Origin of the sequence: Micromonospora sp. WMMD956 (assembly GCF_029626125.1) — a bacterium.
In the GTDB taxonomy this organism is placed as follows: Bacteria; Actinomycetota; Actinomycetes; order Mycobacteriales; family Micromonosporaceae; genus Micromonospora; species Micromonospora carbonacea.
This window is the reverse complement of sequence record NZ_JARUBI010000005.1, coordinates 5,734,603-6,195,975: the sequence shown is the minus strand read 5'-3', so window position 1 is coordinate 6,195,975 and position 461,373 is coordinate 5,734,603. Positions and strand designations below refer to the sequence as shown.

Annotated in this window: 377 protein-coding genes and 4 pseudogenes (2 of these 381 cut by a window edge); 168 read left to right on the top strand and 213 right to left on the bottom strand. The window is 74.4% G+C overall.

Annotated features, from left to right (window positions below; all coding sequences use genetic code 11):
• Positions 1-23 carry the 5' end (the start) of a DedA family protein gene (locus O7628_RS27050; protein WP_278134842.1) on the bottom strand. The gene continues 607 nt to the left of window position 1, outside the view, so the window shows 23 of its 630 coding nt (coding positions 1-23); the start codon lies at positions 21-23; its stop codon lies beyond the left edge, outside the window.
• Positions 24-193: 170 nt separating this feature from the next.
• Here O7628_RS27050 and O7628_RS27045 point away from each other — a divergent pair, with 170 nt between their 5' ends.
• Complete coding sequence (locus tag O7628_RS27045) at positions 194-952, top strand: HD domain-containing protein (protein ID WP_278134840.1); 759 nt, start codon at positions 194-196, stop codon at positions 950-952.
• Positions 953-1,048: 96 nt separating this feature from the next.
• Here O7628_RS27045 and O7628_RS27040 read toward each other — a convergent pair whose 3' ends face one another.
• The gene (locus O7628_RS27040) at positions 1,049-1,462 is read right to left on the bottom strand and encodes a barstar family protein (RefSeq protein WP_278134838.1); all 414 of its coding nucleotides are present in this window, start codon (positions 1,460-1,462) and stop codon (positions 1,049-1,051) included.
• Between the two features lie 170 nt (positions 1,463-1,632).
• A complete protein-coding gene (locus O7628_RS27035) occupies positions 1,633-2,874 on the bottom strand; it encodes a cellulose-binding domain-containing protein (protein ID WP_278134835.1) in 1,242 nt (413 codons plus the stop codon).
• Between the two features lie 429 nt (positions 2,875-3,303).
• On the opposite strand from O7628_RS27035, the gene O7628_RS27030 reads away from it, so the two are divergent.
• Together O7628_RS27030 and O7628_RS27025 are read left to right on the top strand one after the other, a co-directional pair.
• The gene (locus O7628_RS27030; protein WP_278134833.1) at positions 3,304-4,533 is read left to right on the top strand and encodes an MFS transporter; all 1,230 of its coding nucleotides are present in this window, start codon (positions 3,304-3,306) and stop codon (positions 4,531-4,533) included.
• A gap of 304 nt (positions 4,534-4,837) precedes the next feature.
• Complete coding sequence (locus O7628_RS27025) at positions 4,838-6,493, top strand: glycosyltransferase (protein ID WP_278134830.1); 1,656 nt, start codon at positions 4,838-4,840, stop codon at positions 6,491-6,493.
• Between the two features lie 51 nt (positions 6,494-6,544).
• Here the strand turns inward: O7628_RS27025 and O7628_RS27020 are convergent, their stop codons facing one another.
• The 9 genes from O7628_RS27020 to O7628_RS26980 form a co-directional block, all read right to left on the bottom strand.
• The gene (locus tag O7628_RS27020) at positions 6,545-7,519 is read right to left on the bottom strand and encodes a 2-oxoglutarate and iron-dependent oxygenase domain-containing protein (protein ID WP_278134829.1); all 975 of its coding nucleotides are present in this window, start codon (positions 7,517-7,519) and stop codon (positions 6,545-6,547) included.
• Positions 7,516-8,802 (bottom strand): glycosyltransferase, encoded by a 1,287-nt coding sequence (locus O7628_RS27015; protein WP_278134827.1) that lies wholly within the window; start codon positions 8,800-8,802, stop codon positions 7,516-7,518. Before O7628_RS27015 ends, O7628_RS27020 begins: the two co-directional genes overlap by 4 nt.
• A 126-nt stretch (positions 8,803-8,928) precedes the next feature.
• Positions 8,929-9,981 (bottom strand): VOC family protein, encoded by a 1,053-nt coding sequence (locus O7628_RS27010; protein WP_278134824.1) that lies wholly within the window; start codon positions 9,979-9,981, stop codon positions 8,929-8,931.
• Positions 9,978-10,511: an NUDIX hydrolase gene (locus O7628_RS27005; protein ID WP_278134822.1), complete on the bottom strand. Its 534-nt coding sequence runs from the start codon at positions 10,509-10,511 to the stop codon at positions 9,978-9,980. The genes O7628_RS27010 and O7628_RS27005 overlap by 4 nt, the downstream gene beginning before the upstream one ends.
• An 80-nt stretch (positions 10,512-10,591) precedes the next feature.
• Positions 10,592-11,488: a sugar nucleotide-binding protein gene (locus O7628_RS27000; RefSeq protein ID WP_278134820.1), complete on the bottom strand. Its 897-nt coding sequence runs from the start codon at positions 11,486-11,488 to the stop codon at positions 10,592-10,594.
• Positions 11,466-12,533, bottom strand: coding sequence for an ROK family protein (locus O7628_RS26995; protein ID WP_278134818.1), 1,068 nt, complete (start codon positions 12,531-12,533; stop codon positions 11,466-11,468). Before O7628_RS26995 ends, O7628_RS27000 begins: the two co-directional genes overlap by 23 nt.
• Positions 12,530-13,645: a sugar phosphate nucleotidyltransferase gene (locus O7628_RS26990; protein WP_278134816.1), complete on the bottom strand. Its 1,116-nt coding sequence runs from the start codon at positions 13,643-13,645 to the stop codon at positions 12,530-12,532. Before O7628_RS26990 ends, O7628_RS26995 begins: the two co-directional genes overlap by 4 nt.
• Positions 13,642-14,916, bottom strand: coding sequence for a sedoheptulose 7-phosphate cyclase (locus O7628_RS26985; protein WP_278134814.1), 1,275 nt, complete (start codon positions 14,914-14,916; stop codon positions 13,642-13,644). The genes O7628_RS26990 and O7628_RS26985 overlap by 4 nt, the downstream gene beginning before the upstream one ends.
• On the bottom strand, positions 14,916-15,257 hold the full coding sequence (locus O7628_RS26980; RefSeq protein ID WP_278134812.1) for a DUF4286 family protein: 342 nt from the start codon (positions 15,255-15,257) through the stop codon (positions 14,916-14,918). The genes O7628_RS26985 and O7628_RS26980 overlap by 1 nt, the downstream gene beginning before the upstream one ends.
• A gap of 340 nt (positions 15,258-15,597) precedes the next feature.
• On the opposite strand from O7628_RS26980, the gene O7628_RS26975 reads away from it, so the two are divergent.
• On the top strand, positions 15,598-17,079 hold the full coding sequence (locus O7628_RS26975; protein ID WP_347405220.1) for a S8 family serine peptidase: 1,482 nt from the start codon (positions 15,598-15,600) through the stop codon (positions 17,077-17,079).
• Between the two features lie 108 nt (positions 17,080-17,187).
• Complete coding sequence (locus O7628_RS26970; protein ID WP_278134807.1) at positions 17,188-19,914, top strand: hypothetical protein; 2,727 nt, start codon at positions 17,188-17,190, stop codon at positions 19,912-19,914.
• Positions 19,915-20,012: 98 nt separating this feature from the next.
• Here O7628_RS26970 and O7628_RS26965 read toward each other — a convergent pair whose 3' ends face one another.
• On the bottom strand, positions 20,013-20,210 hold the full coding sequence (locus O7628_RS26965) for a hypothetical protein (RefSeq protein WP_278134805.1): 198 nt from the start codon (positions 20,208-20,210) through the stop codon (positions 20,013-20,015).
• Between the two features lie 170 nt (positions 20,211-20,380).
• Between O7628_RS26965 and O7628_RS26960 the strand changes: the two genes are divergently transcribed.
• Positions 20,381-20,806, top strand: a complete 426-nt coding sequence (locus O7628_RS26960; RefSeq protein WP_278134803.1) for a hypothetical protein — start codon at positions 20,381-20,383, stop codon at positions 20,804-20,806.
• A 431-nt stretch (positions 20,807-21,237) separates the two neighbouring features.
• Here O7628_RS26960 and O7628_RS26955 read toward each other — a convergent pair whose 3' ends face one another.
• The 3 genes from O7628_RS26955 to O7628_RS26945 form a co-directional block, all read right to left on the bottom strand.
• A complete protein-coding gene (locus O7628_RS26955) occupies positions 21,238-21,642 on the bottom strand; it encodes a hypothetical protein (protein WP_278134801.1) in 405 nt (134 codons plus the stop codon).
• On the bottom strand, positions 21,614-22,261 hold the full coding sequence (locus O7628_RS26950) for a DUF433 domain-containing protein (protein ID WP_278134799.1): 648 nt from the start codon (positions 22,259-22,261) through the stop codon (positions 21,614-21,616). The genes O7628_RS26955 and O7628_RS26950 overlap by 29 nt, the downstream gene beginning before the upstream one ends.
• A gap of 90 nt (positions 22,262-22,351) precedes the next feature.
• Positions 22,352-22,591: a winged helix-turn-helix domain-containing protein gene (locus O7628_RS26945; RefSeq protein ID WP_278134796.1), complete on the bottom strand. Its 240-nt coding sequence runs from the start codon at positions 22,589-22,591 to the stop codon at positions 22,352-22,354.
• A 225-nt stretch (positions 22,592-22,816) separates the two neighbouring features.
• Here O7628_RS26945 and O7628_RS26940 point away from each other — a divergent pair, with 225 nt between their 5' ends.
• The 3 genes from O7628_RS26940 to O7628_RS26930 are packed head-to-tail and all read left to right on the top strand — an operon-like array spanning position 22,817 to position 24,050.
• Positions 22,817-23,110, top strand: a complete 294-nt coding sequence (locus O7628_RS26940; RefSeq protein ID WP_278134794.1) for a cell division protein DivIVA — start codon at positions 22,817-22,819, stop codon at positions 23,108-23,110.
• Positions 23,111-23,112: 2 nt separating this feature from the next.
• Entirely contained in the window at positions 23,113-23,427 is a 315-nt protein-coding gene (locus tag O7628_RS26935; RefSeq protein WP_278134792.1) for a hypothetical protein, read from the top strand.
• A gap of 59 nt (positions 23,428-23,486) precedes the next feature.
• A complete protein-coding gene (locus O7628_RS26930; RefSeq protein WP_278134790.1) occupies positions 23,487-24,050 on the top strand; it encodes a GNAT family N-acetyltransferase in 564 nt (187 codons plus the stop codon).
• 7 nt (positions 24,051-24,057) lie between these two features.
• Here the strand turns inward: O7628_RS26930 and O7628_RS26925 are convergent, their stop codons facing one another.
• Both O7628_RS26925 and O7628_RS26920 read right to left on the bottom strand, forming a co-directional pair.
• Positions 24,058-26,766, bottom strand: coding sequence for a hypothetical protein (locus O7628_RS26925; RefSeq protein ID WP_278134787.1), 2,709 nt, complete (start codon positions 26,764-26,766; stop codon positions 24,058-24,060).
• Between the two features lie 191 nt (positions 26,767-26,957).
• Positions 26,958-28,676, bottom strand: a complete 1,719-nt coding sequence (locus O7628_RS26920) for an ABC transporter ATP-binding protein (protein WP_256095718.1) — start codon at positions 28,674-28,676, stop codon at positions 26,958-26,960.
• A gap of 160 nt (positions 28,677-28,836) precedes the next feature.
• On the opposite strand from O7628_RS26920, the gene O7628_RS26915 reads away from it, so the two are divergent.
• A complete protein-coding gene (locus O7628_RS26915; protein WP_278134785.1) occupies positions 28,837-29,286 on the top strand; it encodes a MarR family transcriptional regulator in 450 nt (149 codons plus the stop codon).
• A gap of 37 nt (positions 29,287-29,323) precedes the next feature.
• On the opposite strand, the gene O7628_RS26910 is transcribed toward O7628_RS26915, so the two are convergent.
• The 3 genes from O7628_RS26910 to O7628_RS26900 all read right to left on the bottom strand — a co-directional run bounded on the left by O7628_RS26910 (position 29,324) and on the right by O7628_RS26900 (position 32,061).
• A complete protein-coding gene (locus tag O7628_RS26910) occupies positions 29,324-30,280 on the bottom strand; it encodes a DUF559 domain-containing protein (protein WP_278134783.1) in 957 nt (318 codons plus the stop codon).
• Between the two features lie 171 nt (positions 30,281-30,451).
• A complete protein-coding gene (locus tag O7628_RS26905) occupies positions 30,452-31,705 on the bottom strand; it encodes an RNA polymerase sigma factor (RefSeq protein ID WP_278134782.1) in 1,254 nt (417 codons plus the stop codon).
• Between the two features lie 5 nt (positions 31,706-31,710).
• On the bottom strand, positions 31,711-32,061 hold the full coding sequence (locus O7628_RS26900; RefSeq protein ID WP_278134780.1) for a YciI family protein: 351 nt from the start codon (positions 32,059-32,061) through the stop codon (positions 31,711-31,713).
• Positions 32,062-32,212: 151 nt separating this feature from the next.
• On the opposite strand from O7628_RS26900, the gene O7628_RS26895 reads away from it, so the two are divergent.
• From O7628_RS26895 to O7628_RS26865, 7 genes are all read left to right on the top strand, one after another.
• Complete coding sequence (locus O7628_RS26895; RefSeq protein WP_278134779.1) at positions 32,213-32,671, top strand: metalloregulator ArsR/SmtB family transcription factor; 459 nt, start codon at positions 32,213-32,215, stop codon at positions 32,669-32,671.
• Positions 32,668-33,315 (top strand): SRPBCC family protein, encoded by a 648-nt coding sequence (locus O7628_RS26890; RefSeq protein ID WP_178064647.1) that lies wholly within the window; start codon positions 32,668-32,670, stop codon positions 33,313-33,315. Before O7628_RS26895 ends, O7628_RS26890 begins: the two co-directional genes overlap by 4 nt.
• An 88-nt stretch (positions 33,316-33,403) precedes the next feature.
• Positions 33,404-33,955 carry an NADAR family protein gene (locus O7628_RS26885; RefSeq protein WP_278134776.1) on the top strand — a complete coding sequence of 184 codons (552 nt, stop codon included), beginning with the start codon at positions 33,404-33,406 and terminating at the stop codon, positions 33,953-33,955.
• Between the two features lie 155 nt (positions 33,956-34,110).
• Positions 34,111-34,626 (top strand): NUDIX domain-containing protein, encoded by a 516-nt coding sequence (locus O7628_RS26880; RefSeq protein WP_278134774.1) that lies wholly within the window; start codon positions 34,111-34,113, stop codon positions 34,624-34,626.
• Positions 34,627-34,784: 158 nt separating this feature from the next.
• Positions 34,785-36,191, top strand: coding sequence for a selenium-binding protein SBP56-related protein (locus O7628_RS26875; protein WP_278134773.1), 1,407 nt, complete (start codon positions 34,785-34,787; stop codon positions 36,189-36,191).
• The gene (locus O7628_RS26870; RefSeq protein ID WP_278134772.1) at positions 36,188-36,823 is read left to right on the top strand and encodes a hypothetical protein; all 636 of its coding nucleotides are present in this window, start codon (positions 36,188-36,190) and stop codon (positions 36,821-36,823) included. Before O7628_RS26875 ends, O7628_RS26870 begins: the two co-directional genes overlap by 4 nt.
• A 79-nt stretch (positions 36,824-36,902) precedes the next feature.
• On the top strand, positions 36,903-38,231 hold the full coding sequence (locus tag O7628_RS26865) for a molybdopterin-dependent oxidoreductase (RefSeq protein WP_278134770.1): 1,329 nt from the start codon (positions 36,903-36,905) through the stop codon (positions 38,229-38,231).
• 68 nt (positions 38,232-38,299) lie between these two features.
• Here O7628_RS26865 and O7628_RS26860 read toward each other — a convergent pair whose 3' ends face one another.
• The 8 genes from O7628_RS26860 to O7628_RS26825 all read right to left on the bottom strand — a co-directional run bounded on the left by O7628_RS26860 (position 38,300) and on the right by O7628_RS26825 (position 51,912).
• Positions 38,300-40,153: an ABC transporter ATP-binding protein gene (locus O7628_RS26860; protein WP_278136417.1), complete on the bottom strand. Its 1,854-nt coding sequence runs from the start codon at positions 40,151-40,153 to the stop codon at positions 38,300-38,302.
• Positions 40,154-40,608: 455 nt separating this feature from the next.
• Positions 40,609-42,360: a M28 family peptidase gene (locus O7628_RS26855; protein ID WP_278134768.1), complete on the bottom strand. Its 1,752-nt coding sequence runs from the start codon at positions 42,358-42,360 to the stop codon at positions 40,609-40,611.
• A gap of 219 nt (positions 42,361-42,579) precedes the next feature.
• Positions 42,580-44,238 (bottom strand): FAD-binding dehydrogenase, encoded by a 1,659-nt coding sequence (locus tag O7628_RS26850; protein ID WP_278134766.1) that lies wholly within the window; start codon positions 44,236-44,238, stop codon positions 42,580-42,582.
• Positions 44,239-44,247: 9 nt separating this feature from the next.
• Positions 44,248-47,196, bottom strand: a complete 2,949-nt coding sequence (locus O7628_RS26845) for a DUF5682 family protein (protein WP_278136416.1) — start codon at positions 47,194-47,196, stop codon at positions 44,248-44,250.
• A gap of 113 nt (positions 47,197-47,309) precedes the next feature.
• Positions 47,310-48,422: an AAA family ATPase gene (locus O7628_RS26840; protein WP_278134764.1), complete on the bottom strand. Its 1,113-nt coding sequence runs from the start codon at positions 48,420-48,422 to the stop codon at positions 47,310-47,312.
• A gap of 12 nt (positions 48,423-48,434) precedes the next feature.
• On the bottom strand, positions 48,435-49,778 hold the full coding sequence (locus tag O7628_RS26835; RefSeq protein ID WP_347405246.1) for a VWA domain-containing protein: 1,344 nt from the start codon (positions 49,776-49,778) through the stop codon (positions 48,435-48,437).
• Positions 49,779-49,999: 221 nt separating this feature from the next.
• A complete protein-coding gene (locus O7628_RS26830) occupies positions 50,000-51,406 on the bottom strand; it encodes a hypothetical protein (protein ID WP_278134761.1) in 1,407 nt (468 codons plus the stop codon).
• Positions 51,406-51,912 (bottom strand): hypothetical protein, encoded by a 507-nt coding sequence (locus O7628_RS26825; RefSeq protein WP_278134759.1) that lies wholly within the window; start codon positions 51,910-51,912, stop codon positions 51,406-51,408. Before O7628_RS26825 ends, O7628_RS26830 begins: the two co-directional genes overlap by 1 nt.
• A 308-nt stretch (positions 51,913-52,220) precedes the next feature.
• Here O7628_RS26825 and pgi point away from each other — a divergent pair, with 308 nt between their 5' ends.
• The 6 genes from pgi (at position 52,221) to O7628_RS26795 (ending at position 60,570) form a co-directional block, all read left to right on the top strand.
• Positions 52,221-53,858, top strand: coding sequence for a glucose-6-phosphate isomerase (pgi, locus tag O7628_RS26820; RefSeq protein ID WP_278134758.1), 1,638 nt, complete (start codon positions 52,221-52,223; stop codon positions 53,856-53,858).
• Between the two features lie 218 nt (positions 53,859-54,076).
• Positions 54,077-56,719: a class III lanthionine synthetase LanKC gene (gene lanKC, locus O7628_RS26815; RefSeq protein ID WP_278134756.1), complete on the top strand. Its 2,643-nt coding sequence runs from the start codon at positions 54,077-54,079 to the stop codon at positions 56,717-56,719.
• A 6-nt stretch (positions 56,720-56,725) separates the two neighbouring features.
• On the top strand, positions 56,726-56,845 hold the full coding sequence (locus O7628_RS26810) for a SapB/AmfS family lanthipeptide (protein ID WP_074476205.1): 120 nt from the start codon (positions 56,726-56,728) through the stop codon (positions 56,843-56,845).
• 38 nt (positions 56,846-56,883) lie between these two features.
• A complete protein-coding gene (locus O7628_RS26805) occupies positions 56,884-57,003 on the top strand; it encodes a SapB/AmfS family lanthipeptide (RefSeq protein WP_043963346.1) in 120 nt (39 codons plus the stop codon).
• 76 nt (positions 57,004-57,079) lie between these two features.
• Entirely contained in the window at positions 57,080-58,801 is a 1,722-nt protein-coding gene (locus O7628_RS26800; RefSeq protein WP_278134751.1) for an ABC transporter ATP-binding protein, read from the top strand.
• Entirely contained in the window at positions 58,798-60,570 is a 1,773-nt protein-coding gene (locus O7628_RS26795) for an ABC transporter ATP-binding protein (RefSeq protein WP_278134750.1), read from the top strand. The genes O7628_RS26800 and O7628_RS26795 overlap by 4 nt, the downstream gene beginning before the upstream one ends.
• A 31-nt stretch (positions 60,571-60,601) precedes the next feature.
• Here the strand turns inward: O7628_RS26795 and O7628_RS26790 are convergent, their stop codons facing one another.
• From O7628_RS26790 to O7628_RS26755, 8 genes are all read right to left on the bottom strand, one after another.
• Entirely contained in the window at positions 60,602-61,198 is a 597-nt protein-coding gene (locus O7628_RS26790; protein WP_074476207.1) for a response regulator transcription factor, read from the bottom strand.
• 124 nt (positions 61,199-61,322) lie between these two features.
• Positions 61,323-61,928 (bottom strand): response regulator transcription factor, encoded by a 606-nt coding sequence (locus tag O7628_RS26785; RefSeq protein ID WP_074476269.1) that lies wholly within the window; start codon positions 61,926-61,928, stop codon positions 61,323-61,325.
• Positions 61,929-62,129: 201 nt separating this feature from the next.
• Positions 62,130-63,521: a hypothetical protein gene (locus tag O7628_RS26780; RefSeq protein ID WP_278134747.1), complete on the bottom strand. Its 1,392-nt coding sequence runs from the start codon at positions 63,519-63,521 to the stop codon at positions 62,130-62,132.
• Between the two features lie 104 nt (positions 63,522-63,625).
• Positions 63,626-64,066 (bottom strand): hypothetical protein, encoded by a 441-nt coding sequence (locus tag O7628_RS26775; protein WP_278134746.1) that lies wholly within the window; start codon positions 64,064-64,066, stop codon positions 63,626-63,628.
• Between the two features lie 108 nt (positions 64,067-64,174).
• On the bottom strand, positions 64,175-68,686 hold the full coding sequence (locus tag O7628_RS26770; RefSeq protein ID WP_278134744.1) for a HAMP domain-containing protein: 4,512 nt from the start codon (positions 68,684-68,686) through the stop codon (positions 64,175-64,177).
• Positions 68,687-68,992: 306 nt separating this feature from the next.
• On the bottom strand, positions 68,993-69,451 hold the full coding sequence (locus tag O7628_RS26765) for an ATP-binding protein (protein ID WP_278134742.1): 459 nt from the start codon (positions 69,449-69,451) through the stop codon (positions 68,993-68,995).
• A 58-nt stretch (positions 69,452-69,509) separates the two neighbouring features.
• A complete protein-coding gene (locus O7628_RS26760) occupies positions 69,510-70,205 on the bottom strand; it encodes a DUF305 domain-containing protein (protein ID WP_278134740.1) in 696 nt (231 codons plus the stop codon).
• Positions 70,190-70,933: a lytic polysaccharide monooxygenase gene (locus O7628_RS26755; RefSeq protein WP_278134738.1), complete on the bottom strand. Its 744-nt coding sequence runs from the start codon at positions 70,931-70,933 to the stop codon at positions 70,190-70,192. The genes O7628_RS26760 and O7628_RS26755 overlap by 16 nt, the downstream gene beginning before the upstream one ends.
• An 843-nt stretch (positions 70,934-71,776) precedes the next feature.
• Here O7628_RS26755 and O7628_RS26750 point away from each other — a divergent pair.
• The 9 genes from O7628_RS26750 (at position 71,777) to O7628_RS26710 (ending at position 81,678) form a co-directional block, all read left to right on the top strand.
• A complete protein-coding gene (locus O7628_RS26750; RefSeq protein ID WP_278134736.1) occupies positions 71,777-73,150 on the top strand; it encodes an aminotransferase class I/II-fold pyridoxal phosphate-dependent enzyme in 1,374 nt (457 codons plus the stop codon).
• Positions 73,147-74,388, top strand: coding sequence for an MFS transporter (locus O7628_RS26745; RefSeq protein WP_278134733.1), 1,242 nt, complete (start codon positions 73,147-73,149; stop codon positions 74,386-74,388). Before O7628_RS26750 ends, O7628_RS26745 begins: the two co-directional genes overlap by 4 nt.
• Entirely contained in the window at positions 74,385-75,326 is a 942-nt protein-coding gene (locus O7628_RS26740; RefSeq protein WP_278134731.1) for a sulfotransferase, read from the top strand. Before O7628_RS26745 ends, O7628_RS26740 begins: the two co-directional genes overlap by 4 nt.
• Positions 75,327-75,331: 5 nt before the next feature.
• Positions 75,332-76,162 carry an SDR family oxidoreductase gene (locus O7628_RS26735; RefSeq protein ID WP_278134730.1) on the top strand — a complete coding sequence of 277 codons (831 nt, stop codon included), beginning with the start codon at positions 75,332-75,334 and terminating at the stop codon, positions 76,160-76,162.
• Positions 76,163-76,219: 57 nt separating this feature from the next.
• A complete protein-coding gene (locus O7628_RS26730; protein WP_278134728.1) occupies positions 76,220-77,065 on the top strand; it encodes a methyltransferase domain-containing protein in 846 nt (281 codons plus the stop codon).
• Positions 77,066-77,140: 75 nt separating this feature from the next.
• Positions 77,141-78,016, top strand: a complete 876-nt coding sequence (locus tag O7628_RS26725; RefSeq protein ID WP_278134726.1) for a family 3 encapsulin nanocompartment shell protein — start codon at positions 77,141-77,143, stop codon at positions 78,014-78,016.
• Positions 78,017-78,025: 9 nt separating this feature from the next.
• A complete protein-coding gene (locus O7628_RS26720) occupies positions 78,026-79,336 on the top strand; it encodes an FAD-dependent oxidoreductase (protein ID WP_278134724.1) in 1,311 nt (436 codons plus the stop codon).
• A 35-nt stretch (positions 79,337-79,371) separates the two neighbouring features.
• Complete coding sequence (locus O7628_RS26715; RefSeq protein WP_178064625.1) at positions 79,372-80,067, top strand: aspartate/glutamate racemase family protein; 696 nt, start codon at positions 79,372-79,374, stop codon at positions 80,065-80,067.
• 138 nt (positions 80,068-80,205) lie between these two features.
• A complete protein-coding gene (locus O7628_RS26710; protein ID WP_278134719.1) occupies positions 80,206-81,678 on the top strand; it encodes an arabinofuranosidase catalytic domain-containing protein in 1,473 nt (490 codons plus the stop codon).
• Positions 81,679-81,760: 82 nt separating this feature from the next.
• On the opposite strand, the gene O7628_RS26705 is transcribed toward O7628_RS26710, so the two are convergent.
• Genes O7628_RS26705 through O7628_RS26685 form a run of 4 tightly spaced genes read right to left on the bottom strand, consistent with a single transcriptional unit; the run spans position 81,761 to position 88,010 of the window.
• Positions 81,761-84,154 (bottom strand): GNAT family N-acetyltransferase, encoded by a 2,394-nt coding sequence (locus tag O7628_RS26705; RefSeq protein WP_347405219.1) that lies wholly within the window; start codon positions 84,152-84,154, stop codon positions 81,761-81,763.
• The gene (locus tag O7628_RS26695; protein WP_278134717.1) at positions 84,151-85,443 is read right to left on the bottom strand and encodes a lysine N(6)-hydroxylase/L-ornithine N(5)-oxygenase family protein; all 1,293 of its coding nucleotides are present in this window, start codon (positions 85,441-85,443) and stop codon (positions 84,151-84,153) included. The genes O7628_RS26705 and O7628_RS26695 overlap by 4 nt, the downstream gene beginning before the upstream one ends.
• Positions 85,444-85,489: 46 nt before the next feature.
• A complete protein-coding gene (locus tag O7628_RS26690) occupies positions 85,490-86,977 on the bottom strand; it encodes an aspartate aminotransferase family protein (protein WP_278134715.1) in 1,488 nt (495 codons plus the stop codon).
• A gap of 4 nt (positions 86,978-86,981) precedes the next feature.
• The gene (locus O7628_RS26685) at positions 86,982-88,010 is read right to left on the bottom strand and encodes an ABC transporter substrate-binding protein (RefSeq protein ID WP_278134713.1); all 1,029 of its coding nucleotides are present in this window, start codon (positions 88,008-88,010) and stop codon (positions 86,982-86,984) included.
• A gap of 68 nt (positions 88,011-88,078) precedes the next feature.
• On the opposite strand from O7628_RS26685, the gene O7628_RS26680 reads away from it, so the two are divergent.
• The 3 genes from O7628_RS26680 to O7628_RS26670 all read left to right on the top strand — a co-directional run bounded on the left by O7628_RS26680 (position 88,079) and on the right by O7628_RS26670 (position 91,120).
• Complete coding sequence (locus O7628_RS26680) at positions 88,079-89,188, top strand: iron chelate uptake ABC transporter family permease subunit (protein WP_278136414.1); 1,110 nt, start codon at positions 88,079-88,081, stop codon at positions 89,186-89,188.
• Positions 89,185-90,210: an iron chelate uptake ABC transporter family permease subunit gene (locus tag O7628_RS26675; protein ID WP_074476225.1), complete on the top strand. Its 1,026-nt coding sequence runs from the start codon at positions 89,185-89,187 to the stop codon at positions 90,208-90,210. The genes O7628_RS26680 and O7628_RS26675 overlap by 4 nt, the downstream gene beginning before the upstream one ends.
• A 97-nt stretch (positions 90,211-90,307) precedes the next feature.
• The gene (locus O7628_RS26670) at positions 90,308-91,120 is read left to right on the top strand and encodes an ABC transporter ATP-binding protein (RefSeq protein ID WP_278134709.1); all 813 of its coding nucleotides are present in this window, start codon (positions 90,308-90,310) and stop codon (positions 91,118-91,120) included.
• 96 nt (positions 91,121-91,216) lie between these two features.
• Here O7628_RS26670 and O7628_RS26665 read toward each other — a convergent pair whose 3' ends face one another.
• Positions 91,217-92,707 carry a fatty acid--CoA ligase family protein gene (locus O7628_RS26665; RefSeq protein ID WP_278134707.1) on the bottom strand — a complete coding sequence of 497 codons (1,491 nt, stop codon included), beginning with the start codon at positions 92,705-92,707 and terminating at the stop codon, positions 91,217-91,219.
• On the bottom strand, positions 92,697-94,244 hold the full coding sequence (locus tag O7628_RS26660) for an NAD(P)-binding domain-containing protein (protein ID WP_278134705.1): 1,548 nt from the start codon (positions 94,242-94,244) through the stop codon (positions 92,697-92,699). Before O7628_RS26660 ends, O7628_RS26665 begins: the two co-directional genes overlap by 11 nt.
• Positions 94,245-94,307: 63 nt before the next feature.
• Between O7628_RS26660 and O7628_RS26655 the strand changes: the two genes are divergently transcribed.
• The 7 genes from O7628_RS26655 to O7628_RS26625 are packed head-to-tail and all read left to right on the top strand — an operon-like array spanning position 94,308 to position 103,040.
• Entirely contained in the window at positions 94,308-95,816 is a 1,509-nt protein-coding gene (locus O7628_RS26655; protein ID WP_278134703.1) for an aromatic amino acid ammonia-lyase, read from the top strand.
• Entirely contained in the window at positions 95,806-97,371 is a 1,566-nt protein-coding gene (locus O7628_RS26650) for an NAD(P)-binding domain-containing protein (protein WP_278134701.1), read from the top strand. Before O7628_RS26655 ends, O7628_RS26650 begins: the two co-directional genes overlap by 11 nt.
• Before the next feature lies 1 nt (position 97,372).
• Entirely contained in the window at positions 97,373-98,470 is a 1,098-nt protein-coding gene (locus O7628_RS26645; protein WP_278134699.1) for an alpha-hydroxy acid oxidase, read from the top strand.
• Positions 98,467-99,804, top strand: coding sequence for a cytochrome P450 (locus tag O7628_RS26640; RefSeq protein ID WP_278134697.1), 1,338 nt, complete (start codon positions 98,467-98,469; stop codon positions 99,802-99,804). The genes O7628_RS26645 and O7628_RS26640 overlap by 4 nt, the downstream gene beginning before the upstream one ends.
• Positions 99,801-101,066, top strand: a complete 1,266-nt coding sequence (locus O7628_RS26635; protein WP_278134696.1) for a cation:proton antiporter — start codon at positions 99,801-99,803, stop codon at positions 101,064-101,066. The genes O7628_RS26640 and O7628_RS26635 overlap by 4 nt, the downstream gene beginning before the upstream one ends.
• 54 nt (positions 101,067-101,120) lie before the next feature.
• Positions 101,121-101,792, top strand: coding sequence for a response regulator transcription factor (locus O7628_RS26630; RefSeq protein WP_278134694.1), 672 nt, complete (start codon positions 101,121-101,123; stop codon positions 101,790-101,792).
• Positions 101,793-103,040 carry a HAMP domain-containing sensor histidine kinase gene (locus O7628_RS26625; RefSeq protein ID WP_278134692.1) on the top strand — a complete coding sequence of 416 codons (1,248 nt, stop codon included), beginning with the start codon at positions 101,793-101,795 and terminating at the stop codon, positions 103,038-103,040. It abuts the gene before it with no gap.
• A gap of 164 nt (positions 103,041-103,204) precedes the next feature.
• Here the strand turns inward: O7628_RS26625 and O7628_RS26620 are convergent, their stop codons facing one another.
• Positions 103,205-104,371, bottom strand: a complete 1,167-nt coding sequence (locus O7628_RS26620) for an ATP-grasp domain-containing protein (protein WP_278134690.1) — start codon at positions 104,369-104,371, stop codon at positions 103,205-103,207.
• Positions 104,372-105,032: 661 nt separating this feature from the next.
• On the opposite strand from O7628_RS26620, the gene O7628_RS26615 reads away from it, so the two are divergent.
• Positions 105,033-108,695, top strand: coding sequence for a non-ribosomal peptide synthetase (locus tag O7628_RS26615; RefSeq protein WP_278134688.1), 3,663 nt, complete (start codon positions 105,033-105,035; stop codon positions 108,693-108,695).
• A 113-nt stretch (positions 108,696-108,808) separates the two neighbouring features.
• Positions 108,809-112,504, top strand: a complete 3,696-nt coding sequence (locus tag O7628_RS26610; RefSeq protein WP_278134686.1) for an amino acid adenylation domain-containing protein — start codon at positions 108,809-108,811, stop codon at positions 112,502-112,504.
• Here O7628_RS26610 and O7628_RS26605 read toward each other — a convergent pair.
• A complete protein-coding gene (locus O7628_RS26605; RefSeq protein WP_278134685.1) occupies positions 112,485-113,027 on the bottom strand; it encodes a DUF6194 family protein in 543 nt (180 codons plus the stop codon). The two genes, O7628_RS26610 and O7628_RS26605, sit on opposite strands and share 20 nt — an antisense overlap.
• Before the next feature lie 89 nt (positions 113,028-113,116).
• On the opposite strand from O7628_RS26605, the gene O7628_RS26600 reads away from it, so the two are divergent.
• Positions 113,117-113,896 (top strand): MerR family transcriptional regulator, encoded by a 780-nt coding sequence (locus O7628_RS26600; protein WP_278134683.1) that lies wholly within the window; start codon positions 113,117-113,119, stop codon positions 113,894-113,896.
• 72 nt (positions 113,897-113,968) lie between these two features.
• Here the strand turns inward: O7628_RS26600 and O7628_RS26595 are convergent, their stop codons facing one another.
• The 7 genes from O7628_RS26595 to O7628_RS26565 all read right to left on the bottom strand — a co-directional run bounded on the left by O7628_RS26595 (position 113,969) and on the right by O7628_RS26565 (position 119,841).
• Positions 113,969-114,700 (bottom strand): dihydrofolate reductase family protein, encoded by a 732-nt coding sequence (locus tag O7628_RS26595; protein WP_278134681.1) that lies wholly within the window; start codon positions 114,698-114,700, stop codon positions 113,969-113,971.
• Positions 114,697-115,350 (bottom strand): GTP cyclohydrolase II, encoded by a 654-nt coding sequence (gene ribA, locus O7628_RS26590; protein ID WP_278134679.1) that lies wholly within the window; start codon positions 115,348-115,350, stop codon positions 114,697-114,699. The genes O7628_RS26595 and ribA overlap by 4 nt, the downstream gene beginning before the upstream one ends.
• 20 nt (positions 115,351-115,370) lie before the next feature.
• Positions 115,371-116,447 (bottom strand): lysylphosphatidylglycerol synthase transmembrane domain-containing protein, encoded by a 1,077-nt coding sequence (locus O7628_RS26585; protein ID WP_278134678.1) that lies wholly within the window; start codon positions 116,445-116,447, stop codon positions 115,371-115,373.
• A 37-nt stretch (positions 116,448-116,484) separates the two neighbouring features.
• Entirely contained in the window at positions 116,485-117,312 is an 828-nt protein-coding gene (locus O7628_RS26580) for a methyltransferase domain-containing protein (protein WP_278136413.1), read from the bottom strand.
• Positions 117,313-117,380: 68 nt separating this feature from the next.
• A complete protein-coding gene (locus O7628_RS26575; protein ID WP_278136412.1) occupies positions 117,381-118,406 on the bottom strand; it encodes a glycosyltransferase family 4 protein in 1,026 nt (341 codons plus the stop codon).
• Between the two features lie 53 nt (positions 118,407-118,459).
• A complete protein-coding gene (locus tag O7628_RS26570; protein WP_074479127.1) occupies positions 118,460-118,858 on the bottom strand; it encodes a 6-carboxytetrahydropterin synthase in 399 nt (132 codons plus the stop codon).
• Complete coding sequence (locus tag O7628_RS26565) at positions 118,846-119,841, bottom strand: zinc-binding alcohol dehydrogenase (protein ID WP_278134676.1); 996 nt, start codon at positions 119,839-119,841, stop codon at positions 118,846-118,848. The genes O7628_RS26570 and O7628_RS26565 overlap by 13 nt, the downstream gene beginning before the upstream one ends.
• A gap of 131 nt (positions 119,842-119,972) precedes the next feature.
• Between O7628_RS26565 and O7628_RS26560 the strand changes: the two are divergent.
• A pseudogene (locus O7628_RS26560) lies at positions 119,973-120,656 on the top strand (CDP-alcohol phosphatidyltransferase family protein); the annotation flags it as partial.
• 299 nt (positions 120,657-120,955) lie between these two features.
• Positions 120,956-122,599 (top strand): annotated as a pseudogene (locus tag O7628_RS26555) (sulfatase-like hydrolase/transferase); the annotation flags it as partial.
• An 18-nt stretch (positions 122,600-122,617) separates the two neighbouring features.
• Here O7628_RS26555 and O7628_RS26550 read toward each other — a convergent pair.
• Positions 122,618-122,923 carry a hypothetical protein gene (locus tag O7628_RS26550; RefSeq protein ID WP_278134673.1) on the bottom strand — a complete coding sequence of 102 codons (306 nt, stop codon included), beginning with the start codon at positions 122,921-122,923 and terminating at the stop codon, positions 122,618-122,620.
• A gap of 356 nt (positions 122,924-123,279) precedes the next feature.
• On the opposite strand from O7628_RS26550, the gene O7628_RS26545 reads away from it, so the two are divergent.
• The 4 genes from O7628_RS26545 to O7628_RS26530 all read left to right on the top strand — a co-directional run bounded on the left by O7628_RS26545 (position 123,280) and on the right by O7628_RS26530 (position 126,488).
• Positions 123,280-124,011: a class I SAM-dependent methyltransferase gene (locus O7628_RS26545; RefSeq protein ID WP_278134672.1), complete on the top strand. Its 732-nt coding sequence runs from the start codon at positions 123,280-123,282 to the stop codon at positions 124,009-124,011.
• A 139-nt stretch (positions 124,012-124,150) separates the two neighbouring features.
• The gene (locus O7628_RS26540) at positions 124,151-124,873 is read left to right on the top strand and encodes a GntR family transcriptional regulator (RefSeq protein WP_278134669.1); all 723 of its coding nucleotides are present in this window, start codon (positions 124,151-124,153) and stop codon (positions 124,871-124,873) included.
• Entirely contained in the window at positions 124,870-125,736 is an 867-nt protein-coding gene (locus tag O7628_RS26535) for a sterol desaturase family protein (RefSeq protein ID WP_278134667.1), read from the top strand. The genes O7628_RS26540 and O7628_RS26535 overlap by 4 nt, the downstream gene beginning before the upstream one ends.
• Positions 125,733-126,488, top strand: a complete 756-nt coding sequence (locus O7628_RS26530) for a lysoplasmalogenase (RefSeq protein ID WP_278134665.1) — start codon at positions 125,733-125,735, stop codon at positions 126,486-126,488. Before O7628_RS26535 ends, O7628_RS26530 begins: the two co-directional genes overlap by 4 nt.
• Before the next feature lie 86 nt (positions 126,489-126,574).
• On the opposite strand, the gene O7628_RS26525 is transcribed toward O7628_RS26530, so the two are convergent.
• The 7 genes from O7628_RS26525 to O7628_RS26495 all read right to left on the bottom strand — a co-directional run bounded on the left by O7628_RS26525 (position 126,575) and on the right by O7628_RS26495 (position 133,199).
• Positions 126,575-126,841 (bottom strand): transglycosylase, encoded by a 267-nt coding sequence (locus tag O7628_RS26525; RefSeq protein WP_074479123.1) that lies wholly within the window; start codon positions 126,839-126,841, stop codon positions 126,575-126,577.
• Between the two features lie 149 nt (positions 126,842-126,990).
• Entirely contained in the window at positions 126,991-128,571 is a 1,581-nt protein-coding gene (locus tag O7628_RS26520; RefSeq protein WP_278134662.1) for a hypothetical protein, read from the bottom strand.
• Positions 128,571-128,903 (bottom strand): YciI family protein, encoded by a 333-nt coding sequence (locus tag O7628_RS26515; RefSeq protein WP_278134659.1) that lies wholly within the window; start codon positions 128,901-128,903, stop codon positions 128,571-128,573. Before O7628_RS26515 ends, O7628_RS26520 begins: the two co-directional genes overlap by 1 nt.
• A 65-nt stretch (positions 128,904-128,968) precedes the next feature.
• Positions 128,969-130,291 carry a hypothetical protein gene (locus O7628_RS26510; RefSeq protein WP_278134657.1) on the bottom strand — a complete coding sequence of 441 codons (1,323 nt, stop codon included), beginning with the start codon at positions 130,289-130,291 and terminating at the stop codon, positions 128,969-128,971.
• Positions 130,292-130,337: 46 nt separating this feature from the next.
• Positions 130,338-131,294 (bottom strand): SDR family oxidoreductase, encoded by a 957-nt coding sequence (locus O7628_RS26505; RefSeq protein ID WP_278134655.1) that lies wholly within the window; start codon positions 131,292-131,294, stop codon positions 130,338-130,340.
• Positions 131,291-132,271, bottom strand: coding sequence for a transketolase C-terminal domain-containing protein (locus O7628_RS26500; RefSeq protein ID WP_074479119.1), 981 nt, complete (start codon positions 132,269-132,271; stop codon positions 131,291-131,293). Before O7628_RS26500 ends, O7628_RS26505 begins: the two co-directional genes overlap by 4 nt.
• Complete coding sequence (locus O7628_RS26495) at positions 132,264-133,199, bottom strand: thiamine pyrophosphate-dependent dehydrogenase E1 component subunit alpha (protein ID WP_074479135.1); 936 nt, start codon at positions 133,197-133,199, stop codon at positions 132,264-132,266. Before O7628_RS26495 ends, O7628_RS26500 begins: the two co-directional genes overlap by 8 nt.
• Before the next feature lie 130 nt (positions 133,200-133,329).
• Between O7628_RS26495 and O7628_RS26490 the strand changes: the two genes are divergently transcribed.
• Positions 133,330-134,460: a mandelate racemase/muconate lactonizing enzyme family protein gene (locus O7628_RS26490; RefSeq protein WP_278134651.1), complete on the top strand. Its 1,131-nt coding sequence runs from the start codon at positions 133,330-133,332 to the stop codon at positions 134,458-134,460.
• A 124-nt stretch (positions 134,461-134,584) separates the two neighbouring features.
• Here the strand turns inward: O7628_RS26490 and O7628_RS26485 are convergent, their stop codons facing one another.
• The 6 genes from O7628_RS26485 to O7628_RS26460 are packed head-to-tail and all read right to left on the bottom strand — an operon-like array spanning position 134,585 to position 140,516.
• Positions 134,585-135,037 carry an L-rhamnose mutarotase gene (locus O7628_RS26485; protein WP_278134649.1) on the bottom strand — a complete coding sequence of 151 codons (453 nt, stop codon included), beginning with the start codon at positions 135,035-135,037 and terminating at the stop codon, positions 134,585-134,587.
• Positions 135,034-135,867, bottom strand: coding sequence for a carbohydrate ABC transporter permease (locus O7628_RS26480; RefSeq protein WP_178064584.1), 834 nt, complete (start codon positions 135,865-135,867; stop codon positions 135,034-135,036). The genes O7628_RS26485 and O7628_RS26480 overlap by 4 nt, the downstream gene beginning before the upstream one ends.
• Complete coding sequence (locus O7628_RS26475; protein ID WP_278134646.1) at positions 135,864-136,820, bottom strand: sugar ABC transporter permease; 957 nt, start codon at positions 136,818-136,820, stop codon at positions 135,864-135,866. Before O7628_RS26475 ends, O7628_RS26480 begins: the two co-directional genes overlap by 4 nt.
• A gap of 60 nt (positions 136,821-136,880) precedes the next feature.
• Entirely contained in the window at positions 136,881-138,182 is a 1,302-nt protein-coding gene (locus O7628_RS26470) for an extracellular solute-binding protein (RefSeq protein WP_278134645.1), read from the bottom strand.
• Between the two features lie 13 nt (positions 138,183-138,195).
• Positions 138,196-139,197 carry a Gfo/Idh/MocA family oxidoreductase gene (locus O7628_RS26465; RefSeq protein WP_278134642.1) on the bottom strand — a complete coding sequence of 334 codons (1,002 nt, stop codon included), beginning with the start codon at positions 139,195-139,197 and terminating at the stop codon, positions 138,196-138,198.
• On the bottom strand, positions 139,194-140,516 hold the full coding sequence (locus tag O7628_RS26460; RefSeq protein WP_278134640.1) for a M20 family metallopeptidase: 1,323 nt from the start codon (positions 140,514-140,516) through the stop codon (positions 139,194-139,196). Before O7628_RS26460 ends, O7628_RS26465 begins: the two co-directional genes overlap by 4 nt.
• 110 nt (positions 140,517-140,626) lie before the next feature.
• On the opposite strand from O7628_RS26460, the gene O7628_RS26455 reads away from it, so the two are divergent.
• Positions 140,627-141,454, top strand: coding sequence for an amidohydrolase family protein (locus O7628_RS26455; protein ID WP_278134638.1), 828 nt, complete (start codon positions 140,627-140,629; stop codon positions 141,452-141,454).
• Between the two features lie 79 nt (positions 141,455-141,533).
• On the opposite strand, the gene O7628_RS26450 is transcribed toward O7628_RS26455, so the two are convergent.
• Positions 141,534-143,162, bottom strand: coding sequence for an alkaline phosphatase D family protein (locus tag O7628_RS26450; protein WP_278134636.1), 1,629 nt, complete (start codon positions 143,160-143,162; stop codon positions 141,534-141,536).
• A 146-nt stretch (positions 143,163-143,308) separates the two neighbouring features.
• Between O7628_RS26450 and O7628_RS26445 the strand changes: the two genes are divergently transcribed.
• Positions 143,309-144,238, top strand: coding sequence for a diacylglycerol kinase family protein (locus tag O7628_RS26445; RefSeq protein ID WP_278134634.1), 930 nt, complete (start codon positions 143,309-143,311; stop codon positions 144,236-144,238).
• A gap of 119 nt (positions 144,239-144,357) precedes the next feature.
• On the opposite strand, the gene O7628_RS26440 is transcribed toward O7628_RS26445, so the two are convergent.
• From O7628_RS26440 to O7628_RS26430, 3 genes are all read right to left on the bottom strand, one after another.
• Positions 144,358-144,933, bottom strand: coding sequence for an NAD(P)H-dependent oxidoreductase (locus O7628_RS26440; protein WP_074479109.1), 576 nt, complete (start codon positions 144,931-144,933; stop codon positions 144,358-144,360).
• A gap of 163 nt (positions 144,934-145,096) precedes the next feature.
• A complete protein-coding gene (locus O7628_RS26435; protein ID WP_278134632.1) occupies positions 145,097-146,746 on the bottom strand; it encodes an amidase in 1,650 nt (549 codons plus the stop codon).
• Positions 146,746-147,045 (bottom strand): hypothetical protein, encoded by a 300-nt coding sequence (locus O7628_RS26430; protein WP_278134631.1) that lies wholly within the window; start codon positions 147,043-147,045, stop codon positions 146,746-146,748. The genes O7628_RS26435 and O7628_RS26430 overlap by 1 nt, the downstream gene beginning before the upstream one ends.
• Before the next feature lie 322 nt (positions 147,046-147,367).
• On the opposite strand from O7628_RS26430, the gene O7628_RS26425 reads away from it, so the two are divergent.
• The gene (locus O7628_RS26425) at positions 147,368-148,387 is read left to right on the top strand and encodes a DUF1996 domain-containing protein (protein WP_278134629.1); all 1,020 of its coding nucleotides are present in this window, start codon (positions 147,368-147,370) and stop codon (positions 148,385-148,387) included.
• A 75-nt stretch (positions 148,388-148,462) separates the two neighbouring features.
• Here the strand turns inward: O7628_RS26425 and O7628_RS26420 are convergent, their stop codons facing one another.
• Complete coding sequence (locus O7628_RS26420; protein WP_278134627.1) at positions 148,463-149,425, bottom strand: ion transporter; 963 nt, start codon at positions 149,423-149,425, stop codon at positions 148,463-148,465.
• A gap of 340 nt (positions 149,426-149,765) precedes the next feature.
• Here O7628_RS26420 and O7628_RS26415 point away from each other — a divergent pair, with 340 nt between their 5' ends.
• Complete coding sequence (locus O7628_RS26415) at positions 149,766-151,325, top strand: polysaccharide lyase family 1 protein (protein ID WP_278134625.1); 1,560 nt, start codon at positions 149,766-149,768, stop codon at positions 151,323-151,325.
• A gap of 98 nt (positions 151,326-151,423) precedes the next feature.
• On the opposite strand, the gene O7628_RS26410 is transcribed toward O7628_RS26415, so the two are convergent.
• The 9 genes from O7628_RS26410 to araB all read right to left on the bottom strand — a co-directional run bounded on the left by O7628_RS26410 (position 151,424) and on the right by araB (position 166,387).
• Positions 151,424-156,235, bottom strand: a complete 4,812-nt coding sequence (locus O7628_RS26410) for a family 43 glycosylhydrolase (protein ID WP_278134623.1) — start codon at positions 156,233-156,235, stop codon at positions 151,424-151,426.
• Positions 156,236-156,465: 230 nt separating this feature from the next.
• The gene (locus tag O7628_RS26405; RefSeq protein ID WP_178064574.1) at positions 156,466-157,491 is read right to left on the bottom strand and encodes a LacI family DNA-binding transcriptional regulator; all 1,026 of its coding nucleotides are present in this window, start codon (positions 157,489-157,491) and stop codon (positions 156,466-156,468) included.
• Between the two features lie 142 nt (positions 157,492-157,633).
• Complete coding sequence (araA, locus tag O7628_RS26400) at positions 157,634-159,139, bottom strand: L-arabinose isomerase (protein ID WP_278134621.1); 1,506 nt, start codon at positions 159,137-159,139, stop codon at positions 157,634-157,636.
• Positions 159,140-159,167: 28 nt separating this feature from the next.
• Positions 159,168-160,160 (bottom strand): galactofuranose ABC transporter, permease protein YjfF, encoded by a 993-nt coding sequence (yjfF, locus tag O7628_RS26395; protein ID WP_074479101.1) that lies wholly within the window; start codon positions 160,158-160,160, stop codon positions 159,168-159,170.
• Positions 160,157-161,227 (bottom strand): ABC transporter permease, encoded by a 1,071-nt coding sequence (locus tag O7628_RS26390; RefSeq protein ID WP_278134618.1) that lies wholly within the window; start codon positions 161,225-161,227, stop codon positions 160,157-160,159. Before O7628_RS26390 ends, yjfF begins: the two co-directional genes overlap by 4 nt.
• Positions 161,224-162,768 (bottom strand): sugar ABC transporter ATP-binding protein, encoded by a 1,545-nt coding sequence (locus O7628_RS26385; RefSeq protein WP_278134615.1) that lies wholly within the window; start codon positions 162,766-162,768, stop codon positions 161,224-161,226. Before O7628_RS26385 ends, O7628_RS26390 begins: the two co-directional genes overlap by 4 nt.
• Positions 162,769-162,840: 72 nt before the next feature.
• Positions 162,841-163,848 carry an ABC transporter substrate-binding protein gene (locus tag O7628_RS26380; RefSeq protein ID WP_278134613.1) on the bottom strand — a complete coding sequence of 336 codons (1,008 nt, stop codon included), beginning with the start codon at positions 163,846-163,848 and terminating at the stop codon, positions 162,841-162,843.
• Between the two features lie 155 nt (positions 163,849-164,003).
• On the bottom strand, positions 164,004-164,693 hold the full coding sequence (locus O7628_RS26375) for an L-ribulose-5-phosphate 4-epimerase (protein WP_176735066.1): 690 nt from the start codon (positions 164,691-164,693) through the stop codon (positions 164,004-164,006).
• Entirely contained in the window at positions 164,690-166,387 is a 1,698-nt protein-coding gene (gene araB, locus O7628_RS26370) for a ribulokinase (protein WP_278134610.1), read from the bottom strand. Before araB ends, O7628_RS26375 begins: the two co-directional genes overlap by 4 nt.
• An 879-nt stretch (positions 166,388-167,266) precedes the next feature.
• On the opposite strand from araB, the gene O7628_RS26365 reads away from it, so the two are divergent.
• Positions 167,267-168,280 carry a LacI family DNA-binding transcriptional regulator gene (locus O7628_RS26365; RefSeq protein ID WP_074479096.1) on the top strand — a complete coding sequence of 338 codons (1,014 nt, stop codon included), beginning with the start codon at positions 167,267-167,269 and terminating at the stop codon, positions 168,278-168,280.
• Positions 168,281-168,330: 50 nt separating this feature from the next.
• On the opposite strand, the gene O7628_RS26360 is transcribed toward O7628_RS26365, so the two are convergent.
• From O7628_RS26360 to O7628_RS26340, 5 genes are all read right to left on the bottom strand, one after another.
• Positions 168,331-169,365 (bottom strand): ABC transporter ATP-binding protein, encoded by a 1,035-nt coding sequence (locus O7628_RS26360; RefSeq protein ID WP_278134606.1) that lies wholly within the window; start codon positions 169,363-169,365, stop codon positions 168,331-168,333.
• Positions 169,362-170,399 carry an ABC transporter ATP-binding protein gene (locus O7628_RS26355; protein WP_278134604.1) on the bottom strand — a complete coding sequence of 346 codons (1,038 nt, stop codon included), beginning with the start codon at positions 170,397-170,399 and terminating at the stop codon, positions 169,362-169,364. Before O7628_RS26355 ends, O7628_RS26360 begins: the two co-directional genes overlap by 4 nt.
• Positions 170,396-171,253 (bottom strand): ABC transporter permease, encoded by an 858-nt coding sequence (locus O7628_RS26350; protein WP_278136411.1) that lies wholly within the window; start codon positions 171,251-171,253, stop codon positions 170,396-170,398. The genes O7628_RS26355 and O7628_RS26350 overlap by 4 nt, the downstream gene beginning before the upstream one ends.
• A 74-nt stretch (positions 171,254-171,327) precedes the next feature.
• Positions 171,328-172,272 (bottom strand): ABC transporter permease, encoded by a 945-nt coding sequence (locus O7628_RS26345; protein WP_074479093.1) that lies wholly within the window; start codon positions 172,270-172,272, stop codon positions 171,328-171,330.
• A 16-nt stretch (positions 172,273-172,288) separates the two neighbouring features.
• Positions 172,289-173,827 carry an ABC transporter substrate-binding protein gene (locus O7628_RS26340; protein ID WP_278134602.1) on the bottom strand — a complete coding sequence of 513 codons (1,539 nt, stop codon included), beginning with the start codon at positions 173,825-173,827 and terminating at the stop codon, positions 172,289-172,291.
• A 236-nt stretch (positions 173,828-174,063) separates the two neighbouring features.
• Between O7628_RS26340 and O7628_RS26335 the strand changes: the two genes are divergently transcribed.
• Entirely contained in the window at positions 174,064-174,633 is a 570-nt protein-coding gene (locus tag O7628_RS26335; RefSeq protein ID WP_278134600.1) for an STAS domain-containing protein, read from the top strand.
• A 21-nt stretch (positions 174,634-174,654) separates the two neighbouring features.
• Here the strand turns inward: O7628_RS26335 and nhaA are convergent, their stop codons facing one another.
• On the bottom strand, positions 174,655-175,938 hold the full coding sequence (gene nhaA / locus O7628_RS26330; protein WP_278136410.1) for a Na+/H+ antiporter NhaA: 1,284 nt from the start codon (positions 175,936-175,938) through the stop codon (positions 174,655-174,657).
• A gap of 254 nt (positions 175,939-176,192) precedes the next feature.
• Here nhaA and O7628_RS26325 point away from each other — a divergent pair, with 254 nt between their 5' ends.
• Positions 176,193-177,548 carry a PHB depolymerase family esterase gene (locus O7628_RS26325; protein ID WP_278134598.1) on the top strand — a complete coding sequence of 452 codons (1,356 nt, stop codon included), beginning with the start codon at positions 176,193-176,195 and terminating at the stop codon, positions 177,546-177,548.
• A 181-nt stretch (positions 177,549-177,729) separates the two neighbouring features.
• On the opposite strand, the gene O7628_RS26320 is transcribed toward O7628_RS26325, so the two are convergent.
• Positions 177,730-178,653: a sulfite exporter TauE/SafE family protein gene (locus O7628_RS26320; protein ID WP_278134595.1), complete on the bottom strand. Its 924-nt coding sequence runs from the start codon at positions 178,651-178,653 to the stop codon at positions 177,730-177,732.
• An 845-nt stretch (positions 178,654-179,498) separates the two neighbouring features.
• On the opposite strand from O7628_RS26320, the gene O7628_RS26315 reads away from it, so the two are divergent.
• The 12 genes from O7628_RS26315 (at position 179,499) to O7628_RS26260 (ending at position 202,818) form a co-directional block, all read left to right on the top strand.
• Complete coding sequence (locus O7628_RS26315) at positions 179,499-187,277, top strand: type I polyketide synthase (RefSeq protein ID WP_278134593.1); 7,779 nt, start codon at positions 179,499-179,501, stop codon at positions 187,275-187,277.
• Between the two features lie 52 nt (positions 187,278-187,329).
• Entirely contained in the window at positions 187,330-192,270 is a 4,941-nt protein-coding gene (locus O7628_RS26310) for a type I polyketide synthase (RefSeq protein ID WP_278134591.1), read from the top strand.
• A gap of 80 nt (positions 192,271-192,350) precedes the next feature.
• Positions 192,351-192,656, top strand: a complete 306-nt coding sequence (locus O7628_RS26305; protein WP_074479085.1) for a phosphopantetheine-binding protein — start codon at positions 192,351-192,353, stop codon at positions 192,654-192,656.
• Positions 192,657-192,658: 2 nt separating this feature from the next.
• Positions 192,659-193,483, top strand: a complete 825-nt coding sequence (locus O7628_RS26300) for an alpha/beta hydrolase (RefSeq protein ID WP_278136409.1) — start codon at positions 192,659-192,661, stop codon at positions 193,481-193,483.
• 26 nt (positions 193,484-193,509) lie between these two features.
• A complete protein-coding gene (locus O7628_RS26295) occupies positions 193,510-194,472 on the top strand; it encodes a sulfotransferase (protein ID WP_074479083.1) in 963 nt (320 codons plus the stop codon).
• A gap of 105 nt (positions 194,473-194,577) precedes the next feature.
• A complete protein-coding gene (locus tag O7628_RS26290; RefSeq protein ID WP_278136408.1) occupies positions 194,578-196,413 on the top strand; it encodes a hypothetical protein in 1,836 nt (611 codons plus the stop codon).
• Positions 196,414-196,531: 118 nt separating this feature from the next.
• Positions 196,532-197,605, top strand: coding sequence for a PHB depolymerase family esterase (locus O7628_RS26285; protein WP_278134588.1), 1,074 nt, complete (start codon positions 196,532-196,534; stop codon positions 197,603-197,605).
• An 82-nt stretch (positions 197,606-197,687) separates the two neighbouring features.
• Positions 197,688-198,866 (top strand): ABC transporter ATP-binding protein, encoded by a 1,179-nt coding sequence (locus O7628_RS26280; RefSeq protein WP_278134586.1) that lies wholly within the window; start codon positions 197,688-197,690, stop codon positions 198,864-198,866.
• Positions 198,863-199,687, top strand: a complete 825-nt coding sequence (locus O7628_RS26275) for an ABC transporter permease (protein WP_074479079.1) — start codon at positions 198,863-198,865, stop codon at positions 199,685-199,687. The genes O7628_RS26280 and O7628_RS26275 overlap by 4 nt, the downstream gene beginning before the upstream one ends.
• Before the next feature lie 40 nt (positions 199,688-199,727).
• Positions 199,728-200,612, top strand: a complete 885-nt coding sequence (locus tag O7628_RS26270) for a 3'(2'),5'-bisphosphate nucleotidase CysQ (protein ID WP_278134584.1) — start codon at positions 199,728-199,730, stop codon at positions 200,610-200,612.
• Positions 200,609-201,523 (top strand): sulfate adenylyltransferase subunit CysD, encoded by a 915-nt coding sequence (cysD, locus tag O7628_RS26265; RefSeq protein WP_278134581.1) that lies wholly within the window; start codon positions 200,609-200,611, stop codon positions 201,521-201,523. Before O7628_RS26270 ends, cysD begins: the two co-directional genes overlap by 4 nt.
• The gene (locus tag O7628_RS26260) at positions 201,523-202,818 is read left to right on the top strand and encodes a GTP-binding protein (protein ID WP_178064554.1); all 1,296 of its coding nucleotides are present in this window, start codon (positions 201,523-201,525) and stop codon (positions 202,816-202,818) included. The genes cysD and O7628_RS26260 overlap by 1 nt, the downstream gene beginning before the upstream one ends.
• Positions 202,819-203,415: 597 nt before the next feature.
• Here O7628_RS26260 and O7628_RS26255 read toward each other — a convergent pair.
• The 11 genes and pseudogenes from O7628_RS26255 to O7628_RS26205 all read right to left on the bottom strand — a co-directional run.
• Positions 203,416-203,811: pseudogene (locus O7628_RS26255) on the bottom strand (hypothetical protein); the annotation flags it as partial.
• A 175-nt stretch (positions 203,812-203,986) separates the two neighbouring features.
• Positions 203,987-204,343 (bottom strand): hypothetical protein, encoded by a 357-nt coding sequence (locus O7628_RS26250; protein ID WP_141724012.1) that lies wholly within the window; start codon positions 204,341-204,343, stop codon positions 203,987-203,989.
• Between the two features lie 141 nt (positions 204,344-204,484).
• Positions 204,485-205,603: a PIN domain-containing protein gene (locus tag O7628_RS26245; RefSeq protein WP_278134577.1), complete on the bottom strand. Its 1,119-nt coding sequence runs from the start codon at positions 205,601-205,603 to the stop codon at positions 204,485-204,487.
• A 50-nt stretch (positions 205,604-205,653) separates the two neighbouring features.
• Entirely contained in the window at positions 205,654-206,382 is a 729-nt protein-coding gene (locus tag O7628_RS26240) for a VOC family protein (RefSeq protein ID WP_278134575.1), read from the bottom strand.
• Between the two features lie 55 nt (positions 206,383-206,437).
• A complete protein-coding gene (locus O7628_RS26235) occupies positions 206,438-208,438 on the bottom strand; it encodes an EAL domain-containing protein (RefSeq protein WP_278136407.1) in 2,001 nt (666 codons plus the stop codon).
• A 101-nt stretch (positions 208,439-208,539) separates the two neighbouring features.
• Entirely contained in the window at positions 208,540-209,499 is a 960-nt protein-coding gene (locus tag O7628_RS26230; protein WP_278134574.1) for an NAD(P)-dependent oxidoreductase, read from the bottom strand.
• Between the two features lie 32 nt (positions 209,500-209,531).
• The gene (locus O7628_RS26225; RefSeq protein ID WP_278134572.1) at positions 209,532-210,692 is read right to left on the bottom strand and encodes a cytochrome P450; all 1,161 of its coding nucleotides are present in this window, start codon (positions 210,690-210,692) and stop codon (positions 209,532-209,534) included.
• Entirely contained in the window at positions 210,685-212,178 is a 1,494-nt protein-coding gene (locus tag O7628_RS26220) for a class I adenylate-forming enzyme family protein (RefSeq protein WP_278134570.1), read from the bottom strand. The genes O7628_RS26225 and O7628_RS26220 overlap by 8 nt, the downstream gene beginning before the upstream one ends.
• 30 nt (positions 212,179-212,208) lie before the next feature.
• Positions 212,209-212,967 carry a glycosyltransferase family A protein gene (locus tag O7628_RS26215; RefSeq protein WP_218107420.1) on the bottom strand — a complete coding sequence of 253 codons (759 nt, stop codon included), beginning with the start codon at positions 212,965-212,967 and terminating at the stop codon, positions 212,209-212,211.
• A complete protein-coding gene (locus tag O7628_RS26210) occupies positions 212,964-213,995 on the bottom strand; it encodes a 3-oxoacyl-[acyl-carrier-protein] synthase III C-terminal domain-containing protein (RefSeq protein WP_278134567.1) in 1,032 nt (343 codons plus the stop codon). Before O7628_RS26210 ends, O7628_RS26215 begins: the two co-directional genes overlap by 4 nt.
• A 199-nt stretch (positions 213,996-214,194) precedes the next feature.
• Entirely contained in the window at positions 214,195-215,511 is a 1,317-nt protein-coding gene (locus O7628_RS26205; RefSeq protein WP_278134565.1) for an alkaline phosphatase PhoX, read from the bottom strand.
• A 265-nt stretch (positions 215,512-215,776) separates the two neighbouring features.
• On the opposite strand from O7628_RS26205, the gene O7628_RS26200 reads away from it, so the two are divergent.
• From O7628_RS26200 to O7628_RS26180, 5 genes are all read left to right on the top strand, one after another.
• Positions 215,777-216,616, top strand: coding sequence for an endonuclease/exonuclease/phosphatase family protein (locus O7628_RS26200; protein ID WP_278134563.1), 840 nt, complete (start codon positions 215,777-215,779; stop codon positions 216,614-216,616).
• 169 nt (positions 216,617-216,785) lie between these two features.
• Positions 216,786-217,862, top strand: a complete 1,077-nt coding sequence (locus tag O7628_RS26195; protein ID WP_278134560.1) for a hypothetical protein — start codon at positions 216,786-216,788, stop codon at positions 217,860-217,862.
• Positions 217,863-217,912: 50 nt separating this feature from the next.
• Positions 217,913-218,941, top strand: coding sequence for an ATP-binding cassette domain-containing protein (locus O7628_RS26190; RefSeq protein ID WP_278134558.1), 1,029 nt, complete (start codon positions 217,913-217,915; stop codon positions 218,939-218,941).
• Positions 218,941-219,729 carry an ABC-2 family transporter protein gene (locus O7628_RS26185; protein ID WP_074477938.1) on the top strand — a complete coding sequence of 263 codons (789 nt, stop codon included), beginning with the start codon at positions 218,941-218,943 and terminating at the stop codon, positions 219,727-219,729. Before O7628_RS26190 ends, O7628_RS26185 begins: the two co-directional genes overlap by 1 nt.
• Before the next feature lie 4 nt (positions 219,730-219,733).
• The gene (locus tag O7628_RS26180) at positions 219,734-220,522 is read left to right on the top strand and encodes an ABC-2 family transporter protein (RefSeq protein ID WP_278134554.1); all 789 of its coding nucleotides are present in this window, start codon (positions 219,734-219,736) and stop codon (positions 220,520-220,522) included.
• On the opposite strand, the gene O7628_RS26175 is transcribed toward O7628_RS26180, so the two are convergent.
• Both O7628_RS26175 and O7628_RS26170 read right to left on the bottom strand, forming a co-directional pair.
• Positions 220,501-221,103, bottom strand: coding sequence for an AAA family ATPase (locus O7628_RS26175; RefSeq protein WP_278134552.1), 603 nt, complete (start codon positions 221,101-221,103; stop codon positions 220,501-220,503). The genes O7628_RS26180 and O7628_RS26175 overlap by 22 nt on opposite strands.
• Positions 221,090-221,932 carry a nucleotidyltransferase domain-containing protein gene (locus O7628_RS26170; RefSeq protein ID WP_278134550.1) on the bottom strand — a complete coding sequence of 281 codons (843 nt, stop codon included), beginning with the start codon at positions 221,930-221,932 and terminating at the stop codon, positions 221,090-221,092. Before O7628_RS26170 ends, O7628_RS26175 begins: the two co-directional genes overlap by 14 nt.
• Before the next feature lie 285 nt (positions 221,933-222,217).
• Here O7628_RS26170 and O7628_RS26165 point away from each other — a divergent pair, with 285 nt between their 5' ends.
• The 9 genes from O7628_RS26165 to O7628_RS26125 all read left to right on the top strand — a co-directional run bounded on the left by O7628_RS26165 (position 222,218) and on the right by O7628_RS26125 (position 231,795).
• Positions 222,218-223,135, top strand: coding sequence for an FkbM family methyltransferase (locus O7628_RS26165; protein ID WP_278134548.1), 918 nt, complete (start codon positions 222,218-222,220; stop codon positions 223,133-223,135).
• On the top strand, positions 223,128-224,873 hold the full coding sequence (locus tag O7628_RS26160) for an amidohydrolase family protein (protein WP_278134546.1): 1,746 nt from the start codon (positions 223,128-223,130) through the stop codon (positions 224,871-224,873). The genes O7628_RS26165 and O7628_RS26160 overlap by 8 nt, the downstream gene beginning before the upstream one ends.
• Entirely contained in the window at positions 224,870-225,886 is a 1,017-nt protein-coding gene (locus O7628_RS26155) for a Gfo/Idh/MocA family oxidoreductase (RefSeq protein ID WP_218107418.1), read from the top strand. Before O7628_RS26160 ends, O7628_RS26155 begins: the two co-directional genes overlap by 4 nt.
• 109 nt (positions 225,887-225,995) lie before the next feature.
• Complete coding sequence (locus O7628_RS26150; RefSeq protein ID WP_178064536.1) at positions 225,996-226,976, top strand: NAD-dependent epimerase/dehydratase family protein; 981 nt, start codon at positions 225,996-225,998, stop codon at positions 226,974-226,976.
• Positions 226,973-227,722, top strand: a complete 750-nt coding sequence (locus tag O7628_RS26145) for an HAD family hydrolase (RefSeq protein WP_278134542.1) — start codon at positions 226,973-226,975, stop codon at positions 227,720-227,722. The genes O7628_RS26150 and O7628_RS26145 overlap by 4 nt, the downstream gene beginning before the upstream one ends.
• Positions 227,719-228,864 carry a hypothetical protein gene (locus tag O7628_RS26140; RefSeq protein ID WP_278134541.1) on the top strand — a complete coding sequence of 382 codons (1,146 nt, stop codon included), beginning with the start codon at positions 227,719-227,721 and terminating at the stop codon, positions 228,862-228,864. The genes O7628_RS26145 and O7628_RS26140 overlap by 4 nt, the downstream gene beginning before the upstream one ends.
• Positions 228,861-229,595: an SDR family NAD(P)-dependent oxidoreductase gene (locus O7628_RS26135; RefSeq protein ID WP_278134539.1), complete on the top strand. Its 735-nt coding sequence runs from the start codon at positions 228,861-228,863 to the stop codon at positions 229,593-229,595. Before O7628_RS26140 ends, O7628_RS26135 begins: the two co-directional genes overlap by 4 nt.
• Positions 229,592-230,536 carry an ACP S-malonyltransferase gene (locus O7628_RS26130; protein WP_278134537.1) on the top strand — a complete coding sequence of 315 codons (945 nt, stop codon included), beginning with the start codon at positions 229,592-229,594 and terminating at the stop codon, positions 230,534-230,536. Before O7628_RS26135 ends, O7628_RS26130 begins: the two co-directional genes overlap by 4 nt.
• On the top strand, positions 230,533-231,795 hold the full coding sequence (locus O7628_RS26125; RefSeq protein ID WP_278134535.1) for a nucleotide disphospho-sugar-binding domain-containing protein: 1,263 nt from the start codon (positions 230,533-230,535) through the stop codon (positions 231,793-231,795). Before O7628_RS26130 ends, O7628_RS26125 begins: the two co-directional genes overlap by 4 nt.
• Before the next feature lie 18 nt (positions 231,796-231,813).
• Here O7628_RS26125 and O7628_RS26120 read toward each other — a convergent pair whose 3' ends face one another.
• From O7628_RS26120 to O7628_RS26070, 11 genes are all read right to left on the bottom strand, one after another.
• Complete coding sequence (locus tag O7628_RS26120; protein WP_278134533.1) at positions 231,814-233,304, bottom strand: class I adenylate-forming enzyme family protein; 1,491 nt, start codon at positions 233,302-233,304, stop codon at positions 231,814-231,816.
• Positions 233,301-234,293, bottom strand: coding sequence for a beta-ketoacyl synthase N-terminal-like domain-containing protein (locus O7628_RS26115; RefSeq protein ID WP_278134531.1), 993 nt, complete (start codon positions 234,291-234,293; stop codon positions 233,301-233,303). Before O7628_RS26115 ends, O7628_RS26120 begins: the two co-directional genes overlap by 4 nt.
• Positions 234,290-235,684, bottom strand: coding sequence for a beta-ketoacyl synthase N-terminal-like domain-containing protein (locus O7628_RS26110; protein WP_278134529.1), 1,395 nt, complete (start codon positions 235,682-235,684; stop codon positions 234,290-234,292). The genes O7628_RS26115 and O7628_RS26110 overlap by 4 nt, the downstream gene beginning before the upstream one ends.
• Positions 235,677-236,915 (bottom strand): aminotransferase class III-fold pyridoxal phosphate-dependent enzyme, encoded by a 1,239-nt coding sequence (locus tag O7628_RS26105; protein ID WP_278134527.1) that lies wholly within the window; start codon positions 236,913-236,915, stop codon positions 235,677-235,679. Before O7628_RS26105 ends, O7628_RS26110 begins: the two co-directional genes overlap by 8 nt.
• A complete protein-coding gene (locus O7628_RS26100) occupies positions 236,912-237,967 on the bottom strand; it encodes a hypothetical protein (RefSeq protein WP_278134525.1) in 1,056 nt (351 codons plus the stop codon). The genes O7628_RS26105 and O7628_RS26100 overlap by 4 nt, the downstream gene beginning before the upstream one ends.
• The gene (locus tag O7628_RS26095) at positions 237,960-238,211 is read right to left on the bottom strand and encodes an acyl carrier protein (protein WP_074477913.1); all 252 of its coding nucleotides are present in this window, start codon (positions 238,209-238,211) and stop codon (positions 237,960-237,962) included. Before O7628_RS26095 ends, O7628_RS26100 begins: the two co-directional genes overlap by 8 nt.
• Position 238,212: 1 nt before the next feature.
• Positions 238,213-239,334: a 3-dehydroquinate synthase II gene (locus O7628_RS26090; RefSeq protein ID WP_278134520.1), complete on the bottom strand. Its 1,122-nt coding sequence runs from the start codon at positions 239,332-239,334 to the stop codon at positions 238,213-238,215.
• 22 nt (positions 239,335-239,356) lie between these two features.
• Complete coding sequence (locus O7628_RS26085; RefSeq protein WP_074477911.1) at positions 239,357-240,124, bottom strand: 2-amino-3,7-dideoxy-D-threo-hept-6-ulosonate synthase; 768 nt, start codon at positions 240,122-240,124, stop codon at positions 239,357-239,359.
• A 506-nt stretch (positions 240,125-240,630) separates the two neighbouring features.
• Positions 240,631-241,254, bottom strand: coding sequence for a DUF2238 domain-containing protein (locus tag O7628_RS26080; RefSeq protein ID WP_219825047.1), 624 nt, complete (start codon positions 241,252-241,254; stop codon positions 240,631-240,633).
• Between the two features lie 161 nt (positions 241,255-241,415).
• Positions 241,416-241,613: a DUF397 domain-containing protein gene (locus tag O7628_RS26075; protein ID WP_278134516.1), complete on the bottom strand. Its 198-nt coding sequence runs from the start codon at positions 241,611-241,613 to the stop codon at positions 241,416-241,418.
• Positions 241,610-242,518, bottom strand: a complete 909-nt coding sequence (locus tag O7628_RS26070; RefSeq protein ID WP_278134514.1) for a helix-turn-helix transcriptional regulator — start codon at positions 242,516-242,518, stop codon at positions 241,610-241,612. Before O7628_RS26070 ends, O7628_RS26075 begins: the two co-directional genes overlap by 4 nt.
• Before the next feature lie 125 nt (positions 242,519-242,643).
• Between O7628_RS26070 and O7628_RS26065 the strand changes: the two genes are divergently transcribed.
• From O7628_RS26065 to O7628_RS26050, 4 genes are all read left to right on the top strand, one after another.
• A complete protein-coding gene (locus tag O7628_RS26065; RefSeq protein ID WP_178064520.1) occupies positions 242,644-242,988 on the top strand; it encodes a hypothetical protein in 345 nt (114 codons plus the stop codon).
• Between the two features lie 199 nt (positions 242,989-243,187).
• Entirely contained in the window at positions 243,188-244,459 is a 1,272-nt protein-coding gene (locus O7628_RS26060; protein ID WP_278134512.1) for a sensor histidine kinase, read from the top strand.
• Positions 244,447-245,106: a response regulator transcription factor gene (locus O7628_RS26055; protein WP_278134511.1), complete on the top strand. Its 660-nt coding sequence runs from the start codon at positions 244,447-244,449 to the stop codon at positions 245,104-245,106. The genes O7628_RS26060 and O7628_RS26055 overlap by 13 nt, the downstream gene beginning before the upstream one ends.
• Before the next feature lie 59 nt (positions 245,107-245,165).
• On the top strand, positions 245,166-245,798 hold the full coding sequence (locus O7628_RS26050; protein WP_278134510.1) for a hypothetical protein: 633 nt from the start codon (positions 245,166-245,168) through the stop codon (positions 245,796-245,798).
• A 157-nt stretch (positions 245,799-245,955) separates the two neighbouring features.
• Here the strand turns inward: O7628_RS26050 and O7628_RS26045 are convergent, their stop codons facing one another.
• Entirely contained in the window at positions 245,956-247,602 is a 1,647-nt protein-coding gene (locus tag O7628_RS26045; RefSeq protein ID WP_278134509.1) for an MDR family MFS transporter, read from the bottom strand.
• Positions 247,599-248,093 (bottom strand): MarR family transcriptional regulator, encoded by a 495-nt coding sequence (locus O7628_RS26040; protein WP_278134508.1) that lies wholly within the window; start codon positions 248,091-248,093, stop codon positions 247,599-247,601. The genes O7628_RS26045 and O7628_RS26040 overlap by 4 nt, the downstream gene beginning before the upstream one ends.
• A gap of 110 nt (positions 248,094-248,203) precedes the next feature.
• Between O7628_RS26040 and O7628_RS26035 the strand changes: the two genes are divergently transcribed.
• Positions 248,204-248,809: a TetR/AcrR family transcriptional regulator gene (locus O7628_RS26035; protein WP_278134507.1), complete on the top strand. Its 606-nt coding sequence runs from the start codon at positions 248,204-248,206 to the stop codon at positions 248,807-248,809.
• 310 nt (positions 248,810-249,119) lie between these two features.
• Complete coding sequence (locus O7628_RS26030; protein WP_278134506.1) at positions 249,120-251,234, top strand: cellulose binding domain-containing protein; 2,115 nt, start codon at positions 249,120-249,122, stop codon at positions 251,232-251,234.
• Positions 251,235-251,327: 93 nt separating this feature from the next.
• Here the strand turns inward: O7628_RS26030 and O7628_RS26025 are convergent, their stop codons facing one another.
• On the bottom strand, positions 251,328-251,675 hold the full coding sequence (locus O7628_RS26025) for a helix-turn-helix domain-containing protein (RefSeq protein ID WP_074478001.1): 348 nt from the start codon (positions 251,673-251,675) through the stop codon (positions 251,328-251,330).
• 166 nt (positions 251,676-251,841) lie between these two features.
• Between O7628_RS26025 and O7628_RS26020 the strand changes: the two genes are divergently transcribed.
• The 4 genes from O7628_RS26020 (at position 251,842) to O7628_RS26005 (ending at position 257,541) form a co-directional block, all read left to right on the top strand.
• A complete protein-coding gene (locus O7628_RS26020) occupies positions 251,842-252,738 on the top strand; it encodes an NAD(P)-binding domain-containing protein (protein WP_278134505.1) in 897 nt (298 codons plus the stop codon).
• A gap of 125 nt (positions 252,739-252,863) precedes the next feature.
• Complete coding sequence (locus O7628_RS26015) at positions 252,864-254,660, top strand: ABC transporter ATP-binding protein (RefSeq protein WP_278136406.1); 1,797 nt, start codon at positions 252,864-252,866, stop codon at positions 254,658-254,660.
• A complete protein-coding gene (locus O7628_RS26010) occupies positions 254,657-256,390 on the top strand; it encodes an ABC transporter ATP-binding protein (RefSeq protein WP_278134504.1) in 1,734 nt (577 codons plus the stop codon). Before O7628_RS26015 ends, O7628_RS26010 begins: the two co-directional genes overlap by 4 nt.
• A 209-nt stretch (positions 256,391-256,599) precedes the next feature.
• Positions 256,600-257,541, top strand: coding sequence for a hypothetical protein (locus O7628_RS26005; RefSeq protein ID WP_278134503.1), 942 nt, complete (start codon positions 256,600-256,602; stop codon positions 257,539-257,541).
• Positions 257,542-257,719: 178 nt separating this feature from the next.
• On the opposite strand, the gene O7628_RS26000 is transcribed toward O7628_RS26005, so the two are convergent.
• Positions 257,720-258,682 carry a DUF559 domain-containing protein gene (locus tag O7628_RS26000; RefSeq protein ID WP_278134502.1) on the bottom strand — a complete coding sequence of 321 codons (963 nt, stop codon included), beginning with the start codon at positions 258,680-258,682 and terminating at the stop codon, positions 257,720-257,722.
• A 216-nt stretch (positions 258,683-258,898) separates the two neighbouring features.
• On the opposite strand from O7628_RS26000, the gene O7628_RS25995 reads away from it, so the two are divergent.
• The 7 genes and pseudogenes from O7628_RS25995 (at position 258,899) to O7628_RS25965 (ending at position 266,801) form a co-directional block, all read left to right on the top strand.
• A complete protein-coding gene (locus O7628_RS25995; protein ID WP_278134501.1) occupies positions 258,899-260,086 on the top strand; it encodes a LacI family DNA-binding transcriptional regulator in 1,188 nt (395 codons plus the stop codon).
• 37 nt (positions 260,087-260,123) lie between these two features.
• Positions 260,124-261,395, top strand: coding sequence for a sugar ABC transporter substrate-binding protein (locus O7628_RS25990; protein ID WP_278134500.1), 1,272 nt, complete (start codon positions 260,124-260,126; stop codon positions 261,393-261,395).
• A gap of 1 nt (position 261,396) precedes the next feature.
• Positions 261,397-262,389, top strand: coding sequence for a sugar ABC transporter permease (locus O7628_RS25985; RefSeq protein WP_278134499.1), 993 nt, complete (start codon positions 261,397-261,399; stop codon positions 262,387-262,389).
• 10 nt (positions 262,390-262,399) lie between these two features.
• Entirely contained in the window at positions 262,400-263,236 is an 837-nt protein-coding gene (locus tag O7628_RS25980; RefSeq protein ID WP_278134498.1) for a carbohydrate ABC transporter permease, read from the top strand.
• Positions 263,237-263,446: 210 nt separating this feature from the next.
• Positions 263,447-263,809, top strand: a pseudogene (locus O7628_RS25975) (DUF3131 domain-containing protein); the annotation flags it as partial.
• A 44-nt stretch (positions 263,810-263,853) separates the two neighbouring features.
• Complete coding sequence (locus tag O7628_RS25970; protein ID WP_278134497.1) at positions 263,854-264,837, top strand: glucoamylase family protein; 984 nt, start codon at positions 263,854-263,856, stop codon at positions 264,835-264,837.
• On the top strand, positions 264,834-266,801 hold the full coding sequence (locus tag O7628_RS25965) for a xylan 1,4-beta-xylosidase (protein ID WP_278134496.1): 1,968 nt from the start codon (positions 264,834-264,836) through the stop codon (positions 266,799-266,801). The genes O7628_RS25970 and O7628_RS25965 overlap by 4 nt, the downstream gene beginning before the upstream one ends.
• A 113-nt stretch (positions 266,802-266,914) precedes the next feature.
• On the opposite strand, the gene urtE is transcribed toward O7628_RS25965, so the two are convergent.
• From urtE to O7628_RS25935, 6 genes are all read right to left on the bottom strand, one after another.
• Positions 266,915-267,607 (bottom strand): urea ABC transporter ATP-binding subunit UrtE, encoded by a 693-nt coding sequence (urtE, locus tag O7628_RS25960; RefSeq protein WP_278134495.1) that lies wholly within the window; start codon positions 267,605-267,607, stop codon positions 266,915-266,917.
• Positions 267,607-268,368 (bottom strand): urea ABC transporter ATP-binding protein UrtD, encoded by a 762-nt coding sequence (gene urtD, locus O7628_RS25955; protein WP_074477993.1) that lies wholly within the window; start codon positions 268,366-268,368, stop codon positions 267,607-267,609. The genes urtE and urtD overlap by 1 nt, the downstream gene beginning before the upstream one ends.
• Positions 268,365-269,549, bottom strand: a complete 1,185-nt coding sequence (gene urtC, locus O7628_RS25950; protein WP_278134494.1) for an urea ABC transporter permease subunit UrtC — start codon at positions 269,547-269,549, stop codon at positions 268,365-268,367. Before urtC ends, urtD begins: the two co-directional genes overlap by 4 nt.
• The gene (urtB, locus tag O7628_RS25945; protein ID WP_043963236.1) at positions 269,546-270,433 is read right to left on the bottom strand and encodes an urea ABC transporter permease subunit UrtB; all 888 of its coding nucleotides are present in this window, start codon (positions 270,431-270,433) and stop codon (positions 269,546-269,548) included. Before urtB ends, urtC begins: the two co-directional genes overlap by 4 nt.
• 56 nt (positions 270,434-270,489) lie before the next feature.
• Entirely contained in the window at positions 270,490-271,734 is a 1,245-nt protein-coding gene (gene urtA / locus O7628_RS25940; RefSeq protein ID WP_278134492.1) for an urea ABC transporter substrate-binding protein, read from the bottom strand.
• A 441-nt stretch (positions 271,735-272,175) separates the two neighbouring features.
• Positions 272,176-273,312, bottom strand: coding sequence for a substrate-binding domain-containing protein (locus O7628_RS25935; RefSeq protein WP_278134491.1), 1,137 nt, complete (start codon positions 273,310-273,312; stop codon positions 272,176-272,178).
• 97 nt (positions 273,313-273,409) lie between these two features.
• Here O7628_RS25935 and O7628_RS25930 point away from each other — a divergent pair, with 97 nt between their 5' ends.
• Positions 273,410-273,883 (top strand): MarR family transcriptional regulator, encoded by a 474-nt coding sequence (locus O7628_RS25930; RefSeq protein ID WP_278134489.1) that lies wholly within the window; start codon positions 273,410-273,412, stop codon positions 273,881-273,883.
• Between the two features lie 45 nt (positions 273,884-273,928).
• On the opposite strand, the gene O7628_RS25925 is transcribed toward O7628_RS25930, so the two are convergent.
• Genes O7628_RS25925 through O7628_RS25900 form a run of 6 tightly spaced genes read right to left on the bottom strand, consistent with a single transcriptional unit; the run spans position 273,929 to position 278,482 of the window.
• Positions 273,929-274,732: an urease accessory protein UreD gene (locus O7628_RS25925; RefSeq protein WP_278134488.1), complete on the bottom strand. Its 804-nt coding sequence runs from the start codon at positions 274,730-274,732 to the stop codon at positions 273,929-273,931.
• Entirely contained in the window at positions 274,732-275,457 is a 726-nt protein-coding gene (ureG, locus tag O7628_RS25920) for an urease accessory protein UreG (RefSeq protein WP_278134487.1), read from the bottom strand. The genes O7628_RS25925 and ureG overlap by 1 nt, the downstream gene beginning before the upstream one ends.
• Positions 275,447-276,115, bottom strand: coding sequence for an urease accessory UreF family protein (locus tag O7628_RS25915; protein WP_278134484.1), 669 nt, complete (start codon positions 276,113-276,115; stop codon positions 275,447-275,449). The genes ureG and O7628_RS25915 overlap by 11 nt, the downstream gene beginning before the upstream one ends.
• 14 nt (positions 276,116-276,129) lie before the next feature.
• Positions 276,130-277,833, bottom strand: coding sequence for an urease subunit alpha (locus O7628_RS25910; protein WP_278134483.1), 1,704 nt, complete (start codon positions 277,831-277,833; stop codon positions 276,130-276,132).
• Positions 277,830-278,183, bottom strand: a complete 354-nt coding sequence (locus O7628_RS25905; RefSeq protein WP_347405218.1) for an urease subunit beta — start codon at positions 278,181-278,183, stop codon at positions 277,830-277,832. The genes O7628_RS25910 and O7628_RS25905 overlap by 4 nt, the downstream gene beginning before the upstream one ends.
• Positions 278,180-278,482, bottom strand: a complete 303-nt coding sequence (locus O7628_RS25900) for an urease subunit gamma (RefSeq protein WP_074477867.1) — start codon at positions 278,480-278,482, stop codon at positions 278,180-278,182. Before O7628_RS25900 ends, O7628_RS25905 begins: the two co-directional genes overlap by 4 nt.
• A 427-nt stretch (positions 278,483-278,909) precedes the next feature.
• Between O7628_RS25900 and O7628_RS25895 the strand changes: the two genes are divergently transcribed.
• A complete protein-coding gene (locus tag O7628_RS25895) occupies positions 278,910-280,007 on the top strand; it encodes a DUF5919 domain-containing protein (RefSeq protein WP_278134480.1) in 1,098 nt (365 codons plus the stop codon).
• An 87-nt stretch (positions 280,008-280,094) separates the two neighbouring features.
• Here the strand turns inward: O7628_RS25895 and O7628_RS25890 are convergent, their stop codons facing one another.
• A complete protein-coding gene (locus O7628_RS25890; RefSeq protein WP_278134478.1) occupies positions 280,095-283,361 on the bottom strand; it encodes an Ig-like domain-containing protein in 3,267 nt (1,088 codons plus the stop codon).
• Positions 283,362-283,583: 222 nt separating this feature from the next.
• Between O7628_RS25890 and O7628_RS25885 the strand changes: the two genes are divergently transcribed.
• The 7 genes from O7628_RS25885 to O7628_RS25855 all read left to right on the top strand — a co-directional run bounded on the left by O7628_RS25885 (position 283,584) and on the right by O7628_RS25855 (position 290,317).
• Complete coding sequence (locus O7628_RS25885; protein WP_278134476.1) at positions 283,584-284,657, top strand: LacI family DNA-binding transcriptional regulator; 1,074 nt, start codon at positions 283,584-283,586, stop codon at positions 284,655-284,657.
• Positions 284,658-284,746: 89 nt separating this feature from the next.
• Positions 284,747-285,148 carry a YbaB/EbfC family nucleoid-associated protein gene (locus O7628_RS25880; RefSeq protein ID WP_278134474.1) on the top strand — a complete coding sequence of 134 codons (402 nt, stop codon included), beginning with the start codon at positions 284,747-284,749 and terminating at the stop codon, positions 285,146-285,148.
• Positions 285,135-285,455: a type VII secretion target gene (locus O7628_RS25875; protein ID WP_278134471.1), complete on the top strand. Its 321-nt coding sequence runs from the start codon at positions 285,135-285,137 to the stop codon at positions 285,453-285,455. The genes O7628_RS25880 and O7628_RS25875 overlap by 14 nt, the downstream gene beginning before the upstream one ends.
• A complete protein-coding gene (locus tag O7628_RS25870; RefSeq protein ID WP_278134469.1) occupies positions 285,452-286,597 on the top strand; it encodes a WXG100 family type VII secretion target in 1,146 nt (381 codons plus the stop codon). The genes O7628_RS25875 and O7628_RS25870 overlap by 4 nt, the downstream gene beginning before the upstream one ends.
• Positions 286,597-286,881 (top strand): hypothetical protein, encoded by a 285-nt coding sequence (locus tag O7628_RS25865; RefSeq protein ID WP_278134467.1) that lies wholly within the window; start codon positions 286,597-286,599, stop codon positions 286,879-286,881. Before O7628_RS25870 ends, O7628_RS25865 begins: the two co-directional genes overlap by 1 nt.
• Positions 286,882-287,951: 1,070 nt before the next feature.
• Positions 287,952-289,211: an acyltransferase gene (locus O7628_RS25860; protein WP_278134465.1), complete on the top strand. Its 1,260-nt coding sequence runs from the start codon at positions 287,952-287,954 to the stop codon at positions 289,209-289,211.
• A gap of 167 nt (positions 289,212-289,378) precedes the next feature.
• Complete coding sequence (locus O7628_RS25855) at positions 289,379-290,317, top strand: alpha/beta hydrolase (protein ID WP_278134464.1); 939 nt, start codon at positions 289,379-289,381, stop codon at positions 290,315-290,317.
• 34 nt (positions 290,318-290,351) lie between these two features.
• Here O7628_RS25855 and O7628_RS25850 read toward each other — a convergent pair whose 3' ends face one another.
• The 4 genes from O7628_RS25850 to O7628_RS25835 form a co-directional block, all read right to left on the bottom strand.
• The gene (locus tag O7628_RS25850) at positions 290,352-290,750 is read right to left on the bottom strand and encodes a type II toxin-antitoxin system VapC family toxin (protein ID WP_278134462.1); all 399 of its coding nucleotides are present in this window, start codon (positions 290,748-290,750) and stop codon (positions 290,352-290,354) included.
• Positions 290,747-291,646 (bottom strand): hypothetical protein, encoded by a 900-nt coding sequence (locus O7628_RS25845; RefSeq protein WP_278134461.1) that lies wholly within the window; start codon positions 291,644-291,646, stop codon positions 290,747-290,749. Before O7628_RS25845 ends, O7628_RS25850 begins: the two co-directional genes overlap by 4 nt.
• A 102-nt stretch (positions 291,647-291,748) precedes the next feature.
• Positions 291,749-292,606 carry a helix-turn-helix transcriptional regulator gene (locus O7628_RS25840; RefSeq protein ID WP_278134459.1) on the bottom strand — a complete coding sequence of 286 codons (858 nt, stop codon included), beginning with the start codon at positions 292,604-292,606 and terminating at the stop codon, positions 291,749-291,751.
• Positions 292,607-292,621: 15 nt separating this feature from the next.
• Entirely contained in the window at positions 292,622-292,894 is a 273-nt protein-coding gene (locus tag O7628_RS25835) for a hypothetical protein (RefSeq protein ID WP_278134457.1), read from the bottom strand.
• Between the two features lie 108 nt (positions 292,895-293,002).
• Between O7628_RS25835 and O7628_RS25830 the strand changes: the two genes are divergently transcribed.
• The gene (locus tag O7628_RS25830; protein ID WP_278134455.1) at positions 293,003-293,239 is read left to right on the top strand and encodes a GntR family transcriptional regulator; all 237 of its coding nucleotides are present in this window, start codon (positions 293,003-293,005) and stop codon (positions 293,237-293,239) included.
• 50 nt (positions 293,240-293,289) lie between these two features.
• Here the strand turns inward: O7628_RS25830 and O7628_RS25825 are convergent, their stop codons facing one another.
• The 11 genes from O7628_RS25825 to O7628_RS25775 form a co-directional block, all read right to left on the bottom strand.
• The gene (locus O7628_RS25825; protein WP_278134453.1) at positions 293,290-293,826 is read right to left on the bottom strand and encodes a GNAT family protein; all 537 of its coding nucleotides are present in this window, start codon (positions 293,824-293,826) and stop codon (positions 293,290-293,292) included.
• Positions 293,827-294,082: 256 nt separating this feature from the next.
• On the bottom strand, positions 294,083-294,982 hold the full coding sequence (locus tag O7628_RS25820) for a hypothetical protein (protein ID WP_278134451.1): 900 nt from the start codon (positions 294,980-294,982) through the stop codon (positions 294,083-294,085).
• Positions 294,983-295,315: 333 nt separating this feature from the next.
• Complete coding sequence (locus tag O7628_RS25815) at positions 295,316-295,687, bottom strand: nuclear transport factor 2 family protein (RefSeq protein ID WP_278134449.1); 372 nt, start codon at positions 295,685-295,687, stop codon at positions 295,316-295,318.
• Positions 295,688-295,784: 97 nt separating this feature from the next.
• On the bottom strand, positions 295,785-297,203 hold the full coding sequence (locus O7628_RS25810) for a pectinesterase family protein (RefSeq protein WP_278134447.1): 1,419 nt from the start codon (positions 297,201-297,203) through the stop codon (positions 295,785-295,787).
• 201 nt (positions 297,204-297,404) lie between these two features.
• Positions 297,405-300,494 carry a tubulin-like doman-containing protein gene (locus tag O7628_RS25805; protein WP_278134446.1) on the bottom strand — a complete coding sequence of 1,030 codons (3,090 nt, stop codon included), beginning with the start codon at positions 300,492-300,494 and terminating at the stop codon, positions 297,405-297,407.
• Positions 300,495-300,525: 31 nt separating this feature from the next.
• The gene (locus O7628_RS25800; protein WP_278134445.1) at positions 300,526-302,034 is read right to left on the bottom strand and encodes a vWA domain-containing protein; all 1,509 of its coding nucleotides are present in this window, start codon (positions 302,032-302,034) and stop codon (positions 300,526-300,528) included.
• Between the two features lie 13 nt (positions 302,035-302,047).
• Positions 302,048-303,430: a hypothetical protein gene (locus O7628_RS25795; RefSeq protein WP_278134444.1), complete on the bottom strand. Its 1,383-nt coding sequence runs from the start codon at positions 303,428-303,430 to the stop codon at positions 302,048-302,050.
• Positions 303,431-303,447: 17 nt separating this feature from the next.
• The gene (locus O7628_RS25790) at positions 303,448-306,357 is read right to left on the bottom strand and encodes a hypothetical protein (protein ID WP_278134443.1); all 2,910 of its coding nucleotides are present in this window, start codon (positions 306,355-306,357) and stop codon (positions 303,448-303,450) included.
• Positions 306,354-308,387, bottom strand: coding sequence for a hypothetical protein (locus O7628_RS25785; protein ID WP_278134441.1), 2,034 nt, complete (start codon positions 308,385-308,387; stop codon positions 306,354-306,356). Before O7628_RS25785 ends, O7628_RS25790 begins: the two co-directional genes overlap by 4 nt.
• Positions 308,388-308,727: 340 nt before the next feature.
• Positions 308,728-309,369, bottom strand: a complete 642-nt coding sequence (locus tag O7628_RS25780) for a response regulator transcription factor (protein ID WP_074477844.1) — start codon at positions 309,367-309,369, stop codon at positions 308,728-308,730.
• Positions 309,366-310,544, bottom strand: a complete 1,179-nt coding sequence (locus O7628_RS25775; protein WP_278134438.1) for an ATP-binding protein — start codon at positions 310,542-310,544, stop codon at positions 309,366-309,368. Before O7628_RS25775 ends, O7628_RS25780 begins: the two co-directional genes overlap by 4 nt.
• Before the next feature lie 390 nt (positions 310,545-310,934).
• On the opposite strand from O7628_RS25775, the gene O7628_RS25770 reads away from it, so the two are divergent.
• Genes O7628_RS25770 through O7628_RS25735 form a run of 8 tightly spaced genes read left to right on the top strand, consistent with a single transcriptional unit; the run spans position 310,935 to position 322,260 of the window.
• Positions 310,935-312,677: a hypothetical protein gene (locus tag O7628_RS25770; protein WP_278134436.1), complete on the top strand. Its 1,743-nt coding sequence runs from the start codon at positions 310,935-310,937 to the stop codon at positions 312,675-312,677.
• Positions 312,674-315,199: a protein kinase gene (locus tag O7628_RS25765; protein ID WP_278134434.1), complete on the top strand. Its 2,526-nt coding sequence runs from the start codon at positions 312,674-312,676 to the stop codon at positions 315,197-315,199. Before O7628_RS25770 ends, O7628_RS25765 begins: the two co-directional genes overlap by 4 nt.
• Positions 315,200-315,233: 34 nt before the next feature.
• Positions 315,234-316,481 carry a hypothetical protein gene (locus O7628_RS25760; RefSeq protein ID WP_278134433.1) on the top strand — a complete coding sequence of 416 codons (1,248 nt, stop codon included), beginning with the start codon at positions 315,234-315,236 and terminating at the stop codon, positions 316,479-316,481.
• A complete protein-coding gene (locus tag O7628_RS25755; protein ID WP_278134432.1) occupies positions 316,478-318,328 on the top strand; it encodes an AAA family ATPase in 1,851 nt (616 codons plus the stop codon). The genes O7628_RS25760 and O7628_RS25755 overlap by 4 nt, the downstream gene beginning before the upstream one ends.
• Entirely contained in the window at positions 318,325-318,969 is a 645-nt protein-coding gene (locus O7628_RS25750) for a 4Fe-4S single cluster domain-containing protein (RefSeq protein WP_178064484.1), read from the top strand. Before O7628_RS25755 ends, O7628_RS25750 begins: the two co-directional genes overlap by 4 nt.
• Positions 318,957-319,577 (top strand): FHA domain-containing protein, encoded by a 621-nt coding sequence (locus O7628_RS25745; protein WP_278134429.1) that lies wholly within the window; start codon positions 318,957-318,959, stop codon positions 319,575-319,577. The genes O7628_RS25750 and O7628_RS25745 overlap by 13 nt, the downstream gene beginning before the upstream one ends.
• A complete protein-coding gene (locus tag O7628_RS25740; RefSeq protein WP_278134427.1) occupies positions 319,574-320,356 on the top strand; it encodes a PP2C family serine/threonine-protein phosphatase in 783 nt (260 codons plus the stop codon). The genes O7628_RS25745 and O7628_RS25740 overlap by 4 nt, the downstream gene beginning before the upstream one ends.
• Positions 320,357-320,406: 50 nt before the next feature.
• Positions 320,407-322,260: an NACHT domain-containing protein gene (locus O7628_RS25735; protein ID WP_278134425.1), complete on the top strand. Its 1,854-nt coding sequence runs from the start codon at positions 320,407-320,409 to the stop codon at positions 322,258-322,260.
• On the opposite strand, the gene O7628_RS25730 is transcribed toward O7628_RS25735, so the two are convergent.
• The gene (locus tag O7628_RS25730) at positions 322,223-324,298 is read right to left on the bottom strand and encodes an NACHT domain-containing protein (RefSeq protein ID WP_278134422.1); all 2,076 of its coding nucleotides are present in this window, start codon (positions 324,296-324,298) and stop codon (positions 322,223-322,225) included. The genes O7628_RS25735 and O7628_RS25730 overlap by 38 nt on opposite strands.
• On the opposite strand from O7628_RS25730, the gene O7628_RS25725 reads away from it, so the two are divergent.
• The 4 genes from O7628_RS25725 to O7628_RS25710 all read left to right on the top strand — a co-directional run bounded on the left by O7628_RS25725 (position 324,269) and on the right by O7628_RS25710 (position 329,217).
• Positions 324,269-325,582, top strand: coding sequence for a CHAT domain-containing protein (locus O7628_RS25725; protein WP_278134420.1), 1,314 nt, complete (start codon positions 324,269-324,271; stop codon positions 325,580-325,582). The two genes, O7628_RS25730 and O7628_RS25725, sit on opposite strands and share 30 nt — an antisense overlap.
• Before the next feature lie 3 nt (positions 325,583-325,585).
• The gene (locus tag O7628_RS25720) at positions 325,586-327,244 is read left to right on the top strand and encodes a CHAT domain-containing protein (RefSeq protein ID WP_278134418.1); all 1,659 of its coding nucleotides are present in this window, start codon (positions 325,586-325,588) and stop codon (positions 327,242-327,244) included.
• Positions 327,241-328,389: a hypothetical protein gene (locus O7628_RS25715; RefSeq protein ID WP_278134416.1), complete on the top strand. Its 1,149-nt coding sequence runs from the start codon at positions 327,241-327,243 to the stop codon at positions 328,387-328,389. Before O7628_RS25720 ends, O7628_RS25715 begins: the two co-directional genes overlap by 4 nt.
• An 84-nt stretch (positions 328,390-328,473) precedes the next feature.
• Complete coding sequence (locus tag O7628_RS25710) at positions 328,474-329,217, top strand: DUF2071 domain-containing protein (protein WP_278134414.1); 744 nt, start codon at positions 328,474-328,476, stop codon at positions 329,215-329,217.
• 52 nt (positions 329,218-329,269) lie between these two features.
• Here the strand turns inward: O7628_RS25710 and O7628_RS25705 are convergent, their stop codons facing one another.
• Genes O7628_RS25705 through O7628_RS25690 form a run of 4 tightly spaced genes read right to left on the bottom strand, consistent with a single transcriptional unit; the run spans position 329,270 to position 332,408 of the window.
• Entirely contained in the window at positions 329,270-330,163 is an 894-nt protein-coding gene (locus O7628_RS25705; protein WP_178064476.1) for a VOC family protein, read from the bottom strand.
• Complete coding sequence (locus O7628_RS25700; RefSeq protein WP_278134411.1) at positions 330,160-330,489, bottom strand: Dabb family protein; 330 nt, start codon at positions 330,487-330,489, stop codon at positions 330,160-330,162. Before O7628_RS25700 ends, O7628_RS25705 begins: the two co-directional genes overlap by 4 nt.
• A 6-nt stretch (positions 330,490-330,495) precedes the next feature.
• Positions 330,496-330,984 (bottom strand): aromatic-ring-hydroxylating dioxygenase subunit beta, encoded by a 489-nt coding sequence (locus tag O7628_RS25695; RefSeq protein ID WP_141724015.1) that lies wholly within the window; start codon positions 330,982-330,984, stop codon positions 330,496-330,498.
• A gap of 44 nt (positions 330,985-331,028) precedes the next feature.
• On the bottom strand, positions 331,029-332,408 hold the full coding sequence (locus O7628_RS25690; RefSeq protein ID WP_278134408.1) for an aromatic ring-hydroxylating dioxygenase subunit alpha: 1,380 nt from the start codon (positions 332,406-332,408) through the stop codon (positions 331,029-331,031).
• Positions 332,409-332,754: 346 nt separating this feature from the next.
• Between O7628_RS25690 and O7628_RS25685 the strand changes: the two genes are divergently transcribed.
• Entirely contained in the window at positions 332,755-333,861 is a 1,107-nt protein-coding gene (locus tag O7628_RS25685) for an acetamidase/formamidase family protein (protein WP_278134406.1), read from the top strand.
• Positions 333,862-334,085: 224 nt separating this feature from the next.
• On the opposite strand, the gene O7628_RS25680 is transcribed toward O7628_RS25685, so the two are convergent.
• The 7 genes from O7628_RS25680 to fdxA are packed head-to-tail and all read right to left on the bottom strand — an operon-like array spanning position 334,086 to position 339,684.
• Positions 334,086-334,991 carry a ribokinase gene (locus O7628_RS25680; protein ID WP_278134404.1) on the bottom strand — a complete coding sequence of 302 codons (906 nt, stop codon included), beginning with the start codon at positions 334,989-334,991 and terminating at the stop codon, positions 334,086-334,088.
• 7 nt (positions 334,992-334,998) lie between these two features.
• Positions 334,999-335,373 carry a cupin domain-containing protein gene (locus O7628_RS25675; RefSeq protein WP_074477804.1) on the bottom strand — a complete coding sequence of 125 codons (375 nt, stop codon included), beginning with the start codon at positions 335,371-335,373 and terminating at the stop codon, positions 334,999-335,001.
• Between the two features lie 26 nt (positions 335,374-335,399).
• Complete coding sequence (locus O7628_RS25670) at positions 335,400-336,215, bottom strand: aldolase/citrate lyase family protein (RefSeq protein ID WP_278134401.1); 816 nt, start codon at positions 336,213-336,215, stop codon at positions 335,400-335,402.
• A 7-nt stretch (positions 336,216-336,222) separates the two neighbouring features.
• Positions 336,223-337,401 (bottom strand): hypothetical protein, encoded by a 1,179-nt coding sequence (locus O7628_RS25665; RefSeq protein ID WP_278134399.1) that lies wholly within the window; start codon positions 337,399-337,401, stop codon positions 336,223-336,225.
• Positions 337,398-338,396 carry a fumarylacetoacetate hydrolase family protein gene (locus O7628_RS25660; RefSeq protein ID WP_278134397.1) on the bottom strand — a complete coding sequence of 333 codons (999 nt, stop codon included), beginning with the start codon at positions 338,394-338,396 and terminating at the stop codon, positions 337,398-337,400. Before O7628_RS25660 ends, O7628_RS25665 begins: the two co-directional genes overlap by 4 nt.
• Positions 338,393-339,364 carry an NAD(P)/FAD-dependent oxidoreductase gene (locus O7628_RS25655; RefSeq protein WP_278136404.1) on the bottom strand — a complete coding sequence of 324 codons (972 nt, stop codon included), beginning with the start codon at positions 339,362-339,364 and terminating at the stop codon, positions 338,393-338,395. Before O7628_RS25655 ends, O7628_RS25660 begins: the two co-directional genes overlap by 4 nt.
• An 8-nt stretch (positions 339,365-339,372) precedes the next feature.
• A complete protein-coding gene (gene fdxA / locus O7628_RS25650) occupies positions 339,373-339,684 on the bottom strand; it encodes a ferredoxin (protein WP_074477794.1) in 312 nt (103 codons plus the stop codon).
• Positions 339,685-339,857: 173 nt separating this feature from the next.
• On the opposite strand from fdxA, the gene O7628_RS25645 reads away from it, so the two are divergent.
• Both O7628_RS25645 and O7628_RS25640 read left to right on the top strand, forming a co-directional pair.
• A complete protein-coding gene (locus O7628_RS25645) occupies positions 339,858-341,174 on the top strand; it encodes a hypothetical protein (RefSeq protein ID WP_278134394.1) in 1,317 nt (438 codons plus the stop codon).
• Positions 341,175-341,223: 49 nt separating this feature from the next.
• Complete coding sequence (locus tag O7628_RS25640) at positions 341,224-342,078, top strand: IclR family transcriptional regulator (protein ID WP_178064466.1); 855 nt, start codon at positions 341,224-341,226, stop codon at positions 342,076-342,078.
• A gap of 37 nt (positions 342,079-342,115) precedes the next feature.
• On the opposite strand, the gene O7628_RS25635 is transcribed toward O7628_RS25640, so the two are convergent.
• The 3 genes from O7628_RS25635 to O7628_RS25625 form a co-directional block, all read right to left on the bottom strand.
• Positions 342,116-342,883, bottom strand: a complete 768-nt coding sequence (locus O7628_RS25635; RefSeq protein WP_278134392.1) for an IclR family transcriptional regulator — start codon at positions 342,881-342,883, stop codon at positions 342,116-342,118.
• A 385-nt stretch (positions 342,884-343,268) separates the two neighbouring features.
• The gene (locus O7628_RS25630) at positions 343,269-343,679 is read right to left on the bottom strand and encodes a nuclear transport factor 2 family protein (protein ID WP_278134390.1); all 411 of its coding nucleotides are present in this window, start codon (positions 343,677-343,679) and stop codon (positions 343,269-343,271) included.
• Positions 343,667-344,080, bottom strand: coding sequence for a VOC family protein (locus O7628_RS25625; RefSeq protein WP_246384583.1), 414 nt, complete (start codon positions 344,078-344,080; stop codon positions 343,667-343,669). The genes O7628_RS25630 and O7628_RS25625 overlap by 13 nt, the downstream gene beginning before the upstream one ends.
• Before the next feature lie 221 nt (positions 344,081-344,301).
• On the opposite strand from O7628_RS25625, the gene O7628_RS25620 reads away from it, so the two are divergent.
• From O7628_RS25620 to O7628_RS25590, 7 genes are all read left to right on the top strand, one after another.
• Positions 344,302-345,327 (top strand): aldo/keto reductase, encoded by a 1,026-nt coding sequence (locus O7628_RS25620; RefSeq protein ID WP_278134388.1) that lies wholly within the window; start codon positions 344,302-344,304, stop codon positions 345,325-345,327.
• 105 nt (positions 345,328-345,432) lie between these two features.
• Complete coding sequence (locus tag O7628_RS25615; RefSeq protein ID WP_278134386.1) at positions 345,433-346,959, top strand: alpha-L-fucosidase; 1,527 nt, start codon at positions 345,433-345,435, stop codon at positions 346,957-346,959.
• Positions 346,956-348,962 carry a beta-galactosidase gene (locus O7628_RS25610; protein WP_278134384.1) on the top strand — a complete coding sequence of 669 codons (2,007 nt, stop codon included), beginning with the start codon at positions 346,956-346,958 and terminating at the stop codon, positions 348,960-348,962. The genes O7628_RS25615 and O7628_RS25610 overlap by 4 nt, the downstream gene beginning before the upstream one ends.
• 339 nt (positions 348,963-349,301) lie before the next feature.
• Positions 349,302-350,954 (top strand): ricin-type beta-trefoil lectin domain protein, encoded by a 1,653-nt coding sequence (locus O7628_RS25605; protein ID WP_278134382.1) that lies wholly within the window; start codon positions 349,302-349,304, stop codon positions 350,952-350,954.
• Positions 350,955-351,060: 106 nt separating this feature from the next.
• Positions 351,061-351,486 (top strand): phosphotransferase, encoded by a 426-nt coding sequence (locus O7628_RS25600; protein ID WP_347405217.1) that lies wholly within the window; start codon positions 351,061-351,063, stop codon positions 351,484-351,486.
• Between the two features lie 430 nt (positions 351,487-351,916).
• Positions 351,917-353,014: a sporulation protein gene (locus tag O7628_RS25595; RefSeq protein ID WP_278136403.1), complete on the top strand. Its 1,098-nt coding sequence runs from the start codon at positions 351,917-351,919 to the stop codon at positions 353,012-353,014.
• A gap of 105 nt (positions 353,015-353,119) precedes the next feature.
• Positions 353,120-353,344, top strand: a complete 225-nt coding sequence (locus O7628_RS25590; protein ID WP_077937497.1) for a hypothetical protein — start codon at positions 353,120-353,122, stop codon at positions 353,342-353,344.
• 85 nt (positions 353,345-353,429) lie between these two features.
• Here O7628_RS25590 and O7628_RS25585 read toward each other — a convergent pair whose 3' ends face one another.
• The 11 genes from O7628_RS25585 to O7628_RS25535 form a co-directional block, all read right to left on the bottom strand.
• A complete protein-coding gene (locus tag O7628_RS25585; RefSeq protein WP_178064460.1) occupies positions 353,430-354,032 on the bottom strand; it encodes a response regulator transcription factor in 603 nt (200 codons plus the stop codon).
• Positions 354,029-355,261 carry a histidine kinase gene (locus O7628_RS25580; RefSeq protein ID WP_278134378.1) on the bottom strand — a complete coding sequence of 411 codons (1,233 nt, stop codon included), beginning with the start codon at positions 355,259-355,261 and terminating at the stop codon, positions 354,029-354,031. Before O7628_RS25580 ends, O7628_RS25585 begins: the two co-directional genes overlap by 4 nt.
• Before the next feature lie 34 nt (positions 355,262-355,295).
• Complete coding sequence (locus O7628_RS25575; RefSeq protein ID WP_278134376.1) at positions 355,296-356,240, bottom strand: alpha/beta hydrolase; 945 nt, start codon at positions 356,238-356,240, stop codon at positions 355,296-355,298.
• A gap of 231 nt (positions 356,241-356,471) precedes the next feature.
• Complete coding sequence (locus O7628_RS25570) at positions 356,472-357,386, bottom strand: ABC transporter permease (protein ID WP_043963153.1); 915 nt, start codon at positions 357,384-357,386, stop codon at positions 356,472-356,474.
• Positions 357,383-358,600, bottom strand: a complete 1,218-nt coding sequence (locus O7628_RS25565; protein WP_278134373.1) for an ABC transporter permease — start codon at positions 358,598-358,600, stop codon at positions 357,383-357,385. The genes O7628_RS25570 and O7628_RS25565 overlap by 4 nt, the downstream gene beginning before the upstream one ends.
• A complete protein-coding gene (locus tag O7628_RS25560) occupies positions 358,600-360,189 on the bottom strand; it encodes an ABC transporter ATP-binding protein (RefSeq protein ID WP_278134371.1) in 1,590 nt (529 codons plus the stop codon). The genes O7628_RS25565 and O7628_RS25560 overlap by 1 nt, the downstream gene beginning before the upstream one ends.
• 36 nt (positions 360,190-360,225) lie before the next feature.
• Complete coding sequence (locus tag O7628_RS25555) at positions 360,226-361,305, bottom strand: BMP family ABC transporter substrate-binding protein (RefSeq protein ID WP_074477765.1); 1,080 nt, start codon at positions 361,303-361,305, stop codon at positions 360,226-360,228.
• Between the two features lie 13 nt (positions 361,306-361,318).
• Positions 361,319-362,779 (bottom strand): amidohydrolase family protein, encoded by a 1,461-nt coding sequence (locus O7628_RS25550; RefSeq protein ID WP_278134368.1) that lies wholly within the window; start codon positions 362,777-362,779, stop codon positions 361,319-361,321.
• A complete protein-coding gene (locus O7628_RS25545) occupies positions 362,776-363,792 on the bottom strand; it encodes an alcohol dehydrogenase catalytic domain-containing protein (RefSeq protein ID WP_278134366.1) in 1,017 nt (338 codons plus the stop codon). The genes O7628_RS25550 and O7628_RS25545 overlap by 4 nt, the downstream gene beginning before the upstream one ends.
• Positions 363,793-363,984: 192 nt before the next feature.
• Positions 363,985-365,250, bottom strand: a complete 1,266-nt coding sequence (locus O7628_RS25540) for a helix-turn-helix domain-containing protein (protein WP_278134364.1) — start codon at positions 365,248-365,250, stop codon at positions 363,985-363,987.
• Positions 365,247-366,716: an aldehyde dehydrogenase family protein gene (locus O7628_RS25535; RefSeq protein WP_278134362.1), complete on the bottom strand. Its 1,470-nt coding sequence runs from the start codon at positions 366,714-366,716 to the stop codon at positions 365,247-365,249. Before O7628_RS25535 ends, O7628_RS25540 begins: the two co-directional genes overlap by 4 nt.
• Positions 366,717-366,789: 73 nt before the next feature.
• Between O7628_RS25535 and O7628_RS25530 the strand changes: the two genes are divergently transcribed.
• Together O7628_RS25530 and O7628_RS25525 are read left to right on the top strand one after the other, a co-directional pair.
• Positions 366,790-367,872, top strand: coding sequence for an NAD(P)-dependent alcohol dehydrogenase (locus O7628_RS25530; protein ID WP_178064451.1), 1,083 nt, complete (start codon positions 366,790-366,792; stop codon positions 367,870-367,872).
• 115 nt (positions 367,873-367,987) lie between these two features.
• Positions 367,988-370,213 carry a cytochrome P450 gene (locus O7628_RS25525; RefSeq protein ID WP_278134360.1) on the top strand — a complete coding sequence of 742 codons (2,226 nt, stop codon included), beginning with the start codon at positions 367,988-367,990 and terminating at the stop codon, positions 370,211-370,213.
• Between the two features lie 444 nt (positions 370,214-370,657).
• On the opposite strand, the gene O7628_RS25520 is transcribed toward O7628_RS25525, so the two are convergent.
• Positions 370,658-371,725 carry a TauD/TfdA family dioxygenase gene (locus tag O7628_RS25520; protein ID WP_278134358.1) on the bottom strand — a complete coding sequence of 356 codons (1,068 nt, stop codon included), beginning with the start codon at positions 371,723-371,725 and terminating at the stop codon, positions 370,658-370,660.
• A gap of 444 nt (positions 371,726-372,169) precedes the next feature.
• Here O7628_RS25520 and O7628_RS25515 point away from each other — a divergent pair, with 444 nt between their 5' ends.
• Together O7628_RS25515 and O7628_RS25510 are read left to right on the top strand one after the other, a co-directional pair.
• On the top strand, positions 372,170-373,822 hold the full coding sequence (locus O7628_RS25515) for an amino acid adenylation domain-containing protein (protein ID WP_278134357.1): 1,653 nt from the start codon (positions 372,170-372,172) through the stop codon (positions 373,820-373,822).
• An 89-nt stretch (positions 373,823-373,911) separates the two neighbouring features.
• Positions 373,912-375,177 (top strand): hypothetical protein, encoded by a 1,266-nt coding sequence (locus O7628_RS25510; protein ID WP_278136402.1) that lies wholly within the window; start codon positions 373,912-373,914, stop codon positions 375,175-375,177.
• A 45-nt stretch (positions 375,178-375,222) separates the two neighbouring features.
• Here O7628_RS25510 and O7628_RS25505 read toward each other — a convergent pair whose 3' ends face one another.
• The 3 genes from O7628_RS25505 to O7628_RS25495 all read right to left on the bottom strand — a co-directional run bounded on the left by O7628_RS25505 (position 375,223) and on the right by O7628_RS25495 (position 378,422).
• The gene (locus O7628_RS25505) at positions 375,223-375,903 is read right to left on the bottom strand and encodes a response regulator transcription factor (RefSeq protein ID WP_141724004.1); all 681 of its coding nucleotides are present in this window, start codon (positions 375,901-375,903) and stop codon (positions 375,223-375,225) included.
• A gap of 66 nt (positions 375,904-375,969) precedes the next feature.
• Positions 375,970-377,298, bottom strand: a complete 1,329-nt coding sequence (locus O7628_RS25500) for a HAMP domain-containing sensor histidine kinase (protein ID WP_278134354.1) — start codon at positions 377,296-377,298, stop codon at positions 375,970-375,972.
• 107 nt (positions 377,299-377,405) lie between these two features.
• The gene (locus O7628_RS25495) at positions 377,406-378,422 is read right to left on the bottom strand and encodes a bile acid:sodium symporter family protein (protein ID WP_278134352.1); all 1,017 of its coding nucleotides are present in this window, start codon (positions 378,420-378,422) and stop codon (positions 377,406-377,408) included.
• 150 nt (positions 378,423-378,572) lie between these two features.
• Between O7628_RS25495 and O7628_RS25490 the strand changes: the two genes are divergently transcribed.
• Positions 378,573-379,058: a hypothetical protein gene (locus tag O7628_RS25490; RefSeq protein ID WP_178064444.1), complete on the top strand. Its 486-nt coding sequence runs from the start codon at positions 378,573-378,575 to the stop codon at positions 379,056-379,058.
• Positions 379,059-379,177: 119 nt separating this feature from the next.
• Here O7628_RS25490 and O7628_RS25485 read toward each other — a convergent pair whose 3' ends face one another.
• From O7628_RS25485 to O7628_RS25470, 4 genes are all read right to left on the bottom strand, one after another.
• Positions 379,178-381,439: a catalase gene (locus tag O7628_RS25485; protein WP_278134349.1), complete on the bottom strand. Its 2,262-nt coding sequence runs from the start codon at positions 381,437-381,439 to the stop codon at positions 379,178-379,180.
• 109 nt (positions 381,440-381,548) lie between these two features.
• Positions 381,549-382,184: a maleylpyruvate isomerase family mycothiol-dependent enzyme gene (locus tag O7628_RS25480; RefSeq protein ID WP_278134348.1), complete on the bottom strand. Its 636-nt coding sequence runs from the start codon at positions 382,182-382,184 to the stop codon at positions 381,549-381,551.
• Between the two features lie 106 nt (positions 382,185-382,290).
• On the bottom strand, positions 382,291-385,029 hold the full coding sequence (locus tag O7628_RS25475; RefSeq protein ID WP_278134346.1) for an AAA family ATPase: 2,739 nt from the start codon (positions 385,027-385,029) through the stop codon (positions 382,291-382,293).
• A gap of 72 nt (positions 385,030-385,101) precedes the next feature.
• Entirely contained in the window at positions 385,102-385,734 is a 633-nt protein-coding gene (locus O7628_RS25470; protein ID WP_278134344.1) for a hypothetical protein, read from the bottom strand.
• 237 nt (positions 385,735-385,971) lie between these two features.
• On the opposite strand from O7628_RS25470, the gene O7628_RS25465 reads away from it, so the two are divergent.
• Positions 385,972-387,162, top strand: coding sequence for a pectate lyase (locus O7628_RS25465; protein WP_278134343.1), 1,191 nt, complete (start codon positions 385,972-385,974; stop codon positions 387,160-387,162).
• A gap of 67 nt (positions 387,163-387,229) precedes the next feature.
• Here the strand turns inward: O7628_RS25465 and O7628_RS25460 are convergent, their stop codons facing one another.
• The gene (locus tag O7628_RS25460) at positions 387,230-387,763 is read right to left on the bottom strand and encodes an SRPBCC family protein (protein ID WP_278134341.1); all 534 of its coding nucleotides are present in this window, start codon (positions 387,761-387,763) and stop codon (positions 387,230-387,232) included.
• A gap of 57 nt (positions 387,764-387,820) precedes the next feature.
• Between O7628_RS25460 and O7628_RS25455 the strand changes: the two genes are divergently transcribed.
• Positions 387,821-388,318 carry a winged helix-turn-helix domain-containing protein gene (locus O7628_RS25455; RefSeq protein WP_178064439.1) on the top strand — a complete coding sequence of 166 codons (498 nt, stop codon included), beginning with the start codon at positions 387,821-387,823 and terminating at the stop codon, positions 388,316-388,318.
• A 129-nt stretch (positions 388,319-388,447) separates the two neighbouring features.
• On the opposite strand, the gene O7628_RS25450 is transcribed toward O7628_RS25455, so the two are convergent.
• A complete protein-coding gene (locus tag O7628_RS25450; protein ID WP_278134337.1) occupies positions 388,448-392,800 on the bottom strand; it encodes a carboxypeptidase regulatory-like domain-containing protein in 4,353 nt (1,450 codons plus the stop codon).
• A 333-nt stretch (positions 392,801-393,133) separates the two neighbouring features.
• Between O7628_RS25450 and O7628_RS25445 the strand changes: the two genes are divergently transcribed.
• Entirely contained in the window at positions 393,134-393,664 is a 531-nt protein-coding gene (locus O7628_RS25445; protein WP_278134335.1) for a winged helix-turn-helix domain-containing protein, read from the top strand.
• 30 nt (positions 393,665-393,694) lie between these two features.
• Positions 393,695-395,116 (top strand): AAA family ATPase, encoded by a 1,422-nt coding sequence (locus tag O7628_RS25440; RefSeq protein ID WP_278134333.1) that lies wholly within the window; start codon positions 393,695-393,697, stop codon positions 395,114-395,116.
• Positions 395,117-395,163: 47 nt separating this feature from the next.
• Here O7628_RS25440 and O7628_RS25435 read toward each other — a convergent pair whose 3' ends face one another.
• On the bottom strand, positions 395,164-395,943 hold the full coding sequence (locus O7628_RS25435) for a transposase family protein (protein ID WP_278136285.1): 780 nt from the start codon (positions 395,941-395,943) through the stop codon (positions 395,164-395,166).
• 6 nt (positions 395,944-395,949) lie between these two features.
• Between O7628_RS25435 and O7628_RS25430 the strand changes: the two genes are divergently transcribed.
• Complete coding sequence (locus O7628_RS25430) at positions 395,950-397,230, top strand: LuxR family transcriptional regulator (protein ID WP_278134331.1); 1,281 nt, start codon at positions 395,950-395,952, stop codon at positions 397,228-397,230.
• A 30-nt stretch (positions 397,231-397,260) separates the two neighbouring features.
• A complete protein-coding gene (locus O7628_RS25425) occupies positions 397,261-398,214 on the top strand; it encodes an AfsR/SARP family transcriptional regulator (protein ID WP_278134329.1) in 954 nt (317 codons plus the stop codon).
• Here O7628_RS25425 and O7628_RS25420 read toward each other — a convergent pair.
• On the bottom strand, positions 398,136-399,167 hold the full coding sequence (locus tag O7628_RS25420; protein ID WP_278134327.1) for a S1 family peptidase: 1,032 nt from the start codon (positions 399,165-399,167) through the stop codon (positions 398,136-398,138). The two genes, O7628_RS25425 and O7628_RS25420, sit on opposite strands and share 79 nt — an antisense overlap.
• A gap of 87 nt (positions 399,168-399,254) precedes the next feature.
• Entirely contained in the window at positions 399,255-399,893 is a 639-nt protein-coding gene (locus O7628_RS25415) for a M23 family metallopeptidase (protein WP_278134325.1), read from the bottom strand.
• A 451-nt stretch (positions 399,894-400,344) separates the two neighbouring features.
• Here O7628_RS25415 and O7628_RS25410 point away from each other — a divergent pair, with 451 nt between their 5' ends.
• Positions 400,345-402,051 (top strand): family 43 glycosylhydrolase, encoded by a 1,707-nt coding sequence (locus O7628_RS25410; protein ID WP_278136401.1) that lies wholly within the window; start codon positions 400,345-400,347, stop codon positions 402,049-402,051.
• Positions 402,052-402,097: 46 nt separating this feature from the next.
• Here the strand turns inward: O7628_RS25410 and O7628_RS25405 are convergent, their stop codons facing one another.
• The 4 genes from O7628_RS25405 to O7628_RS25390 form a co-directional block, all read right to left on the bottom strand.
• Complete coding sequence (locus O7628_RS25405; RefSeq protein ID WP_221486628.1) at positions 402,098-403,087, bottom strand: LacI family DNA-binding transcriptional regulator; 990 nt, start codon at positions 403,085-403,087, stop codon at positions 402,098-402,100.
• A gap of 95 nt (positions 403,088-403,182) precedes the next feature.
• A complete protein-coding gene (locus tag O7628_RS25400) occupies positions 403,183-404,022 on the bottom strand; it encodes a carbohydrate ABC transporter permease (protein WP_074478924.1) in 840 nt (279 codons plus the stop codon).
• Positions 404,019-405,011: a sugar ABC transporter permease gene (locus tag O7628_RS25395; protein WP_074478923.1), complete on the bottom strand. Its 993-nt coding sequence runs from the start codon at positions 405,009-405,011 to the stop codon at positions 404,019-404,021. The genes O7628_RS25400 and O7628_RS25395 overlap by 4 nt, the downstream gene beginning before the upstream one ends.
• 46 nt (positions 405,012-405,057) lie before the next feature.
• On the bottom strand, positions 405,058-406,353 hold the full coding sequence (locus O7628_RS25390) for an extracellular solute-binding protein (protein ID WP_278134321.1): 1,296 nt from the start codon (positions 406,351-406,353) through the stop codon (positions 405,058-405,060).
• A gap of 246 nt (positions 406,354-406,599) precedes the next feature.
• On the opposite strand from O7628_RS25390, the gene O7628_RS25385 reads away from it, so the two are divergent.
• Positions 406,600-408,225 carry a glycoside hydrolase family 43 protein gene (locus O7628_RS25385; RefSeq protein ID WP_278134320.1) on the top strand — a complete coding sequence of 542 codons (1,626 nt, stop codon included), beginning with the start codon at positions 406,600-406,602 and terminating at the stop codon, positions 408,223-408,225.
• Between the two features lie 10 nt (positions 408,226-408,235).
• The gene (locus tag O7628_RS25380) at positions 408,236-408,874 is read left to right on the top strand and encodes a polysaccharide deacetylase family protein (protein ID WP_278134317.1); all 639 of its coding nucleotides are present in this window, start codon (positions 408,236-408,238) and stop codon (positions 408,872-408,874) included.
• A 21-nt stretch (positions 408,875-408,895) separates the two neighbouring features.
• On the opposite strand, the gene O7628_RS25375 is transcribed toward O7628_RS25380, so the two are convergent.
• Positions 408,896-409,891, bottom strand: a complete 996-nt coding sequence (locus tag O7628_RS25375; RefSeq protein WP_278134316.1) for a zinc-binding alcohol dehydrogenase family protein — start codon at positions 409,889-409,891, stop codon at positions 408,896-408,898.
• Between the two features lie 73 nt (positions 409,892-409,964).
• Between O7628_RS25375 and O7628_RS25370 the strand changes: the two genes are divergently transcribed.
• The 3 genes from O7628_RS25370 to O7628_RS25360 all read left to right on the top strand — a co-directional run bounded on the left by O7628_RS25370 (position 409,965) and on the right by O7628_RS25360 (position 414,420).
• The gene (locus tag O7628_RS25370; protein WP_074478918.1) at positions 409,965-410,339 is read left to right on the top strand and encodes a helix-turn-helix domain-containing protein; all 375 of its coding nucleotides are present in this window, start codon (positions 409,965-409,967) and stop codon (positions 410,337-410,339) included.
• A 769-nt stretch (positions 410,340-411,108) separates the two neighbouring features.
• Positions 411,109-412,161 carry a S1 family peptidase gene (locus tag O7628_RS25365; protein ID WP_278134313.1) on the top strand — a complete coding sequence of 351 codons (1,053 nt, stop codon included), beginning with the start codon at positions 411,109-411,111 and terminating at the stop codon, positions 412,159-412,161.
• A gap of 1,056 nt (positions 412,162-413,217) precedes the next feature.
• Positions 413,218-414,420: a hypothetical protein gene (locus O7628_RS25360; RefSeq protein WP_278134311.1), complete on the top strand. Its 1,203-nt coding sequence runs from the start codon at positions 413,218-413,220 to the stop codon at positions 414,418-414,420.
• Between the two features lie 446 nt (positions 414,421-414,866).
• Here the strand turns inward: O7628_RS25360 and O7628_RS25355 are convergent, their stop codons facing one another.
• The gene (locus O7628_RS25355; protein WP_278134309.1) at positions 414,867-415,916 is read right to left on the bottom strand and encodes an ornithine cyclodeaminase family protein; all 1,050 of its coding nucleotides are present in this window, start codon (positions 415,914-415,916) and stop codon (positions 414,867-414,869) included.
• A gap of 536 nt (positions 415,917-416,452) precedes the next feature.
• On the opposite strand from O7628_RS25355, the gene O7628_RS25350 reads away from it, so the two are divergent.
• The 4 genes from O7628_RS25350 to O7628_RS25335 all read left to right on the top strand — a co-directional run bounded on the left by O7628_RS25350 (position 416,453) and on the right by O7628_RS25335 (position 422,702).
• On the top strand, positions 416,453-417,844 hold the full coding sequence (locus tag O7628_RS25350; protein WP_278136400.1) for a cellulase family glycosylhydrolase: 1,392 nt from the start codon (positions 416,453-416,455) through the stop codon (positions 417,842-417,844).
• A gap of 443 nt (positions 417,845-418,287) precedes the next feature.
• Positions 418,288-419,679, top strand: coding sequence for a nucleotide sugar dehydrogenase (locus tag O7628_RS25345; protein ID WP_278134308.1), 1,392 nt, complete (start codon positions 418,288-418,290; stop codon positions 419,677-419,679).
• A 1-nt stretch (position 419,680) separates the two neighbouring features.
• Positions 419,681-421,057: a glycosyltransferase gene (locus O7628_RS25340; RefSeq protein WP_278134306.1), complete on the top strand. Its 1,377-nt coding sequence runs from the start codon at positions 419,681-419,683 to the stop codon at positions 421,055-421,057.
• Positions 421,058-421,169: 112 nt separating this feature from the next.
• The gene (locus O7628_RS25335) at positions 421,170-422,702 is read left to right on the top strand and encodes a polysaccharide deacetylase family protein (RefSeq protein WP_278134304.1); all 1,533 of its coding nucleotides are present in this window, start codon (positions 421,170-421,172) and stop codon (positions 422,700-422,702) included.
• Positions 422,703-422,747: 45 nt separating this feature from the next.
• Here the strand turns inward: O7628_RS25335 and O7628_RS25330 are convergent, their stop codons facing one another.
• Both O7628_RS25330 and O7628_RS25325 read right to left on the bottom strand, forming a co-directional pair.
• Positions 422,748-423,524 (bottom strand): alpha/beta fold hydrolase, encoded by a 777-nt coding sequence (locus tag O7628_RS25330; RefSeq protein ID WP_278134302.1) that lies wholly within the window; start codon positions 423,522-423,524, stop codon positions 422,748-422,750.
• 29 nt (positions 423,525-423,553) lie between these two features.
• A complete protein-coding gene (locus O7628_RS25325) occupies positions 423,554-424,243 on the bottom strand; it encodes an FCD domain-containing protein (protein WP_278134300.1) in 690 nt (229 codons plus the stop codon).
• Positions 424,244-424,530: 287 nt separating this feature from the next.
• Here O7628_RS25325 and leuA point away from each other — a divergent pair, with 287 nt between their 5' ends.
• Both leuA and O7628_RS25315 read left to right on the top strand, forming a co-directional pair.
• The gene (leuA, locus tag O7628_RS25320) at positions 424,531-426,228 is read left to right on the top strand and encodes a 2-isopropylmalate synthase (protein WP_278136399.1); all 1,698 of its coding nucleotides are present in this window, start codon (positions 424,531-424,533) and stop codon (positions 426,226-426,228) included.
• Positions 426,229-426,248: 20 nt separating this feature from the next.
• Entirely contained in the window at positions 426,249-427,034 is a 786-nt protein-coding gene (locus O7628_RS25315) for an ATP-binding cassette domain-containing protein (RefSeq protein ID WP_278134298.1), read from the top strand.
• Positions 427,035-427,087: 53 nt separating this feature from the next.
• Here the strand turns inward: O7628_RS25315 and O7628_RS25310 are convergent, their stop codons facing one another.
• A complete protein-coding gene (locus O7628_RS25310; RefSeq protein ID WP_278134296.1) occupies positions 427,088-427,945 on the bottom strand; it encodes a hypothetical protein in 858 nt (285 codons plus the stop codon).
• A gap of 261 nt (positions 427,946-428,206) precedes the next feature.
• Here O7628_RS25310 and O7628_RS25305 point away from each other — a divergent pair, with 261 nt between their 5' ends.
• The 9 genes from O7628_RS25305 to O7628_RS25265 all read left to right on the top strand — a co-directional run bounded on the left by O7628_RS25305 (position 428,207) and on the right by O7628_RS25265 (position 436,345).
• Positions 428,207-429,436, top strand: a complete 1,230-nt coding sequence (locus O7628_RS25305; RefSeq protein ID WP_278134294.1) for an MFS transporter — start codon at positions 428,207-428,209, stop codon at positions 429,434-429,436.
• A gap of 198 nt (positions 429,437-429,634) precedes the next feature.
• On the top strand, positions 429,635-430,018 hold the full coding sequence (locus O7628_RS25300; RefSeq protein WP_278134291.1) for a cupin domain-containing protein: 384 nt from the start codon (positions 429,635-429,637) through the stop codon (positions 430,016-430,018).
• A 40-nt stretch (positions 430,019-430,058) separates the two neighbouring features.
• Positions 430,059-431,591, top strand: coding sequence for an AMP-binding protein (locus tag O7628_RS25295; RefSeq protein WP_278134289.1), 1,533 nt, complete (start codon positions 430,059-430,061; stop codon positions 431,589-431,591).
• A 62-nt stretch (positions 431,592-431,653) separates the two neighbouring features.
• A complete protein-coding gene (locus tag O7628_RS25290; RefSeq protein ID WP_278134287.1) occupies positions 431,654-432,118 on the top strand; it encodes a hypothetical protein in 465 nt (154 codons plus the stop codon).
• Complete coding sequence (locus tag O7628_RS25285; protein WP_278134285.1) at positions 432,106-433,263, top strand: cytochrome P450; 1,158 nt, start codon at positions 432,106-432,108, stop codon at positions 433,261-433,263. Before O7628_RS25290 ends, O7628_RS25285 begins: the two co-directional genes overlap by 13 nt.
• Positions 433,264-433,276: 13 nt before the next feature.
• A complete protein-coding gene (locus O7628_RS25280; RefSeq protein WP_074478902.1) occupies positions 433,277-433,513 on the top strand; it encodes an acyl carrier protein in 237 nt (78 codons plus the stop codon).
• Positions 433,514-433,533: 20 nt separating this feature from the next.
• The gene (locus O7628_RS25275; protein WP_278134282.1) at positions 433,534-434,253 is read left to right on the top strand and encodes an SDR family oxidoreductase; all 720 of its coding nucleotides are present in this window, start codon (positions 433,534-433,536) and stop codon (positions 434,251-434,253) included.
• Between the two features lie 26 nt (positions 434,254-434,279).
• Positions 434,280-435,101, top strand: coding sequence for a PAS domain-containing protein (locus tag O7628_RS25270; RefSeq protein ID WP_278134280.1), 822 nt, complete (start codon positions 434,280-434,282; stop codon positions 435,099-435,101).
• Between the two features lie 359 nt (positions 435,102-435,460).
• Positions 435,461-436,345: a 2-hydroxy-3-oxopropionate reductase gene (locus O7628_RS25265; RefSeq protein WP_278134278.1), complete on the top strand. Its 885-nt coding sequence runs from the start codon at positions 435,461-435,463 to the stop codon at positions 436,343-436,345.
• 21 nt (positions 436,346-436,366) lie between these two features.
• On the opposite strand, the gene npdG is transcribed toward O7628_RS25265, so the two are convergent.
• The 11 genes from npdG to O7628_RS25210 all read right to left on the bottom strand — a co-directional run bounded on the left by npdG (position 436,367) and on the right by O7628_RS25210 (position 447,861).
• Positions 436,367-437,029 (bottom strand): NADPH-dependent F420 reductase, encoded by a 663-nt coding sequence (gene npdG, locus O7628_RS25260; RefSeq protein ID WP_278134276.1) that lies wholly within the window; start codon positions 437,027-437,029, stop codon positions 436,367-436,369.
• A complete protein-coding gene (locus O7628_RS25255) occupies positions 437,026-437,364 on the bottom strand; it encodes a VOC family protein (protein WP_074478897.1) in 339 nt (112 codons plus the stop codon). Before O7628_RS25255 ends, npdG begins: the two co-directional genes overlap by 4 nt.
• Entirely contained in the window at positions 437,361-438,344 is a 984-nt protein-coding gene (locus O7628_RS25250) for an LLM class flavin-dependent oxidoreductase (RefSeq protein ID WP_278134274.1), read from the bottom strand. Before O7628_RS25250 ends, O7628_RS25255 begins: the two co-directional genes overlap by 4 nt.
• A 9-nt stretch (positions 438,345-438,353) precedes the next feature.
• Complete coding sequence (locus tag O7628_RS25245) at positions 438,354-439,325, bottom strand: enoyl-CoA hydratase/isomerase family protein (protein WP_074478895.1); 972 nt, start codon at positions 439,323-439,325, stop codon at positions 438,354-438,356.
• Between the two features lie 9 nt (positions 439,326-439,334).
• Positions 439,335-440,333: an LLM class flavin-dependent oxidoreductase gene (locus tag O7628_RS25240; RefSeq protein WP_278134272.1), complete on the bottom strand. Its 999-nt coding sequence runs from the start codon at positions 440,331-440,333 to the stop codon at positions 439,335-439,337.
• Positions 440,333-441,889 carry a class I adenylate-forming enzyme family protein gene (locus O7628_RS25235; protein ID WP_278134271.1) on the bottom strand — a complete coding sequence of 519 codons (1,557 nt, stop codon included), beginning with the start codon at positions 441,887-441,889 and terminating at the stop codon, positions 440,333-440,335. Before O7628_RS25235 ends, O7628_RS25240 begins: the two co-directional genes overlap by 1 nt.
• Positions 441,886-442,893 carry an LLM class flavin-dependent oxidoreductase gene (locus tag O7628_RS25230; protein WP_278134270.1) on the bottom strand — a complete coding sequence of 336 codons (1,008 nt, stop codon included), beginning with the start codon at positions 442,891-442,893 and terminating at the stop codon, positions 441,886-441,888. The genes O7628_RS25235 and O7628_RS25230 overlap by 4 nt, the downstream gene beginning before the upstream one ends.
• Entirely contained in the window at positions 442,890-443,975 is a 1,086-nt protein-coding gene (locus O7628_RS25225; protein WP_278136398.1) for an LLM class flavin-dependent oxidoreductase, read from the bottom strand. Before O7628_RS25225 ends, O7628_RS25230 begins: the two co-directional genes overlap by 4 nt.
• A gap of 87 nt (positions 443,976-444,062) precedes the next feature.
• Positions 444,063-445,115 (bottom strand): acyl-CoA dehydrogenase, encoded by a 1,053-nt coding sequence (locus tag O7628_RS25220; RefSeq protein ID WP_278134268.1) that lies wholly within the window; start codon positions 445,113-445,115, stop codon positions 444,063-444,065.
• Positions 445,116-445,128: 13 nt separating this feature from the next.
• A complete protein-coding gene (locus tag O7628_RS25215; protein ID WP_278134266.1) occupies positions 445,129-446,280 on the bottom strand; it encodes an acyl-CoA dehydrogenase family protein in 1,152 nt (383 codons plus the stop codon).
• A 33-nt stretch (positions 446,281-446,313) separates the two neighbouring features.
• Positions 446,314-447,861, bottom strand: coding sequence for an AMP-binding protein (locus O7628_RS25210; RefSeq protein WP_278134265.1), 1,548 nt, complete (start codon positions 447,859-447,861; stop codon positions 446,314-446,316).
• Positions 447,862-447,941: 80 nt separating this feature from the next.
• On the opposite strand from O7628_RS25210, the gene O7628_RS25205 reads away from it, so the two are divergent.
• The gene (locus tag O7628_RS25205) at positions 447,942-448,913 is read left to right on the top strand and encodes an MBL fold metallo-hydrolase (RefSeq protein WP_278134263.1); all 972 of its coding nucleotides are present in this window, start codon (positions 447,942-447,944) and stop codon (positions 448,911-448,913) included.
• 17 nt (positions 448,914-448,930) lie between these two features.
• Here O7628_RS25205 and O7628_RS25200 read toward each other — a convergent pair whose 3' ends face one another.
• The 11 genes from O7628_RS25200 to O7628_RS25150 are packed head-to-tail and all read right to left on the bottom strand — an operon-like array spanning position 448,931 to position 461,118.
• Entirely contained in the window at positions 448,931-450,523 is a 1,593-nt protein-coding gene (locus O7628_RS25200) for an AMP-binding protein (RefSeq protein ID WP_278134261.1), read from the bottom strand.
• On the bottom strand, positions 450,520-452,085 hold the full coding sequence (locus O7628_RS25195) for an AMP-binding protein (protein ID WP_278134259.1): 1,566 nt from the start codon (positions 452,083-452,085) through the stop codon (positions 450,520-450,522). The genes O7628_RS25200 and O7628_RS25195 overlap by 4 nt, the downstream gene beginning before the upstream one ends.
• A complete protein-coding gene (locus O7628_RS25190) occupies positions 452,085-452,582 on the bottom strand; it encodes a VOC family protein (RefSeq protein ID WP_278134257.1) in 498 nt (165 codons plus the stop codon). Before O7628_RS25190 ends, O7628_RS25195 begins: the two co-directional genes overlap by 1 nt.
• Before the next feature lie 31 nt (positions 452,583-452,613).
• On the bottom strand, positions 452,614-453,534 hold the full coding sequence (locus tag O7628_RS25185; RefSeq protein ID WP_278134254.1) for an SDR family NAD(P)-dependent oxidoreductase: 921 nt from the start codon (positions 453,532-453,534) through the stop codon (positions 452,614-452,616).
• Positions 453,531-454,715: an acetyl-CoA acetyltransferase gene (locus O7628_RS25180; protein ID WP_278134252.1), complete on the bottom strand. Its 1,185-nt coding sequence runs from the start codon at positions 454,713-454,715 to the stop codon at positions 453,531-453,533. The genes O7628_RS25185 and O7628_RS25180 overlap by 4 nt, the downstream gene beginning before the upstream one ends.
• On the bottom strand, positions 454,705-456,126 hold the full coding sequence (locus tag O7628_RS25175) for a zinc ribbon domain-containing protein (RefSeq protein WP_278134250.1): 1,422 nt from the start codon (positions 456,124-456,126) through the stop codon (positions 454,705-454,707). The genes O7628_RS25180 and O7628_RS25175 overlap by 11 nt, the downstream gene beginning before the upstream one ends.
• Positions 456,127-456,142: 16 nt before the next feature.
• Positions 456,143-456,934, bottom strand: a complete 792-nt coding sequence (locus O7628_RS25170; RefSeq protein WP_278134248.1) for an ABC transporter ATP-binding protein — start codon at positions 456,932-456,934, stop codon at positions 456,143-456,145.
• Complete coding sequence (locus O7628_RS25165; RefSeq protein WP_278134246.1) at positions 456,931-457,818, bottom strand: ABC transporter permease; 888 nt, start codon at positions 457,816-457,818, stop codon at positions 456,931-456,933. Before O7628_RS25165 ends, O7628_RS25170 begins: the two co-directional genes overlap by 4 nt.
• 5 nt (positions 457,819-457,823) lie before the next feature.
• Positions 457,824-458,747 carry an ABC transporter permease gene (locus tag O7628_RS25160; RefSeq protein WP_074478882.1) on the bottom strand — a complete coding sequence of 308 codons (924 nt, stop codon included), beginning with the start codon at positions 458,745-458,747 and terminating at the stop codon, positions 457,824-457,826.
• Positions 458,744-459,589, bottom strand: coding sequence for a dipeptide/oligopeptide/nickel ABC transporter ATP-binding protein (locus O7628_RS25155; protein WP_074478881.1), 846 nt, complete (start codon positions 459,587-459,589; stop codon positions 458,744-458,746). The genes O7628_RS25160 and O7628_RS25155 overlap by 4 nt, the downstream gene beginning before the upstream one ends.
• 2 nt (positions 459,590-459,591) lie before the next feature.
• Positions 459,592-461,118 (bottom strand): ABC transporter substrate-binding protein, encoded by a 1,527-nt coding sequence (locus tag O7628_RS25150; RefSeq protein WP_278134242.1) that lies wholly within the window; start codon positions 461,116-461,118, stop codon positions 459,592-459,594.
• 189 nt (positions 461,119-461,307) lie between these two features.
• Between O7628_RS25150 and O7628_RS25145 the strand changes: the two genes are divergently transcribed.
• Positions 461,308-461,373, top strand: the 5' end (the start) of a protein-coding gene (locus O7628_RS25145; protein WP_278134240.1) for an enoyl-CoA hydratase/isomerase family protein. The gene runs 672 nt beyond the window's last position; only the first 66 of its 738 coding nucleotides appear in the window; it begins with the start codon at positions 461,308-461,310; its stop codon lies beyond the right edge, outside the window.

Sequence of the window (461,373 nt, the reverse complement as noted above, 5' to 3'; positions counted from 1 at the left end):
AGCACCCCCAGCACCCGGTCCACCCCGATCATTCTGCCCGGCCGGGCCTCGGCGCGGCCCCGTCCGGCCGACCCGCCCGGAGCACCGCGGACGTGCGGCGACTGCGAGACCGGCGACGCCGGGCCGGCCACGGTCGGCGTCACAAGGCCGACGGACGGGCCCACCGACGGTGAAGATCAGCTATAAGTGGTGGATGGACTTCCCGCCGTACCTGGCCTCGATGCCCATGCACGCGATCACCGAGATCCACGGAGAGCCGGGCCTGCGGGAACGGTTCCGGCTGGAGATCCACGCGTTCGACGAGGAGGCCCGCGCCCGGCTCACCGCCGCCCTCGACCTCGCCGCCGAACTGCACCGCGACGACCGGCGGGTGCGCGAGCCGTACCTGAACCACCTGCTGCGGGTCGCGATCCGGATGATGCACCACTACCAGGTGCGCGACGTGGACGTGGTCGTCGCCGGCCTGCTGCACGACGCGGTGGAGGACCACCCGGCGGAGCTGGCGGGCCAGCACCGGGCGGGACCGGCGACCGGCGGCGACCGCACGGCCGCGGCGCTGGCGACGCTCGCCGCGCGGTTCGGCCCGCGGGTCGCGCGGCTGGTCGCCGCGGTCACCAATCCGGCGTACGACCCGGACCGGGACCGGCACGCGCAGTACCGGGAGCACGTGGCGGCCAGCCTGGACCGCGAGCCGTGGGCCCGGGTCGTCAAGGTCTCCGACTTCACCGACAACGGGGTCGGGTTGATCCACACCGTCGGGCCGCGGGTCTACTCCCTGGCGGCGAAGTACCGCCCGCTTGTGCCGGTCCTGCGGGAGCTGGTCGCCCGGCCGGACACCCCGCTCGCGCCGGAGGTCAAGGAGCACATCTTCGGCCAGCTCGACCTCGCCGAGGAACGCTTCGCGGCGATCCTCGACGAGCCGGTGGAGGCCGGGGCCCCGACCGGCCGGTGAGCCCGCGGGCCCGGGGGGCGCGGGCTCCGGTGCGACCCGCCCAGCGGCGCGGCAGGGCGCCGGTCGGCTCAGCGGCCCGGCAGGGCGCCGGTCGGCTCAGCGGCGCGGCAGGGCGCGCGTCGTGCGGCGGCGCACGTCCGACACGCGTTCCGGTGCGTCCCGCAGCACCACGCGCAGCGGGTGCGGGGCGTCACCGGCGGCACCGCCGAGGACCGCCAGGAGCAGGCCGAGGTGGCCGACGGGTTCGTCGGCGAGCAGCTGCGCGGCCTCGTCGACCACCAGGGTCAGCGGGCCGGCGTCGAGCCGGTCGCGCAGGCTGTCGGCGAGCGCGTCCCAGTTGCGCCCGACGTGGCCGGGCAGGTCGAGCGCGCCGACCAGCGCCGTGAACAGGCCGGACCGGCTGCGGGCGCTCGCCGCCACCAGCACGGCCCGCTCCCCCGACGCGTCCGTGGGGCCGGTATCCGCGATGCTCAGCCACGACGGCAGCCCGATGGCGTACCCCTCGGTCATGGTGCCCTCCCCGGTGCGGCGCCGGACCGCGCGGACCGGCGCCGGGGAACAGTCTGGGCCCGGCGGGCCGGCGCGGGCCAGGGGCGGCGGGGGAACTGATCCGCACACGGCGGTGAAATCCGCGCCAACGCGGGTCGGGCGGCCCGGTCCGGGCCGCCCGACCCGGGCGGTCAGCAGCCGATCCGGCTCGCCCCGACCGCGACGTCGTCGAACCAGAGGGTGTCGGCCCCCTCACCGTAGCTCTCCCAGCCCAGCCGCAGGTCGGTGAGCTGCGGACGCCACGTGCGGTTGAGCCACTGCCCGTCGATGTCGTGGGTCGGGGTGCCGTCCACGGTCAGGCCGGTGACCGCCGTGCCGTCGACCCAGGTGTTCAGCCGGCCCTGCGCGCCGTCGACCATGAACTCGACGCAGGACCAGCGGTTGGTGGTTAGTGGCAGGCTCAGCGCCACCCCGGACGGGCTCTGCTCCGGCAACGTCGCGTCGTCGGAGGCCCGGTTCCACTGGAGCGCGCCGTTCTGGCCGCCCATCCGCAGGTCCTTGCCGCCGTCGGCGGAGTCGGCCATGGCCAGGAACGTGACGTGCGAGGTGGGCAGGGCGGTGGTGTGCCGCACCCAGAGCCGGGCGTAGCGGACCGCGCCGAGGGTGCTCAGGCCCTTGGTGGTCCGGGCGAACACGTGGTTGCAGTAGCCGACCGTGCCGTTGATGCGCAGCGAGCGGCTGCCGCTGTGCGTCGTGGCGGTGTCGATCGCCGCCGTGCCGGTGCCCGAGCAGTCGGGGTTGACCACCGCCCAGTCGCCGGACGGCGTCGACCCGGTCTGGTTCTCGAATCCGTCGCAGAGCACGGCCGTGCCGCAGCCGGCGGGCGGCGGGGTGGTGGGCGGCGGCGTCGTGGGCGGCGGGGTGGTCGGGGGCGGCGTCGTGGGGGGCGGGGTGGTGGGCGGCGGCGTCGTCGGGGGCGGCGTGGTCGGCGGCGCGGTCGTCGTCGGAGGCGGGGTCGCGCCGTTGCACGGTACGCCGTTGAGCGCGAACCCGGTCGGCCCGGCCGTGTTCGCGCCGACGGTGCCCTGGACGCCGAACTCGGTCGACCCGCCCGCCGGGACGGAGGCGTTCCAGGCGACGTTGCGGGCGGTCACCGCCGCGCCGGACTGGCTGACCTCGGCGCTCCAGCCGTTGGTGATCCGCTGGTCGCCGCCCCACGTCCAGGTGACGGTCCAGCCGTTGACGGCGGTGTCGCCGGGGCTGATCCGGATGTTGGCGGTGAAGCCGCCGGTCCACTGGTTGGGCACGTAGTCGATCCGGCAGCCGGCGGCGGCGGTCGCGGGGGCGGTGGGCAGGCCGACGCCGGCCAGGGCGGCGGCCAGGACCGCCCCGGCGGCGACGATCGGGGTGAGACGGGCGCGGGAGATCCTCATCGGGTTCCTTCCGGGGGTGTGCCGCCGCACGGGCGCGGAGCGTGGCCGACGGCGGCACGGGGGAACTGCGGGAACGCTCGCATGGCGGCGCGACCGGCGGCGCGACGCGGATGCCCGGCTCCGGGCGGACCATCAGCCGTCGCGCCGGTCGGCGATCGACGGCACGGCGGCGCCCGTCGACCAATCTAGTGATGCCCACCGATGGATAGCAAGGTGGTGGCGACGCGCCGACCGCCACCGGAGCCGCGGGCGCGCCCGGTGCGCGGACCGGGCCCTACCGCCGGCCCGGGTCGCGTCGCCTCGTCGGCGATAACCGGCCCCGGATCCATTCCCGTCAACCAGATTCGCCGTCGAAACCCGCGCTGTCGACTCGTGGCGTATCCCTGCCGGGCACGGTAGTGTCGGGGCCTGCCTTGGGTAGGGGGCCCTGTGGACAACGCACCAGTCGACCGCCGTCGGATTCGTCGCGGGAGAATCGCCACGTCCCTGGCGTTCCTGCTCTTCGGAACAGCGCTTGGGGTGTGGACGGCGCGGATTCCGGCGGTGAAGGAGAAGCTGGGGCTCAGTGACGGCCGGTTGAGCGTCGCGCTGCTGGCCTTTGCGGCCGGCTGCATCGTCGGCATGGCGTTGCTCGGTCGCCTCACCGACCGTTTCGGCAGCACCCGGGTGCTCATTCCGTCGGCGATCCTGGAAGGGGTGCTGCTCGTCCTTCCCGGATACAGCGACACCCTGGTGGTCCTGTCGGTCACCCTGTTCCTCTTCGGCGCGACGCACGGCACGTTGAACATCGCCATGAACGCCAATGCGCTTGAGGTGCAGCGGGCCTGGGGAAAACCGATCATGTCGTCGTTCCACGCCATCTACAGCATCGGCGGTTTCCTCGGGGCCATCGTGGGCAGCTTCTTCGCGCGCAGCGGGGCCAGCGTCGGCGTCACCTTCCTCACCGTCGGCGCGGGGGTGCTGGTGCTGGCCGTCTGGGCGGCGCTGTGGGTGCTGCCCGCGGCGCGCGCCCCCGAGGCCGCCGCCGGCTCGCCGACCGCCGAGCAGGGGCCTTCCCGCCGTTCCCTGCTGCTGGTCTTCTTCGGCGTGCTGGTGCTGTGCACGCTCGTCGGCGAGGGCGCGGCCGCCGACTGGAGCGCCGTCTACCTGCGGGACAACCTGGAGACGAGCCCAGGCTTCGCCGCGTACGGATTCGCCGCGTTCTCGATCATGATGACGGTGGGCCGGCTCTTCGGCGACCGGCTGGTGCGCGCCCTGGGACCGGTCACGCTGGTGCGGTTCAGCGGCGCGCTCGCGGCGTGCGGCCTGGGCGCGGCCCTGCTGGTGCACCACCCGGTCGCCGGCGTCGTCGGGTTCGGGCTGCTGGGCGCCGGCCTGTCGTGCATCGCCCCGCAGGTCTACTCCGCCGCCGGGAACCAGGATCCGAGCCGCGCCGGCCGGGCCCTGTCGACCGTGGTCAGCATCGGCTATCTGGGATTCCTGTTCGGCCCTATTCTCATCGGTGCCGCAGCGACCGTGGTGGGATTGCCGTCGGCGTTGTGGATTCCCGTGGTGCTGGCAGTTTTCGTCGCGGCGGGCGCCACCGCGATGCGGGCACCGAGCCGCGCCGGCGAGAAGCAGGACAATGCCCCGGTCCCGTCAGCGGGGGTCGAGCGCTGACGGTTGTCCGCCGGGGACGGATGTCACCTGGAAGGAACCGCGCTTGCACATCATCGAATGCCATTTCGAGTGCACCGGATTCGACGACTCTCTGGTACAGGCGGGCACCTCCGTCTATCTGTGGAATCTGCTCCGGCAGTTCCGCGACCGAGGGCACCGGGTCACCGCGTTGACCGCGGCGCACGGGCTGATCCCACTCCTGCGGCGGGACCACGACGTCGTCGAGACGGATTGGCGGTCCACCGGCGAGATAACCATTCCGGTCGACCCCGAAAGATGGCCGGGTCATCCCGGTGGCGTCACGGTGGACGGATCCGCGCGCGCCTATCGGATGACCGTCGAGGGAATCGACGTGATCCTGCTCGGCAACGAGATTCTCGATTCCCACACCGACACGCTGCACCCACCGGCGGCCGCCGAGGGGACGGACCCGACGTTCCTCAAGCCGCTGGTGTTCCAGATCCTCGCCGCCCGCTTCCTCTCCGGCCAGGAAACCGCGCAGACCGTCGTGCACCTGCACGAGCCCGTCCTGCACCACCTGCTGCCCGCGGCGCTGTCGACGTACGGCTTCCCCGTCGTCTCGACCGTGCAGACGAACCTTCCGGTCAACTCCAAGGTCTACGCGCCGCAGGCCCGGGCCCTGCTGCGCGACCTCGACGCCGACCCCGCGGTCGTCGACGGGCTCGCGGACCCGCCCCTGGACGCGCCGCTGCACCGGGCCATGCGGGCGTTCCTGCCGCAAACCCTGCTCTACCGCGACCAGCCGCAGCGGCCGGGGCACGACTACGTCAGCGCGCTGGCCCTGGTGGCCCGCTCGGCCGACGCCGTGGACTTCCTCTCCGAGGGGCAGCTCGAACACGCCCTCACCCAGGCCGAGACGCCGTTCGCCCAGCTCTTCGCCGAGCTGGCCGTCCGCCGCGAGCTGTGGTCGCGGGCGGACCGGCTGATGGTCGGCGGGTGCGCCATCGGCGACGAATGGCTGGACGTGGCGCGCGACGACGAGCGGCGGCGGCGGACCCTGACCGCGCTCGGCCTCGACCCGGCGCTGCCGACCGTCTACCACAACGGCCGGTACTCGGTGGAGCACAAGGGGCTGCGGGAGCTGTTCCGGGGGACGCGGCGGCTGCTGGACGAGGGCGAGCGCTTCAACCTGCTGCTGCACTGCCTCGCCCCGCACCCGCCGCAGGACGCCGACCTCGCCGCGCTGGCCGCCGACCACCCCGGGCAGGTCCGGATCCGCACCGGGCCGATGCCGCCCGCGGAGCTGATGGACTGGGCCGCATCCAGCGACCTGTGCGTGTTCCCGGCGAAGTTCGAGATGGACACCTTCCTGATGGCGATGGGCGAGGCCATGGCCAGCGGCGCCGTGCCGGTCGCCACGGCGCAGCGGGGCATGCGCCACTTCCGGCACTCCTTCGACCTGGACGCGCCGACGGCGACCGGGCTCGCCCTGCCCCGCTCCTTCCGGGTCGCCGACCCGGACCTGACCGACGCGGTGCACGACGGCCTGGCCCGCATGCTGGCGCTGGTCCGCGCCGGGTCGCCGCTGGTCGACACGCTCCGCTCGCGGGCCGTGGCGACCGCCCGCGAGTTCACCTGGTCCCGGGCCGCCGACCGGTTCCTCGCCGTGTTCGCGGCGTGCGTCGCGGGCACCTGGCCCGGCGGGCGGTCGGGCCCCGACGTCCTGCCGCCGACGTCCTCCCCCGGCCACGACGCTGGCGTCGGCACGGCGGTCGCCGGCCCGGACGGGGTCTCGGTGCGCTGGGCCCACCCCGAGGCGGCCCGGGTGGAGCTGGTGTATCCGGGTGACCCCGTGGCGGTGATCGCGCTGGACCGGCAGGACGACGGGTCGTTTGCCGGAACCGGTCCGGCGACCGCGGGCCCGGTGGCCGTGCTGGTGACCTGCCGGGACGGCCGCTGCGTGTGGGCCGGTGCCCCGGTCGCGGCCACGACCGGCTGACGCACGGCCGGGGACGGGGCGCGTGCCCCGTCCCCGGCCGTGCGGGGCGCGTCAGTCGGCGAGGGTGAGGGTGACCCCCACCTTCTCCAGGATCGACTCGCCGGCGACTACCGGCGCCATGCCCGCGCCGCCACCGGCGGGCGGGGCGAGCGGGCGCACCTCGGCGTCCGGATCCGCCTCGAAGAAGAAGACCAGCGACACCAGTTCCTCGTCGGGGTCGCTGGCCGGGGGCGCCAGGACGCGGTGGCGCAGCGCCCGCCACCGGCCGTCGGTCCAGAGGTTCATCATGTCGCCCAGGTTCACCACCAGCGTGCCGGGCACGAACGGCGGCTTGAACCAGCCGTCCTCGGCGTTCCACGCCTCCAGCCCGCCGACGCCCTGCTGCCGGTCGAGGAAGGTGATCGTGCCGAAGTCGGAGTGCGGCCCGACCCGCATCTGGCCCTCCTCCAGCCGCCCCACCGCCGACAGCGGCGGGTACCAGTTGACGTTCTGCGTCCACGTCGCCCGCTGGGAGCGGGAGGTGAAGTGGTCGGCCGGGACGCCGAGGGTGACGGCGAGGACCTCCAGGACATCCAGCGCGAGCCGGTTGAGGTGGCCGGTGTACTCGGTGGCGACCTCGCGCAGCTCCGGCAGCTCCGTCGGCCACTTGTTGTCCGGGTAGTAGAGCCAGTCGAACCTCGCGTCCCCGGTCCGGTGCTGGGGGCCCATGTGGTACGCCTCGTGCAGGTCGGGGGCGCTGACCATGCCGTCCACCGCGCTGGCCTGCAACGCGCCCAGGCCCCGCCACCCGTTGTCGTACGGGCGGCTGACCGCGTAGCGGCGCTTCTGCTCGGGGGCCAGCCGCATGAACGCGTGCCCGACGGCGCGCATCCGCGCGGTCAGGTCGGCCGGCACGCCGTGGCCGGCGAGGAGGAACATGCCGGTCTGCCGGAGCGCGGCGTCCAGCTCGGCCGACGTCCGGGCTCGCTCGTCCGGGTCCGCCGACCGCCAGCGCGTCAGGTCGAGGGTGGGGATTGCGGTTGTCATGCGCTGCTCGCCTCTCGTTCGGTGATGCCGGTCATGACCTGGGTCGCGAGTCGCACCTCGCCGTCGTAGGAGGCGGGCGCGGGGCCGTCGACGAAGCGCTTCGGGTCGCCGATCGGCGTCTCGGCCCGCCAGGTCAGCGCGGGGATGTGGGCGTTGATGAGTTCGCCGTCGGCGCGCAGCAGCGCCGACGACGGGTGGTACATGTGCAGCAGCGGGTCGTCGTAGGAGTCGAACGCCGAGTTGGTGTCCATCCGGTAGCTGAAGTCGTTGTCCTCGCCGCCCCAGCCCTCGAACCGTTCGTCCATGCCGTCGATACGCAGGAACGCCGACTTGCGCACCCAGACGCAGCAGCCGGGCGGGCGGCGCAGCACGAAGGCCCGCAGCCGGTCCGGGTCGACCTGGGCGCTGCCCTGGGCCAGCCGCTGCTCGATGGCGTAGGCGGTGGACTCGGCGTCGAGGCACCACATGTCGCGGTAGCTGAGGTGGCCCATCGTGCCGGGGCGGTTGAACCGGCGTGCGTTGCGGGCGACGAAGTCCCGATCGGCCAGCACGTCCGCGTCGAGGATGCACACCACCTCGGGGTCGCACGGGGCGTTGACGACGCCGACGTTGACCGCCCACGACTTGTTGAACAGGCCGTCCTTGTGCACCCACAGGTAGTCGTCGGCGTACGCCTCGATCACCTGCTGCGAGCGCGGCTCGGTGTCGGCCTCGACGACGAGGACCCGGTACTCGTCGCGCGGCGCGGACTGGTCGCGCAGCGAGGCGAGGCAGGCGAGCAGGTTACGCAGCCGGGTCCGGTCGGGCGTGCGGTCCCGGAACGGGACGACGACGAGGATCTGGGCGCGTGCCGGGTCGCCCGGCGGGGGCCCCGGCGGGAGGGTGCGCAGCTCCTCGAAGGACGCCCAGCGCCGCACCGGCCGGGTGCCGTACAGCGCGCCGAGGTGGCTGCCGAGGCGGCAGTTGGACTCGGCCCGCCAGCCGTGGGCGAACAGCGCGGCCACCTTGTCCGACGGCGGCGCGGCGGCCAGCGCGGTCAGGGCCCGGTGCAGGGCGGCGTACGCCCGGGGGTTGCGGGTGTCGGCGAGCAGGGCCTCGGCCAGCCGGCGGACCTCGGCGTCGTCGACGTCGCGCACCGCGTCCACCACGGCCCGGGTGTAGGGGCGTCCGCGTTCCCAGTAGAAGATGCTGGACTCGGGCGCCTGCGGGTCGGCGGCGACGACCAGGCTGTCGGCGACGGCCGACGCGAGGGTCTGCGGATGCGACGGTTGGACGAGGGACATCGTCAACTCCCCGGGTAGTGGCCGAAGGTCGGGCCGGTCATCGGGCCGCCCGGATGGCGGGACCGGGCGGGCAGCCGACGCCGGTGCCGTGGCGGGGGCGCGCGGCGTCGACGCCGGCGGCGCGGGTCACCGGTCCGTCCAGCTCAGGACGCCGGCCGGGGCCCGCCGTGCCGCGGTGGTCCGCTCGTAGGGCAGCGCGCCGTCGGGCATCCGGACGACCTCGACGTGCAGGCCGATCGGGCTGCGCACGTAGACCCACCGGTCGCCGGCGATCGGCCCGTCGTCGATGGTCTCGGGCGCGCCCAGGACGGTGAACCCGGGACGGGCCGCGAGGTGACGCGCGGCGGCGTCGACGTCGCGGACGTGGACGGCGAGGTGCCGGCCGCCGACGTCGCAGTTGCGCGGCGGCGGGACCGCCCGGTCGGTGCCGGCGAAGGTCCGCAGCTCCACGTTGTCGGTGGGGCCCATGCGCAGGGTGGCGACCTCCACCGGGCCGTCGGGGTCGGTCTCGGCGGCCCGGTGCAGCAGCTCTCCGCCGAGCACGTCGGCGAACACGGCGAGCGCCTCGTCCAGGTCGGCGACGGTGTAGCCGATGTGGTCCACCCCGCGCAGCCCCGTGATCGGCGGCGGACCGGGCGGAGCGCCGTCGCGGTTGGTCCAGGGCCCGTCCGGGCGGTGCCGGGCCGCCGGGTCGGGGGCCCCGGGCGGCGGCGACCGCAGCTCGAACGCCAGCCCCCACGGCGTACGGAAGCGGGCCCGGCACGCCCCGGCGAGCGGTGACCGCCCCCCGGCGGCCGGGACGGGGCCCTGCGGGGTGAGCCCGCTGAGCCGGTGCACGGCGGCGGCGGCCTCGGCGACGTCGGCCACGAGGAAGCCGAGGTGCTGGTGGCCGGGGTCGTGCCGGCGCGGCGGCGTGGTGGCCTGCCCGGCGACGGCGTACTGGAAGAGTTCGAGGTTGGTGGTGGGGCCGAGGCGGATCAGCGCGATCTCCGCCGTGGCCCGGGGCGGCACGTCGAGGTGCTCGCTCATCCAGTCGTCGCTGCGGGCCAACGGCGGCAGGCGGTACACGACCTCGCCGCCGAGGACGTCGACGGCGAACGCGGTGGCCGCGTCGAGGTCGGCGACCGTGAGCGCCACGTGGTCGACGCGCTGCGCGCCGGGTATGCCGGGGCCGGTCATCGGTATCTCCCGTCGAGCAGGGTGAGCGCCGCCAGCGAGACGGCGTCGGTGAAGCTGCCGTCGGCGACGAGCTGCCGCAGCTCGGCGTGGGTCACGAACCGGTGCACCAGGTCGCTCTCGCTGGCCTCCCGCGCGGGCGGCCCGGCGACCAGGTCGGTGGCGAGGAAGATGTGGCAGCCCTGGCTGGCGTAGCCGTACGCCACGTGGACGCGGCCGAGGCGGCGCATGCTGCCGGCGGTCAGGCCGGTCTCCTCGCGCAGTTCGGCGGCCGCGAGCTCCTCGGCGCTGCGCCCGCCGGCCGGTTCGGGCCAGGAGCCCTGCGGGAACTCCCAGTACCGACCGCCCACCGGGTAGCGGTACTGCTCGACGAGGTGGAACCCGTCCGGCTCGGCCGGGACGACGAGGGCGAAGTCCGGCTTGTCGACGACGCCGTAGACGCCGCGGGAGCCGTCGGGGCGTTCCACGGCGTCCTCGCGCACGGTCATCCAGGCGTTGCGGTAGACGGTGCGGCCGGTGATCCGGCGGGTCACCGGGCCACCCGCGGCACCCACCGGGCCACCCGCGGCACCCACCGGGCCACCCGTGGCGCCCACCGGGCCGTCCGGGGCGCTCACCGGGCCGCCCACACGCCGTCGGCGACCAGGAGCCGGGCGGCCTCGCGGACGCCCCGGACGGTCACGCCGGCGGTGGCGGGGGTCCGGGACAGCAGGGTGCTGGTCAGGCAGGTGTTCTCCGGCCGCCCCGCGTAGCGTCCGGCGGCGCGCGGCTCGGCGACGACGAGCCCCGGGTCGACGCCGAGCTCCGCCGCGATGAGCAGCGCCCAGTCGGCGCGCGAGATCCGGTCCGGTCCGCCGAGGTGCAGCAGCGGGAGGTCGCGGGCGGCCAGCACGGCGGCCGTCACCGCGGCGACGTCGTCGACCAGCACCGGGGTGGTCCACTGGTCGTGGGGGACGGCCACCGGTTCCCCGGCGAGCAGGCGGTGCGCGCAGGCCGCGAAGAAGTTGAGCCACTTGGCGCTGTCCGCCGGCTCCCAGCCGTAGACGAGGCTGACCCGCAGCACGGTGGCGGCGGCGTGCCCGGCGAACACCTGTTCGGCGGCGAGCTTGGCGCGGCCGTAGGCGTTCGGCGGGGCCGTCGGCGTCGACTCGGCGCAGTCGGGCCGGCTGCCGTCGAAGACGTTGTCGGTCGAGATGAGCACCACCCGGCGGTCACCGGCGGCGGCGAGCATGTTGCGGGCCGCCGTCCGGTGGCCGGCCATCGCCTCGTCCGGGTGCCGGTCGCACCAGGTCACGTCGGACGGCCCGTGGACCAGCACGACCTGCTCGGCCGCCGTGTCGGCGAACACGCGGGCGCAGGAGGCCGGGTCCGTGACGTCGAGCGGGGTCCACGGGGCCGCCGCGTGCTGCGGCGGGCGTCGGGACGCGAGGACGGGTCGCTCGCCCGCGCGGGCGAGCCGGTCGGCCACCGCCCTGCCGACGAATCCACTACCAACGATCAACGTACGCATGCGCGGCCTCCGCTGCGAGTCGGGGATCCGCGCCGGCCGCGGCGAGCATCCGGCCGACACCGATCAGGCTGTGGTCGTCGTCGGCCGCGCCCAGCATGAGCATCGCGCGCACCTGGGGCGGGGTCAGGCCGAAACAGCCCAGTTCGGTGAGTTCGTCGCCGAGGATGTCCACGAACGGCTGCCCCACGGCGACCGCGAAGCCGCCGATGAAGATGTACCGGCGGATGCCGATCGAGGAGAAGACGCTCGCCACCGCCAGCGCGAGCGGCCGGAGCGCGGCGCGCAGGACGTCGACGGCGAAGCTGTCCCCGCGCCGCACGGCCCCGGCGACGGCCTCGTTCGTGATGCCCTCCGGGCGGCCCGCCGACGACGCGGCCAGCGCCGAGCCGGCGAACTCACCCGGCCGCTGCCGGGCGGCGACCCGCACGGCCCGCAGGATGCCGCGGCCGGAGGCGATGCCGCCGAGGTGTCCGCGACCGCCGCAGTCGCACGGCGGGGCGGTGCCGCTCCAGTCGACCCGCCAGTGGCCGAGTTCGCCGCCGAAGCCGGCGTCGTCGATGAGCACCTCGCCCCGGCGGAAGACCTTGCTGCCGACGCCCGAGCTGACGGTGAACAGGCAGAAGGCGTCGTCCTCGGCGCGGGCGTAGCGCCACGCCGCGGCGGTGATGTCGTTGACGGTCAGCACCGGGAGCCCGAGCCGCGCGCCGAGGTGGGCGTTCAGCGCCACCGACCCGCCGCCCTCGCCCCAGATGGTCGGGGCGGCGAGGGCGACGCCGTCGGCGGTGGTCGGCCCGGCGAACGACAGGCCCACCGCCCGGCTCCCGGCGGCCTCGGACCTGACGAGGTACGCGGCGAGTTCCGTGGCGAGCTGACCCAGCACCCGCTGCTGGAGCTCGGCCACGGGGGCGTCGGGATAGCGGGCCAACCCGTCGGTCGCGACGCGGCGCACCCCCCGTACGACGGGGTCGCCCGCCGTCACGTGCCCGATTCGCAGGGTCGTCCCGCCGATGTCGGCGACGACGAACAGGCCGCCCCGGTCGGTCATCGGTGGGCCTCGGCGGCGGAATCGGCGGCGCACTGCGCGACGGCGCCGTCCTCCAGGACGATCGCCCCGTCGATCCGGGCCCCGGCCGCCACCGTCGCCCCCGGCAGCAGCACGCTGTCGTGCACCACCGCGCCCGCGCCCACGCGGGCGCCGGGGTAGACGACGCTGTGCGTGATCTCGCCTTGGTTGACCAGGTCGGCCGGGACGAGCGAGCGACGGATCCCCGGCGCCTCGTCGACCATCCGCCGCGCGACCTCCGGCCGCACGGTGGCGGGCAGGTCGGCGAGGGGGATCGACGGCGGCCGCGCCAGCAGCGAGCGGTGCGCCAGGTGGTAGCGGTCGACGGTGCCGATGTCCTCCCAGTAGCCCGGCACCCGGTGGCCGCGGATGAGCTCCCCGCCGGCCAGCATGGCGGGGATCACGTCGCGGCTGATGTCGTGCTGCCAGGCGGTGCCGGCGAGCTGCTCCAGGTAGCGGCGCAGGATCTGGGCGTCGAACAGGCAGAACGCCGCGAACACCAGGTCGCTCGTGGGCTCGGCGGGCTTCTCGACGAACGCGGTGAGGTGGCCGGCGTCGTCGAACTCGACCATGCCGAACAGGCGCACGAAGCGGCGTTCGATCCGCTGGTACGCGACCGTCAGCGCGGCCTTCGACGCCCGGTGCTCACGCAGCATGCCCCGGTAGTCGAAGCGGTACACGTGGTCGGCGTGCAGCACCAGGATGTCGCGGGGCGCGCCGCCGAAGACCCAGCGTTCCTTGCTGATCAGGGCGTCCGCGGTGCCCCGCTCGGCGGGCCAGGTCCGTTCCGGCAGGGCGGCCGGGAGGGTGCCGGGCGCGGCGCGGCGGTACGCCTCGTCGTAGGGCCCGAAGTGGGCGCGGAACCCCGGTGTGCGGTTCCAGACCCGGTGCAGGTCGTCCATCAGCATGCGTTCCTCGTACTGCGACAGCAGCAGCACCTCGTCGAGGCCGGAGTCGCAGGCGTTGCGCAGGCTGAAGTCGATCAGCCGGCTCGTCCCGCCGAACGGGATCAGCGGCTTGAGGCGGCCGGCGCCCAACGGGCCCATCCGCTCCCCCCGGCCGCCGGCCAGCAGCACCGCGCGCACGCCGTTCATCCGTGGCTCCCCTGCGTCGGCGCGGACGGGGCCGCCGCCATCGACGTCCAGTTCGGCTCCAGGCCGGCCAGGGCCGCGGTCAGCTCCGCGGGGGTCACGTCGTCGACGAAGCGGGCCTGGCCGATGCCGGCCGTGAGGGGGATGAGCTGCCGGCCGTCGCGGTGGCGCACGGTGTCGGCCAGCGCCTCGGTGAGCAGCTCGGTGGAACAGACCGGATGCCAGGTCGGCAGGCCGAGCTCGCCCAGGACCCGGCGCGCGCGGGTCAGCTCCTCGGGGGAGAGCAGGCCGCGGTGGTGGGCGAGCACGAGCGACAGCGCCATGTCCACGGCGACGGCCTCGCCGTGCAGCAGCTCGGGAAGCGCCCGCATCTCGATCACCGGCGAGAACGAGTGGCCGTAGTCGACGACCCGTTCGAGCTGGTGTTCCCAGAGGTTCGGCTGCAACTCCTGGAGCATGCCGCCGATCGCGAGGCGGATCACGGCCAGCGCCGCCGCGCCGCCGTCGGCGCTGTCGGCGGGCTGCATCCGCTCGGCGACGATGCGGGCGCCGTGGACGGCGAGGAGCTCGAACAGGCGGCGGTCCTTGATCAGCGCCATCTTGAGCACCTCGGCGAGCCCGTTGCGCAGGTGCCGCGCGGGCAGCGTGGCCAGGAAGCCCGGGTCGATCAGCGTGGTCGCGGAGGGGTGGTACGTGCCGAGCCGGTTCTTGTGGTCGCTGAAGTTCACGCCGGTCTTCGAGCCGATCCCCGCGTCCACCATGCCGATCAGGGTGGTCGGCACCCGCACGTACGGCGTCGAGCGGCGGTAGAGGCTGGCGGCGAGCCCGACGATGTCGGTGAGCACTCCCCCGCCCACGGCGATGACGGGTTCGCGGCGTCGGGCCACGCCGAACGCGTCCATGGCCGACACCACGCGGAACACCGACGCCATCGTCTTGCGGCGCTCGTCGGCCTCGATGACGCACAGCTCGTAGGTCACCCGGTGGGCCTCCAGGTAGGCCCTGATGCGTTCGCCGAACAGGACGTCCACCTGGGAGTCCAGCACGACGAGGCGGCGGCGGCCGGGGCCGCCGTCCGCGCTCGCGGCGGTCACCATCAGGTCGGAGGCCGGGTCGAGCAGCCCCCGACACAGGCGCACCTCGTAGCTCACCGCCTGCGAGGCGTCGACCCGCCAGCTCGGGTTCTCGTCGTGGTCCAGGGTCGACAGCCCGTTGCCGGACTGCCCTTCGGATACCGGTGTCGTCGATTCGATGAGTCCGTCCTCCGTCGTCACTACGGTTGCCCTGGTGTCACCATCGGGGTCACTGCGGTCAGCAGCTCGACGGTGACGCTGGCCGGGTCGAGGGCCGGCGTGGTCGACATCGTTGGTCGTGCCTTCTCGAACCGCTCCATGGTGGCCGCGATGTCGTCGGATTCGAGCTCGTAGATCGCGACGTACCGCCGGCGTTCGCCAGGGGTCTGCGGGAGGATGAAACGCTGCGCCCCGACGAAACCGGGGACGGCGAGAACCTCGGCGAGATGAACACGGTCGTACCAGTGATTGAACTCGTTCTCACAACCGTGGAACGGACTGGTGTGGATCAGCAGCAGGTGACGATTGTTCACGGCCATCACGCATTACTCCAACTATGACAGGGATGGCGGTTACGTGGCCTGGATCGCCGGGATCGACAGCAATATCCATGATATGCAGACAAGGACCATAACCGATCGGTCCGCACCCGGCAATGCTCCACCAAAAAGGATCTAGCCGGCACCCGTCGACGCCGGCCACATACACCTGACCAGCAAAGCCATTCTAAAATATTGACACGCAGCTATTGTTGCTGAATCATGCACGACCATGGATCATTTCCGAGTGCGCCGACCGAATGTGGCCGGGCTCGCCGTGTTCACGGCAATGACAACCATCCTGGCAATGGGAATCGCATCTCCAGCAAATGCTGCGGGCGAGGTGCGGGGAACCGGAGATCCGGGCGCCATCGACGGCAGTTACCTCGTCGTGTTCGACGACCGGGCCGCCGGCGACAGCCGCGCGGACATCGCCGCCCTGACCGGACGGCTGGCCGCGAAGTACGACGTCGGGGTGGAACACACCTACGCGCACGCGCTGCGCGGTTTCGCCGGCACGATGAGCCGCGCCGCGGCCCGCCGCCTGGCGGCCGAGTCCGGCGTGTCGTACGTCCAGCAGAACCGCGCCGTGCGGGCGCTGGACACCCAGCCCAGCCCGCCGTCCTGGGGCCTGGACCGGATCGACCAGCGCGACCTGCCGCTGGACGCGAGTTACTCGTATCCGACGACGGCGTCCACCGTGCGCGCGTACGTGATCGACACCGGCATCCGGACCACCCACACCACCTTCGGCGGCAGGGCCACCTGGGGCACCAACACCACCGGCGACGGCCTCGACTCGGACTGCTCCACCAACGGCCACGGCACCCACGTCGCGGGCACCATCGGCGGCGCCCAGTACGGCATCGCCAAGGGCGTCTCGCTGGTCGCGGTCAAGGTGCTCAACTGCGGCGGCAGCGGCACCCTGGCCGGCGTCACCGCAGGCGTCGACTGGGTGACCGGCCACCACGCCGCCGGCGTGCCGGCCGTGGCCAACATGAGCCTCGGCGCCAGCGGCGCGCAGGGCGCCCTCGAGGACGCCGTGCGCAACTCGATCGCCGACGGCATCGTCTACGCCATCGCCTCCGGCAACAGCAACCTCGACGCGTGCAACTACTCCCCCGCCCGGGTCGCCGAGGCGATCACCGTCAACGCCAGCACCACGACCGACGCCCGCGCGTCGTTCTCGAACTGGGGCACCTGCACCGACATCTTCGCCCCCGGCGACGGCATCGTCTCGGCGTCCAACGGCAGCGACACCGCCACCGCCACGCTCAGCGGGACCTCGATGGCCACCCCGCACGTCGCGGGCGCCGCCGCGCTGGTCCTCGCCGGCAACCCCGGCCTGACCCCGGCCCAGGTCGCCAGCGCCCTCTTCGACGCCTCGACCCCCGGCAAGATCACCAACCCGGGCACGGGCTCGCCGAACCGCCTGCTCTACACCGGCTCCGCGCCGCCGTCCCCCGGCACCGCCACGCTGACCCGGTACTACGGGGCCGGCGACCACGTCAGCTCCACCACCCACCCCGGCGGCAGCTACCAGGCCGAGGGCCCGCTCGGCAAGGTGCACACCAGCGCCGTCGCCGGCACGCACGCCCTCTACCAGTGCCGGGTGGGCAACGACAGGTTCACCTCCGCGGCCGCCAACTGCGAGGGGCAGACCTTCCTCGGGGTGATCGGCTACGCCTACGACTCGCCGTCGGCGACCGCCAGCCAGCCCCTCTACCGCTGCCTCGTGCGCGGCAGCGGGGAGCACTTCGACTCGCCGGACGCGAACTGCGAGGGGCAGATCGTCGAGGGGCCGCAGGGATACCTGCTCCCCTGACCGTCGCCCGCCCCACCTGCCGACGGGCGGGGCGCGACCCGGTCCCGTGGCCGCGCCCCGCCCGTCCCCGCCCGTCCCCATCTGCCCCGCACCGCGTCGGGAGGACGCATGAGACGACTGCTCGCCGTTCTGGCCGCGCTCATCGTGCTGCCGTTCACCCCCGTCCTGCCCACCGCGTCCGCCCACGCCGACGGCTGGTCCGGGCCGCAGTCGACGATCGTCAACCGCAACGGCCGCAAGGTGATCCAGCTCTGCGACCAGGGCGGCGGCTGCCGGACGACCACGCCGTTCTTCATGGCGCTCAACACGCAGAGCGCCCCGATCGGGCAGAACAACTGGTCGTACTTCAACTATCAGGCCCAGCTGGCCGCGGCGAACACGGCCGCGCCGGAGATGAACGTCGCGCCCATGCTCCAGGTGCACCTCAACAACACCAGCGACGCGTTCATCGACCAGCTGGCGGGCCGGCTCAACCAGCTCAACCCCCGGCCGTACCTGATGGTCCGCATGTACCTCCAGGACGCGCCGCCCGGCGCCGAGCCCATGCGGATGAAGGACCTCCAGGGCAACGTCCGCGACGACACGAACGGCGCGGGCCACCCGTGGACGTTCAGCGAGGCGTGGCTGGCCTACCAGGAGCAGCAGATCACCCGGGTGCTGACGCGGATGGACGCCCAGTATCCCGGGCGGGTCATGTCGGTGCTGATCGCCTACGAGAACGGCGGCGAGTGGTTCTACCGGCCCTACGGCTACGACGACACCGCCAACAGGATGCTGGACTGGGGCAGCCCGAGCCTCTGCGCCACCGGCCCGGACGGCGTGCGGGTCTGCCAGCTCTACCCCTGGACCAACGACGCGGGCACCCGGCCCGGCCCGCGCGGGCGGCACTCGTTCTACCTGGACGACTACTCCGCCAGCGCCGAGGCCGGCTTCTGCGCCTGGAGCGCGCTGCCGGCGAGCCTGGTCCCGGGCTGCCGGTCGGCCACCCCCACCGAACGCAACAACGCCGTCCCCGGCCAGTCGCCGCCGGCCTCTGGGGCGTCGCGCGGCACCGTGCTGGACCCCGCCGACATCAACTCGCTGCGGGCCGCCAAGTACAACCAGTACATGTCGTCGCGCAACGTCGCGGCCATCACCCGCCTGCTGGCCAAGGCCAAGCAGGTGACCGGCAACCGCGTCCTCACCGCCGTCTTCTACGGCTACCTCTACGGCCTGCGCACCGAGCTGGGCATGAGCGGGAGCACCGACCTGGCGACGCTTGTCGACAGCCCGTCAGTGGACATCATCGGCGTGCCCTACTCGTACGGCGACAGCCGCAGCCTCGGCAATGGCTTCGTCCAGCAGGGGCCGCCGGACACCATGCGGCTGGCCAACAAGCTGTGGCTGGACGAGGACGACACGCGCACCCTGTTGGCCTGCGCGCCGGCGAACTGCCAGCCGATCCCGTTCCAGACCGCCACGAACCTGTGGGACAGCATCCGCCTGCTGCGCCGCAACCTGACCACCGCCGCGATCGGCGGCCGGGCCATCCACTTCCTCGACCTACAGGGCGTCGGCTGGTTCGGCGACCCGGCGCGCGCCGCCGACTCGGAGACCCTGTGGGCGAACCTCCAGTCGGTGTTCCGGGCGGCCGACAAGATCCAGCACGGCGGGGCGAACGCCTACCAGCCGCAGGTCGCGGTGTTCGTCGACGACGTGTCGGCCAACTACCAGCCCGCCCTGACCCCCGCCGGGGAGAACTCGTACGCCTTCGCCAGCGACCAGCTCTCCAATCTGATGGACGACCTGACCCGGCTGGGCACGCCCGTGCGGCACTACCTGCTCAGTGACCTGGCCAAGGGCACCCTCGACCTGAGCGCCGTCAAGCTCGCGGTCCTGCCCAACGCCTACGCGGTCTCCCCGACGGTGCGCTCGGCGATCGACACCAGGCTGAAGACGCCCGGCCGCACCGTGCTCTCGCTGTACGCCGCCGGATACGTGCAGGGCGACCAGGCCGCCTCCACCGCCTCGATGGCCGCGCTCACCGGCATCACGGTCGCCAAGGGCACCGGCACCCCCAACCTGGGGCAGAACTATTCGTTCGTCGGGCAGAGCGGCGGGCCGGCGTACCCGCTGACCCCGTGGTTCACCGTCACCGACGCGGGCGCGACGACGCTGGGCACGTACCAGGCGGGCGGGGTCTCCCTGGCCCGCAAGTCCGTCCCCGTCGCGGGCGGAAGCTGGACGTCGGTGTACGCCGCCGCGCCCAAGCTGCCCCTGGCCGCGCTGCGCCGGATCAGCGAGGACGCGGGCGTGCACCATTTCGCGCCGGCCGGCGACGTCGTGGAGGCCGCCGGCAACACCCTGATGGTGCACGCCGGCACCACCGGCACGAGGACCGTCCGGCTGCCGCAGGCCATGCCCCGGGTGTACGAGACGGCCCTGTACCCCAGCGACGTCGAGCTGTGCCGCACCTGCGCGCAGCTGGCGAACCTGCCGTTCAACGCGGGCGACACCCGGGTGTTCCGCTGGACCTCGCCCCCGCGCGGCAACTTCGAGCTGCTCACCGGCTCCACGGTGGAAGGCTGGGCCGTCGACACCGACCAGCCGGGGACCTCTTCGGCGGTCGCCGTCTACCGGGGCGGCCCGGCGGGCGTGGGAACCCACCTGGGCGACTTCCCGACCGCGACCAACCGGCCGGACGTGAACGCGTACTTCGGCATCGGCGGGGTGCACGGGTTCCGGTTCACGCTGTCCGGGTGCACGCCGGGCACCCAACTCCACGTCTACGCCCTAGACCCGGAGGGCGGCACCGGCGACGGCAGCACCTACCTGGGGGCGCGCCCCTGCACGTGAGGCGTCGGCGGATCGCCGGGCCGGCGAACGATGCCGGTCCGGCGGCCCTGACCCACCCTGTCGATGCGTGAACGGTGACGGAACGACCGCCGCCCCGGTCACAGGCTCCAGCCGCCGACCCCACCACTGCCGGTGCCGCTGCCGTCACTTCGGTTGCGATGCTCGTCAAGCCTTCTCCGGGCTTCGGTCGACGCCTGCTGATCAAGAATCCGGCCGGAGGCGTCGATCGATGCCCGCCGGGAACGACGCCACAGCCAGACGGCTGCCACAGCTACCAACACGATGATGAGGATCATGAGCCAACGCACGTCAGCCTCCGTCCATCGGGCGACCACGGGCCCGATTAGCGGCCTGTAGGCGAATCGCTACCTCCAGCATGCGCAGCCCCAGTCAAGCGAACGGCGCCGACATGATCTACCCCTGTCTGTGTTTGAAGGGCGACGGAGCGCATGGCAGGCTTTGGGCCATGCGACGCGCCACGGGCGGAATCCGGCTGCCGGGCCGCCCGCGTCGCCTCGGTCACGACGAGTGCCGCGCGGTGCTGTCGGCGACGGCCGCGCTGTGCGCCGCGTACGGCATCAGCTGGCGGGTGGCCCCCGACGCGCCCGAACGGGATCTGCCGCACCTGGCCGAGAGCCTGGCGCGGGCCCGCCGGGACGGCCGGGTCTTCCTGCTCCCGGCCCGTTCCCGCTCCTGGCTCGACCTGCGGTACGCGCACCCCGACACCGGCTACGCGCTGGCCCTGCTGCTCGTCTGGTCGTACGGCGCGAGCCAGCACGACGGCGACGAGACGGGGGCCGCCGGACCGATGGCGGTCGCGGTGTGGCACCTGCGGATGCTGTCGCCGCCGCACAGTAGGGCCGGGCCCGCTGGGCCACCTTGCGCCAGGTGAGGGCACGCAGCCCGTACTTGAGGACCACCGCCGAGGGGACGGTCGCCCTGAGAACGTCCGCCGAGGTCCTCCTGCGGCTGCCAGGTCGAGAAGACCGCCGACCGGCTGTGCTCGTCGTGCGCAGCAGCGCGACGGCCTGGGCGAACTGGTCGACCGGTGTGCCGTCGTAAAACTTCGAACTGCTGCAGATCGTGACTGAGCTGATCCTCCGTCGGGTACGCCCGCGGCCACGTCGCGCGATCAGCGGAGCGCTCAGGACAGGGTATCGACTACGCAGTGGACACCGATCCGGCCGTAGCGTCAGATATCCGTCATTTCCTCATCGCTGGTTCATCACCAGCCGGGCCACAATCGCCCGCAGATCCGTCGCTTCCGCTTTGTAGGTTGAACAGGTGGACACGTAAGGTCCAACTTGGTCGACGGTTCGACGCCTACGGCCAACGTCTGACTACGGAGTCCTCGTAGACGACGTAGAACCCAGGCGGACCTTCCGCACCGTATCGCCAGATCCTGTCGCGGTGACGCTCAAAACGCTCGGCGCGCTTCGCTGGTGTCAACTCGGCGCTGCTCAGGCAGTGGATGGTGAGGCCCGAGGCGACCAGACGATTGAGGACCGGAAGTTGGTTGCGGATGCGCTTGTCCTGAGTCAGCATCGTCCAGCCCCGCTTCAGGCCATACTCGATCCACTCGTCGTCACCGGTGAACTGGCCATCAGCAGGAAAGACATCGCTCACCATGTGCAGGGTCCAGCTCGCCTCGATCAACGTCCGAGGCGTGCCCTTGCCCAGGCAACGATCGACAAAGAACTCAGGCGGCGACGCGAACGACGGCTTCAACCTCGTCAACGGTCAGCCCGTACTCGTCAGCAACAGTTTCGGACGACTCACCAGCACGCCACATCCCCACAACCGCCTCGACTGGGGCCTTGGTGCGTGCGACGACAGGGGCACCCCAGCCGAACCGAGGATCGATGACCACCTGGGCGGTGTCGGGATACTGACGCAACCGCAGCCGGGCGGGATATGCGTCGGAGGGTTCCCAGACGATGTAGTTCAGGTAGTCGGAGATCACTTCGCGGATGGGCATCTGCCGGTCTCCGGCACGCGCAAGCTCATCGGTGTCCATGTAGTGAATGAACACGTCGATGCCATCCGTGGCGATCCTTCGGTCCGCCAGGCCGTAGGGGTTGCCGAAGACATTGCGAATCTCGGCTGCCGCGTCCCTGATTTTGTCCTTCCCGAGCTTCAACTCCCGGAGGGACCGCAGGACGTACGCCTCGATCACAGCAACGAACGGCACCGAGGGCCATCCGCGCTTGGCGGGCGGAACCGTGTGCACCAATGGCGCTCCGGCCGCCTTTTCTGCCAGCCACGAGTACATGGTGCTACGGGGTATGCCCAGGTAGCGGGCAGTGTCAGCCGGCGTGAGAAGCGCGTCCTGAAGCTTGTCGATCAACTGCGCCCCCCTTCGTCGCACAGACCCCAGCATCGCATCGCACTAGACGGTTTACACGATCCGTTGATGAACCGCTACCCCGTGTCGCGATCAGGGCTCCCGCATCCAGGTCTTCGGGTCGGTAACGAAGACGCCCTTGCCCTGATGGCGACGGATAACGCGCAGCGCCTCAAGCCGGACGTAGGCCAACTGCACGGTCCCGTAGCTGACTCCGTAGTTCACACGGGTCTCGGCGACCGACGGCAGGCGGTCGCCAGGCTCCAGCTTCCCCGACCTGACATCAGCGATGACGTCGTCGGCGATGCGGAGGTATTCGGCTGATTCGGGCATGTCGCTCCTCGCGTGGCACCCCGAATTCGATCACACCTCGAATGCCTGAACAACGTGCTTTGACTTTCCTGTGTTCCCTAGTTATGTTTGTCGCGAGCTCCTCCTCGCATGGCAACGGGGTCGGCTCATCCCCCGGTCGGGCCGGCCCGTGCCGTAGAGCCGGCCGCCCCGACCCACCGCACGCACGCACGCTCCACGCTCCCGTCTGCCCCGGAAAGGATCGTCGTGGCCCACGTGTATCGAGGCGGCCGGCTCTACGGCACGGGCCGGCCCGACCGGCTGACCCCGCACGAGGTGCGTACCTGGGTGTTCGACCCGCGTCGGCGGGGCGTCGACGCCGACCAGGTGCGCGAGTTCCAGACCCGGCTGGCCGACGAGCTGGCCGGGTTGCACGAGGACGTACGGCTGCTGACCCAGGAGAACGACCGGCTGAAACGGGCGCTGCGCGACTGGCAGGTCATGCACGCCCGGGAGTGCGTCCCGCCGGACGACGCCCGGCCCAACCGGGGGCGCTGGTAGCGGTGCGCCCGGCCCCCGGTGACCTGCTGACCGTCGACGGCCGGGCCTCGGTGCAGTTCGCCGGGGACCGGGCCGTCACCTTCCGCGTCGTGTCGGTGCCCGACCTGCCGACCTACCACGGCTGGATCTGGCTCGCCGGCTACGTCCTCGACCAGCGCGGCCTGGCCACCGCCAAGCGCGAGATCTACGTCCAGTTCGCCGGGCTCCGGCCTGCGGCCCCGGCGGCGGCCGTCCCGCGTCGCCCGCCGTCACGACCCGCGCAGCGGTCCGCGTCGACCCCCTCGGGAGTCGGCCGGGTTTCCGGGCGGCGGAGGTGAGGGGGCGGCGTCGGGAAAACCCGTTGGGCTGCCCGCCGCGCCTCGGGCACGATCAGCGCGTGGACACCTATCTGGACACCGAGCGGCTGGCGCTGCGCCACTTCACCGCCGACGACGCGGACCTGCTGATCGAGCTGGACAGCGACCCGGAGGTGATGCGCTACCTGAGCGGCGGGGAGCCGACCCCGCCGGAGATCGTCCGCGAGCGCTACCTGCCGAACATCCTCGCCGGCTACGCGAAGTGGGGCGGCAACCTCGGGCTGTTCGCCGCGCACGAGAAGGCCGGTGGCGCGTTCGTCGGCTGGTTCATCCTGCGTCCCGAGCCGCAGGGCCCGCTGGACGAGGTCGAGCTCGGCTACCGCCTGCGGCGGGCGGCCTGGGGCAACGGCTATGCCACCGAGGGCTCACGGGCCCTGCTGGGCAAGGCGTTCACGGAGCTCGGTGTGCGCACGGTCTGGGCGGAGACGATGACCGTGAACCGCGCCTCGCGCAACGTCATGGAGAAGCTCGGCATGACGCTCACGGAGACCGCCCCCGTCCCCGACGACATGGCGACGATCGAAGGCGCCGAGCACGGCGGCGTACGGTACGAGATCACCAAGGAGCAGTGGGAGCGGCGGTAGCCGCCGTTCAGCCCTGCGTGGTGCACGCCCGGCGGTCGGGGGGCGGGGTGCCGTACAGCTTGTTCTCCGCCGGGTCGATCGGGTGCCGGTCGATCTCCCGCGGCACGTCCGACGGCGAGTCGAACGCCTTGCGGATGTCGGGCACGCAGAGCAGCGTGAGCCGCTTGCCGACGGCGATGCCGTTGGCGTCGAACCGGATCAGCCCGGTCACCCCCTGGTAGGCGGGGTCGGCGACGTCGCGGATGGCGACGTACACCGTCGTGGGGGTGACCTCCCGGGGGTTCCACTCGCGGCCGGCGGGGGCCGAGAGGTTGCCGGCGATGGTGCGCACCGCCCGCAGGTGCAGCCGGGTCGCGTCGTAGGCCAACCCGACCCGCTCCCCGATGTGCGAGTTGGACTGGCACAGCGACAGCACCGTCCGCACGTCGGTGAGGAAGAGCTTGCGCTCGATGTCGGTCGCCCCGAGGATCCGGTGGCAGTAGGCCAGTTCGCCCTTGACCACGTACGCCAAGGGCAGGTTGTCCGGCGCGGGCCGGCGGGCGGCGGTGTTCGCCAGGTAGCGGTTGACCGAGTCGTCGCCGATGAGCAGCGGCACCCGGCCGCTGCAGTTCTCGGCCAGCCGGGCGGCGAACGCGCCGAACTCGGTGTAGCGCCCGCCGAAGAAGACCACGCCGTCGCCGAAGCGGTCGGCGCAGACCGGGGTGAGGTCGACCCCCTGCCGCCAGTACGTCTCCTGGTAGGCGTCGCCGCCGAAGCGGGACCGCAGCCCGTCGCGCAGCGTGTTGACGTACAGGTCCTCGCGCGCGCCCACGTCCGGGTCGACGTTGCCGTACGTGTAGAAGTTGAAGATCCGCTTCTTCTTCAGCACCTCGGTGACGTGGTCGTGCACGAGGGTCGCCTCGTCGATGTTCGGCGCGGAGATCTGGAGGTAGCGGCTGGAGGCGTCGGCGATCCGGTCGGCCGACAGGGTCGGCGCGAGGACGGGCAGGTTGAGGTCGCCCAGCGCCTTGATCGCGTCCTGCACCGCCTTGCGGCTCTCCACCAGCCCGACCACGCCGAGCACCGTCGGCTCGTCGCGGGCCAGGTCGGCGAGCATCCGCACCACGTCGCCGGCGTACCGCATCTCCTGGCCCGCGTTGGCGACCACGATCCGCAGGTACGGGTTGGCCCGGTCGTCGTTGGCCTCCAGGTACGCGCGGCGCTGCGCCGCCGCCATGCCCTGCAACTCCTCCCGCTCCCCGGCGAAGGTCTCCTCGCCGGGCAGCGCGTCGGGCTTGGTCAGCGACCCGAAGTAGACCAGGGTGACCCGGGGCCGGTCCCGGCGGACGGCCCACGCCGCCTCCACCTCCCGGTTCTGGTCGAAGATCTGCCGCTGCACGGCGAGCAGGGACTCGTCGCGGCTGAAGAGCTGCCGCCCGTGGTCGCTGTAGCCGATGCACTGGCCGTCGCGGACCGCCGTGTGCACCAGCCCTGCGCCCCGGGCCGACGGCGGCCACTCGCAGTCGGCCCGCCACCGCTGCGCCTGCCCGGGGATCTGCCACACGCCGAACGTGGTCAGCACGACCGCGACCAGCGCCACGAGGGCGACCGGGCGGGCCAGCCACGGCGGGCGGGGCGGCACGATCCGCGACAGCCGGTTGCGGAACGGGGTGAGGTCGGCCGCAGGGACCTCCACCTGGAGGTACCAGGCGTTGTCCTCCCGCGCCCGCCGGGCCCGGGGGAGGCCGCTGCGCCACGCCCGGTACGCCCCCTCCACCCCGTCGAGCGGCACGAGCTGGCCCGCGACGGCCGGGTCGGTGGGCGACAGCCCGTCCGGCGGCACGTCGTGGCCGTTCGCGATGACCAGCAGGGGATCCGAGCGGCCCGTCTCGTCGCGCACCGCGTTGATGAGCCTGACCAGGGCGTACCCGCCGTTGCCCGGGGCGAGGCCGTCGAGCAGGAGGACCGGGCAGGCGGTGCGCCGCCACGGCCGCAGCCGCCACGGCCGGCGACGGTGTTCCACGCGCAGGTCCTGGAGGAACGCGTGCACCAGCAGCAGGTCGATCTGCTCCTGGTCCTCGGTCTCCCGCGACGGGACGGTGAGCCGGCTGGCGAAGGCGACGAAGTCGCCGGCCGCGAGCTCGGGGGCGAGGTACTGCTGGCGCAGGAACCAGCGGAACCGACGCCCCGCCCCGAGCAGCCACCCGTTGGTCAGCAGCCAGAACGACACGCCGGGCAGCACGCGCAGGACGAACCACAGCAGCACCCCGAGCCAGCCGCCCGGGTCCGGCGGGGCCTGCTGCCCGCCGGCGGCCGCCCGCTGCGAGATCCGCTCACGCAGTTGCCGGGTCAGCTCCCGGCGACGCCGGTTCGTGGCCACGCCGGTCAGGTCCACCTGCATGAGCCCGTCGGCCAGCGCGTAGTGGCGGAACGCCAGCCGGTCGGCGCCGCCGAAGTTCCCGGCGACGAGCCCCGTGTACGCCTCGTGCAGCAGGGCGCGCACGTCCCGGCCGGTGGCGTCGAGGCGGACGTGCGGCACCCGCCGCTCCTCGCCAGCGAACACGTGCGCCAGCATGGCCAGCGGCGACGGCGTGCCGGGCCGGGAGACCAGGCACAGCAGCGGAAGCCGCCAGCCGCGCCGCGCGGGCCGCAGCACCATCGACTCGATCAGCTCCACCAGCCGGTGGAACTCGGCGTACGCCCGCCGGCCCTGCTCGGGCACCCTCTCGTCGGCCATTCTCCCCCGTCTCGAACCCGCCGAAGAATCCGCGCGATCGTCGGTCCCGCCGCCCCGCCGGAAAGGAGCACCCCGTCGTGCCGCACGACGCACAGTGAAACCGGTCGCTCGATGGTAGGCGGCGATCGAGGCCCCCGCCACGACGGCGGAGCCTGCCGCCGCAACTGTCGACTTTCCGATCCCGGGCGGGATCAGGTGGCGAGAGCGGCGTAGCGGCCCGCGCGGTCGAGCAGGGTGGTGTGGGTGCCGGACTCGACGATGCGGCCGTGGTCGAGCACGGCGATCTGGTCGGCGTCGCGCACGGTGGACAGCCGGTGGGCGATCGTGATCGTCGTGCGTCCCCGGGCCAGCTCGTCGAACGCCCGCTGCACCGCGCGCTCCGTCTCGGTGTCCAGCGCGCTGGTGGCCTCGTCGAGGATCAGCACCCGGGGGTCGCGCAGCAGGGTGCGGGCGATGGCGAGGCGCTGCTTCTCCCCGCCGGAGAACCGGTGCCCGCGCGAGCCGACCATGGTGTCGTACCCGTCGGGGAGGGCGGCGATGAGATCGTGGATCTGCGCGGCGCGGGCCGCGTCCTCGATCTCGGCGTCGGTGGCGTCGGGTCGGGCGTACCGCAGGTTCTCCCGCACGGTGGTGTGCAGCAGGTAGGTCTCCTGGCTGACCACGCCCACGACGGCCGCCAGGTCGGTCAGCCGCATCTCGCGCAGGTCGACGCCGTCGATGGTGACCCGGCCGGCGGTGGGATCGTGCAGGCGGCTGACCAGGGCGGCGAGGGTGCTCTTGCCGGAGCCGGTGTGCCCGACGACGGCGAGGCCGGTGCCGGCCGGCACGTCGAGGGTGACCCCGGCGAGGGCGGCGGTGTCGCTGCCCGGGTAGGTGAAGGTGACGTCCTCGAACCGCACGTGGCCGCGCACCCGGCGCGGGTCGACGTCGACCGGGTCGGCGGGGTCGTCGACCTCGACGGGCAGGTCGAGATACTCGAAGATCCGGGCGAACAGCGCCATCGACGCGGTGACCGAGACGCCCACGTCGAGCAGGCCCATCAGCGGCCGGAACAGCCCGCCCTGGAGGGCGGTGAACGCGACCAGCGTGCCGATGCTGAGCGTGCCGGCGGCCCCGGGCAGGCCCGCGCCGAGGTAGATGAACGCGGGGATGGCGGCGAAGATGACGCTCATCGAGGCCATCCGCCAGCGGCCGGCGAGGTCGGAGCGCAGTTCCAGGTCGACGAGGCGGGCCGAGGAGGCGGCGAACCGGTCGACGAGCGCGCCGCCCGCGCCGAGGGTCTTGCTGAGCTGCACGCCGCTGATCGACAGCCCCTCCTCGATGGTGACGTTGAGGTCGGCCAGCTCGCGCTGCCGCTGGGCGGTGATCTCCCGCCGCATCCGGGCGACCCGGCGGGTGAGCCAGATCGACGGCGGCAGCACGACCAGGGAGATCAGCGACAGCCGCCAGGACAGCGCCACCATGGCCACGGCGGTGGCGACGACCGTGGTGAGGTTCGACGCGATCGAGGTGGCGGTCGAGGTGACCACCGTCTGCATGCCGCCGATGTCGTTGGTGATCCGCGACTGCACCTCGCCGGTGCGGGTGCGGGTGAAGAACGCGATGGACTGCCGGTGCAGGTGGGCGAAGACGTCGGTGCGCAGCCGGTGCATGACCTGCTGGCCGACGCGGGTGGAGAGCCACGTCTGGACCACGCCGAGGGCGGCGGTCACGACGGCGACGGCGACCATGCCGAGGACCAGCCGGGCCAGCAACGTCAGGTCGCGCTCGGGCAGGGCCCGGTCGATCACGGCGCGCAGCAGGAACGGCGAGGCCATGGCGACGATCGAGGAGACCACGATGATCGCGGTGACGGTGGCGAGCTGCCAGCGGTACGGGGCGAAGAGCCGGCCGACCCGGCGCAGCGGCACCTGGCGGGCCTGGGCCTTCTCGGCGGGGCTGACGGTGCGGGGGCCGCCCCGGCCCTCGCGGTGGGTGGTGGGTGCGTCCAAGGGACCGCCCTTCGTCGGGAACAATGCTGAGGTTACCTCATCATGAGGGAGCAACAGCATTCTCTGCTACCGTATTCCGGTGAGCGCCGACATCCCGGTGAGCCCCGCCACCGCGGCGGGTCCCGACGAGGAGGGCCTGGCCGAGGGCTTCTGGGCCGTCGCCCGCCGGCTGCGCCAGCTGTCCCGGCAGACCCTCGAACCGTGGCAGGTCAACCCCGGGCAGGCGCGGGCGCTGGGCATCCTCACCCGGCACGGCGCGCTGCGGCTCAGCGCGCTCGCCGACCACCTGCGCATCGCGCCGCGCTCCGCCACCGAGGTCGTCGACGGCCTCCAGGAGCGCGGCCTGGTCGCCCGTCGCCCCGACCCGGCCGACCGGCGGGCCGTCCTGGTCACCCTCACCGACGAGGGGGTACGCGTCGGCGCGGCGATCCACGCCGCCCGGCACGCCGAGGCCGAGCGCCTCTTCGGCGGGCTCGACCCGACCGACCGGGCCCACCTGGCCCGCATCCTGCGGACCCTGCGCGACTGACCGCCAACGCCCGTTAGCCCCGCAGCCCAGCGGCCCGTCATTCCGCCCGGCGGCTGGCGAGGATGGCCAGCACCTCGGCACGTACCCGGTCCGGCTCGCGCACCAGCCTGCGGTGGGCGAAGCGCACCACGAGGATGCCCCGGGTCGCCAGCAACGCGTCGCGGCGCAGGTCGATCTCCCGCTGCCGGGGGTCACCGTGCGCGGTCGCCCCGTCGAGCTCGAAGTCGACCCGTTCCCGCTCGGCGTAGACGTCGAGGTACATGGTGCGCCCCTCGATCCGTACCCGGAACTGCCGGCGCAGCCGGGGCATCTGCGCCCCGGTGAAGACGTGGTCGTGTCCCCACACCTCCAACGGGCTGCGGCAGCCGGCGGACAGTCGGTCCAGCAGCACGCGCAGCTCGGCGCGGCGGGCCAGCCGGGGCGCCTCCGCGAGCGCCTCCCCGACGCGCGCCGGGGTGGTCAGGCCGTCGTTGACGGCGCGGATCAGCGGGGCGGTGCGGTCCACGGCCGGCAGCAGCGGCCAGGCGTCGACCAGTGCCCGGTCCAGCCGGACGACGGGCAGGCCCCGGCGGGTCACCGCCTGCGGCGGCTCGGGGCGGAAGCCGTGCCGGTGGTGCAGCACCAGGTGCGGCGGCCGGGAACGGAGCCCCGATCGGGCCGGCACGTCGAGGTGCACGGGCTCGTCGTCGGGTTGCCGGCGCACGCCCCAGGCGTGCAGCGCGGTGGGTCCGCCGAGCGCGCCCCGCCCCTGGGCGTACGCCACGGCGGCGCGGTGCCGCAGCTCCGGCGGGAGCACGGCGAACGGCGCGCCGGGCGCGGGTGCGACAGCCGGGCGCGTCAGCCGTGAATCGACGTACACACCGGGCAGCACCCGCAGCAGCCTCCCCGCCCCACGTTCCCGCCGCAGGGTCCACTCCGGAACCACCTGGACGGCGAGGTCCCAGGTCAGCAGCCCATCGTGCCGACGCAACAGCTCGTTCAGCTCAGCGTTCACACAGCCGACCGTGGCCCACCCCGCCCCGCGCCCGCCACCCCGCGCCGCCGATCTGTGGACAGCGCGCCCCACTGTGGACGACGCCCCACGGGGCCTCGCGATCTGCTAGGAAGATCGTCTGTCGCACACCGGCACCCCACCCGGCGTGTCGCGCCGGTCACCAGCAGACGATCAGGGGTCAATGGGTGCGAGCGCCGCCAGGCGGCGGGCGAGGTGGGCGCGTTCGCGGGTGTTGGCGGTCTGGGCGATTGCCGCCTCGTACGCCTCTCGGGCCTCCCCTACTCGGTCCAGGCGGCGCAGCAGGTCGGCGCGGACGACGTGGTAGACGTGGTAACGGAGCAGCGGCGGGGCTGCGCCGCCCAGCTCGTCGACGGCGGCCAGCGCCTCGGCGGGGCCGCGTACCTCCGCGAGGGCCACCGCCCGGTGCAGGGCGACGACGGGGCTGGGCGCGAGGGCGGCGAGGTGGTCGTACAACTGGAGGATCTGGGCCCAGTCGGTGTCGGCGGCGCTGCGCGCGTCGCCGTGCACGGCGGCGATCGCGGCCTGGATCTGGTAGGGGCCGGGGCGGGCGCGGCGCAGGCAGTGGCGCACGAGGGCGTGCCCCTCGGCGACGAGGGCGTGGTCCCAGCGGCTGCGGTCCTGCTCCGCCAGCGGGACCAGTTCGCCGTCGGGGGACGTGCGGGCGGGGCGGCGGGACTCGGTGAGCAGCATCAGGGCGAGCAGGCCGAGCGTCTCGGGCTCGTCGGGCATCAGCTCGACCAGCAGCCGGCCGAGCCGGATCGCCTCGGCGCACAGGTCGTCGCGGACGAGGTGCTCTCCGGCGCTGGCGGTGTGCCCCTCGGTGAAGATCAGGTAGACCACGGCGAGCACCGCGCGGAGCCGGTCGGGCAGGTCCGCGTCGCGGGGGATGCGGTACGGGATGCCGGCGTCACGGATCTTGGCCTTGGCCCGGACCAGGCGCTGGGCCATGGTGGCCTCGGGCACCAGGAAGGCGCGGGCGATCTCGGCGGTGCTCAGCCCGCCGAGCAGCCGCAGGGTCAGCGCGACCCGCGCGGCCGGGGCGAGCGCCGGGTGGCAGCAGGTGAAGAGGAGCCGGAGCCGGTCGTCGCGCACGGGCCCCTCCTCGGGCGGTTCGGCGGGGGCGTACAGCAGGGCCGCCTCGGCGTGCCGCCGCTCCCGCGTCGCCTCCCGGCGGAGCCGGTCGACGGCCCGGTTGCGCGCGGTGGTGATGATCCAGCCGTCCGGGCTGGGCGGCGGGCCGTCGACCGGCCAGCGCCGCACCGCCTCGACGTACGCCTCCTGGACCGCCTCCTCGGCGAGGTCGATGTCGCCGAGGAGGCGGATCAGCACCGCGACGGCGCGACCGTGGCCGGCCCGGAAGGCACGCTCGACGTCGGTGGAGTCGACGCCGGTGAGCCCGGGCACGCCGGTCAGGATCCGCCCACGAAGGGACGGACCTCGACCGGCAGGGTGGTGGCCCGCGCGTAGCGGCGGCCCCAGTCGAGGGCGGCGTCGAGGTCCGGCACCGACACGATCGTGATCCCGCCGAGGTATTCCTTGCCCTCGGCGTACGGACCGTCGGTCACCAGCGTCTCGTCGCCGTCGGCCCGCAGCACGGTGGCCGTCTCCGGCGCGTGCAGGCCCTGACCGAAGACCCAGGAGCCGGCCTCCACCAACTCGTGGTGGATGGCCTCGACCTCACGCATCGCCCCGGCGAGGAACTCCGGTTCCGGCTGCCCCGTGCCGGCCGGATGGTAGATGCTGATCAGGTACTGGCCCATGGTGTCCTCCTCGGTCGCGGCCGGCGCGGCGCCGGCCGCCCCTCTCCACCCTTCACCCTCCACACGAACGGGGCCGCCCGGGATCGACACGCCACCCGAGGATTCCTTGACATTTTCGGCTTATATAAGGCGGGTCTGATATAAAGGCGGGGTGCATGCCTTCGACGTGCTGGGCGATCCCGTGCGCCGGCGGATCCTCGAACTGCTCGCCGAGGGCGAGCGGAGCGCCGGGTCCGTCTGCGAGGTGATCCAGGCCGAGTTCCGCATCTCCCAGCCGGCCGTGTCCCAGCACCTGCGGGTGCTGCGCGACAACGGCTTCGCCACGGTGCGCCCGCAGGGGGCCCGCCGGCTGTACGCGGTCGACCCGGAGCCGCTGCGCGAGGTCGACGACTGGCTCGGCCACTTCCGCCGGTTCTGGACCCCGCCCCTGCACGCCCTGGCCACCGAGCTGGCCCGGGGCAGCCGGCAACGCCGGCTGGCGGCAGCACCCGAGCAGCCCGCACAGCGCGAGAAGGCCGAGCAGGCCGCACAGCCCGAGAAGGCCGCACAGCCCGAGAAGGCCGCACAGCCCGAGAAATCCGAGAGTTCCGCGAAGAGGAGACCAGAATGATCGACGCTACGCACCAGATCAGCGCCGTGGAGCGTCGGGTGGGCAGCCGCGTGCTCCCCGCCGGGCAGGCCCGCGTCATGACCATCAGCCAGACGTACGACGCGCCGATCGAGGACGTCTGGGACGCCTGCACCAACGCCGAGCGCATCCCGCGCTGGTTCCTGCCGATCAGCGGCGAGCTGCGGCTGCACGGCCGGTACCAGTTCGAGGGCAACGCGGGCGGCGAGGTGCAGCGCTGCGACCCGCCGGAGAGCTTCGCCGCCACCTGGGAGATGGGCGACCAGGTGAGCTGGATCGAGGTGCGGCTGTCCCCGGAGCCCGGCGGCCGGACCCGGTTCACGCTGGAGCACGTCGCGCAGGTCGACGACGCGATCTGGGACCAGTTCGGGCCGGGGGCGGTTGGGGTCGGCTGGGACATGGGGCTGGTCGGGCTGGCCACCTACCTGCACGCCGGGGACGGCGGCGACGACGATCCCGCCGCGCGGGGCGCCGAGTGGGCGGCATCGGCCGAGGGGCGGGAGTTCCTGGTGACCGCCAGCCGGCTCTGGGGCGAGGCGAGCGCGGCGGCCGGCACCGATCCGGCCGAGGCCGCCGCGGCGGCACAGCGGACCACGGAGGCGTACACGGGGGCGTCGGCCGGCTGACCGCGAGGGGCCGCAGGCGGGCCGGAGCGGGCCGGCGACGGGGTAATCCGGTGGCCCGGTGTCGGGGGTCCTCGGCAGACTGTCGGCCATGTCGCCCCGCTCCGTCGCCGACCTGGTCGCCCTGCACGAGTCCGACGCCCGCGTGCGCTACCTGCACTTCTGGGGGCACCGCCCCCGGCCGGACGGCACGGCCGGGGCGGGCTGCCTGAGCCAGTGGTGGCCCGCGCCGTTCACGGTGGACGGCCGGGTCTTCGCCACGGCCGAGCACTGGATGATGTGGCACAAGGCCACCCTGTTCGGCGACCACGACACGGCGGCGCGCGTCCTCACCGCCGGGCACCCGCAGCGGGCCAAGGCCCTCGGGCGCGCGGTCCGCGGTTTCGACGACGCCACCTGGGCGGCCCACCGGTACGACATCGTCGTGGCCGGCAGCGTCGCGAAGTTCGCCGCGCACGACGACCTGCGCGCGTTCCTGCTCGGCACCGGCGAGCGGGTGCTGGTCGAGGCGAGCCCCGTGGACCGGGTGTGGGGCATCGGCCTGGCCGCCGGCGACCCCGACGCGCAGGATCCGGCCCGCTGGCGCGGCGACAACCTGCTCGGCTTCGCCCTGATGGCCGCCCGCGCCGCCCTGCGCCCCTGACCCGCGCCACACCTGACCGGCGCTGCCCCGCGCCCCGACCCGCGCCGCCCTGACCGTCCCCGCCGCGGGCCGCCCCTGACCCGCCCCCGGCCCGCTCCCCGCCCGGCGTACCACCCGGGCCGGAGGCGCGTGGGCGAGGCGGTAACGTGCCGGGCGTGACCGGCGCACCGTACTCCCACTGTTCCTACTGCGGCGCGGGCTACCCGGCGGCGGCCGACTGGCCCCGGGTGTGCGCGGCCTGCGGCCAGACCGTGTGGCGCAACCCGACGCCCGTGGCGGTGGCGGTGCTGCCGGTGCGCACCGACGCCGGCCTCGGCGTGGTCGTGGTCCGCCGGGACATCGAGCCGGCGCGCGGGCTGCTCGCGCTGCCCGGCGGCTTCATCGAGTACGGCGAGGCGTGGCAGGAGGCCCTCGTGCGGGAGCTGCGCGAGGAGACGGGGCTGGTGGCGTCCGCCGACGACGCGCAGCTGTTCGCGGTGCACGGGGCGCCGGCCGGCGGCACGATGATGGTCTTCGGGACGCTGCCGGAGCAGGCGGCCGGGCTGCTGCCGGCGTCGACGCCGACGGATGAGGCCACCGAGTGGCTGGTGGTCACCGAGCCGGTGGAGCTGGCGTTCTCCACGCACACCCGGGTGCTGGCCGACTTCTTCGCCGCCCACCGGGCTGCCTGAGCGGGCGCTCCCCGACCCGGCGCGACCTGACCGAGGGGTGGGACGGCGACGTCGGCACACTACCCACATAACCTATCGGGTTAGTAGGCTGCTCTCGCCCGCCGGCCGCCCCGGCGTGCCCGCACCTGGAGCCGCCCACCACCCGACCCGGAGACCCGATGACCCGCTGGACCCCCGACCCGTCGTTCTACCCGTCGCCCCGGCAGGCGGCCCTGGCCCCCGCCGAGAAGCTGGCGTACGTCGCCGCGTTCGACCGCGCCGCCGAGCGGCCCGACGCCCTCGCCGTGCTCGACACCGACCCCGACTCCCCCGAGTACGGGCGGGTGGTCGGCTGGACCGACCTGCCGCACACCGGCGACGAGCTGCACCACTTCGGCTGGAACGCGTGCAGCAGCGCGCTCTGCCCCACCGCGCCGCACCCGCACGTCGAGCGCCGCTACCTGATCGTCCCCGGGCTGCGCTCGTCGCGGGTGCACGTGTACGACACCAAGCCCGACCCGCGCGCGCCGAAGCTGGTCAAGGTGATCGGGCCCGGGGAACTGGCCGAGCGGGCCGGGTACTCCCGCCCGCACACCGTGCACTGCGGGCCCGACGGCATCTACCTGTCCGCGCTCGGCGGGGCCGGCGACGCCGACGGCCCCGGCGGCATCGCGATCCTCGACCACACCACCTTCGACGTACGCGGGGCGTGGGAGGCCGACCGGGGCCCGCAGCACCTCGCGTACGACTTCTGGTGGCACCTCAACCACGACGTGCTGGTGACCAGCGAGTGGGGCACCCCGTCGATGATCGAGGACGGGATCGTCGGCGAACTGCTGCTCGGCCGCCGGTACGGGCACGCGATCCACTTCTGGGATCTGGCCAAACGGCGGCACGTGCAACGGGTCGACCTCGGCGACGCGTACCAGATGCCCCTGGAGCTGCGCCCGGCCCACGACCCGACGCAGACGTACGGCTTCGTCGGCGTGGTGATCAGCGTCGAGGACCTGTCGGCCTCGATCTGGCTGTGGCACCGCGACGGCGAGGATTGGGCCGTGACCAAGGTGATCGACATCCCCGCCGAGCCGGCCGACCCGGCGGACCTGCCCGACCTGCTCAAACCGTTCGGGGCCGTGCCGCCGCTGGTCACCGACATCGACCTGTCCGTGGACGACCGGTTCCTCTACGTCTCCTGCTGGGGCACCGGCGAGCTGCGCCAGTACGACGTCGGCGACCCGTTCCACCCGGTGCTGACCGGCTCGGTGCGCCTCGGCGGCATCGTGCGGCGCACCCCCCACCCCGGCTTCCCCGACGAGCCCCTGGCCGGCGGCCCGCAGATGGTGGAGATCAGCCGCGACGGCCGCCGGGTGTACGTGTCGAACTCGCTCTACGGCTCCTGGGACGACCAGTTCTATCCCGATGGGGTGGGCGCGTGGCTGGCCAAGCTGGACGTCGACACCGAGGCGGGCGGCCTCACCCCGGACGCCCGGTTCTTCCCACGCGGCGAGGAGTTCCGGGGGCTGCGGGTGCACCAGACCCGGTTGCAGGGCGGCGACGCGTCCTCCGACTCGTACTGCTTCCCGTGACCACGGCGACCTGGCTGACCCTGGCCGGGCTCGGCGCGTTCCACGGCTTGAATCCGGCGATGGGCTGGCTGTTCGCGGTGGCCCGCGGGTTGCAGGAGCGCAGCCGGCGGGTGCTGCTGGCGGCGCTGCCGCCGATCGCGCTCGGCCACCTCGCCTCCGTCGGTGTGGTGGCCGCTCTGGTCACGGCGACCCGGTCGGTCGCGGCGAGCACCGCCGTGGCGGTCACCGGCGGCGTGCTGCTGGTCGGGTTCGGGCTGTGGCGGCTGCTGTCGCGCCGGCACTTCCGCTGGGCCGGGATGCGGCTGTCGAACGCGCAGCTCGCCGGCTGGTCGTTCCTGATGTCGTCGGCGCACGGGGCGGGGCTGATGCTGCTGCCGGTGCTGCTCGCCGAGCCGGTCGCCGGTGGCGGGCACGCCGGGCACCTGACGGCGGCCCCGGCCGGGGCGCTGCCCGGGCTGGCCGCCGCCGGGGTGCACACGGTGGCGATGTTCGGCGTCGCGCTGGCCGCCGCCGTGGCCGTGTACGAGGTGCTCGGCGTCGGCGTGCTGCGCCGGGCGTGGTTCAACGTGGACCGGCTGTGGGCGGGGGTGCTGGTGGCCGCCGGGTTGGTGACCCTGGTCGCGGCGACCTGAGGGCGGCGCGGCGGTGCCCGTCGGCACGAACTCCTACTGATTCAATAGGAGTTCGTGCCGCCGTGCCGGAGGAGACCCGATGCCGCACTCCCTGTCGTACGACGAGGCCGACCACGACGCGCGGCGGGCCCGCCAGTGGCTCGCCGGGCAGGCCCGGGGCGAGGGGTTCGCCCGCCCGCGCCTGCTCGAACTCGGCACGGCGATGACCGCCCTCGCCGCGGCCGAGCGCGAGCCGGTCGCCGTCGCGCCCCGACCGGTCGGCGCCGACCCCGGCGCAGCCGGGCCCGGCTGCCGCCCCGCCGCGGACGCGGGCGGCGACCCGTCCGGCATCGTCAAGCCGCTGCCGCCGGGGCTGTTCGACCGGCACGACACCAACGCCGAGATGCGCTGGGAGGCGATGGCCGGGCAGGGGTACGTCGTGCCGACCGACCGGTTCTTCGTCCGCAACCACACCCGCACGCCCCGCATCGACGCCGGCACGTGGCGGCTGAGCCTGTTCGGCGACGGCCTGCGCGGCGCGCCCACCCGGGACCGGCCCGTCGAGTTCGGCTACGACGACCTGCGCCGGCTGCCCGCCGAACGGGTCACCGCGCTCGTCGAGTGCGCCGGCAACGGCCGCCGGTTCTTCGCCGGGCAGCAGGGCCGGCCGACGCCCGGGGTGGCGTGGGGGCTCGGCGGCGTGGGGGTGGCCCACTGGCGGGGCGTACGCCTGGCGGAGGTGTTGCGCCGGGCCGGGCTGACCGGCGCGGCCGTCGACGTGATGCCGGAGGGCCTGGACCCGGAGTACGTCACGGGCGGCGTGAACCTGGGCCGGGTCCGCCGCCCCCTGCCGGTCGGCAAGGCCCTCGACGACGTGCTGCTGGCGTACGAGATGAACGGCGAGCCGTTGCCGGCCGACCACGGCCACCCGGTGCGCGTGGTGGTGCCCGGCTGGATCGGCGTCTCCTCGATCAAGTGGGTCGGCCCGGTCGAGGTCTCCGCCACCGCCCTGTTCTCGCCGTGGAACACGCAGCTCTACCGCATGTTCGGCCCCGGCTACCCGGCCGGCGGCGCGACGCTGGGCGCGCAGTCGGTGAAGAGCGCCTTCGAGCTGCCCTGGGACGCGCGCGTGCCGGCCGGCGCGGAGGTGCTGCTGCGCGGCCGGTCCTGGTCGGGGGCGGGCCCGATCCGGTCGGTGCAGGTGCACACCGGCGACGGCGGCTGGCGACCGGCCGAACTGGTCGACGCCGACGCGGGCGGCCCGTGGCAGCGCTGGACGGCACGCTGGCGGCCGACGGGACCCGGCCCGGTGACGCTGCGCGCGCGGGCCACCGACGCCACCGGCGTCGGCCAGCCGGCGCGGGCCCGGCACAACGACCTCGGGTACCTCTTCGACGGCGTCGTCCGGCACCCGGTGACGGTCTGCTGACGCCACCATGCCGGTGGCCGGCCGGCCCCGGTGCCGGCGGTCGATGCGCGGCGCCTTCGTGGCAGCGGTCAGGGCGGCGGGGCGACGGCCTCGGTGTCGGCTACGTAGCCGCTGGCCTGGAGGCGGAACAGCTCCTGGTAGAGGCCGTCGGCGGCGACCAGCTCGTCGTGGGTGCCCTGTTGCACGAGCCGGCCCCGTTCCATCACGAAGATCTGGTCGGCGTGCCGGACGTTGGCCAGCCGGTGGGTGATCAGCACGACCGCCCGGTCCGGCCGCCGCCGCAGGTGCTGGAACAGGGCGTGCTCCGCGCGGGCGTCGAGCGCCGCCGACGGCTCGTCGCAGATCAGCAGCGGGGCGTCCCGGTAGAGGCCACGGGCGGCGACGAGGCGCTGCCACTGGCCGCCGGAGAGGTCGTGGCCGTCCTTGAACTCACGGTCGAGCAGCGTGTCGTACCCGAAGGGCAGGCCGACGATCATCTCGTGCGCGGCGGCGGCCCGGGCGGCGTCCTCCATGGTGGGACCCCGCTGCCCGGCGGCCCGGTCGTGCCGGCCCACCCGGATGTTCTGCCCGGCGGTGAACGGGAACTTCCACCAGTCCTGGGTGAGCACGGCGACCTGCGCGCCGGCCTGGCGCGGATCGAGCTGGGTCGTGTCGACCCCGTCCCAGTGGATCGTGCCGCCGGTGGGCCGGTACAGGCCGGCGATCAGCTTCGCCAGGGTCGTCTTGCCGGAGCCGTTCTCGCCGACGAGCGCGACCACCTGCCCCCGGCGTACGGTCAGGCTGACCTCGTCCACCGCCGGGCGGTCGGTGTCCGGGTACCGCAGGCTCACCCGGTCCAGCGTGATGACGTCGAACCCGTCGGTCGGCCGGTCGCCCCCGGCGGCGGTCCGGCTGACCGCGCGGTCCAGGAAGTCCCGGTAGTCCTGGTAGTAGAGGGCGTCCTCGTAGAGCGAGTTGGTGGCGAACACGGCGACGCCGAGGCTGGACCGGGCGGACTGGAGGGCGATCAGCGCCGTCGCGGCGGCGGCGAGGGCCACCATGCCGGCCAGCAGCAGGCCGGCGAGCACGGCGTACACGCCGAAGGTGGCCAGGCCGGCGGTGGTGGTGCCGAGCACCCTGGTCCGGGTCTGCGCGCGGACCAGGCGCAGGTGGGCCCGCGTCTCGGTGGCCATCATCTTGCGGTATTCGCCGAGCAGGAAGTCGCGCATCTGGTACGCCCGGATCTCGGCGGCGGTGTGCCGGTTGGCCATCAGGTTGGCCAGCATCCACATCCGGCGACGCCGGTTGATCCGGGCCAGCATCTCCAGGTACTGCCGGCGGGCCATCTTCACGGCCGTCGCGGCCTCGGGCACGGCCGCCAGCAGCAGGCAGGGCAGCAGCAGCGGCTGGATCACGGTGACCGCCGCGGCGGTGGCGAGCACCCCGACCACTCCGGTGATCAGGTTGACGGTGTGGTCGACGATGAACGCCGCCTCTGTCACCCCGCGGTCGCGGGCCCGGTCCATCTCCTCGGCGAACCCGGCGTCGTCGAACGCGGCGAGGTCGACGGCCGTGGTCGCCTCGAACAGCCGTAGCTCGACCTGGTAGTTGATCTGTGGTGTGAGGCGGGCCTGCGCCCAGCCGGCCGCGATGGTCAGCGCCCCCTTGGCCGTCACGGCCGCCGCCGCCAGGGCCAGGGCCGGCAGCGCCGCCCGGATCCGGTCGGGCGTCGGGCCCGCCGCGAACAGCTCGCGCAGCACGCCGGTGGTGGCCAGCAGGCCGAGGGTGGTCATCACCCCGGCGGCCACGTTGAGCCCGATGGAGGCGGCCGTGTCCCGGCGGCTGGTCGCCCAGGCCAGGGCGACCGCCTCGCGGACCAGCCGGGGCAGCCGGCGGGCGACCGCCCAGAAGGTGGTGTGGGCGAACTCGGTCGCGTGGTGCATCCACGCGCGGTCCTCCAACTCGGGCAGCACCGACGCGTCGCCGTCGTCGGCCGCGCCTCTCGGCGACCCGGCACCGCCCGACGCCGCGCTGGCGGAGCTGGTGGCCTCGGCGGGGCTGATGGCCTCGGCGGGGCTGGCGGCCTCGGCGGAGCTGGTGGCCTCGGCGGGGCTGATGGACTCGGCGGGGCTGGCGGCGTCGGGCGACCGGCGTTGGCGGACGGCTCTCTTCACGGGCCCCTCCAGGCAGGCGCGGGCCGCGACCGGCGGCACACCGACAACCATCGAGGAGCCTACTGTGCGCGACGACCCGAAGTCAGCGCGTCATCGGCGTGTCGAACACGTGTCGCAACCGAGCCGGGCGCGGCCCGGCGCGGGGCGGCTGCGCGCCGCCCCGCGCCGGTGAGAAGGGAACCCTGCTATACCGCAGGCGTTAACAAGGGGCCCTTCCTTGCACCTCAGCTGGCGGTGAGGGTGACGTCGTCGACGACGAAGCTCGTCTGCAACGACGCGTCCTCCACGCCGGTGAACGTCAGGGTGACGGTCTGCCCGGCGTAGGCGGCGACGTCGAAGGTGCGCTGGGCGTAGCCGGTGGCCTTGTTCAGGTTCGAGTACGTCGCCAGGGTGGTGCCGCCGACGGCGACGGTGAGCTTGTCGTACTGCCTGGTCGAGGTGGTCTCGGCGGTGTCGATGTGCAGCCAGAACGACAGCGTGTAGCTGGCGCAGCCGGCCGGGACGGCCAGCGACTGCGACAGCGTCTGCGTGCGGCTGGCGCCGTAGCCGCCTAGCCACGCCTTGTACGAGCCGGCGTGCGCGGCCTGGCTGGCCGAGTTGGTGATCACGCCCGACGAGGCGGTCCAGACGGTGGCGCCGCTCTCGAAGCCGGAGTTGCCGACCAGCTGGCCGCCGGCGCAGCCGCCCGTGCCGGTCACGGTGACGCTGTAGGTGGCCGTGCGGGTCGCCGAACCGGTGCCGGTGACCGTGACGGTGTAGGTGCCGGTGGCGGCCGACGCGGAGGCGGCGATCGTCATGGTGGACGAGCCGCCGGAGGTCACCGACGACGGGCTGAACGAGACGGTCACCCCGCTGGGCGCGCCGCTGGCGGACAGGGCGACGGTCTGGGCGCTGCCGGAGGTGGTGGCGGTGGAGACCGTGGCGGTGGTGGACGCGCCCCGGGCGACGCTGCCGGCCGTCGGGCTCACCGCGACGGAGAAGTCGTTGGTCGGGGTGCCGCCGCCGACGGCCTGGTCCCAGATCGCGTACGCGACGCCGTCGGCGCTGCGGTTGAGGCCGGTGGCGTTGATGTTGCTGGTGGTGTCGCAGGACCGGTGGTAGCAGGGGTCGTAGGAGGCGTTGGCGGTGCCGCCCCACTTGGCGGCCTGGGCGCTGGTCTTGCGGGCGCTGGCCCCCATCGCGTAGCCGGAGGTGGGGATGCCGCCCTGCTGGAAGGAGTAGTCGTCGGAGCGGCCCTGGCCCTCGACGTTCTCCTCCGGCGACAGGCCGAGGGAGTCCCAGTACGCCTTCAGCGGCGCGGCCGTGGTCGAGGTGACCCGGTTGATGAAGTAGCCGCCGTTGGTCGAGGCCACCATGTCGAAGTTGTAGTACCCCTTGATGTAGCCCTTCTGCGCGGTGCTGAGCGAGTTGACGTAGAACTTGGAGCCCTGCAGGCCCTGCTCCTCGCCGTTCCACCAGGCGAACCGGACCCGCTTGGTCAGGCTCGGGTTCTGCTGGGCCAGCACGAGGGCGTTCTCCAGCAGCACGGACGAGCCGGAGGCGTTGTCGTTGATGCCGGGGCCGGCGGTGACGCCGTCGAGGTGCGCGCCGAACATGATGACCTGGTCGGCGGGGGCGCCGCCCGGCCACTCGGCGATCACGTTGTTGCCCGGGTAGGTGCAGTTGGTGCAGTTCTGCTCGGTGACCGTGTAGCCGACGGCCTGGAGCTTGCTCTTGACGTAGTTGACCGACGCCGTGTAGCCGGCGGAGCCGGAGCGGCGGTTGCCGCCGTTGCTGGTGGCGATGCTCTGGAACTGGCTCAGGTGGGCCTGGACGTTCGTCACGGAGATGTCCGGCGCGGCCAGCGCCGCGACGGCGGGCGCGGGGGCGGGGGCGGCCGGAGCCTGGGCGGCGGCGGCCGGCAGGGTCGCCGTCGACGTGGTCAACGCGAGGGCGGCGGCGAAGGCCAGGCCCGCGGTCACTGTGCTGCGTCTCATGGGTGCTCCTCGGTGCAGGTAGGGGGTGTCGTGCACCTGGGCGTGACCGGACCCCGCTCGCGAGGGTGGGGCGAGCGGGGTCCGGCGGCGTGGCGAGGGGGCGCCGCGACGTTCGTTCCAGGGAAGGAAACACTTACACGCGTCGATTCAGCGGTCAATATCCATCATTGGTCATACCGGTGAGCTGATCACCCCAGGTCGGGGCGGGCACCGGCGGCGTCAGCGCGTGGCGGCGGCGGCCGCCCGGCCCGCCTGCCGGCCCGAGAAGAGGCAGCCGCCGAGGAAGGTGCCCTCCAGCGAGTTGTAGCCGTGCATGCCCCCGCCGCCGAAGCCGGCCACCTCGCCGGCCGCGTACACGCCGGGCAACGGCTGCCCGTCGGGGCGCAGCACCCGCCCGTCCAGGTCGGTGTGCAGGCCGCCGAGGGTCTTGCGGGTCAGGATGTTGAGCCGCACCGCGATGAGCGGCCCCGCCGCCGGGTCCAGCAGCCGGTGCGGCGGGGCCACCCGGATCAGCCGGTCCCCCCGGTACGCCCGCGCGCCCCGGATCGCCGTGACCTGGGCGTCCTTGCCGAACGGGTGGGCGATCGCGCGGTCGCGGGCCTCGACGGTCCGCCGCACCTGGGCGGCGTCCAGGGTCGGGCCGCCGTCGGGGGCGACGAGGTCGTTCATCCCGGCCACCAGGGCCTCCAGGGTGTCGGCGACGACGAAGTCCGCGCCCCGCTCCAGGAACGCCGCCACCGGGGCCGGGGTGCCGGCGCGGGCCCGCTCGATCACCTGCCGGACGCTACGGTTGGTCAGGTCCGGGTTCTGCTCGGAGCCGGAGAGGGCGAACTCCTTGGCGACGATCCTCCTGGTAAGCACGAACCAGCTGTGGTCGTGGCCGGTGGCGCGCAGGTGGCGCAGCGTGGCGAGGGTGTCGAAGCCGGGGAACAGCGGCGCGGGCAGCCGCCTGCCGGTGGCGTCCAGCCACAGCGACGACGGCCCGGGCAGAATCCGGATGCCGTGCTGCGGCCAGATCGGGTCCCAGTTGCGCAGCCCCTCGACGTAGTGCCACATCCGGTCCGGGTTGATCACCTGCCCGCCGGCGGCCTCGGTGATGCCGAGCATCCGCCCGTCGACGTGGGCGGGCACGCCGGAGACCATCCGCTTCGGCGGGTCGCCGAGCCGCGCCGGCCAGGCCGCCCGCACCAGGTCGTGATCGCCGCCGATGCCGCCCGAGGTGACGACCACGGCCTGCGCCGCGTAGGCGAACTCGCCCACCTCGACCCGGGAGCTGGACGCCCCGCGTGGGACGTCGCTGGGCTCCAGCACCGCCCCGCGTACGCCGGTGACCGCCCCGCCGGTGGTGACCAGGCCGTCGACCCGGTGCCGGAAGCGCAGCCGCACCCGGCCGGCGTCCACCGCGGCGGCCAGCCGGCGGGCGAACGGCTCGACCACGCCGGGGCCGGTGCCCCAGGTGACGTGGAACCGGGGCACCGAGTTGCCGTGCCCGTCCGCCGCGCCGCCGCCCCGCTCGGCCCAGCCGACGACGGGGAAGAACCGGTGCCCCATGGACCGCAGCCAGGAGCGCTTCTCCCCGGCGGCGAAGTGCACGTACGCCTCGGCCCACCGGCGCGGCCAGTGGTCCTCCGGACGGTCGAACGCCGCGCTGCCCAGCCAGTCCTGCCAGGCCAGCTCCACCGAGTCGCGCACCCCCATGCGCCGCTGCTCGGGCGAGTCGACCAGGAACAACCCGCCGAACGACCACCACGCCTGGCCGCCGAGGTTCTGCTCAGGCTCCTGGTCGAGCAGCAGCACCGTCCGGCCCGCGTCGGCGGCCTCGGTGGCGGCGACCAGACCGGCCAGGCCGGCCCCGACGACGATCACATCCGCATCCATGCCGGAACCCTACGGACCCGGCGGCGCTGCCCGCCATGTAGGCGGCACGAGCAGGGCCGCGAGCGCGTCGGCGGTCGCCGGGTGCGCGGTGAGCAGCCCTGCGGCCTCGACGGCGACCGCCGAACCGGTGCCGCCCGACCCGATGCCGCCCGGACCGGAGACGGCCGGACCGGTTCCGGCCGAGCCGAGGGCCCAGTCGCCGGCGCAGCCGAGCAGGTCCGCCACGGCGTCGCAGGTCGCCGGGTGGCCCGCCAGCAGATCGGCCACCGGGCCGGCCACGGCGGCCACCGGCTGCGCCGCCGACCCCGGTCCCCGGGTCGGCACCGCCCCGCCGGCCGGCCGGTGCGTCCACGGGGGCGCCCAGGCGTCCAGGGCGGGCAGGGCCGCCGGGAACGTGCGGCCGGCCTCGCGGACCAGGGTCGGCACCAGCTCGCCGGCCTGCGCGCGCAGCGTGGTGATCAACGTCGGCAGCCAGGGCAGCAGCACCGGGTCGGGCAGCCGGGCGAACGCGGTGGACATCACCTCCACCACGAACGGCGTCAGCCCGGGCACCGGCTCCAGGGCCTGCACGAACCCGCTGAGGTACTGGGGGAAGGCCGGCACCACCAGCGGGTTGGCCAGCAGTTCGGTGCTGCGGGCGCGCAGCTGCGCCAGCGGCAGCAGGCCGAGGTGGTGCTGGGCGGCCCAGTGCAGCGCCACCCGGGCCGGCGCCTCCGGCCGGGACTGGCGCACGGCCAGTTCGAGCTGCGTACGGTCGCAGCCGAGGGACAGCGCGAGGCTCTCCATGCCGAACAGGAAGCCGAGCATCGCGCCCACCTGCCGCACCCCGGTCTCGGCGTCGACGAACGCGCTGGGCAGCAGGGTGCAGTAGTGGGCGTACCCGGTGGTGACGAATGCGGCGCACCAGGGCGGCAGGGTCGGCTCGGTGGCCCGGTAGTGGGCCAGCAGCCGGCGGATGCGGCGCAGCACCTCGGGGGCCTCGTCGACGGTGCGCTCGGCCGCGAGCAGCTCCACCGCCCGGGCGCCCAGCTCGTCGACGAGCCGGCGGCCGTCGAGCAGCAGGAGCGCGTCCTCGACGGCTTCGAGGGCGACGGCGGCGGTGGCCCGGGGCCCCCACGCCCGGCGGCGCAGCCGCTGTTCGAGCACCTGCTCGATGGTGACGCCCTCGTAGCCCAGCTCGATCAGGGCGCGCTGGTGGCGGCCGAGGGCCAGGTCCCAGCTCTCCTGCGTCGACCGTTCCCCGAGCCGGCGCTCCCCCATGATCGGACGGACGGCGTCGTGGGGCAGCAGGTGCCGCAGCCGCCACAGCAGGTCCGAGCAGCCGGCCACGGCCGGGTCGGCGGTCAGGTCCAGCAGGGCCCGCTGGATGGTGCGCTTGTCCAGGTCGAGCCCGAGCGGGGCGAGCCGGTCGAGCACGTCGCGGGCCAGCGGCGGCAGGGCGTCGTAGCCGACCTGGCCGATCCGGTCGCCGCCGAGCAGGATCTCGCAGAGCCGGCGCACGTCGCGCCGGCCCGGGACCACGTCCTTCTCGATGCAGGTCACGGCCGCGTCGGCGAAGTCGTACGGGGTGGGGCGGGCCCGGTTGCGCAGCCCGGCGAGCAGGATCGACGTCTCGAACACGGCGATCGCGTCGGCGGTGCTGGCCAGGTACCCGTTGCGGCGGGCCAGCCGGACGATGTCCACGCACCAGCCACGCAGCTCCGCCTCGTCGAGGTCGTCGAGGACCGGGGGCCGGGCCAGGAAGTCCGACAGCCGGTCGGTGACCCGCCCGTCGGCGGCCTCGGCCGGGGCGGCCCGGCGGGCCCGGCCCTTCGTCGGCCTGCCGCCGGCCTGCCCGGCCAGCCGGAACGGGGCCACCCCCGAGCGGGACACCGCCTTGGCCCAGGTGGCCGCCGCGACGGAGACCGAGCCGGGCGCCAGCCCGAACTGCGCCTCGATGGCGGAGTGGCTGGACGGGATCAGCCCGTACAGCCAGCGGGTGGCGGTGCGCGGGCTGATCTCGTACGGCGCGGCGTCGGGCCCGGTGCCGAACTGTTCGACGGGGCTCGCGGCGTGGAACGCGCCGCAGACGTAGAGGCAGTCGGCCGGGTCGACACCGGAGGCGGCGAGGTGCTGCCGCATCCGGGTCCACATGTAGCGCTCGCGTTCGACGTCGCGGTCGAGGCGGTCGGCGTCGGCCGGGCGCAGCCGCCGGAACAGGCTGCCGATGAGGACCATCACCTGCCGGTACGTCTCGTGGTCGGCGGCGACGAGGGGCTGCTCGACGTACTGGTCCCACCACTCCGACCAGTGCCGGACCTTGCCGTGGTGCAGCAGGTAGGACTCCAGCTCGGCGAAGCGGGGCCGCAGGTCGCCGATCTCCACGCCGACGGCGTCGCCGTGCAGCGCGGCCTCCTCCTCGGCCGCCGCCGGTGCGTCGGAGGAGGACGGGGCCGGGCCCTCGGCCGGGTCGCGGGGCGCCCACTGGAAGACGTGGTCGACCGAGCGGTCCACCAGCACCAGCTCCACGCCGGGGGTCTCCAGCGCGTACGCGATGGCCTGGTATTCCGCCGACGCCTCGGTGATCGGGGCGACGACGCTGAGCGGGGCCCACTCGGCGGGGAACCCGTCGAGTTTCGACGCGAACGCCTGCACGGCCACGGGCAGGCGGCAGTTGCGCAGCTCCCCCAGCAGGGGTTGCAGGTCCTCGCACAGCTCCAGGTAGACGACCTTCGGTCGCTTGGCGCGCAGCCGGCGCGCCATGGCCAGGGCGGAGGCCGGCGAGTGGTGGCAGACCGGGAAGATCTCCAGCCGCTCGCCGAGTGCCCGGTCGACGTCGTCAATCATCCCGGTGAGGATCTCGGCGAGCGCGCCGGGGCTGCCGGCGAAGGCCGCGGCGGCGTCGGTGAGCTGGTCGCGCAGCGCGCCGAACGCGCCGGGGCCACCGGAGTGCGGGACCGGGACACCGGAGGGCGGCAGGGGAACGCCGGAGGACAGGGCGGGGACGCCGGCGGGCGGGGTGGGGGCCGGCGCGACGACGGCGGGCGGGTGCACCCCGGGGCCCGCGCCCGGCGGGGTGGTCGTCGGGCCGGTCACGACAGGGTGGCGATCGTCTGGCGGCCGCCGTCGAGGAAGCCCTCCCACGGGCCGCCGTCGGCCTTGGCCCGGGGCTCCACCACGCCGTGCAGGTATTTGTTGAGGATCGCCAGGTCCTCCGGGGTGCGCCGGGCCAGCGAGCCGACCAGCGAGCCGGCGAGGGTCTCGGCGCGCAGGACGCGGTCGCCGAAGAACTGGCTGTGCAGGATGGCGTCCTCCAGGACGCCGATCTGCTCGGCGGTGGACAGCGCCGACTCCAGCTTCTCGTCGTCGCTCGTGGCCGACGCGGCGGCGGCCCGCAGGTCGGCGAAGCTCTGCAACAGGATGTCCAGCAGGGTGGGCGGGACGTCCAGCTCGATGCGGTGCCGGCGCAGCAGCTCCTCGGTGCGGAACCGGACGATCTCCGCCTCGCTGCGCTTGTTGGTCACCACGGGGATGCGGACGAAGTTGAACCGCCGCTTCAGCGCCGAGGAGAGGTCGTTGACGCCCCGGTCGCGGCTGTTGGCGGTGGCGATGATCGAGAAGCCGGGCCTGGCGAAGACGATGTTGTCGGCGTCCAGCTCGGGGATAGCGACGTACTTCTCGGACAGGATGGAGATCAGGGCGTCCTGCACGTCGCTGGTGGAGCGGGTCAGCTCCTCGAAGCGGCCGATGACGCCCTGCTCCATCGCGGTCATGATGGGCGACGGGATCATCGACTCGCGGGACTGCCCCCGGGCGATGACCATCGAAACGTTCCACGAGTATTTGATGTGGTCCTCGGTGGTGCCGGCGGTGCCCTGCACCACGAGGGTGGAGTTGCCGCAGATCGCGGCGGCGAGCAGCTCGGCGAGCCAGCTCTTGCCGGTGCCCGGGTCGCCGATGAGCAGCAGGCCCCGGTCGGAGGCGAGGGTGACGATCGCGCGTTCGACGAAGCTGCGGTCGCCGAACCACTTCTGGGCGACCTCCCGGTCGAGCCCGTCGGCCCGCTCGGAGCCGAGGACGAACAGCCGCACCATCCGGGGGCTCAGCCGCCACGAGAACGGCTTCGGGTCGGTGTCGACCGACTCCAGAAAGGCAAGCTCCTCGGCGAACGTGACCTCGGCGGGGGCGCGCAACATCTCGGACATGTCAGGGGTCTCCTAGGTGAGGAAGTTCTTCAGCTCGAAGACGAGCTTGCGGATGTGGCCGGAGACGACCGGGGTGCCCAGGTCCTTGAAGCGCTGCCGGAACCAGGGGTTGACGATCTGGCTGCCGGAGCTGTTGACCGAGCCGACGGGGATGAACTTCACCCCGGAGCGGTGCACCGCCTCGATGCCGTCGAACAGCGGCTGGGAGCGGTCGAACTCGTAGAAGTCGGAGATCCAGACCAGCACCGTGTTGCGCGGCTCGGTGATCTTCGGCCGGGCCATGGCCATCGCCACCGGGCCGTCGTTGCCGCCGCCGAGCTTGGTGCGCAGCAGCACCTCGAACGGGTCGTGCACCCACGGGGTCAGGTCCAGCGCCCGGGTGTCGTACGCGATGAGGTGCACGTCGACCTTGGGCAGGCCGGCGAAGATGGACGCCAGGATCGTGCAGTTGACCATCGAGTCGACCATCGAACCGGACTGGTCGACGACCACGATCAGCCGGGCCGGGGTGGTGCGCCGGGCGGTCTGCCGGTAGAAGAGCCGGTCGACGTAGAGGCGCTGGTCCTCCGGGCTCCAGTTGGTGAGGTTCTTCCAGATCGTGCGGTCCAGGTCGAGGTTGCGGAACACCCGCTTCGGCGGCACCGACCGGTCGATCGCGCCGACGCTGGTCTGCTCGACCTGGGTGCGCAGCACCTCGGCGACCTCGTCGACGTAGCGGCGGATGAGCGCCTTGGCGTTGGCCAGCGCCACCCCGGACAGGTTCGACTTGTCGCGCAGCAGCTGCTCGATCAGCGACATGCTCGGGGTGAGCTTCGCGGCCAGCTTCGGGTCGGCGAGGACCTCGCGCAGGTGCATCCGGCGCACCAGGTCGCCCTCCAGCCCGGCGAGCACCCCGCCGAGGCCGCCGTTCGGCCCGTCGCCGGCCTGCCGGCGCAGCTCGCCGGGCTCGCAGCCCAGGGCCCGCTCGAACCAGCCGGCGTCGGACTGCCACCGGGCGAGCTGGGTGGCGCTGACGCTGCCGCCGCCGGTGCCGAACACGTTGAGCAGCAACTTCGACACCAGCGCGGCCCGGCGCACCTCCGCGCCGCCGGCCGGCGCGGCCGGCCCGTCGCCCGCCGGGGCCACGTCGCCCGGGGACCGGGCCGGCCCGCCGCCCGCCGACGGCGCAGTCGCCGCCGTTGGCTCGGTCGCCGGCAGCTCGGTGGCAGACGGCTCGGTGCCCGGCGGCTCGGTGGCAGACGGCTCGGTCGCCGGCAGCTCGGTGGCCGCAGGCTGCTCGGTGGCCGCAGGCTGCTCGGCCTCGGGCGGGGTGAGCAGGCCGGTCAGCTCCCCGGCCAGGTCGGGGAAGCGCTGCACGACGGTGTCGACGGAGACCGCCGGGTCCAGCAGCGCGGCCGGCAGGCCGAGGTCGTCGACGACGGCGACACTCGCCGCCTCCAGCGCCGGCTGCTCCTCGGGGTCGAACAGCCGGGCCAGCAGCCGCCAGTAGAGCACCTGCCGGCGGTTGGCATCGGCGTTCACGGGCGTGCCCGGCGGGGTGGCTGCGGGCGGGCCCTGCGGGGTGTCGGGGGTCGCGGTCATCGGCGCAGCAGCCGTCCCGCGCGTTCCCGCAGCACGGCGACGGAGTCGCCGGCCTTCGCCTCGGCCTTGGCGACCTTCGCGTCGGTGGGGCCCTGCGCCCAGTCGCCGGTGTGCGCGACGACGGTGGCCCGCTTGACGGTGCTCTGCACGGCCAGCGGCTGCACCGTCCACCGGCCGGCGTCCCAGCGCAGCAGGCCCAGGCAGGCCGTCGAGGCGGCAACCAGGGCGGGGGTGAGCGGGCCGCAGGTCGGCAGCCGGTCGACGTCGACCGCGACGCTCACCCCGTCGACGGTGAACCGGACGTCGTCGCCGGTGGCGTCGACCGCGTAGCCCTCCAGCAGCACCGGCTCGGCGACGGCCACGGGGTGCCGGTCCAGCGGCGGCGTCGGCGCGGCCGCCGCGGCGGGCAGCAGCACCCGGGCGGTGGCGAACGGGTCGGCCGGCTCACCGACCCGGGCCTGCCCGTCGCGCCACCACAGGTCGCCGCCGGTCAGCGGCAGGTCGGTCACCTCCAGGGCGCGGCGGCCGGCCAGCGCGGCCAGCAGGACCGGGTGGTCGGCGAGCAGCCGCCACAGCGCCGGGCCGACGATCGTGTCGACCTTCGTCGCGGCGACGGCGGTGCGGACCAGCCGCGGCGGGGCCCCGCCGGACGGTTCGAGGACGGCGTGCACCTGCGCCTGGACGGCGGTGGCGTGCTCGTGCACGTCGACGCCGAGCACCAGCAGCCGGCCGGAGACGCGCTCGGTGGCGGCCGGGTCGGCCACCCGGGCGTCGTCCTGGGCGAGCAGCACGGCGCGGGCCCACAGGTCGGCCCACCGCCGGGCCGGCACCGCCGGCATGGTGGCCACCGGGCAGGACGCGGCCAGCTCGCCGGCCAGGCCGTCGAGGAGCACGGCGAGCCGGCGCAGCGGCGCGACGGCGAGACTCGCCTCGATCGGCCGGGCCCCGGCCGCCGCCAGGTCGTGACCGACCCCGCGCCAGCCGGTGATGGCCAGCTCGGTCAGCCAGGACCGGGCGGCGGGCAACGGGACGGCGGCCCCGGCCGGCAACGGCCCGGCCGGCGGGGCGGGCAGCGCGGCGCGCTCCCGGCCGAGCGCGGCGTCGGCGGCGGCGAGCAGGGCGTCGTGGGCCGCGCCGAGCAGGGCGGTGCGCGCCCCGGCCAGGGCAGCGAGGTGCTCGTCGGCGGGCGCGCCGGCGGTGACCTGCGCTACCGCCTCGGCGACCCGGCCGCCCAGCGGGGTGACGGCCAGGGCGGCGGCGAGGTCGCCGAGCGCGGCGAGCTGCGCTTCGCCCGGGCGGGCCAGGCCGGTGACCAGGGCGTCGTCGAGGCCGGCGACCACGTCGAGGGCCGCGTCGACGCCGGCCGGCGCGCCGGCCAGCGCGCTGAGCTGGGCCCCCCGCATCAGCGGCCCGCCCCGGTCGCCGGGAACCAGTGCAGCTCGGGCAGCGGCCCGTCGGCCGCCGGCAGCTCCAGGTAGGCCAGGTGGCGCAGGAACCGGCTGAACACGACCGCCGCCGGGGTGGGCTCGTGGTGGCCGTGCAGCGCCCGGAGCAGGTCGCCGCCGGTCTGCGCCCCGTCGGGGACGTCAACGCGCAGGTAGCGCCCGACGCGGGCGACGCCGTATTGCAGGACGGCCTCGTCGAGCAGCGCGTGCAGGTGCTTGCAGGGCGCGCCGCGCAGGCCGCCGCAGGGCCGGTTGTTGTTGGTGGAGCAGTGGTAGGCGTGGCTGCCGGCGGCGACCGAGGAGACGTAGACCCGCTCGATGTCGGAACCGCTGGACACCACGCCCTGCAACCGGCCGTCCGCCAGCTCGACGAAGGGGACCTTCGCCAGCTTGCGGGGGCGCGCCGCGGGCAGCACCGGCGCGAGGCTGCGCCGCTCCCACGGTGCGTGCTGCGTCTGGGGCACTGCGACCTCCGACCCGGGCGCCCGCGGGCGCGCCGATCTGGAGCACCGGCGGCGGGCCGGCGCACGACGACAGGGGGATCGGCGGGGCACGGTGGCCCACCGGAACGGGCCCCACGGCGCCCGTCCTGGGAAAGATCATGCCCCCGGGGTACGACAGGTTCGCCGCCGGGTCGGACGCGCGGGCGGCGGTGCGCGCGCCGGGGGTGCGCCACGTCCCGGCTGGTGGCAGTCTGGCCCGGGCGGCCGGGCACACGCAGTACGGTTACGGCCGCGCAACGGTTGTGAGCAGGTGCGGGAGGAGAGCCGTAATGGCCGAGGAGATCACCACCACCGACGAGTGGCGGGCGCTGGCGGCGCACGCGGAGAAGCTGCGGGACGCGCACCTGCGCGACCTGTTCGCCGCCGACCCGGACCGCGGTGAGCGGCTGGCCGGCGAGCTGGCGGACCTGCACGTCGACTACAGCAAGAACCTGGTCACCGACGAGACGCTGGCCCTGCTCGCCGCCCTGGCGGGGCGGGCCCGGCTGACCGACCGGATCGCGGCCATGTTCGCCGGGGCGCACATCAACACCACGGAGGACCGGGCGGTGCTGCACACCGCGCTGCGCGCCCCGGCGGGCGCGGCGCTGACCGTGGACGGCCGCGACGTGGTGGCCGACGTGCACGCGGTGCTGGACCGGATGGCGACGTTCGCCGACCGGGTCCGCTCCGGCGAGTGGGTCGGGCACACCGGCGAGCGCATCCGCACGGTGGTCAACATCGGCATCGGCGGCTCCGACCTGGGGCCGGTGATGGCGTACGAGGCGCTGCGGGCGTACCGGGACGCGGGGATCTCCTGCCGGTTCGTCTCCAACATCGACCCGACGGACATCGCCGAGGCGACGGCCGACCTGGACCCGGCGAGCACCCTGTTCGTGGTGGTGTCGAAGACGTTCTCCACCCAGGAGACGCTGGCCAACGCGCGGCAGGCCCGCGACTGGCTGCTCGCCGGCCTGGGCGGCGACGCCTCGGCGGTGGCCCGGCACTTCGTCGCGGTGAGCACCAACGAGCAGCGGGTGCGCGACTTCGGCATCGACCCGGCGAACATGTTCGGCTTCTGGGACTGGGTGGGCGGGCGCTACTCGCTGCCCTCGGCCGTCGGGCTGTCGGTGATGCTGGCGGTCGGGCCGGCGCGGTTCCGGGAGCTGCTGGCCGGCTACCACGCCGTCGACGAGCACTTCCGCACCACGCCGGTGGAGCGCAACGTGCCGGCGCTGCTCGGGCTGCTCAACGTCTGGTACACCAACTTCCTGGGCGCGCAGACCCACGCGGTGCTGCCGTACTCGCAGTACCTGCACCGGTTCCCGGCGTACCTGCAGCAGCTCACGATGGAGAGCAACGGCAAGTCGGTGACGCTGGACGGCACCCGCGTGTCGTACGACACCGGGGAGATCTTCTGGGGCGAGCCCGGCACCAACGGTCAGCACGCCTTCTACCAGCTCATCCACCAGGGCACCCGGCTGGTGCCGGCGGACTTCATCGGGTTCAGCCGGCCCCGGCACGACCTGGGCGACATGCACGACCTGTTCATGTCGAACTTCTTCGCGCAGACCGCGGCGCTGGCGTTCGGGCGCACCCGGGAGCAGGTGGAGGCCGAGGGCACCCCGGCGGAGCTGGCGGAGCACAAGGTGATGCCGGGCAACCACCCGACCACCTCGATCGTCGCCGCCGAGCTGACCCCGGCCGTGCTCGGCCAGCTCATCGCGCTCTACGAGCACATCGTGTTCACTGAGGGCGCGATCTGGGACATCAACCCGTTCGACCAGTGGGGGGTGGAGCTGGGCAAGGTGATGGCCAACCAGCTCGCGCCGCTGCTCACCGGCGACGAGGCCGACCTGTCCGGCCTGGACTCGTCGACCCGCGCCCTGATCGCCCGCTACCGGGCGCAGCGGCACGCCACCGACTGACCGGTCCGCGGTTCTCCGGAACCGGCCGACGCCCCCGCGGCGTCGGCCGGTTCTTTCTTTCGAGGCGGCACGGGTCGCCGGTGACTTTTGTCACCGCGGGCCGTGCGCCCCGCATCCATGGTCATGACTAACTGCACTGGGGGCGGGCGGGTCCGGTCCACGAGACTCGTATCCGTCGCCGGGCAACGGAACCGGCCGAGATCGCGGAGGGGGTCACGGTGGACGAGCGCTACGACAACTACTGCGCCGCGGACCGGATCTTCTACGACTCGCCGGGCAGCGCGGTCGCGCAGCCGGCGTTCGCCGCCGCCGGGCGGGACGTGCCGGCCGGCTGGCGTCGCGAACCGCTCGACGACTGGCTGATCCACGCGCCGGAGGGCGGCTCGCTGCCCCAGCAGGGCTGGAAGATCCACGTGTCGGCGACCCTCGACAACGCCGAGCGGGTGCTCGACGCGGTGTGGGACTACTGCGTGCCGCGCGGAATGTCGTTCAAGTTCCTGCGCGGGCCGCGCACCCTGCTGCTGCGCAACTCGAAGTACGCGTCGCGGTCGGCCAGCGGCAAGTTCGTCACCATCTACCCGCAGGACACCGCCGAGCTGGAGCTGGCCTGCAAGGAGCTCGACGCGCTGCTCGCCGGCGAGGCCGGGCCGTACATCCTCAGCGACCTGCGCTACGGCGCCGGGCCGGTGCACGTGCGCTACGGCGGCTTCGCCCGCCGCTACTGCCTCTCCCCGGACGGGCAGGTCGTCCCGGCGATCGCCGACGCCTCCGGCACCCTGGTGCCCGACCGCCGCGACCCGGTGTTCCACCTGCCCGACTGGGTGTCGCTGCCGGACTTCCTGGCCCCGCACCTGGCCGCCCGCAACGCCACCAGCACCACCGAGGTCCCCTACAAGATCGAGAAGGTCATCCACTTCTCCAACGGCGGCGGCCTGTACGTGGGCCGCGACCTGCGCACCGACGCCCAGGTGGTGCTCAAGGAGGCCCGCCCGCACGCCGGCCTCGACGCCGACGGCGTCGACGCGGTGGCCCGGCTGGCCCGGGAGGCCGCCGCGCTGCGCCGGCTCGCCGACCTGCCCCAGGTGCCCGCCGTGCACGACGAGTTCGCCATCGGCGACCACCGGTTCCTGGCCCTGGAGTTCGTCGAGGGCCGGTCGCTGAACAAGGTGGTCGTCGAGAAGTACCCGCTGATCGACTCCGACGCCACCGACGCCGACCGGGCCGAGTACGCCCGCTGGGCGCGCGACGTCCTCACCCAGGTCGAGGCGATCGTCGGCGCGATCCACGAACGCGGCCTCGTCTACGGCGACCTGCACCTGTTCAACATCATGGTCCGCCCCGACGGCCGGGTGGCCCTGGTCGACTTCGAGGTCGCCGCCCCGATCGAGGGGCACCGCCGCCCCGGCCTGCGCAACCAGGGGTTCGCCGCGCCGAACGACCGCACCGGCCCCGCCGTCGACCGGTACGCGCTGGCCTGCCTGCGCCTGGCCCTGTTCCTGCCGCTGACCCAGCTCGTCCGGCTCGCCCCGGACAAGGCCGCCCACCTCGCCGACGTCGTCGCCGAGCACTTCCCGGTGCCCCGCGAGTGGCTGGCCGAGGCGGTCGCCGAGATCACCGGCGCCGGCCGACGCGAGGACGCCGGCAGCGACGGGGACACCGTGACCAGTCGCGCACAGGCGGGCGGCGACGACGCCTTCGACGCGACCGGCGACTGGCCCGGCACGCGTCGGCGGATCAGCACCGCGATCCTCGCCAGCGCCACGCCGCAGCGCGACGACCGGCTCTTCCCCGGCGACATCGAGCAGTTCCGCAGCGGCGGGCTCAACCTGGCCCACGGCGCGGCCGGGGTGCTGCACGCCCTCGCCGTCAGCGGCGCGGGCCGGTTCCCCGAGCACGAACAGTGGCTCGTGCGGCGGGCCACCGCCCCGGCGTCGGGCACCCGGATCGGCTTCTACGACGGCCTGCACGGGGTGGCGTACGCGCTGGAGCACCTGGGCCGCCGCGCCGACGCCCTCGACGTCCTCGACGTCTGCCTGCGCCAGCCCTGGAACGAGCTGGACCTGAGCCTGGCCAACGGCCTGTCCGGCATCGCCCTGAACCTCGCCGAGCTGGCCGGGCGCACCGGGGAGACCGCGCTGCGCGCCGCCGCCGACGAGGTCACCGCCGCCGTGCTCGACCGGCTCGCCGACGACCCCGGCCCGGACATCAGCGGCGGCCGGAATCCGTACGCTGGTCTGCTGCGCGGGCGCACCGGGGCGGCGCTGCTGCTGGTGCGGATGCACGAGCTGACCGGCGACCCGGCGCTGCTGGAGCACGCCGCCACCGCGCTGCGGCAGGACCTGCGCCGGTGCGTGGTGCGCCCGAACGGGGCGCTGGAGGTCAACGAGGGCTGGCGCACCATGCCGTACCTCGGGCAGGGCGGCGTCGGCATCGGCCTGGTCCTCGACCAGTACCTCCGCCACCGCGCCGACGAGCGCTTCGCCGAGGCCAGCGCCGGGGCACGCCGGGCCGCCCGGTCCCCGTTCTACGCCCAGTCCGGCCTCTTCGCCGGCCGGGCCGGGATCATCGCGTACCTGGCGACGCTCCCCGACGCGGAGAGCCGCCGCGAGCTGGACGCGCAGCTGCGCCGGCTCGGCTGGCACGCCCTGCCGTACGGCGGCGGGACCGCCTTCCCCGGCGAGCAGCTGCTGCGGCTCTCCATGGACCTGGGCACCGGCGCCGCCGGGGTGCTGTTCGCGCTGGCCTGCGCGCGGCACGACGAGCCGGCGACCCTGCCCTTCCTCGCGCCGCTGGCCGGCGCGCCCGAACTCCCCCGCAGCGGCGGGGGCGGTCACGACCCGCTACCCGACGGGGGGAGGTGATTCGACATGGCACTCCTGGACCTCCAGGGCCTCGAGCTGGCCCCGGCCGACCGCACCAGCGGCGACTCCCGGGCGAGCCTGCTGCTCTGCGGCGACAGCGGCCTCTCCGTCACCACCTGCAACTGACCCCATCCACCGCACCATCTCCGAAAGGACTGATCAACATGGCGCTCCTCGACCTCCAGGGCCTCGAGATGGCCCCGGCCGACCGCACCGGCGGCGGCTCCAGCGCGAGCCTGCTGCTCTGCGGCGACAGCGGCCTCTCCGTCACCACCTGCAACTGACCCAGGCCGTTCCGCGGCGCCCCGGGTGGACAGACGTGTCCGCCCGGGGCCGCCCGCCGTTATGCGGGGAGGCACGATGCTCAGGGGCGACGGGCCGTTCCGCCAGGCCGCCCGCGACGCCGGGGGCTGGGCCTGGGCGCTGGGCGCGGTCACCCTGGCCGGCGCCGTCGCCGAGCTGCTGCTGCCGGCGGCGCTCGGGCTCGCCGTCGACGCGGCCCTGACCGGTGGGAGCCGCTGGTGGCCGGTGGCCGTCTGCGCCCTGGTCGCCGTGCTCGTCGCCACCGACACCCTCGGCGACCTGGCCGGCGGCTACGGGGCCGCCCGTGCCACCGCCCGGCTACGCGGCCGGCTGCTGCGGCACCTGTTCGCCCTCGACGTGCGCGCCGCCCGCCGACACCCGGTGGGCGACCTGGTGGGCCGGCTGGTCGGGCAGGCCGCCGACGCCGGCCAGGCCGGCAACACGGTCGTGCTGGGCGCGATCGCGCTGCTGCCCCCGCTGGGCAGCGTCGTCGCGCTGACCCTGATCGAGCCGGCGCTGGGGATCACCCTGCTCGCCGGCCTCGTGCTGCTCGCCGGCCTGATGCGCGCGTTCGTCACCGACGCGTCGGCCGCCACCGCCGGCTACCAGAAGGCCCTGAACCGGATCGCCGGCCGGCTGCTGGAGTCCCTCGCGGGCGCGCGGACCATCGCCGCCGCCGGGACCCGGCGACGGGAGCAGGCCCGGGTGCTCGCCGCCCTGCCGGAGCTGGGCGGGTACGGCCGGCGCGGCTGGGAGCTGCTGGCCCGCGCCAGCGCCCGCACCGCCGCCGTCGCGCCGCTGCTGCAACTGGCCGTGGTCGCCGTCGGCGGGTACGCCCTGACGGCCGGCTGGCTCACCCCCGGCCAGCTCGTCTCGGCGGTCCGCTACGCGGCGACCGGGGCGGGGCTGGGCGCGGTGCTGGCCACCCTGAACCGGCTCGTGCGCAGCCGCTCCGGGGCCGCCCGGGTCGCCGAACTGCTCGCCCTGCCCGCGCCGGCCGACGGCGACGCCCCGCTGCCGCCGGGCGCCGGGGCGCTGCGGCTGCACGGTGTGACCGTGCACGGCGACGACGGCCGGCCCGTCCTCGACAACGTCGACCTGGACGTGCCGGCCGGCGTGACGGTGGCGGTGGTCGGCCCCTCCGGCGCCGGCAAGTCCACCCTCGCCGCCGTCGCCGGTCGGCTGCACGACCCCGACGCCGGTCAGGTGCGGCTCGACGGGGTGCCGCTGCCCCGGCTCGACCCGGCCGAGCTGCGCCGCGCCGTCGGCTACGCCTTCGACCGGCCTGCCCTGGTCGGCGCGACCGTGCACGACGCGGTCGGCCTGGCGTTGCCCCCGCAGCAGGCCGCGCCCCCGGCCGACGGCTCCCCGGCGACGGTCGCCGTGCGGCGGGCCGCCGAGGCGGCGGCCGTGGACGACGTCGTCGCCCGGCTCCCGCAGGGCTTCCGCACCCCGCTGGCCGACGCGCCGTTCTCCGGTGGTGAGGCGCAGCGCCTCGGGCTGGCCCGGGCGTTCGCCGGGGCGCGGCGGCTGCTGATCCTCGACGACGCCACGTCCAGCCTGGACACCGTCACCGAGCACCGGATCTCCCGGGCGGTGAGGGGCGGGCCGGGCGGGCGTACCCGCCTCGTGGTCACCCACCGGGCCGCCACGGCGGCGGCGGCCGACCTGGTGGCGTGGCTCGACGGCGGGCGGCTGCGGGCCGTCGCCCCGCACTCCCGGCTCTGGGCCGACCCGGCGTACCGGGCGGTCTTCCGCACCGACGGGGAGGCCGGGTGAGCGCCCGGGGCGGCCGCGCGGGCACGGCCGGGGTGGGGCGCGCGACGTGGGCGGCGCTGCGCGCCCGGCGCGCGGCCGTGGCGCGGCTGGCCGGCTGGTCGGCCGTGGAGGCGCTGCCGGCGCTGCTGTCGGGGGCCCTGGTGGCGCGGGCCGTCGACGGGGGCTTCCTGGCCGGGCGGCTCGGCACGGGGCTCGGCTGGCTGGCGGCGCTGGGCGCGGCGGTGCTCGTCGGGGCGGTAGCGACCGGCCGGACGTACCGCAGCCTCGGCGCGGTGGTCGAACCGTTCCGCGACGACCTCGCCGCCCGGGTGGTCCGGGCCGCCCTGCACGACGCGACCCGGCCCGGCGGACGCCCGGACAGCGCCGCCGCGGCCCGGCTGACGCACCAGGTGGAGCTGGTCCGCGACACCTTCGCCGGCCTGCTCCTGGTGACCCGGGGGTTCCTCTTCGCCGCCGGCGCGGCCCTGATCGGGCTGCTCGCCCTCGACCCGGTGGTCGCGGCGCTGGTAGGCGCGCCCCTCGTCGCGGGGCTGGTGGTGTTCCTCGCCGCGCTCCCGGCGATGGCGGGGCAGCAGCGCCGGTACGTGCGCGCCGGGGAGGAGCTGGGGCGGGCCGCCTCCACCGCGCTGACCGGGCACCGCGACGTGCGGGCCTGCGGCGCGGCCGGGCGGGTCGTCGCCGACGTGGGCGCGCGGGTGGCCGACCAGGCCGCCGCCGAGCGCACGCTGGCCCGGATGTCCGCCGTGCGCAGCCTCAGCCTCGGCCTCGGCGGCTGGCTGCCGCTGGCGGTGCTGCTGCTCGCCGCGCCCTGGCTGGTCGACCGGGGTCTCACCGCCGGGGCGGTGCTCGGCGCGCTGGTGTACGTCTCCACCGGCGTCCAGCCCGCCCTGCACGCGCTGGTGCAGGGCGTCGGGGGCGGCGGGCTGCGCTACGTGGTCACCCTCGACCGCATCCTGCGGGCCTGCCCCGACGAGGCGGGCGGGACGCCCGTGGGGCGGCCCGACGCCACCCCCGTCCCGGCCGACGCCGAGCCGCCCGCCGTCTGCGCCCGGCGGCTGACGTTCCGGTACGGCGTCGCGGCGCGGCCGGTGCTCGAGGACGCGGGCGTGACGCTGGCCGCCGGGGAGCACCTCGCCGTGGTCGGGCCCAGCGGGGCGGGCAAGTCCACCCTGGCCGCGCTGCTGTCCGGGCTGCTCGCGCCGCAGGCCGGCACCGTACGCCTCGGCGGGGTCCCGGTCGCCGACGCCCCGCCCGAGGCCCTGGCCCGGCTGCGGGCGTTGGTGCCGCAGGAGGCGTACGTCTTCACGGGGTCACTCGCCGACAACCTGCGCTACCTGCGGCCGGACGCCGACGACGCCACGGTCGCCGCCGCCCTCGACGCCCTCGGTGCGAGCCCGCTCGCCGCCCGGCTCGGCGGGCTGGCCGGGGAGGTGGAACCGGCGGCGCTCTCGGCCGGCGAACGGCAACTGATCGCGGCGGTGCGGGCGTACCTCTCCCCCGCCCCGCTGGTGCTGCTCGACGAGGCGACCTGCCACCTGGACCCGGCCGCCGAGGCGCGGGTCGAGGAGGCCTTCGCCCGACGCCCGGGCACGCTGGTCGTGATCGCCCACCGGATCAGCTCGGCCGTGCGGGCCCGCCGGGTGCTGGTGCTCGACGGCGCACGGCCGGTGGTCGGCACCCACGAGGAGCTGCTGGCCCGGTCGGCGACGTACCGGGAACTCGTCGGCCACTGGGACGACCGGCCGGCCGCCGCCGCCGCCCGGAGCTGACCGCCCCGGGCGGCTGCGGGCCGGGCCGGCCTCAGATCCAGCCGGACTCGCGGGCGAACCGGACCGCCTCGATCCGGGTGCGGGCCCCGGTCTTGCGGGCGATCCGCCCCAGGTGGTTGCGGACGGTGCCGCAGGACAGCCGCAGCGACCCGGCCACCTCGGCGACCGGTGCGCCGGCGGCGGTCAGCCGCAGCACCTCGGTCTCCCGGGCGGTCAGCGGGCAGTCGGCGGCGAGCGCCGCCATGACGAGCTCGGCGTCGACCACCGACTCCCGGCGGGCGAGGCGGCGGACCCCGTCGACCACCCGCTGAGGCGCGACGTCGCTGGCGAGGATGCCGACGGTGCGCCCGGGGGCGAAGACCCCGTGCAGGCCCCGGGCGCGGCGCGGGTCGGCGAGCACCAGCAGCGGGCACGGCTGTGCCGTCGCCGGGCCCACCACCGCCGGGGTCTCGTTGATCAGATCGAAATCCACCACGGCGACGTCCGGCCGGCCGGCGCGGAGCGCCCGCTCGACCGCGTCGCCGCGGCCCACCTCCCCCACCACGTGGATGTCCTCCTCGGCTGCGAGGACGAGCGACAACGCGCCCCGGACCAGGGCACCGTCCAGGGCGAGCAGGGTACGGATCACGTTGGACCTCTCCCAGGCGTCTCGGCGCATCACAGATCGTGAACATTCAAACACGAATTACAATGCGTCGCTCGATCGGCGAACGGGGTACCGGATCGCCTCGTCGGTACCCCGTCCGGGGTCGTTACAACCATCCCTCCCGTTGCGCCACCCGGACCGCCTCCATGCGGTTGCGGGCCCCCGTCTTGTGCAGGATCGCCGAGAGGTGGTTGCGCACCGTCCCGTGGGCCAGGTAGAGCCGGCGGGCGATCTCCTTCAGCGGCACGCCCTCGGCGGCCGCCCGCAGCACCTCCTGCTCCCGGCGGGTGAGCGGGTTGACCGGCGGGCTGAGCACCGCGACGGCGGCGGACGGGTCGATCACCCGTTCCCCGGCGGCCGTGGTGCGCACGGCGCGGACCAGCTCCGACAGCGCGACGTCCTTGCTGACCAGCCCGCGCGCCCCGGCGGCCAGGGCGGCCTCGACCAACGGCGGGCTCCACCGGTGGCTCATCGCCAGCACGGCCGTCCCCGGCGCCTCGACGACCACCTTGGCCACCACCTCCGCCGACTCGGGAAACTCCGGCTTCAGGTCCAGCACCAGCACGTCGGGGCGTTCCCGGCGCAGCACCGACCACAGCTCGCCGACGTCGGCGGCGTCGGCGATCACCTCGATGTCCTCCTCGCTCGACAGCGCGGCGCACAGCGCGCTGCGCAGCAGTCCCATGTCCTCGGCCACGACGACGTGGATCACCACGGATCTCCGATCTCGGGTACGCGGCACGTCGCCCCGGCCACGCCGGCTCGGGGGAGGGCGGGGTGGGGTTCGGTGCGCGCGGAACGGGCGGCGTCGGCCCACGGCGGTCCCTGGTGGACGCCCGCAGGCCCCGTACGGCCACGTCGGCGGTGCGGCACGGCACGGGGCCGTGGACCGCGGGACGGGCCCTGCCGAGACTCAGCCGGGACGGGCGGCGACCCCCGGAGCCCGGCTCTGGGCCGAGACCGGCGGGCGGGCGGTGCGGTGCCGGCCGGCGGCGCGCACCGACGAACGCGAGGCGTCGGCCGCGGCGGGCGTGGGCCCGGACCCGGTGCGCAGATCGTCGGCGCGGTCGCCCGTGGGCGACACGGGCCGGCCCGGGCCACCCGCCGACGTCGGCCCCGCCGCCGCCCGGACGGAGGCGGACGACGAATCCGACGACGCGCCGGCCGGGGCGGCCGGCCACGCCGCCAGGAACGTCCCGGCCGGGGCCTCGGCCGCGCCGCCGGACCGCCCGGACGGGATCACGGACCGCGCTTCACCACCGGGGACCGCCGCCGGGGCGTCCACCGGGTCGACCGGCCCGCCCCCGGGTGCCGGCCCCGCCCGGGGCGGCGCGGACACCGCCGGGTCGGCGGGATCGGACGGGACCAGGGGCGGCATCGGCAGCACCCGCGGAAGCAGGTTGCCCACCAGGCCCAGGACCGGGGCCACGAGATGCTGGTCGAGCCCGGAGAGAGCCGAGGCGAGCAGGGCGCCGAGGGAGCTCGTCAGGCCACCGACGACCTGCGGCAGGCAGTGCGCGAGCCGCCCGTCGCCGACCCGACCCGACCCGACGGACGGCACCGCCGCAGCGGGGTCGGTGGGCGGGACCGCGGGGTGCTGCGGCGCCCCGTCCGGCGCGGCCGGTCCGCCCGGCGCGACCGCGACCCCGCCGGGCGACGTGCCCGGACCGGCCGGGCCGCCAGGGACGGGGGTGACGGCGGCGGGCCGGCCCGCCGCCGACCCGGGCTCGGCCGGCCCGGGTGGCACGGCCCCGGCCGGCGCGCCCGGCTCTGAGGGCCTGCTCGGCGCAGACGGCTCGGGCGGCCTGCTCGGCGCATCCGGCTCGGCGGGCGCACCCGGCGGGGACGGCTCGGGATCGGCCGGGGCGGGCTTCGACGGGCCGGGATCCGACGGGCCGGGATCCGACGGGCCGGGATCGGTCGGGCCGGGGGTGGACGGGGCCGGGGTCGGCGGGGGCCGGAGCACCCCCCGGAGCGGGCCGGGACGCTCCCGGTCGGGCCGCGCGGAATCCCGCAGGGACGAGCCGGTACGCGGCCCGTCGGGCGACGCGAGGCCCGCCCGGCCGGCCTCGTCGGGGGCGGGAGCGCCGGCGGACGGGTCGGCGTGGCGGGGTGACCCCCGGCCCTCGTCCGCCGCCGCCGGGCCGGAGAACAGGACCGCCGTGACGATGCCCGCGCCCACCGCCGCCAGCAGCAGCCCGGCCAGCCGCCACGGTCGGGCCGCCCCGGGGGCCGGCGCGGCCCCGGCACGCCGCGGCGCCACGGCCACCACGGCCGGGACGGAGCGGACAGCGGGACAACGCACGCGGGCCGACCTCTCTGCTCGGAAGGCGTCGACACATGGTAGCCACGCTGTAACCCCCCTGCAGCGTCGTCGCGCGTCCGGTTTCCGACTGATCACGCGGGAGGTCAGTGGGGCGGAAGGTGGTCGCGGAGCGCGGCGAACTGGGCGACCGTGAGGTACGACGGATTGGCCGCCTGCGGCTGGCGGAGCACCTCCAGCCCGCCCAGCCGCGCGTCGGCGCGCAGCCGTCGCCGGGGCACCCGGTCGGGTTCGTCGAGGACGGTCAGGTCCAGCGGCACCGACCAGCCCCCGTCGCCGTCGACCACCGGCGGGGCGGCGACGCGGCCCACGCCCCAGACCCCGTACGGCAGCTGGCCCCGGCTACCGCTGGCCCACAGCACCACCGGCTGACCGGGGCGCATCAGCCGGGCCCGGTAGCCGGGGCGTACGCACCAGCTCTCGACCCGGGGGTCACGGCGGAACCGGGCGGCGAGGTCGACCCGGTCGGCGTTGCCCTTGACCAGCCACGCGCCCAGATCGTCGAGACTCACCCGTCGCTCGCTCATCCCGGCATTGTGCCCGCGCCGCGTGATCTCCGGCGCGGGTGTCGGCGAGGTGGCGGTATCCCCGCGCCCGCGATGCGGGCGACCCGCCGGACGGGACGGGTCGGGGCGTCAGCCGTCGAGCCAGCGGCGGATGCAGTGCAGCAGGTCCTCGGCGTCCACCGGCTTGGTGACGTAGTCGCTGGCGCCGGAGGTGATGCTCTTCTCCCGGTCGCCGCGCATCGCCTTGGCGGTGACCGCGATGATCGGCAGGTCCGCGTAGCGCGGCATGGCGCGGATCGCGGCGGTGGCCGCGTACCCGTCCATCTCGGGCATCATCACGTCCATCAGCACGAGGTCGATGTCGTCGTGGCGCATCAGCGTCTCGATGCCCTTGCGGCCGTTCTCGGCGTAGACCACGTCGAGGCCGTGCAGCTCCAGGATGTTGGTCAGGGCGAAGACGTTGCGGGCGTCGTCGTCGACCACCAGCACCTTGCGGCCGGCGAGGCCGACGCCGAAGCCCTCCCCGGGCGCGGCGGCCACGGGCAGGGGCCGGGCGAGGGGCACCACGTGCCCGGTGGCGTCCGCCGACAGGTGCAGCACGATCCGCTCCCGCAGGTCGTCCAGGCTGCCGAGGATCTCCAGTGGACGGTCGCCGGCCACCGCCCGCAGCAGCGCCTCCTGGCCGGCCGCCAGCGGGCGCGCGTGGTACGCCAGCACGGGCACGCCCCGGTACGCGGGGGCGTCGTGCAGCGCCCGCAGGAGCACCGCCCCGCTGTCGTCGGGCAGGTCGAGGTGGACGACCAGGCAGTGCTGCCGGCGCGCCGCGACGGCCTCCAGCGCAGCCGGGGCGTCCAGTGCGGTGGCGACCTCGACCGGCGGGCCGGCCAGCCCGGCCGTCACGCCGTGGACCAGCATGGTCAGCAGGCCCTTGTCGTGGTGTTCGAGGACGAGGACCCGCCGCAGCCCGGTTGGGGGCTCCACGGCCGGCGCCGCCCCCGGGTGCGGCCCGGCGGCCCGGTCGCGCTCCGCGCGGCCGGCGGGGGACGCGGCGGGCGGCGGAACGGTCGACGGGGCGGTTGGCGCGGCCGGGGGCGCGGGGGCGACCGGGCCGGTGAGCGTGGCCGGCAGGTAGAGCGTGAAGGTGCTGCCCCGGCCGAGGACGCTGCGCGCGGCGATCCGGCCGCCGAGCAGGTGGGCGATCTCCCGGCTGATCGACAGGCCCAGCCCGGTGCCGCCGTAGCGGCGGCTGGTGGTGCCGTCGGCCTGCTGGAACGCGTCGAAGATGGCGGTGAGGTGCTGCTCGGCGATGCCGATCCCGGTGTCGACGACCCGGAACGCCAGCACGGTCTCCCCGGGGGTGAACCCCTCCGGCAGCTCGTCGGGGCGGGCCCGCTCGATGCGCAGCTGCACCCGGCCCTGCTCGGTGAACTTGACCGCGTTGGAGACGAGGTTGCGCAGCACCTGCCGCAGCCGCTGCTCGTCGGTGTGCAGCCACTGCGGCACGTCCGGGCCGGTGCTGATGTCCAGCTCCAGGCCGCGCGGCGTGGTCAGCGGCCGGAACGTCGCGTCGACGTAGTCGCGCAGCTCGCTCAGCGCGAACGTCTCCGGGTTGACGTCCATCTTCCCCGCCTCGACCTTGGACAGGTCGAGGATGTCGTTGATGAGCTGGAGCAGGTCGGTGCCGGCGGAGTGGATGACGGTGGCGTACTCGACCTGCTTGGCGGTGAGGTTGCGGTTCGGGTTCTGCGCCAGCAACTGCGCCAGGATGAGCAGCGAGTTCAGCGGCGTACGCAGCTCGTGGCTCATGTTGGCGAGGAACTCCGACTTGTACTTCGAGGCCAGCGCGAGCTGCTGGGCGCGGGCCTCCAGCTCCTGACGGGCCTGCTCGATCTCCGAGTTCTTGGTCTCGATGTCGTGGTTCTGCCGGGCCAGCAGCGCCGCCTTGTCCTCCAGCTCGGCGTTGGAGCGCTGGAGCTCCTCGGAGCGGGCCTGCAACTCCTCGGAGCGGGCCCGCAGTTCGGCGGCGAGCCGCTGGGATTCGGTGAGCAGCACGTCGGTGCGGGCGTTGGCGACGATGGTGTTGACGTTGACGCCGATGGTCTCCATCAACTGGTCGAGGAAGTTGCGGTGCGTCTCGGTGAACCGGCTCATGCTGGCCAGCTCGATGACGCCGAGCACCTGGCCCTCGAAGGGGATCGGCAGCACCACCAGGTGCCGGGGCGTCGCCGCGCCGAGGCTGGAGGAGACGGTGACGTAGTCGGCCGGCACGGCGTCGACCACGATGGCCCGCCGGCTCGCGGCGGCCTGCCCGACGAGGGAGTCGCCGAGGGTGAACCGGCGGCCGGAGGCGCGGTGGCCGTACCCGCCGACCACCCGCAGGGTCGGCTCCCCGACGCCGTCCTCGACCAGCAGGAACGTGCCGAGCTGGGCGGAGACCAGCGGGGCCAGCTCGTCCATCACGAGCCCCGCGACGACCTCCAGGTCCCGGTGGCCCTGCATGAGGCCGGAGATCCGGGCCAGGTTGGTCTTGAGCCAGTCCTGCTCCTGGTTCATCCGGGTGGTCTCGCGCAGCGACTCCACCATGGAGTTGATGTTGTCCTTCAGCTCGGCCACCTCGCCGGAGGCGTCGACGGTGATCGATCGGGTCAGGTCACCGGTGGCCACCGCGCTGGTCACCTCGGCGATGGCGCGGACCTGCCGGGTGAGGTTGCCGGCCAGCTCGTTGACGTTCTCGGTGAGCCGCTTCCAGGTGCCGGAGACCCCCTCGACCTCGGCCTGGCCGCCGAGCCGGCCCTCGCTGCCCACCTCGCGGGCCACCCGGGTCACCTCGGCGGCGAACGACGACAACTGGTCCACCATCGTGTTGATGGTCGTCTTCAGCTCCAGGATCTCGCCCCGGGCGTCCACGTCGATCTTGCGGGTCAGGTCGCCCTGGGCCACTGCCGTCGTCACCTGGGCGATGTTGCGGACCTGGCCGGTGAGGTTGTTGGCCATCGAATTGACGTTGTCGGTGAGGTCCTTCCAGGTGCCGGCCACGTTGGGCACCCGGGCCTGCCCGCCGAGCCGCCCCTCCGTGCCGACCTCCCGGGCCACCCGGGTCACCTCGTCGGCGAACGCGCCCAGGGTGTCCACCATCGTGTTGATGGTCTGGGCCAGTACGGCGACCTCGCCCTTCGCCTCCACCGTGATCTTGCGGCTGAGGTCGCCCTGCGCGACGGCCGTGGCCACCAGCGCGATCGAGCGCACCTGGTTGGTGAGGTTGTTGGCCATCTCGTTGACGTTGTCGGTGAGGTCCTTCCAGGTGCCGCCGACGTTGGACACCCGGGCCTGCCCGCCGAGCCGCCCCTCCGTGCCGACCTCCCGGGCCACCCGGGTCACCTCGTCGGCGAACGCGGAGAGCTGGTCGACCATCGTGTTGATGGTCTCCTTCAGGGCCAGGATCTCGCCCCGGGCGTCCACGCGGATCTTCTGCGTCAGGTCGCCCTTGGCCACGGCCGTGGTGACCTCGGCGATGCTGCGCACCTGGGCGGTGAGGTTGTCGGCCATGACGTTCACCGACTCGGTGAGGTCCTTCCAGGTGCCGGAGACGCCCTTGACGTCGGCCTGCCCGCCGAGGCGGCCCTCCGTGCCGACCTCCCGGGCGACCCGGGTCACCTCGTCGGCGAACGACGACAACTGGTCCACCATCGTGTTGATGGTGCTCTTCAGCTCCAGGATCTCGCCGTGCGCCGTGACGGTGATCTTCTGCGACAGGTCGCCCCGCGCCACCGCCGTGGCGACCTGGGCGATGCTGCGGACCTGGTCGGTGAGGTTGCCGGCCATCGAGTTGACGGAGTCCGTCAGGTCCCGCCAGGTGCCGGCGACGCCGCTGACCTGCGCCTGGCCGCCGAGGCGGCCGTCGGTGCCGACCTCCCGGGCGACCCGGGTCACCTCGTCGGCGAACGACGAGAGCTGGTCCACCATCGTGTTGATGGTGCTCTTGAGCTCCAGGATCTCGCCCCGGGCGTCCACGGTGATCTTCTGCGACAGGTCGCCCCGCGCCACCGCCGTGGTCACCTGCGCGATGTTGCGGACCTGGCTGGTGAGGTTGCCGGCCATGAAGTTCACCGAGTCGGTGAGGTCCCGCCAGGTGCCGGCCACCCCGGGCACCTCGGCCTGCCCGCCGAGGCGGCCCTCGCTGCCGACCTCGCGGGCCACCCGGGTCACCTCGTCGGCGAACGCGGAGAGCTGGTCGACCATCGTGTTGATGGTGACCTTCAGCTCCAGGATCTCGCCGCGCACGTCCACGGTGATCTTCTGCGACAGGTCGCCCCGCGCCACCGCCGTCGCCACCTCGGCGATGTCGCGGACCTGGTCGGTGAGGTTGCCGGCCATGGCGTTGACGGAGTCCGTGAGGTCCTTCCAGGTGCCCGACACTCCCGGCACCTCGGCCTGCCCGCCGAGCTGCCCCTCGGTGCCCACCTCGCGGGCCACCCGGGTCACCTCGGAGGTGAACAGCGACAGCTGGTCGACCATGCCGTTGAAGACGGTGGCGATCTCGCCGAGCAGGCCGTCGCCGTCCTCCGGCAGCCGGGTGCCGAAGTCCCCGTCGCGCACCGCGGTCAGGCCCGCCAACAGCTGCCGCAACCCGGGATCGGTCACCGGGCCGGGGGGTGCGAGGGGCGTCCCGCCACCGTGCCGTGCCGCAGACCGCTCGACCATCGCTACCCCCGCACCGCGACCAGCCGGACGGCCCGCCCGTCCGGCAGCGACACCAAACCCGCGCAAGTATGCCCGGAAGGTCGCCCAAGCCGCATTGGGGGCGGCCGGCGGGTGCCCGCCGACGGATCGCCCCCCAGCGGATCGCCTGCCGACGGATCGCTTGCCGACGGATCGCTTGCCGACGGATCGCCACCGGCGGCGAGCCGCCGACCGGGTCGGGCCGACGGTCGGCGGCCGGGCAGGCCGTCAGCGACGGTCGGCCGCCGGGGTCGGCAGGCGGGCGCTGACCCAGGCGGTGGTGCCGCGGCCGTCGGCCCGGATCTCCAGCCCGTCGGTGAGCTGCTGGGCGAGCCACAGGCCACGGTGGCCGACCTCGTGGGGCGCGGGCAGGGCGACGCGTACGTCGCCGAGGCCGGGGCCGTCGTCGCCGATCTCGCAGGTGAGCAGGTCGCCGTCACGCCGCAGCCGCAGCCGGCCGCTGCCGCCGCCGTGCCGGACGACGTTGGTCACCAGCTCGTGCACCGCCAGCACGAAGTCCTCCAGGGCGACGTCGGCCAGCCCGGCCTCGCCGGCCGCGGCGGTGACGGCGTGGCGCAGGGCCGTCACCCGGTCGGCTCTGATGACCTCCGCCAACAGCGTCGCCCCGGCCCTCCCGCTGGACGCGCCGGCCCCCGCGCCGTCGCCGTCACCCCCACCGCTGCTCATGGCCGGACCGTACACGTACCGCCCCTGACGTGGGCGGGCCCGGGCGGTTTCCCACAGGTCAGGCCGCCGGGAGCCCGGCCATCAGCCGGATCTGCGCGGCGCGCGAGCGGGCGACGCGGTCGGCGAGGTCGCGCACCTCGGGGCCGACCGCCGCCGGCAGGTGCCGCCGGGCCAACGCGACGGCCGCGCGCTGGTGGGCCGTGAGCACCTCCACGAGTACGGCGTCGAACCGGCCCGGCGGCGCGGCGCGCAGCCGGGCCAGGTCGGGGTCGGCGGTCGCCGGCGCGTCGTGGGTGCCGCTGGCGCCCTGGGCATCGCCGGTGTCGTGGGTGTCGTGGTGCGGATGGTGGCCCGGCGATCCGGGTGCGTCGCCGTCCGGGGCCGCGGCCAGCCAGCGCCGCATGGTGGCCAGCTCGTCGGCCTCGGTCACGTCGACGGCGGCCACGAGGGTGCGCAGCTCGGCGTCGGTGATCCGCCCGGTGGCCGCGGCGGCGATCACCCGGGTCCGGTCGTGGTGGGCCACCATCGCCCGCAGGAACGGCACGTCGGCCGGGGCGGGGGCCGACACGGCCGGCGGGGCCGGCAGCGGGCCGCCCGACGGGGCCGGGGCGGGCGGCCCGGGGTCCGGCGCGCAGCCGGCGACGGCCAGGAGAGCGGCGAGCGCCAGCGCCGCCCGGCGGGAGCGCGGCCACCCCGCCCATCTCGGCCCCGTGCCCCCGGGCCGCACCCGCTGGCGGGTCAGAGCCGGGCCCACAGGGCGGGCACGTTCGGCGGCTCCCAGCCGGGCAGGGCGGTGTGGGCCTGCACGCACCGGTACGCCGCCCCGCCGTAGGTGACCTGGTCACCCACCCGGTACGCCTGACCGGCCGTCCAGGTGCCGCCCGGCGCGGGGGTGGTCGGCGCGGGGGTGGCCGTCCTCGTCGGCGACGGGGACGGCGTCGGGTTGGTGGGCGTGGGCGTGGGGGTGCCGCCGGTGCCGATCTGGAGGTCCACGCAGGAGTAGAACGCGTTGGCCGTGTCGGCGATGTTCCAGATGGCGAGCACCTTCTGCCGGCCCGACCAGCCGCCCAGGTTGACGGTGTGCGAGACGGTGGCGTCGGGCTGTCGCCCACCACCGTCGACGAGGGCGAGCCGGGTCCCGCCGATCCAGTACTCCCAGTTGCTGGTGGCATGCCGGGCGGTGTTGGTCCAGGTGAAGGTCACCGAGCTGCCGACGGGGGTGGCCGGCCAGCCCCGGGCGTCGTCGTCGAGGACGGCGAACTGGCCGATCCCGGCGCTGCAACTGCGCAGCCCCTTCGGGCCCTCGACGCTCTGCGGCTCGTACTTGATCTGACCGCAGTCGGGGACCCGGCCCTGGGCGCAGAGCGCCTGCCGGCTCGGCGGTCCCGACACGTAACCGTGCGCCTGGGCGGGCGCCGCGACGGCCAGGGAGGCGACGACGGCACCCGCCGACGCCAGCGGAAGGACGACCCTTCGACGCATGTGACGCTCCTTCGTTCGGGGCAGGCGTCGGCACACCGCGCCGAGCTGGTCCGATACGCCCACCAGCGACATGCAAGAAACATAAATTAAACTTTCTTAACAGTAAACCCCCGCCCCACCCCTCCCCCCTCCCCCGCCCCACCCCCGGTGATCAAGAGGTTTGCGTCAATACGGAGATCAACTCTGACGCTTTTCTCTTGATCACCGGCGCGGGGCGGGGCGGGGGGCGGGGCGGGGCGGGGGCGGGGCGGGGGCGGGGGGCGGGGCGGGGGACGTGGGCGGGCAGGTGGGGATGGGGTGGGGCATTGGTCGGGTGTGGCGTTCGGACAATTCATTCAGCTACCGCCGTAGGGACAGATAGTCGGTTCCGATCGGACAACACGCCATTGATGGCTGTTGACCAACTTTGCGCCCACCCGAAGGTGAAAAGGCTGCCTATCCGCTAGGGAATTGGAATTGCGGGGTCGGCATTCCGATCGACACACAATGCCGCCGGGACGCGCTGACCGAGGGTGATCGCCGCGAGGGCGAGCCGGTCGACGTCCGCCCAGCTCAACGATGCACCAGCAGGCCGGCTGCGGCGCGGCTGGCGACCGGCGGTCACCGTGCCCTTCCCCGACGGCCGGACGGAGCCCGCCGTGAACCAAAGACACGGGTTGACGGGCCGCACCCCCAAGGCAATCATGACTGTCACTGGGCGGCGATTGACGCGATTCCGGATCGACGAATTCTCCCACGTCAGTGGGGCTATTCGTGCTGTCCGCAGGACGCGCGCCGGCCACCGTTCCGCGGCCGGAGAAAAGCCGGCGGAACACCCGTCAGGAACGAGCGAGGAGTCCGCCGGTGAACGGGAACGACGAAGCTCCCGCGCCGCCCCGGCCACGGCCGGCGACGCGCCCTGATCGACCGGAGGACCGCCTCGCCCTGCACGGCGGCGCGCCCGTCCGGAGCACCCCCTGGCCCACCTACGACAAGGGCGCGGTCTTCGTCCACCCCGAGGACGAGGAGGCGGCCTGCCGGGCGGTGCGCAGCCACCTCTACTTCCGCTACGACCACCGCCCGCAGCACGAGACCGAGTGCGGCCGGTTCGAGGACGAGCTGTGCCGCTTCTTCGGCACCCGGCACGCGCTCGCCGTGTCCAGCGGCACCGCCGCCCTCGCCCTGGCCATCATGGCGGCGCGGGTGCCGCCGGGCTCCCTGGTCGCCTGCCCCGGGTTCACGTTCGTCGCCACGCCGAGCGCGATCGTCATGGCCGGCTGCCAGCCGTTCCTCGTCGAGGTGGACGAGGACCTGCGGATGGACCTCGACGACCTGCGCCGCCGCTGGCAGCCGGGGATCGGGGCGATCCTCGTGGTGCACATGCGCGGCTTCGCCGCCGACGCCGAGGCCCTCGCCGCGTTCGCCGCCGAGATGGGCGTGCCGCTGATCGAGGACGCGGTGCCCGCGCTCGGCGCGGAGCTGCGCGGGCGCAAGCTCGGCACGTTCGGGGCGGCGGGCGCGTTCAGCACCCAGTCGGACAAGGCGCTCAACTGCGGCGAGGGCGGCTTCCTGGTCACCGACGACACCGAGCTGTTCGCCCGCGCGGTGGCGCTGTCCGGGGCGTACGAGGGGCGGCTGCGGCGACACTTCCCCGACGCCGAGCCGCCGCTGACCGGCCTCGACCTGCCCCTGCTCAGCCTGCGCATGGACGAGATCCGCGCGGCGCTGCTGCGCGCCGAGATGGCCCGGCTGCCGCAGCGGCTGCGGCTGTTCCACCGCAACTACGACCGGGTCGCCGCCGCGCTGGCCGACGTGCCGGGCATCGCGATCCGCCGCCCGGTCGCCCCCGGGGCGTACCTCGGGGAGGCGTTCGTGTTCCGGGTGCCCGGCGGCGACGCGGGCTGGTTCGCCCGCGCGCTGTGCCGGGAGGGCATCGACGCGCGCAACATCGGCGCCGACGACGACCTCAACGTCCGCGCGTTCTGGAACTGGCGGTTCGCGTACGACACCGACGACGTCGACGTGATCCGGGCGATGCTGCCGCGCACCGCCGGCTACCTGCGCGAGGCCGTCGACGTGCCGCTGTCGTCGAACCTGACCACCGACGACTGCGACGACCTGGTGCGGGCGGTGCGCAAGGTGGCCGCCGCGCGGGACGCGGCACCCGTCGGGCCGCCGTCGGACGGGGCGGGGCCCGTGGTCGCGCCGGCCGGGGCGGCGGAGCCGGTGGGCCGATGACGGACGACCCCGGCCGCGCCGTGCCGCGCCCCGCCCTGGTCGGCATCTTCGGCGGGCTGTTCGCCGGCTACCTGGGCCTCACCGCCGTCATCCCGGTGCTGCCGGCGTTCCTGCGCGACCGGCACGCCGCCGGGGACCTGGTCGTCGGCCTGGTCGTCACGGTCACCGCCGGGACGGCGCTGCTCGTGCGGCCCGTCGCCGGTGCGCTGGCCGACCGGTACGGCCACCGCACCGTGATGCTCGTCGGCGCGCTCGTCGCGGCCCTGGGCGGGCTGCTCTACTTCCTGCCGCTCGCGGTGCCGGCGCTGGTGGCGGTGCGGCTGCTGCTCGGCGCGGGCGAGGCCGCCCTGTTCACCGCCGGGGCGGTGTGGACGGTGGCGCTCGCCCCGCACCACCGCCGGGGCCAGCTCATCGGCCTGTACGGGGTGAGCATGTGGGGCGGCATCTCCGCCGGCACCTTCCTCGGCGCGACGCTGCAACAGGTCTCCTTCACCGCCGTCTGGGCGCTCGCCGCCGCCGCTCCCCTGCTGGCCGCCGCCCTGATCGCCGTGGTCCCGGCGCCACACCGGGACCACGGGACCGCAGCGCCCGGGGAGCCCGGGACCGCAGCGCGCGGGAAATCCGGGGGCGGCGGTGGGCTGCTGCTGCGCCCGGCGCTGCTGCCCGGCACGGCGCTCGCCCTCGGCGCCGCCGGGTACGCCGGCCTGGCCGCGTTCGTCGTGCTGCACCTGGACGCGCGCGGCATCGGCTCCGGCGTGCTGGTGCTGAGCTGCTTCAGCGCCGTGTACGCCGGCACCCGCCTGGTCATCGGCCATCTGCCCGACAAGCTGGGCCCCCGCCGGGTGGCGGCCTGGTCGGCGGCCGGCGAGGCGGTCGGCCTGACGATCGTCGCGCTCGCGCCGAACCTGCCCGTCGCCGTGGCCGGGGGCGTGGTCACCGGCGTCGGCTTCTCGCTGCTGCACCCGTCGCTGGCGCTGATGGTGATGAACCGGGCCGAGCCGACCCGGCAGGGGGCGGCCATCGGGGCGTACACCTCGTTCTGGGATCTGGGGCTCGCCGTGTGGGGGCCGGTGACGGGCCTGGTAGCGGCGCGGCTCGACTACCCGGCCGTGTTCGGCGTCGGCGCGGCCTGCGCCGTCGCGGCGGCGGCCATGGCGGCGTGGATCGGCCGCCCGGCGGCCGGCGCGGGCGGCACCGGGATGTCCGGTAGCGAACGGACGGAGGCCCGCGCGGCATGAGCGACCTGACGGTCCTGTGCGTCACCGGCTGGTGCCGCAACGGCAGCACCATCATCGGCAACGTCCTCAACGAGGTGCCCGGCTTCTTCCACGTCGGCGAGCTGCACTTCCTGTGGAAGAACTCCACCGGCCGGGGCGTCAACGGGCTGTGCGGCTGCGGCCGGGAGCTGACCGCCTGCGACATCTGGTCGCGGGTGCTGCCCGTCGGGCGGCCCGCCGGCCTGTCGGCCGACGCGCACGCCGAACAGGTGATCGGCCGCCAGCGGTCCCGGGTCCGCACCCGGCACACCTGGCGGGTGCTGCGCCGGGGCCTGTACGACGACGAGATCCGCGCCCACGCCGAGCTGATGGGCCGGGTCTACCGGGCGGTCGCCGAACGCACCGGCGCGCACACCATCGTGGACACCACGAAGATCCCCGGGGAGGCGGCCCTGCTGGCGCACCTGCCCGGGATCACCCCGTACTACGTGCACCTGGTGCGCGACCCGCGCGCCGTGGCGCACTCCTGGCGGGAGCCGAAGCAGTACGTGTACGCGATGTCGGCCGCCAGGAGCACCGCGTACTGGCACGGGTTCAACTTGGCCTCGGCGGCGATCACCCGGCGGCACCCGCAGCGCTCGACCCTGCTGCGCTACGAGTCGTTCGCCGCCGACCCGGCCGGCACGGTCGACGCGCTGCTGCGGCTGTGCGGGGCCGACCCGGCCGGCAACCCGGTGCGCGGGCGCACCGTCGAGCTGGGCACCAACCACACGGTGACCGGCAACCCCGACCGGTTCCGCAGCGGCCCGACTGTGATCCGCGACAGCGACGAGGCGTGGCGGCGCACCCTGTCGGCCGCCGACCGGCTGGCCGCCACCGCCCTGGCCCAGCCCCTGTTCACCCGCTACGGCTACCGGTCGGCCGGGGCGGGCCGGCTGTCACCGACCGGCGGAAGGTAGGAGACGTGGATCTGGGGCTCACAGGACGGGTGGCGCTCGTCGCCGGCGGGTCCAGCGGCATCGGGCTGGCCTGCGCGAAGGAGTTCGCCGCCGAGGGCGCGCACGTGGCGATCTGCGGCCGGGACCCGGACCGGCTCGCCGCCGCCGAGCGGGAGCTGGCCGGGGTGGCGAAGGGCCGGGTCAGCGCCACCGCGGTGGACGTCACCGACGCCGACGCGCCCCGCCGCTGGGTCGACGGGGTGGCCGCCGACCTCGGCGCGGCGCACGTCCTGCTGGTCAGCGGCGGCAGCCCGCCGATCGGCCCGGCCACCCTGTTCGAGACGGCCGACTACCGGGCCGCCGTCGACCGGGTGCTGCTGCCGGCCGTCGGGCTGGCCCTCGCGGCGCTGCCGCACCTGCGCGCCGCCGGCTGGGGGCGGCTCATCTTCGTCGCCTCGGAGACCGCCGCCGTGCCGATCGCCCCGCTGCTGCTGTCCGGGGTGACCCGGGCCGCCCTGGTCCGCTTCGCCCAGGGCCTCGCCGTGGACGTGGCCCGCGACCGGATCACCGTCAACGTGCTCGCCCCCGGCTCGGTGCGCACCCCGCCGATGGAGCGGGCCGCCGCCCGGCTCGCCGGCGACGACGGCGACGTCGAGGGGCAGCTCGCCGCCATGGGCCACCACAGCGCGCTGGGCCGGCTGGCCCGCCCCGAGGAGGTCGCGGCGATGGCCGCGTTCCTGGCCAGCGAGCGGGCCTCGTTCGTCACCGCCGGGGTGCACCTGGTCGACGGCGGCGCGAGCGCCACCGGACCGGACCTGCCGCACCTCACCGGCGTCCGGAAGGACACCTACGCCTGAGATCCCCATCCCGGCGGCGGCCTCGCCGGCCGGCGGCACAGCACGAAGGAGTGCGCGATGTCCACGACCAGCCCCACGTTCACCGAGCGGGACGTCTCCGAGTTCTTCGACCAGACCACCCAGACGTACCTCAGCTTCTGGGACAGCGAGGGCGTCCTGCACACCGGCTACTTCGCCGACGACGCCGACACCGACTACCACGCCGCCGCCGACCGCACCTCGGACCTGCTGGCCGCCGAGGCGGGCATCGACGCCGGGTCGACGGTGCTCGACGTGGGCTGCGGCTGCGGCAACTTCCTGCTGCGGCTGGCCGGGCAGACCGGCTGCCGGGGCGAGGGCCTGGACCTGAGCATCGAGCGGGTCCGGTTCGCCCAGGCCAAGCTCGCCGAGCGGGGCGCCGCGGGCGTCACCTTCCGGCACGGCTCGGCCACCGCCATGCCGTACGACGCGGCGGCCTTCAGCCACGTGGTCAGCCAGGACGCGCTGTTCCTGGTGCCCGACAAGCCGCGCAGCCACGCCGAGATGCACCGGGTCCTCGCCCCCGGCGGGATCCTCGCGGTCACCGACTTCCTCCAGCCCACCACCGACATCGGCGAGGCCGCCCGCCGGCACGTCTACGACCGGGTGCGGTGGAGCGGCGGCTACTCCCTCGACGGGTACGCCGAGGCGCTGACCGCCGCCGGCTTCGAGGTGCTGACCGCCCGCAGCCTCGACGCCCACATCCGGCAGACGTACCGGGTGCTCGGCGAGACGGCCCGGCAGCGGGCCGCCGCCACCGACGACCCGGCCGCCCGGGAGTGGATCCTCGGCTTCGCCGCGTCCTGCGGCGAGATCCAGGCCGCCATCGACCGGGGCGAGTTCGGCTGGGGCATGTTCGTCGCCCGCAAGCCCGCCGCGCGGTGACGACCCGACCCGACGCGCAGTGACGACCCGAACCGACGCGCAGTGACGACGAACCGACCGGAAGGTGTGCGCCCGATGCAACGAACCGACGTCATCAAACGGACCATCGCCGAGGTCGTCGAGGACCGCCGCAAGCAACTCTCGCCGGGGCAGGTCTTCGTCGACGCCTTCGCCGAGGGCGGCTTCGACACCCGCGTCGACTACGACGTCACCATCACCGACTCGCTGACCAGCTCCCGGCGTAAGCCGCGCTACCCCTCGCGCAACATGCTCAAGGTGGTGGACCTGTCCCGCGACCCGCAGGAGTTCTACTGGCACGAGAGCCCCGCCCGGCCCGGCGACCCGGCCGTCGACGGCGCTGACCTGCGGCGGGAGGCCGCCAACCACTTCCACCGCTCCCCCATCCCGCCGCTGTTCACCACCAAGGCGTGGGTGCAGGTGCCCGACGGGCTGTGGGACGACCCGACCAGCTTCGCCGAGTTCATCAACTACCGCCTGGTGGTGCGGCTCGCCACCGCCGAGAACGTCACCATCCTGCGCGGCGAGGGCGGCCTGCTGACCATGCCGGACATCGCCCGGCTCACCGACCCGGGCCCGTTCGGCTCCACCATCCTGTCGGCCTGCAACGAGGTGGAGCAGAACGGCAGCACCGCCGACGGGCTGATCATCAACCCGGCCGACTACTACCGCCTGCTCGGCTCCGGCACGCTGATGCGCGACGTCGAGGAGAACGGCGTGTTCATCGTCCGGACCCGGCTGGTCGACCCGGGCACGGCGATCGTCGGCGACTTCGGCCACGGCGCGCTGCTGTTCGACGCCGGCCGGTCGATGATCTCCTTCGCCGAGCCGCCGCCGGGCACGTTCGCCGAGCCCGGGGTGGCGCTGACCGCCGAGATCTACGAGCGGGTGGTGCTCAACCTGCCCACCTGCTTCTTCGTGGTCAGCCTCTAGGCCGCCGCGATGCCGACGCCGCCCGCGCCGCGCCCGCCCGGCGACGACCCCGACGTGCTGGTGGTCGGCGCGGGCGTCGTCGGCCTGTTCTGCGCCTGGTTCCTGGCCCGCGCCGGGCACCGGGTCACCGTCGTCGACCGGGGCGAGATCGGCGACCCGGCGGCCTGCTCGTCGGGGAACACCGGCTTCGTCGGCACCCAGGGCGCCGCGCCCCTGGCCGAGCCCGGCGTGCCCGCGAAGGGGCTGCGCTACCTGCTCGACCCGGAGAGCCCGTTCCACGTGCGCCCCCGGCCCGACCCGGCCCTGCTGGCCTGGCTGTGGCACTTCCGCCGGCGCTGCACCGAGCAGCACGCCCGCGCCGCGTTCGACGTGCTGCTCACCCTCAAGCAGCGCAGCCTCGCCATCCTGCGCGAGGTGTGCGCGACCGGCCCGCTCGCCGACACCCTCACCGCCCAGGGGATGCTGCTGGCCTGCCGGACCCCGGAGGGCTTCGCGGCGGCCCGCGCCTCCGTGCCGGCGGCCGTCGCCCGGGGCGTGCCGCTGCGGGTGCTCGACCCCGGTGAGCTGGCCGCCCTCGAACCGGGCGTCGCGTTCGACGTGGCCGGGGCCCTGCTCAACGCCGAGGGGGCCGCGCTGCGCATCCCCGCGTTCCTGGTCGCGTTCGCCGACGCGCTGCGGGCCGCGGGCGTCGACATCCGCACCCACACCGAGGTACGCGACTTCGAGGTGACCGGCGGCCGGGTGCGGGCCGTGCGCACCAGCGACGGCGACCTGCGCCCCGCCGAGGTGGTGCTCGCCGCCGGGGTCTGGTCGGTGGCCTGCGCCCGCCGGCTCGGCGTCGACCTGATGCTCCAGCCCGCCAAGGGGTACGCGGTCGACGTCGCCGCCGGCGCGCACCCGCCCCGGCTGCCGATCCTGCTCAGTGAGGGCAAGGTGGCCGTCATGCCGCTGGGCGACCGGCTGCGGTTGGCCGGCACCCTGGAGCTGGTCGGCATGGACACCAGCGTCTCGCCGCGCCGCGTCGACGGCATCGTGCGCACCGTCGCGGCGTACCTGCCGGGGCTGGGCCTCGACCGGCGGGTGCGGGTGTGGAGCGGGCTGCGCCCCTGCACGCCGGACAGCCTGCCGCTGCTCGGCCGGCCCGGGGCGTGCCGCAACGTGGTCGTCGCCGCCGGGCACGGCCACATCGGGATGGGCCTGGCCCCGGCGGGCGGCCGGCTCGTCGCCCAGCTCGTCGGCGGCGAACGCCCCGAGCTGGACCTCGCGCCCTTCGCCGTGGACCGCTGGCGGCGTCGCCCGTTCGCCCGGAGGAACCGATGATGCCGTCGCGGCGCAACCGACTCGCGGAGGAACCGATGACCGACGCCCCGATCGGCGTGCTCTGCCTCGACACCTCGTTCGAGAAGATCCCCGGGCACATCCGCAACCCGGCCACCTTCGACTTCCCCGTCGTCTACCGGGTCGTCGAGGGGGCCACGCCGCAGCGGCTCGTCCGGGAGGCCGACCCGACGCTGTTGGAGCCGTTCGTGGCAGCGGCCCGGGACCTGGAGGCCGCCGGGGTCGCCGGGATCACCGGGGCGTGCGGGTTCCTGGTGCTGTTCCAGGCCGAGCTGGCCGCCGCCGTGTCGGTGCCGCTGTGGTCGTCGAGCCTGCTCCAGCTCGACCTGGCGCACCGGATGGTCGGCCGGCCGGTCGGGCTGCTCGTCGCCGACGAGGCCGCGCTCACCCCGCGCCACCTCGCCGCGATCGGCGCGGAACACGTGCCGGTGCGGGTGACGGGCATGGCAGGGCAGCCGGAGTTCACCGAGGTGATGCTGGAGGGCCGCCGCGACGCGCTCGACGCCGACCGGCTCGAACGGGAGGTGCTCGACCGCGTCGACCGGCTCGCCGGGGCGCACCCCGAACTGGGGGCGCTGGTGATCGAGTGCACGGACCTGGTGCCGTTCGCGCACGCCGTCCAGGCCCGCCTGGGCCTGCCGGTGTTCGACATCGTCACGCTCACCACCATGCTGCACGCGACGCTGACCCGCCGCCCGTACCCGGGCGCGTGACGAGGCCCCGACCTGGGTCCTCTGCCGGTGGAGCCCGTCGACACCTGGCACATGGCCATCGACTGAGATTAATGTCATGGGTATGACGTGTGACGTCTGCATGCACACCACACCCACCCCAGCTCAGGAGATGCTCCAATGAAAGTGGAAGCAGGACTGCGGCGCTTCTTGGCCGCTGCGGGGACCCTGGTGGTCCTCGTCGCCGGCGCCGCCAGCTACGTGGTCTCGGGCGCGCCGCAGGCGCGGGCCGCCACCACCGGCCCGTGTGACATCTACGCCGCGGGCGGCACGCCGTGCGTCGCCGCGCACAGCACCACCCGGGCGCTGTACGGCGCGTACAACGGGCCGCTCTACCAGGTCCGACGCGCGTCGGACAACACCACCCGCGACGTCGGCGTGCTCGGTGCGGGCGGCTACGCCAACGCCGCCACCCAGGACACGTTCTGCGCCAGCACGACCTGCGTCATCACGATCATCTACGACCAGTCCGGCCGCAACAACCGCCTCACCCAGGCGCCCCCCGGCTACTGGCCCGGCCCCGCCCCGGGCGGCTGGGACAACCTCGCCGACGCGAAGGCCGCCCCGATCACCGTCGGCGGCCAGAAGGCGTACGGGGTCTACGTCGCGCCCGGCACCGGCTACCGCAACAACAACACCAACGGCGTCGCCACCGGCGACCAGCCCGAGGGCATCTACGCGGTCGTCGACGGCACGCACTACAACCAGTGGTGCTGCTTCGACTACGGCAACGCGCAGACCGACGGCCAGGCGGACTCCCGCGCCATCATGGAGACCGTCTACTTCGGCGCCGACAAGCAGTGGGGCTACGGCGACGGCGCCGGCCCCTGGATCATGGCCGACCTGGAGTGGGGGCTGTTCTCCGGGGTGAACGCGGGATACAACAAGCTCGCGCCGATCAACCACCGCTTCGTGACCGCCATGGTCAAGGGCGAGCCGAACCACTGGGCCATCCGGGGCGGCAACGCCCAGTCCGGCGGCCTGACGAACTACTTCGACGGGCAGCGCCCCAGCGGCTACCACCCGATGAAGAAGGAGGGGGCCATCCTGCTCGGCATCGGCGGCGACAACAGCGTCTCCGGTCGCGGCACCTTCTTCGAGGGCGTGTTGACCTCGGGTTATCCGTCGAACGCCACGGAGGACGCCGTGCAGGCCAACATCGCCGCCGCCGGATACGCGCCGGCCGGCGGCGGCACCCCGCAACAGAACGTCCAGCTCGTCGGGGGCCAGTCCGGCCGCTGCGTCGACGTGCCCAACGCCAGCACCACCAACGGCACCCAGACCCAGTTGTGGGACTGCACCGGCGGCACCGCCCAACGCTGGACCCACACCGCCGCCAAGCAACTCCAGGTGTACGGCACCAAGTGCCTCGACGCGAGCGGCGCCGGCACCAGCAACGGCACCCAGGTGATCATCTGGGACTGCCACGGCGGCGCCAACCAACAATGGAACCTCAACAGCAACGGCACCGTCACCAACGCCCAGTCCGGGCTCTGCCTGGACGCCAACGGCGCCGCCACGGCCAACGGCACCAAGCTGATCCTCTGGTCGTGCAACGGACAGCAGAACCAACAGTGGAGCACGCGTAGCTGAGCGCGCCGCGACACCCGCGCGTCGGACGCCGGCGGGCAGGCCCCGGTCGGCCCGCCCGCCGGCACGCCGCTTCCGCCGGGAGTCAGGCGGCGCGGCGCGGCGCGTACGGGGCGATGGGGTTGGCCAGGGTGCCGGCGAACTGGAGCGCCGCCGACGGGTCGGACAGGTCCACCATCTGCTGGTTGTCGCGCAGCTGGAGCCGGTTGAGGCAGGAGTGCGCGAACTCCGGCGCGAACAGGTCGTAGCGGGCCAGCCGGTCGGCCAGGTGCGGCACCCGGGCGGCGTAGTCGGCCGCGCAGTCGGCGACCGCGCGCCAGAACTCCTCCTCGGTGAGCAGCCCCGCGTCGGTGCAGACCACGTTGAGGTGGCGCAGGAAGCAGGAGAACACGTCGGTGAAGATCGACAGGATCTTCTCGCCCTCGGGGATGTTCGCCCGGACCCGGTGCACCGCCTCGGGCAGGTCGGCGTCCGGGTCCATCACCACGATCTCCTCGGCGATGTCCTTGAAGATCGCCCGCTCCACCGCCCCGTCGCGCAGCACCAGGATGACGTTCTCGCCGTGCGGCATGAACGCCAGGTCGTAGGCGTAGAGGGAGTGCAGCAGCGGGGTGAGGTACGCGTCGAGGTAGCGGCGCAGCCACACCGGCGCGGGCAGCCCCGACTCGGCGACCAGGGCGGCGACGAACGACCCGCCGGCCGAGTCGACGTGCAGCAGCGACGCCATGGTGGCCAGCCGCCGCCCCGGTTCCAGGCCCGGCACCGGGCTCTCCCGCCACAGCGCCGCCAGCATCTTGCGGTACGGGGAGTACCGGTCGGTGGCCGCCTCGAACCGGCGGTTGCGGTAGCCGATCGCGGCCTGCTCCCGCAGGATCGTCAGCCCGGTGGACTTGAGCACCTCGTCGCGTTCGATCAGGTCGGCGAGCCAGTCGTTGATCGCCGGGGTGGCCTCCATGTACGCCGCCGACAGGCCCCGCACGAAGCCCATGTTGAGCACGGACAGGGCCGTCTTGACGTAGTGCCGCTCGGGCCGGGTGACGTTGAAGAACGTCCGCACGGACTGCTGGGCGAGGTGCTCGTCGGGGCCGGGGCCGAGGCAGACCAGCCGCTGCTCGGCCACGTCGGCGGCGAACGTGACGGCGGTCCGGTTCCACCACTGCCACGGGTGCACCGGGAGGTAGAGGTAGTCGGCCGGATCGAGGCCGAGGCCGGTGAGGGTGGCGGCGAACCCGGCGAGCGCATCGTCGCCCAGCTCCGCCCGGTACAGGGCGTCCGCGTCGGTGTCGGCCGTGCAGGTGAAGGTGGTGTGGTCGCGGTGGGCGGCGAGCCAGAGCAGTCGCACGGGCCGGCCCACCTCCGGGGCGTACCGGTGATATTCGTCGATGCCGAAGCCGATGCGGCCGTTGTTGGCGACGAAGCCGGGGTGGCCCTCGGTCATCCGGGTCTCGACCGTCTGGAAGTCGGCGCGGGCCAGCTCGGCGGCGGGGATCTCGGGCCGGTCCAGCTTGTACGCCCAGCCGGCCAGGGTGGAGGTGATCTCCTCCAGGTAGACCGGCAGCACGCGGTCGGTGAGGCCGAGCGTGCCGCGCAGCTCCACGCACAGGTCGAGGGCGTCCAGGGGCAGCTCCACGCCGTCGCGGCGGCGGGTGATGCTGGCCGGGTCGACGTGCCAGTGGTCGAGGGCGAGCCGGCGGGCGGCGAACCGGTAGGCGACGGCGCCGTCGTCGCTGCGCACCTCGTAGACGGCGGACGCGCCGGGCTCCGGGGCCGCGCCGACGGGCTCGGGGGTGAGCAGCCGCTCGTGGGAGAACTCGGCGAGGGCCTTGCGGACCAGCAGCCGGTTGGCGCGCGCCCACGTGCCGGGGGTGAGGTGGGCGACGGCGTCCTGCGGGTCCACGGTGTCCGGTCCTTGGGGCGGAGCCGCGGTGGCGGCGGCGAACTGGGCACGGGTGCAGAACGAGAGCAGGCCGGTCTTGGCGGGCAGCGCGACGGTGCCGGCGGGGGTGAAGCCGACGGCGGCGTTGAGGGCGTGCACGGCGGTGTTGCGCACGTCCGGCTCGACGACCACCCGGCGGTGCGCGGGGTCGGCGAACAGCCACGCCATCACGGTGGTGATGACGGCGCGGGTGAAGCCGGAGACCGGGGTGTCGGTGGGCGCGCAGAGGAAGTGCATGCCCACGTCGCCGGGGCGGGCCGGGTAGCGCCCGGCCAGCTCGACCCGCGCCGGGTCGTAGCGCTCGACGAGGAACGCGGGCTCGCCGCGCCACAGGCCGACGAACGCGTCGTGGTGCGGGTCGGCGGCGATGCGGGCGTACTCGGCGGCGACCCGGGCCACGTCGGCGTCGCCCATCAGCCAGAACGCGGCCTTCGGGTGGGTCACCCACGAGTGCAGCAGCGCGGCGTCCGCGGCCGGGTCGAGGGTACGCAGGGCGAACTCGCCGAGCCGGGGGTCGGTGCGGGTGTAGACGGTCCCGGTCACGCCCCCACCCCCGCCGGGACGCCGAACTCCTGGAACGCGATGCGCCGCTCCACCGGGTAGGGCTCGCGGCCCAGCAGCTCCCGGATGATCACGGAGTTGCGGTACGGGCCCATGCCCAGGTCGGGCGAGGTGACGCTGTGGGTGTGGGTGCCGCCGTTCTGGAGGAAGATCCGGCCGGCGTGGTCGACGCGGTAGTCGCGCGCCACGTCGAGGCGGCCGTGGGAGTCGAAGCGCAGCAGATGGCGCACCGGGTCGAGGAAGTCCGGCACCTGGAAGCGGTAGCCGGTCGCCAGCACCAGCCCCTCGGTGGTCAGGTCGAACTCACCGCCCTGCTCGACGTGGCGCAGCCGCAGCGCGTACGCCCCGTCGGCGGGCTCCGCGCCGGTCACCTCGGTGTTGGTGAGCAGCCGGGTGTCCACCGGCCCGGCGATGCTCTTGGCGTACAGCAGGTCGAAGATGTCGTTGATCAGGTCGGCGTCGATGCCCTTGAACAGGCCCTTCTGCTCGGCTTCGAGGCGGTAGCGGGTGGCCTCGGGCAGGGCCCGGAAGTAGTCGACGTAGTCCGGGGACGTCATCTCCAGGGTGAGCTTCGTGTATTCCAGGGGGAAGAACCGGGGCGAGCGGGTGACCCAGTTCAGCCGGTAGCCGTACGTGTCGATGTCGGCCAGCAGGTCCTGGTAGATCTCGGCGGCGCTCTGCCCGGAGCCGACGACGGTGACGCTGCGGCGGCGGCGCAGCGCGTCGCGGTGCGCCAGGTAGTCGGAGGAGTGCACGACGCCGTCGCCGTCGAGCCCGGCGCAGGCCGCTGGCACGTGCGGCGGGGTGCCGGTGCCGAGCACCAGGTTGCGGGCATGGTGGGTGACGGTCTCGCCGGTGGCGGTGACCGTGGCGGTCACCGCGAACACGTCGTCGGCCGGGTCGTGGGTGACGGTGGTGACCCGCTGGCCGAGGCGCACGCTGGTCAGCTTCTGCACCGCCCACCGGCAGTACGCGTTGTACTCGCTGCGCAGCGGGTGGAACCGCTCGCGGATGTAGAACGGGTAGAGCCGACCGGTCTCCTTGAGCCAGTTGAGATACGAGAACGGCGAGGTGGGGTCGGCGAGGGTGACCAGGTCGGCCAGGAACGGGGTCTGCAACCGGACGTTCTCCAGCAGCATCCCGGGGTGCCAGTCGAAGGTGTCGCGGGCCTCCAGGAACAGGCAGTCCAGGTCGGACAGCGGCTCGGCGAGGCAGGCCAGGCCCAGGTTGTACGGGCCGAGCCCGACGGCGACGACGTCACGGGTGGGCATGGGGTCGCTTTCTGCGCGGGGTCGGGGTGGTGGGCACGGTCGCCGGTCAGCCGACCGGGCAGGGGGCGACGGCGGCCCGCTCGCACACGTACCGGTCGGCGTGCGCGGCGATCAGGTCGACGACGTGCGCCACGTCGTCGAGGGTGGTCTCCGGGTTGAGCAGGGTGAACTTGAGGTACTGCCGGCCGTCGACCCGGGTGCCGGCGACGACGGCCGCGCCGGAGGCGGCCAGGGCGCGGCGGGCGTGCCGGTTGGCGTCGTCGGCGAGGTGGCCCGCCGGGGCCGGCGGCAGGTAGCGGAACACGACGGTGCTCAGCGTGGGCCGGGTGACCACCTCGAAGCGGGGGTCGCCGGCCAGCAGCCGCCACGCCCCGTCGGCCCGGTCGATGACCTCGTCGAACAGCTCCCCGACCGCGTCGGGGCCCATCATCCGCAGGGTCAGCCACAGCTTCAGCGCGTCGAACCGGCGGGTCGTCTGGAGGCTCTTGTCGACCTGGTTGGGCAGTTGCTCCCCGCTGGCGCGGGGGGCCGGGTTGAGGTAGTCGGCGTGGTAGGTGGCGTGCCGCAGCACCTGCCCGTCGCGCACCAGCAGGGCGCTGGAGGAGACGGGCTGGAAGAACGACTTGTGGTAGTCGACGGTCACCGAGTCGGCGCGTTCGATGCCGGCGAGCAGGTGCCGCCGGGTGGGCGAGACCAGCAGCCCGCAGCCGTACGCGGCGTCGACGTGCAGCCGCGCCCCGGCGGCGGCGCACCGGTCGGCGATGGCGTCGAGGGGGTCGATGGAGCCGAAGTCGGTGGTGCCGGCGGTGGCGACGACGGCCATCACGGTGTGCCCGTCGCGGTGGCAGCTCGTCAGTTCGGCGTGCAGCGCGTCGGGGCACATCCGGCGGTCGGCGTCGGTGGGCACCGTGCGCACGGCGTCGGCGTCGAGGCCGAGCAGGGTGGCGGCCTTCTGCACGCTGAAGTGCCCGGCGGCGGAGGTGAGCACCCGCAGCCGGGGCAGCAGCTCGCGGCGGGGGGCCGGGTCGCGGGCGCACGCCTCCTCCCGGGCCAGCAGCAGGGCCTGGAGGTTGGACTGGGTGCCGCCGCTGGTGAAGACGCCGTCGGCCGCGGGCCCGAGGCCGATGCGCCGGGCCGTCCAGTCGATGAGGCGGCGCTCGATGAGGGTGCCGCCGGCGCTCTGGTCCCAGGTGTCCAGCGAGGAGTTCACGGCGGTGAGCACGGCCTCGCCGAGCAGCGCCGGGATCACCACCGGGCAGTTGAGGTGGGCCAGGTAGCGGGGGTGGTGGAAGTAGACGGCGTCGCGCAGGTACACCTCCTCCAGCTCGTCGAGGGCGGCGGTGGCGTCGGCGAGCGGCCGGTCCAGGTCGACGGCGGCCACGGCCGGGGCGAGCGCGGCCGGGGTGACGCCGCTGAACGGCCGGTCGGTGTGCGCGATGCGGGTGCCGACCCGGTCGATGCCCTCGGCCAGCACCCGCCGGTAGTCCTCGGCGGTGCCGGTGGTCAACAGGTGGGAGCGGGGGGTGCCCGCCACGGCGTCAGCTCACCTTCTTCGCGGCGGCGATGGCCTTCGCCAGGTTCTCCAGCAGCGGCGCGGCGCCGGCGTAGGAGAAGCGCGGGACGGCGTCCCACGGCGTGACCTGGTTGGCCTTGACGGCCGGCAGCGCCGCCCAGGTGGGCTTCTTCGCCAGGTCGGCCGGTTGCAGGGCGGTGGTGCGGTTGTCCAGCAGGATCAGGTCGGCCGGGAACTTGTCGGCGTTCTCCCAGCTCAGGGCCTCGAAGTAGTCGCCCTGCTCCAGCTTCGTCGGCACCACGATGTCGACGCCCAGCTCCGCGAAGTACATCAGGTCGGTGCTGACCTTCGGGTTGGAGGCGTAGAACACGTCGGGGCTGCCGGACGCGGCGAGGACCTTGATGCCGGGGTTGGCCTTGACGGCCTGCCGGACGCTCTCGGCCGCCGCCTCGAACCGGGCCTTCGCGTCGGTGACCTTCTTGGCCTTCAGGTCCGCGCCGAGCGCGGCGGCCAGGGCCGCGTACCGCTCGATGGGCTGGCTCATCGGCACCCGGGCGGTTTGGATGGCGACGGCGGGCGCGAGGGCGAGGATTTTGTCCTTGCTCTCGTCGGGGACGTACCAGAACGCGCCCGGGTCGTACATGTGGGTGACCAGCAGCTCGGGGCGCAGGGCGGCGTACTTCTCGATGCTGAACTCGCCCCAGACGTTGCCGAGCACCGTCACCTTGCCGACGTCGAGGTCGCCGGCCTGCGGCTCCTTCGAGCCGTCGGCGCGGGTGGTCTCGCCGAACACGCCGACGAGCTGGCTGTCGAGTCCGAAGTCGACGAGCGCCGCGGCCACGCCGGTGAAGGCGACCACCCGGGTCGGGGTGGCGTCCCGGGTCACCTTCTCGGGCCGGTCGTCGGTGAACGACCACGGCCCGCCGGTGCCGGCCGGCGACGCGGAGTCGTCGGAGCCGCCGCAACCGCCGAGCAGGGCGCTGACGGCGAGGGCGCCGCCGGCGGAGAGCAGGCCGCGGCGGGTCAGGCGCGGGCGGGACACGGGTACGGGCATGACGGCTTCTTTCCGCTCCGGGGTGGTCCGATGACCAAGGGCGAGGTTAAGTTACCCTAACCTAAGTTATTGTCAACAGCCCTCAGCGATCGATTTCCACCACACAGGAGCTTCCGCTGTCCGTCACCGACCCGTCGCCGACCGCACCCGCGCCGGCGGCGACGCCCCCCGCCCCGCCACCGCGACGCGGCCGACCCGCGGCCCGGGTCGCCGGGTTGCTGGCCGCGTCAGCCCTGCTCACGGCCGTGTGCGCGGTCAGCCTCGCCGTCGGCGCGCGGCAGCTCGGCCTCGCCGACGTCTGGGCGGGACTGTGGGACCCCGCCTCCCCCGCGCACGCGGTGGTGCAGCAGATGCGGCTGCCGCGCACCCTGCTCGGCCTGCTCGCCGGGGCCGCCCTCGGGGTGGCCGGCGCGATCATGCAGGCCGTCACCCGCAACCCCCTCGCCGACCCCGGGCTGCTCGGCATCAACGCCGGCGCGTCCGCCGCCGTGGCCAGCTCCGCCGCGTTCCTCGGCGTCGCCACCGTCGGCGGGTACGTCTGGTTCGCCCTGGCCGGCGCGGCGGCCGTCACCGCCCTCGTCTACACCGTCGGCGGCGGCCGGGGCGCCACCCCCGCCCGCCTCGCCCTCGCCGGCGCGGCCCTCAACGCGGCCCTCTACTCCTACGTCAGCGCGGTGATGCTGCTCGACGCGGCCTCGCTGGAGAAGATGCGGTTCTGGACCGTCGGCTCGCTGGCCAGCGCCGACCTCGCCACGGTGGCCCGGGTGCTGCCGTTCGTCGCGGTCGGACTGGTGATCGCTCTCGCGGCGGCCCGCCCGCTCAACGCCCTCGCCCTCGGCGACGACCAGGCCCGCGCGCTGGGCGCCAACCCCGCCGTGGTCCGCGCCGCCGTCATCGTCGCCGTCACCCTGCTCTGCGGCGCGGCCACCGCCGCCTGCGGGCCGCTCGTCTTCGTCGGGCTGCTCGTGCCGCACCTCGTGCACGCCCTCACCGGGCCGGACCTGCGCTGGCTGCTGCCGGCGTGCGCGCTCCTCGCCCCCGTGCTGCTGCTCGGCGCCGACGTCGCCGGCCGGGTCCTCGGCCGCCCCGGCGAACTCCAGGTCGGCATCATGACCGCCGTGCTCGGCGGGCCGCTCTTCCTGCACCTGGTCACCCGCACCCGGGCGGTGCGCGCGTGAGCGTCGTCCGCGTCCGAGGCTGGTCGGTGCGGTTCCGGGCCCGCGCCCTGCTCGTCGGGATCGGCTGCGCCCTGGCCGCCGGCGCGCTCGGCGTGCTGTCGATCGGCGGCGGCGACTACCCGATGAGCCCCGCCGACGTGCTGCGCACCCTCGCCGGCGGCGGCACCCCCGCCGAGGACTTCATCATCGGCGAGCTGCGGCTGCCCCGGCTCGTCACCGCGCTGCTCGTCGGTGCCGCCCTCGCCCTCGGCGGCGCGGTCTTCCAGGCCCTCGTGCGCAACCCGCTCGGCAGCCCCGACATCCTCGGAGTCACCCAGGGCGCGGCCACCGGCGCGCTCCTCGTCGTGGTCGTCGGCGGCGGCACCCTCGCTCTGGCCGGCGCGGCCGTGGCCGGCGGGCTGGCCACCGGCGTCCTGCTGTGGGCGGTGGCCTGGGCGCGCGGCGCGCACGGCCACCGGCTGATCCTCGCCGGCATCGGCGTCGCCGCGATCCTCACCGGCGTCAACGGCTGGCTGCTGACCCGCGCGCAGCTCATGGACGCCGCCCGCGCCGTGCTCTGGCTCACCGGCAGCCTCGACGGGCGCGGCTGGGCGCAGGCGGTGCCCGTCGCCGTCACCCTCGCCGTGGCGGTGCCGGTGGTGCTGTTCGCCTGCGGGCCCGCGCTGCGGATGACCGAGCTGGGCGACGACACGGCCGCCGCGCTCGGCGTGCCGGTGCGGGGCCTGCGCACGACTCTGCTGGTCGCGGCGGTGCTGCTGGTCTCCGTCGCCGCCTCGGCCGCCGGGCCGGTCAACTTCGTCGCGCTCACCGCGCCGCACCTGACCCGCCGGCTCACCCGCGCGCCCGGCCCCAACCTGGCCGCCGCCATGGCGCTGGGCGCGGCGATGCTGGTCGCCGCCGACCTGATCGCCCAGCGCGGCTTCCCCGGCCACCAGCTCCCCGTCGGCGTCGTCACCGGCGCGCTCGGCGGCGGCTACCTGGTGTGGCTGCTGGCCACCGAACGCCGCGCCGGCCGGCTGTGAAAGGAGGGGCACCTTGTTAACGCATTCTGTAGAGGAAGGGCCCCTTATTAACACCCGCCCGGCCCACCGTCCCCCGACAGAGAACGGAGCACCGCCCATGCGGCCCGGCACCCCCCGGCTCAGCGGCGACGGGCTGACCCTCGCGTACGACAAGCGGACCATCGCCCGGCAGCTCGACGTGACCGTCCCCGACCGGTCGTTCACCGTGGTCATCGGCCCGAACGCGTGCGGCAAGTCCACGCTGCTGCGGGCCCTCGCGCGGATGCTCAAGCCCACCGCCGGCACCGTGCTGCTCGACGGGCGGGACATCCACGCCCAGCCGGCCCGCCGCGTCGCCCGCACCCTCGGCCTGCTCCCCCAGAGCTCCACCGCACCCGACGGCATCACCGTCGCCGAGCTGGTGGCCCGGGGCCGCTACCCGCACCAGGGGCTGCTGCGCCAGTGGTCCCGCGACGACGAGCGGATCGTCGACGAGTCGATGGCCGCCACCGGCGTCGCCGACCTCGCCGACCGCCTCGTCGACGAGCTGTCCGGCGGGCAGCGGCAACGGGTGTGGATCGCCATGGCCCTCGCCCAGCAGACCGAGCTGCTGCTGCTCGACGAGCCCACCACGTTCCTCGACATCGCCCACCAGATCGAGGTGCTCGACCTGTGCGCGACGCTGCACGAGGAGCAGGGGCGCACCCTCGTCGCGGTGCTGCACGACCTCAACCAGGCCGCCCGGTACGCCAGCCACCTCATCGCCATGCGCGACGGGCAGGTGGTCGCCGCCGGCCCGCCCCGGGAGATCGTCACCGCCGACCTGGTCGAGCGGGTGTTCGGGCTGCCCTGCCGGGTCATCGACGACCCGGAGACGGGCTCGCCGCTGGTGGTGCCGGCCGCCCGGCGCATACCGGCCCCACGCCCCTGACCGCCCCGCACCCGCACCCGCACCCCGATCGCACCCCCGCCCGGCGGAGGCTTCGGACACGATAGTGCTCGATCCGGAGGGGCGGCGGGGAGGGCCTCACCCGTGCGGGCCGGTCGACGTCAGCGCGCGCTTGTCCGGCTTGCCGCTGGGTGCCAGCGGGACCCGGTCGATCGGCTGGATCGTCCTCGGGGTCGCGGCCTCGCCCAGCGCCTGCGCCACGCGGGCGCGCAGGCGGGCGACGTCCGGGGTGCGGCCGGCGGCCGGCACCACGTACGCGTGCACCGCCTCCCCGGTGGCGTCGTCGGGGCGGCCGACGACGTACGCCTCGGCGACGTCGGGGTCGGCGGCGAGGACCCGTTCGACCGGGCCGGCGTGGACCAGGTTGGCGTTGACGATGACGACGTCCCGCGCCCGGCCGAGCAGGTGCAGGTAGCCGTCCTCGTCGAGGCGGGCCAGGTCGCGGGTGCGGACCCAGCCGTCGGTGAAGACGTCGGCGGTCTCGGCCGGGTCCGCCCAGTAGGCGGTGGCCTGCGCCGGGGTCCGCACGAACAGCTCACCCTCGGCGGCGGGGCGGCCGTGGGCGTCGCGGATGGACAGGTCGGTGACGGCGGGCGGGCGACCGACCGAGGCGAGCGCGGTCGGGGTGGCCAGCATCTCGGCCGGCGTCACCATCGTGATCATGCCGGTTTCGGTCTGTCCGTAGCCGTGGAAGACCACCGGGCCGAGCACGTCGAGGGCCTCGGCGAGGCGGCTCGGAGTCAGCGGGGAGCCGGACACCACGAGGGCCCGCAGGCTGCTCAGGTCGGTCGGGTCGGCGCGCTGGGCCTGGACGAGCTGGTGCAGCTTGCCGACGGTGATGACGCTGGCGGTCGCCCGGTGCCGGGTGATCATGCCGGGAAAGCCAGGGGGGCGGGCGGCGACGAGGGTGCCGCCCGCGGTGAGGGCGAGGATGCCGTACTCCAGCATCACCTGACTGCTCAGGGAGCCGAAGACGAGGTAGCGGTCCAGACGGGGGGCGAGGTCGGCGATCGCCGGGGGCCAGCGGTCCGGGTACGGGGACCAGGCTGCGCTCATCGCCGCGTACGTCTGGGCGCAGCCCTTGGGATTGCCGGTGCTGCCGCTGGTCCAGATGATCCGGGCGACGTCGCCCGGTCGGCCGGCGGCGACCAGCGGACGGCCGTCGTCGCCGGTGTCGACGAGCTGGGCGAGGCGGGCGTCGTCGACGAGCGGCCCGGGGTCGCTGCCGAGCAGGTGGGCCTGCTGCGCCGGGGTCAGCTCGGGGCGGACGCCGGAGACGCGGGCGCCGACGGCGAAGGCGGCGACGGTGGCCGCGAAGGCCTCCGGGGTGACGCCGAGGCGCAGCGCCAGCCCGGTGCCGGGGCCGACCCCGGCGGCGCGCAGCCCGGCGGCGACGCGGCGGACCAGCGCGGACATCTCGGCGGCGGTGACGATGCGGTCGCCGTCGGCGAAGACGGGCCGGTCGCCGCCGGTGGCGAGCAGGTCCAGGAGGGGCTGCGGCCAGACCTCGGCCGGCGCCGGCCAGGCCCGGGCCCGGGTCGGATCAGCGGATGTCGGATCAGTCGGCATCGGACAGGACGCCCTTGACGAAGTGCACGAGCGGCTGCTGGTGCACGGCGGGCAGGTTCCAGTGGTTCTCCAGGTTCTCTGCCATGTGGTGCGTGGCGACGACCCGGCCGCCCCGGTGGACCCGTACGACGGGGTGCAGGTAGCTGGCGTCGTGGGCGTGCTCGGCGTCGTTCTCGGCGATCCGGGGGATCGTGACGTCGAAGGGGTCGACCTGGTCGTGGTCCGGGCCGTACTCCAGGGTGACCACGAAGGCGAACGGATCGGGGCCGAGGCCGCCGTCGCTCAGGTAGGCGACGGGCACCTCCTCGTGGTAGCGGGCGGTGTCGCCGTCGACGGTGACGACGTCGCCGAGCACGGCGAACTGCTGCCACAGCGCGGAGGTGCGGTTGATGCGGGCGATGATCGCGTCGGTGATCGCCTCGGGGGTGGCGTCGAGCGCAGCGGACGGCCACGGAACGTCGTGGTGGCGGGCGTTGAGGATGCGGTGCAGGGCGCGCGTGCCGTACCGGAAGCCGTGGATGAAGCCGCTGGTGGAGCGCTTGAAGTCGCGCTGCTGGGTGAGGGTGCCGGCGAAGTACAGGCCGGGCACGTTCACCGACTCGTACGCTGGGGTCTGCTCGGGGAAGCGGTCGTCGATGACCAGGCGCGGCCGGGCCGACGGGTCGAAGATGCTCGCGTCGAACCGGAAGCCGGTGCACAGGATCACCCGGTCGTAGTCGATCTGCCGGATCGCCTCGACGGAGCGGGCGTAACGGAAGTCGATGCGGTAGCCGCCGTCGTCCCGGCGGGCGATCCGCTCGATCGTGCCGTCGAGCACCGCGTTCTGCGACTTGAGCTGGTACGTGTCGAGGAAGTTGTTGTTGACCGCGCGCAGGTGCCCCACGTAGTGCGACTGCCATGCCAGCTTGATCGAGTGCGGGCCGGCGACGTGGATGACGGCGGCGGTCTCGACGAGGGCGTCGGCGGTCTCGAAGGCCGAGTTGCCCTTGCCGACGATGAGCACCCGCTGGTTGGTGAAGTCGTCGGGGTCGACGCTGACGGTGTCGTACCGCTCGGCGAGGTCGGCGCCCTCGATCGGCGGGACGTGGAGCTGGGAGACGCCGGTGGCGACGACGACCCGGCGGGCGGTCAGGGTGTCGCCGCCGGCGACGTCGACGGTGAACAGCTCCCCGTCGCGGGCGATGCGGGTGACGCGGGTGTCGTAGCGGATCCGCAGGCCCCGGGCGAAGTCGGCGAGGTAGCGCACGAGGTCGTCGGCGTGGGGGAAGTAGCGCCGGCTGTAGTGGCGGAACAGCAGCGCCTGGTCGTCGGTGAGCAGCGAGTTCCAGTCGGCGCGCAGGTTGAACTCGGTGTCGTCGGAGCCGGTCCAGACCTTGTTGATCGAGATGAGCTGCCGGTGGCGGGGGTAGGTGGCGAAGAACGTGCCCGGCCCCGGGCCGGCCTCCAGCACCAGGTGGTCGCGGCCGTCGCGCTCCAGCAGGGCGGCGAGCTGGAGCCCCGCCGGCCCGGCTCCGATGATCAGGTAGTCGAGCGTCATGCGGCGAAACGTAATCGCCCGATCTCAGAGCGTTCTGAGAATCCGTCTCTAGGGTGCGGTCGCATGACGACAGAGGTAGATCTCGCCGCCCCGCTGCGGATCGCCGACCTGCGCGCCGCCCGCGACCCGGTCCGGGTCGTGGTCTCGCCGCAGGTCCGCGACCGGGTCGCGACCGCCCGCAGTTTCCTGTCCGAGGTGCTCGGCGACGACCGCGCGGTGTACGGCAGCACCACCGGCTTCGGCGCGCTCGTCGGGTACGCGGGTCGGGCCGACCTGCGCGACCAGGCCGACAACACCCTCGCCCACCTCGGCGCGGGACAGGGCCCCGACCTCGCGCCGGAGGTGGTCCGGGCGACGCTGCTGCTGCGGGCCTGGTCGCTGGCGCGGGGCGTGTCGGGGGTCTCCCCGCACGTCGTCGACGCCCTCGCGGCGATGCTGGCGACCACGTTCGTGCCGGCGGTGCCGCGCCTCGGCTCGGTGGGGGCCAGCGGGGACCTGATCCCGCTGGGCGCGGCGGCGCAGGCGTTGCGGGGCCGGGGGCACGCCTACGTGGACGGGGTGCGGCTGCCGGCGGCGCAGGCGCTCGCGCAGGCGGGCCTGGAGCCGCTGCCGCTGGACGGTCGGGACGCCCTCGCCCTGGTCAACGGCACGTCGCTGACCACGGCGGCGACCGCGCTGGCACTGTGGTCGGTGCGCGCGTCGCACCGGGCGGTGCAGGTGCTCACCACCCTGCTGGCCGACCTGCTCGGCTGCGATCCACAGTTCCTCGACGCCCGGCTGCTGAACGCGTACGGGCACCCGGGGGCGATCGACGTGGGCGCGGCCATGCGGCGCGTCGGCGACGGGATCGTGGCGTCGGGCAAGCGCCCGCTGCAGGAGCCGTACAGCATCCGCTGCGCGCCGCAGCTGCTCGGCGCGGCCGAGGACGCGCTGCGCCACGTCGACGCCGTCGTCGCCGCCGACCTGGGCAGCGTCAGCGACAACCCGCTGTTCTTCCCCGACGACGACGCCGTCGTGCACGGGGGCAACTTCTTCGGGCAGCCGGCGGCGTTCGCCGCCGACCTGCTGTCGATGGTCGTGGCGCAGGTCGGCAACCTCGCCGAGCGGCAGCTCGACCTGCTCGTCGACCCGAACCGCAACGGTGGGCTGCCGCCGATGCTCGCCGCCGGGCCGGGGCAGCAGCACGGGTTGCAGGGGGTGCAGTTGGCGTCGACCGCGCTGATCGCCGAGATCCGCCGGGACACGATGCCGGCGAGCATGCAGAGCCTGCCGACGAACCTGCACAACCAGGACGTCGTCCCGCTGGGCACCCAGGCCGCGCTGCGGGCGCTGGACCAGGCGCGGTTGCTGCACCTGATCGTCGGGTCGCTCGCGGTGGGGCTACGCCAGGCCGCGTACGTGGGCGCGCGCACGCCGTCCGCGCCCGGGTGCGCCGAGGTGCTGGCGGCGCTGGCGGAGGCCGTACCGCCGGTGGACCCGGACCGGCCGCTGGACGGCGACGTGCGACGCGCCGCCGATGTCGTCGAAACGCTCGTGACTTCTCTTCCCTGGGGTGACCGCCGTGACGCTTGATTACCTGATCATCGGGGCCGGGCCGGCCGGCCTCCAGTTGGCCGCCCTGCTGGAGGCCGACGGAAGGCGCGACTACCTGGTGCTGGAGGGCGCGAACTCCCCCGGGGCGTTCTTCGCCACCTTCCCCCGCCACCGGCAGCTCATCTCCATCAACAAGCCGCACACCGGCTCCGACGACCCGGAGCTGAACCTGCGGCTGGACTGGAACTCGCTGCTCAGCGACGACCCGACGCTGCGGTTCACCGCCTACACCGAGCGGTACTTCCCGCACGCCGACGTGATGGTCCGCTACCTGGCGGACTTCGCCGCGAAGACCGGGGCGCGGGTGCGCTACGGCGCGCGGGTGACGTCGGTGGGGCGGGTGGACGGGGTCTTCGAGGCCCGCACGGCCGGGGAGACGTTCCGGGCGCGGCGGCTGATCGTCGCCACCGGCGTGTCGAAGCCGTACGAGCCGCCGATCCCGGGGCTGGAGCTGGCCGAGCGGTACGCGGACATGCCCGTCGACCCGCGCGACTACCTCGACCAGCGGGTGCTGATCATCGGCAAGGGCAACTCCGCGTTCGAGACGGCGGAGAACCTGATGGAGACGACCACGCTGATCCACGTCGCCGGGCCCAGCTCGGTGCGGATGGCGTGGCGCACCCACTACGTGGGGCACCTGCGGGCGGTGAACAACAACTTCCTCGACACGTACCAGCTCAAGTCGGCCAACGCGATCCTCGACGGCGACGTGCGGCGCATCGAGCGCGACGGCGCCGGGTTCACGGTGACGTTCTCGTTCTCGCGGGCGAACGAGGTCGTCAAGGAGCTGCGCTACGACCGGGTGCTCGCCTGCACCGGCTTCGCCTTCGACGCGTCGATCTTCGACGACACCTGCCGCCCGGCGCTGGCTGTCAGGGATCGTTTCCCGGCGCAGACCGCGGCGTGGGAGTCGGTGGACGTTCCCGGCCTGTACTTCGCCGGCACGCTCTCCCAGGAACGCGACTTCAAGCGCTCCACCAACGGCTTCATCCACGGCTTCCGCTACGCCGTGCGGGCGCTGCACAAGATCCTGGAGCGGCGGTACGGGGACACGCCGTGGCCGGCGGAGAAGCTGGACGCCACGCCGGAGTCGATCGCCGACGCCGTCGTCGCCCGGGTCAATCGCACCTCGGCGCTGTGGCAGCAGTTCGGCGTCCTCGCCGACGTGGTGACCGTGGCCGGCCCGGACGCCCGCTACCACGAGGAGGTGCCGGTCGACTACTTCGCCGAGGAGGGGCTGCGCACCCCCGACCACGACTACGGGCACGCCTTCGTCGTCACGCTGGAGTACGGGCCGGACCACGACCAGGTGGACCCGTTCGACATCACGGTCAACCGGGTGGCGCAGGACGTCGTCGGGCAGGCGCACGACGCCGCGTACCTGCATCCGGTGGTCCGCCACCACCGCGGCGGGCGGGTGGTGGCCACCCACCACCTGGCGGAGAACCTGGAGAACCGCTGGGACCGGCCGGACGTGCACGTGGCGCCGCTGGTCGCGTTCGTGGACCGCTGCCTGAGCGGCGGCGAGGGCTGAGATGCTCACGCTGGACGAGGCCGGGTTGAACCTGGCCGACGTGGCGGCCGAGGCGCGGCGTCGGCTGGAGCCGGCGCACTGGGACTTCTTCGCCGGCGGGGCCGGCGGGGAACGCACGGTCCGGGCCAACGAGGCGGCGTACACGCGGCGGTGGGTCGTGCCCCGGGTCCTGCGCGGCACGGGCGGGCGCGACCTGCGCATCCGTCTGCTCGGCGAGCCGGTCTCGATGCCGGTGCTGGTCGCGCCGACCGCGTTCCACCGGCTGGCCCACCCCGACGGCGAGGTGGCCACCGCGCGGGCCGCCGCCGAGGCCGGCACGGTGATGGTGGTCAGCATGGCGGCCACCCGGGGAGTCGAGGAGATCGCCGCGGCGGGCGGGCGGCTGTGGTTCCAGCTCTACCCGCAGCCGGACCTGGAGTTCACCGCCGCCGTGGTGCGACGGGCCGAGGCCGCCGGCTGCCGGGCCCTGGTCGTCACGGTCGACTCGCCCGTGTTCGGCCGGCGCGAGCGCGACCTGCGGCACGGCTTCGTCGACCTGCCACCCGGGCTGGCCTGCGAGAACATGCGCGACACGGACGGTCGGGTGCGCAGCATCGAGATGGACGCCGGGCTGGGCTGGGAGCGGATCGCGTGGCTACGCGGCATCACGTCGCTGCCGATCCTGCTCAAGGGGGTGCTGCACCCGGCCGACGCCCGGCTGGCCGTCGCGCACGGCGTCGACGGCCTGCTGGTCTCCAACCACGGCGGCCGGCAGCTCGACGGCGCGCTGGCCACCCTGGACGCGTTGCCCGGGATCGTCGCGGCCGTCGGGGGGCGGCTGCCGGTGCTGGTCGACGGCGGCGTCCGGCGGGGCACGGACGTGCTGGTGGCGCTGGCGCTCGGTGCGACCGCCGTGCTGGTGGGGCGGCCGGTGCTGTGGGGGCTGGCCGTGGGCGGGGCGGCCGGGGTGCGGCACGTGCTGGAGCTGCTGCGCGCCGACCTGGACCGGGCGCTGGCCCTGGCCGGCGCGGCCCGACCGGCCGACCTCGGCCGGGACCTCGTCGCCGGCCCGGACCTCGTCGCCGGCTGCGGCCCCGTCGCCCCGGTGGTGGGGGCATGAGCGCCCCGGTCGTCGCGGTCGCCCTCGTCGCGCTCGGCGCGGGCTGGACCCTGCCGCGCTGGCTGCCCCCGGCGGTGGTGCGGCTGCGGGAGTGGGTCTTCGCCCGGGTCAACGGCGCGAAGGGCATCCCGGTGCCCGGCCCCACCGTCGGCGTCGAACACTTCATGCGGGTGTACGCGGACCCGGCGGCCGACGGGCGCAGCCGGGGGGCCGGGCTGTCGGACCTGTTCTGGTACTGGCTGTCCCCCGGGCCGCACATGCACCAGGAGCACCTGGAGCCCGGCGAGCGCTACCGCACGGTGGCGGCCACGACCCGGCGGGTGCTCGCGGTGCGCCCGCAGCGCGCCGACGAACTGGCGACCGCCGCCACCCGGCGGGTGCTGGACGAGCTGCCGTCCGGCCGGACCAGCCACGTGCGGCTGCGCGACCTGATGGTGCCGGTGTGGGCCGAGGTCTTCCACGAGCTGGTCTTCGGCGGGGTGTGCCCGCCCGACGCGCGGGCGCTGATCGTCGCCAACGCCGACGACGTGTCCAGTTCGCTGAAGTGCACGAGCCTGCGGCACATGGACCGGCGCGACCGGCTGACCCGGTACCTGCGGGGGCGCGTCGACGCGGGGACCTGCCCGGTGACGCTGCCGCCGCCGTTCACCGCCCAGGAGACGGCCTGGTATCTCCACGGGGCCTTCTGCACCACGGCCGTCGTGCAGATGTCCGAGGCGATGGCGCACGTGCTGCTGGCCCTCGCCACCCACCCCGACGCGCAGCGGGGCCTCGACGACGACGCGGCGCTGGACCGGGTGGTCGACGAGACGCTGCGGCTGTATCCGCTGTTCGGGGTGGCGCACCGGATCACGTCCGCGCCGATCGCCCTGCCCGGGGTGTCGCTGCCCGCCGGGTCGGTGCTGCTCTTCAACTACCTGGCGTTCCAGCGCGCCGGTGCCGCCGCCGACGACCGGTTCGACCCGCAGCGGTGGCTGACCCTCACACGCCGCGACGCCCACCTCATCCCGTACGGGATCACCGCGAACCGGGCCTGCCCGGCGCGTGGGGTCGCGCCGGTGATGCTGCGCGCCGCGACCCGCGAGGTGCTGCGCCGGTACGCCCTGGCGTCCTCGGTCGCGCACACCCGGCCGCTGCCCAGCCGGGGCCCGGCGTACCTGACGCCGGCCGGGCTCCCCGGGCCGGGCCGGCTGCGGCTGGGCGCGATGCGGTGGCGGGACCGCTGGGCCGACGTGGGCCGCAGCGTCCGGCAACTGGTGCTCGGCACCTGGATGGTCGTCGACGCCCGTCGACAGCGCCTGTGCGGCAACTACTTCGAGGAGGCGGTCCGATGACCCCCACGGAGCTGGCACCGCGGTTCTTCATCGCGGTCGCGGTGATCCTGCTCTTCTGCAAGGGGGTGGCCTGGCTGCTCGGCAGGGCGGGCCAGCCCGCCGTGGTCAGCGAGATGCTCGCCGGGGTGCTGCTCGGCCCCTCGCTGCTCGGGCTGCTCCTGCCGGACGTGCAGGACGCCCTGTTCCCGGCTCCCCTGCTCCCCGTCCTCTACGTGGTCGGCCAGGTCGGGCTGGTGCTGTTCATGTTCCAGGCCGGGTACGCCTTCGGCGCGCACCGCGTCACCGGCCTCGCCGGCACGGCCGGCGCGGTGTCGCTGGCCGGGGTCGCCACGCCGCTCGTGCTGGGCGTCCTGCTGGTCCTGGCGACCTCCAGGGCCGTGCCGATCCGGGCCGAGGGGACCTCGCTCGGGGTCTCGGCGGCGTTCGTCGGCGTCGCGCTGGCCATCACCGCCTTCCCGATGCTGGCCCGGATCATCACCGAACGCGGCCAGGCGGCCACCCGGCACGGCACCCTCTCCCTGGCCAGCGGCGCGATCGACGACATGGTCGCCTGGATCATGCTCGCCGTGGTGCTGGCCTTCGCCTCCGGCCGGTCCGGCCCGGCAATCGTCACCGCCGGGGGCGCGGTCCTCTTCGGGCTGGTGCTCTGGCTCGCCGGCCGCCGCACGACCGCCGCGCTGATGACCGCCCGGGGCCTCGACGACCGGGCCCGGCTGCTCGGCATGGTCGTCCTGCTCTTCCTGGTGGCCTGGTACACCGACGAGATCGGGCTGTACGCGGTGTTCGGGGCATTCGCGGTCGGCGTGGTCATGCCCCGCACCGCCAACACCGACCGGGTGGTCGACACGCTGACCCCGGTCGCCGCAACGGTGTTCCTGCCGTTGTTCTTCACCTACTCGGGCCTGCGCACGGAGTTCGGGCTGCTCGGCAGCCCGCCGGTGCTGCTGTTCGCGCTGGCCTGCGTGACGGCGGCCGTCGTCGGCAAGTTCGGCGCCTGCTGGGCGGCAGCCCGGATCCGCGGCGAGCCGCAGGGGGTGGCGCTGCGGGTCGGCGCGCTGATGAACGCCCGGGGCCTGATGCAGCTCATCGCGCTCAACGTCGGGCTGGAGGCGGGCATCGTGAACGGGTCGCTGTTCACGGTGCTGGTGCTGGTCGCGCTGGTCACGACGCTGATGACGACGCCACTCCTGAGCTGGATCGAGCGGCGGGAGGCGAGGACGGTCACCACTGCACCCACGCAGGCCCTGGCGGGTTGGCAGTAGTTGAGGAGACAATATTCACGGATTTATCGACGGACGCCTATGAATTGTTGAGGGATGCACGGGGGAGAACCGAACCGGCTGCTGCTGGTCGAGGATGACGCGGATCTGACGGAGTTGCTCACCGAGACGCTGGTCAACGAGGGCTACGTCGTCGACCGCGCCCCGGACGGCCAGCGCGGCCTGCATCTCGGGCTGACCCGCCCGTACGACGTGATGGTCATCGACCGGCTGCTGCCGGCGCTCGACGGGCTCGACCTGGTCGCCCGGCTGCGCTCGCGGGCGGTGCCGGCGCGGACGCTGATCCTCACCGCGCTCGCCACGGTCGACGACCGGATCGCCGGGCTGGACGCGGGCGCCGACGACTACCTGGTCAAGCCGTTCGACCTGGACGAGCTGAGCGCGCGGATCCGGGCGCTGTGCCGGCGCGCCTCCGGGTGCACCGAGGTGCTGCGCGTCGGCGGCGGGCGGCTCGACCTGGCATTGCGTCAGGCGGTGCTGGCCGACGGCACCCGGGTGGCGCTGTCCACCCGCGAGTTCGAGCTGCTGCGGGTGCTGGCGGCCCGGCCGAGCACCGTGCATTCGCGGGGTGAGCTGCGCCGACAGGTCTTCCCCGAGGCCACCGCCGCGTCGATCGTGGACACCTACGTCTACTACCTGCGGCGCAAGCTCGGCCGCCCAGTGGTCCGCACGTTGCACGGGCTCGGCTACCGCCTGGGCAGGCTGTAGGTGGACCGGGCCGAGCGGGCTGTCGTCCGGCAGGCCCGGCTGCGCATCGCCGTGCTGGTCGGTCTGGTCTTCGGGGCCCTGCTGGTCCTCGGCGGCGGCATCTCCTACGAGGCGCTGGTCCGCCGCCAGGAGGCCCAGATCCAGCGCGAACTCGAATGGGGCACGCGGTACGGCACGATCGGCGGCCCGCCCGCCTGTAGCTGGATCTTCGAGTACGACGGCACGACCGTGGACACCGGACTCGACCCGCCGCCGCCCGGCTTCCCGCTGCACGACGCGCTGGAGACCGTGGCGGCGACCCGGACCGCCGAGACCACCACCGTCACCCGCGACGGGACGGTCTACCACGTCCGCACCGCCGCCCGGAGCGACCGGGTCGTGCAGGCGGTGTTCGACGCGCGTTTCCAGTTGGCCGACCGCCGGCACCTGCTGCTCGCGTTCAGCCTCGCGGCGGCCGTCGGGGTGCTCGCCGCCGCGCTGGCCGGCCTGCTCGTCAGCCGCCGGGCCGTCGCGCCGCTGGTGGAGGCGCTGGCCCGCCAGCGCCGCTTCGTCGCCGACGCCAGCCACGAGCTGCGCACCCCGATCGCGCAGGTGTACACCCGCGCCCAGGTGCTGGCCCGGCGGGCGCGTGCCGGCGGCACCGGGGTGAGCCCGGACGACCTGGAGCGACTGGTCGACACCACCCGCCGCCTCGGCGAGATCGTGGACGACCTGCTGCTCTCGGCCCAACTCGCCGCAGCCCCCGCCGGCCAGCCGCCGAAACCCCAGGTCGACCTCACCGCGCTGGTCGGCGCGGCGGTCGCCGCCGAGGTCGACCGCGCCGTCGAGCGCCAGGTCGCGCTCACGCTGGACGCGCCCGGCGAGCCGCTGCCGGTGCCAGGCGTCGAGTCGGCGCTGCGCCGGGTCGTCGGGGAGCTGCTCGCCAACGCGCTGGCCCACACCCCCGCCGGGGGCCGGATCGCCGTGACCCTGCGCGCCGTCGAGGGCCGCGCCGAACTTTCCGTCGCGGACACCGGGGACGGCTTCGACCAGGCCGACGCGCGGCGTCTGTTCGACCGGTTCCACCGGGGTGCGGGCGCAGGCGACCGCCGTTCCGGGCTGGGGCTGGCCCTGCTGCGGGAGGTGGTCACCAGTCACCACGGCACGATCGACGCACAGGGCAGGCCGGGTCGCGGCGCGACGTTCACGGTGTGCCTGCCCGCCCCGACGCGGGAATGCCGGGGATGGGCGCCTCCCACGACCTCATGAACGTGTTCGGCCAACCCGCCCGCCCGGAGTACGCCCGGGCCCTCGGCATCGCCCCACGAGCTTCGAGGAGCGGGCGCAGCGCCGCATCTCCCCCGGTGGCGGCGGCTGAGGCGACTCCCCAGCCGCCGCCACCTCCATGGTCGACGCGTGCGGCCTCGGGGGTGTCAGCTGGTCAGGGCCCGCTGGACCTGGGAGATCAGCACGCCGCAGGCATAGCGGTCGGCCGCGCCCACCATGCCGAGGACCGTCGCCGGGTGCGGGCCGTTGTCCGTCTCCGCCGGGTCGTAGTGCATGAACACGACGAGTTCCCCGCGATCGATGAACGGGGCGAGGAGCGGCTCGGCGTCCAGGCCCGGCGCGAGCGTGAAGAAGGTGGTCATGGCGCACGGATGCTGGCTCAGCAGGGAGCTGCGGTGCAGCACCGACGTGGTGGCGGCGCTGACCCGGAAGTTCGGGTCGATGACCCGTAGCTCGCCGTTTCGGCCGACCCCGGCGTCGAACGAGCAGTACCCCCGGTACCCGAGGGCGCTGGCCTTTCGGACCCCTGCCGTCAGCGCTTCGACCAGCTCGGCCGGCGGTCGGTCGTCGTCGAGCACACACCCGACCCACGTCGAGGTGGGCTGCGGCAGGTGCACGGACGCACCGAAGTACTCGACCGAACCGCTCTCCGTCACGCCGAACTGGAGGCCCCAGACCGTCCGGAAGGGAACCTCCTCCTCTACGATCCACCTGTCGCTCACCTGCTCCAGCTGGTGGAACAGCGACCGGTTGAGCCGGTCCTGCAACCTCCGGGTGAAGATCGCGATCCCGCTGTAGACCTCGGTGCCGGCCGGCTTGAGCACCGCCGGCCGGCGGTCGGCCCGGACGATCTGCCGCACCTCGGCGGGGCTGGCCACCTGCCGGCGCGGCAGGTAGTCCGGTGCGATCAGGGTCTCCAGGACCGTCTTGTTGTTGAGGCGGGCCAGCAGGTCCGGGGCGACCCGGGCCGGCGCGGCCCGCAACTGCGGGTCCTGCGGGGGAAACTGGAACTCCAGCAGCTCGCCCCGGCCGGCGGCCTCCCGGGCCAGCCGCACCGCCTGCTCGCCGGAGCGATACTCCCGCAGGTCGCTCGGCGTCTTGAGGCCGCACCGGCTGAGCAGGCGCAGCGACTTGTCGGCGCTGGCGCCACTGCTGCAGATGACCGCCGACTGGTGCGGCAGGGTCAGGTGCAGGCCGGTGACCATGTCCAGCCCGTTGTGCAGGCCCGCGCCCGCGCTGGTCAGATAGCGGCTGCCGGCGGTCTCCACCGGGCTGGGCGGCCGGGCCAGGACCACCCCGTCGTGCGCGAACACCTGTACTTGGATAGGCCCATCCATTGGATCTCCTGACGTGCCGGCCCCCCGCAGGAGGCCTCGGGGTGTGGCGAGAAGCCCGGTGCGCCCCGGCCGCGAGCTGCGGAGCACGTGGCGGGTGAGGCATGGCGTACCGGTCCTGATGAGGCCGCTCGGCCGCGAGAGTCGGGCGTGCCGCGCGCACCGGCCGGACGGATCCGGGCTGGGCCGGTCGGCTAGCGGCTGGCTTGTGGTCAGCGCTGCGCCGGCGCGGTGCGCACCAGCAGCCGATGTGTGATCAACCAGTCACCGACTGCGTCATGATCGACATCATGATCGATGAAGCATAGTCAGCGCCCTCCGAGCACGCGGATGGGCCGGACAGCCGAGTGGGACCGGCCCATTTCGCCACCACGGGCTAGGGGTCGATCGCACCCGAATTCTAGGGGTGTACGCCGCTTGGCCAGGCTCCGTAGCGTCGGGCCCCGTCGGGTCGTCGTTCCCCCACCCCGCACCGGACCGGGAACGGAGGTGGGCGATCGTGGGCCCGCCCGCGACCGGAACATGGCGAGGGCGGGTCGTTCGGCGGTGGCCCGGCACCCCGGCGGTACGTCCGCCCACGGCCGACCGGCCGCCTCGTCCCCCTCTCCCGGTCGTCCCCATTCACTCGGAGGTTGGGCTCATGCCTGTTGGGTTCGCTGATGGCGCGGTGGACGCCGGGGGTCTGGACCTGGTGGGTGATCTGCGGCGGGTGGTGGGGTGGCCGGCGCGGGCGGGTTCGGTGTCGGGGGTGGTGTCGTGGCCGGTGGGTGTGGTGGGTTCGGGTGTGGTGGTGGTGGCAGGGCTGGTCGGGGTGTTGGCGCGGTACACGGGTCAGTCGGAGGTGGTGTTCGGGCTGGCCGGTGGTGGTGTGGTGCGGGTGGACGTGTCGGGTGATCCGGGGTTCGGTGAGTTGACGGGTCGGGTGGAGGCGGCGTTGGCGTCGCCGGTGGCGGGTGGTCGGGTGGATCGGGTGCTGGTGGGATTGGTGGATGGGCCGGTGGATGAGGTGGGACCGGACGTCGTGGATGCCGGTGTGGTGGTGTGGGTGGCCGGGGACGGTTCGGGCCTGCGGGTGGACTTCGCGGTGGAGGAGTTCTCGGCCGGGTGGGCACGGGGATTCGTGGACGCGGTGGTGACGCTGGTATCGGCGGGCGTCGCCGGGGCACAGGTGGCGTTGTCGGGGCTCACGTTGGTGTCGGCGACGGAGCGGGAGCGGTTGTTGGGGTGGGGTCGGGGTCCGGTGCGGGAGGTTCCGGGCGCGCCGATTCACGAGTTGGTGCTGGGGTGGGCGCAGCGGTCGCCGGAGGCGGTGGCGGGGGTGGCCGGTGGTGTGGTGTTGACGTATGGGGAGTTGGAGCGGCGTTCGGGGCTGGTGGCGGGGTTTCTGCGGTCGGTGGGTGTGGGTGTCGGTGATGTGGTGTCGTTGGCGTTGGATCGGAGTTTGTGGACGTTGGTGGCGGCGTTGGGGGTGTTGCGGGCGGGTGCGGCGTATACGCCGATGGATGTGGCGTGGCCGGCGGAGCGGATGCGGGTGTTGTTGGCTGATCATGGTGCGCGGGTGGTGTTGACGGTGGGTGAGGTGGTGTCGCGGGTGCCGTGCCCGGACGGGGTGCGGGTGGTGGCGTTGGACGACCAGTGGCCGCAGATCGAGGCTGTCGGTCCGGTGGACCTGCCGGTGGTCGCCGTGGACGGGCCGGCGTTCGTGATCTACACGTCGGGGTCGACGGGCATCCCGAAGGGTGTGGTGTTGACGCACGAGAAGCTGACGAACTTCCTGGCGTGGATGGCCGACGAGTGCGCCATCGGCCCCGACAGCAGAATGCTGCACTCGGCCGCACCGGTCTTCGACGCCGCGTTCGGGGAGGTCTTCGCCACGCTCATCTCCGGTGGCCAGGTCGTCGTCTGCTCGCGCGACGACCTGCTCGACGTACGCCGGCTCACCGGGCTCATCGGGCGGCACGGCGTCACGCACACCTTCGGGCCCGCGACGAACGTCGCCCCGCTCGACCCGGCGGCCTGCCCCAGCCTGCGCTGCGTCGTCCTCGGCGGCGAGGCCGCCCCGCCGCAGCTCGTCCGGCGGTGGTCGGCGGCGGGTGCCCGGGTCGTGAACGCGTACGGGCCGGCGGAGGCGGCCGTGGCCTGCACCTGGTACGACGCGTCAACCGGCTGGCCCGGCAGCTACGTACCCATCGGCTGGCCCATGCCCAACCGACAGATCCACATCGTCGACCCCCACCTCAACCTCGTCCCCGCCGGCGCACCAGGCGAAATCCTCATCACCGGCCACGGCATCGCCGACGGCTACCTCCACCGCCCCGAACTCACCACCCAACGATTCGTCACCGACCCCCACACCCACCAACTCGCCTACCGCACCGGCGACCTCGCCCGCTGGAACACCAACGGCGCCCTCGAAATCCTCGGCCGCATCGACCACCAGATCAAAATCAACGGCATCCGCATCGAACTCGGCGAAATCGAAACCACCCTCGAACAACACCCCGACGTCACCACCGCCATCGTCACCCGCCGCGACGACAACAACACCCCCCGACTCATCGGCTACGTCACCGCACGCGACGGACGCACGCCCACGCCGGAGGCGCTGCGCGAGCACGCCGCCACCATCCTGCCGTCCTACATGGTCCCGGCGGTCGTCATGGTCCTGGACCGGTTCCCCGTCGGCGGCACCGGCAAGATCGACCGGGCGGCGCTGCCCGCCCCGGACGGCCGACGCCCCGACCTCGGCGTCGACTACGCCGCACCGGCCACCGCACAGGAGCGGCTCGTCACGGGCGTGTTCGCCACCGTCCTCGGCATCGACCGGGTCGGCGTCCACGACAGCTTCTTCGACCTCGGCGGCACGTCCCTCCAGTCGGCAGCCGTGGCCACGGGCATCGACGAGGCCGCCGACGTGGTCGTGCCCGTCTCCCAGATCCACCGCACCCCGACCCCGCACGCGCTCGCCGCGTGGCTCGCCACCGCGCCGCGCCGCACGGGCGGCGGGCGGGCCGTCGGCCACGGCCGCCAGCGGCCCGGGCCGGTGCCCCTCGCGCAGCAGGTGGCCAAGTGCCTGATGTCGCCCCCGGAGGTCGTGGTCCCGGTGAGCTGGTGGGTGGAGGGTGAGCTCAACCTGCGGGCGTTGATGGCCGCGCTCGGCGACCTGCACCGCCGGCACGAAGCCCTGCACGCCCGCTACCGACGCGTCGACCCACCCGTGGCGATCATCCCACCCAACCCCGGCATGCCCCAACTACTCCTACTCACCGACGCCCCCACCACCCAGGACGCCCTCGACCAACTCGCCGACGCCGTCCAACAACCCCTCGACTACACCCAAGGCCGCAACTGGCGCACCGCCATCATCCGCGACCGCTCCACCAACCGCACCCTCCTCGGCATCGGCATCCACCACATCGCCTTCGACGGCTGGTCCCACACCCTCCTCGTCCGCGACCTCACCCACGCCTACACCGCCCGCGCCAACGGCCACCCACCCACCTGGGACCATCCCGCACCCACCCTGCGCCAGATCCACGACGAGTACGCCCGACTCCGCACCGCAGCCGACCTGCCCGCCCAACGCGCATACTGGCGCGCCCAGCTCCACGGGCTGCCCCGGCAGGGCGACGGCGGGCCGACCGTGTCGCTGGAACAGGCCCTCGCCTGGGGTCCCAAGGCCGGGCACACGGTGACGGTGCCGGCCGAGGTGATGCAGCGCTGGGACCGGGCGGCCAGGGAACACCGGTTCAGCCGCTCCAGCTACTTCGTCGCCGCCTTCGCCACCGCCCTGCGCGCCATCCACCACCAGGACGACATCGGCCTGCTGATGGTGGTCGCCAAGCGCGGCAGCCGGGTGCTCGACTCGGCGTTCACCACCCGGCTCAACCTCAACTGCGTGCGGGTGCGCTTCGACGGGCCGCAGGACGACAAGCTCGTGCTGCGGGTCCACGAGACGATCGCCGACCTGATGCGGGCGCAGGACGTGCCCTTCGCGGAGACCGCCGACGATCCCGCGGCCGGGCTCTCCAGCGAGGTCGTCGCAAGCCTGCCGACCTTCGTCTACCAGGACAACCTGGTGCTCCCGCTGGAGCTGCCCGGCTGCCGCACCGAGGAGGTCGTCGACCCGTACGCCCGGGAGGTGTCCAACGGCCTCACCGTGGAGGTGCTGCCCCGCGCCGACCACCTCCTCCTGCGCGTCACCATCCGCACCGACTACCTGCCGTACCGCCTCGCCGAGGAGCTGAACGGCCACATGCTGCGCTTCCTCGAGGCCGGCCCCGCGCCGGATTCGGGCCGCTGATCGACGTACCCCCTCTCGTGCGTGGGCGCGGACGGCCGCGCCCACGCCGGTTTCCTGGTTCTTCGAACCGGCCCGCCTGCGGGCGACGCCGGTCCTGATCGGAGGTTCTGCTCATGTCCGTCGGGTTCGTTGGTGGTCAGGCCCAGGCTCCAGGGCTCGCCGGCCCCGGCACCGACTTCGCGACCCTCGATCTGGTGGGTGATCTGCGGCGGGTGGTGGGGTGGCCGGCGCGGGCGGGTTCGGTGTCGGGGGTGGTGTCGTGGCCGGTGGGTGTGGTGGGTTCGGGTGTGGTGGTGGTGGCAGGGCTGGTCGGGGTGTTGGCGCGGTACACGGGTCAGTCGGAGGTGGTGTTCGGGCTGGCCGGTGGTGGTGTGGTGCGGGTGGACGTGTCGGGTGATCCGGGGTTCGGTGAGTTGACGGGTCGGGTGGAGGCGGCGTTGGCGTCGCCGGTGGCGGGTGGTCGGGTGGATCGGGTGCTGGTGGGATTGGTGGATGGGCCGGTGGATGAGGTGGGGCCGGAGGTGGTGGATGCCGGTGTGGTGGTGTGGGTGGCCGGGGACGGTTCGGGCCTGCGGGTGGACTTCGCGGTGGAGGAGTTTTCGGCGGGGTGGGTGCGGGGATTCGTGGATGCGGTGGTGACGTTGGTGGCGGCGGGGGTGGGTGAGCCTGGGCGGGGGTTGTCGCGGTTGGGGTTGGTGTCGGTGGTGGAGCGGGAGCGGTTGTTGGGGTGGGGTCGGGGTCCGGTGCGGGAGGTTCCGGGCGCGCCGATTCACGAGTTGGTGCTGGGGTGGGCGCAGCGGTCGCCGGAGGCGGTGGCGGGGGTGGCCGGTGGTGTGGTGTTGACGTATGGGGAGTTGGAGCGGCGTTCGGGGCTGGTGGCGGGGTTTCTGCGGTCGGTGGGTGTGGGTGTCGGTGATGTGGTGTCGTTGGCGTTGGATCGGAGTTTGTGGACGTTGGTGGCGGCGTTGGGGGTGTTGCGGGCGGGTGCGGCGTATACGCCGATGGATGTGGCGTGGCCGGCGGAGCGGATGCGGGTGTTGTTGGCTGATCATGGTGCGCGGGTGGTGTTGACGGTGGGTGAGGTGGCCTCCCGGGTGCCGTGCCCGGACGGGGTGCGGGTGGTGGCGTTGGACGACCAGTGGCCGCAGATCGAGGCTGTCGGTCCGGTGGACCTGCCGGTGGTCGCCGTGGACGGGCCGGCGTTCGTGATCTACACGTCGGGGTCGACGGGCATCCCGAAGGGCGTGGTGCTGACGCACGAGAAGCTGACGAACTTCCTGGCCTGGATGGCCGACGAGTGCGCCATCGGCCCCGACAGCAGAATGCTGCACAGCTGCACGCCCGTGTTCGACGTGGCCCTGGGCGAGATCTTCACGGCCCTCACCTCCGGCGCGACCGTCGTCGTCTGCTCCCGCGACGAGCTGCTCGACGCCCGCCGCCTCACCGACCTGATCGCCAAGGAGCAGGTGACCCACGCGTTCTGCCCGCCGACCAACCTGGCGGCCGTCGACCCGGCCGACTGCCCGAGCATGTCCTGCCTGACGCTCGCCGGGGAGCCGGTGCCGCCGCGGATGGCGCAGCGCTGGCTGGCCGCCGGGGTCCGGCTGATCAACGCGTACGGGCCGGCGGAGGCGGCCGTGGCCTGCACCTGGTACGACGCGTCAACCGGCTGGCCCGGCAGCTACGTACCCATCGGCTGGCCCATGCCCAACCGACAGATCCACATCGTCGACCCCCACCTCAACCTCGTCCCCGCCGGCGCACCAGGCGAAATCCTCATCACCGGCCACGGCATCGCCGACGGCTACCTCCACCGCCCCGAACTCACCACCCAACGATTCGTCACCGACCCCCACGGCGGCGGCACCGCCTACCGCACCGGAGACCTCGCCCGCTGGAACACCAACGGCGCCCTCGAAATCCTCGGCCGCATCGACCACCAGATCAAAATCAACGGCATCCGCATCGAACTCGGCGAAATCGAAACCACCCTCGAACAACACCCCGACGTCACCACCGCCATCGTCACCCGCCGCGACGACAACAACACCCCCCGACTCATCGGCTACGTCACCGGACGCGACGGACGTACGCCATCGGTGCCCGCGCTGCGCGCGCACGCGGCGGCGGTGCTGCCGTCCTACATGGTCCCGGCCGTCATCATGGTCCTCGACCGGTTCCCCGTCGGCGGCACCGGCAAGATCAACCGGAACGCGCTGCCCGCCCCCGACGCCCAGCGCCCCGACGTCGGCGTCGACTACGTCGCGCCGGCCACCGCCGACGAGCGGCTCGTCACCACGGCCTTCGTCACCGTCCTCGGCATCGACCGGGTCGGCGTCCACGACAGCTTCTTCGACCTCGGCGGGACCAGCCTCCAGTCCGCCGCCCTCGCCGCCGCCCTCGACGAGGCCACCGACGCCGTCGTGCCCGTCTCCCAGATCCGCCGCACCCCCACGCCGCACGCGCTCGCCGCGTGGCTCGCCACCGCGCCACGCCGCCCCCGGGCCGAGGCGGAACCGTCGGGCGTCGCGCGCTCCGGGCCGGCGAAGCCGGTGCCGCTGACGCTGTCGGTCGCCAAGTGCGTCTGGCTCCCCTTCGAGCTGGTCTGCCCGACCACCTGGTGGGTGGAGGGTGAGCTCAACCTGCGGGCGTTGATGGCCGCGCTCGGCGACCTGCACCGCCGGCACGAAGCCCTGCACGCCCGCTACCGACGCGTCGACCCACCCGTGGCGATCATCCCACCCAACCCCGGCATGCCCCAACTACTCCTACTCACCGACGCCCCCACCACCCAGGACGCCCTCGACCAACTCGCCGACGCCGTCCAACAACCCCTCGACTACACCCAAGGCCGCAACTGGCGAACCGCCATCATCCGCGACCGCTCCACCAACCGCACCCTCCTCGGCATCGGCATCCACCACATCGCCTTCGACGGCTGGTCCCACACCCTCCTCGTCCGCGACCTCACCCACGCCTACACCGCCCGCCTTGCCGGCAAGGCACCCGAATGGGACCGCCCCGCGCCCACCCTCCGCCAGACCTACGACGAGTACGCCCGGCTCCACGAGGCCGCCGACCTGCCCGCCCAACGCGCATACTGGCGCACCCAACTCCACGGCCTCCCCCGCCAGGGCGACGGCGAGCTGAAGGTGCCGCTGGAACAGGCCCTCGCCTGGGGCCCGAAGGCCGGGCACATCCTCACCGTCAGCCCCCAGGTCCTCCAGCGCTGGGACCGGGCAGCCCGGGAACACCGGTTCAGCCGCTCCAGCTACTTCGTCGCCGCCTTCGCCACCGCCCTGCGCGCCATCCACCACCAGGACGACATCGGCCTGCTCATGATCGTGGCGAAGCGCGGCAGCCGGGTGCTCGACTCCGCGTTCACCACCCGGATCAACTCCAACTGCGTGCGGGTGCGGTTCGCGCCCGGGCAGGACCTGATCCGGCACGTCCAGCAGACCGTCGACGAGCTGATGGCCGCCCAGGACGTCCCCTTCTCGGAGAGCGCCGCGGACCCGGCCGTCGGGCTGCCCAGCGAGGTCGTCGCCGGCCTGCCCGGCTTCGCGTACCAGGACAACCTGGTGCTCCCGCTGGAGCTGCCCGGCTGCCGCACCGAGGAGGTCGTCGAGCCGTACGCCCGGGAGGTGATGAGCGGGCTGACCGTCGAGGCGATCCCCCGCCACGCCGACGCCCTGCTGCGCATCACGATCCGCACCGACCTGCTGCCGTTCGCCCTCGCCGAGGAGCTGGGCGCCCACATGCTGCGCTTCCTCGAAGCGGGGCCCCAGGTCACCGGCCCGGCGCGCTGAGGTTTCCGCCCCCGTCCGACCCCGGGCGGCCGCCGGCCCGCCGGTGCCGGTCGACCGCCCGGGCGTGCGCGTGGGCGAGCAGCCGGTCCACCTCCGGAAGCAGGCCGCCGCCGGGGCACAGGACGCACGCCCAGCCGTGCAGGCCGTAGACGGGGTGGGGCAAAACCTCGTCCTGCCGGGTGAAGTCGATGCCGGCGCGGTGGTCGGGGAAGCGCGCGGGCGGGTAGCCGAACCGGCGCTGGAACTCCGCGCGGCCCAGCTCGACGTTGAGGCGGTGGACGTCCGGCCGGTCGAGGCGCGAGTCCTCGTCGAAGCCGGGTGTGTCGTGCGCGACGATCGTGGCGAACGGCCGGCGGCGGTCGGGGCCGACGAAGAAGAACCGCTCGCCCCAGCTGGCCCGGGGCGCGCCCGACTCCGCGTCGGCCCGCACCTGCGCGACGCCGGGCAGCGCGAGGATCCGTCGGGCGAGCTCGGCCTCGGTCGGGACAGGGGCGGCGGGGACGGGCGGGGGCGACTGCGTCATGACCTCTACCGTATCGTTGAACACCCTTGTGAAGCTCGGGCCGGAGCACAGGCGGTGGGGCTGGCGGCAAGCATCAAACGGGAGGTCAGGTGCGCAGGAGTTCCTACCGGCCGGCCGACCTCGCGCGCGAGCACGGCATCTCGACGCAGACGGTCCGCAACTACGAGCGCGACGGCGTGCTGCCCCCGGCCCGGCGCACGCCCAGCGGCTACCGCGCCTACACGGCCGTGCACGTCCGGGCGCTGCGCGCCTACCTGGCGCTGATCCCGGCGCACGGGTACGCCACCAGCGGCGAGATCATGCGCGCGGTCAACGCCGGTGACCTGGACACCGCCCTGCGCGCGATCGACCACAGCCACGCCCGCCTGCTGCGCGACCGGGAGACGCTCGACGCCGTCGAGGCGGCCGTGGGCCTGCTCACCCAGCCACCGTCGGCGACCCGAACCGACAAGCGTGCGACGGCCCCATCCGACCAACCGGCGCCGGGCCGGCCCGGCCGGGTGGCGGCAGGCCGACCCGACCGGCCGCTGGCGATCGGCGGCCTCGCCCGCCGGATCGGCGTGACCCCGGCTGCGCTGCGCAAGTGGGAACGGGCCGGCGTCCTCGCGCCGAGCCGGGGCACGGCCACCGGCTACCGCCTCTACTCGGCCGACGACGTGCGCGACGCCGAGCTGGCCCACCTGCTCCGGCGGGGCGGCTACCGGCTGGACCACATCGCCACGGTCGTGCGGCAGGTCCGCGACGCCGCCGGCACCGAGCCGCTGGCCGAGTCCCTGGCGAGCTGGCGGCGGCGGCTCACCGACCGGGGCCGGGCCATGCTCACCGCCTCCGTGCGGCTCGCGGAGCACCTGTCCCCGCCGGACGACTGACCCGCGCGGCGGGCCAACCCCCGCAGCCTGCGCGGGCGACCGCAGCAGGCACCCGCGCGGCGACCGGGCCGGTCACGCGCCGGGGCAGCGCCCCGACAGGGCGTAGCGCAGCAGGACGACGTCGCCGATCTGGCGGACCTCCGCCAGGCCCGCGCGACGGCCGGGGTGCCACGGGAACCGGCCCTCGCCGGGGAAGCGCGGCGCGCGGCGGTCGCCGACGAAGAACGGGGCGACCACCAGGTGCAGTTCGTCGGCGAGGCCCGCGCCGAGGAACAGGGCGTGCACGGCCGCGCCACCCTCCACCATGAGCCGGCGCACCCCCCGGGTGGCCAGGTCGGCCAGCACCCGACAGGGGTCGACCGGGTCGCCGCCGTCGGCGACGGTGGCCAGGCCGTCGAGCCGGTGCCGGGTCTGCGCCAGCACGGACGTGGCGCAGTAGACGACCCGCTCGGCGTCGCCGACGGTGAAGAACCGCGCCGCCGGGTCGAGGTCGCCGCTCCCGGTGACGGTGACCTTCGTCGGCGACGGCGGCAGGCCGCGGTCGGCCCGCTCCCGCCGCCGCTGCGGCGAGCGGATCACCAGGCGCGGATCGTCGGCCCGGACGGTGGCCGCTCCGACGAGGATGGCGTCGCACCCGGCCCGCACGGCGTCGACCCGGTCCAGGTCCGCCTCGTTGGACAGCAGCAGCCGCTGGTCGCTGGCGTCGTCGATGTAGCCGTCGATCGACATGGCGCAGCTGAGCAGCACGTACGGCCGGGGTGTGGCGGGCCCGGCGGCGTGCGGGGTGGGCGCGGCGGCGGTCACCGGACGAACGGGAGGTCGATGGTGTGGGCGGCGCGGTCCACCTTGGCCGCGAGGTAGCCGGCGTTGGCGTCGGACAGGTGCAGCCCGGTCGGCACCCGCTCGGCCACCTCGATGCCGAGCCGGCGCAGCTGGTCGGCCTTGTCCGGGTTGTTGCTGAGCAGGGCCACCCGCTCGGCGCCGAGGGCCGCCAGCATCTGCGCGGCGACCGTGTAGTTCCGTTCGTCCGCGCCCCGGCCCAGCGCCAGGTTCGCCTCGTAGGTGTCCAGCCCGGCGTCCTGGAGGGCGTACGCGTCGAGCTTCGCGTACAGGCCGATGCCGCGCCCCTCCTGACGCAGGTAGAGCAGGAGCCCACCGGCGGCGGCGATCCGCTCGACCGCCTCGCGCAACTGCGGCCCGCAGTCGCACCGCTGGCTGCCGAACACGTCCCCGGTCAGGCACTCGCTGTGCGGGCGCACCAGCGGCGGCGGCCCGCCGGCGGCGGCCCGGTCCACCGCGGCCGACCAGTCGCCGAGCCCGAACGCGAGGTGTTCCCGGCCGTCGACGAGGCCGTGGAACGAGAACACCCGGGCCGTGGTCGCGTAGCCGTCGGGGAAGCGCAGCGGGACCGTCACCTGGGTCCGGATGGTCGCGACAGGCAGTGCTTCGGACATCGGTCTCCTTCGTCGGACGGTCAACCGTGCACGCCGGTGCGCGCCGGACGCGACACCCACCGGGCGGCGCGGGCGGTGGCGACGGGGGCCGGGGGCGCGACGCCGGGCGAGGCGGGCCGCGGGAGCCGGCGGGCCAGCAGCACCACGCCCCCGGGCAGGCTCGCCACCAGCGCCAACGCCCCGTACACGGTGGCGGCGGCGACGCCCTGCCCGGCGGTCAGCCCGGCGGCGGCGAACGCCCACGCGGCCACCCCCTCGCGCGGCCCGAACCCGCCCACGTTCAGCGGGAGGATCATCGCGAGCAGGGCCAGCAGCGTCAGCGGCAGCAGCCGGGCGAGCGGCGCGGCGGAGCCCGCCGTGCGGGCCGCGACGACGAACGTGGCCAGGTGGCCCGCCAGCACCACGGCGGAGGCGACCAGCACGCCGGCCCAGGTCCGCCGCCCCAGCACCCCGGAGCGGACGTCGGCCACGGCGGTGCGCAGCGCCCGCGCCCACCCCGACGCCCCCGACCGGGGCGCGACGCGCCCCAGCAGCACCGCGCCCAGGCCGGCGACGACGAGCAGCGCCGCCGCCACCGGCAGGTACGGCCGCACCGGCGACGGGAACGCGGCCAGCACGCCCACCGCGAGGACCACCGTGACCGCCTGGCCCGCCGTGCGCTCCCAGACCACGGCCCGCACGCCGCGGCTGACGTCCCCGCAGTCGCGGCCGTGGCGCACCGCGCGGTCGACGTCGCCGAGCACCCCGCCGGGCAGGGTGGAGTTGAGGAACACGGCCCGGTAGCAGTGCGCCACCGCCGCGCGCAGCGGCAGCCGGACGCCCAGCCCGGCGGCGACCAGGCTCCACCGCCACGCGGCGCAGACGGTGGTGACCAGGCCGATGCCCAGCGCCGCCGCGAGGGCCGTGCCGTCGATCAGGCGCAGGCCGGCGAGGAACGGGCCGCTGCCCAGCCGCCACAGCAGGGCGGCCAGCACCGCCACCCCGGCGAGGGTGCGCGCCCACCCCCAGAACGACCGGGGCAGCCGGCCGACGCGTGTGGCGGGCGACGCCGCCGGTTCCGTGCTCGCTGGCAAACCCGGTCCTCCCTGCACGATCATCTTCCCTCCGGGTTCACGTAAGGCGCGCCCGGATGGTTCACCCGCAGCCGGCGAGCAGGTCGGCGTGGTCGACCAGGACGTCGAGCGTACCGGCGCGGGCGGCGGCCCGCCGGGTTCGGCCGTACGCCGTGGTGCGGCCGGTCAGCTCGGGGCGCTGCTCACGGGCGGCGCCCAGCCAGCCGGTGAACCACTCGGCGGTCAGCTCGGCGCGGTCCGGGCCGAGCCGCCACGGGCTCGGCCGGGTCAGCACGTCGACGCCGCGGCGGGCGAACGCGGCCGCGCAGGCGGCGACGGCGTCGGGGCCGAGTAACGCGCCCCGGCCGGGCACGACGCGCCGCTGGTGGTCGTCGAACGCGGCGGCGACGTCGGCGTCCAGCGGGTCGGCGGGGGTCAGCCGCACCCGGCCGACCACGGTGAGGGTGAACAGGGTGGGCCGGTCGGCGCAGGCCGCCACGATCCGCCCGACCTCCTCGGCGGTGAGCATGTCCAGCAGCGCCGACGCGGTGACCAGGGACGCGTCGGCGAGGTCGGCGGCGGACAGCCGGGTGATGTCACCCTGCCGGGTCTCCACGGTGACCGCGCCGCCGCCGGAGGCGGCGAGGCCCGCCAGGGCGGCCCGGGCCCGCGCCAGCAGGCCGGGGTCGCGGTCGTGGAGCACCCAGTGCTGCGGGCCGGGGAGCCGGGGGGCCAGCCAGCGCCCCATCGACCCGGTGCCGGCGCCCAGGTCGTGGATCACGACCGGCCGGTCGCCGGCGAGGCGTCGGCGCACCGGCGTCAGCAGGTCCGCCGCGCGGGCCGCGGCGTCGGCTGGCTCCCGCAGCCGCAGCCAGCCGGCGAAGGCGGCGGTGTCGTCGCCGTCGCTCATGTGCCCGGCCGCGCCGTCGTGGCCGTCACGCGGGCTGGTCACCGGACCGCCGTCGCCGTGGGCGTCGCTCATGCCGCCGCTCCCTTCAGGACCGCCGCGAGGATGGTGGAGGTGGCCGACCAGTCGGCCAGGGCGGGCCGGCGGGCGCGGGCGGCGCGGCGCAGCCGCTCCCGCAGGTCGGCGTCGCCCAGCCAGGCGCGCAGCGCGCCGGCCAGCGCCGCCGGGTCGTCGGGCGGCACCAGCAGGCCGGGGCGCTCACCGTCGGGGGCGCGGCCGAGCGCCTCGGGCACGCCGCCGACGTCCGTGGCCAGCACCGGGATGCCCCGCGCGAGGGCCTCGGTGACGACCATCCCGTACGTCTCGCCGTGCGACGCCAGCACCAGCAGGTCGGCGGCGGCGTACGCGGCGGCCAGGGCGGGGCCGGTGCGCGGCCCGAGCAGTTCCACCCGCCCGGTCAGGCCGGACCCGGCGGCCTGCCGGCGCAGCCGCCGCACGTGGGCGGGGTCGCGGGTCAGCGTGCCGACGCAGGCGCACCGCCACGGCAGGTCCGCCACCGTCGCCAGGGCGGCCAGCAGCACGTCGTGCCCCTTGTGCGGGGCGACGGCCGCGACGCAGAGCAGCGCCGTTCCGGCGGCCGTGCCGCCGGCGAGCGGGGCGGGGTCGACCCCCGGCGCGGCGACGTGGACCCGGTCGGCGGGCAGCCCGTACCGGTCGATCAGCCGGCGGCGGGTCCACTCGCTGGTGGCGACGACGGCCGTGGCGGCGGCCAGGGCGCGGGCCTCGGCGTCGTCGTCGCGCGGCATGTGCACCAGCACGACGAGCCGCAGCCGGCCGGCCTGCGCCCGCAGCTCCTGCGGCGTGACCGAGGCGACGAGGCCGTCGAGGAGCGCCACCGCGTCGTCGGGCAGGGCGGCGAGCCGGGCGGCGAGGTCGGCCCGCGCGGCCGGGCCGGGCGTCGGCCAGTCGCCGGGAACCGGATGCTCGTGGACCCGCCAGCCGGCGTCGGCCAGCGCGGCGCAGGCCCGGCGGTCGTAGTGGTTGCCGCCGCTGGGCGTGGCCGGGTCGTCGATGTCGCCGGGGAGCACCACGTGCACCTCGGGCCGGGCGGCGGCGGGGACGCCGGCCGGCGCGCCCGGGGCCGGGGCTGTCACAGGGGCCGCTCGTAGCTGGCCCAGGCGACGTGCGACTCGTGCAGGGTGACGGTGATCCCGGCCAGCCCTTGCGCGCCCGCGCCGAGGTCGCCCGCGTGCACCCGGTCGGCGAGCCGGTCGGCGACCGTGCGGGCCAGCACCTCCGTGGTGGTGTTCACCCCGGCGAACGCGGGCTCGTCGTCGAGGTTGCGGTAGGTCAGCTCGCCGAGGACGGCACGCAGCTGCTCGGTGGCCAGGCCGATGTCGACGACGATGCCGTCGGCGTCGAGGTCGGGCCGGCGGAACGTGGCGTCGACGACGAAGGTGGCGCCGTGCAGGCGTTGCGCCGGGCCGAAGACGTCGCCGCGGAAGCTGTGGGCGATCATCATGTGATCGCGGACGGTCACGCTGAACACGGGTCACTCTCCTGGTAGGTGATGAGGTGGCACAGGGCGGGCAGGCTGCCGTCGGTGAGGCCGGCGAGCACGTCGGGCAGTTCCGCGAACGGCGAGCTGCCGGTGAGCAGCGCGTCGAAGGCGGGGTCGGCGAGCAGCTCCAGGGCGAGGGCGAGCCGGTCGGCGTGCGTGCGGCTGCCCCGGCGGGCCGGGGCGACCATGCCCACCTGGCTGCTGCGCACGGTCAACCGGCCGGAGTGGAACGCCCCGCCCAGCGACAGCCGCACCGCGCGGTCGCCGTACCAGCTCAGCTCCAGCGCCGTGCCCTCCGGGGCGAGCAGCTCCAGCGACCGCTGCAACCCCTCGGAGGTGGCGCTGGCGTGCACCACCAGGTCGCGTCCGCCGGTGGCCCGCTCGGGGGTGGCGAAGTCGACGCCGAGCGCGGCGGCGACGGCGGCCCGGGCGGGGTCGGCGTCGACCAGCTCGACGCGCACCCCGGGGAAGCGGGCGAGCAGCGCGGCGACGCCGCAGCCGACCATGCCCGCTCCGACGACGCTCACCCGGTCGCCGAGCAGCGGCGGGGCGTCCCACAGGGCGTTCACGGCGGTCTCCACGGTGCCGGCGAGCACGGCGCGGGCCGCCGGCACCCCGTCGGGCACCGGCACCACGGCCGAGGCCGGGACGACGTACGCGCTCTGGTGCGGGTGCAGGCAGAACACGGTCCGCCCGCGCAGCCCGGCCGGGCCCTGCTCGACGACGCCGACGCTGAGGTAGCCGTACTTCACGGGGGCCGGGAAGTCGCCCTCCTGGAACGGGGCGCGCATCGCGGCGTGCTGGTCGACCGGGACCCGGCCGGCGAAGACGAGGGTCTCGGTGCCCCGGCTGACGCCCGAGTAGCGGGCCCGCACCAGCACCTCGTCGGGCCCGGGGGTGGGCAGCGCCGCCGGGCGGATCTCCCCCACCCCGGGCTCACGCAGCCAGAACGCGTACGCCTCGCCGGTCACCGGAGGGTCCTCGTCGTCACGTCGTCCTCCTCGTGTCGTCCGCCGCACCGAACCGTTCGGCCGGATTCTCCGTGTTGTCTGTCGACAGCCTGTCGAACGGCAGTCTCTCGATCATCAAACACGGAGGCACGGTGCGCAGGGTTCAACACGGTCCGCTGGCGGGACTGGTCAGCCTGTTCGTCCTGCTGGCGGGGATCGGCGCGACCGTCGGCCTCGGCCCGGCGGGCTGGCTCGCCGGCACGGCGTACGGGATGGTCCTGAGCGGGCTGCTCGCCCGGGCGCTGCGCGGGGCGGGCGGCTCCGGCCTGGGGCCGGCGGACGTGGTGACGTTGGGCCGGGCGGTGCTGATCGGCGGGGTGACGGCCCTGGTGGCCGACGGCTTCACCCGGGCCGTGCCGGTGCCGTTGCTGGTCGGCCTCGCCGCCGTGGCGCTGCTGCTCGACGCCGTCGACGGGCAGGTGGCGCGGCGCACCGGCACCGCGAGCGACCTCGGGGCCCGGTTCGACATGGAGGTCGACGCGTACCTCATCCTGCTGCTGGGCGTGCACCTGGCGCCCACGGCCGGGGTCTGGGTGCTGACCCTCGGCGCGATGCGGTACGCCTTCGTGGCGGCCGGCTGGACGTCGCCGTGGCTGCGTGGGTCGCTGCCGCCGCGGCGGTGGCGTAAGGTCGTCGCCGCGCTCCAGGGCATCGTCCTGGTCGTCGCCGCGGCCGGGGTCCTGCCGCCGGTCGGGGCGACGGTGCTGCTGGCCGGGGCGTTCGCGCTGCTCGTCGAGTCCTTCGGGCGCGACGTCGGGTGGCTGTGGCGGCACCGCCCGGTCGCCGGGCGCGACGGCGCGGCCCTGCGCCGGGACGACCCGGTCCGGGTGCCGGCCCACCTGCCGGCCTGACCGCCCACCGGATGCACGGGAGAGAAGACGACGTGACGAACCACCCGGGCGACCCGACCGATGCGGCCGGCGACGGCCCGCCCCGCGCCATTGGCGACGCCACGACGGGCGACGCCACCGGCAACGACACGACGGGCGACGCCACCGGCGACGGCACGGGCGGCGACGAGGGCCGGCGCGCGGCGGACGACGCGGGCCGGCCGGCCGCGCTGCCGGGGCGGGGTCGACGGGTCCGCCGCGCGGTGACCGGCACCCTGGCCGCGCTGCTGGTGGCCGCCGCCCTCACCGCCCCGGACCAGTTGCGGGAGCTGCGCCCGGCGGCGTTCCTGCGGCTGCCGGTCGAGGCCCTGGTCGTCGCCGCCGGGCTGCTCGCCCTGCCGGCGCGCCCCCGCCGGGTGGCCGCCGCCCTGACCGGGGCCGTGCTGGGGCTGGTCACCGTGGTCAGGCTCACCGACCTTGGCTTCCAGGTCGCCTGGGACCGCCCCTTCGACCTGGTGTCGGACTGGGTGCTGTTCGACGACGCGTACGGGTTCCTCGCCGGCTCGATCGGCCGGCCCGGGGCGGTCGGCGTCGCCGTGGGTGTCGTGCTGCTGGCCGTCGCCCTGCTCGTGACCCTGGCGCTGGCCGCGCTGCGCCTGGCCGCGCTGCTCGCCCGGCACGACACCGGGGCGAGACGGGCCGTCGCGGCGCTGACCGTGGGCTGGGTCGCCTGCGCCGCCTTCGGGGTGCGGATCGTCCCCGGGGTGCCGGTGGCCGACAGCGGCGCGACCGCCATGGTCCGTTACCACGCGGCCCAGGTGCGCGGCGGGCTCACCGACGGTGACGTGTTCGCCGCCGAGGTCGCCGCCGACCGGTTCCGGGACACGCCGGGCGACGAGCTGCTGACCGCGCTGCGCGGCAAGGACGTCGTCGTCGCGTTCGTGGAGAGCTACGGCCGCGACGCGGTGGAGGAGCCGGAGTTCGCGCAGGTCGGCGCGGTGCTCGACGAGGGCACCCGGCGGCTGCGGGCGGCCGGGTTCGCCTCCCGCAGCGCCTACCTGACGTCCCCGACGGCGGGGGGCGGAAGCTGGCTGGCCCACGCCACGCTGCTGTCGGGGCTGTGGATCGACAGCCAGCAGCGGCACCGCAGCCTGCTCGCCACGGACCGGCTCACCCTCGGCGGGGCGTTCCAGCGGGCGGGCTGGCGGACGGTCGGGGTGATGCCCGGCGCGCTGGCCGACTGGCCGGAGGGGAAGTTCTACGGCTACGACCGGTTCTACCCGGCCCGGGAGCTGGGCTACCAGGGCCCGAAGCTGGGCTACTTCCTCATGCCGGACCAGTACGCCCTGTCGGAGTTGCAGCGCCGCGAGCGGTCGGCCCCCGGCCACCCGCCGGTGATGGCCGAGATCCCGCTGACCTCCAGCCACTCCCCGTGGACGTCGTTCCCCCGGGTCATCGACTGGGACGACGTGGGCGACGGCTCGGTCTACCACCGCAACTCGGCGGTGGCCGACGTCGGCGGCAAGCCGGTGCGCCGCACCGCCGCCCAGATCCGCGCGGACTACCGGCGCACCATCGAGTACACGCTGAAGTCGCTGATCTCCTACGTGGAGACCTACGGCGACGACGACCTGGTGCTGGTCTTCCTCGGCGACCACCAGCCCGCACCGGTCGTCACCGGCGAGGACGCCAGCCGGGACGTGCCGGTCACCGTCGTGGCCCGCGACCCGAAGGTGCTCGACCGGATCGACGGCTGGCGGTGGCAGGACGGGTTGCGGCCCGGGCCGGACGCGCCGGTGTGGCGGATGGACACCTTCCGGGACCGCTTCCTCACGGCGTTCGGGTCCCGGCCGGGGGAGTCCGCGCCGCCGGCCGCCGCCCCGCGCTGACCCGGCGCACGCCCAGGGTCAGGCGGCCTCCCGCCCGGTGCGCGGGTGCTCGGGCCGGGCCGGCGCGGCGGGCCGGGGGCGGGGCGCGGGGGCCGGCGCTCCCGCGCCGGCGTCGCCCCGGGCCAGCCGCATGGCGCGCTCGGCGTTCAGCAGCGGGTCGCACGGGGCCTGTCGGCCGCCGCAGAGCAGGTTCTGGCAGCGGCCGGCGGCGTCGGGCTGGTGTGCCTCGGCGACGTCGTACGCCAGCCGCCACAGCAGCATGTCCGTCACGTCGCTCGGCGGAGCCGTGTCGTGACTGGACCGGTGGTGCGTTGTGCCGGACACGCGGAAACCCCTCTCGTCGTCGCTACCCGAACAGGTTGACCGGCATTCCGGCCCGCTAAACCCGCCCCGGGCAGGCGGTTGGTCACACCCCGCCGATTGTCGTCCCCCGCCGCAAATGCGGTTGCCGGCGTCGCCCGGCCTCTGCTGTGCTCGTCGTGAGCCGTCCGATCGAAGGGAGCAGTGCCATGCCCGACTCGTCGAGGTCCGCCGCCAGCCCGAGGTTCGTCCCCCTTCCGGATGCGAGGCTTCATGAGTACGTCGACCCCGGGGCGCACGCCCCAGGCGAGCACCACTAGTCCCCACCGTTTCGCCGCCGCGCCCGCGCCCCGGCACCGTCACGACGGGGAGGCCGGCTGATGTCGATCTTCGACGATCCCGGCCTGTTCGGTCGGCTCTGGGCGGCCGGCTACGACACCGGCCCCAACCCCGACCCGGCCCCGGCCGTGGACTTCCTGGCCGACCTGGCCGGCGGCGGTCCCGTGCTGGAGCTGGCGATCGGCACGGGCCGGGTGGCCCTGCCCCTGGCGGCGCGCGGCCTCGCCGTCGAGGGCGTCGAGGCGTCGCCGGAGATGGTGGCGCGGATGCGCGCCAAGCCGGGTGGCGACGGCATCCCGGTGGCGATCGGCGACATGGCCGACGTGCCGGTGACGGGGCCCTACCGCCTGGCCTACCTGGTGTTCAACACGCTGTTCAACCTCGTCGACGAGTCCCGGCAGCAGGACTGCTTCCGCAACGTGGCCCGGGTGCTGGCGCCCGGCGGCGCGTTCGTCGTCGAGGCGTTCGTCCCCGACCCGGCCGGCTTCGACCGCGACGAGCAGCTCCAGGTGCGCGAGGTGACCGAGGACTCGGTGACCCTGCGGGTGCACCGGTACGACCGGCCGGCGCAGCGGTTCGTCCGGCAGACCATCGTGATCGACGGCCGGGGCGCACGGCTGGAGCCGTTCGCGATGCGGTACTGCTGGCCGGAGCAGATCGACGAGCTGGCGGAGCGGGCCGGGTTGCGTCTCGCCGCGCGGTACGCCGACTTCGACCGGCGGCCGTTCGACGCCGACAGCCGCTCGCACGTCTCGGTGTACCGCCTGCGGTGACGCGCCCGACACGCCGGCCGGCACCCCGCCCGGCCGGCGCGTCGGGGCCGCCCGGCCAGGCGCGGCTTCCCCACCCGCGACGGACCCGAGTGGTCCAACCAGTTGACGGGTTGATGTGGGCCGGGCCACACTGCACCGCATGACCTTCGTCCCTGTCCCCCGGGGTTCCGTCTCCGACCACGTCTTCGCCCAGCTCCGCGACGCCGTCGTCAGCGGCGCGTACCGGCCCGGGGACACCCTGCCCGGCGAGCGGGAGCTGGCCGCCGCGTTCGCGGTCAACCGGCACGCCGTGCGCGAGGCGCTGCGCCGCCTGCAACAGCTCGGCCTGGTCCGGGTCAGCCAGGGCGGCGCGACCCGGGTGCTCGACTGGCGGGTGCACGCGGGGCTCGACCTCGCCCTGTCCCTGGTCCGCTCCGGCGACGTCCTGCCGGTCGACACGCTCGTGCGGGACATGCTGGAGATGCGCGCCTGCATCGGCGTCGACGCGGCCCGGCTCTGCGCCGAGCGGGCCGACGCGGCGACGCGGGACACCGTCACCCGTGCCGTCGAGGAGTACGCCGCGCTCGCGCCCGACCTGCCCCGGATGGCCGAGGCCAACATCACCCTGTGGCGGCACGTGGTGCGCGGCTGCGGCAACACCGCGTACCTGCTGGGTTTCAACAGCCTCGTGGCCGGCGCGCTCGCCGTCGGCGAGGTGCCGCCGCAGCGGCGCGCCGCCGAGCTGCTCGACGTCGCCGGGCACCGGCGGCTCGCCGAGGCGATCGCCGACGGCCGGGGCGACGACGCCGCGCGGCAGGCCCGGTCCCTGCTCACCGCCGCTCTCGCCACCCCCGCCGCGCCGGGACGGGAGTGCCGCGCATGATCCCCGCCGTGCTCTACGCCGTGCCCGCGTTCCTGCTGCTCATCGTCGTGGAGGCGGTGTCCTACCGGTTCGCCCCCGACGACGACGAACGCGGCTACGAGCTGCGCGACACCGCCACGAGCCTCACCATGGGGGCGGGCAGCCAGGTGATCGGCTTCCCGTGGAAGCTGCTCACGGTCGGCCTGTACGCCGGGCTGTGGGCCCTCGCGCCGGTGCAGCTCTCCCCCGCCAGCGTCTGGACCTGGGTGCTGCTGTTCGTCGCCGACGACCTGGCCTACTACTGGTTCCACCGCACCCACCACGAGGTGCGGCTGTTCTGGGCCAGCCACGTGGTGCACCACTCCAGCAGGTTCTACAACCTGTCGACCGCGCTGCGGCAGAGCTGGACGCCGATGACGTCGCTGCCGTTCTGGCTGCCGCTGGCCCTGCTCGGCATCCCGCCGTGGATGATCTTCCTCCAGCAGTCGGTCAGCCTGCTCTACCAGTTCTTCCTGCACACCGAGCGGGTCCGGGTGCTGCCCCGGCCGGTCGAGTGGGTCTTCAACACCCCGTCGCACCACCGCGTCCACCACGGCGTGAACGCCGAGTACCTGGACCGCAACTACGGCGGCATCCTGATCGTCTGGGACCGGCTGTTCGGCACCTTCGAGCCGGAACGCGCCCCCGCCCGGTACGGGCTGACCACGAACATCGGCACCTACCACCCGCTGCGGGTGGCCACCCACGAGTACGCGGCGATCTGGGCCGACATGCGCGCGGCGGCGTCCTGGCGGCACCGGCTGGGCCACCTGTTCCGCCGGCCCGGCTGGCGGCCGCCGCCGGCCCCGGCGGTGGCCGTCCGGGCCGCGCAGGCCGCCCGGTGAGGCGGCTCGTGCCGTTCGGGCTGGTCGCCGCCGTCGAGCTGGTCGGCGTGGCGCTCGACAACCTGGTGCTCCAGTGGCTGACCAAGCCGCTGCTCGCCCCGCTGCTGCTGCTCTGGCTGCTGCGGCCCGGCCCCGGGCGGCCCGGCGGCGGGCGGCCCGGTGACGGGCGGGCCACCGACGGCGCGGCGCACACGGACAGGCGGCAAGGCTCCGACGGGCGGCGGCGCTTCGACGCGTTCGCGCTCGGGCTGGTCTTCGCCACGGCCGGCGACGTGGCCCTGCTGCTGCCCGGCGAGCCCGCCTTCCTGGTCGGCATGGGCTGCTTCCTCGGCACCCAGGTCAGCCTCGTGGTGGCGTTCACCCGGCACCGGCGGCCGCCCGTGGCGGTGGTCGCCGGCTACCTGGCCCTGTGGGCGCTGGCCAACGCCGCCCTGTGGGGTCCGCTCGGCCCGCTGCGGCTGCCGGTGCTCGGCTACAGCCTCGCGCTGTGCCTGATGGCCGCCGCGGCGGCCGGGGTCTCGGGGCGCGCGGCGGCCGGCGGGGCGCTGTTCCTGGTGTCCGACCTGCTGATCGGCGTGGACGCGGCCGGCACGACCCTGCCCGGCCACGGCCTGCTGGTGATGGGCACCTATGTCGCCGCGCTGCTGCTGCTCACGACGGCGTGGGCGGCGGCCGGCGCACCCGGCGCGCCGGGCCGGACGCGCCGGGCCGGGGCCGACCCCGCGGCGCGGCGCGACCCGGCGACGCCCTGAGCCGCCGCCGGCCCGCCCCGGTGCCGCGCACTGAGCCGCCGGCCCGCCCCGGTGCGGGGGCGGGCCGGCGGCGGGCGGGAGCGTGGTCAGCGCCGGCGGCCGTACGCGCCCGCGACGAGCGACACGCCGATCGCGGCGAAGACGACCTGGATGAACAGCTCGATCCAGTCGACGCCCGCCGTCTCGTCGACCCCGAGCACGCCGGCGACGAGGGTGCCGAGGATCGCGGCCACCACGCCGATCAGCAGGGTGAGCCAGATCGGGATGCTCTGCTTGCCGGGCACGACCAGCCGGCCCAGCGCGCCGATGATCAGACCGATGATGATGGCGGTGAAGAAACCGGTGACTTCCACTGGGCCGATCCTCTCGAACGGTTGTCGCGTGCACCTCCACGGTGCCCCCCGCGGCCCGGGCGGCAAACCCTCCGCGACCCGGCCGGCGGATTCTTCACACGACTGTCATGGTCCCGCCCGGCAACCGTCATGCCGCCGGCCGGGCGCGGTCAGCCGGCCGAGTGGGCGTGCCGGGCGGCCCGCTCGGCGAGCCACAGCCAGCGGCGCTGGACCTCCCCGCCGGTGGCCGCGACCATGGCGAGGGCGTCGCCGCGCACGGCGGTCAGGGCCGCCGCGTCGGCGGTCGGGTCGTCGAGCAGGGCCGCGCCGTCGCGGAACGCCTCGGCCTCGGCCGCGCCGCCGAAGCGGGGGGCGACCTCGTCGCGCCAGAAGTCCGCCCAGGCCAGCTCGGGGTTCCAGGTGAACCGGGCGTACGCAAGATAGCTGATCTCGTTGGTCGGGTGGTAGGCCGCAGCCTCGGCGAAGATGGTCAGCCCCCGCATCCCGGCCGCCCCGCAGCGGGCCGCCATGTCGGCGTACATCTCGGGCACCCAGGAGTGGCGCTGCCGGTTCCACTGCGACCCGGCGTGGGTGCGCAGCACGTTCGTGGTGTGCGGCAGCCGGTCTACGTGGGCGGCGGTGAGCCGGTCGCGCTGGTCGTACCAGAAGCCCCGGTTCACGCAGTACTGGTAGGCGACGTCGTCGGGCAGGTCGGCCAGGGGCCGCTGCGCGTCGAGGTCGAAGATGTTGTCCCAGTAGACCTCGACGAGGTGGCGCAGCGGCACTCCGGCCGGGCCGGGGCGGCGGGCGGTCTCCAGCAGGGTCGGGTAGACCGCGCGCATCGCCTCGTAGGACCAGGAGGTGCGCTCGCCGCCGGTGCGCTCGCCGCAGCGGGCGCAGGCGCAGCTGCCGTAGTCGCCGGTCTCGAAGTTGATCCCGCCGACGGGCAGGGTGTCCAGCAGCCAGTCGATCGCGTCGCGGTGCCAGGCGAGGTTGTCCGGCTGCGACGGGCAGGCGGCCATCATGTACTCGCTGGCCGGGAAGTGCAGGTCGCCGAACTCGTCGATGTCGAAGCCGACCTTCTTCGGCAGCTCGGCGGCCAGGTCGGGGCGCTGCCGCAGCCAGGTCGCCAGGTTGTAGCGGTGCCGGCCGTCGAAGTAGATGCCGCCGTAGGCGTTGACGCCGATCCCGGCGATGATCCGCACGCCCCGGGCGTTGGCGTACTCGCACAGGTCGCGGGCCGCCTCGACGCCGCCGTGGGCGTCGCGCAGCAGCCCGTACACGACGATGCCGCCGATCCGTTCGCGGCTACAGAAGTCGACGAGCCGCCGGTAGTCGGCGCCGAACGCGTCGGCGGACTTCGCGTACGGGTTGAGCGCGCCGATCTCCTGCTGGCCGAGCTGCCGGGTGTCCCAGTTGGTCGAGTGGTCCCAGGTCCACAGGGTGCGCAGCGGCAGCCCGGGCGCGGCGGCGGACGCGCCGACGGGCAGGCCGGCTCCGGTGGCCCGGCCGACGAGGTCGCGGGCGGCGTAGACCAGGCCGGCGAACGGGTCGCCGGTGAGCCGGATCTCGCCGGCCTCCGGCACGTCGACGCGGTGGCCGCCCTCGGGCAGCGCCGGGTCGACGGCGAGGCGCACCGGCACGGCATCCGGGCCGCCGTCGCCCCACGCCGCGCGCAGCAGGGCGGCGGCGTACGGCGCGTGCTCGGCCCCGAGCACCCGCACGCCGGGAACCTGGCGGTACGACGACATCATGTCCTCCCGAGGGTGTGGCTGGTGGCGGCGAGGAAGTCGATCACGTCGAGCGTGGTCCACACCCCGTGCCGCCAGTAGGGGTCCTGTGCGACCAGTGCGCGGGCGGCGGCCGCGTCGGCGGCCCGCAGCACCAGCACGGAGGCGGTCAGGTCGGCGCGCGCACCGGCGACCAGGGCGACGCCGTCGGCGAGCAGGGCCCGCACGTGCGCCAGGTGCGCGGCCCGGTGCGGTTCGCGCCGGGCGGCGGCGTCGGCGGCGAAGACGGCGGTGACGAGGTACGTCGGCTCGAACCGCAGGGGCGCGCCCGCGTCGGGGGTCGACCCGCTCACGGGCCCGGTCCCGCCGCCGCCGCTCACAACGCTCACGCCGAGGCCCCCGTTCGCGCCCGGCCCGCTCACGGCTCGGCCCCGATCGCGCCGAGGAGCCGCCGCATGGCGACCCGGTAGACGGCCTGCGGGCGGCCCGCACCGGTGCTCACGTGCACGCCGACCTCCTCGGCGAAGCCGGCCGCCCGCAGGGCCTTGAGCAGGCGGCGGGCCGAGCGCGCCTCCACCCCGTACGCGTCGGCCAGCCCGCGGGCGGTGACCTGGTCGGGGTCCATCTGGTGCAGGGCCTCCAGCAGCCGCCGGGTCGACAGCGGCCCGATGCGCAGCTGCTCGGAGACCCGCAGCACGCCCGGGGCGGTCTCCCGCAGCCGGGGGCGCACGGCGGTCTCCCGGCTGGAGTAGACCTCGCCGTCGGGGAAGACCACGTGGGTGTCGCCGCTGTGCCGGCCCAACGCGAGGGCCTTGCGGGCATTGTCCTCGGCCGCGGCGATGGTGGTGCCCGCGCCGAAGCCGACGGCGTGCCCCACGTCGACGCCGCGCAGGGTGAGCAGGGAGGCGTGCCCGTCGCGGTGCCGGGCGATGGCGCTCTCCACGGTGCCCCGCGTGGTGGTGATCACCATGGTCCGGTCGTCGACGGTGGCGAGCCGGCCGCGCATCCGCTCGGCGTGCTCCAGCAGCGCCTCCCGCACCCGCAGCCGCTGCCGCTCGGCCTGGTACGGGTCCTGCGCCCGGTGCGTCGACGCGCCGAGGTCGACCATCATCACGGCGATCTGCGTGGCCCGGGACTGGCGCACCTCGGCGGCGAGCCAGGCCCGGCGCAGCGCGTCGCGCACCGAGGCGCGGGTGTGCTCCACGCGCCACACCGGCACCCCGCTGTCGGCCAGGTCGCGGTGCACCGCGCCGAGGCAGGTCAGGCACGCCTCGACCGCGCCGGAGGCGTAGCGCTCACGGTGGTAGGCGGTGATCTCGTCGAGGCCGGAGAAGAGCAGCCCGGAGGAGTCGGCGATCGGCAGGATCTCCGTCGGCGGGGCGACCTCGATGTCGTGGTACGTCTCCCGGACGATCTCGGCCTCGATGGTGTCCACGCTGACCCGGGGCAGCTTCCCGCCGGTGGCCAGCAGCATCCGCGACAGGGTCCGGTAGAGGTCGATGCCGGCGTGCGGGACGTAGTCGATCTCGGCCCGCAGGTCGCCGGCCGCGCTGGCGAAGGCGTACGGGATGCGGCCGGTGAACAGCAGCACCTGGCACACCTCGTCCAGCTCGCGGGCGAGCTCGGGGGCCTGCTCGGGCCGGGTGTAGGCGCGCGCGGTGACGCTGTCCGCGCGGCCCTCCCCGGCCGCCACCTCCTGCACGAGCCGGATCGAGTCCTCCGGGCCGATGATCCCGATCACGATGCTGCCTCCATGTCGTGCGCCGCTGGCCAGGTGGGCGGGGTGCTCAGCCGGTGCAGACCGTGCCGGCGAGGCCGGCGCTGACCGGCGACGCCAGCAGGACCAGCACCGAGGCGACGTCCTCGGGGCGACCCAGCGCGGCCTCGACCGCGGCGATCCGCCCGCCGTCGGTGCCGTTGGCCCGCGCCTCGTCCAGCGACCGCCGCATCAGCGGCGTGTCGATGTCCCCCGGGCAGAGCGCGTGCACACGGATCCCCTGTGGACCGAGCTGACGGGCCAGCGTGAGCGCCAGTCCGTGCAACCCTCCCTTACTCGCGCCGTAGGGTACCGAGCCGGAGCCGGTCTGCACGCCCGCCTTCGACCCGACCAGCACGAGCACCCCGTCGCGGGCGCTCAGGTGCCGGGCGGCGTGCTTGGCGACCAGGAACGGGCCGGTGAGGTTGACGGCGATGACCCGCGCCCACAGCTCGACGGGCACGTCGCGCACGTCGAGGCCCTGGCCGCGCATCACCCCGGCGACGTGCAGCACGGCGTCGACCCCGCCCAGCTCGGCGGCCACGGCGTCGAGCGCCCCGGCGACCTCCTCCTCGACGGTGACGTCCACGCCCCGGGAGCAGGCCGTCGCCCCGGCGGCACGGGCCTGCGCGGCGGCGCGGGCCGCGCCGGCGGCGTCGGCGTCGAGCACGGCGACGGCCGCGCCGGCCTCGGCGGCGGCGGACACGGTGGCCAGGCCGATGCCGGACGCGCCGCCGACGACGACCACCCGCCGGCCCGCCAGCAGACCGGCACGGTCGCCGCCATCGGCCAGCAGACCGGCACGGTCGCCGCCATCGGCCAACAGACCGGCACGGTCGCCGCCGTCGGCCAGCAGACCGGCGCGGTCGCCGCCGTCGGCCAGCAGACCGGCGCGGTCGCCGCCATCGGCCAGCAGACCGGCGCGGTCGCCGCCGTCGGCCGGTGGGCGGTCGCCACCCACCGGCGCGCCGGCCGGGGCGTCGCTCACGGCCGGACCGTCCGGCGCACCGCGTCGGCCACGGTCGCGGCCTCGGGCACCACGACGGCCTGTAGGGCCGGCGCGGCGGGCATCGGCACGTCCGGGGCGGCCACCCGGGCGATCGGCGCGCGCAGGTCGGCGAAGCACTCGGCGGCGGCCCGGGCGGCGATCTCCGCGCCGAACCCGCCGGTGAGGTTGGCCTCGTGCGCCACGACCAGCCGCCCGGTGCGCGCCACCGACGCGGCGACCGTGTCGAAGTCGAGGGGGTTGAGCCAGCGCAGGTCGACCACCTCGACGTCGATGCCCTCCCCGGCCAGGGTGGTGGCGGCGTCGAGGGCCGCCGACACCATGCGGGACCAGGCGACGACGGTGACGTCGGCGCCGGACCGGACGACCCGGGCCCCACCGACCGGCTCCACCGGGGCGTCGGTGCGCACCGGGCCCCGGGTCGGGTAGAGCATCCGGGCCTCGGCGACGACCACCGGGTCGTCGCTGACGACGGCGGTGCGCAGCATCTGGTACGCGTCGTCGGGGGTGGCCGGCAGCGCCACCCGCAGGCCGGGGGTGTGCGCGAAGTACGCCTCCGGGGAGTGCGAGTGCTGGGCGCAGGCCCCGGGCGAGTAGCCCTGCTGCATCCGGATCACCAGCGGGGCCCGCCACCGCCCGGCGCTGGAGTAGCGGATGGTGGCGATCTGGTTGACGATCTGGTCCATCGCCACGAACGAGAAGTCGGCGTACATGATCTCGGCGATCGGCCGCAGCCCGGTCATGGCCGCGCCGAGGGCCATGCCGAGGAAGCCGGTCTCGGAGATCGGGGTGTCGAAGATCCGGTCGGAGCCGAACCTCTTGTGCAGCCCCTTCGTCGCGCCGAACGGCCCGCCGGGCAGGGCCACGTCCTCGCCGAAGTAGACGGTGTCGGTCCGGCTGTCCAGGGCCCAGGTGAGGGCCGCGTTGACGGCCTGGATGTAGCGCAGCGACTCAGACATAGACGTGCTCCCTCGCGGTCGCCGGGTCCGGATGGGGCACGGCGCGGGCGGCGGTGACGGCGGCCTCGATCTCGGCGTCGACCTCGGCGTCGATCGCGTCGAGCCGGGCGGTGAGGTCCGCGTCGGCGGCGGCGCGGATGCGGGCCAGCGGTTCCCGTTGCCGGGCGGCGGCGATCTCGCCGGCCGGGCGGTAGTGCTGCGCGTCGCCGCTGTAGTGGCCGACCAGGCGCTCGGTCATGGCCTCCACGATGGACGGGCCGGAGCCCTCGCGGGCCCGGTCCACGGCCTCGGCGACCGCGTCGTACACGGCGTCGGGGTCGTTGCCGTCGACCACCCTGCCGGGCAGGCCGTAGCCGGCGGCCCGCTCGGCGAGCTGCTTCACCCGCACCATGTCGGAGATGCGCGACATCTCGGAGTAGACGTTGTTCTCCACCACCAGCACCAGGGGCAGGTCGAGCACGGCGGCGAGGTTGAGCGCCTCGTGCACGTTGCCCTGGTTCATCGCGCCGTCGCCGATGCTGACCACCGACACCGCGCCGCTGGCGGTGCGCTGGGCGGTGAGCGCCGCGCCCGTCGCGATCGGCACCCCGGCGCCCACGATGGAGTTCTCGCCGACGAACCAGCGCCCCGGGTCCGACAGGTACGGCGAGGCAGCGCGCCCGCCGCACAGCGCCGAGTCGCGGCCCATCATCTCGGCGAACAGGCCGGTGAGGTCGACGCCCCGGGCGATCGCCCAGCCGTGCCCCCGGTAGGTCGCGGTGACGTGGTCGCCGTCGCGCAGCGCCCGGCAGGCGCCGACCGGGACGGCCTCCTGGCCGTTGCACAGGTGGATCGATCCCGGGATCTCGCCGGCGTCCTTGAGGGCGGTCAGCCGCTCCTCGAACCGGCGGATCCGGGCCATGAGCCGATAGTCGTCCGGCAGCCCCATCACATCCCCCAGAGATAATTGAGCCTTATTCCGACTCGTTGGTTGAGGAGCCTAGACCAGCAGTCCAGGGCTATGGAAGAGTGCTGAAGCAAGTTTGTGGCCGTTATTGGTCTCTAATTTGGGAGCGGGCATGGAGATCGTCGAGGTCGAGTCGGCGGTGCGCGGCGACGCGCACTTCGTCCAGGTGCACACGGCGGACGGGCTGACCGGGGTCGGCCAGTCCGCCTGCTGGGGCTACCCGACGGCGGTGCACGCCGTGGTGGAGGCGTTCCGGCCCTACCTGATCGGGGCGGACGCCGGCCGGATCGAGCACCACTGGCACCACCTGTACCGGATGGGCCCGTTCCGCGGCTCGGTGCTCACCGCCGCCGTCTCCGCCGTCGACCTGGCCCTGTGGGACCTGCTCGGCAAGCGGCTCGGCGTGCCGGTGTGGCAGCTGCTCGGCGGGCGGGTGCGCGAGAGGATCCGGCTGCACCTGCTGCTGGGCGGCACCGGCGCACCGGCCCTCGCCGCGGAGGCCGCCGCCGCCGTCGCCGACGGCTTCACCGCCGTGAAGTTCGACCCGCTGCCGGCGAACTACGGCGACCTGTCCCAGGCCCGCCTGGTGGCCGAGACCGAGGCCACCACGGCGGCGGTGCGCGACACCGTCGGCGCGGACGTCGACCTGCTGATCGAGCTGCACCGCAAGCTCACCCCGTTGCAGGCCGAGGCGGTCGTGCCGGCGCTGGCCCGGCACCACCCGCTGATGGTGGAGGACGCGATCCAGATCGACAGCGTGAGCAGCCAGGCCGGGGTGCTCCGGCGGGCCCCGGGCGTGCCGATGGCCAACGGGGAGCGGCTGCACACCATCTGGGAGTTCAAGGAGCTACTCGCCCAGGGCGGCGCGCAGTACGTCCGGCCCGACGTCGGGCTCGCCGGCGGCCTCAGCCACGCCCGCAAGATCGCCGCGCTGGCCGAGGCGCACCACGCGGCCGTGGTCACCCACAACTGCCTCGGCCCGCTGCTCACCATGGCCTCCGTGCACCTGGACACGGTCATCCCGAACTTCGTCACCCAGGAGTACTCGCCGCTGGACGACGCGCTCGCCGACGGCCCCGCCCGGGCCTGCGTGCGCCGCGAGGGCGGCTTCCTGCCGGTGCCGCAGGACCCCGGGCTGGGCGTCACCCTGGACCTGTCCGACCCGACGCCGCTGGACCTCACCGGCCGGCCGCTGACCCGCATCCCGCTGCGCGCCGACGGCTCCGTCGCGTACGCGGTGTAAGGAAGGGCCCCCTGTTAACGCCTGCGGTAGAGAAGGGTTCCCTTCTCACCGCAGGCGCAGGTGGGGGCGGCGCGGGGTGCGGTGGGGGCGGCGCGGGGTGCGGTGGGGGCGGCGTGCGCCTCCGCTAGGCGGGCGGTGGGTGGCCGGGGTGGTGGAACACCCGGTGCGCCCACAGCGGCTCGCCGTCGGCGTCGGCGATCTCGGCGAAGAGGTGGGCCAGCGAAGCCGTCCACCGGGCCTGCACCGGCGAGGCGGCGGTGACCGCGCCGGCGTGGGCAAAGCCCGCGCGGGTGCGCAGCACGCAGATCAGCAGCAGGTCGCGCCGGTAGATGGCGTACTCGTAGATCCCCGCCTCGTCGAGCAGCGCGGACAGCTCCGGCCACACCTCGGCGTGCCGGCGCTCGTACTCGGCCTCGGCGCCGGGGCGCAGCCGGTACAGGTGGCACACCTGCTCCCCCGGACCGGCCGTCGCGCCCGTCGCGCGCCGGGCCGGGCCGGCGTCTCCCGTCGCGCGCCGGGCCGGGCCCGTGTCCCCGGCCGGCGGACGGTCGGGGCCGGCGCCCGCCGGGGCGGTCACTTGCCGGAGCCGGCCAGCGCGCCGGAGACGAGCTGCCGCTGGAAGACCAGGTAGATGATCAGCACCGGCAGCAGCGCGACGATCAGGCCGGCGCTGACCAGCGGCACCGACACGTCGTACTGGCCGCTGAGCAGGGAGACGCCGACCATCAGCGTCTTGCTGTCCGAGCCGCCCATGATGACCAGGGGCAGCAGCAGGTCGTTCCACATCCAGACGAAGTTGAAGATGGCCAGCGCCGCCAGGGCCGGGGTGGCGATGGGGGCGAGCAGCCGGAAGAGGATGGTCAGGTGCCCCGCGCCGTCGACCCGGGCCGCCTCGATCAGCTCGTCGGGCACCTGCTGGAAGTAGCCGGCGAGCTGGTACGTGCCCAGGGGCAGCCCGAACGCCGCGTACGCCAGGATCAGGCCCTGGTATTCGCCGGACATGCCCAGGTCGAGCACGGTCTGGTAGAGCGGATAGATGATCGCCTGGCTGGGGATGGTCAGGGACACGATGATCAGCAGGAAGACGATCTTGCCGCCGCGGAAGCGCAGCTTCGTCACCGCGTACGCGACCAGCAGCGCGGCGAGCACCGACAGCACCAGCCCGCCGACGGTGGTGATCAGCGAGTTGAGCAGCAGCCGGGGCATGTTCATCCGGCGGAACGCCTCGAGGTAGTTGTCCAGGGTGATCCCCGCGGGCAGGCCCAGCGGGTCGTCGGCGAAGCCGGCCTGCGTCTTCACCGAGCTGACCACGGTGAACAGCAGCGGGTAGATCGCCGCGACGGCGACGACGACCAACGCGAACGTCAGCAGGTAGCGCCCGATGCGGGCGGAGTGGCGCGCGTTCATCGCGGCTTGCGGGTCCCCTCTGTGAACATGTGCCGCACGCTGAAGATCGACAGCACGGCGACGAAGACGAACAGGGCGATGCCGATGGCCGAGCCGTAGCCGCGGTCGAGGAACTGGAAGGTGGTCAGGAAGACCAGGTACTCGGGAAGCATGGTGGCGTCGCCCGGCCCGCCCTGGGTCAGCGCGTAGATCAGCGGGAACAGCCAGATCAGCACGCCGGAGGCGCAGAGCACGCTCCAGTACGCCACGGTCGGCCGCAGCATCGGCACGACCACCGAGAACAGCCGCCGCCAGAAGCCCGCCCCGTCGAGGTACGCCGCCTCCAGCGTCTCCTCGGGGATGGTGGCCAGGCCGGCGAGGTAGGTCATCACGCCGAGGCCGAAGAAGCTCCACAGGGCGACCGCGACCAGCGAGAACAGCGCGCTGTACCGGCCGTTGAGCCACTCGATCGCCAGCGGCTGGAGGCCGACGCCGCGCAGCAGGGCGTTGAGCGGCCCGTCGGGGGCGAGGATCTGCCGGAACATGATGCCGACGACGATGGGCGCGATGGTGTACGGCACGAAGTAGACGGCGCGGAAGAACTTCCAGCCCGGCGAGCGCTGGTGGATGAGCAGCGCCAGCACCAGCGGGATCACGATCCACACCGGCAGGGTGGCCACCACCAGCAGGGCGTTGCGGAAGCTGGTGCGCACCATCGGGTCGTCGAACATCCGGGTGTAGTTGTCGGCCCCGGCGAACTCGCTGCCGCCGAACCCGCTGGACGCCTCGAAGCTGGTGAGCACGCCCCGCACGAGGGGCACCAGCTTGAACAGCACGACCAGCACGAGCGCGGGCAGCACCAGCGCCGCGCCGAGCCACCATTCCCGGGCCTGGCCCGGCCGGTGGGCCCGGCGGCGGCGCGGCGCGGGCGGAGCGTCGGCGGCCACCGGCTCCGGCGCGGTGGAGATCGTCATCAGGGTTCCTCCCCCGGGGCTGGCCGGGCGGGGCGACGAGGCTCGCCCCGCCCGGGGTGGCTACTTGGTCTGCTTCTTCGTGGGGCTGCGCTCCAGCGCCTGCTGCATCTGCTCGGCCCACTTGTCGACGGTGAGCTGGCCGAGGGTGACCTGCTGCCAGCCGCGGGCCAGGGCGTCTGCCTCGGGGCCGGAGAGCATCACGCCGGCGTGCAGGGTCGGCTGGGCCACCAGCTCCTGAATCTTCAGGAAGGCCGGCGAGGAGGGCAGCAGGGCCTTGTCGACGTTCTTGTTCAGCGGCTGGCCCTTGCCGTACTTGACCCACAGCTCGCCGTTCTCCTTGCCGGCGAGCCAGGTGATGAACTCCAGGCCGGCCTGCTTCTTCTGGCTCCACTGGGTGACGCCGTAGACGGCCCCCTCGATGCCGGAGAACCTCTGGGCCAGCGGGGCCGCCGGGTCGATCGCCGGCCACCGGGTGACGCCGAGCTTGTCGTCGCCGAGGGCCTTGCCGAACGCCTCCCAGTTCACCGCGTCGGAGATGATGGTGCCGGCGAACGCGGCGTCGCCGCGCTGGAAGATGTCCGCGCCGTCGGGGAGCATGGTGATCGACGGGGCGTTCTTGTTCGCCCAGCCCTTGGTGGTGATCTCGGCGAGCTTCTCCAGCACCGCGACGAGCTTCGGGTCCTTCCAGGACAGCTTGCCGGCGAGCAGGGCCCGGATGTCGTCCTCGGTGAGATAGTTGCGGGCGATCTCCGGGAAGTCCCAGTACGCCGGGAAGGTGCCGGAGAGCCCGAGCGCGAGGCAGGTCTTGCCGGCCTTCTTCACCGCGTCGCAGGCCGCGCCGAACTCGTCCCAGGTCGCCGGGGGTTTCTCCGGGTCCAGGCCGGCGGCGGTCAGGACGGCCTTGTTGTAGTAGAGGACGTTGCCCTGGTAGGAGAACGGGACGCCGTAGCAGGTCTTGCTGGTGTCGAAGCCCTCGCAGGCGCCGCTGTAGGTGACCAGGTCCTTGGTGATCTCGGCGGCCTTGTCGCCCAGCGGCACGTACGCGCCGCGCCGGTCGAACAGCTCCAGGCCGGCGTTGTTGGCCATCACGTCCGGCCCGGACTGCGAGGTGATGTACGGGCCCTGCACCTCGGGGTACTTGTCGAAGGGGACGGACTGCATCTCCAGCTTGATGTTCGGGTGGCCGGCCTCGAAGCTGGTCTTGACCTGCTTCCAGTACTCGGTGCCACCGGGCTCCCAGGTCAGCACCTTCAGGGTGACCGGGCCGTCGGTGGCGTCGTCACCGCCACCGCCGCATCCGGTCAGCAGCGCGGCGGCCGCCATGCCGGCGGCGAGGGCGCCGGCCAAACTCCGTCGAAACATCGGGTAGCTCCTGTCACAAGTGGGGGCTCTGAGGGACGCGGCGGGCCGACCCGCCGGCGGAGGCGCTGTCGACCACGGCCTCGGCGACCCGGACGACGTGCAGGCCGTCGGCGAGCGGGACGACCGCCGTCGGCTCGGTGCCGTCGATCCGGCCGAGGAAGTGCCGCAGCTCGGCGGCGAGCGCGCCGCCGCCGTCGACCGGGGAGAGGAGCCAGTCCGGCGCCTCGGTCGGCTCGCCCTGGACGAGCAGCGTGGGGTGGCCGAGGTCGACGTGCGCGACCCCGTCGGTGCCGTACACCTCGACCAGGTCCGAGGTGTGGTTCGGGGTGTGTTCGGGCAGCAGGTAGCTGTTGCGGATCGACGACACGACGTCGTTGGCGTGCCGCAGCTCCGCCCACACCAGGACCGGGGTGGCCGATCCGGGTCGGGTCCGGGCCGCCGCGCGCACCTCGACCACGGGCGCTCCGGCGTACCAGAGGGCGAGGTCGATGTCGTGCACGGCGGTGAGCAGCGCGGGGTGCTCGCGCGGGAAGATCCGGCTGAGGGTGCGGGGCCGGTCCCGGCGCGACGACACGGCGAGCACGTCGCCGATCCGGCCGGCGCGGACCGCGTCGTGCAGGGCCCGGTGCGGGGCGCTGTGCCGCAGGATGTGCCCCGGCTGGCAGAGCACGCCGGCGCGTTCGGCGGCGGCCACGATGGCGGCGGCGTCGGCGGCGGTGGCGGCGAGCGGCTTCTCCACCAGCACGGGCACCCCGGCGGCGAGCAGGTCCACGGCGACCGCGCGGTGCGCCGGGCCGGGGACGCACACCGACGCGGCGTCCGGCCCGGCGGCGGCCAGCAGCTCGGCCACGGAGGCGTACGTCCGCGGCACGTCGTGCTCCGCGGCCACCCGCGCCCGGGTCGCGGCGTCCGGCTCGACCAGGGCGGACACGGCCACCCCGAGCGACCGGTACGCGGCCAGGTGCCGCACGCCGAAGGCCCCCGCGCCGACCACGGCCACGGACGGGCGGCTCATGCCCCGACCGCCCCGGCGGAGGCGGCGGCCGGGCCTGCGGCGACGGTCGGGCCGCCGGGGTCGGCGTCGGTGGCGCGCCGCGCGCCGGGGAGCTCCCGCGCGCCGGGGGCGTCGGCGGCCTCCGGTCGGGCGGGGGCGTCGGCCGCCTCCGGCCCGGCGAGCCGGCCGGCGAGGACGGCCCGGGTGAGGCGGTCCAGGGCGGCCACGCCCGCCCCGATGCACCGCTCGTCGACGTCGAAGGCGCCGGAGTGCAGCGGCGCGCCGCCGCGGTCGCCGGTCACCCCGAGCTTGACGTACAGGCTGGGGCCGAGCGCGCCCAGCAGGGCGAAGTCGTCGGTGGTCAGCGGCGGCTCGGTCAGGTCGACGACGTCGACCACGGCGGGCAGCTCGGCGTGCGCGAGGGCCACCAGCGGCGCGGCGTTGCGCACCGGGGGCATCTCGTTGGCCCAGGTGAACCGCAGGCCCAGGTCGAGCGCGGCGGCCTGCTGCCGGGCGATGCGCTCGACGACCTCCTTGAGCCGCGCGCGGGTGCCCTCGTCGTGGGTGCGCAGGGTGCCGGTCGCCTCCGCCCGCTCGGCGACCTGGCTCTGGCTGGCCCCGCCCGCGATCGTGCCGATGTTGAAGGCGACCAGCTCGTGCGGGTTACGGGAGCGGGCGACCCCGGCGTGCAGGAGGTTGACGATGCCGGCGAGGCCGAGGATGGCGTCGCGGCCCAGGGCGGGGGTGGCGGCGTGCGCGGCGCGGCCGAGCACCTCGACCCGGAAGGCGTCCTTGGCCGCCATCGCGGTCTCCCGGTCGACGCCGACCGCGCCGACCGGCAGGTCGGGCCAGCAGTGCAGGCCGAGGACGGCGTCGAAACGCCGGCCGCGCAGGGCGTCGTCGGCGAGCACGGCGGCGGCGCCGGAGTCCTCGCCGAAGGGGATCTCCTCGGCCGGCTGGAACAGCACGGTCACCGTGCCCCGCTCGGGCGGGTCGGCCGCGAGCCGGGCCGCGACGCCGGCGACCACGGTCATGTGCACGTCGTGCCCGCAGGCGTGGCAGACGCCCGGGTTGCCCGACGCCCAGGGCACCTCCTTGGCGTCCTGGACCGGATAGGCGTCCATATCGGCCCGAAGCAAGACCGACGGCCCTGGGGCACGCCCTTCGATCTCGGCGACGAGACCGGTGCCGGCGACGCCGGAGCGAACCCGGGCGATCGGGGCGAGCCGGCCGGCAAGGACGGCCGCCGTCTGCTGTTCGGTGAACCGCAGCTCAGGGTGCTGGTGTAGCTGCCGTCGCAGCCGCACCAGATCATCAACACCCTCGTACGCCTGCACCACGCGGACCACCCCTCGCCTGCGTCCGATAATCCGGACCTAATTGAGACAAGAACCTAAGCGAGGGGTCCTCCCACGTCAATGGGCAGCTCGGAATCGGTTAGGGTCCGGCCATGGAACGCGCCGACGCACACCTGCACCTCTTCGCCGACGGGTATCCGGGCCGCTACGGACGGTCCCCCGCCGGGGGCGACGAACTGGCCGTCTACCGGACTTTGCGCCACGAACACGGCATCGGCCGGGCGCTCGTGGTCGGCTACGAGGGCGCGCCGGAGTTCGCCGGCAACAACCGGCACCTCGCCGCGCTCGCGGCAGCCCACGACTGGATCGCGCCGCTGGCCTACGTTCCGGTCACCGGCACCGACCGGGCCGGGCTGGACCGCCTGCGCACGGCCGGGTTCGCGGGCGTCGCCGCGTACCTGCCGGACGCGGACGCGGCCGACGCGTTCGCCGGCTGGGCCCACAGCGCCGCCGGGCCGCTCAACGACGCGGGCGCGGTGGTCAGCCTCAACGCCACCCCCGAGGCGACCGGCCGGCTCGGGCCGGCGCTGGCCGCGCTCGACGGGTGCACGGTGCTGTTCAGCCACCTCGGCCTGCCCGGCCGGCAGCCCGCCGCGCCGGCTCCCCGGGCCGCCGCCGACCGGCTCGCCCCGCTGACCGACCTGGCCCGCCTGCCGCACGTCGGGGTCAAGGTCTCCGGACTGTACGCCGTGAGCGACCCGGCCGAGGCGTACCCGCACGACGCCGCCCGGCCCTTCGTCGACCTGCTGCTGGACCGCTTCGGCGCGCGCCGGCTCTACTGGGGCTCGGACTTCTCCCCCAGCCTGGACCACGTGTCGTTCGCCCAGGCCCTGCGGCCGGTCGGGCTCGACGGGCTCTCCGCCGCCGAGGCTGCCGACGTGTTCGGCGGCAACCTCCGCCGCGCCCTGCGCGGGCGCTGACGCCGGGGCCGGCGGACCGCCCCGGTGGCCGGCGCCGGGGCGGGACGGGCGGACCGCCGCCCGCCCGCCCCGGGACGGGTCACGCCTGCGGCGCGGTCTCCCGGCGCAGCGCCGACGACCCGGCCGCCACCGACCAGCCGGCCACCCACCGGCTGGCGCTGCCCGGCCGGGTCCGGTCCGCCAGGTGGTACCAGTCCATCCGGCACCGCTGCCGGGTCACCTCCAGCACGCCGTAGCCGTGGCCGTCCAGCTCCGTCCAGCGCACGTGCGTGTTGGTCGCCCGGAGCAGGTCCGCGCCGAGGACGCTGAGCGCGTTGCCCTCCCGCAGGCCGAGGAAGTCGTTGACGTTGTCGCTGGTCACCGAGGGGACCACGAACTCCGCGGCGGCCGGGTCGGACGTGCCCGTGGCCCGGGTGGTCACCTCGTTGGCCCACGACGTGTGGATGTCGCCGGTCAGGAAGACGACGTCGCGGGTGCCCGTGGCGCGCAGGTGGTCGACCAGTTCGTTGCGGTCGGCGTTGTAGCCGTCCCACTGGTCGGGGTTGAGCACCACGCCGTTCTCGGGGACGCCCAGCAGCCGGCCGATCGGGCCGAGCAGCCAGGCGGGCAGCGTGGCGAGGTCGACCCGGGCGATCATCACGGGGTTGCCGACGAGCTTCCACCGGGCGGTGGAGGCGGCCAGGCCGCTCTTGAGCCAGGACATCTGCGCGTCGCCGGTGATCGTCCGGGCCGGGTCGTCGACGGCCGAGCCCGACGCCTGCTGCGACCGGTAGCTGCGCAGGTCCAGCATGGACAGCTCGGCGAGCCGCCCGAACCGCAGCCGGCGGTAGATCGCCCCGTCCGCGCCGGTGCGCACCGGCATCCACTCGGCGTACGCCTGCCGGGCGGCGGCCACCCGGTCGGCGAAGGCGCCCTCGGTGGCCGGGGTGTGGTTCTCCGCGCCGCCGGACCACTGGTCGTTGGCCACCTCGTGATCGTCCCAGGTGATCACCCAGGGCACCGAGGCGTGCAGCGCCTGCAGGTCCGGGTCCGTCTTGTAGAGCGCGTGCCGGATCCGGTAGTCGGCCAGCGTCAGCACCTCGTGCGCCGGGAGCACCGGCCGCACCACGGACCCGCCGGCGTCGAACTCGCCCGTGCCGTACTCGTAGAGGTAGTCGCCGAGGTGCACGACGAGGTTGAGGTCGCCCCGGTCGGCCAGGTTCCGGTACGCCGAGAAGTAGCCCGCCTCCCAGTTGGCGCAGGAGACCACGCCGAGGCGGAGCCGGTCGATGTCGGCGTCGGCGGGCGGCGCGGTCATGGTGCGCCCGGTCGCCGACCACGCCCCCGCGTACCCGAACCTGTACCACCAGGTCGTCGCCGGGGCGAGGCCGGTGACCGCCACCTTGACGGTGTGGTCGCGGGCCGGGCCGGTGGTCAGGGCGCCCTGGGCCGTCACGGTCACGAAGTCGGGGTCGGCGGCGACCTGCCAGGTCACCTCCGCCTCCGGGCCGACGCCGGAGCCCGGCTGCGCCTCGTCGGTGGGGGTGAGCCGGGTCCAGAGCAGGACCCCGTCGGGCAGCGGGTCGCCGGAGGCCACCCCGTGCCGGAACGCGCCGCCGGCCGCGCCGGCGGGGGCCGCGCCGGCCAGGGTGGCGCCGGCGAGCACGGCCGTCCCGGCGGATGCGCCGGCCAGCCGCAGGAGGGTACGACGGTCGATGGTGTTCGTCATGCCTCACGTATCTACCGTCTTCACCGTCCCGCCCGCTGCCCCGCTCGGCACTGTTCGCCGATCCTTCACCGGCTGTCGGCCGTTCCCACGCCACGCGGCGGCCTGGCCACCGCGATCTCCGGCCGGCGGAGATAGGGTCGGCAGCCATGCGGACGAAGCAGGAGTTGGGCGCGGCCATCCGGCGCGACCGGCGGGCGGCGCTGGTGGTCAACGCCCGCTCCCGCCGGGGTCGCCGCCTCTACGAGCACGCCCGGGCGCTGCTGACCGGCGCGGGCTTCGAGCTGCTCGGGGAGTATCCGGCCGACCGCCCCGGCGAGCTGGAGCGCAGCCTCGCCGACGCCCTGGCGCTCGGGCCCGACCTGCTCGTCGCGGGCGGTGGCGACGGCACGCAGAGCGCCGCCGCCCGACTGCTCGCGCACCGCGACGTGGCGCTGGGCCTGCTGCCGCTGGGCACCACCAACAACTTCGCCCGCACCCTCGGCCTCCCGCTGGACCTGGCCGCCGCGGTGGCGGTCCTCGCCGACGGCAAGGTGATCGACGTCGACCTGGGGCTGGCCGGCGACGTGCCGTTCGCCAACCACGTCGGGGTGGGCATGTCGGCCGACATCATGCTGCGGACGCCGCCCGCGCTCAAGCGGGTCACCGGCCGGCTCGCGTACCCGGCGACCGCACTGGCGCTGCTGGCCCGGCACCGGGCGCTGCGGGCGACGGTGCGGGCCGGGGACGCGACGCACGAGTTCCACACCCACCAGCTCTACGTGGCCAACGGCGGCTTCCACGCCGGCCGGCCGATCACGGTCGACACCGACGCCGACGACCGGCTGCTGGTGGCGTACCCGGTCGGCGGCCCGACCCGGCGCGGCCTGCTGCGGGACACCGCCCGCAACGCCGCCACGGGGGCCCGGCGCACCCTCGCCGAGACGCCGTTCCTCGCCGTCGGCGAGCTGTGGCTGGAGACCGACCGGCCGGCGCGGGTCGAGGTGGACGGCGAGCTGTGCGGCCAGACCCCGATCCGGATCGGGCTGGCCGCCAACGCGCTACGGGTGATGGCCCCCGCCGACGCCCCCGACCGCTGAGCGGCCAAGGAAGGGCCCCCTCTTAACGCATACGGTCGAGAAAGGTTCCCTTCTCACGGCCGGGGGACCCATGGCAGCCGGTCGGTGGCGCGCCGGACGGGGCGCGCCACCGACCGGGGTCAGGACCCGTACGGTCGGGCCGCCCGCGCCGTGCGCAGCGCCTCGGCCCACCAGCCCAACTGGTCGAGCATGGCGCTGGCGGCGCGGTCGACCTGGCCGGCGTCGACCGGCTCGCCGGCCGCGTCGAAGCAGGCGTGGGCCCCGGCGAAGCTGACCGTCTCGCGGATGGTGACGGCGTGCAGCTCGGCGAAGACCACCCGCAGCGGCTCCACCGCCCGCAGGCCGCCGGAGATCCCCCCGTACGAGACGAAGCCGACGGGCTTGGCGTGCCACGGGGCGCCCACCGAGTCGATCGCGGCCTTCAGCGGCCCGGGGTAGCTGTGGTTGTACTCCGGCGTCACCACCACGACGGCGTCGGCCGCGGCGATCCGCTCCGCGAAGGACGCCTCGTCCGGGGCCACGGCCCCGGGCGCGCCGCCGAGCGCCGCCGGGACGTGCGCGAGGTCGATCAGGTCGACGACGAGGTCGGCGCGCTGCCTCGCCTGCCGGCAGAACCAGTTCGCCACGACGGGTCCGAAGCGGCCGTCGCGGACGCTCCCGACGATGACGGCCAACTGGTACGGGGACTCGGACAACGCATCCTCCACAGGGGACAACGGGCCGTCCCTCGACGGCCACCCGCCGACCGTACGACTTCAACCAGGGTTGAGGTCAATCGGGGCGCGGGCGGGGCCGCTCGCGGGCGTCGTCGCCGGCCCGCCCCGAGCGGGCGGAGCGGGCGGGCCGGCGACGACGGGTTCACTGGGCCAGCTCGGCGACCTCCTCGGCGGTCAGCCGCAGGGCGGCGGGGGCCGCCAGGCCGCGCGCCGCGGCGGCCGGGGCCGCCGGCGGGTCGGCGGGCCGCCGCCGGTGCCAGTCGGTGACCGCCTGGTACGCCGCCGCCACCGACAACAGCCGGTCCTCGCCGTAGGGCAGGCCGCCGAGGATGGTGCCGATCGGCACGCCCGCGGCGGTGAACCCGATCGGGAAGGCGATCTCCGGCAGGCCGAGGATGTCGAACGGCACCGGGCTGGTCTGCACCACCACGTCGCAGGAGGCGAAGAGCTGGTCGAGCACCCGCTCCATGAGCAGCAGCTTGGCCCGCTGGCCGGTGATGAACTCGCCGGCGCCCAGCAGCGCGCCCTGCAGCCAGCCCGTCACGGACACGCCGAAGCCGCGCAGGTCGGTGCGCAGGTACGGCATGAACGGCTCGCTGCGCTCGGGCAGCCGCACGTTGTTGAACGCGCTGCCGGTGAGCAGGTCCCACTCGTCGGGCAGCGGCACGTCCACCACGGTCGCGCCGGGGATCGCGGCGAGCTTCGCCAGGTACGCGGCCCGCGCCGCCGCCGTCTCGGTGGTGCCGGCGGTGAAGCCCGGCAGCACGCCGATGCGGGTCTTCCAGCGCAGCTTCAGCTTGCCGCCGGAGTACGCCGGGGTGGCCGCGTCGATCAGCTTCGGCACCCCGGGCAGCCCCTGCGTGCGCGGGTCGGCGGGGTCCTCGCCGGCCATCGCGGTGAGCATGATGGCCGCGTCCTTGGCGTCGCGGGCCAGCGGGCCGGGGTGGTCGCGGGTGTAGCTGAGCGGGATGATGCCGTGCAGCGAGACGCGGCCCATCGTCGGCTTGAGGCCGGTGAGGTTCTGCGCGTTGGACGGCGCGGTGATCGAGCCGCCGGTCTGGGTGCCGGTGCCGGAGGCGGCGAGCCGCCCGGCGACGGCGGTCGCGGTGCCGGTGGACGAGCCGCCGGGGTCGGTGCTGCTGTTGGTCGGGGTCCACGCGTTGACGGTGGTGACCACGCCGGCGGGGGTGGTGGCCCGGGTGGTGGCCAGCGGCCCCATCTGGGTCTTGCCGAGCACGATGGCCCCGCCGGCGAGCAGCCGGGACACCGCCGTGGCGTCGTACGGCGGCCGGAAGTCGGCGAACAGGTAGGAGTTGGCGGTGGTGGGCACCCCGGCGGTGTAGTAGTTGTCCTTGATCGCCAGCGGGATGCCGTGCAGCGCGCCGCGCCGGGGCTTCTTCGCCAGGGCTGCCGCCGCCTTGGCCGCCGCCTCGGCGAGCACCAGGTTGAACGCCTGGTAGGTGCCGTCGTACGTGGAGATGCGGGCCAGGTACGCCTCGACCAGCTTGGCGGGGGTGAGCTTGCCGGCGCGGATCAGCCAGGCCGCCTCGGCGACGGTGAGCTCGGTGGGGTCGGCCACGGCCTCCGGGCGGGGCTTGACGTAGGCGTTGGGCACGTCCAGCGCCGGGTTCCACTTGGCGGCGGCGAGCAGGGGTGTTCGGGCGGGACCGGCCGCCGAGGCCACGGCGGGCAGCCCGACGGCGCCGCCGACCGCCGACGCGGCGGCCAGGGCGGCGGTGCGGGCGAGGAAGGCTCGACGGTCGACGCCACGGTCGACGGGGGCTGTGCTCATCACTTCCGCCATTCCGTGCTGATCGAGGGGTAGAGCATCGGCGCGGGCTGCTGGGACAGCGCCATGGCGACGGTGGGGTCGGTGCCGGCCGGGGCGGGCAGCTGGTACGCGGCCAGCGTGCCGACGGTGCCACGGACGAAGGACCGCAGGGACGCCAGCACGGAGTCGCGGCCGGGGGAACCGGTCTGCGGGTCGGCGGTGGTGCCGGGCGGGAGCTGGTCGAGGTCGATGCCGAGGGACGCGAGCCGGGCGCGGATGAGGACGTCCAGTTCGGCGTCGGTCGGTGGGGTTGGCGCCAAGGGGTGCTCCTCCTGGGGTGGGAGATGATTGCGCCCACTGTCGGACCGGGCCGTGTCGCTGGCGTGTCAAGTCGATCTCGACGCGGTGAACCCACGGGGGTCTATGCCCGCTGACCTGCGCGGCTACGGGCTGCCCCGGCCCGCCCGACCGCCGGGCCCACCCGGCGGCCGACCGTCCGGAGTGGACCGGGGCCGCCGTCACTTACATTGACAGGCATGACTGCGTTCGGTTATCAATGAGTCAGAGAGCGCTCTCCCACCCATCCCGTCTACGGCCCGGCGATCCCGGGCCGGTGCCCGGTGCGCCGGGCGAGGAGGAAGCATGCGGTTCATCCGAGAGCGCCGCGCCGCCGACCCGGTCCCCCGCCCGCCGCGCCTGCGCCGCGCGGGCGCGCTGGCCGTGGCGCTGGTGACCCTGGTCGCGGGCGGGGTGCTGGCCGACCGGGACGCCGTCGACGCGCGGGCGGCGAGCGGCGGTTCGGCCGCCGTCGGCGGCCACGCCGGCCACGCGTACGCGCTGAGCCCCGAGCAGGAGGCCGCCGCGCTGGAGCTCCAGCTCGCTCCGGTGCGCGGCTCCGAGTTCCGGGCCGACTGCCCGAGCAAGGGCCGGGCAGGCGACGACCCGATCGTCATGTGGGGCCGCCCGGGCGCCTCGCACACGCACGAGTTCTTCGGCAACACGACGACCAACGCGTACACCGACCTGACCTCGCTGCGGGCCGGCGGGACGACCTGCAACCCGGTGGCCGACAAGTCCGCGTACTGGGTGCCGACGCTCTACCAGAACGGGGTGGCGCAGAAGCCGCAGAGCGTGCGGATCTACTACCAGGGCCTCACCGACCGGGCGAACGTCAAGCCCCACCCCCAGGGCCTGCGGATCGTGGTGGGCAACCCGCTCGCCACCAGCGCCGGCCAGAACCCCGCCGCCCGGTGGAACTGCGTCGGCATCCCGGCCGCCAGCGGCGACTTCCCGGTCTGCCCCGCCGGGTCCAAGCTGGAGACGTACCTGGACTTCCCGACCTGCTGGGACGGGAAGAACCTGGACAGCCCCGACCACAAGAGCCACATGGCGTTCGGCCTGGGCGGCGTGGGCGGCACCTGCCCGGCCAGCCACCCGGTGCCCGTGCCCCGGCTGGAGTTCCTCATCACGTACGACGTGCGCGGCACCGGGCTCAGCCTGGCCGGCATCCGCGACGGGGCCAACGTCACCACCGCCCCCGGCTACACCTTCCACGGCGACTTCTTCAACGCCTGGGACGAGGCGGAGCTCGCCCGGCGGGTGAAGACCTGCATCGTCGACGGCTACATCTGCGGCAACGACGGGCAGCCGATCCAGCAGTGACGCTCCCGGCGGCGGCGCGCGTCGACCCACCGGCCGGCGCGTGCCGCCGCGTCGTCGCCTGCCGGCCCGGCGGGCCTACGACCTGTCGTCGCGGTCGATGCGCAGCTCCCGCTCCAGCTCGGCGATGACGGCCCGCAGGTCGTCGAGCCGCTGGGTGAGCGCGATCCGGTCCACCTCGTCGGGCACGCCGTCGCCGTCGGCGTCGTAGTCCGGGGCCAGCCGCTCGGTCATCTCCAGCCGGCGGGCCTCCTCCATGGAGTTGACGATGACCGCGATCAGGATGTTGAGCAGCAGGTTGACGGTGATGATCACGAAGCTGACGTAGTAGACCAGCGTCCACGGCGACAGGGCCATCCCCTGCGCCACGAGGTCGGGCAGGGTCTCCAGCGACAGCAGCACGAACAGGGTCAGCAGCGACCGCCCGATGTCGCCGTACTCCTCCGGCTGGGACCGGCCGAAGATCAGCCAGCCGGCCATGCCGTACACGTAGAGCGTCACGCCGGCGAGCGCGAGGAAGCCGGCGACGCCCGGCAGGCTGCGCCACAGCGCCGCCACGATCGTCCGCAGGCCGGGCGAGAAGCGCACCAGCCGCAGCATCCGGGCGACCCGGACGACGCGCAGCAGCGCGGAGTCGCCGTGCAGGCCGGGCACGAAGATCGCGGCGGTCACCAGGAAGTCGAAGACGTTCCAGCCGTGGCGGAAGAAGTCCTGCGGCCGACGGCCGTAGGCCAGCACCCGCACGCCGATCTCGGCGACGAAGGCGAGCCGGAAGGCCCACTCCAGCCCGCGCAGCACCGGCCGCGCCGACCCCAGGTGCGGGTACGTCTCGATGCCGAGCACCGCCCCGTTGGCCAGGATGAGCACGACGATGGCGATCTCGAAGGGCCGGGACCGGGCGACCCGCGCGCACCGCCCGGCCAGCCCCGCCGCGCCCCGGCCCGGCGCCGACCCCCCGCCGGACGCGCCACCCCCGCCGGACGCGTCCGTCCCTCGGGACGACGGCCCCCCGCCGGCCACCGGCGGAGGCGCATCGAGCATTCCCCCACCCTACCGGGCCGGCCCCGACGCGATCTTGGACGGTCGTGGTCGGCCGGTGACACGAAGTGTCCACGTTCGACGACCGGCGACGTGGCGGCGGTGGGCACCGGGAGCTTTAGTGCGCAAAGCGGACACGTCCTTGCCATACCCATTCACCGATCCCTATCCTCGTGTCGGAAAGCGCTTTCCCAATGCCACGACGAAGACGCAGCACGCCGCCCGTCGACATGTCGGCGGCGATGGGCTCCCGTAGACCACGTCCCAGGGTGGGGGCCTCCTCGTCGCCTCCGGCAGTCGCCGGGCGTACCACCTCCAGCACCACATCGAAGGCGAGGCGAGGATGAGACGACCAGTCCCACTGCGACTCCACGCGGCCGTGGCCGCGACGGTCATCGGTGCCGCGATCTGCGTGGCGCTGCCGACGCCCCAGGCGTCGGCGGCGACCGGCGGCGTGACCGGCTACGCGACCCAGAACGGCGGGACCACCGGCGGCGCGGGCGGGCAGACGGTGCGGGCCACCACCGGGACCGCGATCCACACGGCGCTGTGCACCCGGGCCAGCAGCAGCACCCCGATCATCATCCAGGTCGAGGGGACCATCAACCACGGCAACACCGCCAAGGTGTCCGGCAACAGCTGCAACACCAACGCCGGCCTGATCGAGCTCAAGCAGATCAGCAACGTCACGATCGTCGGCGTCGGCAGCGGGGCCGTCTTCGACCAGCTCGGCATCCACATCCGCGACTCCAGCAACATCATCATCCAGAACGTGACCGTCCGGAACGTCAAGAAGTCGGGCTCGCCCACCTCCAACGGCGGCGACGCCATCGGCATGGAGAGCACCGTCCGCAACGTCTGGGTCGACCACGTCACCCTGGAGGCCTCCGGCGGTGAGGCGGAGGGCTTCGACGGCCTGTTCGACATGAAGGACAACGTGCAGTACGTGACGCTGTCCTACAGCATCCTGCGCAACTCCGGCCGGGGCGGCCTGGTCGGCTCCAGCGAGAGCGACCTGGGGAACAACTACATCACGTTCCACCACAACCTGTACGAGAACCTCGACTCACGCGCGCCGCTGCTGCGCGGCGCCACGGCCCACATGTACAACAACTCGTACGTCAACCTGCGCGAGTCCGGCATCAACTCCCGGGCCGGCGCGAAGGCCAAGGTGGAGAACAACTACTTCAAGGACTCCAAGGACGTCCTGGGCACCTTCTACACCAACGAGCGCGGCACCTGGCAGGTCGCCGGCAACGTCTTCGACAACGTGACCTGGTCCAGCCCCGGCAACGAGAACTACCCCGCCGGGCCGAACCCGACCTCCACCACCACCGTCAGCATCCCCTACTCCTACCGCCTCGACGGGGCCAGCTGCGTGCCCAACCTGGTGCGCCAGACGGCCGGGGCCAACAAGGGCCTCCAGGTGTCCGACGGCAGCTGCACGCCGCAGACCCCGGCCCCGACCACGCCCGCACCGACCACCCCGACCCCCGGGCCGACCACCCCGACGCCGGGGCCGACCAACCCGGGCGGGACGAACCTCAGCCTCGGGGCCGGCGCGGACGGCTCCAGCAAGGCCGACGGCAGCAGCTACGGCAACGTGCTGGACGGCAACCTGGGCACCTCCTGGTCGCCGTCCGGCTCCACCGGCCGGATCTCGGTCAAGTGGGACGCCGCCGTCCGGGTCGGCTCGGTGAACATCCGCGAGGCCTCCGGCGCGACCGGCGTCATCCGATCCTGGCGGCTGGTCAACAACGACACCGGGGCGGTCCTCGCCTCGGGCAGCAACGGGGTGGGCGTCGTGTCCTTCAGCCCCACCTCGCTGAAGAAGATCAACCTGGAGATCACCGGCGCGACCGGCACGCCGCGGGTCGCCGAGTTCGAGACGTACGCCGGCTGACGCCGCGCCGCGCGGCGGCGACGGCGGCACACGCGCCGAAGGCCACCTCCCCGTCCCGGGGGAGGTGGCCTTCGGCGGTGGCCGGTCGGCCCCGGTCGCTACTTCTTGACGACCTTCGCGGTCTCCTTCGACGTGGCCGTGCCGGGTTGCAGGTCCGAGCGGGTGGCCGTCACCCGCACGGAGAGCCGGTACCCGACGTCGGCGGCCTTCGGCACGTACGTCCTGCCGGTGGCCCCGGCGATGACCTTGCCGCCGCGCAGCCACTGGTAGGAGAAGGTGAGCTTCTTCTCGTCCCACCTGCCCGGGTCGGCGGTGAGGGTCTTGCCGACCTTGGCCGTCCCGCTGATCGACGGGAGCGTGGTGGCCCTGGCGGGGTCGCCCAGCGCCGGCACGTTGAGGGCCCGCTCGCGGCTGACGTTGCCGGCCACGTCGTACGCCCGGTAGCGGATCACGTGGGCGCAGCTGTCGATCCGGGCCGGGGCCAGGTACGGCTGCCAGGCGCCCTTGTCGATCCGGTACTCGATGCGGGCGACGCCGGAGTCGACGTCGCTGGCGTTGACCACGAACTTGCGCTCCACCAGGTACGCCTGCACGGTCGGCGCGGTCTCGTCCACCTTGACCTGTAGCGACCACACGTCGCTCCAGAAGAGGTTGACGCCCTGGGCCCGGTAGTCGACGCGGTGGTTGCCCGCCGGCAGGTCCACCGGCTCGCGGTACGGGAACCAGCCGCCGCCGTCGATCTGGTACTCGACCAGCTTCACCTGGTCACCGGCGGTGATGGTCAGGGCGGCGTCCGCGCCATACCACCCGTCGGCCCCCGCGGCGGAGACCGTCGCCTTCGGCTGCCCGCCCTCGTAGCGCAGCGGGTCGACGCTGCCCAGCGTCGGGACGACCTTCCTGATGGCGCCGTCCGCATCGAAGTACAGCCGGTCGATCGTGGTCTCCCGGTGCGTGCCGTCGCCGCCCGGGATCCCGAACCGGTGGTACGCGACGTACCAGTCGTCGGTGCCCGGCACCTGGAGGATCGAGTGGTGCCCGGTGCCGAGGATGCCCTGGCTCGGATCCTTGGTGAGGATCTCCCCCTTGGCGGTGAACGGCCCCAGCGGGCTGGTGCCGGTGCCGTAGCCGACGCGGTAGTTCTCGCTGCCCGTGTCGTCGATCGACCAGGACAGGTAGTAGGTCCCGGCGCGCTTGTGCATGAACAGGCCCTCGCGGAAGTCCGTGAGGCCGGTCAGCCGCACCCGCTTGGCGACGTCGTAGGAGACCATGTCGTCGTTGAGCGGGACCACGTACGGGGTGCCGTTGCCCCAGTAGAGGTAGCTCTGCCCGTCGTCGTCGGTGAAGACCGCCGGGTCGATCTGCTGGGCGTTGCCGTAGTCGGCCTTGCTCACCAACGGCTTGCCGATGGGGTCGACGAACGGCCCGAGCGGCGAGTCGGCGACGGCGACGCCGATGTTCTGCTGCGCCGAGAAGTAGAAGTAGTACTTGCCGTTCTTCTCGATCGCGGCGGGCGCCCACGCGTTGCTGTCGGCCCAGGTGATGTCCGGCCCGAGGTCGAGGATCGTGTCGTGCGCGGTCCAGTCGACCAGGTTGCGGCTCGACCAGACGGTGAACGTCGAGCTGCCCCAGCCGGGGAAGCCGTCGGTGGTGGCGTAGATGTAGTAGGTGTCGCCGAACCGGACGATGTTCGGGTCGGCGTTGAAGCCGGGCAGCACCGGCGAGCGCATCTGCACCGTGCGCACGGTCCACTCGCGGGTCGCCCCGGCCGCGCTGGTCACGGTGACCGTCACCGGCTGCGAGTGGTCCCGCGCGCCGCCGGGAGTGACGGTCGAGGTCGGCGCGACCACGTACGTCGGGGCGAGGGCGGTCACGTCGGTGCCGGGCTTGACCGGCAGCGTGATGGTGCTGCTGGCGGCGTCGACGATCGCGGGGACCTTGAGGCTGTCGAGCTGCACCGACACGACGCTGGTGCCGTTGGCGCCCAGCGCGGCGACCTCGCCGTCGGTGAGCGCCCGGTTGTAGAGGGAGAAGTCGCGCACCCGGCCCTTGAGATACCTGTCCGAGGCGTACTGGGAGCGGCCGATGTAGTTGGCCGTGGTCCGGCCGCCGCCGATGTCGCCGGGGCGGTGGGTCAGGCCGGTCTTCTCGGCGACCCGCACCCCGTCGAGGTAGATCCGGGCGGTGCCGGCCGAGTTCAGGGTGTACGTGAGGGTCTTCCACACGCCCCGGGGGACGGCGCTGCCGCCGGTGACGGTCTGCTCGCCGGTCCAGTTGCCGAGGCTGATCGAGGTGCGGTAGTTGTTGCCGGTGGTGAACAGGTAGCCGTTGCCGACGCCGGCGGAGTCGGTGTTGCCCAGGCCCCAGACGAAGTACGGCGTCGCCTGGTCGGTGGCCATGTTGACGTCCATCGACACGGTGATCTCGTCGAGGCCGGCCATGATGTCGTCGGGCAGGGCCACGTGGCCGTTGGTGCCGCCGAGGGCGAGGCTGCCGTCCCGCCAGCTCGCGTCGCCGGCCAGCTTCGCGTCGTAGCCGTTGCCGGAGTCGTCGGTGACGGTGGTGCCGCCGGCCTGGTCGAGCGCGTAGTGGGCGACGACGCCGTCGGCGTTGGCGCGCACCGGCGGCGGCGCGTCGTTGAGGGCGTCGAGTTCCTTCTTCGTGACCGGGATGACGGTGCCGTGCCGGGGGCTGGCGGGCAGGTCGTAGGAGGCCGGCACCTTCCAGTCCGGGTGCTCCAGGTCGTCGGTGCCCAGCGGGATGTAGCCCCGGCCGCCGTACTCGTCGACGAACAGGTAGTACTTCGAGCCGGAGGTGTCGCCGGGGTTGGCCTTGAAGACCGTGGGACCCTCGACGGCGGAGGTGCCGGCGTCGCGGCCGATGCACGAGTCGAGCACCGCCCAGGAGGGCTTGCCGGGCAGGTCGACGGCGGTCAGCGAGGACGACTTCTCCTGGATGATGTCCGAGCAGCCGGTGCCGCCGCCGCCCTCGTCCTTGGTGAACCGGTAGTAGGTGTCGCCCTCCCGGATCACGGTGGAGTCGATGCGCGAGTCGCCCGGGTCCTGCCAGATCGTCGGCTGGCTGAACGTGACGAAGTCGCGGGTCGTCGCGGCGAGCATCCGGTTGTACGTGTTGCCGGTGTGGTTCGGGTCGTTCTCCGCGTAGAGCTTCGAGGCCCAGAAGACGAGGTACTCGCCCCGGGCGGCGTCCCAGTACGCCTCGGGCGCCCAGGTGTTGCCGGCGGCGGGCGGCGAAACCAGGACGTGCCGCTGCTCCGACCAGTTCACCAGGTCGGTGGACTCCCAGACCTCCAGGTAACGGCTGCCCTGGCGCTGGGCGACGTCCCAGTTGCCGTTGCGGCCGATGGACAGGTCGGTGGCGATGAGGAAGAACCGGTCCCCCTCCGGGCTGCGGATCAGGAACGGGTCCCGCAGGCCCAGGGTGCCGAACGTCGACTCCAGCTTCGGCCGGCCGCCGTTGAGCTCGGTCCACCGCAGCGCGTTGTTGCCCTGGCTGGCCGCGAAGTAGATCTTCTCCCCGGCGATGGAGTTGCCGGTGAAGTAGCTGAAGGCGTAGCCGGCGTACGGGGCGGCCTCGGGCAGCTCGCGGACGGTCAGCTCGATGGCCCGCTCGGCGGTGGCCGTGCCGACGGTGACGGTCGCGGTCACGGTGACCTTGACGTCGCCCACCCCGTGCGCGGGGCGCTTGACGATGCCGTCGGGGCTGACGACGTCCGGGCTGGCGGAGCGCCAGGCGACGGTCGCGCCGTTGCTCCCGGTGCTCGGCATGGTGAGGTTGCCGCGCACGTCGCCGGCGTTCACGAGCGAGAGGGCGGCGGCGGCCGCGGCGGCCCGCGTCTGGTCGGTCTCGTTGGGCAGGACGGTGGCGGTGAACGCCTTGGTGTCGCTGCTGCCACCCCGGCTGACGGTCGCGGTGAGGGTGACCGTGGCGGGCCCGTCGGCGGGGGCGGGGCGGGTCACCTCGCCGGTCGCGCTGATCGTGCCGGGGGCGCTGGAGGACCAGGCGATCGCCGAGCCGTACGTGCCGGTGGTGGGCAGGGTGAGCTTCCCGGTCACGGCCGAGAGGTCGCCCAGGTCGAGGGCGGCGGTGTCGGCGGCGACGCGGGTGGCGTCGGGCAGGGCGATGGCGGCCACCTCGCCGGCGGCCAGCGCCCGGTCGTAGATGCGGAAGTTGGCCACCCGGCCCTTGAGGAACCGGTCGGCGGCGTAGTTGGACCGGCCGAGGTTGTTGTTGGTCGTGACGCCGTTGCCGACCGCGCCGGGCAGCACGGTGACGCCGGTGTTCTGCGCGACCTGCACGCCGTCCTCGTAGAGGGTGCCGGTGGTGCCGGTCTGCGTGTAGGTGACGGACTTCCACACGCCCCGGGCGAGGTTCGCGCCCTTGCCGGTCACCTTCTCGCCGGACCAGTTGGTGGTGGTGATGGCGGTGCGGAAGGCGTCGCCGCTGGTGAACAGGTAGCCGGTGCCGGAGTTCGACGTCGCCGGGTTGCCGAGGCCCCAGATGAAGTACGGCGTCTGCTGCGCGGGGTCGACGAGCACGTCGACGGCGACGGTGATCGACGACAGCCCGGCCATGATGTTGTCGGGCAGCCTGACGTGGTCGTCGACCCCGTCGAGGACGAGGCCCCCCTGGCCGGTCCAGGTGCCGCCGCCGGTGAGCGTGCCGTCGTTGCCCCGGCCGGAGCTGTCGGTGACGGTGGTGCCGGTGGTCTGGGTCAGGTCGTAGCGCACCAGCAGGCCGTCGGTCACGTCGGCCGCGGCGGCCGGCGCGGCGGTGGCGGGCAGCAGCCCGGCGACCAGGGCGAGGAGGATCCCGGCGACGAGTGGCCGGGCGCGGCGTCGGGAGCGGGGCGGGAAGGAGGATGGCGTTTCCGGGGGAGCTGCTTCGCGCATGGGGTTCCCTCGTGGTGGCGGGGGTGTGAGCGTTAACAAGCCCGAATTCTCGGCGCTACGAAACCCCGCAGTCAAGGGGCCCACCAGGCACGACGCTGGGTATGTGCGCGCTAACAGAGATCACTTCGGTGGACGGTTCGACCGCCGGGCCACCGCCGGCGGGCCCGGGCGGCCGGACGGCACGGCGGAGGCCGGCACGGCCCTGGCGGCGCGCCGCGTGCGGCGTGCGGTCAGCCCCTCCGGCCGCTGCTCGCGCGCACGACGAGCTGCGGCTCGACCTGCGGGTGCGGGAAGCGCCCCGCCGGGCCGTCGGCGTCGAACAGCTCCAACAGGGCCGCCACGCAGCGGCGGCCGACCTCGTCGAAGTCCTGCCGCACGGTGGTCAGCGGCGGCGAGAGGTATTCGGCCTCGGGGATGTCGTCGAACCCGACCACGCTGACGTCCTCCGGAACCCGCACGCCGCGCTGGTGCAGCGCCCGCAGCAGGCCGAGCGCCTGGTGGTCGTTGGCGCAGAACACGGCCGTCACGTCCGGGCGGTCGACAAGCGTCTGCCCGATCTCGTAGCCCGCGCGGGGGCTCCAGTCGCCGACGAGGACCGGGGGGACGGACCGCCCGGCCTGCTCCAGCGCCAGCCGCCACCCGTCGACGCGGTCGCGGGCCTCCAGCCAGTCCCGGGGGCCGGCGATGTGCCACACCGTCTCGTGCCCGAGGGAGAGCAGGTGCTCCACGGCCAGCCGGGCCCCGGCGACCTGGTCGACGGAGATGCTCGGCAGCTCCCGGGCGCCGCCGCTCGACTCGACCACCACGGCGGGCACGCCGGTGGGCAGGCCGTGCACGGCCACCGCCGCCGTCATCATCGGGGCGATGACGACGACCCCCGCGACCGACTGCTCGGTGAGGGCGTCGATGGCCGACCGCATCCCGGCCCGGTCGAGCTGCTCCAGGGTGACGATGCTGATGCCGTACCCCGCGGCGCGGGCGGCGCGTTCGATGCCGAGCAGGGTCGCCGCCGGGCCGTAGAGGATGGTGTCGAAGCTGACCACGCCGATGACCCGGGAGCGCCGCCCGGCCAGGCCCCGGGCCAGGGCGTTGGGCCGGTAGTTGAGCTGGTGCACCGCGCGCATCACCCGCTCGCGGGTCTCCTGCCGGACGCTGGGGTGGTTGTTGAGCACCCGCGACACCGTCTGGTGCGAGACACCGGCGAGCCGGGCGACGTCGTTCATCACCGCCGCGCGTGCGGCCGGCTGCTGACCCATGGCAACTCCCCTCGTGGCCATCGTAGCCCGTCGTGATCAACAAGACGGGCGGTCAGGCTCGCTGCGCGGAGGGCGTGTCCGGCGTGCCCCCACCTCGGGGAGCACGCCGGATGGCCCTGTCGTACGGTCGACCGGTCGAGCCTCAGAATCCCCTGGCCAACCGGTAGTAGGCCTGGTTCCACCGCAACTCGTTCGTCAGCCGGCGGGTGGTCGTCTCCGCGTCGATGACGACCAGCTCGGTGGCGACCATCTCGGCCAGGTCGTGCAGTTCCTCGACCCCGACGGCCTGCGACAGCACCGTGTGGTGCGGCGCGCCGGCCGTGAGCCACGCCTCCGCCGAGCCGGCCAGGTCCGGCCGGGGCCGCCACACCGCGCGGGCCACGGGCAGCTTCGGCAGCGGCTGCGGCGGGACGATCACGTCGATCTCGTTGGCGACCAGCCGGAACCGCTCCCCCATGTCGGCCAGCCCCAGCACCACCGCGGGCCCTGCCTGGGCGTCGAACACCAGGCGCACCGGGTCCTCGCGGCCGCCGATGCCCAGCGGGTGGATCTCCACGGCGGGCGTGTCGGCGGCGATGGTCGGGCAGACCTCCAGCATGTGCGCGCCGAGGACGACCTCCTGCCCGGGCGTGAGGTCGTAGGTGTAGTCCTCCATGAAGGAGGTGCCGCCGGTGGTGCCCACCGACATCGCCTTGAGCGTGCGCACCAGCACCGAGGTCTTCCAGTCGCCCTCGCCGCCGAAGCCGTAGCCGTCGGCCATCAGCCGCTGCACCGCGATCCCCGGCAGCTGCCGCAACCCGCCGAGGTCCTCGAAGTTGGTGGTGAACGCGCGGAATCCGCCCGCGTCGAGGAAGTCGCGCAGGCCCGCCTCGATCCGGGCGGCGTAGCGCAGGGAGTCGTGCCGGTCGCCGCCGGCCCGCAGCTCGGCGACGAGCCGGTAGTTGTCGTCGTACTCCTTGACCAGCTCGTCGATGCGCGAGTCCGCCACCGCGTCCACGGCCGCCACCAGGTCGTTCACGCCGTAGGTGTTGACCGAGACGCCGAAGCGCAGCTCCGCCTCGACCTTGTCGCCCTCGGTCACCGCCACGTTGCGCATGTTGTCGCCGAAGCGGGCCAGCCGCAGCGACCGCAGCTCCGCGTGCCCGATCGCCGCCCGGGTCCACGCCGCGATGCGGGCGGTGACGCTCGGGTTGCTCACGTGCCCGGCGACGGTCTTCCGGGCCACCCCCAGCCGGGTCTGCACGAACCCGAACTCCCGGTCGCCGTGGGCGGCCTGGTTGAGGTTCATGAAGTCCATGTCGATCTCGGACCAGGGCAGCGCCACGTTGGCCTGCGTGTGCAGGTGCAGCAGCGGGGTGCGCAGGGCGTCCAGGCCGGAGATCCACATCTTCGCGGGAGAGAAGGTGTGCATCCAGGCGATCACCCCGACCGCGCCCTGGACGGCGGCGTCACGGCAGACGGCCAGGATGTCGGCGCTGGAGGTGAGCACCGGCTTCCAGACCACCCGGGCGGGGATGGCCGGATCGGCGTCGAGCTGCTCCGCGATCTGCCGGGACTGGTCGGCCACCTGACGCAGGGTCTCCGGGCCGTACAGGCCCTGGCTGCCGGTGAGGAACCAGACCTCGGCGGCCGGGGATGGGTTGGTCATGGGGTTGCCTTCCGGTGTACTGGGGTGGTCACTTCTTGCGGATGCCGACGAGGCGCTGGAGGAGGATGAACGCGAACAGCAGGCCACCGATCACGATCTTGGTCCACCAGGAGCTGAGGCTGCCGTCGAAGGTGATCAGCGTCTGGATCACCCCCAGCACGAGGACACCCAGCACCGTGCCGAACACGTAGCCGGAGCCACCCGTGAGCAGGGTCCCGCCGATGACGACGGCGGCGATCGTGTCCAGCTCCATGCCGATCGCGATCAGCGGGGCGCCCGACAGCGTGTAGAACGACAGCAGGATGCCGCCGATGGCCGAGCAGAGCCCGCTGATCGTGTAGACGGCGATCTTCGTACGCCCCACGGGCAGGCCCATGAGCAGCGCCGACTGCTGGTTGCCGCCGATGGCGTACACGTTGCGGCCCAGCCGGGTGTAGGCAAGCGTGTACGCCGCGACCGCCACCACGACGAGGGCGACCAGGACGCTCACGGTCACGAAGTTCTCGCCGATGCGGATGCGCTCCTGCGCCGCCGAGGTCCAGAACCCGTCGGTGATCGGAATGGACGTCGAGCTGATCCAGGTGCACATGCCCCGGGCGAAGAACATGCCGGCGAGGGTGACGATGAACGGCTGGATGTCGAAGAAGTGGATGACGCAGCCCATCGCGAACCCGAGGGCGGGGCCGATGAGCAGCGCGATCAGCAGCACCACCGCGGGGTGCACGCCGTCGCCGAGCAGCGACGCCGACACCATCGCGGTCATCGCCACCACGGAGCCGACCGACAGGTCGATGCCGCCGGTCAGGATGACGAAGGTCATGCCGACCGCGACGACGAGCAGGAAGCCGTTGTCGATGAAGATGTTGAAGACGACCTGGATGTTGGAGAAGGCCCGGTACTGCGAGACGCCGATGCCGTACATCACCAGCAGCAGGGCCAGGGTGGCCAGCACCGGCACCTGCCGCTGCGGCACCCGCCACCAGGCCCGTGGGCCGCGCGCGGCCAGGGGGGTCGTGGTCATGCCGGGACCTGCTCCTTCTGCTTCTCGGCGGGCGTCGCCGGGGCTGACGTCGGCGCGTGCCGACGCCGGAACCGGGCGCGGAACGCCGGCGCCTGGATGAGGCAGACCGCGATCACCACGACCGCCTTGAACAGCAGGGCCGTCTGCGGGTCGATGTTCATGGCGTACACCGAGGTGGTCAGGGTCTGGATGATCAGCGCGCCGACGATGGTGCCGCTGAGGTAGAACCGGCCGCCGGCCAGCGACGTGCCGCCGATGACCACGGCGAGGATGGCGTCCAGCTCGACCCAGAGGCCGACCGCGTTGCCGTCGGCGCTGGAGACGTTCGCCGTCATCATGAACCCGGCCACGGCGGCGCAGGCGGCGCTCACCACGTAGACCAGGAAGGTGATCCGCCGCGAGCGCACGCCCGCCAGGCGGCTGGCCTCGGCGTTGCCGCCGACCGCCTCGATGATCATGCCGAGGGCGGTGCGGCGGGTCAGCACCGCCACGACCAGCGTCACCGCGAGGGCGATGATGATCGCGAACGGCAGCGTGAGCAGGTGCCCGACCCCGATCGTCTTGTACGGCTCGCTGTTGATCGTGATGATCTGCCCGGAGGTGACCAGCTGGGCCAGGCCCCGGCCGGCGACCATCAGGATCAGCGTGGCGATGATCGGTTGGATGCCTATCCCGGCGACCAGGATCCCGTTCCACGCGCCGAGCACCAGGGCCACGCCGAACGCGATCGCCACCGCCGTGAGCACGGCGCCGAGGCTGTTCTGGTCGGGCTGCTCGCTGATGTAGAGGCAGGCTATCGCGCCGCAGACGGCGGCCACGGAACCCACGGAGAGGTCGATGCCGCCCGTGGCGATCACCAGGGACATGCCCAGCGCGACCAGGATCAGCGGGGCGCTGAGCCGGACGATGTCGACGAGGCTGCCGTAGAGGTGGCCGTTCTTCAGCTCGACCGACAGGAAGCTCGGCCGGTAGACGGTGTTCGCCGCCAGCAGCACCACCAGCACGACCAGGGGCCAGAACAGCCGGTGGCCGGTGACGCCCGCGAGGCGGGTACGCGCTGTGCTCATACCTTCTCCAACCCTTCCTGCGCCGCGCCGCTGGCGATGGCCTGCATCACGCGGTCGGCGTCGAGGGTGTCGTCGTTGTCGAGCTGGGCGACCAGCCGCCGGTCGCGCATCACGACGACCTTGTGGCTGAGCCGCAGCACCTCCTCCAGCTCGGCGGAGATGAACAGCACCGCCATCCCGCCGTCGGAGAGCTGCGCCACGAGGCGCTGGATCTCGGTCTTCGCGCCGATGTCGATGCCCCGGGTCGGCTCGTCCAGGATCAGCAGCCGCGGCTCGGTGATCAGCCACCGGGCGAGCAGCACCTTCTGCTGGTTGCCGCCGGAGAGGTTGCGCACCGGCATGTCGGGGTTGGCCGGCCGGATGCTCAGCGCCTTGATGTAGCGCTCGACCAGCTCGTCCTGCTTGCGCCGGGGCACCGGCCGCAGCCAGCCGCGGGCCGCCTGCATGGCCAGGATGATGTTCTCCCGCACCGACAGCTCGCCCACCAGGCCCTCGGTGCGGCGGTTCTCGGAGCAGAAGGCGACGCCCCGGTCGATCGCGGCCACCGGGTTGCGGATCGCGGCGGGCGCGCCGTCGACCGCGAGCCGGCCCTGGTCGGAGCGGTCCGCGCCGAAGAACAGGCGGGCGACCTCGGTGCGCCCCGACCCCAGCAGCCCGGCCAGCCCGACGACCTCGCCGGCGTGGATGGTGAGGCTGAACGGCGCGACCGAGCCGGAGCGGCCCAGCCCGTCCGCCGCCACGAGGGGCTCCCCCTGCGTGACCGCCGCACGGTCCCGGTCGGTCTCGGAGTCGAGGCGCTCCAGCGCGTCGAGCTCCTTGCCGATCATCTTCTCCACGAGGGCGATCTGCGGCAGCTCGGCCGTCGGGTACTCGCCCACGAGGCGGCCGTTGCGCAGCACGGTGATCCGGTCGGCGATGCCGTACACCTGGTCGAGGAAGTGGGTGACGAAGACGATCGCGATGCCGTCGTCGCGCAGCTGGCGCATGATCCGCATCAGCTGGGCCACCTCGTCGGCGTCGAGGCTGGAGGTGGGCTCGTCGAGGATCAGCACCCGGGCGTTCACGTCGACGGCGCGGGCGATGGCCACCATCTGCTGCACCGCGAGGGAATAGCTGCCGAGCAGCTCGGTGACGTCGATGTGCAGGTCGATGCGGGCCAGCAGCTCCTTGGCCCGGCGGCGCATCTCGCGCCAGTTGACGGCCCCGAGCCGGCGCGGCTCCCGGCCGATGAAGATGTTCTCCGCCACCGACAGGTTGGGCAGGAGGTTGACCTCCTGGTAGACGGTGCTCACCCCGGCCGCGGTGGCCTGCATCGGCCCGGCGAAGGAGACCTGCTGACCGTCGAGGGTGATCGTGCCGGCGTCCGTGCTGTAGACGCCGGTCAGCACCTTGATGAGGGTGGACTTGCCGGCGCCGTTCTCGCCCATCAGGGCGTGGACCTCACCGGGGAAGAGACGGAAGTCGACGCCGTCGAGGGCGCGTACTCCCGGGAAGATCTTGCTGATCGCGGTCATCGTCAGGACCGGATGCCTCTGCGACATCCCACCAGGCCTTTCGTGTGTCGCGGAAGCGAGCGGCGGGGCCGCCGCGCGTGGCGCGGCGGCCCCCTCCGGTCAGTACTTCCGGGTCGGCAGAGCGGCCTTGGCCTGCTCCTGGGTGAAGGTGGTCTCCTGGGTCTCGACCCGGGCGGGGACCTCCTCGCCGGCCTTAACCTTCTTCACCAGGTCCATCAGCTGGTCGCCCAGCAGCGGGCTGCACTCGGCGATGAAGTTGAACTTGCCGTCGGCCAGGGCCTGCATGCCGTCCTTGACCGCGTCGATCGTGATGATGGTGATGTCCTTGCCCGGCACCTTGCCGGCCGCGGTGATCGCCTCCAGCGCGCCGAGGCCCATGTCGTCGTTGTGGGCGAACAGGACGTCGATCTTCGGGTTGGCCTTGAGGAACTGCTCCATGACCTGCTTGCCGCCGGCCCGGGTGAAGTCACCGCTCTGCGACGCGACGATCTTCAGGTTGGGGTTGGCGGCGATGGCCTCCGCGAAGCCCTTCTTGCGGTCGTTGGCCGGCGCCGAGCCGGTGGTGCCCTGGAGCTCGACGATGTTCACCGGGCCCGTGGCGTCCTTCTTCTGCTCGACCAGCCACTCGCCGGAGAGCCGGCCCTCCTTGACGAAGTCCGAGCCGATGAAGGTCTTGTAGAGGCTCTTGTCGGCCGAGTCGACGGCCCGGTCGGTCAGGATGACCGGGATCTTGGCGTCCTTGGCCTCCTTGAGCACGGTGTCCCAGCCCGACTCCACCACCGGCGAGAAGGCGATCACGTCGACCTTCTGCTGGATGAAGTTGCGGATCGCCTTGATCTGGTTCTCCTGCTTCTGCTGGGCGTCGTCGAACTGCAGCTTGATGCCGGCCTTCTCGGCGGACTCCTTGATGGAGTTGGTGTTCGCCGTGCGCCAGCCGCTCTCCGCGCCGACCTGCGAGAAGCCGAGGACGATCTGGCCGTCGCCGTTGCCGCCGGACTCCGAGCCGGTGTCGCTGTTGCCGCACGCGGCCAGGCTGGTGGCCATCAGGCCGGCGGCCAGGATCGCGCCGAACCCGCGGCGGGTGATGGTCGTGCCGGACTTGCGCATGTGATGACTCCTTGCGGGGGTGGGTGGGGTACCTACATGGGCCGGGGCCGCCTCGGCGTGCCGGACGGCACGGCCAACCGGTGGTGCTGTGGTGAGGTGCGGTGGAACGGGCCGGGCCCTCGGGGTGCCGGACCGGCCGGGACGGGGTCGGGCGGTCAGGGGGTGGCGGAGACCCCGGGCTGCCCGTAGACGTTCTGGTAACGGTCGTAGAGGGAGTCGATGTCCTCGCGGGCCATCGGCACCGGCCGGCCGAGCGTGCGGGCCAGGTGGGCGGTGCGGGCGACGTCCTCGCACATCACCGCCGCCTTGACCGCCGCGCGGGCGTCCTTGCCGATGGTGAAGACGCCGTGGTTGCGCATGAGCACCGCCGGCGAGCGGTGCCCGGACAGGGTGGCCACGATGCCCTTGCCGATGTCGTCGCCGCCGATGAGCGCGAACGGGCCGACCGGGATCTCGCCGCCGAACTCGTCGGCCTGGGCGGTGAGGTGGCACGGGATCGACTCGCCGCAGGCCGCCCAGGCGGTGGCGTAGGAGCTGTGGGTGTGCACCACGCCGCCGACCTCCGGCATCGCCCGGTAGACGTAGGCGTGCGCGGCGGTGTCGCTCGACGGCGACAGGTCACCCTCCACCACGACGCCGTCGAGGTCACAGACGATCATGTTGTCGGGCCGCAGGTCGTCGTAGGAGACGCCGCTGGGCTTGATGACCATCAGGTCCGCGCCGGGCACCCGGGCGGAGACGTTGCCGGCCGTCCAGGCCACCAGGTTGTAGCGGACCAGCTCGCCGTGCAGGGTCGCGACCTGCTCGCGCAGGCGCGTCACCTCGGCGCCAAGGTCGGGGCTCATGCCAACACCTCCAGGGGGACTGCGGCCTCGCCGGCCGGGGAGTGGTCGGCCGCCCGACGGGCGGCGTTGCGGATGGCGCGCAGCCGCAGCAGGGCCTCGTCGCCGCCCCGGCCGAAGTGGTCGTGCAGCCGCCGGTACTCCGCGTAGAGCGCGTCGTAGGCGAGCGCCCGCTGCGGGTCGGGCCGGTAGACGTCGCGGTCGACCCGGCCCATCACGGCCGAGGCGGCCGGCACGTCGGGGTACGCGCCCGCGGCCACCGCCGCGTGGATCGCCGAGCCGAGCGCCGGGCCCTGCGTCGAGCCGATGATGCCCAGCGGGCGCTTCGTGACGTCGGCGTAGATCTGCATGAGCAGCGCGTTGTTGGTCAGCCCGCCCGCGACGATGATCTCGTCGACCGGCACCCCCGCCTCGGCGAACGCCTCGATGATCATGCGGGTGCCGAACGCGGTGGACTCCAGCAGCGCGCGGTAGACGTCCGGCGGCCGGGTGGCCAGGGTCAGCCCGACGATCACCCCGCTGAGGTCGTGGTTGACCAGCAGGGACCGGTTGCCGTTCCACCAGTCCAGCGCCACCAGGCCGTGCGCGCCGACCGGCTGGGCCGCGGCGGCGGCCGTCAGCGCCTCGTGCGAGTCGAAGCCGGCGGGGGCGGCGTGCTGGACGTACCAGCCGAAGATGTCGCCGACGCCGCTCTGGCCCGCCTCGTAGCCCCAGTGCCCGGAGCTGATCCCGCCGTCCACGACGCCACACATGCCGGCCACCTCGGCCAGCTCGGTGCCGTTGACGACGTGGCAGGTGGAGGTGCCCATGATGGCGACCAGCCGGCCCGGGTCGAGGGCCTGGGCGGCGGCGGAGGTGACGTGGGCGTCGACGTTGCCGACCGCCACGGCGATCCCCTCGGGCAGGCCGGTCCAGGCCGCGGCCTCGGCGGTCAGCCCGCCGGCCCGGGCGCCCAGCGGCGCGAGCGGGCCGTCGATCTTGGCGACGAAGTCGGCGAAGCCTGGGTTCAGCGCGGCCAGGTACTCCCGCGACGGGTACCGGCCGTCCTGGCGGATGCCCTTGTAGCCGGCGGTGCACACGTTGCGGGTCTCGACGCCGCAGAGCTGCCAGACGATCCAGTCGGCGGCCTCGATCCACCGCTCGGCGCGGTCGTAGACCTCCGGGTCCTCCTCCAGCAGTTGCAGGCCCTTGGCGTACTGCCACTCGGCGGAGATCTTGCCGCCGTAGCGGCCGATCCACGGCTCGTTGCGGGCGTGGGCCAGCTCGTTGATCCGGTCCGCCTGGGGCTGGGCCGCGTGGTGCTTCCACAGCTTGACCCAGGCGTGCGGCCGGGTACGCAGGTCGGGCAGCTCGCACAGCGGGGTGCCGTCGGCGCGGGTGGGCAGCACGGTGCAGGCGGTGAAGTCGATGCCGATGCCGATGACCTGGCGGGGGTCGACGCCGCTGGCGGCCAGGGCCGCCGGCACCGCCTGCCGCAGCACCTCGCGGTAGTCGTCCGGGTCCTGGAGGGCCCAGTCCGCGGGTAGCGCCTGGCCGTCGACGGCGAGTACCGTGTCCATCACGGCGTGTCGGTACTCGTGCACCGCCGTGCCCAGTTCGGCACCGTCACCGACCCGTACCACCAGCGCTCGACCCGACAACGTGCCGTAGTCGACGCCGACAACGTACCGGTCGCCCGGCCCTGCCGAAACGCTCATGACATCCTCCGCTCACTTGCTGGCAACAGTGTTAGCGCTCACATGTCGTGTCGTCAAGATGCTTCCCGCCAAGATCTTTCAGTCCGGTCTCCGACACGGCCCCCAGCCTGGAGTCTCTCCAGATGGCCACGTCGGCGACGATTCGGTCACGGGGCGCGACCCACGGCGGAGGCGGCCCGAAGCCGGGGATGTGCGCGTTCACAAGGAGAGGGCGAGCCGGCCGCACGGCGCGGGAGACTCCCCACCGCCGCCCGCCGGCCCCCGCCGGGCCCACCGACCCGCCGCCCGGCCGTGACGGGGAGTGAGAGACGGCCCCCCGGCGCACCACGCCACCCGCCCGACCCGCTCCGCGCCAGATGACGCAACACTCACACTCCGCCACCACGCGGAAGCCTTCGCAGCTCCTCGCGGAGCCGGATGCACACCGCTCGACGAGGGCGTCGCGGCGCCGGGCACGCAGCAGAGCGCGCGGTGGCGTCACGGAGACCCCCGGAGAATGACAACGCAGGGTAAGGACGATCGTCCTGATGTGGCCAGCTCCCCTTCGTCACGGAGCGCGACCGAAGCACCCAGGCTCGCAGCCCCGCCGAAGCCGCACCCCGGGCGGCCAGGCCGGCCCGGGGAACCCCCGTCGGGCACCGGGCCGACGCCGCCCCGTCCGGCGGCGCCGACCCGGCCGACAGCAGACGCGGCAGCAGCAACCCGCGCCCGAAAGTTTCGAGCTTGTTTCGGACCCGTGCAGACTAAGCTCTCAAGCGAAGGCGAGTCAAGCGTCACCTGTCGATGCGTCCAGGCCAGACCCCGATTTCACCCCTACCCGCCCCCAAGCGTCGAAAGTTTCGGGATATGCTGCGGCGGGCCGGGAACGAGGGAGATGGCATGGAACAACAGCGGGCGACGCTGGCGGAGATCGCGCAGGCGGCCGGGGTCTCGATCCCCACCGTCTCGAAGGTCCTCAACGGCCGACCGGACGTCGCACCCGCGACGCGGCACCGGGTGCAGACGCTGCTCGACGCGCGGGGGTACACCGCCCGGGGCACCGCCCGCCCGGCCAACCGGGCGGGCCTGATCGACCTGGTGCTGCGGGATCTCGGCAGCCCGTGGGCCATGCAGATCATCGACGGCGTGGAGGAGCTGGCCTACCAGGCCGGCTTCGGCGTCGTCGTCTCCGCCGTCCACGGCCGGCACCGCACCCGCCCCGACCGGCGCTGGACCGAGCAGCTCGCCGCCCGACGCTGCAACGGGGTGCTGCTCGTCCTCTCCGACCTCTCCCCCGCCCAGCGCGGCCAGCTGGAGGACCTGGGCATCCCGGCGGTGATCATCGACCCCGCCGGGCAGCCCCCCGCCGACATACCCTCCGTCGGGGCGACCAACTGGGCCGGCGGGCGGGCGGCCACCGAGCACCTGCTCGACCTCGGACACCGCCGGATCGCCGTCATCGGCGGACCCCCCACCGTGCCGTGCAGCCGCGCCCGCGTCGACGGCTACCGGGCCGCCATGGACGCCGCCGGGCAGCGGGTCCCCACCGGCCACGTCCGCGCCGGCGACTTCCTGGCGCCCTCGGGCTACCGGGAGACGCACGCCCTGCTCGACCTGGCCCGGCCGCCGACGGCGATCTTCGCCTGCTCCGACGAGATGGCCCTGGGCGCCTACGAGGCGCTATACGAGCGGGGACTACGGGCGCCCGACGACATGAGCGTCGTCGGCTTCGACGACCTGGACGCCGCCCGATGGGCCGTGCCACCGCTGACCACCGTGCGGCAGCCGCTGACGGAGATGGCCGCGATGGCCACCCGGATGCTGCTCAGCCTGGTCAACGACGAGGAGCTGGCGAGCGACCGCATCGAGCTGGCCACCCCGCTGATCGTCCGGCACAGCACCCGGCCCTGCTGACCGCCCCGACCGCTGGCGTCCCGTCCACCGTGGACGGGACGCCGCCGGGGTCAGGCCCCGTCCCGCATGGCGCGCACCGCCTCGCCCGCGTACAGGCAGGCGGCCCGCTGACCGGGGGCCACCTCGACCAGCCCCGGGTCGACCTCGGCGCAGTCCGGCCGGGCCTGGGGGCACCGGGTCCGGAACCGGCAGCCGGCGGGCGGGTCGACCGGGCTCGGCACGTCGCCGCGCAGGATGATCCGCCGCCGGCGCCGCTCCACCTTCGGGTCCGCCACCGGGACGGCCGACAGCAGCGCGGCGGTGTACGGGTGCGCCGGCTGCCGGTAGAGCTGCGCCGGGGTGCCGGTCTCCACGATCCGGCCCAGGTACATCACGGCGATCCGGTCGCTCATGTGCTCGACGGCCGCGAGGTCGTGGGCGATGAACAGGTACGTCAGTCCCAGGTCCCGTTGCAGCGCCCGCAGCAGGTTCATGATCTGCGCCTGCACGCTCAGGTCGAGCGAGGCGATGGGCTCGTCGAGGACGATCAGGTCGGGCTCCCCGGCCAGCGCGCGGGCGATGCCGACCCGCTGGCGTTGCCCGCCGGAGAGCTCGTGCGGGTGCCGGCCGGCGAGGTCGGGGCGGAGGCCGACCAGTTCCAGCAGCTCGGCGACCCGGCGGCCGCGGGCCTGGGCGGAGCCGGCGAGGCGGTGCACCACCAGCGGCTCGGCGACGCTGGCCCCGATCGTGCGCCGGGGGTCCAGCGACGCCTGCGGGTCCTGGAACACCATGGCCACCCGCCGACGCAGGCCGCGCAGCCGGCGGCGGGACCACCGGGTGACGTCCCGGCCGCCGACCCGCACGCGTCCGGAGGTCGGGTCGACCAGGCGCAGCAGCGCCAGGCCGGTGGTGGACTTACCGCTGCCCGACTCGCCGACCAGCCCCAGCGTCTCGCCCCGCCGGACGGTCAGCGACACCCCGTCGACGGCCCGCACCTGCGCGCCGCCCCCGGCCGGGAACCACACCCGCAGGTCGTCGAGCTCGGCAAGGGGCTCCGGCGGCCGGGCCTGCGGCGTCGGCGCGGCCGGGACGGTGTCGGTGCTCATGCGTCCTCCCCGCCGGGATAGAAGGTGCGTACGTCGTGACCGGGGGCCACCGGGACCAGCGGCGGCAGCTCGTGCGCGCACCGGGCGTCGCCGCGCACCGGGCAGCGGGGCCAGAACGCGCAGCCGGGCGGCAGGTCCAGCGGGCTCGGCGGCGCGCCGTGGATCGCCGGGAGGTCGCCGCCGCCATGCTGCGGGTCCGGGCGGGCCGCCAGCAGGGCCCGGGTGTACGGGTGCGCCGGCGCGTCGAACACGGCGTCGACGTCGCCCCGCTCGACGATCCGGCCGCCATACATGACGGCCACCGTGTCGGCGACCCCGGCGACCACGCCGAGGTCGTGGGTGATCCAGACGACGGCGGTGCCGAGCCGGCGGCGCAGGTCGGCGACCAGCTCGACGATCTGCGCCTGGGTGGTGACGTCGAGCGCGGTGGTCGGCTCGTCGGCGATCAGCAGGGCCGGCTCGCAGGCCAGGGCCATCGCGATGACGACCCGCTGCCGCATCCCGCCGGAGAACTGGTGCGGGTACTCGTCGACGCGCCGGCCCGGCGACGGGATGCCGACCAGGTCGAGCAGCTCCACGGCCCGGTCCCGGGCCTGCCGGCGGGTCATGCCGAGGTGCTCCTCGCACGCCTCGGACACCTGCCGGCCCACGGTGAGCACCGGGTTGAGCGAGGTCATCGGGTCCTGGAAGACGAAGCCGACGTGCCGTCCGCGCAGCCGCCGGCGGCGCGGCTCGGGCAGCGCGGTCAGCTCCTCGCCGAGCAGCCGGACCCGGCCGGTGACCGTGGCCGCGCGGGGGGCCAGGCCGGTGGCGGCGAGCACGGTCATGCTCTTGCCGCTGCCGGACTCGCCGACCAGGGCGAGGGTCTGCCCGGCCCGCACCGACCAGTCGACGCCCGCGACGGCCCGGGCCGGGCCACGTCGGGTGCCGATCGTCACCGTCAGGTCCTCGATCGCCAGCACCGGCGCGTCGTCGTCGCGGGCGGCGGGGCCGGGCCCGGCGTCATCGCGGGCGGCGGGGGGTGGTGTGCTCATGTCCTGCTCCTGTTCGCCTCGCCGACGGTGAGCTGGCGCGGGTCCAGCACGTCGCGCAGCGCGTCGCCGACGAGGTTGAAGGCGAGCACGGTGAGGAAGATCGCGGCGCCGGGGAAGACGCCGAGCCACCACGCCTCGGTGACGAACCCGCGCCCGTCGTAGAGCATCCGGCCCCAGGCGGGGTCCGGCGGCTGCACGCCGAGGCCCAGGAAGGACAGGGCCGCCTCCGAGAGGATGGCGAACGCCAGCGACAGCGACGTCTGCACGATCAGCGGGGCCGCGACGTTGGGCAGCACGTGGCGGCGGATGATCCGCGCGTCCGACGCGCCGATGGACACCGCCGCGCGGACGAAGACCTGCTCGCGTACGGAGAGCACGCCCGCGCGGGTGACCCGGGCGAAGATCGGCGTGTAGACCACCCCGATCGCGACCATCGCGGTGACCAGGCCCGGCCCGAGCACCGCCACGATCGCGACGGCGAGCAGCAGCACCGGGAACGCGAACAGCACGTCCATGCCGCGCATGAGGACGTTGTCCACCCAGCCCCGGTACCAGCCGGCGAGCAGGCCCACGGTGACCCCGACCAGCAGCGCGATGCCGACGCTGACCAGGCCCACCTCCAGGGAGACCCGGGCGGCGACGAGGACGCGGCTGAGCACGTCGCGGCCCAGCTCGTCGGTGCCGAACGGGTGGTCGAGGCTGGGCGGGCGCAGCATCCGCTCGACGTCGACGTCGTTGACCCCGGCCGGCGCCAGCCATCGGCCGGCCACCCCGACGACGAGCAGCAGGAGCAGCACGACGGCGCCGGCGACGGCCGGCGGGTCGTGGCGCAAGGCGGACAGCGTGCGGCGCAGCGTGCCGTCGGACCCGCCGCGCGCCGCGGGCCGGTCCGCTCCGCCGCCGACCGCAGCCCGGTCCTCGCCGCCGCTCACCGCAGCCCGATCCGCGGGTCGAGGCGGGCGTAGAGGACGTCCACCAGCAGGTTCATCAGCAGGAACAGGGCGGCGACGAAGAGCACCGCGCCCTGGAGCACCGGGTAGTCGCGGGCCTGGACGGCGTCGTAGGTGAGCCGGCCGACGCCCGGCCAGGCGAACAGCACCTCGATCACGATCACCCCGCCGACGAGGCTGGCCAACTGCACCGCCACCACGGTGACCACGGGGATCAGCGCGTTGCGCAGCACGTGCCGGACGACCACGACCCGGGCGCGCAGCCCCTTGGCCTCGGCGGTGCGCACGTAGTCCTCGGCGAGCACCTCCAGCACCGAGGAGCGGATGAACCGGGTGAGGATCGAGGCGGTGACCAGCCCCACGGCCGTGGCCGGCAGCACCACGTGCGACGCCCACCGCGCCGGGTCCTCGGTCAGGGCCACGTAGCCCGACGGCGGCAGCCAGCCGAGCACCCCGGCGAAGAGCAGGATGCCCATGATGCCCATCCAGAAGTCGGGCACCGACACGCCGAACTGGCTGAACACCCGGGCGGCGTGGTCGAGGGCGGACCCGCTGCGCACGGCGGAGAGCACGCCCAACGGGAAGGCCACGAGCAGGGCCAGCAGCACGGCGGTCACCGCCAGCGACAGCGTCGCCGGCAACCGCTCCAGCACGATCGTGGTGACCGGCTGGCCACTGCGGAAGCTCACCCCGAGGTCGCCGGTGAGCGCGTGGCCGACGTAGCTGAGGTACTGCGCGACCAGCGGCCGGTCGAGGCCGGAGCGTTCCCGCAGCGCGTCGTAGGTCTGCTGGTCGAAGCGGGTCCCGAGGGCGACCCGGACGGGGTCGCCGGGGACGAGCTGGAGCAGCAGGAAGACGACGAGCGTCACCCCGAACAGGACGACGACCGACTGGAGCAGCCGGCGTAGGACGAAGCGTGTCATGTCTGCCCCCGTCAGCTCACCTGTCGAGGGCGACGTCGCGGAACCGGATGGCCCGGTCGGAGCGGACCTGGTAGCCGGTCACCTGCTTCGACCAGCCCTGCACCACGTCGGGGTTGTAGAGGTAGATGTAGCTGGCGTCGTCGACGATCTGCTTGGCCGCCTGGTCGTACGTCCGCTTGCGGGCCGCCGGGTCGGTTTCGGTGCGGCCGGCGTCGAGGAGCCTGTCGACGGCGGGGTTGCTGTACTTGTGGAAGTTGAACGTCGCGCCGGTGCGGTGCTGGGCGTAGTAGAACTCGTCCGGGTCGATGTTGCCGAGCCAGCCGAGCAGGAACGCGTCGAAGGCGCCCCGGCCCTGCTCGTCGAGCCACTGGGCGAAGTCGAGGGTGCGGATCTTCACGGTGATCCCGACGTCTTTGAGCTGGGCGGCGATGACCTGGGCCGCGCTGACCGTCTCCGGGTACTCGGTGGTCACCATCAGATCCAGCCTCAGCCCGCTGACGCCGGCCTGGCCGAGCAGCTGCCGGGCCTGCGCCGGGTCGTGCCGGTACGGCGCGTACTCGAAGTGCCAGGAGCTGCCCTTCGGGATCGCGGTCTGGTTGACCGTGGCCTGCCCGAACTTGGCCGCCTTCGCGATCGCCTCCCGGTCCAGGGCGAACGCGATCGCGCGGCGCACGTTCACGTCGTCGTACGGCTTGCGGCCCTCGTTGAGCGCGAGGTACCAGTAGTCGGTCGACGACCGCGACTCGACGGTGACGTCGCCGCCGTTCTCCTTCAGCGCGGCGACCTGCTGGGGCGGCAGGTTGTCGGTCCACTGGACCTCGCCGCCGCGCAGGTTCTGGAGGGCGACCGTGGGGTCCTTGACGAAGGTGAAGCGGACCCCGTCGAGCTTCGGCTTCGCGCCCCAGTAGTTGTCGTTGCGGGTGAGCTGGATGCTGTCGCCGGAGGTGTAGCCGGCGACGGCGAACGGCCCGCTGCCCACCGGCCTGGTCTTGACCGCCCCGGACTCCACGTTGGACTTCTCGACGATCGCGACGCCCTTGAACCCGCCGAGGCTGGCCAGCAGGTTCGGGGTGGGCTTGGTGAGCGCGACCACCACGGTCGTCGGGTCGGGCGCGGTCACGGACTTCACGGTCTCGAACCGGTAGGACTGGTTGAGCTTCTCCGAGATGATCCGCTCGTACGAGTAGACGACGTCCTCGGAGGTCAGCGGCGACCCGTCGGAGAAGCGCACGCCCTCGCGGAGGGTGAAGGTCCAGGTGAGCTGGTCGGCGCTGGTGGTCCACTTCGTCGCCAGCGAGGGACCCATCCGCAGGTCGGGGCCCGGCTCGACGAGGGTGTCGTAGACGTTCTCCAGCACCTGGAAGCTGTAGTAGGCCGAGGTCCGGTGCGGGTCGAGCTGGTCGGGTTCCCCGCCGATCGCGGCGTTCAGCGTGCCGCCGGCGCCCGTGCCGCCGGTGTCGCCGGCCCCGTCCACGTCGACGCTGTCGCCGGCGCCGCATCCGGCGGCGGCGAGTGCGAGCGCGAGCACGGCGCCGACCATTCTGGATCTGGTCATGGACCCGGTCCCCCTCCGTCAGCGAGGCGCGGGAGTGCTCCCGCCCCCGATCTCCTTGCCCGCGGTGTCCGGCGGACGAAACCTGCGTCGCCGCCCCGGCCCGCCGCCGGGCGCGGCCCCGGCGGTACCGGCCCAGGTGAGGGCGGTTTCGTCACACAACCGTCATGGAACCGGGGGGTGCCCTCCAAAACCGCGTACCAGGGTGGGGGCTGCCGCCGCCGAGGAGAGGAGGCCGGATGACGGTCGTACCGGACGATCGCCTGATGACGCTGATCTGCGACGACTGCGGCGACACGACGACCGGCAACGCGTGCGTGCTGCCCGACGCCGAGGTCGTCTGGACGCTGGTGTCCGAGCACGGCTGGAGCGGCTCGCCGTTCGCCGTCGGCCCGCACCGGTGCCCGCCGTGCAGCATCGCCGGCCCCGCGCCGAGCCAACTCCTCGGGATCGACCAGGTCGACGGCTGCGACGACGCGCCCAGCCACGGCGAGGACCGGCTGCGCGCCGCCCTGCGCGACGCGGTCGAGGTCGACGGGCGGGCCGTGGTGGACCTGCACGGCATGGAGCAGATCGACCCGGCCGGGCTGGGTCTGCTGGTGCGGGCCCACCAGGACGCCCGGCAGCGGGGCGTCGTCCTGTGCCTCGCCGCGCCCTCCCGGTTCGTCCGCACCGTCCTGCACACCATGCGGCTCGACGGCCTCTTCCCGACCTTCGCGACCAGGCAGGAGGCCCTGGCGGCGACCGCCCCCGCGCTGGCGGCGACCGGCCCCGCCCTGACGGCGACCGGCCCCGCGCCGGCCCGCTGACCCGGCGCGGGGCGCGGCGGCTCAGGCCGACCGGTCGGGCTGCGCCTGGTAGACGTCGGGCACCCCGTCCCGGTCGCGGTCGACGGTCTCGGCCTCGTGCACCCGCCGGTAGGCCCGGCTGCGGACGCGCAGGATGACGGTGGCCAGGCCGGCGGCGAGCAGGGATCCGGTGAGTACGGCGACCTTGACGTGGTCGTCGCGCTCGCTGCCCAGGCCGAAGGCGAGCTCGCCGATGAGCAGGGAGACGGTGAACCCGATGCCGCCCAGCAGCGCCAGGCCGAACACGTCGAGCCAGTTCAACCCCTCGTCGAGGTCGGCGCGGGTGAACCGGGACACCAGCCAGGTCGCCGCCATGATGCCGATCGGCTTGCCGAGCACCAGGCCGACCACGATCCCGACGGCGACCCGGTCGGTCAGGGCGGTGGCCAGGCCGGCGAGGCCGCCGACGGTGACACCGGCGGAGAGGAACGCGAAGACCGGCACCGCGACCCCGGCGGAGAGGGGCCGGAACCGGTGCTCGAAGTGCTCGGCGAGGCCGGGACCGGCGTCCGGGCCGCCTGCGGCCCGGCTGCGGACCACCGGAACGGTGAAGGCCAGCAGCACGCCGGCGACGGTGGCGTGCACCCCGGACTCATGCATCAGCACCCAGGTCACGGCGGCCAGCGGCAGCAGCAGCCACCAGGACCGGACCCGGCGCTGCACCAGCAGCCCGAAGACCGCCAGCGGGACCAGCGCGCCCAGCAGCGGCCCGACGGCCAGGTCGGAGGTGTAGAAGACGGCGATGATCACGATGGCGAGCAGGTCGTCGACCACCGCGAGGGTGAGCAGGAAGGTGCGCAGCGCCGCGGGCAGGAAGCGGCCGACGACGGCGAGCACCGCCAGGGCGAAGGCGATGTCGGTCGCGGTGGGGATCGCCCAGCCCCGCGGAGCGTCGCCGCCGGCGATGAGGTGGTAAAGGAGGGCGGGCACGAGCACGCCGCCCATGGCGGCGGCCACCGGCACCGCCGCGCGGCGCGGGTCCCGCAGGTCCCCGGCGACGAACTCGCGCTTGAGCTCCAGCCCGGCGACGAAGAAGAAGATCGCCAACAGGCCGTCGGCGGCCCAGGTGGCCAGGCTGAGGTCCAGGTGCAGCGCCGCCGGACCCAGCCTGAGGTCCCGCAGCGCCTGGTAGCCGTCGGCCCAGGGGGAGTTGGACCAGATCAGGGCCAGCAACGCGCCGACCAGCAGGAGCGCCCCGCCCACGGTCTCCCTGCGCAGGATGCCGAGGATGCGGCTGGTCTCACCCCACGAGCGTCGGGCGAGCAGGCTGGGGCGGCGCCGGGGGGCGTCGGTCACGGGGAACTCCTCGTCGGCTGGGCAGCGTCGTCTCGTCGCCGACCAGACTTCCCGGCACACCGAAGCCCTACCCTAGCCGCTTTCCGGGCCCGAAACTTCCGCTGGTTGCCACCCTCACTCCAGCTATCCATACTGATGAACGTTCCTGAGCCGGACATGGTCGGAGGCCGGGCAGCCCCGATCGGAACCTCGCCCCATCGGCACTCTCCGGAGGAACCTGCCCCATGAGATCAAGGACGAAGCTGCTGGGCGCCGCCCTGGTGGCCGCCGCGGTGGCCGCGCTCGCGGCCGTCACGGCACCCGCGCCCGCGTCGGCGGCGGCGCTGACCGAGGTCACCAACTTCGGCGCGAACCCCAGCAACCTGCGCATGTACCTGTACGTGCCCGACCGGGTCGCGCCCCGGCCGGGCCTGCTGGTCGCGGTGCACTACTGCACCGGCACCGGCCCGGCGTTCTTCAACGGCGCCCAGTTCGACGAGCTGGCCAACCAGTACGGCTACATCGTCGTCTACCCGTCGGTGACCCGCAGCAGCCAGTGCTTCGACGTCTCCTCGCCGCAGGCGTTGCGCCGGGACGGCGGCAGCGACCCGGTGGGCATCAAGTCGATGATCGACTACGTCCGGGCGCGGTACCCCGTCGACGCGGACCGGATCTTCGCCACCGGCGTCTCCTCCGGGGCGATGATGACCAACGTCCTGCTCGGGCTCTACCCCGACGTGTTCGCCGCCGGCGCGGCCTTCGCCGGCGTCCCGTTCGGCTGCTTCGCCACCACGAACGGCTCGGAGTGGAACAGCGAGTGCGCCAACGGGCAGGTCACCAAGACCGCCCAGCAGTGGGGCGACCTGGTCCGCAACGCCTACCCGGGGTACACGGGCAAGCGGCCCCGGATGCAGCTGTGGCACGGCACCAACGACGAGACCCTGCGCTACCCGAACTTCGGCGAAGAGGTCAAGCAGTGGACGAACGTGCACGGGCTGAGCCAGACCCCGACGTACACGGACACCCCGCAGTCCGGCTACACCCGCACCCGCTACGGCGGCAGCGGCACCATGGCGCCGGTCGAGGCGATCAGCATGGCCGGGGTCTCGCACAACCTGCCCGTGGACGCCGCGCAGGCCATCCGGTTCTTCGGCCTGGACAACGCCACCCCGCCCACGACGCCGCCGCCCACCACTGCCCCGCCGACCACCCCACCGCCGACCACGCCGCCGCCGACCACCCCACCGCCCACGACGCCGCCGCCGACCACGCCGCCGGCCGGCGGGGGCTGCGCCGTCGGGTACACCGTCAACGCCTGGAACACCGGCCTGACCGCCGCCGTCACGATCACCAACACCGGCGGCACGACGATCAACGGCTGGAGCCTGGCGTTCACGCTGCCGGCCGGGCAGAGCATCACCGGCGGCTGGAACGCCACCTACTCCCCCACCAGCGGCGCGGTGACCGCCCGTAACGTCTCGTACAACGGCACGATCGCGCCGAACTCGTCGGTCAGCATCGGCTTCCAGGCCGACCACACCGGCAACACCGCCAAGCCGGCCTCGTTCACCCTCAACGGGGCGGCCTGCTCGGTGTCCTGAGTGCAACCCGGTGGCGGTGCGCTCCGCCACCACCGTCGCCGGCGAGGGCGCGCACCGATTCCGGTGCGCGCCCTCGTCACGAATCCGACATGCCGACCGCCGGCATGGGGGTCCGGGCGGGACTCCCGTGCCGGCGGCCTACACCGGCCCGCGCGCCGGCTACGGCGGGCCCGGCGGGCGGTCAGTTCGTCGCGGTGGCAGGCTCCCCGGGACCGTCCCCGGCCACGACCGGCTCGACGGTCCGGTCCGCCAGATGCTGGCGCACCGACCAGGCCACGGCGGCCGCCCAGGCGGCCACGATGACCAGGTAGCTGGCGTACCGGATGCCGGCGGAGGCGTCGATCCAGTCGCTGAGCAGCAGGGTCCGCACGTTGGTGAGGATGATGACGCCGCCGACGGCGGAGCCGAGGACCCGCGGCGGCACCATCCGCACCAGCCAGGCGGCGATCGGCGCGGCGATCATGCCGCCGAGCAGCAGCGCGCCCACCCAGCCGAAGTTGATGTTCTCCGACCCGATCCCGACCAGGAACCCGGCGCTGGCGGCGATCGCCACCAGGAACTCGCTGGTGTCGATGGAGCCGATCACCCGACGCGGCTCCATCCGGCCGCTGGCGAGGATGGCGGGGGTGCCGACCGGGCCCCAGCCGCCGCCGCCGGTCGCGTCGACGAAGCCGGCGACGAGGCCCAGCGGGCCGAGGAAGCGCTTGCGCAGGGGCAGCCCGACCCGGTCGCGGGGCAACCCGGAAACGGTGAACCGGACCAGCACGTAGACCCCGAGGGTGAGCAGGATCAACGACATGATCGGGGCCGCGGTCGCGGTGGAGAGGCTGGACAGGAACGTGGCACCGGCGAAAGCGCCGACGGCGCCCGGCACGCCGACCCTGCGGACCACCGTCCAGTCGACGTTGCCGAAGCGCCAGTGGGCGGCGCCGGAGACGAGGGTGGTGCCGATCTCGGCCAGGTGAACGGTTGCGGAAGCACTCGCGGCGCTGGTGTTGATGGCCAGCAGCAGTGTTGTCGACGTCACGCCGTACGCCATGCCGAGGCTGCCGTCTACCAGTTGCGCACCGAGTCCCACAAGGGCGAGGAGAAGGAGTTTACGCACAATTTCCGCCGATCCGAAAGACAAAAGGGGGTCTGGCAGCGCCGGGCGGGGACGGCGGTCGAGGCGGACCGCACCGCCCCGGCGAGCCGAGTCTGTGCAGGTACAGGGATTGTCGTAGGCGACGCCGGCCGCCCCATTGACGGGCGACCGCGCACTAATCATTCCGACAGATTGGGTAAAACGCTCGTTAAGCGGGGCTACGGTGCCGCCGCCCGGTCGCGGTATCGGCTCGCCCAGCGCGACCGCCGGCAAGACCGTCGCTGAACTCACCGCCTGTGGCGAACCGCACTCGATGCGGTCCGCGTCGTTACCGCAGCTAGCGTGACGTGGGTCACAACACGCCGTCTACCAGGACCTTCGCTGATCGCCCGGCGAAGCTCACCTCACTTTCGGTGAATGTCGAAGTTAATCGATGGGTAATAGCGATGACGACATTGACAGGGATCGTTGAGGTAGTCCGCAACCCCTGGCAAGACCCGTTCCACATCGTGAGACAGAACGACTAAAATCACCCACTGCCAGGGAATGTCCGGAGAGCGTAAAACAATTTCGTAATGAACTCGACAATCGCCGCACTGCGGCGAGCGGTGCCGTTCGCGCCCCCTGCCGTCCGAGCTCGCGGTCATTTTGCCTGGCCACCTCACCGGCAAATCCCGCCACCTTAGTAGGAAATCTTCACCTCCCCGATCAGGTTGGTCAGATTTAACCGGGACGTAACTGAGCGACGCTACGTTAGGACCGAGCGCGACATTGACTGACGCGAATTAGGGCCCGAGCGCCGGTGGTACGGCCGGCCGGTCCAGCCCGACGCCCCGCGATCTTCTCGCGACCGAAGTGGGAGCCTGATGAGTACTGCACCGCACACGCGCGACCTGATCATGGTTGTCAACCCTGCCGGCGCACTGGAGCCCGGCCCACGGATCACGGCCGCCGCCTGCGCCGGTGGCGGGCTGGGCGTGCTCGACCTGGCCGGCGGCGACGACTGGTCGCTGCGCGCGCTGACCCAGGCCGCCTCCTGGTCACCCGGGCCGATCGGGGTCCGGGTGCCGGCCGGCTGCCTGGCCACCCCCGACGAGGTCGACCACGCCGCCCGCGGCCGGGTCGACCTGGTGGTGGTCACCGCCGACAGCCCCTGGTCGCTGGCCGAGATCACCCCGCGGTACCGGGTGATCGTGGAGGTCACGAGCCGGGAGGAGGCCCGCGCAGCCGCGACGGGCGGCGCGCACGGGCTGATCGCCCGGGGCCTGGAGGGCGGGGGCCGGGTCAGCGACCTCAGCTCCTTCGTCCTGCTCCAGCAGCTCGTCACCGACGCCACCGTCGACCTGCCGGTCTGGGTGGCCGGCGGGATCGGGCCGCGCACCGCCGGGGCCTGCCTCGTCGGCGGGGCCACCGGGATCGTCCTGGACACCCAGCTCGCCCTGATGCCCGAGTCCGAGCTGCCGGCCGACGTCAAGGCCGCGATCCGGCGCATGGACGGCTCCGAGACGGTGCTGGCCGACGGTGCCCGGGGGATGCGCCGGGGCGGCCAGCACGACGTGCGCTCGGAGCTGCTGCCGATCGGTCAGGACGGCTGGCTCGCCGCCGTCTTCGCCGACCGCTGGGCCGACACCGCCAGCGCCGTGCGGGCCATGCGGACCATCATGCTCGACGCCGCCGACGACCCCGAGGCGGGCACGCTGCTGCTGCCCGGCTCGCCGCTGGCCCAGGCGCTCGGCGTGCGGGTGCCCGTCGCCCAGGGCCCGATGACCCGGGTCAGCGACGAGGCGGGCTTCGCCGCCGCGGTCGCCGACGGCGGCGCGCTGCCCTTCATCGCGCTCGCCCTGAACTCCGCGGACCAGTGCCGCCGGATGCTCACCGAGACCGCCGAGCGGCTCGGCGACCGGCCCTGGGGCGTCGGCGTGCTCGGCTTCGCCCCCGAGGAGTTGCGCGCCGCGCAGCTGGCCGTCATCGAGGAGATCCGCCCCGGCTTCGCCATCATCGCGGGCGGGCGGCCGCCGCAGGCCAAGGCGCTGGAGGAGCAGGGGATCAGCACCTTCCTGCACGTGCCCTCCCCGGGCCTGCTGCGGCAGTTCCTGCGCTCCGGCGCGCGGAAGTTCATCTTCGAGGGCGCCGAGTGCGGCGGGCACATCGGCCCCCGGTTCAGCTTCCCCCTGTGGGAGGCGCAGCTGCTGGTGCTGGAGGAGTACCTCGACGCCGAACCGGACGCGGGCGCGCAGCTCCAGGTCTTCTTCGCCGGTGGCGTCCACGACGCCCGCTCGGCGGCGATGGTCGCCACGATGGCCGCGCCGCTGGCGCGCCGGGGCGCCCGCATCGGCGTGCTCATGGGCACCGCCTACCTGTTCACCGCCGAGGCGGTGGAGCACGGCGCGGTCCAGCCGCTCTTCCAGCGTGAGGCCCTCACCGCCGAGCGGACCGCCCTGCTGGAGACCGCGCCGGGCCACGTCACCCGCTGCCTGCACACCCCGTTCGTCGACGACTTCCACGCGCTGCGCGCCCAGCTGGAGCAGGCCGGCGCGGAGAACCGCGAGGTGTGGGAGCAGCTCGAACTGCTCAACGTCGGCCGGCTGCGGATCGCCAGCAAGGGCCTGAAGCGCAACGGCGAGGTCATCGAGGCGGTGGACGAGGGCGTCCAGGCCGCCGAGGGGCTGTTCATGGCCGGGCAGGTCGCCGTGCTGCGCGACGCCGCCACGACCGTGGCCGGCCTGCACGACGCCGTCAGCACCGAGGCCCGCGACCTGCACGCCGCCCGGCTCGACGCGCTGCGCGACCGGCTCGCCCCGCCCGCCGAGATCGAGGAGCGTCCCGCGCCGCTGGACATCGCCATCGTCGGGATGGCCTGCATGCTGCCCGGCTCCCCCGACCTGGACAGCTTCTGGCGCACCGTGCTCACCGGCGCCGACGCGGTGACCGAGGTCCCCGCCGAGCGCTGGGACACCGACCTCTACTACGCCCCCGAGGTCGGGCCGGGCCAGACCGGCCGGATCAGCGTCTCCAAGTGGGGCGGCTTCATCAAGCCGGTGCCCTTCGACGCCATCGGCTACGGCATCCCGCCGACGGCGCTGGGCAGCATCGACCCGACCCAGCTGCTCGCCCTGGAGGTCTCGCACCGGGCGCTGATCGACGCCGGTTACCCGCACGACGCCGCCGGGGTCGACCACTCCCGCACCGGTGTCGTCTTCGGCGCGGAGGCCGGCAGCGACATGGGCCACGCGCAGACCCTGCGCACCATGCTGCCGGCGTACTTCGGCGAGGTGCCCGACGAGATGCAGGACCTGCTGCCCACAGTCACCGAGGACAGCTTCCCCGGGGTGCTGGCCAACGTCATCGCCGGCCGGGTCGCCAACCGGCTCGACCTGGGCGGGCCGAACTACACCATCGACGCCGCCTGCGCCTCCTCGCTGGCCGCCATGGACGCCGCCTGCAAGGAACTGGCCAGCGGCGACAGCGACATGATGATCTGCGGCGGCGCCGACCTGCACAACGGCGTCAACGACTACCTGATGTTCACCTCGGCGCACGCGCTGTCCCCCACCGGCCGGTCGCGGCCCTTCGACAGCACCGGCGACGGCATCGCCCTCGGCGAGGGCGTGGCCTGCGTCGTCCTCAAGCGGCTGGCCGACGCCGAGCGCGACGGCGACCGGATCTACGGCGTGATCAAGGGACTCGGCGGGGCCAGCGACGGCCGCGCCCTCGGCCTGACCGCCCCCCGCCCCGACGGGCAGCGGCGGGCGCTGGACCGGGCGTACCGACGCAGCGGCGTCTCCCCGCGCGACGTCGGCCTCGTGGAGGCGCACGGCACCGGCACCGTCGTCGGCGACCGCACCGAGCTGGAGACCCTGACCCGGATGTTCGTCGAGGCCGGCGCGGAGCCGGGCGCGTGCGCGCTCGGGTCGGTGAAGTCGCAGATCGGGCACACCAAGTGCGCCGCCGGGCTGGCCGGCGTGATCAAGGCGGCCCTGTCGCTGTACCACGGCGTCCGGCCGCCGACGATCCACCTGAAGCGCCCCAACCCGGCCTGGCACCCGCAGCAGAGCCCGTTCGCCTTCTACACCGAGGCCCGCCCCTGGCCGGCCCCCGCCGAGGAGCGGATCGCCGGGGTGAGCGCGTTCGGCTTCGGCGGCACCAACTTCCACGTCGTGCTCAGCGCGCACGCCGGCGCCCCCGAGCCCCGGCACGGCCGGCGGCTCTGGCCGGCGGAGCTGTTCTGCTTCCGGGGACTCGACCGGGCCGCGGCCCACCAGTCGGTCCGGCAGCTGCTGGACGGCCTCGCCGGCGACGCCGGGCGGGACCGCCCGGGACGCCTCGCCGAGCTGGCCGCCGCCGTGGCCGCGAAGGCCGCCGGCCGGTCCGGCCCCACCCGGGTGGCGATCGTCGCCCGGGACCTGACCGAGCTGGAGGCGCTGCTGCACCGGGCGCTGGCCGGCGAGCACGACCCGGCCCGGGGCCTGGTGCAGCCGGACGAGGTCGAGCCGGTCGGGCCCGGCCAGGTCGCGTTCCTCTTCCCCGGGCAGGGCAGTCAGCGCCCCGGCGCCCTCGCGGAACTCTTCGTCGCCTTCCCGGAGCTGCGGCACTACCTCGAACTCGACCGCGACGCGGCCGAGCTGCTCTTCCCCGCCGCCGCCTTCGACCAGTCGTCGCGGCGCGAGCAGGAGGAGCGGGTCCGCGACACCCGGGTCGCCCAGCCCGTGCTCGGCATCGGCGGGCTCGCCGTCGACCACCTGCTGCGCCGCCTCGGCGTACGCCCGGACATGACCGCCGGCCACAGCTACGGCGAGCTGGTCGGGCTCTGCGTGGCCGGCGCGTTCGACGCGCCCACGCTCATGGCGCTGAGCCGGGAGCGCGCGGCGTCCATCCTGGGCGCCGCCGGCGAGGACCCGGGCACCATGGCGGCCGTCAACGCCTCCGCCGACGACGTCGCCCAGGTCCTCGCCAGCGCCGGGCTGACCAGCGAGGTCGTGCTGGCCAACCGCAACTCCCCGAAGCAGGTGGTGGTCTCCGGGCCGACCGCGAAGGTGCAGTCGGCGGTGGTCGCGCTCAAGGAGGCCGGGCTGTCGGCCAAGGCGCTCTCCGTCGCCTGCGCCTTCCACAGCCCCGTGGTGGCCGGCGCGGTGGAGACCTTCGCCGAGGTGCTCGCCGCCCACCGGATCGCCGAGCCGCGCATCCCGGTCTGGTCCAACCTGACCGCCGCGCGCTACTCCGGCGACGCCGGCCAGGTGCGCCACCACCTCGCCGAGCAGATCGGGGCCCCGGTCCGCTTCGTCGAGCAGGTCGAGGCGATGTACGCCGCCGGGGCCCGCCTCTTCGTCGAGGTGGGACCCGGCCAGGTGCTCACCCGCCTGGTCAAGGCCGTGCTCGGCGACCGGCCACACCGCGCGATCGCCTGCGAGCGCGGGCCCGAGGAGGGGCTGCGCGGCTTCCTGATCTCGGTCGGGGAGCTCGCCTGCGCCGGTGCGCCGGTGCGCCCCGACTGGCTCTTCCACGGCCGCGTCGCCGCCGACGCGCCCGCCACCGCACCGACCCGTCGTCCGATCTGGACGGTCGACGGGCTGCTCGTCCGGGACCAGCACGGCAACTGTCTTCCCGGTGGCATGACCCCTCCCCGACGGATCAAGGAGTTGTCGATGACCCCAGCGAACGGTGCCGTCACCGGTACCCCCACCGGCACCGGCCCCGACGCCGGCGGCCAGGACATCCGTGGCGAGCTGCTCAACGAGTACCTGCGCGCCACCCGGGACATGATCGCCTCCCAGCGTGACGTGATGCTCGCCTTCCTCGGTGACCCCGGCAACGGCGGTCCGGGCGGCGGCGGCCGGCTCGTCTGGCAGCCCGCCGAGACGTACCGGGTCGAGGGCCACACGCCGGCCGCGCTGCCGCAGGCAGCGGCGGCACCCGCCATCGCCCCGCCGGCACCCGCGCCCGCCGCCCCCCGGCCCCCGGCCCCCGCGCCCGCCGCGGCCCCCGTGCCGGCCGTGGCGCTGGCGACCAACGGCGGGTCGGCCCTGGCCACGACCATCGCGCCGGCGCGGCCGGTGACCCCGGCCGTCGTCCCGGTCTCGCCCGCCGTCGGGCCCATCACCCCCGCCCCCGCCCCCGCCCCGGTGCCGGCTGCGGCCCCGGTGGCCACCGGGCCGAGCGTCGCCGACTTCCAGAACGCCATCCTCGCGGTGATCAGCGAGCGCACCGGCTACCCGGTCGACCTCATCGAACTCGACCTCGACCTCGAAGCCGACCTCTCCATCGACTCCATCAAGCGCGCCGAGGTCGCCGGCGAGGTCGCCCAACGCCTCGAACTCGCCGTCGAAGGCGACGAGAGCGAGCTGGAGGACCTCGTCAAGGCCCGCACCGTCCGCGCCATGGTCACCTGGCTCGACGAGAAGATGGGCTCGGCGCCCGTCGCCGCACCGGCGGCCGGGCCGGTCGTCGTCCCGCCCGCCGGCACGCCGGTCGGCGTCACCACGGCCGACTTCCAGCAGGCGATCCTCAGCGTCATCAGCGAGCGCACCGGCTACCCGGTCGACCTCATCGAACTCGACCTCGACCTCGAAGCCGACCTCTCCATCGACTCCATCAAGCGCGCCGAGGTCGCCGGCGAGGTCGCCCAACGCCTCGAACTCGCCGTCGAAGGCGACGAGTCCGAGCTGGAGGACCTCGTCAAGGCCCGCACCGTCCGCGCCATGGTCACCTGGCTCGACGAGAAGATGGGCGGCAGCGTCCACGTGTCGGTGTCCACCACCGGCCCGGTCGCCCTGCCGACCGCTCCCGTCCCCGCCGCCGCCGCGCCCGGGGCCTCGCTCGCCGAGTTCCAGAACGCCATCCTCACGGTGATCAGCGAGCGCACCGGCTACCCGGTCGACCTCATCGAACTCGACCTCGACCTCGAAGCCGACCTCTCCATCGACTCCATCAAGCGCGCCGAGGTCGCCGGCGAGGTCGCCCAACGCCTCGAACTCGCCGTCGAAGGCGACGAGTCCGAGCTGGAGGACCTCGTCAAGGCCCGCACCGTCCGCGCCATGGTCACCTGGCTCGACGAGAAGCTCAACGGCGCGGTCACCGCGACGGCGACCCTCACCGCCACGGCGAGCATCGCCGCCCCGGCCGCCCCCGTGCAGGCCGCCCCCGCCGTGGCCCCGGCCGCGCCGGAGCCGGCCGACGCCGGGGTCGGCGTCGGGATCGCCCCGAAGCGGCTGGTGGCGCAGGAGAGCGTCCGCACCGAGCCGGTCGGCGACCCGGCCACCGTGCTCGCCGGCACCCGGTTCCTGATCACCGGCGGCGGCGCGATCGCGGCGTACCTGGCGGAGCTGCTCGGCGAGTACGGCGCCAGCGGCCAGCTCGGCGTGCTCGACAGCCAGCAGGCCGGCGAGGGCTTCGACGGGGTGCTCGTCCTCGACGGGCTCACCAACCTCGACGAGCCGCTGCTGCCCGACGTGTTCCCGCTGTTGCAGCGGGCGCTCGCGACCGGCCCGCGCTGGCTGCTGGCCGCCGGGGCCCGCGACGCCGCCGGGGCCGCCGACGGCATGCCCGGCCTGTTCCGCACCATCGCCCGCGAGTACCCGCAGCTGACCGCCCGCTTCGTCGAGGTGGACCCGGCCGCCGCGGCCGACGTGCTCGCCCGGCAGCTCCTGAACGAGGTGCTCACCAGCAGCGAGGCGCCGGTGGTGTACCTCCGGGGCGACGACCGCTACGTCGCCGACCTGGTGCCGGTGGAGCTGGGCGCGCTGGCCGCCGGCGGGGCCGGCCCGGCCGGCGACGGGGTGGCCGAGGCCGCCGCGATCGGCCTGGAGCCCGACTCGGTGATCGTCCTGATCGGCGGGGCTCGGGGCATCACCCCCTGGTTCGCCCGGACGCTCGCCTCGGCCAGCCGGTGCCGCATCGAGCTGGTCGGCCGCACCCCGCTGCCCGAGGGCCCGGAGGACCCGGCGCTGGCCGCGGCCGGCGACAAGCAGGCCCTGGTCGCGGCGCTGGCCCGGCAGGGCCTGCGCAACCCCGCCGAGATCGACCGCACCGCCCAGCGCATCCTGGCCGCCCGGGAGGTCAACGCGACCATCGCCGAGCTGACCGAGCTCGGTGGCGAGGTCCGCTACCACACCCTCGACGTCCGCGACACGGCCGCGACCCGGCACCTGCTGGGCCGCATCCACGCCGAGCACGGCCGGCTCGACGGCCTGGTGTACGCCGCCGGGATCATCGAGGACAAGCTGATCGCCGAGAAGGACCCGGCCTCGTTCACCCGGGTCTTCGACACGAAGGTCGACGGGGCGCGCGGGCTGCTGACCGCCCTGGACGAGCTGCCCGCCAAGCCGCGCTTCGTGGTCTTCTTCGGCAGCATCGCCGCCGCCTACGGCAACCGGGGGCAGTCCGACTACGCGGCCGCCAACGACGCCCTGGACACGATCGGCACCCGCTACGCGGCCCGCACAGGGGTCCGCACCGTGACCGTCCACTGGGGGCCGTGGGCGCCCGGCGCCGGCCACGGCGGCATGGTCACCGCCGAGCTGAGCCGGGAGTACGCCCGCCGCGGCATCGGCCTGATCGACCCGGAGGAGGGCGCGCTGGCCCTGCTGCGCGAGCTGGCCTGGGCCGACGCGGCGGTCACCTCGGTCGTCTACACCGCCTCGGGCTGGTGAGCGCGCCGATGCCCCGCAACGCCCCCGCCCACACCGCACGACGGAGGAACCGATGAGCAACGGCGCACCCGCGCCCGGCCAGATCGCGATCGTCGGGATGGCCGCCCTGATGCCCTCCGCCGGTGACCTGGAGAGCTACTGGCGCAACCTGATCAACGGGGTCGACGCGATCACCGACGTGCCGCCGCACCGGTGGGACGAGGAGTTCTACGACCCGGAGCAGGCGCACCGCCCGGACCGGATGTACTGTAAGCGCGGCGGCTTCGTCGACGAGTTCGCCACGTTCGAACCGCTGCGGTTCGGCGTGATGCCCGCCTCCATCGGCGACATCGAGCCGGACCAGCTGATCACGCTGGAGGTGGCCGCCGCCGCGATCGACGACGCGGGCGGCGCCGACAAGATGCCCGACGGCGAGCGCGTCGGCGTCATCCTCGGCCGGGGCGGCATCCTCAGCCCCGCCCAGGCCCGCTACGCCCAGCGGGTGCGGATGTCCAGCCAGGTCATCGGGATCCTGCGGGAACTGATCCCGGACGTCGACCCGGCCCGGCTGGAGCTGCTGCGCAAGAAGTTCGACGAGCGCCTCGGCCCGTACCAGCCGGAGGGGACCATCGGCCTGGTGCCGAACCTGGCCGCCTCCCGGGTGGCCAACCGGCTCAACCTGCGCGGCCCCGCGTACACCATCGACGCGGCCTGCGCCTCCTCGCTGATCGCCGTGGACCAGGGCATCACGGAGCTGCTCAACGGCCGGCTCGACGCGGTGCTCGCCGGCGGCGTGCACCACGTGCACGACATCAGCTTCTGGTCGGTGTTCAACCAGCTCCGGGCGTTGTCGCGGCAGGGCGAGATCCGGCCGTTCGACGCCGCCGCCGACGGGCTGCTGATCGGCGAGGGCACCGGCGTGGTGGTGCTCAAGCGGTACGCCGACGCGGTCCGCGACGACGACCGGATCTACGCGGTGATCCGGGGCAGCGGGGTGTCCAGCGACGGCAAGTCCGCCAGCATGTTCAACCCGGCGGTCTCCGGGCAGGTGCTGGCCATCAAGCGGGCCTGGGAGGCCGCCGGGCTCGACCCGACCGCCCCGGACGCGCTGGGGCTGCTGGAGGCGCACGGCACCGGCACCCCGACCGGGGACGCCGCCGAGCTGACCACCGTGGCCCAGGTGTTCGGCCCGTACGCCGGCGGCCCCCGCCCGGTCATCGGGTCGGTCAAGTCGATGATCGGGCACACCATGCCGGCCGCCGGCGTCGCCGGCCTGATCAAGGCCGCGATGGCGGTCCACCGGGGCGTGCTGCCGCCCACCCTGCACTGCGAGTCCCCCCGGGCGGAGATGGCGGCGACCCGGTTCGCCCCGATCGCCACCGCCCAACCGTGGGAGAGCGACGGGCCGCGCCGGGCCGGGGTCAACGCGTTCGGCTTCGGCGGGATCAACGCCCACCTGGTCATCGAGCAGGCGCCCGCGTCGGCCGGCGAGCCGCTCGTCGGGTTCACCGCGCCTGCCGCCGGCGCCGGGTCGGTCACGGTCGACGAGGCCGACCAGGTGCTGTGGCTGGCCGCGTCGAGCCCGGCCGGGCTCGCCGAGCTGCTGGACCGCGACGACGAGACGGTCCGCCGCCTCGGCGCCGACCTGGCCGCGCGCTCGGGCGGCGACGCGCCGGGGCGGGCCCGCCTCGGCATCGTCAACCCCACCGACAAGCTGCTCGCCGTGGCCCGCAAGACGGTGGCCCGGGGGCAGGCGTGGCGGGGCGGGCGGGACATCTGGTTCAGCCCGCAGCCGCTGCTGGCCGACGGGGCGGGCAAGCTCGCGTTCGTCTTCCCCGGCCTGGAGGCGGAGTTCTCGCCGCGCACCACCGACCTGGCCGCCCACTTCGGGCTGCCCGACCGGGAGTGGTCCGCCGCCGACCTGGGTCGGCACGGCGCCGGCCTGATCGAGGTCGGCAAGCTGTTCAACGCGGCGCTGGAACGCATCAACGTGCGCCCGGACGCCGTCGCCGGGCACAGCATCGGCGAGTGGACCGCCGCCGCCGTCAGCGGCCAGATCAGCACCGCCGCGATGGACGAGTTCCTGGAGCTGTTCAACGCCGAGTCGGTGGAGATCTCCGGGTACGTCTTCGCCGCCGTCGGCGCGGGCGCCGACCGGGTCACCCCGCTGCTCGGTGACTTCCCCGGGGTGGTGCTCTCGCACGACAACGCGCCGGCGCAGTCGGTGGTGAACGGGCCGGAGACCCAGGTGGACCGCCTGGTGGAGGCGCTGCGGGGCCGCAACATTTTGTGCCAGAAGCTGCCGTTCCGCTCGGCCTTCCACACCCCCGCGTTCGCCGAGGGGCTCACCTCGATCGGCGCGGCGCTGGGCCGGTGGGAGGTGCACCCGACCCGGATGCCGGTGTGGTCGGCGACCCTGCACGCGCCGTTCCCGCCCGACGAGGACCAGGTCAACCACATCTTCGTCCGGCACATGATGGAGCCGGTCTGGTTCCGGCAGACCGTCGAGGCGATGTACGCCGACGGGTTCCGCGTCTTCCTCCAGGTCGGCGCGGGGCAGCTCGCCTCGCTGATCGGCGACAACCTGCGCGGGCGCGACCACCTCGCGATGCCGGTGAACACGGCGCACCGCACCGGGCTGAACCAGCTCCGCCGGGTCGCCACCGCGCTGTGGGTGGAGGGGGCGGCCCCGGACCTGGGGGCCCTGTCGACCCCGCGGCGCCCCGCGTCGGCCGCGCCGGCGAGCACCGCGCCGGCGAAGCCCACCAGCAGCACCGGTCGGCGCGGGCCCCGGGTGAAGCTCGACCTCGGCGGCCCCCTGGTCCGCCTCGGCGCGGACGCGGCCGGCCTGCTCGGACTGGACGCCATGCCGGCCGCCACCGCCGCGCCGACGCCGGTGCGGTCCGCCGGCAACGGGGCGTCCGCCGCCCGGCCGGTGGTGGGCAACGGCACCCCGGCCGGCACCCGCCCGGCCGCCGGCAACGGCACCCCGGCCACCGTGCCGGTCCGGGCCGCCGGCAACGGCACGCCGGCCGCGCCGGCGGCCCCCGCCGCCCGCCCGGCCACGGGCCACGGCGCGCCGGTGGCCACGCCGGCCCGCGCCGCCGCACCGGCGACGCCGCCGGCCGTGCCCCAGGGCACCGTCGCGCAGCAGGCCGGTGCGGCGCTGTCCAAGGAGGCCAGCGCCGCGATGACCGCGGTGAACCGGCTCGCCGGGCAGTCCAGCGCGGCGGCCGAGTTCGCGGCCCTGCTCCAGGACACCGCGCAGAGCGCGGCCAGCGTGCTGGACGCCACCGGCGGCAGCGGCACCCTGGCCCCGGCCCGCCCGGCGACGCCCGCCGGCCCGGTCCGGTCCCAGCCGCCGCGACCCGCCACCGCGCCGGCCGCCTTCAAGGCCCCGACCCCGGTCGCGCGCCCCGGCGTCAATCCCGGCGAGATCGGCCGGATCACCCTGCGGGTCTCCCTGGAGACCATGCCGTACCTGCTGGACCACTGCTTCTTCGTGCAGCCGGACGACTGGCCGAACCCGGAGGACCGGTGGCCGGTGGTGCCGGCGACGGCGCTGGTCGCGCACATGATGGACGCGGTGGAGCAGCTGGTGCCCGGCACCCGGGTGGTCCAGGTGCACGACGCCAAGTTCAACAAGTGGCTGATCGCCGAGCCGGCCACGGACGTCGAGATCGTGGTGAAGACCGCCGGGCCGAACCTCTACTCGGTCGTCTTCGCCGGCTACGCCCGGGCCACGATCGAGGTCGGCACCGCGTACCCGGCCCCGCCGGAGGTCTGGACGCACGACCCGGCCACCGAGCGCCCGCCCACCCTCGGCGCCGCCGAGATGTACGCGGAGCGCCTGATGTTCCACGGCCCGCAGTTCCAGGGCGTGACCGAGGTGCACGCGCTCGGCGACATGCACGTGCGGGGCATCGTCACCGCCCCGGTGCCGCCCGGCGCCCTGCTGGACAACGCGTTGCAGCTCATCGGCAACTGGCTGATCACCACGCAGCCGTTCCGGACGGTGGCCCTGCCGGTGGGGCTGGGCCGGGTGCGGTTCTTCGGGCCGCCCCCGCCGGCCGGCCGGGCGTTCGTCTGCGTCGCCCGGGTGCAGACCATCGACGACGGGAAGCTCGTCGCCGACACCCAGCTCAGCTACCAGGGGCGGGTGTGGGCGCAGATCGAGGGGGCAGTCGACCGGCGGTTCGACAGCCACCCGCAGGCCCGCGTCGCGGAGCGCTTCCCCGAGCGGTACCCGATGTCGCACTTCCAGCCGGAGGGCTGGACGATGGCCTTCGACTGCTGGACCGACCTGGTCACCCTGGGCATGGCGGCCCGGGGCATCCTCGGCGGCGCGGCCAACGCCGAATACGAGCGGCAGCCGGCCAAGACCCGCAAGCAGTGGCTGCTCGGCCGGATCGCGGCCAAGGACGCGGTGCGCTCCCGGCTGTGGGAGCAGGGCCACACCGACATCTACCCGATCGAGCTGACCGTCGGCAACGACCCCGACGGGCGGCCGTGGGTGCGCGGTCGGCCCGGCCGCGGCCTCGACGACTGCGACGTCTCGCTCGCGCACTGCGGCGACATCGGGGTGGCGATGGCCCGGTTGCGTCCCGCCGGGGCGCCGGCCGCGACGCCGGGCGTCGGCATCGACGTCGCCGAGGTCACCGACGACCCGGACGGCACGGTCGGCTCCGCCCTCACCGACGGCGAGGCGGCGCTGCTGGCGTCGCTGGCCGGCGGGGACGCCGCCGCGCACCGGCTGTGGTCCACCCGGTTCCGGGCGGCGAAGGAGGCCGTCGGCAAGGCGGAGGGCACGGGGCTGGACGGCAGGCCGCGCCTGTGCCAGGTGCGCGAGGCCGCCGACGGCGTGCTGACCGTCGAGGTCGGCGGGCGCGGCTACCGGGTCGGCTACCGGGAGGTCGACAACCCCGAGGACCTGCGGCCCCGGCGCTACGTCGTCGCCTGGACCTGGGGCCCCGAGCCGGCCCCCGCCACCCCGCCCGGGGTGTCCCGACCGTGAACGACAGACCGGGCCGGCCGACCGGCCGGCCCACCCCGACAGCAGGCCACCCCACCGGAACAGCAGAAGGAGCAACCATCATGGCCGCGGCCCAGGACAGCATCCTCGCCGACCTCACCGAGATGATCAACGCCGTACTGGGCGACTTCGCGACCGACCAGGTCATCACCATGGACACCACGTTCCGCGACGACCTGGGCATGGAGAGCATCGACGTCGTCTCGCTCGCCGGCCGGCTCCAGGCCCGCTACGGCGACACCGTCAACTTCGCCCACTTCGTGGCGAAGCTCGACCTGGAGACGGTGGGCGAGCTGCGGGTCGGTCAGCTCGTCGAGCACATCGCCACCTCCCTGGAGGGCGACGGGGTCACGGCGGGCAGCCGGTGACGATGGTACGGGCGAACGGGATCGAGCTGCACGTGCAGCGGCTCGATCCCGCCGGTGCGGCCCCGGCGGGCGGGACCGGGCCGACGCCGACGGCGGTGCTGATCCACGGCATGGCCTCGGACACCATGGCGAGCTGGTACTTCACCATGGCCGAGCCGCTGACCCGGGCCGGCTTCCCGACCGTCCTGTACGACCTGCGCGGCCACGGCCGCAGCGACCGCCCGGCCACCGGGTACGCCCTCGACGACTTCGTCGACGACCTGGCGGCGCTGCTGGTCGAGCTGGACGTCACGGGCCCGCTGCTGCTGTTCGGCAACTCCTTCGGCGGGACGATCGCCTTCGGCTACGCCGCGCGCCACCCGGACCGGGTGGCCGGCATCGTGGCCGTGGAGTCGTCCCCGCCGACGCCGGAGTGGATGGGCCGGGTGCGGATGCGGCTGGAGCGGGTCGCCGCCCGGCTGCCCCGCGAGGGGGCGCTGGCCGAGATCGGCGCGGCCCGGGGGCGCATCGCCGCCCGTCGGGCCGCCGACACCGGCCGGATGCTCGCCGAGACCACCATGACGGCGGAGCTGCCGGCGAGCCGGCTGCCGGCGCGCGACGCGCTCGCCGCGATCGCCTGCCCGGTGCTGTGCCTCTACGGCGGCGACTCGGCGGTGGGCGAGCTGGCCCCGGCCGTACGCGGGCTGCTGCCGCAGACCCGGGTCGTCGTCCTGCCCGACCAGAAGCACTCCGTCCTGATCGACCGGCCCGACTCGGTGCGCCGGCACGTCCTCGCCTGGCTGGGCGAGGAGTGCGGGCTCGACGTGGCCCCACCCGTCACCACATGACAGCGCGACTTCCAGGAGGAATCCCGATGGACACCCCGATCACGGGTCGGTCGATCATCATCAGCAACGGACGCTGCGGCTCGACGCTGCTGTCCGACCTGATCCACGAGGAGCCCGACACGCTGTCGGCCCAGGAGTTCTTCATGTCGGTGACGCCGTGGGCGCGCAGCGCCGAGGTGATCACCGGGGCGGAGTACTGGGCGGTGCTGGCCAGCCCCAAGCCGGAGCTGGCCACGCTGTTCCGGATCGGGCTGCCGCCCAAGGAGGTCCGCTACCCGGCCACGGGCCGCTGGGCCGGCCGGATGACCGAGCTGCCCCGGATCCTGGCGATCACCCTGTCGAAGCTCACCGACGACCCGGACGCCCTGTTCGACCAGCTCGCCGAGCGGGTGCCGAGCTTCGGCACCCAGTCGGTCGCCCGGCACCACAGCGACTTCCTGGACCTGGTGGCCACCCTCACCGGCAAGAAGCGCTGGGTGGAGCGCTCCGGCGGCTCCAGCCACCTGGCCCCGCACCTGCTCAAGGGCTTCCCGGACTGCAAGATCGTCTACCTGACCCGGAACCGTGAGGACACGGCGAAGTCGATGAGCCGGCACTCGTCGTTCCAGCTCATCCAGCTCCGGGTGGAGTTCCTGGGCCGCTGCGGCCTGGACCCGTTCCGGGTCACCGACGCCGACGACGTGCCGGCGGACCTCCAGCCGTTCCTGCCGCACCGGCTGACCGCCGAGGCGCTGCGCGAGCGCGGCGAGGACATGCGCCGCTACCTCGGGCTGTGCGCGTTCATGACCAGCCAGGCCGATCAGGCGCTGTCCGACGTGCCGCCGGAGCACCTGCTGCGGATGCGCTACGAGGACCTGGTCGCCGACCCGGTCGGCGAGCTGACGCAGCTCGGCGAGTACCTGGAGTTCCCCGAGGCCGGGAAGTGGGCGGAGCAGGTCGCCGGGCGGGTCGTCGCCCCGGCCCGCAAGCCCGCGCCCGCCGCCGTCTGAGCCGCCCCACCCCACACCGCACCCAATTCTCCTGCGCGCCGGGGCCCGGACCACCGGGCCCGGCCGCCGGTGTCCCACCCTTTTTGCTGGAAAGAGAGGCAGTTGGTGAATCCACTCCGGATCTCCACTCGGCGGCTGTTAGCCGCCGTTGCCGTGCTCGGGCTCGGGCCCGTGCTGGCGGTCCCCGCGGCGGCGCTCGGCGCGCCGCTCGACGCCGCCGGGGCGGCCGGCGGCCAGCCGCCGGCCACGCAGGTCCTCGCCAAGGCCCCGCCGGACGAGTGCTTCGCGGGGATCGGGCAGCCGTACCCGGCGGGTCCGCCCTGTGAGACGGGGCAGGCGAAGGTCAACCAGGCGTACCTGTGGGGGATGACCCGCGCCGGCCGGACGCTGTTCTTCGGCACCGGAGCGAACGTCAACTGCCTGACCAGCGGCCGGACGCTGGAGAACACCGTGCCGACGCAGAACGCCGACTGGGTCTGCGAGTACGGCGAGAGCCAGATCGCCAAGCGTAACCCCCAGTTGCCGGTCAAGCTGGGCGACCACCGCATCCCGCGGCTCTACACCTACGACACCAGGTCGAACCAGCTCACGGAGAAGACCGACCTGGTGAAGGCCGCCTCGCCCGACGACGCGACCCGGTTGCAGAACACCGTCGGCATCCGGGCCGCCGGCAACTACGGCGGCGTGGCCCTGCTGGGCGGCCCGGCGCTGGGCGAGAGCATCAACCTCTTCGCCTTCGACACCGACACCGGGGCCTTCCTGGGCTCGCACAACTTCACCGCGTACGGCAACATCCGGCACTTCACCGTCGCCGACGGCGCGCTCTACGCCGGCGTGGGCGTGGGCAACAACGGCGGCAACCGCGGCCACGTGCTGCGCTGGATGGGCAGCAAGACCGACCCGTTCAACTTCGTCCAGGTGGCGACCCTGCCGGCGCAGGCCGCCGACCTGACCGTCCACGAGGGCCGGATCTTCGTCACCACCTGGCCGGGGGCGACCGAGGAGTTCGGTGAGGAGGCGACGGAGGCGGCGGAGCCGACGGAGCCGCCGGCGAGCATCGCCTCGGTGTGGATGAGCCCGAAGCTCTCCGACGGCGAGCCGGGGCTCACCCCGTCCGACGACGCCGCCTGGCAGCAGGTGTGGAACGTGGCCAGCTACGAGCCCGACCCGGTGGTCGCCTACACCTACGGTCTCGGCGGCCTGGCCTCCTACGGCGGCTACCTCTACTGGGGCACCATGCACGTGCCGATGAAGGCCACCAGCCTGCACCTGAGCATCTACCCGCCGGTCGACGAGGCCGGGATCACCGCGACGGCCCAGAACACCCAGCGGGCGATCAGCATCTACCGGGGCAAGGGCTTCGGCTCCTCGAAGCAGAAGGTGGACCTGCTCTACGGCGCGACCGAGCTGCCCGCGTTCGACCCGGAGGCCAACAACGGGGTCGGGGCGTGGACCACGAAGTCGACCAACTACACCCCGAAGTACGGCGCCGCCGGCTTCGGCAACCCGTACAACAACTACACCTGGAAGATGGCGGTGGCCGCCGGGAAGCTCTACGTGGGCACCATGGACTGGAGCTACCTGGCCAAGGAGTTCGGCCAGCAGACCGCCGCCCAGCTCGGCCTGTCGCCGCAGATGGGTGACGTGCTGGCCAAGGCGCCGGCCGTGGCGGCGGCACCGCCCGGAATGCGGGCCACCGCCGAGATCCCCGAGGCGGTGTACGGCGGCGACCTGTACGCGTTCTCCTCGACCCGCAAGGGGGCGACGACGATCAGCGACACCGGGGTGGGCAACTACCTCAACTACGGGGTGCGCAACATGGTCGTCGACGGTTCGAACCTCTACCTGGGCATGGCGAACCCGATGAACCTGCGGACCGACCCGAACGACGACGTGCCCGAGGGCGGCTGGGAGCTGATCAAGCTCAAGGCCGGCTGCTGATCCCCGTGCCGCCGGCCCGGCGTCCCCTCCTGCGCCGGGCCGGCGGCCGGCAGCCCTTGCCGAACCCTGGCCCGTTCCTGACATTCCTCGAACATTCGCGGGCGAAAGTGTTCATATGATGACTTTTTCCGTTTTTCGCCCCGCCGCCGGGACGCCCGGCGGTCGGTCGCACCGACCGTCGCCCTCCCCCGCCGCCACCCGACTCGCCGGGGCGCTCGCGCTCCTCGTCGGGCTGACCCTGCTCGCCGGGTGCACCCGCGGCGGTGGCGGGATCGGTGACGGCGGGTCGGGGACCGACCGGGCCTCCGACGGCGCGTCGACGGCGGACGTGCCCGTCGGCTCGTCCCAGCGCACCCTGACCGTCGACGGGCGCGAACGCACCTACCGGCTGTACCGGCCCGCCTCGGCGAAGCTGACCGAGCCGGTCCCGCTCGTGGTCATGCTGCACGGCGCGGCCGGCACCGGCGAACAGGCCGAGGAGGCGTACGGCTGGACGGAGGAGGCCGACCGCAACGGCTTCGTGGCCGTCTTCCCCGACGGCATCAACCGCGCCTGGGCGGTCGGGCGCGAGTGCTGCGGCGCACCGGCCCGCGAGGGCGTCGACGACGTCAAGTTCATCACGGAGCTGGTCCGCACCGTCGGCGAGACGGTCCCGGTCGACCCGGCCCGCACGTACGTCTCCGGGATCTCCAACGGCGGGCTGCTGGCGTTCCGGCTGGTCTGCGACACCACGGTCTTCGCCGCCGTCGGCGCGGTGGCGACCACGCTCACCGGGCAGTGCGACGACCCCAAGCCGGTGTCGGTGCTGCACATCCAGGGCAAGCTCGACAAGACCATGCCCTACGGCGGCGGCCCCGGCCGGCGCGACAACGGCGGCACCGGCCGCAACCCGGTGAAGATCGACGGCCCGCCCGCCCCCGAGCTGGCCGCCCGGTGGCGCGCCGTCGACGACTGCGGCGAGCCGAAGGACACCACCGACGGCCCGGTCGTCCGCACCGCCGCCACCTGCCCCGAGGGGCGCGCCGTCGAGCTGATCACCATCACCGACGCCGGCCACCAGTGGCCCGGCGGCAAGCCGAACCCGCCGCGCGCGCAGCGGCTGCTCAACCTCGACCCGCCCTCCACCGCGCTGAACGCCACCGAGACCATCTGGCAGTTCTTCAGCGCCCACCCCAAGCCCGCCGGCGGCTGACGCCGCCCCGCGCCGTCCGCCGCCGGCACCCCTCGTGCCGGCGGCGGACGGCGGCACCCCGCACCCCCAGACAGGAGAGCAGATGCCCAGCAGAGACGGGCCGGCCGTGGTCGAGGTCGCCGACCTCGTCAAGCGCTACCCGCGCAGCGACACCAACGCCGTGGACGGGCTGTCGTTCACCGTCGCGCCGGGCGAGATCTTCGGACTGTTCGGGCCCAACGGCGCCGGCAAGTCCACCACCGTCGGCATCCTCACCACCCGGCTGCGGGCCACCGGCGGCCGGGTGCTGGTCGGCGGCGTCGACGTCGGGCGCGACCCCGCGGCCGCCCGCGCCCAACTGGCCGTGGTGCCCCAGCACAACAACCTGGACCGCGCCCTGACCCCCCGGCAGAACCTGGTCTACCACGCGACCTACCACGGGCTGCCCCGCCGGGAGGCCGAGAGCCGGGCCGGGGAGCTGCTGGAGCGCTTCGGCCTCACCGAGCGGGCCGACCGGCGCATCGAGGCGTACTCCGGCGGGATGGCCCAGCGGCTGATGATCGCGCGGGCGCTCACCCACGACCCGATGGTGCTCTTCCTCGACGAGCCGACCAACGCCCTCGACCCGCAGACCCGGCTGCTGATCTGGGGGCAGATCCGCCAGCTGCGCGAGCGTGGCGTCGCGATCGTGCTCACCACCCACGCGATGAACGAGGCGGCCCGGATCGTCGACCGGGTCGGCATCGTCGACCACGGCAGGCTGCTCACCTGCGACACCCCGGACAGCCTGGTCCGGGGCCTGGCCGGCGACGCGCTGCTCGACCTCACGCTCACCCCGGCCCCCGGCGACGACCCGGAGGCGCTGTGCGCCGCGCTGGGCGAGTTGGACGGCGTACGCAAGGCGGAACGGCTCGCGTCGCCCACCGTGCCGGCCGGTCTGCGGGGCGGCGCGGGGCTGCCCGGCGGGGCCGGCGGCGGCGCGGCGCTGGCGGCCCTGGCCGCGCGGGCCGGCGGCGGGGCGCGGCCCGGTGGCGGCGGCCTGGCCGCCCTGGCCGGCGCGGGCCTGCTCGGGCGCGGCGGCGCGGCGGGCCGCAACGGCGGGGGCCCGGCCGGGCGCGGCCGGCTGCGCGTGCGCCTGCACCTGGCCACCGACCCCGCCGCGCTGCTCGGCGCGGCGGTCACCGTGCTCACCACGCGGTCGGCGGCGCTCAACGCCATCGACATCGGGGAGCCGAGCCTGGAGGACGTCTTCATCGAACTGACCGGAAGGGAACCACGGTGACCGCTGTAGACACGCCGACCCCGCTGCGACCGGCGGTCACCCCACGCCCGCGGCCCGGCGCCGGCCGGGTGTTCGCCGCCGTGCTGCGCCGCGACCTCATGGTCACCGGCCGGGAGCTGTGGGTCATCCTGGTGCAGGTCGGGCTGACCCCGCTGTTCATGCTCTTCGTGTTCGACACCATCCTCGGCGGGCAGGGCATCGTCGGGCGCAACTTCGCCGACCTCTTCCTGCCCGGCATCATCGCGCTGGCCGCCCTCACCACCGCGTTGCAGAGCGTGGCCCTGCCGCTGGTGAAGGAGTTCGGCTTCACCATGGAGATCGAGGACCGGCTGATGGCCCCGCTGCCGACCAGCCTCGTCGCGATCGGCAAGCTGGTCATCGCCACCGTCCGCGGGCTGATCGCGGCCCTGCTGATCTATCCGCTCGGCGCGCTGGTGGTCGGCTCCGCGCCGTGGCGTCCGGAGGGGCTGCCCCTGGCGTTCGTGGTGGCGCTGCTCGGCGCGTGGATCGGCGGGGCCATCGGGATGAGCCTGGCCACCACCCTGCCGGTGCAGCGGATCAACGTCACCTTCTCGGTGATCCTCACCCCGATCATCTGGACCGGGTGCATCCACTACCCCTGGCCGAGGCTGTCGCTGCCCTGGTACCAGGTGGTCACCGCGCTCAACCCGATGACGTACGTCTCGGAGGGGGTGCGCGGGGCGCTGCTGCCCGAGGTGCCGCACATCCCGGCGTGGGTGTGCCTGAGCGTGCTCACCGGGGTGGCCGTGGCGCTGACCTGGCTCAGCGTCCGCTGCTTCAGTCGACGGGCGGTCCAGTGACCGCCCGGGCGTTACCCACCGGCCCCTGCGAGGAGCTGCCATGCCGACCCTGACCCCTCCGGAATCCGACGCGGCGCTCGCCCGCCGGCTCGCGGCCCACGCCGGCGAGCTGCTGCTGCGGGTACGCTCCGCGCACGGCCACGGTGACCCGGCCGCGTTGAAGGCCGCCGGCGACCGGGCCTCCCACGACCTCCTGCTCGCCGAGCTGGCGTCCCACCGACCGGACGACGCGGTCCTGTCCGAGGAGGACAAGGACTCCCGCGCGGTCGGGCACGTCGACGCCGGCGGCCGGCTGACCGCCGACCGGGTGTGGATCATCGACCCGTTGGACGGGACCCGGGAGTTCTCCGAGGAGGGCCGCTCGGACTGGGCGGTGCACGTGGCGCTGTGGGCGCGCGGCGCGTCGACGCCGCATCGCCTGGTGGCGGGGGCCGTGGGCCTGCCCGCCCAGGGGCGGGTGCTGGCCACCGACGCGCCGCCGACGCCGCCGGCCCCCTCCGCCGACGCCGCCGCGCCGCTGCGGCTGGCGGCCAGCCGCAGCCGTCCCCCGGCCTTCCTGGCGGACCTGGCCGCCGAGATCGGCGCCGAGCTGGTGCCGATGGGCTCGGCGGGGGCGAAGATCGCCGCTGTGGTGACGGGTGAGGTCGACGCGTACGTCCACGCGGGCGGCCAGTACGAGTGGGACTCGGCCGCCCCGGTGGCCGTGGCCACCGCCGCCGGCTTCCACGCGTCGCGCGTCGACGGCTCCCCACTGGCCTACAACCAGGCCGACCCGCGCCTTCCCGACCTGCTGGTGTGCCGTCAGGAGCTCGCCGCGCCGCTGCTCGCCGCCCTCGCGCGGCAGCTCTCCGGCGCGGCGGCCCCCGGCGGCTCCGGCGTCCCCTCGACCGGAGGCGTCCCCTCGACCGGAAAGGACACGCGATGAGCAGCGGATCGGCTGCGTACCAGGTCTCCCAGCTCGACGAGTTGGAGGCGGAGAGCATCTTCGTGATGCGTGAGGTGGTTGCGGAGATGGAGCGGCCGGTGCTGCTCTTCTCGGGTGGTAAGGATTCGATCGTGATGTTGCGGTTGGCGCAGAAGGCGTTTGCGCCGGCGAGTGTGCCGTTTCCGGTGATGCATGTGGATACGGGGCACAACTTTCCCGAGGTCCTGGAGTATCGGGATCGTCGGGTGGCGGAGTTGGGGTTGCAGTTGATCGTGGCGTCGGTGCCGGAGGCGTTGGCGCGGGGGTTGGTGCGGGAGTCCGGGGACGGGATGCGGAACCGGATCCAGACGCCGGTGTTGTTGGACGCGGTGGAGAAGCACCGGTTCGACGCGTTGTTTGGTGGGGCGCGGCGGGATGAGGAGAAGGCGCGGGCGAAGGAGCGGGTGTTCTCGTTCCGGGACGAGTTCGGGCAGTGGGATCCGAAGAACCAGCGGCCGGAGTTGTGGTCGTTGTACAACGGTCGGCATCATCCGGGTGAGTCGATCCGGGTGTTCCCGTTGTCGAACTGGACCGAGTTGGATGTGTGGCACTACATCGCGCGGGAGCGGATTCCGTTGCCGTCGATCTATTTCGCGCATGAGCGTGAGGTGGTGGAGCGGGACGGGATGTTGTATGCGGTGAACGAGTTCTTCACCCCTCGGGCGGGTGAGGAGCGGTTCGTGGAGGTGGTGCGGTACCGGACGGTGGGGGATGCGTCGTGCACGGCGGCGGTGCGGTCGGATGCCGACACGGTGGCGGCGGTGATCGAGGAGGTGGCCGCGACGCGGGTCACCGAGCGGGGTGCGACGCGGGGCGACGACCGGGTCAGTGAGGCCGCGATGGAGGACCGTAAGCGGGAGGGCTACTTCTGATGAGCATCGACATGGCGCCGGTCGAGGTGGAGGCGCGGCCGATGGACCTGTTGCGGTTCGCGACGGCCGGGAGTGTGGACGACGGTAAGTCGACGTTGATCGGCCGGTTGTTGTATGACACGAAGTCGTTGTTCACCGATCAGTTGGCGGCGGTGGAGGCGGTGTCGGCGGCGCGGGGGGACGAGTACACGAACCTGGCGTTGTTGACCGACGGGTTGCGGGCGGAGCGGGAGCAGGGCATCACGATCGATGTGGCGTACCGGTACTTCGCGACGCCGCGGCGGAAGTTCATCATCGCGGACACGCCGGGTCATATTCAGTACACGCGGAACATGGTGACGGGGGCGTCGACGGCGGACCTGGCGTTGATCCTGGTGGACGCGCGCAAGGGCCTCGTGGAGCAGTCGCGGCGGCATGCGTTCCTGTGTTCGTTGTTGCGGGTGCCGCATCTGGTGTTGTGTGTGAACAAGATGGACCTGGTCGACTTCGACCGGGAGGTGTTCGAGGCGATCGCGGACGAGTTCACGGCGTTCGCGGCGAAGCTGGACGTGCCGGACCTGACGGTGGTGCCGGTGTCGGCGCTGCGGGGGGACAACATCGTGTCCCGGTCGGAGGACATGCCGTGGTATGAGGGGCCGTCGTTGCTGCACCACCTGGAGCGGGTGCACATCGCCTCGGACCGCAACCTGCAGGACGTGCGGTTCCCGGTGCAGTACGTGATCCGGCCGCAGTCGACCACGGTGACCGACTACCGGGGGTACGCCGGTCAGGTCGCCTCGGGGGTGTTGAAGGCCGGTGACGAGGTGATGGTGCTGCCGTCGGGGTTCACCTCCCGCATCGCCGCGGTCGAGACCGCCGACGGGCCGGTGGAGGAGGCGTTCCCCCCGATGTCGGTCACCGTGCGGCTGGAAGACGAGATCGACATCTCCCGTGGGGACATGATCTGCCGGCCGCACAACGCCCCGGCGGTGGCGCAGGACATCGAGGCGATGGTCTGCTGGATGGACGAGACCCGCCCGCTGACCGTCGGCGGCCGCTACGCCATCAAGCACACCACCCGCTCCGCGCGGGCGATCGTGCGGGGCCTGCACTACCGCCTCGACATCAACTCCCTGCACCGCGACGAAACCGCCACCGAACTGAAGCTCAACGAGATCGGCCGGATCCGCATCCGCACCACCGTTCCGCTGCTCGTCGACGACTACCACCGCAACCGCACGACGGGCGGCTTCGTGATCATCGACGAGGCCACCAACCGCACGGTGGGCGCGGGCATGGTCGTGCAGCGGGACTGACACCACCCACGGCGGAACGGGGGTCGGCGGTCGCCGGCCCCCGTTCCTCGTGCAGCCGCCGGGACCGGTGGGCCGGCCACCGACAGCGCCGGGACGCGGCCGGGACCGCCGGGCGCGCCGCCGCCGTCAGGCCCCGGGCGGGTAGGCCCCGGCCGCCCAGCGGCGCAGCAGGTCGATGCCCTCGTCGAGCTGCCCGTGCTCGGTCAGCAGCGTGATCAGCAGCGGCAGGGACCGGCGGTCGCCCTGCTCGACGGCGCGCCGCAGCAGGTCGATCGCCTCGTCCGGGCGGCCACCGGCGGCCAGTAGGGCGGCCAGCTCGACGTGCGCCCCGGGATCACCGAGGTCGGCGGCGACGCGCCAGTAGCGTTCGGCGTCCTCCGCCTCCCCCCGCTCGGCCAGCAGGGCCGCCAACCGGGCGGCGGCGTGCCCGTCGCCGTGGTCGGCGCGCAGCCGCAGCTCGTCGGTGTGCCCCCGGTCGGCCAGCAGGTCGACGAGGACGCTGCCCGCGCCCCGCGCCCCCGAGGCGCCCGAGTCGGCGAGGTCGCGCAGGTAGCCGGTCGGGTCGGGCACCGGGGTCAGCCCCCCGGTCGCCTCCGACCCGAAGAACCGGCTGCCGCCGAACTCCAGGCGCAGCCGGTCGTCGAGGTCGTCGGCCAGGGCGATCATCCCGCGTACGGCCAGCAGCAGGTGGGTGGGGACGAAGTCCTGCCCGAAGACGGGGATGGAAGCCCACACCGTGCCGCCGGTGCAGTAGACCCGGCCGACGACCAGCCCGTTGGTCAGGTCGGAGAGGCGCTGGTAGAGCGTCTGGGTCGGCTCGACGCCGGTGAGCAGCGGCGAGAAGACGTCCACCAGGGGCGGGTCGTCCTGGACCCGTACGAAGATCATGGCGGAACCGGCGCGGATGCCCACGTCGCCGTCGGCGTCGACCCGGAGCTGGTCGGCGGTCACGCCGAGGACCGCGGCCAGGATCCCCTTCACCCGCTCGGTGAGCTTGCCGCCCTCGGCGTCCCCACCGTCGAACACGGGCGGCGGCGGGCGGCGCGGGCCGACGACCGGCCGCGCGGCCAGCGCGGCGGCCAGCCGGGTGCGCCCGGGAACCGGCGCGGCGGTCGTGGTCGTCGTCGGGCGGGCGGCCAGCGCGGCGACCCACCGCTGCCACCGGGTGTCACGCGCCGTCATCGTGCTCACCGTCCGGTGTGTCGGCGGGCGGCTCGGCCGGCGGCTCCACCCGGACCTGGTCGAACATCTTGGCGATCACCAGCGGCGCGGCCACCCCGAAGGTGAAGCTGGCGAACGCGGTGTCGGCCAGGCCACCCGCGCCGGCCGCGGCGGCCAGGCCGGTGCCGGCCGCCGCCCGCAACAGGACGGCGAAGACGACGATCGGCCGGTCCCGCCGGTCGCGCCACGGCCACTGCCACCGGCCCCCGGACTCGCTGGTCGGGCGCATCATGGCGGAGAGGTTCAGTGCCTCCGCGACGGCGCTGCCGACCATTCCCCACATCGCGGCCATCCATAGAGACACGTCCCAACCCTAGCGATCGAGGGAACCGCCACCGGCACCGCCCCGCGGGTGGGTGGCGACACCACTGCCCACGGTAGCCGGACGCCACAACGGACCGTCCGATCCCGACCGTCCACGGTGGTGGGGGCCGCCGGAGCGCGGTCAGGAGGCCGCCGGCACGGTCAGCAGGTAGTCGTCGGCGTCGGCGCTCCACCGCAGGTCGACGACCCCGCTGGTGGCGGCCGCCTTGCAGAACTGGAGGAAGCTGCGATAGCCGAGCTTCTTCTCGCTGAAGTCGGGGCGCGCCCGGCGCAGCTGGTTCTTCAGCCCGGACAGGGCGACGTCGCCCCCACCGCCGGCCAGGTCGGCGACCACGGACCGGAGCAGCCCGAAGGCCACCTCCCGGTCGCCGTGCTCGGGCAGGGACACCTCCGGGTCGCCCTTCGCCGGCCCCTCGGCCAGCTCGATCACCGTCCGCCCGGCGAGGTGGCGCAGCAGCTCGCCGAAGGTGCGGAAGCCGTAGTCGGACTCGCTGAACGTCGGGTCCTTGCGCAGCAGGGTGCGCTTGAGCGTCGAGGCGGTGACCTCCCCGCTGGAGCTGCCCTGGAGACCGGCGACGGTCTGCGCCACCAGCACGCTGAGCGTGTCGACGTCGCGCGCCGGCTCCGCGCCCACCGGCTGCGCCTCGGGCTCCGCCGCCTCCCCCGCCTCCGCCGCCTCGACCTGCCCGGCCTGCTCGACCTGCCCGGCCTCCGGGCTGGGCAGCCGGGCCGGACGGCCGCGCCGGGCGCGCGCCGGCGGGACGTCGACGCCCTCGAGGCGGTCGTAGTAGAGAAACTCGTCGCAGGCCGGCGGCAGCAGCGCCGAGGTGGACTTCTCCACGCCCACGCCGATGACCCGCTTGTTGAGCTCCCGCAGCTTGTGCACCAGCGGCGTGAAGTCGCTGTCGCCGGTGCAGATCACGAACGTCGAGACGTACGCCCGCTCGAAGGCCAGCTCCACGGCGTCGACGGCCATCTTGATGTCGGCCGCATTCTTGCGCGAGGCGCCCATGCGCTGCGGCATCTCGATCAGCTCGACGTGGGAGCGGGTGAGCATCCGCCGGTCCTCGTCGAAGTAGGACCAGTCGGCGTACGCCCGGCGCACCACCACCCGCCCCCGCTCGGCGAGGGCGTCGGCGAGGGGACGCAGGTCGAAGACCATGCCGCCGAGGTGCTCGCGCGCTCCCAGCGCGAGGTTCTCGTAGTCGAGGAACAGGGCGATGCGGTCTTCGTGATCCACGCTGGCCAGCGTACGCCCGGCACCGGCCCACCCGCGGCGCACGCGCCGAGCTACGCCGGGGCCGTGGCCGGGCGGACGACGGTGAACACCGCCCCCGCCGGGTCGGCGAGCGCGGCCACCCGGCCGGTCGGCACGTCGCGGGGCGGCACCAGCAGCCGCCCGCCCAGTGCCTGCGCCCGCCCGGCCACGTCGTCGGGGTCGGCGACGGCGAAGTAGACCATCCAGCCGGTCGGCAGCAGGCCCGCCAGCGGCGGGGGCAGCGCCAGCCGGCCGGCGACGGGCCGCCCGTCGGCCAGCAGCAGGGCATACGAATCGTCGGGCGCGCCCGGCGGCACGCTCGCCCGCAGCCCGAGGGCGTCGGCGTGGAACCGGTCGGCGGCGGCGGGGGCGGTCGTCATGTACTCGTACCAGCTCGGCCGCCCCGGGCCGGGGGCGACGACGTCGGTGCCGGCGCGCAGTCGGAAGGACCCGCCGAGCGGGTCGTGCACGTCGTCGCCGTCGACGCGCGCCCCGGCCCGGCCGGCGGCGGCCCGGACGGCGTCGACGTCGCCGGCGGCGAGCACCGTCCACCAGCGGGCCGGCGCGGCGCCCGGCGCCAGGCCGGCGGCGGGCGTCCCCCCGGCGTACGCGACAGTCTCTTCGGTCCGCCCGGCGTGCGGGCCGGACGGTGCGGCGTACGCCCAGCCGAGCAGGTCGGCGTAGAAGGCGCGGGCGGCGTCGGGGTCGGGGGTGGCGAGCGTGACGCCGCCGGGCAGCGCCGGCGCGGGGGGTGCGGTCACCTGGGTCTCCGGGGAACGGCGGGGCGGTGGTCGGGGCGCGGGGTCGGGGCGGCGGTCAGTGGTCGGGGCGGCGGGACGGGGCGTCCACGACGGCGGGACGGTCGTCGGGCTCCCGGTTGAGCAGGACGTCCAGGGGCACGGGGCGGCCCAGGTGGTAGCCCTGGCCGGCGTCGACGCCCAGCCGGCGCAGCGCGGGCACCAGCGCGTCGCGGTCGACCGACTCGGCGACGGTGCGCATGCCCAGCCCGTGCGCGGCGCGCACGACCGCGTCGATGAGCACCGGGTCGGCACCGCCCCGGTCGGCCTGCCGGACGAAGTCCCCGGCGATCTTGACGGTGCTGAACGGCAGGTGCTTGAGGTAGGCGAACGAGCCGAAGCCGGCCCCGAAGTCGTCCAGGCTGAGCCGGCAGCCGGCGTCGCGCAGCGTGCCGGCGAGGTTGCGCACGGCGGCGACGTTGGTGATCGCCGCCGTCTCGGTGACCTCCAGGCCCAGCCGGCGGGCCTCGACGCCGGCCGCGCGCAGCCGCCCCACCACCCAGTCGCCGAAGCCGGGCGACTCCAGCGACCGGGCGGAGATGTTCACGTCGAAGCGGGTCCCGGCCGCCGCGGCGGCCGGGTCGGCCAGCGCCGCCGTGGCGGTGGCCACCACCCACCGGTCCAGCTCCCGGATGAGGTCGTCGCGCTCCACCGTGGGCAGGAAGTCGCCCGGCGCCAGCTCCGGCTCCCGGCCGTCGCGCAGCCGGATCAGCAGCTCGTGGCTGACCACCTCGCCGGTCAGCAGGTCGATGATCGGTTGGGCGTCGAGGCGCATCCGGCGCTCGTCGAGGGCGTTGCGGACCCGGGCCACCACGTTGACCCGCTGCACGGCGTGCCGGTACTGCTCGGGCAGGTAGAGCCGGGCCCGGTTGCGCCCGGCGTTCTTCGCCTCGTAGAGCGCGAGGTCGGCGTGGGCGAGCGCCACGTCGCGGGTGTCGCCGGGGGCCAGCGACGCGGCCCCGATGCTCAGGGTGACCCGCAGGCCGGCGTCGACCAGGGGCACGGGACTGCGTACGACGGCGTTGCACAGGCCCTCGGCGACGGCGAGGGCCCCGCCGGCCGTGGCCTCGGGCAGCACGACCGCGAACTCGTCGCCGCCGAGGCGGCCCAGGAGGGTGCCCGCCGGCAGGTGCCGGACGAGCAGGCGGGCCAGCACGCGCAGCACGTCGTCGCCGACGGCGTGCCCGTGCACGTCGTTGATGTCCTTGAAGTTGTCGATGTCGATCAGCAGCAGCGCGCCGCTGCGCCCGTCGCCGGAGGCGAGCAGGTCGTCGAGGCGGGCGAGCAGGGCGCGCCGGTTCGGCAGGTCGGTCAGGGGGTCGCGCTCGGCCAGCCGGGTCAGCTCGTCCTGGGCGCGCCGCATGGCCGTGATGTCGTGGGCCGTGCCCAGGACGCGTTCCGGGGCGCCGGTGGCGTCGGTGACGACCTCGCCGTAGCACTCGAAGACGCGGATCGTCGCGCGGTCGGGCAGGTACATGCGGTGGGTGTAGGCGAACGGCGACGCGGTGGCCAGCGCCGACTCCAGGGTCCGCTCGATGAGGCCGATGTCGTCGGGGTGCACGAGCTGGCGGTAGGACGGATAGTCCAACGTGGTGCCCGGCGGCAGGCCGAACATCTGCAGCAGCACGTCGGACCAGACGACCTCGCCGGTCGCCACGTGCCACTCCCAGGTGCCGACCTTGGCCAGCTGCTCGATGCGGGCCAGGCGCCACCGGTGGTTGCGGCCCCGCTCGCGTTCGCGGCGTTCGGCGCTGACGTCGCGCACCTCGTACACGCGCAGGGGTTCGCCGTCGGAGTCGACGCCGTGGCAGCACACCTGCAACCACCGGGTCGCCTGCTCGGCGGCGGGCCAGGGGACCTCGACGGCCGGGCCGCCCGGCTCCACCCGCGCCAGCGGCAGCTCGTCCGGCCGCACCCCGAGCCGGCCGGCGGCCACGTTGGACCAGAGGCAGCGGCCGTCGGGGGCGAGCACCAGCAGGGCGGTGCAGGAGACGTCGGCCGCGGCCGCCGCAAGAGTCATCACCTGGCGGGCACCCCATCCCTCTCCCCGGGCTCGGATCGCACGAGGGCGCCCTCGTGCGAGGGACCCCGACGCATGGTCATCCGGCCGCGACGCGGAGTCTACCCACGGTCCCGGCCGCCGCGTGTCCCGCGCGCCGCCCGCCCTGGTCCGTCCGGCGCGGCCAGGTAGTCGGCGAGGTCGCGGCGCGGCCGGTACCCCTGGGCTCGGGCCCGGCCGAGGTCGAGCACCATGTCGCGGGCGAGCTGGTCGACGGCGTACCGGGTCAGCAGCGGCGGGCGGCGGGTGAGGCCCGACCACGCGGTCGCCGCCGACGCGGCGGCGTGGGCGATGCCGGCCGGCAGGTGGGCCAGCCGCGCGGGGTCGCCGACCGCGGCGAGCACCGCGCGCAGCACGGCGTCGCGCGAGTACGGCCGGGCGTCGGCGATGTTGTACGCCCCGCCCGGCCAGGCGGGGGCGGCCAGGCAGGCGTCGGCCAGGTTCTCCACGGCGGTGAGGCTGAGCCGCACGTCGGGGCCGGGCACCGGCAGCCACCCGCCTCGGCGGGCCCGCAGCAGCCGGGGCAGCAGGTGCGGGTCGCCGGGGCCGTAGACCGCCCGGGGCCGCAGCACGACCGCGCCGGCGGCGAGGGCGAGGCGCTCGCCGGCGGCCTTGGTGCGCCCGTACGCGGAGAGCTGCCCGTCGGTGGGGTGGTCCTCGGTGACCAGGGTCGCGCCCTGCGGCCGGTAGACGCTGGCGCTGCTCACCCAGACCAGGGGGCGGCCGGCGGCGGCGTCGAGCACCCGGGCCGCCCCGTCGACGTTGACGGCCCGGTAGGCGCGTTCGGCGGCCCGGCCGGGCGGCGGGTCACCGACCGCCGCGGCGAGGTGCACGACCACGTCGGCCCCGGCGAGGTCGGGGGCCGTGCGGGCGGCGTCCCACGGGACGTGCCGGCCGACCGGGCCGGGGCGGCGGCCGAGGCAGCGCACCCGGGCCCCGGCGGCCGCCGCCGCGCGGGCCACGGCGGCGCCGCAGAAGCCGCTCGCCCCGGTGACCGCCACCTCGGCCCCGTGGAGGTCCACGCGCCGGCCCCGGGCGTCGGCCCCGGCGGGGCTCACGCGCCGGCCCGGATCACCAGGCGCGCCCAGCCGGGCAGCGCGGCGCGCCCGTCGGCGCGGGCCCGGGTCACGACCGGCCGGTGCGGGGCGAGCGCGGCGAGGGTGTCGGCGAGCTGCGCGCGGGCCAGCCGGGCCCCGGGGCAGGAGTGCGGGCCGGCGCCGAAGACCAGCCGCGCGGTCCGGGCCGGGGCCGGGTCGGCCGGGTCGGGCCCGGCGCGGTGCGCCCCGGCGGCGTGCCGCGCGACCAGCAGCAGCCGGTCCCCGGCCCGGACGGGGCAGCCGCCGGCGGTGCCCGCCGCCGCGGCGACCCGGGGCAGCAGCGGGCTCGGCGCGGTCACCCGCAGCAGCTCGTCGACCAGGGCCTCCCGGCCGGCCGGGTCGGCGGCGGCGGCCCACAGCCGGTCGTCGGCGCACCAGGCGACCGCCCGGGGCAGGCCGGAGACGGTGGTGTTGACGGCGGCGACGGCGAGCATGCCGGCCAGGCCGGCGGCCTCCGGCGGCACGCCGAGCAGGTCGGCGAGGTCGGCCACGGCGCGGCGGGCGGCGCGGGCCCGGCCGGGCGGGCGCGGGCCGGGGAGCTGGGCGGCGGCGGCCGTGGCGGCGGCGCGGCGGGCGGCGGCGGCCAGGGCGACGGGGTCGGCGTCGACGCCCAGCAGCGCCGCCGTGGTGACGCCGGCCAGTTCGGCGGCGACCGGCACCAGGTCCACCGGCTCCCCGGCGGCCAGCGGGGCGAGCCGCCGCCGCAGCACCGCCGTCCAGGCCGGGCGCAGCCGGGCCACCCCGGCGGGCCCCAGCCCGTCGTGCAGGGCGCGGCGCAGCCGCCGGTGCTCGGGGCCCTCCTGGTCGAACAGGAGCCCGTCGGCGCCGAGCCGGTGGGCGGTCCCGCCGACGGTGCCGGCGGCGGCCCGGTCCAGGGGCAGCCGGGTCAGCGCGTCGAGGTACGCCTGCGGGTCGTGCACGAGCACGGTGCGGCCCAGCCGCAGCACCGGCCGGCGCCGGGTGGCGACGAGCACGCCGAACAGCAGCGGGTAGCGCCGCAGGTAGACGCGGCGGTCGCGGCGGCGGCCCCGACCGGGACGCGCGGACCCGACCGGCCAACCGGCCCCGGCGGGGGCCGCGTCGACCGGGGCCGCCTCGGCGGCGGGGCGCTCAGCCACGGCCGCCCCGCCGCGGGCTCGGGACGGGCCGGCCCGTCGCGGCGGCGGCCAGGGCGGCCGTGGCGGCCCGGTCGGGCTTGCGGGACCGTCCGCTCGTCGGCACCGGGGCGATGAGCAGCGCGTCGGGGCGGGCGGCGCCCATCCGCGCGAGCACCGGGTCGAGGGCCCCGCGCAGCCGGCCGGGGTCGACGCCGGGCTCCGGTTCGACGACGGCGACGAGCCGTTCGTCGCCGTCGTCGGCGGGCACGCCGACGAGCACCGCCAGGTTGACCCCGGGCACGTGCAGGGCCGGCTCGTACAGGCCGGGGTAGATGTTCTCCGCGCCGCGCAGGATCATGTCCTTGCTGCGGCCGGCGAGGACGATGCGGTCGCCGTCGAGCCGGGCGACGTCGCCGGTGTCGACCAGGTCGTGCGGCGGCTCGCCGAGATAGCGGTGCGCCTGCCCCGGCCCGGCGAGCAGCAGCCGCCCGTCGGGCCCGACCCGGGCGTCCACCCCGGGCAGGGGCGCGCCGACGAGGTCGCCGTCGCCGGTGAAGGCGGCCTTCTCGGTCGCCTCGACGGCGGCGGCCGGGAAGAGCTCGGTGAGCGCGTACACCCCCCACGCCTGCTCGGCCCCGGCCCGGCGGGCCCGGTCGAGCAGGGTGGCGCTGACCGGCGCGGAGCCGCTGTAGAACCGGCCGGACAGCCGGGGCCGCTGCGCCAGCAGGGCGCGCAGCTGCGGCGGGGTGAGGTAGCTGGCCTGCGGGCGCAGCCGGGCCACCTGCCGGGCCAGGACCCGGGGCGAGCGGGCCGGCAGGGCCACCGGCGCGCCGCTGGCCAGGGCCGGGACGAGGACGAAGAACGTGCCGCCGAGCACCGGCGCGCCCGCGCGCGGCCGGACCAGGTCGGCGACGGCGCGCATCCCGGCGTCCAGGCCGGCGCGGCGGTGCACGACCGCCCGGGGCCGGCTGGTCGTGCCCGAGGTGAAGATGATCACCGCGTCGTCGTCGGGTCCGCCCCGGTCGGGGGCCGGGCCGGGGCGGGGGCGCAGCGCCGGGGCGCAGCCGGGCAGCCGGCGGCCGACCGTACGCACCGGCCCCAGCTCGGCCAGCCGGGGCAGGGCCAGCCGCGCCCGGTCGGCCAGCGGGCGCGCCCAGCCGGCGACGGCCTGCGCCGCCGCGTCGGCGACGACCAGGGCCGGGCGGGCCAGGGCCAGGCGCGCGGTGAGCACGTCCGGGCCGGCGCTGGGGTCGAGCACCGCCACCCGCAGCCCGAGCCGGTGCGCGGCGAGCAGCACCGACAGGGCCAGGGGGCCGGGGCGCACCGCCACCCCGAGGGTGTCCCCGGCGGCGAGGCCGTGGTGGTGCAGGGCGGCGGCGTACCCGTCGGCGAGGGCGGCCAGTTCGCCCCGGGTGGCCCGGGTGCGGGTGCGGCCGGTGGGACCGGCGGCGAGCACGGCGGGCCGGTCGGGGTGGCGGCGCAGCACGGCGGCCAGTTCGTTGAGCATGGTGGGACTCGTTTCCGGGCGGGGGTGCGGTCAGCGCGGGTCCGGGGAGAGCCGGCCGCTGCCCCGGTCCAGGTACCAGGCGGCGGTGCGGCGCAGCCCGTACGCCCGCAGCCGCCGGGTGGAGTTCTCCACCACCATGGTGCGCTCGTGGACGATGGCGTCGGTGTGCCGGCGTACCCGGTTGAGGAACTCGCGGTCGGTCGGCGACGGGCGGCGGGGCATGCCCCCGGCGGCGAGGTACGCCTCGGCGGTGATCGCCATGTTGTTGCCCGCGTGCATCCGGTAGGGGGCCCGGTAGCCGGGGCCCCGGTGGGCGGGGCGCAGCCGGCCGAAGGTGGTGGCGACGGCGACCAGGCAGCGGAACCCGGCCCGGCCCAGCGGGCCGTGCTCGTCGCGGCGGGCCTCGATCCGGCCGCACGCCATGGCCGCCCCGCCGGTGAGGGCGCGGCGGGCGGCGGCCACCCAGCCGGGGTGGGGCAGGCAGTCCGCGTCGGTGCGGGCCAGCAGCGTGGCGCCCTGCGCGATCGCGTGCCGGAAGCCGGTGTCGACGGCCGCGCCGACGCCCCGCTGCTCCTCGCGCAGCAGCCGGGTCGGCACCGGCGCGTGCACGGCGAAGCGGCGCACCGCGTCCCGGGTGCCGTCGGTGGAGCCGTTGTCGACCACCAGCAGGGTGAAGTCCCGGTCGGTCTGCGCGGCGAGGGCGTCGAGGGTGCCGCCGATGCGGGCGACCTCGTTGTACGCGGGCACCACCACCCACAGGGCGGTCCCGCCGTCCCCCGGGCCGGTCACGACTTCTCCCAGACCATCGTCATGAGGCTGACGCCGCCGCCGAGGCCGACGAAGAGCACCCGGTCACCGGGGCGCAGCGTGGCGTCGACGCGGGCGAGCTGCACGCCGAGGGTGGCGCTGGCCAGGTTGCCCAGCTCGCCGACGGTGATCTCCAGCTTGTCCCGGGGGACGCCGGTGACCTCGACGAACCGGTCGAGGTAGGGCAGGGTGACCTGGTGGACGAGGACCCGGGCGTAGTCGGCCCAGTCGAGGCCGGTGCGGCCCCGGACCCGGTGCAGGATGTCCGCGCCGATCTTCTCGAACACGTCGCGCAGGGCGCGGCCGTCGCCGGTGAAGTAGGTGTGTTCGTCGCCGCGGGGGTGGCGGGACCCGCCGCCGGGGATGCCGCCGACCGTCCAGTGCTCCGACCAGGTCTCGGTGTCGACGTCGACGATCCCGCCGCGCGCGACCGGCTCGACGAGGACGGCGGCCCCGGCGTCGCCGAAGGTGTAGCCGGCGAACGCGCCCCGGGCCTGGTCGAGGTCGGTGACCTGCCAGCGCATCGCCCGGGTGGGGGTCTCCCCCGTCACGACCAGGGCGCGGCGGGCGCGGCCGGCGAGGATCGCCGAGCGGGCCAGGTCGATGCCGTTGAGGAAGCTGTTGCAGGCGTTGGTGACGTCGAGGGCGTGGGCGCGGCTGCCGAGTTCGGCCTGCACGATGTGGGCCGTGGCGGGTTCGGCGACGTCGCGGGTGGCGGAGGCGAACAGCAGCAGGTCGACCTCCTCGGGTTCCCGGCCGGCGGCGGCGAGCGCCCGCCGGGCGGCGCGCACGGCGAGGGTGGAGGCGTACTCGCCGTCGGCGGCGAGCCGGCGGGAGGAGATGCCGGTCATTCGCGCGAGCAGGCCGTCCGGCAGGGTCAGCCCGCTGGCCTCGGCGAGCCGCCGCTGCACCTCGGCGGTGGGGACGGCCTGCCCGGGGAGGCTGGCCCCGACGGCGGTGATGCCCACCCGCCCCCGGGCCGGGCTCAGTGGTGGTGTGGGGTCGATCATGCGTTGAGCTTGCCCAACGCGCCCGGCCAACGGATGAGTAGGGGTGCTCATGTTCGCCCGGCGGCCCCGGTGGCGCACGCTCAGGGGCGCGCGGCGCGGCGGCGGATCCGCCGCCGACGGCGAGCCGTCGTGACGGGAATCACGCGCCGCGGCGGCCCGGCGGGGTCGCCGGGCCGCCGCGCGGCGCGTCCCCGGCCCGCTACCTGCGGAAGGGGCCGGTGATCTCGAACGTCGTGCCGGGGGCGTAGCAGTTGACGTACATGGTCCGCCGGTCGTCGGCGAAGCAGGCCCCGGCGAACTCGCCGTACGACGGCGCGGACTCGGTGCCGAGGTTCTGCCGGTTGCGGGCGAACAGGTACGGCTCGCCGTCGACCGTGGTGCCCATCAGGTAGCTGTCCCCGTCGCCGTCCTGGCAGAGCATCAGGCCGCCGGCCGGGGTCATGCAGATGTTGTCGGGCGTCTTGTAGAGGTCCGCCTCCGGGTCGGTGCTGCGGAACACGACGACCAGCGTCAGCGTGTTGGCCGCCGGGACGTACCGCCACACCTGGCCCTGGTGGTCGGCCTGGGAGCCGTGCTCGCGCACCGCGAAGGAGGAGACGAAGTAGGCCGCGCCGTCGGCGCCCCACCACGCGCCCTCCAGCTTCTGCGCGTGGGTCACGCCGCCGGGGCCGTAGTCCTGCAACCGCACGGGCACGCTCGTGGCGAGGGGGTCCGGCACGTCGAGCCACTCGACGCCGCCGAAGACGGCCCCGGGCTCCTGCACGGTGGACAGGTCGGCCACGCCGGGCACCCGCATCACCTGGAGCCGCCCGCCGGCCCGCAGGCTGCCGTGGCCGCCGAGCGGCCGGCGGGGCAGGAAGCGGTAGAAGCAGCCGAACTTCTCGCCGTAGGCGTCCTCGGTCTCGTACACGACGCCGGTGCGGGGGTCGACGCAGATCGCCTCGTGCGCGAAGCGACCCATGGCCGTGAGCGGCGTCGGGTCCACGTTGCGGTCGGTGCGCCACGGGTCGACCTCGAAGATGAAGCCGTGGTCCTTCTCGTGGCCGCCCTCGCCCCGGCGGATCTCCGTCTCCTCACAGGTCAGCCACGTCCGCCAGGGGGTCACCCCGCCCGCGCAGTTGGTGGACGTGCCACCCAGGCTGATCTGTTCGGCCACCCCGCGGGGCCCGACGACCAGCGTCGTGGTCCCGCCGACGGCGACGGGGTCGTAGGTCAGCTCGGCGGGCGCGACCACCGGCGCGAAGGCGCCCACCCGGTTCTCGTGGTTGCGGACGAGCCGGACGTCCCGGCCGGGGCCGGCGAACGCGGCCATGCCGTCGAAACTGCCGGGCGCGACGCCGGCCGGCGCGGTGCCACGCTCCCGGGAGAGGACCCGGTAACGGAATCCGCGGGGCAGGTCCAGCAGCCCGGCCGGGTCGGACACGAGCGGGCCGTATCCGCCCCCGTGGCCGGCGAGCGCGGGAGCCGCCGTGAAGAGCGCGTCAATTGCGCCCGAGAGCGCGACACCCGCGCCCATGATTCCTGTTTGCGCGAGGAAACTTCGCCGGTCGAGACCCAAGACAGCTCCTTAGTGCGAGAAGGCGAGCAATCGTAACTGCTCAATACCGTGACTGTCGTTGCGCGTTACCCGTACATCGCCCGCGCCGATGCCCCTATTTGTTTTCCGGACCCCCTGTCCCGGCGCGCCGGCGGGCGTCCGGCGCGTAACCCGCGCTGCTACGGTGCGGGGCGTCGCGGCCCCGGAGCGGACGGGCCGGCGCACGGGGAGGGACGGGGCCGGGATGCCGCTGCGCGTCGTCACGTACAACATCTGGGGCGTCGGGACGCCCCACCGGTACTGGCGCGACCGGGCCGTCCTGCGCGGGGCCCGGGCGGGCAGCCCGGCCCTCGCGGAGGCCGACGAGCCCCGGGTGTGGCGGCGGCGGGCCGCGCTGTTGACCCGGGCGCTGGCCGACGCCGACGCCGACCTGGTCGCCCTCCAGGAGGTGCCCGCGCCGGCCGGGTCGGGCGGCGGGCGGGCGCGGGAGCTGGCCGACGCGCTGCCCGGGCGGTGGGAGGTGGCGCACTCCGGGCCCGGTCCGACGCCCGGCCTGGCGGTGCTCAGCCGCGGGCCCGTCGACTCGTGCCGGGTCTTCCCCGTGCCCGGCTTCGGCGGCTTCGGCGGGCACCCGGACGTGCTGGAGGTGTCGACGCCCGCCGTCACGGTCTGGGTGGCGCACCTGCCGGTCGGGCCCGACGAGGCGAAGGAGGCGTGCCTGCGGGGCCTGGAGGCGGCGGCCGCCGCGGCCCCGCCGGAGCGCCCGCTGCTGGTCTGCGGCGACCTGAACTGCCCGGCGGACGGCGCGCTGATGGGCCGGCTGCGCGACCGGGGCGCGCTGGTCGACGCGTGGGCGGCCGCGGGCGGCCCACCGGCCGCGCTGACCATGCCCGTGCCGACGCCGACCTGGCGGCTCGACCACGTCCTCGTGCGGGCCGCCGACCCGGTCCGCGCGACCCGCCCGGCCCTGCTGGGCACCGCCTGTGACGACAGCGGCCAGTATCCCTCGGACCATTTCGGGGTGGCGCTGTCGCTCGACCTCGGCGCGCCCGCGCCGGGGCCTTCCGATCTCGCCTCGCATTGACCGACGACAAAGCAAGTGGGCCGTCGACACGCGCGGCGGAAACGGTGTCAGGGGTCGCCCCCGATCGGCAACGCTGGTACGTTGACCGCGATCCACGCCGATGCCCGATCGTGACACCGCCGGCCGGAAGGAGCAGGAGTTGTCTCATGGTGGCGTGTCCGTTGCCGTCATGACGCATCCGTCCCGGCGGCACCTCGCGGAGGACCTCGCGCGACGGCTGGCCCCCTACCCGGTCGAGGTCGTCGTCGACCCGGAGCCCGACGGCCCGCCGCGGACGCTGCGCACCGCCAGCGCGGCGTGGGCCGCCGTCGGGCCCGGCTGCACCCACCACCTCGTGTTGCAGGACGACGCGGTGGTGTCCCCCGGCTTCCTGGAGCACGCCTTCCGGGCCGTGCAGGCCCGGCCGGACGGCGCGGTCGCCCTGCACAGCGACTGGGGGTCGCGCAACGGCGCCGCCGTCCGGATGGCCGCGCTGCTGGGCGCGCGCTGGGTGCGCGCCGTCTGCGACTACGTGCCGACCATCGCGCTGGCCCTGCCGGCCACGGCGGCCAAGGGGCTCGTCGACTACATGGCGGCGCAGGACCCGGACGAGGCCGACGACGTCGCCGTGGCCCACTTCGCGCGGGAGGTGGGGCTGCCGGTGCACCTCGCGGTGCCGAACCTGGCGGCGCACCACGACGTGCCGAGCGTGGTCGGCAACAACGACCGGGGCCGCCGCGAGGCGTCCTGCTACGTGGGCGAGCCGCCGCCGGGCTGGTCGCCCGATCCGGCGCGCACGCTCGACGGGTTCGACTGCCTGCCCTACTTCAAGCACGGCGAGCCGCGCATCGTGGTCGAGAACGACCGGCCCACCAACAACTGGAGCCCGGTGCCGCTGGAGGCCGCCGTCGACCGGTTCGGCGTCGACCTGCCGGCGCTGCGCGGGCGCTACGCCCGCGACGTGGCGGACCCGCAGCCCTGGCTGGCCGACCTCGCGGCCCGCGTGCCGGCCGACCAGCTGTGGTCGCTGTGGGTGACGGCGTGCCTGATGGGCCTGGCCCGCACGCGGATGGAGCCGTTCCGGTCGCTGTGGGAGTCGTGGGGCCGGCCGGTCGAGCCGGTGCTGCGCGAGCGGGTCCTGGCCACGCTCGCCCTCGGCGGGATGTTCCCCCGGGTGACGCACCCCGAGGTGGAGCGGCTCGGCACGGCGCCGGCGCGGCTGGCCGCGCTGGGGCTGGCCGCCGGCGACGCCTGGGGGCGTGACTGACCGCCGGTCGCCCGCGCCCCCTGTCGTCCGTCAGATCGGAGCACAGCGCCATGGCCCCCACGGCCGCACTGGTCGAGGCCACCGGCCTCGTCAAGGAGTTCCGCCGCCCACGCAAGGCGCCGGGCCTGGCCGGCGCGCTCCGGCACCTGGTCACCCGGCGGTTCGACGTCCACCGCGCCGTCGACGGCATCGACCTGCGCGTCGACGAGGGCGAGTCCGTGGCGTACGTCGGCCCGAACGGCGCGGGCAAGTCGACCACCGTGAAGCTGCTGACGGGCATCCTGGTGCCCACCGCGGGCGAGGTGCGCGTCGCCGGGGTCGTGCCGCACCGGGACCGGGTCGCCAACGCGCGCAACGTGGGGGTGGTCTTCGGCCAGCGCACGCAGCTGTGGTGGGACCTGCCGGTGCAGGACACGTTCGAGCTGCTGCGCGACATGTACCGCATCCCGGCGGCCGACTACCGCCGGTCGATGGACCGGCTCTGCGAGGTGCTGGAGCTCGGCCCGCTGCTGCCGGTGCTGGCCCGCAAGCTGTCGCTCGGGCAGCGGATGCGGGCGGACCTCGCCGCCGCGCTGCTGCACGAGCCGCGCATCGTCTACCTCGACGAGCCGACCATCGGGCTGGACGTCTCGGTCAAGGAGCGGGTGCGCGCCTTCCTGCGGCAGCTCGTCGCCGACGGCACCACCGTCCTGCTGACCACGCACGACGTGGGCGACATCGAGGAGGTGTGCCGGCGCATCGTCGTCGTCGACGAGGGGCGGATCCGGCACGACGGCCCGGTCGACGTCCTGCGCGACACCCTGGCGGGCCACTCGACGGTGCGCTTCCAACTGGCCGCGCCCGCGCCGCTGGAGCTGATCCGGGAGCGCCTGCCCGACGCCGAGGTGGACACCGGGGCCGGCGAGCGCGACCTGGTGGTCCGCTTCGACCGGACGCTGCGCCCGGCGGGCGCGGTCGCGGCCGCCGTGATGGCGCTGGTGGAGGTGCGGGACCTGCGCATCGACGACGAGGGGGTCGCCGACCTGATCCGCCGGCTGCACGAGCGCGACTCCCCGGCCGCCCTGACCGGCGCCGGCTGATGCGGCCCTACCGGGCCATGGCGCGGATCGCCTGGCGCAACGCCCTGGCCTACCGGGTGCCGTTCCTGATGAGCCTGTCCATGCTGGTGTTCAACCTGGTCGCCATGTTCGCGCTGTGGCGGGCGCTGCTGGGCGACGGCAACTCGCTGGCCGGCTTCACCTGGCCGCAGATGAAGGCCTACCTGCTGGTGTCGTTCTTCACCAACTGCCTGGTCTCGACGTTCACCGACTTCGCGATGGCCTCGCGGATCCGCAGCGGGGCGGTGGCCGTCGACCTGGTCAAGCCGGTGGACTACCAGAAGGGCCGGTTCGCCGAGGCGCTGGGCTTCGCGCTGCTGGAGACGGCGGCGGCGGCGACCGTGTGCGCCGTGGTCCTGGTGGCCTTCGGCGGGGTGCCGCTGCCGCCGCCGGGGCGGCTCGCGCTGTTCGTGGCGAGCCTCGCCGCCGTGGTGCCGCTGAAGTTCCTCATCGTCTACATGTGCGGCCTGCTCTGCTTCTGGACGCAGAACTACCTGGGCATCAGCCTGGCCCGGGTGGCGGTCTCCGGGATCCTGTCCGGGGCCACGGTGCCGCTGGCGTTCTTCCCGGCGTGGCTGCGGCACGTCGCCGAGGTGCTGCCGTTCCAGGCCGTCACCAACACCCCGGCGATGCTGTTCCTGGGCCGCTCCCCCGGGTTGCCGGGCGCGCTGGCGGTGGCGGTGCAGCTGCTGTGGATCGTCGCGCTGTGGTGGCTGGCCCGGCGGCTGTGGCACGTCGCGGTCCGCCGGCTCACCGTGCACGGGGGCTGAGCCGGTGCACACCCTGCGCGTCTACCGGCGCTGCCTCGGCGCGCACCTGCGGGCCACCCTGGAATACCAGGCCGACTTCTGGATCCTGGTGGTCGCCGCCGTGCTGACCCAGGGCGCGGGGCTGCTGCTCATCGCGACGATCTTCGCCCGGGTCCCCCGCATCCACGGCTGGGGGGTGTGGGAGGTCGTGTTGATCTTCGGGATGATGGTGCTCGCCCAGGGGGCCAGCGAGCTGCTCGCCGAGGGCACGTGGGGGCTGGCCGGCCTGATCAACCGCGGCGAGCTGGACCGGATGCTGCTGCGGCCGTACCCGTGCCTGTTGCAGGTGTGCAGCAGCCGGGTGGGCATGAACGCGTTCGGCAACCTGACCGTCGGCGGCGGGCTGCTCGGCACCGCGCTGGCGCACCTGGACGTGGCGTGGACGCCGGGGCGGGTGGCGCTCGCGGCGGTGCTGCTGCCGAGCGCGCTGCTGATCAAGGTGTCGCTGACCGTGGTGGCCAACTCCACGTCGTTCTGGCTGCGGGGGGCGATCAACACCTTCGCCGCCGGCCTGGACCAGCTCGGTGAGCTGACGAAATATCCGCTGAGCATCTACTCGGTGGGGTTGCAGGCGGTGCTGGCGACCGCCCTGCCGTTCGCGTTCATCGGCTTCTTCCCGGTGTCGGCGTTCCTCGACCACGGGCGGCTGGCGTGGGTGGGCCTGCTGACGCCGGTGGTGGCGGCCTGGTGCGTGCTGCTCGCCGTCGCCGTGTTCCGCCGGGGCCTGCGCCGCTACGAGAGCGCCGGGAACTGAGACGCCCGGGGGCCGTCGAGCGCGTCGAGCGCGTCGAGGGTGAGGGTGGCCTCGCCGGCCCGCGCGCGGATCGCCGCGATCGTCTCGTCGACCGTCAGGTCGCCGTTGTCCAGCCAGAGGCCGACGCCGGCCAGCTCGCCGGCCATCTCGTCGGCCAGGTGCAGCCAGCCGCGCAGGACCGTCTTGTGTGGGCGGAGCTCGTCACGCGCCGCCGCGACGGCCAGGTCGGGGCGGAGCATCACGAAGCCCAGCGGCGCGGGGTGCAGCAGCTCCAGGTAGCGCCGCAGCCGCTGCCGGGACGTCACCACGTAGTCGAGGACGACCAGGAAGTCGGCGGCGAGGAACGAGCGCGCCAGCAGGCACTGGTTGCCGACGTTGAGCAGGATCTGCCGCTCGGCCTCCTCGTCGTGCTGCGGCTGCGGCGGCCGGCTGCCGGCGACGATGAGCCGTTGCAGCGCGTCGCCCTCGACGTGCACGCCCCGGGGCACGGAGCGGGCCAGCGCGCGGGCGGTCGTCGACTTGCCGGCCCCCGGCACGCCGGTGACCATCCAGACCCGGGGCCCGGCCTCAACCCCCGGCACCGGCCATGACCTCCTCGCGCACGTCGCGCAGCAGCCGCAGTGCGCGGGTCAGGTCGCCCGGGTCGGCGGAGAGGGCGGCGAGCGCCGCCTCGACGCCGCCGCGGAACCCGGCCGGGGTGGTCGGGAAGGTCGCCGCCTCCGCCACCGCGCCCTTCTCGTTGACCAGGTAGCGGCCGGCGGTGGCGAAGAGCACCTGGGTGAGGCAGGCGACGGCCCGGTAGGCGCAGCCGGTGACGTACGCGACGTCGCCCCGGCCGGCGGCGGTGACCGCCGTGTGGAGGGCGAACTGCGACTCCCAGCCGAACTGCCCGACGAGGGCCTTCGCCAGCGGCTCGGGGTAGGGGTCGGTGAGCTCGCGCAGCTGCGCGAGCACGCCCTGCGGGTCGTGGAACGCGACGTTGTGGTGCAGCTCCCCGGCGTAGATCACGGTGCAGAACCCGTGCGGGTGGCCGGGCTGGTAGTGGATCTCGGGCCGCCCGGCGGCGCACGCCCGCACGACGGCGCGGACGCGGTCGACCTCCCGCAGCAGGACGTCGGTCTTCACCCCGTCGACGACGAGCCAGCCGCCGCCGTTGATCCACGGCCCCCACTCGCCGTAGCCGGTGCACCCGGCGTCGCCGCTGTCGTCGATGCGGGCGAAGGCGGCGCTCAGCTCCCGGACGTCGGGCCGGCCGTCGCGGTGGTAGTAGACGCCGACGTCCACGTCGGACCTGCGGTCGGCGGTGCCCCGGGCGCGGGATCCGCCGAGGGCGAGGCCCGCGATGCCGGGCAGCCCCGAGAGCGCGTCACGGATCTTGGTGAGGATCGCGTCCTGTTCGGCGTCGCCCACGGGCCGCCACCCTTTCTGTACCGTCACCGGCCGCGTGCCAACGTAGCACATCCCGGGCGCGCGCCCGGCCGTCCTCAGGGGCCGGCAATAGGGGTTTCCAGTCGTTCTCCGCGTGTCGTATAAGGGCCTCGCATCGGCACTGGGAAATCAATTCTGGACCGGTCGAAGACATTGACGTACGCTGCGGTCTGACGACACGGTGGCCTCGCCATGACATCGAGGGCGATCGAAGGCCACGACCGAACCACGAACCATTGCGGGGGCTCTCATGATTCGGCCTTTGCCGTGACGGATGCGCAACGCCGGGCGCTCGCCGAGAAACTGCGTCGCCACGCGGCGGCGGCCGGCCGGCCGGTGCGGTCCTTCCTGCGCCGGCCATACCCCACCGCGTTCCCGTCCACGGCGCGGCTGCGCCGCTGGCGGCACCGCGGCCACGCCCGGCTGGCCCACGGCCGCACGTTCTGGGGCGACCGGCTGCGGGTGCGGCTGCCCGACGAGATCTCCATCGCGATCCGCCGGCACGGCTTCATCGAGTACGAGCTGAGCGCCTTCCTGCTGCGCCACCTGCGCACCGGGGCGACGTTCCTCGACGTCGGCGCCCACCTCGGCTACTTCACGGTGCTGGCGGCGCGCTGCGTCGGCGGGTCCGGCCGGGTGGTGTCGTTCGAGCCCACGCCCGGGACGTACGCGCTGCTGGCGCAGAACGTGGCCGGCCTCGGCAACGTCACGGCGGTGCCGGCGGCGGTCTGGTCGTCGCCGGGGAAGGTGTCGCTGACCGACCACGGTGTCGGCTACAGCCCCTACAACTCGGCCTACCGCTCCCGGCTGCCCGCGGCGGTGCGGCAGCGGGTGGCCACCACCGTGCACGAGGTCGCCGCGGTCGCCCTCGACGAGTTCGTCGCGGCGCGGGCGCTGACGCCCGACGTGGTGAAGATCGACGCCGAGAGCGCCGAGAAGAACGTCCTGGAGGGCATGGGCCGCCTGCTGGGCACGGTGCGCCCGATGGTCTCGCTGGAGGTCGGCGACCTCGACGTGCCGGGCGCGCCGCGCAGCGCGGAACTCGTCGAGTTCATGGTCGGCCACGACTACCGGGCCTACGAGCTGTCCGACGGAATGCCGCGACCGCATCGACCGAGGTCATCGTATGAATACGACAACCTCGTCTTCGTCGCCGCCGAGAAAGGACACCTGCTCGATGTATGACGTCGTCGTTCGGTCCGGCACGGTCGTGGACGGCACCGGAGACGCCGCCCGGACCGGTGACGTCGCCATTTCCGACGGGCGGATCGTGGCGGTCGGCAGGGTTTCCGGCCGGGGCCGGCGCGAGATCGACGCGGACGGGTGCATCGTCACTCCCGGATTCGTCGACATCCATACGCACTTCGACGGCCAGGTGACCTGGGACCCGTTGTTGACGCCGTCCTGCTGGCACGGCGTGACCACGGTGGTGATGGGCAACTGCGGCGTCGGATTCGCCCCGGTGACCAAGCCCAACCGGGAGTGGCTGATCGGGCTGATGGAGGGCGTCGAGGACATCCCCGGCGCGTCGCTGTCCGAGGGCATCCGGTGGGCGTGGGAGAGCTTCCCGGAATACCTGGAGGCGGTCGCCGGCCTGTCCCGGGTGATGGACGTCGGCGCCCAGGTGCCGCACGGCGCCGTCCGGGCGTACGTGATGGGCGAGCGGGGCGCCGCCAACGAGCCGGCCACGCCGGATGACATCGCCGCGATGACGGCCATCGTCCGGGAGGCGATGCACGCCGGGGCGCTCGGGTTCTCCACCTCCCGCACGACCACCCACCTGGCGATCAGCGGCGAGCCGGTGCCCGGCACGTTCGCGGCCGAGGACGAGCTGTTCGCCCTCGGCGGGGTGCTCGGCGAGCTGGGCACCGGCGTGTTCCAGCTGGTGCCCGCCGGGGCCGGCGGCGAGCCGATGGAGGACCAGTTCCGCGAGGTCAAGTGGATGCGGCGGCTCTCCGCGCAGGTCGGCCGGCCGATCACGTTCGGCCTGTTCCAGAACGACCACGAGCCGCACCTGTGGCGGGAGATCGTCGACATGGCCCGCCGGGCCAACGAGACCGAGGGCGCGCAGCTGCGCCCGCAGATCGCCGGGCGGCCGTTCAGCGTCATCGTGGGCCTGGAGAGCACCCACCCATTCAAGCGCCGCCCCACCTACCAGGAGCAGCTGGCGCACCTGCCGCTGGCCGAGCGGGTGGCCCGGATGCGCGACCCCGAGATCCGGCGACGGATCCTGGCCGAGGCCCCGGCCAGCGTCAACCCCCGGGCGCACCTCTTCCCGGAGGACTACGAGAAGTACTTCCCGTTCGGCCGGCAACCCGACTACGAGCCCGGCCGCGAGGACAGCGTCGCCGCCATCGCGGCCCGCGCCGGCCGCGACTGCGAGGAGGTCATGTACGACCTGCTCGTCGCCGGGGACGGCACGCAGACCTTCCTGCGGCCGCTGCTCGGCTACAGCGAGTTCAGCCTCGACCCGATCCACCAGATGCTCCGCGAACCGCACTGCGTGGTCGGGCTCAGCGACGCCGGCGCGCACTGCCGGCTGATCTGCGACGCGAGCACCCCGACGTCGCAGCTCACCCACTGGGCCCGGGACCGCTCGCGCGGCGAACGGCTCGGGCTGGAGTTCGTCGTGCACAAGCAGACCTGGCAGACGGCCGCCCTGTACGGGCTGCGCGACCGGGGGCTGCTGCGGCCCGGGTTCAAGGCCGACGTCAACGTCATCGACTTCGACAACCTCGCGCTGCGGCCCCCGCAGTTCGTGCACGACCTGCCGGCCGGCGGCGGCCGGCTGATCCAGCGGGCCGACGGCTACCGGGCCACGCTGGTCTCCGGCGAGGTGACGTTCGTCGACGGCGAGCACACCGGCGCGCAGCCGGGCCGGCTGGTCCGGGGCGCGCGCGACACCGCCGGGGCGCGGTCGTGAGCCGGGCGCGGCGGCTGCGGGTGGGCCTCGTCGGGTGCGGCCAGATCGGCCGGATGTACGCCGGGCACCTGGCGGCCTCCGACGACGTGGCGCTGACCTGCCACGACGTGCGCGCCGGGCAGGCGGCGGCGCTGGCGGCGCAGGTCGACGGCGAGGCGTGCGACGACGTCGAGCGGCTCCTCGACGGCGCGGAGGCGGTGGTGGTGACCTCCTCGACGGAGAGCCACGACGCGCTGGTCGCGCTGGCGCTGGAGCGCAAGCTGCCCACGTTCTGCGAGAAGCCGCTGACGCTGGACCTGCACCGGACCCGGGAGCTGGGCCTCGCCGCCGACCACGGCGGCACCCCGCTGTGGATCGGCTTCCAGCGCCACTTCGACGCCGGGTTCAGCGCGCTGCGCGACCGGATCGCCGACGGCGGCCTCGGCACCGTCTACACGGTGCGGATGTTCTCCCACGACGCCGCCTGGCCGCCGCTGGAACGCCTCGCCGCCTCGGGCAGCATCTTCCGCGACCTGATGCTGCACGACTTCGACATGGTGCGGTGGCTCACCGGCCGGGAGGTCAGCGGCGTCGCCGCGATCGGGGACGTGCTGGCCGTGCCCGAGCTGGCCGAGCTGCACGACTACGACGCGGTGGCGGCGACGCTGGGCGTCGAGGGCGGCGGGGTCGCCGTGCTCACGGCGGGGCGGCACAGCCCGCTCGGCTACGACGTCCGCATCGAGGTGCTCGGCTCGCGGGACTGCCTGACCGTGGGGCTCGACGAGCGGACCCCGATGCGGCAGGTCACCGAGCAGGGCCCCGACCGGCACCCCCGCCACCGCGACTACCGGGACCGCTTCGCCGCCGCGTACCGCGCCCAGATCGACGCGTTCGTCGCCGCCGCCCGGGGCGCCGAACCGGATCACCGGGCGGGCACCTGGCGCGACTCGTACGCGGCGCTGGCGCTGGCCATGGCGGCGGAGCGGTCCGTCCGCACCCGGTCGTTCGAGCCGCCGGTCGAGGCGACGCCGTAACGCGCGGCCCGCCGGGCTCCGGCCCGGGGAGCGCGCCGACGCTCCGACCCGTCGGGCGGGGCTGCACCGGCCCCGGCGACGTACCGCCACCTGACTGAAGGGTTGTCCCATGACCAGACGCGCACTCGTCACCGGAGCCGGCGGCTTCATCGGCGGCCACCTGGTGACGTACCTCCAGGCCCAGGGTTGGTGGGTCCGCGGCGCCGACCTGCGGCCGCCGGAGTTCCGCGCCACGACCGCCGACGACTTCGTCGTGGGCGACCTGCGCGACCCGGAGGTCTGCCGGCGGGCCTGCGACGGCGTCACCGAGGTGTACGCCCTCGCGGCCGACATGGGCGGCATGGGCTTCATCTCGAAGGACCCGGCGACGATCCTGCGCAACAACGCGCTGATCAACCTGCACACCGTCGAGGCGGCCCGGCTGGCCGGCGCGCAGCGCTACTTCCTCGCCTCGTCCGCCTGCATCTACCCCGAGTACGCGCAGACGAAGACGGACGTGCGGCCGCTGCGCGAGACGGACGCCTTCCCCGCCGGCCCGCAGGACTCCTACGGCTGGGAGAAGCTGATGGCGGAGCGGCTCTGCGTCTACTACGCCGAGCAGTACGGCCTGGACGTCCGCATCGCCCGCTACCACAACGTGTACGGCCCCTACGGCACCTGGGACGGCGGGCGGGAGAAGGCCCCCGCCGCGCTGTGCCGCAAGGTCGCCGAGGCGGCCCCCGGCGGCGAGGTGGAGATCTGGGGCGACGGCCGGCAGACACGGTCGTTCTGCTACGTCGACGACTGCGTCGAGGGCACCTACCGGCTGATGCGCAGCGACCACGGCGAGCCGGTGAACATCGGCTCCGACCGCCTGGTGACCATCGACGAGCTGGCCGCCCTGGTGATGACGGCGGCCGGCCGCGACGACCTGCGCCTGCGCCACGTCGCCGGCCCGCAGGGGGTGCGCGGGCGCAACTCCGACAACACGCTGGCGCGGCAGGTGCTGGGCTGGACCCCCCGCATCACCCTCGAGGAGGGCCTCGCCGTCACGTACCGGTGGATCGCGGGCGAGGTCGCGGCCGCGCGGGGCGCCGCGACGCCGGCATGACGCACCCGGGCTTCGTCCTGTTCGACCTCGACGGCACGCTCATCCGGCCCGGCGCGCCGGTGCAGCGCCTCCACATGGCCACGATGGCCGCCGCCATCGCCGACGTCTGCGGCGTCGCCGAGGAGTTCCGCTACGAGGGCGGCCAGCTCTTCTACGCCGACATCGACCTGGCGGGCTTCACCGACGCCGGCACGGTGCACGCGGCGCTGCGTCACCACGGCGTCCCCGCCGGCCGGCTCCCGCAGCTCACCCGGCAGGTCATGGACGCCCTCGCCGCGCGCATCGGCGGGTCCACGGCCGACGGGGGCACGGGCGTCGGGGACCTGCTCCCCGGCTGCCGGGCCCTGCTGGAGGCGCTGCGCGGCCACGGCTGCCCGCTGGGCATGAGCACCGGCAACGCCCGGTCGGTGGCCCGCTGGAAGATGCGGCGCACCGGCCTGGCGGACCTGCTGCGCGACGGCGGCTTCGGCGACGCCGCCCGCGACCGCGACGACGTGGTGGCCGCCGGGGTCGCCGCGCTCGGCGGCCACGGGCCCGGCGTGCTGGTCGGCGACACCGCCAAGGACGTCACGGCGGCGCACGCGTCGGGCCTGCCCTGCCTCGCCGTCGCCACCGGGGCCACCCCGCCCGACGAGCTGCGCGCGGCGGGCGCGGACGCGGTCGTGGCGGACCTCGGCGGCAGCGCCGCCCTCGACGCGGTGCTGCGGCTGCTCACCCCCGTTGCCTCCACAGAAGGAGTCCGATGAACGAGCCACTGCCCCGCGTCGACGTCGTGATGACGACCATCGGCGACGGCGAGGCGTTCCTGTCGGCGTACCGGACGCTGCTCGGCGCGGCCGACGCGCACCAGCGGGTGCGGATCGTCGTCATCCCCGACCGCAAGACGCCCGCCGCCCTGTTCGACAACGTCGAGCGGGCCCGCCGCGACGGCCTGCACGTCGTCTGCCCGACCGTCGCCGAGCAGGACGCCCTCCTGGCCGACCTGGGCGCGCCCACCCTGGTGCCCTACGACTCCGACAACCGGCGCAACGTCGGCTACCTGCTGTCCTGGCAGTCCGACGCCGACTTCCTCGTCTCCGTCGACGACGACAACTTCCCCGTCGACGACGGCTTCCTCACCGCCCACGCGATCGTGGCCGCCGGCCTCCGGCCCGCGCGGGTCGTCACCGCCGCCTCCGGCTGGTGGAACCCGTGCGGGCAGCTCACCGTCGCGCCGATGCCGGTCTACCCGCGCGGCTTCCCGTACGCGCACCGCAACCCCACCCCGACCTCGGAGCGCACCGAGACGGTCGACGTGCGGATCAACGCCGGGCTGTGGCTGGGCGACCCCGACGTCGACGCGATCACCCGCATCGCCGTGCGGCCCGAGGTGACCGCCATGCCCGCGCCGGCCCTGGTCTGCGACACCGACACCTGGGCGCCGGTCAACTCGCAGAACACCGCCGTGCACCGCGACGCCATCCCCGCCTACTACTTCCCGCGCATGGGCTACCGCCACCACGGCCAGGAGATCGACCGGTACGCCGACATCTTCAGCGGCTACTTCGTGCAGGCGTGCGCGAAGCGGCTCGGGCACGCCGTGCGGTTCGGCGACCCGCTGGCCCAACACACCCGCAACGAGCACCTGCTGCTGCGGGACCTGCAACAGGAACTCACCGCGATCGCGGTCCTGGAGGACGTGCTCGGCTGGCTGCACGACGCCAAGCTCGACGGCGACACCTACGCCGAGGCGTACGTGTCGCTGTCGTACCAGCTCCAGGACGCCGTCGAGGCGATGACCGGCCGGGTGTGGACCCACGAGCTGCGCGGTTTCGTCCACCAGATGGCCCACCTGATGCGGCAGTGGGTCGGCGTGCTCCGGCGCTGCCACGGCGGACCGTCGGCATGACCCGGCGCACCGTCCTCGTCACCGGCGCGACCGGGGCGATCGGGCAGGCGGTGGCGCACGCGCTGGCCGGGCCCGACGTGACGCTGGTGCTGCACTACCACCGCGACGAGGCCGCCGCCGAGCGCCTCGCGGCCGAGCTGACGCCGCACACGGCCGGCGTCGCCACCGTGCGGGCCGACGTCGGCACCGACGCGGGGGTCGCGGCCGTGCTCTCGGCGGCGCGCCGGGCCGGACCGGTGGACGTGCTGGTCAGCAACGCGGCGGTGCTGCGCCCCGCCCCGGTGGCCCGGGTGCGCGCCGACGACTGGTCGGCCACCCTCGCGGTCAACCTGACCGCCGCGATGCTGCTCATCCGGGGCGTGCTGCCCGACATGACCGGCCGGGGACACGGCCGGATCGTGGTGACCACGTCCGTGGCGGGGCTGCGCGGCTGGCCGTTCCAGGCGGCGTACGCCAGCGCGAAGGCGGGGCTGGTGGGGCTGGTCAAGTCGGTGGCCCGGGAGACCGCCCGGTTCGGGGTCACCGCCAACGCGGTCGCACCGGGCTACGTGCCGTCGGCGATGAGCGCGCAGGGCGGCGACCCGGCCCGCGCGGCGATCCTGGCGCAGACGCCGATGGGCCGGGCCGGCACGCCCGCCGAGGTGGCCGCCGCCATCGCGTTCCTCGCCTCCCCCGGGGCCTCCTACGTCACCGGGCAGGTCCTCGCCGTCGACGGGGGGATGAGCGCGTGACGGCCCCCCGGTACGCGCTGCTCTTCCCCGGCCAGGGCGCGCAGTTCCCCGGCATGGCCCAGCGCTTCCACGACGCCTCCCCCGCCGTGCGGGACCTGTTCGACCTGGCGGAGTCCCGCACCGGCCTGCCGCTGCGCGAGATCTGCTTCCACACCGAGCGCACCGACCAGGCACGGACGGACTGGAACCAGCCGGCGGTGTTCCTCGCCGGCCTCGCCGGCTGGTACGCCCTGGTCGAGGAGGCGGCGCGGCGCGGCGCGGAACACCCGCCGGTGTGCGTGGCCGGGCACAGCCTCGGCCACTTCACCGCCCTCGCGGCGGCCGGGGCGCTGTCCGCGCCCGCCGCGCTGGACCTGGTGGCCCGGCGCGGCGAGCTGATGCACCGGGCCAGCCTGGCCGCCGACGGCGCGATGGCGACCCTCATCGGGCTGTCCGAGCCCACCGTCGCCGACCTGGTCCGCGCGGCCGGGGACGACGCCGTGTCGGTCGCGGCGGTGAACGGCCCCGACCAGGTGGTCGTCTCCGGCGCGGCCCCGGCCGTCGCCGCCGTCTCGCAGCGGGCCGTGGCGGCGGGCGCGGAGCGGGTGGTGCCCCTCGCGATCGCCCTGGCCGCGCACTCGCCCCTGATGGCGCCGGCCGACGCCGGGTTCGCCCCCCTGGTGGCCGCCGCCGACCTGCGGGAGCCCCGCGTCCCGGTGGTGCTGAACACCACCGGGCGGGCCAGCCGCGACGTCGCGGAGATCCGGGCCGACCTGCACCGGCACATGCTGGCCCCGGTGCGCTGGTGGCAGTGCCTGGCCACCGCCCGGGACGCGGGCGTCGACCTGCTGGTCGACGCGGGGCCGGGCCGCACGCTGAGCAAGGTGCTGCGCCGGGACCTGCCCGCCGACGCCGTGCACTCCCTCGACCATCCCCGTGGACTGGAGGCGCTGCTCCCATGACCCGCAAGGTCCTCTTCTGCCCCTGGTCGGCCGGCGGCGGCGCCGGGTACACCGGCCGGGCGCTCGCCGCCGCCGCCCGGCTGCACGGGCGCTTCGAGTGCGCCTTCGGCCCGTCCGGGGTGCCCCGGATGGTCGCCGAGGGCGGCTACCGGATGATCGGGGAGCCGGCCCCGGACGGCGCGCCGAAGCGGGTCCCGGCGTTCCTGCCGTTCGCCAACGTGGAACGCGTCTACGCGGTGACCGCGCGCTACTACCGCCGGTCGGTGCTGGCCGAGCACCTGCGGCGGGACCTGGCCGCGATCGACGAGTACCGGCCCGACGTGGTGGTCACCGACATGCAGCCCACGGCGGTGCTCGCCGCCCGGCTGCGGGGCCTGCCGCTGGTGTCGATCGCCGACACCGACTTCCTCAGCCCCGACCCGCTGGCGTGGATGCCGTGGAGCGCCGCCGACCCGACGACGCTGCTGCCGCACCCGAGCGCCCTGGACGCCCTCGACGCGGTCGCCACCGAGCACGGGCTCGACCCGGTCGGCAGCGTCCCCGAGCTGCTGTGGGGCGACCTGACGGTGGTGCCGAGCGCGCCGGAGGTGGAGCCGCCGCCGCCCGCCCCGCCCGGCCGGTCGGGCCCGACGTACGTCGGCCCGCTGTACTGGGATCCGCCCGGCGCGCCGTACGTGCCGCGCGCCACCGCCGGCACCCGCCGGGTGTACGTCTCCATCGGCAGCGGCGGGATGGTGGCCGACACGGCGCTGCGGGAGGTGCTGGCCGCGTGCGACCGGCCCGGCCTGTCGGTGTTCCTGTCGGCGGGGTTCGCGGCCCGCGAGTGGCTGCACCGCTACCCGAACGTGGAGCTGGGCGGCTTCACCGGCATCACCGGGCCGATCGGCTGGGCGGACCTGGTGGTCAACCACGGCGGCTACTCCACGGTGCTCGCCGGCCTGCTGCACGGCAAGCCGCAGGTGGTCCTGCCGTTCATGAGCGAGCAGGAGGCCAACGGCCGGCAGTTCCTGGCCGACCACGGCGCGGGCCTGGTGGCGCGCACCACCGAGGTCGAGAAAGACGGCCGGATCCGCTACGTCAACCGGCACTCCGGGGCCACCGACGACCCGGTCGTGCCGGCGGCCGACCTGGCGGCCACGATCGAGGAGGCGCTCGCCGACGCCACGTTGGCGCAGCGGGCGGGCTACGCCCGGGACAGCCTCGCCCGGCTGCGCGCCGAGTCCGACCTCGCGGAGTCGTTCGCGGCGCTGCTGCGCTGACCGGCGAGCCCGCGCGGGTCAGCGCCAGGTGCCGGCGGCCAGCCCGCGCAGCAGCTCGGAGCGCAGCAGCTTGCCGTTGACGTTGCGGGGCAGCCGGTCGACGACGACCACCCGGGCGGGCACCTTGTAGGCGGCCAGCCGCCCGTGCAGGAACGCGTACAGCGCCCGGTGGTCCAGCTCGCCGACGGTCTCGGCGAACGCCACGACCTCCTGCCCGCCGTCGGGTCCCGGCGCGCCGACGACCGCGCAGTCCCGCACGGCCGGGAACGCCCGCAGCGCGTCCTCGACCTCGGCGGCCGGCACCTTGTTGCCGGCGACGTTGAGCGTGCCGCCCCGGCGGCCGAGCAGGTGCAGCCGCCCGTCGGCGTCGAGCCGGCCCACGTCGCCGGTCGGCTGCGGCCCGTCGCCGGCCGGCCGGGACGTGTCGCCGGCCCGGTCGGCCGGCGGGCCGGCGTGGTGGACGCGGGTCGCCGGGCCGGCGCAGGCCACGAGGACGTCCCCGGGGCCGGGCACGGGGTCGACGGTCAGCGTCACCCCGGCGACCGGCCGGCCGACGGAGCCGGCGACCGACTCGGTGTCGAGGGTCAGCATGCCGTGCTCGGAGGTGCCGTAGTGCTCGCCGATGCGCCAGCCCACCGACTCCGCCCACCGCCGGCGGTCCTCCGGCGGCAGCGGCGCGCCCGCCGAGACGCACAGCCGGGGCCGGTGCCGGGTGGCGAGGCCGGCGGTCGAGAACCACCGGTACAGCAGCGGCACGGACAGCAGCACCGCCACCCGGTGCCCGTCGACGGCGTCGGCCACCGTGCGGGGGCCCGGCCGCTGGTCCAGCGCCACGTACGTGCCGCCGGCCAGCAGCGTCGTGAGGATGCCGCCGCACAGGGCGTAGCTGTGGTGCGGCGGGGTCGTGCAGGCGACCACCTCGCCGGGGGACAGCTCCAGCGCGGCGGCGAACGCCCGCGCGTTGGCCGTCACGGCCGGCCAGGGCCGTTCCACGCACTTCGGCCAGCCCTCGCTGCCCGAGGTGGACAGTCCCAGCCCGGCGGGCCCGTCCCCGCCGGGGTGGGCGGGCGGCCCGCCGTCGCGGGGCACGCCGGGTCGCCCGGCGGCCCCGGCGGCGGATCCGTCGGCCCCGTCGAGCCCTGCCGACCCGGCGACCGTGAGCGCCTCGACCGTGAGCCGGCCGACCGTGAGCCGGTCGCCGTCGCCGGTGACGAGCCGGTCGGCGCGGAACAGCGACCGGGCCCGGTCCCGCTCGTCGTCGGCGGCCCGGGCGTCGCCGACGAGCAGTGGCACGTCCGCGATCGTGGCCGCCACGACCGTCACCGCGACGTCGGCGGCGCACCGCGCGACGGTGGCGGCCCGGCCGGTCAGCCCCGCCGCGAGCCGCTCCGCCCGCCGCAGCAGCTCGGCGTAGGTCAGCGTCCGGTCGCCGACGACGACCGCCGGGCGGTGCGGATGCGGGCCCGCCACCTCGGCGAGCGCGGCGGCGAGGGTGGGCGGGCCGCTCATCGGGCGAGCACCACGTCCCACGCCCCGGGCCGGCCGGCCACGACGGCCACGGCCCGGCCGGCGGCCTCCCCCTCGGCGGCTGCCGGCTCCGTCGCGGCGGCGGGCGGGGCGACCGCCTCGGCGAGCGCGCACACCGGCCCGACGGCGGGCGAGGACGCCCCGCCGACCCACGTCCGGGCGCGGGGGAACGCCGCGCCGAACTCGGCGCGGGCGGCCTGCTGGACGGCGACGGTCGCGCCGCACAGCCGCACGTCGGCGACGGCGGCCGGGTCGACGCCGGCCGCGTCCAGGACGTCGGGCAGCGCCCGGCCGGACGCCACGCCCCGGGCCAGCGACAACCGGCGGCCGTCACCGGCGGCCCCGGCCGCCTCCCGGCCGAGCAGCACGGCCGCCACGTCGCCGAACTGCGCGTGGTGCGGCACGCCGAGCCGGTCCAGCGCCGCGTCCGCGAACGGGGTCAGCGCCTCGTACGCCCCGACCAGCACCGTGTCGGCCTGGCCGGTGGCCAGCCGGCGCACCGCGTGCAGGAGGGCCTGCATCCCGCCGTCGCGCCCGAGCAGCGTCGTCGCCGCGCCGCCCAGCCCGTGCGCCACCGCCGCCGCCGACACCAGCGAGTGCGGCGAGTAGTAGACGAACATCTCCGGCGCGAGCCACTTCGGCCCGGCCTCGTCGAGCTGCTCGTGCATGACCTCGCCGACGCGGGCCATGCCGTAGAGGGTGCCCACCGCGATCTCGGTCTCCCGGCGGGCGGCGGCGTCCAGCCCGGCGGCCGCCACGGCCCGGCCGACGACGTCGGTGAACCGGTCGACCACGACCCGGGTCAGCTCGGGCTCGGCGGGCCAGCCGGCGCGCCCCCGGGCCCGGTTGCGCGCCGCCTCGTCGAGGGCGAACCGGTCGCTGCCGCCGGCGGCCAGCCGCACCGTCGTCACGGTCGCCGCGCCGACCTCCGCCGTGCCCACCCCGGCCGCCGTGCCCGCGCCCGTGCTCATGCCCGCTCCCAGACGACCGCCGTGTTGACGCCGCCCAGGCCGCAGGAGACGGAGACGGCCGACCGGGCGTCGGCCAGCTCCCGGGGCTTCGTCACGATGTCGAACTCCCTCCACTGTGGGTCGACGGGCTCGGCCGCGGTCGTCGGGGTCAGCGTCCCGTGGCGCAGCGACAGCAGGCACGCCAGCGACTCGATGACCCCGGCCGCGCCCTGGCAGTGCCAGAGCAGGCCCTTCACGCTGTTGATCGGCAGCGTCCGGACCCGGTCGCCGAAGACGTCCGCGAGCGCCCGCATCTCGGCCACGTCGCCGAGCTTGGTGCCGGGGCCGTGCGCGTTGACGAACGAGACGTCGCCCGGCGCGAGGGCGGCGGCGGCCAGCGCGCGACGCAGCGCCAGCTCGATCCCGGCGGACTCGGGGGCCGCCATGTGGGTGGTGAAGCTGCTCGCCCCGTAGCCGGCCAGCCGGCCGAGCACGGCGTCGTCGCCGGGCACCGGCCGGCGCAGCAGGCAGGCGGCGGCGGCCTCGGACAGCGCGATGCCCCGCCGGGCCTCGTGGAACGGCTGGCAGCCGTCCACGCCGAGCGTGCGCAGGGCGGCCAGCCCGTGGAACGCGGACTTCGACACCGTGTCCGCGCCGACGACCAGCGCCTCCTCGGCGTCGCCGGCGAGCAGCAGGTCGCGGGCGTAGCCGAGCGCCACCGCCCCGGAGGCCGACGCGCTGCCCACGGTGACGGCCGCGCCGAGGCCGAGCTGCTCGGCGGCGCGCTCGGCGACCCACCCGGCCAGCGCCGACTGGTCGTCGCCCGCGCCGGCGAGGGCGTGGCCGAGGGCGTTGCCGCCGGTGTCGGTGGTGCCGACGACGAGCGTGACGCCGGCCCGCCGGCCCGGGTCCAGCCCGCCGAGCGCCTCCCCGGCGGCCAGGCAGACCAGGTCGAGCAGGCGGTCCGGGGCCACCACCTCGGCGGCGGACGCGCCGGCCACCGCGCCGGCCCGGTGGCCGCGCGCGGCGTCGTACGGCATGGGCAGCCGGTGCGCCCGCTCGGCCAGCAGGCCGTCCCACAGGGCCGGCACGCCGAGGCCGGTGGGGGCCACCACGCCCATCCCGACCACGTCGAGCCGGCCGCCGGTGCGGTCGCCCGCGCCGCCGGGGGCGACGGCCGCGGCGGCGAGGGACGCCACCGACGCCGCCGGGTCGAGCACGGCGTCGTCGGCGATGGTGACGTCCCACCGCTGGTGCAGCTCGGCGGCGACGGTGATCAGGGTGACCGAGTCGATGCCCAGGACGGCCAGCGGCTCGTCGTCGCCGAGGCCGTCGACCTGCGCCGGATCGCGGTAGCGCGCCAGCAGCTCGCGGACGCGGCGGACGACCTCCTGCCGGCCCGGTTCAGCCATGGGCGGCCGCCTCGGCGGCGCGGAAGCCGGACGCGGTCGCCTCCAGCGCGGCGTCCACGTCCTCGTCGGTCATCGCGCCGCAGACGTACCAGTGGTGGTTGGGGTGCAGCAGCAGGCCCCGCCGGGTCGTCTCGGTGTAGAACGCGTCGTGCGCCCGGCCCCGCGCCGCCTCGTCGGGGTCGGTGAAGCGCAGGAACGGCATCTGCGGCACGCCCAGCACCCGGCCGGGCAGGCCGTGCTCGGCGAGCTGCTTGGCCAGCCCCGCCTGGAGCCGCTCGCCGAGGCGCTCGACGTGCGTGAGGATCGCGCCGTCGCGTAGCTGGCCGATGGTGGCGACCGCCGCCGCCATCTCGGCGCCGTTGACGTGGAACGTCGAGCTGATGTGCACCTCGCCGACGGCCCGCATCACCTCCTCGCGGCCCACCAGGGCGGAGATCGGGTAGCCGTTGGCCATGGCCTTGCTGAACGTCACCAGGTCGGCCCGCACGCCGTAGCGCTCCTGCGCGCCGCCGGGGGCCATCCGGAAGCCGGAGCGCATCTCGTCGAGGACGAACAGCGCGCCGTGCTCGTGGGCCAGCTCCGCCGCGGCGGCCAGGAAGCCGGGGGCCGGCGGGTCCACCTCGAAGGGCATCATCAGCAGGCAGGCGACCTCGCCGGGGTGGCGTTCGAAGGCGGCCCGCAGGCTGTCCAGGTCGTTGTAGTCGAAGCTGTCCACCACGGCCTGCGCCTCGGTGGGCACCCCGCCGGGGCGGGTGGCGCACCAGTCGTGCCAGCCGTTGTAGCCCCAGCGGATCACCCTGGTCCGCCCGGTGTGCACGCGGCTGAGCCGGACGGCGGCGCTGGTGGCGTCCGAGCCGGTCTTGAGCAGGAAGACCTTCTCGGCGTGCGGGATCACCGCCGTCAGCAGCTCCGCCAGCTCCACCTGCACCCGCTTGCGCAGCGTGATGGCGAAGCCGTCGCGGATCTCCCGCAGGACCGCCTCGGTGACCACCGGGTCGGCGTGCCCGAGGATGATCGTGCCGTAGGCCAGGATCAGGTCGAGGTAACGGTTGCCGTCGACGTCCCAGATGTGCGCGCCGCTGGCGCGCTCGCCGTACAGCGGGTACGCGCCGTCGACGAGGCGGTCGCGGGCCAGCACGTAACCCTCGTAGGCGAGGGTCGCGTCGACGGCCACGGCGCGCCGCCGCAGCGCCTGCGACTGGCTCAGGTCGAGTGGGCCTTCTCCGGTCATCGGTTCCTCTCCTCGTCCCGGTGCTGGTCGGCGGGCGCGACCCGGTCGGCGTAGCACCACGCCTGGTTGCGCAGGATCCGCCGCCAGATCCCCTCGTCGTCGCCGCCGGCCCCGGGGTCCGGCGTCGGCAGGTCGAGCTGGCGGTGCAGCTCGTCGCTGAGCCGGGCCAGGGCCGCCTCGCACGCCTCGAAGACGCCGAGCACCGGGGCGTACACGGAGGTGTCGTCGGCCTGCGCGCCCGCCCAGCGGTGCGCGCCGATGAGGGTCCGGCCGAGCTTCTGCGCCGCGCGGGACGCGGCGAGCAGCTCGGCGGCCAGCGCCGGGTACGCCTGCTCGACGGCCAGGCCACTGAGGAACAGCGACGGCTGGACCGCGCCCAGCACGACCACGTGCAGGGCCCGGGCGGCGGGCCCGGTCAGGCCGTCGCGCCGCCAGCGCCGGGCGACGGCGCGCAGCGCCGGCAGGTCCTCGGCCAGCGCCGCGGCGGTCGGCTCCAGCAGCGTGGCGCGCAGCGCGGCGGCGTCGTCGCGGGGCGGGGTGAAGTGCACGGTGGCGAACCGGCAGCAGCCCCGGACCACGTCGGGGGTGACCGGGATCCGGCGGCGGTACCCGTCGGCCGGCGGCGCGTCGGTGTCCAGCACCTCCAGCACCTCGCCGTCGTACGCCACGGCGAGCACCATGTGGTCGAGGAAGTGCGCGACCCCCTCGAACTCGTCGCCGGGCCAGTAGTAGCGGTCGGGCATCAGCACGCACGGGGTGCCGGCGGCGACCAGCGCGGTGAACTCGTCCCAGTGTTCGTGGCCGTCGACCGCGTTGCGCCAGTCCAGCCGGCCGTGCCGGAACCAGGAGGACTTGCGCCGGTCGCCGCGCAGGTCCAGCGGCACGGCGAGGGCCTGGGCGATCTCCCGGTTGTCGAAGCCCTCGGCGCGCAGCGCCGACTCGACGCAGCGCAGCAGGCAGCTCAGCCCGTCCAGGGGGCCGTCGTCCCAGCCCAGCGACAGCCCCGGGTCCATGACCGGGGGGCGGCGGGTCCGCGTCGCGCCCTCAGCCATTGATCCGCGCGTCGATCGCCTTGGCCAGGTCGCCCACCGTGACGTACCGGCTCAGCTCGAAGTCCTCGTCGGCGAAGTCGGCGTCGTGCTGGCGCTCGAAGTGCGACATCAGGTACGCCATGTCGATCGAGTCGACCGCCAGGTCGACCAGCCGGTCGTCGGGGCCGATCGAGTCGACCGGGTTGCCCTGGCGGCGCAGCAGCAGCGCGACGAGCTGGTCGAGGGTGCTGTCGGCGTCGGTCATCTCAGTTCTCCTTGATCGATTCGCTGACCGGGATGCCCACGTGGCGGCCGGGCACGGCGGCGATCGCCAGCATCCGGTCGCCGACGGCGATGGCGGTGCAGTTGGTCACCGCGCCGGCCGCGTCGAACAGCCGCACGTGCCAGTCGTCCTGCACGATGGTGTTGATCGTCGAGTCGCCGATGCGGCACTCGATCAGGCGCAGCGGGCGCATCTCGGTCTTGATCCGGCCGACCAGGACGGGACGGGCGCGCCCGGCGGTGTTCACGGCGAGGACCTGCTCGCCGGCGCTGAGGTCGGTGATGTACGCGGTGCGCCCGGCGGGCGTCCACACGTAGGAGTGCACCGCGCCGGCGTTGACCCGGAAGGGCCGCAGGTTCATGTACGGCAGGTAGTGCACCTCGGCGCAGACCAGCAGCCCGCCCGAGGAGGTCGAGCCGACCAGGATCCCCTCGTCGGGCTCGAACAGGTCGGTCGTGTCGACGCAGCCGCGCATGCCCATGCCGATGGACCGCACCGCCGTCACCTCGGCCTCGACCAGGTCGAGCTGCTCCGTGCGGCGCTCCAGCAGCTCCCGGGCCAGCCGCACCACCTCGCCGGGGGTGGAGACGCGCAGCAGCATCGCGTCCGGGCCGTGCTGGAGCACCCCGCGGGTGACCAGGGCGTCCACGGAGTTGTGCACGCGCTTGACGACCGTGGTGCGCTGCGACTGGGCCTCGGCGACGATGAGCTCCAGCGGGATGTTCGTCTCGTCGGCGAAGCTGACCAGCAGCACGTCGACGTGGCCGAGGGCCGCCACGGCCTCCTGCATCGTCTCGGCGTCGGTGACGTCGATCCAGCGCCCCCGCCGCCAGCGGCCCCCGTGCGGCACGGCGGCGAGGGTGGCCTGGTCGGCGGCGATGACGGTCAGCGCCCGGGCCGGGTCGAGCTTGTCGAGCTGGGCCGGCTCGGTGACGAGCACCGCCACCTCGACCCGGTCGGGCACGGCGCTGTCGGGCACCGCGTCCGGCGGGACCATGACGCCCCGGACGGGCGCCTGGACGACCGCCGCCACCATGTCGGGCAGGCCCTCGCGCAGGTGCGACAGGTCGCACCAGAGCGGGATCAACGCGTCACTGTCGGACACGGTCGTGCCTCCTTCGTCGGGGTCAGCCGGGGTTGTTGGCGTGCACCAGCGCGTGCAGGTCCGCGAGGGCCCGCTCGGGCGCGGCGTGCTGCTGCACCTTGCGCCCGATGCAGACGCCGGCCGCGCCCGCCGACAGGGCGTCCTTCACGTCGAGCAGGACGTCCTCCCAGGAGTCGGACGGCTCGCCGCCGGCCATGACGACCGGGGCGAAGCAGCCGTCGACGACCGTGGCGAACGAGTCGGCGGAGCCGGTGTAGGGGACCTTGACGATGTCGCTGCCCAGCTCGGCCGCCGCGCGGGCGGCGTGGGCGATCTTCTCCGGGGCGGCGGCGGGGTCAACGCCGGCGACATACACCATCGCCAGCAGCGGCATGCCCCACTGGGCGCACGCTCCGGCGAGCTGGGCGAGGTCGTGCAGCATGTCGGTCTCCTCGGGCACGCCGAAGGTGACCTGCGCCGACACGGCATCGGCCCCCGTCCGGACGGCCTCGACGACGTCGCCGGTGAGCTTCTTGACGTGCCCCCGGCCTGACAGGGCGGTGCCGGCGGAGAGGTGCATGACGACGCCCGTGGACCGGGCCGCCTCGGCCGGCACCCGCCGCAGCACCCCCCGGTGGCCGATGATGCCGTTCGGCGCGCCCGCCAGCAGCCGGCCGAGTTGGGAGTCGATCGCGTCCAGCCCGGCGATCGGGCCCATCGTCACCGGCTGGTCGATCGGCATGAGCACGGTGCGCCCGCTGGTCGGACCCCACAGCCGCCGCAGCCGCCGCTCACGACCCGTTGCCTCCATGTGTGCCTCCTTCAGGCGGACGATGGCCCGGACCCGGGCGACCGCGGACTCGCGTGGTGGGCCAGGACGTGCGTGGACGGCCGGCCATGGACGCACTGGTGGGGGCGGGGGCCTCACCCGCCCGGGGGACGCCCGCTCAGGGGGCCGGCACGGCCGGGTCAGGTGTCGGGGCCGGGGCTGCCGGCAGCCGGCGCGGGCCGCGGCCTCGCCGTTCCCCCGTGTGAGTCAGCATGGTGGGTAGCCAACCGCCCGTCGTATCCGATTCGAGTCGCCGCCACATCCGCAAAGCCCGGCAAGCATTGCGGGACATTTGCCGGCGTCAGTGTAGCGAGGATCAGGACGCGCGACACCCCTTAGTCTCGACCCCTAACATCGGCGCAGCCGCCGCGGCACGACACACCAGCCAACAGATCGACATCGAACATTTGTCGACATGACGCCCGTCAATGACAGCGGTAGTCTGAGCAATGCCGGTAAACCATTCGGCCGCACACCGGCGGCGGGGTTCAGCCGCGCGCCGCCGGTGGCGGAAGCTGCCGGTCGTGCAGCCGGCTGAGCAGGGTCAGCGACGTGATCGCGCCGAGCAGCGCCAGGAACATGTCCCACTGGGTGTCCCAGACGTCGCCCTGGGTGGCGAGGAAGTCGTCGGCGGCCGAGCCGCCGGCCACCGCCGCCCACCACTCGATCATCTCGAAGAAGGCGCTGAAGGCCAGGCAGGCGCAGACCACGAGCGGGGCGAGCCAGCGGCTGCCCCGCAGCGGCGAGCGGCGGACCAGGATCTCCCGGACCAGGATGGCCGGCACGAAGCCCTGCGCGAAGTGCCCGAGCCGGTCGTACGGGTTGCGGGACAGGTCGAACAGGTCGCGCGCCCAGTCGCCCAGCGGGGTGCGCGCGTACGTCCAGTGCCCGCCCGCGATGAGGATCAGCGCGTGGGCCGCGAGCAGGCAGCACAGCAGCGTGCTCAGCGGGAAGCGCCGCCAGGTTAGCAGCACCACCGGCACGCCGACGATCACCCACACCGTCTCCAGCAGCCAGGTGAGCCGGTCGTACGGCCGGATGCCGGACGCCACCAGCGCCACCAGGACGAGGGCCAGCAGTGCCGGGGGAAGGACCGCACGCGCTCGGGACACCGACGACCGCCTGTTCGGTTGGGCCAGGCCGGCAGCCGCCGGTCGGTCGCCGACGATATCCCCTGCTGATCGGTCACTCAGCGGCAGGGCGGCGGGGCGCCGGGGTCGGCGGCAGGGCGGTTCCGCGCCGGGGTCAGCGGCAGGGCTGGCGAGCGCCGGGGTCAGCGGCCCGGGGCGGAGCCCGCCTTCAGAGCGGCCACGAAGCCGCCCCACGCCGCCGGGCCGAAGGCCAGGGCCGGGCCTGCCGCGTCCTTGGAATCGCGCACGCCGACCGCGTCGCCGCCGAGCCGCACCTCCACGCAGTTGGCGTTGCTGGAGCTGCGGGACGACTTGCACCAGTCACGACGAGAAGCGCTCACGTCATCTCCTTGGCGATGCGGCGGATCAGGTCGACGGACTCGTCCGAGCCTAACGCGAGTTCCCGGGTCTCGGCGAAGGTGACGAGGTAGTCGGTCACCCGCACCGACTGGTCGACGATGTCGATGGAGGTCAGGATCTCCTGCCAGACCAGGTCGGGCAGCCGGGGCGAGGGAAACGACAGGATCTCGAACGGCCCGCCGAACGCGGGGTGCGCCCCGGCGCTGAACGGCAGCACCCGCACCTCGATCTGCTCGGGCCGCTCGGTGGCCAGCCGGACGAGATGGTCGAGCTGGCGGCGCATCACCTCCGGTCCGCCGACCTGCTGGCGCAGCGCGCCCTCGCTGAGCAGGGCGGACACCCGCAGCGGGTGCGCGCCGTCGAGACGCGCCTGCCGGGCCATCCGCACGGCCACCCGCCGCTCGACCTCGGTCAGCCGGATCGTGGTGGTGCCGCCCCGGATCACCGCGCGGGCATATTCCTCGGTCTGCAACAGGCCGTGGATCGCCTCCGGGTGGAAGCTGCGGATGTGCTCCGCGCCGGCCTCGTAGCCGAGGAAGCGCAGGAACTCCGCCGGGAAGAGCTGCGCGTACTCGTGCCACCAGCCGCGCCGGGCCGCGCCCGCCCGGAGCTGCTCCAGCTCGGCCGCGTCGTCGGGCTCGAACTCGTACGCCTCGATCATCTGCGCCAGCCGGCGGGCGGGCAGCTTGACCCGGCCCGACTCCACCCCGGAGACGTACGCCTGGATGATGCCGATGGCGCGACCGGCCGCCGCCGCGGTGAAGCCGACCTCCTCGCGGCGCTGGCGCAGCCGGATGCCCAGCTCCCACGCCTGCACGACCGGCGACGACTCCAATTGCGACAGCGCCGCGCGCGGACCGGACGGCCCCGGGGATCCTGCGGCCATGCTTCCTCCTTCGTCGACCAGCGACATCGACCACGAGTATTCAGTCCGACACGCTTGATATCAAGCTCCCCGCCGTGCATTCTCAGGAACATCAGTCAGGCCGTCGATGGCGAGGGAGCAGCACCATGTCGTACGCGGGTCGGTGGGTCCACCAGGAGGAGAAGGTTCCGCACGCGTTCTCGCTGTGCCGGGTGCTCGACGCCGGCACCTTCGAGCAGTCCTACGACCTGCTCGGCGTCGTCCAGGTCACCGTGGACCGGCGGTATCCGCAGCAGCTACCCGCCAACCTGCGGCCGTGGGCGCTGGCCACCCTCGCCACCGGCGGATACGGCTTCGGCCGCTTCTACGCCGCGTACAGCACCCTCGACGACGACGGCGAGCCCGACCGGGCCCTCGCCGAGGAGTACATCGACTGGTCCGGCACCGGCGTCCTCGCCCCGGCGCAGCCGGACGCCGCCGGGCCGGCCTGATCCCGCCAGGCGGGCGGCACCGGTACAGCAGGCACTACTTTCCGGCCCCGACGGTGCCGCCGGCCCGCCGCCGTGCCCTACTGTCGCTGCTGTCCCACCGGGACGCCCTGCTGTCACGGCCGCGCCACGGGGCACCCTGCTGTCGCTGCCCTCCCCGGGGGGCAGTGCTGTCGCTACCGTTCCACGGGAGGAGGCGAGAATGCCGCCGGACGAGCACGACCCGCCCGGCGGGGCCGCGGCCCGCCGGTGGGCGCCCGCCGCCCGGGTCCGCCTCAGCGTCGACGCCCTGGAACGCCTCGTCGGCGGGCTCGGCACCGCCGTCCTGGCCCTGTCCACCCTGGCCCTGCTGACCGTCACGGCGCTGGCCTGCCTGGTCGGCGTGGGCCTGCCGGCGGTGCCGTACGCGCTGCGGGCGCTGCGCGCCGTCGCCGACCGGGAACGCGACAGGCTGTCCCGCGCCGGCCCGGTCATCGCCGCCGGGCTGCCGACGCCGCAGACCCTGCGGTCCGCCGTGGCCGACCGGACCGTCCGGCGGGAGGCGCGCTGGCTGGTCACGCACGCCACCCTGGGGCTGTTCCTCGGCCTGCTCGGGCTGACGCTGCCGATCAACGTGCTGCGCGACGGCACGTTTCCGCTCTGGTGGCGGCTGCTGCCGGCGGGCGAGGCGACCTCGGCGCTGGGCTTCCCCGTCGTGACCGACACCGCCGGGGCGCTCGGGGTCGGCCTGTTCGGCCTCGGCTGGCTGGCCCTCGTCGGCTACGCCACGCCCACCCTGGCCCGCCTCCAGGAGCTGCCCGGCCGCCGACTGCTCCCACCCGACCCCGACGCCGACCTGGTGCTGCGCGTCGCCGAGCTGACCGCGACCCGGGCCGCCGCGCTCGACGCCCACGCCGCCGAGCTGCGGCGCATCGAGCGGGCCCTGCACGACGGCACGCAGAACCGCATCGTCGGCGTCACCGTGCTGCTCGGCGCGGCCCGCCGGGCGGTGACCCGCGACCCCGCCGACGCCGACGCCCTCCTGGAACGGGCGCAACGCGCCGCCGAGGACGCCCTCGCCGAGCTGCGCGCGGTCGTCCGTGGCATCCTGCCGCCCGTGCTCACCGACCGCAGCCTGCCCGACGCGCTGCTGTCGCTGGCCGCCACCTGCCCCGTCCCGGCCCGCGTCGACGCGGACGTGCCCGGCCGGTGCGCCGCCTCCGTCGAGGCCACGGCATACTTCGTGGCCGCCGAGGCGCTGACCAACGTCGCCCGGCACAGCGGGGCCCGACGGGCCACGGTGACCGTACGCCGCGTCGCCGACCGGCTGCGCGTCACGATCGTCGACGACGGTCGCGGCGGCGCGGACGAGCGCGCCGGTTCGGGGCTGTCCGGCATCCGGCGGCGCGCCGAGGCACACGACGGGAAACTGACCCTGACCAGCCCCCCGGGCGGTCCGACCACCGTGGAGGTGGACCTGCCGTGCGGATCGTGATCGCCGAGGACGACGCGCTGCTGCGCGAGGGGCTGGCGCTGCTGCTGCGCGCCGAGTCCCTGGACGTCGTCGCCACCGCCGACAACCCGACCACGTTCCTCGCCGCCATCGACACGCACGCCCCGGACGTGGCGATCGTCGACGTGCGCATGCCGCCGACCCACACCGACGAGGGGATCGTCGCCGCCGTCGAGGCCCGCCGCCGGCAGCCCGGCCTCGCCGTCCTGGTGCTCTCCGCGTACGTCGAGCAGGCGTTCGCCACCGACCTGCTCGCCCGGGGCGGGGCCGGGCTCGGCTACCTGCTCAAGGAGCGGGTGGGCCGGGTCGAGGAGTTCCTGGTCGCCCTGCGCCGGGTGGCCGGCGGCGGCACGGCCATCGACCCGGACGTGGTCGCGCAGTTGCTGGTCCGCAGCCGCCCCGACACCCGGCTGGACCGGCTCAGCCCCCGCGAGCGCGACGTGCTGGCGCTGATGGCCGAGGGGCTGGGCAACGCGGCCATCGCGGAGCGGCTCTTCGTCACCGACGGGGCCGTGCACAAGCACATCCGCAGCATCTTCGCCAAGCTCGACCTCCCGCCCACCGACCGCACGGACCGCCGCGTCGCCGCCGTCCTGCACTACCTCGACACCCCCGCCCCGCCCCCCTGACAGCCCCCGCCGTCGCGGTCGCCGGTGACGGCCGGAGCGGGGGTTCCTATGATCCGGTGATGGCGCTGCTGCACCGGGCGGAGATCCGCCCCACGAAGCTCGAACTCCTGTCGGCCTGGCTGCCCCGTCGCCCGTGGTTCGAGGGGGACGCCGCCGCCGGCGTCGAGCGCGTCGCGGCGTACCGCTTCGACGACCCCGCCGGGGAGGTGGGGATCGAGACGCTGCTGGTGCGGGCCGGCGACGGGCCGGTGCACCAGGTGCCGCTGACCTACCGGGGCGCGCCGCTGGGCGGGGCCGACGCGTGGCTCGTCGGCACCTGCGAGCACTCGGTGCTGGGGCCGCGCTGGGTGTACGACGCCTGCGGCGACCCCGTCTACGCGGCGGCCCTGGCCGGGGCGGTCCTCGCGGGCGCCGGCCAGGCGCAGGAGTACTTCGAGGTGGACGGCCGGCGCGAGGAGCGCCCACCGAGCATGGGGATCGCGGTCGACGGCGCGGGCCTGGCCGGCGTGCCGGGGATCGACGCGCTCGACGAGGTCGACGACGGCGATCCGGCCCGCATCCTCGCCGGCTCCGTCGAGCTGGCCGTCCTGCGGCGGGTCGGCGGCGACCCCGGCCTGCCCGGGGCCCGGCTGACGGGCACGTGGGAGGGGCAGCCGACGCCGCTGCCGCTGGCGTACGTGTCGCCGCGCTGACCCCGGCCGCCGGCCGAGCCGAGGCCGATCCGCCCGCGCCGACCCCGGCCCCGCCCGCCGCGCCGACGCCGGCCCGGACAACGGGCGGCAACCGGCCCGGACAGCGGGCGGGGCCACCGTCACCGGGCGGTGACGGTGGCCCCGGCATCGGGACGGGTCAGGGCCTGCCGACCGGCGGACGGCCGCTCCGACCGGCGTCGACGGCCACCTGGTCGAGGGCCGGCGCGCCGTCGACGGCGTCGGCGGCCACGGCGGCCGACCTGGCCGCGTCGGGCAGGTCGAGGCTGGTGCGCAGGGTGACCGGCCGGAGCAGGAGCGCCGCGACGACGCCGACGACGGCGATGGCCGCGGAGATCAGGAAGATGTGCCCGGTGGCGTCGCCGTACGCGGCCCGGATGATGTCGCGCACGGGCGCGGGCAGGACGTCGAGGTTGAGGCTGCCGCCGCCGGAGCTTCCGGAGACGGGGATGCCGGCGGCGGCGAAGTCGTGGGTGATCCGGTCGCCGACCCGGCGGGCGAGGACCGCGCCGAGCACGGAGACCCCGATGGTGCCGCCGAGGGAGCGGAAGAACGCGACGGTGGAGCTGGCCGCGCCGATGTCGCGCAGCGACACGGTGTTCTGCACCGCCAGGACGAGGTTCTGCATGGTCATGCCGACGCCGGTGCCGACGACGAACATGGCCACGCCGACCAGGACGAGCGACGTCTCGTGGTCGATGGTGCCGAGCAGGGCGAACCCGGCGACGAGGAGGATCGCGCCGACGACGATGTAGGGCTTGATCCGCCCGGTCCGGGTGATCATCCGGCCGGCGATGATCGACGAGCCGAGCACGCCGGCCATCATCGGGATGGTGAGCAGGCCGGCCTCGGTGGGGCTGTAGCCGCGCCCGATCTGGAAGTACTGGCCGAGGAAGACCGCGCCGCCGAACATGGCCATGCCGACGGCGAGGCTGCCGAGGATGGCCAGGGCGGTGGTGCGCTCGCGGACGATGCCGAGCGGGACGACCGGCTCGGCGGCCCGGGACTCGACCCAGGTGGCCAGGGCCAGCAGGAGCACCGATCCGCCGACCATGGCGGCGGTCTGCCAGGACAGCCAGGCGAACGAGTCGTCGACGAACGAGATCCAGATCAGCAGCACGCTGACGCCGGCGGCGATCAGGGCCGCGCCCAGGTAGTCGATCCTGACGTTGTCGCGGCGCACCGTGGGCAGGCGCAGGGTGAGCTGGAGCAGGACGAGCGCGACCAGGGCGACGGGCACCCCGACGAAGAAGCACCAGCGCCAGCCGAGCCAGGACGTGTCGACGATGAGGCCGCCGAGCAGGGGGCCGCCGACCGTCGCGACGGCCATCACGCCGCCGAGGTAGCCGTTGTAGCGGCCGCGCTCGCGCGGCGGGATCATCGCCGCGATGGCGACCTGGACGAGGGCCTGGAGGCCGCCGACGCCGATGCCCTGGAACGCGCGGGCGGCGATGAGCTGGCCGGCGGTCTGGGAGAAGCCGGCGACCACGGAGCCGGCGAGGAAGACGACGATGGCGACCTGCACCAGCGTCTTCTTGTTGAACAGGTCGGCCAGCTTGCCCCAGATCGGGGTGGTGGCCGTCGCGGTGAGCAGGGTGGCGGTGACCACCCAGGTGTACTGGGTCTGCGAGCCGTCCAGCGCCCCGATGATCTTTGGCAGCGCCGTCGACACGACGGTACTGCTGAGCATGGCGACGAAGAGCACCAGCAGCAGCCCGCTGAGCGCTTCGAGGGTCTGCCGATGGGTCATCGGCGCGGCTTCGGCCGTCGTGGTGGGTGCGCTCATCGCGCGGCCTCCAGGTTGTCGTTGTCTGCGGGGGCGGCCCCCGGGTCGGCCTTGCCGCCGAGGGCGGCCCCCAGGTCGCGGGTGAACCGGCCCAGCGCCGAGCACAGCGCCGCCACCTCGTCGGGGGTCCAGTCGGCGAGCGCCCGGTCGAGCAGGTCGCCGTACCAGCCGTAGGCGTCCGCGAGGGCCGCCCGGCCGGCGGGGGTGACGGTCAGGCAGCTCGCCCGCCGGTCGGTGGGGTCGGCCCGCCGCTCGACGAGGCCGTGTGCGACGAGCGCGGCGACGGCCCGGCTGACGGTGGACGGGTCGAGCCCGGTGTGCTCGGCCAGCTCGCGGGCGTGCGCCCCGACGGCGAGCTGCTCGATCTGGGTGAGCATGCCGACCAGCCCGAGCGGCACGGACGGCCGGTCGTCGGCACGCCGCTGCTTGATCAGCCGCACGCTCTTGAGCAGGTCGTACATCCGCACGCTCAGCTCCCGGGTGGTCTCCACGCCGCCCCCTCCCGCCGTGATGGTTGCTGCAAGCAACTATTCACCGAACGTGCGCACCGGGCAAGTTTGCACGTTGAGAAGTAAATCACCGGCCGCGTATCGTGACGCCCATGGACGAGGCCACCGGGCTGCGCGAACGCAAGAAGGCGGCCACCCGGCTCGCCCTGCACGAGGCCGCCCTGCGCCTCGCCGCCACCGAGGGGCCCGACCGGGTGACCGTCGAGGCGATCGCCGACGCGGCCAACGTCTCCCGCCGCACGTTCTCCAACTACTTCTCCAGCAAGGAGGAGGCGTTCTTCCACGGCGACACCGAGCGGCTGCGCCGGATGCGGGAGCTGATCCGCGACCAGCCCCCCGGCGATCGGCCCTGGACGGTGCTGAGCCGGGCGGCCGAGCGACTCACCGCCGAGGTGTACGGCGACGCCGACCCGGCCTGGCTGGCGCACCGCCGGCAGCTACGGGCGCACCCGAGCCTGCTCGCCCACCACCTCGCGGCGTACACGACGGTCGAGCGGGAGGTGGCCGCGGAGCTCACCTCCCGGCTCGCCGGCCCGGACGCCGCGCTGCGCTCCCGGGTCCTGGCCGCGAGCTTCCTCGCGGCGCTGCGGGTCGCCATCCAGCACTGGATCGACCACCCGGACGGCCCGCTGCTCGACACGATCCGCACCGCGCTCGCCGAGGCGGAGCCCGCCGCCGCCCCGCCCCGCCACGGCTGACGGCGGGCGCCCGGCACGACCGATGGCGACGCCCGGCACGCCCGGCAGCGCCGCGCCGCCGCGACCGGCGGCGCGTGCCGGCCCCGGCCCGCCGCGCCGGGCCGCACCGCCTTGAGCATCCGGGCGCGGCCGTGAGATTCTTGTGCGTCGATGACCAGCCACGCGCGGGGCTGACCGTCGTCCAATGGGCAACCGGTGGCCGGCGCGGCCTCCCGGGGGACGGCGACATCTGCGACCAACGCCAGATCAGTCCGTCCAGAGCCGCCCGCCGATCCGGCGGCGCTCTGCCCGTGGTCCACGAAGGAACAGCATGAACAACCCGAGCACGTACGGGTACCCACGCCACACCCCGCCGCCCCGCCGGCCCGGTCGACGCCGCTGGACGGCCCTCGCCGCGGGCGCCCTGCTCGCCACCGGTGCCCTCACCGCGATCACTCCCCCGGCCGTCGGCGCGGCCGCCGACCCGGTCGTCGTCACCGTCAACGCCAAGGCGGGGCTGGCCGGCGTGCCGAACACCGCCCTGGGCGTCAACCAGGCCATCTGGGACACGAACCTGGGCACGAACGAGACGTCGGACCTGCTGCGCGCGGCCGGCGTCCAGATGCTGCGTTACCCGGGCGGCTCGTACGCCGACATCTACCACTGGAAGGACCACACGGCGCCCGGCGGGTACGTGGCCCCGAACACCGACTTCGACACCTTCATGGCCGGCGCGAGGCGGGTCGGCGCGCAGCCGATGATCATCGCGAACTACGGCACGGGCACCCCCGCCGAGGCCGCCGACTGGGTGCGCTACGCCAACGTCACCAAGCAGTACGGCGCGAAGTACTGGACGATCGGCAACGAGAACTACGGCAACGGCCTCTACGGCTCGGCCTGGGAGGCCGACGACCACCCGGACAAGAGCGCGACCTACTACGCGAACCTGGTCGTCGACTACGCCGACGCGATGAAGGCCGTCGACCCGACGATCAAGGTCGGCGCGGTGCTGACCATGCCGGGCAACTGGCCCGACGGGATCACCGCCGCCAGCGACCCCGGCCCGTGGAACCAGGCGGTGCTGTCGATCGCCGGCCCGAAGATCGACTTCGTGGACGTGCACTGGTACCCGGGCGGCAGCGCCGCCGAGTCCCTGGCCCGCACCGCCCACGTCGACGAGGCGGCCCACCTGCTGCGCCAGCAGATCGCCAGGTACGCGGGGCCGAACGCCGCCCGCATCGGCATCAGCTTCACCGAGCTGAACGTCGACACCGGCCGCACCACCCAGCCCGGCGCGCTGTTCCTCGCCGACGCGTACAGCGAGCTGCTGGAGAACGGGGTGTTCACCGTCCAGTGGTGGAACGTGCACAACGGCATCGACAAGGTGTCGCAGGTGGCCGGCCACACCGACTACGGCGACTTCGGGCTGCTCTCCAGCGGCACCTGCACCTCCGACGGCACCGTCTGCGAGCCGCCGCTGAACACGCCGTTCGCCCCGTACCACGGGCTGTCCATGATGAACCTGCTCGCCGGGGCCGGCGGCCAGTTCGTCCGGGCCGGCACCGACGAGGCGCTGGTCACCGCGCACGCCGTGCGCCGGCCCGACGGCAGCCTCGCGGTCATGCTGGTCAACAAGGACCCGGACAACGCCCGCCCGGTCACCATCGACTACGCCGGGTTCGCCCCGTCGGCCGCCGCGCCGACCGTGCACACCCTCACCAACGGCGCGACCGCCATCGCCACCAGCCAGTCCGGCAGCGCGACCAGCCGCACCCTGCCGCCGTACTCGCTGACCACGCTGGTGCTGCGCCCGGACACGGTGGTCACCGGCGCGCCGGGCGCGCCCGCCCAGCCCGCCGTCGCCGACGTCACCGACCGGGGCGCGACGGTCTCCTGGCCCGCGCTGCCCCCGGCGGCCGGCGGGCCCCTCAAGTACGAGGTGTACCGGCAGAACGGCACGGTCAGCGAGCAGCTCGGCGAGACCACCGCCAGCTCGCTCGCGGTCGGCAACCTCGTGCCGGGCACCCGGTACACCCTCAACGTGCTGGCCCGCGACGGCGCGGGCCGGCTCTCCTGGTCGTCGCCGCCGGTGACCTTCACCACCGCCGGCCCGGCGGAGAGCACGTGCGGCGTGCGCCTGCGCGACACCAACGACTGGGGCAACGGATTCGTCGGCAGCCTCGACATCGTCAACAACGGCACGCACCAGATCGACGGCTGGACGCTCACCTTCACCTGGCCGACCACCTGGCAGCGGGTGGACAGCGGCTGGAGCGCCACCTGGGCGCAGAGCGGCCGGACCGTGACGGTCACCAACACCGCCGACAACGCGAAGATCGCCGGCGGCGGGGGCAGCACGAGCGCCGGCTTCGTCGGCGCGTACAGCGGCCCGAACGTCTGGCCCACCGCGTTCACCCTCAACGGCACCCCGTGCGCCGTGCTGTGACGCGCCCGCCGACCCGCCACGCCGGGGTCGGCTGACCGGCCGTCGCCGCCGGTGGGAGCCCCCGGGCCCCCGCCGGCGGCACCCGGCCGGACGTTACGGGACCGCCCGCGCCGGCACGTCGCCGACCGGCAGGTGCTCCCGCCCCCAGGCGCCGAGGGGTTTGAGCGCCTCGTTGAGCGCCCGCCCACCCGCCGTGAGGGAATATTCCACCCGCAGCGGCAGGTCGTCGAACGTCTCCCGCCGCACGATGCCGTCGGTCTCCAGCTCGCGCAGATGCTGGAAGAGCACCTTTTCGCTCACCCCGGGAATGAGCCTTCTCAGCTCACCGAAACGTCGGTGCCGGTCGCTGAGGGCCCACAGGATGACCACCTTCCACTTGCCGCTGATCACCTCCACCGCGGCGTCCAGCCCGCAGTGGGTGGGCCGCACCCGGACGCTCATCCGGCCGTTCCGCGGCCGGTCGACGACGTTCTCCCCGTGAATCCACACACGCCGACGAGTCTAACCACAATGGATGACCGGCGCGGCCACGCACTTTGCGGTAAGTGCTTGAGGCGCACGGAAAAGCGGTCCTACGCTTTCCCCGAAAATGCGAGGGGGAACAGACATGACCGACGAAAACTGTGTGCCCGTCTCGGTGATCGGCCTCGGCATGATGGGTTCGGCGCTGGCCGACGCGTACCTCAGGGCCGGCCACCGCACGACGGTGTGGAACCGCTCGGCGGCCCGGGCGGACGCGCTCGTCGGGCGGGGCGCGAGCCGCGCGGAGACGGTCGCGGACGCGGTCGCCGCGAGCGACGTCCTGGTGGTCTGCGTGACCGACTACCAGGCCCTGTACGAGATCCTGGAGCCGGTGGGCGCCGCGCTGCGCGGCCGGGTGGTCGTCAACCTCACCTCCGGCGTGCCCGACGACGCCCGCGCCGCCCAGCGGTGGGCGCGGTCGCTGGGCGCGGAGTACCTCGACGGGTACGTCATGGCCGTGCCGCCGGGCGTCGGCCTGCCCCAGACCCTGCTGTTCTACGGCGGCTCCCGGGCGGCGTTCGACGCGCACGGGCCGACGCTGCGGGTCCTCGGCGGCAACAGCGTCTTCATCGGCGAGGACCCGGGCACGGCGAGCCTGTACGACCTGGCGCTGCTCGGCATCCTGTGGTCGTCGTTCGCCGGGGCGCTGCACGGCTTCGCGTTGCTCGCCAGCGCGGGCGTCCCGGCCGGGGCGCTCGCGCCGTTCGCCGAGTCCTGGCTCACCCACGTGGTGGCGCCCGGCATCGGGCAGGCGGCCCGGCACGTCGACGCGGGCCGCTACGCGACCGACGTGTCCACCGTCGCGCTCAACGCGCTCGGCCTGGCCAAGATGGTGCAGGCCAGCGAGAGCCTGGGGATCCGGCCCGACGTGATGGTCCCGATCCGCGACCTGCTGCGGGAACGCGCCGAGGGCGGGCACGGCGACGAGGCGCTCGCCAGCATGATCGAGGTCATCCGGCGGGGCCCCGAAACGGGGCGGTAATCGGGCAGAGCGGTCGTTAGCCTGGGTCGGTGCCTCTCCGGATCCCCCACCCCGAGCCCGGTGTCCCCGACACGTCGGGGCCGCTGCGCTACATCTGGTGGCTGATCCGCTGCCAGCCGTGGCGGGTGCTGCGCGGCAGCCTGTTCGGGACGGTGTGGATGGTCGGGCTGTCGGTCCGCCCCTACCTGGTCGCCCGCGCCATCGACGACGGCCTGCGCGCCGGCGACCACCGGGCGCTGCTGTGGTGGATCTTCGCGATCGTGGCGGCCGGGTTCGCGCTGGCCTGGCTGGGCATCATGCGGCACCGCACGATGACGTTCATCCGGGAGGACGCCAGCGCCCGCTCCGCCGAGGTGCTGCTGCGCGCACTCGCCCACGTCGGCGCGGTGCTCCCCCGCCGGCTGGCCGCGGGCGACGTCGCCACCGTCGGCGGGTACGACATCGTGCGCACCTCGCACGTGCTGACCCTCAGCGGCCCCGGGGTGGGCGCGGTCATCGCCTACGGGGTCGTCGCCGTGCTGCTCTGGTCGGTGGATCCGCCGCTCGCGGCGCTGGTGCTGCTGGGCGTGCCGGCGATCGCGGTGTCCGTCGGGCCGCTGCTGCGCCGGCTCGAACGCGCGGAGTCGGCCTACCGGCAGCAGCAGGGCGAGCTGACCACCCGGGCCGACGACATCGTCGCCGGCCTGCGGGTGCTCGCCGGGGTCGGCGGTCGCCACCTGTTCGCCCGCCGGTACGCGGCCCGTTCCCGGGCCCTGCTCGGCGAGGGCTACCGGGTGGGCGCGGTGGCGAGCTGGATCGACGCGTTGACCCTCACCATCCCGGGGCTCTTCCTCGCGGCCGTGGTGTGGCTCGCGGCGCGGACGGCGGCGAACGGCGACATCACCGTCGGGCAGCTCGTCGCCGTCTACGGCTACACGGCCATCCTCGTCGTGCCGGTCTGGTTCCTGCTGGAGGGCGGCTACCTGCTCATCCAGGGGCGCGTCGCGGCCCGCCGCATCGTCGGCCTGCTGCGGCTGGCCCCCGACCGGGCGGGCGGGCCGGTGACCGCGACCGCGCCGCGCCAGCCGGCCGAGCTGCGCGACCCGGCCACCGGGCTGGTGGTGCCGCCGGGCCGGCTGGTGGGCGTCGCCGCCGACGACCCCGCCGAGGCCGCCGCCCTGGCCGACCGGCTCGGCCGGTACGTCGCCAGCGACGTGACCTGGGGCGACGCGCCGTTGGCCGGGGTCGACCTCGACGAGGTGCGCGCCCGGATCCTGGTCGCCGACCACGACGCGTACCTCTTCGCGGGCACCCTGCGGGAGATCCTGCGCGGCCGGGCGGCGGGCGGCCCCGCGCGCCCCGCCACGGCCGGCGACGACGCGGCCGGCACCGGACCTGCCCGCGACGAGGCGTCCCGCGACGACGCCGACGTCCGGGCCGCGCTGCACGCCGCGTCGGCGCAGGACGTGGCCGACGCGCTGCCCGCCGGCCTCGACACCCCGGTCGGGGCCCGGGCCCGCACGCTCTCGGGCGGCCAACGGCAGCGGGTGCGCCTCGCCCGGGCCCTGCTGGCCGAGCCGGAGGTGCTGATCCTCGTCGACCCGACGTCCGCCGTGGACGCCCACACCGAGGCGCGCATCGCGCAGCGCCTGCGCGCGGCCCGGGCCGGGCGCACCACGATCGTGCTGGCCACGTCCCCGCTGCTGCTCGGGCACGCCGACACGGTCGCGCACCTGAGCGCCGGCCGGGTCGTCGCCACCGGCACCCACGCCGACCTGCTCGCCACCGACCGGGGCTACCGCGCGCTGGTGTCCCGCGCCGACGGCGACGCCGACAGCGGGCCCGCCGGGGCCGTCGGGGACAGGACCGGCGGGGGCCGGGCGGCCCCCGAGGGCAGGGCCGCCGGCGACGGGCCCGTCGAGGCCGGGCGGGCACGGCGGTGACGAAGCTCCCGGTGGCGGGCCGGGCCGCCGTACGCCGGGCCGCCCTCGACCTGATCGCGCGCGACCGGCGGGCCGTGGCGGTCGTGCTGGCGCTGCACGTCGCCGCGACGGTCGCCGGGCTCGGCGTGCCGTGGCTGCTCGGCCGGGTCGTCGACGCGGTCACCACCGGCGCGGGCGTCGCCGCCGTGGACCGGCTGGCGCTGGCCATCGCCGCCTGCGTGCTGGCCCAGGGCCTGCTCTCCCGCTACGCGCAGTATGCGGGGCACCGGTTCGGCGAGCGGGCCGTCGCCCGGCTGCGCGAGGAGTTCGTCACCCGGATGCTCGCGCTGCCCGTGTCGGTGGTCGAGCGCGCCGGCACCGGCGACCTGGCCACCCGCAGCTCGGTCGACGTGACGACCGTCGGCACCACCGTGCGCGAGGTCGTGCCGACGGTCGTCATCGCCGGGACGCACCTGCTGCTGCTGTTCGCGGCGGTGTTCCTGCTCGATCCGCTGCTCGGGCTCGTGGCGCTGGCCGGGCTGCCGTCGATCTGGGCGGTCACCCGCTGGTACCTGCGCCGGGCCGGGCCCGCCTACCTCGCCGAGGGGGCGGCGACGGCGGAGCTGACCGAGGCGCTGACCACCACGGCGGAGGGCGCGCGCACGACCGAGGCGCTGCGGCTGAGCGCCGACCGCGTCGCGCACGGCACCGGGCGCATCGCCGGGGTGTGGGCGGCGCGGCGGGCCACGCTCGCGCTGCGGTCGGTGTTCTTCCCCGGGGTGGAGGGCAGCTACGCGCTGCCGATCGCCGCCGTGCTCGGTGTCGGCGGGGTGTTCCTGGCGCGCGGCACGGTCAGCCTCGGCGAGGTGGTCGCCGCCGCGCTCTACCTCCAGCAGGCGATCGACCCGCTGGACCGGCTGTTGCAGTGGGTCGAGCAGGCGCAGCGCGGCATCGCCTCGCTCGCCCGGGTCCTCGGGGTGGGGCTGGTGCCGCCGGAGCCGCGCGGCCGGGCCGACGCGCCGCACGGGCGGCGGCTCGTGGTGCGGGGCGCGCGGTTCTCGTACGCCGAGGGGCACGAGGTGCTGCACGGCATCGACCTGGCGGTCGAGCCCGGGGAACGCCTCGCCGTCGTCGGCCCCTCGGGGGCCGGGAAGTCCACCCTGGCCCGGCTGCTCGCCGGGATCGACGCCCCGCAGGAGGGGGTGGTGAGCCTCGGCGGCGTCGCGGTCACCGACCTGGACCCGGCCGAGCGACGTCGCCGGATCGCGCTCGTCACCCAGGAGCACCACGTCTTCCTCGGCTCGCTGCGCGACAACCTCGCGTTCGCCGCGCCGGACGCCACCGACGAGCGCATGCGCGCCGCCCTGGACACGGTCGGCGCGGACTGGCACGCCGACCTGCCCGACGGCCTCGACACCCAGCTCGGCGACGGCGCAAGGGGCCTCGGCGCGGCGGAGGCCCAGCAGTTGGCGCTGGCCAGGCTGGTGCTGGCCGACCCCGACACGCTGATCCTCGACGAGGCGACCGCCGCACTCGACCCGACGACGGCCCGGCGCACCGAACGGGCGCTCGCGGCGGTGCTCGCCGGGCGGACCGTCATCGCCATCGCGCACCGGCTCAACACCGCGCACGACGCCGACCGGGTGGCGGTGCTGGAGGACGGCCGGATCACCGAGATCGGCGGCCACGACGAGCTGGTCGCCGCCGACGGCGTGTACGCCTCCCTGTGGCGCTCCTGGCACGGCTCGTGAACCCCGACCGCCGACGCGGCTGCTGAAGCCGGAACACCTGCGCGCCGGGTGAAACCTGAGGCCGGCCCGGGGCGTCACACCCGGGCGGGACACCGTCCGGCGGCGCCGTCCGGCGATCCCGCCGGGGTGGGTATCGTCCAGCAACCATCATCCACGAAGGAGCCCATGTGCATCTGACCCATCCAGCGAGAACGCTGGGCCGTCTGCTGGTGTCCGTCGTGGGGGCCACCGCGCTGGTCGCGGCACCGGCCTCGGCGGCCCCGGCGCAGAACTGGGGGCGACCGCAGCTCCCGCCGGCCTCCGGCTGGGCCCCGGTCCCCGGCGACGCCGGGGCGAAGTCGGGGCCCGCCGCCACCGTCTACGGCGGCGACCTGCACCTGTTCGCCCGGGGTGCGGGCGACGCCGTCCGGGTCGACCGCTACAACCTCACCACCGACACGTGGTCGGGTTGGGCCACGGTGCCCGGCACCGCCGGAGCCACCTCCGCACCCGCCACCACCATCTACGGCGGCGACCTGCACCTGTTCACCCAGGGCACCGGCAACACCATCCGCACCAACCGCTACAACCTCAGCACCGGCGACTGGGCCGGCTGGACCACCGTCCCCGGCACCGCCGGAGCCACCTCCGCACCCGCCACCACCATCTACGGCGGCAGCCTGCACCTGTTCACCCAGGGCACCGGCGGCACGGTACGCACCAACCGCTACAACGCCTCCACCAACACCTGGGCCGGCTGGACCACCGTCCCCGGCACCGCCGGGGCGAAGTCGGGGCCCGCCGCCACCGTCTACGGCGGCGACCTGCACCTGTTCACCCAGGGCACCGGCAACACCATCCGCACCAACCGCTACAACCTCGACACCAACGCCTGGGCCGGCTGGGCCACGGTGCCCGGCACCGCCGGGGCGAAGTCGGGGCCCGCCGCCACCGTCTACGGCGGCGACCTGCACCTGTTCACCCAGGGCACCGGCAACACCATCCGCACCAACCGCTACAACCTCAGCACCGGCGACTGGGCCGGCTGGACCACCGTGCCCGGCCCCGCCGGGGCGCGCTCGGTGCCGGCGGTGGTCGTCTACGGCGGCGAGCTGCGGCTCTTCGTCCGTGCCGCGCAGCACCGGATCCACCAGGCGCGGTTCGGGCTGTAGCCCGTCCGGCGCGTTCACCGGTCCGGGGAGGACCGATCGTTCCTCCCCGGACCGCGCGTCGCGGGGGTGGCCGGCTGCCCGTTCGATGGCCGGCTGCGGTGCAATCGCGTCGGCGTGTCGTATAGCGGAGACAGCCAACGATCGGCCAGCCGGGTTCGCGGCGGCGGCCACCGATCGGTCAGGGGCGCGGTGGAGCCGCGCGGGTGGCGAGGATGGCCCGGGTTTCGCGGCGCACCTCGTCGGGCTCGTGCACGAGGCGACGGTGGGCGAAGCGGACCACCAGGATGCCCACACTGGCCAGCAGGGCGTCCCGGCGCAGATCGATCTCCCGCTGTCGCGGGTCGCCGTGCGTGGTCGCGCCGTCGAGTTCGATGTCGACGCGTTCCCGCTCGGCGAACAGGTCGAGGTACATGGTGCGCTCGCCGGCCCTGACCCGCGCCTGCCGGCGGAAGGGTGGCATTCCCGGGCCGGTGAAGACGCGCTCGTGCCCCCAGATCTCCAGCGGGCTGCGGCAGCCCTCTTCGAGCCGGGTCAGCAGCGTGCGCAGCGCCGGCCGGTCGGGGAGCCTGGGCGCGTCGGCCAGGGCGCGCCACAGCCGGTCGGCGGTGGTGAGTCGCTCGTTGACGGCGCGGATCACCGGCGCCCGCCGCTCGGCAGGCGGCAGCAGGGGCCACGAGTCCACCAGGGTCTGGTCGAGGCGGGTCACCGGCAGGCCGCCGCGTCGTACCACCTGCGGTGGGCCGACGACGAAGCCCTGCCGACGGTGTACGCGCACCCCGGGGCGGGTGCGGATGGCGGGGTTCACCGGTGCGCTCAGGTGCAGGACGTCGCCGGCCCGCTGCCGGTGCATGCCCCACACGTGCAGCGCGCTGAGGTGGCTGAGCGCGGCCCGCCCGCCGGCCCAGGCGCAGACCGCCCGATGGCCGAGGGCGGGGTGCAGGCGGCCGAGGGCGGGCAGGGCGGCGTGTCCCACCTCCCCGACCAGCAGGTCCGCCGCGACGAACACCTCGGGCAGCACCCGCACCAGGTGGCCGGCGGCGCACGCGTGCTGAAGGGTCCACGGGGGCACCACCTGTGTCGCCATCGCCCTGGTGACCAGCCCGCCGCCGCGCCGCACCAGGTCCCGCAGCACCTCGTCCATGCCGGTGACCGTGCCGACCGGCGCGGCACGGCGCAAACGGCCACCGGCCGGTCCTGTGGACGACCGCCGGGCTGTGGACAGGGCCCATCGCGGTGAAGCGTCTGCTATGGAGCCGGGCCGCCTCGGGTTGTGGAGTCATCGGCGGTTGCCTATGGTTCTCGGTAACCGGTTTCTGAAACCGGTTACCGAGAAGCGTGCGGCGGAGCGAGGGAGTCCATGGGCAACGATCGGCTGACGGTCCGGGAGATCGCCCGGCTGGCCGGGGTGTCGGTCGCCACCGTCTCCCGGGTGTCCAACGGCGTCGGTCAGGTGTCGGAGGAGACCCGGCGGCGGGTGCAGCGGGCCATCGAGGAGCACGGCTACCGCCCCGACCACCTCGGCCGGGCCCTCGCCGCCGGCCGGCACGGCGCGGTCGGCCTGGTGTTCCCGGGGCTGTCCGGCCCGTACTTCTCGGAGCTGATCCAGGGCTTCGAGGCCGAGGCGGTGCACACCCGCACCAGCGTGCACATCCTCTGCACCCACCTGCGCGACGACTCCGACGCCGAGGTCGTGGAGATGGCCCGCCGGGTCGACGGGCTGGCCGTCTTCGGCGGCACCGTCTCCCCCGACACGCTGCGGGAGCTGGCGAAACTCGTGCCCGTCGTGGTGCTCGCCGGCGAGGGGCCGCCCGGCATGCCGTCCGTACGCGCGGAGAACGTCGCCGCGGCGACGGCCCTGACGCGGCACCTGCTGGCCGACCACGGGCTGCGCGGGCTGGTCTTCGTCGGCGACCCCCGCAACTCGCCCGACGTCACCGGCCGGTGGGAGGGGTTCCGCGCCGCGCACCGGCAGCTCGGCCTGCCGCTGCCCCGCGCGCCGCTGCGGGTCGGCCTCGAACAGCACGACGGGGTGTTCGCCGCCGAGCAGCTGCTCAGCCGGGCGGCCCCGCCCCGGGGCGTGGTCTGCGCCAACGACGAGACCGCGCTCGGCATGCTCGTCGGCGCGGCGGCCCGGGGCGTGCGGGTGCCCGCCGACCTGGTCGTCACCGGCTTCGACGACATCCCGATGGCCGCGCTCGTCAGCCCGGCCCTGACCACCGTCCGGCAGCCGGTGCGCGAGCTGGCGGGGCGGACCGCGCGACTGCTGCTGCGGGCCGCGGCGGGCGAGGCCGACGGATCCGACGCCGCCCTGGTGCTCCCGACCGACCTCGTCGTCCGGCGCAGCTGCGGCTGCCCCGCGCCCACCGGAGCCGGCCCCGCCACCGCGCCCGGCCCCGCCACCAAAGCCGGCGCCACCACCGAGGCCGACCACACCGGGCACCGCCCCGCCACCGCGCACGAACCCACCGACAGGCACACCACCACCGAGCACGACCCCACGGCTGCCGGACGCCGTCCGGCGGCGGGTGACCGCACCGTGCGGTGACCCCGGCCGTGGCGACCCATCCCCCTCAGGAGGCGCAATGAGGCACTGGAGACAGGCGACGGCGCTCGTGGCCGCGCTCGCGCTGGGCGTGACCGGCTGCGGCCGGGACGACGGCGGGCCGGGTCCCGGCGGGCCGGCGGCCGGCGGGGCGGTCGCGGAGGGCAAGGCCACCGGCGAGATCACGGTCTGGGCGATGGGCGCCGAGGGGGAGAAGCTGAAGGCCCTGGCCGACGACTTCACCCGGGACAACCCGGGGGCCAAGGTCACCGTCACCGCGTTCCCGTTCGACGCCGCCCACGACAAGCTCGCCACCGCGATCGCGGGCCGGCAGACGCCGGACGTGAGCATGATGGGCTCCACCTGGATGGGCGAGTTCGCCAAGACCGGGGCCCTGGACCCGACGCCCCCCGGGCTGTTCGACCGGGCCGCGTTCTTCCCGGGCGCGTGGGACACGACGGTGGTCGACGACACGTCCTACGGCGTCCCCTGGTACGTCGAGACGCGGCTGATCTACCACCGCACGGACCTCGCGGCGAAGGCCGGGGTCGGCAAGCCGGCCAACTGGCAGGAGCTGACCGCGTTCGCCAGGGGGCTCAAGCAGACCGGCGGGGCGAAGTGGGGCATCTCGCTGCAACCGGGTGGCACCGGCGCGTGGCAGTCGTTCCTGCCGTTCGCCTGGCAGGCGGGGGCGGACGTGCTCGCCGACGGGAAGTTCACCCTGGACACCCCGCAGATGCGCACGGCGCTGGAATACTACGCGTCGTTCTTCCGGCAGGGGCTCGCCCCGGGCCAGGTCGCGCCCGGCGCGCAGGAGAGCGGCTTCGTCTCCGGCGACATCGGGGCGTTCGTCTCCGGCCCCTGGCACATGAGCATCCTGCGCGAGCAGGGCGGCGCGGCACTGGAGGGCAAGTGGGACGTCGCGCCGATGCCCCGCGAGCAGGCCGGCACCTCGTTCATCGGCGGCGCGGACCTGGTGGTCTACCGGGACACCGACAACCGCGACACGGCCTGGAAGTTCGTCCGGTACCTCACCTCGCCGGCCGCCCAGCAGAAGCTCTACGACCTGGTGGGCAGCCTCCCGGCGGTGACGGCGACCTGGCAGTCGGGCAAGCTCGCCGACGACCCGCTGCTCAAGGCGTTCGGCGCGCAGCTCGCCGACGCCAAGTCGCCGCCGGCGATGGCCACCTGGGAGCAGGTCGCCGACGTCATCGACGACGGCATCGAGCGGGTGGTGCGGGGCGTGACCGACCCGGCCACCGCCACCCGGGAGATGCAGGCGAAGGCGTCGGCCATCGGCACCGGGAGCTGAGGTGGCGTCCGCCCCCGCGCGGCGGGCCGCCCCCACCGGCGGCGCGCGGCCCGGCCCGCGCGGCAGCAGGTGGCCCGGCCCGCGCGGCAGCACCGGCGGGCGGCCCGGCCGGCGCGGCGTCACCCGGCGGCAGCGGGTCGCGGGGTGGGGCCTGGCGCTGCCGTTCCTGCTGATCTTCACCGTGTTCATGGCGGGCCCCGTGCTGGCCTCGGCCGCCATGAGCTTCACCGACCTGCGCAGCGCCGACCTGCGGGACCCGCTCGCGGTCGACCCGGTGGGCGTGGACAACTACGTGCGGCTGCTCGGCGACGAGACGCTGCGGCGGGCCGCCGCCAACACGGCGTGGTTCGTGCTGCTCGGCGTGCCGCTGACGATGGTGCTGGGGCTGGCCGCGGCTGTCGCCCTCGACGCGGGGATCAGCCGGTTCCGCACGTTCTTCCGGGTCGGCTACTACCTGCCGGTGGTCACCAGCATCGTCGCCGTCGCCGTGGTCTGGCGGTTCCTGCTCGAACCCGACAGCGGTCTGGTCAACACCGCGCTCGCCCGCCTCGGCGTCGACGGCCCGGCGTGGCTGTCCGACACCCGCACGGCGCTGCCGTCGCTGGTGGTGATGGCGGCCTGGCGGAACATGGGCTTCCTGATGGTGGTCTTCCTCGCCGGCCTCCAGGCGATCCCCGGCGAGCTACACGAGGCGGCGGCCATCGACGGCTGCGGGGCCTGGGCGCGGTTCCGGCACGTCACCCTGCCCCTGCTGCGGCCCACGCTGCTCTTCGGCGGGGTGGTGACCGGGATCGGCTACCTCCAGTTCTTCGAGGAGCCGTTCGTGATGACGGGCGGCGGGCCGCTGGACAGCACCCTGTCGGTGGCCTTCTACATCTACCAGCAGTTCGGCTTCGGCAACTACAGCTACGCGGCGGCGATCGCGTACGTGCTGTTCGTCGCCGTCGTCGGGCTCACCGCCGCGCAGTTCCGGCTGATGCGGTCGAAGACGTGAGGAGGGTGCCGTGACGACGACCGCGAAGAAGAAAGAGCGGGGCCAGCCCTGGGTGTACGTGGTGCTGGCCGGCGGCCTCGTCGTCCTGGTCGGCCCGTTCGTGTGGATGCTGCTCGGCTCGGTCAAGCCGGACGCGGAGATCCGCCGGACGCCGCCGACCTGGCTGCCGGAGGCGCCCACGCTCGACAACTACCGGCACCTGTTCACCGAGCTGGACTTCCCGGCGTTCTTCCTCAACAGCGTCCTGGTGGCCGGCGCCGTCACCGTGGGCAACCTCGTGTTCTGCTCGATGCTCGGCTACGCCCTGGCGAAGCTGGAGTTCCCCGGCCGGCGCGTGGTGTTCGCGCTGGTGCTCGGGATGCTGATGGTGCCGGGCATGGTCACCTTCGTGCCGCTGTTCATGCTCGTGAGCCGGCTGGGGCTGGTGGACAGCTACGCCGGGCTGATCCTGCCGTGGCTGGCCAGCCCCTTCGGGGTGTTCCTGATGCGCCAGTTCATCACCGGGCTGCCCGACGACCTGATCCAGGCGGCCCGGGTCGACGGCGCGGGCGAGCTGCGGATCTTCGCCCGGGTCGTGCTGCCGCTGTGCGGGCCGGCCCTGGCCACCCTCGGCATCCTGACGTTCCTGTCGTCGTGGAACAACTTCCTCTGGCCGCTGGTCGTCGCGCAGTCGGAGGACCGGTACACCCTGCCGGTGGCGCTCGCCCTGTACGCCATCGGCGAGAACAACACCCGCTACGGGCTGCTGATGGCGGGCTCGGTGGCCGTCATCGTGCCGGTCCTGCTGGTGTTCGTCGCGCTGCAACGGCACTTCGTCCGGGGCATCGCCACGACCGGCCTGAAGTGAGCCCGCCCACCCACCTGACCTGACCGTCCTCCAGTGAGGAGCCTCCTCGTGCGATCCAGGTCCCATCCGTTCCGCGCCGCGACGGTGCTGCTGGCCCTCGGGCTGACCGCCGCCGTCGCCCCGCCGGCCGCGGCCGCGCCGCCGACAGCCGCGCCCGCCGGGTCCCCGGCCGCCACGCTGCGGCAGTACGCCGCCGACACCTGGCGGTCGATGGCCGCCATGGTCGACCCGGGCACCGGGCTGGCGGCCGACAACGTCGGCGGCGACCTCGACCCGGCCGACCGCGCCGGGTACACGTCGCCGACCAACGTCGGCGCGTACCTGTGGAGCACCGTGGCGGCCCGGGAGACCGGCCTGGTCAGCGCCGGCCAGGCCCGCGACCGCATCGCCCGCACCCTCGCCACGCTGGGCCGGCTGGAGGTCCACGAGCCGTCCGGCATGTACTACAACTGGTACGACCCGGCGACCGGCGCGAAGCTGACCACCTGGCCCGTCGACGGCAGCGCCGTGCACCCGTTCCTGTCCAGCGTGGACAACGGCTGGCTCGCCACGGCGCTGACGGTGGTGCGGCAGGCGGGCCGGAGCTGGCGGGCCGCGCCGACGCGCTGCTGCGCCGGATGGACTTCGGCTACTACTACGACCCGGCGCAGCGGCAGCTCCGCGGCGGCTTCTGGGTCGAGCCGCCGCCGGGCTGCTCGCTGGCCGGCAACTACCGCACCGGGCCGGACGTGTTCTACACCTGCCACCACTACGGCGCGTTCAACACGGAGCCGCGCATCGCCAGCTACCTCGGCATCGCCGCCGGGCAGATCCCGCCGGAGCACTACTTCGGCACCTACCGCACGTTCGACCCGGAGGGCTGCGACTGGGCGTGGACGGAACAGCGGGCCGTCGGCCAGTGGCGCACGTACCTGGGCGTGCGGGTGTTCGAGGGCGCCTACCGCTACCGGGGGTTGCAGCTCGTGCCGAGCTGGGGCGGGTCGATGTTCGAGGCGCTGATGGTGCCGCTGTTCGTGCCCGAGGAGCGGTGGGGCCCGCGTAGCTGGGCGGTCAACCACCCGGCGTACGTGCGGGCGCAGATCGAGCACGGGCTGCGGGAGGCCGGCTACGGCTACTGGGGCTTCTCCCCCGCCAACGACCCCGACGGCGGCTACCGCGAGTACGGCGTGGACCAGCTCGGCATGGACGGGCCGGGCTACACCTCCGACCAGGAGCGCACCTCGGTCGACCCCGGGTACGGCGAGTGCCGGCCCGCCCAGCCGCCGCCGTCGGGCTACGGCCGGGGCGTGGTCACCCCGCACGCGTCCTTCCTGGCGCTGCGCTATGCGCCGGACGACGCCCTGCGCAACCTGGCGAACCTGCGGCGGGAATTCGACGCGTACGGGCCGGGCGGGTTCTACGACTCGGTCGACGTGACCACCGGGCGGGTGTCGAAGCGCTACCTGGCGCTGGACCAGGGCATGACGATGGCGGCGCTGGGCAACGCCCTGGCCCACGACGTGCTGCGCCGGCCGTTCGCGCAGGGGCCGATGCAGCAGCGGGTCGCGCCGCTGATGCGGATGGAGGAGTTCTCCCTCCCGCGCGGTGGGGGGCAGCGGTGACGGGCCGCCACGAGGCCGCGGGCCGTCACGGCGCGGACCGCGGGGCCGGCGGCGACCACGAGGGCACGGGCCACAAGGTCGGCGGCGACCACGACGCGGGCACGGTCCCGGCCGCCGGCGACGACGCCCGGGGCGACTGGACGCGGCGCATCGCGCGGCGCAGCGACGAGCAGGGGGCGACGGGCGGCATCCCGGACCTGCCGCCGCCGGCCGGGCTGACGGCGGTCGCCGGGGTGGGCCACGTGCGGCTGTCCTGGTCGCCGGTGCCCGACGCCGTCGGCTACCTGGTGCACCGGGCCCCGCTGCGCGACGGGCGGCCCGCCGGCCCCTTTGCCCCGGTCGACCACCAGGGCGGCGACGTGCTCGCCGTGCCCGACACCTGGTACGTCGACACCACCGGCGAGCCCGGCCGCCCCTACGCGTACGCCGTGGCCGCCGTGCCCGAGGTGACCGTCACCGGCGCGTTGGGCGACCCGGTCGTCGCCGCCGCGCTGCCGGCCGCCGCCGGCCCGCCGCCGACGGTGGACGTGCGCGTCGACGCCGCCGCGCCGGGCACGCCGCTGCACCGGCCGTGGCAGCCGATGATCGGCAGCGAGCGGCTGTCGCAGCTGCTGTGCGCCGACACCAGCGGCGGCCGGGAGATCGGGGCGGAGCTGCTGGCGGCGCTGCGCCGGGTCCGCGCGGAGGTGGGCGTCGAGGCCGTGCGGGCGCACGCGATCCTGCACGACGACCTGGGCGTCTACCGGGAGGTCGACGGCCGGCCGGTGCACGACTTCACCGGCGTGGACCGCGTCTACGACCTGCTGTGCTCGGCCGGGCTACGGCCGGTCGTGGAGATCGGCTTCATGCCCCGCGACCTGGCCCGCGACCCGGAGCGGACGGTGTTCGCCTACCGGGGGGTCATCTCGCCGCCGAAGGACTGGGACCGCTGGGCGGAGCTGGTCCGCGCGCTCGTGGCGCACCTGCTCGACCGGTACGGCGAGGCGGTGCTCGGCTGGGACTTCGAGGTGTGGAACGAGGCGAACCTGGAGGTGTTCTGGGCCGGCACCCGCGAGGAGTGGATGCGGCTGTACGAGGTCACCGCCCGCGCGGTCAAGGACGTCGACCCCCGCATCGCGGTGGGCGGGCCGTCGTCGGCCGCCGCCGGCTGGGTCGACGCCCTGCTGGAACACGCCGCGCGTACGGGCACGCCGGTCGACTTCGTCTCCACCCACACGTACGGCAGCCCGCCACTTGACCTGCGGCCCACCCTGCGCCGGCTCGGCTTCCCGCACGCCCGGCTGCTGTGGACGGAGTGGGGCGTCACGCCCACCCACTTCCACCCGGTCAACGACGGCGCGTCGGCGGCGACGTTCCTGCTCGGCGGCATGCGGTCGGCCGCCGGGCGGGTCGACGCCCTGTCCTACTGGGTGGCCAGCGACCACTTCGAGGAGCTGGGCCGGCCGCCCCGGCTGCTGCACGGCGGGTTCGGCCTGATCACCGTCGGCGGCATCGCCAAGCCCCGCTACCACGCCCTGCGGATGCTCGCCCGGCTCGGCGACACCGAGCTGCCGGTGCGGTCCTGCGGCGACGGCGCGGACGGCCTGGTGCAGGCGTGGGCGAGCCGGCACGCCGACGGCGGCCTCGCCGTGCTGATCTGGGTGTCGACGCTCGACCAGTCGAAGCGCGACGGCGACCCGGCGCTGACCCGCCGGGTCCGGTTGGGCGTGGCCGGCGGGCCGGGCGGCGGCGTGACGGTGACCCGGCTCGACCGCGAGCACGGCGACGTCACCACCCTCGCGGGCCGGCTCGGCGTCGGCGACTGGCCGACCGACGGGCAGTGGGACGCGCTGCGGGCCGCCGACGCGCTGGCGGCGGAGCCCGTCGAGCCGGACGTGGCCGGCGGGGTGGCGACGGTGGAGCTGCTGGTGCCCCAGCCGGGCGTCGTGCTCGTCGAGTTCGCGCCGCCTGAGCCGACGGGCTGAGTCGACGGGCCGAGCCGACGGCCCGTGGCCTCGGGCTGAGGCGGGCCGGGCCGTCGGGCCGTGGCGTCGGGCCGAGGCGGGCCGGGCCGGCGGCTCTTGGGGGCGGGGCGGGGTCAGACTGCGAGCGCGGCCCGGACGGCGTGCTCGGCGGTGGCCCCGCCGTCGCCGGTCGAGGTGACCCGGCCCGACTCCAGCACGTAGTAGCGCTGGGCGACCCGCAGGGCGAAGCCGAGGTGCTGCTCGACGAGGAGCACCTGGATGCCGGCGCGGGCGGTCAGCTCGACGACGCGGTCCTGGATCTCGGCGACCACCGAGGGCTGGATGCCCTCGGTGGGCTCGTCGAGCAGCAGCAGCTTCGGCCGGGTGACCAGCGCCCGGGCGATGGCGAGCTGCTGGCGTTGGCCGCCGGAGAGCAGCCCGGCCCGGCGGCGCAGCAGCGGGCGCAGCGCCGGGAACAGGTCGAGCGCCTCGGCGGTGGCCGCCGCGCCGTCGCGCCGGCCGTCGGCGACCAGCCGCAGGTTCTCCCCCGCCGTCAGGTGCGGGAAGCACTGCTGGCCCTGCGGCACGTACGCCATGCCCCGGGCGACCCGCTGGTGCGGGGCGAGCCTGGTGACGTCCTCCCCGGCCAGCTCGACGGTGCCGGCGCGGGGCCGCAGCAGGCCCACCGCGACCCGCAGCAGGGTGCTCTTGCCGGCCCCGTTGTGGCCCAGCACGGCGGCGACGCCGTCGGCGGGCACGGCGAGGTCCACGCCGTGCAGCACCTCGCTGCGTCCGTACCCGGCGCGCACGCCGCGCAGTGTCAACATCACGCCTCCGTGGGAGCGTCGACGGGGTGGCCGAGGTAGACCTCCTGCACCCGGGGGTCGGCCTGGACCTGGGCGACGGTGCCCTCGCTGAGCACCCGCCCGGCGTGCAGCACGGTCACGGTGCGGGCGAAGCGGCGCAGGAAGTCCATGTCGTGTTCGATGACCACGACGGTGCGGTCCCGGCTGACGGTCTCCAACAGGGCGCCGGTGGCGTCGCGCTCGTCGTGGCTCATCCCGGCGACGGGCTCGTCGAGCAGCAGCAGCCGGGCATCGGAGACGAGCAGCATGCCGATCTCCAGCCACTGCTTCTGCCCGTGGGCGAGGGTGCCGGCGAGGTGGTCGGCCCGGTCGGCGAGGCCGATGGTGTCGAGGGCGGCGACGACCTCGTCGGGCAGCCGCCGCCGGCGGCGGGCCAGCGCCCACCAGCTCCGCCCGGCCCCGGCGGCGATGTCGAGGTTCTGCGCGACGGTCAGCTCCTCGAACACGGCGGCGGTCTGGAAGGTGCGGCCCACGCCGAGCCGGGCGATGCGGTGCACGTCCCGGCCGAGCAGCTCGCGGTCGCCGAAGCGGACCGAGCCGGTGGCCCGGACCAGCCCGGTGACGGCGTCGACGAGGGTGGTCTTGCCGGCCCCGTTGGGCCCGATGAGGAAGCGCAGGTCACCGGCGGGCACGTCCAGGTCGACGCCGTCGACGGCGGTGAAGCCGTCGAAGCTGACCCGCAGGCCCCGCACGCACAGGCCGTCGGTTCGTTCGTCGGTCATGCCGCCGGCGCCTCCGTCCGGGTCCGGCCGCTGCGGGCGGGTGGGATGCGCCGCCACCAGGGCGGCCGGTCGGCTGCCGCGCGCCGGGTGCGCCGCAGCGCCCACAGCGACGCCAGGCCGCCGGGCAGGAACGCGACCACCAGCACGAACAACAGCCCTTGCAGGTACGTCCAGGTGCCCGGGAACCGCTCGGACAGCGCGGTACGCGCCCAGGCCACCGCGACCGCGCCGAGCACCGGGCCGAGCAGGGTGGCCCGCCCGCCGACGGCGACGCCGATGACGAACTCGATGGACGGCACGATGCCGATCAGGGCGGGCGAGATGATGCCGACGGCGGGGACGAACAGCGCCCCGGCGAGCCCGGCCATCCCGGCGGCCACCACGTAGGCGACGACCTTGACGGTGGCCGGGTCGTAGCCGAGGAAGCGGACCCGTTCCTCGCCGTCGCGCACGGCCACCAGCAGCTCGCCGTAGCGGCTCTGGATGAGCTGACGGGCCAGCGCGAGCAGCCCCAGCAGGGCGGCGGCGATCAGGAAGTAGACGGTGCGCTGGTTGACCGGGTCGTCGAGGTCGTAGCCGAAGAAGCCCTGGATGTCGGTCAGGCCGTTGGTGCCGCCGGTGGTGCCCTGCTGGCCGACCAGCAGGATCACCATCGCGGCGGCGAGGGCCTGGCTGAGGATGGCGAAGTAGGCGCCCCGCACCCGGCGGCGGAAGACCAGCGAGCCGAGCCCGAAGGCGACGACCATGGGCAGCAGCACGGTGGCGGGCAGGGCGAACCAGGGGCTCGCGAACGGCCGCCACCACCACGGCAGCTCGTCGAGCTGCCCGTACAGCTGCATGAAGTCGGGCAGCGCGCCGGGGCCCGCGTCGGCGAGCTTGAGGTGCATGGCCATCGCGTAGCCGCCGAGGCCGAAGAAGACGCCCTGGCCGAGGGTGAGCATGCCGCCGCGGCCCCAGGCGATGCCGATGCCGACGGCGACCATCGCGACGCAGAGGTACTTGGCCAGCAGCGCCAGCCGGAAGTCCGACAGCAGCAGGGGGGCCGCGCCGAACAGCAGCGCCGCGCCGGCGGCGAAGCCGAGCGCCGCGCGGGCCCGGCCGCCGGTGCGGGGTGCGGGCGGCGGCGGTGCCGGTGCGGCGGGCTCGTCGGCGGCGGTGGCCGGGCCGGTCACGGTGGTCATGCGAGGCTCCTGGTACGCAGGGTGAACAGGCCCTGTGGCCGCCACTGGAGGAACGCGACGATCGCCACGAAGACGATCACCTTGGCGACGCTGAGGGTGGTGAGGTATTCACCGGTGGCCTGGAGCACGCCGAGGGCGAAGGCGACGATCACGCTGCCCTTGAGCTGGCCGATCCCGCCGACCACGACCACCAGGAAGGCGTCGATGATGAGGTTGGTGCCCATCGTCGGGCCGATCGGCCCGAGCAGGGTCAGCGCGACCCCGGCGACGCCGGCCAGGCCGGAGCCGACGAAGAAGGTCGTGCGGTCGACCCGGGCGGTGGCGATGCCGGAGACGGCGGCGAGGTCGCGGTTCTGCACGACGGCGCGGATGCGGCGGCCCAGCGGGGTGAGCCGCAGGGCGAGGGTCAACGCCACCACGGCCGCCACGGCGAGGCCGAGGATGAACAGCCGGTTGTTGGCGACGGTGACGCCGCCGGGCAGCGCCACGTTTCCGGTGAGCAGCGCGGGCGCGCGGGTCTGCACGTTGGGGCTGCCGAAGATGTCCCGGGCCGCCTGCTGGAGCATCAGCGACACGCCCCAGGTGACGAGCAGGGTGTCCAGGGGCCGGGCGTAGAGGCGGCGGATGAGCAGCACCTCCAGCAGCACCCCCAGCGCGCCGGCCACCGCGAAGGCGACGGGCAGGGCGACCAGCAGCGACCAGCCGGCCGAGGTGATCGTCTGCTGGAGCACGTAGGTGGTGTAGGCGCCGGCCATGATGAACTCGCCGTGGGCCATGTTGATGACGTTCATCTGGCCGAAGGTGAGCGCGAGCCCGAGCGCGACGAGCAGCAGGACCGCGCCGATGCTGACGCCGGTGAAGAGCTGTCCGAACAGGACTGTCACGGTTGCTCCGAGGAGGGGTGGGGCCCGGGCGGCGCGGGGCCGCCCGGGCCGGGTGGTCAGCTCAGGCCGGTCGCCCAGGGGTAGCTCTTGAGGTACGGGTCGGGCTTGATCGGCTGGCCGGAGTTCCACACCTCGGTGATCAGCCCGTCCGCGCCGACCTTGCCGATCCGGGCGGTCTTGGCGATGTGCTGCGTCGGGCCGTCCACGGTGACCAGGCCCTCGGGCGCCTCGTAGGTGATGCCGCCGGCGGCGGCGCGGACCTTCTCCACCTCGAAGGAGCCGGCCTTGGTGACCATCTCCTTCCACAGGTACACGGCCACGTACGCGGCCTCCATCGGGTCGCTGGTGGGCTTGTCCGCGCCGTACTTCGCCTTGTACGCGGCGACGAACTTCGCGTTCGCCCCGCCCGGGGTGGTCTGGTAGTAGTTCCAGGCGGTCAGCTGGTCCTTGAGATATTGCGTGCCGATGCCCTTGACCTCCTCCTCGGCGATCGACACGGACACCACGGGCATGCTCGTCGCGTTGAGCCCGGCCGACGTGTATTCCTTGAAGAAGGCCACGTTGCTGTCGCCGTTGAGGGTGTTGAACACCGCGTCGGCCTTCGCCGACTTCACCTTGTTGACGATGGTGCCGAACTCGGTGGAGCCGAGCGGGGCGTAGTCCTCGCCGAGGACGGTCATCCCGTTGGCCTTCGCGTACGCCTTGATGATCTTGTTGGCGGTGCGCGGGAAGACGTAGTCGCTGCCCACGAGGTAGACCGACTTCTTGCCCTGCGCCTTGAGGTAGTCCAGGCCGGGGACGATCTGCTGGTTGGTCGTCGCCCCGGTGTAGAAGATGTACGGCGACTGCTCCAGGCCCTCGTACTGCACCGGATAGAACAGCAGCGCCTTGTTCTTCTCGAACACCGGCTTGACGGCCTTGCGGCTGGCGGAGGTCCAGCAGCCGAAGACGGCGGCGACGCGGTCCTCGGAGATGAGCTTCTCGGCCTTCTCGGCGAAGGTCGGCCAGTCCGACGCGCCGTCCTCGCCGACCGGCACGATCTTCTTGCCCAGGACGCCGCCGGCCGCGTTGATCTCCTCCACGGCGAGCATGATCGAGTCGCGGACGGTGACCTCGCTGATGGCCATGGTGCCGGAGAGCGAGTTGAGCAGGCCCACCTTGACGGTGTCGCCCGAGACGTCGGCGCTGACGCCCTTGCCCGACGTGCTGTCGGAGGTCTTGCTGCCGCACGCGGCCAGCGCGGCCGCGACGACGAAGGCCATGGTGCCGGCCAGGATACGGCGGCCCCGGAACAGTGACATGCAATCTCCCCTGCGGTATGCGTGGAGCGACGACCACCGGCCCTGCCGGGCCGGGCTGCATTGCCATTGGTGATTGGTGAAGCGGTGCGGTCACGGGTGTCGCGTCGGGCGGAAAGACCGGCCGGCGGGTGGGACGCCGGCACACCATCCGCAGTGGACCTCGGGCAGGGCAAAGCCTCGACTCGATTCGTTGCGGCCACGTTTCCCAGCCCTTAATTGCCTGTTTCCCGAACGGCCGGTAAGGCCAGCTCAACGGGGGTGAACAGCAAAGGCCGCCACCATCCCCGGAGGACTCACGGAGAATGGCGACGGCCCACGACAGACATTCGGAAGAACGGTGGCCCCAGCGCCGGAATCGCATTTCGACTAATCGGGCGGCGAGCCAGTTACTTCCTGCGTGAAGGATTTTAGCGGGATCCCCCGGCCGGCTGTCAAGCGCCCCTACAGCTCCGCCAGCACCGCGAAGTCGAGCCCGTCGGCCTCGGCCAGGTAGATCCGCTGGCGCACGTGCCGCCCGCGCAGCCGCAGCTCCCCCCGTGGCCCCTGGTAGGACACCGCGTCCGCGGCGGCCCCGATCGCCCGCACGTCCAGCGTGCGGGCCCGCGCGATCAGCGCCGCCAGCAGCATCACGCCCTCGTAGCAGGACTCCCCCAGGCTGCCCAGCGGCGGCGCCTCCACCCCGAACCGGCGGGCGAACGCGCCGTGGAAGTCGAGGTTCTCCCGGGTGACCAGGCCGGCGAAGAACCCGGCCGTGCTGTACAACCGGCGGGTCGCGCCCGCCCCGCTGGCCAGCAGCATGTTCTCGTCCATCAGGGTGCTCAGCCGCAGGCAGCGCTGGTCCAGGCCGCTGCGGGCGAACGCCCGGTTGAACCGCACCGCGTCCGCGCCGACCAGCAGCATCAGCACCCCGTCCGCCTCGGACTGCTCGACGGCGCGTAGGACGGGGCCGAAGTCGTGGACGCCCAACGGCAGGAACCGCTGCCCGCACACCCGCGCCCCGCTGCGCAGGGCGTACCGCTGGGCGGCGCGGGCCGTGCGGCGCGGCCACACGTAGTCGTTGCCCACCACGTACCACCGACGCACGCCCTGCTCGCCGGCCAGCAGCCGCATCGCCGGCCAGAGCTGCGCGTCGGGCGTCTCGCTGGTGAGGAAGACCCCCTCGGTGCGCTCGCCGCCCTCGTAGAGCGCGGTGTAGACGTACGGCACCCGGTGCGCGACGCGCGGGGCCACCGCCTGCCGCACCGACGAGATGTGCCAGCCGGTCACCCCCTGCACCGCGCCGGTCGACACCAGCGCCTCCACCTCGGCGGCCACCTCGGCCGGCGGTGCGCCGCCGTCGACGGGCACCAGCCGCAGCTCGCGGCCGAGCACCCCGCCGGCACGGTTGATCTCCTCCACCGCGAGCTGGGCGCAGAGCTCACAGGTCGGGCCGAACATCCCGGCGGGCCCCCGCATCGGGTAGACCAGCGCGACGCTGACCACCGACCGGTCCACGGTGAGCCAGGGCGCGGGAAGGTGGAGCGTCTGCCCCGGCTGGGGATGCGGCGCACCAGCCGGACGCCCTGCCGGCACGGACATGACGACATGATTGCCGCCGGCCGGTGCCCACACCAGACCCGGTCACGATGCGGGACCTTTTCGGTACGATGGCAGCCCCACCGAACGGGGGAGGGTCATGCCCGAGGTGCCCGCGACGCCCGTCGATCTGCTGCGTGTGCTGACCCGTGCCGAGCGGCTGCTCGCGCGGCGGGTCGGCGGTGTCCTGGCCGCCGAGGGCCTCACCGTCGAGGCCTGGCGGGTGCTGTGCCTGCTCGCCGACGGGCAGGGGCACCCGATGAGCGAGGTCGCCGCCGAGGAGTCCCTGCCGCCGGGGACACTGACCAAGCTGGTCGACCAGCTCGTCGACCAGAACCTGGTCTACCGGCGGATCGACCCGCAGGACCGGCGGCGCATCCGCGCGTACCTGACCGCCCGGGGCCGCCGCGAGCAGGAACGCGTCGACGCCCTGGTCCGGGCGGACCTGGCCGACCTGGTCACCGGCGACGACGCCGACCTGGCCGGGGCACTCGCCGCGCTGGCCGACCGGCTGGGCGCCGGCCGCCCGGTCGGCGCGGCGGCCGGGGCCCGCGCCCGCGTCGCGGCCCGCTGACGCCCGGAGTCGCCGCCCCGGGCCGGACACACCGCGCCGGTGCGCTCAGGCCGGGGTGAGCCGCTCGCGCAGGGTGTGCGCGTCGGCGGCGGTCGCGGTGAGCAGCGCCGCCGGGCCGCCGGCCAGCGGCAGCCAGGCCACCGCGCCGCCGTCGTCGCCCGCCGGCCGCGCCCGGGGGACGGGCAGGCCGCCCGCCGGCACCCCGACGCCGGGCCCCGCCCCGAGACCCGGCTGCGCGGCGGGGCCCGGCGGGACGTCGGGGCCCACCAGCAGCAGCGAGCCCGTCGCCGGGGCCCCGCCGAGCACGGCGGCCCCCGACCAGCCGGGCGCGGACGGGCCCACCGCCGTCGACTGGCGCAGCAGCGGCCGGCCGCCGTGGTCGACCGACGTCCGCACGACGGCATCGCCCGGCGACTCGCCGTACCGGCCGCAGATCAGCTCGTCGCGCCAGGTCAGCCGGGCCCCGGCGGCCAGCTCGACCCGCGCCTCGGCGACGTGGTCGCAGCCGGCCGCCGCGACGAGCTGCTCCGGCAGCCAGTGCAGGGCGGCCCCGGCGTGCACCACCGCGTGCACCCGCATCCGGGACGCCGCCGCGCCGGGGCGGCCGGGCAGCGCCACCGAGGCGGCGACGCTGCCGACGCGCAGCGCCGCCCCGGGGCCCACCTCCACCTCCAACAGCAGGTCGTCGCCGCCGAGCGGGCCCGCCGCGCCGCCCACCACGTACACCGTGGCGACCCCGCCCTCGGCGGCGGTGGAGCGCAGCAGCAACGGCGACTCGCCGCGCAGCTCCGTGAGGCGCGTGCCGCCGCGGCCGTCGGCCCGCGCCACCACCCGGGCCCGCGCGCGCATCAGGCGACGGCCACGGCGGCCCGGTGGTGGGCCAGCTCGTGCCGGATCCACCCGGCCACCCGGGTCGCCTCCGGGTCGCCGACGATGGACAGGAAGACCGTCGGCAGGTCGCCGCGCCGGGCCCGCGCGTCGCGGTCCATCACGTCGAGGTCCGCGCCGACCATCGGCGCGAGGTCCGTCTTGTTGATCACCAGGAGGTCGGCGGCGGTGACCCCGGGCCCGCCCTTGCGCGGCACCTTGTCGCCGCCGGCCACATCGACCACGAAGATCTGCCGGTCGATCAGGCCCCGGCTGAACGTGGCCGTCAGGTTGTCGCCGCCGCTCTCCACCAGCACCAGGTCCAGCGGGCCGACCGCGTCGCACAGCTCGTCGATCGCGTCGAGGTTCGCGCCGATGTCGTCGCGGATCGCCGTGTGCGGGCAGCAGCCCGTCTCCACCGCCCGGATCCGGGCCGGGTCGAGCACCCCGGCCCGGCGCAGGAAGTCCGCGTCCTCGGTGGTGTAGATGTCGTTGGTGACCACGCCGAGGCGCAGCTCGGTGGCGAACGCCCGGCACAGCGCGGCGACCAGGGCGGTCTTGCCCGAGCCGACCGGCCCGCCGATGCCGATGCGCAGCGGCCGGGCCGCCGGCGGCAGCGGGGCGTGCGGGTCGACCCCGGGCTCGGGGTGGGTGTGGGGGACGTCCTCGTCGTGCGACGAGGTCAGGGGAACGGATTCAGGACGCAAAGAGACGCACCTCCCAGGTGGTGTGGACTTCGGCATGGATGTCGGTGAGGGGGGCCGCGCCGTCCGGCAGCCACTCCGGCGGCCCGCCGGCGGCGGCCACCGCCCGCGCCGCCGTGGCGTCGACGTCGGCCGTCAGGGCGGCGAGCAACCCGTGCACGCGGTACGGGTCGAGGCCGAGCAGCCGCACCGCCGCGCTCGCCGGGCCGGTCACCGACCCGTACGCGGCGGCGGTCGCCAGCTCGGCCGGGTCGAGGCCGGCGGCCGCCCCGACCAGCCCGAGCACCAGCGGCTGGTGCGGCCCGGTCGGGTCGGCGGGCAGGGCGGCGAACGGCCCGCCCGGCCACAGCGACCGCCCGGCGCGCAGCAGGGCCCGGCCCTGCCGGCGGGAGACCGCGCGCAGCGCCGGTGCGGCCGTGCGGGCGTCCAGCTCGGCGTCGAGCCGGGCCAGCGCGGGGGCGGGGTCACCGGCCGCCGCCGCCCGGTGCGCCGCCACCGCGAACGCGGCGGCGACCAGCCCGCCGGTGGCCAGCCGGCCGACCAGGAAGCCACGCAGCGACGCCAGGTCGGTGACCAGCCCCGCGGCGACGGCGGCCTCCAGCCCGGCGGAATGGGCGTGCGCGCCGGCCGGGAACCGCCCGTCGGCGAGCAACAGCAGCATGCTCGTCATCGTCGTCAGAACAGGTGGTAGAGCTGGGCCATCGGCAGCTCCGCCACCGGGTCCGGCTCGACCACCTCGCCGTCGATGCGGACGGTGAAGGTGTCCGGGTCGACCTCGATGCGCGGCATGGCCCCGTTCTCGGGCAGGTCGGCCTTGCCCCGCGACCGCACGTCGGCGACGGGGACCAGCGGCCGGCGCACGTCGAGGCGCAGCCCGGCCTCCAGCGCCGCCGGGGCCACGAACGCGACGCTGGTCGCCCCCGGCACGACGCCGTGCGCGCCGAACATCGGCCGGGGCAGCACCGGCTGCGGCGTCGGGATCGACGCGTTCGCGTCGCCCATCTGCGCGTACGCGATCATGCCGCCCTTGAGCACCAGGTGCGGGCGCACGCCGAAGAACGCCGGGTCCCACAGCACCAGGTCGGCGAGCTTGCCCGGCTCCACGGACCCGACCTCGCGTTCCAGGCCGTTGGCCATCGCCGCGCAGACGGTGTACTTCGCCACGTAGCGGCGGGCCCGGTGGTTGTCGGCGCGCCCGTCGCCGGGCAGCGCGCCCACCCGCCGCTTCATCACGTGGGCGCTCTGCCAGGTGCGGGTGATCACCTCGCCGATGCGCCCCATCGCCTGCGAGTCGGAGCCGATGATGGAGATCGCGCCGAGGTCGTGCAGCAGGTCCTCGGCGGCCATCGTCGACGGGCGGATGCGGCTCTCGGCGAACGCCAGGTCCTCCGGCACCGCCGGGTTGAGGTGGTGGCAGACCATCAGCATGTCGAGGTGCTCGGCGAGGGTGTTGCGGGTGTACGGGCGGGTCGGGTTCGTCGACGACGGCAGCACGTTCGGCTCGCTGGCGACGGTGATGATGTCCGGCGCGTGGCCGCCGCCCGCCCCCTCCGTGTGGTACGAGTGGATCGCCCGGCCGGCGATCGCGCGCAGCGTGTCGGCGACGAACCCGGCCTCGTTGAGGGTGTCGGTGTGGATGGAGACCTGCACGCCGGAGGCGTCGGCCACCCGCAGGCAGGCGTCGATGGCCGCAGGGGTGGTCCCCCAGTCCTCGTGCAGCTTGAAGCCGCCCGCGCCGGCCCGCAACTGCTCCCACATCGCCTCCTCGGAGACGGTGTTGCCCTTGCCGAGCAGCAGCACGTTCACCGGGAACGCGTCGAGCGCCTCGTGCATCCGGGCCAGGTGCCAGGCGTTCGGGGTGACCGTGGTGGCGCGGGTGCCCTCGGCCGGGCCGGTGCCCCCGCCCACGAGGGTGGTGACGCCGCTGGCCAGCGCCTCGTGCACGAGCTGCGGGCAGATGAAGTGCACGTGGGTGTCGACGGCCCCGGCGGTGAGGATGCGCCCGTTGCCGGCGATCACCTCCGTCGCCGGGCCGATCACCAGGTCCGGGTGGACGCCCGGCATCGTGTCCGGGTTGCCGGCCCGGCCGAGCGCGACGATGCGGCCGTCGCGCAACCCCACGTCGGCCTTGACCACGCCCCAGTGGTCGAGCACCACCGCGCCGGTGATCACCGTGTCGAGGGCGCCCTCGGCGCGGGTGGCCCGGGACTGGCCCATCGACTCCCGGATCACCTTGCCGCCGCCGAAGACCATCTCGTCGCCGCCGACGCAGTGGTCGGCCTCCACCTCGATGAGCAGGTCGGTGTCGGCGAGCCGGATCCGGTCGCCCGTGGTGGGCCCGTACAGGTCGAGGTAGCGCCGCCGGTCGAGTTCGCTCACCGGTCCGACCCCCCGTCCGACTGGTCGACGACGCCCGGGCCCGCGCCGAGCGGGCCGGCGACCTCGCCGCGCAGGCCGGCGACGATGCGCGCCCCGCCCAGCGGCACCAGCTCCACCTGGCGGCTGACCCCCGGCTCGAACCGCACGGACGTCCCGGCGGGCACCGCGAGCCGCTGGCCGTACGCGGCGGCGCGGTCGAAGCGCAGGCCGGGATTGGCCTCGGCGAAGTGGTAGTGGGAGCCGACCTGCACCGGCCGGTCGGCGGTGTTGACCACCAGCAGGGTGGTCACCGGCAGGCCGGCGTTGATCTCCACCGGGCCGTCGCCGGGCAGCACCTCCCCGGGGATCACGGGATCGGGTGGTGCACCGTCACCAACTTGGTGCCGTCCGGGAACGTCGCCTCCACCTGCACCTCCTTCAGCAGCTCGGGGACCCCGTCGAGGACGTCGTCGCGGGTGAGCACGCCGCGACCGGCCGACATCAGGTCCACGACCGACCGGCCGTCGCGCGCGCCCTCCAGCAGGAAGGCGGTGACGATGGCGACGGCTTCGGGATAGTTGAGGCGCAGGCCGCGTTCGCGGCGGCGGCGGGCGACGTCCGCCGCGACGTGCACGAGCAGGCGATCCTGCTCGTGGGGGCTGAGGAACACGGAAACCTCCGGGCGGTCCGGCGTGCACGCTCCCGCCGTCGCGGCGCGCGTCGACGGGCGCCGGACGAGAGGGGGTCACACGTGACCGCCGCCGGCCGTCGGCGGTTCGCCCCGGGACCCCACCGGCCCCGGCCCGATCCTACGGCCGCGCAGCGGTGTGGGGGCTGGGAACGGACCGCACCGCCAACCGCTGACCAGACCGTAGAGGATCGCCCGGACGGTGGCAACGGCCGTCCCGGCGATGCGGCGCGGGTCACCGCGGCCGGTCCCCTCGGCCGCCGGCCCGCCGCCGCCACGGTCACGAACGGGACAGCGGGCGGCAAAGCGGGCACGTATCCTCTCGTTCTCCGGCCGATCGACCCCGGGCGGGCGCGGGCGACCCGACCCGGAGGGCAGCGACCGGGAAGGCAGGGATCGGGAGGTGGGGATGCGGCGGACGAGCGGCGGGCGGCCCGGCCGGGCCGGGCGGCAGCGGCGGTCCTTCCTCGTCGGCGGGGCGCTGCTCGGGGCCGCCGTCGTCATGCTGCTGGCCGCGTGGCGCAGCACCGGCTTCCTCAGCGACCTGCTGCTCAACCTCGGCGCGAGCGTGGTGCTCGCCGCGATCTCCTACGTGGTCTTCGACCCGCTCTTCGAGGAGGCCCGCCGGGCCCGGGTGCAGGAGCACCTGAGCTTCGACCGGGCGGCGTTCGTGGCCCGGCTGGAGCGCAGCGCCCGGCTGGTGCGCATCCTCGACACCTGGACGATCCTGCTGGAGCACCGCAACCGTGACGAGACCCTCGCGGCGGTGCGGGCGGCGCTGGCCAAGGGCGCGAAGGTGCAACTGCTGCTGCTCGACCCCGACTGCACGGCCGCCCAGCAGCGCGGCGAGGAGCTGGAGCGGCAGCGGATCGACGTCCCCCGGCAGATCCGGGCCAACCTGCGGCACCTGGCCGCCTTCCGGCGGTCGCTGGAGCCCGCGCTGCGCGACCGCCTCCAGGTCCGGGTCTACGACGCGTCGCCGTCGATCCAGCTCTACCAGTGGGACGCGCGGGCGCTGATCTCGTTCTTCCCGATCGGCAAGCTGTCGTTCAACGTCCCGCAGCTGGAGGTCGACATGGACAGCCCGTGGGGCGGGTTCGTGCACGCCCGGTTCGAGGAGCTGTGGGGGCAGCCGCAGGCCACCCTGGACCTGGAGCGGTACTGGTCGACGACGATCACGCTGCGCCACGAGGACTCCGACGTCGTGGAGCTGCCGGCGGACTTCGTGACGGTCGACGGCCAGCACTACGTCGACTGCCGGGCGCTGCGCATGGCCGGCCCGCTCACCGTCCGGGCGCAGCTTCCCGAGCGCGCCCGCACGGCGGCCCCCCGCGAGTACGCGCTGGTGGAGCCGGCCGACGGCGACCGCACCCCGGTGGCGCGGGTGGCCCGGCTGTTCGACCAGAAATACGGCCCCCGCGACGGCGGGCGGACGATCCTGCGCCTGGCCCCGCAGGGGGCGGACGACGGGCGGGTGCCCGGCGCCCGCTCCCCCGCCGGCGCCTGACGAGCAGGGCAACCGCCGGCCGCCGCCCCGTCGACCGTCCTGCCGCGGCCCCGTCGACCCGCCGACGGCCGACGCGGGCGGCCGGCGTCAGCGCCGCAGGCGGATCGTGTAGGTGCGCGACTGCGAGCCGTCCTCGCTGGTCACCTTCACGGTCGCCGTGCGGCTGCCGACCTTCGGCTGGCCCACGACGACGGTGGCGTACGGGTCGGCGGCCACCGCGGTGACGCACGGCAGCTTGCCCCGGCGGGCCACCGTGTAGGACAGCTTCTCCGGGTCGAAGCCGGCCAGCGGCACCCCGTCGAGGGAGATGCCGGCGGCGGAGGCGTCCGACGACGTCCCGGGCGCGGCGGCGAAGACCTCGATCTCGCTGGCCGTGATGTGCCGGTCCGGGTACGCCGTGAGCACGACCCGCACCGCGTCCGTGGCGGCGGGCACCGGCACCTCGACGACGGGGGCGCCCGCCGTGCCCGTCGGGACGTCCACCGGCGCGCCGGCGTCGACCCAGCCGCCCTGCGGGTCGCGGACCTGGGCGCGCAGGCGCTGCGGATAGCTGTCGGAGCCGTCGCGGTAGAAGTGGACGACGACCCGGGTGAGCGTCCGGCGCTCCGGCAGGGTGACCGTGAGGGTGTCGGAGGGGTTCTTCGGCCCCGACCGCCAGTTCGACCACGCCTTGTCCGTCAGCACGCCGTTGGCCAGGCCGTCCGGCGAGTAGCCGGGCTCGGTGAAGGTGGCGGTGACTCCGGCCGGGGTGGCCCGCTCCGGCACCGGCGGGGTCACCTGCACCCGCACGCTCGCCGCGAGGGCGCGCCCGTCGCCGGCGTCGGCCTGCCCGGTGAGGGTGACGACGCCGGGGGCGTCGAACGCGCCGGCCGGCGGCGGCTGCCAGCGCACCGGGCGCTGCACCGTCGCGCCCCGCCGGGCCACCGCGGTGACCGTGGCCGGCAGCTCCGGCTCGCCGCCGACGGCGGCCTTCGCCCGGGTGGGCCGCGTCGCCACGAGGGTGTCGACCACGACCGTCGCCCGGGCGACGTGGGCCCGCCCGAGGGCGTCGGTGGCGCGGCCGGTCACCCGCACGGTGCCGGGCCGCTGCCACCTCGACGCGGCGGGCAGCCGCCAGGTGACCGGCAGGGTCCCCCGCGCCCCGTCGCGGTGGACCGGGACGACGGTATCCGGCAGCGCCGGGGCGACCCCGGGGACCGTGAACGCGTCGGTGGGCTCGATCCGCAGGACCGTCTCGTCGGTCACCCGCCAGCGCTGGTTGGCCCCCGAGTTGGCCGGCCAGGAGGTGACCGCCGCGCCGTCGCCGGTGGCCTGGCCGCCGACCTCCAGCAGGCGGCGCGAGCCGACGTTGACGAGGGTGTACGTGCCGTCGCCCGTGGTGGACAGGATCCACTGTGCCCGCGGGCCCGGCGCGGCGACGGCGGGGACGAGGGTGACGGCCTGGTCGACGACGGCGAGCTGGCGGGCGCCGTCGGCGGTGGCGACGGCGTACCGGGCCCGGTTGCTGGTGCCCCCGGCGAGCCGGGGGAGCCGCCACAGCTGGTCCGCGCTCGCCGGGTCGGTGGTGCGGATGACCGCGCCGGAGCCGGTGCCGCCGGCCGGGGCGAGGGAGCGGCCGCTCTGCACGCCGGTGAGGCGGTAGACGTGTCCGTCGCGCACCAGCGCCGCGCCGGGGGCGACCCCGGAGACGCCGGTGACCAGGAACGTCGTCACCGACTGGGCGGGCACCTCCACCCGGGCGGCGCGGTCGCGCACGGCGACGGGGGCGCCGCGCCGCAGCGCCCCGTCCGCGCTGGTGACGACGGGGGTCACCGTCGCGTTCGCGGCGACGACGCCGAACGCCGACAGGTCGAGCGCGACGGTACGGGCGGCGGTGCCGTCGTTGACGTGCACGACGGTGGCCCGCCCGCCGGGGGCCACGGCGGCGACGCTGGAGGTGTCGTTCACGGCGACGAGCCGGTCGCCGGGGCGGATGTGGTGGGTGAAGTTGCGGACGGTGTCGAACTTGGTGTTCGTGTGGATCGGGCAGGTCCGCAGGGTGTCGGCGGCGGTGCAGTCGAGCGGGAGCTGGATGCTGCCCCAGTTGGCGCCCTGCGGGAACTCGCCGCCGGGCTTCATGTTGTCGTAGTCCTCGACGGGCTGCCAGAACACCCACGCCGACGGTTCCAGCTCGCGCAGGTCGTCGACCATGTGCCGGGCCATCCCGAGGCCGGGGGCCATGCTGGTGAGGCTGTGCCCGTCGCCCCAGGAGCCCTCCACCTCGCTCATCCACAGCGGCTTGTCCTCGCCCTTGGCGATGTCGCGGGCGGTGGTGCGCTGGCCCGTGCCGTAGGTGTGCACGTTGAGCTGGTCGACCAGGCCGCGTACGTCGTCGGGGTAGGCGTTCCAGTTCGTGGCGAACGTGCCGGGGTTGGTCTCGTCCATGGCGGACACGCGGGTCCCGCTGCCGGCGGCGCGCAGCTCGGCGGCGACCGCCCGGAGGACCTGCTGCTGGAGGGCCGGGCCGGCGTGGGCGCCCTCCTGCCGGCCGCCGACCGGGTTGCCGTCGGCGCCCAGCCGGGTGCCCCAGTAGGTGGTGTTCGGCTCGTTGAGCGGGTCGATCGTGTCGACGGTGATGCCGTGCGCGGCCTCGAGGCGCTGGGTGACCCGCACGAGGTAGGTGGCGAAGTCCTCGACCCGGTCGGCGCGGATCTGGTCGGCGGCGGGGTCGAAGCCGCCGGAGACGTACCCGCTGACGGTCTGGAACCACGGCGGCGAGTTGCTGAAGGTCTCCCACCGGGTGACGTCGCCCTTGATCCGGTCGACCCACCAGCGCTGCGCGCGGTCGGCGTCCGGGTTCCAGTGCTGCGGGTTGTCCGGGTCCCACCAGTCGCTGTCGGCCCGGGTGGTGCCCTCGGGGGCCCGCCACCAGCCGGGCACCGCGCCGCCGGGGCGCAGGTAGTCGGGCACGTCGGGGGCGTTGCCGCCGCCGATGTTGTAGCGGGCGATGTTGAGGTTGAGGCCCTGCTCGCCGAAGACGAGGTCGGCCAGGCGCTGCCGGATCTCCTCCGGGTAGCCGCCGGTGGCGTTGGCGAACCAGACGAGGCTGGTGCCCCAGCCCTGGAACTCCTGTCCCTGGTAGGACGGGTCGGGGCGGACGGTGACCACCGGGGGCGCGGCCCCGGCGGCCGGCGCGGGGGCGGCCCCGGCGGCGGACGCGCCGGCGGCGGCTCCGGCTCCCGGCGCGGCGGAGGCGGGCGCGCCGCCGGGCGCGGCGGAGGCGGGCGCGCCGCCGGGCGCGGCGGCGACGCCGAGGGCGACGACGGCCGCCGTGATCGTGGCGGCCAGCCCCCGGCGGGACGGGTGTCTGCTCATGTGGACGGTCTCCTCCGACGGGTGGTGGTGAGCCGGTGGACCGCGCCGCGTTCCTGCGGCGGGCGCGCTACCTCGATGTTTACGCAAACATCGAGGGTTGCGATGCTCCCAGTCGGCCCGTGGCCCGTCAAGCGCGCCCGGCATACTGGGCTGCGCCCCGACCAGACGCGGCGGAGGTGGCTCGGGCCGCGAGGCGAGGCGGGGCGGGAGGAGCGAGGCGGGATGAGTCCGTCCGGGCCCGACGGGGCGACCCGGGAGCCGGCCGGCGCGGGCCGACCCCGCGCCGGCCGACGGCGCGGCGTCTCGATGGCCGACGTGGCGCGGCTCGCGGGCGTCTCCGCGCAGACCGTCTCCCGCGTCTCGACCGGCCACCCCGGCGTCGTCGACAGCACGCGCGAGCAGGTCCTCGCCGCCATGCGGCAGCTCGGCTACCGCCCCAACAGCGCCGCCCGCGCGCTCAAGTACGGCGAGTTCCGCACCATCGGCGTCATCCTGTTCACCCTGTCGAGCACCGGCAACAGCCGCACCCTGGAGGCGATCGCCACCCACGCCGCCGACGCCGGCTACGTGATCACCCTCATCCCCGTCGGGGTCCCCACCCAGGACCGCCTGCTCGGGGCCTTCACCCGGCTCGGCGAACTCGCCGTCGACGCGGTCATCGTCATCATGGAGGTGCACCTGCTGGACGCGGCGACCGTCGCCGTCCCCCCGGGCGTGCACGTCGTCGTCGTCGACTCCGACGCCGGCAACCGCTACCGGGTCGTCGACACCGACCAGGCCGACGGGGCCCGCCAGGCCGTGCACCACCTGCTCGACCTCGGGCACCGCACCGTGTGGCACGTGGCGGGGCCCCGCGAGTCGTTCGCCGCGCAGCGGCGCGCGCTGGCCTGGCGTACGACGCTGCAGGAGCACGGCCGCCCGGTGCCGCCGGTGCGCCGCGGCGACTGGTCGGCGGAGTCCGGCTACCGCGCCGGCCTCGACCTGGCCGACGAGGCAGACTGCACGGCGGTCTTCGTCGCCAACGACCAGATGGCCCTCGGCGTGCTGCGCGCGCTGCACGACCGGGGCCGGCCGGTGCCCCGCGCCGTCAGCGTCGTGGGCTTCGACGACATCGCCGACGCGGGGGCGTTCATCCCGCCCCTGACCACCGTCCACCAGGACTTCGCCGAGGTCGGCCGCCGCTGCGTCGAGGCGGTGCTGCGCCAGGTCCGCACCGGCGTGCCGGAGACCGGTACGACCCTGGTCTCCACCCGCCTCGTGGTACGCGACAGCACCGCGCCCCCGCCGGGCGGCTGAGCCGGCCGCGTGACCGGCCGGCGGCGGTGCGTGACGGGTTGCTGCGGTGTGCGGGACGGTCACCGGTGTGTCCCCTGGGGAGGGTCGGCATGTGGGCGGACGAGGCCGCGCTGGACGCGGCGACCCGCCGGCTCGACGAGTGGGAGTCGTCGCTCGCCGACCGGGCCGCCCGCGCGCAGGCGCTGTCGGCGCGGACGAGGGCCCTGACCGGCAGCGCCCGCAGCCCCGACCGCGCGGTCGAGGTCACCGTCGACGCCACGGGCCTGCTGGTCGACCTGCGGCTCGACGAGCAGACCCGGCAGCACCCGGCGGCACACACCGCCCGGCAGATCGTCGCCACCACCCGGGCCGCGCACGCCGACCTGCTGCGGCAGCTCACCGAGGCGACCACGCAGACCCTCGGCGACGACGACCCCGCCGGGCGGGCGATCATCGACGGCTACCGGCGACGGCTCGCCCCCGGCCAGGGCCCGCCCGATGGCCGCCGGTGACGGCATCCGGGTCGACCCCGGCGACCTGACCACGCACGCCGCCCACCTGGAACGGTGCGCCGACAGCCTCGACACCGCCCGGCGGGCCGGCCAGCACGTCCGGCTGGACGCCGACGCGTACGGCCAGCTGTGCGCGCTCATGCCGGTGCTGCTCGACGGCCTCCAGCAGACCCTGGTCGGCGGCGTCGACGCGGCGGCCCGGTCGGCGCGCGACACCGCCGGACGGCTGCGCTCCGCCGCCGAGGGCTACCGGGCCGCCGACGCCCGAGCCGAGCAACGGTTCCACCGCGTACGAGACGCGCGGTGACCGGCAGCCCGCTCGTCGCCGCCCCGCAGGACGCCACCCCCAGCGCCTGGGCCGGCATCTGGATCTGCGAGGACATCGAGCTCATCGCGCAGGGCGTACGCGACGGCAGCTGGATCGACGGCGGCCTCGGCGTGGTCAGCGCCGGCCTCGACGCCCTCGCCTTCGTCTCCGACCCCGTCGGCGCCCTGCTGCAATACGGCATCGCCTGGCTCATCGAGCACGTCAAACCCCTCAGCGAGGCGCTGGACTGGCTCGCCGGCGACCCCGCGCAGATCACCGCGCACGCGCAGACCTGGCGCAACGTCGCCGCCTCGCTGCGCGACGACGCCGCCGAGCTGGCCCACGCCGCACGCACCGAGGTCGCCGGCTGGGGCGGCGACGCCGGCCCCGCCTACCGCGCCTGGGCCACCGGGCAGCACCAGGCGATCGGCGGCCTCGCCCAGGCCGCCGACACCCTGGCCGCCATCACCGAAGGCGCGGCCGGCCTCGTCGCCGCCGTCCGGCTCCTGGTCCGCGACGCCATCGCCACCTGCGTCTCCCGCCTCATCGTGTACGCCGGAGAACTCGTCGCCACCGCCGGCCTCGCCACACCGGTGGTCGTGGAGCAGGTCACCACCACGGTGGCGTCGTGGGCGGCGCGGATCGCCCGGCTGCTCCACGGGCTGCTGGCCAGTTTGCGGCGGCTGATGCCGCAGATCCAGCGGCTCGGCGAGTTGATCGAGAAGCTCAAGCAGGCCCTGGGACGGCTGAGGCGGGCCGCCCCTGATCCTGATGAACTCAGTAGGGTGCGAGGCAAGGGCAGCGGCCCCCGGATGCCCATGAGCATGGAGTCGGTACAGGACATCGCCGCCAAGTACGGAATCGATGTATCCGGCATCCCGTTCAGCATCAACAACCGGATCTCAGGCGTGTGCGGGGTGACCAAACCTGACCAATCGGTCACGCTTTGCCGCGAGGCGTTCCGGAGCGAGGAAGACCTGGCACGCACTCTCGAACACGAAAGGTTCCACGTGTCGGAGCTCCGGGAGGGGCGCCCCTACCCCACCACGCGCGGTGAGGCCGACGCCTTCGAGGATCGAGCCTACGCCCATGAGGAACAGTGGTGGAACAGCCACTCGGTCAGGCCAGAAGGAGCACGTTGATGGCAACCTTCGATGAATGGCTGGACGCGTACGACATCGTCTACCGCACCCTGCCAGCAACATCGCACCTGCAATGCCCGAACTGCGCCCACCGGACGCTTCGCCTCGTCTTCACCGGGCCACCCGGATCTGGATACGGTTACGCCTCGTTCTGGTGTGACACCTGCCTGGAGGGCATCCACCTTTCCAGGGTGCCCATCCCGGAGGGGATCGCCGCACGCTCCCTCGACGCACCGGCCGAAGAACGCGGACGCGACCTTCCCGACTATCGGTTGATCACGTAGTCCCGTTGGCAGTAGGTCACCGATCTCGACCGCTCCAGTACCAGGTGCCGCCTCCCCACCGGCACCGCCTGGCGGGGTGACTCCTCCCGGCCAATAGGAAGCTGAGTCGGATACGACATCACCATGCCCGCCGCGCTCCCGGCGTGGGCGACCGAGCCAGCCCCCGAGCCGATCCAGCCGGCGACTCGGCCCGGCGATCAAGAGAAAAGCGTCAAAGTTGATCTCGATGATGACGCAAAGCTCTTGATCGCTAGGCCACGCCAGCCGTACTGCACCGAGCCGGGTTGGAGTGGGACGGGCGTGGGGCGGCAGGGGTGGCGGGTGATGACGTAGATGACTCAGCTCCGCAGGTTGCCGCTGCACAGCATCAACCGTCACGGCTCACCGGCTGCCCAGGCCGAGGGCCCCACCGGGCAGCACTCCCGCAGAGGTCGTGCGGCAGTTCCATCCTGGTCCGCAGCCGGGGCGGGCAGGCCGACGCGGGTGGCCGCCAGCAAAGCCGCGGGGTGGAGCCCCACCGTTCCTAGCCTGCGCGATCCGCGACTGCCCCTTCGGTGTCACTCAGCCGAGCCCTCCGGCGACTGACGTCTCCGACACACCGGCCGCTCGCCGGCGTCCCCAATCATGCCGCGACCCGGCCAGCGAGCGCGCGCTGCGGCTGGCAAAGGCACCAACCCTGGTCACCTCGATCCAGGCCACTGTTCCTCGTCGCCATCCCCGGCCCTCACGGCGTTATCGACACCAGCCGGTATTCACCCGATCGGGCGGCGTGACAGGCACGATGTACCACGTCCGATGACCGAAAGTGCATAGCCAGAAAGGAACACCGCCGGGCGTTCCGACACATCCCGCAGATTGCATTCGATTAGCTCGAATAAATTAGCTATCCGACCATTGCCGCAACTACCGCAACTCAACGATCCGCAGACATCCATTCACGACATGTCACAGCATTCACGACGCCACACGTCTCAACAACAGAACGATTCCGGGGTGAATATGGCGGCGAATACATTCGATCCCGTATTCATAGATGCAGATCATGACGCCTGAATGCCCTGGGAGGAACGATGTCCGCTGAAGCCGACGCGGCGCATTCAGCGCCCGCCCGACCCGCCGGCCCGGAACGGCCGGCGTCACCACCGCCCGTCGGCGGGCCGGGCCACGCCGGCCCGCCCGACCGGCCGCGCACCAGGTTCCGTGGCGACATCGAGGGAATACGGGCGGTCGCCGTGGTGACGGTGATGCTGTTCCACGCCGGCGTGCCGGCGCTCTCCGGCGGCTTCGTCGGCGTCGACGTCTTCTTCGTCATCTCCGGCTATCTCATCACCACCCAGCTGTTGTCCGAACAGCACCGGACCGGCGGGGTCTCGCTGATGGGCTTCTACGCCCGCCGGGCCAAGCGGCTGCTGCCGGCGGCCAACGTGGTGCTGGTGACGGCAGCGGTGTTCGTGTTCCTGATGGTGCCCCGTGGCCGGTGGGGTCAGATCGGCGGCGACATCGTCGCCGGGGCGTCCTACCTGTTGAACTGGCGGCTGGCCGAACGCTTCGCGAACCCCGACCCGACGATGCCGCCGTCCCCCGTACAGCATTTCTGGTCGCTTGCCGTCGAGGAGCAGTACTACCTGATCTGGCCGTTGCTGATCCTGCTGGCGGTGGCGTTGGCCAAGGTGTCCGGCGCCCGGGTGAAGCCGGTGCTGGCGACGGCGCTGGGCCTGCTGGCCGCCGGCTCGCTGGCCTGGTCGGTGACCACCACCGTCGGCGCGCAGTCCCCGGCGTTCTTCCAGACCACCACCCGGATCTGGGAGCTGGCCGTCGGCGCGGGCGTGGCCATGTCGGTCGGGGCGTGGGCCCGGCTGCCCAGGCCGGTCGCTGTCGTGCTGGGCTGGGCCGGGCTGGCGGCGGTGCTGGTGGCCTGGCTGTCCTTCACCCCGATGATGGACTTCCCCGGCTACACGGCCGCCCTGCCGGTGCTGGGCACCGCGGCAGTCATCGCGGCCGGCTGCGCCGCCCCGGCCAGGGGCGGGGTGGAGACCGCGCTCGGGGTCGCGCCGCTGCGCTGGATCGGCGCGCTGTCGTACTCGCTGTATCTGTGGCACTGGCCGATGATCGCGATCGCGGCCACCTACTGGGGACCGCTGTCGACGTCCACCGGGCTGCTGGTGATCGCGCTGTCGACCGTCCCGGCCTGGCTGACCTTCCACTTCGTGGAGAACCGCGTCAGATACTCCCGGCGGGTCTCGCGGTCGCCACGGCTCGCCCTGGGCATCGGGGCCGGTTTCTCCGCGCTGGGCGCGCTGGCCGGCGTCGCGCTGCTGCTGGCGGGCTGACCGGGTCCGGCGCCGACCGCCAACGCGGTCGGCGCCGGGCCGACGGCCGCGACGTCAGACCGACGGAAGATGGTACGGCCCGAATGTCTGATCCTGGCCCGGTCGCTCGTCGGTAGGACGAATGCCGCCCGGCGGCCTACCGAGCGGTTCCGGCCATGGAGGTTGACATGACGTACGCCTTTGACGCGGAGCTGGCGCCGTGGGTGCCGATGCTGCCCGTCCTCGATCTTCGCGACCCGGCCGCCGCGCGCGAGGTCGGTCGGGCCATCGCCGCCCAGCTTCCCCCGCCCGACCTGACCGGCCTCACCGTGCTCGACCGCACGGTGCCCGGCCCGGCCGGCGCTCCCGCCGTCCCGGTGCGGATCTACACCCCGCAGCCGTTGGCGGCGTCGGCACCGGCCGTCCTGCATCTGCACGGCGGCGGCTTCGTGCTCGGCGACCTGGCGCTCGAACACGCCGACGCCGCCGCGTTCGCCTCCGGCACCGGGGCCGTGGTGGTCGCCGTCGACTACCGCCTCGCGCCGGAGGCGCCCTTCCCGGCGGCGCTGGAGGACAGCTACGCGGTGCTGTGCTGGCTGGCCGGCAACACCGACGAACTCGGCGTGGACCCCACCCGCCTGGGCCTCTACGGCCGCAGCGCCGGTGGCGGGATCGCCGCCGGCCTCACCCTGCTGACCCGCGACCGTGGCGGCCCGCAGCTGGCCATGCAGTATCTCGACGTCCCGGTGCTCGACGACCGGCTCGACAGCGTGTCCATGCGCGCCTACGTCGACACCCCGATCTGGAATCGCCCCAGCGCCGAGCTGGGCTGGGCCCACTACCTCGGGGACGGCGTCAGGCCCGGCGACCCGGGCGTGTCACCGTACGCCGCCCCGGCCCGCGCCGAGGATCTCGCCGGGCTGCCGCCGGCGTTCGTCTCAGGCTGCCAGTTCGATCCGGTACGCGACGAGGGGATGCGCTATGCGCAGCGGCTGGCCCAGGCCGGCGTGCCGACCGAGGCGCACCTGTACCCGGCCACGTTCCACGGTTCGGCGCTGGTGACCGAGGCGGCGGTGTCGCGGCGGATGCGGCGGGACGCGGCGGCCGCCTTCCGCCGGATGCTCTGACCGCCGCTCACGAAGTCGCGGCGCGGAAGCTGTCTCAGGGCAGTACGACGAGCCCGGGAAAGCCGTCGAAGTGTCGACGGTTCAATGTCAGCAATGGAGCCTCGTAGCGGATCGCCGTAGCACAGATCCAGAGATCGTTGGTCTGCGCCGTCTGCCCCAGCGCGTGGCCGGCGGACTGGGCCTGCGCCTTGAGCCGTCCCCACAACCGGGCCAACTCCTGATCGTAGGGGGCCACCACGTAGCGCCGGACGGCCTCGTCGAGGGCCAGGACACGACGATCGCCCCATCCCGCCTTCGCCGCGCCGTAGTGCAGCTCAGCGACGGTCGCGAAGCTGAGGATGGGCATCGAGCCAATCAACTGCTGAGCGAGGTGGTCATCAACTCCCTGCCAGATGATCGAGAAGGCATCGGTGTCGACGAGGACCCGCTTCACTGGCCTTCACCCTCACCTCTGGCCAAACGCAGCGCCGCCAGAAAGTCGTCCATGTCGCCGATCGGTGCCCCTCGTAGTTCCTCGACCGAACGGACCGGCGTCACGCCCTGCGCTCTGGCGATGTCGTCCAGGCTCTTCGGCTCGGCAGAGTCGAGCCTTCGCAGGCTCGACAGGTGCAGAATGTGGATTGTCGTGCCGTTGGGTTCGAGCTCGGCGACGCCTTCCGCCATCACTACCTGGTCCATCGCGTCCAGCACAGCGTCCCGCAGATCAGAGTCGAAGTCACAGAGGATACTTCCGGCATAGGTGTCGATCCGGCAGCGCAGGGTCGCGGGCGAGAAATCTCCCATGTGCAGGCGGCCGACGATTGTGGATTCCTGGGCAATCTTTTCGAGAGAAGTCCGTCGGACGGCTCGGTGGAGCGCTTCGTCGATCACGAACCGGGTGCGATCGCCCTGCCACAGCTCCACCCGGGTGACGCTCCTGGCACTGATCCCACCGGTCAGGCTTCTGAGCTGATTGAGCACCTGCGGGCCGAAGTGAGGTGGCAGGACCTCCGGTCGCTCGCGGAGACGGTTCGTGCCTTCCTCCAGCGCCGTCAACGCCTGCTCCAACACACCTTCGTCGAGTGAGAGCTGCCCGGTTCGCGCGATGTCCAGCAGCGCCGAGCCCGCTCGAAATCCGACGAAGTCGAGCCGCACCGCGTCCACGATCTCGCGGGGCCGACGGCCGGGGCCGGTGGCCTTGCCGGCGATGCTCAGCGCCAGCAGCTCCAAGGCCGCCTGCAACCCGCTCGCCAGCCGGGACAGCTCGGCGAGCGGGAGGCGACCACCCTCTGTGGCCGGCCCGACCGCCCGCAGCGTCAGGTCGACAGCCGGTGAATCGTCACCCGCCATCGCCACCCCCTCCACCACCGCGCGCTGCCGGTCCAGACAGGTTACGCGCCCATCGGCGCAGCACCGGGCGCGACACCGAGCGACACTCCGATCACTGAATGCTCATCCGTGGTGGGCCTCCTCGCCGATCTTCACGATGAGCCGCCGCGACTCCTCCTCGCCCAGCGCCAGCGCCTCCAGGCCCGCCCAGGCCCGCTCGTACGCGGCCCACTCCGCCGGCCGGTCGAGGTAGAGCGCGCCGGTCAGCGACTCCTGGTAGACCACCGGCGGGTCGGGGTCGACGCGCAGGCCGAGCGGGAAGTCCAGCAGCACGAACGACCCGGCGACCGCCCCGTCGTGCGCCCCGGCGGCGAGCGGCAGCACCCGGATCGACACGTGCGGCAGCCGGCTCGCCTCCACCTGGTGCCGGAGCTGCCCGGCCATGACCGTCGCGCCGCCCACCACCCGCAGCAGCGCCGCCTCGCAGAGCACCACCTCGAACCGGGGCGGTCGGGGCAGCCGCCGCCGGAGCAGGCCCTGCCGCAGCAGCCGCGCCTCGACCGGCCGGTCCCGCTCCTCGTCGGTCGCGCCGGGCCGGGGCGGGCACGTCGCGGCAGCGTACGCCCGGGTCTGCAACAGCGCGGGGACCAGCGCCCCGGCGTGCTCGCGCAGCCGGCACGCGGCGGACTCCAGGCCGCCGTGGAGGTCGAACCAGTCGGGCACGGGGTCGCCGTAGGCGTGCCACCAGCCCCTCCCCCGCGTCTCGCCGGCCAGGGCGACCAGCGCGGCGGTCAGCTCGCGCCGCACCCCGTACAGCTCGCACATGGCCCGCACGTCGACCCCGCGCGCCGGGCCGAGGGCGCTCTCGATGCGCCACACCTTCTGCCGGCTGCACTCCAGCGCCTCGGCCACGCCGTCCAGCGTCATGCACGCCTCGGTGCGCAGCTCCCGCAGCGCCCGCCCGAGCTGCCGGCGCGGCACCGCGAGCCCGTGGCCTCAGTCATCGGAACCCTCCCGACCCCGCCGGCCGGGCGGCTGCGCCCGGTAGCGGTCCGCGCGCTGGTTGGGCCCGGCCGCCGCCCGCCGCCGCTCGGGCCACTCGTAGACGGTCGCGCCGTCGCACCGCGAGGTCTCCACCCCATCGGGTACGACCGCCTCGACCACCCGCCGCCGCCAGCGCCCCGGCCCGGCCCCGTCGGGCACCACCTGCCCGGTCAGGTCCACCGCGACCTTCCCGGCCCGCAAGAACCACTTCCACCGCCTACCCATGCCACCTCCCTCATTGACCCGAAGAAGAGGCTAGCAGACCTATAAAGCCTGTAAGTACAGCACGGCATTGCTTTACATGTCCTTCGAAACGACTGCTTTGCTCATCCCATGCCGTACGCCCAGCCGCTCTGGCGTCAGATCAGGGATGACCTGCGCGCGAAGATCAAGGCCGGCATCTACCCGCCAGGGAGCAAGCTGCCCTCCGCGCGCCTCCTGGCCGAGGAGTACGACACGAGCCACATGACCATCCGTCGCGCCCTCGACTCCATGATCGAACGTGACGAGCTGGTCGGCCGTACGGGCATCGGCGTCTTTGTCGCCGACGATTCGGGGCAGAACCCGTAAAATGCCGTCAGGATCCCGAGGCCATGCTCTCGCAGCCTCGCCTGAACACCTCAGTCCTTGCGGCGGCGAGGCTCTCGAATCCGGGAGAAGACGACGGCGTCAGCGCGCCGGTCGGGGAAGGTCAGGAAGCTACGCAGCACGCCCTCCTGCTTGAATGCGGCAGCGGTGAGGACTCGGCGGGATGCCTCGTTGTCCGGCTCGACCCACGCCTCGACCCGTGCGATCCCCGCGACGTCAAGCGCCCACGAAGTGACCAGCGTCGCCGCGCGCTTGGCGCACCCCCGCCCCCGTGCCGAGGGAACGAGCCAGTAGCCGAGGCCGGCAACACCCGGCTGCGGTCGCAGCATGAGCACAACCGAACCGAACGCCTCACCGCTCACCGCATCGGCGACCGCGAGCGAAATGCCGTGGCCCTCCTCGACCCGACTCCACTGTCGGCGAACGAACGCCCGTCCCGCATCCACCGAGAACACTCGGGGAACCGTGGTGGCCTCAGGAATCCGTGGATCCTCGGCAGCAGCCCGGAGACACTCAAGGTCATCCTCGCGCCAGGGACGGAGGCGAACAGCCCCGTCGGTGAGTTCCACGGCAGGATAGCCAAGCCCCATCCCACCAACGCTACCGCCGCCGCCAACCCCACATCCGCCCGGTGATCAAGAGGAAAGTGTCAGAATCGATCTCCGGGCTGACGCAAACCTCTTGATCACCGAAGATGCGGCCGGGGTGCGGCGGCCGGGGGCGGGCGATGTCGCATGCGACTCAGCTCCCGGTGCGGCTGCCATCTTCCACAGACAACGGGAAGGGGCGGCACCGCCGCCCCTTCCCGCGCTGCGGTGCACCGCCTCAGGACAGGAACTTGTCCAGGGCCGCCTCGATGGTGCCGCTGTCCGGCGAGGCGTACGACTTCATGGTGACCTTGTTGTACGAGATGAAGCTCGGGCACCGGTTGGCCGGGGCGTTCACGGTGCCGCCGTCGCCGATCTTCTCCGCGGTCTTCGCCGCGTAGAAGGTCATGGTGTAGCGCGACGAGATGTAGGAGATCGTGACCTGCTTGCCGGAGTTGTCCTTGTAGTCGCACTTCTTGGGCGCGCCCTCACTACCCTCGTCGACCTTCAGGCAGGCGACCACCGACACCGACGTGAAGTCGGCCGACTTCGCGTAGTACGGCTTCGCGGAACTGACCGACTTCGTCGACCAGAACGTGGGCCGTTCGATGGAGTTCGCAAAGGTGTACGCCTTCGCGCCGGACGGGCCGCTGTAGGTCGCCGCGTTGAGGATCGGGCTGCCGTCGCAGACGCCCGACAGGTCGCTGGAGTAGCGCGCCGTCACCGCGTTGTTGTTGTTCGGCTGATCCGGGGACTCGGTCGGCTCGGGGGCGGCCGAGGGCTCCGTGCCGGGCTGGGGGTTGCCGGTGGTCGGGCCCGCCGTCGCGGGGCCGGACGCGACCGGGGTGGGGTCCTCGTCGTCGCCGACGAGGGCGAGCCCGATGCCGGCACCGCAGATCGCGAGGACGACGACCACGGCACCGGCGGCCAGGCCGATGATCAGGCCCCGGTTCGACTTCTGCGGCGGCGGGATGGGAGCGCCGAACTGCGGCGGCCCCGGCTGGCCGTAGGCGGGCTGGCCGTAGCCCGGCTGGCCGTACGCGGGGTACCCGGCGGGCTGGGCGGGGGCGGGCGGCCCACTCCACGGGGTGACGTTCGGATCCGGCTGCCCTCCGTACGGAGGGTGATTGTTGCTCATCTGAAGCCCTTATCGCTATCGGCGGGTGCCACGGCACGGGATCATGAAACAGGGTAGTGAGCGGCGCAAATTGTCGCTCTCCCGATCGGGGTGGGTGACCGACGTCGATCACGCCACGTCAGGAGTCATGACTTTCCGTGTGGGGCACGCTGCGCTGGCGATTCGCCTGCGATGGGAGAATGGGCCCTTTGGCCGCCGGTTGCGGGTTTCGGGAGCGGGAAACATCTCCTGGTGGACGGTGGGAGCCGTCCCGCCGAGCGAGCAGTTCGAAGTGTGACGCAGATTACTGAACCGGAGTAGGGGTAGCGCGAAGGCCCGCCGGGCGGGGGCGGGTCAGGACACCGGCTCCCGGACGTCCATGCGTTCCACCAGCCCGCCCCGGATGGTGTACAGGTGGTGCACCATCTGGTCGGCCAGCACCTCCCCGTCGAGGGTCCTGACGACCTGGTGCACCTCGACGCAGATCCGCCCGTCGGGCTCCGGGGTGATGGCGCGCGGTTCGACCCGGGGGTCGATCGAGTCGAACTGACGCCGCCAGTACTCGCGCACCGCCGCCGGGCCGGTGGCGCGTACGCCGTCGATCATGTTGGGCCAGTCGACCTCTGGGCTGAGAACGGTGACGATGTCGTCGATGTCGCGGGCGTTGAACGAGGCGTACAGGCGGCGGAGCAGTTCCGTCACCCCCGGTTCCAGATCGGTCGTCATGCCCCGAGTCTGGCAGCCAAATCCGGCAGATCAAGTGAATCGCGTTATCAGCCGATTTCATGTTTCCGGCGCGGCCTTTCGGCCTCGGGGAAGCGGGTCACATCGGGTTCCAGCCGTCGGAGCCCGCGAGATACTTCTGCGGCGTGTAGTTGGCCGCCTGCGCGTCGCTGAGCTGCGGACGGTTGCTGTTGACGCCCGCGCCGGCACCGGTGTTGCGGTATTCCAGGAACCGGGCGTTCTGCCAGGCGTTGCCGGACATGTCGGTCCAGGGCTGGGCCGTCTTGATGGTGCCACTGAGCGACGACTCCCGGTACAGCACCTGGGCGGTGGGGCCCCACGGCCGGCCGAGGTTGGTGGTGTTGCCGGTCGCGCCGGTGATCGTCGAGCGGTAGATCAGCATCCCGTACGTCTTGGTGGCGGGCGTGCGGGCGGCGGTGATCGGCCCGCCGGTGGACCGCTTCTCGTAGATCGAGGCCCGGTCGAGCACGACGGTGCCGCCGCCGAAGATGAAGTCGACCGTGCCCTCCACGTAGGAGTCGACCACGTAGGCGCGGGTGTTGTCGTTGACCAGGAAGGTGTCCTGGTCGCCGAGCAGCCGCACGTTGCGCAGCACCGCGCGGTCGGCGTTGAGGTGCAGCGCGACCGCCTGCTGGTCGCTGTTGTTCCAGTTCTCGACGTAGTCGTTGGAGATCGTCAGGTTCTCCGCGACGAAGTTGGCCCCGTAGACGAACATGCTGGCGCTGTTGAAGGTGCCGTGGGTGGCGGCGTAGTTGTTGTAGACGAGCACGGTGTTCGACGGCGACGAGCCTAGGCCCCGCAGGGTGATGTGGGGCTTGTTGGCCGGCACCGTGACGACCTCGCGGTAGGTGCCCGGCTTGATGGTGATCGTGACCCGGGAGCTGTTGTTCGTCGGCACCGCGTTGATCGCGGCCTGGACGGTGCGGTAGGTGCCGGTGCCGTCGGCCGCCACGGTCGGCGTCCCGGCCGGCGGCGGGGTCGTCGCGGGCGGGGTGGTCGGCGGTGGGGTGGTCGTCGGGGGCGCGGTGGTCGGCGGCGGGGTCGTCGGGGGTGCGGTGGTGGGCGTGGTCGTGCCGGTGCAGGCGGTGCCGTTGAGGGTGAAGACGGTCGGCGCGGGGTTGCTGGAGTTGTTCCAGGACCCGTTGAAGCCGACGTCCACCGCGCCGTTGGTCGGGATCGACGCGGTGTAGTCCGCGTTCGTCGCGACCACGTTGCCGCTGGCCGGGCTCGCGGTGAAGCCCCAGGACTGGGTCACGGCCTGACCGGCGGTGAACGTCCAGCCCAGTCGCCACCCGTTGACGGCGTCCCCGAGATTCTTGATCTTGATGGTGGCGCTGAAACCGCCGTCCCACTGGCTGGCCACCGCGTAGGTGACCTGGCAGCCGGCCGCGGCCTGCGCGGAGCCGGTGGTCGCGACGCCCGCGACGACCGTGGTGGCGGTGGTGAGGGCCGCGGCGGCCACCGACAGGACTCGCCGCCGCCTCGACAGAACGTTCACGCTGACTCTCCCCGGGGTCCTGGCCTGCGGGCGGGCCAGCCATCGAGCATCGCCTATGTTACGGGGGCATATCCTGGCACGTCGCGGACGAGCTGTAAAGCGCTTTCCCCACCTCTTCGCGGTATCCCGGGAGAGCCGCCGGGGCGGTCGCCGCGACCCGCGCGACGACCGCCCCGCCGGGGACGCCACCGGACCTGGCCGTCAGGGCCGGTCGTCGATCGCGAGGTGGGCCGCGACGGTGAGCAGGTGCCACAGCTCCGGTTCGATCCGGTGCGCCGACGGCAGGCCGTAGAAACGCCGGGTCCCGTACTCCCAGTCGAGGTCGCGGCGGGCCTCGTCGGCGGCGGCGAGCACGGCGTCCCGGCGGATCTCGGCCAGGCGCGTGGACTGCGCCACCAGGTCCCGCAGGATCAGCCCCAACCGTGCCTCGTCGCCGACCTGCTGGTGGGGCAGGCCGCGCTGCGACCGGGTCGTCCAGCCCAGAACGTGATCGCCGCCGTCGGAGGCGAGGATCGGCGACAGCCGCTCGTTGGCCAGGGCCACGGCCGCCGCCCGCAGCAGGTCGGCGTCGCGGCACAGCAGCAGAAGTTCCCCGCCGAGGCGGCCCAACGGCCGGGCCAGGACGCCGTCGCCGACCAGCTTCTCCGAGTACGCCTCCAGCACCGCCGCGTTCTTCTCCTCGGCGAGCACGTGCGGCGACGGCGGGCTGGCCCGCCGCTGCTCGTAGGAGCGGCGCAGGTCGGTGAAGCCGTCGAAGGCCGCCAGCCGCAGCGAGTGCCGGGAGGCGAACAGCACGATCTTGTCGGTGACCGGCCGTTCCTCGGCCTCATTGGAGGGGACGATGTCGTTCAGGTCGACCCGCTGCTGACGCAGGAACGCCCACAGGTCGCGGCTGAGCGCCTCACCCGGCGCGCCGGTCGGCGGCAGCGCCGCGAAGGCGTACACCTGCTGCTGCGGCTCGCCGTCGTCGTCCCGGGCCAGGTTGACCAGCCGGCGGTGCTCCTCGTCGTCGTAGTTGACCAGCCAGTCGCTGCCGTCGAGCAGCTCGCGGCCCAACTCGTCGGCCGGCACCCGGGACCGCTCCAGCAGCTCGAACACCGAGATCTGGCGCAGCGGCGCGATCAGCGGGCGGGCCCGGTCGCGCAGGGCCCGCACCACCGCCGCCGCCGGGCTCCCGGCCCTCGACGTCGACGCCAGCGCCAGCGTCGCCCCGCCCTCGGCGAGCGACACCCGCCAGGCCAGCGCCGAGGCCACGTCGGCCAGCCGGGGCCGCCGGCCCTCCCGGTCGGCGCCGCCCACCGACCGGTCGTACAGCCAGGCCTCGGTGTGGTGGTCGTCGACGGCGGGCACGACCCGACGCAGCGGGAAGCGCTCGGCCTGCCGCCGCTCGTTGCGGACGTCCTCCATGGCCAGGCGCACGACGCGCGTCGCGTCGTCCACCGCGTCCCGCCAGCCCTGCGCCTCCTTGCGGACGACCGCGACGGTCTGCGTCATGCGCTCCAGCATCAGCAGCGTCCGCAGCTGGCAGTCGTGCTGGTAGTGGGCGGTCAGCAGCGCCTGCTCGGCCGCCAGGTAGTCGAGCTGGTGCCGGCCGCGGCGCAGGCCCCGGTCCTCGCGGACCCGCTCCTCGGCCTCGTCCCGCGCGGCCTTGGCGACGCCGGGATCCGCGCGGGGGGCCTGCTCGACCCGGCTGCGGAACAGGTCGAGCCGCTGCTGCACCCGGTCCAGGAAGGCCAGCCCGCCGCGCGGGCCGCCGTCGCGCCGGGACATGATCCGGGCCACCGCGCCGCGCAGGGCGATCCCCCACTGCCGGTCGGTCTCCCGGGCGTGGTGGTCGGCCACCGGGTGCCACTGCTGCTGCGTCTTGAGGGTCAGCGGCACGTTCTGCTCGCCCCAGAACACCCGCAGCGTCTCCTGGGTGGCGTCGACGACGACCTGCCCCCGGTGGTCGGTCCGCATCGGCCGGATGTCCTCGAAGGGCAGGCGCAGGTTGGGCAGGTCCGGCAGGCGGGGGCCGCCGCCGGGGGCGGTCAGCCAGCCCGACGACGGCGCCAGCAGCCCCTCCCGCGCCGGCTCGCTGTCGAGCTCCTGGAGCACCGGCGGCGGCTGCGCGCCCTCGGCGTCCCGCTCGTCGGTGGCCCCGGAGAGGAACTGGTCCACCTCCGGGCCCAGGTCGCCGACGGCGGTGGGCAGCGCGGCCAGCACGTCGGCGGCGGCCCGGTCGACCAGGCCGCGGATCACCGGCTCCCAGGCGTACTCGACGAGGTAGACGCCGAAGGTGGAGTAGAGGTCCGTCGCGCCGCGCGTGTACTTCTTCGCGTTGACCCGGTAGCTGCTGAACGCCGGCCCGACCGTCGGCAGCAGGTGCGCGTAGACGGCGTCGGCGACCGCGACGGGGCAGACGGCCTCCGTGTCGTACGCCGGCAGGTGCCGGCCCGACGAGCGCGACCGGCGGCCGTCGATGAAGTACGTGTACTGCGCCGGCGCGGCGGTCATCTCGTGCCGGTTCCGCGCCGACCAGCGGAACTCCGCCGGGTGGGCGCGGTCGCTGTTCATCAGGCGGTCCAGTTCGCGCAGCAGCGCGTACCCGTTGGCCTCGCTGCGGGTGCGCTGCGGCCCGTCGAGCCGCCGCCGGAACGCGCCCGAGAGCACGCAGAACAGCGTCACGGTGAACCCGCCGCCGTGCTCCTGGCGCAGCTTCTGGAGGTACGCCAGCACGTCGAGCAGGATGCCCGCGCCGGTGCCGCCCGCCGTCGAGCTGACCACGTAGATGTTCGGCATGCTGTCGGCGTCGACGAGGGTGAGCTGGTCGAGCGCGTCCTCCAGCCGCTTCGTCACCGGCGTCGCGCCCAGCACGTCGGAGAAGAACGCCAGCCGGCCGAACGACCGGATCTGCCCGGCGCCCTCCACCAGGAAGGACAGGGCCTCGTCGTCGCGGATCTCCCGCGCGTCCTGCGGGCCGAACCACGGCACGACGGTGGGGTAGAACTCCTGCGCGACGTCCCGCCCCTGCCGCACCTTGTCGATCATGGAGCGGACCGAGCCGTCCAGGTAGAGGTCCTCGGTGTCGACGTCGAGGCTCACGCCGTCGACCTGGGGGCGCGTGCGCCGGTCCACGTCGAGGGCGCGCAACAGGACGGGCCAGTCGTAGGGGCGGCCCGCCGTCCGCTCCGCCGCGCCCGGGTCGAGGCGCAGGTCCTGCCAGCGCTGCTCGACCGCGAGCCGGTGCTTCAGGTGGGCGGCGGCGATGCTCCCGGTGCCGCCGAGCCCGATCACCAGTGCTGGGAGCACGATGTCCTCCATGTCCGCCGTGAGGCTGTGGTCAGGGTTGGTAGGTGAAGGTCGTGCCGTCCGCAGCCGACACCGGCTGCCGGGGCCGGCACACCACGCGCTGCCGGCGGCCCGCCCGGCGGTAGTCGATGTGCAGCACCAGCTCGGTGCCGCTGCCCACCGTCCGGCGTCGCCGCCGCGCCCGGACCGTGCCCGTGCCCTGCGTGCCGCCCCGGCCGTGGGCCGCCGGGAAGCGCACCCTCCGGCCGCTGAGCAGTTGCCGGTACGGCGCCGCCGCGCCCGGCTCGGCCACCAGCAGGTGTCCGCCGCCCATCGGCTTCCAGCGCCGCCGGCGCAGCGTCACCACCAGCGCGGCCAGCGCCACCAGCGCGAGCCCGGCCACGACCACCAGCCAGACGGGGATCCCGCTCGCCGTCCTGGCCCCGGCCGCCCGCGCGGTCACCGGCTGCGGGCCGAACTCCAGGCCCAGGTCGCGGTCGATCACGTCGCGCCACGGCGAGTCGACGGTGCCCACCAGGCGGACCTCGCCGTCGGTGGTGCGTTCGCCGCCGACCCAGGTGCCGGGCAGCGCCTGCGGCCGGAGCCGGACGGTGACCCGCTGCTCGGGCGCGCCCGGGTCGAGGGTGACCTGCGCCGGGTCGGCCGTTCCCGTGACGCGCAGGCCGTCCACCTCGACGGTCAGGTCGCGGACGGTCAGCGGGACCCGGGTGGCGGCGCTGCGGATGCGGGCCACCACGTCGACCGGCGCGTCGCCGACCACGACCGACGGCGGTTCCAGGGTGATCGTCGCGGCGAGCCGGTCCTGGGACACGTACGCGGCGGCCTTCTCCACGGCGATCCGGTCCCGCACCCGGCCGAGGTAGTCGCCCACCTGCGCCGGGGGGAGGTCCATCAGCACCGTGTCGTCGAAGACCTCGTCGAGCAGGCGCACGTCGGTGCGGCCGGTCAGCGGGACACCGAGGGCACGCACCGAGCGGCGCTCCTCCACCGCCCGCGCCCGCTTGCGCAGGTCGGCGAAGGCGTCGTCGCCCGAGCGCGCGTACCTCGACCCCGGCGGCGGGTCCTGGACGCCGTCGGTGAGCATGATGACCGTCGCCGGGGCGGCCTCGCCGGGCTGCTCCACGATCTGCAACGCGGCGTCGATCGCCGCGCCGATGTCGGTCCGCTGCCCCTCGGCGCGGGGCGGCAGGCGGTCCAGGACGCCCGCGCCGTTCGCGCCGATGTCGCCGCTGAACACGGGATCGGGGCTCTCGGCGAACGCGATCAGGTGCAGCCGGTCCACCGGGGCCAGGCCGTCGAGCAGCGGGCGCAGCGCCGCCCGCGCGTCGGCGTACAGGTCGCGCCGGCCGTCCTGCATGGACGCCGAGACGTCGAGCAGGACGACGTAGTCGGCGGGCAGGGTGTCGACGCGCAGGCCGCGCAGGACCTCCGGCAGGGTGGCCTGGTCGGGGGCGGAGCCGGCGCGGGCGGGCGCGCCGACGACCGTGAGCAGCGCCAGCAGGCAGGCCGCGAGCGCGGACCGGACGGCACGTCTCGGCATGGGGCTCCTCCTTCTAGTGCGTGGCGCCGTACACGACCCGGCCGGGCTTGTCGCCGAGCTCGGTGCCGCGCAGGTGGGGCCGTAGGCAGTCGAGGACCAGGCCGTCCGATTCGGACGCGCTGGTGAGCCGCACGTCGTCGCGGCCGTCGGTCAGCCCGTTGTTCTTGGCCTCGGCGTACCGGCCGGCGATCTCGGTGATCACCACGTGGGGCGCGTGTTCGGCGGCGACCTCCCGCACGAACCGCACCGTCTCGTCGCGCAGCCGGTGCCACCAGCTGTCCGGCGCGACGAGCGGACGGTGCACGACCATGCGCAGCCCCTCGGCGAGTTGGGCGGCCCGCAGCACGCAGCGCTCCGTCTCGCCCCAGGCGACCGCCTGGCTGAACTTCGCCAGCCGCTCGGTGAGCAGCTCGGTGTAGCCGACGCCCTCGTGCGGGTCCCGCAGCGGCGTGAGCTGCCAGGTCCGGGCGCTGTGCGCGGCCTCGTCGGCCGCGGCCAGCCAGCTCATCTGGTGGGCGAGCCCGGCGGCGAGGTCGTGGCCCGGCTCGTTGCCGGACAGCGGCGCGGCGACGCCGCCGGCCTTCGACGCCCGCGGGTCGGCCAGGACGCCGGGGTAGCGCCCGCACGCGGGCACGAGGACCCGGCCGGGCACCGTGGCCGGTGCGGGGACCCGCTGCCAGTTCTCGGCCGGCTCCAGCCAGTAAGCCGGGGCGGCGGAGCGCATCCGGGCCGTCCAGAGCGCCTCCAGCGCCGGGGGCAGCCGCAGCAGGCTCAGGTGGAACGCCCGCCACCGGTCGACGAGCTCGAAGCCCGCGGGGACGGGCCGGCCGCCGGTCCAGCGGCGCACCTCCGCCTCGTCGGCGAACTCCACGAAGACCTGCTCGATGGCCCGGCGTACCTGTTCGCCGGCCTCGCGGACCTCGGGGGCGACGGGCCGGGCTCCCGGCACCGCCCAGCCGTCCACGTCCGGTCGGTGCGGCGTGCCCCCGCCGGTGGCCGGCGCGCCGGCCACGGCCCCGTCGTCACCGGGCGGGACGGCCCGGCCGGTGACGGTGCCGACGGCCGGATCGGCCTGCCGCGCCGCCTGCGCCGCCGCGGCCTCCGCCGCCCCCGCCGTCGCCGGCTCCGTCAGCGGGGCCGGGGCCGGCCTGCGGTCCAGGCGGGACACCAGGCGGCGGTACAGCTCGGCGACACACTGCCACATCTCGTCCTCCTCGCCGGGGACGCCGCGGCGGGCCCGGTCCATCGCGGCCCGCAGGAGCCCCTCCTGCATGACCCCACCGAGCCGGGTCACGTGTTCCCGGAACAGCTCGGCGTAGCGGCCCTCGGCGCACAGCACGGTGGCGAGCAGCTCCTCGAAGGGCACGTCGGTGCGGTGGGTTCCGCTGTCGGTCACTGGGTCTCGTCCGTCCATCAGTGGGTCCCGTCGAACGGGTTGTCGTGGTCGTCGGCGTCGAGCTGCGGCGCGCCGAGGCGCACCCGGAGCACCACGCCGGGGTGGGTCTCCACGTCGAGCGGGTCGTCGGTGGTCCACCGGGGCGGGTCGCCGGCGTGCACCCGGACGACACCGTCGGCGTCCAGGCTCACCAGGTTCGGGCCCCGCGCCCCGGGCACCGCCGACAGCGTCCCGACGAGGTGGTCCCGGCCGTCGTCGGTGCGGTAGAGCAGGCCCCACCGGCCGTCGTCGCCCGGCGGCGGCAACGCGCCGACGCCGAGCACCCCGGCGCGGGCCTCGCCGTGCTCGTCGACGAACGTCTCCCGGGAGGCCGGGGCCGCGTCGGCGCCCCGCAGCGCGGGGCGCGGCGGCGTCTCCCGCGCGCCGGCCACGTGCAGACGGTCGGCGTGCGCCGTGGCGTCGGCGACGTCGCCCCGCAGCTCCGCGGGCAGCCGCGGGGCCGGCTCCGCGCGGTCGATCCGCAGGTACGGCCGTTCCCCGCGCCACAGCAGCAGGTCGAGGTTCCCGGCGGCGTCGACCTCGATGCCGGCCCGGATCTGGCGCGGCCAGAGCCGCCGGTCGAGCCGCCGGGACGCGCCCGACTCCGCGAGCCGGGAGTCGAGCTCGCTCCACCGGAACACCCCCCACGGCACGGGCTGCCCGCCGTCGACCTCCCGCCGGATGATGCACCGGTCGCCGAGCGGGCCGATCGTGGCGAAGGCGCGCAGGCTGCCGTCGGCCTGCTCGCGCAGCGGGGTGCCGGCGGGCAGGAGCACCCGCCCCTGGTCGGCGCGCCCGGCCATGCTCAGCGCGCAGGGCAACGCCTGGAGCATGTTGTCGACCTCGACGGCGACCTCCGTGGCGCCCTGGCGCAGCAGTTCCTCGTCGGCGTCGGGGGCGCCCAGGGAGGCCAGCGACGCCGCCCACGCCGCGCCCATCGACGCCGCGTTCTTCGCGTACGTCCGCTCCACCACGACCCGCACCGGCGGCTCGCCGCGCCGGCTGCCGGCGGCCAGTTCCCGGCCGACGACGTCGGCGGCGAGGGCGAGCTGACTCGCCTTGCCGGTGAGGATGACCCGGTCGAGCCGGTCCGCCCCGTCCAGGCGGGCGCGGGCGAGACCGGCGGCGAGCCGGCTGACCTCCACCAGCATCGGCTCGGTCACCTCGACGAAGTGCGCGTAGGACAGTTCGAGCGGCCCGCCGCCGATGCCGGGGGGCAGCTTCGCCGGCACGCCGTCAGCGCGGCTGACGATGTCCTGCACCACGTCGGCGGGCAGCCGGAACGGGCGGCCGGGCGCGACGTCGATCTTCGCGCGTTCGGCGAGCTCCCACAGGTCGCCGAAGGTCCGCTCCCGGCCCTGCGGGCTGCCGGCGACGCCGGCGGTGCGGGTGCCGAGCACCCGCTCCACGTTGTCCCGGAACCGCCGGCCGGCGGGCCCCTCCGGGACGGCGGTGTCCCGGCGCAGGGCGCCCAGCGCCTGACGGACGAGCCGGCCCGGCACGTACCGGCCGTCCTCGCGGCAGGACGCGTCGAGGCCGGCGGTGACGGTGTCCTGCCACTCGCGCCAGGCCCCGGCCTCGCCGAGCTGGTCGGCGCCGGTGTGCCCGGTGGTGAGCAGGTGGTCGGCGATGATCGCCTTGAGCAGGTGGAAGACCTGGAGGGTGAGGAAGTCCCCGCCCCGCCGGGCCCGCCCGCTGGTGCCGCGCAGCTGGGGCAGCAGCCGGTAGTAGCGGCCCGTGGTGCCCGGTTCGGCCCCCGGCAGCTGCGGCGTCTCGTCGCGCAGGTGGACGGTGACGAGCGCGATGTCGGTGGTGCCGCCGCCGATGTCGACGACGAGGGAGTTCTCGATCCAGTGCCGCTGCCCGCCGGGGACCGGGCGGAACCGGGCCCGCAGGGCCTCGATGCCGATGGCGTAGTTGGCGCCGAGGTCACGCATCAGGAAGAAGAGCGCGGCGGAGATCGCCTCGTCGTAGCGCAGGTCGGCCTCGCCGACGCCGAGCACGTCGGTGAGGACCCGCGCCAGGCGTTGCCGGGCCGACGGCGGGGCCATCGTCGGGTAGGTGGCCACGACCTGATCGACGTGGCCGCTCTCCAGCCGGTCCGGGTGGGCCCGGGTGAACTCGTCGGTGCGGTCGAGCAGGAAGCCGAAGGCCCCGCCGAGCAGCGCCTCCACGTCGACGGTGCGGTCGTCGTCGCGCAGCGCGACGCGGAAGGCGGGGTCGTCCAGGTGGTGCTTGAGGCCCCGTACGGAGGCCAGCGGGGTGCCGTCGCCCAGTGGCGGCCCGAGGCGCACGCGCAGCTCCGGGTCGACGGCGGTGACGTCGAGCCGGCTCGGGACCTCCTCGGCCTCGATCGCGCTGTCCAGCCGCACCGGGAACAGGCAGTGGTGTTCCAGGGCCGGGGTGGCGAAGGCGGTGTCGTAGCAGTGGTGCAGGCGTCCGGCGAGCCAGGCCGAGAAGGGGGCGGTGCCGCCGGGCTGGGCCAGGTCGAGCGCCAGCAGCACCCGGTGCAGGAGGCCGCCTCCGGCGGCCTCGTCGCTCTCGACGGCCTCGACGAGACCCTCGACGTCGGTGCCGGTCAGGTCGCCGGCGATCCGGTCGCGCAGGGCGGCCCACTCGGCGCGGCACGCCCCGGCGCGGGGCGTGGCGAGCTCGTCGTCGGCGGGCTCGGCGCGCAGCAGGGCCACGGTCTCCCGGCACAGGACGGCCCGCTGGTCGGCCGGCATCGGCAACTGCGGCGGCGGCCGGTACGGGTCGTAGAGGGTGACGGTGGAGTTGGTGGTGCCGAAGTCGACGGCGGCCAGCCCGCCGTGCCGGTCGGGGAAGCGGCGCACGCCCGGCCGGATCCGTCGCCCGACGCCGGGCGGGCGGGGGTCCTCGCTGCTCATCTGCCCTCCTCGGCGGTGCGGGACATCCGGTTGTCCTCCTCGGCGCGCGACGACAGGTCGTCCTCCTCCAGCAGGGCCTCCACCCGCCGGGCGAGGACCTGCGGGGGGTCCGGCTCGACGCCGGGGTCGACGCCGGCCAGGGCCCGGATCTCCGCGTCGGTGCGGGGCAGGGCGGCGCGCAGCTCCCGCAGCGCGTGGCGGATGGCGTCGACCCGGCGGGCCTGTTCCACGGCGAGGCCCTCGACGGCCAGCCGCCGGACGGCCTCGACCAGTTCGCGGCGCACCCGCATGACGGTCGCCTGGTGCCGGCCGGGCCCGTGCGGGTCGTGCCAGGGCAGGGGCCGGTCCGGCGCGAGGGGGAACGCCTGGCGCGCGGCGTCGGCGTCGGCGGGCGACGCCCCGTCGGCCGGGCCGGCGTGGGTCAGCCAGTCGAGCTGCACGGCGCGCCGCAGCGTGGTCAGCGCCGCGTCGCGGCCGTCCCCGTTCCCCCGCTCGCGGGCCGGTTCGACGTCGTCGAGCAGCACGGCCTTCAGCGGGCCGAGCCGTGGGGAGCGGCGCTGCCGCCAGGCGGCGACGGTCGCGTCGACGACCTCGCCGACCACCGACGGCAGTTCCCGCAGGGTCGCGCGGAACGTCGCCTCGAACACGTCGGGGCGCGCGGGCGGCTCCTCCCGGTCGAACCCGTCGCCGGGCTGCACGTGCTGCTCGGCGACGGCCGCGAACAGGACCGCCCACTGCGGCCACGCGTGGACCCGGGCCACCACCCGCTGGGTGACGGCGTCCTGCGGGGTCATCCCCCCGTCGAGCCGGGCTTCGGGGCCGGCGACGCCGCGCCCCACGTCGTCGATCAGCGCGGTGAGTTCCGTGCCGATGCGGCCCACCAGGTCGCGCAGCCGCTCCTGCGCGGCCGGGGGCGGCGGCGGGGCGGCGGGGGGCTCCTCGTCGAGCGCGGCGACGGTGGCGCGCAGCACCCGGCGCAGGTCCAGGTGGGCCGCGTGGGCCCGGGTGGCGCGCGCCGCCCGGCCGGCGTCGCGGCCCGCGCCGAGCAGGGCGGCACGCAGGTCGTCGGCGGGCGCGGGGGCGGGCGCTCCGGCGCGCAGCGCCGCGCTGCCCGGCCCGGTCAGGACGGTCAGCTGGGGGTACGCCCGCACGGCCCGCTCGGCGTCGCCCCGCGCCCCCGGCAGGAGCACGGCCGCGCTGGCCGCGCCGAGTTCGTCCTCGATCAGCAGGTCGGCGCGGCCGGTGCGCAGGTGGGGGGCGAGCACCGGCAGGTCGATCAGGTCCAGGGGCTCGTCGGCCAGCGGCCACCGGTCGTGCGGCACGTCCACCTCGACGGTCACCCGCCGCACCACCGGGAAGACCCGGTGCAGGACGCTCTCGGTGAGTTCGGTGCCGGGCTCGTACGGGCCGGGCGCGGTGGCGTCGGGGAACGGCGCGACGCCGCCGGCCGCCCCGCCGACGTGGAACGGCATCGTCGCCTGGTGGACGGCGTCGAGTCGCGCCGGGACCCCCTCGACGCCGAGCAGGTGTTCGGCGAAGACCTCGGCCCGGTGCAGCGCGACGAGTTCGGTCAGGCCGGCGCGGCACCGCGCGTCGGCGGCGGGCCAGAGCCGCCGGGCCTGCGCCAGCGCCTGCGGCCAGTCGGCGGCCGACGCGGGCCCGTCGCCGAGCCGGTCGAGCAGCCGGGACCGGCAGCGCGCGATCCCGGCGCGGTCCAGGAAGGACACCGAGACGGCGCGGACCGCCGCCCGTTCCCGGGCGACGGCGCGCAGGCGCACCGCCGTGACGTACCCGAGGGTGGACCGCCGCGGGGTGAGCGCCGGCGCGCCCCCGCCGAGCAGCGGCGGCCACAGGTGGTGGCTGACGACGTGGTCGTCGTCGCCCTCGGCCAGCAGGGCGACGGAGACGGGCGCCTGCGCGACGCGCACGACCCGCTCCGACGCCGCCCGGGCGGCGTCGGCGTGCGGGCCGCCCGGCAGGGCCGCGGTGACCGCGGCGAGCAGGCGCTCGGCGCGCTCGCGGGTCCGCACCGCGGGGTCTGTGCGGTGTGTCGGCACGGGTGTCCTCCGGTCAGGGGTACGGTCGACCAGCCGTCGTCCGGCCAGCGTCGGGCCACCGGCGATCGGGAGAGGGCGCGGGACGATCGGGGGGTGACGAGGGGAATTGCCGCGCCTCGGCGTCGGCGTGGCCCGACTGTAGTCGGGCAGCGGGAATTGTCAGTGTCAGCCTTCGGACACTTTTTCGCCGCTGTCGAGGAAAAGCCGCACGGCCCCGGTCCCGCCGTCCGAATGGCTGGACGTAATCGTCGGAAGGTGCCCGGGGTCGAACGCTGTCGATCGTTTCGAACGAGTTGTCATCGGCGTCGACCTCCTACTTCGGCGGCAGCCGGCCGCGGCCGAATCCGTCCTCGCGGGCGCGGTCGAGAAACTGCACCCGGTGCTCGATCGGCCGGCCCGCCCGCGCGTATTTCTCCTTGATACGATCGAGGTACGTCCGCACCGTTCCGGGTGCTATCCCCAGCACCCGGCCGACCGCCTCGACGGTGCACCCGCTGCCGTAGGAGACCAGCACCTCGCGTTCCCGGGCCGACAGCTGCGGGCGTTCGGGCCGGGCGTCTCGGCCCAGCCAGAACGCGTGCTCGGTGGTCATCGGCGTCTCCCCGGCGGCGACCTGCCGGACCACGTCGGCCAGGACGCCGAGGTTGTTGGCCTTCAGCACGTACGCCGAGGCGCCGGCCTCGGTGGTCGCCGCGATGTAGACCGGGTCGGGGATCACCGACACCACCACGACCGTGTGCCCGACGGCGACCAGCCGGCGGACGTTGTCGGCGGGGTCGGTGAAGTTCTCCAGGTTGAGGTCGAGGATCACGATCCTGGGCCGCCGCGTCGCCGCGAGGAACTCGTCGACCGAGACGGCGAGGGCCGTGAGCGTGATGTCCGGCAGGCGGCTCATCCAGGCGGACATGCCCTCCAGCAGCATCTGGTCGTTGTCGATCGCACCGATCTCGATCATTGCCGCCATGAGACCTCCACCATCGTTCCCTGGTCCGGCGCGGAGTCGATGGCGACCCGGCCGCCCACCTCCACGACGCAGTGCCGCAGCTCGCGCACGAGCCCCCGGCCGGGGGCGACCGCCTCCGGCCGGAAGCCCCGCCCCCGGTCGACGACGGTGAGGGTGATCCCGCCGTCGCCGCCGACGGCGGTCAGCCAGGCCTCGTCGGTGCCGGCGTGCTTGGTGACGTTGGTCAGCGCCTCGCTGACCGCGTTGGTCAACGCCTGCTCGACGTCCGGGGGCAGGCGTTCGGACAGGTCGTGGAACTGCGAGTGCACCTGCAGGCCCAGCGCCTGCTTGTCGCGCACCACGCCGGCCAGCGCGCTGGCCAGGTTCCCCGTCGGGCCGCCGCTGCCGGCGGTGACCAGCCCGCGCAGGTAGTCGGCGTCGCGCTGGGCGAGCGCCCGCACCTCCTCCCGGCGGTGGTCCAGCCGGCCCCGGGCGATCATGCTCAGCGTCGTGAGCACGGTCCGGTGCAGCGCGTCGTACTGGCGGGTCCGTTCGTCGAAGCGGGCCTGCGCCGCGGCCTCCCGGGCCCCGGCGGCCAGCGCCGCCTCGGTGGCGGCGTCCAGTTGGGCGGCGCTGCCGCGCAGGTAGCCGGCGACCACGGCGGCCAGCACCGCGAAGCCCAGCAGCGACACCGCGTTGACGGTGGTCGCGCCGAATCCGTCCGGGCCGGCGAGCAGCTCGCGCAGGGAGCCGGCCAGGTAGCCGGCCACGAGCAGGGCGACGGCCGCCGTCGCGGGCCAGCGCGGCACGAACGCGGCGGCCACGATCGCCGCGCCCATCGCCGGGGGCAGGACCCAGTGCTGCCAGCCCGTGTCGCACGAGGCGACGCAGGCGGCCGGGACCAGCAGCAGCCCGAGCAGCGCCACCAGTACGTCGGCGTAGACCCAGCCGTGGCCCATCCGGCCGGCCCGGCCGGCGCGGACGAACAGCAGCACCGTCCAGCCGACCGTCAGCAGGTAGCCGGCCAGGACCAGGGCCGGCAGCCGGTACATCCGCAGGCCGCCGATGAGCGGCACCGGGATCCAGACGGCGAGCTGCACCGCCCGCAGGCAGCCGGCCGCCCAGATCAGCAGCACGTTCACCCGTGCCGCCGCCTTCTGTCGCGTCAGCGCCCCTGTCTGCCCCACGTCCCGACGATGGCATGTCGCGTCCTCGTCGGACAGTCGGCATATCGGCGGACACGAACGACCGCCCGCGACACCCGATGCGGATTTCGTCAGATCCGCCGCCGCACGGGCATTGACGAATCGAATAGGCGACTGCCACGCTGGCACGGCCGAAGTGCCGCAGTGCTCTCACCATGCCAACCGTTCGGATGATTCATGCTGCAACCGATGGGGCACATTCCCTGCCATCAGGTCGATGCCGCAGTTCGCGCCGCCGAAGATCAACTAGCGACTGCCGCAAGGCGTTCCCCCGCCGAACGAGTCGCGTTGCTGTGGAGGCTTTGCGACGCATTGCAGGGCCGATTCCTGTGCACCAATTCCGCCGCCGACCTGAATAGCGCGATCGACACGGTGCGGACCGCGCGGGAGCTGGTGCCGAAGGCCCGGCCGGAGGCCCGGCTGCTCGCGATCCGGCTCGCCTCGCTGCTCGGCATGCGCAGCCGGCCCGACGACGAACAGGAGGCGTCCGCGGTGCTCGTCGCCGCCCAGCGGACCGTCCGCCCGGGCAGCGTGGAACACGCCGCCATCGACTTCATGACCGCCGCCCTGCTGCTCCCCCGCTATCTGCGCCACCGGCGGGAGGAGGACCTGACGGCGGCCGTCGAGCGGCTGGAACGGGCGATGCCCGTCCTCGACGGGGAGGCCGCCCGGGACCGGGCCAACCCGCAGCACACGGCGGTCATGGCCACCATGGCCGGCATGGCGCGCTTCCACCTGGCGCTCGCTCACCACAGCCGGCAGAGTGGCGGCCCCGCCGACGAGGAGGCCGAGCAGCGGATCGTCGCCCTGCTCGCCGAGGCGGAGCGGCTGTCGCCGCAGACCACGTCCATGGCGGGCATGCTGCACCAGGTCCGCGCGTTGCAGCGGGGCCTCGTCCAGGGCGAGTCGGCGGACCCGATGGCCATGGCCGAGCAGGTCTCAATCGGCGACGACGTGCCCTTCCCCGTGGCGACCGGGCTGCTCGGGAGCACGGCCGGCGCGATCCGGGCCGGCGGGCGGCTCGGCTCCTCCGGCGACCTCCAGGCGCTCGACGCGCAGATCGCCACGTTGGAGGCCGAGCTCGCCGCCCCCGACCGGTACGAGCCCGACCCGGCGACGCAGCTCGTCACGCTGGCCCAGTGCTACCAGCTGCGGGCCAGGACGAAGGGCCTGTCCGAGGACCCCTCGGCGGGCGCCGACCGGCTGCGGGCGCAGGAGCTGGCGACCGAGGCGCTCGCCGCGGGCGGCGGCAGCCAGGACCAGGCCCGGCTGGTGCTGGGCGTCTGCAAGCTGGACTCCCTCCATCCCGAGCGGCCCGACCCGCAGGTGCTCGACGAGGCGGTCCGACTGCTGCGCAGAGGCGCCGGCGGCACCAGCCTCAGCCCGGCGATGCGCAACGCCGCCCGCGTCCCGCTGGCCGAGGCGCTGCTCGCGCGGGGCATGCTCGTCGGCGACGGGGACGAGGTCGACGAGGCGCTGGCGCTGCTCACCGCGCACCGCGACCGGCTGCCGCCGGCGTCGTTGCAGCACGCGGTGGCCAGTTCCCGGGTCGCCGCCGCCCTGCACGTGCGCGCCGAGGGGACCGGGTCCACCGAGGACCTGCTGCACGCCGCCGACGCGTCGCGCCGGGCGACGGCGGCGATCGGGGAACTGAGCCTGGTGTGGGCGTACGACACCGCCCTGTACTGGGCCGAGTGGTCCTGGCGGCACGGGCGCACGGGCGACGCCGCCGAGGCGTACCTGCTGACCCTGCGGACGCTCAACCAGATGGCCCGCGCCCAGCTCAGCCGCGCGTACGGCGAACTGGTCCTGCGCCGGCGCACGCGCGGGCTGGTCGGCCGGGCCGCGCACGCGCTGACCCGCCGCCGCCGGCTGCCGGAGGCCGCCGTGGCGCTGGAGTCGGGCCGGGCCGTGCTGCTGTCGGCCGCGCTGGAACGGGACCTCGTCGGCCTCACCGGCGCGGAGCACGCCCCGGTGCGCGAGCGCTACCGCCGGGCGGTGGACCGGCTGACCGAGCTGGAGGACCGGGCGCAACGCGAGGCGTCGACGCAGGAGGGCCTTCCGTCCGACGAGGCGGCCACGGAGGAGGAACTGACGGGGGAGGAACAGGCGTGAGCGACGTACCCACCCGGCGGGAGGGCCCCGGCCGGCAGGCCGCGCCCACCACCGCCGACCCGACGCCGGGCACCGCGCCGGCCACCACCCGGGAGACGCCGCCGCCGGGCCCGGCCGCCCCGGCGACCGGCGGCGACGACAGCGGCCTGCCGCAGGGCGTGTCGGCGCGGTTCAGCCCGGTGCGCCACCTGGCCACCGGCGGGGAGGCGCACCTGGTCATGCTGGTCGAGGAGCGGGCCACCGGCCTGACCCGGGTGGCGAAGGTCTACCCCACCTCGGTGCGGCCCGACCCGCGGCTGCTCGACGCGCTGCGCACCGCCGACGAGCGCCACGTGGTCCGCATGCTCGACTACGGCACCGAGGTCAACCGGTACGGCACCCCCACCAGCTGGGAGGTGCTGGAATACCTGCCGCACGGCTCGCTCGCCGCGCTGGCCCGCGCCCACGGCGGCCCGCTCCCGCCGCAGCAGGTGCGCCGGGTCGTCGCGGAGGTCACCGACGCCCTGGCCTACCTGCACGGGCAGCTGCGCCACGGCGACGCCACCGGCATCGCCCACCGCGACATCAAGCCGGAGAACGTGCTGGTCCGCTCGGTGGACCCGCTGGAGCTGGTGCTCTGCGACTTCGGCCTGGTCGCCGAGCTGCGGGCCACCCGGCGCAGCACCGGCCGGGCGGGCACCCCCGCCTACCAGGCCCCGGAGACGTGGTGGCAGAAGAGCCAGGAGCCCGCGCAGGACTGGTGGTCGCTCGGGGTCCTCGTCGTCGAGCTGCTCACCGGCCGCAACCCCAACAGCGGCGTGGGCGGCGACACCGCCAACGAACGGACCATCTTCGAACACATCGCCACCTACGGCGTCGACCTCAGCGGCGTCACCGACCCGGGCTGGCTGCTGCTGTGCCGGGGGCTGCTGACCCGGGCGCCCGCGCTGCGCTGGGGCGCGGACCAGGTGCGGGCCTGGCTGGCCGGCGAGACACCCGCCGTCGACGACCCCGACCCCGCGCCGGAACCCGAGCAGCGGCCGGTGCCCCCGTTCGAGCTGGCCGGGCGCCTCTGCCGGAACCCGGCCGAGGTGGGCGTGGCGATGTCCGAGAACTGGCAGGCCGCCGTGGGGCTGTTCCGCCGCCGGGAGAGCCAGCTCGACCTCGACGACTGGCTGCGCGACAACTTCCCCCGGCTCGACCTGCCGACGAACCTGATGAAGTCGAAGGCCGCCGGGCGCGACGACGCCGCCGCCCGGGTCGTCCGCTTCGTCTCCCACGTCGCGCCGGAGCTGCCCCCCGTCTTCGAGGACGAACCCGCCGACGGACCGGGCCTCGCCGACCTGGCCGCGCGCGCCGTCGCCGGCGAGCCGGCCGCCGCCGGCATCGTCGCCCGGCTCGACGCCCAGCTCCTGCGGGCCCTGGCCCGGCACCGCTGCCGGGCGCACCCCGGCTGCGCGGACGGCCCCTGCGCGGTCCTCGCCGACACCGCCGAGCGGCTCGCCCGGGTCACCTCGGCCGTCGACGCCCGCGCCGGGCAGCTCGGCGGCGAGCTGGCCGCCGGGGCCACGGGCGGCTGGCCGCGCGGGACGCCGCCGGAGCTGGACCAGGCGCTGCCGGTCGCCCGGGCCCTCGCGCTGCGGCTGCTCGTCGACCCCGACCACGGCGGCCGGCTGCGCGCGACGCTCGCCAGGCAGAAGAGGGCCGCGGGCCGCTGTGACTGGTGGGAACGGCTGCGCGAGGAGGCCGGCTCCGGCGGCGACGACCGGCAGGTCGCCGCCGCCGCGCTCGCCGCCGCGCTGATCCCGTTCGCCACCGCGCGGATGGCCGCGGAGAAGGCCGCCGCCGCCGAGGCCAGGCAGCGGGAACGCAACGCCGACGCGGCCCGTGCCGGCTGGGTGCCGCCGGCCCGGGCCACGCTGCGCAACGTCTGGCGGGACGCCGTGAACTACCTGCTCGCGGTCGCGATCGGGTATCTCACCACGTTCGCCGCCGCCGCGTTCTGGACCCTGGGCGAGTTCCCCGACGCGTGGGCGCGGCCGGCGGTGATGCTCACCCGCGTCGCCGCCGTGCAGACCGCGGTCGCGCTGCCCCTGCTGGCGCTGCTCGCCTGTCTGGTGATCTGCCCCGCCGACGCGGAGGCCGGGCTGCGCCGGGCCCGCCGGCTCTGCTGGGCCGCCGGGGCGGTGGTCTGGGCGCTGCTCACCGCCGACGACGGCACGTACGCGATGTTCCTCCAGTTCCCGGTGGTGCTCGACACCGGCGTACGGACGTGGCTGACCGACCTGGCCACCGGCTACGGCGAGGCCTACCCGTACGTCGCGGGCGGCGGCCTGCTCCTGGCGGTGTGGCTCGGCCGGCGGCTGGCCGCCCGCGCGTACGGCACCGAGGGCGGGCGGCTGTCCGGCCGGGTACCGAGGGGCGTGCGCGGCGCGGTGATCGCGCTGGTGGCGGTGCTGTACCTGCTGCAACCGGTCTACGTGTGGCAGGGGTGGGCGCTGCCGCTGCTGCCCGAACCCACCCGGGTGTGGTGGTTGCTGTGAACGTCAGTGAAGTCGCGATGGTGAGGAGGCCGCGATGAGCGGGATCACCGGCGCCCGGTACGTCGTGGAGACGGCCGCCGAGCGCCTCGCCCGCGAGCAGCGGGCCCAGTGGCAGCAGTTCGTGCAGGTCCGGGGCGAGCTGGAGGCGCTGCGCGCCGAGGCCGAGGCGTACCGGTCGGTCTACGGCAGCCGGATCAGCCGGGTCGCCGCCGGCGCCCGGGCCCGCCCCCAGCACTCCCCGCGTCGGATCGCCGCCGCCACCGCCGACGTCGCCCTGCTGGTCGGCCGCGAACGGGAACGGCTGCGCACCGAGGTCCTCGCCGCCTCCCGGCAGGACGTCAGCGGCCTGCTCGCCGCCCCGGCCGCCGGGGCGGCGCGGCCCGCCGCGCGGCCGCGCCGGCAGTGGGACGAGCGCACCGTCGCCGAGCCGGACACCCGGCAGCGCGACGACACCGCGACCCGGGCCGCCCCGGCGCGCGCCGACGCGGCGGCGCGGGAACAGCACCGGGCCCGCGCCACCCGGGCCGCCGAGCTGCTGTCCCGGCTGCCCGCCGCCACGCCCGACGAGGTCCGCGCGCCGTGCGCCGCGGCGGTCGCCGAGATCGCCGCCGGGGCCCCGCCCAGCCGCGCCCACCTGCTGCTGCGGGACCTGGCGGAGCGGGTGACCGCCCAGCAGCGGGCCGAGGAACGCGTGGCCCTCGCCCGCCGCGACCTGCTCACCATCGCCGCCCCGCTGGAGACGGTGCCCGGCGACGCAGCGGCCCGGCTGCGCAAGCGGGTGGCCCGGCTCGTCGCCGACCGCGTCGACCACGTCCCCGACGGGCTGCGGGCCGAGGCCGACGAGGTCGTCGCGCAGGCCGACCGGGCCCGCCGCCGCAAGGCCGTGGCCGACGCCGTCCGGGTCGGGCTGACCGACCTCGGCTACCGCGTCGGCGACGGCTTCGACACGGCCCTGGCCGGCGCCGGGGTGGCGTACGCGGCGATGGACGGCGACACCGGCTACGGCGTGAAGGTGCTGCTCGACCGGGACGACCCGGTGATCCGCACCCAGGTGGTCCGCGCCGGCAGCGCCCGGGCCGAGCGCACCGAGGACGCCGCCGCCGAGCGGAAGTTCTGCGACGACTACGAGGTGATCAAACGGCGGGTGCGCCGCGCCGGCATCCCCATCGACCAGTTCGGGCAGGTCGACCCGGGCCGGCAGGCCGTGCAGGTCGTCGCCGACGAGATGATCCCGGCCCAGGCCCACCGCGCCGCCGGGCAGCAGAGGAGGCAGGGACTGTGACCACACCGCCGACCGACGAGACGGCCCCGCAGCCGGCGTGGCTGCGCGAGGTGAGCCTCGCCCTCTGCGCGCACCCGCAGGTCCTGCTCACCGGCAACGTCCGCGACCTCTACCGGCTGCCCGACCCGGAACGCGCGGGCGCCGTCCGGTTCATGGGCCTGGTCGAGGCGCTGTGGAGCGTCGCCCGGGCGAGGGGCTACGCCGCGCTGCTGACGTACTCCAGCGGCGTCGGCGTGGAGATCGCCGCGCAGCTGCCCGACGGCGGCGCGGCGGCCGCCCAGGCCGTGCTGCGCGACGCCGACGTCGAACCGAACCGCCCGCTGCACCTGGCCCAGGTGCGCGACCTGCTCGGCGCGGTGGTGGACGTGCCCCGGCGGCGCGCCGCCGGCCCACCCGTGGCGCTGGCCCTGGTCGACGCGGCCCGGCTGTTCACCGGCGAGCTGCTCTCCCCCGAGGAACGCCTCTTCCTCGCCACCGCCGACCGGCTCGCCTACCGCGCCACCCCGGTGGGCAGCGGCTACAACACCGTCTTCTGGGTGCTCGACCGCGAGCACGACCTGCCCTCGTGGTTCGCCACCGGCAACCACACCCTGCGGATCACCGCGATCCCCGAGCCCGACCTGGCGGCCCGCCTCCAGACGGCCAACGACCTGGTGGCGACGCTGCCCGGGATGCCGCAGGACACCGATGAGCGGTGGGCGGTCGCCCGCCGGTTCGCCGAGGCCAGCCACGGCATGCGGCTGCGCAGCATGCGCGACGTGGTGCGCCTCGCCACCGCCGCCGGCATCCCCGGCCCCCGCGTCGACGACGCCGTCCGCGCGTTCCGGGTGGGCGTGCCGGACAACCCGTGGCAGAGCGCCGGGCTGCGGGAACGGCTCAAGACCGCGCAGGAGGAGCTGAGCCACCGGGTGCTGGGGCAGCCCGACGCCGTACGCCGGGTGCTGGACATCCTGGCCCGCTCGGCCACCGGGCTGGCCGGCGCGCACACCGGCGGACGCAGCAAACCCCGCGGCGTGCTGTTCTTCGCCGGCCCCACCGGCGTGGGCAAGACCGAACTGGCTAAGGCGCTGGCCGCGCTGCTGTTCGGCGACGAGAACGCCTACCTGCGCTTCGACATGAGCGAGTTCGCCGCCGAACACACCGAGGCCCGGCTGATCGGCGCGCCACCCGGTTTCATCGGCCACGACGCGGGCGGCGAGCTGACCAACGGCATCCGGCAGCAGCCGTTCCGGGTGGTGCTGTTCGACGAGATCGAGAAGGCGCACCCCCGCCTGCTCGACAAGTTCCTCCAGATCCTCGACGACGGCCGGCTCACCGACGGCCGGGGCGGCACCGTCTACTTCACCGAGGCGCTCATCGTCTTCACCACCAACCTGGGCATCGTCATCCAGGACGAGGACGGCAAGCCGAAGGAGAACGTCACCGCCGCCCAGGAGCTGCCCGACATCGAACAGGGCGTGCGCCGCTACATCGAGGTGTTCTTCCGCCACCTGCTGCGCCGGCCCGAGCTGTTCAACCGGGTGCAGCAGAGCATCGTCGTCTTCGACTTCCTGCGCCCCGAGGTGGCCGTGGAGATCGCCGACCGGGCGATCGGCCGCGTCGCCGAGGCCGTGCACCGCACGTACGGGGCGACGCTGGAGTTCAGCGACGACGCCCGCGACGAGCTGCGCAAGGAGGCCACCTTCGACCTGTCCAACGGCGGCCGGGGCATCGTGGCGGCGATCGAGAGCATCCTGGTCAACCCGCTCGCCCGGGAGGTCTTCGCCAACCCGCCCGCGCCCGGGCAGACGCTGCGCGTCGCCGCGATCGCCGAGGACGGCCAGAACCGCGAGCTGGTGATGGAGTGAGGCTGCGACTGTCCCGGCTGCACCACCCGGTCACCACCCTCGGGCCGGGCCGCCGCGTCGGCATCTGGGTGCAGGGCTGCGCCATCGGCTGTCCCGGCTGCGTCTCCCGCGACACCTGGGTCGCCGAGCCCCGGCACGACGCCGACGTCGACGACGTGCTCGACCGGGTCGCCGCCCTCGACCCGGCCGCCCTCACCGGGGTCACCGTCACCGGCGGCGAACCGTCGGAGCAGCCGGAGGCGCTCGCCGCCCTGCTCACCGGGCTCCGCGCGCTCGGCGCCGGGCACGACTGGGACGTGCTGTGCTACACCGGCGTCGAGCTCGACGAGTTCCGGGCCCGCTGCCCCGGGGCGTACCCCCTGATCGACGCGCTGATCACGGGCCCCTACCGCGCCGGGGAACCGACGGACCTCGTCTGGCGCGGCTCGGCCAACCAGCGCCTGGTGCCGTGCTCGCCGCTCGGCCGACGCCGCTACGCGCCGTGGGTCGACGCCCGCCGCGACCGCCCCGAGCTGCAACTCCAGGTCGACGACGACCGGGTCTGGCTCGTCGGCATCCCCGGACGCGGCGACCTCGCCCGCGTCCAGCGCGCCCTGGAAGCCCAGGGCATCCGGCTGGAAGGAGTGTCATGGCGGCCCTGACCTGCCCGAACCACGGGCCGCAGCCGGCCGGCGGCGCGTTCTGCCCCATCTGCATGGAGTTCCTCGTGCCGGAGTCCGCCGCACCGGACCCGGGCGTCGGGCAGGTGTGCCCCGTCCCCGGCTGCGGCAACCAGCTCGACGCCGACGGCCGGTGCCCGGTGCACGACCTGGGCGGGATGGCCACCGAGGCCGGCACCTGGGCCGGCGAGCCCCCGCCCGGGCGGCCGGCGGACCGGCCCGCCGGCCCCGGACCGGGCGGCGCGCCCGCCACCACCCGCGACGCGCCCCCGGACACCACGGCGTACCGGCTGGAGTTCCCGTTCGGGCCGGTCGGCGTCGGCCACGCCGAGGTCCGCCTCGGCCGCGCCGACGACCTCGGCGACATCGCCGCCCGGCTGGCCGCGCACCACAACGTGTCCCGGCAGCACGCGCTGCTCTGGGTCGAGCACGGCGAGCTGTACGTGCAGGACCTCGGCTCCACCAACGGCACCTACGTCAACGACCGCCGCCTGGACCCGCACACCCGCCAGCGCCTGTTCGACGGCGACGAGCTGCGCCTGGCCGGCACCGTACGGGCCCGGGTACGCCGCACCGGAGGAAACCGATGACCGCGTCCACACCGGCCCCGCACGCCTTCGCGGCGGTGCGGGTCTGCGCCGTCACCGCCCGCGGCGCCGTCCGCGCCGGCAACGAGGACGCCGTCCTCGTCCTCGACTGGATCAGCCAGTCCCCGCGCGCCCGCGTCACCGACCTCACCACCGCCTGGACCCCGCCCCTGGCCTGCGCCGTCGCCGACGGCCTCGGCGGGCACCGCGCCGGCGAGCTGGCGAGCCGGCTCGCCGCCGCCGACCTCGCCAACCGCTACATCGCCTGGGACTCCCCCCGCGCCGTGCACGACGGGATCGTCGCCGTCGGCCGCGCCCTGCACGACACGGCCGCCCGCCAACCCGGCACCGCCGGCATGCGGACCACCATCGCGGGCGTCCTGCTCACCGGCGACGGCGCGTACGTGTTCAACGTCGGCGACAGCCGCGCCTACCGGATCACCGACGGCTACCTGGAACAGCTCAGCGTCGACGACTCCGGCCCGGACGGGGCCACCGTCACCCAGTGCCTCGGCGACCCGCCCGCCGCCCCCCTCGCGCCGCACGTCGCCCTCGCCTCGCTGGACCCGGCAGGCGCCCGCTTCCTGCTGTGCACCGACGGCGTGCACGGCCAGCTCGACGAGCGGCGCCTGCGCGCCATCTGCCGCACCCCCGATCCCCGGGCGCTGGTCGAGACGCTGCGCGACGAGGTCTACGCCGCCGGGGCCGCCGACAACCTCACCGCCGTCGTCGTCGACGTCCTGCCCCTGCCCGGCGAGCCGCACCCCGGGGACCCCGGGTGATGAGGCCGCCGCGCCGCCGAGCCGGCGGACGGCTCCGCCGGGCGGTCCTGGTGGCGGTGGGGTTCGCGTTCCTCGCAGTCGGGCTCTACACCGGGCTGCGGCTGCACGGAACTCTGCTCGACGACATGGACAAGTTGGCGAGCATCGTGGCGGCGGTCGCCGGAATCGCCGCCCTGTGCCTGGCCGTCCTGGCCCGGGCTGCCGAGGGACAGGCCACGATCGACACCGCGAAGGCCCGGGAGGCGCTCGCCGAGCGGGTCGCCGAGGCCTACCGGGACCGGCTGGACCGCCTGGGCCGACACCGTGGCACGACCCTGTGGCTCAGCTGGCGCGCGATGGACAGCGACGTCACGCAGTACGTCACCATGCCACCGCCGCGGGCCCGCGCCACCGCCTCCGGCGGGTTGCAGACCCTGGTGCTGTTCTTCCGGAACCTGCCTGGCCGGCGGCTGGTGATCGCCGGACCACAGGGGGCCGGGAAGAGCATCCTCGCGACCCAGCTCGCCCAGGCGCTGCTCGCCGATCCCGCAGAACAGGCCGTTCCGGTCGTCGTGCCGGCGCTCGGCTGGCATCCCGAGCACCGACCCATGAACGACTGGCTGGTGGACACGATCGTGGCGACGTATCCCGACGAGGACATCACCCCGGAGGCGATCGCACGTCTCGTGCGACGCAACGCGATCCTGCCCATTCTCGACGACTTCGACGAACTGCCGCCCAAGCTCCGGACGGCCGGGCTGCGCACCGTGCCCGGCGGCTGCCTGCTCGTCACCCACGACCTCGCCTGGCTGGACCCGACGTATCCCGGCTGGGAGACCTGGCACCGGGTGATCCAGGTCCAGGAGATCTCGAAGCGGGAGGGCGAGGACTATCTGCATGCCGCCGCGCCCCCGGCCGCCGGGGCCGGCCCGCGCATCGCCGGCCTGGCGAACATGCTGACCACCCCACTCGAGTACGACCTCGGGCTGCGCCGGCTCTGGCGGCTCGGTTGGCCGGGTGAGACGGAGCAGCGGACGCTCGGGCAATGCCGGGCCGCCGTCAACTCCTGGCTGGCCGACGAGGCCCTCGACGGCGCATACCGCGGGAGCCGGTGGTCGGGCGACCAGGGCCGCTCGTACCTGCGCCGGCTGGCCCGGATCGGCGGGTCCGCAGCGGACGGCATCGCCTGGTGGCAGTTGCACCACCTGCTGCCCCGGCCGCTGCTCAAGCTGGTCTTCGGCGTGGTCGTCGCCGGGCCCGGGGCCGGGGCGTGGTGGGCGTTGCGGGACGGGCCGACCCCCGGCGGCGTCGCCCTGCTCGCCGGTGTCGTCGGCGCCCTGCTCGCCGATCCCGCTCCGCCCCGCCGGCTTCGTCCACGCCGGCAGTGGCTGGCCGGCGCGGGGTGGATCGCGGGTGTCCTCGCCGGCTTCTGCGCCAGCGAACTGCTCCACGACGGCCCCGCCGAGCAGTTGCCCGTCGTCGCGGGCGCCGCCGGGCTCACCGCGCTCGCGCTGTCCATCGTGGACCGGCCAGCGGACCCGGACCTGGAGACGTGCCCCCGTCGACTGTGGCGCGCCGACGCCGCCGCGTTGCTCGGGGAGGCCGCCGCACTCGCCGTGCTCCTCACCCTGGCCGCTCTGGCGACCACGCGCGCGATCGGTCAGCCGGTCGAGGGGGCGTACCTCGTCCTGGCGGCACTCGCCGGCGTCGGCTGGGCCGTCGTCCGATCGGCCTGCGTCTGGTACCTCACCACGCTGACGATCCTGGCGGCCGCCCGCCACCTGCCGGTGCGCCTGCTGGCCTTCCTCGCCGACGCACGGCAGCGGGGCCTGGTGCGCCGGGTCGGGCCGGCCTACGAGATCCGATACCCGTTCCTGGCCGAACGACTCACGCAGGACGCCTGTTCCGGACACCGGCATGGGTAAGCAGGCGTTCCCGCAGGCGGGCGTGGCGGAACTGGTAGACGCCGCCGATCTGGCGCAGGACGCCCCGCCGGTGCGCGTCGTCCAGGAACGCCAGCAGCCGCCACGGCAGCTCCCCCCGCACCGCGAACCAGGCCCGCGCCACCCCGAAGCGGCCCCACGCCGTGAACAGCACGCTCGCCCCGGCGGTCGCGGCGGCGACCGCGAGACCGGTGCCCGCGTCGATCAGGGCCGCCGTGGTGACGCCGAGGATGCCGCCGCGCACGACGGCCTTCGCCAGCGCCGTGCGGCGGTCGGCGCGCAGCACCGCCAGCGGGCCCGCCGCGGCCGTCACGTCGGTCGGCACGTCGAGCCAGGCGTCCAGGAACAACGCCAGCAGCAGCGCCCCGGCCGCCGCGACGGCCGCCGCGCCCCCGCCGGACAGCCACCCGGCGGCGACGATCGCCGCCCCACCGGTCACCCAGCCGACCAGCCCGGGCGTGACCACGCCGCGACCGGGAGCCGGCGGACCCGACGCGACGCCGCCGGTGCGCAGCAGGCGGGCCGCCTGCCGGTGCCACCCGGCTCCGCCGCCGTCGTCGGCCGGCAGCCCGGTGGGCACCAGCGGCTGACGGACCATCACGAACCCGCTGACGACCGCGCCCACCACCGCGCCGAGGACAGCCGCGACCCCGCCGCCGACCGCCCCGGCCACCACGCCCAGGGCCACCGCGCCGAACACCCCGCCGGCGACGGCCGGCACGGCGCGCGGCACCACGGCGGACAGCCGCCACCAGGCGATGTCCGGCCCGGCGTGCGCGGCCAGCCAGGCCAGCCAGGGCACGACCCGGGCGGCCGTCCGGGCCGCCGCCCCGCCCGCGTGCTCGGTGTAGGCGACCGGGACCGCCCGGTCCAGCAGGTGCCCGGCCAGGTCGTCGGCCGTGCCGAACCGGCCCGCGTCCAGCAGCGCCGCCGGGTCGGCCCCGGTGTCGCTGTAGGCCGCGCGGGCCAGCGACGTCATCAGCGGCGTGGCGAGCACCCCGCCGACGAGCCGGGCCCGGTCGTCGGCGGGCGCGCCGGCGAGCCGGGCCAGCACCGGCTCCCACGCGGTCGCCGAGGCGCGACCGGTGGGACGGGCGGTACGCGGCAGATACGCCGCCAGGTCCGCCACCCCCAGCGGCAGCAGCCGCACCACGGCCGCACCGGTGAGCACGTCGCCGCCACGCACCGCGTCCAGGTACTGCGCGGTCCGGCTCGCCACGACGACGCCCGGCAGCCCGGGCGACGCGGCGTTGAGGGCGAGCAGCGCCGCCGGGCGCGCCGCCGCCGGCAACTCGTCGAGACCGTCCAGCACCGGCAGGACCCGCTCCTCGGCCAGCAGGGCCGCCGCGACGGTGCCGAAGTCCGGATGCCCGGCGGCCAACGCCGGGTAGTCGGCGGCCAACCGGGCCACCAGCCAGTCGGCGAAACCCGCCCGGCCCGGGTCCCAGGACGTCACCGACAGCAGCACCGGCACCGGCTCGCCCGGCCCACCGGCGGCGATCAGGTCCAGCACCAGCCGGATCAGCAGCACCGACTTGCCGCCGCCGGCCGGCCCCAGCACCACCAGCCGCCGCGACGGGATCCGCCGGAACACCGCGGCGGCCTCCGGAAGCCGCCCGGCGACGGCCACCTCCACGGCCGTCGCGCCCGCCGCCGCCAGCCCGACGTTCGCCCAGTGGTCCTGGCCGCCCAGCCCGGCGGGAAGCGCCTCCCACCGCACCGGGATCGGCATCGGGTCCTGCACCCGACGCAGCGCCTCCTCCACCCGCCACTGCTGGCGCACGGCCGCCCGCAGCGCGCCCTGGTGCTCGTCGAGGGACCGCGCGGGCCGGCGGGCGCGGCCACCCCACACGGCGAGGAGCAGGGTCGCCGCCGCGACCGTGAAGCTGCCGACGCTCGCCACCCGGTCCGCGGTCTCCAGGTCGGACCGCCAGATGAACCAACCGGCAGCGACGACGGCAGCCGTGACGACGTACGGAACGAGGGGTTGATGACGGACCTTCGACAGAATTCGCCGCACGCGGTTCATGATGGCGGGCAGCGTCCAGACGCGCTCTACGACGAGTTGCGGGCCGCGCACACCGAACTGCGGGCCGCCATCGGGGAGATCCAGCGGATCCCCGGCTACGAGCAGTTCCTCGCCCCCGTCGAGATCGGCGACGTCACGGGCGCGGCCGATCACCCCCTGGTGTACGTGACACCGGCCGACGACACCGGCCTCGCGCTCGTCGTGCGGGGCGAGGACATCGTGGACGTGCCGCTGCCGCACCTGCGCGCGGCCCGGGTGCACGAGTGGGCCGAGCGGCACCGCGAGCACTTCCCCACCGCCGCCGCGCCCGCCTCCCGCCGGGCCGCCTGGGACCGGCACCTGGCGCAGCTGTGCGACTGGCTGTGGGAGGCCGTCGCCGGGCCCCTGCTGGCCGAGCTGGCCGGCGAGGCGCGGGCGTCGGTCGTACCGTGCGGCCTGGTCGGCCTGCTGCCCCTGCACGCCGCCCGGTACGCCGACGCCGCCCGGCCGACGGGTTTCGGCTACCTCGCCGACACGCTCGCCCTCAGCTACGTGCCGAACGCCCGGGCCCTGGCCGCGAGCCGGCGGCGGGCCGCCGCCGCGCCCGACGGGGGCCTGCTCGTCGTCACCGACCCGGAGCTGTCCTACGCCCGGTGGGAGGGGGCCGCGGCCGCCGCCACCTTCGACGGCCCCGTCACCACGCTCGCCTGGGCCGACGCGACCGTCGCGCGGGTCCGCGCGGAGCTGCCCGCCGCCCGGGTCGCCCACTTCGGCTGCCACGGGGCCGCCGACCAGCGGGACCCGCTGCGCAGCGCCCTGCGGCTGGCCGGCGAGGCCCGTCTGCGGCTGGCCGACGTGCTGCCGCTGCGGCTGCGCACGCGCCTGGCGGTGCTGTCGGCGTGCGAGACGTTCCTGCCCGGCCTCGACCTGCCCGACGAGGTGATCTCGCTGCCGGCGGGCCTGGTGCAGGCGGGCGTCGCGGGCGTGCTGGCGTCGATGTGGCCCGTCGACGACCACGCCACCGCCCTGCTCATGACCGAGTTCTACCGGCGCTGGCGGGCCGACGACACCACCTCGCCCGGCGAGGCGCTGGCCGGCGCCCAGCGGTGGCTGCGCGACGTGACCCCGGCGGAGCTGGAGGACCACTGGGCCCTGGCCCTCGACGCGGGCGAGGCGTGGCTGCCGGTCGACACCGCCGAGGCGCTGCTCCCGCAGGTGTTCCGCAGCGGCAGCGGCGACTCCCGCCCGTGGTCCGCGCCGTCGGTGTGGGCGGCCTTCGCGTTCACGGGGGCGTGAGCGGTGCCCGACGACACCTGGACCCTGCGCTGGGTCGCCGAGCAGGTCCGCGCCCGCCTCGGCGAACTCGTCGCCGACGCGGAGACGGCCGCGCGCATCGACAAGCTGCTCGCCGAGGCCCTGGCCCGGCCGCCGGGGCCGCTGGCGGACCTGGCGATCGCCCGCGCCCTGCGCGGCGACCCCGCGCTGGAACGGTGGGCGATGGAGACGGTACGCGCCGCCGAGAGCCGGCCCCGCGCGGAGCCCGGCAGCGCCCCGCCGGTGCGCTACCTGACGACGTCCCTGTCCCGTCAGGCCCGCCCCGGCACCCGGTTCCCGCTGCACGTGACGATCAGCCGCGACGGCGGCCCCGGCAGCGTCCCCACCCGGCCGTTCCCCGTCCCCGAGCGGGGGGTCGACGTGCTGGTCACGGTCGCCTCGCCGACGCTGTCGATCGAGTCGGACGCCGTCCACGTCGTGCGGGTCCACCCCGGCGACGACCCCGACGGCGTCGTGTTCGTGCTCGGCGCCGCCGAGGAGGGCCGGCACGAGGTCACCGTCCGGGCCTTCGTCGACGGCGGCGGCAGCCAGATCGCGGCGATCGTCCGCACGGTCCTGGTCACCGACTCGGCGTCGTACGCGTCGCCGCACCGGCTGACCGCCCGCGTCGAGCACCTCGCCCCCCGGCCCGGCGAGGTGGCCCTCCAAGTCGACCGGCACCGCGACGGCTACGCCTTCCGGCTCGTCGGCCGCGACGGCCCCACGGCGACGGCCGGGTCGGTCCCCCGCGGGCTGCTCGCGGACCTGCTGCGCACCGTCGACGCGGCGGCCCGGGGCACCGGCGGGCGGCCCGCCGCCGTGCGGGGCGAGCTCGCCGGGTACGGCACGCTGCTGTGGCGGGCGCTGCCGCCGGAGATCGGCCGCGAGGTCGAGGCCCGGCTGGCCACCGCCACCGGCCTGACCATCTGCAGCGACGTCAGCGAGCTGCCGTGGGAGCTGCTCCTGCCCCCCACCTGGGACGAGTTCCCCGCCGAGCGGCTGGCGGTCATGCGGCAGACCGGCGGCCATTCCCCCGCCCGGTCGCTGGCGCTGAGCGACGCGGTCTTCGTGCACGGCCGCAACCCACCCACCGGCGCCGTGGCCGAGATCCGGCAGGTCAACGCCGGTCTCGACGCCCCCGGCGCCCTGGTCACCTCAACGCAGGAGCTGCTGCGCCGCATCGAACGGGGCGACTTCGGCCTGCTGCACCTCGCCTGCCACCAGGACCAGCCCGGCGCGGACTCCGACGGCGGCGTGGCGATGGACGACGGCCGGTTCCGCCCCGTCGCGCTGGCCCGCGCCGCCGCCCGGGGCAGCCTGCGCGCCCGCTGCCCGCTGGTGTTCTTCAACGCCTGCCGCAGCGTCGACGGCGGCTCCTACGACACGCTCATGGGCGGCTGGGCCAACGAGTTCGTCCGCGCCGGCGCGGGCGCGTTCGTCGGCTCCACCTGGGCCGTCCGCACCGAATCGGCGCACCGCTACGCCGACCGGTTCTACGCCGAACTGCGCGGGGGCGCGCCGCTGGCCGCCGCGTCCTTCGCCGCCCGCCGTGAGCTGCTCGCCGACCCCGGCGACCCGACCGGCCTGGCCTACGCCGTCTACGGCGATCCACAGGCCACGATCCTGACAGGAGCGACCGCATGAGCGACGACCGGCCCGTCTTCGTGATCCACGGCATCGCCAACCGCGACCCGCAGGTGGTCGCCGGCCGGGTGGCGGAGCTGAGCGCCGCCGCCCTCGGCCGGTGGACGATGCACTCCGCCTACTGGGGTGACCTCGGCTCGTCCACCCTCGGGGTGGAGCTGGCCATGCCGCCCGGTGCCGGGCAGTCCTGGGACGTCCGCGACGGCGGGCCGCCGCCGGTCGCCGACGACGCCGGCCTGGGGCTCGCCGGCCCGGTCCCGTTGACCCCCACGCAGCGGCTGGAGCTGGTCCGGGCGCGGGCCCGGCAGACGCTGGACCCGCCGCCGGTCGAGTCGCGGGACGCCCCGCCGGACGTCACCGACGAGGTGCTGGACGCGATCGCGCAGGAGTGGCCGCGGACCCGGTGGCTGCGCCACGCCGACGACCCGACGCTGCTGGCCGAGGTGGGCGCGGCGCTCGCGGCGGCGGCGCGGGACGCCGTGGGCGACGCCGGCCACGAGGTACGCGACCCGGGGGCGGTCCGCCGCGTCATCCGCCGCCGCCTGCCCGAGCTGGACCGGGTGGCCGGCGCGGCCGTCGGCGCCGCCGGGGAGCGCTTCTACACCTGGGCCCGCATCGCCCGCGCCCGGTACGTCGCCCTCACCCTCGGCGACGTGCTGGTCTACCAGCGCCACGGCGAGCGGATCCGGGCCCGCATCCGCGAGCAGATCACCGCCGTCGCCGGGGAACGCGCCGGGCGGGAGGAGCCGGTGCACCTGATCGGGCACAGCCTCGGCGCGGTCGTCGCGCTGGACCTGGCCACCGGCGAGGACCCGGTACGCACGGCGGGGCTGGTGACGTTCGGCTGCCAGTGGCCGCTGTTCCACCTGTTCGACCCGCGCGGCGGCCAGCTCGCCCCGTACGACGGCAGCGGGCCGGTGCTGCTGCCGGACTCGGTGGGCCGGTGGGCGAACCTGTGGCATCCGCTGGACCCGCTGGGCTTCGTCGCGAGCCGGTTGTTCCGCTGGGCGGACGGCTCCACGCCCCGGGACGTGCGGGTGGAGCACCTGCTGTCGGACCAGCTCTACACGCACTCGGCGTACTGGACGAACCCGCGCCTGGTGTCGGTGCTGCACGAGACGTTCGCGGGACCGACGGACCGGTGAGTCCCGGCTGGTCGGGCGGGGCGGCACACGCCGCGCAGAGCGTCCTAGGAGGATGGCCTGGGTGGGGTCGGGCAGGATGGGGGCGTGGACATCGAGCCGGTCGACGCCGCCCCCGCCCGGGCGTTCCCCCGGGCGAGCCTGCGGCAACGCTGGACGGACCTGACCTTCGTGCACTGGGCGGTCGCGCCGGAGCTCGTCGCGCCGCTGCTGCCCGCCGGCACCCGCCCCGACACCCTCGACGGGGCGGCCCACGTCGGCCTCGTCGGCTTCCGGATGGTCGGGCTGGGCCTCGGCCGGGGCCCGGGGGTGCCGTACTTCGGCACCTTCTGGGAGACCAACGTCCGGCTCTACTCCGTCGACGACGCCGGGCGGCGCGCCGTGGTGTTCCGGTCGCTCGACGCCTCCCGGCTGGTCCCGGTGCTCGTCGCGCGGGCGAGCCTGCGGCTGCCGTACCTGTGGTCGAGGATGCGGCTGGACCGCGACGGCGACACCCTGACGTACCGCTGCCGGCGGCGCTGGCCAGGCCCGGCCGGCGCGGCGAGCCGCCTGGTGGTCCGGGTCGGCGACCCGATCGCCGACCCGACGCCGCTGGAACACTTCCTCACCGCCCGCTGGGGGCTGCACACCCGGGCGTACGGGCGCACGCTGCACCTGCCGAACTGGCACCCGCGCTGGCCGCTGCACCGGGCCGAGCTGCTGAGCCTGGACGACGAGCTGGTCGCCGCCGCGGGGCTGCCCGCGCCCGCCGGAGAGCCGGTGAGCGTGCTCTACTCCCCCGGCGTGCCGGTCGTGTTCGGCCTGCCCGCCGTCGCGCGCCGGCCCGGCTGACGGGCCGACGAGGGCCCGCCGCCGCACCGGCGCGCGACGAGACGCGGTGGGGTCAGAACCGGCCCCAGTCGTCAGCGGCCGGCCGCCACACGTCGATGTTGCGCGGGTCCACCGACATTCGGCGGGCCCGGTGGGTCTCGTGCTCCTCGGGCGTGAAGACCCGGTGCCGGTCGCACAGCTCGTAGCGCGGCCCGTGCACCGGGTCGTGCATGTAGAAGGCGATCGACGTCGACGCGGAGTGGTTGACCAGGTCCGAGGCGATGGGCACCTGCTTGTACTGGGCGCGCGCCCGGCCGCGCATCACGTGGTCGAAGCTCTTCATCATGAAGCACAGGTGCGCGACGTAGAACTCCTTGTTGCGCTGGATCGCCAGGCTGTGGTGGTAGCGGTCCTCGCTGCGCAGGAAGGCCGTCACGTCGCCGACGTAGTCGGAGACGAGGAAGCCGAGCACCTCGGTGTAGAAGCGCAGGGTCTCCTCGTACTTCTCGGTGGCGAGGAACGGGTGCACCAGGTCCAGCGGGCGCAGCTCGATCAGCGGCGGCTCGGCGTACTCGGCGAACTCGGTGAACAGCTCGACGATCAGGCCGTTGGGGTCCTTGACGGCGAAGCCGCGCTGGACGAGGCCCTTGACCCGGTCGGCCAGCTCGAACACCTCGTGCCCGGCGGCGGTGACCCGCTCCCGCAGGTCGTCGAGGACCGCGTCGGACTCGACGCTGAAGCCGACCGCGGTGGTCCAGGAGACCTCCCGCTGCGGCGCGGCGACCAGCTCGATGCTGTGGTGCTCGATGTCGGCGCGCAGGAAGGCGTACTCGTCGTCGTGCTGCTCCAGTTGCAGGCCGACGTGGTACTGGAGGAACTCGATGGAGGCGGCCAGGTCCGGCACCTCGATCCGGGCGTACTCCATGCCGTACGGCCCGCGGCGGCGGGCGGCGGCCTCGGTGGTCATCTGCTACCCCTCTCGGTGTGCTGGTGGTCCCCCACGGTGGGGAAGCTGACGATGGCCTGGCGCTCGACGACCGGACGCCAGCGTTCCCGGACGAACCGCTCGTGCGAGTCGCTGTGCAGGTAGTCGAGCAGGTCCTGCTCGGTGGGGAACTCCACGACGAAGCCGTGGCTCATGGTGTCGTCGCGGGTGCTGACGTTGGCCCCGCTGCGCCAGTTGCGCATCGCCGGATACCGCGACGGGAACGTCTCCAGCTCGGCCAGGACGGACTCGGCCGCGCCGGGCGGCAGGTCGTCGCGGAAGCGGAACACGAGCATGTGGGTGATCATGGCGGCTCAGAGGATGAAGCTGAGTCGGGCGCCGGGGTCCATGGACTCCATCACCGGCACGGCCCGCCGCACCCGGAACCGCAGCCCGTCGGGCTCGACCTTGAGCACGTGCTCGTAGCGGCCCACGTAGGTGTAGGCGCCGCCGTCGCGGTAGCGGTGGATGACGAAGTTCGCGGTGATCCAGACGGTCTCCGCGCCGGCCTCCAGCAGGATCACGTTGGACACCATCCGGTGCGTGCGCGAGTGCGGGTTCTCCGCGTGCGCCTTGCGGCTCTTGAGCCGCTTGACCCGGGCCCGGATCAGCTCGTAGTCGTCGGCGACGAAGTATCCGGCGGTGGTGGCGTCCCAGCCGGCCCAGTCGGTCGTCGGCACCTCCAGCCGGCCGTCGGGCTCGAAGAGGGTGAACCACTCGTCGAGGCGCCACTCGTCGAGCAGCTGGGCCTCGCGGTAGAGGAACTCCTCCACCTCGGCGCGGGTGACCTCGCGCGACTCCACTTTCACCACTCCCCCACGGCTGCCGTTGCCCGACGTCACGGCGCTCACTCCCCCGCCTCGGCGGCGGCCGGGCCGCTCGCCGAGGCACCGGCCGGCGGCGCGCCGGCCACGCTGGTGGACGCGCCGACGACGTGCGCCCACTGCCGCCAGAAGCTGCGCATCGCGCCCTCGTCGATCGAGCGCCCCTGGTTGCCCTGCTTCTCGTTGGCCATGCCCCGCGACATGTCGCTCCAGTCGTGGGCGGGGTCGGCCGCGTCGGCGGTGGCGACGATGCCGCGCTGCACCGCCTCGTACGCCTCGATGTCGTCGGGGGTGGCGAGGCCGCCCGGGCCGACGAAGCTGACCATCGTCTTGATGCGCAGCGCGCGCACCGACTCCGGCTCGCCGACCTCGACGAACTGCCACGCCCGCACGTCGGTGCGGTCGGCGGCGACCGGTTCGAGCTGCCGGATGGTCAGCGCCTCCAGGTCGAACAGCAGCAGGTTGGGGAAGACGAACAGGATGCGGCTGGCGTCGGCGACCTCGGCGGCGAGCTCGGGCCCGAGGCGGGCCTCCATCTCGCGCCGCTTGACGACGGTGCGCTCCTTCTCCTCCTCGCCGAAGCGGGGCTCCCAGACCATGCCGATGCGGCCGTTGTGTCCGGTGAGGACGAGCAGGCCGTGGCCGCCGCCGAGGTCGTAGGCGTACTGGTCGTCGTCGGTGACGGCGAAGCCGGTCTCGCGCAGGTAGCCGACGAAGGTGTTGTGCGTGGGGGCGAAGTGGTAGCCGTCCATGGCGTTCTCGACGGCCAGCTTCCAGTTGCCCTTGACGCTGTAGAGCTGCACCCCGGGCAGGGTGGTCATGCCGCGCTCGCCGATCTTGGCCGTGAGCGACATGTAGTGCGCCGCCGGGCCGAGGTGGGTCAGCAGGTCGGGCACGTCGGGGTCGAACGCGATGAAGACGAAGCCCTCGTGGATCTGGAGGCGGGGCACCTGACGCAGCGCCATCGACGCCCGGAAGGCCGGGTCGTCGGGGTACGCGTCGTCGCCGGGCAGCGCGGCCAGCTCGCCGGAGTTGCTGAACGCCCAGGCGTGGTAGAAGCACTGGAAGAACTTGGTGTTGCCCTCGCTGTGCCGGCACAGCACGGTGCCCCGGTGGGTGCACGAGTTGAAGAACACCCGCACCTCGCCGTCGGCGTCGCGGCAGAAGATCAGCGGACGCCCGCCCAGCGTGCGGGTCTTGAAGTCGCCCGCCTTCGGGATCTCCGTCTCGTGACCGAGGTAGAGCCAGGTGTGCCCCCAGATCCGCGCGATCTCCTCGGCGAACACCCCCGGCTCGCGGTACGCCGAGCGGTGCACGCGGAACCGCAGCGCCTCCCAGTCCTCGTCGATCATCGCGCCGTCACCGGGTGCACCGAGCGGGCGTACCGGCGTCTGCTGCGCCATCACCTCACCGCCTTCTACGTCATGCGAGACAGCGTCTCGCACCACGATGCTGCTATCCGGCCCTGCCACCTGTCAAGAGCAGGACATACTCCAGCACCGGGTTACTCGCTGTTAATACGGGCGCAACACGCAACGGCGGTTTCGTTGGCCACGATGCCGAACGTCGACAGGGCGCGGCCACGCCGCTGCGCCGCGGGTACGGGCCCCTCCGTCGTGGCCCGCACACCCGCGGTCCGCACACCCACCGGACGCCACCGCCGCCGCCGCCGCGCGCCGACGGCACCCGCGTCACCAGCCGCGCCACCCATCGCACCGCCAGCCGGTGTCACCCCTCCCGGAGGATCCCATGCTCCAGCCGCACGAAGGCCCGATCGCTGGAACCCACTACCTGCCGAGCACGCCCGAGACCTGCCTGTGGGGCCGGCTGCCCACCCGGCGGCACGAACCCGTGCTGCGGATCCGCTCGGGCGAGACGGTGACGATCGACACGCTCAGCCACGAGGGCATCCTGGAGGACCAGGGCCGCGACCCGGTCGCGTACCTCAAGCAGTTCGACGTGCCCGCCGACGGGGTCCTCGCCGACGCCCGCGACCTGGCCGCCTCGGACGTCGCCCACGACTACGACGCCGACGGGCCGCACGTGGTCACCGGGCCCATCGCGGTCGACGGGGCCGAGCCGGGCGACGTGCTCCGCGTCGAGGTCCTCGACCTGCTCGTCCGGGCCCCGTACGGCTTCGTCAGCAGCCGGCACGGCTACGGCGCGCTGCCCGGCGAGTTCCCGCTCACCCCGGCCGACACCGGCCCGGACGGCGACGTGCCCCGCGCGTACGGCAGCGTCTGCCACTTCACCGCAGTGGTCAGCAGCGGCGGACGGCTGTACGGCACGCTGCCGTACGGCGACGGGCGGGCCGCCCGCTTCCCCCTCGCCCCGTTCCTCGGCCTGATGGGCGTGGCGGTGGACACCGACGACCCGGTGCACTCCGTGCCGCCCGGCGCGTTCGGCGGCAACCTCGACATCAACGAGCTCCAGATCGGCTCCGCCCTCTACCTGCCGGTGCAGCTCCCCGGGGCCGGCTTCTACGCCGGCGACCCGCACTACGCCCAGGGCGACGGCGAGGTGGCGCTGACCGCCCTGGAGGCGCCGCTGCGGGCCACCCTGCGGCTGTCGGTCGTCCCGCAGGCGCAGGCGGGGGCCCTGGGCGTCGCCGACGGCCCCTTCGCCGAGACCGCGACCCACTGGCTGCCCGTCGGCCTGCACAGCGACCTCGACGAGGCGATGCGCCGGGCCGTGCGCGCCGCCGTCGCCTTCCTCGCCCGCACCCAGGGCATGCCGCCGCAGACCGCCCTGGCCTACCTGAGCGCCGCCGCCGACTTCGAGGTCAGCCAGGTCGTCGACGGGGTGAAGGGCATCCACTGCCTGATCCGCAAGGCGGACTTCCCGGCCCACGTCTGAGCCGCGGCGGCGCGTGACGTACCGTCACGCGCCGCCGCCCGGTGGCCACGAGTCCGTCAGGGCCCTTTGCTCTGCACCCGGATACGCAACGGTTGACCCGCCGTGACGGATCGCCTCACCCCCGGGCATCGGCGTCCGGGATTCCGCCTGGTGGGCGGGGTGCTGCGCGGGTGGGTGCAGAGCAAAGCGAGCGCGCGACGTTGTCCGAGGTCGCAGGAACGCCCCTACGAGGCCGCCGGCACCTCGGCGCGGCGGGGCGCGGCGGCCATCGCGCCCGGCCGGGTCACGGTCACCGCCGCCACCCGGCTCGCCCAGCGGGCCGCCTCGTCGATCGCCGCGCCGTCGAGCAGCGCGTCGGCCAGCGCCGCGCAGAAGCTGTCGCCCGCGCCGGTCGCGTCCACCGCGTCGACGCGCTCGGCCGGCACCAGCCACTCCCGGTCGGCGCCGACCACCAGCGCGCCGTCCGCGCCGAGGGTCACCACCACCGGCCCCCGCGTGCCCAGGGAGCGGGCCAGCGCGGGCAGCTCCGCCGGGCCGGGTGGGGCCGCCGTGGCCGGGACCCCGGCCAGAGCCGCCAGCTCGCCCCGGTTGGGCACCAGGACGTCGACCCGGGCCAGGGTCGCCGCATCCACCGGCCTGGCCGGGGCCGGGTTGAGCACCACCAGGCCGCCCGCCGCGGCCACCGCGGCGGCCACCACCTCGGCGGCGACCTCCTGCTGCAACAGCACCGCGCGGGCCGAGGCGATCAGGTCGTACGACGGCGCGAGGTGCTCCGGCGCGAGCCACATGTTGGCCCCGGAGCTGACCGCGATGGTGCTGTCGCCGTCGGCGGTGACCAGCACGATCGCCTGGCCGGTCGGGCGGGGCGCGCGCAGCACCCCGGCCGTGTCCACGCCCTCGGCGGCGAGCAGCCCGGTGAGCCACTCCCCCTCCGGGTCGTCGCCGACCGCGCCGACCATGGCGACGCGGCGCCCCAGCCGGGCGGCGGCGACCGCCTGGTTGGCGCCCTTGCCGCCGCCGGCGCGCCAGTGGTCGGCGACGCCGAGCACGGTCTGGCCGGGCGCGGGCAGCTCGGCCAGGGGCACCACCACGTCGACGTTGAGGCTGCCCACCACCACGATGTCGGTCACGGCGGCCTCAGCCCTGCCCGGGACGCCAGGCGTGCGCCAGGAAGTCCGCCCGGGGCGGCGCGAAGACGTCCAGGTTGATGCAGGGGCCCTCGGTCGGCTCGACGTAGTGCTCCGCGCCGCGCGGCACGAGCAGCATCGAGCCCGCCCCCATCGGGTGCGGCACCCCGTCGACGTAGTAGTTGCACCGGCCGCCGAGGATCATCACGAGCTGGTCGAAGTCGTCGTGGTGGTGCGGGTTGAGCGTCATGCCCACGCTCAGTTCGTGCCAGGCCAGCACGACCTCGTCGGTGGCGTACACCTTGCGGCGCACCCCGGGCCGCACGTCGGTGGCCGGGATGTCGTCCCAGTTCACCGCGATGCCGTAGAGCTGCGGGTTGAGCATGTCAGCGCTCCCTTTCCGGGTCGGGGTCAGCCGGCGAGCCGGCGCAGGCCGGCGCCGAGCAGTTGCAGGTCCGAGCCGACCACCAGGTAGCCGGCGTCGGTGAGGCCGTGCCGGGCCAGGGCCTCGGCCGTGCGGTCGGCCACCCAGCCGCCCAGCGCGGCCCCGGCCCCCCGGGCCGCCTCGGCGACGTCGCCGGTACGCCGCAGCAGCGGCGTCGGGTCGTCGGTGCCGGCGAGGCCGAGGCTGACCGCCAGGTCGGTGGTGCCGACGAAGCCGACGTCCACGCCGGCCAGCAGGTCGGGCAGGGGGTCGTCGGTGGTCGCCGTCTCGATCTGGGCGACCAGCAGCGGCGGGTCGGCGGCCTCCGCCGCGAGGTACCGGTCGAGGCCGCCGAGGCCGTAGCCGGCCGCCGGGTGAGCGAGGCTGATGCTGCGCCGCCCGTGCGGGGCGTACCGGCTGGCCGCGCGCAGCGCCCCGACCTCGGCCCGGCTGCGGACGGTGGAGAGCTGGATCCCGACGGCGCCGGCCTCCAACAGCCGGTTGACCTGGCCCGGGTCGACCGCCGGCACCCGGACCAGCGCCGGCAGGCCGAGCGCGGCGGCGAGCCGGAGCTGGTCGGCGGCGGTGCGCTCGTCCAGCGCGCTGTGCTCCAGGTCGACCACGACGAAGTCGAGCCCGGCCTGGGCGGCCAGGGCCACCACGTCGGGGCCGGGCAGCTTGAGGAACGTGCCGACGAGCCGCCCGCCACCGCGCAACGCCGCCCGCAGCCGCCTGCGGGAACGGTGCACGCCGCCGGGCGGCGGGGCGTCGGTGGCGGACGGCGCGGAACCGGTGGCGGGCATCAGCGGCTCAGGCCCCGGCGACGCCGGCCGCCGGCAGGCCGCGCCACGGCACGGTCGGCACCTGCTCGCCGGCGAGCAGCACCAGGCTCGGCTCCAGCCGCGGCGCGACGATCCGGTTGCCGGCGGCGTCGGGCAGCTCGGCCTCCTCCGCGTCGGCGAGGACCGTGACGTGGGCCGGGCCGCCCTCGACGAGGCTGCCGTAGCCCTCGGCGTCGAGGCCGGTGAGGCGGGCCGGGGCGGACGTCACCCGGGGCACGATCTGCTCCATGGTCATGCCCATGGCCCGCAGCTTGGCCATGCTGGTGACCAGGTCGAACACCGGACCGTGCCAGTTGCGGCCGCTGGTGTCGGAGGTGACCACGTCGGGCAGGAAGCCCTGCTCGATGGCCGGGCGGGCCACGGCGAAGCTGAGGTTGCTCTTGCCGTGGGCCGACTCGAACAGCACGCCGCGCTCGCGGGCGGCGTACACCTCGGGCAGGACCTTGCCGTCGCCGAGGATGCCGTACGGCTTGCCGGTGTAGCAGTGGGCCACGACGTCGCCGGGGCGCAGCAGGTCGAGGATCACCGGCAGCGGCTCCGGGGTCTCCCCGATGTGGATCATCAGCGGGAGCCCGGCCTCGGCCGACAGCGCCAGGGACCGCTTGAGCAGCGTGCGCCACTCCAGCCCCACGACGTCCTCGGAGAGGCGGATCTTGAAGCCGCGTACCCGGTGCGGGTTGGCGGCGGCGACCGCCAGGGCGTCCTCCGGCACCAGGGTGTCCGGGTTGAGCAGCTCGCCGAACCGGAAGTCGATCAGGCCGAGGACCGAGACGTTGAGGAAGTTGACCAGCCGCATCCGGGCCGGGGCGGCGACGTACCGCTCGAACGCCGCGAAGGTGGACGCGCCGACGGTGCCGGCGTCGCAGGCCGCGACGACGCCCCGGCGCAGGTGCGCCTCGTCCGGCGGCGCGCCGACCTTGGAGACGTCGGCGAAGATGTGGGTGTGCGCCTCGACCAGGCCGGGCAGCACGTACTGCCCGGAGCAGTCGACGACCTGCCGGCCCTGCGCGGCGAGGCCGGGGGCGATCCGGGCCACCCGGTCGCCGGTCACCGCGACGTCGGTCACCTGGCTGACGCCGGTGGCGGCGTCGAACACCTCGCCGCCGGCCAGCACCAGGTCGTAGCGCGGGGAACTGTCGTCAGTCATGGCATCAGACTCTCTGTACGAAGCGGCGGCGACGGGCGGGCGTCGCCGGGAAGGGGGTCGGGCTCGGCCGTGACGGCCGGGGTCCCGGCCTGCCCGGCCGGGGTCTCGGCTGCCTGGGCCGGGGTCTCGGCGCGGAACCGGGTGCGCAGCGGCAGCACCCCGGCGACGGTGACCTCGACCAGGTCGCCGGGGCTCAGGAAGCAGCCCCGGTCCTGGCCGGTGCCGGTGGGGGTGCCGGTGAGCACCACGTCGCCGGGCTCCAGCACCACGTACCGCGAGATCCAGGCGAGCAGGTCGGGCACCGGGAAGATGAGGTCGGCGGTGCTGGCCTGCTGGCGCAGCTCCCCGTTGACCGTGGTCCGCACGCCGATGGCGTCGCGGTCGGCGACGGCGTCCAGGCCGAGCACCGAGGCGCCGAGCGCGCCGAAGCCGGGGAAGCTCTTGGCCAGGGTGGGGCTGCCGGAGGCGACCATCACGTCGCGGCAGGTCAGGTCGTTGGCGGCGGTGATCCCGGCGACGTGCGCCCAGGCCCGCTCGGCGGGCGTGTGGTGCATCCGCGCCCCGATGACCAGGGCGACCTCGCCCTCGTAGTCGGACTGCGCGCTGACCGAGGTGGGCAGCGGCACGGTGTCGTCGGGGCCGGAGCCGGCGTTGGGCGACTTGAGGTAGAGCACGGGCTGGTTGGGCAGGGGCCGCCCGGTGGTACGCGCCTTGCAGTGGTAGTTGAGGCCCACCCCCCACACGGCCGGCGTCCCGCCCAGCGGGGCGACGACGTCGCCGGCGAGGGCGTCCAGCGGCAGCCGGCGGCGCACGGCCGCGGCGCGGGCCGGGGCGAGCCCGGCGCCGGCGCGCAGCAGCGCGGCCACGTCGGCGTACGGCAGGTCGAGCAGCTCGACGTCGCCGTCGCCGGTGAGCCGGCCCAGCCCGTGCCGGGTGGCGACCAGGTGCGTGCCGTCGCCGGCGGTGTGCCGGGCGTCGTCGCGGGGGGCGGTCATGCCGCGTCCGAGGAGTGCCCGGGCACCGTGCCCAGCGCCGGGTTGACCAGCGGGGCGAGGTTGTTGACGGCGGCGGCGGCCTCACCGAAGCCGACGGAGATCAGCCGCACCTTGCCCTCGTAGTCGGTGATGTCGCCGGCGGCGAACACGCGCGGCAGGTTGGTGCGCATCGACCGGTCGACGGCGACGTAGCGCCGGTGCATCTCCAGGCCCCAGCGTTCCATGGCGCTGAGGTCGGCGATGAAGCCGAGGGCGGCCACCACCGCCTGCGCGGGCAGCTCCTCGCGGCCCTCGCCGCGCACCTCGGCGATCGTCACGGAGGTGACGTTCTCCTCCCCGGCGATGCCGCACACCTCGTACGGGGTGACCACCCGCACGGTGGAGGACTCCAGTTGGGCGACGCTGTGCTCGTGGGCGCGGAACTGCGGCCGGCGGTGCACGAGGGTGACGCTGCGGGCGTACGGCTCCAGCGCGAGGGCCCAGTCGACGGCGGAGTCGCCGCCGCCGACCACGACGACCTCCTGGCCGGCGAGCTCGTCGAGGCGGGGCACGAAGTAGCGCAGGCCCCGGCCGAGGTAGTCGCTGCCGACGGGCAGCTCGCGGGGGGTGAAGGTGCCGATGCCGGCGGTGAGCAGGACGGCCTTGGCGCGTACCTGGGTGCCGGCCTCGGTGCCGACGAGCACGTGGTCCTCGGCGCAGGTCAGGTCGACGGCGCTCTCCCCGAGCAGGAACGTCGGCTTGGCGGTGGCGGCCTGGGCGAGCAGGGCGTCGACGAGCTCCTGGCCGCGCACGGAGGGCAGGCCGGCGATGTCGTAGATCGCCTTCTCGGGGTAGAGGGCGGCGATCTGGCCGCCGGGCTCGGGCAGCGAGTCGATCACCGCCACGCTCATCCCCCGGAAGCCGGCGTAGTAGGTGGCGTAGAGGCCGGCGGGGCCGGCACCGACGATCGCGAGGTCGACCTCGTGCAGCTCGCCCATCAGGTGGCGCTCCCCGCGACGGCCGGGTGGTCGCGGCCGACCCGACCGATCTTGCGGGCCCCGCCGGGGCTGCCGATCTCGCCGAAGAACTCGGCGTTGATCGGGCCGAAGTGGGCCCGGTCGGCCGGCAGGTCCTCCAGGTGGAAGATCGACGTGACGGGGCAGACCGGCTCGCAGCGCCCGCAGTCGACGCACTCGTCCGGGTTGATGTACATCATCCGGTCGCCCTCGTAGATGCAGTCCACGGGGCACTCCTCGACGCAGGACCGATCCTGCACGTCCACACACTCGTCGGTGACCACGTAGGCCATCGGTCCTCCAGCGGTTGGGTCGGCCGTCCGCATCCGCACCGCTGACCGTCGCGCGGACGTCGCCGGATGCGGGGCGATGTCGTTGATGTCAGGTCACGCTAGAGAAGCCATCCCAAGTATGTCAACATACGAGACGTCATCTTGAATGAAGTCACGGCGGCGGGAGTGCGGGGATGGACGACGAGGTGCCGGCGGCGCTGCGGCGGGCGGCCGAACAGGCGATCGACGAGGCGGGCGTCCTCGACGCGCTGGCCGCGCTGGGGGCGGAGCCCAGCCCGTACGGCCGGGAACGGGCCACCGCCCGCCGGCTCGCCGACTGGGCCGCTGCGCGCTGGCCGGAGCTGTCCTGGCGGGTCGACCCCCTGGCGGCGACGGCGGCGCTGCCCGACAGCGCCAACCTGGTCGGCTCCTCCGCCCTCGGCACCGCGCCGGAGCTGCTCGTCTACTCACACCTGGACACCTCCCTGACCGGCGGGGCCGACTTCGACGCGCCGATCACCGGCCGGGACGCCCCCGCGCCCGAGCTGCGCAGGCCCGACGGGGCGGACGCCGAGCCGGTGGTCAGCGGCTTCGGCCTCGGGGTGGCCCGCGCGGCGACCGCGGCCGCCCTGGTCGGCTTCGCCGCGGCGGCCGGCGCGTGCCGGGCCGCCGGCCGGCCGCACCGGCTGACCCTGCTGCTCGCCGCCGCCGGCACCCACCGCACCGACCCCGACGCCGGCCCCACCCCCGGCGGGGTGGCCCACCACCTCGACCGGCACCCGCTGCCGGCCGCCGCCGTCGTGGCCAAGAGCGGCCCGCCGGGCGTGCTCACCGCCGAGCCGGGGGCCATGTTCCTGCGGGTACGCCTGACCAGCCGCTTCCATCCGGCGCTGTTCCGCGACGCCGCCGTCCCGCCGGGCGGCCTGCTGGCGCACCTCGGCCGGGTGGTCGCGGCGCTGGAGGCGTTCCGCGCCGCGCACCTGGCCGGGCGCGCCGGGCGTGGCGGTCAGGTCGGGGCGGAGGTGGGCATCGGCGCGGTGCGGGCCGGCCAGCCGGGCAAGCCCGACCTGCTGCCCGGGCGGCTGGACTTCCACCTCTACCTGGTGACGGTGCCCGGCGACGAGCCGGCGGAGATCGCCGACGCCCTGGCCGCGACGCTGACCGAGAAGCTGCGCGGCACCCCGCTGGGCGACTGCGGGGTGAGCGTGACCGGCTGGCCCGTCCACCCGGCCGCCGCCACCGACCCCGACGCCCCGATCTGCCACTGGGCCGACGCCGCCTGGCGGGCCGCGCACGGCCACGCGCCCCAGCCCATCCGGGGCTGGACGGGGTCGACCGACGGGGTGGTGCTGCGCGGGCGGGGAGTGCCGACCGTCCGGCTGGGCCCGCCGTCGCTGCCGGCGGACCCGGGTGACCCCCGGGGGGATCGCTTCGCGGTGGCCGAGCTGGTGCGTTTCGCCCGGATTTATGCCGACATCGCGCTACGAAGCCGGCAGATATCGACAGCCTGATGTGCCATATGCCATGATACTGTCTCACTTCACGCAACGAGGGATCCAGATGGCGGACGACAGCCCCTCGCCGGGGAAGAACGCGGACCAGAGCGCCCCGGCGATCCAGACCGTGCAGCGCGCGGCGGTCATCCTCAACGCGTTCACCGCGGCGCGCCCACGACTCAGCCTCAACGAACTGACCGCCAGCCTCGGCACCAGCAAGGCGACGGCCCACCGCTACACCAAGGCGCTGCGGGAGAGCAACCTGCTGCGCTACGACGAGCGGGAGGGACTCTACTCGCTCGGCCCGCAGATCCTGACCCTCTCCGCCGCCGCGCGCGCCGCGATGCCGGTGATCAGCATCGCCGGCCCGCACATGCAGCAGCTCGTCCGCGAGATCGACGAGACCGTGGTCCTCAGCGTCTGGGACGGCGACACGGCCGTGGTCGTCCGCGCCGACGACAACACCGACCGGGTCATCCGCGTCAGCGTCCGCACCGGCTCCCGGCTCTCGCGCACCGAGTCCGCCCAGGGCCGGGTCTTCTGCGCCTTCCTGCCCGAGGACGACGTGGTCGGGCTGGCCGACGAGCTGGCCGCCTCCGCCGAGCTGCGCCGGGAGGTCGACAAGATCCGCCGCACCGGCATCTCGGCGAACACGCCGTCGGCCAACGGCGTGCGCAGCATCGCCGCGCCGATCTTCCGCGGCAGCACGCTGATCGCCGCGATGGCCATCGTCGGCACCACCACCTCCGTGCCGGAGGGCACCGACACCCCGCTCGCCATCGCCCTGCAACAGGTCGCCGCCCTGGTCACCGCCGAGCTGGGCAGCACCGCCGGCACCGGCAACGGCCACCACCCCACGCCGGACAACGGCAACGGCACCCGTCCGCCGGCGGCGCGCGGGGGCGCGGGCCGCCGCTGACCGGCGCGGGCCGGATGCTGCCCGGGCGCGGGCCGGGTCAGCCGACCGCCGCGCCGAGCCCCTCGGACAGCTCGCGCGCGATGCGCAGCAGGGCGTCCGCCGCCGCGGCCTCCACCGCGCCGGAGAGCACCGCGTCGGTGCCGAGCACGCCCAACGCGGCCACCACCGCGGTACGCTCGAACACCGGCGCGGCCAGCACCCGCACCCCGAAGTCCTCCGGCGAGTTGACCGCGAACCCGTCGCGGCGCACCTGCTCGACCACCGCCCGCAGCCCGGCGGACAGGCGCAGCTGACGGGCCACCACCGGGGCCTCGGCGGGCGGCAGGAACGCGCAGAACACCCGACCCTGCGCCGAGCGCACCAGGTCCAGCGGCGAGCCCGTACGCACGCTCAGCCGCACGTCGCCGCTGACGTTGTCCATGCACCGGACCACGATCGGGCTCTCGCCGTTCCACACGCTGAGCACCGAGGTCTGGTTGGTCAGCCGGGTCAGCCGGTCCAGGTGGGGTTCGGCGGCGGTGACGATGGGCAGCGCCGCGCGCGCGGCGGCCTCCATCGCCAGGATCTGCGGCCCCAGCGTGTACGTGGCGGTGGCCGTGTCGAAGCGCAGCAGGTTGGCCGCGCGCAGCGCGCGGGCGTACCGGTGCGCGGTGGCCCGGCTGATCGCGAGGTCGGCGGTCAGCTCCGCCAGGGTGAGCCGGGGCCGCTCGGCGGAGAACGCCTTCAGGATGGTGGCGGCCCGCTGCACGGTCTGGATCGCCGGCGCGTCGCCGCTGTGTTCCTCGACCCCGACCCCGACCGCCATCGTGTCACCTCGCGCATCCCCGTCGCCTCCGCAGGATGCGCACTCTACCCAGCGCGACGGCCGGGACGCGACAACGGCGGAGGGGACGGCGCGGCCGGCGCCCCTCCGCCTCGACCATCCGACTACGGTTCGTGAGATCGGGCCGCCGGGCCGCCGGGGTCCGGTAGGCGCTGACGCTGCGTCAGGCCCCGCTGTCCCAGACCACGCGCACCGCTCCCTTTGCTCTGCACCCACGGACGCGACATGCCCGTCACGCTGCGATTCTTCCGGATGCCGCGGACGGCAGGGGGCAGTGGTCAGCTACCCTCAGCGACCGTTGCGTCATTGGGTGCAGAGCAAAGGGAGTCAACGGCGACATCGGCCCGGCCACGGCGGCCACGCCCAGTCACTGCTCGACGGCGAGCTGGCGGTGCACCTCGCCGCTGTCCCAGTAGTCGACCCGGTGCGCGACCAGGCCGTCGGCGTCGACCCGGAACCGGAACATCCCGCGCACGCGCACGGGGGCCCGGCCCGCGGAGACCAGCCGGAAGGACATCCGGTACGCCAGCGCGGCCCGGTCCCCCTCGACGACCAGCTCCTCCACCTCGTAGCGGAGGTCCGCGAACTCGGCCAGGAAGCCGTCGAGCCGGTCCCGGTAGCCGGCCCGGCCGACCACCCCCCGCCCGAGCCCGGCGGTGTGCTCGTTGACGAAGCCGACGCTGACGCAGGCGGCGACGGCGTCGGCGTCGTGGGCGTTCAACGCGGCCAGGTAGCGCAGCACCGCCTCCCGGGTCCGCGCCGCGGTCAGTTCCCCCACAGCCGCCGTACGGTGTCGAACACCTGCTGGTCGTGGGAGATCTCGATGACGTTGCCGTCGGGGTCCTTCAGCGCGCAGATGTAGCCGACCGGCGGCGGCATCTGGCGGGGCTCCCAGTGCAGGCAGCCCAGGTCGCGGGCCCGCGCGGCGATCTCGTCGACGTCCGAGCGCTGCGGCACCTCGATGCCGATGTGCGCGAACGGGTGGAGCAGGCCGAGCTGGCCGCCCTTGTCCTTGTTGAACGAGACGAGCACCAGCACGAACGGCGTCTCGACCTGCTTGTCGTTGGAGAGCCACACGCTCTCCCCGTCGGCGTCGGCGAACCGCTCCACCACCACGAGCGGGGTGAGGGTCGTGTAGAACTCGATCGCCTTGTCGAGGTCGCCGGTGGGCAGTGCCACGTGCGTCCATCGGGCTTGGGTCAGGCCGGTCCCCATGAGTACCTCCACCGTGCCGGAATGTCCAGAACTACGCTTTCACCAGCCTATTCGTCCCCCGGCCGCGGCGGCGATGTGCCGGGGACACAAACCCGGTCGGGCCGATTCGACCCGGCGGGACAGTGCCGGGGGCCGGGCCGGCGTGCCAGCGTGGTCACACACACCAGCAGGAGGACGGTCAGATCATGCGCTACCGCAGGCTCGGCGGCACGGGCGTCGAGGTCAGCACGCTCTGCCTCGGCACGATGATGTTCGGCGCGTGGGGCAACACCGACGAGAAGGAGTGCCACCGGATCGTCGCCGAGGCGCTCGACGCCGGGATCAACCTGGTCGACACCGCCGACGTGTACGCGCACGGCGAGACCGAGGAGATCGTCGGCCGGGCGCTGCGCGGGCGGCGCGACGACGTGGTGCTGGCCACCAAGTTCCACGAGCCGATGGGTGCCGACCGCAACCGGCGGGGCAACTCCCGGCGGTGGATCACGCAAGCGGTCGAGGACAGCCTGCGCCGGCTGGGCACCGACTGGATCGATGTCTACCAGGTGCACCGCCCCGACCCGCGCACCGACGTCGACGAGACCCTCGGCGCCCTGTCCGACCTGGTCCGGCAGGGCAAGGTACGCCTCGTCGGCACCTCCGCGTTCCCCGCCGAGCAGATCGTCGAGGCGCAGTGGGTCGCGCAGCAGCGCCAGCGGGAGCGCTTCACCACCGAGCAGCTCGCGTACTCGATCCTGGCCCGGGGCGCAGAGGCCGGCGTGCTGCCGACCTGCGAGCGGCACCGGCTCGGGGTGATGGTCTTCAGCCCGCTCAACGGCGGCTGGCTGACGGGCAAGTACCGCGCGGGCAGCGTGCCGGCGGACTCCCGCGCCGGGCGCAACGGCGACCACTTCGACTTCCGCGACGCCGCCGCCCGCGACCGCAAGCTCGACCTGGTCGGCGAGCTGGACGCGCTGGCCCGGGAGAGCGGCCTGACGCTGATCGAGCTGGCGCTGGGCTTCGTGCTCAGCCACCCGGCCGTGACCAGCGCCGTCATCGGCCCCCGCACCCTGGAGCAGCTGCGCAGCCAGCTCGGCGCGGGTCAGCTCGACGGGCTGCCGGCCGACGTGCTGGACCGCATCGACGCGCTGGTGCCGCCGGGCCACAACGTCAACCCGGCCGACGCCGGTTACCAGCCGCCGGCGCTGACCGACCCGGCCCTGCGGCGACGCTGACGCCCCTGGCGGCGGCGCGGCACCGACCGGCCACGGGAAGACAGCGGTCAATTCGTCAAGTAGGGTGACGGACGGTATCGGCCCCGGCACGGACGGGACGTTCGGATGACCCCTGCCCCCACTCCGCCGCGTCGCGCGCCGGGTTCCGCCGACGAGATCGAGGCGTTGACCGCCGTGCGTCCCAGCGCGCGGCAGGTGGCGTGGCAGTCGATGGAGTTCTACGCCTTCGTCCACTTCGGCATGAACACGATGACCGACCGCGAGTGGGGCCTCGGCGACGAGGACCCGGCCCTGTTCGATCCGGCCGCGCTCGACATCGACCAGTGGATGACGGCGTTCGCGGCGGCGGAGATGACCGGTGTGATCCTCACCGCCAAGCACCACGACGGCTTCTGCCTGTGGCCCTCGCGGGTCACGACGCGCTCCGTCGCCGCCTCGCCGTGGCGCGACGGGCGGGGCGACCTCGTGCGGCTCGTGGCGGATGCGGCGCGGCGGCACGGTCTGCGGTTCGGCGTCTACCTCTCGCCCTGGGACCGCGGCGAGGCCACGTACGGCTCGGGGAAGGCGTACGACGATTTCTTCGTCGCCCAGTTGGAGGAGTTGCTGTCGGGCTACGGCGAGGTCTTCTCGGTGTGGTTCGACGGCGCCAACGGGAACGGCCCCGACGGCCCGCACCAGGACTACGACTGGGAGCGGTACTACGCCGTCGTCCGGCGGCGGCAACCCGGCGCGGTGATCTCGGTCTGCGGGCCGGACGTGCGGTGGTGCGGCAACGAGGCCGGGCACACCCGGGCGGACGAGTGGAGCGTCGTGCCCGCCGGGCTGCGCGACGCCGAGCGCATCGCCGAGGGCTCCCAGCACGTCGACGACGGCGTCTTCTCCCGCCTCGTGCGCAGCGACGGGGAGGACCTGGGCAGCCGGGCGGCTCTCGCGGGCCGGCTCGACGATCTCGTGTGGTATCCGGCCGAGGTCAACACGTCCATCCGGCCGGGGTGGTTCCACCACCGGCGCGAGGACGACGCGGTCCGCTGCGCCGACGAGCTGTTCGCGCTGTGGTGCGCGGCCGTCGGCGGCAACGCCTGCCTGCTGCTCAACGTGCCGCCCGACTCCCGTGGCCTCGTGGCCGACCCCGACGTGGCGGCCCTGACGGGCCTGGGCGAGCGCATCCGCGCGTTCCGGGGCGCGGTGCTGGCGGCCGACGTCGTGCTGTCCTCCGGGGCGGTGCGTCCGGCCGCCGGCGGGTCGGCGGGCGACCCGGCCGCGCTCGCGCGACTGGCGGCGGGCGCGGCGGAGAGCTGCGTGTGGCGACCGGCGGCGTCCGACGGGCTGCCGGCCGTCTCGGTCGTCCTGCCCGCCCCCACCGAGGTCGCCGCCGTGGTCGTCGGCGAGGACATCACGTACGGGCAGCGGCTGGAACGGATCGTCGTGACCGCCGTGGCCGACGGGCGCGAGGAGGTGCTGGCCGAGGCGGGTGCGGTCGGCTACCGGCGCATCCTGCACTTCGCCCCGCGCGTCGTGAGCGAGGTGCGGGTGCGGATCGAGGCGTCCAGGGGCCTGCCGGCGATCCGCACGGTCGCGGTGGTCGCGGCGGGCGGCGGGTGGCTGCCACGAGACCGAGGAGTCGCCGGATGAGCTGGTCCCACGTCGACGACGCCTGGCCCACGCGGGGCCTGAGCTACGGGGCCGACTACAACCCCGAGCAGTGGGACAGGGCGACCTGGGCCGAGGACGTGCGGCTGATGACGCGGGCCGGCGTCAACCTCGTCTCGCTCGGCATCTTCTCCTGGGGGCTGGTCGAGGTCGCGGACGGGGAGTTCGACTGGGGCTGGCTGGACGAGGTGGTCGATCTCCTGGCCGAGGGTGGCATCGCCATCGACCTCGCCACGCCGACCGCCGCGCCCCCGGGCTGGCTGCTGGCGGCGCACCCCGAGATCCGCCCCGTCGACCACGAGATGCGGCCGCACTGGCCCGGCGCGCGCCTCGGCTGGTGCCCGAGCAGCCCGGTCTTCCGGGAGTACGCGCTGCGCGTCGTCCGCGCCCTCGCCGACCGCTACGGGCACCGGGACCACGTCGTGATGTGGCACGTCAGCAACGAGCTGGGCGGCGGCAACGGCCGCTGCTACTGCGACGTGTCGGCGGAGGCGTTCCGCGGCTGGCTCCGGCGCAGGTACGGCACGCTCGACGCGCTGAACGACGCGTGGGGCGCCGCCTTCTGGGGCCACACGTACCGCGACTTCGCCCATGTCCTTCCGCCGCGCGGCAACAACGCGAAGAACCCCTCGCTGGTGCTCGACTTCGACCGCTTCTCCTCCGACGAGCTGCTGGCGCACTATCTCGCCGAGCGCGGGGTGCTCAAGGCCGTCACCCCGCAGCTTCCCGTCACCACGAACTTCATGGTGGGCGCCGAGCCCGACATCGTGGACTACCCGCGCTGGGCGGCGCACATGGACATCGTCGCCAACGACCACTACACCCGCTCCGCCGACCCAGTCCCTGAGCAGGACGTCGCCTTCTCCGGCGACCGGATGCGGGCGATGACGACGCAGCGCCGGCCGTGGCTGCTCATGGAGCACTCGACCAGCGCGGTGAGCTGGCAGCCGCGCAACCGGGCCAAGACGCGGGGGGAGCTGATCCGCAACAGCCTGAGCCACGTGGGCCACGGCGCCGACGGCGTGATGTTCTTCCAGTGGCGCGCCTCGCGGGCCGGCGCGGAGCAGTTCCACTCGGCGATGGTCCCGCACGCCGGCGAGGACACCGAGCTCTACCGCGACGTGTGCCGGCTGGGCGCGTACCTGCGCAGTCTCGCCCCGGTCCTGGGCTCGCGCGCTCCCCGGGCCCGGGTCGGCATCCTCTTCGACGACGAGGCGGGCTGGGCGATGGCGAAGGGGGTCAAGCCGAACAACCACCTCGACTACGGCCGCCTCGTCCGCGACTGGCACCACGCGTTCTGGCGGCTGAACGCGAGCATCGAGGTGCTCCCGCCGTGGGCCGACCTCGCCGGCCACGAGGTCGTGGTGGTGCCGGCGCTCTTCCTGACCGGCGACGACACGGCGGCGCGGGTGGCCGCCTTCGCCGGGGCGGGCGGCACGGTCGTGGTGAGCTTCCTGTCGGGGATCGTGGACGAGAACGACCAGGTGCGGCTGGGCGGCTACCCGGGCGCGTTCCGTGACCTCCTCGGTGTCCGGTGTGAGGAGTTCCGTCCGTTGCAGGAGGGCGAGACGTTCACCCTCGACAACGGCTGGCGCGGCACGGAGTGGACGGAGCTCCTCCGGGTCGGCGAGGCGGAGGTGCTGGCCGGATACTCCGGGGGGCAGCTCGACGGCCGTCCCGCGGTCACGTCGCGTCCGCTGCCGGGCGGGGGCCGCGCCGTGTACGTCTCCGCCGGCCTCGACGGCGACTCGCTGCTCGCCCTCGCGCGGTCGTTGGTGGCCGCCCCCACCGGCGTGCCGGCCGGGGTGGAGGTGTTGGTGCGCCGCAACGACGAGGAGGTCTTCACCTTCTTCGTCAACCACGCCGACACGGATGCCGTCGTCACGGCCACGGGCCGGGAGATGCTCACCGACCGACCCGTCGACGGAGAGCTGCACCTGCCGGCCGGCGAGGTGCGGGTGGTCAGCTCGGCCCGCCTGGGCTGACGACCGGGAACGGAACGTGGCTTCATTGGCGGCAGACGATCGACAACAGCTCCTTTGCTTGCCCGTGTGAGCGGTCACATGTTAACTTTCCCGAGGAGCTACCGGGCTGCTCCAACCAGCTTATCGGGATCCCCGCCGGCCTCGGAGCGATGCGCATTACCGCATCGAGCCGCGGCCATTCGGAAATTCCGTGCAGCGCTGAAGACAGGTCGCATTACCGCCCCGTAATCGCAGGTGACCGCCACCAAGATGTCACCAGTGCACACCCCATGCCTGCCGAATGGCCCATCAATTGGCAGGCGGCACGACGACGTCCACCGTCCCGAAGATGGAGAGTCAATGCGCGCACGTACGAGATGGTTCGCCGCCCTTGGCGTCGCACTCCTGGGAGCAGTCGGATTGACCGTGGTCGACACGGTTGCCGCCCCGCAACCAGCTCAGGCATTGGAGAACGGGGTGGGCCGCACCCCGCCGATGGGCTGGAACAGCTGGAACACCTTCTACTGCAACATCAACGAGACGCTGATCCGGCAGATGGCCGACGCCATCGTCAGCACCGGGATGCGGGACGCCGGCTACCAGTACGTCGTCGTCGACGACTGCTGGATGAACCCCAACCGCGACTCGGCCGGCAACCTCCAGGGCGACCCGACGCGGTTCCCCAGCGGCATGAAGGCCCTGGGTGACTACATCCACAGCAAGGGCCTCAAGTTCGGCATCTACCAGGCCCCGCTGGACAAGACCTGCGCCCAGTACTTCAACTCCTACCCCGGGGCCACCGGCGCGATGGGCCACGAGGCCCAGGACGCCCGCCAGTTCGCCGCCTGGGGCGTCGACTATCTCAAGTACGACTGGTGCTCCCCCACCGGCACCATCACCGAGCAGGTCAACCGGTTCGCCATCATGCGCGACGCGCTCGCCGCCACCGGTCGCCCGATCCTCTACAGCATCAACTCGAACAGCATCCACGAGAAGACCGGTCCCATGCGCAACTGGGGCGACGTCGCCAACATCTGGCGCACCACCGAGGACATCACCAACGCCTGGGACACCGGCCAGACCAACGGCTACCCGATGGGCATCCAGAACATCATCAACGTCACCGTGCCGCTGGCGGGTTACGCGCGTCCGGGCGCGTTCAACGACCCCGACATGATGGAGGTCGGCCGGGGCGGCATGAACGACACCGAGATGCGCAGCCACTTCGCGATGTGGGCGATGATGGCCTCGCCGCTGATCGCCGGCAACGACATCCGCAACATGAACAGCGCCACGCAGACCATCCTCAAGAACGCCAACCTCATCGCGATCAACCAGGACACCCTCGGCCTCCAGGCCACCCAGGTCTCCAACGACGGCACCCGCCGGGTGCTCGCCAAGCGGCTCGCCAACGGCGACGTGGCCGTCGCCCTGTTCAACCAGGGCGGCTCCACCACCACCATCTCCACCACCGCCGCCGCGATCGGCAAGTCCGGCTCCTCGTTCACCCTGCGCGACGCCTGGACGAACGGCACCTCCACCACCACGGGCGCCATCTCGGCCAGCGTCCCGGCCCACGGCACGGTCGTCTACCGGGTCAGCGGCGGCGGCACCACCACCCCGCCGCCCACCACCACGTTCCGGCTGCGCAGCGAGTCCAGCGGCCGGTGCCTGGACGTCGACAACGGCAACACGGCCAACGGCACGGGCACGCTGATCTGGGACTGCCACAGCAACGCCAACCAGCAGTTCACCCAGTCCGGCCAGGCCCTCCAGGTCCTCGGCAAGTGCCTGGAGCTGCCCACGAACGCCGTCGCCGGCACCCGCGCCCAGATCTGGGACTGCACCGGCGGCACCAACCAGCAGTGGACCTTCAACGGCAACGGCACCATCAGCAACGTGCGGTTCCCGTCGCTCTGCCTGGACGTCAACAACTCCGGCACGGCCAACGGCACCACCGTGCTCGCCTGGACCTGCCACACCGCCGCCAACCAGCGGTGGAGCCGGGCCTGACCTGACACACCACGCTCGACCGGGCGCCCCGGCCGCCGCCGTCAGCAGACGGTCCGGCAGCCGGGGCGCCCGCCTTTCCGTACGGGGATTTGGCACACTGGGCCGCATGACCGGATCGCAGGCGCCGGTGGTGGAGATGCTGTGGGAGGCGCGCGATCCGCACCGCGTGCTCGACGGAAGGTTCGGTTTCGGCGACGCGCGATCGGCGGGCCGCTGGGTCGCCGACGTCCTGTGTGCCGACGGCGAGATCACGGCGGTCCTCGACTTCGAGGAAGCCCGGCACGGCCACCGGCTCGTCGACCTGGCCCGCGCGACGGTCCTGCTCGGCACCCGCTACCACGACTGGGGGCCGGTGCCGCCTGAGGTCCAGGCCCGGTTCCTCGCCGGCTACCAGGCCGTGCGCCCGCTGACCCCGGCGGAGTCGGGCTGGTGGGACATCCTGCTGCTCTGGCAGGCCCTCGCGATGGTGCCGCCCGGCGAGGACCCGACGGGGTGGGGACCGTCCGCGCTGAGCCGGCTGCCGCACCCCTGAACACGGTCCGCTCTCGGCGAGCCGGGCCGGATCGGGTGTGGCGCACGATCAGTCGGCCGTGGGGACAAGATCACGCTCGTTCGGGGAAGGAGGGGTGTCGCACCGCGGCAGAGGCCACTCGTTCCAGGATCGGGCACGATCTTCGACGCGGTCACGAATCAACGCTCGGCAGGGGCCGGACGCCGCATGGCAGGGGCTACAGGACCGCCGTCGGAGCAGGCCACACCGACCCCCGCGAACCTACCGAAGGGTAGCCGCACCAGCGCTATCAGCTACCTCTCAGGCTGGGTTGGTACGTTCCCGGCGCAGCGGCTTCCACCATGGACGCCGCTGAATCCGTTGTGGCGCAAGGGTTTCCGGTGCAAGTTCCACCGAATCCGGGTGGCGCGCATGGTGACTGTCAAGGGAGACGCTCGGAGTGTTCAAGAAGATGCTAGGCGCGTTCGGGGTGGGTGGCCCCAGCGTCGACACCGTCCTGTCCAACCCGAACACCCGCCCGGGGTTGTTGCTCGGCGGACAGGTGAACCTGACCGGCGGCAGTCACGACGTGGAGATCGACCACATCACCGTCGGCCTGGTCACCCGGGTGGAGGTCGACGGCGCGGAGGAGGAGTACGACGCGCTCGTCGAGTTCCACCGCGTCCAGGTCGCCGGGGGCCTGCACCTGCGGGAGGGGCAGCACCTCTCCCTGCCGTTCCAGGTGGCGATGCCGTGGGAGACCCCGGTGACCAACCTGTACGGGCAGCACCTGCACGGCATGACGATGGGCCTGCGCACCGAGGTGGCCGTCCGCGGCGCGGTCGACAAGGGCGACCTCGACCCGGTGTACGTGCACCCGCTGCCGGCCCAGGAGCGCATCCTGGAGGCGTTCGGCCGGCTCGGCTTCCAGTTCAAGGCCGCCGACCTCGAACGCGGGCACATCTCCGGGCTGCACCAGACGCTGCCCTTCTACCAGGAGATCGAATACTTCGCGGCCCCGCAGTACGCCCACGCCGTCAACGAGGTCGAGCTGACCTTCGTCGCCAACGAGCACGGCGTCGACGTCGTGCTGGAGTTCGACAAGCGCGGCGGCCTGTTCGGTGGCGGCCACGACTCGTACGGCCGCCATCACGTCGCCCACGGCGACGCCGAGCGCGGCGACTGGGCCGCGCAGGTCGACGGCTGGGTCCGCCAGGTGCTCGACGGCCACCGGAGCCTGCACGCCGGCCACGGCTACACCCCGCCGGTCCCGGGCTACGGGGCACCCGGCTACCCGCCGCCGCCCCCGCCGCCCGGCTACGGCGCACCCAGCTACGGCCAGCCCGGCTACGGCGCACCGGGTTACGGGCAGCCCGGCTACGGCGCGCCCGGCTACGGGCACCCCGGGGGCCACCACAAGGACGAGCACCACGAGCGGCACGACGGGCCCGGCATGGGCGGCGTCGTCGCGGGGGTGGTCGGCGGCGCGGCGCTCGGCTTCGCCGGCGGGATGATCGCCGACGAGGTCTTCGGCGACGACGAGGACGAGAGCGGCGACGAGGAGGAGTGAGCCGCCGGCGGTCCCTCGTGGATCCACGCGCCGTTCCATGATCTAATTCGTCAGGTTTGTCCGCATCCAGCCGGATTGTCCGGCCGGAGTTCCGAAGGAGTGTGCATGCCCGTCACCGCCGACCTCACCAAGCTGGTCGACAAGGCCTACCAGGACAAGACCCTCACCGAGATCGTCGACGCCCCGGTGTCCGCCCTCGCCGGGGTCAGCGACGGCGACGCGAAGCTGCTCAAGGACGCCTTCAACATCACCACCGTCGGCGACCTCGGCCGCAACCCCTACTTCCGCACCGCCAACGCCCTGGTCGCGCTGACCGGCACCACGAAGTAGCGCCACGACGGGTGCCCGGCGACCGGGGACGACCCTCGGCGCGCCGGGCACCCGTCCGTCGCGCCGTCGCCCGGGGCCGCCACGCTCAGATCCAGCCCTGCTCCCACGCGGTCGCGGCGGCTGCGCCCTTCGAACCCACGTGCAGCTTCGCCATCGCGGACGAGACGTGGTTGCGGACGGTGCCGTGGGCGAGGCCGAGCTGCCTCGCGATGTGCTTGGTGGGCAGGCCGTCCCGGGTCAGCCTCAGCACGTCGATCTCCCGGGGCGTCAGGGGGCACTCCTGCTCGGTGAGCGCCGACGCCGCGAGGCGCGCGTCGACGTAGCGTTCGCCCGAGGCGACCGACCGAATGATCCTGGCGAGCTCCGCGGCCGGGGTGGACTTCGGCACGAAGCCGCGCACCTGGGCACTCAGCGCGCGCTTCAACGTTCCCGGCCGGGCGTGCCGGGTGACGATCACGACCTGCGTCGCGACGAGCCGCAGCAGTCGTCGGGCGGCGTCGACCCCGTCGAGTCCGGGCATCTCGAGATCGAGCAGGGTCAGGTCGGGTCGGTGGGCGACGGCGGCCGCGACCGCGGCTTCGCCGTCCGCGACGTCCGCGACGACCTCGATGTCGGGTTCGAGGGAGAGCAGCGCCACGAGCGCGCCCCGGATGAGCTCCTCGTCGTCGGCGATCACGATCCGGATCACCGGCGCGTCCCCCTTCGCCCTGCCGGCGGGGCCGGCTCGTCCGGAACGGCCCCGGGCCCCGGCCCGCCGGCGTCCGCCGTGGGCACGCGGACGATCAGCACGAAGGTGTCGTCCTCGTGGGTGGTCTCGACCGTCCCACGCTGGGCGGCGACGCGTTGGGCGAGGCCGACGAGGCCCGTGCCGTCGCGTGCGTCCGGACGCGCCACGCCCGCGCCGTCGTTGGTGACGGTCAGCCGGTACTCCGCCGCGACGCGGACCAGCTCCATCGTGGCCTCGGTCGCCCGGCTGTGCCGCAGCACGTTGGTCACCGCCTCCCGGATCGCGACGGCGAAGATCGCGCCGAGCGCCACGGGCAGGTCCGCCGCCTCGACGCGCGCCGCGCACCGGATGCCGGCGGAGCGCAGCACCGCCGCCGCGTTGCGCGCCTCCGCCGCCACGGTGACGGTGCGGTAGTCGTTCACCACGGCGCGGGTGTCGTCGAGGGCCACCTGCGCGATCCGGCGGATCTCGGCGAGCTCCCGCCCGGCCCGCTCGGGCTGACCGGGCAGGAGGCGCTCCGCCAGCTCGCTCTTCAACGCGATCACCTGGAGGTGGTGGCCCTGGATGTCGTGCAGGTCGGCCGCGAACCGGAGCCGCTCCCGCGTCACCGCCAGGTCGGCTGCGAGCCGGCGGGCGTGCTCCAGTCGCAGCACCACCTGAAGCATCCAGACCGCGCTCAGCGGCAGCAGCGTGTACAACGCGAGGGTGCCGATCACGACGGCGTCCCCGCCCGCACCGGCGCGCGACGGCACGGCGGCGGCGCGCGACGATGCCTGCACGCCGGCGAGGCCGCCGAGACCGATCACCGCCCAGCAGCCGAGGATCACCGCCGCCCGCCACCAGCCGCGGACGAGACAACCGAGCACCCCGCCGGCCATCGCGAGCGTGAAGGCCCAGCCCCAGCCCGCGAACGGCGGCGCGACGGCCAGGGCCCACACCACGCCGGACAGCGCCAGGAGCACGAGGACGAGTGGATGGCGCGGCGTCGCGTCCTCGTGGACCCGGAGCAGCAGGGGGACGGTGGCCAGCCCGGCCAGGACGGCGGCGGCCGTCGCCACCGCGAGGGCGACCGCCCGCGGGCCGGTGGCCACACCCACCCCGAGCAGCACCTGCACCACGCCACCGATCAGCAGCCCCAGCCCCAGCGAGAGCGCGGTCGACAGGCGCACCGCCCTGAGGTCTGCGGTCACTCGCGGCGCACCCTGCCAGGTGTCCGTCACCGGCTCAGCGTAGCGAGGGCACCGTCAGGAACGCCCTGGTCTCCCGCGCGATCTCCGCCGACCGGGTGTGGTGCAGGTAGTGGTCGCCCTCCAGGGTGACGACCCGGCCGGTGTCGACGCTCGCCGCCTGCCGCTCGTGGAGCGCGACCCAGCCCGGCACGTCGTGGTCGTCCGACCGCACGAACAACAGCACCGGCAGCCCCTTCGGGAAGGTGGTCCCTTCGACGGCGGCGAAGTTCGACGGGACGTGCTCCATCTCGTCCACCATCGTCGGCGCCGCCGCGTTCCTCCTGCCGAGCAGCCTGAGCTGTTCCCTAGTCCGCTCGTCGTAGGGCAGGCCCGCGTAGGGATCGGCGGCGATCGCGCCGAGCACGCGGGTGACGCCGAGCCTGCTGAGGGCCACGATCAGCCCGGTCGGGATCGGCTCGTCCGAGCCGGGCTGGCCGGGCACGCTGCTGTCGATGCCGACGAAGGCGACGAGTTCGTCGGCGTAGGTGGCGCTGTAGGTCAGCGCGTAGACCCCGGCGATCGAGTGGCCCATCAGCACGTAGCGGTCGATGCCGAGGTGCTGGAGCGCCTCGTGCACCTCCCGGCTGATGTTCGCGGCGGTGCGTTCGGTGTCGGCGGGGTCGCTCAGGCCGGTGCCGAAGGGCTCGACCGCGACGACGCGGTAGCTGTCCCGGAGTTGCGCGATCAGCGGCTGGAAGTCGAGCGCGGGGGCCGCGGTGCCGAGGCCGGGCAGGAGCACGATCGTCTCGGCGCCGGCACCGCTGACCACCACGTTCATCCGCTTGCCGGCCACGGGCACGAGCTGCCCGTAAGGGGTGATGGCGGCGGCCTCCCGGTGCGTCGCCACCACGTTCACCACCGAGGTCGCCGCGAGCAGGAGCACCGGGATCGCGGCCAGGACGCCGAGGGTGGTGAGGACGGCTCGCACGGGCTTGCGCATGGCTTCTCGTTTCGGATCGGCGGAGCATCCAGGTCGCTCCCGTGATGCACGACCAGCCAATCAAGCGCCCGTACGCCGCGTAAGTGACCCGCTGTCACGGCCGACCGTGACAAAACGTCATGGCCCGCCCGCCTCTCCCCCGCGCGGACGTCGACCCGGGGCCCACGGACGGCGCGGCGGCCGCCCCCGGTCCGGGGGCGGCCGCCGCGCCGCGGGGGTCGGACGCCGGGGTCAGGTGGTGCCGCGTTGGAAGGGCTGGGCCAGCGCCCGGGGTTCGCGGTGCGCGGTGGCGAACACCAGCATCGCCAGCAGCGCCAGCAGGTACGGCGCGGCGATCAGCAGCTGCGAGTTCATGGTGACCCCGAGCGCCGGCAACGCCAGCCGCATCGCGTCGGCGAGGCCGAAGACGACGCAGCCGACCAGCGTGCGGCCGAGCCGCCAGGCGCCGAAGATCACGGCCGCGATCACCAGGTAGCCGCGCCCGGCGGTCATGTTCTGGTTGAACGAGCCGACCTCGCCGACGGCCAGGTACGCGCCGCCGAGCCCGGCGAGCAGCCCGCACCACAGCAGCGCCTGCCGGCGGCGGAGGTTGACGTGGATCCCGCTCACGTCGGCGGCCTGCGGGTTCTCCCCGACGGCCCGCAGCTCCAGCCCCCACCGGCTGCGCTGCACCAGCCACCAGGTCAGCGGGATCACCGCCAGCAGCAGGTACACCGGCCAGCGTTGGACGAACAGCATCGGGCCGACGATCGGGATGTCCCGCAGCACCGGCACGCTCACCTGCCACACCTGGTGCCCGGTGAAGGTGCTCACCGTGATCAGGTAGCTGGTCAGGCCCAGCACGAGGGCGTTGAGGACCAGGCCGACGACGAACGTGTTGATCTGCACCCGGTGCGACAGGTTGCCGTGCACGAACGCCACGGCCACGCCGACGAGCGCGCCGGCGGCCAGGCCGATGGTGGCGCTGCCGGTGGCGCTGGCCACGGCGATCGACCCGAACGCGGCACCGAGCATCATCGCCTCGACGGAGATGTTCAGGGTGCCGGCGCGCTGGGCCACGTACTCGCCGCAGGCGGCGAAGGCCAGGGGGACGGTGAGCCGGGCCCCGCTGGAGAGGATGGTGGCGATGTTGTCGGCGGCGCTCATGCCAGACTGCCTTCCATAGCGTCCTGCTTGCTCACGGCCGGGTCGGTGGCGGGCGTGGTGGTCGCCGGCTCGCCGGCGCGGCGGCGTTTGCGCAGCATGCCGATCACCACCGGCGGCGCGACGAACGCCAGCACCAGCAGCGCCTTGACCACGTCGACGAGGAACGGCGGCACCCCGGTGGCGGCCAGGAAGCTGCCCCCGGCCCGGAGCACGCCGAACAGCACCGCGACCGGGACGGCCAGCAGCGGGTTGTTCCGGGCGACCAGGGCGACCAGCAGGCCGTCCCAGCCGATGTTGAGGGACATGCCGGGCTGGAGCCGGTTGGTGCCGACGGGGCTGGCCAGCAGCAGCGCCCCGGCCAGGCCGGCGAGGCCGCCGGAGATGGCCAGCGCCATCCCGCCGAGGGCGCCGACGCGCACGCCGGCGTGCCGGGCCGCCGCCGGGCTGAGGCCGGTCATCGTGAGCCGGAACCCCCAGCGGGTACGCGCCAGCGCGAGGCTGAACACGACCGCGACGACGATGGCCAGGACGAGCCCGCCGTTGATCTGGAGGTTCGGGTACTCCCCGAGGGAGTCGATCCGGGCGCCCTCGGGCAGCGGGTTGGACTGCGGGGACAGGGTGCCCCGGCCCAGCCGGGACTCCTGGAGCAGCCACGGGGTGTTCACCGCGAACGACACGAGCTGCTGGGCCAGGAAGGTCATCAGCATCGTGCTGACCACGACGTTGACGCCGCGGAAGCGGTACATCAGGGCGCTGAGCCCGGCCCACGCGCCCGCGCCGACTCCCGCGGCGGCGAGCACGCTGACGACGAGCAGCGGTCCGGGCAGCGCCAGGCGCAGCCCGGCCCACGCGCCGAACAGCGCCCCGATCAGCACCTGCCCCTCCTGGCCGATGTTGAAGAAGCCGGAGCGGGCGCTGACGCAGGCGCCGACGGCGACCAGCAGCAGCGGCGCGACGTACAGCAGGGAGGTGCTCCAGGCGGCGGGGCTGGCCATGCTGCCCTGGTACATGGCCTTGGCGGAGGCCGTCGGTGAGCCGCCGGTGACGGCGATCAGCAGGGCGGACAGGGCGAGGGCGACGGCCACGGTGGCCGCCGTGGCGGCGGCCACCTGCCAGCCGCCGACGCCCGGGTTGAGCCGGCGCAGCAGCCGGCGGCCGGTGGCGTCGGGGCCGCTCGGGCCGGCGGGCGGCGCGGCGACGGTGGAGGCGGCCATCAGTGCGCCACCCCGCCGACCAGCATGCCGAGGCGCTCCGCGGTGGCCTCGGCGGTGGGGAGGACCCCGACGATCCGGCCGGAGGAGATCACCGCGATCCGGTCGGCCAGGGCCATCACCTCCTCCAGCTCGGTGGAGATCAGCAACACGGCCACTCCTTCCGCGGCGGCCTGCCGCAGCCGCACGTACATGTCTTCGATCGCGCCGACGTCGAGCCCGTGGGTGGGCTGGGCGGCGACCAGCGCCTTCGGTCCGGCGGACAGCTCCCGGGCCAGCACCACCCGCTGCTGGTTGCCGCCGGAGAGGCTGCGCAGCGGGGTGTCCGGCGAGGGGGCCACGATGTTGAACTCGGCCATCTGCCGGCGGGCGATGCGGTGCATCCGCCGCCGGCTGAGCACCCCACGCGTGCAGACCCCGGCGAGGGACTTCATGACGAGGTTCTCCGCCACGCTCATGTCGAGCACCACCCCGGAGTGGTGCCGGTCCTCGGGGACGATGCCGAGGCCGGCCTCGTGCAGCGTGCCCGGCCGGGCCAGCTCGACGGGGCGGCCGCCGACCTCGACGGCGCCCTCGTCGGGGACCAGCAGCCCGGACAGCAGCTCGCCGAGGGTGGCCTGGCCGTTGCCCTCGACCCCGTACAGGCCGACGATCTCGCCGGGGGCGACGTCGAGGTGCAGGTCGTCGAGGACGGGCAGGCCGCCGACGCGCAGGGTCACCCCGCGCAGCCGCAGCGCGGCCGGCGTGGTGGGGTCCGCCGCCGGGGCCGCCCCGGCGGGGTCGGTGGACGGCGGCGCGCCGGCCGGGCTCTGGGGCTCGACGGGCAGCAGGCCCAGGGCCGCGCCCTCGGCGCGCAGCGACACGTCGCGGCCGACCATCTGCCGGGCCAGCTCCTGGGCGGTGGTGTCCGCCGTCGTGCCGTGGAACGCCACCGCGCCGCGCCGCAGCACGGTCACCCGGTCGGTGGCGGCCATGATCTCGGCGAGCTTGTGGCTGATCAGGATGACGGCGCGGTTCTCGGCCTGCACGACCCGGCGCAGCACCGTGAACAGCTCGGCCGACTCGGCCTGGGTGAGCACGGAGGTCGGCTCGTCGAGGATCAGCACGGACGGGTCGCGCCGCAGGCACTTGATCAGCTCGACGCGCTGCCGTTCCCCGGCGGAGAGCCGGTCGACCCGGGCGAGCGGGTCGATGGGCAGCCCGTAGCGCTTGGCGACCTGCTCGACCTGGGCGCAGGCCGCCGCCCGGTCGACCCGCCCGGTGTCGCCGAGGATGACGTTCTCCCAGACGGTGAGCGGCTCGATCAGGCTGAAGTGCTGGTGGACCATGCCCAGCCCGAGGTCGGCGGCGACCTGCGGGCTGTCGATCTCGATCGGTTCGGTGCCGCGCAGGATGGTGCCGGTGTCCCGGTGCACCAGCCCGAGCAGGATCTTCATCAGGGTCGACTTCCCGGCCCCGTTCTCGCCGAGGAGGCCGTGGATCTCGCCGGGCCGTACGGCGAGATCCACGGCGTCGCAGGCGACAACCGGACCGTAACGCTTGCTGACCCCGCGCAGGGTGAGAGCCGGCGTCAGCTGGTCGTCAACGTTCACAGTCCGTCCACCTCGTTGGTCGTCGAGCGGCAGGGGTCAGGAGCCGAGCTTGGCGACTTCCGCCTTGGTGTCGATCTTGTCGGCGCCCACGTCGGCGATGAAGGCGTCCATCTTCTGGGTCTGCTCGGCGGTGGGGGAGCAGATCTTGACCGTCGGGTACGCGTCCTTGCCGAGGTGCCACACCTTGGTGGTGCCGAGCTGCATCTCGCCCTTGGCGAACAGCTCCAGGGCGGCGGCGAAGTACGCGCCCGGGTCGAAGATGACCGAGACGTCGAAGCGCGGGTCGGTCGAGTCGCAGCGGTCGGTGCCGGGGGTCAGGGTGATGGCCCCGCCGTCGGCGGCGAGCTTGGCGGCGGCGTCGGTGGCCCCGCCCAGGTACGGGTAGATGACCTTCACGCCCTGGCTGAGCTGCGCCTGCACGGCCTCCCGGGCCTTGGCCGAGTCGTTGAAGTCACCGGTGTAGGTGGTGACCAGCTCGGCCTTCGGCACGACCATGCGGATGCCGGCCTTGAACGCCTTGGCGGCGTTGACGGAGAAGTCGGCCTCCATGCCGGTGACGAAGCCGGCCTTGGTGGCCTTCTTCTGCTCCATCAGCAGACCGGTGGCGTAGCCGGCGGCCAGCATGCTCTGGTTGGGGTCGTCGCTGGAGATGACGGTGCGCGGGGTCTGCGGGACGTTCTCCGACGACGGCACGTACCAGGCGGTCTTCGCGCAGACCGGCTCCTCGGAGGCGGGGATGGCGTCCTTGAGCTCGGACGCGCCGAGGGCGACCATGTCCACGCCCTGCTGGCACAGCGCCCGCGCGGCGCCGAGCGCCTCGGTGGCCGGGACGCTGCCGCGCTTGATGACCTGCCAGCCCTTGCTGGTGGCGAACTTCTCGGCGCCGATGACGAAGCTCTCGTAGTAGCCGTTGTCGTTGATGTCGCCGGGGCTGAGCACCCCGATGACGACCTTGCCGTCGCCGTTGACGTCGGGCTGCCCGGCCTGGGTGGTCCCGCCGCTGGCGGTTCCCCCCGCCGAGGGCGCGGACGCGTCGTTGCTCGCGCAGCCGACCAGCGCGAACGCCAGGGCTCCGGCGAGCACCGCCGCCGGGCCCTTCGCGGTACGAAGTGTCATGGTGCGTTTCCTTTCACAGTGGGGGCGCTGCGGCGGCCGGCTGGGCCGGGCGCGCGCAGTGTTCGGTCGCGGGCACGGTCGGCCAGCGATGGGGGATGTCGATGCCGGCCCGGCGCAGCAGGGCGGCCCGGCGTGCGGTGGCCTCCTCGCGCAGGGCGTCGACGTCGACGGTGGTGACCCGCCGGTCGCGGACCACCAGCCGACCGTCGACCAGGACGTCGCGGACGGTGTGCCCGGCCGCGCCCCAGACGAGCTGGGTGGCCAGGTCGCCGCGCGGGGCCCAGGAGATGGTCCGGGTGTCCAGCACGACCAGGTCGGCGGCCTTGCCGACCTCGATCGAGCCGGTCGTCCGCCCCAGCCCGACGGCGTCCGCGCCGTCGACGGTGGCCAGGGCGAACACCTCGTCGGCGCGCAGCGGGTCGGGCGTGCCCCGGTCCCGCTCCAGGCCGGCGAAGAGCCGGGCGGCGCGCCACACGTCGGGGGTGTCCCCGGCGTTGTGCGAGTCGCAGCCCAGCGCGAGCCGGCCGCCGGCGCGGCGCAGCTCGGTGTGCCGGCCGGCACGGCTGACGCCCTGCCCGAGGCGCAGGTACGCGCCGGGGCAGGCGGCGACGGCGGTGCCGGAGTCGACGAGCGCGGCGAGCTCGGCGTCGTCGAGCCAGACGGCGTGGCCGAGCAGCAGCCGGGGGCCGAGCACGCCGAGGTCGCGCAGGTGCAGCACGGGCCGGGCGCGGCCGGCGGCCGCGTACGCGGCGACGTCGTCCGGGCCGGGCGAGATGTGCCAGGTCATCGGCACGTCGAGGCGCTCGGCGAGCGCGGCGGCGCCGGTGAACAGCTCGTCGCTGACCAGGTCGTGCCCGAGCAGGGTGATCCAGCCGGTGACGAGGTCGTCGCCGGCGAGCGCGGCGACCGTGTCGGCCTGGGCGGCGAGGGCCTCGGCGGCGGGCAGCGCGTAGGGCGCGCCGGGGGTGTCCCAGCCCCAGCCGCCGACGCGGGCGCGGATGCCGGCGGCGCGCAGCCCCCGGGCGACCCGCAGCGGGTGGGCCACGGTGCCGGGCTCCAGCAGCGTGGTGACGCCGTAGCTGAGCGCCTCGACGGCGGTGAGGGTGGCCGACAGCTCGTCGTCGTCGCCGGTGACGGCGGCGTGCAGCGGCACGATCCAGTCGTAGATGGCCTGCTGGGCGGGGACGTCGTCGGGGATGCTGCTGCGCACGAGGGGGTCGGCGGTGGTGTGCTGGTGCGCGTTGACCAGGCCGGGCACGACCACGCAGCCGGCGGCGTCGAGCTCCGGGCTGCCCGGGTAGGCGGCGCGCAGCGCGTCGGCGGGGCCGAGTGCGGCGATCCGGCCGGCGACGACCGCGATCGCGCCGCCGGTGACCACCTCGCGGCCGGGGGCCATGGTGACGACCTCGGCGTCGACGATCAGCAGGTCGGCGGGGCGGGGGGCGGCCGGGGGCACCGGCGGGCCGCCGGTCACGGCCGCACCAGGATCTTGCCGACGAGGTCGCGGGACTCCTGCCGGGCGTACGCCTCGGGCAGGTCGGCCAGCGGGTACTCGGTGGCCCGCACCACCCGCAGCCCACCGGTGTAGAAGGCGTCGAGCATGGCGGCGAAGTCGGCTGGTGCGTACGCGCCCGCGCCGAGCAGCCGCAGCCCCCGGTGGTAGACGTCGGCCAGGGAGAAGGTCACCTGGTCGCCGCTGGTGTTGCCGAGCAGCACCAGCCGGCCGCCGGTGCGCAGGCTGGCCAGGGAGACCGGCCAGGTGGCGGTGCCGACGTGGTCGACGACGAGGTCGACGCCGTGGCCGCCGGTGCGCTCGCGCACCTCGGCGACGGTCCGCTCGTCGAGGTCGAGCACGTCGGCGCCGAGGTCGGCGGCGACGGCCCGCTTGGCCTCGGTGCGGGCCACGGCGAGCACCCGCGCGCCGGCCCGGCGGGCGAGCTGGATGGCGGCGATGCTGACGGCGCTCGCGCCGGCCTGCACCAGCACCCACTCCCCCGGGCGGACGGCCCCGACGCGGTGCACGGCGTGCCAGGCGAGGCTCCAGGCGGTGGGCAGCGCGGCGGCGTCGGCGAGGTCGACGTGCGCGGGCACCGGGTGCACGACGGCGGCGGGGACGGCGACGTACTCGGCGAAGCCGCCGGGGCGGTTGCCGCCGACGACCGCGAGCCGGGGACAGTAGCCGGGCTGGCCGCCGGCGCAGGCCGGGCAGGCGCCGCAGCCGACGGTCGGGTCCACGAGCACCCGGTCGCCGGGGCGTACCGTAGTGACGTCGGAACCGACGGCGACGACCTGGCCGGCGACGTCCATGCCGGCGACGTGGGGCAGGCGGAAGCCGGGTAGCCGGCCCGGGCCCTTGCGCTGGAGCAGGTCGAGGTGGTTGAGCGCGGCGGCGTGCACCCGGATCACGGCCTCGGTCGGGCCGGGCTCGGGGTCGGGCAGGTGGCGCAGTCGCACCACCTCCGGGCCACCGAACCCCGTCTGGACCATCGCTCGCACAGGACCCCTCCGGCGCTCTGCCAATCAATATGGCGTCTTGCATTGTGATTCGCGTTGCTTAGCGACGTACTCTGCCTGCGGTGCGTCGGCATGTCAACGGCTTGACCGAAACAGGAACGCCAGCGAAACCAAGCCGTGCCCTTACGTCCCCGCCGCCCCGTTCACCGGGCATCGATCGGCAGGTCAGCCCAGGTCGGACGCGGCCAGCAGCTCCCGCGCGGCGAGCGCGGTGCGCAGCACCGTCGCCGTGTCGGGGGCGAGCGGGTCGACCCCGAGCAGCCGCTTGATCAGCCCCACCCGGTAGCCCACCGAGTTGCGGTGCAGGTGCAGGCGTTCGCTGACGGCCTGCCGGCTGCCCCCGGTGGCCAGCCAGCAGTCCAGGGTGCGCAGCAGGTCGTCGCGGTGCGTGATCGGCCCCAGGTGCCGCTGGACGAACCAGCGCAGCCGCTCGTCGGGCACGGCCAGCAGGACCTGGTGCAGCCCGGCCCGGCCGAAGGGCAGCTCCGGCGGCGCGTCCGGCTGCCGCAGCAGCAGGCGCAGCAGGCGGTCGGCGTCGCGGAACGACACCGCCGTCCGGGCGGCCCCGCTGACCAGCGCGCCGCTGGCCACCCGCACCTGCCCCGCGCCGACGATCTGGTCCAGCCGGGCCCGCAGCCGGGTCGCCTCGCGCTCGACGTCGTCGCCGTGCAGCAGGGTCCAGGCCCGCCGCCCCTCGGCGAGCACAGGCCGGTCCAGCCAGCTCAGCGCCGACGCCCAGCGCCGCGGCTGGGCCCCGGTGTAGCCGATCCCGGCGACCGCGTGCGGCAGGTCCAGCCGCCAGCCGTGGGCCGCGCCGGCCCGCAGCAGGTCGGCCTCGGTGAACCCGCGCGGGCCGGCGACGTCGCCGGGACCGGGCGGCTCGCCGGCCCCGGGCGGGCGGACGCCGGCGCGCAGCGCCCGCAGCACGGCCGCGGCGTCGGCGAGGGCGGGCGGAGGGGGCGATTCGCGGCGTACGGCGTCGATCAGCAGCGCGGTGGTCGCGGCCCGGGCCAGGTCGAGCTGCCCGGCGGTGACCGGCTCGGCCACCAGCAGCGCGCCGAGCCGCCGCTGCCCCGCGCCGACCGGCACGGCGCGGCCGGTCCACCCGTCGGCGCAGCGGACCCGGCCCGCGACCACGCCCGCCACCGGCCCGCCACCGGCCCGGGAGCCGGTCAGCGCCCGGCGCACGTCGCCGGGGTCGGCGTCGCGGGCGTCGCCGGCCCCGCCGTCGCTGGCGGCCAGCAGCTCCCCGGCCTCGGAGACCAGCCGGCAGGCCGCGCCGACGCGCTGCGCGAGCGCGGCCAGCAGGCCGGGCCAGCCGGCCCCGCCGAAGGCCAGCTCGGCGAGGGCCTGGGCGAACGCGGCCGGCGGCGGCCCGGTCGCGACGCTGAGCCGCGCCCGGGCCGCCGGAAGCTCGTTCGGCCGCGTCACGCCGATGGGCGATCGAGCAGCCGGACCGCCACGGCCTTCTCCTGGGTGTACTCGCGCAGCGCGGCGTAGCCGCCGCCCCGGCTGAACCCGCTCTCCTTCTGCATGTTGAACGGGAAGCCGATCACCCCGGCGTCGTGGAACTGGTTGACCGCCACCTGGCCGCTGCGCGCGTCGGCGGCGACCCGCAGCGCCCGGGACACGTCGCTGGTCCAGATGCAGGTCAGCAGCCCGAAGTCGGTGCCGTTGACCAGCGCGACGGCCTCGTCGACGCCGCGGAAGCCCTGCACGGCCAGCACCGGGCCGAAGATCTCCTCGCGGGCCAGCCGCATGCCGGGGTCGACCCCGTCGAAGACGGTCGGCGCGACGAACCAGCCGTCGCCGTACCGCGCGCCGGCCGACTCGCCGCCGGTGACCAGCCGGGCCCCGGCGGCCGGGGCCTCGGCCAGGAAGCCGCGCACCCGGTCGTACTGGGCCTGGCTGACCAGCGGCCCCATGTCCAGGTCCTGGTCCCATGCGCCGGTGCGCACGGCCGCCATGCCGGCGGCGACCCGCTCCACCACCTCGGCGCGGATCGACTCCTCGACCAGCAGCCGGGACCCGGCGTAGCAGTTCTGCCCCGCGTTCTCGGTGATCGAGGTGACGATCGCCGGGATCGCCACGTCCAGGTCGGCGTCGGCGAAGACGACGTTCGGGGACTTGCCGCCCAGCTCCAGCTTCACGGGGACGAGGTTCTCGGCGGCGGCCCGCATGACGGCGCGGCCGGTCACCGTGGACCCGACGAAGCTGATGTGGTCCACGTCGCGGTGCCCGGTGAGCGCGGTGCCCGCCTCGGGGCCGAGGCCGGTGACGACGTTGAGCACGCCCGGCGGCAGGCCGGCCCGGCGGGCCAGCTCGGCCAGGGCGAACGGGGCCAGGGGCGCGACCTCGGAGGGCTTGAGCACGACGGTGTTGCCGGCGGCGAGGGCCGGGGCGACGTTGGCCGCGGTGAGCACGGCGGGCACGTTCCACGGGATGATCACGGCGCACACCCCGTACGGCTCGGGGCGGGTGTAGCCGAAGTAGTCCGGCGTGCGGGTGGGCAGGGTCACGCCGGTGAGCTTGTCGGCCGCGCCGGCGAAGTAGTCGACGATGCCGTGCGCGATGTACATGTTGAGACGCCCGCCGGAGCGGGGCTTGCCCACGTCGCGGGCCTCGTGGTCGGCGAGGTCGTCGACGTGGGCGAGGATCAGGTCGGCCCAGCGGCGCAGGATCGCCCCGCGCTCGGTGGGCGAGGTTGCCGCCCAGGCGGGGAAGGCCCGGCGGGCCGCCGCGACGGCCGCGTCGACGTCGGCCGCCCGGGCCCGCGCCACCGGCTGGATGGGCTCGCGGGTCGCGGGATCGAGCACCGGCAGCTCGCCCTGGTCGGCGGCGACGACCCAGGCGCCGTCGATGAGCTGGCGGGCGGGGGGAATGTCCAGGTCAGCCATGAGGGAATCCTTGACCCTTCATGTTTCACATGTCAAGATGCAGTCTCGCTTTGTGAGTTGACTGGGAGGGCGTGTGCGGATCACTGCGGCGGTGCTGGAGAAGGCGGGAGCGCCGTTCACCCTCCAGCAGCTCGACCTCGCCGAGCCGGGGCCGGACGAGGTGCTGGTGCGGGTGGACAGCGTCGGCGTCTGCGGCACGGACCTGGAGTTCTCCACCTTCTTCCCCACCCCGGCGGTCCTCGGCCACGAGGGCAGCGGCGTGGTGGAGCAGGTGGGCGCGCGGGTCACCGGCGTCGCCGTCGGGGACCACGTGGCCATGAGCTTCGCCTCCTGCGGCGAGTGCCCGCTCTGCCTCGGCGGAAACCCGGCGTACTGCCGCCGCTTCGACGCCGTGAACTTCACCGGGCGGCGGCCGGACGGCAGCTCGGCGCTGTCCCGCGACGGCGCGCCCGTCAACGGCCACTTCCTCGGCCAGTCGTCGTTCGCCAGCCACGTGGTCGCACCGGCCCGCGCCGTGGTGCCCGTCGCCAAGGAGATCGACCTGCGGGTCGTCGGCCCGTTCGGCTGCGGCTTCGGCACCGGCGCCGGCGCGGTGCTCAACGTGCTGCGCCCGGAGGTCGGGTCGTCGCTGGTCGTCTTCGGCGCGGGCGCGGTCGGCGTCGCGGCGATCCTGGCCGCCCGCGCGGCCGGCTGCGCCGTGGTGGCCGCCGTGGACGTCAACGCCGGCAAGCTGGACACCGCGCGGCTGCTCGGCGCGACCCACGGGGTGCACTCGGCCGCCGGGGACCCGCGCGAGCTGCTGGCGGCGATCGCCCCGCACGGCTTCGACGTCGCGATCGACACCACCGGCCGGGAGGACGTGCTGCGCACGGCGGTGGAGGTCCTCGGCCCGCTGGGCCGCTGCGGCGTCATCGGCGTCGGGCCGAGCGAGCGGATGAGCTTCGACTGGCGCAGCATCCTCAACGGCCGCACCGTCACCGGCATCATCGGCGGCAACAGCCTGCCGCAGGTCTTCCTGCCGAAGCTGATCGACCTGCACACCGCCGGCCGCTTCCCGGTGGACCGGCTGATCACCTACTTCCCGTTCGAGCAGATCAACGAGGCGGTGGCGGCGGTACGCGCCGGCGAGGTCGGCAAGGCGGTCCTGACCTTCTGAACCTCGATTCGTGACACCGTCTCGTGATGCGAGCGAGCTACGCTCGTCGTCCGACACCCCAGTGGCGCGGCTGGGCAACACCGCGCAGCGTCCCACACCCGTGGAGCTCGTCCCCATGACCGAACAACCGCTGACCGCACCGGCCACCCCCTTCGACCACCACTCGGCCGAGTGCAACGCCGACCCCGTGGGCTACTACGAGGCGTACCGGCAGACCTGCCCGGTCGGGCGCACCACCGCGCACGGCGGCTTCGTCTACACCACCCGGTACGCCGACGTGGTCCGCATCGCCCGCGACGACGACACCTTCTCCTCCGCCCGGTCCGTCGCCGGGGGCGACGGCACCGCCATCGTCATCCCCCGGGGCCCCGGCCTGGAGCAGTACCCGATCGAGCTGGACCCGCCGGCCGCCACGGAGTACCGGGACCTGATCAACCCGCTGCTCACCCAGGACGCGGTGGCGAAGCTGGCCCCGATGATCGCCCGGCACACCACCCGCGTGATCGACTCGTTCGTCACGGAGGGCTCGGTCGACTTCGTCCGTGACCTGACCAACCCGCTGCCGGCCGCCGTCACCCTCGACTGGCTGGGCTTCCCGGAGGCCGACTGGGCCAAGCTCGCCGGCCCCATCCACGACATCTTCGCCGCGCTGCCCGGCAGCGAACGCGCCGCGCGCGGGGCCGCCGGCCTGGCGTACCTCGACCAGCGCATCCGCGAGCTGATCGTCGAGCGCCGCGCGGAGCCCACCGGCGACGCCGTGAGCTACCTGGCCACCCAGCGCCGCCCCGACGGCGAGCTGTTCGACGCCGACGAACTGGTCTCCGTCATCGGGCTGCTGATCGCCGGCGGGGTCGACACCACCACCTCGCTGACCGGGTCCACGCTGGTGCACCTGAGCCGCCACCCCGAGGACCGGCAGCGGCTGATCGACTCCCCCGACCTGCTGCACAACGCCACCGAGGAGTTCCTGCGGGCGTTCGCCCCGTCGCAGTCGATGGCCCGCACCGCCCGCGCCGACGCCGAGGTGGGCGGCTGCCCGGTCACGGCCGGCGAGCGGGTGCTGATCCCCTGGGTCGCCGCCAACCACGACCCGGCGGTCTTCCCCGAGCCCGAGCAGATCCGGCTCGACCGCGACGCCACCCGGCACCTCAGCTTCGGCATCGGCAGCCACCGCTGCGCCGGCGCGCACCTGGCCCGCCTCATGTTCCGCGAGATGATCACGCAGGTGCTCACCCGGCTGCCCGACTACCGGGTCGTCGAGGAGGGCCTGGTCACCTACCCGACCCGGGGCAACCAGACCGGCTGGGACGCCGTGCCCGCCGTGTTCACCCCCGGCCCCCGCGCCGCCGACGCGCCGGGCGCGCGCCCGGCCGCCGGCCCGGCCGTCGACCGGGACCTGCGCGTGGAGGTCGCGGCCCTCGCCGCCGACGACGTGCTGGAGGTACGCCTCGCCGACGCCACCGGCGCGCCGCTGCCGCCCTGGGCGCCCGGGGCGCACCTGGAGGTGCGGCTGCCGTCGGGCCGGGTCCGGCAGTACTCGCTGTGCGGCGACCCCGACGACGCCCGCCACTACCGCATCGCGGCCCTGCGCGAGGCGGGCGGCCGGGGCGGCTCGGTGGAGCTGCACGAGGTGGCCCGCGCCGGGGCGACCCTGTCGGTGCGCGGCCCGCGCAACCACTTCCCGCTCGTCGACGCCCCCGGCTACCTGTTCCTCGCCGGCGGCATCGGCATCACCCCGATCCTGGCGATGGCCCGCGAGGCCGACCGCCGGGGCGTGCCGTTCCGGCTGGTCTACGGCGGGCGCACCCGCGCCTCGATGGCCTTCGCCGACGAGGTGGTGGCGCTGGCCGGGGACCGGGCCACCCTGCTGCCGCAGGACGAGGCCGGCCTGCCCGACCTGGCGGCGCTCGTGGCGTCCGCCGGGCCGGACACCGCCATCTACTGCTGCGGGCCCACCGCGATGATCGGCGCGCTGGAGCGGACCTGCGCCGAGGCGGGCCGGTCGGGGCAGCTGCACGTCGAGCGGTTCACCGCCGGCGACGACCTGGAGGTCGCCTTCGACCCGGCGGCCAACACCGAGTTCGAGGTGCACCTGGCCCGCACCGGGGCGACCGTGCGGGTGCCGAGGGACCGCCGGATGATCGACGTGCTGCGCGAGACGGTGCCCGGCCTGACGTACGACTGCGAGAAGGGCTACTGCGGCGCGTGCGAGACGCGGGTGCTGGCCGGCACGCCGGAGCACCGCGACTCGCTGCTCACCGAGGCCGAGCGCGCGGCCGGACGCAGCATGATGATCTGCGTGGGCCGCAGCTGCTCCGAGCGGCTCGTGCTGGACCTGTAGATGCCAGGGCGGCGGTGACCCCGGTAGCACCACCGGGGTCACCGCCGCCCGCCGTTGGCCGCCGCACATTGCTCACGTAAGGCGACGGCCCTGGAGGCTATTCACGGTCCCGGCAACTTCACCGTCCGCAATCTTGTCGGGCCCCCACCACACGCCGCTCCCATCCTTTGCTCTGCACCCATAGGCGCAACACCCCCCAAACATCAGGTCTCATAGCCCGCAATGGATGCCGTAGCGGCGGAATGGCCGGTTGCTCATCGTGATCTGTTGCGTATGTGGGTGCAGAGCAAAGGGCGGCGAAGGGGCGCTGCCCCCGCGCCCGCATGTTGCTCTCCGTCACGGGACGCCGGCAGATCGGGGCGCAGCAGGCCGGTGCCGACGCGGACGGCCCGCCGCGCCACGACTCTGGGGCGCTGCGGGCCGTCCTGACGAGGGGCCGGTGGGTCAGTTGCCCCACTCGAAGTTGGGCTCGACCGCCTCGGCGATGCGGAACCGGCCGCCCGGCGCGATCTCGCTGCCGCGCTCGCTCACCACGTGCTTGCCGAAGCCGGTGACCAGCGGCCGGCCGACGTCGCGCTTGAGCCACAGCCGCAGCAGGTGGCGGCGGCGCTCCGGCTCGGGGAAGTCGACGTAGCCGGTGCGCGAGTGCAGGGCGGCGTAGTTGAGCAGCCACTGCACGTCCCCGGGCTGGAAGTCCATGTCCAGGGCCAGGCCGGGGGCCTGGGACACCTCGTCGTAGAGGTGCAGCAGCTCGATCTGCGCCTCGGTGAGCCGGGGCACCTCCGGGTAGTCCTGCGCGGAGAAGATCATCGAGCTGCCGGCGTACGTGCTGAAGACGCCGTCGACGTAGCTGCAGATGGGCGAGGTGTAGGTGCGGGCCGGGGCGTCCGGGTCCTGCCGGTGCCAGTCCCAGTGCCACGGCTCGAACAGCAGCGGCGCGAGGTCCGGCCGGCGGCGCAGGATCTCGTTGTAGATGGTGGTGCCGCTGACCAGGCTGCTCGCCCCGCCGGCCTTGGCGGCGCGCAGGCACATCAGCGCGACGACGTCGGAGCTGTCGGAGTGGAACGGCAGCCGGTCCCGCACCCGCGAGGGCAGCGCCGACGGGTCGTCGAGGGTCTTGTTGGAGGTGGCGATGACGTGGTCGAGCACGTCGCCCATCTGGTTCTGCCCCATCGGCACGCCGAGGTGCAGCCCCATCAGGTAGAAGATGGCACCGGCGAGGGTGTCGCCGTACGCCTCCGTGCGCAGCCCGCGGACGAGGATGAAGCCGCGCCCGGAGTCGAGCTGCCGGGCGCACTCCTCGTTGAGGCCGGCGCAGGCCGGCAGCGGGTAGTCGGCGGCGGTCACGGTGCGCAGGTCGGGGTTGTCGGCGACGAAGCGGCGGCCGACGTTCTCCAGCTCGTCGAGCTCGGTGTCGCTGAGCTTGTACACCCACTCGGTCGAGGTGCGCAGCTCGTCGCCGCGCCAGGCGGACGGGCCGGAGATGGGGGCGAGGTCGATTGCGGTGGTCATGATGATGCGCTCCGAGGGTCGGTTTCTGACGGGTACGGGTCGGTGCCCCGGCGCGGGCGGTGCCACGGGCCGGGCGATCGACGGCAGGGGCGGCCTCGCCGCCGGTCCACGGCGGCGGGGCGGCCCGTCAGAAGGGGGTCTGCGGATCCCCGGCGGCGGTCCCGGGGCGCATGCCCTCTCGCGGCGGGTGTACCCGCAGCGGCTCCTCGTAACCGCGCACCAACAATCCAGCGCCTTGCGGAACTCGGATCATGGCGTCTCCTGCGGCTGACGGTGTCGCCTCAGGCTAGGGCAGCCCCAGCGCAACGTCAAGAGAGACGGCGTCTCGCAATCCGACAAGCGGCCCGAGGGCACCTCCCCGGAATCTAAGACATTTCCCAAATGCATTGGCCAGCATCGATTCTGATCGCCGCGCAGGGCGGCCGGTCAGACGAGGAGCGACCCATGCCCGTACGAGAGTCCGACACGATCCCCGGCGCGACGCCCCGCCCGGTCCGCGCCCTCGCCGCCGGGCCGGACGGCTGGCGAGGGCCCCTGCTGGACCACCTGCCACCGCGCGAGCGCCGGCTGTTCCACCGGTTCGGCCAGGGACCCGAGGCGACCGTGCCCGACCTGCGCATCCACCACGCGTTCGAACGCTGGGCCGCCGCCACGCCCGACGCCGTCGCGGCCGAGCACCTCGGCGTGGCGATCAGCTACCGCGAGCTGGACCGTCAGGCCAACCGGCTCGCGGCCCGGCTCGCCGACCTCGGCGTCCGGGCCGGGGACGCCGTGGGCGTCTTCGCCAGCCGCTCGCTGCCGATGCTGGTGGGGATCCTGGCGACGCTGAAGGCCGGGGCGGCCTACGTCCCGCAGGACGTCCGGATCACCCCGCACCGGCAGCTGCGGCAGGTCGTGACGACCGCCCGGTGCCGGGTGGTGCTGACCACGGCCGGAGCCCTGGACGCGGTGCCGGCGCTGCCCGGCGTGCCGCGGCTCGCCGTCGACGAGCTGACGGCGCAGCCGCTGCCGCCCGGCCGGCACCTGAGCGCCCCCGGCACCGACCGCCCGGTGACCGCTGACGACGGCTGCTACGTCCTGTTCACCTCCGGCACCACCGGCACGCCGAACGGGGTCACCGTCACCCACGGCAACGTCGCCAACCTCCTGCTCACCGCCCCGGGGAACCTGGGGATCGGGCCGGGCCGGCGGGTGGCCCAACTGCTCAACGTCGCCTTCGACATGGCCGCCTGGGAGATCCTCGGCTGCCTCGCCAACGGCGGCACCCTGCTCGTGCGCGACCGCGACCTCACCGCCACCGCCGCCCGCGCCGACGTGGTGGTCGCCACCCCGTCCGTGCTCGGGCGCATCGACCCGGACCGGTGCGCCGGGGTGCGGACGGTCGCCGTGGCGGGCGAGCCCTGCCCGCGCCCGCTGGCCGACCGGTGGGCCGCCGGCCGCGCCTTCTACAACTGCTGCGGGCCGACCGAGACCACCATCGTCAACACCATGCACCGGCACCGGCCCGGCGGGCCGCTCACCATCGGCCGGCCGACGCCCAACAACACCGTCTACGTCCTCGACGCCGACGGGCGGCCGTGCCGCATCGGCGAGGCCGGCGAGATGTGGGCCGGCGGCGGCTGCGTCTCCGCCGGCTACCTCGACAACGACGCGCTCAACGCCGAGCGGTACGCCCCGGACCCGTTCCTCGGCGGCGGCCGGCTGATGTTCCGCACCCGCGACCGGGGCCGCTGGACCGCCGACGGGGAACTGGAGCACCTGGGCCGCACCGACGACCAGGTGAAGGTCCGCGGCTTCCGGGTCGAGCTGGACGCGGTCTCCGCGGTGCTGGAGGCGGTGCCGGGCTGCCGGGCGGCGGTCACGCTCAAGCTGACCGACCGCGACCTGGTCTCCTTCGTCGCCCCGGCCGGGCTGGACCCGCAGCGGTGCCGGGACGCGGTGGCCGCCGCGCTTCCCTACTACTGCGTGCCGGCGGCCGTGCACCCGCTGCCGGAGCTGCCGATGACGGGCCGGGGCAAGGTCGACCGGGACGCGTTGCGCCGGCTCGCCCTCGACCTACGCTGGCAGTGGGCGCACATCGAGGAGGCGGCGGCGTGACCACCACCCCCGTCCGGCCGCAGCCGGCCCCGCCCGCTCCCCCGCGTACCGACGCGGCGGCCCCGCCCGGCGACGGGCCGCCGCCCCCGGTGTCGACGCTGCGCCGGGTCCTCGCCCACCCCCGGTTCATGCACCACCACCGCCTCGTCGCGGCGGTGCTCGCGGCCAACGCCGGGCTGCTGGCGCACGGCCTGGCCGCCGGCTGGTGGCGCGGGCCCGGCGCGGCCGAGGCCCTGGGGGCCGCCGCGCTGGCCAACGTCGCGCTGGCGGTCCTGGTGCGCCAGCAGTACGTGATCAACCTGCTGTTCTGGCTGGCCACCCGCGCGCCGACCCGGTGGCCCCTGCGGATCCGCGCGACGCTGGGCAAGGTCTACCACTTCGGCGGCCTGCACGTCGGCGGGGCGCTGGCCGGCACCGCCTGGTATCTCGGGCAGCTCGGCGCGCTGACCGCCGCCGGTGGGCGCGGGCCGGGCGGGGCGGGTGCCCTGGTCACCGGCTACGCCACCGCCGGCCTGCTGCTGGCGGTCGTCGGCACCGCCCTGCCGCCGGTGCGGTCCCGCCGGCACGACCTGTTCGAACGCACCCACCGCCTCGGCGGCTGGGCGGCGCTGCTGCTGCTGTGGGCGCAGGCCGGACTCCTGGCCGGCGGCCCGGTCGCCCTCGCCGCCTCGCCGCAGGGCTGGGCGCTCGCCGGGCTGACCGCCAGCATCGCCCTGCCCTGGCTGCGGCTGCGCCGGGTGCCGGTCGTGGTCGAGCGCCCCTCGTCGCACGTGGCGCTGGTCCATTTCGACCACGGGGTGACCCCGTTCCCCGGCTCGTCCACCGCGATCAGCCGCCGCCCGCTGTGGGAGTGGCACTCCTTCGCCAACGTGCCGGCGCCGGGGCGCAGCGGCTTCCGGCTGACCGTCTCCCGGGCCGGCGACTGGACCGGCCGGTTCATCGACGACGCGCCGCAGCGGGTCTGGGTGAAGGGGATCAGCACCGCCGGGGTGGCCAACGTCGAGACCCTGTTCCGGCGGGTGGTCTACGTGGCCACCGGCAGCGGCATCGGCCCGGTGCTGCCGCACCTGCTGGCCGAGCAGGTGCCGGCCCGGCTCGTCTGGGTGGCCCGCCGGCACCGGGAGACCTTCGGCGACGCGCTGGTCGACGAGATCCTCGCCCACCAGCCCGACGCGCTGCTGTGGGACACCGCCCGCGACGGCAAGCCCGACATGCTGCGGCTGGCCTGGCAGGCGTACCGCCAGTTCGATGCCGAGGCGGTCATCTGCATCTCGAACCGCCCGCTGACCTGGCAGGTGGTGCGGGGCATGGAGGAACGCGGCGTCCCCGCGTACGGGGCGATCTGGGACTCCTGAGGGACGGGCCGCCGCCCGGGACCGCGCCGGTCCCGGGCGGCCGGCTCAGAGCGCGCCGATCTGGTAGCCGAGCCCGTGCACGGTGCGGACCACCCCGTCGCCGAGCTTGCGCCGCAGGTAGTGCACGTACGTGTCGACGACCGCCTCGGTGCGGTCGGCGCCGAAGACCCGCCCGCGCAGCTGGCTGCGGCTGTGCACCATGCGGGGCTGGGTGGCGAGCAGCCGGATCAGCTCGAACTCCCGCCGGCTGAGCGTCACCTCCCGGCCGTCGGGCAGCCGCACCCCGCGTTGGGCCAGGTCGAGCTGCCCGGCACCGATGGGGATCAGCTCCGCCCCGTCGAAGCGGCGGCGGGTCAGCGCCCGGACCCGGGCCATCAGCTCCGCCACCTCGAAGGGCTTCGGCAGGTAGTCGTCGGCCCCGGCGTCCAGGCCCCGGATCCGCTCGGTGGGTTCGGCGAGGGCGCTGAGCATGAGCACCCGGGCGGCGACCGCGCAGCGCCGCAGCCGGATGAGCAGGTCGACGCCGTCGATGGCGGGCAGCCGCCGGTCGAGCATGATCACCTGGTACCGGCCGCGCAGGGCCAGGTGCAGGCCCCGCTGCCCGTCCCGGGCCAGGTCGATGCGGTAGCCGTCCCCGCTGAACAGCTCGACCAGCATGTCGGCGAGCTCCGCGTCGTCCTCGACGAGGAGCAGCGGGCCGTGCGCCGGGGCCGGCGGGTCGTCCATTTGTTTATGGTCCCACCGAATGCTGAGAAGGTTGACCCGCGGAATTCTCCGCCGGTCGGGACCCGGTCAGGACCCGGTCAACTCGCGCTCCCGGCCCGCCCGGTCCCGACCTGCCCACCAGCAGAAGGGCCACCGGGAACCGGGGGCGTCGCCGTCCGACGACACCGCGCCGGGCCGCGCCCCGCCGCGCAGCGGCAGCCGTACGGTGAACGCGGCCCCGGCCCCCGGCCGGCCGGCGGCGCTGATCGTGCCGCCGTGCGCGGTGACCACCTCGCGGATCAGGGCCAGCCCGAGCCCGACGCGGCGGTCCCCGGAGCCGGGGCCCCGGTGGAACCGGTCGAAGATCCGGTCGGCGTGCCGGGGGTCGAACCCCCGGCCGGAGTCGGTGACCACCAGCTCGACGTGGTCCGGGGCCGCCGGGCGCAGCCGCACCTCCACGCGGCCGCCGGTCGGGGTGTGGTTCAGGGCGTTGGCCAGCAGCTCCGCCACCACCCGGCGCAGCGCGGGCCCGACGCCCTGCACCGGCACCGGGGCGTCCGCGCCGGCCACGGTGAGCGTCACCCCGTGCTCGGCGGCGCGCGGCGCGTCGGCCTCCACCGCCTCGGCCACGAGCGCGGCGAGGTCGACCGTGGCCGGCGGCCGGGCCACCGACGTCGTGTCGGCCAGCCGGGCCGACAGCAGCAGCTCGTCGACGATCTCCCCCAGCCGCCGGGTGGTGTCCAGCAGCCGGTCCAGGTCCGCCCGGTCCGCGTCGTGGCCGGAGCGCGCCGCGCGCCGCGCCAGCAACTGCGCCGCCGTGTGCACCCGGGTGATCGGGGCGCGCAGCTCGTGGCTGGCGTCGGCGACGAAGCGGCGCTGCCGGTCGAGCGCCTCGGCCAGCGGCAGCACCGCCGCGCGGCGCAACCGCAGGTCGGTCACGGTCGCCGCGACCAGCACCGCCGCCGCCGCGAGCGACATCCCCCACAGCAGGTAGCGCCGCTCGGCGAGCTGGAAGCGGGCGTCGAAGACCACCTGGACGACCTCGTCGCCGCGTAGCTGCGTCCGCACGTGGTAGACGGTGCCGTTGCGGGCCACCTGGCTGACCTGCGGCCGCCCGGTGCGGGCCACGGCGTGGATCGCGTCGTGCCTCGGGAAGCCGGCCGGGGGCGCCCCGGCGTGCCCCGTGTCGCTCGCGCCGCCGAAGATCCAGGTGCAGCCGGACGGGTCGGCCGGGCGGCCGTGCAGCACCGCCCAGTCGAGCTCGTGGCGGATCTTGGCCTGCTGGACGTGCAGCAGCGCGGCGTACGCGACGCCCCCGAACAGGGCCAGCAGGGCGACGGTCAGCAGGCCGACGCTCAGCCCGGTGCGCGGTCGGGCGCGGCGCACGGCCGGCCGCTGCTCGTCGGTCAGCGGCACCGGGCTACCGCCCCCCGCCCTCCCGCACGGCCCCGCTCCCGTGCGCCAGCGTGACTACCGACCCGCATCCATCGAAGATGGCACATCACCCATCCGAGCGGAAGGGATCACCGAGCGTCCTCCCGGATGGCGGACCCGCCGGCCGCCCAGCGCCGGGCCAGCTCGGCGCAGACCAGCAGCTGGAGCTGGTGGAACAGCATCAGCGGCAGCAGCACCAGGCCGACGGTCTGTGGGCTGAACAGCACCGCCGCCATCGGCAGCCCGGTCGCCATGCTCTTCTTCGACCCGCAGAAGATGGCGGTGATCCGGTCGGGGCGGGCGAAGCCGAACAGCCGCGCCGCCCCGGCGGTGGCGAGCAGGACCAGCAGCAACAGCGCCGCCAGCACCCCGAGCAGCGCCAGCAGCCGGCCCGGCGAGGTGCGCTGCCAGACCCCGGCGACCACCCCGGCGCTGAACGCGGTGTAGACGACCAGCAGGATCGACCCCCGGTCGACGAGGGTGAGCACCCGCTTGTGCCGGCCCATCCAGCCGCCGAGCCAGGGCCGCAGGGCCTGGCCGGCGGCGAACGGCAGCAGGAGCTGGGCGACGATCTCCAGGATCGACCCCGCCGAGAAGCTCACCGCGCCGCTGCCGGCCAGCACCACGCCGGCCAGGACGGGGGTGAGCAGCACGCCGGCCACGTTGGAGAAGGAGGCGCTGAAGATGGCGGCCGGCACGTTGCCGCCGGCCATCGAGGTGAACGCGATCGACGACTGGACGGTGGAGGGCACCACGCACAGGAACAGCAGCCCCTGGTAGAGCTCCGGGGTCAGCACCGCGGGCTGCAACACCCGGGCGGCCAGCCCGAGCAGCGGGAACAGCACGAACGTGCTCGACAGCACCAGGGCGTGCAGCCGCCAGTGCCGCGCGCCGGCCCACGCCTCGCCGGGCGAGATGCGGGCGCCGTAGAGGAAGAAGAGCAGCCCGATGGCGAGGGTGGTCGCCACGGACGCGCCGTCGGCGAACCGACCCCGGGCGGGCAGCACGGTGGCCAGCACGAGGGTGGCCAGCAGGGCCAGGATGTACGGGTCGAGCGGGATCCGGGACAGCCAGCGGCGCACGATCGACCCTTCCCCGACAGTCACCACAATTCGAGACAGCGTCTCGCCTCGTGATGCTGCTACGGCCGTCGGGGTGGAGTCAAGCAGTGCGGCGACGGTCACACCGCCCGCCGGCGACGACCGCCACCGCCCCGGCGGTCCGGCCCGGGTGCGCGGCCGTGCCAGGATGTCGCCGTGTCCTATCCTCCTCATTCGCCGTACCCGCCGGGCCCCGGCGCGGTCGCGCCGCTGACCGCCTACCCGCAACCGATCCCGCCGCCCCCGGGCCACGCCGTACTGGTCGTGTCGGTCAACCGGGGGCCCTACCTCGTCCCCGCCCCGGCCACCAGCAAGTTCAAGATCGACGGCCGGACGGTGCCGATCCCCGGCGAGGGCACCTGGCACGTGGCCGTCCCGGCGGGGCCGCACGACGTGCGGTACACCGACTTCATCGGAATCCCCGTCATCACCACCGCGCTCGTCGCCCAGCCCGGGGCCGCGCACCACCTGTCGTTCCGCTTCGGCGGCTGGCGCAACCGGGTCCACGACGGGCACGGCACCGACGTCACGCGCTTCGGCATGTGGTCCAACTACAGCATCATGCTCGTCACGCTCGCCGTGCTCGGTGTGCTGTGCTGCGGCGGCTTCGGGCTCGTCGCCGCCCTGTCCGGCACCTCCTGACCGGCACGTCCCGCCGCCCGCCGCCCGCCCGACCGGGGGCCGCCCGTCCGGCAGAGCCGGGGGCGGCCACCGGCGGGGGCGGCCCCTGGCCGGGACGGCACCTGGCCGGGGCGGCCCGGTCAGGCCAGCGACGCCGGGAACCGCTCCCACACCCGGTGCGCGGCCAGCAGCCGCTGCACGGCCGCGAGCGCGTCGTCGCCGGAGTCGCCCGCGACCACCCCCGGGGTGCCGACCACCCCCGCCGACTCCAGCACGGCGACGCCCGGGCCCCATGCGCCGATCGCCTTGGCGTGCCGCCAGCACTCCTGCACCAGCAGCAGCACGCGCGGGTCGACCGCCGCCGGGCCCGGCGCGCCCGCCTTCGCGTCGCGCGCCGGCAGCGCGTCCGGCGCGGGCGCGGGCGCCCCGGCCACCAGCAGCGCGTCGAACTCGACCGACCGGCCGGTGGCGAAGGTCCACTGCACCGGCAGCCCACCCACCGTCCCGCCGTGCGGGGCGATCAGCAGCGGCACCATGCCCGCCGCGAAGACGGCCCGCTGCACCTGGCCGACCCCGTCGACACCGGCGTCGGGGTCGACGACGATCCCGACCGTACGACCGTCCGCCGGCCACTCGCGGCCGACCTGCGACAGCGTGGGGCTGGGCGCGACGTCGGCCAACGGCACGGTCGGCTCCGGCGCGGGCAGGCCCAGCCCGGCGGCCACCTGCGCACACAGCACCGGGTCGACGTTCGCCAGGCAGGCGAGCTGACGTTCCCGGATCGCCTGGTGGTAGCACTTGCCCAGCTCGAAGGTGTAGGCGCGGACGATGTGCTCCTGCTCCACCGCCGACATGCTCAGCCAGAACAGGCGTACCTGGCTGAAGTGGTCGTCGAACGAGGCCGGGTTCGCGCGCACCTTCGGCGCCTGCGCCACCGTCACCGGCACGTCGACGAACGCGCCCTCGGCGTCGCCGGCCGGGAACGGGTTGCCGCCGTCGAGGGAGTTCGGCCGGTACGGCGCGACCCCCGCGTGCACCGCCTGCTGGTGGAAGCCGTCGCGGAGCATGTCGTTGACCGGGGCGTGCGGTCGGTTCACCGGGAGCTGGGAGAAGTTCGGCCCGCCGAGGCGGGTGAGCTGCGTGTCGACGTACGAGAAGAGCCGGCCCTGCAACAGCGGGTCGTTGGTGACGTCGATGCCCGGCGGCAGGTGGCCGACGTGGAACGCGACCTGCTCGGTCTCGGCGAAGAAGTTCGTCGGCGTCCGGTTGAGGGTGAGCCGCCCGATCGGCTGCACCGGCGCGAGCTCCTCCGGCACGATCTTCGTCGGGTCGAGCAGGTCGATCCCGGCGAACGTCTCCTCCGGCGTGTCGGGCAGGACCTGCACGCCGAGCTCCCACTCGGGGTACGCCCCCGCCTCGATCGCGTCGTAGAGGTCCCGGCGGTGGAAGTCCGGGTCCACGCCGCCGAGCAGCTGCGCCTCCTCCCAGGTCAGGGAGTGCACGCCGAGCTGCGGCTTCCAGTGGAACTTGACCAGCACGGTCTCCCCGGCGGCGTTGACCAGCCGGAAGGTGTGCACGCCGAAGCCCTCCATCATCCGGTACGAGCGCGGGATCCCCCGGTCGGACATGTTCCACATCGTGTGGTGCTGCGCCTCGGTGTGCAGGGAGACGAAGTCCCAGAACGTGTCGTGCGCGCTCTGCGCCTGCGGGATCTCCCGGTCGGGGTGCGGCTTGCCGGCGTGGATGATGTCGGGGAACTTGATCGCGTCCTGGATGAAGAAGACCGGCATGTTGTTGGCGACGAGGTCGAAGGTGCCCTCGTCGGTGTAGAACTTCGTCGCGAAGCCCCGGGTGTCGCGGACCGTGTCGGCCGAGCCGCGCGAGCCGAGCACGGTGGAGAACCGCACGAAGACCTCGGTCTCGCGGCCCTTGGCGAGGAAGCCCGCCCGCGTGATCGGCTCGGCGGTGCCGTAGCCGACGAACACGCCGTGCGCGCCCGTGCCCCGGGCGTGCACGACGCGCTCGGGGATGCGCTCGTGGTCGAAGTGCGTGATCTTCTCGCGGAGGTGGTGGTCCTGGAGCAGGATCGGGCCGCGCGGCCCGGCCTTGAGCGAGTGGTCCGTGTCGCGCAGCCGCGCCCCCTGCGACGTCGTCAGGTAGGTGCCCTGCTGGCCGTTCGCGGCCGTCGGCGCGCCGGTCGGCGCACCGGTCGGGCTGCGGGTCCCGGGGGCGCCCTGTTCCCCCTTCGGTGGCAGCGGACCGTGCGGCGTCGTCGGTTCCGCCACGGGGGGCGGGGCGCTGCCGGGCGCGCCGGGGGCGTCGGGGGTCAGGACGTCGGCGACCTTCCCCGCGGCGGCCTCGACGACGTCCTTGACCGCCTTGGCGGGCTTGCGAGCACTCATCTGGACGGGTACCTCCGGGATGCGGTGATGAACGGGCATCCGGGTCGTACCCTGCTGGGTTCGAGCAAAACGGACCAGACGGGTGCCGGGCCGCCGGGCCAGCGCCCGGTCAGCCGGGCCAGCGCCCGGTCAGCACCGCGACGCCGTCGCCGTCGAGCTCGGGCAGGGCCACCCGCCGGCCGGTCAGCGTGAGCAGCAGCGCCTCGCCGGCGCCCCGGACCACCGGGCCCTCGCCCGCCGCCCAGCCCAGGTCGGTGGCCTCGAACCGCAGCCCGGCGACCCGGCGGCGGTCGACGAAGCCGACGGCCCGGCCGCCGGTCAGGAAGTCCAGCGACGTGCGCAGCCGCAGCGGGTCCAGGTCGGCGGGCAGGCCCAGCGGGCGGCGGATGTCCTGCCCGTGCACCTGCACGTCGGTGAGCTGCCCGAAGAACCCGACCACGGGCGGCCGGAACGGGTGCTCCGCGTGGGTCCGCAGCGCCGCGGCCAGCTCGGCCGCCGGCCGGCGGGCCACCTGGCTGGCCAGGCGCGCGTTCGCCGCGTGCAGATTGAAACCGGAGCGCAGCACGAGCGGCAGGATCCGCCACGGGCTGACCACCAGCGGCGACACCAGGTGGCCGGCGACCTCCCGCACGGTCCAGGCCCCGCACAGGCTGGGGGTGTCGAGCTGGGCGGGGGTCAGCGAGTCGAGCAGGTCGGCAATGCGGCGGCGTTCGGCGGCGATCATCGCCAGCAGGTCGGAGGGCACGGCGACATTCTGCCCCCTGCGCGCCGCCCCCGGCACCGGCCGTGCGGTCCGCCCCGCCGGCCGGCGGACCGCCGTGCCGCCGGTCGCCGACGGCCGGCCCCGCCGGTCAGGCGGACGCCGGCCGCCCCAGCACCGCGCCCAGCTCGGCGCGGGTGGAGATGCCGAGCTTGCGGTAGGCCCGGGCGAGGTTGGCCTCGACGGTCTTCGGGCTGATGAACAGCGTGTCGGCGATGACCCGGTTGGTGCGCCCCTGCGCGGCCAGTCGGGCCACCCGCTCCTCGGTGGCGGTGAGCGTGGTCGGCGCGGCCGTCCGCCGGCCGATCCGGTCCAGCTCAGAGCGCGCGGCGGCGGCGAACGCGGCGGCGTCGAGCGCGCCGAACTCCGCCTCGGCCGCCTCCAGCGCCGCGCGGGCCTCCCGGCGACGCCGGGCCCGCCGCAGCGCCCGGCCGGCGACCAGCAGGCAGCGGGCACGGTCCAGCGGCAGCACGTCCGCCGGTACGGCCGCCCGCGCGGCGTGCAGCGCGGCGAGGGCCGGTGACGTGTCGACGCCTGCGGCGCCGTCGACCAGCACCCGGCTGCGGGCCAGCCCGAGGGTGGTCCACGGCCGGGGCAGCCTGCCGTGCCGCTCGGCGAGGCGGGCCAGGGCCCGGCCCGCCGTGTCGAGGTCACCGCAGCCGACGCACGCCTCGATCCAGTCCGGCTCGAAGCGCAACGCGACCGGCTCGGCGATCCCGGAGCCGGCCAGCGCCCCCGCCAGCTCGCCGTACGCGGCGGCGGCCTCGGCGGGCCGGCCGGCGCACAGCGCCACGAACCCGGCCAGTTGCAGGTGGATGCGCCGGCTCCAGGCGTCGTCGACCTCCCGGGCCCGGCGCAGTCCCGCCTCCGCGACCCCGGCGGCCTCGGCCAGCCGCCCCCGGTACGCGGCCAGCGTCCCCGCCAGCCAGGTCTCCCCGACCAGCGCGCTGCCGAGCTGCTCGCCCAGCTCCCGGGCGGCGGCGACGTGCGCCTCGGCCGCGGCGAACCGGCCGGCCAGCAGCTCCGCCTCGCCGAGGTGGGTGAGCAGCTCGTGCTGCCACGGCTCGTCGCCCCGCGCCGCCGCCCGGGCGCGCATGTCGTGCAGCCGTTCGCGCGCCCGGGCGTGGTCGTCGGTGGCCTTCCACCAGATCGCCGGGATCGTGCCGGCCAGCCACGACGGCTCGCCGGCCTCCAGTTCCAGCGCCCGGTCGAGCAGCCCGGTGCGGGCGGGCCGCCCCGCGCGCACCTCGTGGAAGAACAGCAGCAGCAGCGACGCGGTCAGCAGGGGCCGGTCCTCGTCCGCGCCGAGCAGGGCGATGGCGGCCTCGGCGTGCCGCCGGGCGGCCCCGGGCCCGTCGTGGAACAGGGTGAGGTGGGCGTGGATCCGCCCCGCGAGGGGGCCGCCGTCGGCGGCGGCCAGCGCGCGCTCGCCCGTGGACACGGCGGTGGCGAGGTCGTCGGCGAACCACGCGACCAACGCGCGCAGCAGCAGCGCCTCCGCCCGCGCCTGCCCGGTGAGCTGCCCGGTCACGGCGTCGGCCGCCGCGCCGGCCGCCGCGTGGTCGCCGCTGTCGATGCGGCAGCGCACCGCGGCCAGACGACGCCGGTCCCGGGCGTCGGCCTGGCCGGCGGGCGTGAGCTGCGCGGCCCGCTCGAACAGGTCGGCGGCGACGGCGGGGGCGCCCCGGGCGTGCTGGCGCTCGGCGGCGGCGGCCAGCTCGGCGGCGACCGCGCCGTCCGGCCCGACGGCGCACCGGGCGAGCTGCCGGGCGCGTTCGTCGGGGTCCGACACCACGTCGGCCAGCGCCCGGTGCAGCCGTCGGCGGACCCCGGGCGGGATGCCGCCCCGGACGGCCGCGGCATAGCTGGGATGGACGAAGCCGACCCGGTCCGGGGCGACGCGCAGCAGGCCGGCCTCCTCCGCGGCGTCCCACGCCTCCGCCGGCACCCCGGCCGCGGCGAGGTCCGGCAGGGTGGGCACGGTCAGCAGCGCCGCCAGCCGCACCGCGTCCCGGGTGCGGGCGGGCAGCGCCCGCAGCGCGTCGGCGAGCAGCTGCCGCAGCGACGACGGCACCGGCAGGTCCTCGCCGGGCCCCGGCGGGCGGGGCAGGCGCAGCACCGCCCGGGCCATCTCGATGGCCAGCAGCGGGTTGCCGCCGGCATCGCGGACGATCCGGGCGAACAGCGGGCGGCTGACCGCGCCGTCCAGCCGGGCCCGGACGATGTGGTGCAGGGAGCCGGCATCCAGCGGGGGCAGGGCGACGCGGGTCACCGGCGCGCCGCCCGGCCGGTCGTCGTCGAGGCCGAGGGGCGCGGCGGCGGGCCCTGGACCGTCCGTGCGCCGGGCGACCAGCACGACCGGCCGGGGCGCGAGCCGGCGCAGCGCGAACCGCAACGCCCGCTCGCTCGGCGCGTCGAGCCAGGGCGCGTCGTCGACGGCGAGCAGCACCGGGGGCCCCGCGCCGAGCGCGGCCTCGATCAGGGCCCGGGTCGCCGCGCCGACCGCCCGTTCGTCGACCAGCTCGTCGCCGGACGCGGCCAGCAGCACCATCTCGGCGGCGGCGCGCTGCGGCGGGGGCAGGGCCGGCACCGCGGCGGCCAGCGGCCGGAGCAGGTCGGCCAGCGCGGCGAACGGCAGCGCCGCCTCGGCCTCGGTCGGGGCGCAGGTCAGCGTCGCCCAGCCGGCCCGCTCGGCCCGGGCGACGAGGGCCCGCCAGAGGGCTGTCTTGCCGATGCCGCTGCGGCCTTCCACGAGCACCGGCGCTCCCGCGCCCAGCGCCCGCCACGCCCGGTCGGCGACCGCGTCACGCCCCACCAGGGAGGTGTCCATGGCGGGATGATGGCACGCGGCCGCCACCCGGGGGCGGCGCGGCGGCCGGCGGGACGGGGCGGCCGCCGGGCCTCAGAGCCGGCCGGCGACGGCGCGGGCGAGGGCCTCCAACGGCTCGCGGTTCTCCTCGGGGGCGTTGAGCCGCACCAGCCGGACGGCCACCCACCTGCCGGAGGCGTTGACGAAGACCGAGTCGTCGGTCGCGTACGCCTCGTCGCCCACGCCGGACAGCGCCCGCGTCTCGTGCCCGAGCGCCCGTTCGGTGTCGAGGTACGTCTTCGCGCCCTCACCGACGAAGACCTCGACCTGCGCGGTCGGCCCGTCGACCGGCGCGGTGTAGGTGCAGGTGTCCCCGACCGGCCTGCCGTCGTACAGTCCCCGGCCGGCGAGCTGCTCGGCCTCGGCCTTGCGGACCAGCGCGCAGGGGTCGGGCAGGCCCAGCGCGTCGTCTCCCGGCCCGGGTGGCTGCCCGTCGGTCGGGTCGGCCGCCCCGCCGGTCCGCGCGGCGGTCGGTGCGGCCGACCCGCCGGGCTGCGTCGCCACCGGGGCGGGCCGGTCGGCGGCGTCGCCCGGGTCGGCGGAGAGCGGGCCGGCCAGCCGGCCACAGGCGGCGGGGGCCAGCAGGGCGAGCAGCAGAACGGGGGCCAGGCGGCGGGCCCGGGCCGGGCGCGGCGGGCGGGCCGGGGGGTACGTGCGACGGGACATGCGCCTGACGCTAGGGCCCCGCGCCCGCGCGCCAATCGGGTGTTTCCCTATCCGGTGGCGGGACCGGGATTGTGTCGATCATCGATCTGCGCTCTGCTTGGCGAAAGCGCTTGCCCCGTGGGCGGCGCGGCCCGTCCGACGGACGGGCGTCCGGGCACGGACCAGGGTCCGCTCCGGCATCCGGCGGGCACCGGCTGCCGGCGTCCTCGCGGGCCCCACGTACAGCCAGGGAGCAACATGCTGCACAGACAGCGCCGAAAGTCCCTTGCCGTCGTCACCGCGGCGGCGGCCACGCTGGCCGCCGCGGGGGTCGTGGCCACCGCGGGCGTCGCACAGGCCGCCGCCGGCTGCCGCGTCAGCTACGTGGTCGGCTCGCAGTGGCCGGGCGGCTTCTCCACCACCGTCACCCTCACCAACGTCGGCGACCCCATCACCTCGTGGCAGCTCACCTGGTCGTTCGGCGCCGGCCAGACGGTCACCCAGGCGTGGAACGCCACCGTCACGCAGAGCGGCAGCGCGGTGACCGCCACCAACGCGAGCTTCAACGGCAACCTCGCCACCAACGCGTCGGCCGCCTTCGGCTTCAACGGCACGTGGAACAACAGCAGCAACCCGACGCCGACCAGCTTCGCGGTCAACGGCGTCACCTGCACCGGCGGGACCGGCCCGACCACGCCGGGCAACCCGACCACCCCACCGCCTACCACCCCGCCACCGACCACGCCGCCACCCACCACGCCGCCGCCGACCGGAACGTGGCCGACGCCGACCGGGCAGGTCGGCGTCAACGGCACGATCGCGGTCTCCGGCGTGTTCGACGGCGGCATGCGCCGCTACTGCTGCATCGGCGACGGCAGCCAGGAGGAGAGCCAGGACCCCATGTTCCAGCTCGCCGCCGGGGCCACCCTGCAGAACGTCATCATCGGCGGGCCCGCCGGCGACGGCGTGCACTGCGCCGGGTCCTGCACGCTGCGCAACGTGTGGTGGGAGGACGTGGGCGAGGACGCCGCCACGTTCCGCGGCAGCGGGTCGCCCACCTTCCTGGTCGACGGCGGCGGCGCGCGCAGCGCCAGCGACAAGATCTTCCAGCACAACGGGGCGGGCACGCTGACCGTCCAGAACTTCCAGGCGACCAACTTCGGGACGTTCTACCGCTCCTGCGGCAACTGCTCCACCCAGTACAAGCGCAGCGTCGTCATCCGTAACAGCACGCTGACCCGCCCCGGCAACACGGTGGCCGGGATCAACGTCAACTACGGCGACACCGCCCGGTTCTCGGGCATCACGATCGTCAACGACCCCAGCCGGGCGATGGTGATCTGCCGTAAGTACAACGGCAACAACACCGGCAGCGAACCCACCCAGGTCGGCACCGGGGCCGACGGCACCAACTGCCTCTACTCCTCGTCCGACCTGACCTACCGGTAGTCCCCGCCGGCGTCGCGGGCCCGCAGCGGCGCGGGTCCGCGACGCCGACGCCGGGCCCGCGCGTGGCCTACCGGGCCGCCATGCGGCGGGTCAGCTCGGCCGCCCGGAACGCGGCGACCTCGCGCGCCTTCGCCGCCACGAACCGCCGCAGCGGCACCGGCGCGTCGGCGGTCACCCCTTCCCGCACCCGGGTGCCGCCCGCCTCGGCGGCCAGGTCCACCACCGCGCGCAACGACACCCGGCCGGGGCTGCGCACGTCGCTGACCAGTTGCGCGCCCGGCCGGGTCGCCACCATCCGTACCCGGATCGGGTTGTCCCACCGCACCGGCCCGACCAGCCGGAACCGCTCGACGGCGAGGTAGCGGGCGACCGCCCGGCCCCGCGCGTCGTGGCCGGTGCGGACGTCGCGGACCGCCACGATCAGCGGCGACAGCCCGACGTAGCTGAACGGGTCGGACAGGTGCTGGTAGACCTCGTCCGGTGACGCCGCGACGACGCAGGTCGTCTCGAACGCGACCGGAGGTCTGCGGGCGTCGGGCACGTCGACATCCTGCCACGCCGAGGCGGCGGCACCGTCGGGAAGGGACATTGCCCAGGACATCGACGCACATTATTATGTCAACGCCGTTCCGCGAGCGGCTGGACGGGGAGGGCGGAGATGAGCGGGAGACCCTCCCTGGCCATCGGCATCGCCTCCTCGGCGTCGCACCGCCGCCGTCTCGCCGAGCTGTTCGGCGGGTCCGAGGCCGTCCTGATCGTCTCCAGCGTGGACCAGGCGCGACGGTTCCTCGGCGTAGCCGGCGGGCCCGCCGCCGCGCCCGCCGACGCGGCGGCCCACCGGGTCGCGGTCACCGCCGTCGCGCCGGCCGCGACCGCGCTGAGCATCGACTCCGACCGGCGGGTGCTGCGCTGGCGCAACCGCGAGATCGGGCTGACCCCGCTGGAGCACGACCTGCTGCGCTGCCTGGTGGGCACGCCCGGGCACACCTGGACCCACCGGCGGCTGCACCGCGAGGTCTGGGGCACCGAGCGCCTCGGCCGCGGCTCCGACCTGCACTCGGTGGTGCGCCGGGTGCGGCGCAAGCTGGCCCGACTGGGCGTGCCGGCGACCATCGACGCGGTCCGGGGGGTCGGCTTCCGGCTGGCGCTGCCCTGAGCCCCGCCCGCCGTCGCCCCCGAACACGCCGTGCTCGCGCCGACCCCCGGCCGGCCCGCCCGCAGACGCCGCCGGCCCGCCCGGTCGGTTGACCGGGCGGGCCGGGGTCGTCCCGTCAGCCGCCGCGGGTCAGCAGCGGATCGGCGTCAACGCGAAGTTCTCCACCGTGGGCGTACTGGTGTTGATCTTCGTCTGGCGGGTCTGCGGCTTCCAGCCGTCCTTCGCGACGATCAACGTGAGCGGGTTGTTCCGCTTGTCCAGCCAGTACGCGTACCGGCCCTGGTCGTCGGTGGCGAACGTCCACGACATCGCCCACGAGTCGACCTGCACCACCGCCCCGGGCAGCGGCGCGCCGACGCCCTGGCAGCTCGTCCCGGTCACCGTGCCCAGCAGCTTGCCCCAGGTCTTCGGCGGCTGGGCGGTCATCGTGACCGACACCGGCGCGACCGTGTACGGGGTGTCCTCGGTGATCACCACCGACGCCGTGTACGTGCCCGGCTGGTCGACGGTGGCCGAGATCCCGACGGTGACCGTGACCTTCTCGCCCGGCGCCAGCGTGGCGGCCGTCTTGTCGATCGTCAGCCAGCTGACGTCCGCGGCGGCCTCGGCGCACTCGCCGAAGCCGGGCAGCGCCTCGCTGTCCGGCGTCGCCGTGAAGCCGCCCGAGGAGCCGCCGACCTTGTAGAAGCCGCACGCCGCGCCGCCCCGGTACCGGGCGGTGTTGGCGTTCGGCAGGGCCGACCACGAGTTGCCCGCCGGGTCGTAGGCGAAGCCGGCGTTGGTGATCGCCCCGCCCTGCGAGCCGCCGACGACCAGCAGCTTGCCGTTGGCGACGGCGAACGAGCTGGCCCAGTTGTCGGCCGGCGCGTCGGCGATCGCGGTCCAGGCGTTGGTGCCCGGGTCGAAGGCGTAGCCGGCCTTCTGCGGCACGGTGCCGTCGTTGCCGCCGGTGCAGTAGACGACGCCGCCGATGCCGCCGCAGGACAGGAACGCCACCGACTTCGGGTAGTCGGGCAGCGTCTCCCAGGTGTCGCTGGCCGGGTCGTACCGGACTACGTCGTTGGACATCGGCGTGCAGTTCGCCGTCGTGCAGCCGCCCACCGCGTAGAGCTTGCCGGCGGCGACGGCCTGGCCGGCGGCCGCCCGGGGCAGCGGGTTGTTCGCCTTCTTCGTCCAGGCGTCGGCCGCCGGGTCGTACGACCAGGTGGCGGCGTCGGGGCCGGACGCGCCCCAACCGCCGGTCACGACGATCTTCCCGTCGACGACGCCGGCCGTGACGGCGTTGCGCGCGCCCGGCAGGTCGGCGATCGGGGCCCACGTCTGGGCGATGGGGTCGTAGGCGTAGTTCTTCGCCGACGACGCCGTGCCGTTGCCGCCGGCGATCGAATACACCTTGCCGTCCAGGCTGACCACCCGGTTGTCCATGATGTTGGCCGGGAAGTCGGTGACGTCCGTCCAGGGCGCGGCCTGCGGGCCGGTCGCGGCGGGGGCCACCGCGGCGGCGTTGCCGGACGCCCGCGCGGCCAGCGACGTGGCGGCCGTGATCCGCTGCTCCGGGGCCCCCTCGGCGGCCAGGATCTGCCGCTGGGTCACCCGGGAGCCGTCGGCCCGCAGCAGCTCGAACCCGCCGTCGCGCTCGCCGAAGCGGACGTCGACGGGTGCCCCGCCGGTGTTGGTCACGGTGAAGGTCTTGGCGACGGTGCCGGTGGGCATCCGCACCGTGCCGCTGACCTCCGCCGGCTGCACGGACAGCCGGCCCGCCGCGAGCTTGAAGGTCGCGGTGGTGGCCCAGTCGGCCTCCACGGTGACCTGCTTGCCCTGGCTGAGATAGCCGCCGGCCTTGGCGGTGAACCGGTGCGCGCCGGTCAGCGAGGAGAACAACCAGTAGAAGCCGTCGGGCAGCTCGGTGTCGTCGGGGGTGGCCACGGTGGTGGCCGTCTCCGCCGGCCGGTCGTCGCTGGTGACGGTCGCGCCGTTGACGTAGCCGTTGTCGTTGGCGTCGCGGACGTGGCCGAGCACCAGGCCGCCGTCGGTCGGCGCGCAGGTGACCTCGCTGCCGATCAGCACGTTGTCGACCTGCCACCACCACTCCCAGGTGGCGTCGTAGTAGTGGAACCGCACCTGGACCCGGGACTCGCCCGCCGCCTGCGGGATCGCGATCTCGGTGACCCGCGGCCCGCGCACGTCCGCCGCCTGCCGCAGCACGTTGGCCCAGGTCGCGCCGCCGTCCACGCTGAGGTCGACGTCGGCCCGCTCGGAGCTGACCCAGTTGAGGTCCTGGTTGAACCGGATCACCGGCGCGGCGACGTCGGTGAGGTCGACGACCGGGCTGACCAGCGAGGTGTCCTGCTTGCCGCCGCTGCCGTAGTCGTCGCTGTCGACGATCGCGAAGCCGCCGGTGCCGCCGGTGAGGTTGCCCCGGCCGCCCGCGTCGGTGAACTGCCACCCCTGGCCGGTGCCGGCGTTGTCCACGACCGACCAGCCGGCCGGGGCGCGGTCGCCGTCGAAGGTCTCGTACACCCCGTCGGAGCCGTACCCGTAGCCCGGCGCGGTGGTGCAGGCGGCCGGGTCCACGGTGACGGCGACGTTCTGGGTCTTGTTGCCGGTGCCGACCACGACCTCGCGGGTCACCGTCTGGTAGCCCGGGTACTGCGGCTCCACCTTCAGCTTGTACGTGGCCGAGGCGGGCAGGGTGAGGCTGTAGCGGCCGTTGCCGGGGGTGGTGTAGTCGGACACCGGGAGGCCCTCGACGCTGACCTTCGCGTACACCGGCCAGCCGTGGCCGGAGCCGTCGGTGACCGAGCCGCTGACGGTGACCGACGGCACCGCCGTCAGCGCGACGTCGAGCGTCGTGGTCGCGGCGGCGCGGACCGTGGCGGGCAGGGTCCGGGCGGCGTAGCCGAACGCGGTCACGGCGACCTGGTAGTCGCCGGCGGGCAGCAGGGACGAGTACCTGCCGTCGGCGCCGGTGGTGAGCTGCCGGGACGCCGGGCCGGTGAGGGCGACCGTGGCGCCGGGGACCGGGTCGCCGGTGGCCGCGTCGGTGACCGTGCCGGCGAGGGTGCCGGTCTCCCCGATCGGGGCGGCGTCGAGCAGGGCGAGGGCGTCGAGGCGGCCCTCGCCGTAGACGTTGTTGTCGTCGGCGGTGCCGCCGCACTGGGCGTCGGCGGTGTCGATCGCCGAGTCGTCCAGCAGGGCGCGGGTGGCCGCGACGTCGCCGACCAGCGCGGGCGCCGCCGACCACAGCAGCGCCACCGCGCCCGCGAGGTGCGGGGAGGCCATCGAGGTGCCGCTGAGGCTGCCGTAGCCGCCGCCGGGGATGCTGGAGCGGACGTTGACGCCGGGCGCGGAGATGTCGGGTTTGACGGCCCCGCCCTGGCCGGCGCCCCGGGCGGAGAAGCTGGCGATGGCGTTGTTGACGTCGTACGCGCCGGTGGAGTAGTTGCTGGACCGGCTGCCCGGCGAGCCGCTGGTCTGGCAGGCCGGGCCGCTGTTGCCGTTGGACCAGGCGCCGAAGATGCCCGACGCGGCCCAGGCCAGCGTCACGTCCTCCATGAACGGGTCGTTGGAGGGCAGCCGGGTGCCCCACGAGTTGTTGATGACGTGGGGTCGCTTGCTCGCGTCGGGGTTCTCGCCGTCGAGGTCGGTGGGTTCGAGCATCCACTGGCCGGAGGCGATCAGCGCCGCGTCGGTCGGGCAGCAGCCGTTGGCCGCGATCCACCGGACGCCGGGCGCGACACCGATCTGGTTGGCGCCGTCGGCGCCGGCCATCGTGCCCATCGTGTGGGTGCCGTGGCCGTCGCCGTCGCAGGGGCCGGCGGCGCAGTCGCCGGCCGCGTCGAACCAGTTGTAGTTGTGGTCGAAGGTGCCGTCGCCGTTGTTGCCCCGGTACGCCCGCACCAGCGCCGGGTGGTCGAACTGCACGCCGGAGTCGATGCTCGCCACCGTGATGCCGGCGCCGGTGACGCCGTAGCGCGACCAGACGTCGTCGGCGTTGATGTTGGCGATGCCCCACTCCAGGGCGTTGGCCGTCTTCTCGTCGGCCCCCTTCGTGACCTCGGGGAGCTCGTAGGCGACCGGCGCGTAGACGCCGTCGACCTCGGCGTGCGCGGCGAGGCTCTGCGCCATCGTCAGGGAGCCGCTGCTGACCTTGATGGCGTTGGTCGCCCAGAAGCTCTGGTACTTCGCGCCCGAGCCGTCGAGCTCGGCGCGGACCTTGGCCTGGCTGTCGGCGGCGGTACGCCGCAGCGCGTCCGCCACGGCGGCGCCCCGCTTGGTCCAGTCGGCGATCGCGGCGGCCTTGCTCAGGTCCGCCCGGGCACCGAAGTGGATCCAGAAGTCGCTCTCGGTCTTGGTCTGGAGCCGTTGGACCAGCTCGGGCCGGATCTTGTCCGCGGGCGTGCCGCCCGGCGCGGCCTGCGCCCCGGGGGCGGTCGTGGCCAGGGCCGTCGCCGCGAGGGCGAGCGCCGCACCGGCGCTCACCAGGCGCCTGGCCAGGCCCCTGGGGTGTGGACGTCTCAGCATTCGGTGCCGCCTCCTGCACGAACGACCCGCGGTTGGTCGGGCCGTGGCAGGGGTACAACGACCGAGCCTCCCGTCTGGACGCACGGCGACGAACCCCCGGGCCCCTCAGGCGTCGTGCGGGTCACGCCGGCCGCCTGTGGGCAAACTATGATCGACAAAGATGAAGGATCAAGCACGCGACGTGAGCAACTCGTCGCTACGAGCAGCCCGACCGGCCACGCCGCCCGCCCGTCGCTGTCACGGCGCTGACAGACTCGGGCAGCGGCGGGCGGCCCCGTCCGCGTGGGCGCGGTGAACGGCGGCGACGGCGGCCCGCCGGCGGGCCCCCTCGACGAGGCGGGGCCGACGGTCCCGCTGGTGATCGCGGTGACCCCGTCGCCGGCCGAACGGATCCGGCTCGCCGAGCGCCTCGACGGCATCGCGCCCCTGCTGCTGGTCGCCGACCTCGACGAGTTGCGCCGGTTGATCGCCGTCCCGCCGGGGCCGCCGGCCGCCACGACCCCCGACCCGGACGACACGCTGTGGATCGACTCGGCCCGGTCGACGGCCCGCTACGGCGGGCGCGAGGTCTTCCTCACCCGGCTCGAACGCGACCTGCTGGCCCGCCTGACCAGCGAGCCGGTGCGGGTCTGGAGCTACGCGGAGCTGCACCGCACGGTCTGGCACGACGAGGGGCGCCAGCGCACGGCCGGCGTGCAGTCCCTGGTGAAGCGGCTGCGCCGCAAACTCGACCAGCTCGGCACGGGCGTCACCGTCGTCGCGGTACGGGGGGTCGGGTTCCGGCTGACCGACCACCGGCGGCCCCGCATCGACGGCGGGTGAGGCCGCGGCGTGACGGTGCAGGATGGGGGCATGACCGGGCTCGTCGGGCGGGACGACCAGATCCGTCTGCTCGGGGATCTGCTCACCCGCGCGATCGGGGGGCGGGGCGGCGCGCTGGTGTTGCGCGGCGAGGCCGGGATCGGCAAGTCGGCCCTGCTGGAGCACGTGGTCCGGGCCGGGCACGGGCGCGGGGTGCGCGTGCTGGAGGTGACCGGCGTGCAGGCCGAGGGGCAGATCCCGTACGCGGGGCTCGACCACCTGCTCCGCCCGCTGCGCCCCGCCCCGACGGCGGCGGACTCGCCGTACCGCCGGGCCGTCGAGGTGCTGCACCTGCTCGGCGAGCCGGAGCAGCCCACGCTGCTCGCGGTCGAGGACGCGCACTGGCTGGACGCCGCGACCTGGGAGACCCTGACGTTCCTCAGCCGGCGGCTCGGGTCGGACCGGGTCGCCGTGGTCATGGCGGTACGCGACGGCGAGGACGTCGACCGGCGGCTCACCAGGGCGGGGCTGCCCGAACTGCGGCTGGAGCCGCTGACCAGGGCCGACGCCGAGACGCTGTTGGACAGGGCCGCGCCCCGGTTGGCCCCCCGGCTGCGGGCCCGGGTGCTGGCCGAGGCCGCCGGGAACCCGCTGGGCATCGTGGAGCTGGGCGGCTCGGTGGCCCGGCTCGGCGACGGCGCGCTGTCGCCGTCGGCGCTGCCGCTGAGCGCGCGGGTGGAGCGGACCTTCGGCGGGCTGGTCGCCGACCTGCCGCCGCGGACCCGGACCCTGCTGCTGGTCGCGGCGCTGAACGACGGGTCCGACCTGGACGAGATCCTGGCGGCGGCCACGCTCCTCGGCGGCGTCGAGGTGCCCACCGAGGCGATCCAGCCGGCGGTGACCGCCCGCCTGGTCGCCGTCGACGAGCAGTACGAGCTGCGGTTCCGGCACCCGTTGCTGCGCTCGGCGCTGCGCCAGCAGGCCGCGCCCGCGGACCGTCGGCGCGTGCACGCGGCGCTGGCCGAGGTGCTGGCGGCGAGCCCTCAGCGCCAGCTCTGGCACCGGGCCTCGGCCGCGCCGGGCCCGGACGAGGCGCTGGCCCGGGAGCTGACCGACGTGGCGGCCGCCGCCGCGCCGCGTCAGGCGCCGCTCGCGCTGGCCGCGCTCACCCGGGCCGTCCAGCTCAGCCGGGACCCGGCCGCGCGCGGCCACCGGCAGGTGTCGAGCTGTCTCGTGGCGCACGAGCAGGGCGACCAGCACACCGTGCGGCGGCTGCTCGGCGAGATCGACGAGAGCGTCCTGCGGCCGGCCGACCAGGCCCGGCTGACCTGGCTGCGCGAGACGTACCTCCCGATCGCCTGGTCCGGGCCGGAGCGGCTGTTGACCTACGCCGACCTGATCGACACGATGCGCCGCGACGGCGACCCCGAACGCGCCCTCCAGGCGATGAACGACCTGGCGCTGCGCGTCTAAGGGATGTCTCGTAACTCGGTGATGGCTGCTGGTCAACGGTGTCGGTGTCATCCGAGCAGGATGATGTTGTGGAGGTGGGCGATGCCGGAAGCGGTGTCGGTCAATGTGCTGGCGGCGCGTCGGTAGTCCCGGAGGATCTTGAAGGTCTTCATGCGGGCCAGGGCGTGTTCGACCTGCGCCCGGATCGTGCGGTGTTGCTTGTTCAGGTCCTTCTTCCAGTCGGGTAGTTCGGTGCCGTCGGTGGGTTTGCGGTACGGGATGATCACCTCGGGGTTGCCGCGGTAGGCGCCGTCGGCCATGACGGGCCGTCCGGCCAGTTTCTGGTCGATGCCGGAGGTGCGGTAGGCGATGGTGTCGTTGCGGTTGCCCGGCTGCGGGTCACCCAAGGCGACGACCAGGCGGGTGTGGGCGTCGATGGCGACCTGCAGGTTCGTCGAGTAGCGGTAGTTCTTGCTCGGGGCGGCCAGCCGGTGGTCCCGGGTCGGGACCAGGGTGCCGTCGACGATGGCGATCTGTTCGATCCGGCGTCGGCGGACCGGGGCCAGGGCGAGTAGGGGGCCGAGGGTGTCGATGACCCGGTGGGCGGCGGAGTGCGACACCCCGAACAGCGGGCCGATCTGCCGCATGGTCAGGTTCGTGCGCCAGTACGTGGCGACCAGCAGTACCCGGTCGGCGAGGTCGAGGGACCACTGCCGGCCCGGCCGCCCGTCGGCGATGGCGTCCCCGCCACGTTCGGCGACCAGCCTGACCAGCCTGCGGAACTGGGCGGGCTGCAGCCCGGTGAACGGGAAGATCCACTCCGGGCGAGCCGCCGTGATCACCTGCACCACAACATGATCCACCATGGACCCACCACCGAGTTGCGAGACATCCCTTACTACTCCAATGCGCCGACGCCCGTCCGCGACCGGTTCACCGAGGTCACGCTCGCGCTCGGGTCGATCGACGACGACCCGCGCGTGCCCGCGATCATGCTGCTGGTCGCACCGGTCGAGCACGGCGTCGCCGCGCTGCGCCGGCTGGAGCGCCTGGCGCACCGGATGGACCTGCCACCGGCCCTGCGCAGCGACCTGTCGATCGCGGCCTGGGCCATCGGCGCGTTCGACCTCGCCGGGACGTTCGCGCTGTCCGCCGCGGCCGAGGTCCGCGCGCAGGGCCGGATCGGCGTCCTCTCCCAGGCGCTCAACGCGGCCGCGGCGGCGTACGCGGCGCTGGGCGACACCCGGGCCGCGGTGCCGCTGGCCGCCGAGTGCATCAGCCTGGCGGAGGAGACCGGGCTGCCGATGTGGGCGCTGGGCGGCGGCCTCACCATGGGCCTGGTCGAGGCGCTGCGGGGCGACGTCGCCGCCGCCCACCGCCGGGCCGAGGCCGCCGAGCAGGCGCTCGCCGCCGGCCGGCGGCTGCCGATGCTGGCCCTCGTGCAGCGCATCCGGGGCGTCGCCGCGCTCGCCGAGGGCTACCCCGACGACGCGTTCCGGCAGCTCATGCGGATCTTCGACCCGGCGGACAGCGCCTACTTCCCGGCCCACCAACTGCTCGTGCTCGGGCACCTGGCCGAGGCGGCCCTGCTCGGCGGCTTCCAGGACGAGCTGCGCCCGGTGGTCCGCGACCTGGAGCCGGTCGCCGCGGTCAGTGGGTCGCCCGCGCTGCGGGTCGGCCTCGGCTACGCCCGCGCGGTGCTCGACGGGGACCACGAGGCCGCGCTGGCCGGGGACCTGACCGGCTGGCCGTTCGACCGGGCCCGTCTCCAGCTCGCGCACGGCACGGCGCTGCGGCGGGCGCACCGGGTCACGGAGAGCCGGCCGCCGCTGCGGGCCGCCGTGGCCACCTTCGACGCGCTCGGCGTCACGCCGTGGGCCGACCGGGCCCGTGCGGAGCTGCGGGCCACGGGCGAGACACGACGGCGGCCGACGGACGCGTTGACCGCCCTCACCCCGCAGGAGCAGCAGATCGCCCGGCTGGCCGCGGAGGGGCTGAGCAACCGGGAGATCGGCGCGCACCTGTTCCTGTCCCCCCGGACGGTCAGCACCCACCTGTACCGGATCTACCCGAAGATCCACGTCAAGTCGCGGGCGGAGCTGGCGCGCGTCATTACGTCATCCGACGTACGCTGAGCACTCGCAGGATTACCTAACGTGAGGCACATGCCTGTTTCGCACACTGTCGATCCGCGCCGCCCGGCTCCGCGGCTGCGGATCCTCGGCCCGCTACGGGTCCGGCGCGGCGACGCCGAGGTCGACGCCGGGCCGCCGCAGCAACGCTGCCTGCTGGCGCTCCTGCTCGCCCGCGCGGGCCACCCGGTCGGCACGCCCGAGCTGGTCCACCTGCTCTGGGGGCCGGGCGCGCCGCCGAGCGCGGTGAACACCATCCACAAGTACGTCGGTGGGCTCCGCCGCCTGCTCGAACCCGGCCTGCCACCGCGCGCCCCGGGCGCGTACCTGACCCGGCACGGCAACGGCTACCGCTTCACGGCCGGGCCGGAGGCGCTCGACCTCGTCCTGTTCCGGCGGCTCGTCGCCGAGGCGAAGGCGTACGCGCGGGGCGGCGAGCCGGACCGGGCGCTCGACCGGTACGTCGCGGCGCTGCGGCTCGGCCACGGCCCCGCCGGCGACGGCCTGGGCGGCACGCCGGCCGCCCGGGCCACGTTCGCGCGCCTCGACGGCGAGTTCACCGACGCCGTCCTCGACGCCGCCGGGATCGCGGTCCGGCTGCGCCGCCCGGCGCCGGTCCTGGCGTCGCTGCGCCGCGCGGCCGAGCAGGACCCGCTCGACGAACGCGTCCAGGCGGGCCTGGTGACGACGCTCGCCGCCGCCGGCCGCCAGGCCGAGGCCCTGGCGGCGTACCGGTCGATCCACGAGCGGCTCGCCGACGAACTGGGCATCGACCCGGGGCCGGACCTGCGGGAGGCGCACCGGCGGGTGCTGACCCAGGCCGGGCCGCCACCGCGTCGCACGGGGAGGGCCGTGGCCAGGCGGCGGCGCTGGCTACGGCCCTCCCGCCGGTCGGCGGGGCCGGTCGGTCAGGCGTCCGAGTTCACGCCGAAGGTGATCCCGGAATACAACCACGCGCTGTCGAAGATCTTCGACAGCGGCGAGTAGTACGACCGCGTGGTGCAGGTGCCGTTGCTGTTGGTGCCGCCGTGCAGGATGCCGTAGGCCATGTGGTCGACCTCGCTGAACAGCGGGCCGCCGCTGTCCCCGCTGCGCGTGCAGATGTCAGTCATCATTCCGCCGTCCTTCGACAGGACCGTGCCGCACCTGGTGTTGTTGGACGTCTGACCGGTGTGGCAGGCCACCCAGCCAACCTCGATCTGGGAGTAGCGGTACATGCCGTCGATCGGGAACTCCTCGCTCTTCCCCGAGTGGAACACCGTGTTGCGCGGGTTCACCACCCAGTAGCTGACGTACTCGAAGCCGTTCATCACCACGTACGGCATGATGACCCCGTCGATGGGGTAGTTCCGGCTGACGTAGGTCGGAGAGTTGTAGCGGCCGACGTAGAGGCCCGCGTGCCGGGAGTAGTAGCCCTCCCCACCCTCGCTACAGTGCCCCGCCGTGACCGTGTACTGCCAGCCGTCCGAGCCGTGCACGTTGAAGCCGTTGGTGCAGGTCCACTTCGGGCTCTTGTTGAAGTCGAGCATGTCCAGCCGCAGCCCGCCGCGCATCGGCGCCTCACAGTTCTGGATCGCGCAGGCCTGCGGGATGGGGGTCGGCGAGTCGACCACCGCGACGCCCAGGTCGCCGGCCAGCGCGAGCCGGCCGGCCGAGCCGCGGACGGCGGCCGCCGCGCCATGGTGCAGCTCCACCCGGTTGCGCTGCGGGTTGATCACCGGCTCCTGCTCGGGCGTGAGCCCCAGCCGGGCGCTGGCCTCCCGCGCCCTGGCCGCGAGCTCCCGGAGGGAGTGCCGCGCCCCGACGACGCGGATGTGCTGCCGGTCCGGGATCGCGGCCAGCGCGGGCGCCAGTTTCCCGGCGGCGGTGCTGGCGACATGACCGCCGCGGCCAGCCTCCAGTTCGTTCCTCTTCGCACCTGAGTCGCGTCCCTCCGCCACGTGACGCTCTTCGCGTCGGTGCCGTAGTCGCTGCCAGCCGGCTGTGGACGCGATCTGGACGACGAGTGGAGGGCGGGGCGCGACCGGCTACGGCCGGCCGGCGGCGCAGTTGTTGCTCTTGCGGGTGACCGTGTATTCGGTGTCGTCGTGGGTAATGCCCGACGGCTCGCCGTCGAACCAGGTCTCGACCTTCTCCCAGCCCCGGCGCTGCTCGTAGTGCAGGTGCGGCGCGCCGGAGTTGCCGGTGCTGCCGACCCGCCCGATCTGCTCGCCCTGGGCGACCCGCTGGCCCTCGCGGACCAGCGGCGGTTCGAGCAGGTGCAGGTACTGCGTCTCCCACCGGCCGCCGTGGTCGATCTTCACCCAGTATCCGCCGCCCCGCCCGCGCGGACCGTCCGGGTCGTCGGGGGTACGGCCGCCCAGCGACCCGTTGATCCCGGCCACGGTCACCGTGCCCGCGTACGAGGCGAGCACCGGCCGCCCCCACGCCTCGCCCCGCTTGGGGAACAGGTCGACGTCGTAGTCGTCGTGCCCGGGGTAGGTGCCGAGCTGCCACGTCTCGCCGCAGGCGACGGGGAGCTGGAACAGGGGGCGCGGGCCCGGTGGCCGCAGGAACCGCCAGGCGACCCCGGCGACGGCGACGAGCGCGATCACCGTCCCGAGCGCGAGGACGACGAGGACGGCCCGGCGGCGCGGGCGGCGTCTGGTGGGGCGGCCGGTCGTCATCGTGCCGAGCATGGCAGACCCCGGCCACGCCACCGGCCCCGGGTGGGCGGCCCCGCGCCGGGCCCACGCCGAGACATCGATCCCCGTCTTGTTCGTGTTAACGGTAACAAGTATCCTGCCTCTCAGGAGCGAAGGGCACGCTCCGCCGCCGTCACCGGGATCGCCGATCCGGGGCGGCAGAGCCGGAGCACCAGCCGGGAACGAGCACGCCCGGCGTCCCCGTGGACGCCAGGGCCCGCCCCGACCCGTGACATCGCAGCCCCTACCAGGGCCGACCGCGCCGCCGTTCCCGGGCGGACGCCGGGCGGCCGCCCCTGCGCCCACCCACCCCCGGCAGGCACCCGTTCCAGGTGCGCTGCCCCCGTCTCGGGAGGTATCCGTGAAAACCCTGACCGGCACCAGACTCAGGCGCGGCGTCGCCTTCGTGGCGGCGCTGCTCTGCGTCTCCACGCTGTTCGCCGCCCCGGCGCGGGCGGACAATCCGATTGTGCAGACGATCTATACGGCGGATCCTGCGCCGTTGGTCTACAACGGTCGGGTCTATCTCTATACCGGTCACGACGAGGATGGGTCGACGTATTTCACGATGAAGGACTGGCGGGTGTTCTCGTCGGCGGACATGGTGAACTGGACTGATCATGGTTCGCCGATGAGCCTGGCCACGTTCTCGTGGGCGGAGGCGGACGCGTGGGCGGGTCACGTCGTGGCGCGGAACAACAGGTTCTACTGGTATGTGCCGGTGAAGCAGCGTGGTGGTGGGATGGTGATCGGTGTCGGGGTGGCTGACAGTCCGACGGGGCCGTTCCGGGATGCGATCGGTCGTCCGTTGGTGGGTAACGGTGAGATCGATCCGAACGTGATGATCGACGATGATGGGCAGGCGTACCTGTACTGGGGTAACCCGAACCTGTGGTATGTGAGGTTGAACGCGGACATGGTCTCGTATTCGGGGAGTCCGACGAAGATTCCGTTGACCACGGCGGGGTTCGGGACGCGGACGGGTAACGCGTCCCGGCCGACTCTGTATGAGGAGGGGCCGTGGGTGTACAAGCGTAACGGCATGTACTACAACGTGTTCGCGGCGGAGTGTTGTTCGGAGTTCATCGGTTACTCGACGGCGCCGGGTCCGACGGGGCCGTGGACGTATCGGGGGACGGTGATGCCGCGGCAGGGCGGTAGTTTCACGAACCATCCGGGGGTGATCGACTTCAACGGCGGGTCGTATTTCTTCTATCACAACGGGGCGTTGCCGGGTGGGGGTGGTTACACCCGGTCGGTGGCGGTGGAGAAGTTCTCCTACCGTAGTGACGGGACGATCCCGAGCATGAACATGACCACCGGCGGGGCGCCGCAGATCGGGACGTTGAATCCGTATGTGCGGCAGGAGGCGGAGACGATCGCCTGGTCGGTGGGGGTGGAGACGGAGCCTGCCAGTGAGGGTGGGATGAACGTGGGTTTCCTCAACAACGGTGACTACGTCAAGGTGAAGGGGGTGGCGTTCGGGTCGGGCGCGGCGTCGTTGAGCGCGCGGGTGGCCTCGGCCGGCAGTGGTGGCACGATCGAGGCGCGGTTGGGCAGCCCGACGGGCACCCGGGTCGCCGCGTGCACGGTGCCGGTCACCGGCGGCTGGCAGACGTGGCAGACGGTGTCCTGCCCGGTGACCGGCGCGACCGGCACCCAGGACCTGTACCTACGGTTCGTCGGCGGCAGCGGCAACCTGTTCAACCTCAACTGGTGGCAGTTCGGCACCGGCGGCGACCCGACGCCCACGCCCACCACCCCGGCCCCCACGACCCCGGCCCCCACCACGCCCGCTCCCACCACCCCGCCGCCCACCACCCCGCCGGCCGGGCAGGCGTGCGGCGTCACGTACACGCAGGTCGGCTCCTGGTCCGGCGGCTACGAGGGCAGGCTCACCATCACCAACACCGGCAGCGTCCCCATCAGCGGCTGGCGGGTGACCTTCTCGCTGCCCAGCGGGCAGTCGCTGTCCCAGGGCTGGAACGCGACCTTCGGCCAGCAGGGCAGCCAGGTCACCGTGACCAACGCCGCCTACAACGGGCAGTTGTCCGCCGGCGGCTCGACCACGGCCGGCTACATCGCCTCCAGCACCGGCAGCGCCCAGGCGCCCACCAACCTCGCCTGCACGTCCTCCTGACCCCGCGACGGTGACCGGGGGTGGGCCGGACCAGGCCCGCCCCCGGTCAGCGCGTACGGGACGGGGGCGCGGTGCTGTCGCGGACCACGAGCTCGGTGGCGAGCTCGATCCGTGGGCTCTCGATCCGCTCGCCCCGGGCGAGCCGCAGCACGGTACGCGCCGCCAGCATGCCCATCTCCACGAGCGGCTGCCGGATGGTGGTCAGCGGCGGGGAACACCACCGCACCTCGGGCAGGTCGTCGAAGCCCATCACGCTCACGTCGTCGGGCACCCGCAGGCCGCGCTTGCGGACCGCCTCGTAGACGCCGAGCGCCATCTGGTCGCTGGAGGCGAAGATCGCGGTGGGCGGGTCGGGCAACGCCAGCAGCTGCGTCCCGGCGGCGTAGCCGGACTCGTGATAGAAGTTGCCCGGCCGGATGAGGGCGTCGTCGACGGCGATCCCCGCGGCGTCGAGCGCCGCCCGGTAGCCGTCCAGCCGGGCCCGGCTGCACATCAGCTGCGGCGGCCCGGCGATGAAGCCGACGCGCCGATGGCCCAGGCCGAGCAGGAACTGGTTGGCCTCCAGGCTGCCCGCCCAGTTGGTGGCGCCGATGGTGGGCGCCTCCTGCGGGGCGACGCCGGCGGGGTCGACGATGACCACCGGCAGGTTGAGCCGGCGCAGCTCGGCCTGCAATGGCGGCGCCACCATCGAGGTCACGAAGATGACCCCCTCCGTGGACCGGCCACGCATGTTGTCGAGCCACTGCTTGGCCGCCGAGGTGCGCTGGTGGATGGCCGAGACGACGGTGCCCGCGCCGCTGCTGTGGGCGACGTCCTCCACCCCCCGGATGATCTCCACGGCCCAGGGGCTGTCCAGGTCGTTGAAGACCAGGTCGATCAGGGCGGAGCTGCTGCGCCGGCTGGGCAGCCGGCGACGGTAGCCGTGCCGGGTCAGCAGCTCCTCGACGCGCTCCCGGGTCTGGGGGGCGACGTCGGAGCGGCCGTTGATGACCCGGGAGACCGTGGGCACGGAAACGCCGGCCAGACGCGCGATCATCGCGATGGTGACGTTTCGGCTGCTGTCGGAACCCACGGTCCGCCCTTTCGTCTCACCTGGCTACGGTCGCAGAAGGCTATCGCAGCGGCCTCGGGTCACCCCTTCACGCTGCCCGAGAGACCACTGATGAGCTGGCGTTCGGCCACGGCGTAGAACCCGAGGGCCGGCACCATCGACAGCACGACGTACGCGAGCACCCGGGCGGTGTCGTCGGAGTACTGCCCCTGGAACGCCTGGACCCCGACGGGCAGGGTCCACCAGCTCTGGTCGGTGAACACCACCAGCGGGAGCATGAAGTTGTTCCAGCTGGTCACGAGGGCCAGCACGGAGACGGTGGCCAGCGCGGGGCGGGCCATCGGCAGCAGGATCCGCCAGAAGAACCCGAACGCGCTGCACCCGTCGAGGATCGCCGCCTCCTCGACCTCGCCGGGGATGGTGCGGAAGAACTGCCGCAGGATGATGACGGTGATCGGCAGGCCGAAGGCGGCCTGGGGCAGGATCACCCCGAGGGGGTTGTCCAGCAGTTCCATGCTGCGCAGCAGCACGAACAGCGGCAGGATGGCCACCGCGAACGGGAACATCAGCCCCACGCCGAACAGGGTGAACAGCAGTTCCCGCCCCCGGAACGCGAAGCGCGCGAAGACGAACGCGGCCATCGCCGCCGCGGCGACCATGATGAACGTGCCGGTCACCGCGATGAGGACGCTGTTGCCCAGCTGCCGCCAGAACACCTCGGAGGTGAGGATGTCGGTGTAGTTGCTCGGCACCCACGGGTCGGGCAGGCCGAGGGGGTTGACGGACAGCTGGCCGTTGTCCTTGAACCCGCCGAGCACCCCGAACCAGACCGGCACGACGATGACCGCGCCGACGACGATGCAGACGAGGTGCAACACGAGGCGGCGGGCCCGCAGGGCGGGGTTCGCCGTGCTGGTCATCGGTTGTCTCCCTGGTTGGTGATCGCGCCCTCGGTGTCGCGGCGCAGCACGACGCGCTGGTAGATGAGGGCGAACACGAAGCTCAGCAGGAACATGATGATGCTGATCGCGCTGGCGTAGCCGACCTCGAAGCGGCGGAAGCCGTACTGGAACATCGTCACGGCCATGGTCTCGGAGGCGTGGATGGGGCCGCCGCCGGTGAGCACCCAGACCATGTCGAACAACTGGATGGTGCCGATGACCGACAGGAAGACGCTGATCCGGATCGTCGGCCCGAGCAGGGGCAGGGTGACGTGCCGGAATGCTTGCCAGGGGCCGGCGCCGTCGGTGGTGGCGGCCTCGTTCAGCTCCTTGGGGATGCTCTGCCGGGCGGCCAGGAAGAGCATCATGTAGAGCCCGAAGTACTTCCAGGACACGATCATGAAGACGGCGAACAGCACGGTGTCCGGGTCGGCGAAGATCGTGCCGGCGTCGGAGCCGAGCCACCGGGCGATCGAGTCGCCCAGCCCGCGGTTCGGCGAGAACACCAGGTTGAACAGGACGGCCGTGGTGACCTCGGAGAGCACGTACGGGGCGAAGAAGATCAGCCGGTAAATGCTGCGGCCCCGCAGGGGCTGGTTGAGCAGCATGGCCAGGCCCAGCGCGACGGGCAGCTGGACGGTCAGCGACAGCACGATCAGCACGAGGCCGTGCCACAGGTCGCCGCGGAACGTCGGGTCGCCGAAGGCGCGGGTGTAGTTGTCCAGCCCGACGAAGTTCTCCGGCAGGTTGAAGCCGTTCCACTTGTAGAGGCTGGCGTAGCTGGCCACCACGATGGGGGCGATGACCAGCAGCAGGAACAGCGCCAGGGCCGGGGTCAGGAAGATGGCGAGGACGCGGCGGCGGCCCGGCCGGGGCCGGGCGCCGCGCCGTCGCGCGGTGCCCGGCCCCGGCGGGTCGGTCGCCGGGCCGCCGCGCCTGGTCTCCGGCACGGTCGATGGCCTGGTCATACGTGTTCCACTCGATTCTCTCAGCGGGCCACGGGGCGGGGGACGACTACTGGCTCTTCGCGACCGCGGTGATGTCCTTGAGGATCTGCGCGGACGTCTTGTTGCCGGCGATCAGCTCGGCGACGCTGTCGTTGACCTGCTGGCCGACGGCGGGCGGGTACGCCTGGTCGAGGTAGAGCTGGAAGCCGGTGGCGCTGGCCAGGGCCTGCGCGACGGTCTTGTTGTTGGGGTCGGCGATCGCGTCGGTCGCCTCCTTGACAGTCGGCAGCACCGCGCCGGTCTTGGCGGACTTGCGCTGGCTGTCGACGCTGAGCAGGGCCTTGAGGAAGTCGAGGGTCGCCGCGGGGGCGTCCTTGCCGACGGCGAAGCCGTTGCCGCCGCCGAACACCTCCGTGGCGGAGCCCTTGCCGCCGTCGACGGCCGGGAACGGGAAGAAGCCGAGCTTGTCGCCGATGCCCTTCTTGCTGGTGGAGCTGGACGCCTGCACGGACGGCGCCCACTGCCCCATCAGCTCCAGCGCGGCGCCGCCGTTGCCCATGGTGGCGGCCTGGCCGTCCGGGGAGCCGTACTCGGCGCCGAGGAAGCCCTTCTGGAACGGCTGGAGGTCGACCAGCTCCTTGAGCCGGTCGCCGGCCGCCACGAAGTCGGGGGTGTCGAAGTTCTTGTCCTTGGCGGCCTGCTGGAGCGCGCCGAGCCCACCGATGCGCATGGACAGGTACGCCCAGTAGAAGTGGGCCGGCCACTTCTCCTTGCCGGCCAGCGCGATCGGCACGATGCCGGCGGCCTTGAGCTTGCGGACCGTGTCGAGCAGCCCGGCCCAGGTGGTCGGCGGCTCGGTGATCTGGGCCTTGGCGAAGAGATCCTTGTTGTACCAGAAGCCGACCATGCCGACGTCGAACGGCACGCCGTAGATCTTGCCGTCGATGGTGTACGGCTCCAGGGACAGGGGCAGCAGGCTCCCGATCCACGGCTGCACGTCGTCGGTGATGTCCTTGACCAGGCCGGCCTCCGCCTGCTGGCGGAGCACGCCACCGCCCCACGACTGGAACAGGTCGGGCGGGGATCCGGCCTGGGTGGCGGTGGTCAGCTTGGCCTTGAACGCCTCGTTCTCCAGCGGCTGGATCTCGATCTTGACGTTCGGGTGCGCGGTCTTGTACTCCTCGGCCGCCGCCGCCCACACCGGCAGCATCGGCTCGGTGTTCTGGATGTGCCACCAGTCGATGGTCTGCGGGGCGTTCGGGTCGCCCGACTCGTCGTCGCCGCTACAGCCGCTGAGCAGGTAGGCGCCGGCGCCGGCGCCGACGAGGCCGAGCAGCGTTCTGCGGGAGAGGTGCGCTGACATGGTCCATCCCTTCGGGGACTCACGAGGTGCTCGGATGCTGATCGAGCCGGCAGGACTCGACGTTATCTTCGGAAGTTCCAATGCTTCGCCGGTATTACCGATCGATGGCGGGCACGCTACGACGTAGCGTATGTCCGGGTCAAGGGGTCTGTCCTAAGGCGACGTCAACGGCTACCGTGGTCGGCACCTACCGATAATCCGGGCCGAGCGTCCGGAAGTTCCGAAAGCCGCACCAGAGGAGCCGACGTGTCGACCGAGACCGCTGACGTGGCGACCGCTGCCCGGTCGATCCGCAACCCCGTCCTTCCCGGGTTCCACCCGGACCCGTCGATCCTGCGGGTCGGCGACGACTACTACCTGGCCACCTCCACCTTCGAGTGGTTCCCGGGCGTCCGCGTGCACCACTCCCGCGACCTCGTGCACTGGCGTCCGCTCGGCGGGATCGTCACCGAGCGCCGCCTGCTCGACCTGCGCGGCTGCGGCGACTCCAACGGGGTGTGGGCGCCCGACCTGACCTGGCACGACGGGCAGTTCTACCTCGTCTACAGCGACGTGGCCAGCTTCGCCAGCGGCTACTGGGACCCGCAGAACTACCTGATCACCGCCCCCGACATCGCCGGTCCCTGGTCGGATCCGGTGCAGCTGCACGGCCGCGGCTTCGACGCGTCGCTGTTCCACGACGAGGACGGCACCACCTGGATGCTGAGCATGCGCGCGGACTGGCGACCCGGGCGCGACCGCTTCGCCGGCATCGAGATCCAGCGCTACGACCGCGCCGAGCGCCGCCTCGTCGGCCGCCCCCAACTGCTGTTCACCGGCACGTCGGTCGGGCTGACCGAGGGCCCGCACATCTACCGCCACGACGGGTGGTACTGGCTGGTCACCGCCGAGGGGGGCACCAGCTGGGAGCACCAGGTCACCGTGGCCCGCTCCCGCGAGCTGCTGGGGCCGTACGAGGTGGACCCGGCGGGACCGCTGCTGACCTCGGTGGGCCGGCCCGACCTGCCGTTGCAGAAGGCCGGGCACGGCAGCCTGGTGCGCACCCCGCACGGCGACTGGTACCTGGCGCACCTCGTCGGCCGCCCCTACACCCCGCTGGGCAACTGCGTGCTGGGGCGGGAGACCGCCATCCAGCGGGTCGAGTGGCCCGCCGGCGGCTGGCCGAGCGTCCCCGGCGGCGTCCCGGCGGACGAGGTGGCCGGGCCGGGCCTGCCCCTGCACCCGTGGCCGGAGGAGCCCGCCACCGACCACTTCGACACCGGCGAGCTGGGCGCAGCCTGGTCGACGCTGCGCCGGCCCGCCACCGACGACTGGGTGGACCTGCGCAGCCGCCCCTCCCACCTGCGCATCCACGGTGGACAGTCACCGGTGGGCAAGCAGCGGCCGAGCCTGGTCGCGCGCCGCGTCGGCGCCACGCACTGCTCGCTGGAGGCCGTCGTCGAGTTCGACCCGGTCGACCACTACCAGCTCGCCGGGGTCACCGCCTACTACAACACCCTCAACTGGCACCACCTCTACCTGACCCGGTCCGACGACGGCCGGCGGGTGCTGGAGCTGCTCAGCTCCGACAGCGGGCGGCGCACCGCGTACCCCGAACTCACCGTCGACGCGCCCGGCACCGGCCCGGTCGGCCTGCGGGCCGAGTTCGACGGGCCCGTCGTGCGCTTCTGGTACGACCTCGGCGCGGGGTGGCGGCGGGTCCCGGTGGAGCTGGACGCGACGATCCTGTCCGACGAGCACGCCGCGCTGATCATCGACGGCGAGCCGGCGGCGTGGGGCTTCACCGGCGCCCTGCTCGGGCTGTGGGTGCAGGACCTCGGCGGCGACGGCGCCCACGCCGACTTCGACCTGGCCACCTACCGGGAACACTGACGGCCCCCCGATGCGCCCCGTCCCCGCGCCCCGCCCCGGGGTGAGCGCCGACATCGTCGAGACCACCCGTGGCGGGGGGCGGGTCCTCGGCCTCACCTTCGACGACGGGCCGAACCCCGCCGCCACGCCGCGCCTGCTCGACGTGCTGCGCCGGCACGGCATCGCGGCCGTGTTCTGCCTGTGGGGCGAGCAGGTCGACGCCCACCCCGAGGTGGCACGCGAGATCGTGGCCGCCGGGCACACGCTGGGCAACCACAGCATGCGCCACGAGGACATGAGCTCCTGGCCGCCGGAGCGGATCGAGGCGGACCTGCGGGAGGCCGACGCCGCCATCCGCCGTGCGGTGCCGGGGGCGCGGATCCCGTACTTCCGCGCCCCCTACGGCGCCTGGGGCCGCAGCCCCGCGGTGGCCGCCGCCCTGGGCATGCGGCCGCTCGGCTGGCGGCTGGCCGTCGGCGACTGGGACCCGCCGGGCGTCGACGAGCTGGTGCGCCGCCTGCGCGACGGGATCACCCCGGGGGCCGTGGTGCTGCTGCACGACGGCGGGGGCGACCGCGGCCAGACCGTCGACGCGGTCGAGCGCGTCGTGCCCGCGCTGGCGGCGCAGGGCTGGCGGTTCGCCCTGCCCCGGCGGCCGGACTGGCCCTGACGCCGCTGCGGCGGGCGGTCCTCAGAACCCGGCGAGGACGATCTTGCCGATCGTCGCGCCGCTCTCGACGGCGGCATGCGCCCGGCGCAGGTTGGCGGCGTCGATGCCGTCGATCCGCGTGGTCATCGTGGTACGCAGGACCCCCTCGTCCACCAGCTCGGCGACCCGCCGCAGGATGTGGTGCTGCGCGAGGCTGGTCGGGTCGTGCAGGGGCCGGGTGAACATCAGCTCCCAGTGCCAGGCGATGCTCTTGGCCTTGAGGGGCAGCAGGTCCAGGCCCGGTGGCTCGTCGATGGCGACCACGGCCCCGAACGGGCGCACGATCCGGGCGAAGGTCCCGACCATCCCGGCGGAGAACGGGCTGAAGACGTGGTCCACGCCGCCGGGCAGCGCCTCGGCCAGGTCCTCGTGATGGTTGACGACCCGGTGCGCCCCCTGGTCGAGGACGAACCGCCGGGACTCCGGGCGCGACGCCGTCCCGACGACCTCGAGGTCGGTCAGGTGCCGGGCGAGCTGCACGAGGATGGCGCCCACGCCGCCGGCCGCGCCCAGGACCAGCAGGGTGCCGGTGCTGGTGGCGGTCAGCCGGAGCCGGTCGAAGAGGGACTCCCACGCGGTGAGCGCCGTCAGCGGCAGCGCCGCGGCCTCGGCGAAGTCCAGCGAGGCCGGCTTCGGCCCGACGATGCGCTCGTCGACCAGGTGCAGCTCGGAGTTCGTGCCGGGCCGGGCCAGCGAGCCCGCGTACCAGACCTCGTCGCCGGGGGCGAAGAGGGTGACCGCCGGGCCGACCCGCTCCACCACGCCGGCCGCGTCGTAGCCGAGGATCCTCGGCTCGTCGCCCGGGGCGCTGCCGGCGCGGACCTTGACGTCGGCCGGGTTGACGGAGACGGCCTCGACCCGGACCAGGAGGTCGTGGTCACCGGGTGTCGGGACGGGAAGGGTCAGGTCGAGCAGCGACGACGGATCGGAGCTGGGCAGGTTCCTGCGGTAACCGACCGCACGCATCAGTTCAGCCATGCCCGGACGCTATTTCGACGGCCCTAGTTACCGTCAACGGTCATTGGTATCCGAAGGGAACTACGATGGCCGGGTGCTCACGACCGCCTGCGGCCGGGCCCACGACGTCTACGACGCGTCCTGCCCGTGCCGGCACATCCTGGACCTGCTGGCCAACAAGTGGAGCGCGCTGGCGCTCGGGGCGCTGGAGGACGGGCCCCGGCGCTTCGGCGAGCTCCGCGCCCGCCTCGACGGGATCAGCCCGAAGGTGCTCACCGCCACCCTGCGCCGGCTGGAGGAACACGGCCTCGTCGACCGCACGGTGTATCCGGCGGTGCCGCTGCACGTCGAATACTCCCTGACCGCCCTCGGGTGGGACGCGTGCGAGCCGCTGGCCCGGCTGCGTCGCTGGGTGGTGGCGAACATCGAGCGGTTCCCGGCGCGGACGGGCGCGCCGGACGGTCGGTAGTCCCGGCCGGCGCCGGTCGGCCCGCGCGACCGCCGCGGCACCGCCTGCCGGGCGGCCCGGAGCACACCACGGGGCCGGTGCGGAGCTCGCCCCCTCCGCACCGGCCCCACCGGCTCGGCCGGCCGACGCCTGCGCGCCCGCCTGTGGCCGGTGCCCTGCCGGTGGTGATCCCGACGCCGGCCGTGGTCCGACCGACGCCGGAGCGTCGACCCGCCGACGAACGCCGTCAGCAGGTGGAGTTGGTCTGGGTGATCAGGCCCAGCCGCCAGGGCAGGTTGTTGTACTCGCCCCCCCCGCTTTCGGGTCCAGCCCCTGATAGAGGAAGCGCAGGTTGCAGGGGCCGATCGGCAGGGTCTGGTCGTTGCCGCTGCGGATCAGCCCTTCGCCCCGCAAGCGGAGGCTATCTTGTGACCGCTCACATTCACAAGACATCCATTCAGAGCAATCTCACCGGGGCGCGGACGCCACTTTTTCCGACCGTCCCGCAATCCGGTCACGGGGCGACTAAGCCCGTCGCCGGGAATGCGCGGACCACGGCCGGACGGCCTGGGGAAACTCGCTAAACCGGCACCAACCATCGGAGTTGCCGCGCGTCGGACTGTCGGGACCCAAGGTGTGAGATACGGCCGAGCCAGGCCAACCGTCACTCTTGCCATGATTGTTAAACCTATGAATACTTCGACGCCTCCGATCGGGTGGGCCCCACCAGCCGATCGGCTGCCCGGGGCGGCCCGAAAGGCTGCCCGTGCTCAGCTCCAGGAGGTACCACATGCGACTCTCCGGGTCCCCGCTGCACCGCGCCACCGCCGCGTCGGTGGCCGGCGCGCTGGTCGTCGGCGCGCTGACCGGCGCTCCCGCCCAGGCCGCACCCGCGACGCCCGCCTCCCCGGACACGGTCACCGCGCTCGCCGCCGCGCTCGGCGACCGCTCCGGCGGGGCGTACGCCCGCGCCGACGGCACCATGGTCGTCACCGTGACCGACGACGCCGCCGCCCGCAAGGTCCGCGCGGCCGGCGCCACCCCGAAGCTCGTCACCCGCGGCGCGGGCGAACTCGCCCGCGCCACCGCCGCCCTCGACAGCTCCGCGCGGATCCCCGGCACCGCGTGGTGGACCGACCCGGCGACCAACCAGGTCGTCGTCTCCGTCGACAGCACCGTGACCGGCGCGAAGCTCCAGCGCGTCGAAGCCGTCGCCGAGCGCCTGGGCGGCAGCGTCCGCATCGAGCGGGAAGCCGGGACGCTCAGCATCCGCGCCGCCGGCGGCGACGCCATCTGGGCCGAGGGGGGCGGCCGCTGCTCGCTCGGCTTCAACGTCCGCAGCGGCGACTCCTACTACTTCCTCACCGCCGGGCACTGCACCGACATCGCCGCCAACTGGTACGCCGACTCCGGGCAGAGCAGCCTGCTCGGCTCCGGCGGCACGGGCAGCTTCCCCGGCGACGACTACGGCATCGTCACACACAGCAGCGCGGCGGCCGCCGACGGCAGCGTCTCCCGCTACGACGGCACCACCCAGGACATCACCGAGGCCGCCGACGCCTTCGTCGGGCAGAGCGTGGAGCGCTCCGGCAGCACCACCGGCCTGCACGGCGGCACGGTCGAGGCGGTCGACGCCACGGTGAACTACGTCGAGGGCTCCGTCACCGGGCTGATCCGCACCACCGTCTGCGCCGAGCCGGGCGACAGCGGCGGCGCGCTGTTCAGCGGGAGCACCGCCCTGGGCCTCACCTCGGGCGGCAACGGCAACTGCTCCTCCGGCGGCACCACCTACTTCCAACCGGTGACCGAGGCGCTCGGCGTCTACGGGGTGGAGATCGTCTGACCAACTGACCGACCGACCGACTGGGCGGGGCGGGACGCCAGGCTGCTGCGGCGTCCCGCCCCGCCGTCACGCGCCCGCCGTCACGCGCCCGCCGTCACGCGCCCGCCGTCACCCGCCCGCCGTCACCCGCCCGCCCTCACGCGCCCGCCCTCACGCGCGCGGTGGCTCGCCGGGTGGGCGCACGCCTCCACCGGCGCCGAATTTCCTGGTGAACGCCTTTCCACCGCCTGTCGCGGCGCTTTTCGGCCCGGCACACGAAGGGGGGACGGCCGCCCGCGCGATTCGCCCCGGCACGCGTGCGCGCCGGCCCCGGTGAACCGCCGGCGGTGACGGTTCGGCGACAATGCCGCGTCGCGAGGACCAGCCCGTCCGGCCACGACTGACGGTGACGTGGGAATGGGGTGCGGGAGTCGAATCGCCCACGACGGGAGCACGGCCTTTTCCGCGCCGACCGTGGGACGGCCCACCACCGACAACAGCGCCGGTGGGCGCGGCGACGGACGCGATCCGCAGGCCATGGGAAAGCAGTTCCCGCGCCGTCCGGTCGACCCGCCCCGGCCGAGGACCGCCTTACGCCGCAACAGGATCCGGGACCGCGTGGGCGCCGGCGGCCGATCGGCGGGCGGGGACTCCACATCGGCCGAGTGCGCCCTTTCCGTTGAATGAGGCGGATTTCGACGCATTGCCAGGAACGAACGCTTAGCCCTCCGGGCGGCCGTTATCAGCGAAGGCACCGAATCACCCTGGGCCGAACGGCGGAAATTGTCCACCGCTGATCCGGTTGTAACCTTGTTGCAATATCCGTGTGGTCAAGTCGATCACATGACGATACCCGTTCCGGGAAAAACGATTCGGAGTGCGGGCCGGGCACTCCTATTGACGTCCGGGCTGATTGCACTGGCCCTTCCTCTGACAGCCGCACCTGTCGACGCCCAGGGCCCGGCCGCCACCACCATCGTGATGCCCGAGTGCGCGTGGGCGTCGAAATACGGGGTTACGGGGCTGAATGCCTACTGGCCCGACAGCGCCGCCACCTACTGGTCGACCGTCTACCCGGTGACGGAGGATCTGGAGATCACCATCTCCGGGGTCTTCCCGGACGCCCGCTACGCGTCCTTCACCGTCTACGACGACAAGCCCACCTGGTTCAGTCGTAACGGCGCCAGCTCCAGCCTGCCCGACCACCTCATCGCCCCGGACCCGGGCAGCGCCAACCCGTGGCAGGGCGTCAGGAGGCCCGGCGGCCGGTTCACCATCACGCTCAGCCCGGACGTGGCCCAGGGGCAGCCCAACCGGCTGCCGCTGTCCCGGGAGGACGCCCTGCCCGGGGCGAAGGCCTCGGTGATCTACCGGGTCTACCTGCCCAGCGGCGGCGACTCGACGGTGGTCCTGCCGACCGTGACCCTGACCCAGGGCGGTGTGTCCAAGACGCTGCCCACCTGCCCGCCCGCCCCGCCGCCGACCCCGTCCCCGACCGCGCCGCCGCCCTCCCCGACGGCCAGCCCGCCGCCGCCGTCCCCCACCACCTCGCCGCTCCCCACCACCACGCCACCCGCCACCCCGTCCGCCGCGCCGCCCGCCGCCCCGGCGGAGGACGGGCCGGCCGGCCAGCCGGCCGAGGACGGCCCCGCGGGCCTCGCGGACCGCCCCAGTCCTCCCCCGATAACCGGCGACAAGCTGTTCACCCGCACCTCCGAGGTGGAGAACCTCGCGCCGAACCCGGACAACGCCTACCTCGGCACCTGGCTCGTCCCGCCGGGGCCGGACCACGTCGTCGTGATCCGGGGCCGGGCGCCAGAGGCGGTCTCCGGGAACCGACCGGTCTCCTGGCCCCGCCGGCGCGCCGAGGTCCGCTACTGGTCGATGTGCACCAACCTGGGCGGCCAGTACAAGCCCGTCGTGATCAACCGGTTCGCCGACGGGTCGACGAGCTACGGCTGCCGCTACAACGACGAGACCCGGATCGACCGACACGGGAACTACGCCTTCGTCCTCGGCACGGAGGGGCAGCGGGCGGCCATCGAGGAGGTCAGGAACACCACCTTCGTGCCCTTCTCCGTCTCGTACCCGACGGTCCCGCACATGGTCCTCCTCCGCCACCTGCTGCCGGTGGAGGACTTCCCGTACGCCGTGCAGAACGTGCCGATGAACAGCTCGGCGGAGACCGCCGCGTCGATCATGGGGGCGTACTACCCGCTGGTGACGATCTGCTCGTTGGCCACGCTCACCACCGAGGGTCCCCACGGCTGCTCGGCCTGAGCGGCCCCGGCGCACCGCGCCACGATCGGGGCGACGACCGGGCTGCGGCCCGGCAGCCCGCCGCCCGGCCCGCTGGTCCCGCGGGCCGGGCGGACGCCCGAAGCGGCGGGGACGGCGCCGGCTGCCACCACGGCAGCCGGCGCCGTCCCCGCCGTAGGCGTCAGTTCACAGTTGTCCCGCGTCCCCGCGTGGGCGTCAGTTCACAGTTGTCGCCGCGTCCCCGCCGCGGGCGTCGGCCCAGCGGCGTTCGGCGCAGCCGCCGTCCGGCCGCCCGCAGCCGGAGCGGCCACCGGCGGCGACCCCGCGACCGGGGCGGGCAGTGGAGTGTGGGACCGGCCCGCCGACGCGCCCGACCGGGGCGACCAGATGCGCGAGCGCAGCCACCCTCGGCCGCCTCGGGCGGGCAGGGTGCCGGGGTGGCGGGTGCCGCCGGGACGGCTCGGCCGTCAGCGCACCGACCGCGCCACGGTGCCGACGGCGTACGGGTTCAGCACGTCGGTCGGCTCGTCGGAGAAGTCGACCTCGGTGCCCACCCCGAGCTGCGCGGCCAGTTCGACGAAGAGGTCCAGCGCGACGTGGTCCTCGAGCGCGATGCCGGTCGAGTCGAAGACCGTCTGCCCGTACCGGGCATCGGCCACGAGGCCCGGGTCGGCGCAGATCTCGCTGAGCGAGGGGCCGAGGCGCCCCGGATCGAGGACCTGGCTCTCGCCCTCCCGCGCCGCCTGCTCGGGATGGTCGGGGCAGACCAGCGCCCGGTCCACCAGCGTCCGGGGCAGCTCGACCTTGCCGATGATGTCGGAGCCGACCGCGTTGACGTGCAGGTGCTCCCGCAGCGCGGTGTCCGGGAAGACGGGACCGGCGCCGATGCCCACCGACGTCGCCGTCACCAGGATGTCGGCCGACCTCGCCACCTCGTCGGGGCTCGCCGCCGTCACCGCGAGCCCGGTGAAGCCGGCCCGGCGGCCGAAGGAGGCCAGGTGGGTGGGGTCGACATCCCAGGCCAGCACCCGGTCGACCGGGAAGACGAGGCTCAGGGCGTGCAGTTGGGCGACCGCCTGGGCGCCGCAGCCGATCAGCCCGACCGTCCGGCTGTCGGGGTGGGCCAGCGCCCGGCTGGCGAGCGCCGACGCGGCGCCGGTGCGCAGGGCGGTGAGCGCCGCGCCGTCGGCCACCACCGTCGTACGCCCGGTCCGGTCGTCGAAGCGGGCCACGCAGGCGGTGATCGTCGGCAGGCCGTGGTCGTCGACGTTCCACGGGCTGTACGAGACGACCTTGATGGTGGTGCTCTCGTTCCGTTCGCGGTGCGGCATCCACTCGATCACCCCCGGGGCAGGCCCCTCCCGCTCGAACGCCCCCCGGGCGGGCGACAGCTCGGCCACACCCTTGTGCACCTCGACGAATTTGTCGCCGAGACGCGAGACCAGTTCCGTCAGCAATGCGTCGACGCCGATCTCTTCCATTATCCGGCCGATGTGCCGCTGGGTCAGAATGAGCATCTCGCTGAAACCCTGTCTGTAGAGCCGCTGCCTCGATCCCGGAAGTTCTTTCTGCACGAAAGACACGATCGGCCGCACTCGGCCGGAAAGAGTCACCAGCAAATCCATAGGAGTCAATCAACATCCATCGGCATGCGACAACATCGAATAGTAGTTGCCGCAACGGCGTACGGCAATGGCCGAAGCAACCGCGAGGCCCGGGGACGCCGCCGCACTCCGATTCACATCGTTTTCACATCCAATATTCACGCCATTCCCACCTCCGGACCGTAAACACAACCGGAGCGAATCACGAAACATCAACGCGAGTCACTCTCTTTCACCACTCGCGCCACCGCGGCGACACGACCCGCGGGGAGCGTGTCCGGCCGGGGACCCGAGCCGGGGCGGGGCGGGCCGAGTGGCGCGGGACAGGGCGGGACGCCGGCGCATCGACAGCCCTCGTTGCCACAACACTTAACTTTCCTTATAGTGCGAGGACTCAGGCCACCTTCCCCCTCCCGGAGGCACCCGTGCGACTTCGCGGCAGAACGCTCCTGGCCGCCGGCCTCCTCGCGGCCCTCACGCTGGCCCCGCTCGCCCTGACCGGCACCGCCGGCGCGGCGGCGACGCCGACCGCGAGCTTCACCAAGGTGAACGACTGGGGCTCCGGGTGGGAGGGCAGCTACCGGATCACCAACTCCGGCAGCACCACGATCAGCTCCTGGCGGCTGGAGTTCGACCTGCCCGCCGGCACCACCATCGGCTCGTACTGGGACGCGCTGCTGACCAGCAGCGGCCAGCACCACGCCTTCGCCAACCGGTCCTGGAACGGCACGGTCGCCCCGGGCGCCTCGGTGACCTTCGGCTTCGTCGCCACCGGCACCGGCGGCCCGACCGGCTGCACCCTCAACGGCCAGCCCTGCTCAGGCGGCGGCACCCCGACGACCGCCCCGCCGCCCACCACCACTCCCCCCGCCACCACCGCGCCGCCCACGACGCCTCCGCCCGCCGCCGTCTCCCCGGTCGCCGCCAACGGCCAGCTCCGCGTCTGCGGCCGCCAGCTCTGCAACCGCGACGGCCGCGCGATCCAGTTGCGCGGCATGAGCACGCACGGCATCCAGTGGTACGCGAACTGCGCCACCCCGGCCTCGCTGGACGTGCTCGCCCGCGAGTGGAACGCCGACGTGCTGCGCATCTCGATGTACGTCCAGGAGGACGGGTACGAGACCGACCCGCGCCGCTTCACCGACCTGGTGCACCACTACATCGAGCTTGCCACCGCCCGGGGCATGTACGCCATCGTCGACTGGCACATGCTCAGCCCCGGTGACCCGAACGTCAACCTGGCCCGGGCGCGCACCTTCTTCGCGGAGATCGCCGAGCGGCACAAGGACAAGGTCAACGTGCTCTACGAGATCGCCAACGAGCCCAACGGCGTGCCGTGGAGCGCCATCAAGAGCTACGCCGACCAGGTCGTCCCGGTCATCCGCAGCCGCGACCCGGAGGCCGTGGTGCTGGTCGGCACCCCCGACTGGTCGTCCCTCGGCGTCTCCGGCAGCGGCGGCGGGGTGGACACGATCGCGGCGAACCCGGTCGCCGGCGGCAACCTCATGTACGTCTTCCACTTCTACGCCGCCTCGCACGGCGACGCGTACTACGACACCTTCGCCCGGGCCGCCGACCGGCTCCCGCTGTTCGTCACCGAGTTCGGCACCCAGGACTACTCCGGCGACGGCCCGAACGACTTCGCCATGGCCCAGCGCTACCTCGACCTGATGGCCAGCAAGAAGATCAGCTGGACGAACTGGAACTTCTCCGACGACTTCCGCTCCGGGGCGGTCTTCACCACCGGCACCTGCGGCAGCGGCCAGTTCAGCGGCACGAGCCGCCTCAAGCCGGCCGGCGCCTGGATCCGCGACCGCATCCGCACCCCCGACACCTTCTAGCATCCCCGGCTCCGCCCAACCCCCGGTGATCAAGAGGAAAGTGTCATTCCCGAGATCAACTTTGACGCTTTCCTCTTGATCACCGGGCGGGGGTGGGGCGGGGCGGGGGCAGGGCCGGGTGGGGGCAGGGGCGGGGTGGGGTGGGGTGGGGTGGGGGCAGGGGTGGGGTGGGGGCAGCCCGGGCGGTTACTGCTAGTGATGCTTCTTACTTTGGGTGGGACAGTGGGGGCGGTGGGGGGTGCGTGTCTGGTGGGGCTGACGAGGGTAGCGGTTTGCGTCTCCCGCGGGACTTCTGGGCGGTTTTGAACAGGGAAAACTGACCGATCGGACAGGGGGTGGTCGCAGATTTCGGTCGCCGGTCGGCTGTTCGTGGGAGCGCCTTCGGGGCGGTGGGCTCGGCACTCTTGAGTCGTTCCCGTTCACCGTGCGTAAGGGCCCCGACCATGTCGCAGCTCCTGCCCGCCGCCGACCGGCCCCTCCCGCCGGCCGTCGCCCCGGTCACCCCGCCCATCCCGGCCGCCCCGTCGTCGCCGGCCGTTGACCCGGCCATCGCCGTCGCCGCCCCCGTCGCCCCCGGGGCCCGCACCGCCGTGGTCGGCCTCGGCTACGTCGGCCTGCCCACCAGCCTGGCCCTCGTCGGCAGCGGCGCGCGGGTGATCGGCGTCGACATCGACCCGGCCCGGCTCGACGACATCCGCGCCGACCGGGCCGACCTGCTCGACGTCGACCGCGAGCGGCTCCGGGAGACGATGCGGGCCGCCGACCCGGCCCTGCGGCTCACCACCTCGATCGCCGAGGTCGCCGACGCCGACACGGTGCTGATCTGCGTCCCCACGCCGGTGGACCGCCACCTCGACCCGGACCTCACCGCGCTGCGGGCGGCCTGCGCCGCGGTGGTGGCCCACGCCCGCCCCGGTCAGACCATCGTGCTCACCTCGACCAGCTACGTCGGCACCACCCGCGACCTGCTGGTCGAACCGCTGGCCGCCCGGGGCCTGCGGGTCGGGCAGGAGGTGTGGGTGGCCTTCGCGCCGGAACGGGTCGACCCCGGCAACGACGGGCACCGCCAGGAGCTGACCCCCCGGGTCGTCGGCGGGGTCACCCCGGACTGCACGGCGCGGGCCGCCACGGCGCTGGCCCGGATCACCCCCCGGGTGCACCGGCTCGGCTCGCCCGAGGCCGCCGAGATGACCAAGCTGCTGGAGAACACCTTCCGGGCCGTCAACATCGCCCTGGCCAACGAGTTCGCCGACCTCTGCCGGGACCTGCACCTGGACGTCACCGAGGTGATCGACGGGGCGGCCACCAAGCCGTACGGGTTCATGGCCTTCCAGCCCGGCCCCGGGGTGGGCGGGCACTGCATCCCCTGTGACCCGCACTACCTGCTGTGGCAGCTGCGCGGGCAGCGCCGCGAGGCGCCGCTGATCGAGACCGCGATGCGGGGCATCTCCGCCCGCCCCCGCCGCGTCGTCGAGCGGGTCCGCGACCTGCTCGCCGGCGCCGGCCGTACGCTGCTCGGGGCCCGCGTCCTGCTGGTCGGGGTGACCTACAAGCCCGGCGTCGCGGACGTCCGCGAGTCGCCGGCGCTGGAGATCATCAGCGAGCTGGTCCGGGCCGGCGCGGACGTCGGCTTCGTCGACGACCTCGTCGCGTCGGTCCGCACGGCCGACGGGGCGACCCTGCGCCGGCTGACCGACCACACCGAGCGGGAGTGGGACCTGGTCGTCGTGCACACCGCCCAGGCCGACCTGGACGAGGCGTGGCTGGCCACCCAGCCGATGGTCCTCGACGCCACCTACCGGATGACCGGGCTGCCGCGCCGCGAGGTCGTCTGAGATGCCCGCGCTCCAACCGGTCCGGCGCGGCCTGCGCCGGCTGCTCGTCGCGCTCTGCCTGCTCCCGCTGATCGCTCTGCTGGCCCGGCAGCTGCCCCAGCTGCCGTACGCGCCGCTGGCGGCGTACTACGGGTTCGCCGTGCTCACCGCCACCGTCGCCGTGTTCTACCTGGCCTACGCCCGCTACGAGGACCCCAGCGAGGCCCCGGCGCACCCCCGGCACGCGGCCACGTTCCCGCCGCTGCCGCCGGCCCCCCGGGTGAGCCTGCTGGTGGCGGTCAAGGACGAGGTCGACGGGATCGAGGCGTGCGTGCGGTCGATGACCGGCAGCGACCACCGGCCGTTGCAGGTGATCGTCGTCGACGACGGCTCCACCGACGGCACCGCCGAGGTGCTGGACCGGCTCGCCGCCGAGCTCCCCGTCACCGTGCTGCACCTGCCCCGCAACGTCGGCAAGAAGCGGGCCCTGGTGCACGGGGCCCGGCACGCCGACGGCGACGTGCTCGCCTTCACCGACTCCGACTGCGTCCTGGCCCCGGACGCGCTGCGCCGCTGCGTCGAGGCCCTGCTGCGGCAGCCGGACCTCGGCGCGGTCAGCGGGCACGCCCGCGCGCTCAACCCCGACGAGTCGCTGCTCACCCGGGTGCAGGACGTCTGGTACGAGGGCCAGTTCCGGGTGGCCAAGGCCGCCGAGGCGTCGTTCGGGGCGGTCACCTGCGTCTCCGGCCCGCTGGCCGTGTTCCGGCGGGAAGCCGTGCTCAACTACCTGCCGGCCTGGGCGGCGGACCGGTTCCTCGGCGGCGAGTTCCGCTTCGCCACCGACCGGCAGCTCACCGGCTACGTCCTCGGGCAGCGCTGGATCGGCGTACGCCTCAAGCAGCGCTTCGCCGACTCGCCGTTCGTCCGCGACGAGGACCACCCGCCCCGGGCCTGGCGGGTCGGGTACGTCCGCTCGGCGCGGGTGTGGACGACGGTGCCGGCGCGGCCGCGCCCGTTCCTGCGCCAGCAGACCCGTTGGAAGAAGAGCTACGTGCGCAACCTCTTCTTCACCGGCACGTTCATGTGGCGGCGCGGGCCCGGCCCGGCGGCGCTCTACTACGGGCACGCGCTGTGGGTGGCGGTGGCCCCGGTGATGGCCTTCGCCCACCTGGTGTGGGCCCCGCTGCGCGGCTGGTGGGCGGTGCCGCTGCTCTACCTGTGCGGGGTGCTGCTCAAGGGCACCTTCTGGGGGCTGGCCTACCGGCTGGACAACCCGGGCGACCCGCGCTGGGCGTACCGGCCGCTGATGAGCGTGCTCTCCGCCACGGTGCTGTCCTGGCTGCTGCCCTACTCGGTGGGCACGATCCGGCGCGGCGTCTGGTCGCGGAGCGCGGTGTGAACGCGGGCCGGCGGCTGCTCGCCGGGCTGGCCCGGGTGGCGCTCACCCTCGCCGGTGCCGTGGCGCTGGTCGCGCTCTACGTCGTGGTGTTCACCCGTGGGGAGGTGCTGCGGTGACGCGCTGGTGGCCGCGCCCGCTGGGGGCGCTGCTCTCGCTGGTCACCCTGCTGGTGGTGGCGACGCCGTTCGGGGTCTCCTGGTACCTCGCCGACCTGCGGCGGCACGTCGGCGCGCAGCGGGACACCGCCGTGACCCGGCTCGACCCGGCCGACCTGCGCCGGTTCACGGAGCTGGCCGGCCGGATGCCGCAGCGGGCCGCGCCGGTGGTGGTGGCCTACCACGACGTCCGGCCGCACGGCGACGACCCGGCCGCGACCGAGCCGGGCGGCCGGGAGCACTACGTGGTCAGCCCGGAGGAGTTCGACGCGCAGCTCACCGCCCTGCGCGCGGCCGGCTACCGGTCGATCTCCACGGCGCAGTACGTCGACTACCTGCGCGGCGGCGCGGTGCCGGAACGCTCGGTCTACCTGACCTTCGACGACGGCACCCGGGGCCTGTGGGCGTACGCCGACCGGATCCTCGCCCGGCACGACATGGTGGCCGCCTCCTACCTGATCACCGGCCAGGTGGGCGAGCACCGGCCGTACTACCTGAGCTGGGCGGAGATCGCCCGGATGGCGCGCTCCGGCCGGTGGGACTTCCAGGCGCACACCCACGACCTGCACACCCGGGTGCAGACCGGGCCGGGCACGCAGGGCTCGCCGCTGACCCACCGGCGGTGGGATCCGGCCACGGGGGCGCAGGAGAGCCTGGCCGCCTACCGGCAGCGGCTCACCGCCGATCTCGACGCGATGTTCGCCGCGTTCGCCGCCCACGACCTGCCCCGGCCGCAGTTGTTCGCGTACCCGTTCTCCGAGGTCGGCGACGCCGTGACCGACCCGGCGGCGGCCGGGTTCAGCCGCGAGTTGGTGGCCGGGCGGTTCGCCGCCGCGCTGACCAACAAGTCGCGGGGGCCCGAGCCGAGCAGCCGCCGGTCCGCGGCCGGTGGCCAGGTCGAGCGGGCCGAGGTGTACGCCACGACGAGCGCCGCCGAGCTGGTCAGCGCGGTCGTCGAGCGCACGGCGGTGCCCGCGCGGGTCAGCGCCCCGTTCACGAACCCGTGGGACTGGCGCGACCAGCAGGGCGAGCCGATGACGGACCTGTCGTCGTTGACCGCCGGCCGGTTCACCGCCGCCAGCCCGCGCCGCGCCTACGGCACGCTGCTCGCCTACGCCAGCGCGGACTGGACCGACTACACGGTCGACGCCACGCCGCGTGGGCTGCGGGCCGACGGCGGCACGGTCACCCTGACGGTCCGGGTGGACAGCGACGACCCGGTGTCGGTGCGCGTCGCGCACGGCCGGGTGGCGCTGCTGCGCGGCGACCGGGTGGTCGCCGAGGCCGCCCTGGCCCCGGCCGCCACCCACCGGGTGACGGTGACGGTGCGCGACGGTGAGACCGTCGCCCGGGTCGACGACGGCCCCGCCCTGCGGGTGGCGACGCCGGCCGGGCCACGCGCCACCGGCGGGCTCGCGGTGGCGGTCGACGACGCGGCGGACCGCCCGCACCCGTCGGTCGCCGCCCTCGACGTGCGGGCCGCGGACTGACGGTTGGCGTCGTCCGCCGAGGTGGGCCGACGTCCCGGGCAGCCGTCACCGCGCGGGCGCGTTCCGGTCGGTCGTCATGACCCGGCGCAGGACGTCCGCCACTTCCCGGGGGTGTCGGTTGGTGAAGAAGTGCCCCCCGGGGAACACGTGCACCCGCAGGCCCGAAGTCGTGTGCCGCTCCCAGGCCTGCACGTCGGGGGCGGTGGTGAGGGGGTCGGCGGCCCCCATGAGGGCGATGACGGGACAGCCGACGACCGAATCCGGGTCGGGACGGTAGCGGCTGTGCGCCACGAGGTCGCTGCGGATGACCGGCAGGAACACCTGGCGCAGCAGCGGATGCTCCAGCAGCTCGGCGTCGGCGCCTCCCAGCGATCTGACGAGTGCCGCCAGCCGCTCGTCGGGGGCCGCCGAACCGGCGTCGTCGAGCAGGCCGGACAGCGTGAGGCGGGACGGGGCCGGATGCCCGGAGGCGACGAGGACGAGCTGCCGCTGGTCGGGCATGCGCCGGACGACCTCGTAGGCCACCACCGCGCCCAGGCTGTGCCCGAAGAAGATCATCGGACCGTCCCCGCGTGCCCCGGCGACCGCGTCCGCGGCCTGGTCGGCGAGGACGTGCACGTCGGTGAAGAGCGGCTCCCGCACCCGTTCCGCCCGCCCCGGGTATTCGACGCACGCCGTCCGGGCCGTGCCGGCCAGCTGCGCCGCGAGGTCCCGGTAGGAGCCTGCGGAGCCGCCCGAGTGGGGGAAGAAGAGGACCGTCCAGGGCGTGCCGGGCGACACGGACGCGGGGAACCCCCGTATCCACGGTGTGGCTTCGCGCATGACCACCGCCTCCTGCGAGGAAGCGGAGGTCAGACGGAGTGGAGCAGGGCGAGCGTCCGCGTGAGCTCGTCGCGCAGCGCCTGCCCGGCCGCCTCGGCGTCTCCCGCCACGATGGCGCGCACCAGCACGGCGTGCCCCTCGTCGCCGTGGTTCGGGTCGTCGAAGCGCAGGCTGAGCAGCTCCACCAGGTCGAGCAGCCGTTGTTGCAGCACCGGCACGAACTCGGTGAACAGGCCGGTGAGCACCGGGTTGTGCGCCGCGGCGACCACGTGCTCGTGCAGGGCGATGTCGGCCGCGACGAACTCGGCGTTGCCGGCGTCCGCGGCATCGCGACGCCTGGTCAGGGCCCCGTGCAGGGCAGCGATGTCGTCGTCGGTCCGGCGCTGCGCGGCAAGCTGCGCGGCGGCGACCTCGACGAGCATCCGGACCTCGTAGACGTCGGTGATGACCGCCTGGCGGAGCTGGGTGGACCAGTCGTCTCTGGGCCTGGTCGCGATGACGAAGACACCGGATCCCTGCCGCGCCTGCACCAGCCCCGCGCCGGCGAGGGCCCGCAGGGCCTCACGGACGGTCGAACGCCCCACACCGAGGGATTTGGCCAGGGCGGTCTCGCCGGGGAGCTTCGTTCCCACGGACCATTCACCGCCGGTGATCTGCTCGCGCAGGCGGTCGGTGGCCTGCTCGACCAGAGGGGACGGCCGCAAGGCACCTAGTGACATGTGAGATTCACCCTTCCATACCTATCCGGTTGTCTGAGGAGCTGAGTTGTGGTTACAGTACTCCCCATGCTGCCGCACGAGCTTCTCCTCGGCTGCCGCTGCGGGGCCTGACACGACCGGCACCCCGCAGCGGGGTCCCGGGCTGCGCCGGTCACCGAATGGCCGACCGAAAGAAGTTCCGCACCATGATTTCCCACTCTCCGGGGATGGTCTTCCCCACCCTGCGCACTCCCACCGGCCCCGTCCCCGCGGATGCGCCACGCTGGAACCCCCAGCGCCCGAGCGCGATGCCGCACCACCGCTACCAGTCCGCGCACGACCGGGTCGCCCTGCCGCTCACGGACAGGACCTGGCCCTCGCGGCGGATCGAGCGAGCTCCCCTGTGGGTGCCTGTCGACCTGCGCGACGGCAACCAGGCGCTGGCCGAGCCGATGGACACCGAGCGCAAGCGCCGGATGTTCGACCTCCTGGTCACCATGGGCTTCAAGGAGATCGAGGTAGGCTACCCCTCCGCCAGTCAGACCGACTTCGACTTCGTGCGCCACCTGGCCGACAGCGACGCCGTCCCTGAGGACGTCACCATCTCCGTGTTCACCGCGGCCCGCAAGGACCTGATCGACCGGACCATCGCCTCCGTCGACGGGCTCCCCCGCACCCTCGTGCACCTCTACACCGCGACCGCCCCCACGTGGCGGAACGTGGTTCTCGGCCGGTCCCGTGCCGAGGTCCACGAGCTGATCCGGGCCGCCGCCCTCTACGTGCTGCGCCGCGCCGAGGAGCGTCCGGGGGCCGACATCCGGTTCGAGTTCTCCCCGGAGGTCTTCAACCTCACCGAACCGGACTTCGTCCTGGAGGTCTGCAACGGTCTGACCGAGCTGTGGGAGGCGAGTCCGGACCGGCCGGTGGTCCACAACCTGCCGGCGACGGTCGAGATCGCCACCCCCAACGTGTACGCGGACCAGATCGAGTACATGGACCGTCATCTGGCGCGCCGCGAGTCGGTGATCCTGTCGGTCCACCCGCACAACGACCGCGGCACCGGCGTCGCCTGCGCCGAGCTCGCCGTCCTGGCGGGGGCGCAGCGGGTGGAGGGCTGCCTGTTCGGCAACGGTGAGCGCACCGGCAACGTCGACCTGGTGACCCTGGCGCTGAACCTGTACGCGCAGGGCGTGAACCCGATGATCGACTTCTCGGACATCGACGCGGTGCGCGAGGTGGTGGAGCACTGCAACCGGCTGCCGGTCCACCCCCGCCACCCCTACGGGGGCGACCTCGTGCACACGGCCTTCTCCGGCACCCACCAGGACGCCATCGCCAAGGGCATGACCCACCACGCCAAGCAGGCCGCCGACATGGGCGTCCCCGCCGAGCAGGCCCCATGGGCGGTGCCGTATCTGCCCATCGACCCGGGCGACATCGGCCGCACGTACGAGGAGGTCATCCGCATCAACTCCCAGTCCGGCAAGGGAGGTATCGCGCATCTCCTGCGTACCCACCACAGCCTGGACCTGCCCCAGGCCATGCGCCCGGACTTCTCCCGTGCCGTGCAGCAGGTCACCGACGCCACCGGTCAGGAGCTCACCCACAAGGAGCTGTTCGAGCTCTTCCGCGCCACCTACCTCGCTCCGGCCCTGGACGGCCCGGTCACCCTGGTTTCCTGGAGCACCGCGCAGACCGCGCCCGGCGAGCACCAGTTCACCTGCACGCTGCAGATCGACGGGCAGGAACGCTCCTGCCGGGGTGCCGGCAACGGGCCGCTGTCCGCCCTCGCCGAAGCCCTCCGCGGCGTCGGCATCACGATCGACATCCTCGGCTATGCCGAGCACTCCATCGCCGCGGGCCCGGGCAGTCCTGCCGTCGCCTACGCCGAGTGCCGCGTGGACGACGTCACCTGCTGGGGCGCCGGCTGGGACACCTCCGTGTTGACCGCATCGGTGCACGCGGTCATGGCCGCCGTCAACCGCTCCGGGCGGGCCCCCTCGTGAACGCACCCCCGGTGCTGCGCGTGACGGACGCGACCGTCGTCCGCGACGGCAACCCGATCCTGCACGAGGCGTCGCTGACGGTGCGGTCCGGCGAGCACTGGGCGCTACTCGGCCCCAACGGGGCGGGCAAGAGCACGCTGCTCAGCCTTCTCGGGGCCGTCGCGCACCCCACCCGTGGCACCGTCGAGGTGCTGGGCCACCGGCTGGGGCGGGTCGACATGCGCGAGTTGCGTTCCTACGTCGGCCACGTCAATCCGCGGCACGATCTGCGTTCGCCCCTCACGGTGCAGGACGTCGTGCTGACCGGGCTGACCAACACCGTCGAACGCATCCCCCGCTGGGAGCCGACACCCGAGCAGGTCGCGATGGCCGACCGCCTGATCGGCCTGCTCGGCCTCAGCGAGCGCCACGGGGCGCGCTGGCCGACCCTGTCCCAGGGGGAACGGGGCCGTGCGCTCATCGCCCGCGCGCTGATGCCCAGCCCGCGCCTTCTGCTGCTCGACGAGCCCGCGACCGGTCTCGACGTCGCCGGCCGGGAACAGCTCATCGAGCGGCTCGACACGCTGCAACACACCTACCCGGAGCTCGCGTCCGTCCTGGTCACCCACCATCTGGAGGAGCTTCCTCCGGGGACGACCCACGTGCTGCTGCTGCGCGAGGGGCGCTGCCTGGCGTCGGGTCCCGCCGACGAGGTCCTCACCAGCGACCAGGTCAGCAAGTGCTTCGACCACCCCATCCGGCTCACTCGCGCGGAAGGACGTTGGAGCGTGCGGGCGTACCGCCCGGCCGGACCACGAGTCGGCTGAGGCGGTGGTGGCGGTGATGCGCGCCCACCGGCGCGCATCACCGTGACCGGTCCTCAGACCAGCGACTTCTCCGCCTTCTCGACGGCGTCCTGGGCCCGGTCCCAGTCCCCGCCGAAGTTGTCCGCCAGCGCATGGAGCCACCGCTCGATGCCGAAGCCGACGCAGCTGGTGGAGGCCGGGCCACCGCCGGTCAACGAGATGGAGCACCGCTCACCGAAGAACTTGTGATGGATGTTCACGGAGGCGATCGCCATGTCCTGATAGACGTACTCGTGCTTGACCGGCACGAGCTGCTGGAAGGTGACCCGCTCGTCGGACTGGTCGTAGAAGGGGTCGGAGGCCGCGCGGCGGTGCAGCGGCAGGCCGATCTCACCGGCGAGCATGTTCAGGAACCGCTCCGAGTGATCGAGGTGGGCCTGGGCCTGCTCCGGGGTTCCCAGCGCCACGACCTCGCGCATCCGGAACGCCTTGAGGCGGCGGAGCCCGTCGAAGTGGTCCTCGTTGCGGAAGCACTGCCCCAGCAGGGACACCAGCTCTCCGCCCTCGGGCACCTGCCGGCCGCGGTAGTGGAGGTAGACCCCGTAGCAGGCGCTGGACGGCAGGGCGAGACCCGCCGCAGCCAGCGCGTCGGGGCCGAACTTCCCCGAGGCGGCCTCCTGCTCGATCTGGTCGGCCCCCGTGACAGCGACGTCCAGGGCCGAGGAGACGAGGGCGAGGTGGGGGAAGTTCCGGTAGACGTCGAGGGCGGCGAGGTCGCTGACCGGCAGCAGCGGCGGAACGGTCAGCGTGACGGCCCCCGACCCCCTTGCCCACCGGGTGCAGACGCGGTCCAGCACCTCGGCGAGCCGGGTCGGCTCCTCCTCGAGCGCGACGAGTCCCCCTGACACCCGGACACCTGTCCTGACGCTCATCGGCAGCTCCTTACGTGAATGCCTCAAGGGCTGGGGAGGCCCCGCTGGTGGCGCCGGGGCCGCGGGTCAACCGCCGATCCGGCGGCGGGCTCTGCCGGGGCAGCGGCGGGCGAAGGTCGCGCGACACGGAAATCTAGATCGACTCACGTGAATACGGGAGGACCTTTCCGTGCTCCGCGACACTGGCTAAGGTAACACCTCAGAGGACCTGAGCAGCTGAGCGATTTCACGTCTTCACTAGGGAACGGAACACGCTTTTCCATGAAAAAGGGACAACTTGGCTTCCTCACCGGCACCCACGCGGTCAACGACCTTTATCAGGGCGCGATCCCCGCGATGCTGCCGTTCCTGATGGCCGAACGGCACTACAGTTACGCCGCCGTCTCCGGCCTGGCGTTCGCGGCGAGCGGCGTCTCCAGCCTGTTCCAGCCGCTGTTCGGCATCCTGTCCGACCGCAGGCCGCGCAGCTGGCTGGTGCCGGCCGGGTTCGTCACCGCCGCCCTGGGGGTGGTCGCGGCCGGCCTGTCGGGGGGATATGTCGTCACCTGGCTCTGTGTCGCGCTGGCGGGGATCGGCATCGCGGCCTACCACCCGCCCGCGACGAGTCAGGCGCGTGCCGCCGGGGGCTCCTCGCAGCGGGCCATGAGCATCTTCTCCGTCGGCGGGACGATCGGCGGGGCGGTCGCGCCGTCACTGGTCACCCTCGTGATCGGATCGGCGGGATTCGACGGGAGCTACCTGTTGGCGGTCCCCGCCCTGGCCATGGCGGTCGCCTGGGCGCTCAAGGGGCCATGGATGCGATGGCGCGGCCACACCGAGGCGCCCCCGCTGGTGACCGGCGCCTCGGCGAAGTCCGCGGCGGGCCGCACCCGGCAGGCCGACGACTGGCGCTCCTTCGGCCGTCTGGTGGCCGTCGTCATCGGGTGGTCCATCCCCTTCGTCACCGTCACCTCGCTGGTGTCCCTGCATGCGCAGCGCGATCTGGGCGAGTCCGGGACGGCGGGTGCCGTCGTGCTCACCTGCTACACCGCGGCCGGGGCCGTGGGGACCCTGCTGGGCGGCTGGCTCGGCGACCGGCAGGGCAGGATGACCTCGGTCCGGGTCGGTTATCTGGCAGCCCTTCCCGCGCTGTTCGGCGTTGCCTGGGCCCCGGCATTTCCGGTCCTCGTGCTGAGCGCCACGCTGTTCGGCGCCGCCATGTTCGTGCCGTTCGCCGCGCAGGTCACCCTCGCCCAGGACTACCTGCCCCACCACCCCGGCACGGCGAGCGGGCTGACCCTGGGGCTGGCCATGGCGGCGGGCGGCCTGTGCTCTCCCGCGTTCGGGTGGTTGGCCGATACGAGCGGGCTGCGCACCGCCTTCTACGCGGCGCTCCTCGTCTTCGCGGTCCCGGTCGTGCTGGCGCTCCGCCTTCCCGACCGCGTCGCGGGCTCGTCCGACTCACCGCCTGCGGACCTGGTAGAGGCGGGAAATATCAACAGCGGACAATAGAGATCACTTTCTCTTCACAATATCGAATAGTCAACCAGACCTCAGGGTGAGCGCCCGGAATATGAGATGGCCATTGAAAGTAATCACCCCGCTACGTAGCGTCTTGTCTGGCTCGAAAACAGCTCCCCCCAGGCAATATCCAGGCAGGCACTAAAGGCCCCGCCCTGTCGAACCTGTGCGCCGAGAAGGAGATATCTGATGAAGATCAACTGGCCTGACCACGAGGAACTCAAGGCGGAGGGTATTGCGCTGTCGCGGCGCTTCGTCTTCGGCCAGGAGATGTCCTGCCTCAAGGTGGTCGCCGACCAGTCCGGAGACCTGAATCTACCGCCCCACTGGCACGAGAACGAGCAGTGGGTCGTGGTGACCGAAGGGTCCATCCGTTTCGTCTGCGAAGGCACGGAATACGAGCTCAACGCCGGCGACGTCGCCTACATCCCTTCCCGCCAGCGACACACGGCTACTTTCGTCGGCGAGGAGGGCGCCGTTCTCCTGGAATTCTCCGCTCCCCCGCGCCTCGACCTCGTGCCGGGTTCGGTCGTACCGTCGTCGATGATATTCGACCAGAACCCTCCGGAATGACTCACTGATTGTCCGCCATCACGCCGACTGGGGATCGATCGTGCGCAGCAAGAGGTACGACAGGGCACCTTCAGGAATAACGATCCACGAGAGATTCGGGCAGGTCGCCCAGGAATTCCCCGACCGCAGCGCCGTCGTCACCACCGAACGAGCGGTCACCTACGCGGAACTCGCGGCCGAGGCCCGGCGGATCGCCCACCACCTGATCGGCCACGGCGTACGACCCGGCAGGTTCGTCCCCGTCGTGGCCCGCAGGTCACCCGACCTGGCCGCCGTGCTGCTCGGCATACTCATGGCCGGCGGCGCGTACGGAATCCTGGACGTGAGGTGGCCGCTTCCCCGCGTCACCCGGCTGCTGCACGACATGCGACCACCCGTCGTGCTGGCAGACGCCGCGGGCTCCGCTCGCCTCGACGTGGCGCGGATCGACCACCTCACCTTCGCGGCCCTGGGGCGGACCGCCCCGCCCGGGCTGCCGGTCGACCTGCCCAGGGTGCCGCCGGATGCCTGCTCGACCCTCTTCTGGACGTCAGGGAGCACCGGCGCTCCCAAGGCGGTGCTGTCTCCGCACCTTGCCACCACGAGGCTGTTCACCCCGAGCGCCTTCATGGACCTCGGGGCGCACCCCGTCATGATCCACGCAGCGGCGGTCGCCTGGGACGCGTTCACCCTGGAACTGTGGGGAATGCTGCTCAGCGGCGGAACCGCCGTCGTGCACGAGGACGATCTCCTCCTGCCGCCCGCGATCCGCACCTACGTCCGGGACCTGGGCGCCACCCACCTCTTCCTCACCCCGTCGCTCTTCGACGTGATCGCGGGCGGCGGCATCGACTGCCTGGACGGTCTGCGCGCCGTGCTGCTGGGCGGAGACAAGCCACCCCCGGCGACCTGCCGGAAGCTTCTCGACACCTACCCGGGCATCGAGCTGTACAACGGCTACGGCCCCGTCGAGTCCTGCGTGTTCGCCACCGTCCACCGCATCACCAGGGACGACACGGACCGGGCGTCGGGCATCCCGGCCGGCCGTACCGTGCCGGGCACGAGGCTGCACGTCGTCCGCGACGGCGCCCCGGTGCGGCCGGGCGAGCCGGGCGAGGTCGCCATCGCCGGGACAGGCCTCGCCCTCGGCTACCTGGACGCCCCCGAGCAGACCGCTTCCGCCTTCCGGCACGTCACGGTCGAGGGGACCAGGACCAGGGTCTATCTGACCGGCGACCGGGGCTGGGTGGACGAGTCGGGCGTCCTGCACTTCATCGGCCGCACGGACTCCCAGATCAAGATCGCCGGGCATCGAATCGAACCGGCGGAGATCGAGTCGGCAGTCCGCACGCTGGGAAAGGTGCGGTCGGTCGCCCTTTCCCTCCCCGACCGTAACGGAACGCCGCGCATCGTCCTGTTCGCCGAGAGGCCCGAAGAGGGTGTCACCGAACTGGAACTGCAGGGCCGCCTCAGGGAATTGCTGCCGATCTACATGGTGCCCACCAGGGTGCACTTCGTCTCCGCGCTGCCGCTTCTCGAGAACACCAAGATAGACAAGTTGCAGCTCTCGGCGCGCTTCGGCTACAGCCCCTGAGCGCCGGGACGGATTCCCGAACCACGAGTGCCGAATCCCGTGCACAGGAAAGGAATCGAGACTTGAGCACGAAGAACCCCACGGAGGAGAAGTTCTCCGTCGCACTCGAATCCATTCAGAGCAAACGTCGGATCGAACGGGTCCAGGAGGCGGCGAATGCCCTCCTCGACCGCTATGCGAATCAGCACGGCCGCGAAGAACGGTTGCGGCTCACCTTCGAGCTCATTCGGCGGAACCTCACTCCGGAAATTGCCATCGTCTTCGGGGGCCTGACCCTCGGCGCCGACGACTCGGGCGAAACCGCCGGAGCCGGGGCCGTGCCGCCCGTTCCTTCCGCTGGCCTTCACGGGAAGACGATTTTCCGCTGCCGGATCCACGGGCCCGACGGCAGGAACGGATCGCTCACCGCGTTCTACACGGAACCCGGCTCCATGGGACTGACCAGCGCCGAATGGCTGGCGGCGATGCGGCTGCTGGCCGGAATCACCGGCCTGGGTATCGGGGGGTACGTCACATGCCCGCAGTAGCGACCGGGGCCTCTCCGACGCGCCTTCTGGCACGGCCGTACTGGTTCCGGAGCCTGCCGGCCGGGGCCGACGTCCACCGGCTCGACGAGGGGCTGTTCGCGGTGACGGGCAACGCGGCCGTGCAGGAGGCACTCGCCCACCCCGAGATCGTGGCCGAACACCCGCTCAAGGCCAGCGCGCGTGCCTTCGGCCCCAACGTGCTCGACGCCGACGGGCCCAGCCACCGGGCGTTCCGTGCCCTCCTCGCACCGATCCTGTCGGCCGGACGCATCGCGGAGTACAAGAGGTCGCTGATGCCCGGACTCGTCCGGGAGCTGGTCGGCAGCCTCACCGGCGTCGAGACCGACGACTTCTACAACGCGTTCGCGCACCGGGTCCCGTACGGCATCGTGTGCACGATCCTCGGCATCGACGTCTCCCTGGCCGACCGGTTCCACGAGCTGACCCGCCCGCTGGCGCGGCTTCTCGACTATCCCACCGAGGAAACCGAGGAGACCCACGCCAACGTCGCCGAGCTGCTGCGGCTGATCGAGGAGCAGCGGGCGGCAGGGGCCGTCGGCGGGCAGTCCCTGCTTGAGACGATCGAGCGGACCCGGGACCGCAAGGGCATCCTGCTGACCGACAGCGAGGTGCGGTCGACGGCGCTGCTGTTCTTCCTGGCGGGCACCGAGACGAGCAGCGCGTTCATCACCTCGCTCGTGTACTGCATGGGACGTGGTGTCTTCGATCTGGACGAGCTGCGCGACGACCGGGTCCGGGACGACTACGTCGAGGAGGTGCTGAGGCTCTACCCACCCGTGCAGACGGTCGTCCGGTTCGCCAGTGCGGACCTGACCCTCCGGGGCGTGGAGGTGCCGCGGCACTCGGCGGTGCTGACCTCGATCGCGGGAGCCAACCGTGACCCGCGGGTCTTCGACCACCCCGACCGGTTCCAGCTCGGCAGGAGCACGAAGGGCTCGGTTCCCTTCGCGGTAGGGGCGCACGCCTGTCCGGGAGCCATGCTCGCGAAGACGGAGTTCTCGCTGCTCATCGAGGAGATCATCGAGCGCTGCTCGGACGTGGTCATCACCCGCGACCGCCTCGGCATGGAGAGCCAGTCGTTCTCCCGCCCCACGAACTTCTCCGTTGAATTCAGGGCGAGATAGGAAAGAGGGCACAGTGGAAAGCAAGATCGTGTCGCTGCGCAAGTGGCTCGACAGCCTGCACGAGGAGCCGTTCGACATCCAGGACGACACCGACCTGATCCAGTCGGGGGCGGTGACCAGCCTCCAGTTCGTCCAGATGGTGATCGAGATCGAGCGCCTGCACGGCCGGAAGCTGGATCCGGGCGTGATCACCGTCGAGTCGATGCGCACGCTCAAGGCCATCGACGCGGCCGTCTTCCAGGCTGCCTGATGGCAGCGGAAGGTTCCCCGGTGGCGGTGGTCTCGGGAACGTCGTCCGGGATCGGCGCGGCCGTGGCGGCGGAGTTCCTGCGCCGGGCGTACACCGTCGTCGGTCTGTCCCGGCGCGGCAACCCCGTCCTCGCGAACGAAGGCGGCTACGTCGACAGCGTCGTCGACCTGCGTGACCGGGAGGCCCTGCGGGCCGCACTCGCCTCCGTGGCCGACGTCACCGCGGACGGGGTCCGGGCCGTGGTGCTCAACGCCGGCGCCTCACCGGACCCGGCCGACCTCGTCAAGGTCGAGTGGCAGGTGGCGAGCGACGCCTACGAGACCAACGTCCGCACGGCGCTGCACCTCGTGCAGGAGACGGCGCCGCTGCTCAGGCAGGGCGGCGGCGGCTCACTGACGTTCGTCGGAGCCAGCCTGGCCAACGGCTACCAGCCCGAGCGCTGGGCGTACGCGGCCAGCAAGGCCGCGATGACCACCCTGATGCGTGCGTGCTCGGTCGAGTTCGCCGACGACGCAGTGGTGGCGAACGAGGTACGTCCCGGACCCGTGGCGACCGCCATGACGATGGCCGGGCTGGACGGCGAGGTCAACGACCAGATCATCCGCGCCATCAACGCGGGATTCGGCACGGACTGGCTCAAGGCTCCGCGCACCGTGGCGGAGTGGATCGTGACCATCGCCGAGTTCCCGTCGAACGGACCCACCGGACAGGTCTTCAACTACAGCCGCAAGGTTCTGTAAACCACAGGAAAGGCGGACAGGCAGCCATGTCGACCTACCCCTCCTCGGAGCAACTACTCGACCTGTTCAACTGGGCCTCTCCCGGCATGCTGGTCACCGACGCCCACGGCGCCGTGGTGCTGGCCAACAAGGCCGCCACGGAGCTGCTGGGGGACACGGCCGCGGCCGGCACCCCGCTCGCTGCCGCGCTGGGAGTCGACGACTACGACGCCCTGCTGGCGGCCGGCACGCCGGTAGAGAACCGGGAAGCCCGCTTCGCGAACCCCGACTTCGCCTCCGGATACGCCAACATCGGCTTCGGCGAGGTCGACGGCAGGACCTACGGCTTCTGGGCTCTGCGGCCGGTCACCACCCATCCGACGCCCTCCCCCACGCCGGGTGAAGGCCCCTCCACCGCACAGGTGTGGATCAACCAGGTAGACCGGTCCAGCGACTCCTACGCGCCGGTCGGCGCGGAGGCCGTCCGGTTCATCCGGGCGTACTACGACCACTGCCCGGTCGCCATCCACCTGATCGAGGAGGACGGCACGGTCGCCCACGCGAACTGGAAGGACATCTCGATCGTCGGGGCGAGCGCGCAGCCGGAGACCTATGTCGGGCACCACATCCGCCGCATCTACGCCGACCAGGACGTCGTCGAGGACTTCCTGGGCCGCTGGGGCGAGGACGCACCGATCATCGACTTCCGGGCGGACTTCCTCAACAACGGGGAGCGGGTCCCGGTGGTGATCTTCTCCACGGCCAAGGTCGAGGACGACAGGCTGAAGAACACCCGCTGCTTCGTCTTCCCCGACAGCCACCCGCACCGCGAGCGGGACAAGGTCAGGGCGCTGGACCTCAACTTCTGAGCCGGGCGGCGCGCCTGGGCGAAGAACGCGCCCAGCTCCGGCTCGCACCACGTCGCGTTCCGGACCTTCCGGCTGCCGACGCCGACGCTCCGCAGCGCTCCGCCTCCTGCGCGGCCGCCCGGGTGCCGGCCCAGGAGGGCGGCCTCCCGCGGCGACAGCGGTGCGCGACAGGAACGCCGGGCCCCGGCGAGGTTGCTCGCCGGGGCCCGGTCATGCCCACCGGGGGCTCATCCTGCGCTGTCCCGCACCCGCCGCACGAACAGGTCGACGACGCCGCGCAGCCCGACGCCGCCCGCCAGCCACCGGCAGACCTGGAGCATCTGCTCCCTCCCTTCCCCACCCCACAAAGGAGTTCCGCTGTGCGGACCATCGGCTTTCTCGGCCTCGGCACCATGGGCAGCCCGATGGCTGTCAACCTGTGCAGGGCCGGACACACCGTGTACGGCTGGAACCGCAGCCCCGGCAGGACCGGGCCGCTGCTCGCGGCGGGCGGCCGAACCGCGGCGTCGGTGCGCGAGGCGGTCCGCGACGCACATGTGGTGATCACCATGCTCCCGGACGCCCCACAGGTCGAGGAGATCGCCTACGGCCCTGGCGGGGTGTTGGCCAACGCCCGGCCGGGCACGCTGCTGATCGACATGTCGACCATCGCCCCGCGAAGCTCGATGAAGCTGGCCGGCGTCGCCGCCGAACGGCGCATCCGGGTCCTGGACGCTCCGGTCGCGGGCGGTGAGACCGGAGCGATCGAGGGCACCCTGTCGATCATGGTCGGCGGGGAGAGCGACGACTTCGAGGAGGCGAGGCCCGTCTTCGAGGCGCTCGGCAGGACCGTCACGTACTGCGGCACCCATGGTCTCGGTCAGACGGTGAAGGCCGCCAACCAGCTGGTCCTCGCGATCAACATGCAGGCGTGCGCGGAGGCGGTGGTCTTCCTCGAGAGGTCGGGTGTGGACCTCGAAGCCGCTCTCGACGTGCTGGGCGCGGGTCTCGCCGGCTCCAACGTCCTCGCCCGCAAGAAGCCCAACCTCCTGCGGCGCGACTACACCCCCAGCTTCACCATGGGCCTGCACCACAAGGACATGGGCATCGTCACCGACACCGCGCGCAGCATCGGAGCCGCCATTCCCCTCGGGGCCGTCGCCGCGCAGCTCGTGGCGTCGGCCGTGGCCCGTGGCGAGGCGGCTCTCGACCACTGCGCCCTGCTCCGCGGCGTCGAACTGCTCAGCGGCTACGACCGCGAGTAGTCCCACCCGCGCCGGGCCCGGTCACACGTCGGTGACGCGCAGGCCGGCGTGCGCCTTGTAGCGGCGGTTGACCGAGATGAGGTTGGCGGTGAGCGCCTCCACCTGGTGCGCGTTGCGCAGCCGCCCGCCGTAGACGCCGCGCACGCCGGGGATGACGGCCGCGAGGTCCTGGACGAGGTCGGTGGCCGCGCGGTCGTCGCCGAGCACCAGCACGTCGGTGTCGACCGTGTCGAGGTCGGGGTCCTCCAGGAGCACGGCGGAGACGTGGTGGAACGCGCCGACGACGGTCGACGCGGTGAGGATGGCCGCCGCCTGCTGGGCCGCCGAGCCCTCCGCGACGGGGAGGGCGTAGGCGCCCTGCCTGTCGAAGCCCAGCGGGTTGACGCAGTCGACGACGACCTTCCCCGCCAGCGCCGGGGCCAGCTCGGCGAGCAGCTCGGCGTGGCCGTCCCAGGGGACGGCGACCACGACGATGTCGCCGGCCGCCGCCGCGTCGGCGTTCGCCGCGCCCCGGACCCGGCCGGGCAGCGCCGCCGCGGCCTGCGCCGCCCGGTCGGCGTCCCGCGAGCCGAGCACCACGTCGAGCCCGGCCGCGGCGAAGCGGCGGGCGAGGCCGCGCCCCTGCGGGCCGGTGCCGCCGAGCACGGCGACGGTACGGCCGCGAAGCGCGTCGCTGACGGTCATGCCGGGTTCCTTTCGTAGACGACGAGCGGGTTGCCGCAGGGGTCGACGACCACCGCCCGCCGCTCGTGCGGGCCGGCCTGGGGGGCACCGGCCGTGGCGCCGGCCGCCACCAGCCCGGCCAGGCAGGCGTCCAGGTCGTCGACCTGCACGCTGAGCAGGGTCCGCCCGGCGACGGGCTGCTGGGTGGCGTCGGCCAGGCCGACGGTGACGGTGCCATCGGTGACGGCGGCGTACCGGTCGCCGTCGCGGAACCGCACCGTCAGGCCGAGGCCGGTGTAGAAGGCGAGCTGGGCGTCCAGGTCCCCGGCGGGGACGATCACGTGACCGATCCTCACGGGCGGAACCTCGGCATGACCTCGCGGGCGAACCGCTCGACGATCTCGATGGAGCGCTCGATGGGCAGGCCGAGCCACTGGGCGCGGAAGACGAAGTGGTTGTAGCCGGCGTCGGCGAAGTCGCGGATCTTCGCGGCGATGTCGTCGGGCGAGCCGAAGAACAGCGCCTTCTCCTTGATCGCGTCCCACTGCGACTCGAAGAAGTCCATGCCGTACTGGACGTACTCGCCGTAGGAGCGGCGCACCGCGTCGCCGGCCACCGCGAAGGCGGCCTCCGCCGAGTCCGCGACGCACAGGTCGCGGTGGATCGGGAACACCGCGCCCTCCTCGCCGAAGCCGGCCGCCCGGCGCTGCTCCCGGTAGTCGGCCAGGTTGCCGACGGCCCAGTTGCGCCGCACGTTCGACGGGGCCAGCCACGGCAGGCCCTGCCGGGCGATCCGGGCGATGCCCGTCGGGCCGTTGGCCCCGACCCACACCGGCGGGTGCGGGCGCTGCACGGGCAGGACGCTGCACCGTACGCCGTCGAGGGCGAAGTGCTTGCCCTCGTGGTGGACCGTCTCCCCCGTCCACAGCCGCTGCATCACCGCGAGGGCCTCGTTCATCCGCGACACGCGGGTGCGCCGGTCGATGCCGAACGACGCGAACTCGACGTCGCGGTAGCCGGAGCCGATGCCCAGCACGAACCGGCCGCCGGACAGCTGGTCGATGGTGGCGATCTCCTCGGCCCAGTGCACCGGGTGGCCCAGCGGCAGGATGAGGATGCCGGTGCCGAGCTGCATGGTCCCGGAGTGGTCGACGAGCCGGCTCAGCAGCGGCAGCGGCTGCGGCGTGCGCAGCGACGACAGGTAGTGGTGGATGCCGAACACCGAGTCGTAGCCCAGGTCGCGGACGTGCTGGACGTACTCGACGGTCTCGCCGAGGCGTCGGCCCAGGTCGTCGCCGGGGGCGTACTGGTGGTCGAGGAGGATGCCGAACCTCACGCCGCGCGCCTACTCTTCCCGGGACCGGGCGTCGCTGAGCCGGAAGTAGGGCGCGACCAGCCGGTCCCGGTCGGCCAGCGCCTGGGCGATGCCCTTCTCGCGCCGCTCCTTGAGGAAGTTCCAGTCGCCCTCGTCGAAGCTGACGTTGGTGGCCCAGCCGTGCCCGACCCAGCCGGTCATCGCGCCCAGGCCCTTGCCCCGGGCCTCCATGACGACCTGCATCATCGACTTGCCCATCATCAGCGAGTCCAGCGGCATGACCGCGATCGCGTCGGCGTAGTCGTCGACCCACCGCTGTAGCTCGTCGCGCTCGACGACCTTGGTGACCAGGCCCTTGCGCTCGCCCTCCTCGGCGCCGATGGCCCGCATGGTCAGCATGACGTCCTTCATCGTCGTCAGGCCGACCTTCTCGATCCAGTGGTACATGTCCTGCGGGGCGGGGCCGAGGTAGCGGAACGCGGGGTGGGTGAACCGGGCGTCCGGGGAGGCGATGACGATGTCGGCCGACAGCGCGATCTGGAAGTGGCCGCCGTAGCAGTAGCCCTGCACCTGGCAGATGGTCGCCTTCAGCGACTCGATGATCGGGCGGGTGAAGCCGGAGCTGAGCACGTTGCGGTCGGGCAGGATCCGCTGCCGCTGCGCCGGCCGCCGCCGCGACGCCTTGTCGGTGCCGGTCCGGTAGCCGATGTAGTGGCCCAGCTCGGCGGCGTCCGCGCCGGTGCCGAAGTGCTCGCCCTCGCCCTTGAACACGATGACCTTGACCCGGTCGTCGGTCTCGGCTTCCCGGACCAGGTCGCCGACCCGCTCGAACGCGGCCACGGGGATGGCGTTGAGCCGCTCGGGGCGGTCGAAGGTGATGGTCGCGACGGACCGTTCCTCGTCGACGTCGTAGCGGACGTACTTCGCGAGGACCTCGGGGTCGACCTCCATGTTCTCGACGTCCCACTGGTGTTCCAGAAGCTCGGCTTCGGTCTTCTTCACGGCGGTTCCTTAGGTGGCGGGGGTGCGGAAGGCGGGGATCACTTCGGTGGCGAACAGCCGCAGCGAGGCGCGCAGCTTCTCGGTGGGCATGCCCAGCCACCCGGGACGGAAGATCAGGTGGTCGAAGCCCAGGTCGCGCAGGGCGGAGATCCGTTCGACGAGGAACTCCGGGGAGCCCAGCAGCAGCGTGTTGCGCACCAGCTCGTCGAACCGGTCCCGCTGCCAGCGCAGCGCCGGGTACTCGGCGTACGTCGAGTACTCGACGCGGGCGTGCGGCAGCGCCTCCTCGACGGCCCGCTCGGTGGTCGGCGCGCAGTACAGCTCGACGCCGACGGGCCGCTGCACGGTCGCCGGGTCGCGGCCGTACTCGGCCAGGGCCTCGTTGTAGACGGCCAGGTGCTCGGGCAGGAAGCGGCGGCTCGGGGAGTTGCCCGGGGCGTACCAGGCGTCGCCGAGGCGGGCCGCCCGGCGGACGGCCTTCTTGCCGCCCGCGCCGATCCAGATCGGCGGCCCGCCCGGGGTCAGCGGGCGCACCCCGATCGTGGCGTCGGTCTGCGGAAAGAACTCGCCCTCGTGGGTGACCGGCTGCCCGGTCCACAAGGCCCGGATGAGCCGCAGGCTCTCGTCGAAGCGGCGGAACCGGGTCTCCGGGTCGATGCCGAACGCGGCGAACTCGTTGTCGCGGTAGCCGGCGCCGACGCCGAGGACCACCCGCCCGCCGGAGAGGTGGTCGAGGGTGGCGAACTCCTCGGCGACGTGCACCGGGTGGAACATCGGCAGCAGCAGGATGCCGGTGCCGAGCAGCATGTCGCCGGAGCGCGGGATCAGGCTGGCCAGCATCGAGATCGGCTGGGGCGTGGCCAGGTTGGACTGGAAGTGGTTGATCGTCCACACCGAGTCGTAGCCCAGCTCGGCGGCCAGCTCGACGGTGCCGAACAGGTCGTCGAGGTGGGCCCGCAGGTCGTCGCCGTGCGGGTACTGGTGCGACGCCATGATGCCGAACCTCATCAGCTTCCCCCTCCCTGCGACACGGGTGCCGCCGCGCGGCTGGTCTTGCCGGTGGTGCTGCGTTCCAGGGCGGGCACGAACTCGACCCGCCGGGGGGTCTTGAAGTGGGCGAGGCGGTCCCGGGCGTACGCGACGACGGCGTCGGCGAGGTCGGCGTCGGTGACCGCGTCGTCGGCCTCCCGCACGACGAGCGCCACGGGGATCTCGCCCAGCCGGTCGTCGGGGCGGCCGAGCACCCGCACGTCGCGCACGAGCGGGTGCTCCCGCAGCACGTCCTCGATCTCCTCGGGCCACACCTGGAAACCGCCGCACTTGATCATGTCGCGCTTGCGGCCGACGAGGAACAGGACGCCGTCGGCGTCGACGTAGCCGATGTCGCCGGTGTGCACCCAGCCGTCGCGGACCAGGTCCCGGGACGCCTCGGCGTCGTCGACGTACCCCCGGGTCAGCGCGGACCGGACGACCACCTCGCCCGACGAGCCGGTGGGCAGGGCCCCGCCCGCGTCGTCGCGGATCTCCAGCTCCACGCCCGGGTAGACCCGGCCGGCCGAACCGGGCTTCCACCGCCCGGCCTTCATGTCCCGGCCGGTCCAGCCGGCGATGTGCCCGGCCTCGGTCGAGCCGTAGTTGACCAGGATCGGCACCCGGTAGCGCTCCTCGAAGGCGCGCCGCACCGGCCACGAGATCGCCTGCCCGGCCACGAGGACGGACTTGACCCCGTGAAACGGCAGGTCCCGCTCGGCGTGCACGATGTCGAAGACCATCGTGGGCAGCAGGAAGAGGTTGTCGAACGCGAACCGGTCCATCAGGTCGGCGAGCCGGTCGACGCCGAAGCGTTCCCAGACCACGGCGGCCCGCCCGACGAAGTACGCGAACAGCAGCGAGTGCTGGCCGCCGCTGTGGAACAGCGGCAGGGCGATGAGGTTGGGGGCGGCGTCGGGCGCGGCGGTGCCCTCGGCGTCGGTGCCGGTGCTGACCCGGGCCAGCCGCCCGAGCGACTCGCGGGTCCCGCCGTGGGTGACGCTGACCGCCTTCGGCCGCCCGGTGGTGGTGCCGCCGGTGAACAAGATGCACGCCTCGGCCTCGGGCGCGACGTCGACGGCCGGCACCCGCGCCTCGTGCCGCCACGGCAGGGCCGCCGCGCCGGCGAGCGGCTCCGCGACGCTACGCACCGGCGGCGCGTCCCCGGCGGCGGCGAGGAACTCGGCGACCACGTCGGGGCGGCGGTCGTCGACGAGCAGCAGGCGCGGGTCGGTCTTCGCGACCGACTCGGCCAGCTCGGCGGCGTTGTAGAGGCTGCTCACGGTGACCGGGACCGCGCCGACCTTCCACGCGCCGAAGAGGAAGAAGACGATCTCCGGGCCATTGGTCAGGTAGCAGGCGACGCGGTCGCCGGGGCCGACGCCCTCGGCGCGCAGCGCGGCGGCGACCCCGCCGGCGAGCAGGTCGATCTGGTCGAACGTCCACGACCGCCCGTCCTCGCCGTACAGGCCCGGCACGTCGGGGCGGTCGGCACAGCGCCGGTCGAGGATGCGGGCGAGGTTGCCGGCGCTCATCGGGACGCCTCCCGTGTGGTCGGTGCGGTGTCGACGCGCGCGATGACCTCCGCGCCGAAGCGCGCGAGCTGCTCCATCGCCTCGTCCTGGCCGGCGCCGACGAACTGGTGGCGCAGGGAGACCTCCGTGATGCCGAGGTCGGTCTCCCAGCGGCGCAGCTTGTCGACGATCTCGTCGGCCGACCCGACGAGGCAGTCCTCGGCGAGGTAGCGGTCGAGGTCGAGGGACTGGGCGTCGTCCCACGACTTGTAGCCCGCGTACTGGCGCTCAAGGTGGGGGCGGACGGCGGCGACGGCGCCGGCGTAGCTGTCGCCGAGGTACGCCTCGCGGGTCATGGGGTACTCCCGGTCGAGGGCGAAGCCACGCTCGGCGAGGTCGGCGCGGTAGATGCCGAGCAGGCGGGCCAGCTCTGCGTCGTTGCCCTTGGGGCCGATGAGCCACGGCGCGTCCAGCCGGGCCGCCCGGCGGATCGCGGGCTCGGCGAACGCGCCGATCCACAGCGGCGGGCCGCCGGGCTGCACGGGGCGCAGCGCCAGGGACGCGCCGGGGACCTCGCCCCAGCTGCCGGCGAGATCGACCGTCTCGCCGTTCCACAGCGACCGCAGCGTCGGCACGTACTCGCGCAGGCGGCGCAGCCGGTCGTCCCAGGCGACGCCGAAGGCGGTGGTCTCCCGCTTGCGGTAGCCGGCGCCGATGCCGACGGTCAGCCGGCCGCCCGAGAGCACGTCGAGGGACGCGAGGTCCTCGGCGAGCGCGACCGGGTTCAGCAGCGGCGCGAGCAGCACCCCGAAGCCGATGCGGACCCGCGAGGTGGCGCGGGCGAGGTACCCGGCGAGCGGGATCGGCTGGACGAACGCCGACCGGGCCAGGTAGTGGTGGCCGAGGTAGACGGCGTGGAAGCCGGCCGCCTCCGCGGCGGCGGCCTGGGCCAGCACGCCGTCGATGCCGTCGACGGCGGAGGCCGACGGGTCGAACTGGGCGCTGAGGAAGCAGCTGATCCTCACCCGACGACCGCCTCGGTGACGGGCGGGGCGACCGGGGCGGCGTCGGCCTGCTCCTGGGCGCGGAAGTGCGGGATGACCTTCTCGGCGAACTCCTCCATCGACCGCAGCGCGGCCCGGCGGTCCAGCGACGGGATCCGCAGCCAGCCGATGTAGTGGTTGATGCCGAGCTGTTCGCGCAGCATCTCGATGGTCTCGATGACCCGCTGCGCCGAGCCGAAGTTGCCGCCGTGGGTCAGCGTCTGCTCCAGGGTCAGCAGCTCGATGTTCTTCGCGACGGCCGCGTAGTAGGAGCGTTCCTGTTCGATGGCCTCCTCCGAGCCGGGGATGACCTTGCCGACCGACTTGTAGTAGTTCATCGCGGCCAGGGCGGCCTCCCGCAGGCCCTCCTCGCCGTCGCCGCACCAGACCTGCTGCATGAACGGCAGTTCGTAGTCGGCGATGTCGAACCCGTTCTCCCGCATGCTCTGCCGGTAGAGGCTGAAGTTCTTCTGCATGATGCCCAACGGCGTGAAGTTCGGCGAGGTGATGATCGACTCGCCGACCGCGCCGCGCTCGCGGAAGCTGTCGGGGGAGACGGTGCCCTGCAGGATCGGCGGGCCGCCGGGGGTGTGCGGGCGCGGGTAGGTCGTGACGTTGTCGTAGTGGAAGATCTGGCCGTGGTAGGAGAAGTTCTCCTGCGACAGCGCCAGCCGCAGGATCTCCAGGGTCTCCTGGTAGCGCTGCTTCGACTCCTCCAGAGGAATGCCGAAGCCGGCGAACTCGGCGGGCTGGTAGCCCCGGCCGACGCCGATGCGGACCCGGCCGCCGCTGAGCACGTCGAGGGCGGCGATGTCCTCGGCCAGGCGCAGCGGGTGGTGCAGCGGCAGCACGAGGACGGCGGTGCCGATGGTGATCCGCCGGGTGCGCTCGGCGACGGCCATGCCGAAGTTCACCGGGCTGCCGAGGATGCCGTACTTGGAGAAGTGGTGCTCGGCCAGCCAGATCGAGTCGAAGCCCAGCTCGTCGGCCAGCTGGATCTCGTCGAGGGTCTCCCGCAGCACCTGGTGGTCCGATGTGCCATCGCTCACCGGAAACAGGTTCATGATTCCGAACTTCACGGCCTCTCCTCGTTTATTCCGACCAGCCGGTATGTTACTGCCGTGCTAGATGGCCTGCAAGGGTTGCGCAGGTCAGGCCGCTGCGGTGCGCCCGGGAACGGGCGACTCGCCGACCCGCGCGCCGACCCGCAGCTCGCCGGCGCGACGCCGGTGCCACGAGCCGCGCCCGAGCCGGGCGTCGAGCACCAGCGCCCGGCGCAGGAACAGGTGCGGGTCCGCCTCCATCGTGATGCCCATCCCGCCGTGCACCTGGATGCACCGCTCGGCGGCGAAGACCGCCGCCCGCCCGGCCGCGGCCTTCGCCGCGTGCACCTGGATCCCGGCGTCGGGGCGGCCGGTGTCGACCGCCCACGCGGCGTACAGGGTCAGGTCCCACGCGGCCTTGCGCGCCGTGGCGGCCTCCGCGAGCTGGAACGCGACCCCCTGGAACGAGCCGATCACCCGGCCGAACTGCCGGCGGGTGCGGGCCTGCTCGGCGGCCAGGTCGATCGCGCCCTGCGCCACCCCGCACAGCTCGGCGGCCACCACCAGCGCGGCACGCCGCACGCCCGCGCCGGCGGGCGACACGCGGCCCGGCGCGGCCACGGTGACGTCCGACAGCGGCACCGACGGGTCGACGGAGTCCCGCGCGGCGACCCCGGCCGCCTCGGCGGTCCAGACCCCGTCGGGGCCCAGGACGGCGACGCCGTCGGCCTGCGCCGCGTACGGCACCAGGGTCCGCACCAGCGGATCGGGCGAGACCCCGTCCGCCCAGCCGGAGCCGCCCGGCACGTCGACCGCGCAGGTGAGCACCCGGCCGCCGGAGAGCACCTCGTCGGGCAGCGGATCGGGCCGGTCACCGCCGCAGAGCAGCTGGACGGCGGCCGCGTGCGCCGGGAACCGGCTCGGCACGAGCCGCTCGCCGAGCGCCTCGACGGCGACCAGCAGGTCGATCAGGTGCGACCCGACGCCGCCGGCGGCCTCGGGCACGCCGAGGAGGCCGAAGTCGCCCAGCAGCAGGCCGTCGCAGGCCGGGGCGCGCCACGGGCCCGTCAGGGCGTCGCGCGCCCGGGCTTTCTCCCCCGCCGCGAGGGCGGCGACGGTGTCGCCGATCTCCCGCTGCTCCGGGGTGAAGGTTGCTCGCATGTGGCCACTCCGCTCAGCGTGAGCGGGGCAGGTGCAGCACCCGCTCCGCGAGGATCGACTTCTGGACTTCCTCCGTGCCGCCCTCGATGGTGTGGGCGCGGGCACGCAGGTAGCGGCGCATCCGGGCGGCGGCCCCGTCGCCGTCGAGCAGCACGCCACCGGCCTCGTCGAGCTGCACGGCGAGGCGGTTGGCGTTCTGCACCACCTGCGCCCACAGGCTCTTGAGCGCCGACGTCTCCGGGCCCGGCACGCCGCCGGCCCGGCTCTCGCCGAGCATGCGCATCGACCCGATCCGGACCGCCTCGGCGTCGCAGTGCAGCGCGCCCACCGTGTCGAGGAACGCGCCGTCGTCGGCCACGCCGCGCGCGACCGCGAGGTCGACCACCCGGTCCACCGCCTGCCGGGCCCACACCCACAGGTTGAGCGCCATGCTGCCGCGCTCGAAGGCCAGGGTGGTGAGCGCGACGGTCCAGCCGTTGCCGACGCCGCCGAGCACGTCCGAGTCGGGCACGAAGACGTCGTCGAGGAACATCTCGTTGAACTCGGTGTCCCCGTTGATCATTTCCAGCGACCGGACGGTGAAGGCGTCCATCGGGGCGAGGAAGTAGGTGATGCCCCGGTGCTTCGGCGCGTCGGGGTCGGTGCGCGCCAGCAGCAGGCACTTCGACGCGTTGTGCGCGTTGGACGTCCAGATCTTCGCGCCGTTGACGCGCCACCCGCCGTCGACCCGGGTCGCGGCCGTGCGCAGGCTCGCCAGGTCGGAACCGGAGCCGGGCTCGCTGAAGCCCTGGCACCAGTACGTCTCGCCGCGCAGGATCCCGGGCAGGTGCCGGGCCTGCTGCTCGTCGGTGCCGTGGGCGATGATCGTGGGCCCGGCCAGCATCATGCCGACCCCGTTGAGCGGGTACGGCGCGCCGCGCACGGCGGCCTCCTCGTTGAAGATGGCCTGCGCCAGCGAGTCCATGCCCCGGCCGCCGTGCGCGGTCGGCCACGACAGGCCGGCCCAGCCGCCGGCACACAGCCGGTCCTGCCACACCCGCGACCAGTGCTCGCGCTCGTCCTGCGCCAGCTCCTCCTGGTCGGGCACGTCGGCCAGCGCCTTGTCGAGCCAGTCGCCGACCTCGCGCCGGAACGCCAGGTCGGCGTCGCTGTCAGCGAAGTCCATGCCCATCCCCCACCGGGTCGTCGTCGATGCCGGTCACGCGGAGAGCTCCTCGGAGCGCGTGAGCCGGGCCTTGTAGAGCTTGCCGTTCGGGTCGCGCGGCAGCGCGTCGCGCACCACGTACGACACCGGGCGCTTCGGCTTGGCCAGCCGCTGCGCGAGGTGGTCGCGCAGCGCCGCCACGGCCGCGTCGGCGTCGGGCGCGGCGTCGGCCAGCACGACGTGCGCCTGCGGCACCTCGCCGAACTCCTCGTCGGGCGCCCCGATCACCCCGGCGTCGACGACCCAGTCGTGTTCCAGCAGCGCCGCCTCGATCTCGGCCGGGTAGACGTTGACGCCGCCGACCAGGATCAGCTCGGCCGCGCGGCCGGTGATGTAGAGGAAGCCGTCGGCGTCGACGTGGCCGACGTCCCAGACGGTCATCAGGCCGTCGCGGCGCGCGCCGTCGGTCTTGCCGGGGTCGTTGTGGTACTCGACCCGGTCGTCGCCCTGGCGCATGTAGACGATGCCGGTCTGCCCGACCGGCACCTCGTTGCCCAGCTCGTCGAGGATCTTCAGGGTGGAGATCGAGGCCGGGCGGCCGACCGTGCCGGGGTGGGCGAGCCACTCGTGGGGCCGCGCGACGGTCGTGCCGACCTCGGTCGAGCCGTAGTACTCGTAGACGACGGGGCCGAACCAGTCGAGGATGCGCTGCTTGACCTCGCGGGGGCAGGGCGCCGCGCCGTGCAGCACGTAGCGCAGCGTGGAGACGTCGTAGGCGTCGCGCACCTCGGCGGGCAGTTGCAGCAGCCGGTAGAAGTGGGTCGGCACCATGCTGGTGCCGGTGACCCGCTGCTCGTGGACCCGCCGCAGGAAGCCCTCCGGCGTCCAGCCGTCCATCAGGACCAGGGTGCCGCCGGCGTGCAGCGCGCCCATGGCCGGGGTGATGTTGGCCGAGTGGTACATCGGCGCGGAGACCAGCCAGGACGCGAACGCCGGGCGCTCCATGCCGAACTCCCGGAACAGCCAGACGTACGTCAGCGCGCCGGTGTCGGCGTCGACGCCGCTGAGCGGCCGCTTGACGCCCTTCGGGCGGCCGGTGGTGCCCGAGGTGTACATCATCAGGGAGCCGGCCGGCGTGTCGTGCGGGCTCGTGTCGGGCATGCCCGCGGTGAGCGCCGACAGCGGGCGGGCCCGGTCCGTGCGGGGCGTGCCGTCGACGAACACCTCGATGTCGGGGGCGGCCCCGGCGGCGGCGACCACCACGTCCTCGACGCGGGCGGAGCCGACGACCACCTTCGCGCCGCTGTCGGCGAGGATGTAGCCGACCTCGGGCGCGGTGAGGTGGTAGTTGAGCGTCACGAGGTAGAGCCCCGACTGCATCGCCGCGAGATACAGCGCCACCATGCCGGCGCTGTTCGTCATGACCGCCGCGACCGTGTCACCGGGCCGGAGGCCCGCCCGGGTGCGCAGGCCGTGCGAGATCCGGTTCACCTCGGCGAACAGCTCGCCGTAGGAGATCCGCCGATCGTCGGCGGTCACGATCGCGCACAGGTCCGGTTCGGCGACGGCCCACAGCCGAAACCCCGTCCGTTCCTCGCTCATCGGACTCCTTGAATTAAATTCCGACCATCCGGTATGTTGTTGTCACACAGTAAGGGAGCCGTCCGACGATGTCCATACCCGTGAGCGACGCACACGCCGCCAGCTACCGCGCCCGCCAGGTGCCGGACCCCGTCCAGGTCGTCGACGGCGTCTGGGGCGTCCCGATCCCCCTGGACGGCAGCGCCCTGCGCTACGTCACCGTCTACCTGGTCGACACCGGCGACGGCCCGGTCCTCGTCGACGCCGGCTACGACCACCCGGCCTGCTGGGCGGCGTTCCGGCGGTCGGTCGAGTCGCTCGGCCACCGGGTCGAGGCCATCACGACCGTCCTCCTCACCCACAACCATCCCGACCACGTCGGCTTCGCCGCCCGCCTGCGGGAGGTCTCCGGGGCGCGGATCGTCATGGGCCGCGCCGACGACTTCGCCACCGCGCACCGCACGCGCGGCACCTTCCTCGCCCAGCTCCGCGCCGCCCTCGACCTCACCGGCGCGCCGGCCGACGTCGTCGACGGCATGTACGCCGACGCCGTCGCGGTCGCCGAGCACCACGAGACGCTGCGGCTCGACGTCGCCCTCGACGCCGACACCGAGTTCCGCTTCGGCGACGTGACCATCCACGCCGTGCCCGCCCCCGGGCACACCTACGGGCACACGGTCTTCCTCGACACCCGCGGCCTGGTCTTCACCGGCGACACGATGATGGCCGAGGGGCCGACCCAGCTCGCAATCGTGAGCCGGCCCGACGACGACCCGGCCGGCGACCTGCTACGCACCCTGGCGCGCATCCGCGACCTCGGCGCGACCATCGCCTGCCCCGCCCACCAGTTCCCCTACCGGGACGTGGCGGCGCGCGCCGACGCGCTCGCGGCCTTCCACCGGAGCGAGGTCGACCGGGTCCGGGACCTTGCCGGCGACGGCCTCGACGCGTGGCGGCTGGCCCCCCGGATGCCGTGGAGGAAGCCGTGGGACGAGCTCGGCCGGGGCACCCGGCGCTTCTCCCTGATGCACACCCTCGCCCTGCTGCGGCACGTGACCCGCGCCGCCCGGTAGGCGTCGACGGCCGGGCGTCAGCCGCGCCCGGGCTCGGCGTACGTCCAGTCCGGCCGCAGCTCGGCGCGCAGCTCGCGCAGGGTCCGCTTGAGCACCTTCCCCGACGGGTTCGTCGGCAGCTCCGGCACCAGGAAGACCTCCTTCGGCACCTTGAACCGGCCCAGCCGCCGCCGGGCGTACGCGATCAGGTCCCCGGCCTGAAGCCCCGGCCGGCCGACCACGAACGCCACCGGCACCTCCACCCACACCGGGTGCGGCGCGCCCACCACCGAAGCGGCGAGCACGAGCGGGTGCCCGGCGAGCACGTTCTCGATCTCGGCGCTGGCGATGTTCTCCCCGCCGCTGCGGATCATGTCCTTGAGCCGGTCGCGGATGTAGAGGTAGCCGTCGGCGTCGAGGCAGCCGATGTCGCCGGTGTGGAACCAGCCGTCGCGGAACGCGGCCCGCGTCGCCTCCGGGTCGTCGAGGTAGCCGGGGCTCACCTTCGGCCCCCGCGCGACCACCTCGCCGTCCTCGCCGGCCGGCACGTCGCGGCCGTCCGGGTCGACCACCCGCACCTGGACCCACGGCACCGGCAGGCCCACCGAGCCCTGCTTGGACTCCTGGTGCGCGGCGTCGAGGTAGGTCAGCCCGCTGCACGTCTCGGTGAGGCCGTAGCCCTCGATCAGGCGCGCGTGGGGGAACAGTCCCCGCGCCACGGCGAACAGCGCCGACGTCACCTGCGAGTAGATCACCCAGCGCACCGACGACAGGTCGGCGGCGACGCCCGTCGCGCGGCGCAGCATGTCGAGCATCGTCGCCGCCATCACCATGCCGGTGATCCGTTCCGCCTCGATCGCCCGCAGCACGGCCGCCGGCTCGAAGCGCCGCAGCAGCACCATCGTGCCGCCGACGTGCCAGATGCCGTAGCCGGGCAGGTCGGTGCCGCCCACGTGGTAGAGCGGGGCGAAGTTGAGGATCCGGTCGCCGGGGCGCAGCCCCAGCTCCACGATCTGGGCGTGCATGTTCATGTTCACGTTGCCGTGGGTGAGCAGGACGCCCTTGGGCAGGCTGGTCGTGCCGGAGGTGTAGACGATCCGTTGCAGGGCGGCGTCGTCGAGGTCGGCGTCGGCGACCCGGGCCCCCCGGTGGGCGTCGATCAGCGCCCGCAGGTCGAGCCAGCCGTCGCCGATCGGTTCGAGGGCGAACCGGCCCACGCCCGCCGGGCCGGGACCGCCGGCGGCCGGCGCGGCCTCGGTCAGGGCGGCCTCGGTCAGGGCGGCCTCCGTCAACGCCGCGAACTCCGGGACGCTCGCGACCGCCTGGACCCGGGCGTGCGCGAGCAGCCGGGCCAGCTCCCCCGGCGTCAGCCGGTAGTTCAGCGGCACGAAGACCGCGCCGAGCTTCGCCAGCGCCAGGGACAGGAGGAGGAACTCCGGCACGTTGTTCGCCACGATCGCCACCCGGCTGTCCCGGCGTACCCCCTCGGCCGACAGGCCCGCGGCCAGGGCGTTGACGTCGGCGTCGAGCTGCCGGTGGGTCCACCGGCGGCCCTCGAAGACGAGCGCGTCGGCGTCGGCGAAGCGCCGGGCGTTGCCGGCCAGCATCGCGGCGATGTTGGCGGTGCTCACCCGGCCACCGCCGGGCGCGGGGAGCTGCGCTCCGGTGGTGGCGTCCCGGTGCCGCCCTGGCGCAGCAGCGTCTTGAGGACCTTGCCGGAGTCGTTGCGCGGCAGCGCGGCGACGACCTCGACGTACCTGGGGACCTTGTACCGGGCCAGTTCGGCCCGGCAGTGCCCGCGCAGCTCCTCGGCGGCGGTGGCCGCGCCGTCGCGCAGGACGACGAACGCCTTCGGCACCTCGTCCCACTGCGGGTCCGGCACGCCCACGACGGCGACCTCGGCGACGTCGGGGTGCCGGGCGAGGACCCGTTCGATCTCGGCGCTGGCGATGTTCTCCCCGCCGGACTTGATCAGGTCGGCGCGGCGGTCGACGAACCACAGGTAGCCGTCGGCGTCGATCCGCCCGACGTCGCCGGTGAGGAACCAGCCGTCGCGGCGGGTCCGCCGGTTGGCCTCGTCGTCGTTCCAGTAGCCGGGCGAGACCTTCTCGCCGCGCACGACGATCTCCCCCGCCACGCCGGGGGCGACGGGCCGGAAGTGCTCGTCGACGATCCGGATGTGCACGCCGGGGAACGGCGCGCCGAGCGCGCCCAGCTTCGCCTCCTCGTGGGCGGCGTCCATGTAGCAGACGCCGTTGCACAGCTCGGTCATGCCGAAGGTGTCGACGAGGCGCACGTGCGGCAGGCGGCGCTTCACCTCCCGCCGCACGCCCGGCGCGACGCCGGCGAAGAGCAGGTAGCGCAGCGCGGCGAGGTCCGGCGGGTCGGGCAGGTCCAGCACGCCGAAGAGGATCTGCGCGGCCAGCACCATGCCGGTGATGCGTTCCTCGGCGGCGATGCGGGCGATGTCCGCCGCCTTGAACGTCGGCGTGAGCACCATCGTCGCGCCCGCCACGAACGTCGCCAGCCCCGGCGCCTCCAGCCCGCTGACGTGGAACAGCGGCGCGGAGACCAGGATCCGGTCGGCGGCGGTCAGCTCCAGTTCGAGGACCTGGGCGAGGTGGTTCGCGGCGAGGTTGCCGTAGGTGTGCACGACCCCCTTGGGCCGGGCCGTGGTGCCCGAGGTGTAGAGCAGCCGGTGCACGTCGGCGGGGCCCTTCTCGGCGTCGGCGACCCGCACGCCGGCCGGCTGCCCGGCGAGCAGGTCGGCCAGCCGCCGCGCGCCGCCGACGACCCGGTCGCCGTTGGCGACCAGGGTCCGCAGCCCGGCCGCGGTCGCCAGCCGGTCGGCGTCGTCGGCGAAGTCGTCGTCGTAGAGCAGGCCGGTGACGCCGGCCTGGTCGAGGACGTACGCCTGCTCGTTGACGTGCAGCCGCCAGTTCAGCGGCACCGAGATCGCGCCGATGCGGCTGAGCGCGAGCAGCTCGATGACGTAGGTGGCGGTGTTACGGCCGAGCACGCCGACCAGGTCGTCGGCGGTGACGCCGGCGGCCAGCAGCGCCGCCGCGTGCCGGTCGACGTCGGCGTCGAGCGCGGCGTACGTCCAGCGGCGGTCGGCGTCGACGAGGGCCTCCCGGTCGGCGCGGCGCAGCGCCTGCCGGCGCAGGTGCTCGGTGACGTTGCCGGCGGCCATCAGTTGCCGCCGCCGTCGCGCCGCCGGGCCAGGATCTCCTCCCGGGACGGCAGCGACACGAACTCCAGCAGGTTGCCGTCGAGGTCGCGGGCCGCGAACGCGGTGATGTGGCCGTAGTTCTCCAGCAGCACCCGGTTGGGGGCGGTCAGGCAGTCGGCGCCCAGCTCGACCAGCCGCCGGTGCAGCTCGTGGATCTCGTCGAGCGGCACCTCGAAGCTGAGCAGGAAGGGCCCCAGCTCCAGGTGGCCGCCGGTCGCCGTGCGGGTGGTGACGCCGTTCCACTCGATGAGTTCGAGCTGGCCGACACGGCTGGGCCCCTGGAGGTACTGGACCTTCCCGGTGGTGCCGGCGGGCAGGCCCAGCGACACCTCGATCCCGGGGCCGCCGACGTCGGTGCGCAGCGTCCTGCGGTAGCCGAGGGCCCGCTCGTAGAAGTCCGCGGCCCGGTCGACGTCGGAGACGGTGATGGCCACGTGGTGCACTTCGCTGACCGGCATGGTGACTCGCTTTCTGGGTTGTCCGCGCGGCTCAGGCGGCCGGTCCGGGCGGGCCGGCCAGGACCCGCTGGATCAGCGTGACCTCGTCGGCGCCGCTGTCGGGCACGACGAAGTCGTCGAGCCGGCAGATGTCGTCGATGGACCCGTCGATGTCGTCGGGGGTGGCCGGCGCGGGCCCGCCGTACCAGCCGGGGGTGACGCCGAGGAAGATCCGGCCGACCCGGCCGCCGCCGACGGTGAGGATGTGCCGGTTGATCCGGCACCGCTCGGAGGCGAGGTACGTCGCCACGGCCGCGACGTGCCGCGGGTCGAACCGGTCGGCCAGGTCGCCGAGGAGGTTCTCGGTCATCCGGGTCGCCGCGGTGGGCGCGATCGCGTTGACCAGGATGCCGTGCCGGGCGCCCTCCAGCGCGAGGACGTTCATCAGGCCGATCAGCCCGGCCTTCGCCGCGCCGTAGTTGGCCTGGCCGAAGTTGCCGAACAGCCCGGACGACGAGCTGGTCAGCACGATGCGGCCGTAGCCGCGCTCGACCAGGTGCGGCCAGGCGGGGCGCAGCACGTGGAACGCCCCGGCGAGGTGCACGTCGAGCACGGCGGTGACGTCGTCGTCGCCCATCTTGGCCAGCGTCCGGTCCCGCAGGATGCCGGCGTTGTGGATGACCGCGTCGAGGCGGCCGTACGCGTCGACGGCGCGGCGCACCAGGTTCGCGCCGCCCTCGGCGGTCGCCACCGAGTCGGTCGAGGCGACGGCGGTGCCGCCGGCCGCGCGGATCTCGGCGACGACCTGCTCGGCCGCGCCGGAGGAGCCCGACCCGTCGACCGTGCCGCCGAGGTCGTTGACGACCACCGACGCGCCCCGCTCGGCGAGGCTGAGGGCGTGGGCCCGGCCGATGCCGTTGCCGGCCCCGGTGACGACGACGACCCGGCCGTCGAGGGTGACCCGGGCGCTCATCGCTCGTTCCCCAGGACCGCCACGAACGCGACGCAGGAGCCGGGCTGCCCGCCGAGGTTCTGCGCGACCGCCAGCCGGGCGTCGGGCACCTGCCGGCTGCCGGCCTCGCCGCGGAGCTGGGTGAAGCACTCGAACATCATCCGCAGCCCGGTCGCGCCGATCGGGTGGCCGAACGACTTGAGGCCGCCGTCGGTGTTGACCGGCAGCGCCCCGTCGAGGTCGTAGCGGCCGTCGAGGATGTCGCGCCAGCCCTTGCCGCGTTCCGAGAACCCGAGGTCCTCCATGAGCACCACCTCCGTCGGTGTGAAACAGTCGTGCACCTCGGCCAGGGAGATCTGCGTGGCCGGGTCCGTGACGCCGGCCTGCTCGTAGGCCTGCCGGGCCGCCGCGACCACCTCCGGGAAGGTGGTGAAGTCGTAGCCGTCGGTGGCCAGCCCGGCCCCCGACCCGGCGACGAAGCCCATCCCCCGCAGGTAGACGGGCCGGTCGGTGTAGCGGTGGGCGTCCTCGGCGCGCACGAGGATCGCGGCGGCGGCCCCGTCGGAGACGCCCGAGCAGTCCATGACGCCCAGCGGCCCGGCCACCCGCGGCGAGTTCTCCACCGTCTCGGCGGTCACCGCCTTGCGGAACTGGGCGCGCTCGTTGCGCGCGCCGTTGGCGTGGTTCTTCACGGCGACCCGGGTCAGGGCGTCGCGCATGCCGCGCGCGTCCACCCCGTACGCCCGCTGGTAGGCGGGGACGAGCAGGGAGAACCCGCCGGGGGCGGTCCAGTCGACGTCGGTGCCGTCGGCGGGCGGATAGACGGCGGACAGCCCCGAGTAGGAGGAGTCCTTCAGCTTCTCCACCCCGGTCGCCATGACCATGTCGTACGCCCCGGACGCGACGGCGTACGCGGCGTTGCGGAACGCCTCGGAGCCGGTGGCGCAGTAGTTCTCGACGCGGGTGACGGGCTTGCCGGTCAGCCGCAGCGGCCGGGCGAGGGTCTGCCCGGACAGGCCCGAGCCCTGCGTGCCGACCCAGAACGCGTCGACGTCGTCGAGGGTGAGCGCGGGCGTCGACCCGACGCACTCCCGCACGGCGTCGACGAGCAGGTCGTCGGCCGAGGCGTGCCAGTGGTCGCGGAACGGGGTGCAGCCCATCGCGACGATCGCGACGTCGTTGACCGTGCGCCTACTGGCCATCGGTGGTGTCCTTTCCGGGCGGGGCGTCCTGGGGCGTCGGGCGGAGCTTCCAGAAGTAGTTGTGGATCGCGTCGGTGGTCCACAGCCGCCGGAAGGTCGGCGTCATCGCCATGCCCACGGTGACGTCGGCGGGCGCGACGTCGGTCGCGTAGGCGCTGAGCCGGCCGCCGCCGTCGACGTCGGCGACGACGACCGCGACCTCCGGCTCCGGCATGGTGGTCAGGTGGTCGCGGGTCACCGACACGACCCGGGCGGTGCGCTCGCGCAGCGAGACCTTCCCGGTGGCGTCGGGCGTCGCGGCGATGCCGCAGGCGGCGCAGGCCCGGCCGGGGGGCGTGGTGACCGCGCCGCAGGCGTCGCACCGGCTGGCCTCCAGCCGGTACTTCCAGCCGGCGCGGCGGCGCATCGGCGGCGCTGCCGGGGCGGGTGCCGCCGGCCGGGCCGGGCCCTGCACGTCGAGCAGCCCGCGCCAGCGCAGGTAGCGGCCGTAGCCGAGGGGTTGGCGCGCGGCGAGCTGGTCGCGCACGGACGGGCCGCCGCGCGCCGCGCGTACCCCGTCGCCGACGCGGAAGACGAACGCGTCGGCGCCCTCGGTGGCCGACAGCAGCAGGATCGTCTGGCCGGGGCGGGCCTCGTCGAGCGCGGCGGCGAGCAGCAGCCCCGGGTGGGCGGCCCCGGTGAAGCCGGTGGCCCGCTCGATCGTCGCGTCCCGGCCGTCGCCGCCCAGCGCCCGGCGCAGCGCCGCCGCCGCGCGCGGGTTCGACGACGACACGACGACGGTGTCGACGGCGTCGAGGGCCGCCTCGGCCAGGGCGCGGCGGGCCGCATCGAGGCCGGCGGCGGCGAGGACCTCGGCGGTGAACCGCTCGTCCCAGACCCGGTCGTGGCGCTCCCCGGGCAGCCGCCAGCGGTCCAGGACCTCGGCGGTGCGCCCGGCGCGGGCCAGGAGCGCGGCGGCGGCCGGGCCGCCGCCGACGAGGCCGACGGCGGCGTCGCCCTGGGCCAGCTCGTCGGGCGCGCCGGGGCGGGTGGTGCGCAGGTCGGCCAGGGCGGCGGTCGCGCCGGCCCGGACGACGAGGTCGAGGGCGGTCGCGCCGCTGCGGTGCCCGCGCAGGTCGACCGCGGCGATCCCCGGGTCGAGACCGAGGGCCTCGTGCGCCACCCCGGCGGAGGTCTTCGCCTCGTACGGGGCGTTGGTGGTGGCGAACAGCAGTTGCCGGCCGGGCCCGGTGGCGGCGGCGACATGGCGCAGCGCCTCGACGGCCATCGTGACGGTGTCCTCGTCGAACGCGGCGACGCCCCGGGCCGGGCCGCCGGGCCGGGGCGGCGTCGTCGCGTCGAGTCGGTTGTCGGCGAGCACGTACGCCGGGAGGTAGGCCGCGTAGGCGTCGATGCCGGGCTGTTCGGGCATGGGTGGCGGTTCTCCTTCAGGTCCAGGAGGGGATGGCGGCGAGGAGCCGTCGGGTGTACTCCTGCTGCGGCCGGTCCAGCACGCTGTCGGCGTCGCCGGACTCGACCACCCGCCCGCCGCTCATCACGGTGATCCGGTCGCAGAGGTCGCTGGCGAGCATGAGGTCGTGGGTGACGAAGAGCAGGCCGATGCCGAGCTCGTCGACGAGGGTGCGGAACAGGCCGACGACCTTGGTCTGCGTCGTGACGTCGAGGGCGGTGGTGCACTCGTCGGCGATCACCAGGGCGGGGCGGGTGACGACGGCGAGCGCGATGGCGACCCGCTGGCGCAGGCCGCCGGAGAGCTGGTGGGGATAGCTGTCGAGGACGCGGGCCGGGTCGGCGATGCGCATCTGCTCCAGCACCTCCAGCGAGCGGCGGCGCACCTCGGCCCGGGTGATGTCGCGGACGTGCCGGCGCAGCACCTCGGCGAGCTGGGCGCGGACCCGCAGCAGCGGGTTCAGCGACCGCGACGCGTCCTGGAAGACCATGCCGACGGCGCTGCCGCGCACCCGGTCGGTGCGGTCGACGCCGGGGGCCACCACCACGTCGCCGGCCAGCGCGACGGAGCCGCGTTCGACACGGACGTTGCGGTCGAGCAGCCCGACGACGCAGCGGGCGAGGGTGGTCTTGCCGCTGCCGGACTCCCCGACGACGCCGACGATCTGGCCCCGGCGGATCTCCAGGTCGACGTCGTCGAGCAGGCGCAGGTCGCCGGAGGAGAGCCGGGCGGTGACGGCGAGGCCGTCGGCCTTCAGCAGGACGCTCATCGGCGCGCCTTCCGGGGGTCGTGGTGGGTGAGCAGCGCGTCGCCGAGCAGGTTCACCAGCAGCACCAGCAGCGTGATGGCGAGCCCGGGGAAGAACGCGATCCACCACGCCTGGCTCAGCTCGTCCTGGCCGGACGCCAGCATCGAGCCCCAGCTGTTCATCGGCGGCACCACGCCCAGGCCGAGGAAGCTCAGCGCGCTCTCGACCAGGATGGCCGTGCCGACCTGGAGGGTGCCGAGCGCGACGGTCGTGCCGGCGAGGTTGGGCAGGATGTGCCGGAAGACGATCCGGGGTTCCGACGCGCCGGCCGCGCGCAGGCCGAACACGAACTGCCGCTCCCGGATCGCCATGGTCGCCGAGCGGGTGACGCGGGCGCAGACGGCCCAGCCGGTGAGCGCCAGCACGAGGAACAGCACCGGCAGCGAGCTGCCCCGGTTCGCGATGATCGCGAGGGCGACGAGGATGAACGGCAGGGCGAGCTGGGCGTCGATGAGCACCGAGATGACCCGGTCGACCCAGCCCCGGAAGTAGCCGGCGAGCACGCCGAGCAGCGTGCCGGGACCGATGGCGACGAGCGCGCCGACCAGGCCGATGACGATCGTCAGGCGGCCGGCCGTGACGAACTGGGTGAGCACGTCCTGACCGAGCTTGTCGGTGCCCAGGGGGTGCGCCCAGGTGCCGCCGGGCAGGAAGGCCGGCGGCTGCCGGGTCGCCGCCAGGTCCTGACCGGCCGCCGGGAGCAGCCCGGTCAGCGGCAGCACGAACACCCCGACGGAGACGACGGCCAGCGGCAGGGACAGCCAGAACACGGAGGTACGCGCGCGCCGGCCGGTCCGCCGGGGCGGCGCCCCCGCGGCGGTCGGGTCGAGTTCGAGTTGGCTCACGCCGGTCACCTCACCCTCGGGTCGACGATCGAGTGCAGGACGTCGACGACCAGGTTGAGCAGGACGAAGACCAGCGCGCCGAAGACGACGATCGCCTGCACGAGCGGGAAGTCGCGGAACTGGATGGCCTGGAGCGCGAGCTGCCCGAGGCCCGGCCAGGAGTAGACGTACTCGACGGCGACCGCGCCCGAGAGCAGGATGCCGGTCTGGAGCACGACGATCGTCAGGATCGGCATCATGGCGTTGGCGAACGCGTGCCGCCACACGACCCGACGGTTGCCGAGCCCCCGGGCTCGGGCGGAGTCGATGTAGGGCTCGGCGAGGGCCTCGCTCATCGAGGCGCGGGTGAGCCGGGCGATGTGCGCCATCGGGTAGACCGACATGGTGAGGGCGGGCAGGATCAGGTGCTTCGGGGTGCCCGACTGCCCGGCGGGCAGCCAGCCGAGCTTCACGGCGAACAGCACCACGAGCATCATGCCGAACCAGAAGACGGGCACGGACTGCCCGAGCAGGGCGACGGTGGAGGCGGCCCGGTCCCACCAGGTGCCCTCCCGGGTCGCGGCGAGCACGCCGAGGGGCACGCCGACGAGCAGGGCGAGGCCCATGCCGGCGGCGACCAGTTGCAGCGTGTACGGCAGCCGGTCGGCGATCATCGACGTGTTGGACTGGTAGAACTGGAGCGACTGGCCGAGGTCGCCGGTGAGGATGCCCCGCAGGTAGTCGAGGTACTGCACGACCAGGGGCAGGTCGAGGCCGAGCTCGTGGCGCAGCGCCTCGCGCTGCTCCGGCGGCGCCATCGGCCCGAGGATGGTCGCGGTGGGGTCGCCGGAGAGGCGGCCCAGCAGGAACGCGAGGCTGAGGGCGATCAGCAGCGACGCGAACAGGGACGCGAGCCGGCTGCCGACCCGGCGGACGGTGCTGGCCTTCATCGGCGGGACCTCCAGCGCGCTCCGGGCATGGCGGCGAGCAGCTCGCGGGTGTAGTCGTTCTCGGGGGTGACGAAGACCTGCTCGCAGGGCCCCGACTCGACGACCCGGCCGCGGTACATGACGTGCACGACGTCGCAGAGCGACCGGACGACGGCGAGGTCGTGGCTGATCATCAGCAGCGCCGCGCCGGTGGTGGCGCGGATCTGCCGGAGCAGGGCCAGCACGTCGGCCTGGACGGAGACGTCGAGGCCGGAGGTCGGCTCGTCGGCGACGATGAGGCGCGGGCGCATGAGCAGCGCCCGGGCGATGCAGACCCGCTGGGCCTGGCCGCCGGAGAGCTGGTGCGGGTAGCGGTCGAGCAGCTCGGGGGCGAGCCGGACGCTGCCGAGCAGCTCGGCGTCGCCGATCCAGGAGGTGCGCTCGGGTTGCAGGGCGCGCAGCTCCCGCAGCCCGGACCGCACGGACTGGCGGGGGTCGAGGGAGCCGTGCGGGTCCTGGAAGACGACCTGCACCTCGGGCCGGAGCCGGCGCAGCCGCGTACGGCTGATCTCCGACAGGGAGTGGCCGAGCAGCCGGATGTCGCCGCCGCCGCGCGGCCCCAGCGCGGTGGCGGCCATCGCGAGCGTCGTCTTGCCGGAGCCGGACTCGCCGACGACGGCGACGCTCTGGCCGGCGTCGATGCGCAGCGACACGTGGTCGACGGCGCGGAAGACCTGGCCGGTGCCGCGGTCGCGGTGCTCGACGACGAGGTCGTCGACCACCAGCACCGGGGTCTCCGGCTCCGGGGTGCGGGGGTGCCGGGCGGCCTCGCCCGACACCCCCTTGCGCACTGCCTCGGTCATCGTCAGCGGGTCGTCTTCGTGAAGTCCACGGTGTTCAGGGGGCCGAACACCACGCCGGAGACGCCGGGGGCGGTCGCGTAGTTGAACACCTGCCGGTACAGCGGCACGTAGCAGTGCTTGTCCACCACGCCGATCGTGTTGAGCTGGTCGTAGATCGGGGCGGCCTGCTCGGCGCCGTCCTGCTCCAGCGCCTGCTGGGCGAGCTCGTCGATCTTCGGGTCGGGGCAGTTGCCGGTGATCGACTTCGTCTTCATGAAGCCGCTGACGAAGTAGTCCGGCACGGCGACGTTCGGCACCCCGGCGAAGATGGAGATGCCGGGCACCTGACGGCCGATGATCCGCTTGACGAGCGTGCCGTAGTCGAGCGGGACGTAGGTCACCTTGAAGCCGGACTGTTCGAGGCTGCCGCCGACGGCCTGGGCGACCTCCTCGATGTTGGTGTACTGGGCAGCCGGGTAGCTGATCTGCACGGTCGGGGCGGCGGAGCCGACGAGTTCCTTGGCCCGGGCGGCGTCGGCGGTCACGCTCCGCGCCGGCTGCTGACCCGGCTTGACGTTGAGCAGCCCGGCGTCGGCGACGGCCTGGCCGTCGAAGATGCCCTTGACGATCGCGTCGCGGTCGATGGCCAGGGCGGCGGCCTCGCGCAGCTTCGGGTCGTCGAAGGGGGCCTTCGTCGAGTCGAGGAACGCGATGATCTTCATGGCCGTCTCGGTGCTGACCACGTCGACGCCGGCGTTCTTGGCCGCGCTCGCCTGCGCGGGCGGCAGGTCGAAGGAGATGTCGACGCTCTTGCTCTGGATCAGCGCGAGGCGCTGCGCGGCCTCGTTGGCCCAGGTGAAGGTGATGCCGTCGTTGGCGGCCTTCGTGCCCCAGTAGTCGGGGTTCTTCTTGACCGAGATGTCGCGGCCGGCGTTCGCGCCTCCCCAGACGTACGGGCCGGTGCCGACGGGGGCGGCGGCGAAGCCCTCCGACCCCTTCTCCTGGTAGTACTTCGGCGGCACCAGGTAGACCGTGGTGAGCAGGTCGGGGATGTTGTACTGCGGGGTCTTCGTCTTGACCACGACCGTGGTGGCGTCGGGCGCCTCGATCGCGGTGACGTTGGTGAAGTAGGACTTGAGCTGGGAGGCGGCGGCGTCGCGGGTGAGCGTGATGGTGTTCGCCACGGCCGCCGCGTCGGCCTTCTCGCCGTTGCTGAAGGCGATGTCGGGCCGGACCTTGAAGGTCCAGGTCGTCGCGTCGGTGCGCGTCCAGCTCGTGACCAGGCCGGTGTCGGTCGGGGCGAGGTCCTTGTCGGTGTTGATCAGGGGCTCCAGCATCGTCGCCCAGACGATCTGGGCGGAGCGCGCGCCGACGATCGGGTCGAGGGTGGCCGGCTGGGCGGCGAGCAGCGCCCGGACGGTGGCCGAGCCGGACGACCGGGCGTCATCGGAGTCGGACCCGCCGCACGCGGTGAGGCTGGCGCTCGCGATGGCAAGGGCGGCGGCCGCAGCGAGGGGCCGCCGGGAGCGCAGGAATTTCGTGATCATCATGGGCGTCCTTCAGAGGCGATGGACCCGCCAGGTCGCGGCCTGAGCCGGCGGTGACGTTCGCCACAAAGTACCGACCAGCCGGTATCAAGTCAACGGGTCGAGTGGGTATCTCGTCCGTGACGTTCGTGTGTCAAAGGGCCGCCCGCCAGGGGCGTTGTATTCATACCGACCGGTATGTATGATGCGGCGGTGACCATCACCCTCACCCATGGGCACGACGGCCGCGTGGCGTGCGTCCGCTACGACAACGCCGCC

What these genes read in the sequence shown, in the direction of transcription:
- O7628_RS27045 (WP_278134840.1), top strand. Translation starts at nt 194, where the DNA reads ATGGACTTCCCGCCGTACCTGGCCTCGATGCCCATGCACGCGATCACC.
- O7628_RS27040 (WP_278134838.1), bottom strand. Translation starts at nt 1,462, where the DNA reads ATGACCGAGGGGTACGCCATCGGGCTGCCGTCGTGGCTGAGCATCGCG.
- O7628_RS27035 (WP_278134835.1), bottom strand. Translation starts at nt 2,874, where the DNA reads ATGAGGATCTCCCGCGCCCGTCTCACCCCGATCGTCGCCGCCGGGGCG.
- O7628_RS27020 (WP_278134829.1), bottom strand. Translation starts at nt 7,519, where the DNA reads ATGACAACCGCAATCCCCACCCTCGACCTGACGCGCTGGCGGTCGGCG.
- O7628_RS27015 (WP_278134827.1), bottom strand. Translation starts at nt 8,802, where the DNA reads ATGTCCCTCGTCCAACCGTCGCATCCGCAGACCCTCGCGTCGGCCGTC.
- O7628_RS27010 (WP_278134824.1), bottom strand. Translation starts at nt 9,981, where the DNA reads ATGACCGGCCCCGGCATACCCGGCGCGCAGCGCGTCGACCACGTGGCG.
- O7628_RS27000 (WP_278134820.1), bottom strand. Translation starts at nt 11,488, where the DNA reads ATGCGTACGTTGATCGTTGGTAGTGGATTCGTCGGCAGGGCGGTGGCC.
- O7628_RS26995 (WP_278134818.1), bottom strand. Translation starts at nt 12,533, where the DNA reads ATGACCGACCGGGGCGGCCTGTTCGTCGTCGCCGACATCGGCGGGACG.
- O7628_RS26990 (WP_278134816.1), bottom strand. Translation starts at nt 13,645, where the DNA reads ATGAACGGCGTGCGCGCGGTGCTGCTGGCCGGCGGCCGGGGGGAGCGG.
- O7628_RS26970 (WP_278134807.1), top strand. Translation starts at nt 17,188, where the DNA reads ATGAGACGACTGCTCGCCGTTCTGGCCGCGCTCATCGTGCTGCCGTTC.
- O7628_RS26965 (WP_278134805.1), bottom strand. Translation starts at nt 20,210, where the DNA reads ATGATCCTCATCATCGTGTTGGTAGCTGTGGCAGCCGTCTGGCTGTGG.
- O7628_RS26960 (WP_278134803.1), top strand. Translation starts at nt 20,381, where the DNA reads ATGCGACGCGCCACGGGCGGAATCCGGCTGCCGGGCCGCCCGCGTCGC.
- O7628_RS26945 (WP_278134796.1), bottom strand. Translation starts at nt 22,591, where the DNA reads ATGCCCGAATCAGCCGAATACCTCCGCATCGCCGACGACGTCATCGCT.
- O7628_RS26925 (WP_278134787.1), bottom strand. Translation starts at nt 26,766, where the DNA reads ATGGCCGACGAGAGGGTGCCCGAGCAGGGCCGGCGGGCGTACGCCGAG.
- O7628_RS26900 (WP_278134780.1), bottom strand. Translation starts at nt 32,061, where the DNA reads ATGGGCCAGTACCTGATCAGCATCTACCATCCGGCCGGCACGGGGCAG.
- O7628_RS26890 (WP_178064647.1), top strand. Translation starts at nt 32,668, where the DNA reads ATGATCGACGCTACGCACCAGATCAGCGCCGTGGAGCGTCGGGTGGGC.
- O7628_RS26885 (WP_278134776.1), top strand. Translation starts at nt 33,404, where the DNA reads ATGTCGCCCCGCTCCGTCGCCGACCTGGTCGCCCTGCACGAGTCCGAC.
- O7628_RS26875 (WP_278134773.1), top strand. Translation starts at nt 34,785, where the DNA reads ATGACCCGCTGGACCCCCGACCCGTCGTTCTACCCGTCGCCCCGGCAG.
- O7628_RS26865 (WP_278134770.1), top strand. Translation starts at nt 36,903, where the DNA reads ATGCCGCACTCCCTGTCGTACGACGAGGCCGACCACGACGCGCGGCGG.
- O7628_RS26860 (WP_278136417.1), bottom strand. Translation starts at nt 40,153, where the DNA reads ATGCACCACGCGACCGAGTTCGCCCACACCACCTTCTGGGCGGTCGCC.
- O7628_RS26855 (WP_278134768.1), bottom strand. Translation starts at nt 42,360, where the DNA reads ATGAGACGCAGCACAGTGACCGCGGGCCTGGCCTTCGCCGCCGCCCTC.
- O7628_RS26850 (WP_278134766.1), bottom strand. Translation starts at nt 44,238, where the DNA reads ATGGATGCGGATGTGATCGTCGTCGGGGCCGGCCTGGCCGGTCTGGTC.
- O7628_RS26840 (WP_278134764.1), bottom strand. Translation starts at nt 48,422, where the DNA reads ATGTCCGAGATGTTGCGCGCCCCCGCCGAGGTCACGTTCGCCGAGGAG.
- O7628_RS26830 (WP_278134761.1), bottom strand. Translation starts at nt 51,406, where the DNA reads ATGCGGGGGGCCCAGCTCAGCGCGCTGGCCGGCGCGCCGGCCGGCGTC.
- pgi (WP_278134758.1), top strand. Translation starts at nt 52,221, where the DNA reads ATGGCCGAGGAGATCACCACCACCGACGAGTGGCGGGCGCTGGCGGCG.
- O7628_RS26810 (WP_074476205.1), top strand. Translation starts at nt 56,726, where the DNA reads ATGGCACTCCTGGACCTCCAGGGCCTCGAGCTGGCCCCGGCCGACCGC.
- O7628_RS26805 (WP_043963346.1), top strand. Translation starts at nt 56,884, where the DNA reads ATGGCGCTCCTCGACCTCCAGGGCCTCGAGATGGCCCCGGCCGACCGC.
- O7628_RS26800 (WP_278134751.1), top strand. Translation starts at nt 57,080, where the DNA reads ATGCTCAGGGGCGACGGGCCGTTCCGCCAGGCCGCCCGCGACGCCGGG.
- O7628_RS26775 (WP_278134746.1), bottom strand. Translation starts at nt 64,066, where the DNA reads ATGAGCGAGCGACGGGTGAGTCTCGACGATCTGGGCGCGTGGCTGGTC.
- O7628_RS26765 (WP_278134742.1), bottom strand. Translation starts at nt 69,451, where the DNA reads ATGAGCAGCGGTGGGGGTGACGGCGACGGCGCGGGGGCCGGCGCGTCC.
- O7628_RS26755 (WP_278134738.1), bottom strand. Translation starts at nt 70,933, where the DNA reads ATGCGTCGAAGGGTCGTCCTTCCGCTGGCGTCGGCGGGTGCCGTCGTC.
- O7628_RS26745 (WP_278134733.1), top strand. Translation starts at nt 73,147, where the DNA reads ATGACGGACGACCCCGGCCGCGCCGTGCCGCGCCCCGCCCTGGTCGGC.
- O7628_RS26740 (WP_278134731.1), top strand. Translation starts at nt 74,385, where the DNA reads ATGAGCGACCTGACGGTCCTGTGCGTCACCGGCTGGTGCCGCAACGGC.
- O7628_RS26730 (WP_278134728.1), top strand. Translation starts at nt 76,220, where the DNA reads ATGTCCACGACCAGCCCCACGTTCACCGAGCGGGACGTCTCCGAGTTC.
- O7628_RS26725 (WP_278134726.1), top strand. Translation starts at nt 77,141, where the DNA reads ATGCAACGAACCGACGTCATCAAACGGACCATCGCCGAGGTCGTCGAG.
- O7628_RS26720 (WP_278134724.1), top strand. Translation starts at nt 78,026, where the DNA reads ATGCCGACGCCGCCCGCGCCGCGCCCGCCCGGCGACGACCCCGACGTG.
- O7628_RS26715 (WP_178064625.1), top strand. Translation starts at nt 79,372, where the DNA reads ATGACCGACGCCCCGATCGGCGTGCTCTGCCTCGACACCTCGTTCGAG.
- O7628_RS26710 (WP_278134719.1), top strand. Translation starts at nt 80,206, where the DNA reads ATGAAAGTGGAAGCAGGACTGCGGCGCTTCTTGGCCGCTGCGGGGACC.
- O7628_RS26695 (WP_278134717.1), bottom strand. Translation starts at nt 85,443, where the DNA reads ATGCCCACCCGTGACGTCGTCGCCGTCGGGCTCGGCCCGTACAACCTG.
- O7628_RS26685 (WP_278134713.1), bottom strand. Translation starts at nt 88,010, where the DNA reads ATGCCCGTACCCGTGTCCCGCCCGCGCCTGACCCGCCGCGGCCTGCTC.
- O7628_RS26670 (WP_278134709.1), top strand. Translation starts at nt 90,308, where the DNA reads ATGCGGCCCGGCACCCCCCGGCTCAGCGGCGACGGGCTGACCCTCGCG.
- O7628_RS26665 (WP_278134707.1), bottom strand. Translation starts at nt 92,707, where the DNA reads ATGCCGACTGATCCGACATCCGCTGATCCGACCCGGGCCCGGGCCTGG.
- O7628_RS26660 (WP_278134705.1), bottom strand. Translation starts at nt 94,244, where the DNA reads ATGACGCTCGACTACCTGATCATCGGAGCCGGGCCGGCGGGGCTCCAG.
- O7628_RS26655 (WP_278134703.1), top strand. Translation starts at nt 94,308, where the DNA reads ATGACGACAGAGGTAGATCTCGCCGCCCCGCTGCGGATCGCCGACCTG.
- O7628_RS26645 (WP_278134699.1), top strand. Translation starts at nt 97,373, where the DNA reads ATGCTCACGCTGGACGAGGCCGGGTTGAACCTGGCCGACGTGGCGGCC.
- O7628_RS26640 (WP_278134697.1), top strand. Translation starts at nt 98,467, where the DNA reads ATGAGCGCCCCGGTCGTCGCGGTCGCCCTCGTCGCGCTCGGCGCGGGC.
- O7628_RS26635 (WP_278134696.1), top strand. Translation starts at nt 99,801, where the DNA reads ATGACCCCCACGGAGCTGGCACCGCGGTTCTTCATCGCGGTCGCGGTG.
- O7628_RS26630 (WP_278134694.1), top strand. Translation starts at nt 101,121, where the DNA reads ATGCACGGGGGAGAACCGAACCGGCTGCTGCTGGTCGAGGATGACGCG.
- O7628_RS26615 (WP_278134688.1), top strand. Translation starts at nt 105,033, where the DNA reads ATGCCTGTTGGGTTCGCTGATGGCGCGGTGGACGCCGGGGGTCTGGAC.
- O7628_RS26610 (WP_278134686.1), top strand. Translation starts at nt 108,809, where the DNA reads ATGTCCGTCGGGTTCGTTGGTGGTCAGGCCCAGGCTCCAGGGCTCGCC.
- O7628_RS26605 (WP_278134685.1), bottom strand. Translation starts at nt 113,027, where the DNA reads ATGACGCAGTCGCCCCCGCCCGTCCCCGCCGCCCCTGTCCCGACCGAG.
- ribA (WP_278134679.1), bottom strand. Translation starts at nt 115,350, where the DNA reads ATGTCCGAAGCACTGCCTGTCGCGACCATCCGGACCCAGGTGACGGTC.
- O7628_RS26585 (WP_278134678.1), bottom strand. Translation starts at nt 116,447, where the DNA reads ATGATCGTGCAGGGAGGACCGGGTTTGCCAGCGAGCACGGAACCGGCG.
- O7628_RS26580 (WP_278136413.1), bottom strand. Translation starts at nt 117,312, where the DNA reads ATGAGCGACGGCGACGACACCGCCGCCTTCGCCGGCTGGCTGCGGCTG.
- O7628_RS26545 (WP_278134672.1), top strand. Translation starts at nt 123,280, where the DNA reads ATGTCGATCTTCGACGATCCCGGCCTGTTCGGTCGGCTCTGGGCGGCC.
- O7628_RS26540 (WP_278134669.1), top strand. Translation starts at nt 124,151, where the DNA reads ATGACCTTCGTCCCTGTCCCCCGGGGTTCCGTCTCCGACCACGTCTTC.
- O7628_RS26535 (WP_278134667.1), top strand. Translation starts at nt 124,870, where the DNA reads ATGATCCCCGCCGTGCTCTACGCCGTGCCCGCGTTCCTGCTGCTCATC.
- O7628_RS26520 (WP_278134662.1), bottom strand. Translation starts at nt 128,571, where the DNA reads ATGTCGTCGTACCGCCAGGTTCCCGGCGTGCGGGTGCTCGGGGCCGAG.
- O7628_RS26500 (WP_074479119.1), bottom strand. Translation starts at nt 132,271, where the DNA reads ATGTCTGAGTCGCTGCGCTACATCCAGGCCGTCAACGCGGCCCTCACC.
- O7628_RS26495 (WP_074479135.1), bottom strand. Translation starts at nt 133,199, where the DNA reads ATGGGGCTGCCGGACGACTATCGGCTCATGGCCCGGATCCGCCGGTTC.
- O7628_RS26490 (WP_278134651.1), top strand. Translation starts at nt 133,330, where the DNA reads ATGGAGATCGTCGAGGTCGAGTCGGCGGTGCGCGGCGACGCGCACTTC.
- O7628_RS26480 (WP_178064584.1), bottom strand. Translation starts at nt 135,867, where the DNA reads ATGAACGCGCGCCACTCCGCCCGCATCGGGCGCTACCTGCTGACGTTC.
- O7628_RS26475 (WP_278134646.1), bottom strand. Translation starts at nt 136,820, where the DNA reads ATGACGATCTCCACCGCGCCGGAGCCGGTGGCCGCCGACGCTCCGCCC.
- O7628_RS26470 (WP_278134645.1), bottom strand. Translation starts at nt 138,182, where the DNA reads ATGTTTCGACGGAGTTTGGCCGGCGCCCTCGCCGCCGGCATGGCGGCC.
- O7628_RS26465 (WP_278134642.1), bottom strand. Translation starts at nt 139,197, where the DNA reads ATGAGCCGCCCGTCCGTGGCCGTGGTCGGCGCGGGGGCCTTCGGCGTG.
- O7628_RS26455 (WP_278134638.1), top strand. Translation starts at nt 140,627, where the DNA reads ATGGAACGCGCCGACGCACACCTGCACCTCTTCGCCGACGGGTATCCG.
- O7628_RS26450 (WP_278134636.1), bottom strand. Translation starts at nt 143,162, where the DNA reads ATGACGAACACCATCGACCGTCGTACCCTCCTGCGGCTGGCCGGCGCA.
- O7628_RS26445 (WP_278134634.1), top strand. Translation starts at nt 143,309, where the DNA reads ATGCGGACGAAGCAGGAGTTGGGCGCGGCCATCCGGCGCGACCGGCGG.
- O7628_RS26435 (WP_278134632.1), bottom strand. Translation starts at nt 146,746, where the DNA reads ATGAGCACAGCCCCCGTCGACCGTGGCGTCGACCGTCGAGCCTTCCTC.
- O7628_RS26425 (WP_278134629.1), top strand. Translation starts at nt 147,368, where the DNA reads ATGCGGTTCATCCGAGAGCGCCGCGCCGCCGACCCGGTCCCCCGCCCG.
- O7628_RS26420 (WP_278134627.1), bottom strand. Translation starts at nt 149,425, where the DNA reads ATGCTCGATGCGCCTCCGCCGGTGGCCGGCGGGGGGCCGTCGTCCCGA.
- O7628_RS26415 (WP_278134625.1), top strand. Translation starts at nt 149,766, where the DNA reads ATGAGACGACCAGTCCCACTGCGACTCCACGCGGCCGTGGCCGCGACG.
- O7628_RS26410 (WP_278134623.1), bottom strand. Translation starts at nt 156,235, where the DNA reads ATGCGCGAAGCAGCTCCCCCGGAAACGCCATCCTCCTTCCCGCCCCGC.
- O7628_RS26405 (WP_178064574.1), bottom strand. Translation starts at nt 157,491, where the DNA reads ATGGGTCAGCAGCCGGCCGCACGCGCGGCGGTGATGAACGACGTCGCC.
- araA (WP_278134621.1), bottom strand. Translation starts at nt 159,139, where the DNA reads ATGACCAACCCATCCCCGGCCGCCGAGGTCTGGTTCCTCACCGGCAGC.
- yjfF (WP_074479101.1), bottom strand. Translation starts at nt 160,160, where the DNA reads ATGACCACGACCCCCCTGGCCGCGCGCGGCCCACGGGCCTGGTGGCGG.
- O7628_RS26390 (WP_278134618.1), bottom strand. Translation starts at nt 161,227, where the DNA reads ATGAGCACAGCGCGTACCCGCCTCGCGGGCGTCACCGGCCACCGGCTG.
- O7628_RS26385 (WP_278134615.1), bottom strand. Translation starts at nt 162,768, where the DNA reads ATGTCGCAGAGGCATCCGGTCCTGACGATGACCGCGATCAGCAAGATC.
- O7628_RS26380 (WP_278134613.1), bottom strand. Translation starts at nt 163,848, where the DNA reads ATGCGCAAGTCCGGCACGACCATCACCCGCCGCGGGTTCGGCGCGATC.
- O7628_RS26375 (WP_176735066.1), bottom strand. Translation starts at nt 164,693, where the DNA reads ATGAGCCCCGACCTTGGCGCCGAGGTGACGCGCCTGCGCGAGCAGGTC.
- araB (WP_278134610.1), bottom strand. Translation starts at nt 166,387, where the DNA reads ATGAGCGTTTCGGCAGGGCCGGGCGACCGGTACGTTGTCGGCGTCGAC.
- O7628_RS26365 (WP_074479096.1), top strand. Translation starts at nt 167,267, where the DNA reads ATGGAACAACAGCGGGCGACGCTGGCGGAGATCGCGCAGGCGGCCGGG.
- O7628_RS26360 (WP_278134606.1), bottom strand. Translation starts at nt 169,365, where the DNA reads ATGAGCACCGACACCGTCCCGGCCGCGCCGACGCCGCAGGCCCGGCCG.
- O7628_RS26355 (WP_278134604.1), bottom strand. Translation starts at nt 170,399, where the DNA reads ATGAGCACACCACCCCCCGCCGCCCGCGATGACGCCGGGCCCGGCCCC.
- O7628_RS26345 (WP_074479093.1), bottom strand. Translation starts at nt 172,272, where the DNA reads ATGACACGCTTCGTCCTACGCCGGCTGCTCCAGTCGGTCGTCGTCCTG.
- O7628_RS26340 (WP_278134602.1), bottom strand. Translation starts at nt 173,827, where the DNA reads ATGACCAGATCCAGAATGGTCGGCGCCGTGCTCGCGCTCGCACTCGCC.
- O7628_RS26335 (WP_278134600.1), top strand. Translation starts at nt 174,064, where the DNA reads ATGACGGTCGTACCGGACGATCGCCTGATGACGCTGATCTGCGACGAC.
- O7628_RS26325 (WP_278134598.1), top strand. Translation starts at nt 176,193, where the DNA reads ATGAGATCAAGGACGAAGCTGCTGGGCGCCGCCCTGGTGGCCGCCGCG.
- O7628_RS26315 (WP_278134593.1), top strand. Translation starts at nt 179,499, where the DNA reads ATGAGTACTGCACCGCACACGCGCGACCTGATCATGGTTGTCAACCCT.
- O7628_RS26310 (WP_278134591.1), top strand. Translation starts at nt 187,330, where the DNA reads ATGAGCAACGGCGCACCCGCGCCCGGCCAGATCGCGATCGTCGGGATG.
- O7628_RS26305 (WP_074479085.1), top strand. Translation starts at nt 192,351, where the DNA reads ATGGCCGCGGCCCAGGACAGCATCCTCGCCGACCTCACCGAGATGATC.
- O7628_RS26300 (WP_278136409.1), top strand. Translation starts at nt 192,659, where the DNA reads ATGGTACGGGCGAACGGGATCGAGCTGCACGTGCAGCGGCTCGATCCC.
- O7628_RS26295 (WP_074479083.1), top strand. Translation starts at nt 193,510, where the DNA reads ATGGACACCCCGATCACGGGTCGGTCGATCATCATCAGCAACGGACGC.
- O7628_RS26285 (WP_278134588.1), top strand. Translation starts at nt 196,532, where the DNA reads ATGACTTTTTCCGTTTTTCGCCCCGCCGCCGGGACGCCCGGCGGTCGG.
- O7628_RS26280 (WP_278134586.1), top strand. Translation starts at nt 197,688, where the DNA reads ATGCCCAGCAGAGACGGGCCGGCCGTGGTCGAGGTCGCCGACCTCGTC.
- O7628_RS26270 (WP_278134584.1), top strand. Translation starts at nt 199,728, where the DNA reads ATGCCGACCCTGACCCCTCCGGAATCCGACGCGGCGCTCGCCCGCCGG.
- cysD (WP_278134581.1), top strand. Translation starts at nt 200,609, where the DNA reads ATGAGCAGCGGATCGGCTGCGTACCAGGTCTCCCAGCTCGACGAGTTG.
- O7628_RS26260 (WP_178064554.1), top strand. Translation starts at nt 201,523, where the DNA reads ATGAGCATCGACATGGCGCCGGTCGAGGTGGAGGCGCGGCCGATGGAC.
- O7628_RS26235 (WP_278136407.1), bottom strand. Translation starts at nt 208,438, where the DNA reads ATGACTCTTGCGGCGGCCGCGGCCGACGTCTCCTGCACCGCCCTGCTG.
- O7628_RS26220 (WP_278134570.1), bottom strand. Translation starts at nt 212,178, where the DNA reads ATGCTCAACGAACTGGCCGCCGTGCTGCGCCGCCACCCCGACCGGCCC.
- O7628_RS26210 (WP_278134567.1), bottom strand. Translation starts at nt 213,995, where the DNA reads ATGATCGACCCCACACCACCACTGAGCCCGGCCCGGGGGCGGGTGGGC.
- O7628_RS26205 (WP_278134565.1), bottom strand. Translation starts at nt 215,511, where the DNA reads ATGGGCGCGGGTGTCGCGCTCTCGGGCGCAATTGACGCGCTCTTCACG.
- O7628_RS26200 (WP_278134563.1), top strand. Translation starts at nt 215,777, where the DNA reads ATGCCGCTGCGCGTCGTCACGTACAACATCTGGGGCGTCGGGACGCCC.
- O7628_RS26195 (WP_278134560.1), top strand. Translation starts at nt 216,786, where the DNA reads ATGACGCATCCGTCCCGGCGGCACCTCGCGGAGGACCTCGCGCGACGG.
- O7628_RS26190 (WP_278134558.1), top strand. Translation starts at nt 217,913, where the DNA reads ATGGCCCCCACGGCCGCACTGGTCGAGGCCACCGGCCTCGTCAAGGAG.
- O7628_RS26185 (WP_074477938.1), top strand. Translation starts at nt 218,941, where the DNA reads ATGCGGCCCTACCGGGCCATGGCGCGGATCGCCTGGCGCAACGCCCTG.
- O7628_RS26160 (WP_278134546.1), top strand. Translation starts at nt 223,128, where the DNA reads ATGTATGACGTCGTCGTTCGGTCCGGCACGGTCGTGGACGGCACCGGA.
- O7628_RS26150 (WP_178064536.1), top strand. Translation starts at nt 225,996, where the DNA reads ATGACCAGACGCGCACTCGTCACCGGAGCCGGCGGCTTCATCGGCGGC.
- O7628_RS26145 (WP_278134542.1), top strand. Translation starts at nt 226,973, where the DNA reads ATGACGCACCCGGGCTTCGTCCTGTTCGACCTCGACGGCACGCTCATC.
- O7628_RS26140 (WP_278134541.1), top strand. Translation starts at nt 227,719, where the DNA reads ATGAACGAGCCACTGCCCCGCGTCGACGTCGTGATGACGACCATCGGC.
- O7628_RS26135 (WP_278134539.1), top strand. Translation starts at nt 228,861, where the DNA reads ATGACCCGGCGCACCGTCCTCGTCACCGGCGCGACCGGGGCGATCGGG.
- O7628_RS26125 (WP_278134535.1), top strand. Translation starts at nt 230,533, where the DNA reads ATGACCCGCAAGGTCCTCTTCTGCCCCTGGTCGGCCGGCGGCGGCGCC.
- O7628_RS26120 (WP_278134533.1), bottom strand. Translation starts at nt 233,304, where the DNA reads ATGAGCGGCCCGCCCACCCTCGCCGCCGCGCTCGCCGAGGTGGCGGGC.
- O7628_RS26115 (WP_278134531.1), bottom strand. Translation starts at nt 234,293, where the DNA reads ATGAGCACGGGCGCGGGCACGGCGGCCGGGGTGGGCACGGCGGAGGTC.
- O7628_RS26110 (WP_278134529.1), bottom strand. Translation starts at nt 235,684, where the DNA reads ATGGCTGAACCGGGCCGGCAGGAGGTCGTCCGCCGCGTCCGCGAGCTG.
- O7628_RS26105 (WP_278134527.1), bottom strand. Translation starts at nt 236,915, where the DNA reads ATGACCGGAGAAGGCCCACTCGACCTGAGCCAGTCGCAGGCGCTGCGG.
- O7628_RS26100 (WP_278134525.1), bottom strand. Translation starts at nt 237,967, where the DNA reads ATGGCTGAGGGCGCGACGCGGACCCGCCGCCCCCCGGTCATGGACCCG.
- O7628_RS26095 (WP_074477913.1), bottom strand. Translation starts at nt 238,211, where the DNA reads ATGACCGACGCCGACAGCACCCTCGACCAGCTCGTCGCGCTGCTGCTG.
- O7628_RS26085 (WP_074477911.1), bottom strand. Translation starts at nt 240,124, where the DNA reads ATGGAGGCAACGGGTCGTGAGCGGCGGCTGCGGCGGCTGTGGGGTCCG.
- O7628_RS26070 (WP_278134514.1), bottom strand. Translation starts at nt 242,518, where the DNA reads ATGGCCGCAGGATCCCCGGGGCCGTCCGGTCCGCGCGCGGCGCTGTCG.
- O7628_RS26065 (WP_178064520.1), top strand. Translation starts at nt 242,644, where the DNA reads ATGTCGTACGCGGGTCGGTGGGTCCACCAGGAGGAGAAGGTTCCGCAC.
- O7628_RS26060 (WP_278134512.1), top strand. Translation starts at nt 243,188, where the DNA reads ATGCCGCCGGACGAGCACGACCCGCCCGGCGGGGCCGCGGCCCGCCGG.
- O7628_RS26050 (WP_278134510.1), top strand. Translation starts at nt 245,166, where the DNA reads ATGGCGCTGCTGCACCGGGCGGAGATCCGCCCCACGAAGCTCGAACTC.
- O7628_RS26045 (WP_278134509.1), bottom strand. Translation starts at nt 247,602, where the DNA reads ATGAGCGCACCCACCACGACGGCCGAAGCCGCGCCGATGACCCATCGG.
- O7628_RS26035 (WP_278134507.1), top strand. Translation starts at nt 248,204, where the DNA reads ATGGACGAGGCCACCGGGCTGCGCGAACGCAAGAAGGCGGCCACCCGG.
- O7628_RS26030 (WP_278134506.1), top strand. Translation starts at nt 249,120, where the DNA reads ATGAACAACCCGAGCACGTACGGGTACCCACGCCACACCCCGCCGCCC.
- O7628_RS26025 (WP_074478001.1), bottom strand. Translation starts at nt 251,675, where the DNA reads ATGAGCGTCCGGGTGCGGCCCACCCACTGCGGGCTGGACGCCGCGGTG.
- O7628_RS26020 (WP_278134505.1), top strand. Translation starts at nt 251,842, where the DNA reads ATGACCGACGAAAACTGTGTGCCCGTCTCGGTGATCGGCCTCGGCATG.
- O7628_RS26000 (WP_278134502.1), bottom strand. Translation starts at nt 258,682, where the DNA reads ATGGACGAGGTGCTGCGGGACCTGGTGCGGCGCGGCGGCGGGCTGGTC.
- O7628_RS25995 (WP_278134501.1), top strand. Translation starts at nt 258,899, where the DNA reads ATGGGCAACGATCGGCTGACGGTCCGGGAGATCGCCCGGCTGGCCGGG.
- O7628_RS25990 (WP_278134500.1), top strand. Translation starts at nt 260,124, where the DNA reads ATGAGGCACTGGAGACAGGCGACGGCGCTCGTGGCCGCGCTCGCGCTG.
- O7628_RS25970 (WP_278134497.1), top strand. Translation starts at nt 263,854, where the DNA reads ATGGACTTCGGCTACTACTACGACCCGGCGCAGCGGCAGCTCCGCGGC.
- urtE (WP_278134495.1), bottom strand. Translation starts at nt 267,607, where the DNA reads ATGTTGACACTGCGCGGCGTGCGCGCCGGGTACGGACGCAGCGAGGTG.
- urtD (WP_074477993.1), bottom strand. Translation starts at nt 268,368, where the DNA reads ATGACCGACGAACGAACCGACGGCCTGTGCGTGCGGGGCCTGCGGGTC.
- urtC (WP_278134494.1), bottom strand. Translation starts at nt 269,549, where the DNA reads ATGACCACCGTGACCGGCCCGGCCACCGCCGCCGACGAGCCCGCCGCA.
- urtA (WP_278134492.1), bottom strand. Translation starts at nt 271,734, where the DNA reads ATGTCACTGTTCCGGGGCCGCCGTATCCTGGCCGGCACCATGGCCTTC.
- O7628_RS25935 (WP_278134491.1), bottom strand. Translation starts at nt 273,312, where the DNA reads ATGTCCGTGCCGGCAGGGCGTCCGGCTGGTGCGCCGCATCCCCAGCCG.
- O7628_RS25930 (WP_278134489.1), top strand. Translation starts at nt 273,410, where the DNA reads ATGCCCGAGGTGCCCGCGACGCCCGTCGATCTGCTGCGTGTGCTGACC.
- O7628_RS25925 (WP_278134488.1), bottom strand. Translation starts at nt 274,732, where the DNA reads ATGCGCGCGCGGGCCCGGGTGGTGGCGCGGGCCGACGGCCGCGGCGGC.
- O7628_RS25915 (WP_278134484.1), bottom strand. Translation starts at nt 276,115, where the DNA reads ATGCTGCTGTTGCTCGCCGACGGGCGGTTCCCGGCCGGCGCGCACGCC.
- O7628_RS25895 (WP_278134480.1), top strand. Translation starts at nt 278,910, where the DNA reads ATGCGGCGGACGAGCGGCGGGCGGCCCGGCCGGGCCGGGCGGCAGCGG.
- O7628_RS25890 (WP_278134478.1), bottom strand. Translation starts at nt 283,361, where the DNA reads ATGAGCAGACACCCGTCCCGCCGGGGGCTGGCCGCCACGATCACGGCG.
- O7628_RS25885 (WP_278134476.1), top strand. Translation starts at nt 283,584, where the DNA reads ATGAGTCCGTCCGGGCCCGACGGGGCGACCCGGGAGCCGGCCGGCGCG.
- O7628_RS25880 (WP_278134474.1), top strand. Translation starts at nt 284,747, where the DNA reads ATGTGGGCGGACGAGGCCGCGCTGGACGCGGCGACCCGCCGGCTCGAC.
- O7628_RS25875 (WP_278134471.1), top strand. Translation starts at nt 285,135, where the DNA reads ATGGCCGCCGGTGACGGCATCCGGGTCGACCCCGGCGACCTGACCACG.
- O7628_RS25865 (WP_278134467.1), top strand. Translation starts at nt 286,597, where the DNA reads ATGGCAACCTTCGATGAATGGCTGGACGCGTACGACATCGTCTACCGC.
- O7628_RS25860 (WP_278134465.1), top strand. Translation starts at nt 287,952, where the DNA reads ATGTCCGCTGAAGCCGACGCGGCGCATTCAGCGCCCGCCCGACCCGCC.
- O7628_RS25855 (WP_278134464.1), top strand. Translation starts at nt 289,379, where the DNA reads ATGACGTACGCCTTTGACGCGGAGCTGGCGCCGTGGGTGCCGATGCTG.
- O7628_RS25845 (WP_278134461.1), bottom strand. Translation starts at nt 291,646, where the DNA reads ATGGCGGGTGACGATTCACCGGCTGTCGACCTGACGCTGCGGGCGGTC.
- O7628_RS25835 (WP_278134457.1), bottom strand. Translation starts at nt 292,894, where the DNA reads ATGGGTAGGCGGTGGAAGTGGTTCTTGCGGGCCGGGAAGGTCGCGGTG.
- O7628_RS25830 (WP_278134455.1), top strand. Translation starts at nt 293,003, where the DNA reads ATGCCGTACGCCCAGCCGCTCTGGCGTCAGATCAGGGATGACCTGCGC.
- O7628_RS25820 (WP_278134451.1), bottom strand. Translation starts at nt 294,982, where the DNA reads ATGAGCAACAATCACCCTCCGTACGGAGGGCAGCCGGATCCGAACGTC.
- O7628_RS25815 (WP_278134449.1), bottom strand. Translation starts at nt 295,687, where the DNA reads ATGACGACCGATCTGGAACCGGGGGTGACGGAACTGCTCCGCCGCCTG.
- O7628_RS25800 (WP_278134445.1), bottom strand. Translation starts at nt 302,034, where the DNA reads ATGCCGAGACGTGCCGTCCGGTCCGCGCTCGCGGCCTGCCTGCTGGCG.
- O7628_RS25790 (WP_278134443.1), bottom strand. Translation starts at nt 306,357, where the DNA reads ATGAGCAGCGAGGACCCCCGCCCGCCCGGCGTCGGGCGACGGATCCGG.
- O7628_RS25780 (WP_074477844.1), bottom strand. Translation starts at nt 309,369, where the DNA reads ATGATCGAGATCGGTGCGATCGACAACGACCAGATGCTGCTGGAGGGC.
- O7628_RS25760 (WP_278134433.1), top strand. Translation starts at nt 315,234, where the DNA reads ATGAGCGGGATCACCGGCGCCCGGTACGTCGTGGAGACGGCCGCCGAG.
- O7628_RS25745 (WP_278134429.1), top strand. Translation starts at nt 318,957, where the DNA reads ATGGCGGCCCTGACCTGCCCGAACCACGGGCCGCAGCCGGCCGGCGGC.
- O7628_RS25740 (WP_278134427.1), top strand. Translation starts at nt 319,574, where the DNA reads ATGACCGCGTCCACACCGGCCCCGCACGCCTTCGCGGCGGTGCGGGTC.
- O7628_RS25725 (WP_278134420.1), top strand. Translation starts at nt 324,269, where the DNA reads ATGACGGACCTTCGACAGAATTCGCCGCACGCGGTTCATGATGGCGGG.
- O7628_RS25715 (WP_278134416.1), top strand. Translation starts at nt 327,241, where the DNA reads ATGAGCGACGACCGGCCCGTCTTCGTGATCCACGGCATCGCCAACCGC.
- O7628_RS25705 (WP_178064476.1), bottom strand. Translation starts at nt 330,163, where the DNA reads ATGACCACCGAGGCCGCCGCCCGCCGCCGCGGGCCGTACGGCATGGAG.
- O7628_RS25700 (WP_278134411.1), bottom strand. Translation starts at nt 330,489, where the DNA reads ATGATCACCCACATGCTCGTGTTCCGCTTCCGCGACGACCTGCCGCCC.
- O7628_RS25690 (WP_278134408.1), bottom strand. Translation starts at nt 332,408, where the DNA reads ATGGCGCAGCAGACGCCGGTACGCCCGCTCGGTGCACCCGGTGACGGC.
- O7628_RS25685 (WP_278134406.1), top strand. Translation starts at nt 332,755, where the DNA reads ATGCTCCAGCCGCACGAAGGCCCGATCGCTGGAACCCACTACCTGCCG.
- O7628_RS25675 (WP_074477804.1), bottom strand. Translation starts at nt 335,373, where the DNA reads ATGCTCAACCCGCAGCTCTACGGCATCGCGGTGAACTGGGACGACATC.
- O7628_RS25670 (WP_278134401.1), bottom strand. Translation starts at nt 336,215, where the DNA reads ATGCCCGCCACCGGTTCCGCGCCGTCCGCCACCGACGCCCCGCCGCCC.
- O7628_RS25665 (WP_278134399.1), bottom strand. Translation starts at nt 337,401, where the DNA reads ATGACTGACGACAGTTCCCCGCGCTACGACCTGGTGCTGGCCGGCGGC.
- O7628_RS25660 (WP_278134397.1), bottom strand. Translation starts at nt 338,396, where the DNA reads ATGACCGCCCCCCGCGACGACGCCCGGCACACCGCCGGCGACGGCACG.
- fdxA (WP_074477794.1), bottom strand. Translation starts at nt 339,684, where the DNA reads ATGGCCTACGTGGTCACCGACGAGTGTGTGGACGTGCAGGATCGGTCC.
- O7628_RS25645 (WP_278134394.1), top strand. Translation starts at nt 339,858, where the DNA reads ATGGACGACGAGGTGCCGGCGGCGCTGCGGCGGGCGGCCGAACAGGCG.
- O7628_RS25640 (WP_178064466.1), top strand. Translation starts at nt 341,224, where the DNA reads ATGGCGGACGACAGCCCCTCGCCGGGGAAGAACGCGGACCAGAGCGCC.
- O7628_RS25635 (WP_278134392.1), bottom strand. Translation starts at nt 342,883, where the DNA reads ATGGCGGTCGGGGTCGGGGTCGAGGAACACAGCGGCGACGCGCCGGCG.
- O7628_RS25620 (WP_278134388.1), top strand. Translation starts at nt 344,302, where the DNA reads ATGCGCTACCGCAGGCTCGGCGGCACGGGCGTCGAGGTCAGCACGCTC.
- O7628_RS25615 (WP_278134386.1), top strand. Translation starts at nt 345,433, where the DNA reads ATGACCCCTGCCCCCACTCCGCCGCGTCGCGCGCCGGGTTCCGCCGAC.
- O7628_RS25610 (WP_278134384.1), top strand. Translation starts at nt 346,956, where the DNA reads ATGAGCTGGTCCCACGTCGACGACGCCTGGCCCACGCGGGGCCTGAGC.
- O7628_RS25605 (WP_278134382.1), top strand. Translation starts at nt 349,302, where the DNA reads ATGCGCGCACGTACGAGATGGTTCGCCGCCCTTGGCGTCGCACTCCTG.
- O7628_RS25600 (WP_347405217.1), top strand. Translation starts at nt 351,061, where the DNA reads ATGACCGGATCGCAGGCGCCGGTGGTGGAGATGCTGTGGGAGGCGCGC.
- O7628_RS25595 (WP_278136403.1), top strand. Translation starts at nt 351,917, where the DNA reads ATGCTAGGCGCGTTCGGGGTGGGTGGCCCCAGCGTCGACACCGTCCTG.
- O7628_RS25590 (WP_077937497.1), top strand. Translation starts at nt 353,120, where the DNA reads ATGCCCGTCACCGCCGACCTCACCAAGCTGGTCGACAAGGCCTACCAG.
- O7628_RS25575 (WP_278134376.1), bottom strand. Translation starts at nt 356,240, where the DNA reads ATGCGCAAGCCCGTGCGAGCCGTCCTCACCACCCTCGGCGTCCTGGCC.
- O7628_RS25570 (WP_043963153.1), bottom strand. Translation starts at nt 357,386, where the DNA reads ATGAGCGCCGCCGACAACATCGCCACCATCCTCTCCAGCGGGGCCCGG.
- O7628_RS25565 (WP_278134373.1), bottom strand. Translation starts at nt 358,600, where the DNA reads ATGGCCGCCTCCACCGTCGCCGCGCCGCCCGCCGGCCCGAGCGGCCCC.
- O7628_RS25555 (WP_074477765.1), bottom strand. Translation starts at nt 361,305, where the DNA reads ATGACACTTCGTACCGCGAAGGGCCCGGCGGCGGTGCTCGCCGGAGCC.
- O7628_RS25545 (WP_278134366.1), bottom strand. Translation starts at nt 363,792, where the DNA reads ATGGTCCAGACGGGGTTCGGTGGCCCGGAGGTGGTGCGACTGCGCCAC.
- O7628_RS25535 (WP_278134362.1), bottom strand. Translation starts at nt 366,716, where the DNA reads ATGGCTGACCTGGACATTCCCCCCGCCCGCCAGCTCATCGACGGCGCC.
- O7628_RS25525 (WP_278134360.1), top strand. Translation starts at nt 367,988, where the DNA reads ATGACCGAACAACCGCTGACCGCACCGGCCACCCCCTTCGACCACCAC.
- O7628_RS25520 (WP_278134358.1), bottom strand. Translation starts at nt 371,725, where the DNA reads ATGACCACCGCAATCGACCTCGCCCCCATCTCCGGCCCGTCCGCCTGG.
- O7628_RS25515 (WP_278134357.1), top strand. Translation starts at nt 372,170, where the DNA reads ATGCCCGTACGAGAGTCCGACACGATCCCCGGCGCGACGCCCCGCCCG.
- O7628_RS25505 (WP_141724004.1), bottom strand. Translation starts at nt 375,903, where the DNA reads ATGGACGACCCGCCGGCCCCGGCGCACGGCCCGCTGCTCCTCGTCGAG.
- O7628_RS25485 (WP_278134349.1), bottom strand. Translation starts at nt 381,439, where the DNA reads ATGAGTGCTCGCAAGCCCGCCAAGGCGGTCAAGGACGTCGTCGAGGCC.
- O7628_RS25475 (WP_278134346.1), bottom strand. Translation starts at nt 385,029, where the DNA reads ATGGACACCTCCCTGGTGGGGCGTGACGCGGTCGCCGACCGGGCGTGG.
- O7628_RS25470 (WP_278134344.1), bottom strand. Translation starts at nt 385,734, where the DNA reads ATGTCCCGTCGCACGTACCCCCCGGCCCGCCCGCCGCGCCCGGCCCGG.
- O7628_RS25465 (WP_278134343.1), top strand. Translation starts at nt 385,972, where the DNA reads ATGCTGCACAGACAGCGCCGAAAGTCCCTTGCCGTCGTCACCGCGGCG.
- O7628_RS25460 (WP_278134341.1), bottom strand. Translation starts at nt 387,763, where the DNA reads ATGTCCTGGGCAATGTCCCTTCCCGACGGTGCCGCCGCCTCGGCGTGG.
- O7628_RS25455 (WP_178064439.1), top strand. Translation starts at nt 387,821, where the DNA reads ATGAGCGGGAGACCCTCCCTGGCCATCGGCATCGCCTCCTCGGCGTCG.
- O7628_RS25440 (WP_278134333.1), top strand. Translation starts at nt 393,695, where the DNA reads ATGACCGGGCTCGTCGGGCGGGACGACCAGATCCGTCTGCTCGGGGAT.
- O7628_RS25430 (WP_278134331.1), top strand. Translation starts at nt 395,950, where the DNA reads ATGATCCACCATGGACCCACCACCGAGTTGCGAGACATCCCTTACTAC.
- O7628_RS25425 (WP_278134329.1), top strand. Translation starts at nt 397,261, where the DNA reads ATGCCTGTTTCGCACACTGTCGATCCGCGCCGCCCGGCTCCGCGGCTG.
- O7628_RS25415 (WP_278134325.1), bottom strand. Translation starts at nt 399,893, where the DNA reads ATGACGACCGGCCGCCCCACCAGACGCCGCCCGCGCCGCCGGGCCGTC.
- O7628_RS25405 (WP_221486628.1), bottom strand. Translation starts at nt 403,087, where the DNA reads ATGATCGCGCGTCTGGCCGGCGTTTCCGTGCCCACGGTCTCCCGGGTC.
- O7628_RS25400 (WP_074478924.1), bottom strand. Translation starts at nt 404,022, where the DNA reads ATGACCAGCACGGCGAACCCCGCCCTGCGGGCCCGCCGCCTCGTGTTG.
- O7628_RS25395 (WP_074478923.1), bottom strand. Translation starts at nt 405,011, where the DNA reads ATGACCAGGCCATCGACCGTGCCGGAGACCAGGCGCGGCGGCCCGGCG.
- O7628_RS25390 (WP_278134321.1), bottom strand. Translation starts at nt 406,353, where the DNA reads ATGTCAGCGCACCTCTCCCGCAGAACGCTGCTCGGCCTCGTCGGCGCC.
- O7628_RS25380 (WP_278134317.1), top strand. Translation starts at nt 408,236, where the DNA reads ATGCGCCCCGTCCCCGCGCCCCGCCCCGGGGTGAGCGCCGACATCGTC.
- O7628_RS25375 (WP_278134316.1), bottom strand. Translation starts at nt 409,891, where the DNA reads ATGGCTGAACTGATGCGTGCGGTCGGTTACCGCAGGAACCTGCCCAGC.
- O7628_RS25365 (WP_278134313.1), top strand. Translation starts at nt 411,109, where the DNA reads ATGCGACTCTCCGGGTCCCCGCTGCACCGCGCCACCGCCGCGTCGGTG.
- O7628_RS25355 (WP_278134309.1), bottom strand. Translation starts at nt 415,916, where the DNA reads ATGCTCATTCTGACCCAGCGGCACATCGGCCGGATAATGGAAGAGATC.
- O7628_RS25345 (WP_278134308.1), top strand. Translation starts at nt 418,288, where the DNA reads ATGTCGCAGCTCCTGCCCGCCGCCGACCGGCCCCTCCCGCCGGCCGTC.
- O7628_RS25340 (WP_278134306.1), top strand. Translation starts at nt 419,681, where the DNA reads ATGCCCGCGCTCCAACCGGTCCGGCGCGGCCTGCGCCGGCTGCTCGTC.
- O7628_RS25330 (WP_278134302.1), bottom strand. Translation starts at nt 423,524, where the DNA reads ATGCGCGAAGCCACACCGTGGATACGGGGGTTCCCCGCGTCCGTGTCG.
- O7628_RS25325 (WP_278134300.1), bottom strand. Translation starts at nt 424,243, where the DNA reads ATGTCACTAGGTGCCTTGCGGCCGTCCCCTCTGGTCGAGCAGGCCACC.
- leuA (WP_278136399.1), top strand. Translation starts at nt 424,531, where the DNA reads ATGCCGCACCACCGCTACCAGTCCGCGCACGACCGGGTCGCCCTGCCG.
- O7628_RS25310 (WP_278134296.1), bottom strand. Translation starts at nt 427,945, where the DNA reads ATGAGCGTCAGGACAGGTGTCCGGGTGTCAGGGGGACTCGTCGCGCTC.
- O7628_RS25305 (WP_278134294.1), top strand. Translation starts at nt 428,207, where the DNA reads ATGAAAAAGGGACAACTTGGCTTCCTCACCGGCACCCACGCGGTCAAC.
- O7628_RS25300 (WP_278134291.1), top strand. Translation starts at nt 429,635, where the DNA reads ATGAAGATCAACTGGCCTGACCACGAGGAACTCAAGGCGGAGGGTATT.
- O7628_RS25285 (WP_278134285.1), top strand. Translation starts at nt 432,106, where the DNA reads ATGCCCGCAGTAGCGACCGGGGCCTCTCCGACGCGCCTTCTGGCACGG.
- O7628_RS25270 (WP_278134280.1), top strand. Translation starts at nt 434,280, where the DNA reads ATGTCGACCTACCCCTCCTCGGAGCAACTACTCGACCTGTTCAACTGG.
- npdG (WP_278134276.1), bottom strand. Translation starts at nt 437,029, where the DNA reads ATGACCGTCAGCGACGCGCTTCGCGGCCGTACCGTCGCCGTGCTCGGC.
- O7628_RS25240 (WP_278134272.1), bottom strand. Translation starts at nt 440,333, where the DNA reads ATGAGGTTCGGCATCATGGCGTCGCACCAGTACCCGCACGGCGACGAC.
- O7628_RS25235 (WP_278134271.1), bottom strand. Translation starts at nt 441,889, where the DNA reads ATGAGCGCCGGCAACCTCGCCCGCATCCTCGACCGGCGCTGTGCCGAC.
- O7628_RS25225 (WP_278136398.1), bottom strand. Translation starts at nt 443,975, where the DNA reads ATGAACCTGTTTCCGGTGAGCGATGGCACATCGGACCACCAGGTGCTG.
- O7628_RS25220 (WP_278134268.1), bottom strand. Translation starts at nt 445,115, where the DNA reads ATGCGAGCAACCTTCACCCCGGAGCAGCGGGAGATCGGCGACACCGTC.
- O7628_RS25215 (WP_278134266.1), bottom strand. Translation starts at nt 446,280, where the DNA reads ATGGACTTCGCTGACAGCGACGCCGACCTGGCGTTCCGGCGCGAGGTC.
- O7628_RS25210 (WP_278134265.1), bottom strand. Translation starts at nt 447,861, where the DNA reads ATGAGCGAGGAACGGACGGGGTTTCGGCTGTGGGCCGTCGCCGAACCG.
- O7628_RS25195 (WP_278134259.1), bottom strand. Translation starts at nt 452,085, where the DNA reads ATGGCCGCCGGCAACGTCACCGAGCACCTGCGCCGGCAGGCGCTGCGC.
- O7628_RS25190 (WP_278134257.1), bottom strand. Translation starts at nt 452,582, where the DNA reads ATGCCGGTCAGCGAAGTGCACCACGTGGCCATCACCGTCTCCGACGTC.
- O7628_RS25185 (WP_278134254.1), bottom strand. Translation starts at nt 453,534, where the DNA reads ATGAGCGCCCGGGTCACCCTCGACGGCCGGGTCGTCGTCGTCACCGGG.
- O7628_RS25180 (WP_278134252.1), bottom strand. Translation starts at nt 454,715, where the DNA reads ATGGCCAGTAGGCGCACGGTCAACGACGTCGCGATCGTCGCGATGGGC.
- O7628_RS25175 (WP_278134250.1), bottom strand. Translation starts at nt 456,126, where the DNA reads ATGCCCGAACAGCCCGGCATCGACGCCTACGCGGCCTACCTCCCGGCG.
- O7628_RS25170 (WP_278134248.1), bottom strand. Translation starts at nt 456,934, where the DNA reads ATGAGCGTCCTGCTGAAGGCCGACGGCCTCGCCGTCACCGCCCGGCTC.
- O7628_RS25160 (WP_074478882.1), bottom strand. Translation starts at nt 458,747, where the DNA reads ATGAAGGCCAGCACCGTCCGCCGGGTCGGCAGCCGGCTCGCGTCCCTG.
- O7628_RS25155 (WP_074478881.1), bottom strand. Translation starts at nt 459,589, where the DNA reads ATGACCGAGGCAGTGCGCAAGGGGGTGTCGGGCGAGGCCGCCCGGCAC.
- O7628_RS25150 (WP_278134242.1), bottom strand. Translation starts at nt 461,118, where the DNA reads ATGATGATCACGAAATTCCTGCGCTCCCGGCGGCCCCTCGCTGCGGCC.